Annotated in this window: 399 protein-coding genes, 11 tRNA genes, 1 other RNA gene, 9 pseudogenes and 1 riboswitch; of the genes and pseudogenes, 255 read left to right on the forward strand and 165 right to left on the reverse strand. The window is 67.8% G+C overall.

Features of this window, described 5'->3' with window-relative positions:
* Positions 1 to 62: 62 nt before the first annotated feature.
* Complete coding sequence (gene hutI / locus V7060_RS02375) at positions 63 to 1,304, reverse strand: imidazolonepropionase (protein WP_334177668.1); 1,242 nt, start codon at positions 1,302 to 1,304, stop codon at positions 63 to 65.
* A gap of 270 nt (positions 1,305 to 1,574) precedes the next feature.
* On the opposite strand from hutI, the gene V7060_RS02380 reads away from it, so the two are divergent.
* From V7060_RS02380 to V7060_RS02395, 4 genes are all read left to right on the forward strand, one after another.
* Positions 1,575 to 2,831, forward strand: a complete 1,257-nt coding sequence (locus V7060_RS02380; protein WP_334177669.1) for a formimidoylglutamate deiminase — start codon at positions 1,575 to 1,577, stop codon at positions 2,829 to 2,831.
* 141 nt (positions 2,832 to 2,972) lie between these two features.
* Entirely contained in the window at positions 2,973 to 4,604 is a 1,632-nt protein-coding gene (locus V7060_RS02385) for a serine hydrolase (RefSeq protein ID WP_334177670.1), read from the forward strand.
* Positions 4,601 to 5,824 carry a histidine kinase gene (locus V7060_RS02390; protein WP_334177671.1) on the forward strand — a complete coding sequence of 408 codons (1,224 nt, stop codon included), beginning with the start codon at positions 4,601 to 4,603 and terminating at the stop codon, positions 5,822 to 5,824. Before V7060_RS02385 ends, V7060_RS02390 begins: the two co-directional genes overlap by 4 nt.
* The gene (locus V7060_RS02395) at positions 5,821 to 6,582 is read left to right on the forward strand and encodes a LytTR family DNA-binding domain-containing protein (RefSeq protein WP_334177672.1); all 762 of its coding nucleotides are present in this window, start codon (positions 5,821 to 5,823) and stop codon (positions 6,580 to 6,582) included. The genes V7060_RS02390 and V7060_RS02395 overlap by 4 nt, the downstream gene beginning before the upstream one ends.
* Positions 6,583 to 6,588: 6 nt before the next feature.
* On the opposite strand, the gene V7060_RS02400 is transcribed toward V7060_RS02395, so the two are convergent.
* The 3 genes from V7060_RS02400 to V7060_RS02410 form a co-directional block, all read right to left on the reverse strand.
* Positions 6,589 to 7,086, reverse strand: coding sequence for a methylated-DNA--[protein]-cysteine S-methyltransferase (locus tag V7060_RS02400; protein ID WP_334177673.1), 498 nt, complete (start codon positions 7,084 to 7,086; stop codon positions 6,589 to 6,591).
* A gap of 86 nt (positions 7,087 to 7,172) precedes the next feature.
* Positions 7,173 to 8,672 carry an AlkA N-terminal domain-containing protein gene (locus V7060_RS02405; RefSeq protein ID WP_334177674.1) on the reverse strand — a complete coding sequence of 500 codons (1,500 nt, stop codon included), beginning with the start codon at positions 8,670 to 8,672 and terminating at the stop codon, positions 7,173 to 7,175.
* Between the two features lie 49 nt (positions 8,673 to 8,721).
* The gene (locus V7060_RS02410; protein WP_334177675.1) at positions 8,722 to 9,972 is read right to left on the reverse strand and encodes an ectonucleotide pyrophosphatase/phosphodiesterase; all 1,251 of its coding nucleotides are present in this window, start codon (positions 9,970 to 9,972) and stop codon (positions 8,722 to 8,724) included.
* 57 nt (positions 9,973 to 10,029) lie between these two features.
* Between V7060_RS02410 and V7060_RS02415 the strand changes: the two genes are divergently transcribed.
* Positions 10,030 to 10,551: a nuclear transport factor 2 family protein gene (locus V7060_RS02415; protein WP_334177676.1), complete on the forward strand. Its 522-nt coding sequence runs from the start codon at positions 10,030 to 10,032 to the stop codon at positions 10,549 to 10,551.
* A gap of 87 nt (positions 10,552 to 10,638) precedes the next feature.
* Positions 10,639 to 10,980, forward strand: coding sequence for a hypothetical protein (locus tag V7060_RS02420; protein WP_334177677.1), 342 nt, complete (start codon positions 10,639 to 10,641; stop codon positions 10,978 to 10,980).
* 53 nt (positions 10,981 to 11,033) lie between these two features.
* Here V7060_RS02420 and V7060_RS02425 read toward each other — a convergent pair whose 3' ends face one another.
* Positions 11,034 to 11,768 (reverse strand): ThuA domain-containing protein, encoded by a 735-nt coding sequence (locus V7060_RS02425; RefSeq protein ID WP_334177678.1) that lies wholly within the window; start codon positions 11,766 to 11,768, stop codon positions 11,034 to 11,036.
* Between the two features lie 107 nt (positions 11,769 to 11,875).
* On the opposite strand from V7060_RS02425, the gene hutU reads away from it, so the two are divergent.
* From hutU to V7060_RS02445, 4 genes are all read left to right on the forward strand, one after another.
* Positions 11,876 to 13,543, forward strand: a complete 1,668-nt coding sequence (gene hutU, locus V7060_RS02430) for a urocanate hydratase (protein WP_334177679.1) — start codon at positions 11,876 to 11,878, stop codon at positions 13,541 to 13,543.
* A 166-nt stretch (positions 13,544 to 13,709) separates the two neighbouring features.
* Complete coding sequence (locus V7060_RS02435; RefSeq protein WP_334177680.1) at positions 13,710 to 14,405, forward strand: DUF2306 domain-containing protein; 696 nt, start codon at positions 13,710 to 13,712, stop codon at positions 14,403 to 14,405.
* 89 nt (positions 14,406 to 14,494) lie between these two features.
* Complete coding sequence (locus tag V7060_RS02440; protein ID WP_334177681.1) at positions 14,495 to 14,650, forward strand: hypothetical protein; 156 nt, start codon at positions 14,495 to 14,497, stop codon at positions 14,648 to 14,650.
* Between the two features lie 441 nt (positions 14,651 to 15,091).
* A complete protein-coding gene (locus V7060_RS02445; protein ID WP_334177682.1) occupies positions 15,092 to 16,213 on the forward strand; it encodes a c-type cytochrome in 1,122 nt (373 codons plus the stop codon).
* Between the two features lie 30 nt (positions 16,214 to 16,243).
* Here V7060_RS02445 and V7060_RS02450 read toward each other — a convergent pair whose 3' ends face one another.
* From V7060_RS02450 to V7060_RS02485, 8 genes are all read right to left on the reverse strand, one after another.
* Positions 16,244 to 16,771 (reverse strand): lipocalin family protein, encoded by a 528-nt coding sequence (locus V7060_RS02450; protein WP_334177683.1) that lies wholly within the window; start codon positions 16,769 to 16,771, stop codon positions 16,244 to 16,246.
* A 1-nt stretch (position 16,772) separates the two neighbouring features.
* Positions 16,773 to 17,852: a cyclopropane-fatty-acyl-phospholipid synthase family protein gene (locus V7060_RS02455; RefSeq protein WP_334177684.1), complete on the reverse strand. Its 1,080-nt coding sequence runs from the start codon at positions 17,850 to 17,852 to the stop codon at positions 16,773 to 16,775.
* A complete protein-coding gene (locus V7060_RS02460) occupies positions 17,849 to 18,646 on the reverse strand; it encodes a DUF1295 domain-containing protein (RefSeq protein WP_334177685.1) in 798 nt (265 codons plus the stop codon). The genes V7060_RS02455 and V7060_RS02460 overlap by 4 nt, the downstream gene beginning before the upstream one ends.
* A complete protein-coding gene (locus V7060_RS02465; protein ID WP_334177686.1) occupies positions 18,643 to 19,896 on the reverse strand; it encodes a cyclopropane-fatty-acyl-phospholipid synthase family protein in 1,254 nt (417 codons plus the stop codon). Before V7060_RS02465 ends, V7060_RS02460 begins: the two co-directional genes overlap by 4 nt.
* Positions 19,893 to 20,669, reverse strand: coding sequence for a DUF1365 domain-containing protein (locus V7060_RS02470; protein WP_334177687.1), 777 nt, complete (start codon positions 20,667 to 20,669; stop codon positions 19,893 to 19,895). The genes V7060_RS02465 and V7060_RS02470 overlap by 4 nt, the downstream gene beginning before the upstream one ends.
* Positions 20,666 to 21,949 carry an FAD-dependent oxidoreductase gene (locus V7060_RS02475; protein ID WP_334178075.1) on the reverse strand — a complete coding sequence of 428 codons (1,284 nt, stop codon included), beginning with the start codon at positions 21,947 to 21,949 and terminating at the stop codon, positions 20,666 to 20,668. Before V7060_RS02475 ends, V7060_RS02470 begins: the two co-directional genes overlap by 4 nt.
* 2 nt (positions 21,950 to 21,951) lie before the next feature.
* Positions 21,952 to 22,905 (reverse strand): fatty acid desaturase, encoded by a 954-nt coding sequence (locus V7060_RS02480; RefSeq protein WP_334177688.1) that lies wholly within the window; start codon positions 22,903 to 22,905, stop codon positions 21,952 to 21,954.
* 67 nt (positions 22,906 to 22,972) lie between these two features.
* Positions 22,973 to 23,764, reverse strand: coding sequence for a hypothetical protein (locus tag V7060_RS02485; RefSeq protein WP_334177689.1), 792 nt, complete (start codon positions 23,762 to 23,764; stop codon positions 22,973 to 22,975).
* Between the two features lie 247 nt (positions 23,765 to 24,011).
* Between V7060_RS02485 and V7060_RS02490 the strand changes: the two genes are divergently transcribed.
* The 4 genes and pseudogenes from V7060_RS02490 to V7060_RS02505 all read left to right on the forward strand — a co-directional run.
* On the forward strand, positions 24,012 to 24,536 hold the full coding sequence (locus tag V7060_RS02490; RefSeq protein ID WP_334177690.1) for a sigma-70 family RNA polymerase sigma factor: 525 nt from the start codon (positions 24,012 to 24,014) through the stop codon (positions 24,534 to 24,536).
* On the forward strand, positions 24,533 to 25,210 hold the full coding sequence (locus V7060_RS02495; RefSeq protein ID WP_334177691.1) for a ChrR family anti-sigma-E factor: 678 nt from the start codon (positions 24,533 to 24,535) through the stop codon (positions 25,208 to 25,210). The genes V7060_RS02490 and V7060_RS02495 overlap by 4 nt, the downstream gene beginning before the upstream one ends.
* A gap of 175 nt (positions 25,211 to 25,385) precedes the next feature.
* On the forward strand, positions 25,386 to 26,639 hold the full coding sequence (locus V7060_RS02500) for a putative DNA modification/repair radical SAM protein (RefSeq protein ID WP_334177692.1): 1,254 nt from the start codon (positions 25,386 to 25,388) through the stop codon (positions 26,637 to 26,639).
* 8 nt (positions 26,640 to 26,647) lie between these two features.
* Positions 26,648 to 27,445: pseudogene (locus tag V7060_RS02505) on the forward strand (TIGR03915 family putative DNA repair protein); the annotation flags it as partial.
* A 332-nt stretch (positions 27,446 to 27,777) separates the two neighbouring features.
* On the opposite strand, the gene V7060_RS02510 reads toward V7060_RS02505, so the two are convergent.
* The 3 genes and pseudogenes from V7060_RS02510 to V7060_RS02520 form a co-directional block, all read right to left on the reverse strand.
* A complete protein-coding gene (locus V7060_RS02510) occupies positions 27,778 to 28,146 on the reverse strand; it encodes a DUF1428 domain-containing protein (RefSeq protein ID WP_334178076.1) in 369 nt (122 codons plus the stop codon).
* 9 nt (positions 28,147 to 28,155) lie between these two features.
* Positions 28,156 to 28,515 (reverse strand): annotated as a pseudogene (locus V7060_RS02515) (DUF1428 domain-containing protein); the annotation flags it as partial.
* A 159-nt stretch (positions 28,516 to 28,674) separates the two neighbouring features.
* On the reverse strand, positions 28,675 to 29,778 hold the full coding sequence (locus V7060_RS02520; protein ID WP_334177693.1) for a DUF1615 domain-containing protein: 1,104 nt from the start codon (positions 29,776 to 29,778) through the stop codon (positions 28,675 to 28,677).
* Between the two features lie 96 nt (positions 29,779 to 29,874).
* Here V7060_RS02520 and V7060_RS02525 point away from each other — a divergent pair, with 96 nt between their 5' ends.
* Together V7060_RS02525 and V7060_RS02530 are read left to right on the forward strand one after the other, a co-directional pair.
* Positions 29,875 to 30,555, forward strand: coding sequence for a GNAT family N-acetyltransferase (locus V7060_RS02525; protein WP_334177694.1), 681 nt, complete (start codon positions 29,875 to 29,877; stop codon positions 30,553 to 30,555).
* Between the two features lie 97 nt (positions 30,556 to 30,652).
* Complete coding sequence (locus V7060_RS02530) at positions 30,653 to 31,039, forward strand: STAS/SEC14 domain-containing protein (RefSeq protein WP_334177695.1); 387 nt, start codon at positions 30,653 to 30,655, stop codon at positions 31,037 to 31,039.
* 335 nt (positions 31,040 to 31,374) lie between these two features.
* On the opposite strand, the gene V7060_RS02535 is transcribed toward V7060_RS02530, so the two are convergent.
* Both V7060_RS02535 and V7060_RS02540 read right to left on the reverse strand, forming a co-directional pair.
* The gene (locus tag V7060_RS02535) at positions 31,375 to 34,578 is read right to left on the reverse strand and encodes a bifunctional diguanylate cyclase/phosphodiesterase (RefSeq protein WP_334177696.1); all 3,204 of its coding nucleotides are present in this window, start codon (positions 34,576 to 34,578) and stop codon (positions 31,375 to 31,377) included.
* Between the two features lie 216 nt (positions 34,579 to 34,794).
* Complete coding sequence (locus tag V7060_RS02540) at positions 34,795 to 34,959, reverse strand: hypothetical protein (protein ID WP_334177697.1); 165 nt, start codon at positions 34,957 to 34,959, stop codon at positions 34,795 to 34,797.
* Positions 34,960 to 35,078: 119 nt separating this feature from the next.
* On the opposite strand from V7060_RS02540, the gene V7060_RS02545 reads away from it, so the two are divergent.
* The 3 genes from V7060_RS02545 to V7060_RS02555 all read left to right on the forward strand — a co-directional run bounded on the left by V7060_RS02545 (position 35,079) and on the right by V7060_RS02555 (position 37,198).
* Positions 35,079 to 35,507 carry a hypothetical protein gene (locus V7060_RS02545; protein WP_334177698.1) on the forward strand — a complete coding sequence of 143 codons (429 nt, stop codon included), beginning with the start codon at positions 35,079 to 35,081 and terminating at the stop codon, positions 35,505 to 35,507.
* A 33-nt stretch (positions 35,508 to 35,540) separates the two neighbouring features.
* Positions 35,541 to 35,930 carry an MAPEG family protein gene (locus V7060_RS02550; RefSeq protein ID WP_334177699.1) on the forward strand — a complete coding sequence of 130 codons (390 nt, stop codon included), beginning with the start codon at positions 35,541 to 35,543 and terminating at the stop codon, positions 35,928 to 35,930.
* A 122-nt stretch (positions 35,931 to 36,052) separates the two neighbouring features.
* Positions 36,053 to 37,198, forward strand: coding sequence for a hypothetical protein (locus V7060_RS02555; protein ID WP_334177700.1), 1,146 nt, complete (start codon positions 36,053 to 36,055; stop codon positions 37,196 to 37,198).
* Positions 37,199 to 37,215: 17 nt separating this feature from the next.
* Here the strand turns inward: V7060_RS02555 and V7060_RS02560 are convergent, their stop codons facing one another.
* Genes V7060_RS02560 through V7060_RS02570 form a run of 3 tightly spaced genes read right to left on the reverse strand, consistent with a single transcriptional unit; the run spans position 37,216 to position 38,671 of the window.
* Positions 37,216 to 37,446: an RNA-binding S4 domain-containing protein gene (locus V7060_RS02560; RefSeq protein ID WP_334177701.1), complete on the reverse strand. Its 231-nt coding sequence runs from the start codon at positions 37,444 to 37,446 to the stop codon at positions 37,216 to 37,218.
* 25 nt (positions 37,447 to 37,471) lie between these two features.
* Positions 37,472 to 38,143 carry a serine/threonine protein kinase gene (locus tag V7060_RS02565; RefSeq protein ID WP_334177702.1) on the reverse strand — a complete coding sequence of 224 codons (672 nt, stop codon included), beginning with the start codon at positions 38,141 to 38,143 and terminating at the stop codon, positions 37,472 to 37,474.
* 30 nt (positions 38,144 to 38,173) lie between these two features.
* Complete coding sequence (locus tag V7060_RS02570) at positions 38,174 to 38,671, reverse strand: sigma-70 family RNA polymerase sigma factor (RefSeq protein ID WP_334177703.1); 498 nt, start codon at positions 38,669 to 38,671, stop codon at positions 38,174 to 38,176.
* Between the two features lie 189 nt (positions 38,672 to 38,860).
* Between V7060_RS02570 and V7060_RS02575 the strand changes: the two genes are divergently transcribed.
* The 5 genes from V7060_RS02575 to V7060_RS02595 all read left to right on the forward strand — a co-directional run bounded on the left by V7060_RS02575 (position 38,861) and on the right by V7060_RS02595 (position 45,113).
* Positions 38,861 to 40,765 carry a DEAD/DEAH box helicase gene (locus V7060_RS02575; protein ID WP_334177704.1) on the forward strand — a complete coding sequence of 635 codons (1,905 nt, stop codon included), beginning with the start codon at positions 38,861 to 38,863 and terminating at the stop codon, positions 40,763 to 40,765.
* A 143-nt stretch (positions 40,766 to 40,908) separates the two neighbouring features.
* Positions 40,909 to 42,561 (forward strand): diguanylate cyclase, encoded by a 1,653-nt coding sequence (locus tag V7060_RS02580; protein ID WP_334177705.1) that lies wholly within the window; start codon positions 40,909 to 40,911, stop codon positions 42,559 to 42,561.
* Positions 42,562 to 42,716: 155 nt separating this feature from the next.
* On the forward strand, positions 42,717 to 43,436 hold the full coding sequence (locus V7060_RS02585; RefSeq protein ID WP_334177706.1) for a pseudouridine synthase: 720 nt from the start codon (positions 42,717 to 42,719) through the stop codon (positions 43,434 to 43,436).
* A 92-nt stretch (positions 43,437 to 43,528) separates the two neighbouring features.
* A complete protein-coding gene (locus V7060_RS02590) occupies positions 43,529 to 44,602 on the forward strand; it encodes a sensor domain-containing diguanylate cyclase (protein WP_334177707.1) in 1,074 nt (357 codons plus the stop codon).
* An 88-nt stretch (positions 44,603 to 44,690) separates the two neighbouring features.
* Positions 44,691 to 45,113, forward strand: coding sequence for a universal stress protein (locus tag V7060_RS02595; RefSeq protein ID WP_334177708.1), 423 nt, complete (start codon positions 44,691 to 44,693; stop codon positions 45,111 to 45,113).
* A 6-nt stretch (positions 45,114 to 45,119) separates the two neighbouring features.
* Here V7060_RS02595 and V7060_RS02600 read toward each other — a convergent pair whose 3' ends face one another.
* Entirely contained in the window at positions 45,120 to 46,067 is a 948-nt protein-coding gene (locus V7060_RS02600; RefSeq protein ID WP_334177709.1) for a DMT family transporter, read from the reverse strand.
* A 100-nt stretch (positions 46,068 to 46,167) separates the two neighbouring features.
* On the opposite strand from V7060_RS02600, the gene V7060_RS02605 reads away from it, so the two are divergent.
* Together V7060_RS02605 and V7060_RS02610 are read left to right on the forward strand one after the other, a co-directional pair.
* Positions 46,168 to 46,812, forward strand: a complete 645-nt coding sequence (locus V7060_RS02605) for a Pr6Pr family membrane protein (RefSeq protein ID WP_334177710.1) — start codon at positions 46,168 to 46,170, stop codon at positions 46,810 to 46,812.
* 205 nt (positions 46,813 to 47,017) lie between these two features.
* Entirely contained in the window at positions 47,018 to 48,319 is a 1,302-nt protein-coding gene (locus tag V7060_RS02610; protein ID WP_334178077.1) for an MFS transporter, read from the forward strand.
* Positions 48,320 to 48,328: 9 nt separating this feature from the next.
* Here the strand turns inward: V7060_RS02610 and V7060_RS02615 are convergent, their stop codons facing one another.
* Positions 48,329 to 49,153, reverse strand: coding sequence for a DUF72 domain-containing protein (locus tag V7060_RS02615; RefSeq protein ID WP_334177711.1), 825 nt, complete (start codon positions 49,151 to 49,153; stop codon positions 48,329 to 48,331).
* 72 nt (positions 49,154 to 49,225) lie between these two features.
* On the opposite strand from V7060_RS02615, the gene rraA reads away from it, so the two are divergent.
* Positions 49,226 to 49,708: a ribonuclease E activity regulator RraA gene (gene rraA, locus V7060_RS02620; protein ID WP_334177712.1), complete on the forward strand. Its 483-nt coding sequence runs from the start codon at positions 49,226 to 49,228 to the stop codon at positions 49,706 to 49,708.
* Positions 49,709 to 49,825: 117 nt separating this feature from the next.
* Here the strand turns inward: rraA and V7060_RS02625 are convergent, their stop codons facing one another.
* Positions 49,826 to 51,637 carry a DUF885 domain-containing protein gene (locus V7060_RS02625; protein ID WP_334177713.1) on the reverse strand — a complete coding sequence of 604 codons (1,812 nt, stop codon included), beginning with the start codon at positions 51,635 to 51,637 and terminating at the stop codon, positions 49,826 to 49,828.
* A 115-nt stretch (positions 51,638 to 51,752) separates the two neighbouring features.
* Between V7060_RS02625 and V7060_RS02630 the strand changes: the two genes are divergently transcribed.
* Together V7060_RS02630 and V7060_RS02635 are read left to right on the forward strand one after the other, a co-directional pair.
* Positions 51,753 to 52,103 (forward strand): GFA family protein, encoded by a 351-nt coding sequence (locus V7060_RS02630; RefSeq protein ID WP_334177714.1) that lies wholly within the window; start codon positions 51,753 to 51,755, stop codon positions 52,101 to 52,103.
* Positions 52,104 to 52,108: 5 nt separating this feature from the next.
* Complete coding sequence (locus tag V7060_RS02635) at positions 52,109 to 52,972, forward strand: DMT family transporter (RefSeq protein WP_334177715.1); 864 nt, start codon at positions 52,109 to 52,111, stop codon at positions 52,970 to 52,972.
* Positions 52,973 to 53,139: 167 nt separating this feature from the next.
* On the opposite strand, the pseudogene V7060_RS02640 reads toward V7060_RS02635, so the two are convergent.
* Positions 53,140 to 53,973 (reverse strand): annotated as a pseudogene (locus V7060_RS02640) (peptidylprolyl isomerase); the annotation flags it as partial.
* Between the two features lie 353 nt (positions 53,974 to 54,326).
* Between V7060_RS02640 and V7060_RS02645 the strand changes: the two are divergent.
* The 9 genes from V7060_RS02645 to V7060_RS02685 all read left to right on the forward strand — a co-directional run bounded on the left by V7060_RS02645 (position 54,327) and on the right by V7060_RS02685 (position 62,317).
* The gene (locus tag V7060_RS02645) at positions 54,327 to 54,989 is read left to right on the forward strand and encodes a thermostable hemolysin (RefSeq protein WP_334177716.1); all 663 of its coding nucleotides are present in this window, start codon (positions 54,327 to 54,329) and stop codon (positions 54,987 to 54,989) included.
* Complete coding sequence (locus tag V7060_RS02650) at positions 54,986 to 56,488, forward strand: AMP-binding protein (protein WP_334177717.1); 1,503 nt, start codon at positions 54,986 to 54,988, stop codon at positions 56,486 to 56,488. Before V7060_RS02645 ends, V7060_RS02650 begins: the two co-directional genes overlap by 4 nt.
* Positions 56,485 to 57,159 (forward strand): iron-containing redox enzyme family protein, encoded by a 675-nt coding sequence (locus V7060_RS02655; RefSeq protein WP_334177718.1) that lies wholly within the window; start codon positions 56,485 to 56,487, stop codon positions 57,157 to 57,159. The genes V7060_RS02650 and V7060_RS02655 overlap by 4 nt, the downstream gene beginning before the upstream one ends.
* Positions 57,159 to 57,998 carry an SDR family oxidoreductase gene (locus V7060_RS02660; RefSeq protein ID WP_334177719.1) on the forward strand — a complete coding sequence of 280 codons (840 nt, stop codon included), beginning with the start codon at positions 57,159 to 57,161 and terminating at the stop codon, positions 57,996 to 57,998. Before V7060_RS02655 ends, V7060_RS02660 begins: the two co-directional genes overlap by 1 nt.
* Before the next feature lie 4 nt (positions 57,999 to 58,002).
* Positions 58,003 to 58,644 carry a hypothetical protein gene (locus V7060_RS02665; RefSeq protein ID WP_334177720.1) on the forward strand — a complete coding sequence of 214 codons (642 nt, stop codon included), beginning with the start codon at positions 58,003 to 58,005 and terminating at the stop codon, positions 58,642 to 58,644.
* A gap of 24 nt (positions 58,645 to 58,668) precedes the next feature.
* On the forward strand, positions 58,669 to 59,343 hold the full coding sequence (locus V7060_RS02670; RefSeq protein WP_334177721.1) for a response regulator transcription factor: 675 nt from the start codon (positions 58,669 to 58,671) through the stop codon (positions 59,341 to 59,343).
* Positions 59,344 to 59,360: 17 nt separating this feature from the next.
* Positions 59,361 to 60,737, forward strand: a complete 1,377-nt coding sequence (locus V7060_RS02675; protein ID WP_334178078.1) for an ATP-binding protein — start codon at positions 59,361 to 59,363, stop codon at positions 60,735 to 60,737.
* A 297-nt stretch (positions 60,738 to 61,034) separates the two neighbouring features.
* On the forward strand, positions 61,035 to 61,400 hold the full coding sequence (locus tag V7060_RS02680; protein WP_055941558.1) for a PadR family transcriptional regulator: 366 nt from the start codon (positions 61,035 to 61,037) through the stop codon (positions 61,398 to 61,400).
* Positions 61,397 to 62,317, forward strand: a complete 921-nt coding sequence (locus V7060_RS02685; RefSeq protein WP_334177722.1) for a sensor domain-containing protein — start codon at positions 61,397 to 61,399, stop codon at positions 62,315 to 62,317. The genes V7060_RS02680 and V7060_RS02685 overlap by 4 nt, the downstream gene beginning before the upstream one ends.
* A 134-nt stretch (positions 62,318 to 62,451) precedes the next feature.
* On the opposite strand, the gene phaZ is transcribed toward V7060_RS02685, so the two are convergent.
* Positions 62,452 to 63,699, reverse strand: a complete 1,248-nt coding sequence (phaZ, locus tag V7060_RS02690) for a polyhydroxyalkanoate depolymerase (RefSeq protein WP_334177723.1) — start codon at positions 63,697 to 63,699, stop codon at positions 62,452 to 62,454.
* 80 nt (positions 63,700 to 63,779) lie between these two features.
* The gene (locus V7060_RS02695) at positions 63,780 to 64,388 is read right to left on the reverse strand and encodes a class I SAM-dependent methyltransferase (RefSeq protein WP_334177724.1); all 609 of its coding nucleotides are present in this window, start codon (positions 64,386 to 64,388) and stop codon (positions 63,780 to 63,782) included.
* A 577-nt stretch (positions 64,389 to 64,965) separates the two neighbouring features.
* On the opposite strand from V7060_RS02695, the gene V7060_RS02700 reads away from it, so the two are divergent.
* Positions 64,966 to 65,397: a CopD family protein gene (locus tag V7060_RS02700; RefSeq protein ID WP_334177725.1), complete on the forward strand. Its 432-nt coding sequence runs from the start codon at positions 64,966 to 64,968 to the stop codon at positions 65,395 to 65,397.
* Positions 65,398 to 65,474: 77 nt separating this feature from the next.
* Here the strand turns inward: V7060_RS02700 and V7060_RS02705 are convergent, their stop codons facing one another.
* Positions 65,475 to 65,849 (reverse strand): helix-turn-helix transcriptional regulator, encoded by a 375-nt coding sequence (locus tag V7060_RS02705; protein WP_334177726.1) that lies wholly within the window; start codon positions 65,847 to 65,849, stop codon positions 65,475 to 65,477.
* A 325-nt stretch (positions 65,850 to 66,174) separates the two neighbouring features.
* Between V7060_RS02705 and V7060_RS02710 the strand changes: the two genes are divergently transcribed.
* From V7060_RS02710 to V7060_RS02730, 5 genes are all read left to right on the forward strand, one after another.
* Positions 66,175 to 67,440, forward strand: a complete 1,266-nt coding sequence (locus tag V7060_RS02710; protein ID WP_334177727.1) for an HlyD family efflux transporter periplasmic adaptor subunit — start codon at positions 66,175 to 66,177, stop codon at positions 67,438 to 67,440.
* A gap of 84 nt (positions 67,441 to 67,524) precedes the next feature.
* Positions 67,525 to 67,686, forward strand: coding sequence for a hypothetical protein (locus V7060_RS02715; RefSeq protein ID WP_334177728.1), 162 nt, complete (start codon positions 67,525 to 67,527; stop codon positions 67,684 to 67,686).
* A 40-nt stretch (positions 67,687 to 67,726) separates the two neighbouring features.
* Complete coding sequence (locus tag V7060_RS02720; RefSeq protein ID WP_334177729.1) at positions 67,727 to 68,164, forward strand: hypothetical protein; 438 nt, start codon at positions 67,727 to 67,729, stop codon at positions 68,162 to 68,164.
* 108 nt (positions 68,165 to 68,272) lie between these two features.
* Positions 68,273 to 68,434 (forward strand): hypothetical protein, encoded by a 162-nt coding sequence (locus tag V7060_RS02725; RefSeq protein WP_334177730.1) that lies wholly within the window; start codon positions 68,273 to 68,275, stop codon positions 68,432 to 68,434.
* Between the two features lie 516 nt (positions 68,435 to 68,950).
* Complete coding sequence (locus V7060_RS02730) at positions 68,951 to 71,053, forward strand: peptidase domain-containing ABC transporter (RefSeq protein WP_334177731.1); 2,103 nt, start codon at positions 68,951 to 68,953, stop codon at positions 71,051 to 71,053.
* Between the two features lie 102 nt (positions 71,054 to 71,155).
* Here the strand turns inward: V7060_RS02730 and V7060_RS02735 are convergent, their stop codons facing one another.
* Positions 71,156 to 72,853, reverse strand: coding sequence for an alkaline phosphatase (locus V7060_RS02735; protein WP_334177732.1), 1,698 nt, complete (start codon positions 72,851 to 72,853; stop codon positions 71,156 to 71,158).
* Between the two features lie 139 nt (positions 72,854 to 72,992).
* On the opposite strand from V7060_RS02735, the gene V7060_RS02740 reads away from it, so the two are divergent.
* On the forward strand, positions 72,993 to 74,270 hold the full coding sequence (locus V7060_RS02740; protein WP_334177733.1) for a dicarboxylate/amino acid:cation symporter: 1,278 nt from the start codon (positions 72,993 to 72,995) through the stop codon (positions 74,268 to 74,270).
* Complete coding sequence (locus V7060_RS02745) at positions 74,267 to 74,704, forward strand: GNAT family N-acetyltransferase (protein WP_334177734.1); 438 nt, start codon at positions 74,267 to 74,269, stop codon at positions 74,702 to 74,704. Before V7060_RS02740 ends, V7060_RS02745 begins: the two co-directional genes overlap by 4 nt.
* On the opposite strand, the gene V7060_RS02750 is transcribed toward V7060_RS02745, so the two are convergent.
* The 3 genes from V7060_RS02750 to V7060_RS02760 form a co-directional block, all read right to left on the reverse strand.
* Positions 74,701 to 75,570, reverse strand: a complete 870-nt coding sequence (locus V7060_RS02750) for a bile acid:sodium symporter family protein (protein WP_334177735.1) — start codon at positions 75,568 to 75,570, stop codon at positions 74,701 to 74,703. The two genes, V7060_RS02745 and V7060_RS02750, sit on opposite strands and share 4 nt — an antisense overlap.
* A gap of 169 nt (positions 75,571 to 75,739) precedes the next feature.
* Positions 75,740 to 76,516, reverse strand: coding sequence for a C40 family peptidase (locus V7060_RS02755; RefSeq protein WP_334177736.1), 777 nt, complete (start codon positions 76,514 to 76,516; stop codon positions 75,740 to 75,742).
* 119 nt (positions 76,517 to 76,635) lie between these two features.
* Positions 76,636 to 77,196, reverse strand: a complete 561-nt coding sequence (locus V7060_RS02760) for a C40 family peptidase (RefSeq protein WP_334177737.1) — start codon at positions 77,194 to 77,196, stop codon at positions 76,636 to 76,638.
* An 83-nt stretch (positions 77,197 to 77,279) separates the two neighbouring features.
* Here V7060_RS02760 and V7060_RS02765 point away from each other — a divergent pair, with 83 nt between their 5' ends.
* The 6 genes from V7060_RS02765 to V7060_RS02790 all read left to right on the forward strand — a co-directional run bounded on the left by V7060_RS02765 (position 77,280) and on the right by V7060_RS02790 (position 83,545).
* Entirely contained in the window at positions 77,280 to 77,759 is a 480-nt protein-coding gene (locus V7060_RS02765) for a peptidylprolyl isomerase (RefSeq protein ID WP_334177738.1), read from the forward strand.
* A gap of 111 nt (positions 77,760 to 77,870) precedes the next feature.
* Positions 77,871 to 79,118: a DUF418 domain-containing protein gene (locus V7060_RS02770; protein WP_334177739.1), complete on the forward strand. Its 1,248-nt coding sequence runs from the start codon at positions 77,871 to 77,873 to the stop codon at positions 79,116 to 79,118.
* 19 nt (positions 79,119 to 79,137) lie between these two features.
* Positions 79,138 to 80,388 (forward strand): FAD-dependent oxidoreductase, encoded by a 1,251-nt coding sequence (locus V7060_RS02775; RefSeq protein ID WP_334177740.1) that lies wholly within the window; start codon positions 79,138 to 79,140, stop codon positions 80,386 to 80,388.
* Positions 80,385 to 81,740: a glutathione-disulfide reductase gene (gene gorA, locus V7060_RS02780; RefSeq protein ID WP_334177741.1), complete on the forward strand. Its 1,356-nt coding sequence runs from the start codon at positions 80,385 to 80,387 to the stop codon at positions 81,738 to 81,740. The genes V7060_RS02775 and gorA overlap by 4 nt, the downstream gene beginning before the upstream one ends.
* 34 nt (positions 81,741 to 81,774) lie before the next feature.
* On the forward strand, positions 81,775 to 82,551 hold the full coding sequence (gene hutG / locus V7060_RS02785) for an N-formylglutamate deformylase (protein WP_334177742.1): 777 nt from the start codon (positions 81,775 to 81,777) through the stop codon (positions 82,549 to 82,551).
* A 10-nt stretch (positions 82,552 to 82,561) separates the two neighbouring features.
* The gene (locus tag V7060_RS02790) at positions 82,562 to 83,545 is read left to right on the forward strand and encodes a DMT family transporter (protein ID WP_334177743.1); all 984 of its coding nucleotides are present in this window, start codon (positions 82,562 to 82,564) and stop codon (positions 83,543 to 83,545) included.
* Positions 83,546 to 83,549: 4 nt separating this feature from the next.
* Here V7060_RS02790 and V7060_RS02795 read toward each other — a convergent pair whose 3' ends face one another.
* Together V7060_RS02795 and parE are read right to left on the reverse strand one after the other, a co-directional pair.
* Positions 83,550 to 84,686: a carboxylate-amine ligase gene (locus V7060_RS02795; RefSeq protein ID WP_334177744.1), complete on the reverse strand. Its 1,137-nt coding sequence runs from the start codon at positions 84,684 to 84,686 to the stop codon at positions 83,550 to 83,552.
* 113 nt (positions 84,687 to 84,799) lie between these two features.
* Positions 84,800 to 86,689 (reverse strand): DNA topoisomerase IV subunit B, encoded by a 1,890-nt coding sequence (parE, locus tag V7060_RS02800; RefSeq protein WP_334177745.1) that lies wholly within the window; start codon positions 86,687 to 86,689, stop codon positions 84,800 to 84,802.
* 275 nt (positions 86,690 to 86,964) lie between these two features.
* On the opposite strand from parE, the gene V7060_RS02805 reads away from it, so the two are divergent.
* From V7060_RS02805 to V7060_RS02850, 10 genes are all read left to right on the forward strand, one after another.
* The gene (locus V7060_RS02805) at positions 86,965 to 87,219 is read left to right on the forward strand and encodes a hypothetical protein (protein WP_162336208.1); all 255 of its coding nucleotides are present in this window, start codon (positions 86,965 to 86,967) and stop codon (positions 87,217 to 87,219) included.
* Between the two features lie 140 nt (positions 87,220 to 87,359).
* On the forward strand, positions 87,360 to 89,021 hold the full coding sequence (locus V7060_RS02810; protein ID WP_334177746.1) for a CTP synthase: 1,662 nt from the start codon (positions 87,360 to 87,362) through the stop codon (positions 89,019 to 89,021).
* A gap of 152 nt (positions 89,022 to 89,173) precedes the next feature.
* Positions 89,174 to 90,007 carry a 3-deoxy-8-phosphooctulonate synthase gene (kdsA, locus tag V7060_RS02815; RefSeq protein ID WP_334177747.1) on the forward strand — a complete coding sequence of 278 codons (834 nt, stop codon included), beginning with the start codon at positions 89,174 to 89,176 and terminating at the stop codon, positions 90,005 to 90,007.
* Positions 90,008 to 90,096: 89 nt separating this feature from the next.
* Positions 90,097 to 90,483, forward strand: coding sequence for a hypothetical protein (locus V7060_RS02820; RefSeq protein ID WP_334177748.1), 387 nt, complete (start codon positions 90,097 to 90,099; stop codon positions 90,481 to 90,483).
* A complete protein-coding gene (eno, locus tag V7060_RS02825; protein WP_334177749.1) occupies positions 90,480 to 91,766 on the forward strand; it encodes a phosphopyruvate hydratase in 1,287 nt (428 codons plus the stop codon). The genes V7060_RS02820 and eno overlap by 4 nt, the downstream gene beginning before the upstream one ends.
* Positions 91,767 to 91,769: 3 nt before the next feature.
* Positions 91,770 to 92,102: a cell division protein FtsB gene (gene ftsB, locus V7060_RS02830; protein ID WP_334177750.1), complete on the forward strand. Its 333-nt coding sequence runs from the start codon at positions 91,770 to 91,772 to the stop codon at positions 92,100 to 92,102.
* Positions 92,099 to 92,797, forward strand: coding sequence for a 2-C-methyl-D-erythritol 4-phosphate cytidylyltransferase (ispD, locus tag V7060_RS02835; RefSeq protein WP_334178079.1), 699 nt, complete (start codon positions 92,099 to 92,101; stop codon positions 92,795 to 92,797). The genes ftsB and ispD overlap by 4 nt, the downstream gene beginning before the upstream one ends.
* Before the next feature lie 22 nt (positions 92,798 to 92,819).
* Positions 92,820 to 93,311 carry a 2-C-methyl-D-erythritol 2,4-cyclodiphosphate synthase gene (gene ispF / locus V7060_RS02840; RefSeq protein ID WP_334177751.1) on the forward strand — a complete coding sequence of 164 codons (492 nt, stop codon included), beginning with the start codon at positions 92,820 to 92,822 and terminating at the stop codon, positions 93,309 to 93,311.
* Complete coding sequence (gene truD / locus V7060_RS02845) at positions 93,308 to 94,366, forward strand: tRNA pseudouridine(13) synthase TruD (protein WP_334177752.1); 1,059 nt, start codon at positions 93,308 to 93,310, stop codon at positions 94,364 to 94,366. Before ispF ends, truD begins: the two co-directional genes overlap by 4 nt.
* A 116-nt stretch (positions 94,367 to 94,482) precedes the next feature.
* Positions 94,483 to 94,707, forward strand: a complete 225-nt coding sequence (locus tag V7060_RS02850; protein WP_334177753.1) for a hypothetical protein — start codon at positions 94,483 to 94,485, stop codon at positions 94,705 to 94,707.
* 56 nt (positions 94,708 to 94,763) lie between these two features.
* On the opposite strand, the gene V7060_RS02855 is transcribed toward V7060_RS02850, so the two are convergent.
* Complete coding sequence (locus V7060_RS02855) at positions 94,764 to 95,312, reverse strand: Smr/MutS family protein (RefSeq protein WP_334177754.1); 549 nt, start codon at positions 95,310 to 95,312, stop codon at positions 94,764 to 94,766.
* An 89-nt stretch (positions 95,313 to 95,401) separates the two neighbouring features.
* Between V7060_RS02855 and surE the strand changes: the two genes are divergently transcribed.
* From surE to V7060_RS02880, 5 genes are read left to right on the forward strand one after another with little or no spacing between them, the layout of a single operon-like run.
* Positions 95,402 to 96,181 carry a 5'/3'-nucleotidase SurE gene (surE, locus tag V7060_RS02860; RefSeq protein WP_334177755.1) on the forward strand — a complete coding sequence of 260 codons (780 nt, stop codon included), beginning with the start codon at positions 95,402 to 95,404 and terminating at the stop codon, positions 96,179 to 96,181.
* Positions 96,178 to 96,870 carry a protein-L-isoaspartate(D-aspartate) O-methyltransferase gene (locus V7060_RS02865; protein WP_334177756.1) on the forward strand — a complete coding sequence of 231 codons (693 nt, stop codon included), beginning with the start codon at positions 96,178 to 96,180 and terminating at the stop codon, positions 96,868 to 96,870. The genes surE and V7060_RS02865 overlap by 4 nt, the downstream gene beginning before the upstream one ends.
* 5 nt (positions 96,871 to 96,875) lie before the next feature.
* Entirely contained in the window at positions 96,876 to 97,532 is a 657-nt protein-coding gene (locus tag V7060_RS02870; RefSeq protein ID WP_334177757.1) for an exopolysaccharide biosynthesis protein, read from the forward strand.
* Between the two features lie 39 nt (positions 97,533 to 97,571).
* Positions 97,572 to 98,366: a peptidoglycan DD-metalloendopeptidase family protein gene (locus tag V7060_RS02875; RefSeq protein ID WP_334177758.1), complete on the forward strand. Its 795-nt coding sequence runs from the start codon at positions 97,572 to 97,574 to the stop codon at positions 98,364 to 98,366.
* A gap of 5 nt (positions 98,367 to 98,371) precedes the next feature.
* Complete coding sequence (locus V7060_RS02880; RefSeq protein ID WP_334178080.1) at positions 98,372 to 99,229, forward strand: endonuclease/exonuclease/phosphatase family protein; 858 nt, start codon at positions 98,372 to 98,374, stop codon at positions 99,227 to 99,229.
* Between the two features lie 72 nt (positions 99,230 to 99,301).
* On the opposite strand, the gene V7060_RS02885 is transcribed toward V7060_RS02880, so the two are convergent.
* On the reverse strand, positions 99,302 to 99,679 hold the full coding sequence (locus V7060_RS02885) for an Mth938-like domain-containing protein (protein ID WP_334177759.1): 378 nt from the start codon (positions 99,677 to 99,679) through the stop codon (positions 99,302 to 99,304).
* 21 nt (positions 99,680 to 99,700) lie between these two features.
* Positions 99,701 to 100,006: a ribosome assembly RNA-binding protein YhbY gene (yhbY, locus tag V7060_RS02890; RefSeq protein ID WP_334177760.1), complete on the reverse strand. Its 306-nt coding sequence runs from the start codon at positions 100,004 to 100,006 to the stop codon at positions 99,701 to 99,703.
* Between the two features lie 101 nt (positions 100,007 to 100,107).
* On the opposite strand from yhbY, the gene rlmE reads away from it, so the two are divergent.
* The 4 genes from rlmE (at position 100,108) to folP (ending at position 104,251) form a co-directional block, all read left to right on the forward strand.
* The gene (gene rlmE / locus V7060_RS02895) at positions 100,108 to 100,740 is read left to right on the forward strand and encodes a 23S rRNA (uridine(2552)-2'-O)-methyltransferase RlmE (RefSeq protein WP_334178081.1); all 633 of its coding nucleotides are present in this window, start codon (positions 100,108 to 100,110) and stop codon (positions 100,738 to 100,740) included.
* A gap of 49 nt (positions 100,741 to 100,789) precedes the next feature.
* Positions 100,790 to 102,721, forward strand: coding sequence for an ATP-dependent zinc metalloprotease FtsH (gene ftsH / locus V7060_RS02900; RefSeq protein WP_334177761.1), 1,932 nt, complete (start codon positions 100,790 to 100,792; stop codon positions 102,719 to 102,721).
* An 89-nt stretch (positions 102,722 to 102,810) separates the two neighbouring features.
* Positions 102,811 to 103,332, forward strand: a complete 522-nt coding sequence (locus V7060_RS02905) for a hypothetical protein (RefSeq protein WP_334177762.1) — start codon at positions 102,811 to 102,813, stop codon at positions 103,330 to 103,332.
* A gap of 19 nt (positions 103,333 to 103,351) precedes the next feature.
* The gene (gene folP / locus V7060_RS02910) at positions 103,352 to 104,251 is read left to right on the forward strand and encodes a dihydropteroate synthase (RefSeq protein ID WP_334177763.1); all 900 of its coding nucleotides are present in this window, start codon (positions 103,352 to 103,354) and stop codon (positions 104,249 to 104,251) included.
* An 84-nt stretch (positions 104,252 to 104,335) separates the two neighbouring features.
* On the opposite strand, the gene V7060_RS02915 is transcribed toward folP, so the two are convergent.
* Positions 104,336 to 106,759: a hypothetical protein gene (locus V7060_RS02915; RefSeq protein ID WP_334177764.1), complete on the reverse strand. Its 2,424-nt coding sequence runs from the start codon at positions 106,757 to 106,759 to the stop codon at positions 104,336 to 104,338.
* Positions 106,760 to 107,278: 519 nt separating this feature from the next.
* Here V7060_RS02915 and miaA point away from each other — a divergent pair.
* From miaA to V7060_RS02945, 6 genes are all read left to right on the forward strand, one after another.
* The gene (gene miaA, locus V7060_RS02920; RefSeq protein WP_334177765.1) at positions 107,279 to 108,235 is read left to right on the forward strand and encodes a tRNA (adenosine(37)-N6)-dimethylallyltransferase MiaA; all 957 of its coding nucleotides are present in this window, start codon (positions 107,279 to 107,281) and stop codon (positions 108,233 to 108,235) included.
* Between the two features lie 167 nt (positions 108,236 to 108,402).
* A complete protein-coding gene (gene hfq, locus V7060_RS02925; protein ID WP_162336232.1) occupies positions 108,403 to 108,681 on the forward strand; it encodes an RNA chaperone Hfq in 279 nt (92 codons plus the stop codon).
* Positions 108,682 to 108,715: 34 nt separating this feature from the next.
* Positions 108,716 to 110,056: a ribosome rescue GTPase HflX gene (gene hflX / locus V7060_RS02930; RefSeq protein WP_334177766.1), complete on the forward strand. Its 1,341-nt coding sequence runs from the start codon at positions 108,716 to 108,718 to the stop codon at positions 110,054 to 110,056.
* 277 nt (positions 110,057 to 110,333) lie between these two features.
* Positions 110,334 to 111,455 (forward strand): FtsH protease activity modulator HflK, encoded by a 1,122-nt coding sequence (gene hflK / locus V7060_RS02935; protein ID WP_334177767.1) that lies wholly within the window; start codon positions 110,334 to 110,336, stop codon positions 111,453 to 111,455.
* On the forward strand, positions 111,452 to 112,315 hold the full coding sequence (gene hflC, locus V7060_RS02940; protein ID WP_334177768.1) for a protease modulator HflC: 864 nt from the start codon (positions 111,452 to 111,454) through the stop codon (positions 112,313 to 112,315). The genes hflK and hflC overlap by 4 nt, the downstream gene beginning before the upstream one ends.
* A 95-nt stretch (positions 112,316 to 112,410) precedes the next feature.
* A complete protein-coding gene (locus V7060_RS02945; RefSeq protein ID WP_334177769.1) occupies positions 112,411 to 112,596 on the forward strand; it encodes a DUF2065 family protein in 186 nt (61 codons plus the stop codon).
* Between the two features lie 143 nt (positions 112,597 to 112,739).
* Here V7060_RS02945 and V7060_RS02950 read toward each other — a convergent pair whose 3' ends face one another.
* Entirely contained in the window at positions 112,740 to 113,183 is a 444-nt protein-coding gene (locus V7060_RS02950) for a DUF559 domain-containing protein (protein ID WP_334177770.1), read from the reverse strand.
* A gap of 530 nt (positions 113,184 to 113,713) precedes the next feature.
* Here V7060_RS02950 and V7060_RS02955 point away from each other — a divergent pair.
* The 7 genes and pseudogenes from V7060_RS02955 to V7060_RS02985 all read left to right on the forward strand — a co-directional run bounded on the left by V7060_RS02955 (position 113,714) and on the right by V7060_RS02985 (position 118,639).
* Positions 113,714 to 115,006 carry an adenylosuccinate synthase gene (locus V7060_RS02955; protein WP_334177771.1) on the forward strand — a complete coding sequence of 431 codons (1,293 nt, stop codon included), beginning with the start codon at positions 113,714 to 113,716 and terminating at the stop codon, positions 115,004 to 115,006.
* Positions 115,007 to 115,250: 244 nt separating this feature from the next.
* Positions 115,251 to 115,559, forward strand: a complete 309-nt coding sequence (locus V7060_RS02960; protein ID WP_334177772.1) for a hypothetical protein — start codon at positions 115,251 to 115,253, stop codon at positions 115,557 to 115,559.
* 178 nt (positions 115,560 to 115,737) lie between these two features.
* Positions 115,738 to 116,043: a hypothetical protein gene (locus V7060_RS02965; protein ID WP_334177773.1), complete on the forward strand. Its 306-nt coding sequence runs from the start codon at positions 115,738 to 115,740 to the stop codon at positions 116,041 to 116,043.
* 165 nt (positions 116,044 to 116,208) lie between these two features.
* Positions 116,209 to 116,514 carry a hypothetical protein gene (locus tag V7060_RS02970; protein WP_334177774.1) on the forward strand — a complete coding sequence of 102 codons (306 nt, stop codon included), beginning with the start codon at positions 116,209 to 116,211 and terminating at the stop codon, positions 116,512 to 116,514.
* Positions 116,515 to 116,900: 386 nt separating this feature from the next.
* Positions 116,901 to 117,293: pseudogene (locus tag V7060_RS02975) on the forward strand (PAS domain-containing protein); the annotation flags it as partial.
* Positions 117,294 to 117,440: 147 nt separating this feature from the next.
* Positions 117,441 to 118,277: pseudogene (locus V7060_RS02980) on the forward strand (HWE histidine kinase domain-containing protein); the annotation flags it as partial.
* Entirely contained in the window at positions 118,274 to 118,639 is a 366-nt protein-coding gene (locus tag V7060_RS02985) for a response regulator (protein ID WP_334177775.1), read from the forward strand. The pseudogene V7060_RS02980 and the gene V7060_RS02985, both read left to right, overlap by 4 nt.
* 8 nt (positions 118,640 to 118,647) lie before the next feature.
* Here V7060_RS02985 and V7060_RS02990 read toward each other — a convergent pair whose 3' ends face one another.
* Positions 118,648 to 118,923 carry a hypothetical protein gene (locus tag V7060_RS02990; RefSeq protein WP_334177776.1) on the reverse strand — a complete coding sequence of 92 codons (276 nt, stop codon included), beginning with the start codon at positions 118,921 to 118,923 and terminating at the stop codon, positions 118,648 to 118,650.
* A gap of 123 nt (positions 118,924 to 119,046) precedes the next feature.
* Between V7060_RS02990 and V7060_RS02995 the strand changes: the two genes are divergently transcribed.
* The 7 genes from V7060_RS02995 to V7060_RS03025 all read left to right on the forward strand — a co-directional run bounded on the left by V7060_RS02995 (position 119,047) and on the right by V7060_RS03025 (position 124,684).
* Positions 119,047 to 119,241 carry a hypothetical protein gene (locus V7060_RS02995; RefSeq protein ID WP_334177777.1) on the forward strand — a complete coding sequence of 65 codons (195 nt, stop codon included), beginning with the start codon at positions 119,047 to 119,049 and terminating at the stop codon, positions 119,239 to 119,241.
* Between the two features lie 17 nt (positions 119,242 to 119,258).
* A complete protein-coding gene (locus V7060_RS03000; protein ID WP_334177778.1) occupies positions 119,259 to 119,453 on the forward strand; it encodes a hypothetical protein in 195 nt (64 codons plus the stop codon).
* 34 nt (positions 119,454 to 119,487) lie between these two features.
* On the forward strand, positions 119,488 to 119,757 hold the full coding sequence (locus V7060_RS03005) for a hypothetical protein (protein ID WP_334177779.1): 270 nt from the start codon (positions 119,488 to 119,490) through the stop codon (positions 119,755 to 119,757).
* Between the two features lie 110 nt (positions 119,758 to 119,867).
* A complete protein-coding gene (locus tag V7060_RS03010; protein WP_334177780.1) occupies positions 119,868 to 121,010 on the forward strand; it encodes a HAMP domain-containing sensor histidine kinase in 1,143 nt (380 codons plus the stop codon).
* Between the two features lie 226 nt (positions 121,011 to 121,236).
* The gene (locus V7060_RS03015; RefSeq protein WP_334177781.1) at positions 121,237 to 121,989 is read left to right on the forward strand and encodes a hypothetical protein; all 753 of its coding nucleotides are present in this window, start codon (positions 121,237 to 121,239) and stop codon (positions 121,987 to 121,989) included.
* Positions 121,990 to 122,108: 119 nt separating this feature from the next.
* Complete coding sequence (locus V7060_RS03020) at positions 122,109 to 122,366, forward strand: thioredoxin family protein (protein WP_334177782.1); 258 nt, start codon at positions 122,109 to 122,111, stop codon at positions 122,364 to 122,366.
* Positions 122,367 to 122,578: 212 nt separating this feature from the next.
* Entirely contained in the window at positions 122,579 to 124,684 is a 2,106-nt protein-coding gene (locus V7060_RS03025) for a bifunctional diguanylate cyclase/phosphodiesterase (protein ID WP_334177783.1), read from the forward strand.
* Between the two features lie 107 nt (positions 124,685 to 124,791).
* On the opposite strand, the gene V7060_RS03030 is transcribed toward V7060_RS03025, so the two are convergent.
* On the reverse strand, positions 124,792 to 125,151 hold the full coding sequence (locus V7060_RS03030; protein ID WP_334177784.1) for a glycine zipper 2TM domain-containing protein: 360 nt from the start codon (positions 125,149 to 125,151) through the stop codon (positions 124,792 to 124,794).
* A gap of 220 nt (positions 125,152 to 125,371) precedes the next feature.
* On the opposite strand from V7060_RS03030, the gene V7060_RS03035 reads away from it, so the two are divergent.
* The 3 genes from V7060_RS03035 to V7060_RS03045 all read left to right on the forward strand — a co-directional run bounded on the left by V7060_RS03035 (position 125,372) and on the right by V7060_RS03045 (position 126,555).
* Positions 125,372 to 125,863, forward strand: coding sequence for a pyridoxamine 5'-phosphate oxidase family protein (locus V7060_RS03035; protein ID WP_334177785.1), 492 nt, complete (start codon positions 125,372 to 125,374; stop codon positions 125,861 to 125,863).
* A gap of 162 nt (positions 125,864 to 126,025) precedes the next feature.
* Positions 126,026 to 126,331: a hypothetical protein gene (locus V7060_RS03040; protein ID WP_334177786.1), complete on the forward strand. Its 306-nt coding sequence runs from the start codon at positions 126,026 to 126,028 to the stop codon at positions 126,329 to 126,331.
* A gap of 59 nt (positions 126,332 to 126,390) precedes the next feature.
* Entirely contained in the window at positions 126,391 to 126,555 is a 165-nt protein-coding gene (locus tag V7060_RS03045; protein ID WP_334177787.1) for a hypothetical protein, read from the forward strand.
* Between the two features lie 309 nt (positions 126,556 to 126,864).
* Here V7060_RS03045 and V7060_RS03050 read toward each other — a convergent pair whose 3' ends face one another.
* Both V7060_RS03050 and V7060_RS03055 read right to left on the reverse strand, forming a co-directional pair.
* Positions 126,865 to 127,323, reverse strand: a complete 459-nt coding sequence (locus V7060_RS03050) for a hemerythrin domain-containing protein (RefSeq protein WP_334177788.1) — start codon at positions 127,321 to 127,323, stop codon at positions 126,865 to 126,867.
* A gap of 33 nt (positions 127,324 to 127,356) precedes the next feature.
* Positions 127,357 to 129,456 carry a catalase gene (locus tag V7060_RS03055; RefSeq protein ID WP_334177789.1) on the reverse strand — a complete coding sequence of 700 codons (2,100 nt, stop codon included), beginning with the start codon at positions 129,454 to 129,456 and terminating at the stop codon, positions 127,357 to 127,359.
* Positions 129,457 to 129,637: 181 nt separating this feature from the next.
* On the opposite strand from V7060_RS03055, the gene V7060_RS03060 reads away from it, so the two are divergent.
* A complete protein-coding gene (locus V7060_RS03060) occupies positions 129,638 to 130,066 on the forward strand; it encodes a VOC family protein (protein ID WP_334177790.1) in 429 nt (142 codons plus the stop codon).
* 192 nt (positions 130,067 to 130,258) lie between these two features.
* On the opposite strand, the gene V7060_RS03065 is transcribed toward V7060_RS03060, so the two are convergent.
* Positions 130,259 to 131,023, reverse strand: a complete 765-nt coding sequence (locus tag V7060_RS03065; protein ID WP_334177791.1) for an SDR family oxidoreductase — start codon at positions 131,021 to 131,023, stop codon at positions 130,259 to 130,261.
* 127 nt (positions 131,024 to 131,150) lie between these two features.
* Here V7060_RS03065 and V7060_RS03070 point away from each other — a divergent pair, with 127 nt between their 5' ends.
* Positions 131,151 to 132,056 carry a LysR family transcriptional regulator gene (locus V7060_RS03070; protein WP_334177792.1) on the forward strand — a complete coding sequence of 302 codons (906 nt, stop codon included), beginning with the start codon at positions 131,151 to 131,153 and terminating at the stop codon, positions 132,054 to 132,056.
* 161 nt (positions 132,057 to 132,217) lie between these two features.
* On the opposite strand, the gene gcvP is transcribed toward V7060_RS03070, so the two are convergent.
* A complete protein-coding gene (gene gcvP / locus V7060_RS03075) occupies positions 132,218 to 135,121 on the reverse strand; it encodes an aminomethyl-transferring glycine dehydrogenase (protein ID WP_334177793.1) in 2,904 nt (967 codons plus the stop codon).
* 41 nt (positions 135,122 to 135,162) lie between these two features.
* A riboswitch (glycine riboswitch) is annotated at positions 135,163 to 135,282 on the reverse strand.
* A gap of 202 nt (positions 135,283 to 135,484) precedes the next feature.
* Between gcvP and V7060_RS03080 the strand changes: the two genes are divergently transcribed.
* Both V7060_RS03080 and V7060_RS03085 read left to right on the forward strand, forming a co-directional pair.
* Complete coding sequence (locus tag V7060_RS03080; protein WP_334177794.1) at positions 135,485 to 136,738, forward strand: multidrug effflux MFS transporter; 1,254 nt, start codon at positions 135,485 to 135,487, stop codon at positions 136,736 to 136,738.
* Between the two features lie 18 nt (positions 136,739 to 136,756).
* Positions 136,757 to 137,167, forward strand: coding sequence for a hypothetical protein (locus tag V7060_RS03085; protein ID WP_334177795.1), 411 nt, complete (start codon positions 136,757 to 136,759; stop codon positions 137,165 to 137,167).
* Positions 137,168 to 137,319: 152 nt separating this feature from the next.
* Here the strand turns inward: V7060_RS03085 and V7060_RS03090 are convergent, their stop codons facing one another.
* The 8 genes from V7060_RS03090 to V7060_RS03125 all read right to left on the reverse strand — a co-directional run bounded on the left by V7060_RS03090 (position 137,320) and on the right by V7060_RS03125 (position 144,958).
* Complete coding sequence (locus tag V7060_RS03090; RefSeq protein ID WP_334177796.1) at positions 137,320 to 137,847, reverse strand: metal-dependent hydrolase; 528 nt, start codon at positions 137,845 to 137,847, stop codon at positions 137,320 to 137,322.
* Positions 137,848 to 137,971: 124 nt separating this feature from the next.
* Complete coding sequence (locus V7060_RS03095; protein ID WP_334177797.1) at positions 137,972 to 139,528, reverse strand: trypsin-like peptidase domain-containing protein; 1,557 nt, start codon at positions 139,526 to 139,528, stop codon at positions 137,972 to 137,974.
* Between the two features lie 72 nt (positions 139,529 to 139,600).
* Positions 139,601 to 141,601, reverse strand: coding sequence for a M2 family metallopeptidase (locus V7060_RS03100; protein ID WP_334177798.1), 2,001 nt, complete (start codon positions 141,599 to 141,601; stop codon positions 139,601 to 139,603).
* Between the two features lie 349 nt (positions 141,602 to 141,950).
* Positions 141,951 to 142,400, reverse strand: coding sequence for a hypothetical protein (locus V7060_RS03105; RefSeq protein WP_334178083.1), 450 nt, complete (start codon positions 142,398 to 142,400; stop codon positions 141,951 to 141,953).
* Between the two features lie 77 nt (positions 142,401 to 142,477).
* Positions 142,478 to 142,732 (reverse strand): cell division topological specificity factor MinE, encoded by a 255-nt coding sequence (minE, locus tag V7060_RS03110; RefSeq protein ID WP_055941742.1) that lies wholly within the window; start codon positions 142,730 to 142,732, stop codon positions 142,478 to 142,480.
* Positions 142,733 to 142,734: 2 nt separating this feature from the next.
* Positions 142,735 to 143,544 (reverse strand): septum site-determining protein MinD, encoded by an 810-nt coding sequence (gene minD, locus V7060_RS03115; protein ID WP_055941743.1) that lies wholly within the window; start codon positions 143,542 to 143,544, stop codon positions 142,735 to 142,737.
* Between the two features lie 44 nt (positions 143,545 to 143,588).
* A complete protein-coding gene (gene minC, locus V7060_RS03120; protein WP_334178084.1) occupies positions 143,589 to 144,359 on the reverse strand; it encodes a septum site-determining protein MinC in 771 nt (256 codons plus the stop codon).
* A gap of 2 nt (positions 144,360 to 144,361) precedes the next feature.
* Entirely contained in the window at positions 144,362 to 144,958 is a 597-nt protein-coding gene (locus V7060_RS03125) for a GNAT family N-acetyltransferase (protein ID WP_334177799.1), read from the reverse strand.
* Between the two features lie 179 nt (positions 144,959 to 145,137).
* Between V7060_RS03125 and V7060_RS03130 the strand changes: the two genes are divergently transcribed.
* From V7060_RS03130 to V7060_RS03150, 5 genes are all read left to right on the forward strand, one after another.
* Positions 145,138 to 146,379: a sensor histidine kinase gene (locus tag V7060_RS03130; RefSeq protein WP_334177800.1), complete on the forward strand. Its 1,242-nt coding sequence runs from the start codon at positions 145,138 to 145,140 to the stop codon at positions 146,377 to 146,379.
* Complete coding sequence (locus tag V7060_RS03135; protein ID WP_334177801.1) at positions 146,376 to 147,017, forward strand: response regulator transcription factor; 642 nt, start codon at positions 146,376 to 146,378, stop codon at positions 147,015 to 147,017. Before V7060_RS03130 ends, V7060_RS03135 begins: the two co-directional genes overlap by 4 nt.
* A gap of 385 nt (positions 147,018 to 147,402) precedes the next feature.
* Complete coding sequence (locus tag V7060_RS03140; RefSeq protein WP_334177802.1) at positions 147,403 to 148,560, forward strand: polyketide cyclase; 1,158 nt, start codon at positions 147,403 to 147,405, stop codon at positions 148,558 to 148,560.
* Positions 148,561 to 148,695: 135 nt separating this feature from the next.
* Positions 148,696 to 149,064, forward strand: coding sequence for a DUF423 domain-containing protein (locus V7060_RS03145; protein ID WP_334177803.1), 369 nt, complete (start codon positions 148,696 to 148,698; stop codon positions 149,062 to 149,064).
* 3 nt (positions 149,065 to 149,067) lie between these two features.
* Positions 149,068 to 149,742 carry a DNA-3-methyladenine glycosylase 2 family protein gene (locus V7060_RS03150; protein WP_334177804.1) on the forward strand — a complete coding sequence of 225 codons (675 nt, stop codon included), beginning with the start codon at positions 149,068 to 149,070 and terminating at the stop codon, positions 149,740 to 149,742.
* 7 nt (positions 149,743 to 149,749) lie between these two features.
* Here V7060_RS03150 and V7060_RS03155 read toward each other — a convergent pair whose 3' ends face one another.
* Genes V7060_RS03155 through V7060_RS03185 form a run of 7 tightly spaced genes read right to left on the reverse strand, consistent with a single transcriptional unit; the run spans position 149,750 to position 154,105 of the window.
* Positions 149,750 to 151,201, reverse strand: coding sequence for an FAD-binding oxidoreductase (locus V7060_RS03155; RefSeq protein ID WP_334177805.1), 1,452 nt, complete (start codon positions 151,199 to 151,201; stop codon positions 149,750 to 149,752).
* The gene (locus tag V7060_RS03160) at positions 151,171 to 151,992 is read right to left on the reverse strand and encodes a M15 family metallopeptidase (protein WP_334177806.1); all 822 of its coding nucleotides are present in this window, start codon (positions 151,990 to 151,992) and stop codon (positions 151,171 to 151,173) included. The genes V7060_RS03155 and V7060_RS03160 overlap by 31 nt, the downstream gene beginning before the upstream one ends.
* A gap of 9 nt (positions 151,993 to 152,001) precedes the next feature.
* The gene (locus V7060_RS03165; protein ID WP_334177807.1) at positions 152,002 to 152,547 is read right to left on the reverse strand and encodes a PH domain-containing protein; all 546 of its coding nucleotides are present in this window, start codon (positions 152,545 to 152,547) and stop codon (positions 152,002 to 152,004) included.
* 33 nt (positions 152,548 to 152,580) lie between these two features.
* Positions 152,581 to 152,760: a DUF4177 domain-containing protein gene (locus tag V7060_RS03170; RefSeq protein WP_334177808.1), complete on the reverse strand. Its 180-nt coding sequence runs from the start codon at positions 152,758 to 152,760 to the stop codon at positions 152,581 to 152,583.
* Positions 152,757 to 152,954: an Arc family DNA binding domain-containing protein gene (locus V7060_RS03175; RefSeq protein ID WP_334177809.1), complete on the reverse strand. Its 198-nt coding sequence runs from the start codon at positions 152,952 to 152,954 to the stop codon at positions 152,757 to 152,759. The genes V7060_RS03170 and V7060_RS03175 overlap by 4 nt, the downstream gene beginning before the upstream one ends.
* Positions 152,951 to 153,226, reverse strand: coding sequence for a hypothetical protein (locus tag V7060_RS03180; RefSeq protein ID WP_334177810.1), 276 nt, complete (start codon positions 153,224 to 153,226; stop codon positions 152,951 to 152,953). Before V7060_RS03180 ends, V7060_RS03175 begins: the two co-directional genes overlap by 4 nt.
* Positions 153,227 to 153,241: 15 nt before the next feature.
* Positions 153,242 to 154,105: an SPFH domain-containing protein gene (locus tag V7060_RS03185; RefSeq protein ID WP_334177811.1), complete on the reverse strand. Its 864-nt coding sequence runs from the start codon at positions 154,103 to 154,105 to the stop codon at positions 153,242 to 153,244.
* Between the two features lie 118 nt (positions 154,106 to 154,223).
* On the opposite strand from V7060_RS03185, the gene purT reads away from it, so the two are divergent.
* Together purT and V7060_RS03195 are read left to right on the forward strand one after the other, a co-directional pair.
* Positions 154,224 to 155,408 carry a formate-dependent phosphoribosylglycinamide formyltransferase gene (gene purT, locus V7060_RS03190; protein WP_334177812.1) on the forward strand — a complete coding sequence of 395 codons (1,185 nt, stop codon included), beginning with the start codon at positions 154,224 to 154,226 and terminating at the stop codon, positions 155,406 to 155,408.
* Positions 155,409 to 155,435: 27 nt separating this feature from the next.
* On the forward strand, positions 155,436 to 155,741 hold the full coding sequence (locus V7060_RS03195) for a hypothetical protein (protein ID WP_334177813.1): 306 nt from the start codon (positions 155,436 to 155,438) through the stop codon (positions 155,739 to 155,741).
* Here V7060_RS03195 and V7060_RS03200 read toward each other — a convergent pair.
* The 4 genes from V7060_RS03200 to V7060_RS03215 all read right to left on the reverse strand — a co-directional run bounded on the left by V7060_RS03200 (position 155,731) and on the right by V7060_RS03215 (position 158,819).
* Positions 155,731 to 156,870: an endonuclease/exonuclease/phosphatase family protein gene (locus tag V7060_RS03200; protein ID WP_334178085.1), complete on the reverse strand. Its 1,140-nt coding sequence runs from the start codon at positions 156,868 to 156,870 to the stop codon at positions 155,731 to 155,733. The genes V7060_RS03195 and V7060_RS03200 overlap by 11 nt on opposite strands.
* A 156-nt stretch (positions 156,871 to 157,026) precedes the next feature.
* Complete coding sequence (locus V7060_RS03205) at positions 157,027 to 157,371, reverse strand: hypothetical protein (RefSeq protein ID WP_334177814.1); 345 nt, start codon at positions 157,369 to 157,371, stop codon at positions 157,027 to 157,029.
* Between the two features lie 139 nt (positions 157,372 to 157,510).
* Complete coding sequence (locus tag V7060_RS03210; protein ID WP_334177815.1) at positions 157,511 to 158,233, reverse strand: arginyltransferase; 723 nt, start codon at positions 158,231 to 158,233, stop codon at positions 157,511 to 157,513.
* A 1-nt stretch (position 158,234) separates the two neighbouring features.
* Positions 158,235 to 158,819: a hypothetical protein gene (locus tag V7060_RS03215; RefSeq protein ID WP_334177816.1), complete on the reverse strand. Its 585-nt coding sequence runs from the start codon at positions 158,817 to 158,819 to the stop codon at positions 158,235 to 158,237.
* A gap of 144 nt (positions 158,820 to 158,963) precedes the next feature.
* Between V7060_RS03215 and V7060_RS03220 the strand changes: the two are divergent.
* Both V7060_RS03220 and V7060_RS03225 read left to right on the forward strand, forming a co-directional pair.
* Positions 158,964 to 159,473: pseudogene (locus V7060_RS03220) on the forward strand (calcium-binding protein); the annotation flags it as partial.
* 53 nt (positions 159,474 to 159,526) lie between these two features.
* Positions 159,527 to 159,686, forward strand: a pseudogene (locus V7060_RS03225) (hypothetical protein); the annotation flags it as partial.
* Between the two features lie 52 nt (positions 159,687 to 159,738).
* On the opposite strand, the gene V7060_RS03230 reads toward V7060_RS03225, so the two are convergent.
* The 4 genes from V7060_RS03230 to V7060_RS03245 all read right to left on the reverse strand — a co-directional run bounded on the left by V7060_RS03230 (position 159,739) and on the right by V7060_RS03245 (position 163,119).
* Positions 159,739 to 160,953, reverse strand: coding sequence for a sigma-70 family RNA polymerase sigma factor (locus tag V7060_RS03230; RefSeq protein WP_334177817.1), 1,215 nt, complete (start codon positions 160,951 to 160,953; stop codon positions 159,739 to 159,741).
* 96 nt (positions 160,954 to 161,049) lie between these two features.
* Complete coding sequence (locus V7060_RS03235) at positions 161,050 to 161,553, reverse strand: DUF2007 domain-containing protein (RefSeq protein ID WP_334177818.1); 504 nt, start codon at positions 161,551 to 161,553, stop codon at positions 161,050 to 161,052.
* Between the two features lie 10 nt (positions 161,554 to 161,563).
* Positions 161,564 to 162,478: an acyl-CoA thioesterase II gene (gene tesB, locus V7060_RS03240; protein WP_334177819.1), complete on the reverse strand. Its 915-nt coding sequence runs from the start codon at positions 162,476 to 162,478 to the stop codon at positions 161,564 to 161,566.
* Positions 162,479 to 162,546: 68 nt separating this feature from the next.
* Positions 162,547 to 163,119, reverse strand: coding sequence for an N-acetylmuramoyl-L-alanine amidase (locus V7060_RS03245; protein ID WP_334177820.1), 573 nt, complete (start codon positions 163,117 to 163,119; stop codon positions 162,547 to 162,549).
* 77 nt (positions 163,120 to 163,196) lie between these two features.
* On the opposite strand from V7060_RS03245, the gene V7060_RS03250 reads away from it, so the two are divergent.
* The 3 genes from V7060_RS03250 (at position 163,197) to rlmKL (ending at position 166,454) form a co-directional block, all read left to right on the forward strand.
* On the forward strand, positions 163,197 to 163,688 hold the full coding sequence (locus tag V7060_RS03250) for an MOSC domain-containing protein (protein WP_334177821.1): 492 nt from the start codon (positions 163,197 to 163,199) through the stop codon (positions 163,686 to 163,688).
* Entirely contained in the window at positions 163,685 to 164,212 is a 528-nt protein-coding gene (locus V7060_RS03255) for a YqiA/YcfP family alpha/beta fold hydrolase (protein ID WP_334177822.1), read from the forward strand. The genes V7060_RS03250 and V7060_RS03255 overlap by 4 nt, the downstream gene beginning before the upstream one ends.
* A 106-nt stretch (positions 164,213 to 164,318) precedes the next feature.
* On the forward strand, positions 164,319 to 166,454 hold the full coding sequence (gene rlmKL / locus V7060_RS03260; RefSeq protein WP_334177823.1) for a bifunctional 23S rRNA (guanine(2069)-N(7))-methyltransferase RlmK/23S rRNA (guanine(2445)-N(2))-methyltransferase RlmL: 2,136 nt from the start codon (positions 164,319 to 164,321) through the stop codon (positions 166,452 to 166,454).
* Between the two features lie 6 nt (positions 166,455 to 166,460).
* Here rlmKL and V7060_RS03265 read toward each other — a convergent pair whose 3' ends face one another.
* The 6 genes from V7060_RS03265 to V7060_RS03290 form a co-directional block, all read right to left on the reverse strand.
* The gene (locus V7060_RS03265) at positions 166,461 to 167,306 is read right to left on the reverse strand and encodes a chemotaxis protein CheX (RefSeq protein WP_334177824.1); all 846 of its coding nucleotides are present in this window, start codon (positions 167,304 to 167,306) and stop codon (positions 166,461 to 166,463) included.
* 43 nt (positions 167,307 to 167,349) lie between these two features.
* On the reverse strand, positions 167,350 to 167,718 hold the full coding sequence (locus V7060_RS03270) for a response regulator (RefSeq protein ID WP_334177825.1): 369 nt from the start codon (positions 167,716 to 167,718) through the stop codon (positions 167,350 to 167,352).
* A 122-nt stretch (positions 167,719 to 167,840) separates the two neighbouring features.
* The gene (locus tag V7060_RS03275; protein ID WP_334177826.1) at positions 167,841 to 169,061 is read right to left on the reverse strand and encodes a serine hydrolase domain-containing protein; all 1,221 of its coding nucleotides are present in this window, start codon (positions 169,059 to 169,061) and stop codon (positions 167,841 to 167,843) included.
* Positions 169,062 to 169,093: 32 nt separating this feature from the next.
* Positions 169,094 to 170,584: a CoA-acylating methylmalonate-semialdehyde dehydrogenase gene (locus V7060_RS03280; protein WP_334177827.1), complete on the reverse strand. Its 1,491-nt coding sequence runs from the start codon at positions 170,582 to 170,584 to the stop codon at positions 169,094 to 169,096.
* A 228-nt stretch (positions 170,585 to 170,812) separates the two neighbouring features.
* A complete protein-coding gene (ald, locus tag V7060_RS03285; RefSeq protein ID WP_334177828.1) occupies positions 170,813 to 171,928 on the reverse strand; it encodes an alanine dehydrogenase in 1,116 nt (371 codons plus the stop codon).
* A 66-nt stretch (positions 171,929 to 171,994) separates the two neighbouring features.
* On the reverse strand, positions 171,995 to 173,365 hold the full coding sequence (locus tag V7060_RS03290) for an aspartate aminotransferase family protein (RefSeq protein WP_334177829.1): 1,371 nt from the start codon (positions 173,363 to 173,365) through the stop codon (positions 171,995 to 171,997).
* 346 nt (positions 173,366 to 173,711) lie between these two features.
* Between V7060_RS03290 and V7060_RS03295 the strand changes: the two genes are divergently transcribed.
* From V7060_RS03295 to V7060_RS03305, 3 genes are all read left to right on the forward strand, one after another.
* Entirely contained in the window at positions 173,712 to 174,260 is a 549-nt protein-coding gene (locus V7060_RS03295) for a cupin domain-containing protein (RefSeq protein WP_334177830.1), read from the forward strand.
* Between the two features lie 204 nt (positions 174,261 to 174,464).
* The gene (locus V7060_RS03300; RefSeq protein WP_334177831.1) at positions 174,465 to 175,967 is read left to right on the forward strand and encodes an aldehyde dehydrogenase; all 1,503 of its coding nucleotides are present in this window, start codon (positions 174,465 to 174,467) and stop codon (positions 175,965 to 175,967) included.
* Positions 175,968 to 176,176: 209 nt separating this feature from the next.
* On the forward strand, positions 176,177 to 177,454 hold the full coding sequence (locus V7060_RS03305; protein ID WP_334177832.1) for an MFS transporter: 1,278 nt from the start codon (positions 176,177 to 176,179) through the stop codon (positions 177,452 to 177,454).
* A 129-nt stretch (positions 177,455 to 177,583) separates the two neighbouring features.
* Here the strand turns inward: V7060_RS03305 and V7060_RS03310 are convergent, their stop codons facing one another.
* From V7060_RS03310 to V7060_RS03325, 4 genes are all read right to left on the reverse strand, one after another.
* Positions 177,584 to 178,045 (reverse strand): bacteriohemerythrin, encoded by a 462-nt coding sequence (locus V7060_RS03310; RefSeq protein WP_334177833.1) that lies wholly within the window; start codon positions 178,043 to 178,045, stop codon positions 177,584 to 177,586.
* Positions 178,046 to 178,318: 273 nt separating this feature from the next.
* A complete protein-coding gene (locus V7060_RS03315; RefSeq protein ID WP_334177834.1) occupies positions 178,319 to 179,623 on the reverse strand; it encodes a diguanylate cyclase in 1,305 nt (434 codons plus the stop codon).
* A gap of 93 nt (positions 179,624 to 179,716) precedes the next feature.
* On the reverse strand, positions 179,717 to 181,006 hold the full coding sequence (locus V7060_RS03320; protein ID WP_334177835.1) for an FAD-binding oxidoreductase: 1,290 nt from the start codon (positions 181,004 to 181,006) through the stop codon (positions 179,717 to 179,719).
* 121 nt (positions 181,007 to 181,127) lie between these two features.
* Complete coding sequence (locus V7060_RS03325) at positions 181,128 to 182,507, reverse strand: glutamine synthetase family protein (protein WP_334177836.1); 1,380 nt, start codon at positions 182,505 to 182,507, stop codon at positions 181,128 to 181,130.
* A gap of 209 nt (positions 182,508 to 182,716) precedes the next feature.
* Here V7060_RS03325 and V7060_RS03330 point away from each other — a divergent pair, with 209 nt between their 5' ends.
* The 10 genes from V7060_RS03330 (at position 182,717) to V7060_RS03375 (ending at position 194,569) form a co-directional block, all read left to right on the forward strand.
* Positions 182,717 to 183,478: a gamma-glutamyl-gamma-aminobutyrate hydrolase family protein gene (locus V7060_RS03330; protein WP_334177837.1), complete on the forward strand. Its 762-nt coding sequence runs from the start codon at positions 182,717 to 182,719 to the stop codon at positions 183,476 to 183,478.
* Positions 183,479 to 183,579: 101 nt separating this feature from the next.
* Entirely contained in the window at positions 183,580 to 184,974 is a 1,395-nt protein-coding gene (locus tag V7060_RS03335) for a glutamine synthetase family protein (protein ID WP_334177838.1), read from the forward strand.
* Between the two features lie 149 nt (positions 184,975 to 185,123).
* Positions 185,124 to 186,488: an aspartate aminotransferase family protein gene (locus V7060_RS03340; RefSeq protein ID WP_334177839.1), complete on the forward strand. Its 1,365-nt coding sequence runs from the start codon at positions 185,124 to 185,126 to the stop codon at positions 186,486 to 186,488.
* An 89-nt stretch (positions 186,489 to 186,577) separates the two neighbouring features.
* Positions 186,578 to 187,693 carry a polyamine ABC transporter substrate-binding protein gene (locus tag V7060_RS03345; RefSeq protein ID WP_334177840.1) on the forward strand — a complete coding sequence of 372 codons (1,116 nt, stop codon included), beginning with the start codon at positions 186,578 to 186,580 and terminating at the stop codon, positions 187,691 to 187,693.
* Positions 187,694 to 187,892: 199 nt separating this feature from the next.
* Entirely contained in the window at positions 187,893 to 189,017 is a 1,125-nt protein-coding gene (locus tag V7060_RS03350) for a polyamine ABC transporter substrate-binding protein (RefSeq protein WP_334177841.1), read from the forward strand.
* A 105-nt stretch (positions 189,018 to 189,122) separates the two neighbouring features.
* A complete protein-coding gene (gene potA, locus V7060_RS03355; RefSeq protein ID WP_334177842.1) occupies positions 189,123 to 190,268 on the forward strand; it encodes a polyamine ABC transporter ATP-binding protein in 1,146 nt (381 codons plus the stop codon).
* On the forward strand, positions 190,265 to 191,179 hold the full coding sequence (locus V7060_RS03360) for an ABC transporter permease subunit (RefSeq protein ID WP_334177843.1): 915 nt from the start codon (positions 190,265 to 190,267) through the stop codon (positions 191,177 to 191,179). The genes potA and V7060_RS03360 overlap by 4 nt, the downstream gene beginning before the upstream one ends.
* Positions 191,176 to 192,024 carry an ABC transporter permease subunit gene (locus V7060_RS03365; protein ID WP_334177844.1) on the forward strand — a complete coding sequence of 283 codons (849 nt, stop codon included), beginning with the start codon at positions 191,176 to 191,178 and terminating at the stop codon, positions 192,022 to 192,024. The genes V7060_RS03360 and V7060_RS03365 overlap by 4 nt, the downstream gene beginning before the upstream one ends.
* 135 nt (positions 192,025 to 192,159) lie before the next feature.
* The gene (locus V7060_RS03370; RefSeq protein WP_334177845.1) at positions 192,160 to 193,521 is read left to right on the forward strand and encodes an NAD-dependent succinate-semialdehyde dehydrogenase; all 1,362 of its coding nucleotides are present in this window, start codon (positions 192,160 to 192,162) and stop codon (positions 193,519 to 193,521) included.
* Between the two features lie 187 nt (positions 193,522 to 193,708).
* On the forward strand, positions 193,709 to 194,569 hold the full coding sequence (locus V7060_RS03375; RefSeq protein WP_334177846.1) for a pirin family protein: 861 nt from the start codon (positions 193,709 to 193,711) through the stop codon (positions 194,567 to 194,569).
* A gap of 42 nt (positions 194,570 to 194,611) precedes the next feature.
* Here the strand turns inward: V7060_RS03375 and V7060_RS03380 are convergent, their stop codons facing one another.
* The 5 genes from V7060_RS03380 to V7060_RS03400 form a co-directional block, all read right to left on the reverse strand.
* A complete protein-coding gene (locus V7060_RS03380; RefSeq protein ID WP_334177847.1) occupies positions 194,612 to 195,073 on the reverse strand; it encodes a hypothetical protein in 462 nt (153 codons plus the stop codon).
* Positions 195,074 to 195,317: 244 nt separating this feature from the next.
* The gene (gene aqpZ / locus V7060_RS03385) at positions 195,318 to 196,040 is read right to left on the reverse strand and encodes an aquaporin Z (RefSeq protein ID WP_334177848.1); all 723 of its coding nucleotides are present in this window, start codon (positions 196,038 to 196,040) and stop codon (positions 195,318 to 195,320) included.
* 151 nt (positions 196,041 to 196,191) lie between these two features.
* Positions 196,192 to 197,055: a pirin family protein gene (locus tag V7060_RS03390; protein ID WP_334177849.1), complete on the reverse strand. Its 864-nt coding sequence runs from the start codon at positions 197,053 to 197,055 to the stop codon at positions 196,192 to 196,194.
* A gap of 87 nt (positions 197,056 to 197,142) precedes the next feature.
* A complete protein-coding gene (nfi, locus tag V7060_RS03395) occupies positions 197,143 to 197,808 on the reverse strand; it encodes a deoxyribonuclease V (protein WP_334177850.1) in 666 nt (221 codons plus the stop codon).
* Entirely contained in the window at positions 197,805 to 198,350 is a 546-nt protein-coding gene (locus V7060_RS03400; RefSeq protein ID WP_334177851.1) for a phosphoglycerate mutase family protein, read from the reverse strand. The genes nfi and V7060_RS03400 overlap by 4 nt, the downstream gene beginning before the upstream one ends.
* 118 nt (positions 198,351 to 198,468) lie before the next feature.
* Here V7060_RS03400 and V7060_RS03405 point away from each other — a divergent pair, with 118 nt between their 5' ends.
* Positions 198,469 to 200,019, forward strand: coding sequence for a phospholipase D family protein (locus V7060_RS03405; RefSeq protein ID WP_334177852.1), 1,551 nt, complete (start codon positions 198,469 to 198,471; stop codon positions 200,017 to 200,019).
* 138 nt (positions 200,020 to 200,157) lie between these two features.
* On the opposite strand, the gene V7060_RS03410 is transcribed toward V7060_RS03405, so the two are convergent.
* From V7060_RS03410 to rlmJ, 6 genes are all read right to left on the reverse strand, one after another.
* The gene (locus V7060_RS03410; RefSeq protein WP_334177853.1) at positions 200,158 to 200,763 is read right to left on the reverse strand and encodes an HD domain-containing phosphohydrolase; all 606 of its coding nucleotides are present in this window, start codon (positions 200,761 to 200,763) and stop codon (positions 200,158 to 200,160) included.
* A 49-nt stretch (positions 200,764 to 200,812) separates the two neighbouring features.
* Positions 200,813 to 204,403 carry a transcription-repair coupling factor gene (gene mfd / locus V7060_RS03415; RefSeq protein ID WP_334177854.1) on the reverse strand — a complete coding sequence of 1,197 codons (3,591 nt, stop codon included), beginning with the start codon at positions 204,401 to 204,403 and terminating at the stop codon, positions 200,813 to 200,815.
* A 105-nt stretch (positions 204,404 to 204,508) separates the two neighbouring features.
* Positions 204,509 to 204,781, reverse strand: coding sequence for a DUF4242 domain-containing protein (locus V7060_RS03420; protein WP_334177855.1), 273 nt, complete (start codon positions 204,779 to 204,781; stop codon positions 204,509 to 204,511).
* An 89-nt stretch (positions 204,782 to 204,870) separates the two neighbouring features.
* Positions 204,871 to 205,419 (reverse strand): GNAT family N-acetyltransferase, encoded by a 549-nt coding sequence (locus V7060_RS03425; protein ID WP_334177856.1) that lies wholly within the window; start codon positions 205,417 to 205,419, stop codon positions 204,871 to 204,873.
* 54 nt (positions 205,420 to 205,473) lie between these two features.
* Positions 205,474 to 206,421 (reverse strand): DUF808 domain-containing protein, encoded by a 948-nt coding sequence (locus V7060_RS03430; RefSeq protein WP_334177857.1) that lies wholly within the window; start codon positions 206,419 to 206,421, stop codon positions 205,474 to 205,476.
* A 79-nt stretch (positions 206,422 to 206,500) separates the two neighbouring features.
* Complete coding sequence (gene rlmJ, locus V7060_RS03435; protein ID WP_334177858.1) at positions 206,501 to 207,358, reverse strand: 23S rRNA (adenine(2030)-N(6))-methyltransferase RlmJ; 858 nt, start codon at positions 207,356 to 207,358, stop codon at positions 206,501 to 206,503.
* Here rlmJ and creB point away from each other — a divergent pair.
* The 7 genes from creB (at position 207,357) to V7060_RS03470 (ending at position 214,316) form a co-directional block, all read left to right on the forward strand.
* Positions 207,357 to 208,070: a two-component system response regulator CreB gene (gene creB, locus V7060_RS03440; RefSeq protein ID WP_334177859.1), complete on the forward strand. Its 714-nt coding sequence runs from the start codon at positions 207,357 to 207,359 to the stop codon at positions 208,068 to 208,070. The genes rlmJ and creB overlap by 2 nt on opposite strands.
* Before the next feature lies 1 nt (position 208,071).
* Positions 208,072 to 209,517, forward strand: coding sequence for a two-component system sensor histidine kinase CreC (gene creC, locus V7060_RS03445; RefSeq protein WP_334177860.1), 1,446 nt, complete (start codon positions 208,072 to 208,074; stop codon positions 209,515 to 209,517).
* A 290-nt stretch (positions 209,518 to 209,807) separates the two neighbouring features.
* Positions 209,808 to 211,181 carry a cell envelope integrity protein CreD gene (gene creD, locus V7060_RS03450; RefSeq protein ID WP_334177861.1) on the forward strand — a complete coding sequence of 458 codons (1,374 nt, stop codon included), beginning with the start codon at positions 209,808 to 209,810 and terminating at the stop codon, positions 211,179 to 211,181.
* A 10-nt stretch (positions 211,182 to 211,191) separates the two neighbouring features.
* Positions 211,192 to 211,602 (forward strand): hypothetical protein, encoded by a 411-nt coding sequence (locus V7060_RS03455; protein WP_334177862.1) that lies wholly within the window; start codon positions 211,192 to 211,194, stop codon positions 211,600 to 211,602.
* Between the two features lie 179 nt (positions 211,603 to 211,781).
* A complete protein-coding gene (locus tag V7060_RS03460; RefSeq protein ID WP_334177863.1) occupies positions 211,782 to 212,786 on the forward strand; it encodes an MBL fold metallo-hydrolase in 1,005 nt (334 codons plus the stop codon).
* A gap of 43 nt (positions 212,787 to 212,829) precedes the next feature.
* On the forward strand, positions 212,830 to 213,435 hold the full coding sequence (locus tag V7060_RS03465; protein ID WP_334177864.1) for a GNAT family N-acetyltransferase: 606 nt from the start codon (positions 212,830 to 212,832) through the stop codon (positions 213,433 to 213,435).
* The gene (locus V7060_RS03470; protein ID WP_334177865.1) at positions 213,432 to 214,316 is read left to right on the forward strand and encodes a carbon-nitrogen hydrolase family protein; all 885 of its coding nucleotides are present in this window, start codon (positions 213,432 to 213,434) and stop codon (positions 214,314 to 214,316) included. The genes V7060_RS03465 and V7060_RS03470 overlap by 4 nt, the downstream gene beginning before the upstream one ends.
* Before the next feature lie 94 nt (positions 214,317 to 214,410).
* Here V7060_RS03470 and V7060_RS03475 read toward each other — a convergent pair whose 3' ends face one another.
* The 18 genes and pseudogenes from V7060_RS03475 to V7060_RS03560 form a co-directional block, all read right to left on the reverse strand.
* Positions 214,411 to 214,941 carry a phosphatase PAP2 family protein gene (locus tag V7060_RS03475; RefSeq protein ID WP_334178087.1) on the reverse strand — a complete coding sequence of 177 codons (531 nt, stop codon included), beginning with the start codon at positions 214,939 to 214,941 and terminating at the stop codon, positions 214,411 to 214,413.
* A gap of 7 nt (positions 214,942 to 214,948) precedes the next feature.
* Positions 214,949 to 216,094 carry a glycosyltransferase family 1 protein gene (locus V7060_RS03480; protein WP_334177866.1) on the reverse strand — a complete coding sequence of 382 codons (1,146 nt, stop codon included), beginning with the start codon at positions 216,092 to 216,094 and terminating at the stop codon, positions 214,949 to 214,951.
* A gap of 140 nt (positions 216,095 to 216,234) precedes the next feature.
* Complete coding sequence (locus tag V7060_RS03485; protein ID WP_334177867.1) at positions 216,235 to 216,447, reverse strand: DUF4287 domain-containing protein; 213 nt, start codon at positions 216,445 to 216,447, stop codon at positions 216,235 to 216,237.
* A gap of 42 nt (positions 216,448 to 216,489) precedes the next feature.
* Positions 216,490 to 216,819, reverse strand: a complete 330-nt coding sequence (locus tag V7060_RS03490) for an MmcQ/YjbR family DNA-binding protein (protein WP_334177868.1) — start codon at positions 216,817 to 216,819, stop codon at positions 216,490 to 216,492.
* A gap of 44 nt (positions 216,820 to 216,863) precedes the next feature.
* Positions 216,864 to 217,286, reverse strand: coding sequence for a hypothetical protein (locus tag V7060_RS03495; protein ID WP_334177869.1), 423 nt, complete (start codon positions 217,284 to 217,286; stop codon positions 216,864 to 216,866).
* A gap of 136 nt (positions 217,287 to 217,422) precedes the next feature.
* Complete coding sequence (locus V7060_RS03500) at positions 217,423 to 217,872, reverse strand: hypothetical protein (RefSeq protein WP_334177870.1); 450 nt, start codon at positions 217,870 to 217,872, stop codon at positions 217,423 to 217,425.
* A 23-nt stretch (positions 217,873 to 217,895) separates the two neighbouring features.
* A complete protein-coding gene (locus V7060_RS03505) occupies positions 217,896 to 218,297 on the reverse strand; it encodes a heavy metal-binding domain-containing protein (protein ID WP_334177871.1) in 402 nt (133 codons plus the stop codon).
* A 54-nt stretch (positions 218,298 to 218,351) separates the two neighbouring features.
* Complete coding sequence (locus tag V7060_RS03510) at positions 218,352 to 218,555, reverse strand: hypothetical protein (protein WP_334177872.1); 204 nt, start codon at positions 218,553 to 218,555, stop codon at positions 218,352 to 218,354.
* Between the two features lie 28 nt (positions 218,556 to 218,583).
* The gene (locus tag V7060_RS03515) at positions 218,584 to 218,949 is read right to left on the reverse strand and encodes a cupin domain-containing protein (RefSeq protein WP_334178088.1); all 366 of its coding nucleotides are present in this window, start codon (positions 218,947 to 218,949) and stop codon (positions 218,584 to 218,586) included.
* A 33-nt stretch (positions 218,950 to 218,982) separates the two neighbouring features.
* Positions 218,983 to 219,198: pseudogene (locus V7060_RS03520) on the reverse strand (DUF4259 domain-containing protein); the annotation flags it as partial.
* A 53-nt stretch (positions 219,199 to 219,251) separates the two neighbouring features.
* The gene (locus V7060_RS03525) at positions 219,252 to 219,560 is read right to left on the reverse strand and encodes a hypothetical protein (RefSeq protein ID WP_334177873.1); all 309 of its coding nucleotides are present in this window, start codon (positions 219,558 to 219,560) and stop codon (positions 219,252 to 219,254) included.
* A 219-nt stretch (positions 219,561 to 219,779) separates the two neighbouring features.
* Positions 219,780 to 220,748, reverse strand: a complete 969-nt coding sequence (locus V7060_RS03530) for an aldo/keto reductase (protein ID WP_334177874.1) — start codon at positions 220,746 to 220,748, stop codon at positions 219,780 to 219,782.
* Positions 220,749 to 220,799: 51 nt separating this feature from the next.
* On the reverse strand, positions 220,800 to 222,056 hold the full coding sequence (locus V7060_RS03535; protein ID WP_334177875.1) for an EAL domain-containing protein: 1,257 nt from the start codon (positions 222,054 to 222,056) through the stop codon (positions 220,800 to 220,802).
* Positions 222,057 to 222,224: 168 nt separating this feature from the next.
* The gene (ppx, locus tag V7060_RS03540; RefSeq protein ID WP_334177876.1) at positions 222,225 to 223,754 is read right to left on the reverse strand and encodes an exopolyphosphatase; all 1,530 of its coding nucleotides are present in this window, start codon (positions 223,752 to 223,754) and stop codon (positions 222,225 to 222,227) included.
* 83 nt (positions 223,755 to 223,837) lie between these two features.
* Positions 223,838 to 225,925 carry a polyphosphate kinase 1 gene (gene ppk1, locus V7060_RS03545; RefSeq protein ID WP_334177877.1) on the reverse strand — a complete coding sequence of 696 codons (2,088 nt, stop codon included), beginning with the start codon at positions 225,923 to 225,925 and terminating at the stop codon, positions 223,838 to 223,840.
* Positions 225,922 to 227,262, reverse strand: a complete 1,341-nt coding sequence (gene phoR, locus V7060_RS03550; RefSeq protein ID WP_334177878.1) for a phosphate regulon sensor histidine kinase PhoR — start codon at positions 227,260 to 227,262, stop codon at positions 225,922 to 225,924. Before phoR ends, ppk1 begins: the two co-directional genes overlap by 4 nt.
* Positions 227,263 to 227,411: 149 nt before the next feature.
* Complete coding sequence (gene phoB, locus V7060_RS03555; RefSeq protein WP_162336355.1) at positions 227,412 to 228,101, reverse strand: phosphate regulon transcriptional regulator PhoB; 690 nt, start codon at positions 228,099 to 228,101, stop codon at positions 227,412 to 227,414.
* Positions 228,102 to 228,200: 99 nt separating this feature from the next.
* Positions 228,201 to 229,841 (reverse strand): M48 family metalloprotease, encoded by a 1,641-nt coding sequence (locus tag V7060_RS03560; RefSeq protein ID WP_334177879.1) that lies wholly within the window; start codon positions 229,839 to 229,841, stop codon positions 228,201 to 228,203.
* Between the two features lie 186 nt (positions 229,842 to 230,027).
* On the opposite strand from V7060_RS03560, the gene grxC reads away from it, so the two are divergent.
* The 4 genes from grxC (at position 230,028) to V7060_RS03580 (ending at position 233,311) form a co-directional block, all read left to right on the forward strand.
* On the forward strand, positions 230,028 to 230,318 hold the full coding sequence (gene grxC / locus V7060_RS03565; protein ID WP_334177880.1) for a glutaredoxin 3: 291 nt from the start codon (positions 230,028 to 230,030) through the stop codon (positions 230,316 to 230,318).
* Positions 230,315 to 230,710, forward strand: a complete 396-nt coding sequence (locus V7060_RS03570; RefSeq protein WP_334177881.1) for a carboxymuconolactone decarboxylase family protein — start codon at positions 230,315 to 230,317, stop codon at positions 230,708 to 230,710. Before grxC ends, V7060_RS03570 begins: the two co-directional genes overlap by 4 nt.
* Before the next feature lie 148 nt (positions 230,711 to 230,858).
* Positions 230,859 to 231,866 carry an isocitrate dehydrogenase gene (locus V7060_RS03575; RefSeq protein WP_334177882.1) on the forward strand — a complete coding sequence of 336 codons (1,008 nt, stop codon included), beginning with the start codon at positions 230,859 to 230,861 and terminating at the stop codon, positions 231,864 to 231,866.
* Between the two features lie 131 nt (positions 231,867 to 231,997).
* A complete protein-coding gene (locus V7060_RS03580) occupies positions 231,998 to 233,311 on the forward strand; it encodes a Na+/H+ antiporter NhaC family protein (RefSeq protein WP_334177883.1) in 1,314 nt (437 codons plus the stop codon).
* 50 nt (positions 233,312 to 233,361) lie between these two features.
* On the opposite strand, the gene V7060_RS03585 is transcribed toward V7060_RS03580, so the two are convergent.
* The gene (locus V7060_RS03585; protein ID WP_334177884.1) at positions 233,362 to 234,120 is read right to left on the reverse strand and encodes a Bax inhibitor-1/YccA family protein; all 759 of its coding nucleotides are present in this window, start codon (positions 234,118 to 234,120) and stop codon (positions 233,362 to 233,364) included.
* Positions 234,121 to 234,268: 148 nt separating this feature from the next.
* On the opposite strand from V7060_RS03585, the gene V7060_RS03590 reads away from it, so the two are divergent.
* The 13 genes from V7060_RS03590 to V7060_RS03650 all read left to right on the forward strand — a co-directional run bounded on the left by V7060_RS03590 (position 234,269) and on the right by V7060_RS03650 (position 244,057).
* Positions 234,269 to 234,345: transfer RNA gene (locus V7060_RS03590), tRNA-Pro, on the forward strand.
* A 58-nt stretch (positions 234,346 to 234,403) separates the two neighbouring features.
* A tRNA-Arg gene (locus tag V7060_RS03595) sits at positions 234,404 to 234,480 on the forward strand.
* 38 nt (positions 234,481 to 234,518) lie between these two features.
* Positions 234,519 to 234,595 (forward strand) — tRNA-His (locus tag V7060_RS03600).
* A gap of 74 nt (positions 234,596 to 234,669) precedes the next feature.
* Positions 234,670 to 234,745 (forward strand) — tRNA-Lys (locus tag V7060_RS03605).
* A gap of 79 nt (positions 234,746 to 234,824) precedes the next feature.
* Positions 234,825 to 234,910, forward strand: a tRNA-Leu gene (locus V7060_RS03610).
* Positions 234,911 to 235,123: 213 nt separating this feature from the next.
* Positions 235,124 to 236,416, forward strand: a complete 1,293-nt coding sequence (tig, locus tag V7060_RS03615; RefSeq protein ID WP_334177885.1) for a trigger factor — start codon at positions 235,124 to 235,126, stop codon at positions 236,414 to 236,416.
* A gap of 76 nt (positions 236,417 to 236,492) precedes the next feature.
* A complete protein-coding gene (clpP, locus tag V7060_RS03620; RefSeq protein WP_162336364.1) occupies positions 236,493 to 237,119 on the forward strand; it encodes an ATP-dependent Clp endopeptidase proteolytic subunit ClpP in 627 nt (208 codons plus the stop codon).
* Positions 237,120 to 237,245: 126 nt separating this feature from the next.
* Positions 237,246 to 238,529 (forward strand): ATP-dependent Clp protease ATP-binding subunit ClpX, encoded by a 1,284-nt coding sequence (gene clpX, locus V7060_RS03625; RefSeq protein WP_334177886.1) that lies wholly within the window; start codon positions 237,246 to 237,248, stop codon positions 238,527 to 238,529.
* A gap of 182 nt (positions 238,530 to 238,711) precedes the next feature.
* Complete coding sequence (gene lon / locus V7060_RS03630) at positions 238,712 to 241,156, forward strand: endopeptidase La (protein WP_334177887.1); 2,445 nt, start codon at positions 238,712 to 238,714, stop codon at positions 241,154 to 241,156.
* Positions 241,157 to 241,349: 193 nt separating this feature from the next.
* Positions 241,350 to 241,646 (forward strand): HU family DNA-binding protein, encoded by a 297-nt coding sequence (locus V7060_RS03635; protein WP_334177888.1) that lies wholly within the window; start codon positions 241,350 to 241,352, stop codon positions 241,644 to 241,646.
* A 34-nt stretch (positions 241,647 to 241,680) separates the two neighbouring features.
* Positions 241,681 to 241,755: transfer RNA gene (locus V7060_RS03640), tRNA-Val, on the forward strand.
* Between the two features lie 83 nt (positions 241,756 to 241,838).
* Positions 241,839 to 241,915, forward strand: a tRNA-Asp gene (locus V7060_RS03645).
* A gap of 165 nt (positions 241,916 to 242,080) precedes the next feature.
* A complete protein-coding gene (locus V7060_RS03650; RefSeq protein WP_334177889.1) occupies positions 242,081 to 244,057 on the forward strand; it encodes a SurA N-terminal domain-containing protein in 1,977 nt (658 codons plus the stop codon).
* Positions 244,058 to 244,130: 73 nt separating this feature from the next.
* Here V7060_RS03650 and V7060_RS03655 read toward each other — a convergent pair whose 3' ends face one another.
* Both V7060_RS03655 and gloB read right to left on the reverse strand, forming a co-directional pair.
* Positions 244,131 to 245,312 (reverse strand): transglycosylase SLT domain-containing protein, encoded by a 1,182-nt coding sequence (locus V7060_RS03655; protein WP_334177890.1) that lies wholly within the window; start codon positions 245,310 to 245,312, stop codon positions 244,131 to 244,133.
* The gene (gloB, locus tag V7060_RS03660) at positions 245,309 to 246,088 is read right to left on the reverse strand and encodes a hydroxyacylglutathione hydrolase (protein ID WP_334177891.1); all 780 of its coding nucleotides are present in this window, start codon (positions 246,086 to 246,088) and stop codon (positions 245,309 to 245,311) included. The genes V7060_RS03655 and gloB overlap by 4 nt, the downstream gene beginning before the upstream one ends.
* A gap of 61 nt (positions 246,089 to 246,149) precedes the next feature.
* On the opposite strand from gloB, the gene V7060_RS03665 reads away from it, so the two are divergent.
* The 4 genes from V7060_RS03665 to dnaQ are packed head-to-tail and all read left to right on the forward strand — an operon-like array spanning position 246,150 to position 248,568.
* Positions 246,150 to 246,815 (forward strand): class I SAM-dependent methyltransferase, encoded by a 666-nt coding sequence (locus V7060_RS03665; RefSeq protein WP_334177892.1) that lies wholly within the window; start codon positions 246,150 to 246,152, stop codon positions 246,813 to 246,815.
* 21 nt (positions 246,816 to 246,836) lie between these two features.
* Positions 246,837 to 247,286 (forward strand): ribonuclease HI, encoded by a 450-nt coding sequence (gene rnhA / locus V7060_RS03670; protein ID WP_334177893.1) that lies wholly within the window; start codon positions 246,837 to 246,839, stop codon positions 247,284 to 247,286.
* Positions 247,283 to 247,840 (forward strand): GNAT family N-acetyltransferase, encoded by a 558-nt coding sequence (locus tag V7060_RS03675; protein ID WP_334177894.1) that lies wholly within the window; start codon positions 247,283 to 247,285, stop codon positions 247,838 to 247,840. The genes rnhA and V7060_RS03675 overlap by 4 nt, the downstream gene beginning before the upstream one ends.
* On the forward strand, positions 247,840 to 248,568 hold the full coding sequence (dnaQ, locus tag V7060_RS03680; RefSeq protein WP_334177895.1) for a DNA polymerase III subunit epsilon: 729 nt from the start codon (positions 247,840 to 247,842) through the stop codon (positions 248,566 to 248,568). The genes V7060_RS03675 and dnaQ overlap by 1 nt, the downstream gene beginning before the upstream one ends.
* Before the next feature lie 15 nt (positions 248,569 to 248,583).
* Here dnaQ and V7060_RS03685 read toward each other — a convergent pair whose 3' ends face one another.
* The gene (locus V7060_RS03685; protein ID WP_334177896.1) at positions 248,584 to 249,288 is read right to left on the reverse strand and encodes a PP2C family serine/threonine-protein phosphatase; all 705 of its coding nucleotides are present in this window, start codon (positions 249,286 to 249,288) and stop codon (positions 248,584 to 248,586) included.
* 218 nt (positions 249,289 to 249,506) lie between these two features.
* Between V7060_RS03685 and V7060_RS03690 the strand changes: the two genes are divergently transcribed.
* Both V7060_RS03690 and V7060_RS03695 read left to right on the forward strand, forming a co-directional pair.
* Positions 249,507 to 249,597 (forward strand) — tRNA-Ser (locus tag V7060_RS03690).
* Positions 249,598 to 249,714: 117 nt separating this feature from the next.
* The gene (locus tag V7060_RS03695; protein WP_334177897.1) at positions 249,715 to 250,122 is read left to right on the forward strand and encodes a DUF6165 family protein; all 408 of its coding nucleotides are present in this window, start codon (positions 249,715 to 249,717) and stop codon (positions 250,120 to 250,122) included.
* Between the two features lie 10 nt (positions 250,123 to 250,132).
* Here the strand turns inward: V7060_RS03695 and V7060_RS03700 are convergent, their stop codons facing one another.
* A complete protein-coding gene (locus tag V7060_RS03700) occupies positions 250,133 to 251,179 on the reverse strand; it encodes a glycosyltransferase family 9 protein (RefSeq protein ID WP_334177898.1) in 1,047 nt (348 codons plus the stop codon).
* A gap of 19 nt (positions 251,180 to 251,198) precedes the next feature.
* Here V7060_RS03700 and V7060_RS03705 point away from each other — a divergent pair, with 19 nt between their 5' ends.
* Genes V7060_RS03705 through V7060_RS03735 form a run of 7 tightly spaced genes read left to right on the forward strand, consistent with a single transcriptional unit; the run spans position 251,199 to position 255,903 of the window.
* Positions 251,199 to 251,948 carry a 3-deoxy-D-manno-octulosonic acid kinase gene (locus tag V7060_RS03705; protein ID WP_334177899.1) on the forward strand — a complete coding sequence of 250 codons (750 nt, stop codon included), beginning with the start codon at positions 251,199 to 251,201 and terminating at the stop codon, positions 251,946 to 251,948.
* A 1-nt stretch (position 251,949) separates the two neighbouring features.
* Positions 251,950 to 252,702, forward strand: coding sequence for an MBL fold metallo-hydrolase (locus V7060_RS03710; RefSeq protein WP_334177900.1), 753 nt, complete (start codon positions 251,950 to 251,952; stop codon positions 252,700 to 252,702).
* Entirely contained in the window at positions 252,699 to 253,712 is a 1,014-nt protein-coding gene (moaA, locus tag V7060_RS03715) for a GTP 3',8-cyclase MoaA (RefSeq protein WP_334177901.1), read from the forward strand. The genes V7060_RS03710 and moaA overlap by 4 nt, the downstream gene beginning before the upstream one ends.
* 16 nt (positions 253,713 to 253,728) lie before the next feature.
* Positions 253,729 to 254,211, forward strand: a complete 483-nt coding sequence (gene moaC / locus V7060_RS03720; protein WP_334177902.1) for a cyclic pyranopterin monophosphate synthase MoaC — start codon at positions 253,729 to 253,731, stop codon at positions 254,209 to 254,211.
* Positions 254,208 to 254,453, forward strand: a complete 246-nt coding sequence (locus V7060_RS03725) for a MoaD/ThiS family protein (protein WP_334177903.1) — start codon at positions 254,208 to 254,210, stop codon at positions 254,451 to 254,453. The genes moaC and V7060_RS03725 overlap by 4 nt, the downstream gene beginning before the upstream one ends.
* A gap of 2 nt (positions 254,454 to 254,455) precedes the next feature.
* Positions 254,456 to 254,884 carry a molybdenum cofactor biosynthesis protein MoaE gene (locus V7060_RS03730; RefSeq protein ID WP_334177904.1) on the forward strand — a complete coding sequence of 143 codons (429 nt, stop codon included), beginning with the start codon at positions 254,456 to 254,458 and terminating at the stop codon, positions 254,882 to 254,884.
* Positions 254,881 to 255,903, forward strand: coding sequence for a gluconolaconase (locus V7060_RS03735; RefSeq protein WP_334177905.1), 1,023 nt, complete (start codon positions 254,881 to 254,883; stop codon positions 255,901 to 255,903). The genes V7060_RS03730 and V7060_RS03735 overlap by 4 nt, the downstream gene beginning before the upstream one ends.
* Before the next feature lie 359 nt (positions 255,904 to 256,262).
* On the opposite strand, the gene ffs is transcribed toward V7060_RS03735, so the two are convergent.
* Positions 256,263 to 256,359, reverse strand: an RNA gene (gene ffs / locus V7060_RS03740) — signal recognition particle sRNA small type.
* A 69-nt stretch (positions 256,360 to 256,428) separates the two neighbouring features.
* Positions 256,429 to 256,521: transfer RNA gene (locus V7060_RS03745), tRNA-Ser, on the reverse strand.
* 132 nt (positions 256,522 to 256,653) lie between these two features.
* Here V7060_RS03745 and dnaX point away from each other — a divergent pair.
* From dnaX to V7060_RS03765, 4 genes are read left to right on the forward strand one after another with little or no spacing between them, the layout of a single operon-like run.
* Positions 256,654 to 258,408 (forward strand): DNA polymerase III subunit gamma/tau, encoded by a 1,755-nt coding sequence (dnaX, locus tag V7060_RS03750; RefSeq protein ID WP_334177906.1) that lies wholly within the window; start codon positions 256,654 to 256,656, stop codon positions 258,406 to 258,408.
* Between the two features lie 7 nt (positions 258,409 to 258,415).
* Entirely contained in the window at positions 258,416 to 258,736 is a 321-nt protein-coding gene (locus V7060_RS03755) for a YbaB/EbfC family nucleoid-associated protein (RefSeq protein WP_334177907.1), read from the forward strand.
* A gap of 53 nt (positions 258,737 to 258,789) precedes the next feature.
* The gene (gene recR / locus V7060_RS03760) at positions 258,790 to 259,386 is read left to right on the forward strand and encodes a recombination mediator RecR (RefSeq protein WP_334177908.1); all 597 of its coding nucleotides are present in this window, start codon (positions 258,790 to 258,792) and stop codon (positions 259,384 to 259,386) included.
* 22 nt (positions 259,387 to 259,408) lie between these two features.
* Entirely contained in the window at positions 259,409 to 259,762 is a 354-nt protein-coding gene (locus tag V7060_RS03765; protein WP_334177909.1) for a histidine triad nucleotide-binding protein, read from the forward strand.
* Positions 259,763 to 259,834: 72 nt separating this feature from the next.
* Here the strand turns inward: V7060_RS03765 and V7060_RS03770 are convergent, their stop codons facing one another.
* The 4 genes from V7060_RS03770 to V7060_RS03785 are packed head-to-tail and all read right to left on the reverse strand — an operon-like array spanning position 259,835 to position 264,211.
* Positions 259,835 to 260,347, reverse strand: a complete 513-nt coding sequence (locus V7060_RS03770; protein WP_334177910.1) for a Slp family lipoprotein — start codon at positions 260,345 to 260,347, stop codon at positions 259,835 to 259,837.
* An 18-nt stretch (positions 260,348 to 260,365) separates the two neighbouring features.
* Complete coding sequence (locus V7060_RS03775; RefSeq protein WP_334177911.1) at positions 260,366 to 262,315, reverse strand: DUF3488 and transglutaminase-like domain-containing protein; 1,950 nt, start codon at positions 262,313 to 262,315, stop codon at positions 260,366 to 260,368.
* The gene (locus V7060_RS03780) at positions 262,305 to 263,255 is read right to left on the reverse strand and encodes a DUF58 domain-containing protein (RefSeq protein WP_334177912.1); all 951 of its coding nucleotides are present in this window, start codon (positions 263,253 to 263,255) and stop codon (positions 262,305 to 262,307) included. Before V7060_RS03780 ends, V7060_RS03775 begins: the two co-directional genes overlap by 11 nt.
* A 2-nt stretch (positions 263,256 to 263,257) precedes the next feature.
* Complete coding sequence (locus V7060_RS03785) at positions 263,258 to 264,211, reverse strand: AAA family ATPase (RefSeq protein ID WP_334177913.1); 954 nt, start codon at positions 264,209 to 264,211, stop codon at positions 263,258 to 263,260.
* 43 nt (positions 264,212 to 264,254) lie between these two features.
* Here V7060_RS03785 and V7060_RS03790 point away from each other — a divergent pair, with 43 nt between their 5' ends.
* Positions 264,255 to 266,096 (forward strand): glycosyltransferase family 39 protein, encoded by a 1,842-nt coding sequence (locus V7060_RS03790; RefSeq protein ID WP_334177914.1) that lies wholly within the window; start codon positions 264,255 to 264,257, stop codon positions 266,094 to 266,096.
* A 10-nt stretch (positions 266,097 to 266,106) separates the two neighbouring features.
* Here V7060_RS03790 and V7060_RS03795 read toward each other — a convergent pair whose 3' ends face one another.
* Positions 266,107 to 266,676 (reverse strand): Maf family nucleotide pyrophosphatase, encoded by a 570-nt coding sequence (locus V7060_RS03795; RefSeq protein ID WP_334177915.1) that lies wholly within the window; start codon positions 266,674 to 266,676, stop codon positions 266,107 to 266,109.
* Positions 266,677 to 266,801: 125 nt separating this feature from the next.
* Between V7060_RS03795 and V7060_RS03800 the strand changes: the two genes are divergently transcribed.
* The 17 genes from V7060_RS03800 (at position 266,802) to V7060_RS03880 (ending at position 282,925) form a co-directional block, all read left to right on the forward strand.
* A complete protein-coding gene (locus V7060_RS03800) occupies positions 266,802 to 267,308 on the forward strand; it encodes a YceD family protein (RefSeq protein WP_334177916.1) in 507 nt (168 codons plus the stop codon).
* A 67-nt stretch (positions 267,309 to 267,375) separates the two neighbouring features.
* Complete coding sequence (gene rpmF, locus V7060_RS03805) at positions 267,376 to 267,570, forward strand: 50S ribosomal protein L32 (protein WP_334177917.1); 195 nt, start codon at positions 267,376 to 267,378, stop codon at positions 267,568 to 267,570.
* Positions 267,571 to 267,657: 87 nt separating this feature from the next.
* Positions 267,658 to 268,653: a beta-ketoacyl-ACP synthase III gene (locus V7060_RS03810; protein ID WP_334177918.1), complete on the forward strand. Its 996-nt coding sequence runs from the start codon at positions 267,658 to 267,660 to the stop codon at positions 268,651 to 268,653.
* A 221-nt stretch (positions 268,654 to 268,874) separates the two neighbouring features.
* Positions 268,875 to 269,819, forward strand: a complete 945-nt coding sequence (gene fabD / locus V7060_RS03815) for an ACP S-malonyltransferase (protein ID WP_334177919.1) — start codon at positions 268,875 to 268,877, stop codon at positions 269,817 to 269,819.
* Positions 269,820 to 269,882: 63 nt separating this feature from the next.
* Entirely contained in the window at positions 269,883 to 270,626 is a 744-nt protein-coding gene (gene fabG, locus V7060_RS03820; protein WP_334177920.1) for a 3-oxoacyl-ACP reductase FabG, read from the forward strand.
* Between the two features lie 142 nt (positions 270,627 to 270,768).
* Positions 270,769 to 271,008, forward strand: coding sequence for an acyl carrier protein (acpP, locus tag V7060_RS03825; protein WP_014161144.1), 240 nt, complete (start codon positions 270,769 to 270,771; stop codon positions 271,006 to 271,008).
* Between the two features lie 114 nt (positions 271,009 to 271,122).
* Positions 271,123 to 272,364, forward strand: coding sequence for a beta-ketoacyl-ACP synthase II (fabF, locus tag V7060_RS03830; RefSeq protein WP_334177921.1), 1,242 nt, complete (start codon positions 271,123 to 271,125; stop codon positions 272,362 to 272,364).
* 142 nt (positions 272,365 to 272,506) lie between these two features.
* Positions 272,507 to 273,868 (forward strand): aminodeoxychorismate synthase component I, encoded by a 1,362-nt coding sequence (locus tag V7060_RS03835; RefSeq protein ID WP_334177922.1) that lies wholly within the window; start codon positions 272,507 to 272,509, stop codon positions 273,866 to 273,868.
* A gap of 303 nt (positions 273,869 to 274,171) precedes the next feature.
* Entirely contained in the window at positions 274,172 to 275,239 is a 1,068-nt protein-coding gene (mltG, locus tag V7060_RS03840) for an endolytic transglycosylase MltG (protein WP_334177923.1), read from the forward strand.
* Positions 275,236 to 275,898 carry a dTMP kinase gene (tmk, locus tag V7060_RS03845; RefSeq protein WP_334177924.1) on the forward strand — a complete coding sequence of 221 codons (663 nt, stop codon included), beginning with the start codon at positions 275,236 to 275,238 and terminating at the stop codon, positions 275,896 to 275,898. The genes mltG and tmk overlap by 4 nt, the downstream gene beginning before the upstream one ends.
* Positions 275,895 to 276,869 carry a DNA polymerase III subunit delta' gene (locus V7060_RS03850; RefSeq protein WP_334177925.1) on the forward strand — a complete coding sequence of 325 codons (975 nt, stop codon included), beginning with the start codon at positions 275,895 to 275,897 and terminating at the stop codon, positions 276,867 to 276,869. Before tmk ends, V7060_RS03850 begins: the two co-directional genes overlap by 4 nt.
* A 19-nt stretch (positions 276,870 to 276,888) precedes the next feature.
* Positions 276,889 to 277,242: a PilZ domain-containing protein gene (locus tag V7060_RS03855; protein WP_334177926.1), complete on the forward strand. Its 354-nt coding sequence runs from the start codon at positions 276,889 to 276,891 to the stop codon at positions 277,240 to 277,242.
* An 87-nt stretch (positions 277,243 to 277,329) separates the two neighbouring features.
* Complete coding sequence (locus V7060_RS03860; RefSeq protein WP_334177927.1) at positions 277,330 to 278,001, forward strand: hypothetical protein; 672 nt, start codon at positions 277,330 to 277,332, stop codon at positions 277,999 to 278,001.
* Between the two features lie 134 nt (positions 278,002 to 278,135).
* A complete protein-coding gene (locus V7060_RS03865; RefSeq protein ID WP_334177928.1) occupies positions 278,136 to 278,507 on the forward strand; it encodes a YciI family protein in 372 nt (123 codons plus the stop codon).
* A gap of 198 nt (positions 278,508 to 278,705) precedes the next feature.
* Positions 278,706 to 280,667 carry a hypothetical protein gene (locus tag V7060_RS03870; RefSeq protein ID WP_334177929.1) on the forward strand — a complete coding sequence of 654 codons (1,962 nt, stop codon included), beginning with the start codon at positions 278,706 to 278,708 and terminating at the stop codon, positions 280,665 to 280,667.
* A gap of 2 nt (positions 280,668 to 280,669) precedes the next feature.
* Positions 280,670 to 282,634, forward strand: coding sequence for a TIR domain-containing protein (locus tag V7060_RS03875; RefSeq protein WP_334177930.1), 1,965 nt, complete (start codon positions 280,670 to 280,672; stop codon positions 282,632 to 282,634).
* Between the two features lie 27 nt (positions 282,635 to 282,661).
* Positions 282,662 to 282,925 (forward strand): hypothetical protein, encoded by a 264-nt coding sequence (locus tag V7060_RS03880; protein WP_334177931.1) that lies wholly within the window; start codon positions 282,662 to 282,664, stop codon positions 282,923 to 282,925.
* A 55-nt stretch (positions 282,926 to 282,980) separates the two neighbouring features.
* On the opposite strand, the gene V7060_RS03885 is transcribed toward V7060_RS03880, so the two are convergent.
* The 5 genes from V7060_RS03885 to V7060_RS03905 form a co-directional block, all read right to left on the reverse strand.
* Positions 282,981 to 284,093, reverse strand: a complete 1,113-nt coding sequence (locus V7060_RS03885) for a serine protease (protein WP_334177932.1) — start codon at positions 284,091 to 284,093, stop codon at positions 282,981 to 282,983.
* A complete protein-coding gene (locus tag V7060_RS03890) occupies positions 284,090 to 286,087 on the reverse strand; it encodes a caspase family protein (RefSeq protein ID WP_334177933.1) in 1,998 nt (665 codons plus the stop codon). The genes V7060_RS03885 and V7060_RS03890 overlap by 4 nt, the downstream gene beginning before the upstream one ends.
* Before the next feature lie 26 nt (positions 286,088 to 286,113).
* Positions 286,114 to 289,527, reverse strand: coding sequence for a caspase family protein (locus V7060_RS03895; protein WP_334177934.1), 3,414 nt, complete (start codon positions 289,525 to 289,527; stop codon positions 286,114 to 286,116).
* Positions 289,528 to 289,637: 110 nt separating this feature from the next.
* Entirely contained in the window at positions 289,638 to 290,639 is a 1,002-nt protein-coding gene (locus V7060_RS03900) for a DNA topoisomerase IB (RefSeq protein ID WP_334177935.1), read from the reverse strand.
* A 6-nt stretch (positions 290,640 to 290,645) separates the two neighbouring features.
* The gene (locus V7060_RS03905; protein WP_334177936.1) at positions 290,646 to 290,936 is read right to left on the reverse strand and encodes a hypothetical protein; all 291 of its coding nucleotides are present in this window, start codon (positions 290,934 to 290,936) and stop codon (positions 290,646 to 290,648) included.
* Between the two features lie 249 nt (positions 290,937 to 291,185).
* Between V7060_RS03905 and V7060_RS03910 the strand changes: the two genes are divergently transcribed.
* The 8 genes from V7060_RS03910 to V7060_RS03945 all read left to right on the forward strand — a co-directional run bounded on the left by V7060_RS03910 (position 291,186) and on the right by V7060_RS03945 (position 297,504).
* Positions 291,186 to 292,058, forward strand: coding sequence for an alpha/beta hydrolase-fold protein (locus tag V7060_RS03910; protein WP_334177937.1), 873 nt, complete (start codon positions 291,186 to 291,188; stop codon positions 292,056 to 292,058).
* 175 nt (positions 292,059 to 292,233) lie between these two features.
* A complete protein-coding gene (locus V7060_RS03915; RefSeq protein ID WP_334177938.1) occupies positions 292,234 to 292,488 on the forward strand; it encodes a hypothetical protein in 255 nt (84 codons plus the stop codon).
* Between the two features lie 96 nt (positions 292,489 to 292,584).
* On the forward strand, positions 292,585 to 293,118 hold the full coding sequence (locus V7060_RS03920) for a GNAT family N-acetyltransferase (protein WP_334177939.1): 534 nt from the start codon (positions 292,585 to 292,587) through the stop codon (positions 293,116 to 293,118).
* Between the two features lie 236 nt (positions 293,119 to 293,354).
* Positions 293,355 to 293,972, forward strand: coding sequence for a penicillin-binding protein activator LpoB (locus V7060_RS03925; RefSeq protein ID WP_334177940.1), 618 nt, complete (start codon positions 293,355 to 293,357; stop codon positions 293,970 to 293,972).
* A 79-nt stretch (positions 293,973 to 294,051) separates the two neighbouring features.
* Positions 294,052 to 294,201 (forward strand): hypothetical protein, encoded by a 150-nt coding sequence (locus V7060_RS03930; protein ID WP_334177941.1) that lies wholly within the window; start codon positions 294,052 to 294,054, stop codon positions 294,199 to 294,201.
* On the forward strand, positions 294,198 to 294,668 hold the full coding sequence (locus tag V7060_RS03935; protein WP_334177942.1) for a hypothetical protein: 471 nt from the start codon (positions 294,198 to 294,200) through the stop codon (positions 294,666 to 294,668). Before V7060_RS03930 ends, V7060_RS03935 begins: the two co-directional genes overlap by 4 nt.
* A gap of 15 nt (positions 294,669 to 294,683) precedes the next feature.
* Positions 294,684 to 295,517 carry a hypothetical protein gene (locus tag V7060_RS03940; RefSeq protein WP_334177943.1) on the forward strand — a complete coding sequence of 278 codons (834 nt, stop codon included), beginning with the start codon at positions 294,684 to 294,686 and terminating at the stop codon, positions 295,515 to 295,517.
* Between the two features lie 19 nt (positions 295,518 to 295,536).
* Positions 295,537 to 297,504 carry a hypothetical protein gene (locus tag V7060_RS03945; RefSeq protein ID WP_334177944.1) on the forward strand — a complete coding sequence of 656 codons (1,968 nt, stop codon included), beginning with the start codon at positions 295,537 to 295,539 and terminating at the stop codon, positions 297,502 to 297,504.
* Positions 297,505 to 297,549: 45 nt separating this feature from the next.
* Here the strand turns inward: V7060_RS03945 and V7060_RS03950 are convergent, their stop codons facing one another.
* Positions 297,550 to 299,613: a 3-hydroxyacyl-CoA dehydrogenase NAD-binding domain-containing protein gene (locus tag V7060_RS03950; RefSeq protein ID WP_334177945.1), complete on the reverse strand. Its 2,064-nt coding sequence runs from the start codon at positions 299,611 to 299,613 to the stop codon at positions 297,550 to 297,552.
* A 240-nt stretch (positions 299,614 to 299,853) separates the two neighbouring features.
* Between V7060_RS03950 and rpoE the strand changes: the two genes are divergently transcribed.
* The 10 genes from rpoE (at position 299,854) to recO (ending at position 308,973) form a co-directional block, all read left to right on the forward strand.
* Positions 299,854 to 300,474, forward strand: a complete 621-nt coding sequence (gene rpoE / locus V7060_RS03955; RefSeq protein ID WP_334177946.1) for an RNA polymerase sigma factor RpoE — start codon at positions 299,854 to 299,856, stop codon at positions 300,472 to 300,474.
* The gene (locus tag V7060_RS03960; protein ID WP_334177947.1) at positions 300,471 to 301,367 is read left to right on the forward strand and encodes a sigma-E factor negative regulatory protein; all 897 of its coding nucleotides are present in this window, start codon (positions 300,471 to 300,473) and stop codon (positions 301,365 to 301,367) included. The genes rpoE and V7060_RS03960 overlap by 4 nt, the downstream gene beginning before the upstream one ends.
* A gap of 67 nt (positions 301,368 to 301,434) precedes the next feature.
* Positions 301,435 to 302,934 (forward strand): DegQ family serine endoprotease, encoded by a 1,500-nt coding sequence (locus V7060_RS03965; protein ID WP_334177948.1) that lies wholly within the window; start codon positions 301,435 to 301,437, stop codon positions 302,932 to 302,934.
* A 123-nt stretch (positions 302,935 to 303,057) separates the two neighbouring features.
* On the forward strand, positions 303,058 to 303,261 hold the full coding sequence (locus V7060_RS03970) for a hypothetical protein (protein ID WP_334177949.1): 204 nt from the start codon (positions 303,058 to 303,060) through the stop codon (positions 303,259 to 303,261).
* A gap of 193 nt (positions 303,262 to 303,454) precedes the next feature.
* Positions 303,455 to 305,248 carry a translation elongation factor 4 gene (lepA, locus tag V7060_RS03975; RefSeq protein ID WP_334178089.1) on the forward strand — a complete coding sequence of 598 codons (1,794 nt, stop codon included), beginning with the start codon at positions 303,455 to 303,457 and terminating at the stop codon, positions 305,246 to 305,248.
* Positions 305,249 to 305,378: 130 nt separating this feature from the next.
* Entirely contained in the window at positions 305,379 to 306,179 is an 801-nt protein-coding gene (gene lepB / locus V7060_RS03980) for a signal peptidase I (RefSeq protein WP_334177950.1), read from the forward strand.
* A 37-nt stretch (positions 306,180 to 306,216) separates the two neighbouring features.
* Positions 306,217 to 306,594 carry a DUF4845 domain-containing protein gene (locus tag V7060_RS03985; protein ID WP_334177951.1) on the forward strand — a complete coding sequence of 126 codons (378 nt, stop codon included), beginning with the start codon at positions 306,217 to 306,219 and terminating at the stop codon, positions 306,592 to 306,594.
* 4 nt (positions 306,595 to 306,598) lie between these two features.
* On the forward strand, positions 306,599 to 307,261 hold the full coding sequence (gene rnc / locus V7060_RS03990) for a ribonuclease III (RefSeq protein ID WP_334177952.1): 663 nt from the start codon (positions 306,599 to 306,601) through the stop codon (positions 307,259 to 307,261).
* 7 nt (positions 307,262 to 307,268) lie between these two features.
* Positions 307,269 to 308,207, forward strand: a complete 939-nt coding sequence (era, locus tag V7060_RS03995) for a GTPase Era (protein WP_334177953.1) — start codon at positions 307,269 to 307,271, stop codon at positions 308,205 to 308,207.
* A gap of 22 nt (positions 308,208 to 308,229) precedes the next feature.
* Positions 308,230 to 308,973 carry a DNA repair protein RecO gene (recO, locus tag V7060_RS04000; protein WP_334177954.1) on the forward strand — a complete coding sequence of 248 codons (744 nt, stop codon included), beginning with the start codon at positions 308,230 to 308,232 and terminating at the stop codon, positions 308,971 to 308,973.
* 5 nt (positions 308,974 to 308,978) lie between these two features.
* Here the strand turns inward: recO and V7060_RS04005 are convergent, their stop codons facing one another.
* Positions 308,979 to 309,680: a response regulator gene (locus V7060_RS04005; protein ID WP_334177955.1), complete on the reverse strand. Its 702-nt coding sequence runs from the start codon at positions 309,678 to 309,680 to the stop codon at positions 308,979 to 308,981.
* A 101-nt stretch (positions 309,681 to 309,781) separates the two neighbouring features.
* Here V7060_RS04005 and rlmD point away from each other — a divergent pair, with 101 nt between their 5' ends.
* From rlmD to V7060_RS04055, 10 genes and pseudogenes are all read left to right on the forward strand, one after another.
* On the forward strand, positions 309,782 to 311,125 hold the full coding sequence (gene rlmD, locus V7060_RS04010) for a 23S rRNA (uracil(1939)-C(5))-methyltransferase RlmD (protein ID WP_334177956.1): 1,344 nt from the start codon (positions 309,782 to 309,784) through the stop codon (positions 311,123 to 311,125).
* Between the two features lie 235 nt (positions 311,126 to 311,360).
* Positions 311,361 to 311,879, forward strand: coding sequence for a CYTH domain-containing protein (locus tag V7060_RS04015; protein WP_334177957.1), 519 nt, complete (start codon positions 311,361 to 311,363; stop codon positions 311,877 to 311,879).
* Positions 311,880 to 311,891: 12 nt separating this feature from the next.
* On the forward strand, positions 311,892 to 312,914 hold the full coding sequence (gene nagZ, locus V7060_RS04020; RefSeq protein ID WP_334177958.1) for a beta-N-acetylhexosaminidase: 1,023 nt from the start codon (positions 311,892 to 311,894) through the stop codon (positions 312,912 to 312,914).
* Positions 312,914 to 313,483, forward strand: coding sequence for a hypoxanthine-guanine phosphoribosyltransferase (locus V7060_RS04025; protein ID WP_334177959.1), 570 nt, complete (start codon positions 312,914 to 312,916; stop codon positions 313,481 to 313,483). Before nagZ ends, V7060_RS04025 begins: the two co-directional genes overlap by 1 nt.
* Positions 313,480 to 314,232 carry an S-methyl-5'-thioinosine phosphorylase gene (locus V7060_RS04030; RefSeq protein ID WP_334178090.1) on the forward strand — a complete coding sequence of 251 codons (753 nt, stop codon included), beginning with the start codon at positions 313,480 to 313,482 and terminating at the stop codon, positions 314,230 to 314,232. The genes V7060_RS04025 and V7060_RS04030 overlap by 4 nt, the downstream gene beginning before the upstream one ends.
* Positions 314,233 to 314,322: 90 nt before the next feature.
* Positions 314,323 to 314,529: a cold-shock protein gene (locus tag V7060_RS04035; RefSeq protein ID WP_055942196.1), complete on the forward strand. Its 207-nt coding sequence runs from the start codon at positions 314,323 to 314,325 to the stop codon at positions 314,527 to 314,529.
* Positions 314,530 to 314,628: 99 nt separating this feature from the next.
* Entirely contained in the window at positions 314,629 to 315,906 is a 1,278-nt protein-coding gene (locus tag V7060_RS04040; RefSeq protein WP_334177960.1) for an NAD(P)/FAD-dependent oxidoreductase, read from the forward strand.
* A 163-nt stretch (positions 315,907 to 316,069) separates the two neighbouring features.
* Entirely contained in the window at positions 316,070 to 317,698 is a 1,629-nt protein-coding gene (locus V7060_RS04045; RefSeq protein WP_334177961.1) for an acyl-CoA dehydrogenase family protein, read from the forward strand.
* Complete coding sequence (locus V7060_RS04050) at positions 317,695 to 317,913, forward strand: L,D-transpeptidase (RefSeq protein ID WP_334177962.1); 219 nt, start codon at positions 317,695 to 317,697, stop codon at positions 317,911 to 317,913. Before V7060_RS04045 ends, V7060_RS04050 begins: the two co-directional genes overlap by 4 nt.
* A gap of 15 nt (positions 317,914 to 317,928) precedes the next feature.
* Positions 317,929 to 318,195 (forward strand): annotated as a pseudogene (locus V7060_RS04055) (L,D-transpeptidase family protein); the annotation flags it as partial.
* 16 nt (positions 318,196 to 318,211) lie between these two features.
* Here the strand turns inward: V7060_RS04055 and fabR are convergent.
* Positions 318,212 to 318,868: an HTH-type transcriptional repressor FabR gene (fabR, locus tag V7060_RS04060; RefSeq protein WP_334178091.1), complete on the reverse strand. Its 657-nt coding sequence runs from the start codon at positions 318,866 to 318,868 to the stop codon at positions 318,212 to 318,214.
* A 104-nt stretch (positions 318,869 to 318,972) separates the two neighbouring features.
* Between fabR and V7060_RS04065 the strand changes: the two genes are divergently transcribed.
* Together V7060_RS04065 and V7060_RS04070 are read left to right on the forward strand one after the other, a co-directional pair.
* A complete protein-coding gene (locus V7060_RS04065; protein ID WP_334177963.1) occupies positions 318,973 to 320,076 on the forward strand; it encodes a ferredoxin reductase in 1,104 nt (367 codons plus the stop codon).
* Between the two features lie 11 nt (positions 320,077 to 320,087).
* Entirely contained in the window at positions 320,088 to 321,236 is a 1,149-nt protein-coding gene (locus tag V7060_RS04070; RefSeq protein WP_334178092.1) for an acyl-CoA desaturase, read from the forward strand.
* Positions 321,237 to 321,240: 4 nt separating this feature from the next.
* On the opposite strand, the gene V7060_RS04075 is transcribed toward V7060_RS04070, so the two are convergent.
* The 5 genes from V7060_RS04075 to V7060_RS04095 all read right to left on the reverse strand — a co-directional run bounded on the left by V7060_RS04075 (position 321,241) and on the right by V7060_RS04095 (position 325,860).
* Positions 321,241 to 321,621 (reverse strand): hypothetical protein, encoded by a 381-nt coding sequence (locus V7060_RS04075; protein WP_334177964.1) that lies wholly within the window; start codon positions 321,619 to 321,621, stop codon positions 321,241 to 321,243.
* Positions 321,622 to 321,706: 85 nt separating this feature from the next.
* Entirely contained in the window at positions 321,707 to 323,485 is a 1,779-nt protein-coding gene (locus V7060_RS04080) for an ABC transporter transmembrane domain-containing protein (RefSeq protein WP_334177965.1), read from the reverse strand.
* A 100-nt stretch (positions 323,486 to 323,585) separates the two neighbouring features.
* Entirely contained in the window at positions 323,586 to 324,179 is a 594-nt protein-coding gene (locus V7060_RS04085; protein ID WP_334177966.1) for a YigZ family protein, read from the reverse strand.
* A complete protein-coding gene (locus tag V7060_RS04090; protein WP_334177967.1) occupies positions 324,176 to 325,303 on the reverse strand; it encodes a hypothetical protein in 1,128 nt (375 codons plus the stop codon). Before V7060_RS04090 ends, V7060_RS04085 begins: the two co-directional genes overlap by 4 nt.
* Before the next feature lie 2 nt (positions 325,304 to 325,305).
* Complete coding sequence (locus V7060_RS04095) at positions 325,306 to 325,860, reverse strand: RNA polymerase sigma factor (RefSeq protein WP_334177968.1); 555 nt, start codon at positions 325,858 to 325,860, stop codon at positions 325,306 to 325,308.
* A gap of 263 nt (positions 325,861 to 326,123) precedes the next feature.
* On the opposite strand from V7060_RS04095, the gene V7060_RS04100 reads away from it, so the two are divergent.
* Positions 326,124 to 329,030 carry an EAL domain-containing protein gene (locus V7060_RS04100; RefSeq protein ID WP_334177969.1) on the forward strand — a complete coding sequence of 969 codons (2,907 nt, stop codon included), beginning with the start codon at positions 326,124 to 326,126 and terminating at the stop codon, positions 329,028 to 329,030.
* A 22-nt stretch (positions 329,031 to 329,052) separates the two neighbouring features.
* On the opposite strand, the gene V7060_RS04105 is transcribed toward V7060_RS04100, so the two are convergent.
* From V7060_RS04105 to xseA, 7 genes are all read right to left on the reverse strand, one after another.
* Entirely contained in the window at positions 329,053 to 329,436 is a 384-nt protein-coding gene (locus V7060_RS04105) for a hypothetical protein (protein ID WP_334177970.1), read from the reverse strand.
* A gap of 60 nt (positions 329,437 to 329,496) precedes the next feature.
* Positions 329,497 to 331,263: a VWA domain-containing protein gene (locus V7060_RS04110; RefSeq protein ID WP_334177971.1), complete on the reverse strand. Its 1,767-nt coding sequence runs from the start codon at positions 331,261 to 331,263 to the stop codon at positions 329,497 to 329,499.
* A 105-nt stretch (positions 331,264 to 331,368) separates the two neighbouring features.
* Positions 331,369 to 331,713 (reverse strand): ribonuclease E inhibitor RraB, encoded by a 345-nt coding sequence (locus V7060_RS04115; protein WP_334177972.1) that lies wholly within the window; start codon positions 331,711 to 331,713, stop codon positions 331,369 to 331,371.
* 71 nt (positions 331,714 to 331,784) lie between these two features.
* A complete protein-coding gene (locus tag V7060_RS04120; protein WP_334177973.1) occupies positions 331,785 to 332,342 on the reverse strand; it encodes a hypothetical protein in 558 nt (185 codons plus the stop codon).
* Positions 332,343 to 332,364: 22 nt separating this feature from the next.
* Entirely contained in the window at positions 332,365 to 333,543 is a 1,179-nt protein-coding gene (locus tag V7060_RS04125) for a peptidoglycan-binding protein (protein ID WP_334177974.1), read from the reverse strand.
* A 29-nt stretch (positions 333,544 to 333,572) separates the two neighbouring features.
* Positions 333,573 to 334,148: a hypothetical protein gene (locus V7060_RS04130; RefSeq protein ID WP_334177975.1), complete on the reverse strand. Its 576-nt coding sequence runs from the start codon at positions 334,146 to 334,148 to the stop codon at positions 333,573 to 333,575.
* A gap of 153 nt (positions 334,149 to 334,301) precedes the next feature.
* Positions 334,302 to 335,630, reverse strand: a complete 1,329-nt coding sequence (xseA, locus tag V7060_RS04135) for an exodeoxyribonuclease VII large subunit (RefSeq protein ID WP_334177976.1) — start codon at positions 335,628 to 335,630, stop codon at positions 334,302 to 334,304.
* 118 nt (positions 335,631 to 335,748) lie between these two features.
* Here xseA and V7060_RS04140 point away from each other — a divergent pair, with 118 nt between their 5' ends.
* The 7 genes from V7060_RS04140 (at position 335,749) to V7060_RS04170 (ending at position 343,283) form a co-directional block, all read left to right on the forward strand.
* Entirely contained in the window at positions 335,749 to 337,032 is a 1,284-nt protein-coding gene (locus tag V7060_RS04140; RefSeq protein WP_334177977.1) for a sialidase family protein, read from the forward strand.
* Positions 337,033 to 337,094: 62 nt separating this feature from the next.
* A complete protein-coding gene (locus V7060_RS04145) occupies positions 337,095 to 337,493 on the forward strand; it encodes a DUF2946 family protein (protein WP_334177978.1) in 399 nt (132 codons plus the stop codon).
* A gap of 62 nt (positions 337,494 to 337,555) precedes the next feature.
* Complete coding sequence (locus V7060_RS04150) at positions 337,556 to 339,757, forward strand: TonB-dependent receptor (RefSeq protein ID WP_334177979.1); 2,202 nt, start codon at positions 337,556 to 337,558, stop codon at positions 339,755 to 339,757.
* 17 nt (positions 339,758 to 339,774) lie between these two features.
* Entirely contained in the window at positions 339,775 to 339,930 is a 156-nt protein-coding gene (locus tag V7060_RS04155; RefSeq protein WP_334177980.1) for a hypothetical protein, read from the forward strand.
* Positions 339,927 to 340,409 (forward strand): copper chaperone PCu(A)C, encoded by a 483-nt coding sequence (locus V7060_RS04160; RefSeq protein ID WP_334177981.1) that lies wholly within the window; start codon positions 339,927 to 339,929, stop codon positions 340,407 to 340,409. The genes V7060_RS04155 and V7060_RS04160 overlap by 4 nt, the downstream gene beginning before the upstream one ends.
* Before the next feature lie 70 nt (positions 340,410 to 340,479).
* A complete protein-coding gene (locus V7060_RS04165) occupies positions 340,480 to 342,531 on the forward strand; it encodes a TonB-dependent copper receptor (RefSeq protein ID WP_334177982.1) in 2,052 nt (683 codons plus the stop codon).
* 71 nt (positions 342,532 to 342,602) lie between these two features.
* Entirely contained in the window at positions 342,603 to 343,283 is a 681-nt protein-coding gene (locus tag V7060_RS04170) for a hypothetical protein (RefSeq protein ID WP_334177983.1), read from the forward strand.
* 3 nt (positions 343,284 to 343,286) lie between these two features.
* Here the strand turns inward: V7060_RS04170 and V7060_RS04175 are convergent, their stop codons facing one another.
* The gene (locus tag V7060_RS04175) at positions 343,287 to 343,853 is read right to left on the reverse strand and encodes a response regulator transcription factor (RefSeq protein WP_334178093.1); all 567 of its coding nucleotides are present in this window, start codon (positions 343,851 to 343,853) and stop codon (positions 343,287 to 343,289) included.
* Complete coding sequence (locus V7060_RS04180) at positions 343,850 to 345,085, reverse strand: ATP-binding protein (protein ID WP_334177984.1); 1,236 nt, start codon at positions 345,083 to 345,085, stop codon at positions 343,850 to 343,852. The genes V7060_RS04175 and V7060_RS04180 overlap by 4 nt, the downstream gene beginning before the upstream one ends.
* A gap of 94 nt (positions 345,086 to 345,179) precedes the next feature.
* Between V7060_RS04180 and ispG the strand changes: the two genes are divergently transcribed.
* Entirely contained in the window at positions 345,180 to 346,445 is a 1,266-nt protein-coding gene (gene ispG, locus V7060_RS04185; protein ID WP_334177985.1) for a flavodoxin-dependent (E)-4-hydroxy-3-methylbut-2-enyl-diphosphate synthase, read from the forward strand.
* Positions 346,446 to 346,449: 4 nt separating this feature from the next.
* Positions 346,450 to 347,121 (forward strand): phosphatase PAP2 family protein, encoded by a 672-nt coding sequence (locus tag V7060_RS04190; RefSeq protein ID WP_334178094.1) that lies wholly within the window; start codon positions 346,450 to 346,452, stop codon positions 347,119 to 347,121.
* Between the two features lie 166 nt (positions 347,122 to 347,287).
* Here the strand turns inward: V7060_RS04190 and V7060_RS04195 are convergent, their stop codons facing one another.
* Positions 347,288 to 347,899 (reverse strand): hypothetical protein, encoded by a 612-nt coding sequence (locus tag V7060_RS04195; protein WP_334177986.1) that lies wholly within the window; start codon positions 347,897 to 347,899, stop codon positions 347,288 to 347,290.
* Between the two features lie 55 nt (positions 347,900 to 347,954).
* Positions 347,955 to 349,370 carry a pectin acetylesterase-family hydrolase gene (locus tag V7060_RS04200; RefSeq protein ID WP_334177987.1) on the reverse strand — a complete coding sequence of 472 codons (1,416 nt, stop codon included), beginning with the start codon at positions 349,368 to 349,370 and terminating at the stop codon, positions 347,955 to 347,957.
* A 386-nt stretch (positions 349,371 to 349,756) separates the two neighbouring features.
* Here V7060_RS04200 and V7060_RS04205 point away from each other — a divergent pair, with 386 nt between their 5' ends.
* Complete coding sequence (locus V7060_RS04205) at positions 349,757 to 350,698, forward strand: DedA family protein/thiosulfate sulfurtransferase GlpE (protein WP_334177988.1); 942 nt, start codon at positions 349,757 to 349,759, stop codon at positions 350,696 to 350,698.
* A gap of 15 nt (positions 350,699 to 350,713) precedes the next feature.
* Here the strand turns inward: V7060_RS04205 and V7060_RS04210 are convergent, their stop codons facing one another.
* On the reverse strand, positions 350,714 to 351,610 hold the full coding sequence (locus V7060_RS04210; protein WP_334177989.1) for a GGDEF domain-containing protein: 897 nt from the start codon (positions 351,608 to 351,610) through the stop codon (positions 350,714 to 350,716).
* Between the two features lie 95 nt (positions 351,611 to 351,705).
* On the opposite strand from V7060_RS04210, the gene V7060_RS04215 reads away from it, so the two are divergent.
* Positions 351,706 to 354,447, forward strand: a complete 2,742-nt coding sequence (locus tag V7060_RS04215; RefSeq protein ID WP_334177990.1) for a serine/threonine-protein kinase — start codon at positions 351,706 to 351,708, stop codon at positions 354,445 to 354,447.
* A 13-nt stretch (positions 354,448 to 354,460) separates the two neighbouring features.
* Here the strand turns inward: V7060_RS04215 and V7060_RS04220 are convergent, their stop codons facing one another.
* From V7060_RS04220 to V7060_RS04245, 6 genes are all read right to left on the reverse strand, one after another.
* Positions 354,461 to 355,369: a DMT family transporter gene (locus tag V7060_RS04220; RefSeq protein ID WP_334177991.1), complete on the reverse strand. Its 909-nt coding sequence runs from the start codon at positions 355,367 to 355,369 to the stop codon at positions 354,461 to 354,463.
* Positions 355,370 to 356,177: 808 nt separating this feature from the next.
* A complete protein-coding gene (gene murB / locus V7060_RS04225) occupies positions 356,178 to 357,218 on the reverse strand; it encodes a UDP-N-acetylmuramate dehydrogenase (RefSeq protein WP_334177992.1) in 1,041 nt (346 codons plus the stop codon).
* Positions 357,215 to 358,270 carry a quinone-dependent dihydroorotate dehydrogenase gene (locus tag V7060_RS04230; RefSeq protein WP_334177993.1) on the reverse strand — a complete coding sequence of 352 codons (1,056 nt, stop codon included), beginning with the start codon at positions 358,268 to 358,270 and terminating at the stop codon, positions 357,215 to 357,217. Before V7060_RS04230 ends, murB begins: the two co-directional genes overlap by 4 nt.
* Before the next feature lie 14 nt (positions 358,271 to 358,284).
* Entirely contained in the window at positions 358,285 to 358,563 is a 279-nt protein-coding gene (locus V7060_RS04235) for a DUF4190 domain-containing protein (protein WP_334177994.1), read from the reverse strand.
* A gap of 145 nt (positions 358,564 to 358,708) precedes the next feature.
* On the reverse strand, positions 358,709 to 360,241 hold the full coding sequence (locus V7060_RS04240; protein ID WP_334177995.1) for an aldehyde dehydrogenase family protein: 1,533 nt from the start codon (positions 360,239 to 360,241) through the stop codon (positions 358,709 to 358,711).
* A gap of 259 nt (positions 360,242 to 360,500) precedes the next feature.
* Positions 360,501 to 360,577 (reverse strand) — tRNA-Arg (locus V7060_RS04245).
* A gap of 105 nt (positions 360,578 to 360,682) precedes the next feature.
* On the opposite strand from V7060_RS04245, the gene V7060_RS04250 reads away from it, so the two are divergent.
* The 6 genes from V7060_RS04250 (at position 360,683) to V7060_RS04275 (ending at position 368,300) form a co-directional block, all read left to right on the forward strand.
* Positions 360,683 to 361,138, forward strand: coding sequence for a GNAT family N-acetyltransferase (locus V7060_RS04250; RefSeq protein ID WP_334177996.1), 456 nt, complete (start codon positions 360,683 to 360,685; stop codon positions 361,136 to 361,138).
* Between the two features lie 329 nt (positions 361,139 to 361,467).
* The gene (gene thrA, locus V7060_RS04255; protein WP_334177997.1) at positions 361,468 to 363,960 is read left to right on the forward strand and encodes a bifunctional aspartate kinase/homoserine dehydrogenase I; all 2,493 of its coding nucleotides are present in this window, start codon (positions 361,468 to 361,470) and stop codon (positions 363,958 to 363,960) included.
* A gap of 31 nt (positions 363,961 to 363,991) precedes the next feature.
* Complete coding sequence (locus tag V7060_RS04260; RefSeq protein WP_334177998.1) at positions 363,992 to 364,921, forward strand: homoserine kinase; 930 nt, start codon at positions 363,992 to 363,994, stop codon at positions 364,919 to 364,921.
* A 55-nt stretch (positions 364,922 to 364,976) separates the two neighbouring features.
* A complete protein-coding gene (gene thrC, locus V7060_RS04265) occupies positions 364,977 to 366,266 on the forward strand; it encodes a threonine synthase (protein WP_334177999.1) in 1,290 nt (429 codons plus the stop codon).
* Between the two features lie 199 nt (positions 366,267 to 366,465).
* Positions 366,466 to 367,506: a L,D-transpeptidase gene (locus V7060_RS04270; RefSeq protein ID WP_334178000.1), complete on the forward strand. Its 1,041-nt coding sequence runs from the start codon at positions 366,466 to 366,468 to the stop codon at positions 367,504 to 367,506.
* Between the two features lie 161 nt (positions 367,507 to 367,667).
* The gene (locus V7060_RS04275; RefSeq protein WP_334178095.1) at positions 367,668 to 368,300 is read left to right on the forward strand and encodes a murein L,D-transpeptidase catalytic domain family protein; all 633 of its coding nucleotides are present in this window, start codon (positions 367,668 to 367,670) and stop codon (positions 368,298 to 368,300) included.
* Here V7060_RS04275 and V7060_RS04280 read toward each other — a convergent pair whose 3' ends face one another.
* The 3 genes from V7060_RS04280 to V7060_RS04290 form a co-directional block, all read right to left on the reverse strand.
* Complete coding sequence (locus V7060_RS04280) at positions 368,301 to 369,161, reverse strand: MBL fold metallo-hydrolase (protein ID WP_345786315.1); 861 nt, start codon at positions 369,159 to 369,161, stop codon at positions 368,301 to 368,303. It abuts the gene before it with no gap.
* Between the two features lie 162 nt (positions 369,162 to 369,323).
* On the reverse strand, positions 369,324 to 369,683 hold the full coding sequence (locus tag V7060_RS04285; protein WP_334178001.1) for a metalloregulator ArsR/SmtB family transcription factor: 360 nt from the start codon (positions 369,681 to 369,683) through the stop codon (positions 369,324 to 369,326).
* A complete protein-coding gene (locus V7060_RS04290) occupies positions 369,680 to 370,069 on the reverse strand; it encodes a rhodanese-like domain-containing protein (protein ID WP_334178002.1) in 390 nt (129 codons plus the stop codon). Before V7060_RS04290 ends, V7060_RS04285 begins: the two co-directional genes overlap by 4 nt.
* A gap of 186 nt (positions 370,070 to 370,255) precedes the next feature.
* On the opposite strand from V7060_RS04290, the gene V7060_RS04295 reads away from it, so the two are divergent.
* From V7060_RS04295 to V7060_RS04335, 9 genes are all read left to right on the forward strand, one after another.
* Entirely contained in the window at positions 370,256 to 370,459 is a 204-nt protein-coding gene (locus V7060_RS04295; protein WP_334178003.1) for a DUF2892 domain-containing protein, read from the forward strand.
* 14 nt (positions 370,460 to 370,473) lie between these two features.
* Positions 370,474 to 371,547 (forward strand): efflux RND transporter periplasmic adaptor subunit, encoded by a 1,074-nt coding sequence (locus V7060_RS04300; protein WP_334178004.1) that lies wholly within the window; start codon positions 370,474 to 370,476, stop codon positions 371,545 to 371,547.
* A 1-nt stretch (position 371,548) separates the two neighbouring features.
* Complete coding sequence (locus V7060_RS04305) at positions 371,549 to 374,806, forward strand: efflux RND transporter permease subunit (RefSeq protein WP_334178005.1); 3,258 nt, start codon at positions 371,549 to 371,551, stop codon at positions 374,804 to 374,806.
* A gap of 80 nt (positions 374,807 to 374,886) precedes the next feature.
* The gene (locus V7060_RS04310) at positions 374,887 to 375,369 is read left to right on the forward strand and encodes an OsmC family protein (protein ID WP_334178006.1); all 483 of its coding nucleotides are present in this window, start codon (positions 374,887 to 374,889) and stop codon (positions 375,367 to 375,369) included.
* Between the two features lie 177 nt (positions 375,370 to 375,546).
* Positions 375,547 to 376,587 (forward strand): LacI family DNA-binding transcriptional regulator, encoded by a 1,041-nt coding sequence (locus tag V7060_RS04315; RefSeq protein ID WP_334178097.1) that lies wholly within the window; start codon positions 375,547 to 375,549, stop codon positions 376,585 to 376,587.
* Between the two features lie 121 nt (positions 376,588 to 376,708).
* Positions 376,709 to 378,826 (forward strand): TonB-dependent siderophore receptor, encoded by a 2,118-nt coding sequence (locus V7060_RS04320; RefSeq protein ID WP_334178007.1) that lies wholly within the window; start codon positions 376,709 to 376,711, stop codon positions 378,824 to 378,826.
* A 29-nt stretch (positions 378,827 to 378,855) separates the two neighbouring features.
* Positions 378,856 to 379,140 carry a hypothetical protein gene (locus V7060_RS04325; protein WP_334178008.1) on the forward strand — a complete coding sequence of 95 codons (285 nt, stop codon included), beginning with the start codon at positions 378,856 to 378,858 and terminating at the stop codon, positions 379,138 to 379,140.
* On the forward strand, positions 379,140 to 379,403 hold the full coding sequence (locus V7060_RS04330) for a hypothetical protein (RefSeq protein WP_334178009.1): 264 nt from the start codon (positions 379,140 to 379,142) through the stop codon (positions 379,401 to 379,403). Before V7060_RS04325 ends, V7060_RS04330 begins: the two co-directional genes overlap by 1 nt.
* Positions 379,404 to 379,413: 10 nt before the next feature.
* Positions 379,414 to 380,994 carry a PepSY-associated TM helix domain-containing protein gene (locus V7060_RS04335; protein ID WP_334178010.1) on the forward strand — a complete coding sequence of 527 codons (1,581 nt, stop codon included), beginning with the start codon at positions 379,414 to 379,416 and terminating at the stop codon, positions 380,992 to 380,994.
* A 10-nt stretch (positions 380,995 to 381,004) separates the two neighbouring features.
* On the opposite strand, the gene V7060_RS04340 is transcribed toward V7060_RS04335, so the two are convergent.
* Together V7060_RS04340 and V7060_RS04345 are read right to left on the reverse strand one after the other, a co-directional pair.
* Positions 381,005 to 382,681: an alpha-amylase family glycosyl hydrolase gene (locus tag V7060_RS04340; protein WP_334178011.1), complete on the reverse strand. Its 1,677-nt coding sequence runs from the start codon at positions 382,679 to 382,681 to the stop codon at positions 381,005 to 381,007.
* Positions 382,681 to 384,066 (reverse strand): MFS transporter, encoded by a 1,386-nt coding sequence (locus V7060_RS04345; RefSeq protein WP_334178012.1) that lies wholly within the window; start codon positions 384,064 to 384,066, stop codon positions 382,681 to 382,683. The genes V7060_RS04340 and V7060_RS04345 overlap by 1 nt, the downstream gene beginning before the upstream one ends.
* A 371-nt stretch (positions 384,067 to 384,437) precedes the next feature.
* On the opposite strand from V7060_RS04345, the gene V7060_RS04350 reads away from it, so the two are divergent.
* Both V7060_RS04350 and V7060_RS04355 read left to right on the forward strand, forming a co-directional pair.
* Positions 384,438 to 386,054 carry an alpha-glucosidase family protein gene (locus V7060_RS04350; RefSeq protein ID WP_334178013.1) on the forward strand — a complete coding sequence of 539 codons (1,617 nt, stop codon included), beginning with the start codon at positions 384,438 to 384,440 and terminating at the stop codon, positions 386,052 to 386,054.
* A gap of 321 nt (positions 386,055 to 386,375) precedes the next feature.
* Positions 386,376 to 389,129 carry a TonB-dependent receptor gene (locus V7060_RS04355; protein ID WP_334178014.1) on the forward strand — a complete coding sequence of 918 codons (2,754 nt, stop codon included), beginning with the start codon at positions 386,376 to 386,378 and terminating at the stop codon, positions 389,127 to 389,129.
* Positions 389,130 to 389,259: 130 nt separating this feature from the next.
* On the opposite strand, the gene V7060_RS04360 is transcribed toward V7060_RS04355, so the two are convergent.
* Complete coding sequence (locus V7060_RS04360) at positions 389,260 to 389,871, reverse strand: cytochrome b (RefSeq protein ID WP_334178015.1); 612 nt, start codon at positions 389,869 to 389,871, stop codon at positions 389,260 to 389,262.
* A gap of 376 nt (positions 389,872 to 390,247) precedes the next feature.
* Between V7060_RS04360 and V7060_RS04365 the strand changes: the two genes are divergently transcribed.
* Positions 390,248 to 390,838: a TetR/AcrR family transcriptional regulator gene (locus V7060_RS04365; protein ID WP_334178016.1), complete on the forward strand. Its 591-nt coding sequence runs from the start codon at positions 390,248 to 390,250 to the stop codon at positions 390,836 to 390,838.
* 196 nt (positions 390,839 to 391,034) lie between these two features.
* Here the strand turns inward: V7060_RS04365 and V7060_RS04370 are convergent.
* Both V7060_RS04370 and rnd read right to left on the reverse strand, forming a co-directional pair.
* Positions 391,035 to 391,110 (reverse strand) — tRNA-Ala (locus V7060_RS04370).
* 17 nt (positions 391,111 to 391,127) lie between these two features.
* Positions 391,128 to 392,237 carry a ribonuclease D gene (gene rnd, locus V7060_RS04375; protein WP_334178017.1) on the reverse strand — a complete coding sequence of 370 codons (1,110 nt, stop codon included), beginning with the start codon at positions 392,235 to 392,237 and terminating at the stop codon, positions 391,128 to 391,130.
* A 243-nt stretch (positions 392,238 to 392,480) separates the two neighbouring features.
* Between rnd and V7060_RS04380 the strand changes: the two genes are divergently transcribed.
* The 4 genes from V7060_RS04380 (at position 392,481) to V7060_RS04395 (ending at position 396,245) form a co-directional block, all read left to right on the forward strand.
* A complete protein-coding gene (locus tag V7060_RS04380) occupies positions 392,481 to 394,211 on the forward strand; it encodes a formylglycine-generating enzyme family protein (RefSeq protein ID WP_334178098.1) in 1,731 nt (576 codons plus the stop codon).
* A gap of 17 nt (positions 394,212 to 394,228) precedes the next feature.
* Positions 394,229 to 395,140: a M48 family metallopeptidase gene (locus V7060_RS04385; RefSeq protein ID WP_334178018.1), complete on the forward strand. Its 912-nt coding sequence runs from the start codon at positions 394,229 to 394,231 to the stop codon at positions 395,138 to 395,140.
* A 148-nt stretch (positions 395,141 to 395,288) separates the two neighbouring features.
* On the forward strand, positions 395,289 to 395,639 hold the full coding sequence (locus V7060_RS04390; RefSeq protein WP_334178019.1) for a VOC family protein: 351 nt from the start codon (positions 395,289 to 395,291) through the stop codon (positions 395,637 to 395,639).
* Between the two features lie 165 nt (positions 395,640 to 395,804).
* Positions 395,805 to 396,245 (forward strand): phage tail protein, encoded by a 441-nt coding sequence (locus V7060_RS04395; protein ID WP_334178020.1) that lies wholly within the window; start codon positions 395,805 to 395,807, stop codon positions 396,243 to 396,245.
* A gap of 261 nt (positions 396,246 to 396,506) precedes the next feature.
* Here the strand turns inward: V7060_RS04395 and V7060_RS04400 are convergent, their stop codons facing one another.
* The 5 genes from V7060_RS04400 to gluQRS form a co-directional block, all read right to left on the reverse strand.
* Positions 396,507 to 396,677 (reverse strand): hypothetical protein, encoded by a 171-nt coding sequence (locus tag V7060_RS04400; RefSeq protein ID WP_334178021.1) that lies wholly within the window; start codon positions 396,675 to 396,677, stop codon positions 396,507 to 396,509.
* A gap of 47 nt (positions 396,678 to 396,724) precedes the next feature.
* Positions 396,725 to 397,465 (reverse strand): acetoacetyl-CoA reductase, encoded by a 741-nt coding sequence (gene phbB, locus V7060_RS04405; protein ID WP_334178022.1) that lies wholly within the window; start codon positions 397,463 to 397,465, stop codon positions 396,725 to 396,727.
* 72 nt (positions 397,466 to 397,537) lie between these two features.
* Positions 397,538 to 398,044 (reverse strand): polyhydroxyalkanoate synthesis repressor PhaR, encoded by a 507-nt coding sequence (phaR, locus tag V7060_RS04410; protein WP_334178023.1) that lies wholly within the window; start codon positions 398,042 to 398,044, stop codon positions 397,538 to 397,540.
* 168 nt (positions 398,045 to 398,212) lie between these two features.
* On the reverse strand, positions 398,213 to 398,953 hold the full coding sequence (locus tag V7060_RS04415; protein ID WP_334178024.1) for a beta-ketoacyl-ACP reductase: 741 nt from the start codon (positions 398,951 to 398,953) through the stop codon (positions 398,213 to 398,215).
* A gap of 45 nt (positions 398,954 to 398,998) precedes the next feature.
* Complete coding sequence (gluQRS, locus tag V7060_RS04420; RefSeq protein ID WP_334178025.1) at positions 398,999 to 399,916, reverse strand: tRNA glutamyl-Q(34) synthetase GluQRS; 918 nt, start codon at positions 399,914 to 399,916, stop codon at positions 398,999 to 399,001.
* A gap of 120 nt (positions 399,917 to 400,036) precedes the next feature.
* On the opposite strand from gluQRS, the gene htpX reads away from it, so the two are divergent.
* Positions 400,037 to 400,918 carry a protease HtpX gene (gene htpX / locus V7060_RS04425; protein WP_334178026.1) on the forward strand — a complete coding sequence of 294 codons (882 nt, stop codon included), beginning with the start codon at positions 400,037 to 400,039 and terminating at the stop codon, positions 400,916 to 400,918.
* Between the two features lie 75 nt (positions 400,919 to 400,993).
* Here the strand turns inward: htpX and V7060_RS04430 are convergent, their stop codons facing one another.
* Together V7060_RS04430 and epmB are read right to left on the reverse strand one after the other, a co-directional pair.
* Entirely contained in the window at positions 400,994 to 403,069 is a 2,076-nt protein-coding gene (locus V7060_RS04430; RefSeq protein WP_334178027.1) for a bifunctional diguanylate cyclase/phosphodiesterase, read from the reverse strand.
* Between the two features lie 100 nt (positions 403,070 to 403,169).
* Entirely contained in the window at positions 403,170 to 404,186 is a 1,017-nt protein-coding gene (gene epmB / locus V7060_RS04435) for an EF-P beta-lysylation protein EpmB (RefSeq protein ID WP_334178028.1), read from the reverse strand.
* Between the two features lie 103 nt (positions 404,187 to 404,289).
* Here epmB and efp point away from each other — a divergent pair, with 103 nt between their 5' ends.
* The 7 genes from efp (at position 404,290) to folE2 (ending at position 409,873) form a co-directional block, all read left to right on the forward strand.
* Positions 404,290 to 404,856, forward strand: a complete 567-nt coding sequence (gene efp, locus V7060_RS04440; RefSeq protein WP_334178029.1) for an elongation factor P — start codon at positions 404,290 to 404,292, stop codon at positions 404,854 to 404,856.
* On the forward strand, positions 404,856 to 405,071 hold the full coding sequence (locus V7060_RS04445) for a hypothetical protein (RefSeq protein ID WP_334178030.1): 216 nt from the start codon (positions 404,856 to 404,858) through the stop codon (positions 405,069 to 405,071). The genes efp and V7060_RS04445 overlap by 1 nt, the downstream gene beginning before the upstream one ends.
* Before the next feature lie 6 nt (positions 405,072 to 405,077).
* Positions 405,078 to 406,418, forward strand: coding sequence for a TRZ/ATZ family hydrolase (locus tag V7060_RS04450; RefSeq protein ID WP_334178031.1), 1,341 nt, complete (start codon positions 405,078 to 405,080; stop codon positions 406,416 to 406,418).
* Positions 406,419 to 406,566: 148 nt separating this feature from the next.
* Entirely contained in the window at positions 406,567 to 407,286 is a 720-nt protein-coding gene (gene ubiG, locus V7060_RS04455) for a bifunctional 2-polyprenyl-6-hydroxyphenol methylase/3-demethylubiquinol 3-O-methyltransferase UbiG (protein ID WP_334178032.1), read from the forward strand.
* The gene (locus tag V7060_RS04460; RefSeq protein WP_334178033.1) at positions 407,283 to 407,978 is read left to right on the forward strand and encodes a phosphoglycolate phosphatase; all 696 of its coding nucleotides are present in this window, start codon (positions 407,283 to 407,285) and stop codon (positions 407,976 to 407,978) included. Before ubiG ends, V7060_RS04460 begins: the two co-directional genes overlap by 4 nt.
* Positions 407,979 to 408,120: 142 nt before the next feature.
* Entirely contained in the window at positions 408,121 to 408,828 is a 708-nt protein-coding gene (locus V7060_RS04465) for a squalene/phytoene synthase family protein (RefSeq protein WP_334178034.1), read from the forward strand.
* A gap of 112 nt (positions 408,829 to 408,940) precedes the next feature.
* Positions 408,941 to 409,873, forward strand: a complete 933-nt coding sequence (folE2, locus tag V7060_RS04470; protein ID WP_334178035.1) for a GTP cyclohydrolase FolE2 — start codon at positions 408,941 to 408,943, stop codon at positions 409,871 to 409,873.
* Positions 409,874 to 410,283: the final 410 nt, after the last annotated feature.

Raw genomic sequence — 410,283 nt, forward strand, 5'->3', positions numbered from 1 at the left:
ACTTCGATCCAGCAACTACGGCCCACTCTGGTCCGGAAAGGCTAGGAATTACCTTGTTTTTCTCAGGCCTTCGCGACCATGCGACCGCCTGCGTAGACGCCTGACACCAGGTCGCCCCCCAGCCAGTACGCCAGCTGCGCGGGCTGGCCGATGCACCAGCGCACGAAGTCCGCGCGCTGTCCGGCGACCAGACGTCCCCGATCCGACAGTCTCAATGCCTGCGCCGCGTGCACGGTCGCGCCACGCAACGCTTCCTCCGGCGTCAGGCGGAAGTGCGTGCAGGCCAGCGACATCGCCAGACGCAACGATTGCAGTGGCGACGTACCGGGATTGCAGTCGGTCGCCACCGCCATCGGTACCCCCTGCGCGCGGAACGCGTCGAGCGGCGGCAGCGTCGTCTCGCGCAGCACGTGGAAGGCACCCGGAAGCAGCACCGCGACGCTGCCCGCACGCTTCATCGCGGCCACGCCGGCGTCCGAGGTGTATTCGACATGATCGGCAGACAGCCCGTCGAAGCCGGCCACCAGCGCCGCACCGCCGCCATCGCTCAGCTGGTCCGCGTGCAGCTTCACCGGCAGCCTGAGCGAGCGAGCGGTCTCGAACACGCGCTGCGTCTGCGCGACGGTGAAACCGATGCGCTCGCAGAACGCATCCACCGCATCGACTAGTCCTTCCGCATGCAGGATCGGCAGCCATTCGCAGACGGCCGCGATGTAGTCGTCCGCACGCCCGGCATACTCCGGTGGCAATGCATGAGCGCCGAGGAAGGTCGTTCGCACGGTGATGCCGAGCAGATCCCCGATACGGCGCGCCACGCGCAACATCTTGCGCTCGTTCTCCAGGTCCAGCCCGTATCCCGATTTGATCTCCAGCGTGGTCACGCCGTCATCGCGCAGTGCGCGCGCACGCGGCAGCGATTGCGCGAGCAGGTCGTCCTCGCTGGCGGCGCGGGTGGCACGCACGGTCGACACGATGCCGCCCCCGGCGCGTGCGATCTCCTCGTAGCTCGCCCCCTGAAGGCGCTGCTCGAACTCGCCCGCACGGTCGCCGCCGAACACGACGTGCGTATGGCAGTCGATCAGGCCCGGCGTGATCCAGTCGCCCTGCGCGTCCACGACATCCTCGGCAAGATGCTCCGGCGATGCTGGCAGCAGATCCTGCGGACCGGCAAAGACCAGCGCGCCATCGCGCCAACCCAATGCGCCACCCTCGATCACGCCATATCCCGCGTCACCGGCCAGGGTGGCCAGGCGCGCGTTGACCAGCATGCCGTCCCAGCGCGGTTGCATCGGATCAGTCGCCATCGCCGCCTCCGCCGTCGCATCCGGCGGTGTCCGCGCCGCAACCGGAATGGCTGGCGCCGCCATGGACGCCGTGTACTCCATCTCCGTGATGCGATGGCGCCTGTTTTTTCCGCGCTCGCATGGCGGCGGCCACCACCGTCGATGAAACGGCGACGGCGAACAGCGACAGGCCGATCGCGATGGGGGGGTGAGCGACGCGTCCATGGAGGTGTCTTGGCGGTGGCGACGCGGTAGCCTAACGCACCCCTGTCGCCGGCCGTAAGCATCGCCATGTCGAATCCTGATTCCACCGCAGGCCTGGCCATCGCCACCGAAGGCGGATGGCGCGTGCCCGGCATCGCCAACCTGCATTCGCATGCCTTCCAGCGTGCCATGGCCGGGCTGGCGGAGCGGCAGACGCATCCGGAAGACAGCTTCTGGACCTGGCGCGAGATCATGTACCGCTTTGCCGCGCGGATGGATCCCGACAGTACGTACGCGGTGGCGACGCAGCTCTATGCGGAAATGCTGGAGGCCGGTTACACCACGGTCTGCGAATTCCACTACGTGCACCACCAGCCGGACGGCACCCCATACGCTGATCCGGCTGCGATGTCGAACGCGTTGGTCGCCGCGGCACGCGACACCGGCATCCGCATGACCTTGTTGCCGGTGCTGTACATGACGGGCGGCTTCGACGGGCGCGAACTCTCTGCGCGGCAGCGGCGCTTCGGCCATGGCGTGGATGGATTCCTGCGCCTGCTCGACGCGTTGCGGCCGCTGCAGGACGACCGGCTGCGCATCGGTTGCGCCTTCCATAGCCTCCGCGCCGTGCCGGAAGCCGCCATGCGACAGGTCTTGGCGGCACTGCCGGCCGATGCGCCCCTGCATGTCCATATCGCCGAACAGGTCGGCGAAGTGCAGGACTGTCTTGCGGTGCGCAATGCGCGTCCGGTCGAATGGTTGCTGCGCGGGTTTGCCGTCGACGCCCGCTGGACGCTGGTGCATGCCACCCACCTGACGGAAGAGGAAACGCGCGGCATCGCATCCAGTGGCGCGACCGTGGCGATCTGTCCGACGACCGAAGCCAATCTCGGCGATGGCCTGTTTCCGTTGCACGCCTATCTGCAGGCGGGCGGGCGTTGGGGCATCGGTTCGGATTCGCACGTCTCCGTATCGCCCGTCGAGGAACTGCGCTGGCTGGAGTACGGGCAGCGCCTGGTCACGCGCCATCGCAACATCGCGGTAACCGCGCATTCGCCCAGCGTTGGAGAAACCCTGCTGCGTGGCGTCCTGGACAGCGCGGGGAACGCCACCGGCTTCCGGCAAGCGTCGGGGGACGAGGTGCTGTTGGACGCGGACGCGCCGGCGCTGGCGGGCGCAACGACCGGAGACGTGGTGGATCGCTGGCTGTTCGCCGGCAACCGGCCGCTGGTGAAGCGGGTACGCGTAGCGGGGCGCGACGTCGTCAACGACGGGCGGCACCGGGACCATGAAAGCATCGCGCGCCGCTACGGCGAAACGCTCCGCCGGCTCCTGCGTGACTGAGGCCTGCGGATGATGTCGCCGCAGGGTGGATCATCCGCCGGATCGGGGGTTCCATCGCGGGCATGCCGTGCTCCATCCGATGCACGCATGGCCTGCGGCCCGGCGCGGCAGCATGGCCGGCATCCCCTCCGGAGCCTCGCCATGCCCTATGCGCACACCCTTGCCCTCACGCTGGCGATCGCCAGCGGTTCCGTCCATGCGACGAGCGATGCCGCACTCGCCGATACCGTCGGCCAGCGACTGCAAGGCGACCGTACGGGCGCCTGCATGGCCGTCGCCGTGATCCAGGGTGGCGACGTGGCCCGCACGTTCCAGTGCGCGGATGCGAAAGACGCCGCCCGCATCGACACCGATACGGCGTTCGAGATTGGTTCGGTCAGCAAGACCATGACAGCGGCGCTGCTGGCCGACCTGATCGGGCATGGCCAGGGTTCGCTCGACGATCCGTTGTCCGCGTGGTTGCCCGACGGCACGGTGCTGCCGACCTACGAGGGCCAGCCGATCCTGTTGCGCCATCTGGTGACCCACACTTCCGGCCTGCCGGCATTGCCGTCGCGCATGGCCGCACCGGACATGGCGGACCCGTACGCGAAGCTGGACGAGGCCGCGCTGCTTGCCTCGCTGAGCGACGCCACCCTGACCGCTGCACCGGGTACCACGTTCGAATACTCCAACTTCGCCTCGATGGTGCTGTCGTACGCCGTCGCGCGCCGCGCCGGCACGGACATGGAAACGCTGCTGAAGCAGCGCCTGTTCGCGCCGCTCGGCATGCGTCACGCGTACCTCGATGCCGCACCGTCGGGTGTGCGGGCCGCAGTCGGACACACGCCGAACACGCGGCCCACGTCCGCCTGGCATTTCCAGACCAATCTGGCGGGCGTGGGTGGCGTGCGTGCCACGCTGGACGACATGGTGCGCTACGTGGAGGGCCAACTCGGCACCGCGTCCACGTCCATCACGGCGGCGCTGGAACGCTCGCAGCAGAAAGTGTCGGACGCGCCGCCGATGGCGATGAACTGGATGCTGATGCCGGTCGGCGGACGTACCGTGCATGTGCATGAAGGCGGCACCGGCGGGTTCTCGTCGTTCGTGGCGTTCGATCGGGAGCGGCAGCGGGGCGTCGTGATCCTGTCGGACACGACCTGGAATTCGATCGGCGGCCTCGGCTCGCTGGGACTGCACCTGGTGGATCCCGGCCTTGCGCTCGGTGCCCCCCGCCATGAGGCGACGCCGGACGCCGCCCTGCTCGACGCGCTGGCCGGCGAGTACCAGTTGGTCGGCGGCATGAAGATGGTCCTGCATCGCCGTGGCGATGCGCTGGAGATCCAACCGGCCGGGCAGGGTGTGTATGCGATGGGCTACGACAGCGCCGGCGATTTCTATCCGCGCGACTTCGATGCCGTGCTGCGGCCGCAGCGTACGGCGGAAGGCCAGTCCTTCATCTGGATGCAGATGGGGGGCGCGTTGCCTGCCAGGCGCGTCGATGCGGCAACCGTCAGGCCCCTGCTGCATGTCGATGCCGCCGCGTTGCGCGACTACGAAGGCGAGTATCCGCTCGTGCCGGGCTTCGGCCTGAGCGTGAAGGCGCATGGCGAAGCGCTGACCATCCAGGGCACCGGCCAGCCGGCGCTCCCGGTGCAGGCGGTGGAGCGCGACGTGTTCGTGATGGATGCCGTGGGTGCGGAAATCCGGTTCGAGCGCGACGCCGGCGGCAAGGTCATCGCACTGACACTGAAGCAGGCGGGTCAGGCGCTGCGCGGCGAGAAGCAATGACCCGGCACGACGACTATTCGCTGCGCCAGACGCTGCCGTCCGACGTGCTGGTCGGCGGCGATGCGGTGTGGAGCCGCTACCGGCGGTACCCGGTGTTCGGCCTGCGCTGGTTGATGGGTCGCAGCCTGCTGTTCTGCGGCATCATCGCGGTGGTCGCCGCTTTCATCGGTGCTGGGACCGGCGTCGTGGTGCAGGATCTCGGGGTCGCACTGAAAGTGGCGGCCACCCAGTTCGTCGCGTTCAGCCTGATGGCGATGCTGGGACCGGCACTTGCCACGGCGGTGCGGCACCGCCACTGGCCCGTGGCTCGCGAACGCAAGGCGGTGGTGATCGCGGTACTGGCAGGCATGGTGCTGAGTTTCTTCATCGACCGGGTGGCATCCGCGTACATCCAGCAGTCGATGGCGCCTGGCCTGGCCGCGATCGGGCTGAAACCCACGATGCCGACGCCGGCACCGCTGGTGCAGGCGATCGGTCTGGCGCTCAACCTGGCCGGGCTGGTGGTGGTCTACGGCTTGTTCGGTGGCGGCCTGGCATTGCGTGCCTACTTCAGCGAGCGCCAGCGCTGGGATCTGCATCGGCATGCGCAGGCGCTGGGCGACCTCGAAAGCCGCGTGCACGAAGCCGACCTGCGGCTGGGCGTACTGCAGGCGCAGGTCGAACCGCACTTCCTGTTCAACACGCTCGCCTCCGTGCGTGCGCTCGTGCGCCAGGATCCACCGCAGGCCGAGGCCACGCTGGACGCACTGGTGGACTTCCTGCGCGCCACCATCCCCAAGTTGCGCGATGACCGCGGCCTGCACGCCACCCTCGGGCAGCAGCTCGACATCTGCACAAGCTACCTGGCGCTGATGCGCGTGCGCATGGGCGGACGGTTGACGTATGCGGTGCAGGCCGATGACGCACTGCGTCCGCTTCCGTTCCCACCCTCGTTGCTCATCACCCTCGTGGAGAACGCGATCAAGCACGGCATCGAGCCGCGTCCCGGCGCCGGTCACGTGGAGGTGATCGCCGCTCGTATCGACAACCACCTGAGTGTCCGCGTCGTTGACGATGGCGCCGGCCTGCAACCGGGCCTGAGCACGGGCATGGGACTGTCGAACGTCCGCGAACAACTCGCGGCGCGATACGGGAGGAAGGCGGCATTCTCGCTGGTGGCGGGGCCATCGGGCCGCGGCGTCTGTGCCGAGATCCAGCTGCCGGCAGGGTCGCCGGCATGAACCCGGTCACCGCGCTGATCGCCGAAGACGAGGCCCCGCTGCGGCGTGCGCTGCAGCAGCAGTTGCGCGCCGCATGGCCGGAGCTTGATGTCGTGGCGGTCTGCGAGGACGGCATCGCCGCACTCGAGGCCGTGGCGCAGCATCGGCCACAGGTCGCCTTTCTCGACATCCGCATGCCGGGTGTCAGCGGGCTCGACGTCGCACGGCAGGTGGTCGCATGCGGTGGCCTGGTCGTGTTCACCACCGCCTACGAGGACTACGCCATCCGCGCCTTCGAGGCTGGTGCCGCCGACTACCTGCTCAAGCCGGTGCAGGATGCGCGGCTGGCGCAGGCCGTTGCGCGTGTGCAGGCGCGGTTGGCGGATGCGCACGCGCCGGACCTGCGCACGCTGATCGACGACCTGGAAGCGCGCCTGCGTCCGCAGGGCGACCGTCTGATCCGCTGGATCACCGCGAGCGTCGGCGACAGCGTGCGCATGATCGCCATCGACGACGTGCTGTTCTTCCAGGCACAGGACAAGTACGTGCGCGTGGTCACGGCCGACGACGAAGCGATCATCCGCATGCCGCTGAAGGAACTGCTCGGCGGCCTGGACCCGGACGTGTTCTGGCAGGTCCACCGCGGCGTGCTGGTGCGCGTGCAGGCGATCGATCGTGTGCGCAAGGACGAACTCGGCCGCCACCAGCTCAGCGTGAAAGGCCGTCCCGACGTGCTGCCGGTCAGCGCTGCGTTCCAGCAGCGTTTCCGCGGCATGTAGCGGCGGTCAGCCGAACAGGTCGTCCGCCTTCGCCAGCGCGCCTTCGAGTTCCAGCAGGAACTGCTTGGTCGGCAACCCGCCGCCGAAACCGGTCAACGATCCGTCCGCGCCGATCACGCGATGGCAGGGCAGCACGATCGGCAGCGGATTGCGCCCGTTCGCGGCACCGACCGCACGCATCGCCGTGGGCTTGCCGACGCGCTGCGCGAGTTGTGCGTAGCTGATCGTTTCGCCGTAGCCGATCCCCGCCAGCGTCATCCACACCGTGCGCTGGAATTCGGTGCCGCGCGGTGCCAGCGGAAGATCGAACGCATGGCGCTGCGCCGCGAAATATTCATCCAGCTGCCGTGCCGCGAGATCGATCAGCGCATGGTCGCCTTCCTCCCAACCCTCGCGATCCGCGGGATGGCGGTTGCGCGGGAACTCGATCGCATGCAGTCCCGCATCGGTCGCGGCGACCGTGAGCGTGCCGACGGGGCTGTCGAGGTGGCGGAAGAGGATCATGGTCGGGAAAGCTCGATGTAGGAGCGACGTAAGTCGCGACCGCATGAAGGAAACATCATTGTCGATGGAAGTATCCCGGTCGCGACTTACGTCGCTCCTACAACAGCCGGGGATTTGCTCGGCGCCATGCTGCCCTTCCACACATGGATCACCGCATACGCGCGCCATGGCCGCCACGCTTCCGCACGTGCGGTGAGCGCTTTCGCTGTCATGCGCACGCCATCCGTCGGCACGGCCTTCTGCAAGACCAGGTCGTCGGCAGGGAATGCATCCGGGTGGCCGAGCGCGCGCAGCGCCATGTAGTGCGCCGTCCACGGGCCGATGCCGGGCAGTGCGATCCAGCGCGCCGCGAAATCCTCCAGCGTCCGTTCCGGATTGAAGTCCACGCGCCCGTCCAGCAGGGCGCGCGACAGGCCGCGGATGGTGTCCGCGCGTGCGCGGGTCAGGCCGATCTCGGTGAGCGCCGCGTCGGCCAGCGCATCGGGCGTGGGGAACAGATGCGTCAATCCCGCGAACGGTGTCGTCAGCGGCGTGCCGTGCCGTTGCGCGAGGCGCGCCGTCAACGTCCGTGCCGCGGCCACGCTGACCTGCTGGCCGATCACCGCGCGCGCGGCGATCTCGAAACCGTCCCATCCGCTTGGCAGCCGCAGGCCGGGCCGTTGCCGCAGCAGCGGGCGCAGCCGCGCATCGTGGCCCAGCGCCTGCGCGATGGCCTGCGGATCGGCGTCCACATCGAACATGCGGCGCAGCTTCTGCACGATGCCCAGCAACTGCGCCGGCGCCGCGCCATGCAGTTCCAGCTTGAGCGCGTGCGCATCGGCGCCCTCCCATGCGCTGACGCGCAGCCAGCCGGGCGCATCGGCAGCGCCGATCACGCGCAGGTAGCTGCGTTCGTCGACCACTTCCACGCCGGGCAATGCGCGCCCGCGCAGGAAGTCCAGCATGGCGGTGAAGTCGTATGGCGGGCGGTAACCCAGCCGCAGCGTCATCACGTCGTGCGTCGCCGGCATGTCGCGCTTGCGCAGGTCGCGCGGCGCCATGCGGTACTCCTCGCGGAACGCCGTGTTGAAGCGGGTCAGGCTGCCGAAGCCGGCCGCCAGCGCCACCTGCGTGATCGGCAACATGGTCTCGGTCAGCAACTGCTTGGCGAACAGCAGCCGGCGCGTGCCATGCACTTCGTTCGGCGTGGCACCCAGCCGTTCGCTGAAAAGGCGGCGCAACTGCCGTTCGCCCAGGCCCATCTTCGCCGCCAGGTCCGCGAGCGACGTGTCGACCAGCACGCCCTGGTCGATCATCTTCAGCGCACGCGCGACGACATCGTCGCCGCGTCGCCAGGTGCCATCGCCTGGTGCGAGTTCCGGCCGGCAGCGCAGGCATGGCCGGAAGCCGGCCGCCTCCGCCGCGGCGGCATGGCGGTAGTAAACGATGTTGGACGGCTTCGGCGCAGGCGCCGGGCAGACCGGCCGGCAGTAGATCCGCGTGCTGGTGACGGCCGTGAAGAACAGGCCATCGAAGCGCGCGTCGCGGCTCAGCCGTGCCTGTTCGCAGACGCGCGGATCGGGCAGGGCGGTGGCATCGGTGACCATGCGCGCAGGCTAGCACCGCCTCCGCATATGGACTCACCGTTTCCGGACATCAATGGGCGGAGCCTGCCCGCGGCGTCAGCGCCGGTGCGAATGTGTCCAGCGTGCCGTCGTTCGGCGCGGGAGCGATGCGCAGCAGATGGGCCAGCAAGGGATAGACGTCGACGTTGTCGAAGGCCGGCAGCTGCACGCCGGGAACGAAATCAGGCCCCGACGCCACGAAGAACGCGCGCATCTGCGGATCCTCCGGCACGAAGCCGTGCTCGCCTTTCACGGCCCGCGCGGGCAATGGATGACGGTGCAGCTGCAGGCGCCAGCCGGTGTCGGACTGGCAGACGAAGGGGGCGATGCGCGGATTGCGCCCGTAGTGCCACGCGGCGGGCAACGCTTCCTTGTTCCAGCAGGTGTAGTGGTCGTGGCGACCGATCAGCCTGCGTGTGACCTCCGCCTCATGCCCGGGGCGCGGCGTGATGTGGGCGACCGGGCCCAGCGACGACCACGAGAACAGCGATTCCGGCAGCACGTCGTCGAGATACGCGGTATCGCCGGTGCGAACATCCGCCATGCCATGGTCGGACAGCACGATCAGATTGGTGGTGCTGCGCAGCCCGCGCGCGTCCAGTCCGCGCACCAGCGTCGCCAGTGCGGCATCGACGTCGGCCATGGCATCGAGCGCCTGCGGCGAGAACGTGCCGGCAGCATGCGCGGCCACGTCGTACTGCTCCAGGTAGAGCGTGATGAAACGGGGTCGCTCGGCCGGCGGCAGGTCCAGCCAGCCCAGCACTTCCGCGACCCGTGCATCGGCGGTCATCGTGCCGTCGAACGGGCGCCAATGGTCGGGACGGCCGCCGGCGATCTCCGCTTCGGAGCCGGGCCAGAACATCGTCGCCGTTTTCAGGCCGGCGCGCCGCGCCGCGATCCAGATCGGCTCGCCGCCCCAGAAGCGGCCGTCGCGGCCGGAGGCTTTCTTCGATGCGAACCTGCCGAGCACGGGATCTTCCAGGTCGTTGTGGACGATGCCGTGGCGATCCGGGCGCAGGCCCGTCACCAGGGTGTAGTGGTTCGGGAAGGTGAGGGTGGGATACGAGGGGTTGACCCACGCGGCGCGCGCGCCCTGCGCGAACAGCGCATCCAGCGTGGGCATGCGGCCACTGCCGGGAATGTCGGCGCGCAGGCCGTCGATGGAGACCAGCACGACGCCGTGAGGTTCAAGAGGGGGCGGGGCGGAGGCGGGGGTGGTGGCGCAACCGGCGACCCAGAGCAGGGCGGCCAGCAGCGTCACCCTGACCAATGGCAGGCGCATGCGGTACGGACAGAAGCTGAAATCGCACACAGCTTGGCAGACTCCCGGGCAATCCGCATGACACCGACCATTCGACGTTCGTCTCTACTGCTCCTTGTCGCGTGGGCCGGGCACCTGCACGCGGCGCCGATCGATGCGGCGGATTCGGCGGAATGCGCCGTATGGCAGCGCGAACTGAGTTTCGCCCGCGCCGTGGCCGACCACGACGCGACAGCCTTCGCCGCGCACCTGCACCCGGATGCCGCGTTCGGCGTCAGCGGCACCCCCACCCGCGGCCGCGACGCGATCACCCGCGAGTGGGCCGGCCTGATCGAAGGCACGGCCCTGGTCCTGCGCTGGTATCCCGCCGTGGTGACCCTCGGCGGCGACGGCCGCACCGCATACTCCAGCGGCCCGGCGCTGTACGAAGACCCCAGCACCGGAGTCACCAGGCTGGGCCGGTTCGGATCGGTCTGGCAGCGCGGCGATGATGGCGTCTGGCGCGTGCTGTTCGACGACGGCATTCCGCCGCAACCGGCCGACGCCGCCGCCGCGCAGCGTTTCCGGGACGGTCGCGACCCGCCGTGTCCCGGCGCCTGAGGCTGGCCTAAACTGCGGACCCCGGACTTGCGCCATGTACGCCGGAGCGGCGTATCGTGATTTCACATTCCGCCGTGGGAGCCGCCCATGAAACGCATTCCCTTGTTCATGATCCTTGCCGCCGGCCTGGTGGCCGCCAGCGCGCACGCGCAGACGCCGGCGGAACCGGTGCCCGCCACGCCGCCGACCACCGCGCAAGCTCCCGCCGGTATGACTGCCGAAATGCCGTCGCCCGCCGCCCTCGGGGACGACAAGCGGCTGTCCGACATCAATTGCCTGCGCGAGACCGGCAGCCGTATCACCAAACGCGATGGCAAGCCGCGTTGCACCGGCCAGCCCGGTCGTTCGTACACCAAGGATGACCTCGACCGCACCGGCCACACCAACCTGGGCGACGCGCTGCGGGCACTGGATCCGGCGGTCCGCTGACGGGGCGGCTGCGGCGCGCTGCGTCCTGCCGTGCGGGCAGGGAGCAGCGAGCGTCAGCAGTCCCCGCTTCGCCCTGCTGCGTAGCGCAATCCGCGCATGAGCTGCGCGATGACGTGGGCGTCTTCGTACACCTTCGCATCGTGGCCCAGCCCGGTGTACCAGCTGCGGCCGCCGTCGAAGGCATGGCACCACGCGATCGGGTGGTCATCGCCCATCAGGCCGCCCTCATATTCGCGCTCGTCCACCGTGGCGATGACACGCACCTTCGCGCGCGGATTGTCGCGGTAGTTGTACAACTCGTCGGTGACCGGCCAGCGTTCGCCCACCGGCTTCCCATCGCGTTCCAGCTGCACGTGCGTGGATTGCAGTCCCGGTGGATGGCTGTGGAAGTACGCGCCGACCAGTCGTCCGTACCAGGGCCAGTCGTATTCGGTATCCGCTGCCGCATGCACACCGACGAACCCGCCACCGCCGCGCACGAAACCTTCCATCGCCGCCTGCTGGGCCTCATCCAGCACGTCGCCGGTGGTGCTGGCGAACACCACCACGCGGTAGCGCGCCAGGTTGTCGGCGGTGAAGGCCTGTGCATCCTCGGTGTGGTCGGCCGCCATGCCTGCGTCGGTCGCCAGCGTCTTCAATGTCGCCACGGCCGTGGGAATGGCGTCGTGACGGAAGCCGGCGGTCTTGGTGAAGATCAAGACCCGGTCCGGCGAGGCGGCGGGCGCCGGCGACGACAGCGTCAGGCTGGTCAGGACCAGGGCAGCAACGGCGGCGCGGAAGGCATTCATGGCCGGATTCTGCCACGCAGCCCATCACGCACTGCAGCATGGCGATGGCTCGCGCCGGGCCACGCCTCCCGCCGATAATGCGGCATCCCTGTATCCGGAATACGCGCATGTCCGATCCCCGCCACGACCCCTCCCGTGTCATCCGAGCCCCGCGTGGCGCCACGCTCGCCTGCAAGTCGTGGCTCAGCGAAGCGCCGTACCGGATGCTGCAGAACAACCTGGACGCGGAGGTCGCGGAGGATCCCACCTCGCTGGTCGTCTATGGCGGCATCGGCCGCGCCGCGCGCGACTGGGCCTGCTACGACGCCATCCTGAAGTCCCTGCGCGAACTCGGCGACAACGAGACACTGCTGGTGCAGTCGGGCAAGCCGGTCGGCATCTTTCCCACGCATCCCGACGCGCCGCGCGTGCTGATCGCCAACTCCAACCTGGTGCCGCACTGGGCCACGTGGGAACACTTCAACGAACTCGATAAAAAGGGTCTGGCGATGTACGGCCAGATGACGGCCGGGTCGTGGATCTACATCGGCAGCCAGGGCATCGTGCAGGGCACGTACGAGACCTTCGTCGAAATGGGCCGCCAGCACTACGGCGGCGACCTGACCGGCAAGTGGATCCTCACCGCCGGCCTGGGCGGCATGGGCGGCGCGCAGCCGCTGGCGGCGGCGCTGGCCGGCGCCAGTTCGCTCAACATCGAATGCCGCCAGTCCAGCATCGACATGCGCCTGCGCACGCGTTACGTGGACGAACAGGCCACCGACCTCGACGACGCACTCGCGCGCATCGCGAAGTACACCGCAGCCGGCGAAGCGAAATCCATCGCGCTGCTCGGCAATGCGGCGGAGATCCTGCCGGAACTGGTGAAGCGCGGCGTGCGCCCGGATGCCGTCACCGACCAGACCAGTGCGCACGATCCGGTGCACGGCTACCTGCCGATCGGCTGGACCGTCGAGCAGTGGCTGGCCGCGCAGAAGTCCGAACCCGAGCGCGTGCGCGATGCCGCCAAGCAGGCGATGCGCGTGCATGTCGAGGCGATGCTTGCCTTTCAGAAGATGGGCGTGCCGACGTTCGACTACGGCAACAACATCCGCCAGATGGCGTTCGACGAAGGCCTCCAGAATGCGTTCGACTTCCCCGGTTTCGTGCCGGCCTACGTGCGGCCGCTGTTCTGCCGTGGCGTGGGTCCGTTCCGCTGGGTCGCCCTGAGCGGCGATCCGGAAGACATCTACAAGACCGATGCGAAGGTGAAGGAGCTGATCCCCGATGATGCGCACCTGCACCGCTGGCTGGACATGGCGCGCGAGCGCATCAGTTTCCAGGGCCTGCCGGCGCGCATCTGCTGGGTCGGCCTGGGCCTGCGCCACAAGCTCGGCCTGGCGTTCAACGAAATGGTGCGCAACGGCGAGCTGAAGGCACCGGTGGTGATCGGCCGCGACCATCTGGACAGCGGCAGCGTGGCCTCGCCGAACCGCGAGACCGAAGCGATGAAGGATGGCAGCGATGCGGTGTCCGACTGGCCGCTGCTCAACGCGATGCTGAATGTCGCCGGTGGCGCCACCTGGGTGTCGCTGCACCACGGCGGTGGCGTGGGCATGGGCTACTCGCAGCACTCCGGCGTGGTCATCGTCTGCGATGGCAGCGAAGCCGCCGGCCAGCGCATCGCCCGCGTGCTGTGGAACGACCCAGGCACCGGCGTGATGCGCCATGCCGATGCCGGCTACGACATCGCCGTGCAGTGCGCGAAGGAGCAGGGGCTGAAGCTGCCGATGGTGTGAGCACCCGGCCGCGGTTCCACCCTGGAAAGGCACGCAACCGCGGGCCTTTCTTTTGCCCGAACCCGTACATCGTGCGGGGCCTGGGGGATGGCGCGGGCCGGCCTGAACCCGTCGGGTCCGTGGCGCGCTCCGATTGCGGTACGCTCCGCGCAACCCCGGAGAACCCATGCGTACACCGCCGCCCGCCACGATGCCGTCACTGCGCCGCTGGTCGGCGCCGCGCGTGGCGGCGTATCTGGTGCTGGCGGCCGTCACGGTCTGGGGTGTGGATTTCCTCCTCGACGTGATCGGCAAGTACCGGCACGTGGACGCGACGACCTACGCGATGTTCTGGGACCGGCGCGCATGGCTGTGGACACATCTCGCGGGCGGTGCGTTGACGGTGGTCCTCGGCCCGGTGCAGTTCCTGACCCAGCGTTGGCGCCGTGCCGGTCGCGTGCATCGCTGGACGGGCCGCGTCTACCTAACGGGCATGCTGGTCGCCAGTACCGGTGCGGTTGGACTGATCGCGACCTCGCCGGCGCCGTTCGGCATCCGCCTGGCGTTCGCCGCGACTGCGCTGGCATGGCTGTCGACGGCGCTCGTCGCCCTCGTGCTGATCCGGCGCGGGCAGGTACAGCGACACGGTGCGTGGATGACCCGCAACTACCTCGTCACGCTGGCGCCGATCACCTTCCGCCTGTTCCTCCACTTGCCCGCCGTGTTCACTGTCCTGCCGCCTCCACCGGACGGCATTGCCTGGCTGCTCTGGCTGTCGTGGCTGGTGCCGCTGGCGGTGCATGAGGCAGGCCGGCGCATCTGGCGGGCGACCTTGGGAACGTCGCGCGCGCTCACGGGGTCCACCTCGCCGCACCGGGCGTGACGGATGCGGACCGGCGTCACCCGGTGCCGATTCGCGGCGTGGTCTTGGTCCGCCGGACGCATGGCGCTCCGACCCCGCATGGATGTGTCATGCTCCCGCCGGTCGCAACGAGCATGGGAGTGCAGGTGATGGCGAAGGGTCTGGACAAGAAGAAAGAGCAGAAGAAAAAACCGGCGAAGACGTTGAAGGAAAAACGCTCGGACAAGAACGAGAAGAAGGCCACGCGTGGGTTCTCGCCGGTCTGATCCTGCCGTTGGCGGGTGGCATCGCGCAGGCGCGGATGCCACCCCGCCGCAGAAGCCGGGCGCAGCAGAAAACGGCTCGACGCCGACAACGCCGGCCTCGTACAGCAGCACCTCAACCTCTCCAGTCCCGGCATCGACGCGCGCGCGTTGATCGCCGTCGTGGCGTTGGCCATGTTCTAGGCGGGAATGCCGGAGACCACCGCACACGCCGTGTGGCAAGACGGGAAGTACAACGCCGGCAGGCAAATCGCACCATCGAACGGACGGGACGGACGACACCTTCCGTATAAGCGATGGCATCGTGATCGTGGAAGGTAGCGCGGCGGCTCCACGCTTTGGCGATGCGCCATGCCGGCGCGATGTCGCGTGCCGTGCCGTGCAGCCGCGTCCTCGCGCAGGTATCTTGCATCCAGCCCGCCCGTCGCCCGCCAAGGATCCGCCATGACGTACCGCCGCATTGCCTGGACCGCCATCGTGTTGCTGGCCGGAGGACTCGCGGGCGCGAGCGTTGCGCAGGCACCGGCACCGAAGCCGGCTGCGCCGGAGCTGACCGAGGCTGCCGCGGCGCAGGCCTCCAGCAATTACCAGCGCTATTGCGCGCTCTGCCATGGCCGGGACCGCGAGGGGCATGTCAACGACCATGCACCGTCGCTGCGTTCGAAGTCGCTGCTGGAATCCGACTTCCCTGTGCTCGGCGAAGCGATCGGCTACGGACGGCAGGGCACGCCGATGGGCGGCTACCTCGATGAGGTCGGTGGTCCGATGACGCGGCAGGACATCATCGACATGCTGCGCTGGCTGCGGAAAACGGCGGCCGTGGAACCCATCGACACCGGCAGGCAGCGCTTCGACCGGACCGTTGGCGACGCGAAGCGCGGCGAAGCCGTGTACGGCCAGCATTGCGCGACCTGCCATGGGGCGAAGGGCGAGGGCGGCACCGGTACGGCGCTCGGCAATGCCGCGATGCTGGCGCTCACGCCGGACACCTTTCTGCGCCATGCCATCGTCCATGGCCGGCAGGGCACGCCGATGCCGGCCTTCGGCGGCATCCTCAGCGACACGCAGATCGACGACGTCACCGCCTTCCTGCGCAGCCGCAGTACCGGCTGGACCGCAGGCAAGCGGCCGTTGCGTACGCCGCCCGCGCTGGGCGAGTACGTGATCAACGCCGCCGGCAGCGCGCCGGCGTTCGGTGAACTGAAGGATGGGCGTTACGTCAGCGCGGCCGCGCTCGACCGCGAATTGAAGGCCGGGCGGCGCATGGTGCTGCTCGACACGCGCGTGACCTCGATGTGGCAGATGGCGCACATCGAAGGCGCGGTGCCGGTGCCGTACTACAGCCGCGAAACGGCCCTCGGGGCATTGCCGCGCGACGGCACGTGGATCGTCGCCTACTGCGAATGTCCGCGGGCTGCGGCGGATTCGGTGGTGAAGCGGCTGCGCGAGGATGGCGGCTTCAAGAACACGGCCGTGCTCTACGAAGGCATCCAAGGGTGGGTCAGCCTCGGTTATCCCGTGGTCGCCGGTGATGCGTCGGAGGCGACGGCGCCCGCGAAGCCCTGACGTCCGCGAACCGCCGGGGCCTGCGCGCCGTCAATGCGGTACGCGGCGGAGCTTCGAGACGTCGTAGCCCATCGCCCTGATCTGCTCGACGCGCGCCGCGTATTCGGTTTCGGGGATCTGCGGCGTGCGCGCCATCAGCCACACGTAGTCGCGCTTGCTGCGCCCGACGATCGTCTGCCCGTAGTCGGCATCGACCCAGGCGATGACGTACTCCGCCTGGATCGGCCAGACAAACTGCATGCCCCACACGGCGCCGCCGCCGTCCGGGCGTACGGTGCCGACGGGGTGCATCGTCTTCTCGGGACCGTCCAGCGCACCCTTGCGGAAGCGGAACGTGGTCTGGATGCGGCCGTCGGGCAGTTTCGCGTAGGACTCCACCGCCGCATACGCCTCGCGCTCCGGAAACGACGGGATATGGGCGATGACGTACCAGTCGCCCATGAAGCGGTCGACGTCCACCGGCGCGGCGGTGGGGATGGTCGGTTTGACGTTGGTTGAACGGCAGGCGGTGGTCGCCATCACCGCGGCGAGCAGCAGCACGATCGGCAGCGGGCGCATGTCAGGCCTCCGAAGGACGCTGGAAACGGTAGTGCGCGACCAGCCACTCCTGGCCGTCGCGATAGTCGAACAGTTCGGCGCAGGCCATCCAGAACATGCGCCAGCGCTGGTGCCACAGCGCGGCGGCGTCGCCGTAGGCGGTACGCAGCACGGCCATCACGGCATCGCGGTTCGCATCGTGGTTCGCGAGCCAGTGGTTGGCGGTGCGCTGGTAGTGCGTGCCGTCGAGCAGCCAGCGCTCCTGCAGCTGCAGGTGCTCCTGGAAGAACAGAAGCCAGTCGGCCGATGGCATCATGCCACCGGTGAAGAAGTGCCGGCCCATCCAGTTGTCCTCGCCCTGCGTCTCGAACGGGTACATCAGGTGGCGGTGGACGAAGATGTGCACGAACAGCGCGCCGCCGGGGCGCAGCGCGTCGTGGATGCGTTGCATCAGCGCGGCATGGTTGCTGACATGCTCGAACATCTCCACCGACACGCAGCGGTCGAAGGCCTGCGCGTCCAGTTGCAGCTGGTTGACGTCGCAGGTGATGACGCGGACGTTGCGCAGGCCGCGTTCGACGCAGCGCGCTTCGATGAAGTCGCGCTGCGAGTGCGAGTTGGACACTGCGGTGATGCGGGCATTCGGATAGCGCTCCGCCATCCACAGGGTCAGGGAACCCCAGCCGCAGCCGAGTTCCAGGATGTCCTGCCCGTCGGCCAGTGCCGCGCGTTCACCGTACAGGGCCAGCATCGCGTCCTCCGCCTGGTCCAACGTCTCGTTGCCGGTGGCGTAGAAGCAACTGCTGTACTTCAGCCGATGGCCCAGGCAGTGGCGGAAGAACGGCGCGGGCAGTTCGTAGTGCTGGCGGTTGGCGGCGTCCGTATGCCGCGCGACCACGCCGCGGCGCAGCTCATGCAGACGTTTGGCAAGACGCGCGGACTGTCCCGCCTGGCCGCCGTCGCTCTCCTCGCGCAGGCGTTGCGCGCATAACCGGCGGATACCGGCGCGGATCGCGGCATCCGGCAGCACGCCGCGCTCGGCCAGACCCAACAGGCCGGTCGCGGGTCGATCGAGCGGCAACTCGCCGGCCATCGTGTTCATCGTGTCGTCTCCTTGCCTGCGGGTTTCGGGAACCAGGGGAACAGCATCGGCGTGCGGCGCTGGTAGTCGCGGTAGTCGTCGCCGCGCGTGCGCAGCGCCTGCGCCTCGGTGAAGGGAATGCCGCTGATCCAGCGCAGGAACACGAACATCACCAGCGGGCCGCTGAAGGACAGCCAGTACCATGGCGAACCGACCGCCAGCGCGACGTAGGCGAACCAGTGCAGCCATTCGAAGAAGTAGTTCGGATGGCGCGAGTAGCGCCACAGTCCCTCGCGGCAGGTGCGGCCACGATTCGCCGGATCGGCGCGGAAGCGGGCGAGCTGGCGGTCGGCGACGGTTTCGCCCGCCACGCTGACGGCGCCGATGAGTGCGGCCAGCGCGATCCACGGCCAGAGCGCGGCGACCGGACTGCGCGCCACGGCGGCGAACGGCAGCGCGAACAGCAGCACCAGCAGCGACTGCCCGGCGAAGAACAGGTAGAACTTGCCCTGGTGGCCCTGCCAGTGTGCGCGCAGGTACCGGTAGCGGCCGTCTTCGGGTTCGTGGGTGACACGCTGCCACAGGTGCAGGGCCAGCCGCAGGCCCCAGCCGCCACCCAGCACGGCGAGGGCGGCACGCGCCTGCCAGGTGCCATCGCCGCACGCGGCCAGGAAGATCGCGGCGAATCCCACGCACGCGGTCCACACCACATCCACCATGCCGGCATTGGTATGGCGGCGCTGCCACCACCAGCCGACGGTCATCGCCAGCAGGGACACGCCCCAGACGATCGCAAGTGCCGGCAGCAGGTTCATGGCGCCTCCGTGCTGCCATGCAGCGGGCGCTGCATCAGCAGGTGCGACACGCCGATGGAGCGCTCCAGGAAACCGCCTTCGCAATAGGCCAGGTAGAACTCCCACAGGCGGATGAAGCGCTCGTCGAAGCCCTGCGCGCGCACGTCCTGCAGACGCAGCATGAAGCGCCGTCGCCAGGCGCGCAGCGTGTACGCGTACGACAGGCCGAAATCCTGCTGGTGCACCACCTGCAGGTCGCTGGCCCGCGTCTTGGCGGCATACATCGCGTTGAGCGAGGGAATGAAACTGCCGGGAAAGACGAAGCGCTTGATGTAGTCCACCGAATCGCGCGCCTGCACGTAGCGGTGGTCCTCGATGGTGATGGCCTGCAGCAGCGCCTGGCCGCCCGGCCGCAGCAGCGCACCCAGCGTGCCGAAGAAGGTGTCGAGATACGGCGCGCCGATCGCTTCGATCATCTCGATGGACACCAGCTTGTCGTACTCGCCCTGCAGGTCGCGGTAGTCCTGCAGCAGCAGCGTCACGCGGTCCTGCAGCCCGGCCTCGGCCACGCGCTGGCTGGCCAGAGCGTGCTGCTCGCGCGAGATCGTGGTGGTGGTGACGTGGCAGCCGTGATGGCGCGCGGCATGCAGGGCGAAACCGCCCCAGCCGGTGCCGATTTCGACGACACGGTCGCCCGGCGACAGTGCCAGCGTGCGGCACACCGTTTCGAGCTTGCGGAACGAAGCGGTGTCGAGGTCGTCGTCCGCCGAGGCGAACATCGCCGAGGAATACATCAGGTCCGGCGAGAGGAACAGCGCGAAGAAATCGTTGCCCAGGTCGTAGTGCGCCGCGATGTTGCGCCGGCTGCCTTCGCGCGTATTGCGGCGCAGCGCGTGCCAGCGCCGCAGCGCCCAGCCGCCGAGGCGGGCGATGCCGGTTTCCATGCCGTCGAGCAGCACGCGGTTGCGCACCAGCAGGCGCACCAGCATGACCAGATCGTCGCAACGCCAGTGTCCGGCGATGTACGCCTCGCCCGCGCCGACGCTGCCATGCGCGGCGACCGCACGGTAGAACGCGGGATCGTCCACCCACACGTGGACGGTGGGAAGCGCGTCGCCGCTGGCGCGACCGACACGGTGCTCGCCCAGTGCGTCGCGGATCACCAGTGTGCCGTGGTCGAGCGCATCGAAGCGGGCGAGCAGCCGGGTGCGCAGCCAGCGGTCCATCGCGCCGAAGGCAGGGGGAGTGGAAACGTCGGCGATCTCGTTCATGGGGCGTCGCGGGAGAGGGAAGGGTGGTCGTGGACCGGCGTGCGCTTCAGCCACAGGCGCAGGGCCTGCCAGTGGATGCCGGCGACCACTTGCGCGGTCATCAGTGGATAGCGCCACAGCACGCGCGCCAGCGATGTGCCGTCCAACGGTCGTCTCGACAGCGTCAGCGTGGCGTCGAAGGCGCGCCGGCCCTCGCGATCCACCTGCATGTGTATGCGCAGGGCGTCGTCGGGCGTGCCGAAGCGCCAGCGGTAGGCGCAGTCCATCGGCAGGAATGGCGAGACATGGAAGGCCTTGTCGAAGCCCCACTCCCAGCCATCTCCCTGCGGCGCGCCATCGCGCACCGGCAGCACGTAGCTGTGCCGCTCGCGCCAGGGCGTGTTGGTGATCTCGGCCACGATGGCATCCAGCGTGACGCCGTCCGGCTGGAAGCAGTAGTAGAAGCTCACCGGATTGAACACGAGGCCGCCATAGCGCAGGTGCGTGAGCAGGCGGATGGGGCCGTCGGGGCGCCGGCCCAGCTGCCGCGCGACGCGGTCGCGCACGGCATCGCCCAGCGGTTGGTCGTGCGGCGCCAGGTAATCGCTGCGACGGAACTCGGCCAGGTTGCGGCGATCGACCGACCATAGCCAGCGCCGGTCGAACACGCGGTCCAGCTCGTCCAGGTCCAGATACAGTTGCGCCATGCGATAGCGGAACGCGTGCGGTCGCGGCGTGTGCCGCCGATGGCGCACCCAGCCCTCGTACACGGCGCTGGCGATCGTCGCGCTCATGCCGTCGCTGGCTCGCGCTCATGGACCGCGTCCGCGCGCAGGAGCATCGCATCGAACGCCGCCACCAGGTCGTGCGCGCTGCGGATGCCGTCCTCGTGGAAGCCCCAGCCCCAGTACGCACCGGCGAACCACGTGCGCCGGCGGCCCTGGATCTCGTCGCGGCGCTGCTGCGCGGCCACCATCGCATGGTCGTACACCGGATGCCGGTACTGCATGCGGCGCAGGACGCGGGCGGGATCGATGTCGTCGCTGCGGTTCAGCGTGACGATGAACGGCTCGGGCGATTCGATGCCCTGCAGCAGGTTCATGCAGTAGCTGACGGTACACGGCGCGTCGGGCTCGCGCGGTACGTGCGCGTTCCATGCCGCCCACGCCTTGCGACGGCGGGGCAGCAGGCGCGTGTCGGTGTGCAGCACGGTGTCGTTGGTCTGGTAGCGGATCGCGCCGAGGATGCTGCGTTCGTGTTCATCCGCGTCGTGCAGCAGCCGCAGCGCATCGTCGCTGTGGCAGGCCATCACCACGTGGTCGAACCGCTCGCTGCCGCGATGCGAATGCAGTACCACGCCATCCGCATCGCGCTGGACCGCCAGCACGGGGGTGGCCATGCGCTCCCGCACGTGCCAGCGTGCGCGCAGCGCCTGCACGTAGGTCGCCGATCCGCCCGTCACCACGCGCCACGGCGACCGCGCGCCCAGCGTCAGCATCCGGTGGTGGGCCATGAACTGCACCAGGTAGCGTGCAGGGAACGCCAGGATGCCCTGCGGGGGCGACGACCACAGCGCCGATGCCATCGGCACCAGGTGTTCGTCGCGGAACATCGCGCCGTAGCCGCCGGCGTGCAGGTAGTCGCCGAGCGTGGGACCGGCATCGTCGCCGGCCAGCAGCGCGGGCGCTTCCCGGTAGAAGCGGGCCAGGTCTTTCAGCATGCCGAGGAAGCGCGGCGACAGCAGGTTGCGGCGCTGGCAGAACAGGCCGTCCAGGCTGGTGGCGTTGTATTCGACGCCCGTGCGCTCGCTGTGCACCGAGAAGCTCATGGTGGTGGCCTGGGATGCCACGCCGAGTTCGTCGAACAGGCCGCACAGCAGCGGATAGTGGTCCCGGTTGAAGACGATGAAGCCGCTGTCGACGGCGTAGCGCTGGCCGGCCTGTTCCACCGCATGCGTATGCGTGTGGCCGCCCAGGTAGTCGGCGGCCTCGTACAGCACCACCTCATGGCGTTTCGACAGCCACCAGGCGGACGCCAGTCCGGCGATGCCGGATCCGATCACGGCGATGCGCATGCTCAGTGCCTCGCCTTCGACAGTACCCATGCGGGGACCGGCTTGAGGTCGCGCACCAGTCCCAGCATCGCCAGCAGGCGCAGGCCGTACCAGGTCAGGTCCACCTCCCACCAGCGGAAGCCCTGGCGTGCCGTACCGGGAAAGAAGTGATGGTTGTTGTGCCAGCCCTCGCCGAACGTCAGCAGCGCCAGCCACAGGTTGTTGCGGCTGTCGTCGCGCGTGTCGAAGCGGCGCTTGCCGAAGCGGTGCGCCAGCGAGTTGATGGTGACCGTGGCATGGAACAGCACCACCGTGGACACGAAGAAACCCCACACCAGCAACTGCGGACCGCTGGTGCCGAGAGACGGCGCGACGCGTTCCAGCATCGCGCCGAGGCCATACAGACCGGCGGCGAGCAGCACCGGCACGACGGTGTCGTAGCGGTCCAGCCAGCGCAGTTCGGGATAGCGCGCCAGGTCGGGAATGCGCGACCAGTCGGTGCGGAAGCCCTCGCGCGTGAGGAACCAGCCCGCATGGCTCCACCAGAAGCCGCGCACGGACGGCGAGTGCGGGTCGGCCACGGTATCGGCATGCCGGTGGTGGTTGCGATGGTGGGCCGCCCACCACAGCGGCCCGCGCTGCACGCTGGAGGCACCGATCAGCGCGAACACGAACTGCAGCACGCGCGAGGTGCGGAACGTGCGGTGCGAGAAATAGCGATGGTAGAAGCCGGTGATGGCGAACATGCGCACGGCGTAGAGGGCCACCGCGACGATCACGGCCGTCGGCGATACGCCGACCCACAGCACCGCGGCGCAGGCGAGATGCAGGCCGATGAAAGGGGCGGCACGCAGCCAGTCGATGCGCCGGTCGGCGCGCATGCCGTCTTCGTCGTCCGCCTGCGTATCGAACCACCGGCGCAACGTGGCCAGGCCACGCGTCATGATCGAAGGGGAAGGTGAAGCGCTGGCCGGCATTGCACGTGTCTCCACTGCGTTGATGAGACATACGTGCCTGCGGCCGGATCGGATGCAGGCATGCGGTTCATCCTGCGCACGTCGAGACCAGCGGCGTCGCGAGCGCGGTCTGCAACCCGCGCGCATCGGCCGTCGCGGCCGCTTCGGGAAAGACGATGCGCACATCCTGGTGCTTGCCGGCGCTGTCGCGGATGGTCGCGATGCCGGCGAACTCCAGCAGCCGCTGATCGGCGCTGGCATAGGTCAACTGCATCGTCGGCGCGACGAATCCGTACCAGCGGTCCAGCCGCATCGTCATGCGTTGCGCGGGAATGCCCTCCCAGCGCACGGCCGCGCCCGGTGTCAGGCGCACCGGCATGAACGCCATGCGGCTGGGCAGCAGGAACGGTTGCGTCACGTCGCGGCCCGCCTGCAGCGCCGTCCAGTGCAGGCGCACGCTGGCATCGAAGCCCGCGTCGATCACGCCGTCGGCGGGGACGGCCAGCGCACGTTCCTTCTGCGCAGCGCCGGCAACGTCGCGGACGTACACGATGCGGCCCTGCGGCCCGCTGCGCACGCCTTCGCGATAGCCGTCGCGGGCATCCTCGAAATCGAAATCCGGCGCCTGTGCCCGTTGCCGCTCGATCACCGTCTTGCGCGCGAACGCACGGCCGTCGGGGCAGCGGTACAGCACCAGCCGGCGTGCGCCGCCGTCCTGGCGGTAACGCCAGTGCGATTCGCGATAGAGCAGCGTGGCGCCGCCGCGGGCGTAGGCCCGGGCTTCCTGGTGCTGGATGTCGGCGGTCGCCGCGTCCCGGCTGCCGGCGGCGGCGAGCAACGGAGCGGCGGCGAGCAGGAGCAGGCAGTGGCGTGCAGGCATGCGGGGCGCCTTGTGCGGGGGACCAGGTCCATACGGCGTGGCGACGATGCCGGATGCACCACGTCGCATTCGGCATGCCGCATCCAAACCCCGGACTTGCCCGTAAAGGCCGCCATCACGAACCGCAACGGGAACTGGCATTACCATGCCGTCCGACTTCACAAGGAAACCGTCGTCCTTCGGGACGGCCCGGCCGGTGTCCACGCCCACGCCCTCCCCACGGGATGCCCATGACTGGACCGGCGACATGATCGCCGTCGCACGCTTGCGCGACCGTGCCAGTTTCATGCGCCTCTACGATCACTTCATGCCGCGCCTGTGCCTGTACCTGCGCGGGCTGGGAAGCCCCGAACCGGTGGCCGAGGAGCTGGCGCAGGAATCCCTGTTGCGCCTGTGGCAGCGCGCCGCGATGTACGACCCGCAGCAGGGCGCGGTGTCGACGTGGCTGTTCCGCATCGGCCGCAACCTGCACATCGACCGGGTGCGCCGCGAACCGGGCTGGGTGCAGATCCTGGAGGACGCCGGTCCGGCGACCGACGATGAGCTGGCGCGCCCGTTCACCTCGGCCGAGGACCATGCCGAACACGCGCACCTGCAGCGCCGCATCGAGGACCTGCCGGCCGTGCAGGCACGGCTGATGCGCATGTCGTACTTCGAGGCCAAGAGCCACCAGGAAATCGCCGACGAGCTGCACATGCCACTGGGTACCGTGAAGTCGCACCTGCGCCGCGCGTTCCTGCGCCTGCAGGGTCTCGTACGAGGTCAGCCGTGAATCCGCACCATCATCTCGATCCGTCCACCATGGTCAGCTACGCCGCCGGCGCTCTCGCCGTCGAGGTCGCGATCGTCGCCGCCACGCACCTGGAGACCTGCGCGCATTGCCGCGCGCGGTTGCAGGAAGCAGAGCGCATCGGCGGACAGCTGATCGAACACCAGCAGCCCGCATCCGCCGTGATGGCCGAGGGCCAACGGGCCGCCCTGCGCGATGCGATGCTGCGCCATCTCGATGACGTGCCACCGGCGACCCCATCGCCACCGGTGCGCGTGGCGCCTTACGAAGCCGACGATCGCCTGCCGGCGCCGCTGCATCCGTACTTCGGCACCTCCTACCGCGCGCTCAAGTGGCGCTGGATGGCGCCGGGCGTGCATTGCATCCGCGCGCCCGGCACCGGGACCGGCACCCTGCTGATGCTGAAGATCGGTCCCGGCCGCAGCATGCCGGTACACAGCCATGGCGGCACCGAACTGACCCAGATCCTGCGCGGTGCGTACCACGACGCCCTGGGCCACTTCGCCCCCGGCGACGTCGCCGACCTCGACAGCGAGGTCGAACACCAGCCGGTCACCGTGCCTGGTACCGCCTGCATCTGCGTGTCCGCGCTCGATGCCCCGTTGCGGTTCCCCGGCTGGCTCGCACGGCGGCTGCAGCCGTTGTTCAAGCTGTAGCGCGACGTTGCCGTCGGCCGGGTCGGCACGCATGGCATGCGTCCAGAAGGCTCCCTTCTTCCGAGGACAGTCATTGCGCTCTGTTGTCCTGGATCGCGTTCTCCTGGAGCACAGGAGCGAGGGAAGCGATGCAGTCGTCTCATACCCTGCACCAGGCACTGGCTAGACTGACCCCATGCAACTGAAAGACAAGCTGGCGATCCTGGCCGATGCGGCGAAATACGATGCGTCGTGCGCGTCCAGCGGTGCGGGCAAGCGGCATTCGCTGGGCAAGGGCGGGATCGGCAGCACCGAGGGCATGGGCATCTGCCATTCGTACACGCCGGACGGGCGCTGCGTGTCGCTGCTGAAGATCCTGCTGACCAACTTCTGCATCTACGACTGCGCTTACTGCATCAACCGCGCCAGCAGCAACGTGCCGCGGGCGCGGTTCACGCCGGACGAAGTGGTGCGGCTGACGCTCGATTTCTACAAGCGCAACTACATCGAGGGGCTGTTCCTGTCCAGCGGCATCATCCGCAACGGCGACTACACGATGGAGCAACTGGTCGAGGTCGCGCGCAGCCTGCGCGAGGACCATCGCTTCGCCGGCTACATCCACCTGAAGACGATCCCGGAAGCCTCGCCGGAACTGCTCGCCGCCGCCGGTCGCTACGCCGACCGCCTGAGCATCAATGTGGAACTGCCGACCGAGGCGGGACTGAAGCAGCTGGCGCCGCAGAAGGAAGCGCAAGGCATCCGCGACGCGATGGGCGAACTGCACTGGCGCATCCAGGCGGCGAAACCCAGCAGGCAGGAAGCGCAGCAACCCAAGCGCAAGCGCCCGCCGAAGTTCGCGCCGGCCGGGCAGAGCACGCAGATGATCGTCGGCGCAGACGCCGCCGACGACCGCGCCATCCTGCAGACCAGCGATGCGCTGTACGGCCAGTTCCGCATGCGCCGCGTCTACTACTCCGCCTTCAGCCCGATTCCCGACGCGTCCACGCAGCTGCCGCTGCGCGCGCCGCCGCTGCTGCGCGAACACCGCCTGTACCAGGCCGACTGGCTGTTGCGCTTCTACGGCTTCGACGTAAAGGAGATCGTCGACGACATCGGTGCGCAGGGCGGCATGCTGGACCTGGACGTGGACCCGAAGCTGGCATGGGCGCTGCGGCATGCCGACCGGTTTCCGGTCGACCTGAACACCGCACCGCGCGAAACCCTGCTGCGCGTACCGGGACTCGGCGCGCGCAACGTGCAGCGCATCATCGATTCGCGGCGGCAGGGCAGGCTGCGCGTGGCCGACCTGGCGCGGCTGCGGGCGCCGTTGCAGAAAGTCCTGCCGTTCGTGGTGCTGCTCGACCATCACCCGCGCCAGCGCCTGGACGATCCGGTGCGACTGCGGCAGGAACTGGCGCCGGCCCCGCGCCAGGCCGACCTGTTCGGCTGAGGCGGGCGATGTTCCGCGCCGCCGTGACGCCTGCGTGGGAGCTGGATGCCTGGCGTGTACAGGCGCGGCATGCGTGGGAAGCGGAACTGCCGCCCGACGCAATCGAGTGGCAGGCGGATGCGCAGTGCGAGTTGCTCGCGGCCGCGGGCGTGATCGAGCAGCCTGTACGCCGGAAAGGCCTGTCGGTACCGGCGGACTTCATGCCCTTCGCGGCCTCGGTGCTGTGCCATCGGGAGGCGGGCCGGCACGCACTGCTGTACCGGCTGCTGTGGCGGATCGGCAATGGCGAGCGCGCCTTGCTCGATCGCGCCACCGATCCCGACGTGCACCGCGCGATGCGCTGGTCGCAGGCCGTGCGGCGGGACACGCACAAGATGAAGGCCTTCGTGCGCTTCCGCCAGGTGGACGGCGATGACAACGCGTACATCGCCTGGTTCGAACCCGAGCACTGCATCGTCGATCGCGTCGCACCGTTCTTCATGCGCCGCTTCGCCGGCATGCGCTGGGCGATCCTCACGCCGTACCGCAGCGTGCAATGGGATGGCGGACAGTTGTGGGCGGGCGAGGGCGCGCAACGTTCGGATGCGCCGGCCGACGATGCCGAGGACGCCCTGTGGCGGACCTACTACGCCAACATCTTCAATCCCGCGCGGCTCAATACACGGATGATGCGGCAGGAAATGCCGCAGAAATACTGGAAGCACCTGCCGGAAGCACACCTGCTACCCGAGCTGATCCGCGACGCAGGCCGTCGCGTGCGCGAGATGGACGAGCGTGAGGCGCAGGCGCCGCGACGGCGCATTCCGGAGCGCAAGCCGCCGTCGCGCTGACGATGGCGATGTCGAATTCGCGATCACGCGATGACGTTCGACAGCGCGAAAGTAATCTGCGTTATGGCCTGAATCCCGCTGTTTCCATACGGTTTCCGCATCGCGCACTTGTCTGGTGCGCGATGCGCCACGATCGTGCGGCGTCGCAGGTGTGTGCGTATACGCGTGTACCTGCGAGCATGATGGTCGCGAACACGACGCGCGATGAGCTGCCGGACATTCCGGCATGGACGCGCGCGCTGCGCGCCCTGCATTCGCTCATGCAGTCGCACCGGGCGACGCGCGATGCGTCGCCCGGCTTGCATGGATCAGGCGCGCAGTTCCACCACGGGCGAAAAGCCGCCGAAGATCATGCGCTGGCCGTCGAACGGCATCGGCGGGTTGTCCTTGTTCGATGGATCCATGCGCGGGTCTTCCATCATCTTCTTCATGCCGGCATCGCGCGTGGCCTTGTCCGGCCATTCCACCCACGAGAACGCCACCGTTTCGTCGCCCTTCGCCTGCACCGCCTTGCGGAAATCGGTGACCTTGCCGTCGGCGACGTCATCGCCCCACGCCTCGATGATGCGGGTGGCGCCATAGCCCATGAAGATCGTGTCGAAGGTGGTGGCGTAGTCGGTGAAGGCCGCCTTGCCCGCGGTGGGCGCGGCGATGACGAAACCGTCCACGTAGGACATGGCCGCCGTGGCGTCGCCCAGTTCCAGCGTCGGAGCGAAACCGCCATGGATCAGCCGCTTGCCGTCGTACGGCATCGGGTTGGTCTCCGGCGACATGCGCGGGTCGTCCATCATCGCCTTCATGCCGGCGTCGCGCGTGGCCTTGTCGGGCCATTCGATCCACGAGAACAGCACGGACTCGTCTTTCTTCGCCTGCACGGCCTTGCGGAAATCGGTGACCTTGCCGTCGGGCACGTCGTCTTCCCAGCACTCGATCACGCGCGTGGCGCCGAGTTCGATGAACACGGGATCGCCCAGGTTCGCGTGGTCGATGAACTTCTGCTTGTTGGCGGTGGGCACGGCGGCCACGAAACCATCGATGTACGGCATGGAAACCTCCGGAGATGCGGCGCCGGAATGGCGCCCTCCTGTACGCGACGAATGTGCGGCGAGGATTTCGACATCCTCCCCGCGCAGCGCTTCATCGACTCTGCCCGTGGCACCGGAACGCCGGCGTGATGACCGCCGATCCTGTTGCGGGAGGACAGGTCAGCGCTGCAGGCAGTTCCGATAGCGTTCGTCCACGCGGGTGGCGAACCAGGCGGTGGTCAACTCGCGGGTGATCTTGGGACTCTCCAGCCGGATGCCGGGAATGAGGGCGCGTGGCAACGGCTTGCCCGACCGCGCCTCGGCCAGCGCATAGACGCGCGCGTACAGGTCGGTGTCGCCGAAATCGAGGCGGTCGCCCCGCTCCAGTGCGGCGCGGATGGCGTGGTCGTCCATGCGCAGTGCATCGGCCAGCATGCGCACGGCGCGTTCGGTCTGGCCGGGCCTGTCCAGCGGCGCGCCCGGGTTCAGCAGGTCGCCGTCGAGCGCGAGCGTGGCGCCGGTTGCCACGCCGACCGCGCTCTGGAATGCGGCATTGCGGCTGGCGTACCAGCCGGCGTTGTAGTCGGCGAAGCGATGCACCTTGCGCGTGTACGGCGTCCGGTAACCAAGCAGGTGCGCGATGCCGAAATACAGGCCGCCGCGGCGGGTGAACACTTCGTCGCGGATGCTGCCTGGCACGGGATAGGGATAGCCGGCGGCCTTCGATTCGGCGAAGGGGATGCCGACCTGCATGGGGCCGCCGGTCTGCACGGGGTTGTAGTCGGCGAACAGGCGCTTGCCGAGCGGCACGCGGCCGATCATGTCCTCGTAGATGTCGCTGAGGTCGCGTTCGGTGCGCACGGACTGCAGGCGCTCCGCGTAGGTGCGCCCGTCCGGTGAACGCAATGCCAGCGCCGCGTCCACCACGAACCGCGGCACGTGCATGGCCGCCGCGCGCCGGTCGATCTCGCCGCGCGCGATCTTCGGCAGGTTGGCCACGGCCGGATCGGCCACGTAGCCAGACTCCTGTTCGGTGACGGCCAGCACCGCACAGATGTTCTCGCTGGTGGGTTCGATGCGCTGCGCGGCGAACGCGGTTTCGATATCGGCGGCCCAGCGGTCGCGGTCGGCGACCTTGGCCGGCATCCGTCGCGTGATCTCGCTGCGGGTATCGGCGGGCGGGCGGGTCGGCGCGGGCGGGGCGGTCACGCAGCCGGCGAGCAGGAATGCGCCCAGCAACGTCGCGGCACGGTGCAGGGAACGGAAAGCGGCGGGCCTGGTCATGCGCGCAGCATACGGAGCGCGCCGTCCCGGTGCATCAGGCGCCGACGTGTGCGATGCGGATGTGGATAATCCCGAATCCGCCCGACCTCCGCGACCATGGACACTGCGCTCGACAATCCCTTCTGGTGCGCACTGGATTCGATCCACCGCGACATCGCGCTGCGCAGCGGCAGTGCGGCGCGCTATCCCGCCGACTACGCGCCGTTCCTGGGCGTGGCCGCGGCCGATGCGCCGCTTGCGGGATCGTTCGAGGCGCTGGTCGCACCGGGCGAGGCGGTCTACCTGCTGGGCGTGGCGCCGGCCGCGCCTGCGGGATGGGCGCTGCATGCGTTCCGCCCGTTGGCGCAGATGGTGTGCGAAGCGGTAGTGCCCGTCGACGACGGCCCGCAGATCGTCCCGCTGGATGACACGCATCGCCACGAGGTGCTGGCGCTGACGGCGCTGGTGTATCCGCATTACTTCCGTCCGCGCACCATGGGCCTGGGACGCTACTTCGGCATCCGTGAGGATGGCCGGCTGGCCGCCATGATCGGTGAACGCCTCGGCAGCGCCGGCACCCGCGAGATGAGCGCGATCTGCACGCATCCAGATTTCACCGGCCGTGGTTATGCGCGCCACCTGACCCGATGGCTGACCAACGACACGCTGGCGCGTGGCGTGCTGCCGTTCCTGCACGTCAGTCACGAGAATCCGCGCGCGAAGGCGCTGTACGAACGACTCGGCTACCGCGTGCGGCGCGACATCGGGTTCTGGTCGCTGGTACGTGTCGCTGACTGAAGCGAGCGCAGGGTGCGGTGCAGCTTCGTGAAGCGGATTTGACGCGCCCCTGCACCTGCACGGCTAAGGTCGCCGCTGGCTTTCATGGAGCGTGCGCATGATCGAGATCCTGGCCAGTCCGCCCCATGTGGCGGCCTACCGTTTCGCCGACCAGCTCACCGGCGCGGACTACGACGCCTGCATCGCCGACGTCGAGTCCCGTCTGGCGCGGTTTCCCCGCATCGCCGTGGTCAGCGACATCAGCGACCTGCATGGGCTGGCGCCGGAAGTGGTCGGCAAGGACCTGCGCTACGCGCTGTCTAAGCGGGGCGAGTACGACCGCTTCGCCCGTGCCGGTGTGGTGACCGACAAGCGCTGGCTGGTCGCGGTCGCCGGGATGGCGGGCCGTATCATGCCGCACACGGAGGTGCGGACCTTCGCGGCGGAAGAGCGTTCGATCGCGCTGGCGTGGGCCTCGGAACTCGATCCCGCGAAGGCAGGCTGACGGTTGCGGGCCTCAGGGAAGCAGTGCGCCACCGACCAGCGCAAGCGTCATCCCCAGCCCGAGGAAGGCCAGGCGATGCAGCAACGGCAGGGGGGCGGGGGCGCTTGAACGGTGCATGACGCTATCCAAACCTGATCGGCGCGAACGCGCCGTGAAGCCCCTGTTCCCCTTCAACGCCGCGCCCGGATAGGACCGGCCAGCCTGCGTCACGGTCCCGCCGCGCAGGTGTTCGCATCGTGGCCGGTGCCCGCGCTGGTAGCGGCGTGCGTCTCTTTCGACGCTGCGATGGCGGGGATCTTGGGGTGACCGGTTCCCTTGCGAATCAGGCCTGCGAATCAGGCCTGGGAGTGGCGCAGTTCGCCGCGTGCCAGCGCGGTGGCTTCATCCACTTCCATCGGGCGGCCGAAGAAGTAGCCCTGCATCTCGTCGCATCCCATCTGTTGCAGCGCGTGCATCTGTGCCGAGGTTTCCACGCCCTCGGCGATCGTGCGCATGCCCATCTCGTGCGCCAGCACGAGGATGGTGCGCGCGATGGCGCGGTCGGTGCTTTCCGCGGCGATGCCATCGACGAAGCTGCGGTCGATCTTGATGATGTCCAGCGGCAGGCGCTGCAGGTACGACATGCTGGAATAGCCGGTGCCGAAATCGTCCAGCGCCAGGCGCACGCCGAGCGCGTGCAGGGTCTGCAGCATCGCCTGCGCCGCGCCCATGTCTTCCACCAGCACGCTTTCGGTGAGTTCCAGGGTCAGCGCGTCGGCGGGCAGGTCGTGGCGTTGCAGGCATTCGGCGATCCATGGCGCCAGCGTGGGCTGGGCCAGTTGGCTGGGCGATACGTTCACCGCCACCCCCAGCGTGCGCAGGCCCATGCTTCGCCAGCGCGCGAGTTGCTGGCACGCCTGTTCAAGCACGAAGTGGCCGATGTCTTCCATCAGCCCCGCGCTTTCCGCCAGCGGGATGAAGACCGACGGCGGCACCTCGCCCCACACCGGATGCCGCCAGCGCGCGAGCGACTCGAAGCCGGTGAGCTGCAAGGTGTCGCCGGCCACCACGGGCTGGTAGGCGAGCCGCAGCTGTCCACGGGCGACCGCCTCGCGCAGCGCGGTCACGCGGCTGAGGCGATCGTTGGCTTCCTGCTGCGCACTGGCCGATGGCAGGCGCACCTGGTTGCGGCCGGCGCGCTTGGCCAGGTGGCGTGCCTCGTCGGCACTGCGCAGCAGCGTCTGCAGATCCGCGCCGTGTTCGGGCGAGTGCGCCAGCCCGATGCTGGCGGTGACGGTGAACGAGGGATGCGTGGAATAGAGCGCGATGGGTTGGCCCACGGCACGGCGGATGTCTTCGGCCAGCCGGGTCAGCTGGTCGATGTCGATATCGGCGAAGTGCGCCAGGAAGCCCTCGCCGCCGTAACGATGGACGCTGCCCTGTCCATCGCAGACCACCGAAATGCGCTGGCCCATCCGCCGCAGCACTTCATCGCCGCCGTCGTGCCCGAATGAATCGTTGACCATGCCGAAGCCGTCGAGGTCGATGATCGCCAGCCCATGGCCGGATGCGGAGGGTGTCGCGATCTTCTCGGTGATCAGGGTGGCCTGCGCGGAAAAACGCGGCAGGCCGGTCGCGCTGTCCATCGCCGCGGCATCGTTGAGCCGTCGTTGCGCATCGAGGCGCCGTTCGGTTTCCAGCAGCAGCGAGCGCGTGGTTTCCGCCGCTTCCGACGAGCGCCGCCGCGAGATGTCCAGCAGGAACAGCACGAACGCGATCAGCAGGCCGCTGCTGAGTCCGCCGACGATCAACGCACGCGGCAGCGTGAACGAGGTCAACGCCGGCGGCGCCCACAATTCAAGCCGCACGTCGTGGCCAGGCAAGGGCACGCGCTCCACCGACAGCGGCGTGCCCTTCGGATGTCCCTGTTCCACCGGCGCCATGCCGTCGGCGGTGGCGCGCAGCGGACGATCCGACAGCACGGCCTTGCTCAGCGTCCTCACGAAATCATCGAGTGCGATGAACGCCTGCGTGCGGCGTCCGGCGGTATCGACGGTCAACCACCAACCGCCGGCCACCGGCTGCAGGTGGCCCGCGTCCGCCACCGGTACCGGCGGCGACGGCGCGACGGGGGCATCGAAACCGGGATGCACCCAGCGGAACTCACCACCATCGCCCACGCTGCGCACCACGCGGTAGCCGGCGAAGGCGCCCACCATGTCGTCGACATAGTCGTGGAACAGGCCTTCGGCGGATTCCGGCGCTGCGGCCGTCAGTGCGGCGGAGAGCTGGCGCAGCGCGCCACGGCGTAGCTCGATGCCGCGCAGGAATGCGGGTGCGGCGGTCGCCGTCTGCGTCCTCATCACGTTCCGCGTCATCGTGTCGCGATCGGCGGAGGCGGCCATCCAGAACATGCCGCCGAGTATCAGCGCAGCGGCCAACGGCAATACGCCGAACAGGCGCTCGCGCAGCGAGTGCTCGCCGGCCACGGCCAGCGCCAGGCCCAGGGCGACCAGCTGTGCCGAGGCGGTCAGCGAAATCTGGTAGATCGACAGGCCTTCGCGGTGATAGGGCAACTGGATCAGCAGTCCCAGCATCGCCATGCCGGCGACGGACGCCATCGCGATGCCGAGCCCGCGGGTGATGCCCCAGCGCACGTTCTCCCAGCGTTGCAGCGCCTGCGGCAGCGCCGCCACGGCCATCCATGCCGTCAGCACGCCGTAGTCCGTGTAGCCGCCGATCAGCGGCGTGGTCGGGCGCGGCAGCCAGCCCAGGCGATGCAGCAGCGCGTTGGCCGGCGTGACAATGTCGCCCAGGGTCTGCAGCAGGGTCAGCAGCAGCGGCATCGTGACCAGCGCGAGGACGACCCAGGCCGCGCGTTCCTGGTTCCGCTGGCGGAGCAGCAGCGCCAGTGCCACCAGGGCGACGCACAGCGTCGAGACGGGACGCATCGGTGGAAGGTCCACGCCCATCTGGCCGACCAGGCTGCCGGGCACATGCCAGCCGACCAGCGCGATCATGGCGAACGCCAGCACGAAGGCGACCAGTTCGGCGCTCGTTTCCAGTGTCCGGCCGTCACGCAGTGAAGGCGTGTACACCAGCAGGAACATGGCCAGCGCCGACAGCGACAGCGACCAGCCGATCTCGGCGGTGGTCGCCCCGGCCTGCAGCGCACCCAGTACCGGTTGCACGGCCAGCAGCAGCAACGTGGCGGCGAAGACGCGCATGACGAATTCCGGCCAGAAGCCGCGCCATACGCGTGCCCATGCGATGGCCGTCGCCGCCGCCAGCACCAGGCAGGTACCCAGGGCATGGAACTGCCACAGGTGCATCAGGAACAGCGCCGTCAGCAGGCCCGCCACGGCCAGGCGGACGATCCGCTGCGCGCTGCGCCACGTGGCGATCGCCACCAGCACCCCCACCAGCGGCATGCTGTCATCGAGGGCATGGCCGCTGCCGGCGTCCACCAGGACGAAGGCGGCGGCCAGCAGCCACGCGAACGCGGCAGCGAAGCGCTGCGCCCACTGGACAGGCCGCCAAAGGTCCTGGTGTATCGCCAATGCGTTCCCCTGCGGAGTCGACACTCCGTGCCACTGTGATACCCAAATCACCGGCATGCCGCAAGCGGCGGGGGGCGTACGGTGGACGGGTAGCCTGCTTTCACCGCGAAGCAACGTCCCCATCGACGCGGGCAGGCAGCGCGTGGAGCGAAGGGGCACCCGCGCGCGGCGCGCCACATGCCGTCGGTCCCTGCCGGCGCAGGTACGTGATGCACGTCAATGTTCCGGACCGGCGTGCGCGACGCATCCATCGCGCAGCGCGACCAGCCTGGACACCGCGGGCACGTGCGTGCCCGCCACGCGATCCACGTGCGTGATCGACGGCTTGTCGTCGTCGTTCCGTTTCGTGAAGAAGTGCCGCAGCCTGTCGCCATATGGCATGACGGAATGCGGAGTTGCGATTTCCACGTGATGCATGAAGTGCGTGAACGACCTTCGCGCCGCAGCGTCATCCCGTGGATCTGGCCTTCCACTGCACGCGCTGCCGTGCAGGAAGGCCGATGCCATCCTTCATGGCGAGCGGAACGTCCCGCCATGGCCCACTCGCCGTCAGCCTGGCAACCGTCGCCCCGGTCGGATGCTTCAGCTACATCAAGCGCGAGGAGTTGGACGGCACGATCGCCGAACGTCGCGCGACCGACCAGCGCCCGCAGTCGCAGGTCGATGCGCTGTCGCAGAAGCATGGCGCGCTGGTCGCCCGGCTTGCCGGGCGCATCCGGATCGAAACCGGTGCGCACTTCGCCACCGACGACGCCACGCCCAGTGGACAGGACACGCCGCTACCCGGCGATTTCGCCCGCGTGATCCGCGACAGCCATGCCGGCGCGATCGTCGCCATCGAGGGCTTCGCCGATCCATCCGGGCCGGGTCCAGCGCGCACGACAAGCACCTCGGCCAGCGTCGCGCAGACGCGATGCCGGCTGCGCTAGAGTGCCGGGCATCGTCCGCCGGGAACCCGTGCCATGCCGATCGAACTGAAGATGCTTGCCTGGGCCATTGCGCTGGGCCTGGCGCACGTGCTGCTCGGGGCGGCGCTGACGACACGCCAGCGGGGCCTGGCATGGAATGTCGGTGCGCGTGACGCCGCATTGCCACCACTGACCGGCGTGGCGGCGCGGGTGGACCGCGCGCTGCGCAACTTCCTGGAAACCTTTCCGTTCTTCGCCGCCGCGGCGCTGGCGGTGGTCGTGCTGGAGCGCGGCGATGCCGGCACGGCACTGGGCGCACAGTGCTATGTCTGGGCGCGGCTCGCCTACGTGCCGGTCTACGCGGCGGGTATCCCGTACCTGCGTACGCTGATCTGGGCATTGTCGCTGTGGGGTCTGCTGCAACTGCTGTGGGCGCTGTTGTGACGCGATGCCGTGGACCGGATTCATCGCGCGGTCGGCGGGCGCGCAGGGTTTGACACTAGACTAGACCGCCTCCCTCCCGTGCCGGGGCCTTCGGGTCCGTGCATTGCGCCGTGATCGATCGGATGTCGTCTTTCCCCCTCTGCCGCCTGCCCCTGTCGTTGTTGCTTGCCGCCAGCCTTGGACTGGCCGGCTGCCGCATGGGCGAACCGGCAGCCGCGGCGCCCGACGCCCTGGCGGACGCGACGCAGGCGCCTGCGCGGCAGGACACGCCGGCCCAGCAGGCCGAGCGCGGCGACGGTGCGGTATCGACCGGGCCGCTCGCCATGCCGGCCGAGGCGCCACGCGCCGGCCTGTCGACCGACTGGCCGGTTTCGAAAGTGGCGTCCGGCAAAGCCTGGATCAGCTGCCAGGCCGACTACAACACCGAAGAAGGCGATGGCGCGCCGCTGGAATCGCTGGCGTTCTTCAGCGTGGTCGATGCCTTGTCGCCATGCCAGAAGGGCGGCGTGCTGCGCTTGCGCTACCAGGGCAAGATCGCGGCCGACTTCACCGACCTGGTGTCGCGCGTCGCGGACATCGCCGGCCGCATGGACATCCACAAGCGCATCCTCGACCTCGATTCCGCGGGAGGGCAGGTGGAGGACGCGATCAAGGCCGGCGATGCCATCGGTGCCGGCGGCTGGACGATCTGGGTGCGTGAAGGGTCGGTCTGCCACAGCGCCTGCGTCTTCGTACTGGGCGCGGGCGACAACCGGCTGATCTCCGGCAAGGTGGGCGTGCACCGCATCATCCGCATGAGTTCCACCGCGACCACGCGCAGCGAACTCAACGAGGAACTGCGTGGCGTCTATGACCGCGTCAAGGACTACCTGTCGCGCAACGGCGTGGCGGTGGCGGTCGCCGACCTGATGATGACGGTGCCCAACCGGCGCCTGCGCCTGCTGAGCAAGGACGAATTGCAGGAGTACGGCCTGGACGGCACCAACGCGGCGCAGGACGACCTGGACCGCCTGCAGCTGATGCGCCGGTGCGGCGACGACTTCGTGCTGCGCCGCGATGCCTTCATGCGCAGCTTCGATGGCCAGTGCAAGGCCGCCGGCAAGGGCCTGGACGACATGCAGGCCTGCGGCCTGGCGTTGCGCACAAAGTTCGGATTCCCGGACGCCAAGTGTCCGGCCGACAGTCCGCTGTCGGAATTCGACCGCATGGCGGACAGTGAAGAAGCGCCGGTGTTGCCTTCGGGCGATGTCTCCGGTACGTCGCCGTAGGCGGACGTACCGTCGCCTCAACCGGCGGCCGTCACGACCCGGATCTCCACGTCGTCGATCCGGACGGTCTGGCCGGCGCGGATCTTCGCGGTCTTGCGCAGTTCCACCGCGCTATCGACCGTCACCGCGCCGCTGGCCACGATCGCCTTGCCCTGTCCGCCGCTGTCGGCGATGCCGACCAGTTTCAGCAACTGGTTGAGTTCCACGAAGTCGTGGCCCTGATCGAGGTCGAAGTCGATGTGCTGCATGCGCGCAGTCTACGCGACGCCGTGCTCACTCGGCCTCGAAGCGCGCGATCTCCTCGATCTGCGCACGGGCCCGCCGCAGGCTGCCACCGGTGACGCTGTCCTCCATCGCCTTGACCAGACGCGGACGCGCCGGGTCGCGCGACCAGCGATGGAACCACGCGGTCGCCGCCAGGCCGGCCGCGCCGACGCCCAGTCCGATCCAGACCACGCGGGGCGCGCTGGCGAACAGGTCGTTGCCGCCCAGGCCGGCCAGCACCATCAGCAGCGGCACCCACAGGAACCACCACGGCAGGCCAGCGAGCATGCCGTTGACGAGGTAGGTCCGACGCAGCGTGGCCAGGCGCTTCTGGATGTCGACGACGGGTCGCGTGTAATCGATCTCGCGGATGCGCAGCAGTGTCTGGCCGGCCATGGCGAGGGTGGCGATGCCGTACAGCTGCACGACGATACCGGCGGCGATCGTCGTCCACGGCAGACCTTCCGCGGACTGTCCGCCGCGGATCCACAGCAACGCGGCCAGCAGGATGAAGGGGATGCCGAACAGCGTCTGCACCACCTGGCCCCAGAACAGCGGGCGCAGGCTGGAAATCGCCTTCTGCTTGCGTTGTTCCAGCAGCACGTGGGTCTGCAGTGCGTCGTGGCGTTCGAGGCGACGCGACAGCGTCTGCCAGACGAGTTTCAGGTCATCGGGTTCCATGGGGAGGCTTCCGTGTGCGGTGGTCATCGGTCAGAGTTCCTGGCGCAGCCGCTGTTTCAGCCGGCTGATCTTGGTGGCGACGTTGGTTTCGCTCAGGCCGAGCACGTCGGCCATCTCGCGGTAGCTCCGGTCTTCCAGGTAGAGCAGCAGCAGCGCGCGGTCGAGCGGCGGCTGCGCCTGGATGAAGCGGTACAGCAGGTCCACCTGCTGCCGGCCTTCGTGGTCGTGCGCACGGGGGTCGGGCAGGTCGTGGTGGTCTTCGTTCCAGGCATCCGTCTGCGCGCCGCGTGTCCGGCTGCGCACGTGCGAAATGGCCACGTTCAGCGCGATCCGGTACATCCAGGTGGAGAACGGCCGCGCCGGGTCGTAGTCCGGCCAGGCCCGCCACAGTTGGGTGGCGATGTCCTGCATCAGGTCGTCGCGGTCGTCGGGGTGCCAGGCATAGGTGCCGGCGACCTTGGCGACGATGCCGCGGTGGGCCTGCAGCAGGACCTGGAAGCCGGCGCGGGCGGCCGGGTCCGTGGTCATGGCGGGGGTTGATTCCATCCGGGCATGCGCTCGATTGTGCGGGTCTGGCAGGTGATTCGCCGCCGCGCGGGAAACATCACAGTCCCCGCAGGCGTGAAGGCCCGGCCGTGCTGCAACGCGACAGGAGGCCCCCGAAGGCGCACAATGTGCGGCTCGGCGTGCGGCTCCGCGACGCCCCGGAGTCTCCGCATGTCCACCGAATCCCCTTCGTCCGCCCCCCTCCTGTTCGCCGATCTCGGCCTGCCGGCGCCTGTCATGGCGGCCGTCACCGCGGTGGGCTACGAAACCCCGTCGCCGATCCAGGCCGCCACCATTCCCGCCATGCTGGCCGGCCGCGATGTGCTGGGCACGGCGCAGACCGGTACCGGCAAGACCGCCGCGTTCGCGCTGCCGGTGCTGGCCAACATCAAGCCCAATGCCGCCAGTCCGCAGGCGCTGGTGCTGGCGCCGACGCGCGAACTGGCGATCCAGGTGGCCGAGGCGTTCCAGAAGTACGCCGGCAAGATCCCAGGCTTCCACGTGCTGCCGATCTACGGCGGGCAGAGCTACTACCCACAGCTGCAGGCGTTGAAGCGTGGCGTGCACGTCGTCGTCGGCACGCCCGGCCGCGTGATCGACCATCTGGAACGCGGCTCGCTGGACCTGTCCGGCCTGACCACGCTGGTGCTGGACGAAGCCGACGAAATGCTGCGCATGGGCTTCATCGACGATGTCGAGACCGTGCTGAAGAAGACGCCGGAGACGCGCCAGGTGGCGCTGTTCTCGGCGACGATGCCGCCGGCCATCCGCCGCATCGCGCAGACCTACCTGAAGGATCCGGTCGAGGTGAACATCGCCTCCAAGACCACCACCTCGGCCAACATCCGCCAGCGCTACTGGTGGGTCAGCGGCATGCACAAGCTGGATGCGCTGACCCGCATCCTGGAAGTGGAACCGTTCGACGGCATGATCGTCTTCGCCCGCACCAAGGCGGCCACCGAAGAACTCGCCGACAAGCTGCAGGCGCGCGGCCTGGCCGCGGCGGCGATCAATGGCGACATGCAGCAGGCCGCGCGCGAGAAGACCATCCAGCAGCTCAAGGAAGGCAAGCTCGATATCCTCGTCGCCACCGACGTGGCCGCGCGCGGGCTGGACGTGGAGCGCATCAGCCACGTGCTGAACTACGACATCCCGTACGACACCGAAAGCTACGTGCACCGCATCGGCCGCACCGGCCGTGCCGGCCGCGCGGGTGACGCGATCCTGTTCGTCACCCCGCGCGAGAAGGGCATGCTGCGCTCGATCGAGCGCGCCACGCGCCAGCCGATCGAAGAGATGCAGCTGCCGAGCGTGGAAGCGGTCAACGACCGCCGCGTGGAGAAGTTCCTGGCGCGCATCACCGACACGCTGGCGTCGGGCGCGGCGGGCGAGTTCCGTGCGCTGATCGAACGCTACGAGCGCGAACAGAACGTGCCGGCCGTCGATATCGCCGCCGCGCTGGCGCAGCTGGTGCAGGGCGACACGCCGCTGCTGCTGTCGCAGGAGCGCACGCCGCGCGAACAGCGCCCTGCGGTGCGCAGCGAGACCTATGGCAACGCGCCGCGCCGCGAGCGCGACGAGCGTCCACGCCGCGACGACAGCCAGGGCGAACGTCCGGCGCGCAGCTTCGACAAGCCCGAGCGTTCGCGCATCGAACGCCCCGACACCGAGCGGCCGCGCGCCGACAAATCGCCGCGCGGCGACAAGCCGGACGTCGGCATGGAGACCTATCGCATCGAGGTGGGCCATGCGCATGGTGTGAAGCCGGCCAACATCGTCGGTGCGATCGCCAACGAGGCTGGGCTGGAAAGCCGTTACATCGGCCGCATCGACATCCAGAACGAATACACCACGCTGGACCTGCCCGAAGGCATGCCGCGCGAAGTGCTGATGCACCTGAAGAAGGTCTGGGTGTCCGGCCAGCAGCTGCGCATCCACAAGCCGGGCGAGGGTGGCGGTGCCGGTGCGGGCGCCGCACCGCCGCGCAAGTTCGGCGGTCCGGGCAAGGGCAAGCCGCGTGGCGACAAGCCGTTCGGCGCCGGCAAGCCGCACCGCAAGGGTCCGCCGCGCGAGTGAGCGTGACGCCTGCCGGCGCATCAGCGCCGCGCGCATGAGGCAAGTCCGGCATGGGAGCGCCGGACCGTGGCACGGAAATTGCATTTCGCACACGCAAGCCAGCACACCGGAGGTCGGGAGGGCGGCGACGTACCGGAGTGTCAGTGAAGTCGAACAGGGGACGAGCAGGCGGGATCGCGGGGTGGCTGTGGCTGCTCGTGGTGCTGTCGTGCCCGACGCTGGCAGCGCCGCAACCGGGCCGTGACTACCTCGTCACCGGTGCGCCGACCTCCGAACAGGCCCCTCAGCGTCACTGTACGCCCGGGATGCAGGCGGAACTGACCGAACGCGTCGAGATTCCCGCGCCGCCCGCAGGATGGTCCGGCGCTCCGCAGGCCATCAACGTGTTCAACATCTTCGCCGGCGAGGTGCGCGTGCACCACGGCGACCGCGAGATCTGCGGGCGCACGCACGATGCGCGCACGCGCGACTCGCGTTTCCGTGCCGGCGTCGGCATGGTGGTGGTGCCGCCGAAGGGCAACCACGAGCCGATCCAGGTGGCCTGGGAAAAACCGCTGAAGCCCGGCTGGATCCCGACCGTGCGCATCGGCGCACCGAGTCCCGTGCAGCAGTTCGACACCGCGCGCCTGCTGGTGCGCACGGCCTGCGTGGCGATCGCCATCGCACTGGCCTTCATGGCGTTGATGGGGTTCCTGACGACGCGCGACCGCGTTTTCCTCGGCTACACGCTGCTGTGCGCCCTGAGCGTGCTGGGGCAGTCGGTGCTCAGCGGCCTGAGTGGTTATCCGGAGCCGTGGCTGCCGATGGACGGCCAGGAAATACGCTGGCTGGTGGCCTTCTCCTGCGTGGGGCTGCCGATCCTGCTGTACGTGATGTGGCTGCTGGTCGGCGGCGCGCGACTCTGGCCGGCGACGCAGCGCTGGCTGCCCTGGTTCACCGCGGGCCTCTGCGCGCTGGGCGTGGCGACGGCATGGCTGCCGACCGCAGGCCTGTCGCGCCTGGCCACGGCGATGGACAGCGGCTTCGTGATGGGCTGCGGCGTGGTGTTCGTGCTGGGACTGGGCCTGCTGCGCCGCCATCGCGCCGACGCCGTGCTGGCGATGGCCGCGGTGCTGCCGTTCCTGGCGATGGCGGCGATGGACCTGGCCGGCAACCGCCTGCTGATCGAATACCGCGTCGAGGCGATCCAGCTCTCGATCACCTGGTTCCTGACGGTCAGCGCCTACGTGCTGAACCTGCGCCTGGGCCAGTTGCGTCGCCAGCGCGACGAGATGCGCGCGCTCGCCGACACCGACGAATTGACCGGCCTGCCGAACCGTCGCGCCGGCCTGAAGCGGCTGGAACAGCACATGCGCGATGCGCGCACCGGCGACGACACGCTCGCGGTGGGATTCCTGGACATCGACCTGTTCAAGCGGATCAACGACGTGCATGGACACGAGACCGGCGACCGCGTGCTGGTCGCCGTCGCGGCGACGCTGACCACGGCAGTGCGCGATCCGGCGGACGTGATCCGCATGGGGGGCGAGGAATTCCTGGTGCTGCTGCCGGGCATCGGCGGTGCGACCGCGCGTGCGCGTCTGGAGGCGATGCGGAGCCAGGTCAGTGCCACCGGCGCGAACCTGGGCGTCGACGGCCTGACAGTCACCGCCAGCATCGGCCTGGCCACGCTGGCCGTGGACGATGCCGATGCGGCATCGCTGCTGCGCCGGGCGGACGAAGCCATGTACCGCGCCAAGCGCGCCGGGCGCGACCAGGTGGTCGATGCCGAGAGCACGCGGGACGTCGACGACTGACGCCACGCGACCGCAGGCGCTCGGGCGCTGGCGGTGCCGCGCACGGTTGGCGGCGACGGGTGGAAGACTGCGCCATGCAGACGCCGTGTCCCTCGATACGCTTGCCGGCCCCGCGCGATGCGGACGCCGGGCGGCCGATCCCGGATAATGCCGGCATGACCACCCGCCTCAACAAGCACATCGCCGAGACCGGCTTCTGTTCCCGCCGCGAGGCCGACCGCCTGATCGCCGAGCGCCGCGTGACCGTCAACGGCATTGCCGCCGGTGTCGGCGCGGTGGTGGGCGAGGGCGACGAGGTGCGCGTCGACGGCCAGCCGATCAAGGCGCGCACGGTGAAGGCCGGCAAGCGCAAGCACGTCTACATCGTGCTGAACAAGCCGGTCGGCGTGACCTGCACCACCGAGTCGTCGGTGAAGGACAACATTGTCGACTTCATCGGCCACGAGCAACGCATCTTCCCGATCGGCCGGCTCGACAAGGATTCGGAAGGCCTGATCCTGCTGACCAGCAACGGCGACATCGTCAACCAGATCCTGCGCGCGGAGAACCGCCACGAGAAGGAGTACCTGGTGGCGGTGAACAAGCCAGTGACTGACGAGTTCCTGCGCGCCATGGCGCGCGGCGTGCGCGTGCACGGGCAGACGACGCTGCCGTGCAAGACCGGCCGGATCGCCAAGTTCGGTTTCCGCATCACGCTGACGCAGGGCCTCAACCGGCAGATCCGCCTGATGGCCGCGGCATTCGATTACCGCGTCACCCAGCTGCGGCGCGTGCGCATCGACAACGTCAGGCTGGGCGATCTGAAGGCCGGGCGCTGGCGCAACCTCACCGACCAGGAACTGCGCGGCCTGCTGCCGCAGCAGGACACCTGGTGACGCGATAGCGTGATGACGGTCGCGCCGGAGCGGGGTAACGTCCGTGCCGTCGCAGGCATACTCTGCGCATCCTCCGGTTTCCGACTGCCGGCATGAGCCGACCGCCCAAGCCCGACAACGAAGAAGAGCGTCTCGCTGCGCTGCACAGCGTGGATATCCTCGACAGCGCGCCCGAGCGCGCGTTCGACGATCTGGTCCGCATCGCCGCCGCCATCTGCGGTGTGCCGATGGCGGCGGTCACGCTGATCGACCGCGACCGGCAATGGTTCAAGGCGCGCGTCGGCATGGACCATCCCGATCCGTCGCTGGACACCTCGTTCTGCGCGCACACCATCCTCAATCCGACGACGATGACGGTGGTGCCTGACGCCACCCGCGATGCGCGCTTCGCCGACAACCCGCTGGTGACCGCCGAGCACGGCATCCGCTTCTACGCCGGTGCGCCGCTGGTCACGACGGAAGGACTGGCGCTGGGCGCGCTGTGCCTGGTGGACGAAACGCCGCGCGAGCTGACGCCGTTCCAGCTGGACGCGCTGGATGCGCTGTCCCGCCAGGTCGCACAACTGCTGGAGCTGCGTCGGCTCAGCCAGAAGCTCGGCCACCAGTTGCGCGAGCGAGTCTGGTACGAGCAGCAGATGCAGGTATACCAGCAGCAGTTGGAGCAACAGAACGCCGATCTTTCCGAGCAGACGAAGACCGATCCGCTGACCGGGCTGCCGAACCGCCGCGCATTCGCGGCCGCGCTCGACACCGCCATGCGGAAGGCCGCACAGAGCGGCGATCCGCTTGCCGTCGCCGTGCTGGACGTGGACCACTTCAAGACGGTCAACGATCTGCACGGGCACGACGAGGGCGACCGGGTGCTGGTGGCGCTGGGCGACATGCTGAGGTCGCAGGCGGCCGGCCGCGGATTGGCGGCGCGGCATGGCGGCGAGGAGTTCGTCATCCTGATGCCGGGCGCCACGCTGGAAGAAGCGCGCCTGCAATGCGAATTCATGCGCCAGAGCGTGGGCCTGCTGCCTGTCGGCCTGCCGGTTTCCGTCAGCATCGGCGTGGCCGCACGGCAGCGCGACGACAGCGCCGAGGCGATGTTCCGCCGTGCCGACCAGGCCCTGTACGAGGCCAAGCGCACGGGTCGCGACCGGGTGGTGGCCGCACCGGGTTGATCGCGATCAATGCGCGCTGCGACCGGTGGACGCATTGTCCTCCCATCGGCGGCGCGTCGTGCGTCCGCCCCGCATGCGGAGCACGACGATGAAGATCCTGGTGGCGGTGGATGGCAGCGAGATCGGCCTGGCCGCGGTGCGGCAACTGGTCGACGTGAGTGCGTCGCTGGCGGAGACGCCGGACGTCACCCTGTTCTACGCCGACCCGCCGCTGTTGCGCTCGGTCGCGTTGAGCCTGGGCAAGGACGGCGTGGCGAGCTATCACGCGGAGAACGCCGCCTATGCGATGAAGAAGGCGCGCACGGCGCTCAGGCGTGCGCGGCTGCCGTTCCGGGAGACGTACCTCGTCGGCGAACCCGCCGACAGCATCGTCAAGCAGGCGAAGGCGTCGAAGGCGGACCTGATCGTCGTCGGCACGCACGGCCGCGGTGCGCTGAAACAGTTGTTCGTCGGCTCGGTGGCGCTGAAGGTCATCGCGACCAGCCCGGTGCCGGTGCTGGTCGCGCGCTGATCGCGCTCAGTCGACGATGTTCTTGGCCTCGGAGGTGCCCAGCATCTCCGGGTGCTCGATGCGCTTCGGCCGCTGCACCAGCGGATGCAGGAACACCGCGGCCAGGATGATGCCGACGCCGAGGTAGAACAGTGGCGTGAGTTCGCGCTGTTCGCCCAGCAGCACGATGGCCAGCACGATGGCGTAGACCGGTTCCAGGTTGGTCACCAGCTGCACGCCGTACGCGCTCAGGTGTTTCAGCGCCACCAGCGACAGCGCGAACGGCAGCAGCGTGCACGCAAGCGACAGCACCACCAGCAGTGCGCCGTCCTTCAGGCCGGGCAGCACGAACAGGTCGCCGGCGAAGGCGGGGAACAGCATCGGCATCAAGGGCGCGAGCAGCGTCAGCAGGATCGTGCCCGCGCCCAGTTCCAGTCCGGTGATCGTCAGCGGCTCGCCGTGTTCGACCAGGCGCTTGTTGAGCGGACCGAATACCGCGACCAGCAACGCGGACAGCGCGCCGACCAGTACGCCCAGCCGCATGCCGTCCGGAATGCCGCCGACCACCAGCGCCACGCCCGGCAGCACGGCCACGCCGAACGCCAGTTCGCGCCAGGAAAAGGGACGCCGCGTCAGCCACGGCTCGATCACCGAGGTGAAGGCGGGTGCGAGTGCGATGCACGTCACCGCCACGGAAGCATTCGAGAGCTTGATCGCGCCGTAGAACGTCAGCCAGTGCAGCGCGACGATCACGCCGATGCCGCAATAGGCCAGGATCAGCTTCGCCGGCATCGCGCGCAGCCCGCGCCAGACGCGCGGCAGGAAGGCGAGGGCGACCACCACGATCAGCATGCGCCACCACACCAGCGGCAGCGCGGACAGGCTGATCAACTTGCCCAGGATCGGGGTAAAGCCCCACAGCAGCACGCACAGGTGGATCTGCAGCTGGGCCTTGGCAGTCGGGGTCATCGGCATGCGCCATTGTCGCCGAAGGCGCGGGATGCTGGCGATGGGACCACTCCCGACCGGCCGCGTGCCGTGGCAAGCTGGCGCCACTACGGACCGAGGATGACCGATGTCGCCGCCACGCCTTTCCGTCGTATCCCGTACGCTCGCCGCCCTCGTCGGTCTGCTCGCCCTGTCGGCGCTGGTGTTGCAATACCTGCTGATCCTGGCGCTGACCCACGACACCACCGGCGTGGTCCTGGGCACGGTACGTTTCCTCACCTACTTCACCATCCTCAGCAACATCGCGGTGGCGCTCGTTGCGTTCGCGGCGGCCGCGGGGCGTTCCGGCTTCTTCGCACAGGCCCGGGTGCGCGGCGCGGTGGCGCTGTACATCGGCGTCACCGGCAGCATCTATTTCGTCATCCTGCGCCACCTGTGGCAGCCGCAGGGCGCACAGTGGTGGGCCGACACCGGCCTGCACTACGCGGTACCGCTGGCGTACTGGGCGTGGTGGCTGGCGTTCACGCCGCACGGCAGCCTGCGCTGGCCAAACGTCGCCGGCTGGTTGCTGTTCCCGCTGCTGTACGTGGCCTGGGTATTCGCGCGTGGCGCGTGGCTGGGCGAGTACCCGTATCCCTTCATCGATGTGGGCCAGCTGGGCTGGACGCGCGTCGGCATCAACGCGCTGGGCGTCATGGCGGTGTTCGTGGTGCTGGGGTTGGTCATCGCGGGGTTCGATCGGATACTTGGCCGTCGCCGGGCGTCCCTGTAGGAGCGACATCAGTCGCGACCGTACACCGACCTCACCAGTACACATCGGCGACCGACGGCCTGCGGACGATGCAGCTTTACCTGACCGGACAACCTGCGGTCGCGACTGATGTCGCTCCTACAGGGAGAAGCGACGGCGCTGGACGCGTGGCGAGCAGCATGCGATGTTCGCGCGCCGTGACTTTGCCGACGTGCAGGACGACCGTATGACCTCCGGCGATGCATCGCCTCCGATCCTTCGATCCTTCGGCCGGCGCGATGCGAAGACGCTTGGCCTGTCGGCCCTTGGCGGCGCGCTGGAGTTCTACGACTTCGTCGTCTTCGTGTTCTTCGCCAAGACGCTGGGTGCGCTGTTCTTCCCGCCGGGTACCGCACCGTGGCTGGCGCAGCTGCAGGTGTACGGGATCTTCGCGGCGGGGTACGTGGCGCGGCCGCTGGGCGGCATCGTGATGGCGCACTTCGGCGACCGGCTGGGCCGCAAGCGCATGTTCACCCTCAGCGTCTTCATGATGTCCGTGCCGACGCTGCTGATCGGCCTGCTGCCGACGCATGCGCAGGTCGGCGCGCTTGCGCCGCTGCTGTTGCTGGCGATGCGGATCGTGCAGGGCATCGCGGTCGGTGGCGAAGTGCCGGGGGCCTGGGTGTTCGTCGCCGAGCACGTGCCGCGCAACCGCGTCGGCATCGCCTGCGCCACGCTGACGGCGGGACTGACGGCCGGCATCCTGATCGGCTCGCTGCTGGCGGCGTGGATCAACGCGACCTGCACGCCGGCCGAGGTGCAGGCAGGCATCTGGCGCATGCCGTTCGTGCTGGGCGGCGTGTTCGGTTTCATTGCGGTGTGGTTGCGTCGCTGGCTGGAGGAAACGCCGGTGTTCGTGGACATGCGCGAACGCAAGCAGTTCGCGCGCCAATTGCCGGTGAAAACGGTGCTGGCGGCGCACCGGCCAGCGGTGGTCCTGTCGATGCTCGCGTCGTGGCAGCTGACGGCGGCCATCGTGGTCATCGTGCTGCTGACGCCGACGCTGGTGCAGACCAGCTTCGGCATCGATCCCGCCACCGCGTTCCGCGGCAACAGCCTGGCGACGCTGGCGCTGATCGCCGGCTGCCTGGTGGCGGGCTGGGCGGTGGACCGCTTCGGCGTGGGATGCGCGCTGTTGGCCGGCTCGCTGGGGCTGGGCCTGTCCGCGTATGCGCTCTACGGCACGCTGGTGTCTGGCAACCACGAACAGTTCGTGGGTTGGTACGCGCTGGCCGGCTTCTGCTGCGGCGTGACCGGGGTGACGCCGGCGCTGATGGTGGCGGCGTTTCCGCCGGAGGTGCGTTTCTCCGGCCTGTCGTTCTCGTACAACGTGGCGTATGCGGTGTTCGGTGGCCTCACGCCACCGATGATCGCGTGGTTGTCCACGTCATGGGGCGCGATGGCGCCCGCCCACTATGTCGCGTTCACCTGCCTGGTCGGCAGTGGCGTGGCGATCTACGTCCTGCTGAAGCGGCCGCTGCGGCACTGACGGCGGAGATCAGCTGCCAAGACGGCGGATCAGTTCCATCGCGGCAGCCGGATTGCGCTCCTTCGCACTGCTGATGAAGTAGACGAACACATCGCGTCGCGGCAATGCCGGCGCGGCGTCGCCCACGTGCGGCAGCCCGGCGATGTCTTCGCCGCGCGACCATGCCTCCGCGCGCCTGGCCCACAGGTCCAGTTCGTTCGGCGGATATCCGCTCTCGATCGGCTGCGAACGCATCAGCCTGGCGTAGACGAAGTCGGCGGTGAGGTCCGCGAAGGACGGATAGTCCGTCGAGTCGGTGAACACGGTCGCGACCTGGTGCCGGCGCGCGAGGTCGATCAGGTCCGCATCGACCGCGGCAGGATCGCGGACTTCCAGCGCATGCCGCAGCGGTCGCCCGGCGATTTCGCGCGGCAGCAACGCGAGGAAGGCATCGAGTTCCCCGGCATCGACCCGGCGGCCCGCTTCGAACTGCCACACCAGCGGTCCCAACCGCGCACCGAGTTCGGCGATGCCGCCGACGAAGTCCTGTACCTGCGTCTGCGTCGACGCCAGCGAGCGCGACTGCATGATGCGCTTGGGCGCCTTGGCCGAGAACACGAAACCGTCCGGCGTCTGGTCGCGCCAGTTCGCATAGGTCGCGGGTTTCTGCGCGCCGTAATACGTGCCGTTGATCTCGATGGCGGTCAGCTGGCGGCTGGCGTATTCCAGCTCGCGCCGCTGCACCAGGCCGGCCGGATAGAAGTTGCTGCGCCAGGGCGCGAAGGTCCAGCCGCCGATGCCGACGCGGATGCCGTCGGTCGCAGTGGGCGGTGCGGAAGCGAAGAGATCGGTCATGCGTCGAGCATAGCCCGGGGCGCGTGGTGCCCGCGTTACCATGCGGTCAGCCCACGCCCTCGGAGATGCGCCATGTCCTGGACCACGCCCGACCTCTGCGACCAGTTCCCCGATGTGCACGTGGCCGAACCGGTGTTCCGCAGCTTCGGTGGACAGGCGCGCTTCGCCGGACCGGTGGTGACGGTGAAGTGCCTCAACGACAACTCGCGCGTGAGCGAGCTGGCGGCGACGCCGGGCGAGGGCCGGGTGATCGTGGTCGATGGCGGCGGATCGCTTCGATGCGCGCTGCTGGGCGACATGATCGCGGCGAACGCGGTGAAGCACGGCTGGGCCGGGTTCCTGGTCTTCGGCTGTGTGCGCGACGTGGAGATCCTGGCGACGCTGCCGCTGGGCGTGCTGGCGCTGGCCGCGCATCCGATGAAGACGGACCGTCGCGACCTGGGCGACGTCGACGTAGCGGTGGCGTTCGCCGGCGTGTCGGTCGTGCCGGGGGACTGGATCTATGCCGACGCCAATGGCGTGCTGGTCGCCAACGCGCGCCTGCACGGGGCGTAGAAAGAAAAGGCAGGCGCGAGGCCTGCCCTTTTCCACTGGTGGATGCCCGCAAGTCGCTGGACCCCCGCCTGCGCGGGGGTGGCGTCCCGGCAAAGGCGCGCTGCGCGCGCCGGGACGTCACTTGATCGGTTCGTCCAGCATCAGCTGGCGCACGAAACGCACCGGCGGGGCGCCGTAGGACAGCACCTGGTCGTGGTAGGCCTTCAGGTTGAACGCGGCGCCCTGCTTGGCTTCGGCGGCCTTGCGCAGATCGAAGTGCTCCTGCACGCCGACGAAGTAGGTCGGCAGCTGCGCCGAGGTCAGCTGCGCGCGCGTCCACTTGCCGGCGGCTTCGCGCTCCTGCTGGAAGGTCTGGCGCACCATCAGGTCCATGGCCTGCTCGCGCGTCCAGCCGTCCACCTGCACGCCCTGGTCGAGGATCGCGTTGGCGATCGTGCGCAGGTAGAACTTCATCTGCACCAGGTGGAACAGCGGATCGTTGTCCAGGTAACCGGCGTCGGACATCATCTTCTCGGTGTAGACCGCCCAGCCTTCGGCGAACATGCCCGAGCGCAAGACGGCGCGCAGCGTGGACGGGAACTTGGCCGAGTGCCAGCCTTCCAGGTAGTGGCCCGGCGTACCTTCGTGGATGCTCAGCAGGTGGATCATCCGGCTGTTGTACTCGCGCAGGAAGGAATCGACCTGCTTCTGATCCCAGTCTTCCGGGATCGGCGATACCGCGTAGAACGTCTTCAGATGCTTGTCGAGCGGGCCGGGCGAATCGCAGTAGGCCACCGCAACGCCGCGCTGGAACTCCGGCATCTCGATGATCTCGACCGGCGCGTCGGGCAGCGTGACCAGATCGTGCTTGCGCACGAACTCCGTCGCCTGCGCCAGCGCCGCTTCCGCATCTGGCACCACCTTGTCGCGTGCAGGACGCTCAGCGTAGGCCAGTTCCAGCGCGGCTTCGATCGCCTTTTGCTGTTCGTCGGCGGTCGGTGTTTCCGGTAGCGCGGGTGCGCCGGGCTTGTCCTTCAGTACGGTGCGCGCGATGCCGTACATCGCCTCGCGCACGCGCTTGAGCTCGCCTTCGGCGCGCTGCTTGATGTCGGCGCGCGACAGCGACGACAACAGCGCGAACTGCAGCTTCTGGTCGTACAGCGCCTGGCCGATGCGGAAATCGCCCTTCGCGTTCGGCACCAGCGTCTTGTCGAGCCAGGCCTGGTGTTCGGCGACCGCCTTCTTCAAACCGTCGATGGCGGCCTGCGCCTGCTGGCGGTCGGCGTCAGACAGGTCCTTGAGGTTCGGCGTGATGAAGGTGTCGACGATGCTGAGGATGCCGGCGTTCTGCCTGGCGACCGTCTCGGCGTGCACCTTCGGCACGCGCGCGGGATCGAGGTTCTCGCGCGCCTGCGCCAGCAGCGCGGGGATCTTCTGCATGCGCGCGGTGGCGGACTTCAGGCGGTCCGGCAACGGCGCGAACTCGCGCGCCATCAGGCCGTAGAGCGCGCCACCGGCGACGTTGTTGTAGACCTGCGGATCCCAGGCCCAGCTCTGCAACGTTTCGGCGGTCCAGATGTCGTACTGCAGCTGGTTGCGCAGGATGGCGGCGTCGACCTGGTTCTCGCGCGACAGCGCGGCGATGTCGGTCGCGTCCAGTTCGGCCAGGATCTTCCTGCTGAACTCCAGGCCCTTCTGGCGGCCGGCGGCGCTCAGGTCGTCGAGTTCGCCGTCGTACCTGTGTTCGCCGATCTGGGTGGCGCTGACCGGCGACAGTTGCAGCCAACCTTCCAGCGCGCGCTTGGACAGGTCAGCGAAGGCGGCATCGGCCTTCGTGGTATCCGTGGCGGTGGCGGCGGTCTCCGCACCGGAAGCGGCAACGGGGGCTTCGCTCTTCTGGCAGGCGGACAGCGAGGCCAGCAGGGCGGCGGCGAGCAGGGTCTTGCGCATGGGAATCCTGTTGCGGTGCACGATGGGGCGGAGCCGGCAGCATAGGCCGAAGGTCATGCCCGGGACCTGTGCCATTCGATATACGCTGGCGCCCCCAGGTCCCGGAGTCGCGATCATGAAGCACGAAGGAAGCTGCCATTGCGGCCGCATCGCGTTCGAGGTCGAGGGCGACATCGCCGACGTCATCGACTGCAATTGTTCGCTGTGCCGGCGGCGCGGCGGCCTGCTGTGGTTCGCGCCGCGCGAGGCGCTGGTACTGAAGACGCCGGAAGGCGACCTGTCCACCTACACGTTCAACAAGCATCACATCCGGCACCACTTCTGCGCGGTGTGCGGCATCGCCCCGTTCGGCGAAGCGGCGCATCCCAAGACCGGCGCGCAGATGGCGGCCATCAACGTGCGCTGCCTGCCGGGTGTCGACCTGGCGACGCTGAAGGTCACCGCATTCGACGGCGCCAGCCTCTGACGTCCATGGAAACCGCCGAACGCGACTGGCGCACCCCCCTGGAACTGCTGGTGCTCGGTGCGATCTGGGGCAGCTCCTTCCTGTTCATGCGCATCGCGGCGAATCCGTTCGGTCCGTTCGCGCTGGTGGAAGTGCGACTGGCGCTGGGTGCCCTGGTGCTGCTGCCGTTCCTGTGGCGCGAGCGCGCGCATTTCCGTACCTCGCTGTGGCCGAAGCTGGCGATCATCGGTGCGATCAATTCGGCCGTCCCGTTCCTCCTGTTCGCGTGGGCCGCGCAGCGCTCGCCTGCGGCGATCGGCGCGATCTGCAACGCGATGACGGTGCTGTTCGCGGCGATGGTCGGCTTCCTGTTCTTCGGCCAGAAGATCGGCCTGCGTCGCTCGCTGGCGTTGCTGGTCGGCTTCGTTGGCGTGGTGGTGCTGGCGACGAGCAAGGCCGGTGGATTGAGCGTGGGTGGCGCCGTCATCGCCGGTGCGACCGCGGCGCTGCTCTACGGGGTCGGCGTGAACCTGGTGCGGAAGCATCTGGCCGGCATGCCGCCCGCTGCGGCTGCGGCCGCCACGCTGAGTTGCGCCGCGCTGCTGGTGCTGCCGTTCGCCGCGACGCACTGGCCGACGCACGCGATCGGGGCCGGGTCGTGGGCCGCCGCCATCACCATCGGCGTGCTCTGCACCGGCTATGCCTTCCTGCTGTACTACCGCCTGATCCACCGCATCGGTCCCGCACGTGCGGCGACGGTCACCTACCTGGTGCCGCTGTTCGGCGCCGGCTTCGCCTGGCTGTTCCTCAACGAACCGGTCACGCCGGCGATGCTCGCCGCAGGTGCGCTGATCCTGGGCAGCGTGGCAGTGAGCCAGCGGGCTGCCTGAGCGTGCATTCCGTTGGTGCAGGAGCGACGTGAGTCGCGACCGCACGGCGCGCAGGCTGGCGGCGTTGGTCGTGCGCGCCTCTGCCACCCATGCAGGAACATCGTCCTGGATCGGGCGGGCATCATGCGGTCGCGATTTGCGTCGCCCCTACAGAAAGATCTCGCGAATCACCGCTTCGCTTCGCGCACCGGCAGCGGCACGTTGCACAGGTCGATGTGGCCGGCAGGCTGCACGTACCAGCCATCGCGGCGGTTGCGGCGGGCTTCGGTGGCCGCCGCGAAGGTCTTCGAATCGGTGCGCAGGACCTGCAGCGGGGTGCGCTCGCCCTCCGGCAACGCGCTGGCCAGGCGCACGGCCGTGATCGGGGTGCGTTGCTCCGCCTTCTCGTAGAAGCCCATCGGCTCGGGGCCGCGCGGGATCGCGCTAAGCAGTTCCATGCCCTTCACCACGCGGCCGACCAGGGTGATGTTGCGGTCGAGCTGGCGTGGCGACTGCCCGGTGACCACGTACAGTTCGCTGCCGTTGCTGCTGTCCGGCGGGCCACCACGGCCCGCGCCCAGCGCGCCATAGCAATGCGCCAGCCACGTGTCGCCACGCTTCGGATCGCGCGCTGCGGGAAAGCCGTCCACGAAACCCACCTGCGGCGCCCAGCCATCCACGTCTGGCAGCCTCGAGAAGGTCAGTCCCGCGGACTTGCGTGCGAATTCCGCCGGCAGCGCCGTCTTCGCCGTGCCCAGCGATTTCGCCTTCGCCGTGTCTTCCGCATCGGCATCGCCGAACTGCACGACGAAGTTGTCCTGCGAGCGGTAGATGGCCAGCCCGTTCCAGAACCCCTCGCGTGCCAGCGTGCGGATGTTGTCGACGTGGGCCGGAGCGAACGCCGGCGCCAGTTCGATCACCACGCGGCCGCCGGGCACGTCCATGTACAGCGTGTTGGCCGGGTCGAGCGTGCGCCAGTCGCCATCGGGCGAGGCATCCAGGATCTCCTTCGCGCTGGGGTACTTCGGCGGTTCGGCCGCGTGCGCGACGGGCAGGGTGAACAGGCAAGCGAGCAGCAGGGGAGTCAGGCGCATGGCAGGTCCGGGACGGAAGGATCGGCCGATTGTAGTGCGCATGAAACCGGACCACGCGATCCGTGCGCAGGCCGGGCCTGGCGCACCGTGTCGCCCTTCTTGGCCGGCATTCGCTGCACGTTGCATCCACCGGAATCGGTCCTCGACATGACGATAGTTCGGTCACGGTTCATGCTCGGAGCGACCTGGCGCCTGAATTCACGGATTCATTCCATGGATCTAATAGCAGGTTAACTTCGAGCTAATCGAGCCTTAATTGAGCGAATCCAGCATGCCAGCCCATGCACTGGATACGCCCCCACGTTGAACTCGCCCCCTTTCCCGGCCGCTTTTCCCGGGTCGCCCTCTTCGGTCCGGATGACGACGGCCGGCCTGCCGTGGAGGCGTTCGTCTCGGCGGTCTACCTCGCGCGCTACAACGCGCGGCTGCACAGCTTCATGCCCCAACTGCTCGCGTATTACGACGATCAGGACCAACTGGTGGCAGCGGTGGGAATCCGCTCGGCGGACGAAGGGCCGCTGTTCTCCGAGCAGTATCTGGCGTCCCCTGTCGAGTCGGTCATGGCGCAACGCGGGATCGCCTGGATCGCGCGCGAGCACATCGTCGAGGTCGGCAACTTCGCGGCCGTGACGCCGGGGGTCGCGCGTGAACTGATCCTGCAGGTCACCTGCATGCTGTCCGCAGCGCGGCGCCCGTGGGTCCTGTTCGTGGCCACGCAGCAGCTGCGGAACGCGTTCCGGCGGCTGCACCTGTCGCCGATCGAACTGGCCGAGGCCCGTGCGGAGCGTCTGGCCGATCAGGGCAGCGACTGGGGCGATTACTACGCCTCCCACCCGCGCCTGATGTGCGGCAACGTGGCCCAGGGCAAGGCGTACCTGCAGGGAGCGCGCGCCGAGGACGACCGCGTCGATTGGCTGGCGCCGTGCATGGCGGCGATGTCATGACCGCGTCCCTCGATACCCGCCTCGGCGCGCTCCTGCGGAATCATCCCGCGCGCCTGATCACATCGCACGGCACCGTGGACGACGCGTCGCTGGCCGCGCGCATCGAGCACGCGGCCGAGTGGCTGCTGCGCTCGGGACTGAGCCGGGTTGCCAGCCGGCTGGACAACGGCGCCGCGTGGTGCGTGCTGGATCTTGCCTTGCGGCGCATCGGTGGCGTCCACGTGCCGTTGCCGACGTTCTTCTCGAACGTGCAGGTGCGCCACGCGCTCGCCACCAGCGGCGCCCAGTGCGTCATGACGGAGATGCAGGCGGAGATGCCATCCGGTGCCGAAGCGCTGGTGGGATTCCTGGATGACGACAATCTCGCCTGCTGGCGTGTCGCGCCGACCACGGAAGCGCCGGTATTGCCCCCCGGTACGGCCTGCATCACCTATACCTCCGGCACGACCGGCCATCCGAAGGGCGTATGCCTGGATGCCGCAACCCTGATGGCGGTCGCAGCGTCCCTGGTCGAGGCGTCATCGGCGGTCTCGCCGCGCCGCCATCTTTGCCTCATGCCGTTGTCGACGCTGCTGGAGAATGTCGCCGGCCTGTACGCCGCGCTGCTCGCAGATGCCGCGATCGCGGTGCCCTCGCTGTCCGAGATCGGCTACACGGGCGCAAGTGGCCTGCACGTCCCCACGCTGCTGCAATGCCTGCATCGCTACCAGCCAGAGAGCGTGATCCTGGTACCGCAGTTGTTGCTGGCGCTCGTGATGGCGGCGGAACAAGGCGCGCCCCTGCCTGCCAGCCTGCGGTACATCGCCGTGGGCGGCGGACGCGTGGGTCCTTCGCTGCTGGCGCGCGCGCAGGCGCTGGGATTGCCCGTATTCGAAGGCTACGGGCTGACCGAATGCGGCTCGGTGGTCGCGCTCAACCGGCCTGGCGCAACGCGCGCCGGCAGCGTCGGGAAGGTGCTGCCGCATGCCCGCGTCGTCATCGTGGAGGGCGAAATCTGCGTCCAGGGAGCGAAGGCGCTGGGCTACCTGGGCGACGTGTCGTTGCCCGCAGGGCCGATTCATACCGGCGATCTCGGCTACCTGGATCCCGACGGCTTCCTGTACATCACCGGTCGGCGCAAGCATGTCTTCATTACCGCCTTCGGCAGGAATGTCTCGCCCGAGTGGGTGGAGAGCGAACTGCTGGCCCAGTCCGCCATCGCGCAAGCCGTGGTGTGGGGGGAGGGGCGTGCGGACAACGTGGCCGTACTGGTGCCGCGTCAGCCAGGGACCAGCGACGACGCGTTGATCCACGCGATCGCCGAAGTGAACGCCCAGCTTCCCGACTATGCGCGGATCTCCCGGATGGTGCGCGCGACGGCGCCTTTCAGCGTGGCGGAAGGCCTGCTGACGGCGAACGGCCGGCCGCGTCGCGATGCCGTCCTGGCCCGTTACACGGACGAGATCGAATCCAGCTACCGCCACATTCCTTTGTTTTCCACCTCCGGAGTTCCCGCATGAGTTTCCACGACGACCTGCTGGCGCAGACCGCGCGCGAGCGCGAAGCGCTCGTTTCCATTCCCATCATCCAGTCCGCCCTGTCGGGCCAGATCGCGCGCGACGACTACGTGGCCTTCCTGGGGCAGGCGTTCCACCACGTGCGCCATACCGTTCCACTGCTCATGGCATGCGGCGCCCGCCTGCCGGCACGGCTGGAATGGCTGCGGACGGCGGTCGGCGAGTACATCGAGGAAGAAATGGGGCACCACGAATGGGTGCTGGATGACATCGCGGCCTGCGGGGAAGACCGGGCGGCCGCCGAGAATTCGACCCCTTCGCTGGCGACCGAATTGATGGTGAGCCATGCGTACGACACCATCCATCGCGGCAACCCGGTGGGTTTCTTCGGCATGGTGTTGGTGTTGGAAGGGACCAGCGTGGCACTGGCCACGCGGGCGGCCAACACCTTGCAGACCTCCCTGGACCTGCCGCGCAACGCCTTCAGCTACCTGCTTTCGCATGGCGATCTCGACATCGAGCATGTCGGATTCTTCAAGGGATTGATGGACCGGTTGGACGACGAGGACGATCGCGCTGCGGTGATCGATGCGGCACGGCGCTTCTACGTGCTGTACGGCGATATCTTCCGGACCCTGCGAACGGGTGGTGTCCGCCTGGCCGAGGCGGCGTGATGAAGCTGGCCGGACAGACCGCGATCGTGACCGGCGCAAGCGGCGGCATCGGCGCACCGTTGTGCGCTGCCTTGGCCCACGCGGGTGTGCGCGTGCTGGCGGTAGGGCGCAACGAAGCCCGGCTGAGGTCGCTCGTGCAGCGGATGCCCGCCGATGCCTTGCATCCGGTGGTGGCCGATGTGGTGACGCCCGAAGGACAGGCGCGAATCCTGGAAGCCGCCGAAGCCATGCATCCAGCGCCCTCGATGCTGGTGGTGGCGCATGCGCAGAGCGCCTTCGGCCTGTTCGAGGAACAGGATGCGGAATCCATGGCCCGTCTCGTGCAGACGAACCTGGTGGCGCCCATGCAACTGATCAGGCTGCTGCTGCCCTTGTTGCGGACGCAGGAGCGTGCAGCCGTGGCGGTCGTGGGCTCCACGTTCGGGAGCCTGGCGTTTCCGGGGTTTGCGGCCTACAGCGCTAGCAAGTTCGGGTTGCGGGGGCTGACCGAGGCATTGGCACGGGAGTACGCGGACTCGCCGGTGCGATTCCAGTACCTGTCGCCACGTGCCACGCGCACGCCCTTCAACACCGCGGCCGTCGATGCGTTGAATGAAGAACTCAAGGTCGCCAGCGACGCACCGGCCGATGTCGCACGTCACCTGGTCCGCGCGCTTGAACGGGGTACTGCGCGCCTGCAACTGGGATGGCCGGAAAAACTGTTCGCCCGCATCAATGGCCTGGTGCCCGGCCTGGTCGACCGCAACCTGCATGCGAGCCTTCCCGTCATCCAGCGCCATGGCCGACGACAACATCCCACGCTCCCGGAGAACGCCCCACATGAAACGCTCGCACGGTAAGTCCATGTTCTATCTCATCCTGTTTTCCACGCTGATCCTGGTTGGCGTCGCGTTCGCGGCGGAACCGCCAACGCCGACCGTCGTCCAGGTGCGGGACCGCTGGGCACAGATCAATTACCAGGTACCCAAGCCCCAGCGCGAGTCTGCGTTCGAGGACCTGGCGCGGCAGGCGGAGAAAATCCGGCAGGCCCACGCGCATGAGGCCGACGCATTGATCTGGGAAGGCATCGTGCTGTCGTCGCTGGCCGGCGAAAAGGGCGGCGTTGGCGCACTGGGCCTGGTAAAGCGCGCGCGCGCCGACTTCGAGGCAGCCATCAAGATCGATCCCGGTGCGCTCGATGGCGCCGCCTATACCAGCCTGGGTGCCCTGTATTACCAGGTGCCTGGCTGGCCCATCGGTTTCGGCGACGACGATACGGCCCGCACCTTGCTGCGCAAGGGCCTGACCCTCGACCCCGACGGCATCGACGCGAACTACTTCTATGCCGATTTCCTGCGCGACCAGAAAGATTGGGCAGGCGCCAGGACCGCCTACCAGAAGGCGCTGGCGGCGCCCGCCCGCCCTGGACGCGACGTGGCGGACGCAGGCCGTCGCCACGAGGCCGAGGCGCGCCTGAAGGAAGTCACTGCACACCTTGCGCACTGACAGGGTGCGCACCAGACTGGCGGCATGCGCATCCTGCTGGTGGAAGACGACCTGTCTTTAGGTGAGGGCATCTGCGCCGCATTGCGGCGCGGGGCGTTCGCCGTCGACTGGATGCAGGAGGGTGCCAGCGGGCTGGCCGCCATCCGTGACGGGGAGTTCGACCTGGCGATTCTCGATCTCGGCCTTCCGCGTGTGGATGGCATCGAGGTGATCCGTCAGATCCGAAGCCTGGGTCATGCCATACCGATCCTCGTGCTCAGCGCGCGCGAGCGGCCTTCCGACCGGACGCTCGGGTTGGACGTGGGTGCGGACGACTACCTCGGCAAGCCTTTCGATACCGCCGAACTGCTTGCACGGGTGCGTGCCTTGATCCGTCGCAGCGCCGGCCGCGCGCAACCCAACCTCGAAGCCGGCGCCTTGCGGCTCGATCCCGCCACGTTGACCGCCACGTGGCATGGCCGCGCGCTCGACCTGACGCGGCGCGAGTTCTCGCTGCTGCGCCTGCTGATGGAGCAGCGCGGACGCCCGATGGCCCGCGATGCGATCCAGCGGCATCTGTACGGCTGGAACGAAGACGTCGCCAGCAATGCGGTGGACGTGCACGTGCACGCGCTCCGCCGCAAGCTCGAGCCGGGCGCGATCCGCACCGTGCGTGGAATCGGCTACGCGCTTGGCGGTTCAGGGGATGCGGCCGAGTGAGATCGATTCGCGCCACGTTGCTGTTCACGCTGCTGGGTACCCTGGTGGTGCTCATGGCCGCCGCGGGGTGGTTCAGCTATCGCGCCGGCCTGCAGGAAGCGGGAGAGATGTTCGATGCCCGGCTCGTGCAATCCACGCGGGTGCTGGTGAGCCTGGTCGACGAGCCGCTGAGCGATCTCAGCGAGCATCCCGGAGAGCCTGTCGTGCTGAAGGGCTGGCATGGTCAGGCCCATGGCGTTGGTGAAGCGCTCGCCTTCCGGGATGGGCACGCCTACGAGAACAAACTGGCGTTCCAGGTCTGGGACGGACGGGGGCGTCTCCTGCTGCGGTCGGACAGTGCGCCGGCCACGCCCTTGACCGAGCGGACCCCCGGATATGCGGACGTCGTGATCGACGGCGCCATGTGGCGCGCCTTCACCCTGCGTTCGCCGGAGGGGCGCTGGTTCCAGTCCGCCGAACTCTCCGACATCCGCGACGAACTGGCGTCGGACATCGCGGAAGGTACGCTGCTGCCGCTGCTGCTCTCGCTGCCCCTGATGGCGGTGCTGATCTGGGGAAGCGTCGCGTTCGCCACGCGGGCGCTGCGCAGGTTGTCGGGCGAGATCGGCGAACGCGATCCGGAGCGGTTGTCCCCGCTGGATGCCTCGCGCGTGCCACGCGAGGCGCGAGGCCTGGTGGATGCGATCAACGGGCTGTTGCATCGCCTGGATGCGGCGCTCGTACGCGAACGCCATTTCATCGCCGATGCGGCGCATGAACTGCGTACCCCGATCAGCGCGTTGAAGGTGCATGCCGACAATGCACGGCTGGCGATCGGAGACACGGAACGCGAAGCCGCGCAGGAACTGCTCTCCGCCAGCATTGCGCGGATCGAGCGACTCGTCGTGCAACTGCTCTCGCTGAGTCGGGCGGAGAACATTGGTGGCGTGAGGGATCGCACCCCCTTGCGCCTGGATGCGCTGGTGCGCACGGAAGCCGAGGACATCCGTCCTCTTGCGCAGCGCAAGCGGCAGGAGGTCGTGCTCGATCTGGAGGAGGTGCAGGTCGAGGGCGACGAACTCGCGTTGAGCCTGCTGTTCCGCAATCTGCTGGAAAACGCGGTGCGTTACACGCCACCCGCCGGCACGATAAGGATCTCGACGCGCACGACCGGCCAGGGAGCCTTGTGCACGGTCGAGGATTCGGGACTCGGCATCGCGGAGTCGGAGCATCAGCGCGTCTTCGATCGCTTCTATCGGCAGCTGGGGACCGGCCAGGAAGGGAGCGGGCTGGGCCTGGCCATCGCGCAGGAAGTCGTGACGGCACACGCCGGCCACATCGGCCTGGGCCGATCGCAGGCGCTGGGCGGTCTCAAGGTGGTGGTCGAACTGCTGGTGAAATCCCGGCCCGTGTGAACCCGGGCGCAGCAGCCGAGTTTGGCCATCGATGGGGCGTGTCCCGTGGACCGACGCCCCCGGGGCAACGGTAACTTTCAACAACGGCGCACCCCTGGTCCGCGTGGGGCGCCCGCGATGTCATCCAGTTGGGGCCTGTTTCGTCCGGGGCATCCTCGTGCTGGCGGAGATCGCTCGCTGGACCGGGCGGACCGATGGGGAGGCCGCCGGTCCCGGTGACTACTGGCACATTCGCTATATCAAACTTCGCAATAGCATCGTCTCCAACCTAGCGGGGGTCCCGCGGAGGGGGAAGCGATGAACGAACCCGACATCCACCTGAAGAAGTTCCAGAAGGAACTCAGCGCCGGCACCGTATCGCTGGCCCTGCTGGCGGTGCTGGCCCGCGCCGGCGAGCCGCTGTACGGCTACCTGATCGCCAAGCAGCTGGAGCGCGTCGGCGACGGCGTGCTCAGCGGCAAGCAGAGCGCGCTCTACCCGGTGCTGCGCAACCTGGAAGGCGGGGGACTGCTGGACAGCTTCGTCGAACCCTCGGTGGCCGGCCCCCCGCGCCGCTACTACCGCATCACCGAGCCAGGGCGGCAGACCCTGCAGTCCTGGGCCGCCGCCTGGCGTGCCACCCGCGATTCCGTCGATTCCGTGCTTGAGGGGATTCCCGCATGAACACCACCACCGCCCCGGGCAGCCGACTGCCCACCACCATCGCCGAGTATCTCGACCAATTGCGTGCGGCCCTGGTGGGCGCCGACAAGGCGATGATCCAGGACGCCGTCTACGACGCGGAGGAATACCTGCGCTCGGAACTGGCGGAGAACCCCGGCCAGTCGGAAGCGGAGGTGATCGCCTCCGTCGCCGGCAGCTACGGTGCGCCGGCCGAAGTGGCCGACATCTACCGCGAAACCGAAGTGACGGTGACGCGCGCGCTGCGTCCGCCGGTGCCGCCGAAGCGCAAGTCGCTGCTGGGCCGTTTCTTCGGGGTCGCCGCCGATCCGAGGACGTACGGCGCGCTGTTCTACATGCTGCTGTCGCTGGCGACGGGCACGTTCTATTTCACGTGGGTCGTCACCGGCGCCAGCCTGTCGGTCGGCCTGCTGATCCTGATCATCGGCATCCCGCTGCTGCTGCTGTTCCTGATGTCGGTGCGGCTGCTGTCGCTGGTCGAAGGACGTGTGGTCGAAGTCCTGCTCGGCGAGCGCATGCCGCGGCGGCCGCTGTACACGCAGCGCGACAAACCGTGGATGACGCGCCTGAAGGAGCTCTTCACCGATGGCCGCACCTGGACGGCGATGCTGTACCTGCTGCTGATGCATCCGCTCGGCATCCTGTACTTCTCGGTCGCCATCACGTTGCTGGCCCTGTCGTTGGGTTTCATCGCCGCGCCGGCGGCGTACTTCCTGCCCTTCGACTACGTGATGAACTTCGGCGACTGGAATCTTGTGTCGGATGCGCCGTGGCTGCTGCCGCTGGTGTCCGTCTTCGGTGTCATCCTGCTGTTCGCCACGCTGCATCTGGCGCGCGCGGTCGGCCTGTTCCACGGCTGGCTGGCCAAGCACCTGCTGGTGCGTACGCCGGTGGTGTGAAGGCGCGACGCGGGAGCGACGCCAGTCGCGAACGAAAAGGCCGCCCCGAAGGGCGGCCTTTTCTTGTGCAGGCATCAAGGCGGCGCTCCTGCAAACGCTTCGCGACTGACGTCGCTCCCACAGGAGGCAATGCGTCAGCCCGCGTACTTCGCGATGAAGTCGCGCACCTGCGGATACACCGTCTCGCGCCAGCGGCGTCCGCTGAAGATGCCGTAATGGCCCGCGCCCTCGACGGTCAGGTGCTTGTGGTGCGCCTTCGCGATGCCGGTGCACAGGTCGTGCGCGGCGGCCGTCTGGCCCTGGCCGGAAATATCGTCCAGCTCGCCTTCGATGCTCATCAGGGCGGTTTTCCTGATTGCCGACGGCGTCACGAGTTCGCCGTCGACCTTCCACTTTCCGCGCGGCAGCAGGAATTCCTGGAACACGGTGCGGATGGTGTCCAGGTAGTACTCGGCCGGCATGTCGAGCACGGCGTTGTACTCGTCGTAGAACCGGCGGTGCGATTCCGCGTCCTGCAGGTCGCCCTTCACCAGGTCGGCGTAGAAATCCCAGTGCGACATGAAGTGGCGGCTGGGGTTCATGGCGATGAAGCCGGCGTGTTGCAGGAAGCCGGGATACACGCGGCGGCCTTCGCCCGGGTAGGGCGTCGGTACGGTGTTGATGACGTTGTTCTCGAACCACGACAGCGGATTGCGCGTGGCCAGGCTGTTGACCTCGGTGGGGCTGCGGCGCGCATCGATCGGACCGCCCATCATCACCAGCGAACGCGGCGTGGCTTCGCCGCGCGCGGCCATCAGCGACACCGCGGCCAATACCGGTACGGTCGGCTGGCAGACGCTGATGACATGCAGTTTTTCCGCACCGATGTGGCGGATGAAGTCCTCTATGTAGGCGACGTAGTCGTCGAGGCTGAAAGCGCCTTCGGACCCGGGGACCATGCGCGCATCGACCCAGTCGGTCACGTAGACCTTGTGGTCGCGCAACAGCGTGCGCACGGTGTCGCGCAGCAGGGTGGCGTGATGGCCGGACAGCGGCGCCACCACCAGCACGGCGGGGTCGTCCTTCAGTGCCGTGATCGTGTCGGCGTCGTCGGTGTAGCGCTTGAAGCGCAGCAGCCGGCAGAACGGCTTCTTGACCACTTCCAGTTCGACGACGGGGACGGTACGGCCCTCGACTTCCACCTCGTGGATTTCCCACGCCGGCTTTTCGTAGTCCTTGCCGATCCGGTAGATCAGTTCGTTGCCGGCGGCGATGCGTTCCGCCCCCGGCACGTTGGACAGCCAACTGGTGGGCGCGGAAAAGATGCGCGCGTTCGCTTCGGCCATGTAGGCCAGCGGCGCCATCCATGCGCGTCCGAGTTCGTGCAGTTGGTACAAGGTCATGGTTGTCCGGAATCCCGCTTTTGGTGCGCAGTGCTGCGCCGCAGCATACCCCAAAGGGACGGGCGCCGCGCGTGGCCTGTTCAGGTTATCGGCCGATAGTCGGCGGACTCCAGTACCGCGATATCGCCGGCCAGGCGCGGCCCCAGCCAGCAGTGGTTGCCGATGGACTGGAAGCCTTCGCCGTTGAAGGCCTGCCGGTACCACGCCGCCTTCCTCGGCACGAATCCCTCATGGTCGCCTTCGAACGCGTCCTCCTTCGCGAACGTCTCCAGGAACGCCACGCCGCCGCACAGTTCGGCCAGGCCGGGCAGGCCGCGTTTCAGGTCGCGGGTCGGCACGTAGTGCAGTACGTCGGAACACACCAGCAGGTCGACCGGTGCGCAAGGACGCAGGTACTCGAAGTCCTCGACGCGCGCGTAGTGCACGTTGCGCGTGCGCCCGAAACGCCGGACGGCGTACTCGCTGCCGTCGAAGCCCAGGTACTGCAGCTTGGGGCGCAGCTTCAGCAGCGGCGCACGCCACGCGGCTTCGCCGCAGCCGATGTCGAGGACGGTACGGATCGGACGCTCAAGGTGGTATTCGGCCACGGCGACCGCCAGCGCCACCTTGCGCGCGAGCCGCGGCGCACCGCCGATGTCGCCGTCGCGGTACCAGCGCTGGAAATAGTCGGCGTCGTAGTGTTTGGTCATGGGGGACACGAGATTCGGGATGTGGGAGAGTGAGGCAGAACTTTGTCGCTCGTCATCCCAGCGTACGCTGGGATCCATTGTGCTGGTGCTCTGTCTGATCCGCATAGCGACAGCAGGATCAAGATGGGTTGCAGCTTACGCCGGGAACGACGGGTCGCGATCCTGGAATCGAGCGGAGGGCGCACCACGCCTCGACGCCGCAGTCGCGTGTTTGCTCGTCATCCTGGCGAATGCCGGATCCATATTGCCCTTGCTTCCGTGGACGCGTGAGCGCAGCGCCAGAGTCAAGATGGGTTCCAGCGTGCGCTGGAACGACGGGACGGGGTCCTGGCCCGGCGTTCGCGTGCAGGCGTTGAAGTGTCCTTGCATCGGACCGGCGCGTGTTTGCGCGTCATCCCGGCGAATGCCGGGATCCATGTTGCCGTTGCTCCGGGGATGGGTAAGCGCAGCGCGAGAATCAAGATAGGCTCCAGGGTGCGTCGGAACGACGGGGTCCTGGCATCCCGTTCGGTTGGACAGCGCTTGTGGCAGTAGCGGAGAATCCCGCATCACCATTTCAAGCGACGGAGCGGCCAGCGTGGACCAAGCCAGCCTCTACCTGTGGGTCAAGACCTTCCATCTCGTCTTCGTCATCGCCTGGATGGCGACGGTGTTCTACCTGCCGCGCATCCTCGTCAACCTGGCCGAGACGCCCGGGCAGGCCGATGTACAGGCGCGCCTGCAGCTGATGGGCCGCCGGCTCTACGGCTTCGGCCACAGCATGTTCGGTATCGCCGTGGTCCTCGGCGGCGTGCTGTGGTTCCACTTCGGCATCAGCGGCGGCTGGTTGCACGCCAAGCTCACGCTGGTCGCGCTGATGCTGACGCACTTCATCGTCACCGGACGCTGGCTGAAAGGCGTGGCGAAGGGCAGGTCGCTGCCGTCGCCGACCGCACTGCGCTGGTTCAACGAACTGCCGCTGATCGCGTTGATCGTGGTGATCTGGCTCGTGTTGGCGAAGCCGTTCTGAGGCGACCCCGACCGCGCGGGAACGTCCCGGCGCGTTGCGACGCGCGTTTGCGAGTCCGAGGCCACGCCCTCATGCGGTCAGCGCGTCCGAACTTCTTTCTGAGATGCGGCGGAAAACGTGGACTCCCACTGCATCAGGGTTTCCAGCCGTGCGCGCTCCGTCATGCGGCGGAACACCGCAAGCAGGCGCCGTTCCCGTTCGTCGTACACCAGTTCGCCGTCGACAGCGGGGACGTTCTCTTCGTTGCCGGCGTGATCGATGGCGCCGCGGCCCGTGGCCAGCCACTCGAAGTTGACGCTGGTCAGTTCGGCCAGTCGGGCCAGCCGTGCCGAGGCGGGTAGTACGCCGTCGGCGCATTCCCAATTGGCGACGGCGCTGCGGGTGACGCCAAGATTGATGGCGAGGGCTTCCTGGGAAAGCCGTGCGCGCCGGCGCGCGATCCTGATGCGCATCGAAAGCTTCATTGCGTAGTGCGTCTTGCGTTGGGCTGTATCCACGCTAGTCGAGAAAAGGATGCCAGACAACTAACAATACTGTGTCAGCAATACTGGCACCTGGTTGTGCAGTCTGGCTGGCATTCCCGCGCAAGTCACTGATGCTCAATGCGGCTTGTGGTGTGATTGCCAGCAAGACTGGCAGGCAACGCTGTTTTGTGTGTTGAGAGCAAGGATGCGGCTGCGACAGGATGGTGGCGAAGGCAAGCGCGAGGCGTATCGCCGAAGCGCAATGGGACCCTAAGGACCCTATGCTTTAAACACCCAAGGACGCATCACCGCCATGACGCAACCGCTGTTCCGCCCCGAAGTCCTGGAAGCCAAGCGCGGCAGCTGGCTGGGCGGCATATCGCTGGCGCAGCCGGTCCGGTTGTGGGTGTTGACGCTCTCTGCTGTCGTGGTCGCCAGCGCCATCGTCCTGTTTGTGACCTTCGGTACGTACACGCGCCGTTCCACAGTGACCGGACAACTGGTGCCATCGCAAGGTCTCGCCACGGTACTCGCACCGGCCACCGGCGTGGTGACCAGGCTCGATGCGTCGGAGGGTGGTCGTGTGGAGGTCGGCGCTGTGTTGGCGGTGGTCACGGTGCCTCGCGCGACGTTGGCCTCAGGGGATACGCAGGTCGCGCTGGAGCAGCAGTTGGGCCAGCGGCAGGCGGGATTGATGTCCGGACAGCTGGCGCAGCAGCGGCAGTTGCAAGCGCAGAGGCAAGGTGCACGAGAGCAGTTGGTGGTCGCCCAGCTCGAACTGGCGCAGATCGAATCGGAAGTGGCGACCCGCCAGGACCAGATCCGCATCGCCAGCGAAACGCTTGAGCGCCTGCGCCGGCTGGAGGATGGGCAGTACGTCAGCGTGTTGCAGATCAAGCAGCAGGAAGCCGGTGTACTGGAATACACGGGGCAGATGCAGGCTTTGCAGCGTCAGGCTATCGGCACGCGTCGTCTGATCGCGCAGTTGCAACAGGCAGTGCGCGAGTTGCCTGCGCAAGGACAGGCAAGCGACGCGGGCTTCCAGAGCGAGCTGGCGCAGCTTGAGCAGGAGCGGGTGCAGACGCAGGCCAGCGGTGCGCTGGTGGTGAAGGCGCCGGTCGAGGGCATGGTGGCGACGCAGGTAGTCAAGCCGGGTCAGGCCGTGCAAGCCGGCCAGCCATTGATGACGTTATTGCCGGGCAATGGGCGTCTGGAAGCCGAGTTGCTGGTGCCGAGTCGGGCGATCGGCTTCATCGAGCCAGGAGACCGCGTGCTGCTGCGCTATCAGGCGTTTCCCTACCAGAAATTTGGCCATCAGGAGGGGCGAGTTGCGGCCATCAGCCGCAGTGCGCTGAGTCCGGGCGAATTGGGTGCCTTGATCGGCAATGCGCAGCACGGTGAGCCGTTTTACCGGGTGACCGTATCGCTCGCCCGACAGGCGATCACCGCCTACGGCAAACCTGAGTCGCTCAGGCCGGGAATGGTGCTGGATGCCGATGTGCTCGGTGAACGCAGAGCGTTGATTGAATGGATCTTCGAGCCGCTGTACTCGCTGGGTGGAAAAGTCGCCAGTGGTTGACGTGTTCGGAGGTAACGAGATTGCCGGGAATGTTCCCGGACCCAGGGTGCAGGGGCTGTGCCAGAAAACGAAAGGAGAAGGGCGATGCGTGGATTGAATAGGGAAGAGCTGAGCGGTGTGAGTGGCGGCGCCGGCGAGGCGCCCAACTATCCGGGTCAGGACCGTCAGCAGACGGAGTGGGAAATTCAGCAGTTCCTGGAAATGCTCCAGGAGCGTGAGCGTCAGCAGGCGGTTCGTGGTCGCTGAGCCGCCCTCTGCCAGGCTTCGTGCGTGGCTGCCAGCACTAATGCTGGCCTGGGCGCCGGTCCTGGCGGATGAAGCGCCAGTGCTGTTGCTTTCGCCACAAGAAGTGGCGGCGTTGGGTGGGGCTTCCGCTCGGATGATCAACGATTCGACATGCGAGGTGGTCTCTCCTGTGACGTACGGCAAGGGGCAAGTCGTCGCGGGTGCAAATGTAGCCTTGTATCGTGCAGGGAAGCGAAAGCCGTTCATGGATGCCGTCACGCGCGACGATGGCGTTTATGTGGCCCGTTTTTCTGCGAAGCCGAATGAGATCGTGTACGGACGGGCATATCGCGTGGAGCCGCGAACAGGAGCGGTGAGTTTCGGGAATGCGGCAAGAATGGTATGCGCTCCGACAAGAGTGTCGGTGGGTGAAGTGAAGAGCTTTGGCCAGGAACTGGTCGAGGACGGCAAGAATAACGTTCAAGGCGATCAAAACTAGGGCGAACCTCTGGCTGCCAGCCCCCGCCAGACAGGAGCATGAATTGCCGGGTGTGTTCCCGGCCCACGATGCAGGGGAACTGCGTCACTCAAAAGGAGTTGTACTTGAATGCGTGAACTTACTTTCAATGAGTTGTGTTTCATCGATGGAGGCTTGGAAAAGTGCGAGATGTCGACGGCCACTAAGGTCGAAATCGCCGTCATTTTCGCTGTGAGTCCGCTGATGGGCGTGGCGGCGATTGCTTCCTACTATTCAAAGCGTGATTGCTGAGTGGATGACTATGAAAGAGCTAACTCAAGATGAGATTCAGAATGTTGCAGGTGGTCTCGTTCCGGCACTGATTGGTGCCGCAGTCACCATCGCGCTCGCTACAGTCGCTGCTGGTGCGTATTTGGGGGCTAACATGGCGGAGCGAGACAACGCACAAACCAAGTAAGACCTAAAAGAACAGTCCCCCGTGGATGTGTATGCATCCTCGGGGGACAAGAATTTGGTGAGTATCATGTCCAAGAAAAGAATAGTTTCAATTGCAGTATGTGCTGCAATATTCATCTCCGTTGTGGCTTTCTTTTTAGGGTTGATTCTGGGTGGGCGCATGGCGGAAAGAGATAATTTGAGAGCGCAGGGCTTGTTCGAGAATAGAACCTCCGACGTCGGGAATTGAGTTTTGATTAGATTGATATGGATACTCGGAAGCGCTTCAAGGATTCTTTTAGCGTGTTCTTTGCGGTGGGTTTCAAATAGTCGGGTGCCAAGGAGGGTCGTGGCTCTCGAGTCATGACGGAGATGAAGGCGATCATTCAGTCCGAGGCCGCAGAGTGCGGCCTCGCTTCCTTGGTCACGGTGGCTGGTGCATACGGTATGCGCCTCAGCTTGGCGGAAATGCGCCATCGTTTTCCGCTGTCCCTCAAGGGTGCCAAGCTCAGCCACTTGATACATATCGCCCAGCAACTGGGTTTCAGTGTGCGTCCGTTGCGGCTGGACATGGAAGACTTGGGCGAGCTCAAGCTGCCGTGCTTGCTGCACTGGGACCTGAACCACTTCGTGGTGCTGGCCAGGGTAGGCAAAGACAAAGTCACTGTCCTCGATCCGGCCATCGGCGAGCGCAAACTCTCGCTGTCCGAGGTCTCCGATCACTTCACCGGCGTAGCGCTGGAACTGACGCCCACGGCTGAGTTCAAGCCGCAGAAGGCATCGCCTGCGGTAACGGCGAGACAACTGACTGGTCCCATCCGTGGCCTTTGGCGGGTACTGGGACAGATCCTGCTGCTGTCTGTGGCACTGCAGGTGTTCGTGGTGCTGGCGCCGTTCTACATGCAGTGGGTGGTTGACCAGGTGCTGGTCTCCGCCGATCGCGATCTGCTGACCGTGCTGGGTTTGGGCTTCGGACTGGCGCTGGTCCTGCAGATCGGCATCGGGCTGCTTCGCGGCTGGTCCGTCGTTTACTTGTCTTCGAAGCTCGGCCTGCAATGGATGGGTAATGTATTCGCCCATCTGCTCAAGCTGCCGCTGGACTATTTCGAGAAGCGCCATCTCGGCGACATCACCTCGCGCATGTCGTCGGTGCAGGCCATCCAGCGCACGCTGACCACCAGTTTTGTCGAAGCCATCATCGATGGCCTGATGGCCGTGGTCACCCTGGGCCTGATGCTGTTCTATAGCTGGAAGCTGGCGCTGGTGACGTTGCTGGCCGTGATCCTGTATCTGGGCATCCGTGCCGTCGCGTACCGTCCCGTCCGCGACCGCACCGAGCAGCAACTGGTCGCCGGCGCAAAGCAGCAGACCCACTTGCTGGAGTCGCTGCGCGGCATGCAGAGCCTGAAAATCGCAGGCGAGGAGTCGCAGCGACGGAGCACCTACGACAATCTGATGCACGACACGGTCAACCAGGAGGTCAGGCTGGCGCGCATGGGGTTGGGCTTCAACAGCGCCAGCCAACTGGTGTTCGGCATCGAACGCATCGCCGTGATCTGGATCGGTGCCACGCTGGCGCTGCAGAACGTGTTCTCGGTCGGCATGCTGATCGCCTATCTGGCTTACAAGGACCAGTTCGCGGGAAGGATGGCTGCACTGATCGACAAGTGGGTCGAGTTCCGCATGCTGCGCCTGCATGGCGAACGCTTGGCCGACATCGTGTTGACGGCGCCGGAGGAGCAGGCCGCCCAGCCCGAGGCGCTGCCGCCGGCCACCACCAGGATCGAGGTGGAGAACCTCTCGTTCCGTTATGGCGACGGTGAGCCGTGGGTGCTGAAGGACTGCAGCTTCATGATCGAAGCCGGAGAATCCGTCGCGATCGTCGGCGCCTCCGGCTGCGGCAAGACCACCTTGGTCAAGCTGCTACTGGGCCTGTTGCCGCCCACCGAGGGAAGCATCCGGATTGGCGGACACGATCTGCACAGGATCGGTCCACGCAATGTCCGCGCCATCGTGGGTGCCGTCATGCAGGACGACCAGCTGTTCGCCGGCAGCGTGGCCGACAACATCAGCTTCTTCGATCCGGAGATGGATCAGGCCCGCATCGAAGCGGCAGCCCGGCTTGCAGCCGTGCATGACGAGATCGCCGCGATGCCGATGGGCTACCACAGCCTGATCGGCGACATGGGCAGTTCGTTGTCGGGTGGCCAGAAGCAGCGCGTGATCCTGGCGCGGGCGCTGTATCGCAATCCCAAGCTCCTGTTCCTCGACGAGGCTACCAGCCATCTCGATGTGATGAAGGAGCGGCTGGTCAACGATGCAGTCAAGGCGTTGAGCCTGACCAAGGTCATCGTCGCCCATCGTCCCGAGACCATCGCCAGCGCGGATCGTGTGCTGGTGATGGAGCAGGGGAGCATCATCCAGGAGTTGCGTCCGCAGCAGGCGTCCGCTGAATCGGTTGCCGTACCGGCTTGACCGTAGGAGCGCCTCATGGGCGCGATGCTTTTGCTTGGGATCGTCGGAAAAGTATCGCGGGCATGGCCCGCTCCTACAGGAGCGCTACGGATCCCGTCGGGATCACTTCTTGTGGAAATCCACCGGCTTCGGCAACTCCACCGGCACGCCATTGGCGTCGCAGGTGCCGGCTGCGCACAGGCGTGCGCGCAGCGCCGGCGCTGCCTGCACGATGAAGTGGTAGATCGTGTTCTGTTCGACGGTGCCGCGCACGGCGTCGCTGCCGGGGCCGATGGCCCAGATGCCGACGTCTTCGCCGCCGTGCGATTCGGACTTCAGCGGCACCAGTGCTTCCTGCAGGTAGTCGGGGTGCTCGGTGTCGACATGGCTCAGGTCGGGGCGACCTTCCGAGGGTTCGACGCTGCTGGGTGCATGCAGGAAGCGTTTCGGACCCGCGGGCTGGCGGTTGCTGGCGCCGGTGTAGCCGGGGCCATTGGCGTAGGTGAGCGTGGTGAATGTCTGTCCGTTCTGGTCACGGGCGAGGTCGCCCGGCGTGTCGTCTTCGCCGCCCTGGCCGCGTACCTTGCCGAGGATCGGGTTGCCGCGCACCGGATAGCCGACGAAGTTGAGCGTGTGCGAATGATCGGCGGTGACCAGGATCAGCGTGTCGTCGCGCGAGGTGGCGTCCAGCGCGGCCTGCACCGCATCCGACATCGCGACGGTCTCGTCGAGCGCGCGATATGCATTGCCATAGTGGTTGGCGTGGTCGATGCGCGCGCCTTCCACCAGCAGCACGAAGCCTTCGGGCTTGCGCGACAGCGTGCGGATGGCGGCACGCGTCAGTTCGGCCAGCGATGGCTCGCCTTGCGCATCCTTGCGGCGGTCATGTTCGAACTGCATGTGGTCGTATTCGAACAGGCCGAGCAGTTGCGGTGCCTCGGCGGCGGCCTGCAGCTGCTGCGTGTTGGTGACGTAGGCGCCCTGCGGATGCGCCTGCTGCCATTCGGCGATCAGGTTGCGCCCGTCGAGGCGCTGGCCGACCTTGTCGTCTTCTTCCGGATCGCGCACGTCGACGGGAAGGAATTCGCCGCGCCCGCCGCCTAGTGCCACGGTCGGGCCTCGACCGAAACGTGCGGCCGCCAGCAACTGCTGCGCGATGTCCTTGCAGCCGGCCTCGATGGCTTCCGGTGGCAGGTCGGTGTCGTTTTCCCAGTCGCGGTGCGAGACGTGCGCGTACGTGGCCGCAGGCGTCGCATGTGTGATGCGCGCGGTGGTGACGATGCCGGTGGCCAGCCCCGCGCTGTCGGCCAGCGTCAGCCAGCTCAACAGGTCCTTGCTGCCATCGGGCGTGCACTCGCCCCGGTGCCCGGCCGACACGCCGATGGCGCCCATGTGCGACTTCACGCCGGTGGCGACGGCGGTCATGGTGCCGGCGGAGTCGGGTGTCTGCGAATCGGTGTTGTAGGTCTTGCTGAAGGCGGTGTGCGGGAAGCGCTCCCAGCTCAGCAGGTTCTCTTCGCCCGGCGTACCCTTGCGCTGGCCTTCGAAGATGCGCGCCGCCGCCACCGTGGTCAGGCTCATGCCATCGCCGAGGAACACGATGACGTTCCTGGCGCGTCCCCGCATCGCGCCGTTCTCGGCGGCCTTCGCGGCGCCGTTCCGATACCACCATTGCGGCGTCTCGCCCTTGGGGTGCGCGACGACCGGCACGTCGACGTGCACTACGGACGACCTGGAAGGAGGCGGGGTGCTGGCGCAGCCGGCCAGTGCAGTCAGGAGGGTCATGCCGGCGAGCGGCGAGACGAAAGAGCGCAGGAGCATGGCAAACCGGGGTAGGGCGGACGCATCATTATGACGTCCGCGCAGTGTCCTGTTCATGACACCCGGCATCCCGCGTGCAGGGTCGCTGCCCGCAGGGGCTTGGGCTAAGGTGTCGCCTCCGCTTATGTGAGTCGTCTGGATGAAGCTGGTCTCGGCCTGGTTGAGGATCCCGTTCTGGCAGCGCGTCGTCGCCGGCTTCGTGCTGGGTGCGCTGGCGGGATGGCTCATGGGGCCAGCGGCGGGGGTCTGGCTCAAGCCGCTGGGCGACCTTTACGTCACGCTGATCAAGATGATTGCGGTGCCGCTGGTGTTCTTCGCGGTGATCAACGCTGTTTCCAGCCTGCATGGCCAGAAGTCGGTCGCCGCGCTCGGTGGACGCACGTTCCTCTGGTTCGCCATCACGGCGGCGCTGGCGGTATGCGTGGGCCTGGCGGTGGGCTGGATCGTGCAGCCCGGCAAGGGAATCACGGGTCTGATGACGGCGCCGGACTACCAGGTGCGCGAGGTACCCACGCCGGTGCAGGTACTGCTGGACATCGTGCCCGCCAATCCGTTCAAGGCGCTGACCGACGGCAAGATCCTGCAGGTGATCTTCTTCGCCGGCCTGCTGGGTTTCGCACTGGTCAAGCTGGGCGAGCGCAGCGCGGGTCTGCGCAAGCTCGCCGGCGAAGCCAGCGACACCATGGTGCAGGTCACCCGCTTCGTGCTGGAAATGACCCCGATCGGCACGTTCGGCCTGATCGGCAGCCTGGTCGGCACCTATGGATTCGCGAAGCTGTTGCCGCTTGGCAGCTACATCGGTGCGCTGTACGTGGCGTGCGCGCTGCATATCGTGGTGGTGTACGGCAGCCTGCTGCTCGCGCATGGCCTGAACCCGTGGAAGTTCTTCCGCGGCGCGGCGCCCGGCATGCAGGTGGCATTCGCCAGTTCCTCCAGCTTCGCGTCGATGCCGGTGGCGCTGCGCAGCGTCACCCACAACCTGGGCGTGGACAAGGACTACGCGGCGTTCGCCGTGCCGCTGGGCGCCAGCATCAAGATGGACGGTTGCGGGGCGATCTATCCGGCGCTGACCTCGATCTTCGTGGCGCAGTATTTCGGCCTGGACCTGTCGGTCAACCAGTATTTCCTGATCCTGCTGGCCTCGGTACTCGGCAGCTTCGGCACCGCCGGCGTGCCCGGCACGGCGACGGTGATGGTCACGGTGGTGCTGAGCGCGGCCAACCTGCCGCTGGAAGGCATCGGCCTGCTGGTGGCGATCGACCGCATCCTCGACATGATGCGCACGATGACCAACGTCACCGGCCAGATGCTGGTGCCGGTGCTGGTAGCGAAGGAAACCGGTTTGCTGGACCGGGAAGTCTACGAGCGGGCGTCCAGCAACGTGGGTCTCGCGGATGAGGCCTCACCGACGCCATGAGCAGTGCGGGGGTGATCCAACTGGTCGAATCGTTTCCCGACACGCCCACGTATCGGCGCCTGCGCGTGGACACCGGCCTGTCGCCCAAGTCGCTCGAAGCGGCCGAGCGCGGCCTGGCGAACACGCTGTACGGCGTCAGCCTGGTGAAGGCGGGCGAGGTGATCGGCATGGGCCGGGTGGTCGGCGACAACGGCACCGTGTTCGCCATCGTCGACATCGCGGTGCGTCGCGACCATCAGGGCACGGGACTGGGCAAGCGCATCATGGCGGCACTGGACGCGTGGCTGCGTGCCAATGCGCCCGCGTCGGCCTACGTCATGCTGATCGCGGATGGAGAGGCCAAACACCTGTACGCGCGGTTCGGCTTCGCCGAGACCGCGCCGGCGTCCATCAGCATGGCGTATGTCGCGCGCGGACCAGGTGAGGAAGGTTAGGCGTTGGCCTCGCGCGTACCGCGCGACACCCACCACGCGAACAGCGCTGCCGTGATGAACATCAACAGGCTGTAGACCGCCGCCGGCACCGAGACGGTGGGATTCTGCAGCACGTTGAGCGCGATGAAGATCGCCAGCGTGCCGTTGTGGATGCCGATCTCCATGGCGATGGCGATGGCCTGCTTCTTCGGCAGGCGCAACGCCAGCGGCGCGGCGTAACCGGCGCCCATGCTGGCGAGATTGAACAGCAGGCAGGCCAGGCCGACGATGGCGAAATACGTGGTCAGCGTTTTCCATTCCTGCGCCACGGCCGCGACCACCAGCAGCGCGAGCACCAGGACGGAAAGGAGCCGGATCGGCTTCTCCGCGCGTGCGGCGAAGCCGGCGGCCTTCGCGCGCAGCAGCATGCCGATGGCCACGGGCAGCAGGATGATCGCGGCGACCTCGACCACCTTCCTGGTCGGCGGCGGCACGTACTGGCCCGCGCCCAGGAAGTATTCCAGCGACAGGTTGAGGATCACCGGCAGCGTCAGCAGGCAGAGCAGGCTGTTGATCGCGGTGAGCGTGATGTTCAAGGCCACGTCGCCGCGCGCGAGATGGCTGTAGATGTTGGCGGTGGCGCCACCGGGCGAGGCCGCCAGCAGCATCAGGCCGACCGCGAGTTCGGCAGGCAGGCCGAAACCGAGCGCAAGCCCGAACGCGACCCAGGGCAGCACGAGTATCTGCAGCGCCAGCCCGATCAGCACGGCCCGCGGATAGCGTGCGACACGACGGAAATCCTCGAGCGTCAGCCCAAGCCCCAGGCCGAGCATGATGATGCCCAGGGCCAGCGGCAACAGCAGATTGGTGAGCAATGAAGCCTGCATCGCGTACGACTCCCCTTCGGCGCAACGGACAGGTGGTGCGCGATGATCGGCGCGTCCGCCGGAGCATCGCCGCAACGCATTGCCAGACGCAAGTTGCGGCGCACCGCAAGCGGAAAACAGGAAGGCCGCACGAGGCGGCCTTCTTCAGATGCACAACGTGGCGACCGCGTTACATCGCGACGCGGCGGCCGCTCAGGTAGCGGTTGGCCCAGTAACCCGTGATCAGACTGTCCACGCGCACGTCCTTGCCGCTGCTTGGCGAATGCAGGAAGCGGCCTTCGCCGACATAGATGCCGACGTGGTTGATGCGGCCCTTCAGCCCGAAGAACACCAGGTCGCCCTGGCGCAGTTCCTCGCGCGCGCCGACGAGTTCGGCATCTGCTTTCGAGGCCATGTCGCGGGAGACGCGAGGCAGTTCGATGCCCAGCGCCGTGCGGAAGACGTAACCGACCAGTCCGCTGCAGTCGAAGCCGCTGTCGGGCGAAGTGCCGCCCCAGCGGTACGGCGTACCCATCAGGGCGAGCGCACGTTGCAGGACGATGTTGACCTTGCCGCCCTGCTGTTCCTGCGAGACCACGCCTTCCTTGCTCAGGTCGTAGGCGGCGAGCAGCTTGCTGATGTCACCCGCGACCATGGCGGAGCGATCGACCAGCGGCAGCGTATCGCTGGCGGCCAGGCGCGGAAGCAGGGCGGACAGCGTGGCGGTGGCGGCCTCGGCGGCGCGCTCCTTGACGCTGGCAGTGACGGACTTGGTGGGCGGTGCGGCCTGGATCACCACGTCGGCGGATGCGGGAGTTGACGCCGCGTCGACATCGGCGGCTGCAGTCTGTGCCTGCACCACGGATGCCGTGGCGCACAGGCCAAGGGCGACGAGAAGTCGGGAAACCCTCCGCGGCAGGCGGTGGGTGGCGGCTGGCTGGCCTGTCGGCAGGTCGTCGGTCGTCACGCGCGGAGAGGGTTTAACAAGTCAGGGGCGATAATGCCGGCTGAGTGGCCTGATTTGGTTCATAAATCGTTATTTATTCGTTAAGCGTGAACGTTCCACGTCACAGACTTGACCGAATCCTAACGAAGGACGCGTTTCGCGCCGCTGTAGTGATCCCGCCAATAAGGGCCGTCCAGATGGTCCAGGCGGACCGTGCCTCCCGTGCTGGGAGCGTGGACGAACCGGCCTTCGCCCACGTAGATGCCGACGTGGGTGACATTGCCCTTGCTGCCGAAAAACACCAGGTCGGCCGGTGCCAGGCGGCGTGGTTCGATCTTCGGTCCCTGCACCTGCGCCAGTTCGCGCGAGGTGCGCGGCAGCCGCAGGTCCAGCATGTCGCGGTAGACGTAGGTCACCAGCCCGCTGCAGTCGAAGCCGGATTCCGGTGTGTTGCCGCCGTAGCGGTACGGCGTGCCGACCAGGCCGATGGCGCGCATCAGGACGGACGTGGCCGCCGCCGGGTCGTCGGCCTGCACCGCCGGCCACGCGCGCTGGGCGGAAGGCGGGGGCGGCGGCGAGCGGGACTGCGGTGCGGAGCCGCCGCAGCCTGCGAGCGCGAGCAGGCCGGTGCAGAGCAGCAGCACGGCCGGCCATCGAAGTGGCGCGGGCAGGGGCAAGCCGGGATAATGTCGGGCCTTCATCGCGGCGCATCTTCGCCGCATTCCCTTGCGGCCGACAAGCCGCTCCCGTCCTGCCGGCCGGCAGGCCCCGTCCAGAGTCCCGCATGAAAATCGCAAAAGACAGCGTCGTCCGTTTCCACTACACCGTGTCCGAAGCCGGCCAGGAGCCGATCGAAAGCTCGAAGGACCGTGAGCCGCTGGCGATCCTGGTCGGCCACGGCAACATCATCCCCGGCCTCGAGAACGCCCTGCAGGACCGCGAAGCCGGCGAGAGCTTCGGCGTGGAGGTGGCGGCGGCCGATGCCTACGGCGAGCGCCGCGACGGCCTGAGCCAGCGCGTACCCAAGAAGCACTTCGGCAACCAGCGCCTGGTGCCGGGCCAGCAGGTCGTGCTGCAGACCAACTTCGGTCCGCGCGCGGTGACCATCCAGAAGGTCGGCATGAGCGTCGTCGACGTGGACCTCAACCATCCGATGGCCGGCAAGGACCTGCACTTCGACGTGGAGATCGTGGACGTGCGCGAAGCCAGTGCCGAGGAACTCGAGCACGGTCACGTGCACGGCGACGGTGGTCATCACCACTGAGTCGCGCGATATCGCGTGATCCGGCGGCCCGCGCAAGCGGGCCGTTTCTTTTTGCGAGCCGGATGCCGCGCGGCGCATGGTCTAATCGATGCGACCAACAAGGGGAAGGGAATGACGGCAACGATCACGGAGAACCTGGCACCGATCGAGGTGGCTGAACGCATCGAAGCGATGGATGTCCTGCGCGGCTTCGCGCTGCTGGGCATCCTGCTGATGAACCTGGAAGGCTTCGTGGGGCCGGTGATGGCGTCCGGCAGCGGCCTCGATCCTGCGCTCTCCGGGATGGACCGCACCGTCGACCTGCTGATCTACATCCTGGTGCAGGGCAAGTTCTACACGTTGTTCTCGCTGCTGTTCGGCATGGGCTTCGCGGTGATGTCGCAGCGCGCCGAGCAGGCGGGCCGGCCGTTCGCCGGCGTGTACTGGCGGCGCAGCCTGGTGCTGCTGGCCTTCGGCATGGTCCACGCGATCTTCATCTGGGCCGGCGACATCCTGATGATGTACGCGCTGTGCTCGTTCCTGCTGCTTGCCTTCCGTCCGCTGCCGACCCGCTGGCTGGTCCCGCTGGGGCTGGTCACGTACGCGATGCCGGTCGGCTTCATGTATCTGATGGGCGCCATGGGTTCGGTGCTGGGCGGCACCGAGGGCTGGGACAAGGCCATGGGCGAGATCGGCAAGCAGATGCAGGTGCTCATCGAAAGCGAACGGACCGCCTACGGCAGCGGCACCTATGCCGAGGCCACCTGGCAGCGCCTGAAGAGCACCGGCATGGCGCTCAGCAACCTCACGATGTTCGGTTTCATCGTGTTCGGCATGTTCCTGCTGGGCGCCTGGTTCGTGCGCAGCGGCGCCATGGCGCGACCACGCGAGTTCCCGAGGCTCTACGCGGTACTGCGCTGGATCGCGTTGCCGATCGGCGTGCTGGCGATGCTCGGTTCGGTGGCGCTTGAGCCGACGATGGATTTCGCCACGTTCGACCTGCGCATCTCCACTGCGTTCGCATTGCAGATGCTGGCGAACCTGCTGATGTGCCTGGGCTACGTGGCCTGGGTGGTGCGTGCGCTCGGCGCTCCATGGTGGCGGCGGCCGCTGTCGGCGCTGGCACCCGCCGGCCGCATGGCGCTGACCAATTACCTGATGCAGTCGCTGGTGTGCACCTGGATGTTCTATGGCTATGGCCTGGGGTACTTCGAGCAATTGCCGCGCGCCTGGCAGCCGGTGTTCGGACTGGCGCTGTTCGCTCTCCAGGTGCTGGTGAGCCATCTGTGGCTGTCGCGGTTCCGGTTCGGCCCGATGGAGTGGCTGTGGCGGTCGGCGACGTACCTGAAACGGCAGCCGCTGAAGATTCGTGCCGGCTGATTGCGACTAGACTGGGGGGGTGAATCCCCCCCGCGACGACGTCCTCATCATCGGCAGTGGTGCCATCGGTCTGGCGACCGCCGTGGCCCTGCTCGACGCCGGTCGCGGCGTGCGCATCATGGACGCCGCCACGGCCGGTGGAGGCGCATCGCACGGGAACTGCGGCACCATCACGCCCAGCCACGCGCCGCCGCTGGCAGCACCCGGCGTGGTGGCGCAGGCACTGCGCTGGATGTTCACTCCGGACGCACCGCTCTACCTCAAGCCGCGCGTCGATCCCGCCCTGTGGCATTGGCTGCTGCGCTTCGCCGCGCGCTGCAACGTACGCGACTGGCGCCGGAGCACGCAGTCCCGTGCCGCACTGCTCAACGATGCGCGAGTGCGGCTGGCCGACTGGGTAGGCCGTTATCGCCTGCAGTGCGAATTCGAAGAGGAGGGGCTCGACTACGTCTTCCGCGACCCCCGCAGGTTCCAGCAGTACGTGGATGAAGCCGCCGTGCTCGCGGATTTCGGCATCGAAACCCGCCTGTTCGATGGCGCCGCCTATGCCCGCGAGGAGCCGGCCATGCTGCCGGGCGTCAGCGGCGCGATCCGCTTCCCCGGCGATGGGCGCTTGCGTCCCGACCGCTATGCGGCGGAACTGGCGCGCGTGGTGCGCGAGCGGGGCGGCATCATCGAGGAGCATTGCCGCGTGGATCGGCTGGAAACGATGGCGGAGGGCGTGCGCCTGACGACATCGCAGGGCGCGCGCGACGGACGCGACGCGGTGATCGCGCTTGGCGCGTGGACGCCCGCGTTCGCACGCACGCTGGGGCTGAAGGCGCCGATCCAGCCAGGCAAGGGCTACTCGATCACCTATTCGCGCCCGTCGCTCGTGCCGCGCCATCCGATGGTGCTGAAGGATCGGTCGGTCTGCGTGACCGTGTGGGACAGCGGCTTCCGCCTCGGCAGCACGATGGAGTTCTCCGGTCACGACGACACGCTCAACACGACGCGGCTGTCTGCGCTGGAGCGGGGTGCGCGCGAGTTCCTGCGCGAACCGGTCGGCAACGAAGTGCATGAACGCTGGTGCGGCTGGCGACCGATGACCTGGGACGACCTGCCGCTGCTGGGACGCGCGCCGGGATACGAGCGCGTCTGGATGGCGGCCGGCCACGGCATGCTGGGCATCAGCATGAGCGCCGCAACGGGGCAGTTGATGGCCGACCTGATGACGGGCCGCACGCCGGCCTTCGACCCTTCGCCTTACCGACCGGAGCGATTCGCATGAAACCCCAGGCCTTCGACCTGATCGTGATCGGCGGCGGCTCCGGTGGCCTGGCCGGCGCTTTCCGCGCGGCCTCGCACGGCGCCAGGGTGGCACTGCTCGAGCCGAAGGAACTCGGTGGCACCTGCGTCAACGTCGGTTGCGTGCCGAAGAAGGCGATGTGGCTGGTAGCGGAGCTGTCGCAGAAGATCGCGCTCGCGTCGTCGCTCGGCTTCGACACCGTGCCGCCGACGCTGGACTGGAAGGAATTCATCGTCCATCGCCAGCGCTACATCGCCGGCATCCATGCCAGTTACCTGAAGCGGCTGGACGAAAGCGGTGTGGTACTGATGCCCTGCCGCGGCCGCCTGCTGGATGCGAACACCGTGGTCAATGCGGACGGCGTGCGGCTCGGTGCGGAACATCTGCTGATCGCGACAGGCGGCCATCCGGTGCGTCCTGCCATCCCGGGTGCGGCACTGGGCAAGGTCTCGGATGATTTCTTCAACCTGTGCGCCGCCCCCGGGCGCGTCGCCATCATCGGCGGCGGCTATGTCGCCGTGGAACTGGCCGGCGTGCTGCAGGCGCTCGGCAGCCAGGTGGAGATGTTCGTGCGTGGCCAGCGGCTGCTCGACGGGTTCGACACCCAGATCACCGACGAACTCGCTGCGGACATGCGCCAGCACGGCGTGCGCGTGCAGTTCGGCCATGCGGTGGCGGCGCTGGAGCGCGCACCCCGTGAGGGTGTGGTGCTGCTGGCCGAAGACGGGTCGCGCACGGAGCGGTTCGACGGGGTGATCTTCGCCACGGGGCGTCGTGCGACGACGCGCGACATGGGGCTGGAATCGGCCGGCGTGACGCTCGATGCCAAGGGATTCGTGCAGGTGGACGAACGGCAGGACACGCGCGTTGCCGGCATCCATGCCGTGGGCGACGTCACCGGGCAGGCGGCGTTGACGCCGGTCGCGATCGCGGCGGCGCGGCGACTGATGGATCGCCTGTTCGGCGGACAGGCGGACGCACGGCTGGATTACACGCAGATCCCGACCGTGGTGTTCTCGCATCCGCCGGTGGGGCGGGTGGGCCTGACGGAAGCCGAGGCGCGCGAGCGGCATGGCGACGCGGTGACGGTGCTGACCGCCCGTTTCCGTCCGATGCTGCATGCACTGGCCGACACACCGCAGCGCAGCCTGTTCAAGCTGGTGCTGGTGGGCGAGGACAAGCGCGTGGTCGGCCTGCACCTGCTGGGCGAAGGCGTGGACGAGATGCTGCAGGGCTTCGCGGTGGCGCTGAAGAAGGGCATCACCCTGGCCGACCTGCACGACACGGTGGCGCTCCACCCGACCAGTGCCGAGGAAGTGGTGCTGATGCGCTGAGCGGTGCCCGCCGCGCGCGGCGATACAATGGCGCATGGACACCTTCACCCTGCACCGCGGCACCGCGCCGCTGTTCATCAGCCTGCCACACAACGGCACCGCGCTCCCCGATGACATCGCCGCGCGCCTGACACCCGAAGCGCGCCGTGTGCCCGATACCGATTGGCATGTCGCCGAACTGTATGCATTCGCCCGCGGACTGGGCGCCTCGATCATCGCGCCGGCGTACTCGCGCTATGTCGTCGACCTCAACCGGCCCGAGGACGATGTCTCGCTGTATCCCGGCCAGAACACCACCGGCCTGTGCCCGGTCGTGCGCTTCAGCGGCGACCCCGTGTACCTGCCAGGCCAGGCGCCGACGCCGGATGACATCGCGGTACGCGTCGAGCGCTACTGGCGGCCCTATCACCACGCATTGCAGCAGGAACTTGCGCGCATTCGCGATGCGCATGGCCGCGTGGTGCTGTGGGAAGGCCACTCCATCCGCAGCGTGGTGCCGTTCCTGTTCGACGGCCGCCTGCCGGATTTCAACCTGGGCACGGCCGGCGGCACGAGTTGCTCGCCCGCCCTGCAGCTGGCGCTGGAAACCGAACTGGCGATGCAATCGGATTTCAGCTTCGTCGTCAACGGGCGTTTCCGCGGCGGTTACATCACCCGCCACTACGCCGACGTCGCCCGCGGCATCCAGACCGTGCAGCTCGAACTGGCGCAGCTGAACTACATGGACGAAGACACGTTCGCCTATCTGCCGGAGCGCGCGGCGCGGACGCAGGCCCTGATCCGTCGCCTGCTGGAACGCACGCTGGCGTGAGTCGGGCGCGATGACACAGGCGAAGGCGGAAGACGAACTGGCGCAGCCGCTCGACGTCGCGCCGGCCGAAGCGCTGGAAGCGCCGCATGCGCGGCCCGCGCTTGGCGTGGCGAGCCGGTCCGGCCTGGTGCTGGCGGCCTTCGGTGCCATCGCGTTCTCCGGCAAGGCGATCATCGTCAAGCTGGGCTACCGCTACGGCGCGGATGCGGTGACGTTGCTGGCGTTGCGCATGCTGGTGGCGTTTCCGTTCTTCCTGGTGATGGGCGCATGGGCGGCACGGCGCAGCGCGCCGCTGTCAGCGGCGGACAGATGGCGGGTCCTGTTGCTGGGCTTCCTCGGCTACTACCTGGCGAGCTTCCTGGATTTCGCTGGTCTGGTGTACATCACCGCCACGCTGGAGCGGCTGATCCTCTATCTCACCCCGACCCTGGTGGCGTTGATCGGCTGGCTGGCGTTCGGCAAGCGGATCTCGCGTCGTCAGCTGGTCGCACTGCTGGTCAGCTACGCCGGCGTGGCGCTGGCCTTCGGGCACGACCTGCATGCGGGCGACGGCGATATCATGCTGGGCGGCGCCCTGGTGTTCGGCAGTGCACTGGCCTACGCGTTGTACCTGGTGGGCAGCGGTGAACTGGTCGTACGCGTCGGTGCGGCGAGGCTGACCGCGTACGCCAGCAGCGTGGCCAGTGTGCTGTGCCTGCTGCAGTTCGTCGCATTGCGGCCGATGCAGGCGATGGTGCTGCCGTGGGAGGTCTATGCGCTGTCGCTGGTCAACGGCACGGTATGCACGGTGCTGCCCGTGCTTGCGGTGATGATGGCGGTGGCGCGCATCGGGTCGGCGCTGGCGGCGCAGGTCGGCATGATCGGTCCGGTATCGACCATCGTGCTCAGCCTGGTGTTGCTGGGCGAGCCGATGGGGCCGTGGCAGGTCGCAGGCACGGTGCTGGTGATGGCCGGCGTGTTCGTGGTCTCGCAGCAGAAGACCGCATCGCGTTGAGCAGCTAGGCGGGCACGCTCGCGTCGGCGAGCCATTGCACCACGTGCGCGAGCGCGTCCGCATGGGTGTCGCCGGCCAGCCTGCGATCGCGGAACCGCTGCAATTGCCGGTGCGCACTGGTGCCTTCCTCGAGGATGCGCCACACGTGTTCGATCTGCGTCATGCCATCGAAGTGCCGGATGCCGTCCTCCAGCGCCTGCACCGTGCTCTCCAGCATCTCGCGCACCGACACCAGGCGCCGGCTGCCGAGGTCGATCAGGCCGGCATCGAATCCGTGGCGCTGCGCGCGCCACAGGTTTTCCGCGATCACCGCCTGATCGCCGGCGTTCAGGCCGGCATGCAGCGATGGGCGGCGCTCCAGGTGCCGGACGAGGCAGCGGAACAACTGGGCGATGGCGAGGGCATCGCGTGGATCGGTGCATGCATCGGTCACGCGCAGTTCCAGCGTGGGAAAGGCGAGGGACGGTCGCAACGCCCACCACAGGAAACGCGCATCCTGGATCGCGCGGCCGTCGATCATGCGCTGCACGTACTGGTCGTATTCCGCCTGGTCGCGGAACAGCGGGGGCAGGCCGGTGCGCGGAATTTCCTGGTACGCGGTTTGCCGGTACCCCATCAACCCCGTGTCGTGCCCCATCCAGAACGGCGATGACGTGCTCAGCGCAAGCAAGAGCGGGAGAAAAGGCTGCATCCGCGCCATGAGGCAGACGCGCTGCTCCGGATCCGCCGGTTGCACATGCACGTGCAGGCCGCACAGCAGGTTGCGGTGCCCGAGCATCCGCAACTCGTCCATCACCCGGTCGTAGTGCGGCTTGTCGGTGCTGCGCTGGCCGCGCCAGTGCGCCGTCGGATGGGTGCCGGCCGCGAGGATCCCCAGGCCGTGTTCGCCCGCGATGCCGCCGACGATGCGGCGCAATGCGACCAGTTCGGTTTCCGCAGCGCGCGCGTCGTCGTGGATTCCTGTCTGCACTTCCACCTGGGTCTGCAGCATCTCGCTACCGAATCGCTCACCCAGCGCAGCGCGGCAACCATCGAAGAAGCGGCGCGGCATGTGCCGCAGCCGGCGGCCATTCCGGCGCACGAGGAAATACTCTTCCTCGATGCCGAAGGTGTAGGGGTGGGCGTCACGATCCGTTGCCATGCGCCGGTTATCGCATCGGGGAAGTGAACGCCCCGTTCAACCGCGCCCCGCGATAGATCCGAACCTGTCATGGCGAGGCCGTCGCAACGGCCCCAAGCTATGAACTTCCGCAATCAGGCTTCCAGAGAAGCCAGGTCGCCCTTCGTCTCCAGCCACGACTTGCGGTCCGATGCACGCTTCTTCGCCAGCAGCATGTCCATCAGGCCATGCGTCTGCGGTTCGTCGTCCACGGTCAGCTGCACCAGGCGACGCGTATCCGGATGGATGGTGGACTCGCGCAACTGCGACGGGTTCATTTCACCCAGGCCCTTGAAGCGCGTGACGTTGACCTGGCCGCGGATCTTCTCGCGTTCGATCTTCTCCAGCAGCAGCCGCTTTTCTTCTTCGTCCAGCGCGTAGAACACCTGCTTGCCCACGTCCACGCGAAACAGCGGCGGCATCGCGACGAACACGTGGCCCGCATTCACCAGCGCCGGGAAGTGGCGCAGGAAGAGGGCGGTCAACAACGTGGCGATGTGCAGGCCGTCGGAGTCCGCATCGGCGAGGATGACGACCTTGCCGTAGCGCAGTCCGCTGATGTCGTCCTTGCCCGGATCGCAGCCGATGGCGATGGCGAGGTTGTGCACTTCGTCGGAAGCAAGCACCGAGGTGCTGGCGACTTCCCAGGTGTTGAGGATCTTGCCGCGCAGCGGCAGGATCGCCTGGAAATCCTTGTCGCGCGCCTGCTTGGCGCTGCCACCGGCCGAGTCGCCTTCCACCAGGAACAGTTCGGTGCGCGAGAGGTCCTGGCTGATGCAGTCGGCCAGCTTGCCGGGCAGGGCGGGACCCTGGGTGACCTTCTTGCGGACGACCTGCTTCTCGGTCTTCAGGCGTGCGCTGGCGCGTTCGATGGCGATCTGCGCGATCTTCTCGCCCAGGTCGACGTGCTGGTTCAGCCACAGGCTGAAGGCATCGTGCGCGGCGCCTTCGATGAAGCCGGCGGCCTGGCGCGAGGACAGGCGTTCCTTGGTCTGGCCGCTGAACTGCGGGTCGGTCATCTTCAGCGACAGCACGAACGTCACGCGGTCCCACACGTCTTCCGGCGCCAGCTTCACGCCACGCGGCAGCAGGTTGCGGAAATCGCAGAACTCGCGCAACGCATCGGTCAGGCCGCTGCGCAGGCCATTGACGTGGGTGCCGTGCTGCGCGGTCGGGATCAGGTTGACGTAGCTCTCCTGGACGATCTCGCCCTCGGGCACCCACGCGACCGCCCAGTCGACGATTTCACTGTCCTTCTTCAGCTGGCCGACGAACAGCTCTGGCGGCAACAGCTCGCGGCCGGCCATCTCGCCGCGCAGGTAGTCGCGCAGGCCGTCCTCGTAGTGCCAGCTGTCGCGCTCGCCGGTGGCTTCGTCGAACAGGGTGACGTTCAGGCCCGGGCACAGCACGGCCTTGGCGCGCAGCAGATGCTTGAGTGCGCGCACGTTGAACTTGGGCGTATCGAAGTACTTCGGATCGGCCCAGAACCGCACGCGGGTGCCGGTGTTCTTCTTGCCGACGCTGCCGACCACTTCCAGCGGGGAGGCGCGGTCGCCATTGCGGAAGGTGATGCGGTGTTCGCTGCCTTCGCGCTTGATGTGCACTTCCACCAGCGTGGACAGCGCGTTCACCACGCTGACGCCCACGCCGTGCAGGCCGCCGGAGAAGGTGTAGTTCTTGTTGCTGAACTTGCCGCCCGCATGCAGGCGCGTGAGGATCAGTTCCACGCCCGGGATCTTCTCCTCCGGGTGGATATCGACCGGCATGCCGCGGCCATCGTCGCTGACTTCGCAGCTGCCGTCCTTGTACAGGGTGACCTCGATGCTGCCGGCGTGGCCGGCCAGCGCCTCGTCCACGGCGTTGTCGATGACTTCCTGCGCCAGGTGGTTGGGACGCGCGGTGTCGGTATACATGCCCGGCCGGCGCTTGACCGGGTCAAGGCCGGAAAGGACTTCGATGTCGGCGGCGTTGTAACGACTGCTCATGGGTCTTCAGGTTCTCGATACGGCGCAGCGCCCGGGGCGCCGCGGGATGACGAAGGGCGGGAACAGTCGGCCACGGGGCCGTCGCAGGGCGCGCGACGCGCCGGGTGTCCTGTCCGGCCTTTCGGACCGGGCGGCAGTGTGCGGCCAGCACGGCTTTTTTTCCATGTTCAGTCGAGGGCCGGGCAGCGGGCGCTAGGCTTGCGCCGTGGACATGGATGCCCTTGGGAACGCCATCCGGCGCCCCCAGATTCCCGCCATCCACGAGGAGCATTGCCATGAAGTCCCGCAACCTGTTGCTGCTGTCCGCCGCCGCCATCGGCGCGCTGTTCGCGGTCCAGGCGTTTGCCCAGTCCCGTACCGGTACGGAGGCCGACAAGCCGAAGCAGGACCAGTCCCAGACCAGTGATCCGTCCGATCCCGAGGCGAAGGCTCGCCGCCGCGCCGCCAACGAAGCCGCCGCCAAGCAGCGCAAGGCCGCCGAAGGCCAGCAGAAGAAGGCCGGCGAGGAAGACGAAGAGCGCAAGCCCTGATCATCGTCGTTATGCCGTAACCCTTGCCGCACAAGGGTTTCAGGCGCGCAGTCGACTCACTGACACCCCGCTTCGGCGGGGTGTCGCGCTTCCGGGCGACACGCGTTGCCTGTAGACTATGGCTTTCCGGAGCCCCGCCCATGACTCCCCTGATTTTCGTTACCGGCGGCGTTGTGTCCTCGCTAGGCAAGGGCATCGCCGCCGCTTCGCTTGCGTCCATTCTCGAAGCACGTGGCCTGACGGTCACGATGATGAAGCTGGACCCCTACATCAACGTCGACCCGGGCACCATGAGCCCGTTCCAGCACGGTGAGGTGTACGTCACCGACGACGGCGCCGAGACCGACCTGGATCTGGGCCATTACGAGCGCTTCGTGCGCACGCGCCTGAGCCGCAAGAACTCGGTCACCACCGGCCGGATCTACGAGAACGTGATCCGCAAGGAGCGCCGCGGCGACTACCTCGGTGCGACCGTACAGGTCATCCCGCACATCACCGACGAGATCCGCCGCTGCATCGACGAGGCCACCGAGGGTTTCGACGTGGCGCTGGTGGAGATCGGCGGCACCGTCGGCGACATCGAATCGCTGCCGTTCCTGGAAGCCATCCGCCAGATCCGCACCGAGCGCGGTCCGGAGAAGGCGCTGTTCATGCACTTGACGCTGGTGCCGTACGTCGCCGCCGCGGGTGAGCTGAAGACCAAGCCCACGCAGCATTCGGTGAAGGAGCTGCGCTCGATCGGTATCCAGCCCGACGTGCTGCTGTGCCGCTCCGAGCAGCCGATCCCGGATTCCGAGCGCCGCAAGATTTCGCTGTTCACCAACGTGCCAGAGCGCGCGGTCATCAGCGTGCCGGACGTCGACGTGCTGTATCGCATCCCGATGGGCCTGCACGGCCAGGGGCTGGACGAGATCGTGCTGCGTCAGTTCCGCATCGAGAACACCCGTGCCGCCGACCTGTCCGAATGGGAGGCCGCGGTCGATGCGACGCTCAATCCGTTGGACGAAGTGACCATCGCCGTCGTCGGCAAGTACGTCGACCACCAGGATGCGTACAAGTCGGTCGGTGAGGCGCTCAAGCACGGCGGCCTGCGCCAGCGCACGCGCGTCAACCTGAAGTGGATCGAGGCGCAGGAACTGGAAGGCACCGACATGGCCCTGCTGCAGGGGGTCGACGGCATCCTGGTGCCGGGCGGCTTCGGGGATCGCGGTTTCGAGGGCAAGGTGCTGACTTCGCGTTTCGCGCGTGAGCAGAAGGTGCCGTACTTCGGCATCTGCTACGGCATGCAGGCGGCGGTCGTCGACTATGCGCGCCATGTCGCCGGCATGGCCGACGCCAACAGCACCGAGAACGACAAGCAGTCGCCGCACCCGGTGATCGGCCTCATCACCGAGTGGCGCACCGCCGCGGGCGATGTCGAGAAGCGCGACGAGCGCTCCGACCTGGGAGGCACCATGCGCCTTGGCCTGCAGGAGCAGCGCCTCAAGCCAGGCACACTGGCGCGCGACCTCTACGGCAAGGATGTGGTGGCCGAGCGCCATCGCCACCGCTACGAATTCAACAACCGCTACCGCACGCAACTGGAGGACGCCGGCCTGGTGATCGCCGCCAAGTCGATGGACGACCTGCTGGTGGAAATGGTGGAGCTGCCGCGTACCGTGCATCCGTGGTTCCTGGCCTGCCAGGCGCATCCGGAATTCCTGTCCACGCCACGCGACGGGCATCCGCTGTTCGTCGGCTTCATCCGCGCCGCGCGCGAGAAGAAGGCAGGCGGCAAGCTGTTGAAGGAAGCGCGGGCCTGAATGCTGTTTCCTTCTCCCGCCGGGAGAAGGTGCCCTGAAGGGGCGGATGAGGGTAAGGCGGAGTTCCAGATGTTCCAGCCTTCCTGATTCCGCCGTACCCTCACCCCAACCCCTCTCCCGAGGGGAGAGGGGCTCAAAAGAGAGGTGTTTGAATGAAGCTCTGTGGATTCGACGTCGGCCTGGACCAGCCCCTGTTCCTGATCGCCGGTCCCTGCGTGATCGAGTCGATGCAGTTGCAGATCGACGTCGCCGGCCGCCTCAAGGAAATCACCGGCAGGCTGGGGATGAACTTCATCTTCAAGTCCAGCTTCGACAAGGCCAACCGCACGTCCGGCACCAGCTTCCGCGGCCCGGGCATGGAAGAAGGCCTGAAGGTGCTCGACGCGGTGAAGAAGCAGGTCGGCGTGCCGGTACTGACCGACGTGCACGAATACACGCCGATGGATGAAGTCGCCGCCGTCGTCGACGTGTTGCAGACGCCCGCGTTCCTGGTACGCCAGACCGACTTCATCAGGAAGGTCTGCTCGGCCGGCAGGCCGGTCAACATCAAGAAGGGTCAGTTCCTGTCGCCGTGGGACATGAAGCCGGTCGTCGACAAGGCCAAGTCCACCGGCAACCAGGACATCATGGTCTGCGAGCGCGGTGCATCGTTCGGTTACAACAACCTGGTCAGCGACATGCGCTCGCTGAGCGTGATGCGCGATACCGGCTGCCCGGTCGTGTTCGATGCGACGCATTCGGTGCAGTTGCCGGGCGGGCAGGGCAGCAGTTCGGGCGGCCAGCGCGAGTTCGTGCCGGTGCTGGCGCGTGCGGCCGTCGCGGTCGGCGTCGCCGGTCTGTTCGCCGAGACGCATCCGGATCCCGCCAAGGCGCTGTCCGATGGCCCCAACGCCTGGCCGCTGGACAAGATGGAAGCGCTGCTGGAAACGCTGCTGGCGCTGGATGCGATTACCAAGAAGAACGGGTTCCTGGAGTCTACCGTTTGAGTTGCCGCTCGATTGCGAATGCAATCGGGCTGGCTTCGCTGACGGCAGCCGGTCATGCTCTCGCGTGTTCGCCCACGCCAAATCGCGATATGAGCGTTGAAGGGGCCGTTGAGCGTTCTGAGCAGATATTCATCGCGCAGGTCGTCAAGGCAGAACTGCTGCCGCGGAGTGCCAGCAATCCCAAAGCCAATCAGGTGGTTGCGACTTACCGGCTGAACAAGGTGCTGAAGGGAAGCCCGCCGAAGAGCGGAGTGGTAGTTACAAGCACGAGCAATTGTGGTGCCTTTCTCCAAGTCGGATCACAAGTGCTTTTCTTTGTAGACTTACAGCGCACCAGATTCGGCATTCCCGAGGTAGACGGCATTCCGACGGGGACGCAGGAGTACTACGAGTATGTCGAGCCACATCGCCAATTGATGGCAGAACTTCAGATCGCTCTTAAACCCCAACCTTCGACTGTCCAATCAACCCCATGACCAACATCGCCAAGATCCACGCCCGCGAAATCCTCGATTCCCGCGGCAATCCGACCCTCGAAGCCGAGGTCACGCTGGAAGACGGTTCCTTCGGTCGCGCCATGGTGCCGTCGGGCGCCTCGACCGGCACCAAGGAAGCCGTTGAACTGCGCGACGGCGACAAGACCCGCTACCTGGGCAAGGGCGTGCGCAAGGCGGTGGAAAACGTCAACACGACGATCGCGACCGCACTGAAAGGCTTCGATGCCATCGACCAGGAAGGCCTCGACCGCCGCCTGATCGACATCGATGGCACCGAAAACAAGGGCCGGCTGGGCGCCAACGCGCTACTCGGCGTGTCGATGGCGAACGCCCATGCGGTGGCCGCGTCGAAGAAGCTTCCACTGTGGAAGTACCTGGCCAACGGCAACGACGTCACCTTGCCGGTGCCGATGATGAACATCATCAACGGTGGCGCACATGCTGACAACAACGTGGACTTCCAGGAGTTCATGGTGCTGCCGGTCGGCTTCGACTCGTTCGCCGAGTCGCTGCGCGCCGGCACCGAGATCTTCCACTCGCTGAAGTCGGTGCTGAAGGGCCACGGCCTGAGCACCGCAGTCGGCGACGAGGGCGGCTTCGCCCCCGACTTCCGCAGCAATGTGGAAGCGCTGGATACCATCCTGGAAGCGATCGGCAAGGCCGGCTACACCGCTGGCGATGACGTGCTGCTGGGGTTGGACGTCGCGTCCAGCGAGTTCTTCGACAACGGCAAGTACCACCTGGTCGGCGAGAACAAGCGCCTGACCAGCGAGCAGTTCGTCGACTTCCTGGCCGACTGGGCTGCGCAGTATCCGATCATCACCATCGAGGACGGTCTGGCCGAGGACGACTGGGCGGGCTGGAAGCTGCTCACCGACCGCATCGGCAGCAAGGTGCAGCTGGTCGGTGACGACCTGTTCGTCACCAATCCGAAAATCTTCAAGGAAGGCATCGAGTCCGGTACTGCCAATGCCATCCTGATCAAGGTCAACCAGATCGGCACGTTGACCGAGACGCTGGAAGCCATCGCGATGGCCCATCACGCGAACTACGCGGCCGTCGTGTCGCACCGTTCGGGCGAGACCGAAGACACCACCATCGCCGACATTGCGGTGGCCACCACGGCCACGCAGATCAAGACCGGTTCGCTGTGCCGCAGCGATCGCGTGGCCAAGTACAACCAACTGCTGCGCATCGAAGAGGCGCTGGGTGCCAAGGCGCGCTACGCCGGTCGCAACGCCTTCGTGTCGCTGAAGCAGTAATCCATGCGCAAGGCGCCCTGGCTCCTGCTCGTGCTTGTACTGCTGCTGGGATGGCTGCAGTACAAGTTCTGGTTCGGCGTCGGCAGTTCGGGCCAGGTCGTTGCGCTGGAGCAGCAGGTCGAGGTGCAAAAGCGCGAGAACGCTGGCCTGCAGGAGCGCAACGACGCCCTGGCTGCCGAAGTCGAGGACCTCAAGTCCGGCGAATCGGCGGTCGAGGAGCGTGCGCGCAGTGAGCTGGGCATGATCAAGCCGGGCGAGAAGTTCTACCGCGTGGTGGAGTCGGTTCCGCCACCGCCTGTCACGGGCGACGGCGTCGACGCGGAACCTGCGCCCTGATGGCCCGCATCTGGGCCGTCGTGCCTGCGGCCGGACGCGGCACCCGCTTCGGTGCCGAGCTTCCCAAACAGTATCTCGTGGTGGACGGCGCGCCGTTGATCGCGCACACGCTGACCGCGCTGTTCGCGCACGAGGCGGTGGAGGGCGCGGTGGTGCCGGTGTCGGAGAACGATCCCGACTGGCCGCGCTGGACGGAGTTCTCCGGCAAGCCGGTGCATGCCTGCGTCGGTGGTGCGAGCCGTGCCGCGTCCGTGCTGGCGGGCTTGCGCGCGCTGCCTGACGACGTGCGCGCGGACGACTTCGTGCTGGTGCACGACGCCGCGCGTCCCAACCTGGCGCTGGCCGATCTGTCGCAACTGCTCGAACGGGGACGCAACGATCCGGTGGGTGCGATTCTCGCCGCTCCGGTGCGCGACACCTTGAAGCGCGCAGGAGACGATGGCGGCATCGACGGCACCGAGCCGCGCCAGCGGCTGTGGCGCGCCTTCACTCCGCAACTGTTCCGTCGCCTGCAGCTGACACGGGCACTCGAGGCCGCGATGGCGGCGGGCGTCGAAGTCACGGACGAAGCGATGGCGATGGAGCTTCAGGGGCAGCGCCCCTTGCTGGTGGAAGGCTCCGAAAGCAATTTCAAGATCACCACGCCGGCGGATCTGGCGCGGTTCGCCTATGAGCGCGCGCAGCGGAGCGACTGACGCGACCATGGAAGAAGGAAGAATGTCCGACTCATTGAACATCCGCATCGGCCAGGGTTTCGACGTGCACGCCTTCGGCGACGGCGACCACATCATGCTCGGCGGCGTCCGCGTTCCGCACGATCATGGGGTGCTGGCGCACAGCGACGGCGATGTCGTGCTGCATGCGCTGTGCGACGCCATGCTGGGCGCACTGGCGCTGGGCGACATCGGCAGGCATTTCCCGCCGTCCGACGAGCGCTGGAGAGGCGCCGACAGCATCATGTTCGTGCATCACTGCGAGCAACTGCTGCGCGAACGGGGTTGGCGAGTCGGCAACACGGACATCACCGTCATCTGCGAGCGGCCGAAAGTGGGGCCGCATGCATGGGCGATGTGCGAGCAGATTGCAGCTGCGCTCGGCATCGAAGTCGATGCGGTGAGCATCAAGGCCACCACCACGGAGACGCTCGGCTTCACCGGGCGCGGCGAAGGCATTGCGGCGCAGGCCGTGGTACTGCTGGTGCGGGCGTGAGCGAGGCGTTGCCCCGCGCATTCGGCGTGCCGGTGCTGTCGGCACGTATCCGCAGCGCACCGGAGGATTTCTTCGTCGAGGAGCTACCGGGTTTCGAGCCGTCCGGTGAAGGCGAGCATCTGCTGCTGACCGTCGAGAAGCGGGGCATGAACACGGCGTTCGCCGCAAAGCGCATCGCCGCGTGGGCCGGGATCGCCGAGATGGGCGTGGGCTACGCAGGCCTCAAGGATCGGCACGCCGTAACCCGGCAGCGCTTCAGCGTGCACCTGCCGCGCAAGGTGGCCCCCGACCTGGGTGCGTTGGCGAACGATGATTTCAAGGTCGTCGATTCGACATGGCACTCGCGGAAACTGCCGCGCGGCGCGCTGGCCGGCAACCGATTCGAACTCGTACTGCGCGAGGTCGGCGGCGACGCCGATGCCGTCGAGGCGCGCCTGCGCGAAGTCGCCGCGCATGGTCTGCCCAACTGGTTCGGCGAGCAGCGCTTCGGTCGCGACGGCGGCAACGTGGCGGCGGCGCTGGCGATGTTCGCCGGGCGACGCGTGAGGCGCGAACAGCGCTCGATCCTGATATCGGCGGCGCGGTCCGAGCTGTTCAATCGCGTGCTGGCAGTGCGGCTTGCGGAGGGGAATTGGAACCGCGGGCTGGAGGGCGAGGTCTGGATGCTCGCGGGCAGCCGCAGTGTGTTCGGTCCCGAGCCGTGGAGCGATGCGCTGGCGCAGCGTCTGGGTGAGTTCGACATCCATCCGACTGGCCCGTTGTGGGGTGCCGGGGAGCCGCGCACGCTGGCCGACGCGCGGGCGTGCGAAGAACGCGCATTGCATGACGATGACGCGCTGGCGCTGCGCGCGGGACTGGAGCATGAAGGCCTGCGCCAGGAACGTCGCGCGCTGCGCCTGATTCCGGCGGGCCTGGCGTGGTCATGGCTGGCGCCCGATGCGTTGCGGCTGGAGTTCGCGCTGCCGCCGGGCAGCTACGCCACGGCGGTACTGCATGAACTGGGCGAGGTCGCCGACGCGTCGCAGGCTGGCGACCGTCCGTCGGAACGCGGCTGACGGCACTGGAAGCCCGCTGGCAGCGGCGTATAAGCGGCATCAGGCACGTCGCGCGATGGTGGCATTGGGGAGCGCAGGCGAGGCCAGACCATCTTCCCCTTGTCGGAGGGATCGCCGTGAACGCCATGATCCGTTTTGCCGTCGTCGTGTCCTGCTGCGCCGTATTGACTGCATGCGCGAGCACCCACGGAGCCACATCCGCAGCGCCGCCCGAACAGCGCCCCCTCACCGCCGAACAGCAGTACATCGCTTACGTCGAGCGGATCGCCAAGCGGCGCGGCATCCAGCTGACCTGGGTCAATCCGCCCCGCATCGCGGAAAAGACCCCCAGCCAACACTGAGGGCGCGGCAGGCCATGACCGCAGGCACTGGGCGGTGCCCGCAGCGTGCGACGCTGTCAACGATGGCGATGCGCCAGCAACACCAGCACCGCGCCGGTGCCGCCCTGCGTGGGTGGCGCGGAGTGGAACGCCATCACGTCGGCGCGCTGGCGCAGCACGCGGTCGACGAGGTTCTTCAGCACCGGCGCATCGCCCTCTGATCGCTGGCCCTTGCCGTGGATGATGCGCACGCAGCCATGGTCGTGCGCATGTGCATCCGCGAGGAAGCGGCGAAGCAACCCTTCCGCCTGCAGCGCAGTGGCGCCGTGCAGGTCCAGCTCGTCCTGCACCGAGAACTGTCCACGCTTCAGGCGCTGGAATGCGCGGGGCGACAGCGCTTCCCTTCGATGGCTCAGGACGTCGCCGGCCGCATGCAGGTCCAATGTCTCCAGGCCGCGCTGGAACTCGCTGCGTGCGTCGTGCTCGTCGCGCTCGGCCATGCGTGCCGCGGGCCTCGGAGGCGCCTTGCGCGGAGGCAGCGGCGCATCCTGCAATCGGCGCACCTCGCCGATCGCATCGCGGAACAGCGCGGCGTCGTCATCGTCAGGCGGGATGGCGCGGGACATGGCGCCAGCGTAGCGGCAACGCGACATGACGCAAGCGCGGGAAGCCTCGGCGCGGTTCCGGTATCATGGGGCCGTCCCCGAGGAACCCCATGCGCGTACTGGTCAGCAACGACGACGGCGTCGACGCCCCCGGCATCCGAATCCTGGCAGAGGGCCTGCGCAGCGCAGGTCATGAGGTGTACGTGGTCGCGCCCGACCGCGACCGCTCCGGCGCCAGCAATTCGCTGACGCTCGACCTGCCGATCCGGCTCAAGCGCATCGACCACTACACCTGCAGCATCGCCGGCACGCCGACCGACTGCGTGCACCTGGCGCTCACCGGCATGCTGGAGTTCGAGCCGGACATCGTGGTCTCGGGGATCAACAACACCGCGAACCTGGGCGACGACGTCATCTATTCCGGCACGGTATCGGCCGCGATGGAAGGCCGCTTCCTCGGCCTGCCGGCCGTGGCGATGTCGCTGGCCAGCAAGAACCACGATGCGAAGCACTACGAGACCGCGGCGCGCGCCGCCGTGGAGATCGTGGCGCGCCTGAAGTCCGATCCTCTGCCCGCCGACACCATCCTCAACGTCAACGTGCCCGACCTGGCGTGGACCGACGTGCGCGGCTTCGAAGTCACGCGGTTGGGCAACCGCCACCGGTCCGAGCCCTGCGTGCCGCAGCCGGATCCGCGCGGCCACACCGTGTACTGGATCGGTCCGGCCGGCCGCGAACAGGACGCCGGGCCGGGCACGGATTTCCACGCGGTGCGTACCGGGCATATCTCGATCACGCCGATCCACGTGGACCTGACCCGCTACCAGGCGCTCGAGAAAGTCGCCGGCTGGGTCGGTGGCCTGACCGCCGCGCTCGAGGACTCCGCATGACGCCGCGCCTGCGGCTGCAGCCTGAAGCAGTGGGCATGGGGATGACGTCGCAGCGGGTGCGCGACCGGCTGGTCGAGCGGCTGCGTGAAGGTACTGCCAACGGCGGGGGCATCGCCGACGAGCGCGTGCTCAATGCCATCCGCACGCTGCCGCGGCACCTGTTCGTCGATGAAGCGCTCGCGACGCGCGCGTATGAGGACACGGCGCTGCCGATCGGCCACAGCCAGACCATTTCGCAGCCGTGGGTGGTGGCGAGGATGACCGAGGTGCTGCTGGAGAGCGCGCCCAAGAAGGTGCTGGAAATCGGCACGGGATCTGGTTACCAGGCCGCCGTGCTGGCGATACTCGGGCTGGAGGTCTACACCGTCGAGCGCATCGGCGACCTGCTGCGACAGGCACGCAAGCGCCTGCGCCAGCTCGGCATGAACGTGCGCAGCAAGCACGACGACGGCCGCATCGGCTGGGCCGAGCACGGCCCCTACGACGCCATCATCGTGACCGCCGCCGCCCCGGTGCTGGTACCGGTGCTGGTGGAACAGCTCGCCGTCGGCGGGCAACTCGTCGCCCCCGTCGGTGGCAGCGGTTCGCAGTCGCTGGTGCGGCTGGTGAAGCGCGCCGACGGCAGCATCGAGGAAACCACGCTGGCGCCGGTGGTGTTCGTGCCGCTGCTGTCCGGCACACTGGATTGAATGAAGTGACTGATTCTCCGCAACACGATGGACTCCCCAACGGCACGGCCTCGCTGGGAGAGCAGGTGGCCGGCATCATCGAGCGGCTGCCGCCCGACACGCTGAGCCTGGGCGAACTGCTGGACGTCTTCAGCGACGAAGGTCTGTTGCTGCTGACGATCCTGCTGACGCTGGTGTTCCTGATCCCGGTGTCCATTCCCGGCGTGAGCACCGTGTTCGGCGCCGCGATTCTGCTGGTCGGTGTCAGCCGCCTCATCAACCGGCCGCTGTGGGTACCGCAACGGATCAAGCACAAGGCCCTGCCGGCAGACCGCCTGCGTCCCGGGCTGAAGGCGGGTCTCGTGTGGGTGCGGCGCATGGAGAAGATCAGCCGTCCGCACCGCCTGCGGTTCTTCGTCGATGGGCCCGGGCAGGGCGTCATCAACAACCTGGCTTTCATCCTGGCGGCGCTGCTGTTGATGGCGCCGTTTGGATTCGTGCCATTCAGCAACACCCTGCCAGCCTTGGCGCTGCTGCTGTATGCCATCGGTTTCATCCAGCGGGATGGTGGCGCGATCCTGCTCGGCCACCTGGCGAACATCGGCACGATCATCTACTTCAGCGTATTGATCGGCGGCGGCGGTGTGGCCGCGCGCGAACTGTTCCAACGACTGACAGGCTGAGCCACCTGGCTCCTGCCTTGCGAGGAAATGACCGACCGCATGATCACCACGCTCCGCTCCGGCCATCGCATCATGCGTGCTCTCCTGATCGGCATCGCCATGGCCGTGCTCGGCGCCTGCTCCACCACGGTGGTGCGCGAACCTTCCTCTTCCTCGACGACGCGGCAGACATCGCAGGGCAAGCCGGGTGCCACGGTACGCGTGCAGCGTGGCGACACGCTGTATGGCATCGCGTTCCGCAATGGCGTGGATGTCAACGATCTGGCCCGCTGGAACAGCCTGGTGGCGCCGTACACGATCTATCCCGGCCAATCGCTCAAGCTGTTCCCCGGCAATGGTGGCAGTCGCCCGTCGACGCCCGTCACCAGCACGCCCACGCCGACGAAACCCGCCACCACCCGCCCGATGCCGCCCCCCGCCGTGGTCTCCCGGCCGGCCCCGACACCGGCGCCGGCCAGTAGCGGCTTTTCGTGGCGCTGGCCTGCGGATGGCCATCTGATCGGCCGCTTCGTGGCGGGCGATGCCACCAAGCAGGGCGTGGACATCGCCGGCAGCAGCGGGCAGGCCGTACGCGCAGCGGCGGATGGCGTCGTGGTGTATTCCGGTGCCGGCCTGGTGGGATATGGCGAACTGATCATCGTCAAGCACAGCGAAGCATGGCTGTCGGCCTATGGCCACAACCGCAAGCGGCTGGTCAACGAAGGCCAGAACGTCAAGGCAGGCCAGCAGATCGCCGAGATGGGCAGCAGTGGCGCCTCCCGCGAAATGCTGCACTTCGAGATCCGCCACAACGGCAAGCCGGTGGATCCGCTGCAATACCTGCCGGCGCGTTGAGCGTCTTGCAGCCATCGTCGGCGTGGCGCAGGCCGTTCCTCGTCGTCGTCGTCGTCGTTGCGCTGCTGGCACTCGTCGCTTGCGAGCCGCCGCGCGATGCGCCAGCTCCCTCGCCCGTCGAGGTCGTCACCCTTAACCTGTGGCACGACAAGCAGGATTGGCCACACCGCCAGGACATGATCGTGGCGGAACTGAAAGCGCTGGCGCCGGACGTGATCGTGCTGCAGGAGGTCCTGCAGGATGTTGCGCTACCGAACCAGGCACAGGCGCTGGCTTCGCGCCTTGGATATCAGTACCGATTCTTTTCCGCTGACGATCCGGCCCAGGTGCGCCGCTATGGCAACGCGATCCTGGTCAGGGGCGCGATCGACGCATCGCGTGAGATCAAGCTGGCACCGCTGGACGATTACCGGACTGCGGGCTGGGTGCGCACCACCATCGACGGACATCCGGTGAACGTCTACGCCACCCATCTGCACTACAAGCCGGAAGGCGGTGCGATCCGCGCCGAGCAGATCGCCGGCCTGCTTACCCTGATCGATGAAACCGCAGGTGATGCGCCGTCGATCGTCGGCGGCGACTTCAACACGCGGTCGGATACCCCCGAACTGTCGGCGCTGCGTGCGCGATTCGTCGAAGCCTACGACCAGGCCCATGCCGGTGAGGACACCAACGCGCCCGCGCACGCCACCCTCAATACGCATCTGGGCCACCCGCCGGTCCGCATCGACCATGTGTTCGCGGAGCGCGACGCGTTCCGCGTCGTTGATGCCGACATCATCCTCGACAGGGCTGACGCGACAGGCGCGTGGCCGTCAGACCACTATGGTGTTCGGGTGCGGTTGGCGCGCGTTGCACACTGACCGGCGAGCTTCAACGCGCGTTACTCCGCTGGATCGGTGTGCCGTACGAGCGGACCGATCGCGTCGAGGCGACTAGCGTATCGCCAGCAGGAATCCCGCCACGACCTTGCGCGATTCGCCGGCCAGCACATTGAAGGTACGGGCGGCGGCCGCATTCGTCATCACTTCCAGGCCGACGCCCTGGCGCAGGCATGCCGCCATCACGGTCGCAGGCGGGAACACCTGCCGTTCGCCGGTCCCCAGCAGGATCACTTCCGGTTGCAGGGCCAGCAGCGGCGCCAGATCGTCCGGGGCCAGCGCGGCGCTGTCGTGGACGGGCCAGTCCTCGACGAGCTGATGGGGCGAAAGGATGAAGCTGGACGACAGCGTGCGATCGTTAACCCGCGCCGTGGCGCCGTCGGCGGACCGCAGGGCGAAGGCGTAGTCGGGCAGTTCGTGGCTCAGCTGCATGGCGGGCGATGCGCGCCGTGATCAGCCGCGCGGCAGCACGATCTGGCGGCGTTCCTTGCTGGGACGGTACAGCACGGCGGTGTGGCCGATGCGCTGGACCAGCGCGGCATCGGCCCGGTTGGCCAGATCGCCGATCATGGCGTCGCGTGCATCGCGGTCGTCGCCGACGACCTTGACCTTGACCAGTTCATGCTGCTCCAGCACTGCATCCAGCTCGGCGATGAAGGCCGGCGTGACGCCCTTGTTGCCGATCTGCAGCAGCGCCTTCAGGTCGTGGGCCTGGCCGCGCAGGAAACGGGTCTGGGCAGCGGTCAGGGCTACGGGCATGCGGCACGGTACGGGTCGAAAAGGGTGATCAGGGTATCATGGCCACCCCCACGAACGGCTCCGGCGGCTCCCGTCGCAGCGTGCCCGGAGACCTTGCCGACATGGCCACCCGCAGCAAGAGCAGCCAGCGCTGGCTCAAGGAACACTTCTCCGATCCCTACGTGAAGAAGGCCCAGGCCGAAGGCCTGCGGTCGCGCGCTGCGTACAAGCTGGAAGAACTGCTGGAGCGCGACCGCCTGCTGAAACCGGGCATGGTGGTGGTCGATCTGGGCGCCGCCCCGGGTGGGTGGTCGCAATTCGTCCGCCAGGCGCTGGGCGACAGCGGGCGGATCGTGGCGATGGACATCCTCGACATGCCGCCGCTGGCTGGGGTGGAGTTCCTTCATGGGGATTTCAGGGAAGACAGCGTCCTATCCCAGCTGGAAGCGATGCTGGACGGCGCAGCGGTGGACCTTGTGCTGTCCGATATGGCCCCCAATAAGAGTGGTGTGGATGCGGTCGACCAGCCGCGGATGATGCATCTGGCGGAGTTGGCGATGGAGTTCGCCGACGGTCACCTGAAGCCGGGCGGGGCGTTCCTGATCAAGTTGTTTCAGGGAACAGGCTTCGACGACTACATCCGCGAGCTCCGCCGCCGCTATGACAAGGTGGCGATCCGCAAGCCGGACGCGTCCCGCAAGCGCTCGCCCGAGGTGTACGCCCTGGGGCAGGGCAAGCGAACCCAGATCAAGTAAGGTGACGTAACGTGCGCAACACGAAAGAGGAACAGCGGAGCCGATGAGGATGAACGACCTGACCAAGAATCTGCTGCTGTGGGTAGTCGTCGCCGTCGTGCTGATGGTCGTCTTCCAGAGCTTCTCGCCGAAGGGTGGCAATACCGCGGCCATGGCCGGCGGCACCACCTACTCGACCTTCCTCGACCAGGTCGACGGCGGCAACGTCCAGCGCGTCGAGTTCGGCGGGGATGCCCGCAGCGGCGTGGGCGAAATCACGTATACGCTCCGCAACGGCGACAGCAAGACCATCAATGCGCCGTTCGACCGTGACCTGATCAACGTCCTGCGCAACAAGCAGGTGGAGATCATCCAGAAAGACCCGCCGAGCGGTCTCAGCCTGACCACCATCCTGCTGAACTTCCTGCCGGTCCTGCTGATCATCGGCTTCTGGATCTTCATCATGCGGCAGATGCAGGGCGGTGGTGGCGGCGCGAAGGGTGCGATGTCCTTCGGCAAGTCGCGCGCCAAGCTGCAGGGCGAGGACCAGGTGAAGGTCACCTTCGCCGATGTCGCCGGCTGCGATGAAGCGAAGGAAGAAGTCGGCGAACTCGTCGAGTTCCTGCGCGATCCCGGCAAGTTCCAGAAGCTGGGCGGCAAGATCCCGCGCGGCGTGCTGATGGTCGGCCAGCCGGGTACCGGCAAGACACTGCTCGCCAAGGCCATCGCAGGCGAGGCGAAGGTACCGTTCTTCAGCATTTCCGGTTCCGACTTCGTCGAGATGTTCGTCGGCGTCGGCGCCAGCCGTGTGCGCGACATGTTCGAGCAGGCCAAGAAGCATGCGCCGTGCATCATCTTCATCGACGAAATCGATGCCGTCGGCCGCCATCGCGGTGCCGGCCTGGGCGGTGGTCATGACGAGCGCGAGCAGACGCTGAACCAGTTGCTGGTGGAAATGGACGGTTTCGAGGGCGGCGAAGGCGTCATCGTGATCGCTGCCACCAACCGCCCCGACGTGCTGGACCCGGCGTTGCTGCGCCCGGGCCGTTTCGATCGGCAGGTCGTTGTCGGCTTGCCCGATGTGAAGGGCCGCGAGCAGATCCTGCGCGTGCACATGCGCAAGCTGCCGCTGGCCGACGATGTCGAGCCGATGGTCATCGCGCGCGGTACGCCGGGCTTCAGCGGTGCCGACCTGGCCAACCTCTGCAACGAGGCGGCGCTGTTCGCCGCGCGCGAGAATGCGAAGGACGTCCGCATGGACCACTTCGACCGTGCGCGCGACAAGATCCTGATGGGTGCAGAGCGCCGTTCGATGGCGATGAGCGAGGACGAGAAGACGCTCACCGCCTACCACGAGGCGGGCCATGCCATCGTCGGTCGACTGGTGCCGGAGCACGACCCGGTCTACAAGGTCACCATCATTCCCCGTGGCCGCGCACTGGGCGTGACCATGTACCTACCGGAAGGCGACAAGTATTCGCTCAACCGCGTGGCGATCGAATCGCAGCTGTGTTCGCTGTATGGCGGCCGCGTGGCGGAGGAGCTGATCTTCGGTGCCGACAAGGTCACCACCGGTGCTTCCAACGACATCGAGCGCGCCACCAAGATGGCCCGCAACATGGTCACCAAGTGGGGCCTGAGCGACGAGATGGGACCGATCGCCTACGGCGAGGAAGAGGATGAAGTCTTCCTCGGCCGCTCGGTCACCCAACACAAGAACGTCTCCAACGAGACCGCGCGCAAGATCGATGAAGTCGTGCGTATCATCCTGGACCGTGCGTACAGCCGGACCAAGACGCTGCTGACGGACAACCTGGACAAGCTGCACACCATGTCGCAGTTGCTGCTGCAGTACGAGACCATCGATGCGCCGCAGATCGATGCGGTCATGGAAGGCCGTGAGCCGCCGCCGCCGATGGGCTGGAACAAGAACGGCAAGGACGACGACAAGTCCGAGTCCCGTCCGCTGCCACCGATCGGTGGTCCGGCCGCGCAGACCTGATCCGCGTTGCCAGCATGATGATGAAAGGCCAGACTGTGTCTGGCCTTTTTTCTTGGCCATGGTCATCGCGTCAGCCACGAGGGGATCGTGTGAAAGGGAATGCCATCAAGGACGTCTTCAAGGGCGTCGCGCTGTCGGGCGTGTTGTCGATCGTGTCGTTTGCGCAGGCTGCGGATTTCACCGCCCCGCGGTCGATGCCCTTCGCCGAGAATGCGATCGTGGCCGGCAATATCAAGCGCGAATGCGCGATCGATACCCAGCTGACCCAGGCGCTGGTGCGTTTCGCGGCGGAGGGCGGCCATCGGATCGACCTGCAGGACACGCTGGACACGGCCTCCGGGCAGGCATTGAAGCTGGAATTCCACGATGCACAGAGCGCCGGCAACGCGTGGATCGGGCATCGCAAGTCGGTCACCGTGAAGGGCTGGCTCTACCGTGACGGCGCGCCGGTGGCCAAGTTCGTGGCCCGCCGCAATTCCGGCGGTGGCTTCGCCGGGGGGTTCAAGGGCTCGTGCGCGGTGCTGGAGCGCACGGTGACCGCCCTGGGCAAGGACATCGCCGGCTGGCTCGGCAACCCGATCGACGGCGCCCAGCTCGGCGACCTCCGCTGACGCAACCGAAGGACATCGCATGTTCGACACTGTTCCCCAACTCGACTGCGCCGGGCGCATCCTCCGGCTCGATCGCCCCCTCGTGATGGGCATCGTCAACGTCACCCCGGATTCGTTTTCCGATGGCGGCGTGCACGACACCACCGAAGCCGCCGTCGCGCATGCGCTACGAATGGTGGAGGAGGGCGCCGACCTGCTCGATATCGGTGGCGAATCGACACGGCCGGGCGCCGACGAAGTATCGCTGGACGAAGAGCTGCGTCGCGTCATCCCCGTGATCGAACGGCTCGCCGCACGCGTGCCGGTGCCGATCAGCATCGATACCTACAAGCCCGCAGTAATGCGCGCCGCCGTCGAGGCGGGTGCGGGCATGATCAACGATGTCCATGGATTGCGGCGCGACGGTGCGCTGGAGACGGCGGCGGCACTCGGCGTACCCGTCGTCATCATGCACATGCAGGGTGAGCCGCGTTCGATGCAGGCATCGCCGGATTACGACGACGTGGTGGGCGAGGTGCACCGGTTCCTGGCCGAGCGCATCTTCGCGGCCGAGATGGCGGGTATTCCGAAGAAGCGCATCGTCATCGACCCCGGCTTCGGCTTCGGCAAGGACACCGCCCACAATCTGCAACTGCTCGCGCAACTGGAGCGCTTCGTCGAACTCGGCGTGCCGGTGCTGGCTGGCCTGTCGCGCAAGCGCAGCATCGGCCAACTCACCGGACGGGACGTGCCCAGTGAGCGCGTGTTCGGATCGGTCGCCGCGCACCTGGTCGCCGCGCAACGCGGGGCCGCCATCGTGCGCGTACACGATGTGGCGGCGACCGTGGACGCACTGAAAGTGTGGAATGCCATCGCGGCGCTACCGGCGCCGCGCAAGGCGGCGACCGTACCGACCATCCGCTGGCCCGACGACGACTGACCGCTGCCCGATAAAAACCCGCCAGGGCATGTGCGGCTGGCGGGTAGGGTCACGCGCGTCTCCGGCGGCAAGCGCCGGGTATCGCTAACGGGTCAGGCTTGCACGGGCCGTGCGCTGCGGCGTGCTGGAGGCAGCGGCGCGGGGGAGCGGGCGCGTCTGTTCGATCACCGCGGTGGACAGTGTGGTCACGCTCTGGGGAGCGGTGCCGCTGGCTGCCACCGGTTGCGACGTTGCGCTGGTGCTGCGGGTCGGTGTCAGCGGCTGCGAGCCATTGACGAGCGTCGGGCCGCCCCCGGTTGCCTGCTTCCATTGCCGCAGCAGCGCGCGCAGGGCTTCGGGTTTGTTGGTGGCCTTCGCGCCGTTGGCCTGGTTCATGCTGTTTTCGCCATGGCAGCCGGCGCAGGTGCGGATTTCGCCGGGCTGCATCGTCACCCATACCCGCTCGCGCACGACCGGTTCGCCGCTGGCGTCCGTGGTTTGCCAGGCCAGTGCGCGGTTGGCGGGAACGAACAGCGCCGTGGAGCCGTCGGCGGCGATCTTCGCGCTGCCGGCAGGTCCGGTGGGATTGGCGATGTTGTGCTGGCTCGAGGCCATGGGCTGGGCGAGGACGCGACGACCGGCCTCCACGCCCGGGTAGCCCCGGACCTGGTTGCCCTGGAGGACCTGGTAATGGCTGATCTGGTAGACCTTCCCGCTGGCCTTGGCCGTCTTCACGCCGCCGGGCACTTCCAGGTTGAATGGTTGCTGCAGATCGCCGCGGTCGCGGCTGGTCTGGTTGCGCGTGACGATCAGCGACAGGTTGTTCGTCTTCAGCCAGGCACGCAGTGCGGTTTCGTTGACCTGTTCCTCGGCTAGCACGGCGCGCTCGGGGGCTTCCAGCGCCCAGCTGCCTGCCGTCGGGCGCTGGCGTGCGACCACTTCAACCGGCTCAACTTCCCACAACAGGCCATCGAAGGTCTTGAGGGTGTCGGGATTCCACCACGAGATCGACTTGCGGATGCCGGAAGTCAACGCGCTGTTGGCGACCAGCATGTTCGATGCGTCCGTCCGCAACTGGTACAGGCGGAATTGCGTGCTGGTCTGCACCATCGGGCTGGCCGTGTAGCTGGCCAGCATTTGCCCCGTGCTGATCGGCAACGGGTTCCGGAAACGTCCAGCAGACAGGCTGTTGCTCACGGCCGCAGGCGAAGCATCCTCGAAAACCATTTGCTCGGCGTTGAGCGTCGGTGCGCCCGTGAAACGCACGATCTGATCGCTGGTCAGCGAACCGAACTCACGTGCGTAGATTCCGTAGTAGGTGCCTGGGGTGCGTGGATCCTCGCGGATCTGGAAGATCCCGCCGTCGTTGCGGATGTATTTCTTGTTGGCGATGATCGAGGTGTTGGTGTTGTCCGACATCGCCGTATCTGTGGCGAACGAACGTTCGATGTAACCGAACATCAGTTCCTGCCGGCCGATATGGTTGAGCGTCAGTTCCTCGGTGCCGTCCTGGTTCATCTGCCAGGGTGTGAACAGGTTGAAGGTGAACGGATTGACGCGGCCATAGGCGGAGGACGTCTGGCCCAGCCGCGATTCCGGGAAATTCTCGGCTTGCCGGCCGATATTGGCGGCGCCTGAGGCCTCACTGGCGTAGTTCGTGGCGGCGAACGTTCCTGCATCGGCCTGCTGATCGCGCTGCAGGTGATCCCAGCGAGTGAAGATCACCCGGCCGTAGCTGTCGACGGTGGGCGAGAAGGCGCCGCTCGGCGTGTGGTTGAGCAGTCGCAGTTCACCCGTGGAGGGGGTGAGGCTGTACAGGCCGACCAGTGTCGGTGTGCTCTCGTATTCGTCCAGTTGCGGGTACAGATGCGCTTCGCCCGTGCGCGGGCGGTCGGACGCGAACAGGATGCGGTCGTCGCTGGCATACAGCGGGGACAGGTTGTTGTACGAGGCTGGCTGGCCGGCCACTTTGGTGATCACCGCAGTCTGGCCCTGGGCCAGGTTGGTGACTTCATAAAGCTGCCAGCGGGTGCTGATGCCCTCGTACTGTCGGGTCGGCGCCCCGACCAGCATGCTGAAGACGGCCCTCTTTCCGTCCCAGTGCACCGTCGGTTCGCGCACGGCGATCGCGTTTGCACCCTGCCGGCCCTCCATGCCGAAGCCCGCCTCCTTGGTGAGGTTGCGCAAAGAGCCATCGGGGTAGCGGATCATCAGATCGCCACCGCGCGGTACCGATCCCATATCGGTCATGTGATTGGCAAACGCCGCCAGGCGGCCGGCGAAGATGTCGCCGGCGGTAGGCACCTGGGTCACGAACATGATCGGCGTGGTCGGTGCGCCAGTGGCCACCGCGGTCGCGCTGGCCATTACGCGTGCGTTGGATGCCTGTGAGGTGGCCTGCGCGGGTGCGCCGACGGCCGTTGCCGTTTCTTCGGAAAGCGATTCGGCGCCGTTGCAGGCGGTCAGCAGGGCGCCGAGTGCCAGGAGCAGCGCCGGGGTACGCAGGACAACGAGTGTGTTTCGGATCATGCAGGCGGTAATCATCACGGGGGGGTGGCATGCACACCCCCAGCACCGGGGTCCGTCGTTGACGGAGCCAGGGCGCACGAATCGGGTGCGGGTCTACGCTTCGGTCCGTCCTGCATCCACGAATGGAGGCCCCCGTCGGATCGGATGAACCCAGTCGATGCGGCCCATCACGCGCCATCGCAGGATATAGGGCTTTCTTCAAATAGCCAGCGCTGGTGTTCCATAACGCGTACTCCGGCACAAATAATCGCGAGGCGGTGACTGCTTTGTGTTGGTCATCGCGATTGCCGCGTGCGCCGCATGCCTCCTTTGTTTTGCCGGAGTCACATTGCAGAAAGGGCGTTCATGCCTCTTTCATTCGCGCGCGCGTTAACGCGAATGCCATCTTCGATCCGATTCGACGGTGGTTTTCCCGGGAAACGACGAGTCGTCATCGTGCCGCGGGTTCCTTTTCGCCCCTGCCGCAGGGCAGAGGGGTGCCACGTCCGGGCGGGCGCATCCCGGTGCGACAATGCCGGCATGCCGCTCGACGCACGTCCGCTCGCCATCGCCATCATGGGTCCGACCGCGTCGGGCAAGACGGCGTTCGCGCTCGACGTGGCCGAGCGCGTTGGAGGGGAGATCGTCAGCGTCGATTCGGCGCTGGTCTACCGCGGCCTCGACATCGGAGCGGCCAAGCCCACGATCGACGAGCAGGCGCGCGCCCCGCATCACCTGCTGGACGTGCGCGATCCGTGGCAGCCCTATTCCGCGGCCGAGTTCGCGGAGGATGCACGGCGCGCGCTGGACGGCATCGTCGCGCGTGGCCGGATGCCGATCCTGGCCGGCGGTACCGGGCTGTATTTCCAGGCCGTGCTTGACGGGCTGGCGGCGATGCCGGCGGCGGATGCCGTGCTGCGGGCCGACATCGCCGTGCAGGCGCAGGCGCGTGGCTGGCGAGCACTGCATGCCGAACTGGCGCAGGTCGATCCCGCCGCGGCCGCCCGCATCCACGCCACCGACCCCCAACGCATCCAGCGGGCACTGGAGGTGTACCGCCTGACCGGCAAACCGATCAGCGCGTGGCAGCAGGAGGCCCGGGGCGCGCGCCTGCCGTTCCGCGTGCTGAAGCTGGTGCTGGCGCCCGCCGATCGCGCCGTGCTGCACGAACGCATCGCTCGGCGCTTCGATGCGATGCTCGAACAGGGATTCCTCGACGAAGTGCGCCACCTGCGCGCGCTTCCCAGCATGCAGATGGTCGCGGCCCCGCTCGAGCTGCCGGCGGTACGTGCCGTCGGCTATCGCCAGGCTTGGGAGTATCTGGACGGGCAGGGCAGTGCGGCGGATTTCCGCGAACGCGCCATCGCCGCCACCCGCCAGCTCGCCAAGCGCCAGTTGACCTGGCTGCGCGGCGGGCTGGACGCCCGCTGGTTCGATCCGGCCACCGACCGCGCCCGCCTGGACGCGGCCCTGGGGCTGTTTCTGCCCGCATCGTGAGCCGTTCGGCTCGCATTCTCCGGAATTGGGACCTGCTGCCTGACTCGGCAACGCCTCCGTGGGCCGATGTTGTGTAACATCGGGGCTTCCGGGCGGCAGGGGAGCAGTTCGCCGGCCCGGTATGGCAGCACATACCTAACTATAAGAACGCAAGGCGGGAGTACGTCATGTCCAAGGGGCAATCCCTGCAGGATCCTTTCCTGAATGCACTGCGGCGCGAGCGCGTCCCGGTGTCGGTCTACCTGGTCAACGGCATCAAGCTGCAGGGCACCATCGAATCCTTCGACCAGTTCGTGGTCCTGCTGCGCAACACGGTCAGCCAGATGGTCTACAAGCACGCCATTTCCACCGTCGTGCCGGCGCGCAACGTGCGCGTGGGTCCGGGCGGCGGCTATGTGCAGCAGGGCGACGAGGACGCGGAAGGCGTCGACGACGAAACCGCGTGATAATGCGTGCCTCGATTGAAGAGGCACGACCCCATTGTTTGAAAGATCCCGCAAGGGCGAGCATGCGCTGCTGATCCAGCCGCATGCCGGCGGCCGTCCCGACGACGGCCTCACCGAAGAGTTCAGCGACCTGGCGCGCTCGGCCGGCGCCACCATTGCCGCGCTGCTGACCGCGCGCATCGACCGGCCCAATCCCTCCACGCTGATCGGCAGCGGCAAGCTGGAGGAAGTGAAGGCGGCTGCCGATGCGACGGGTGCCGACCTGATCCTGGTCAACTTCCCGCTGTCGCCGGGCCAGGAACGCAACCTCGAAAAATTCCTCGAGCGCCGCGTACTCGACCGCACCGGGCTGATCCTCGACATCTTCGCCCAGCGCGCACGCAGCCATGAAGGCAAGTTGCAGGTGGAACTGGCGCAGCTGCGGCACATGGCCACGCGGCTGGTCCGCGGCTGGACCCACCTGGAGCGGCAGCGCGGCGGTTCCATCGGCCTGCGCGGCCCCGGCGAAACCCAGTTGGAAACCGACCGCCGCCTGCTGCAGAAGCGCGTCGAGCAATTGCAGAAGCGGCTGGAAAAAGTGGAAGTGCAGCGCACCCAGATGCGCCGCGCCCGCGTGCGCAGCGAACTGCCGCGCGTGGCGCTGGTCGGTTACACCAACGCCGGCAAGTCCACGCTGTTCAACGTGCTGACCGGCGCCGAGGCCTACGCGGCCGACCAGCTGTTCGCCACGCTGGATCCGACCGTGCGCCGCATCGATCTGCCGGGCGGCGCGGTGGTGCTGGCCGACACCGTCGGCTTCGTCCGTGACCTGCCGCACGAACTGGTCGCCGCCTTCCGCTCCACCCTGAGCGAAGCGCGTGAGGCCGACCTGCTGCTGCACGTCATCGATGCCGCCGATCCGCACCGCGAGGAACGCATCGCTCAGGTGGATGAGGTGCTGCAGGAAATCGGCGCCGGCGACCTGCCGCAGATGCTGGTGTTCAACAAGATCGACCGTATCGAAGGCGCGGCCCCGCGCCATGACCAGCCCGACCCTGGGGTCGACGAAGGCGATGCGCCCAGCGCCGGCATGGGCCGCGAGCGCGTGTGGCTGTCGGCCCGCGATGGAGAGGGCATCGACCTGTTGAAGGGCGCGCTGGCGCAGCGGCTGGGCTTCCAGCGTGTCCGCGGCGAACTGCACCTGCCTGCGAATTCCGCGCGCCTGCGTTCGCGCCTGCACGCGCTGGGCGCCGTGCTGGCCGAGGATTTCGAAGAACAGGGCTGGCGCGTCACCGTCGACCTTGCCCTGGCCGATGCGCAGCGGCTGGCGTCGCAAGCCGGCGGGCATCCGCTGGAAGCCCTGCTGCCACAGGCGGAGCGGGAAGACTGGCAGTAGGGCGCAGGCGGCTTTCTGTAGGAGCGACGTCAGTCGCGACCGCACGGCCACCGTCTACTCGGAAAGCCGGTGGTTCTCCTTCCAGGCGCGCTGCGGCGCGTTCCTGTTCCTGCAGGGGGCACCTCCATCGGGGCGCGGTCGCGACTGACGTCGCTCCTACAAAAGAGTGGCGGGCCATGACCTCCCGGCCTTGCCTCCCGGCCGGGCCGTCCCTATCTAGTAGAATCGAAACCTGCGCCGGCCCCGGGCCGCGCGAATCTTTCAGAATGGAGTGGGCATGGCCTGGAACACCCCTGGCAGCGGCAGCGGCGGATCTGGCAACAACGGCAACCGGAACAACAGCGGCAGGCCGCGCAATCCGCGAGGGGGCGGCATCGACGATCTGGTCGAGCGCCTGCGCGGGCTGTTCGGCGGCATCGGCGGCGGTGGCAATCCGCTGCGTTGGGTGCTCCTCGGCATTGCGTTGCTGGTGCTGTTCTCCAGCTTCCAGCTGATCGGCGAACAGGACCGTGGCGTCGTGCTGCGCTTCGGCCAGTATGCGCGCACCATGCAGCCCGGCCCGAACTTCAAGTTCCCCTGGCCGATCGAAAGCGTCACCAAGGTCAACGCCACCGGCGTGCGCACCTTCAGCAACAGCCTGCCGGTGCTGACGCGCGATGAGAACATCATCACCGTCTCGTTCAACGTGCAGTACCGCGTGGGCGATCCCAAGCTGTTCCTGTTCGGCACCACCGATGCCACCCGCGTGCTGGAACAGACCGCGCAGAGCGCGGTGCGCGAAGTGATCGGCCGCTCCGACCTGGATGCGGCGCTGAACAACCGTGGTCCGCTGTCCGCCACCGCCGGCACCGCGCTGCAGGCCTCGCTCGAGGCCTACCGCACCGGTCTGGTGGTCACGGAACTGAGCCTGCAGGACGCGCGTCCGCCGGAGGCCGTCAAGCCGGCGTTCGACGAGGTCAACAGCGCGCAGCAGGAGAACGAGCGGCTGGTGTCGCAGGCGCGTGCCGTCGCGGCCCGCATCGTGCCCGAGGCGCGCGGCGACGCGCAGCAGATCCGTACCCAGGCCGAAGGCTACAAGACCGCGTCCATCGCCAAGGCGACCGGTGATGCCACCCGTTTCAGCCTGCTGCTGGACGAGTACCGCAACGCGCCGGAAGTCACCCGCAAGCGCCTGTGGCTGGATACCGTGCAGCAGGTGCTGGCTGGCAACCGCAAGGTGGTCGGTGGCGACAGCCGCCAGCTGATCTATGTGCCGATGGGCAATGCGCCGGCGACGGCGCAGCCGCCGGCCGGTGTCATTCCCACCGAGGTGCTGCCGCAGGTCGAAAGCACCCCGTCCAGTTCCCGCAATTCGGCGCGTAGCCCACGCCCGGCCGGCCGTGAGGAGGCGCAGCCATGAGGAATTCATTGATCGTCGGCATCGCCGTGGCCGTGCTGCTGGGCCTGATGGGTTCGGTGTACGTGGTGCGCGAAGGGCAGGTGGGCCTGGTGCTCAACCTTGGTCGCGTGGTGCGCAGCGAGATCGGCCCCGGCCTGCATTTCAAGCTGCCGCTGGTGGAAACCGCACGCGTCTTCGACCGCCGCTTCACCGCCAACGAGTTCCCGCCGGAGCGTTCGCTGACGTCGGAGCGCAAGGACGTCAGCGTCGATTTCATCGCCATCGGCTTCATCGTCAACGCGGCGGACTTCTACCGCGCCACCGGCGGCCAGGCCGAACTGGCCACCGAGCGACTGGCGCCGATCATCAAGGAATCGCTGCGCAACGAGATCAACTCGCGCACGCTGACGCAGCTGGTGTCGGGCAACCGCAACGAGCTGATCGAGAAGCAGCTGCCGGGCATCAACGCCGGCGCCAAGAACCTGGGCATGCAGGTGGTCGACATCCGCTTCAAGCAGATCGACCTGCCCACCGACAGCGAAGTCATCGACCAGGTCTACAACCGCATGCGCGCCGAACGCACGCAGGTGGCCAGTGCGCTGCGCGCGCAGGGCGCGGAGCAGGCGAGGATCGTCGAGGCGCAGGCCAACCGCGATGTCGCGGTGCTGCTGGCCGAAGCCGAGCGCGATGCGCAGAAGCTGCGCGGTGAAGGCGATGCCGAAGCCGCCCGCATCTACGGTGCCGCCGCCAACCGCGATGCATCCTTCTACGCCTTCCAGCGCAGCCTCGAGGCCTACCGCGCCTCGTTCAAGGACGGGCAGGGCGTGATCGTGCTGGACAAGAACGACCCGTTCCTGCAGTACATGCGCAGCGATCGCTGAGTGGGATTCCCCGGCCGCCCAAGGGCGGCCGGTTTCGTTCGACCCGCCTGTAACGCCCGCCGCCATCGCCCGCCGCGGCGATGAAGGAAGTCTCCATGTCCGAACTCTGGTCTGCCCTGTGCCTGGTCACTATCCTCGAAGGCCTGGTGCTGTTTGCCATCCCCGCCAGTTGGAAGCGCGCCGCGTTGCAACTGCTGCAGTTGAGCGATGGCCACGTGCGTGCGGTGGGTGGGTTCATACTCATCTTCGGGCTGACGTGGCTGTGGGTGTTGAAGCGCTGAGGGAGCGCTTGCGGCGTGGCCTTCGCGGCATCGGACGGGAAGCACCCTTCATCCGCCTTCGGCACCTTCTCCCCGCTTCGCAGGGAGAAGGGAGCGATCACGGCTTCGCTGTTTCTTGCTGCTTCGCAAGGGGAAGCGAGCAATCAAGACGTCGCTGTCTCCCGGCTGCGCAGCGAGAAGGGAGTCGTCACGGCTGCCGGCTTTTCCTTCTCCCCGCTTGCGGGGAGAAGGTGGCCGGAGGCCGGATGAGGGGCGAGCGCGGTGAGGATCGCCGCCAGCACCGCGTCCGTCTCGCGCAGCACGTCATCGTTCCAGAACCGCAGCACGTCGAATCCTTCGTGCTTGAGGTGCTCGGTACGCGTGCGGTCGTATTGCCGCCGTTCGAGATGCTGGCTCCCGTCCAGTTCGATCACCAGCCCCGCCTCCAGGCACGCGAAGTCGGCGAAGTAGGGGCCGATCCGGTGCTGGCGGCGGAATTTCCATCCCTGCAGGCGGCGGTTTCGCAATCGCCACCACAGCCGCCGCTCGGCTTCGGTCTGTTCGCGGCGTAGATGCCGCTCGCGTTCGTGGTCCAGGGTGCTGCGCATGGGCGGTCTCCGATGGGTTGGAAACAGCGTCGATGACACCTGAGGTCGATGGGATCGGGGAAGGGCGTATATGCGGATAGGAAAGCGCCCCTCATCCGCCCTCCGGGCACCTTCTCCCCGCTTCGCAGGGAGAAGGCATGGTCAAGGCTTCGCTTCTTCCTGCTCCCCTGTCCGCGGGGAGCGCGGGTTGATCATGGCGCCGCGCTTTCCTTCTCCTCGCCTCGCAGGGGGGCGTTTCCTTCTCCCCGCAGGCGGGGAGAAGGTGGCCGGAGGTCGGATGAGGGGCCGCTCTTCGCGCCAATCCTGAACACGCCAGCGTGCCTCCGCCAAGGTAGCCCCCGTCCCCGGAAACCCGGATAATGCACAAAAGCCGGACGGGCTCCCCGCGTGGGACCGCCGGCTTTTTCCGTGTCTGGACCCGGCGTGGCGGGCGGCTCCCCGATGGAGCCTGCCGGCATCAACGGCGTTGCGGACCAGCACGACCCTTCCGGCGGCCCCGATGGCCGCCACCAATCGAGGAGTTACCCGTCATGGGTCAGTCAGTCGTCGTTCTCGGCGCCCAGTGGGGCGATGAAGGCAAGGGCAAGATCGTCGATCTGCTTACCGAGGAAATCGGTGCCGTCGTCCGTTTCCAGGGCGGCCACAATGCCGGCCACACGCTGGTCATCGGTGGCAAGAAGACCGTGCTCCACCTGATCCCGTCGGGCATCCTGCGCCCCGACGCGCTGTGCCTGATCGGCAACGGCGTGGTGCTGTCGCCGGCCGCGCTGATCAAGGAGATCGACGAACTGGAATCGGCGGGCGTGGAAGTACGTTCGCGCCTGAAGATCTCGCCGGCCACGCCGCTGATCATGCCGTACCACATCGCCCTGGATCAGGCGCGCGAGAAGGCCGCCGGCGGCAAGGCCATCGGCACGACCGGTCGCGGCATCGGCCCGGCCTACGAAGACAAGGTGGCGCGTCGTGGCATCCGCGTGGCCGACCTGCATTACCCCAAGCAGTTGGAAGAGCTGCTGCGCACCGCGCTGGATTACCACAACTTCGTGCTGACCAAGTACCTGGGCGTGGATGCGGTCGATTTCCAGAAGACCTACGACGAAGCGCTCGCGTTCGGCGACTACGTGCAGCCGATGAAGTCCGACGTGGCCGGCATCCTGCACGACCTGCGCAAGCAAGGTAAGCGCGTGCTGTTCGAAGGCGCGCAGGGCGCGCTGCTCGACATCGACCACGGCACCTACCCCTACGTCACCAGTTCCAACACCACCGTCGGCGGCGCGTTCGCCGGCACCGGCGTGGGCGCGGACGCGATCGACTACGTGCTGGGCATCTGCAAGGCCTACGCCACGCGCGTGGGCGGCGGTCCGTTCCCCACCGAACTGGACGATGACGTGGGCCAGGGCATCCGCGACCGCGGCCAGGAATACGGTGCCTCCACCGGCCGTCCGCGCCGCTGCGGCTGGATGGACATCGTCGCGCTGAAGCGCGCCGTCGCCATCAACGGCATTTCCGGCCTGTGCATCACCAAGCTCGACGTGCTGGACGGCATGGAGAAGCTGAAGATCTGCATCGCCTACGAGTACCGTGGCAAGCGCACCGAGTACGCGCCGCTCGATGCCGGTGGCTGGGAAGAATGCACGCCGGTGTACCTGGAGTTCCCGGGCTGGGACGAGAATACCCACGGCGTCACCGAGTGGGACAAGCTGCCGCCGGCCGCACGCGCCTACCTGCGCGCGCTGGAGGAACTTTCCGGCTGCCCGCTGGCCATCGTCAGCACCGGTCCGGATCGCGACCACACGATGGTGCTGCAGGACCCGTTCGCATAACCGGACGTGCGTTCATGCACGGGCTGTCCTGTCATCGCATGACAGCCCGACATGATGGGGTGTGCACGGATGGCACGCCGCATCGAAAGGAAGCCCCGCGAATGCGGGGTTTTTTCATGCGCTGACGGTCGCCGGTTCCTGCGGCACCGCTGCGGTAGAGGTATCCCTTCCCCATGGTTGCGCCTGCGTCGGCCTCCCCGTGCCGTCCTTGCACGTGCGCGCCTGTTTTTCGAGCTGCCCCCCCATGCATGATCCCAACGACCGCGCGCACGACGACCTGACGGCGGACGATGCCGCGTCGCCGTCCTTCACCCTCGACCGCCGCGACCCCGCACCCGTGGAAGATCCCACTGTCTTGCGCTCGGGCTTGTCGCGCGCGCAGCTCGACACCCTGGAAACGATGGAGAGCTTCCGCTGGCGGCTGGCCTTCGTGCGTTGGCCGGTGTTCGAGGCCCCGATCCCGGTGTTGTTCAACCGCGACGGCACCCGCTATGTGGTGATCCGGGAAGACGGCAGCCTCGACGAACGTCCCACGCTGCAGTTGCGCGACTGACCGGGTTGGCGCGCTTTGCGCGTACCCGTCCGCAAACCCCGCATGCGTGGGCCGGCGACAACCGGTGTACGGCCTGTTTCCGGCACGCGCCTTGCATCGCGCACCACGACCCTCGATCGCGGCCGCATGTGGCCGCTATCCCTGCAGGCGTCGCTCGCAATCGCCGGAGTCTCCCCCGATGTACCGCAATGCTGCCCGTGCCGCCGTCATCACCGGCCCCTGGCCCTCTCCCGCGCCGGCCGCACCCGAACGCCGCAAGCCTGTGCCTGAGCAGGATGCCGACGCGCTGCGCGCAGGCCTCACGCCCGCGCAGTTGATGACGCTGGAAGCGTTGGAGATCTTCAAGTGGCGCCTCGCGTTCGTGCGTCGCCCGCTGTTCCGCACGCCCATTCCGGTGCTGTTCGACCGCGACGACACGCGGCATGTCGTCATCGAGGAAGACGGCACGCTCAACGAGCAGCCGACCCTGCAATTGCGCGTCTGACACGCGGCGATGGGTCGCGGAGGATTTCTGCCCGCATCGCTGAATCGTGTATGGACACGGCATCTCCCTCCTCACGTTTTGTTCCGGTCGGCCGATACAGGGTGTAACCCTTCGCGTGCCCGTGGCACGCATGTACTTCCCACGCCATCAGGAGCCTTTCACCGGATGACGGATCCGCATCGCCCCCGCGATCCCGCCGAGCCCGGCAACCCCGGCGCCGCACCCCGCAGCCCGGAGCGCCGCACCGGCGCGCCGACGATGGACGACGTCACGCTGCTGGCCGGCCTCACGCCCGCACAGCGGGTTACCGTGGAGACGATGGAGGCCTTCCACTGGCGCCTCGGGTTCGTCCGTCGCCCGCTGTTCAAGAGTCCCATCCCCGTGCTGTTCAACCGCGAAGGCGACCGTTTCGTCGTGGTCAACGAAGACGGCACCATCGATGAGCATCCGGCGTTGACGTTGCGGGATTGACGGAAGCCCGACGCGTGCGGCAATTCCGCGCATCCTCGGCCTGTCCGTTGTTCGCGAATGGCGAGCGGCATCATCACGCGGGGCCGGCCACACACGAGACACGTGCGAGACGCGTTCCTTTCTTGCGATACAGGACCGCATCGCCATGGCGTTTCAGGACGGCTGGGGCGCACCGACGGCCGTTCTCGAAGCCGATCCCGACCCGCTCCCACATCCCGGATACCTCGACGAACTGTATCGAGGGGCCTTTCTTCCGGGCGTATTCCCTGAACAGCAGCCCTCGCTGGCGATCACCCCCTGCCAAGTTTCACGGGTCGCGCACGTCGTCGGGCGGTAGGGTCACGCATCGCCATCAGAAACAGCACGCTTTCATGGACAGTTCCTTGATGGCAGGTGGTGCGCACGCCCCCGCGGAGCAGCGCGTTCGCCTGTACGAAACCCTGCTGCAGACTACCCCCGACCTGGTCTACATGTGGGACCTGCAGCACCGCTTCACCTACGCCAATGCGGCCTTGTTGGCGATGTGGGGCATGACCTGGGACGAGGCCATCGGCAAGACCTGCCTGGAGATCGGCTACGAACCCTGGCATGCCGCCATGCACGACCGCGAGATCGACGACGTGGTCGCCACCCGCCGGCCAGTGCGCGGCGACGTCCCGTTCAACGGCACCAACGGTCGCCGCATCTACGACTACCTGCTGGTGCCGGTGATCGGCCCGGACGGCGAGGTCGAAGCCGTCGCCGGCACCACCCGCGACGTCACCGAGCGCAAGCTGCACGAAGAGGCGCGCCGCCAGAGCGAGGAGCGACTCAGCGCGATGGTCAACGCCACGTCCGATCTGGTCTACCGCACCAACCACGACTGGACCGAAGTGGACGTCGTCGGCGGCAGCCTGCTGCTGGGCCGGCACGGCTCGCTGACCCCCGACTGGCTGGACGTGCTGGTCCATCCCGACGACCGCGCCCTGGTGGCCGATGCCGTCGCGCAGGCGCAGGCCACGCAGACCACGTTCAAGGCCGAGCACCGCGTGCGCAGCGACACCGGCGAGTGGGCGTGGCTGTCTTCGCGCGCGGTGCCGATCCGGCCGCTGGGTGGCCAGGTGACCGAGTGGTTCGGTGCCGCCACCGACATCACCGAGCGCAAGCAGCACGAGGAACACCAGCGCCTGCTGGTCAACGAACTCAACCATCGGGTCAAGAACACCTTGGCCATCGTGCAGTCGATGGCGGTGCAGACGCTGCGCAACACCGGCAACCCCGCGCTGGCGGCGGAGCGGTTCGAGGCACGGCTGCACGCGCTGGCGCAGGCGCACGACATCCTCACGCGCACGTATTGGGAAAGCGCGCAGATCGAGGAGATCGTCCGTGCCGCGGTGGCGCCGTGCCTGCAGGACGACGCGGAGCGCTTCGTCATCCGCGGCCCGCGCGTCGATCTTGACCCGCAGCGTGCGCTGGCGCTGTCGATGGCGCTGCACGAGCTGTGCACCAACGCCATGAAGTACGGCGCGCTTTCGACACCCGTTGGCCGCATCGACATCCAGTGGGTCCACGATGCGCATGACGGCCGGTCGCGGCTGGTGCTGTGCTGGGAGGAACGCGATGGTCCGCCGGTCGTCACTCCGGCGCAGCGCGGCTACGGCTCACGCCTGATCGAGCGCGGCCTGCGCCACGACCTGCGCGGCGACGTCGACCTGACCTTCGCGCCAACCGGTGTCGTCTGCCGCATCACCGCCCCCCTTCGCAGCAAGGAGCTGCCTGCATGAGCACAGCCACCCACCGTTCCATCTTCATCGTCGAAGACGAGTTCATGCTGGTGATGTTGCTGGAAGACCTGTTGCCGGCGATCGGCTATACGGTTGCCGGCACTGCCGGGTCGGTCGAGGCGGCGCTGGAACAGCTGGAGACGCTCGACGTGGACCTGGCGGTGGTGGACGTGAACCTGGCGGGGACCGAATCGTTTCCGGTGGCCGACGCGTTGCGCGCACGCGGCGTGCCGTTCGTGTTCACCACCGGCTACGGACAGGAAGGCCTGCCCGCACGTTATGCCGGCACGCCCGTACTGGCGAAGCCTTTCCGCCGGCATGACCTTGAAGCGGCGCTGTCGCGCCTGCAGCCGGCGCGCTGACCGCCGGCTCAGCCAGCGCCGTATTCGGCGCCATGCACGTAACTGACGCCAAGCCGGCGCGACAGGCCATGCAGGCGACGCAACGCCGAAGAACGCAGGTGCATCGGTGCCTGATCGTAGACCTGCGTCCACAATGCACGCAGGAAGGCGTGGGGATCGCCGATATCGGCGCCGGTGAGGACCAGGATTTCCGCGTCGGACAGGCGCGCGTCGATACGTTCTTGGCAGAGCATGCGGCGACGGTAGTGGCGCGCATGTAAAGACGCCGTCGGTACACGGTGCATGCATTCATCCCGCAGTCGATTCCGGCACCGCGTGACTGTGCGCTGAAAATGCGGACGTCGCCCTCACGGATCGCGAACGCATCGGCGGCGAGGCTGTTCGCACACGATTGCGAGGAAGCGGCCATGACCCGCGCACCATCGACGCACGACACGCACGACACGCACGCGTCGAATGCCGTAGAGCGGCAACGCCGTCCCGACGGTCCGCTCGCGCCCGGCGAATCGCCCGGCAAGCGCACCAACGAAACGCGCAACGACCCGGACGTCGAACCCGGCGCCGGCGAAGGCCAACCCCGCCACCATGCCAACCCCCTCTAGGACCCACAGGAGCCACCATGACGCCTCTCGACAAAGCACTGCGACGCGAACTCACCATCGGCGACAAGCCGTACACGCTGACCATCGATCCCGACGGCCTGAAGCTGGTGGAGAAAGGGCGACGCAATGGCGTGGAAGTTCGCTGGAGCGATCTGGTATCCGGCAATGCCGGACCGGCGGCGGCCTCGCGTGCGTCCACTACGAACGACTGACGGCGCCGTGCCCGTCGCATCGGAGTACATGATGATGAGTGCGCATGCCCCATCGCTCATGCCGACGCCGCCGGGTACACCGACACCTCCCGGAAAGCCGTCACCGCCCGGCACGCCGTCCGAACCTGGCAAGCCCAGTACACCGGGCACGCCGAGCGATCCCTACCAGCCGGGCGATCCGCAGGTGCCGCCGATGCCGCGCGACCCCGGCGACCCCGGGGATGTGCCCGGTGGTCCGGACCAGCCACGCGGAGAGCCATCCCACATCGATGATCCGCGCGATCCGCGCAGCATCGCCGACTGATCCGCGTGCGGGTGGCGGAACGATCGAATCCGCCCGCGCGGTGAAACGAAGAGGAAGACCGGATGACCGTAGGCCTCACCACTCGACACCGGGAGCAAGAAGGAGTGCTCATGCGACTTGCCGACTTCATACATGCGAACACCGAGCGCATTCTCGAAGACGCCGTGGAGTTCGCCATCACCCAGGCGCCACCCGGCGTGCATTTCGATGTCAAGACGCTGCGCAACGACATCCCGCTGATCCTGCGCGCCATCGTGCTGGACCTGCGTACCGCGCAAAGCCCCGCGCAGCAGCGCGCCAAGGCGGAAGGCCGCGCACCGGCCGCGCCCGGCCAGGAGTCGGCCGCCACCAGTCATGGACGCAGCCGTGCCGATGATGGCTTTGGCGTCAACCAGATGATTGCCGAGTACCGCGCGCTGCGCGCATCGGTGCTGCGGCTGTGGGCAGCGGACCAGGCGCTCGTCGCCGATTCCATCGAGGACATGATCCGCTTCAATGAAGCGATCGACCAGGCCGTCGCCGAATCGCTGCTCGAATTCTCGCGCACGGTGGAGTCCTGGCGCCATGTCTTCCTGGGCGCGCTGGGGCATGATCTGCGCGGACCGCTGGGTGCCGTGGTCGGCACCGCGGACATGCTGGTGGACAGCACGAAGGGCACGCCGCATGCGCGGCAGGCGGAACGCATCCTCAGCGGTGGTCTGCAACTCGGCCGCCTGGTCGACGGCCTGCTGGATTACAGCAAGAGCACGCTGGGCGGCGGCATGCACCTGCAACGCGCGACGTGCGACCTGGGCGAGGCGATCGCGGAGGAGATCGACCTGCTCCGCGTATCGTTTCCCGAGGCCTCCATGTCGCTGCGGGTTGAGGGCGACACGTGCGGCGACTTCGACGATGCGCGCGTCCGTGAAGCGGTCCATAACCTGGTGACCAACGCCGCGAAGTACGGCGATGTACACGGTGGGATCGGCGTGTCGGTCGCGGGCGCTGGCGAGCGGGTGCGGATCGCCGTGGTCAACGCCGGCGAGTCGCTGTCGGGCGATGCGCTCAACGCCCTGTTCGATCCGTTGCGGCGCGGCTCCAGGGCCGCGAACAAGGGTGAGCATTCCAGCCTGGGGCTCGGCCTGTTCATCGTGCGCGAGATCGCCAACGCGCACGGCGGCGACGTGACGGCCGGTTCGGGCGATGGCAGCACGACGTTCGTCATCACGCTGCCGCGCGACGGCCGTCGCGGAGAAGTTCCGCAACATCGATAAGCGCAGGCGCGGCGCATCGTGCGGGCGATGCGCCGCGGATTCATCGCGTGTTGTCGAAATGCGGGCACTCCGGTCACGGTGTGCTCACCAACATGACCCGGCTGCACATCGCTATCACCTGCAATGCGGAGTATCGGGATCACGCCGCGCACGGCGCTTGGTCTTTGTCCGTGCCGGCATGGCGCGATGCATGTCGCTTCGCGCCATCACTTCGGAGGATCCCCAGATGACACGCGATACTTCACAACGCGATGCAAACCGTGACCCCATCAGCGGCGCGCCGGGTTCGCACCCGGTCGGCGTCGGCGTTGGTGGCGCTGCAGGCGGCCTGGCCGCCGGCGCGGTGGCCGGCACCGTGTTCGGTCCCATCGGTACGTTGATCGGTGCGGCGGCCGGCACCGTGATCGGCGCCGCCGCTGGCAAGGGCGTGGCCGAACGCATCGATCCCACCGGGGAAGCCGACTACTGGCGCGAGGCGGCGCCGACACGCCCCTATTACTCGGGCGAGCATGATTTCCAGCGCGACTACGCGGGCGTGTACCACGCCGGTGCGGTAGCGCGCGGCGAGTATCCGGAACAGTCGTGGGAAGACACCGAGCGTCGCCTGCAGGCCGGCTGGGAAGCGCGTCGCGGCGAATCGCGCCTGGACTGGGAGCGTGCACGCCCGGCATTGCAGGAGGCGTGGGAGCGTGCGGATCGCACCTACGGTGCGTACGCGCAGAGCGACGATACGTTCGCCAAGCGCTTCGACCAGGCCCCGTATCGCCAGGACGGCGACGCGTTCGACGACTACCGGTCGGCGTACCGGTATGGCACGTACGCGCGCGGCCAGTACAGCGATCGCACGTGGGACAACAGCCTGGCCTCGGACCTCGAGCGCGGCTGGGAGCGCGCCCGCGGCGGTTCCCGCCTGACGTGGGAACGCGCGAAGCATGCCGTCGCCGACGCGTTCACCCTCGACCGCCAGAAGCCGCACTGATCCGTCGCGCGCCTCATCCACGAGGGCGGGGCGCGCAAGGGGGATGTCATGACCCCTACCGCGCGGATGACGCCGTCACCGAACCGTTGCGCGCCGCGGTCGATGCATGGCCGGGAACGGTGGTGCTGGAATTCGGCGCGCCGTGGTGCGGGCACTGCCAGGTCGCGCACCCCTGCGTGCAGGCCTGGTTGTCGGGACGCGCGGACCTCGCCCACCTCAAGGTGGATGACGGCAAGGGACGCCCGCTGGGCCGGTCGTTCGGGGTGACGCGGTGGCCGACCCTGATCGTGCTGGAAGGAGGACGTGAGCGTGCCCGCGTGGTGCGTCCGACGCGGGCCTCCGACCTGGATCCGCAGCGGGACGCGACCACCGAATGAGGCGTGGCCGCTCGCCTTCGTAACGCCGGTTCGTAACGCGCATTTCGCCTGCATGACCTGCCGGTGCAGGTTCCCGCGTGGAAAGGAGAAGGGAATTCTGTGACCTGATCGCCACTCTGGCGCTCGGCTCGGCAGTTTGCCGCCGGACGGCATCATGCTGGCGCACACGCGGTCGCTATAGCCGTCAGGAGTGGGAGCGCGAAGGACGTTCCATGGAAGCAGGACTCATCGCGACCTATGTGCCGCACCTGGTGGCCACCTCGTTCGTGGTGGCCGTCGTCGCGTCGTATGCGGCGCTGAAAACGACCGGGCGCATCCGCGCCAGCGATACCGTGGCGCGGCGCTGGTGGCTGGCCGGCGGTGCGCTGGCCATGGGCATCGGCGTGTGGTCCATGCACTTCATCGGCATGCTGGCGCTGCGCCTGCCGATCCGGCTGGGTTACGACATCGGCATCACCTTGCTGTCGCTGGCGATGGCGGTGGCCGCCAGCGGTTATGCCCTGTGGCTGGTCACCCGCGACGACGTCACCCGGCTGAGGCTGCTGAGCGGTGCGGTGGTGATGGGCCTGGGCATCGCCGCGATGCATTACGTCGGCATGGCGGCGATGCGGATGAATCCGGACATCATCTACCGACCGTCGTGGTTCGTCGCGTCGCTGCTGATCGCCATCGTCGCCGCCGGCGCCGCGCTCGCCATTGCATACCGCCTGCGCGACAACGCACGCCACGAACGCCTGCACCGTGCGCTCGCCGCCGGCGTAATGGGCGTGGCCATCGTGGGGATGCACTACACCGGCATGGCCGCCGCGCATTTCCCCGCCGGTTCGATCTGCAGTGCCGCGCTGCGCGATGGCCTGTCGCCCGATTCGCTGGCTTGGCTGGTAGTGGTGGTGAACACCGCCGTGCTGGGGACGGCGATCGGCGCGAGTGCGCTGGACCGGCTGCTGCACGACCGCACCGCGCGCCTGTCCGATTCGCTGCAGCAGGCCAACCGCCAGCTGACCCACCTGGCGATGCACGACGCGCTGACCGGGCTGCCGAACCGGCTGCTGCTGATCGACGCGCTGCAGGAGCGCATCGTGCAAGTGCAGTTGCAGGGCGGGCGCTTCGCCGTGCTGTTCATCGACCTGGACGGCTTCAAGGGCGTCAACGATGCATTCGGCCACCACGTGGGCGATGCGCTGCTGGCGCGCGTGGCGGACACGATGCGGCGCATGGCGCAGCCGGGCGACACCGTGGCCCGGCTCGGGGGCGACGAGTTCGTCATGGTCACGCCGGTATCGCAGGTGGGCGAAGCCACCGCACGCGGTGAGCGCCTGCTCGCCAGCCTGGCCGAGTCGGCGCGACTGGCGGAAAACGACGACGTGGCGGTCAGCGCCAGTGTCGGCATCGCGCTGTATCCCGGCGATGGCGAGGATGCGCAGGCGCTGATCGCGCACGCCGACGCCGCGATGTATTACATCAAGCAGGCCGGCCGCAACGGACTGGCGCTGTATGCGCCGTCGATGGGCGACGAAGTGCAGGGCCAGCTGCAGCTGACGTACGAACTGCGCAAGGCGCTGGAACGCAGCCAACTGGTGCTGCACTACCAGCCGCAGGTGCGTGCGCAGGACAACGGCATGGCCGGCATGGAGGCGCTGGTGCGCTGGCAGCATCCCCGACAGGGCCTGGTGATGCCGGACCGGTTCATCGCATTGGCCGAACGCGTGGGCCTGATCGTCGACCTGGGCCAGTGGGTGCTCGATGAAGCCTGCCGGCAATGGGCGGCATGGCGGCGCGCGGGTGCGCGCGTTCCCACGGTGTCGGTGAACCTGTCGCCAGTGCAGGTGCGCGGCGACTACCTGGTGGCGCAGGTGGCCTCGGCGATGCGCCGGCACGGCCTGCCGCCGGGCGCGCTGACACTGGAGATCACCGAATCGATGGCGATGCTCGAACCCGAGCGCACGGTCGATGTACTCACGCAACTGGTGGCGGTGGGCGCGCGCATCTCGGTGGACGATTTCGGCACCGGCTATTCCAGCCTGTCGTACCTGGCCTACCTGCCGGCGCACGAAATGAAGATCGATCGCCTGTTCGTGCGGCAGATGACCACCGGCTCGCGCCACGCCGCGATCGTGCAGTCGGTGGTGATGCTCGGCCAGCAACTCGGACTCGAGGTGGTGGCGGAGGGCGTGGAAACACTGGAGCAGAAGCAGATGCTGGTGGCGATGGGGTGCAATCGCCTGCAGGGGTACTACATCGGCAAGCCGCGTGCGGTGGAGGACATGTCCATCCACCCCTTGCAGGAAGCAGCCACGGCCTGGGGGACGCACGGGTAGCAGGTGCGCCGCGCGCCCCGGAGGCGCAGAAGGCGGAAAAAAGAAAGGCGCCTGCAGCCTCGTCGCTGCAGGCGCCGGTGGCACCTGTCCCGGGGGAGCGGGTGCACTTAGCGGTAGATGCGCTCGCAACGGCGCTCGACGACGCGGTCGCCCTTGTGCTCCTGGCTGTTGCCCTGCACCTTGCGGCCGATCGCGCCACCGGCGACCGCACCGCCCACGGTGGCGACCTTCTTGCCGTTGCCGCTGCCGACCTGGTTGCCCAGCAGCCCGCCAACGACCGCTCCGATGGCGGTGCCGGCGACGCGGTTCGGGTCACGGCTGTTCTTGTGTACTTCCACGTTGCGGCATTCGACCTTGCTGCCATCGCTGAAACGGCGCCCCTCGTCTGCCGGACCATAGGTCTGCGCAGCGGCTGCGGACATCACCGACAGCAGGCCGAGCGACAGCAGGACACGTGAGGTGGTCATGACGGATCTCCTTGGCTGGGTATTGCGGGGCCAGCCTGCGCCGCCCGATGCGAACGAGCAGTGAAAAACACCTCACGCAAGCTGGGGCATTCATGCAGCGGTTCAACGGCCGTGACGTACGCATGACAAAGATGAGGGCGACCTGACAGATGGCGCGCAATATTGACGGGAGCACCACGTCGGCACGCTTACCGTTTTCCATACACCCCAGGAGCACGCCATGCATACGCCCGAGGAACTGGAAAGGAAATTGTGGAAGGCGATCAAGTCCGATCGCACCGTGATGATCGGTCTCGACGGTGGCGAAGATGGCCATACACGGCCGATGACCGCATTGCTCGAGCATGAGGGCAGGGGACCGCTGTGGATTTTCACCGCCACCGACAACATGCTGGCGCAACGCACGCGCTCGCCGCAACGCGCGGTGGCGACGTTCGCCTCGATGGGGCACGACATTTTCGCCAGCCTCCAGGGGGTGGTGGTGCGCGATGACGATCGCGCTGTCATCGAACGTCTCTGGAATCCCTTCGTCGCGGCCTGGTATGAAGGAGGAAAAGATGATCCGAAGCTCGCATTGCTGCGCTTCGACGCCGAGCACGCCGAGATATGGCTCAACGAGCAGAGCCTGCTCGCCGGTGTGAAGATGCTGCTCGGCGTGGACCCGAAAGAGGATTACCAGGACAAGGTGGCGGACGTCGACCTGCGCGGATGACGTCGATGCGCGGATAGGCCGGAAGTCATGCGTTCCCCAACGGCGCATGACTCCGACCGTTGGCGTGTGGCCGGCGTCTGCGCCGGCGCGCGTGATCCAATGCAACCGATGCGCTGGAACAGGGGCCACGCATGCGGTGGATCAGTCCCGGAAGCCCGCCCCATGTTGCCGTACTCGCAAACCCATCTGTACAACCTGCTGGACCGCCTGGATACCAGCGACGCCCGCACCACCGGTCAACTCGAAGCCCTTACCGTGTGGGTGGCCGCCCTGGTGCAAAACCACCCCGACGGTGATCGCCTGCGGGCATCGGCGCAGGCACTGTCCGCCCGCAATCCGTTCCGGGCGCTGTGCCAGCATCAGGAAGAAGTCGCCGCCTACGATGCCACGTTCTGCCAGTTGCAATCGCTGGCTGCGCCGCTGGAGGTAATTCCACGCATCCGCACGTCGTTCCCGCCAAACGCATGACACGGTTCTCTCCCGATGCAGGACGGCGGCGCGTACGTCGACGCCATGAAAGAAGCCCGGTGGAGATCGCGCCGATGTGCGCCACCGGCATGCTGGCGGCTGCGACGTTGGCCGTCGTGACGTTTGCCGCGCCTGCCGCGCTGCTCGCGTCGCGCGAGTCGGCCGATGCCGGATGCGGCTTCCACGCGCTGATCGACTCCCGCAAGGAGGGAACGCGTGGCTGAGGCCACGCGTTCCGTCGTCGCACAACGATGAAGCAGGTACCGTGCCAGCGATCCTTCGGACGGGGACGCACATGCAGCCAGGCTGGACGAAGCTGGGGCTTCGCACAACGGTACCGGTGTGGCCGCCGTGGCTGTTACCGCTGGATCCGGCTCGCTGCAGAAGCAGCATCGACCACGCCGGAAGTGTCGCGTGCGGTTTGCGAACACCATGTCAACGTATCGGTCCGGTGCGGCGGGAATTGCGGGCCGGGTCACATGTGAGCGTGAACATGCGCTGTCCTGCGCTTCGGTTCGCTGGTCGTGGCGTGACTACTCCGCCTCCAGCTTCTTGCGCATGCGCGCGTAGTCGCGGCGGTACTGGCGCGCCAGCTGCGTTTTCTTCGTGGTGCTGAGGATGCGGCCGGAGACCTGGAAGAATTTCCTTTCCTCCTCGCGCAGGTGGTGGTGCACCTTCTCCGACAGTTCGCGCGCCTTCTTCAGCCACGCGGCATGGCGCGGATCGAGCGACTGGATGTCCTCGACCAGCTCGTCGATCTCGTGGTGTTCGTGCAGCGCGTGGCGCGATGAATCCAGGCCACGGTCGTCCATCAGGATCGGTGCGTAGAGGAAGCGTTCCTCGGCGGCGGCATGCGCGGCCAGTTCGATGCGCAGCGCAGTGAACAGGTCCAGCCGTTCGCGCGTGCCGGGCTTGGACCGCAGCAGGCGGCGGCACAGCGAGCGCTGCGTCTCGTGGCTTTCATGCAGCGCGTCGTAGATGGATTCAGGCATGTGCGGAGTTCCTGGCGACGGCGGGTAACGGGATCAGGGAAGGGTGCGGACCTTGGGTTCGCGCGCGTACTGGCGCGTGCGCGCGGCCTTGATGAAGCCGGCGGTGTCGGAGGCCTTCACCACGCCGGCATCCTTGCCGATGGCGGCCACCTTGATGATCGCCGCCGCGCCATCGTCGTGCGCGATGGCCTTCAGGTGGCCGAAGGCATCGCGCACCCAGTCCACGGCTGCGGCTTCCGATGCGAGCGCCTTGCCGGCAGTGTCCGACAGCACCAGCGCCACGGCGTCGAATACGGTGGAAGGCGTGCCGGCCAACTGCCCGTCCGCCGCCAGGCGTTTGCCGTTGTGCAGTTTCGCACCGCCGATTTTCGGCGCGACGATCTTCACCTGTGCGCCGTCCGCTTCCGCCGCCTTGCGCAGCGCGGCGATCGCGGCGGCATCGGAGCCGTCGTCCACCAGGAGGCCGACGCAGCGACCCTTCAGCGTGGACTTCATCTTGCCGATGATCTGCAACGCGGGCGAAGGTGGCATGTCGCGGGGTTGCACGGTCGTCGGCGGAGCCGGCGGCAGCGCATCCAGGCCGAGGCCAGCGGCGACGCGTCTGGCGAGATCGGCATCAATGTGGCGCAGGTGGCCGACGATGGCCTCGCGCACGTGGGGTGTCTCCACCTTCGACAGTTCGAAGACGAGCGCTGCCGCCATGTGCGCCTGTTCCGGCGCGGTCTGGCTGCGGAAGAACAGCCGCGCCTGGCTGTAGTGGTCGGCAAAGCTCTCCGGCCGCACGCGTCCCTTGCGGCCGTCGGCCATGCTCGCATGGCTGCGGAACCCGGCCGGCGTTTCGCGCGGCGTGTCCGGCTGCAGGCTGCTGGGTTCGTAGTTCACCCGACCCTTCGGCACCTGCATCTGCATGTGGCCGTCGCGCTGCAGGTTGGCGAACGGACACTTGGGGGCGTTGACCGGAATCTGGTGGAAGTTGGGTCCGCCCAGGCGCGAGAGCTGCGTGTCCAGGTACGAGAACAGACGGCCCTGCAGCAGCGGGTCGTTGCTGAAGTCGATACCGGGCACGATGTTGGCCGGGCAGTAGGCGGCCTGCTCGGTCTCGGCGAAGAAGTTGTCCGGCCAGCGGTCCAGCACCATGCGGCCGATCACCGTCAGCGGCACCAGTTCTTCCGGAATCAGCTTGGTCGGATCGAGATGGTCGAACGGGAAGGCGTCGGCCTGTTCCTCGGTGAACAGTTGCACGGCCAGCTCCCACTCGGGGAAGTCGCCTTTCTGGATGGCCTCGAACAGGTCGCGGCGGTGGAAGTCGTTGTCGGCGGCCTGCAGCTTCACCGCCTCGTCCCAGACGGTGGACTGGATGCCGAGTGTCGGACGCCAGTGGAACTTGACGAAGGTACTGTTGCCCTTGGCGTCGAGCAGGCGAAAGCTGTGCACGCCGAAGCCTTCGATCATCCGCAGCGAACGCGGAATCGTGCGGTCGCTCATCGCCCACATGACCATGTGGAAGGCTTCCGGCGTCAGCGAGATGAAATCCCAGAACGTGTCGTGCGCGCTGCCGGCCTGCGGGTAGCCGCGATCCGGTTCCATCTTCACCGAATGCACCAGGTCTGGGAACTTCATCGCATCCTGGATGAAGAACACCGGGATGTTGTTGCCCACCAGGTCCCAGTTGCCCTCCTGCGTGTAGAACTTCACCGCGAAGCCACGTACGTCGCGCGGCGTGTCCACCGATCCGGCACCGCCGGCCACGGTGGAGAAGCGGCAGAACACCGGCGTGCGCACGCCGGTCTCGGTGAGCACGCGTGCGGTGGTGTATTTCTTCAGCGACTTCGTCAGCTCGAAATAGCCGTGCGCGCCGGTGCCACGGGCGTGGACGATGCGCTCGGGGATGCGCTCGTGATCGAAGTGCGTGATCTTCTCGCGCAGGATGAAGTCCTCCAGCAGCGTCGGCCCCCGGTCGTGCGCGCGCAGCGAGTTCTGGTTGTCGCCGACCGGGATGCCCTGGTTGGTGGTCAACGGCGGATGCCTGCCGCCGGCGGTGACGTGCAGTTCGCCCCCTTGGCCGGGCACCGCGGCGCCTGTCTTGGCCTTGGGGGTGGACGCGGATTTCGCGGAGGATTTGCGCGCAGCCATCTGGGGTCTCCTGGACGACGTGGCGGCCGTCCGTGCTGGAGGCCTTGGCGCATTCGATCATCCGCGCTGTCGCGTGCAGGCCATGTCATGGCCGTTGACGGCGGGCAGACACGCGGTCGCGGACACTGGCTGTCCGCGTTCAATGCCATCACTGTCGGCTCTTCACCCCGAGGATCGCACCATGGAAACCCAGGAACTGCATCGAGGCCGCCTGATCGACCACATCCAGCTGGTCGTGCGCGACCTGGATGCCAGCAGGACGTTTTATCGCGCCGTGTTCGAGGTACTCGGCGTGCCGATGGGCGGTGAGGAGGAGGGCTACTTCTGGGCGGACGAGCTGTTCGTCTGCACCGCCGACAGCGAGGCGGCGGATGGCGTGTTGACCGGTCGCCACCATCTGGCGTTCCAGGCGCAGGATCGCGCGATGGTGGACCGTTTCCACGAAGTCGCGCTGGCGCATGGCGGCAAGGACAACGGCGCGCCGGGACTGCGCGATTACCATCCGGGCTACTACGGCGCGTTCGTGCTGGACCCGGATGGCAACAACATCGAAGCGGTCTTCCACGGTGAAGCGAAGCGCAGCGCCGCTTCGGTGAAGATCGAGTTCTGATGTATGCCTCCCTCTCCCTGCGCGAGCGGGGAGAGGGTGCCGAAGGCGGGTGAGGGGCGAACGAAGTCCGGTTGCATGAGTACCGCAGCACGGTGGAGTTTGCGCTAGCCCCTCATCCGCCCCCGTATCAAGTACGGGGCAGGCTCTCCGGGCACCTTCTCCCCGCCTCGCGGGGAGAAGGAAACACAAGGCTTACACGAACATGCCGCCCGAGACTTCGATGCGCTGTGCGTTGATCCAGCCAGCGCCCGGGGACAGCAGCAGGGCGACGGCGCCGCCGATGTCGTCGGGCAATCCGACGCGGCCCAGCGCGGTCTGCTCCGCAACGAACGCATTGAGCTCGGCGTTGTCGCGCACGGCGCCGCCGCCGAAGTCGGTTTCGATCGCGCCGGGCGCAATGATGTTCACCGCGATGCCACGTGCGCCGAGTTCCTTGGCCTGATAGCGCGTCAGCACCTCCATCGCGCCCTTCATCGCTGCATACGCTGCGTAGCCGGGCAAGGCAAAGCGGGCGAGGCCCGAGGAGATGTTGACGATGCGGCCGCCGTCGGCGAGCAGCGGCAGCAGGGTCTGGGTCAGGAAGAACGGGCCTTTGAGGTGCACGTCGACCAGCGCGTCGAACTGGGCGCGGGTGGTCTCGGCGAAGCCCGCGTGCACGCCCATCCCGGCGTTGTTGACCAGGTGGTCGAACCGTTCTCGACCCCATGCAGTGAGTCGGGTACGCACGGCATCGGCGAAGGTGTCGAATACATCGCTCTGGCCGACGTCGAGCGGCAGCGCGGCAGCGCGCTGGCCGAGGGCTTCGATCTCGGCGACGACAGCCTCGGCTTCGGCCTGCTGGCTGCGGTAGGTCAGCAGCACGTCGTGGCCCTGGCGGGCAACGGCGAAGGCCATGGCGCGGCCGAGACCGCGGCTGCCGCCGGTGATCAGGGTGAGGGGAGCGGATTTCGTGGTCATGGTGGGACTCCAGTCGGGGAAGGCGGTGGTTGCACCGTGCGGTCACTGTATTGGGCGGTGATCATGGGATAAATCGGCTTACACTGATTGGACCGTTCGCGATCAGCGAACAATCACGAGCGTCGCCATGAATCGCCTTGATGCCATGCAGGCCTTCATGCGGGTGGCCGAGATGGCCAGCTTCACCCGCGCCGCCGACAGCCTGGGCCTGCCCAAGGCCAGCGTGTCGACCGCCGTGCAGCAACTGGAAGCCTGGCTGGGCACGCAACTGCTGCACCGGACCACCCGGCGCGTGCAGATGACCCAGGACGGACAGGCGTTCTACGAACGCTGCCGCGACCTGTTGGCCGACATGGACGAGGTGCAGCACCTGTTCGCGCGCACGCCGCAGGCGTTGCGGGGCCGTCTGCGCGTGGACATGCCGGCGCGCTTCGCCCGCCACTTCGTGCTGCCGCACCTGCCGGATTTCCTCCATGCGCACCCGCAGCTGGAACTGGAACTGAGCTGCACGGACCGCCGTGTCGACGTGGTGCGTGAGGGCTTCGACTGTGTGCTGCGCGTGGGCGCGCTGGCCGACACCAGCCTGATCGCGCGACCGCTGGGCCAGTTGCGCGTGGTGACCTGCGCCAGCCCGGTCTACCTGCAGCGGCATGGCGTGCCGTCATCGCCGGAGGACCTGCACGCGCACCGGCTGATCCATTACGCCAGCACCTTCGGCGGCAAACCGGACGGCTGGGAATACTGGGATGGCGCGCGCTACGCGAGCGTGCCGATGGAAGGCGCGCTGACGGTCAACAGTTCCGATGCCTACGAAGCCGCCTGCATGGCCGGCCTCGGCTTGATCCAGGCGCCGGTCGCGGGTCTGCGCACGCTGGTGGAGCAGGGGCTGCTGGTGGAGGTGCTGCCGCAGTACGCCGCCGAGCCGATGCCGGTGACGTTGCTGTACGCGCATCGCCGCCATCTGCCGCAGCGCGTGCAGGCTTTCATGGCGTGGCTGGCGGAGACCGTGCAGCCGCACCTGCAACCGAACTGATGCGTGTCCGCTGTATTCGTGGGAGCGACGTCAGTCGCGACGATACCTCGGGGGAACGGCGAAAGGCTTCGCGACTGGCGTCGCTCCCACAGGGAGTATCCCGTGCCGGAACGCAGAAGGCCCCGCGGTGCGGGGCCTTCTCGCGCGGAAGCGTTGGTTGATTACGCCTCCACATCCTCCTTGTACGCATCCACCGGGATGCAGGCGCACATGACGTTCTTGTCGCCGTAGACGTTGTCCACGCGTGCGACCGGCGGCCAGTACTTCTGCTGCTTCAGCGTGGCCAGCGGGAACGCGGCCAGTTCGCGCGGGTAGGCGTGGGTCCACTCGCTTGCCATCACCATCGTGGCGGTGTGCGGCGCGTTCTTCAGCGGGTTGTCCTCGCGATCCAGGCGGCCGTCCTCGACGGCGCGGATCTCTTCGCGGATCTCGATCATCGCGGCGATGAAGCGGTCCAGCTCGTGCTGCGATTCGCTTTCGGTCGGCTCGACCATCAGCGTGCCGGCGACCGGGAAGCTCAGCGTGGGCGCGTGGAAGCCGAAGTCGATCAGGCGCTTGGCCACGTCCTCGGCGCTGATGCCGGTGGCGTCCTTGAGCGGGCGCAGGTCGAGGATGCACTCGTGCGCCACCAGCCCGTTGCGGCCGGTGTAGAGCGTTTCGAAGTGCGGGGCCAGCCGCGTGGCGATGTAGTTCGCGTTGAGCAGTGCCACCTGGGTGGCCAGCCGCAGGCCCTGCGCGCCCATCAGGGTGATGTACATCCAGCTGATCGGCAGGATGCTGGCGCTGCCGAAGCTGGCTGCCGACACCATGCCTACATCGCCTTCACCGCCGAGCTTCTTCGGCAGGTACGGTGCCAGATGCGCCTTGACCGCACACGGACCCACGCCGGGACCGCCGCCGCCATGCGGAATGCAGAAGGTCTTGTGCAGGTTGAGGTGCGAGACGTCCGAGCCCCACTTGCCCGGCTTGGCCACACCGACCAGCGCGTTCATGTTGGCGCCGTCGGTGTACACCTGGCCGCCGTGCTGGTGGACGATGTCGCAGATGGCGACCACGTCCTCCTCGAACACGCCGTGCGTGGACGGGTAGGTGATCATGATCGCGGCCAGGCGCTCGCTGTATTTCTCGGCGGCGCGGCGGATGTCCTCGACATCGACGTTGCCGTTGGCATCGCACTTGGTCACCACCACCTGCATGCCGCACATCTGCGCGCTGGCGGGGTTGGTGCCGTGGGCGGATTCGGGGATCAGGCAGATGTCGCGATGGCCCTCGCCGCGGGCGCGGTGATAGGCGCGGATGGCGAGCAGGCCGGCGTACTCGCCCTGCGCGCCGGAGTTGGGCTGCAGGCTGACCGCGTCGTAGCCGGTGCACTCGACCAGCATCGCTTCCAGCTCGTCGATCAGCTGCGTGTAGCCATGGGTCTGATCTGCCGGTGCCAGCGGGTGGATGTTGCCGAATTCGGGCCAGGTCACCGGGATCATCTCGGCGGTGGCGTTGAGCTTCATGGTGCAGCTGCCCAGCGGGATCATGGTGCGATCCATCGCCAGGTCCTTGTCGGCCAGCGAGCGCATGTAGCGCAGCAGTTCGTGCTCGCTGTGGTGCGTGTTGAACACCGGGTGGGTCAGGAAGTCGCTGCTGCGGCGCAGATCCGCCGGGATCAGCGACGGCGCACTGGCGTCCAGCGCATCCACCGAAGGCAGGGTGGAGCCTTCGCCGGCGAACACGCACCACAGCGCATCGAGGTCGGCGCGCGTGGTGGTTTCGTCCAGCGAGATGCACAGCGAGCCGTTGCCGCGCACGCGCAGGTTGAGGCGGGCGGCGCGGGCGCGCGCCAGGATGGCCTCGCGTGCATCGCCGGGTTCGATGCACAGCGTGTCGAACGCGCTGGCGTGTACGGCCGGATAGCCTAGCGTGCGCAGGCCCTCGGCCAGGATGGCGGTCAGGCGGGCGACACGGCCGGCGATGCGCGCCAGGCCTTCCGGACCGTGGTAGACGGCGTACATGCTGGCCATCACCGCCAGCAGTACCTGCGCCGTGCAGATGTTGGACGTGGCCTTCTCGCGGCGGATGTGCTGCTCGCGCGTTTGCAGCGTCAGGCGGTAGGCGGCCTTGCCTTCGGCATCGACCGACACGCCGATCAGGCGGCCCGGCATGCTGCGCTTGTAGGCATCGCGGCAGGCCATGAACGCCGCATGCGGGCCACCGAAACCGAACGGCACGCCGAAGCGCTGCGAGTTGCCGATGACGATGTCGGCGCCCATCTCGCCCGGCGGCTTCAGCAGGGTCAGCGCCAGCAGGTCGGTGGCGACGACGAACAGCGCGTTGTTCGCGTGGATGGCCTCGGCATCCTTCGCCCAGTCGGCGATCCAGCCGCTGGAGGCGGGGTACTGCACCAGCACGCCGAAGTAGTCGCCGGCGGCGAGCTTCTCGTGGAAGGCATCGGTGGAGCGCACGACATCGACGGTGAGGCCGAGCGGCTCGGCGCGGGTGGCGAGCACTTCCAGCGTCTGCGGATGGGTGTCGCCGGCGACCAGGAAGGTGTTCGACTTCGACTTGGCGGAGCGCTTGGCCAGCGTCATCGCCTCGGCGGCGGCGGTGGCTTCGTCCAGCAGCGAGGCGCTGGCGATCTCCATGCCGGTCAGGTCGGTGACCATGGTCTGGAAGTTGATCAGCGCTTCCATGCGGCCCTGCGAGATCTCCGCCTGGTACGGCGTGTAGGCGGTGTACCAGGCTGGGTTCTCGAGGATGTTGCGCAGGATGACCTTCGGCGTGTGCGTGCCGTAGTAGCCCTGGCCGATGAAGCTGCGGAACACCTGGTTGCGGTCGGCGACGGCGCGGATCTTGGCCAGTGCCTCTTCCTCGTTGATCGGCGAGGGCAGGGCCAGCGGCTGCGCGGACTTGATGTTGCCCGGCACGATGGCGTCGGTCATCGCATCCAGCGAATCGTGGCCGACCACGCGCAGCATGTGCGCGATCTCGGCGTCGTTGGGGCCGATGTGGCGTTCGAGGAACGCGCCGTGGTGCTCGAGCTCGCGCAGGGAAGGGGTGTTCGACATGGGAGGCATCCGGAAGGGCGAAGAGGGCCAGCGCGCGGAAGCCGCACGTGGGATGCCCCTCTGTCCTTTTGCCTGAGAGTTTGGAAGCGCGCCGACGAGGATCGCGTGCTTCGTGCCCCTTCGGCGCCGGTGCGGCCACGAGGGCGACCGGTCTCTCCAGAGTGTTTGCAGCAGCGGTGGTATCGGGCCTGAGCGATTACGGGCGTTTGCGCCTTCGGCAGCACGTCGCGGGCGACGGGCTTCTCCCACCTGGGTCTTGCCGGCGGATTATAGCCCGGCACGGCAGGGCCCCGGCGGTTTGGGCGTACCATGTGCCACCCGGCGCGGCCTGTTCATGAAGTCCGCGCCGCGCCTGTCCGGAGCTTCCCCGCAATGAGTGCCCCCCACGCCATTTCCAACCGCCGCCTGGCCCTGCTGCTGGGCGGTCTGGCGATGTTCGGCCCGTTCTCGATCGACACCATCTTCCCGGCGTTTCCGGCCATCGGTGCGCAGTTGGGTGCCGACAAGGTGGCGATGCAGCAGACGATCAGCGTCTACCTGCTGACGTACGCGCTGATGAGCCTGGTGCACGGGCCGCTGTCGGACAGGTTCGGGCGCCGGCGGGTGATCCTGGGCGGGCTGTTCGTGTTCCTGCTGGCCTCGGTCGGCTGCGCCCTGGCCACCGACATGGGCACGCTGCTGCTGTTCCGCGCGGTGCAGGGCCTGTCCGCCGGTGTCGGCTTCATCGTCGGGCGCGCGGTGGTCCGCGATGCGCGCGACGGCGACGATGCGCAGCGATTGATGAGCCAGGTGTCGATGATCTTCGGCATCGCCCCGGCGATCGCGCCGATCGTCGGCGGCTGGATCCTGGGCTGGAGCGCGTGGCCGATGATCTTCTGGTTCCTGGCTGGCTTCTCGCTGCTGCTGATCGCGGCGGTGATCGGCTGGCTGCCGGAGACGCATCCGCCGGCGGCGCGCCTGAAGGTATCGCCGCGCATCCTGCTGCGCGACTACGTCGGCATCGCGCGCAACCCGCGCTTCCTGCGGCTGGCGGCGGCCGGCTCGCTGAGTTTCGGCGGCCTGTTCCTGTATATCGCCTCGGCGCCGGCGTTCGTGATGGACCTGCTGCACCTGGACGAGCAGCAGTTCGCCTGGCTGTTCCTGCCGACCATCGGCGGCATGGTGCTGGGTGCGTTCCTGTCCGGTCGTGCCGCCGGGCGCATCGAGGGTGCGCGGCTGGTGAGGATCGGCTACGCCTGCATGGCGCTGGCGATGGTGGCCAACGTGGGCTACAACGCCTGGGCTGGTGATGACATCGACGTGCCGTGGGCCGTGCTGCCGATGATGCTGGCGGCACTGGGAGTGGCGCTGGTGTTCCCGATCCTGACGCTGGCGATCCTCGACATGTACCCGCGCCAGCGCGGTGCAGCGTCGTCGCTGCAGGCCTTCAGCAATCTGATCATCAATGCCGTGATCGCCGGCCTGCTGTCGCCACTGTTGAGCCATCATGGCCTGCATCTGGCGCTCGGCATGGCCGGCTTCGTGCTGCTGGGCTGGATGATGTGGCAATGGGAAGCGCATGCGCACCATCGCCGCCTGCGGTGCCCGCGCGAAGCCGCCGCGCTGGAACCCACCGATCAACTCTGACCTTCCGCGAGAACTTCCATGTCGATCCAGTCCAAGGCCCGCCGCGAGGCGAAGAAGCGCAAGGCAACGAAGGCCCAGAACCAGGCGCGCGCGAACGCGCCGGCGATCGAGCCGCATGCCGAATTGCGCAATCCCGAAGGGGAGCTGCTGGCGGGCGTCGTGCGCCAGGCCGGCGTGTGGGTGCTGGGCCTGGACGGCCGCATCGCGGGAACCTCCGACAGCGCGGCCGAGGTCCTGGCGATGATCAAGCAGGCGGCGGCCCTGCACGAGGCGCAGGGCAACGCGGTGCGGCTGGTCTATTCGGATGAGCTGCGCGACACCGCGGTGATCGAGGCAGCCGCGCAGGGCCTGACGCTGGAGCAGTTCGAGGAACAGCTGGCCGAACAGATGAAGGCGCGCAAGCCGGAGCCTGCGCCGGACGTGAATTGAGTCGCTTGTGTTCTCTGTAGGAGCGACGTCAGTCGCGACCGCGGATCACGACGTGCCATCCATGCGTCAGCAGGTGGATATGGTTGCCCCATTCATGCACGCCTTCGTAGCGATCGACTTCTCCTGCCGTGCGGTCGCGACTCACGTCGCTCCTACGGAAGAGCACGGCGGCGCAGCCATGCAGCGACGCCAGCGAGCATCAGCACCGGCAACCACACCCAGCGCAACTCCGACAGCAGCACCTCCACGCCACGCGCACTGAAGAAGCGGTTCGCGAAGGGCGACACTTCGATCATCCGCCATGGCGCGAAGTGCCGCGTCTCCGACCACGGCCAGAACAGCGCGACGCCCAGGCCGCCATCGGTCAGCATGTCCAGTAGCGCATGCGATGCGGCGGACAGCGCGATGAACAGGAACGCGGTGATCGCCGACGCACGGAGCCAGCGTGCGCCGCAGGCGGCGACGGCGCCGCACGCCATGGCGAACACCAACGAATGGCTGGCGCCGCGGTGGCCGAGCGCATGCGCATAGTCGATGCCCAGCTTGAAGGCGACGACATCGGCATCCGGCAGCATCGCGGCCACCATGCCGGCGGCGACCACGCGTGTCGGCACGCGCCGCGCACCCAGCGCGATGCCACCGGCCAGGGGAATCAGTGCGTGGGTCAGGACGGTCGGCATGGGGCGGGTCCGCGGGACATGGCCGACAGGTTCGAGGCGTTTCGTGTGCGCACGATGAAGTGGGTGCGGGCGCAGAAAAAAGGCCGGCTGCGCCGGCCTCGTCTTCGTTGTCGGCAGGTCGACGTCAGCGCTCGAGCATCCCGGCGCGTCGCGGCGTCGCCTGCGGCTGACGCTCGCGACCCGACGGCGGCGTCACCGCCGCAGGTGCCGGCGTGGACGTGGCCGGCGACATCCTTGCACCCTGGCCTTGGGCCACGGCACCGGCACTGCGGACCAGCGGCTGCGCGCTGTTCTCGCGGACCGGATCGGCGGCGATCCATTGCCTGATCTGCGGAAAGACCAGATCGAGGCGCGAGTAGTGATCGCGATTCTCGGTGTTCGCCAGGCTGCCGCTGTTCGAGCACAGGGCGTCGCCGCCATACAGGCCGCCGCGCAGGCGATAGCTGTTGTCCCGGTAGCGCGTGAACAGTCCCGAGCCGCTGCTGCCGCCTTCGGTGGTGCCCTCGAGCCATCCGACCGTGAACTGTTGCGGGTAGCGGTCGATGACATGCTGGCCGCGCGAGTATTTCTTGGCATCGCCGGCGGGATGGTGGATGGCGATCACCTCGGCGTTCGCGGCCAGCGGACTCGCGTCCCATCCGGCAAAGGTCGCGATGGCCGGCGCTGGATTCCTCAGGCGCAGCAGCAATGCATCGCTATCGGCATCGACGAACAGCAGTTCGGCACCGCCGGTGAGCGGATTCGTCCTGCGGCCGTCCACGGTGCTGCAGCCCGAGTTCTCGTAACCCCAGTACGTGTTGAGGGTGTTGGCGACGGTCTGGTTGTCGATGCAGTGCGCAGCCGAATAGAAATAGGGCACCTGCGTCGACGGCGTCGTGTCGTTCAACAACGTGCCGGTGCAGACGTAGCTGCTGCCGTTCTTGGTGAACACCATGTGGGCGACGGCATTCTTGGCCTGCACGTAGGCGGGGCCAAGTGCGTCGACGCGGCAGACCGCATTGATGTTGCAGGCACCCGAGTCGCCCAGCGCCTTCAGGATCTTGAAGTCGTTGCGGCTGTTGGTCAGCAGGTGCGAAACCTGCGGTGCCTGCAGGCGGGCCTGCAGCGCGTTGACATGGGCGGGGCGATAGATCTCGATGATCTGGGCGATGCCATCGGTGGCCGGCGTCCAGTACAGACCGTTGCCGTCGGCGAGCGCCTGTGCCTCGGCGGCGGTGACGGAGGCGATCACCCGTCCCGGGTCGTCGGAGCCGGCGACGCGCAGTTCGACCTGCGGGTGCAGCCCCTTCACCTGCACACCCACGCGCAATCCCAGCGCATCCGGCGAGTCCACCTGAAGGCGCGCGACGGCGCCGCCCGTCTTCAGCGGCACCCAGCGCAGGGCGGGCGTCGTGCGTGCGATGCCTTCGCTGGCCAGCGTGCGACCGATGCCGATCTGCGTGGCCTTGATGCGCTGGCGCGTATTGCGGTTTTCCAGATCCACCAGTCGCCTGAGCGGGACTTCCCGGTAGGCCTGTTGCGTGGCACTGCGCGCAGGGAACTGCGCAAGCTTCCATGCCGGCGCTGCCTGCACCGGCGTGCGGCTGGCCTCGCCGGCGGCCTGGGTCACGCCGGCGGAGGCGACACAGGGCGTGAGGAGCGCGAAGGTCGCCAGGATGCGGATCAGGGTGGGCGGATTCATGGGGCGGAGGTCCTTCCGTGGGGTGTCTCGAGTGGAAGACGGGCCGTCGCCGGCCCGTCCCGGTCTTCGCAGTTACGATTTCGCCGGAGTTGCCGGAGCTGCCGGAGCTGCCGGAGCCGGTGCAGTCGCCGTGGTCGGCACCTGCCAGCCGCAGGTCTGGCCTTCGTTCTGCTGCTTCAGCCAATCCTGCAGCGGGGCGAAGTATTCCAGCACCGCGCCGGCGTCCATCTTCTCGCCACCGGTCAGTTCCTTCAGCGTGGCCTGCCACGGCTGGCTGGCGCCCTTCTCCAGCATCGCCCAGAACTTCTGGCCCGCCGCCTTGTTGCCGTAGAAGCTGCAGTTGTACAGCGGGCCCTTGTAGCCGGCCGCATCGCACAGGCCCTTGTAGAACTGGAACTGCAGCACGTGCGAGAGGAAGTAGCGCGTGTACGGCGTATTGCCCGGCACGTGGTACTTCGCGCCCGGATCGAAGAAGTCCTCGCCGCGCGCGGTGGCCGGCGCCACGCCCTGGTACTTGGCCTTCAGCTCCCACCAGGCCTTGTTGTAGTCGGTCGGCTTGATGCTGCCGTCGAACACGCCCCAGCGCCAGCGGTCGATCATCAGGCCGAACGGCATGAACGACACCTTGGCCAGCGCCATGCGCATCTGCGCATTGATCAGCGCTTCGTCGCTCTGCTGCGGCGCGTCCACCATGCCGATCGACTTCAGGTAGTCAGGCGTCATCGCCAGCACCATCGTGTCGCCGATCGCTTCGTGGAAGCCGTCGTGCGCGCCGGTCTGGAACAGCGGCGGCAGCTTGTTGTAGGCCAGGTAGTAATACACGTGGCCCAGCTCGTGGTAGATGGTGGTGAAGTCTTCTTCGTTCGGCTTGATGCACATCTTGGTGCGCACGTCGCCGCTCATGTTCATGTCCCACGCGCTGGCGTGGCAGACCACGTCGCGGTCCATCGGCTTGATGAACTGGGTCTTCGACCAGTAACTCTCCGGCAGTTTCGGCATGCCGAGGCTGGTGTAGAACTCCTGCGCGCGTTCGGTCATCTGCTTGGCGACCTGCAACTGCGCCTCGCGCTCGGCCTGGAACAACCTGTCGGTACCCGGACCGGGACCGGCCTTGGCCAGCGCGGCGAGGTAATCGGCCTGGTACTGCTTCTCCAGCGCGCCGGTGATGTCCAGGCTGCCGGCGCCCTTGTACGGTTCCAGCACGTCCCACAGGTTGCCCCAGTCCTGCTGCCACATGTTGCCCATCAGGTGGGCCGGCAGCAGGCCGTTGACCTGGCCCTTCTCCACGCCGTAGGTGGCCTGCAATTTGGTGCGGGTGTAGCAGTGCAGTTGCTCGTACAACGGCTTGACCTGTCCCCACAGGCGATCGGTCTCGGCGGCGATTTCGGCCGGCGTCATGTCGTAGCCACTGCGCCACATCTCGCCGGTGTCGGCGAAGCCCATTTCCTTCGAGCCTTCGTTCACCAGCTCGACGAAGCGCGTGTAGTCCTTGCGCATCGGCTGGGCGATGGTGTGCCAGCCCTGCCAGGCATCCAGTTGCGCGTCGTAATCGCGGCTGCTGCGCAGCACGTCTTCCAGTTCGCCCAGCTGACGGCACTTCTTCGCATCGCCCTCGCCGGTGCAGTAAGTGCCCGCGCCGTAGGTGCCTTCCATCCGGGTGGCGATCTGGGTCAGCTCGGCCAGCTTGGCCGGATCCTTCGGTGCCGGCATGGAGGTGGCCAGCTTCAGCAGCTGGATGGCACGCGCGGTTTCCGGCGACATCGGCTGGCCTTCGAACTTCTTCGCCTGTTCGATCCAGCTGTTGAGCTGGGTCAGGTAGCGCTCGTTGCCCTTCGCCGCCAGCAACTGGCTGTCGTCGTTGATGTAGGTGCTGGACAGCCACTGTGCGGCGGTGAGTTCCGGATACATCTTCTTGAATTCGTCATTGACGCGCGCGATGAACTGGTCGGCGGTCTCGCCCTTCGTCGCTGCGGGAGCGACGGCCGTACCGGCCGGCTCATCCTTCTTGCAGGCGGCGAGCGTGGCGATGCTCGCGCCGACGGCGAGGGCAAGCAGGAGGTGACGATGCTTCACGGGACGTCCTTCAGGGTGCGCGGGCGCAGGAACCTGAAGGGTAGTGAGAGCGGGGGAGGGGGTGCAAGTGCGGGGGCCGTTTCGCCCGTAGGAGCGACGTCAGTCGCGGCCGTCCGCCTTCCGGCGACGTACAAGCCTATGCATCCGGTTACAGAAGGGATACGGACGCCGACGCCGTGCGGTCGCGACTGACGTCGCTCCTACAGGAATGCGTGTTCTCAGTGGTGAGGCAAGCCACGTTCGCGCAGGAAGGCGCGGGCGTCATAGGCATCCCGTTCGAACCGCGCCCGCGCGAGAGCGGCGCCGCGGCAGTTGGCGCGCCGCAGCGCGCCCGGATCCCGCCGCCGGGCTACGTGTGTGGCAGCCCACGTTCCTTCAGGAAATCACGCGCATCGCCCGCGTCCTGTTCGAACCACGCCCGCGTCGAACCGAGCCGGTACGTATACCCCCACGCGTCCATGTCGGCCATCAGCTGCATGCGCCCGACACCCGGCAATTCGTCGGCCAGGATGATCTGCAGGCAGCAGGTGGCATCCTCTTCGATCACCGAGTCGGTGGCGTCGGTGTGCACCTGCGCGCGCCGCTCCGGCGGGAGGACGATCAGGTGGCAGGCTTCGTGCAGCATCGAGTGCACCGGCGTGTCGCCGCGGACGTAGACGTTGTGCGCGATGACGCCGGCTTCGGGTTCGCCCCAGAAGCTGCCGGGGATGGCCGCGCCATCGTCGATGCGGTGCAATTGCAGGCCATACCGGGACAGCAGGGCCACCGCCGCCGGAAAGGGCAGCGCGGCGACCCGCATCACCTCGGCTTCGACCGTGCCTGCAACGACGTCCATGATCGAATCGTGCGTGGGCGGAGCAGGCTCCGCCCCGGCGGTCAGGCGCTGCCTTCCTGCAGCGAGACCGAGATATCCAGCACGTCGTGCTCGCCTTCCTTGATCAGCTTCACGTTGACCGCTTCGGCGTCGACATTGACGTACTTCTTGATCACTTCCAGCAATTCGCGCTGCAGCATCGGCAGGTAGTCGGGCGCGCCACGGGTGGTGCGCTCCTGCGCGACGATGATCCGCAGTCGATCCTTGGCGATGGAGGCGGTTTCTTTCTTCGGCTTGAGGAAATCGAACATGCCCATGCTCAGGCTCCGAACAACTTGCTGAAGAAGCCTTTCTTCTCCACCGTGGTGAAGCGCAGCGGGCGATCTTCGCCCAGCAGCCTGCCCACCGCATCGTCGTACGCCTGGCCGGCGGGCGATTCGAGTTCCAGGATCACCGGCTCGCCCTTGTTGGAGGCATTGAGTACGTCGCCGGACTCCGGGATGACGCCCAGCGTCTTCAGTCCGAGCACCTCTTCCACGTCCTTGATGCTCAGCATCTCGCCGCCTTCCACGCGCGACGGGCTGTAGCGGGTCAGCAGCAGGTGCGGCTTCAGCGTTTCGCCGTTCTCGGCCTTGCGGGTCTTGGAGTCCAGCAGGCCGAGGATGCGGTCGGAGTCGCGCACGCTGGAGACTTCCGGATTCACCACCACGATGGCGGTATCGGCGAAGTACATGGCCAGGAAGGCGCCCTTCTCGATGCCGGCAGGCGAGTCGCAGACGATGTAGTCGAAGCCGTCGGCGTCCAGGTCCTTCAGTACCTTCTCGACGCCTTCCTTGGTCAGCGCATCCTTGTCGCGCGTCTGCGAAGCGGCGAGCACGAACAGCGTTTCGAACCGCTTGTCCTTGATCAGGGCCTGCTTCAGGGTCGCTTCGCCCTGGGTGACGTTGACGAAGTCGTACACGACGCGGCGCTCGCAGCCCATGATCAGGTCGAGGTTGCGCAGGCCGACGTCGAAGTCGATGACCGCGACCTTCTTGCCGCGACGGGCCAGCCCGCACGCGATGCTGGCGCTGGTGGTGGTCTTGCCGACGCCGCCCTTGCCGGACGTGACTACGATGATTTCAGCCAACGGTGTTCTCCTTGGTCGTTCTTATGTTCGGGTAACGCCGCGCGTCATTCCTGCGCGGCGATCTTGAGTTGGTCCTGGTCCAGCCAGATCTGCACGGCCTTGCCGCGCAGTTCCTCGGGCACTTCTTCCATCACCTTGTAGTGGCCGGCAACGGCGACCAGTTCGGCATGGAATTCACGGCAGAAGATGCGCGCGTCGGCATTGCCGCGCGCGCCGGCGAGGGCACGGCCGCGCAACGCGCCATAGATGTGGATGGAGCCGTCCGAAATGACTTCCGCGCCGGCGCCGACGGTGCTGAGCACGGTCAGGTCGCGGTTTTCCGCGTAGAGCTGCTGGCCGGAGCGCACGGGGGTCTTCTGCACCAGGCCCGGCTTCGTGTCCGCGGCCTTCGCGGCAGGCGCGAGGGCGGCCTTCACCGGGGCGGGTTCGGGGGAGGCGGCACGGGTGGGCGCCGGCGCCGCCTGCGCCATCGGTTCGTACTGTGCGCGGAACTTGGCCAGCAGCGGCAGGCCGAGCTGTTCGGACAGGGTTTCGGTTTCGCGCGTGCCATAGGCCAGCGCGACCGGGATGACGCCTGCGCCGCGCAGGCCATCGATCAACGCGCGGGCGGTGGCGGTATCCGGCAGCCGGGTCAGACCGCCGAAATCGACGATCACCGCGGCCCGGCCGAACAGCTTGGGTGCGCGCTCGACGCGCTCGCGCATTTCGCGGATCAGCTGGTCGACGTCGAGGGTGCGGATGCGGAGGTTGGCGATGCCGACCTGGCCGATCTTCAGTTCCCCGGCCTGTTCGTAGTCCATGGAAGCCCGGGTCACGCTCATGTACCGGTCGGCCGTTGCACGCTGGTGCCGGCCAGCAGGCGGGTACGGGCCCACGGAACATCGGGGAGGGCATCGCCGTAGGTATCGCGCACCCACGGATAGCTGCAGAGTTCCTTCATCAGCATGCTGGCGCGCACTTCCGCCTCGGCCATGACGTTCTGGCCCACTTCGCGGAAACCGAAGCTGCCATGGAACAGCAGTGCCGGGTCGGCGCCGTGGTCGAGGAATACCTCGCACGCCAGCTGCGGATAGCGCAGTTCGGCGAAGCTCTGTACGTCGGCATAGAACGCGCGGCCGACGCCGCCGCCGCGACGGCGGCTGGCCACGACGATGCGGTCGATGTAGAAGAACTGCGGGTAGCGCTCGCCGAACCAGGCGAAGTTGCTGCTGTCGTGCGCGGCGCCGGAGCCGAAACCGACCAGGAACCCGGCCAGGTTGCCGTCGCGCTCGGCGACGCGGAAGTATTCGGCCGTCTCGTAGAAGCGGCGGACCTTGACCGAATCCAGCGGCAGGATCGCGAGTCCGGCATTGTTGTTGAGGGCTAGGACGGAATCCAGCTCGTGCTCGCGCACGTCGCGGATGACAATCGACATTACCTGACTCCGAACGGGTCTTGCAGGGCGGCACAGGGCCAAGGCCGGATTATCGCATGGTGCCGCCGCCACGGGCGAGGCACGGGTGAGCCGGGGATGAACCCGCCCACCTCACGTTCCAACGTCGGCATGACTTTAGTTGGGACATCGGCGCGTGCGATTCCGCCTAAGATGCCCGGATGTTGGGACGACTCAGCCATACCCGCCTGCTGCGCGCCGCAGGACTCTACACGTGGGCCCTGGTGGGAATTCCCATCATCCTGAACGTGTGGGTGCTGCCGCCGTCCAGTGGCACGGACGGACAGGGGGTCAACCTGCCGCTGACTGCCCTGTGCTACTTCGCGTTCGGCGGCGTGTACTGGCTGGCGACGCGCGCGCTGGACGGTCGCCGCGACGGCGTGCCGATGGCCTGGAACGTTCCGTTGGCCATGGTGCTGACGGCGACCGCGATCGGGGTGGGCTTCTATACCCAGACCGGCCTCGGCGCGGTGCTGCTGCTGATCATGGCCGGCGTGCTGCCGTGGCTGCTCGAGTTGCGCTTCGCGGTGGCATGGCTGCTGGCCGCGCACGTGCTGCTGGTGCCGTCGTTCATGGCGCGCGACGACTTCAATTTCTGGGAAGCGCTCTTCCAGTCCATGTTCTATGTGGGCTTCTCGGCCTTCGTGCTGATCACCACCTATGTGGCGCGGCAACAGGCGCAGGCGCGCGAGGAGCAGCGCCGGCTCAATGCCGAACTGCGGGCCACCCGCGTGCTGCTGGCCGAGAGTGCCCGCGTCAACGAGCGCACCCGCATTTCGCGCGAGCTGCACGATCTGCTGGGCCACCACCTGACCGCGCTGAGCCTGAATCTGGAAGTGGCCGGCCACATGACGGAAGGGCGCGCCCAGGAACACGTGCGCCAGGCGCATACGCTGGCCCGCCTGTTGCTGACCGACGTGCGTGAAGCGGTCAGCCAGCTGCGCGACAGCGGTGCGATCGACCTGGGGGCGGCGCTGATGCCGCTCGCGGAGAAGGTGCCCTCGCTGGCCATCAAGATGGACATCGAAGAGCCGCTGACCCTCGAGGATCCGCACCGCGCGCATGTGCTGCTGCGATGCACGCAGGAAATCATCACCAACGCCGTGCGCCACGCCCGTGCCAGGCACCTGTGGCTGCATTGCCGCAGGGACGGGGCGAACATCCTGATCGACGCCCGCGACGACGGCGCCGGCAGTCCGCACGTGGTGGCAGGCAACGGCCTGACCGGCATGCGCGAACGGCTGGCCCAGTACGGCGGCGACCTGCGCATCGAAACGCAACCCGGGAAAGGTTTCTGCCTGCATATCGCCTTGCCCGTGAACGAGGCGACGCCCGTGCTCGCCCCGCGTCCCATCCCGCAACCCGAACCCATACCCGAGCTCAGCTCCGGAGGAACCCCGTGATCCGTGTCTGTCTGGTCGACGATCAAACCCTGGTGCGCCAGGGCATCCGCTCCCTGCTGGCGCTGGACGACGGCATCGAGGTCGTGGCCGAGGCCGCAGACGGCAAGCAGGCGGTGGACCTGGTCCCGCAGGTCAAGCCTGATGTGGTCCTGATGGACATGCGGATGCCGGTGATGTCGGGTCTGGAGGCGCTCCAGGCGCTGGCGCGCCTGGGCCAGTTGCCGCCTACCATCATCCTGACGACCTTCGATGACGACCAGTTGGTCCTCGCCGGGCTGAAGGCCGGTGCCAAGGGCTACCTGCTGAAGGACGTTTCGCTGGAGCAACTGGTCGGCGCCATCCGTACGGTGGCCGACGGGGGGTCGCTGGTGCAGCCTGCGGTGACCCAGCGGCTGCTGTCCGGACTGGAGCACATGCGCAACGAGTTCGTCAGTCTCGACCGTCCGGATCCGCTGACGGACCGTGAGACCGAGATCCTCCGCCTGATGGCCAGCGGCTTCTCGAACAAGGAAATCGCCAACTCGCTGGGCGTGGCAGAGGGCACCATCAAGAACCACGTCTCCAACATTCTCTCCAAGCTCGGCGTGCGCGACCGCACCCGGGCGGTGCTGAAGGCCTTCGAACTGCAACTGGTCTGAGGCGAGGATGCCCGGCCCGGCGCCGGCGCTCGTCCGTCGGCGGTGCGACGCCTCGGAGCGGGGGCGTTTCACGTTGTCCTGACGCGGCGGACGCAACGCTGGAAGCGGGATGGCGGAGACTGCCGACCATGCGGTCCGTCCCGTCGATGGACTGCCCGGTTCCGCGAGCGACACCAGGCGCCGATGGTCCATCGGGCTGGGCCGTCGCGACCCCCGTCGTTGCAGCGCAGCAGGGCGTTGGAAGCGAGGATCGCATGCGCCCGCGTACGTCCCCTGACGGGGGCGGCCAACCGGTGTCAGGTGGCTGCGCGAAGCCCCGCAACCCTGCTAGGATGCGCGGTGCATTTTTTTCACGGCCGAGGCACCGGCCCCCGGAGACTCCTGAATGACCCGTTTGATCGAGTTCGTGATTGCGTTGGCGCTGGTTCTGGCGCTGTTTCTGGTGATCGGCCTGGTCCTGCCGTCCTCGCGCCAGCTGCAGGAAAGCATCGAGACCAACCGCCGCATGACCATCGTGTTCGACACGCTGAACAACGTGCGTCGACTGAAGGACTGGAACCCGCTCATCCCGGGTGCGGCCAACGAGCTGAGCTACTCCGGTGGCGACGACAACACGGGCGTCGGCGCCAAGGTGGACTTCAATTCCGCCAATGCGGCCTGGGGCCAGGGCAGCTGGGAAATCGTCGAGAGCGAGCGCCCCGCGCCGACCGGCGGCCCCGGCAAGATCGCCTACGCGATCGTCGACAAGCGCATGGGTACCGACAAGCGCAGCGTCTTCACGCTGCAGCCGAGCGGCAAGAACAATCGCAACGTCAAGGTCACCCAGAGCTATGAAGTCAAGTACGGCTTCAACCTGCTTGGCCGCTACGCCGGCATGTACGTGACCCGCCACGTCGGCGACGCCGTCAAGGTCGGCCTGGGCAAGTTGACCAACATGCTGGCCACCGTGCCGAACTTCGACTACCGCACCGAAGGCAGCCCGCTGACCGACCTGAAGATCGTCGACGTGCCTGCCGAAGATCTGCTGGTGGTCAACGCCGGCAACATCGATCGCACCAATGACGCCATCAAGGGTTCGATCAAGCAGAACCAGGAGTGGATCAAGCGCGTGATGGACGCCAACGGCCTGGTGGCCGCTGGCCCGCTCCGCATCATCACCACCGACTTCGGCTCCGAGAAGTACGCGTTCGACATCGCCCAGCCGGTCCGCAAGGGCAGCGCGGCGCCGAAGGCCGATTCCGCCGAGGCCGCCGCGCCGGTGACGCCGCCGCCGGCACCGGTCGCATCGACGGCCGAGCTGAAGGTCACCATCCCGTCCGGTGCGCCGGTCGAGTATGTCCGTACCCAGCCGCGCAAGTCGGCGTTCGCCAGCTACACCGGCTACATGGCCGAGCTCGACAACCAGCGCAACGCGCTGCGCGCCTGGGCCGTCACCTCCGGCCACGAAGTCGTCGACCGCCCCTACGAATCCTGGAAGTCCGGTGTCGACGGCGCGTTCCTGGAAGACGGCAAGTTCGACATCTACTGGGCGGTCAAGCACTAACACCGCGTCCCTGATGCCAGGTACCACGCCAACGCGCCGCTTCATGCGGCGCGTTGCGTTTTGGGGGAACCTCCGCGCATCGATTCTCCACGCCACTGGCAGGATGCCGGTCTCTTCACGAGGTCCGCAGCGCCCATGAACTACGACAGACGCCAACGCAAGCCTTCATTCCTTGCCCTTGCCGGCGCATTGCTCGCTGCTGCCTCGGTGGGGCTGTCCGCGTACGCATCGCATGGCGTGGCGGACGCCCAGGCGCAATCGCACCTGCAGACGGCCGCGTTGTTCGCGTTCGGGCATGGACTCGCGCTGGCCGCGCTGACGGCAGGCACGGTGCGCCGCATGGGCAAGGGGGCGCTCTTCCTGTTGTTTCTGGGCACGCTGCTGTTTTCCGGCAGCCTGGTCGCGGGGGCACTGGGCGGCGTGAGCACGCGGTTGGCGCCGGCAGGCGGCATCACCCTGATGCTCGGCTGGGTGCTGTGGGCGGTCGACGCCGTCCGGCGTTGAGCCATGCCACGGCACGCGCGCGGCTTCGACACCGGGCAGGCATGGGACCATCTGGCACGGCGTGACCGGAAGCTGGGTGCGTGGATGAAGCGGATCGGCTACATCGAGCCGCAGCCCGCGTGGAAGAAGACCTTCGATCCGGTCGATGCGCTGGCGCGCGCGATCCTGTACCAGCAACTCAGCGGCAAGGCGGCGGCCACCATCGTGGGGCGCGTGGAAGCCGCCATCGCCAGCACACGGCTGCACTTCGATACCCTCGGCCGCCTCGATGACGCCGCGCTCCGTGCATGCGGCGTGTCCGGCAACAAGGCGCTGGCGCTGCGTGATCTCTCGGCACGCGAGCAGCGTGGCGAAATCCCCACGTTGCGGCAGATGTCGACCATGCACGAGGACGAGATCGTCGCGGCGCTGGTCCCGGTGCGTGGCATCGGCCGCTGGACCGTGGAGATGATGCTGATGTTCCGCCTGGGCCGCCCGGACGTGCTGCCGGTCGACGACCTGGGCGTGCGCAAGGGCGCGCAGTTCGTCGATCGCCTGGACGCCATGCCGACGCCGAAGGAACTGGCGGCGCGTGGCGAGAAGTGGGGGCCTTGTCGCACCTACGCGGCGCAATACCTGTGGCGCATCGCGGATTCCGGTACCGAAGCGAAAACGGCGACGAAGCGTTCGCAGGATTGATGCGGCGCTAGAGGCTGGCGAGGTAGCGGTCCCACAACAGATTGCGGAACCGGTTGTCCGGATCGACTTCGCGCTTGATCGCGACGAACCGGTCCGCGCGCGGATAGGCGCGTGCGAATTGCCTTCGCGTGGCGTGCAGCCGGTATGGCAGGTAGTAGCGTCCACCATGATCCAGCGCGGCGTCGATCAACGCCCGCGTCCAGCCGGCAGCGCGCGCATCCTGCCATGTGCGCTGCTTGTGGTAGAGGACGAAGCAGAACATGTCCTGGTCCGCCCAGCGCATCAGCGACGTCGTATCCTCGACGGCATGCCGGATGGAGACGTTGAGCACGTCGGCGTCCGCGGCGCGGAGAATCGCGCGCAGCCGCGCAGCGAACGAACGGAACGCACCCATCGGGACGAAGTATTCCTGCAGGAGGTAGGTCGAGATCCGCCGCGTGCGCGGCTCGATCGAGGCCACGTCCAGGCTGGCCTCGCAGTTGCGCATGATCACGCGCGGCTCACTCAGCAGGCGGCGCGTCATGTAGCGTTCGCGAAGCGCGCCCCCGCCCGGCAGTTCGGTGGCGGACCAGATGAGGTTCTGCTCGAGGCCGTAGTCCAGGCCCTCGGGCACGAGGCGGCGTCCATCGGTCAACGGCCGGTCCGTGCGCGCCCAGGTGATGGCCAGTGGTGCGCCGAAATCCGGCGGCACCAGGTCGGCGTTGTGCATGACGACATCGTTCTTGCCGAGTACGTTTTCCTGGAACCAGTCCGGGTAGTCGTCGAGCCGCACCGCGGCCACGGCGCGCGCGATACGCGTGTTGCGCGCGAGGTCCAGTTCGACCTCGGTGATCACGCCCAGGCCGCCGTATCCGCCGAGCACCGCGCCGAACAGGTGGGGTTCGCGATCGCGGGAAAGTTCCAGTACACCGCCGTCCGCGGTGACGAGTCGCACGGCGCGTACCGTATTGGCGATGGCGCTTTCACCGATGTAGCGGCCATGGCAGTTCACCGACACCGAGCCGCCTACACTGAAGTTGCTGTAGCTCTGCATGACTTTGACCGATAGATCATGCGGGTCCAGCAGCGCTTGCAGCCGTCGCCACCGCATGCCGGCCTGGACGCGCACGGTGCGTGCAACCGGATCCAGCCGCAGCAATCGGTCCATGTCCGCCAGGTCGAACTGCAGGGCATCGGGCTCGCGGGTCTGTCCTCCCATGCTGAAGCGCGCGCCGGCGATGCAGACGGTGCCCTGCCATGCGCGCAGCGCCGCGGCGATACCGGCGGTCGTCGTCGGTCTGACGATGCCGGCGAGGCGGGTGCTGTCGAGGCGGGCGATATCGCGGGCCGACCGCGCTTCGGATTCCCCTGGTCCCTGGCATGCAGGCAGTGCCGCAAGGGCGCCGGAGGCAAGCGCGCAGCGCAGTGCGTCGCGGCGGTGCATGCCGGTCAGGCTGCCGCTCGGTAGCACCAGTGCCACGGCTCGTAGACGATGCCGTGCGGATTGTCGCGGGGATAGCTCATGGCGAAGCCGAAGCCGCCGGCATGACGGGCAAGCCAGGCGAAGGCGGGCGTGGCTTCGAACGATTCCTCGGCCGGAGGCTCGCCCGGCGTGCCGATGTCCAGCGCGCGCCCGCCGTGGTGCTCGCTGTAGCCCGGCGCAGCGTTGACGGTAAGGATCTGTTCCATCGTCTGTCCGCGCGCCAGCTTCCGCGCGAAGATGCCGAGTTGGTAGTCGTGGCTGCGGTAACCGGAGATCGCCTCGAGGACGACGCCTTCCGCATGCGCCGCGCGCTGCATCGCGAGCCACGCGCGTGCGGCACCGGCGGTCAGCCACAACGGCCTGCGATAGCGGTCGCGACCGGCGAATACCAGTGCAGCCGGTTCGGCCATCAGCGCCAGGCCACTGCGCTCGCCGTAGGTGTCGTCAAGCCCCAGCCCATGCAGATGTTCCTGCAGTGCATGCAGCGGCAGCACGCCCTGCGCGTCCGCGTGGAGGCCGCGGGTCGCGCCTTCCAGGCGGTCCAGCGCGTCCCAGGCTTCGTCGAGTCCCGATTCGCGGGGCAGTCCCGGTACCAGCGGGCGAACCGCGTGCGCCGACACCGCGGCAAGGTAGCGGCCATCACGCTTGCGGCGAAGCACGGTGTGCGCGCCGGCGAGCGCACGCGCATCGGCGTTGCTGCGCGCTGGCAGCAGATCGGCGGGCCACAACTCGATCCGGGCGGAGTTGAGCAGCAGCGTCTTCAGTGCTTGGGCGGGCAGGCGGCGCATGCCCGCAGCTTAGCGGCGCGACGCAGGCGTCGCCAGTTCGCGCAGTCGTGCCAGCAGGTCGGCGGGCCGAGCCGGACTCAACAGCAACATGCCGCCACTGCGCAGGGGCAGGGTGAGCACACGCGTGCGATCGGTGACCAGGCAGAACGCCTTGGTGAGGTTGCGCAGGCGGAAGTGGCCGGCCTTCAAGCCAGGCAGGCTGAAGCCGTTGGTCTTCAGCATCGGCGCGAGGTCGGTGTGTTCCTCCAGGCTCAGGATGCGCGCCTTGTCCAGGTCGATGGCTTCCACTGCGAGCTTCTTCGTGTAGAACGTCGCCGCCACCTGCAGTTCACGGTTGTCCAACACGATCCGTCGCCGCCGCAGGGCAAGCGTCAGCACGACGCCGATCGCCAGGACGAGCGGTATGGCCAGCCATGCGGCCAGGGGTGGCGGCGTGCGCGACTCCATCGTCATCGCCGCAATGACGCCTGCCGCCGCGAGCAGCATCGGCACCCAGAGCCACCAGGCCGTGTGCGCGGAAAGCGGTGCGAGGTCGAAATCCTGTTTCTGTTGCATGGTGGGTTCCTGCGGCGGGCCGGGGACGGTCGATCAGGCCGGCTTCTTGAAGAACAGGCGCACCGAGACCTCATGCTCGATGAAGAGGGTGCTGACCAGTTCCCATCCCTGCGCGCTCATCTTGTCCAGGTCCTGCTGGATGCGGTCGGTGAGCTTGCCGGCGAACATCTTGTAGGGGACTTCGACGACCTTGTGGCTCCAGCGGTGGTTCATGGCGATTCCTTCTTGTCGGTGTCGTGGGCGCCGCCCTTCGGCAGCCGCCCGGCCTTGCGCAGCGCGTCGCGCAGCACGTATTCGATCTGTGCGTTCAACGACCGCAGTTCGTCGTCGGACCATCGCTGCACCGCCGCCAGCACGTCGGCGCTGATGCGCAGCGGGTACGCCTTCTTGTCCTGCTTGTCACTCACCTGGGCGTCCTGTTGCGGCGCAGTTGCAGCACCATCGACACGATGAGTGCATTCACCAGCACCACCATCGCGATCACGACGCCTTGTGCGAATCCCTCGTCATCGCCGGTCGCGTAGACGCCGACGGCACCGGCCTGGATCGTCAGGCCGATCAATACCCAGTGCAGTGCCATGCCGCGCGAGCGGTCGTCCGCCGCGCGGCTTGTCCATGCGCCGATCAGCAGGGCAGGCAAGCCGGAGACGGCGAGGATCAGTGGGACGAGGACATGCATGCGCGTGCGCCCGCGTCAGTAGATGGAGCCGGTGTTGACGATGGGCTGGGTGCCGCGTTCGCCGCACAGCACGACCAGCAGGTTGCTGACCATCTGCGCCTTGCGTTCCTCGTCCAGCTTCACCACGTCGTTCTTCTGCAGTTCGGCGAGCGCCATTTCCACCATGCCGACCGCGCCGGCGACGATGCGCGTGCGTGCCGCGATCACCGCATTCGCCTGCTGGCGCTGCAGCATGGCCTGGGCGATCTCGGGGGCGTAGGCGAGGTGGCTGATGCGTGCCTCGATCACGTCCACGCCGGCCTTGCCCAGGCGTTCGGCGATCTGCTCCTGCAGATGCTGCGAGATCTCCTGCGGATGGCTTCGCAGGGCGATCTGGCCTTCTTCGTGCTGGTCGTACGGATAGCTCGATGCCATCGCACGCAGCGCGGATTCGGACTGGATGTGCACGAAGCTCTCGTAGTCGTCCACGTTGAATACGGCCTCGGCGGAATCGACCACCTGCCACACGATCACCGCGGCGATCTCGATCGGACTGCCGTCCAGCTCGTTGACCTTCAGGCGGCTGCTTTCGAAGTTGCGGATGCGCAGGGAGATCTTCCGCTTGCTGAAGAACGGGTTGTTCCAGCGCAGGCCGTTGTCCTTCACCGTACCGACGTACTTGCCAAACAGGCTGAGGACGGCGGACTGGTTGGGTTCCAGCTTGTACAACCCGGCCATCAGGAACATGAGGACAAAGCCGAGCAGGACGGCCACCCCCATGTAACCGGGCTGCTTGTCGGCGGCGCCCGTGATGAAGATGGCAACGACCCCCAGGCCCAGCACCAGCAGGCCCAGCAGGGTCGGAATTCCGGGCAGCGACGACTTGGCGTTCTCTCTCATGGCGGTTCCCTTGGTTGAGGCTTAAAGATATCAATTTGATATCAGTTGTCAACACGCGATCGGCGCCGTCCGTCGGCGTGCCCGCTACACTGGCGCCCCCTGTCCCGGACCGCCGCGCATGACCATCCTTGGAACCCCGCTGTCGCCCCATGCCACCCGCGTCCTGCTGCTGGGGTCGGGCGAACTGGGCAAGGAAGTGGCCATCGAGCTGCAACGCCTGGGCGTGGAAGTCATCGCTGCCGACCGCTATGCGGATGCGCCGGCGATGCAGGTGGCCCATCGCTCCCACGTGTTGGACATGCTGGACCCGGCCGCGATCCGCGCGCTGGTCGCCAGCGAGCAGCCGCACCTCGTGGTACCGGAAATCGAGGCCATCCATACCGAAACCCTGGTGGCGCTGGAAGCGGAAGGCGCCGCCCGCGTCATTCCCACCGCGCGTGCCGCGCGCCTGACCATGGATCGCGAGGGCATCCGCCGGCTGGCTGCGGAAACGCTGGGCCTGCCGACGTCGCCGTACCGCTTCGTCGATACGCGCGAGGAGTACCGCGACGCCGTGGATGCCATCGGCCTGCCGTGCGTGATCAAGCCGGTGATGTCGTCCTCCGGCAAGGGCCAGAGCACGCTGCGCAGCGAGGCCGACATCGACGCTGCGTGGGACTACGCGCAGACCGGGGGGCGTGCCGGCGCGGGCCGCTGCATCGTCGAAGGCTTCATCGACTTCGACTACGAGATCACCCTGCTGACGGTGCGCCATGCCGGCGGCACCGCATTCTGCGATCCCATCGGCCACTGGCAGAAGGACGGCGACTACCGCGAGAGCTGGCAGCCGCAGCCGATGTCGTCGCGCGCGCTGGAGCGCGCGCAGCAGATCGCCCGCACCGTCACCGACGACCTCGGCGGTTGGGGCCTGTTCGGCGTGGAACTGTTCGTGAAAGGCGACGACGTGTGGTTCAGCGAAGTCTCGCCGCGTCCGCACGACACCGGTCTGGTCACGCTGGTGTCGCAGGAACTGTCGGAATTCGCGCTGCATGCGCGCGCCATCCTCGGTCTGCCGATCCCCGCGATCCGCCAGAGCGGTCCGTCCGCTTCCTGCGCGATGTTGGCGCACGGCCACGGTGTACCGGTGTTCGGCAATGTCGAAGGCGCACTGGCCGCGCCCGACACCGGCCTGCGCCTGTTCGGCAAGCCGCGCGTGGAAGGCCATCGCCGCGTCGGCGTCACGCTGGCGCGTGCGGCGGACACCGATGCCGCACGCGCCGTGGCGCGCACTGCGGCCGACGCCATCACCATCGACCTGGCATGAGGTGCGCGGCATGAATGGAGCGAATCCATGAACGGCAATACCGGTTACGCCGTGTTCTTCTTCCCGCAGGCGCTGGAAGCACTGGGCGAGGCGATCAAGCCCTACCTGACCGACCAACCCGACGGTCCGCACATCTTCTGCAGGGAAATCGACACCGGCGGCGCCTTCACGGAGATGACGCTGGTCGGCAAGAATGCCGAAGGCCATGAGGTGCAGGTGGAACTGATGATCCCCGGCAGCATGATCCGGATGATCGTGTCGGCACAGAACGAGTCGTTGTTCGGTTTCGGGCCGCGGGTGGCAGCCGCGACACCGTCCACGCCTACGGCATGAGGTCCACCCAGACCAGGTGATGGTCGCTGCCATCGGCGATGGCGGCGTCCGCCTGGTCCTTCTTCGGCCAGAACACGCCGCTGCCGGTCAAGGCGAAGCCGGTGGACGGCAACACATAGTCCAGTCGAAGGGCGCCGTTGCGGCGGCCGAAATCGCCGGTGACATGCGCGGGTGCCCCGCGGCGCTGCATGCCCTTGGCGGCATAGGCGAGGGCGGTTTGCTCGCCGCCCTCGCTGCGTGGCGTGGCCATGTGCATCACGCGCAGGTGCTCCAGCAGTTCGATGATGGCGTCGTGCTGCCCGTCACCATCGGCGGGATCGTTGTTGAGGTCGCCCGCGATGACGAAGCGCGCATCGGGCGCCAGTCCGCCGCAGCGTCCCTGGTCATCGCACAGCCATGGCGCATCGCCCGGTGTCAGGTACTCGCGCCACAGGCGGATCTCGTCGGCATTGCGCAGGCCATTGCGGTTCTCCGGTCCGTCGAATACCGGCGGCGTCGGGTGCGAGACCAGGAAGTGCACGGTGCCGCCCGGCATGCGCACCGGCACATCCCAGTGCGACTTGGAGGACAGGCGGAGCTGCTTCCAGATCGCGTCCGGATAGAACCCTTTGCGCGTGCCCGGATCCACGGGATTGGTGGCGCCGGGCAGCGTGCTCCAGCGCAGTCGCTGGAACGTCCGCACCTGTGCTTCGTCGATCGGGAAGCGCGACAGCACCAGCATGCCGTACTGGCCGGGATGCAGGCCGTATCCCCAGGCATCGTTGCCGAGTTCGCGGCCACTGGTTCCCACGCTGCCGTTCTGGTCCAGGTCCAGTCCGCTGGGGACACCGGTGTTGACCGGGGCGAGGTAGCGGTACGGGTAGCGCAAGGACTCGCCGCCGCCGGGTTGCGGGACCTCGAGATAGCGTCGCTGGAACAGGTCTGCGGCGCGATGCGCGTCGTCGTAGTCGAATTCGTTGAGCAGGACCAGGTCGGGGCGCACTTTCTGCAACACCGCCGCGATCTTGCTCGCGTGCGTGCTGTCGCCTTCCAGCTGCCGGATCACGCCACCCGCTTCGTCGGAGAACAGCGACGTGTTGTAGGTCGCCACCCGGAGCGGCTTGGCTTGCCGGTCGGCGGGTTCATCCATCTTCGTGGGCGAACTGCAGGCGGCTAGGGTCATCGTGAGCAGGAGGAGAAGAGTGCGCATGCGCGGATTCTGGCATGCCGCCATGACAGGCGTGAAAAAGGCGCCCCGGAAGACCGGGGCGCCACAGGCCAAACGACGGGTTGGCCTGGTGGATCGTCAGAACGCGCAGCCCATCGCGCCGTAGGCAGTCTTGGCCTGGTCCATCGCGGTCTTGCACTGGGCGGCCAGCGCGGTCTTGTCGGTCAGTGTCGACCAGCTGGCCTTCGACTGCTCGATGCCCTGCTTCATCATCGCGCGCTGGGCTTCCGGCACCTTGTCGCTGATGCAGGCGTAGACCTTTTCCAGGTACTGATCGCACTCGGGGACGCCGGTGCCGGCTTCGACAGTCTCCGAGGTGGCGGCGGCGTCAGCCGGTGCCTCGACGGCCGGCGCATCGGCGGGCTTGCATGCGCCCAGCGCCAGGGTGGTCAGCGCCGCGATGGCGAGAAGGTTGAACTTCATGAAAGCTCCAGACGTGTGAGTGGATGTGGTTCCGTTGCCGGCCACGCAGGCGTGCCGGCGGCACATTCTGTGCACTCCATCACGAAGTTGCTATTCACATTTACGCCTCACATGTGTCGCGCGGACGTCGCTCCACCGATCAACCGTCGGTGCGGACCCAGCGCCGTCCATCGAAGCGTTCGAGGGGGGCGAAGCGGCGCTTGTAGTCCATCTTGCGATGGCCGTCGATCCAGTAACCGAGGTACAGGTGCGTATAGCCGTCGCGACGCGCCCATTCGATCTGGCGCAGGATCGCCAGCGTGCCGAGACTGCGTGCTTCCAGCGCAGGATCGTAGAACGTGTAGACAGCGGACAGTGCCCCCGGGATGACGTCGGTCACCGCCACAGCCAGCAACTGTCCTTCCTCGCGCAGCTCCACGAAACGACCGCGCGACCAACTGCCGACCAGGAACTGGTCGAACTCCGTGGCGCCATGGTCGTCCATGCCGCCGAGCGGATGCCGGGCAGCGAGATAGCTCTGGTACAACGCCAGGTGTTCCTCGTCGCGCAGCGCGGCGACGATCCGCGTTTCCACGCGCGCGTTGCGCGACGCACAGCGTCGCTGGCTGCGGTCGGGCGCGAAGTCGGCCACGGGAATGCGCACCGCGACACAGGCGCGGCACTGCCGGCAATGCGGTCGGTAGACGATGTCGCCGGAGCGGCGGAACCCCCATCCCAGCGCATCGGGATACAGCTGAGGCAGTCGCGGATCGCGCGGGTCCAGCACCAGGTCGCGGGCGACGCGGTCGGGCCAGTAGCCGCATGGATGTTCACCGGTGTGGAACAGGCGCAGATCGTCGATGGCATGCGTGTTGTCGCCCACGTCATGCCATCCAGTGCGAGGCCAATGGCCAGAACGCGAATCCCGCGAGCGCACCGGTCACGGCACCCGCGACGAGGTCGCGACGCGTATGGCGCCGTAGCGCGAGGCGCGACCAGGCCACGGCGCCGGCGAACAGCAGCGCGGCCAGCATCCACGCCGTGCCGAGTTCGCGCAGCAGGCACGCCGCGAAGACGGCGAACGCCAGGTGCAGCGAGAGCTTGCACCAGCGTGCGGTCAGCACCGCGACCAGGATCATCGCCGCGGACAGCGCAAGTCCCAGCGCGAGCAGCGGTTGCCCACCGCGCCAGGCAACAAGCACGGCCCCCGCAGCGAGCGATACCAGCAGGAATCGGTTCAATGCGCTGCGCTCGTGCTTGGCGCTCGCGTCGACATGCGTCCAGTGGCCGCGACGCACCTGCCACCCGGCATAGCCCATCACCAGCATGGCGAACGCACCGAAGCCGGCAGCAGACCACGCCGCCGCGCGGGCGTCGCCCTGTGCCAGCGCGATCGCCAGCACGGCCATCGGCAGCACCAGCATCGGGTGGCCGAAGATCGACAGGGCGCGGGCGAGCGTGACGGGCATGCGGCCAGCATACTGCGGAGCCGCAGTCGCGTGGATCGCGACCATCCGCTGGCTGAACGCGTCCGTCTGCGCGTCAACCGGCGCGGCAAGCACGCGTTTTCCGTGTCAGTGGCGCAGGTGGCGCCGCGTTTCCAGGAGAACACGATGAACCGCAAGACCCTGCTTTTCGTGGCCGTGCTGGCCGCCCTCGGTGCCGGTTCCGCACTGGCTGCCACGCAGGCTGGCGATGCGCAGAAGCCCACGCGCTCCAGTCTCGACAAGAACCAGGATGGCGCCGTCGACAAGGCCGAGGCTGCGGCGCATCCGCGCCTCGCGGAACGCTTCGCCGATCTGGACAAGAACGGCGACGGCAAGCTGACCGCCGACGAGCGCCCGCAGCACAAGGGCATGCGTGGCCATGGTCGCCACGGTAGTCCGCGCCATGGCGATGGGTTCAAGAAGCTCGATACCGACGGTGATGGCCGGATCAGCAAGGCGGAAGCCGCCGCCGACCCGCGCTTTGCCGCCCGTTTCGATGCGATGGATGCCAACAAGGACGGCGTGATCGACCGCGCCGACCGCGAACTGCGCAACAAGCAGCGCCGCGACGCATGGTTCGCCAAGGCCGATGCCGACAAGGACGGCAAGCTCACCCGCGCCGAGATCGACCAGGCCGATGTCGCACGTCGCGCCGAGTTCCAGCAGCGCATGCAGGCGCGCATGGACGAACGCTTCGCCGCGATGGACGCGAACAAGGATGGCCGCCTGTCGCGCGACGAGGTGAAGGACAAGGGCCGCTTCGCCGAGCGCTTCGATGCGCTGGACGCCAACAAGGATGGCTTCCTGTCGAAGGAAGAACTGGCGGCAGGCCGTCCGACCCGACGCTGAGCGATCCGTCATCGCGCACCGGTCCTGCGGGATCGGTGCGCTCACGCCGTGGTTAGAACGCCAGCCGTCCCGTGCGGATGAGCACGAAGGCGATGGCGCCGACGGTGAACAGGCTGGTCAGCACGATCGCCTGCTTGCCCAGCAGATAGTCGTAACCGCGACGGCGCCGTTGGTTGTCGGGACGGACGAGGATCGGATCCATGATCCGGGGCAGGATGGAGAGGTACTGGTAGTTGACCGCGGACAACCCCACGACCGTGGTGATCGCAATGGCCTGCCAGCCCGTCGTCAACAGCGTCGCCAGCATCAGGCAGAACAGCCAGGCCGAACCGGTGACAGTGTTGAGCGCCATGAAGCGACGCACCTGCTGCCGCTCCTGCGCGGTCTGGCAGAAACGCGCCAGATACCACCAGGTAAAGGCATAACCGAGGAGGCCGCCGAGCACGCCCCCCACGGCGCCGCCAAGCGCGGCAGGATGCTGGGTGACCTGTTCGAAGATCACGCCCAGCGAGCCGCCCGCGACGCCACCGGTGACGCCGCCCGTGGTCAGTCCACCGGTGCTGATCTTCCCGACGAGACCACTGCCCAGCACGCCGGACCCGATCACCGTGGCGGCACTGGCAGCGGGCATCGCACCGACCAGGCCACCCAGCACGATCATGGTGAAGGCCGCCGTCGGCGCGCTGGAACGTGCGAACTCGCCGAAGCGTTGCAGCAACTCGTCACGCACCATCGCGCGGGCGCGCGACAGGCGTTTGCGCACAGCCGCATCGCTCAGGCCCAGCAGGTCGGCGACCTGTTGCGAACTCTGGCCCTCGCGATAGAACAGCAGCAGGGTTTCGCGGCTGTCTTCCGGCAGCGCCGAGATGATGTCGGTGGCGACGAGTTCCTCTTCCGTCTGCAGCAGCCGCTCGGCGGGCGTGGGGCCGGGATCGGCGGCCATACCGATGGCGATCTCGGCGGCTTCGCCCGACATCGGGCGGCCGTGCTGGGCGCGCAGCCAGTCGCGCGCCAGGTTGCGGGTGATCTGCCGTAGCCACGGCAGGAAGCTGGCGCTGTTCTTCAGCCGGTCGAGCTGCTGCCACGCTTTGAGGAACGCCTCCTGCGCGATGTCTTCGCTGGCCTGCACGTCGCGGGTGATCGCCAGTGCGATGGCGGTGACGGTGTTCTGGCAGGCGTTGACGATGCGACCGTAGGCTTCCTGGCTGCCGCGCGTGGCGGCAGGCAGTTCGGTCTGCAGCATCAGGTCCAGGGCGATCGCGTTCATGGCATCGGCATCATCGGAGGGGTCGATGACAGGGACGACCCGGTAGAGAGGATGTGACCGGCTTTCGCACCGCGCCGCCGCAGGCCACGCGAAGGCTCAGCTACGGGTGACGGGCTGGATGCGGATACGGTCTTCCTCTTCCTCGACAGGTGCCTGCTGCGCGGGTGGCTGCGGCTGTTCCAGCCCTGGCTGCGGCACGGCGGCCGGCGGTGGGGCGGGACGCCGCATCCACATCACGACGGCGGCCAGCGCGATCAGCGCCAGCAGGACCAAACGGATGCGCCAGGCCCACGAGCGCCCTGGCGTCGCCGCTTCCTGCGGGCTGTTGAACGTCAAGGTCGTCGCGTAGCCCGGCCGCGTGGTTTCCATGAGCCCGGCCTCGCGCAGCAGTTCGCGCGCGCGCGGCTGGTCCTCGGCGTGGCGTACCCAGACGGCCGGCTGCAACTGCGCCTTCACCGGCTCGGTATAACTGAACTGTCCGCCGCGCTTGCTGTGGTAGGAGCGACCGTTGCTGATGAAGACGGGAACGCCGGCCTCGGTCAGCAGCTTGGCGACGCCTTCGACGGTTTCGATCCGCTGGCTGGAAAACACCTGCCGCATGGGTGCGTCCTCAGTCCTTCGCCGGTACCGCCGAGGCCGCGTCGGCATCGGGCACCACGCGGATCAGGCCTTCCTGCGCGGTGCTCGCCACCAGTCGGCCCTGCCGGTCGAATATCTGCCCGCGCGCCAGTCCGCGCGAACCGCTCGCGCTGGGGCTGTCGATGGAATACAGCAGCCAGTCGTCGGCGCGGAACGGGCGGTGGAACCACAGCGCATGGTCCAGCGACGCCATCTGTACGTTGGGCTGGTAATAGCTGATGCCGTGCGGGTAGGTCGCCGTACCCAGCAACTGGAAATCGGAGGCGTAGGCGAGCAGGGCACGGTGCAGTTCCGGCGAGTCGCCGACCGGCTCGCTCAGGCGGAACCAGACCTGCTGGAACGGCGGACGCTTGGGCGGGTTCAATTCATCGCGCGGGTACACATGGCGGAACTCGAATGGACCGCGCCGCGACATCCAGCGCTGCACCTTCGGCGGCAGCGTGGCCATCACCTCCGGCGGCACCGGCGGCGCGGTGGCGATGTCTTCCGGCTGCGGTACCTCCGGCATCGACAGCTGGTGTTCGGCGCCTTCCTCTTCGGCCTGGAACGAGGCCGCGCAGAAGAAGATCACCCGGCCATGCTGGATCGCGGTGACGCGACGGACCGAGAAACTGCCGCCGTCGCGCGTGCGGTCCACTTCGTAGACGATCGGCGCTTCGATGTTGCCGGCACGCAGGAAGTAGGCGTGCAGGGAATGGGCGCGCCGCTCGCCCGCGCCGCCGTCCACGGTCGCCTGGGCGGCCGACAGCGCCTGGCCCAGCACCTGCCCGCCGAACACGTACTTGGTGCCGATATCGCGGCTCTGGCCGCGGAACAGGTTGTCTTCCAGCCGTTCCAGCGACAGCAGTTCGATCAGCTCGGAAACGACGGGTTCGGGTGCGGGCACGGCAGGGCCTGGATTCGTGGCGAGCCGGGATTATAGCGGCGGAGCGGTGAGCGCCTTTTCCGGCGAAGTCAGGGAGTGAGCCGTGCCAGCGGTGTTGCGCGCAGTACGGTGTCCCACGGGAACATCGGCCCCGGATCCATCTTGCGCGGGACCTGCACGGCGGGATCGTCGCTGGCGGGTTCATGCGCGGTGTCGAGGTCTTCGTGGCCGGCAATGAAGCGCAGCGCAGGCAGCGTCGTGCGCAGGTCCGCGAGCAGGGCCACCAGCGCGTCGATCTGCGCCTCGGGGTAAGGCTCGTCCATCGACTGGCTGCCGGCGGCCAGCCAATCCGGATAGCGTCCGGTGTTCACCAGTTCGATGCCGACGGAACGCGGGTTGTAGCCACGCACGTGGTGGGCGACGCGGTCCGGGCGCACGTACACATGCACCGCGCCATCGCGATCGATGTAGTAGTGGCCGCAGTTGCCGGTGCCCGAGGCATGCAGGATGCGTTCGCCGTACTCGCGTGCGGTCGCCAGGTCCGGCAGCTCGGTGCAGTGGATGACCACCAGGTCGATCTGGTCCAGCGCTCGCGCCTCCAGCCGGGCTTCGTAGGGCAGCGGATCGACGATGGGATGCAGCAGGGAAGAGTCGGGAGCCATGCGCCGATGCTAGCAGGGCGGGGCGGTCCGCAGCCCGGTCCGGTAAACTGGCGGCCTTCCACGTCGCGCCGTTTCCCATGCCGCTCAATCCCGATTCCCCGCTGGCCAGGCTGATGGCCACCCTGCCGCGTGCCGGCAAGGTGGAATGGATCGGCCTGCGCCCGGCGCGCGACGAGGCCATGGTCGCCACCGGGACCGTCGAGGCCGTGGCCGGCGCCGGCCTGCTCGGCGACCGCTACAAGGGCGGCAGCGGCAAGCGCGGCATCACCCTGATCCAGGCCGAACACCTGCCGGTGATCGCGGCGCTGGCGCAGCGCCCGGATCTCGCGCCTTCGCTGCTGCGCCGGAACGTGGTGGTGTCGGGCATTTCCCTGGTTGCGCTGAAAGGGCGTCGCTTCCGCATCGGCGACGCGGTGTTCGAAGGCACCGAGGAGTGCGATCCCTGCTCTCGCATGGAAGACGCGCTGGGTCCGGGCGGCTACAACGCGATGCGCGGCCATGGCGGCCTGTGTGCGTGCATCGTCGAAGGCGGCACGTTCCGCATCGGCGATGCGGTCGAGGCGCTGTGATGCGGGGCCACTGCATCCTGTCGCACGGGTTCGAGAGCGGTCCGGACGCGACCAAGGTCACCGCGCTGGCCGAGGTGGCCGAACGGCTGGGCTGGACGCACGAGCGTCCCGACTACACCGACCTCGACGCGCGCCGCGACGTCAGCTCGCTGGGTGACGTCGTGGCAAGGCTGGAACGCTTGCGCGGCCTGGCGCAGGCCGCCGCCGCGCGTGGCCCGCTGGTGCTGGCCGGTTCCAGCCTGGGCGGTTACATCGCCGGGCGCATTTCGCTGGAGGTGCCGGTGCGCGGCCTGTTCCTGATGGCGCCGGCGATCGCCATGGGGCCTTTGCCGGCGCTGGATGCTGCGACGGTGCCCATTTCCATCATCCATGGATGGGACGACGAACTGATCCCCGCGAAGGCGGTCGTGGACTGGGCGCTCCCGCGCCGCGCGCGCCTGCTGCTGGTCAACGATGCGCATCGCCTGTCCGATCATGTGGCCGCGTCGGCGGAGGCGTTCGGGCAGTTGCTCGCCCATCTTTGAAGGCCGTCATCCCGGCGCAAGCCGGGACCCAGCGACGTTGATCGCGGCGGATGAAGTCACTGGGCCCCGGCCTTCGCCGGGGTGACGTTCATTACGAGGTTCCATCGTGAAATTCTTCGTCTCCTGCGCCAAGGGCCTGGAATACCTGCTTGCCGATGAGCTGCTGGCGCTCGGCGTGCCCAAGGCCACCGCCACCGTCGCCGGCGTCAATGCCGAAGGCGAACCGGTCGATGCGCAGCGCGCCGTGTTGTGGTCGCGCCTGGCCAGCCGCGTGCTGTGGCCGATCGCCGAGTTCGAATGCCTCAACGAGCAGGCGCTGTACGACGGCGTGATGGCGATGCCATGGGAGCAGCACACGCGGTCCGAGCTGACGCTGGCTGTGGACGCGCACGTCTCCGGCGAGGCGATCACGCACGCGCGTTTCGCCGCGCAGCGGGTCAAGGATGCCGTGGTCGACCGCCTGCGCCAGCAGGGCCTGGAACGGCCATCGGTCGATGTGGAGCAGCCGGACGTCCGCATCAACCTGTCGCTGCGCAGGAACCGCGCGACGATCTCGATCGACCTGGGCGGCGGCCCGATGCACCGTCGCGGCTGGCGGCAGGCGCAGAACGATGCGCCGTTGAAGGAAAACCTGGCGGCCGCGGTGCTGATGCGCGGCGGCTGGCCGGCGCTGTATCACGAGGGTGGCGCGCTGCTGGACCCGATGTGCGGCAGCGGCACGCTGCTGATCGAAGGTGCGTTGATGGCAGCCGACGTGGCCCCCGGCCTGCAGCGGCATGGCAACGTGCTGCCGTCGCGCTGGATCGGGTTCGACGTCGACGCGTGGCGTGCGCTGTTCGCCGACGCGGTGCAGCGCGAAGCCGAGGGCCGAAAGGCCCTGCGGCCGGTGTTCTTCGGCAGCGATATCGACCTGGGCGCGGTCCGCGCCGCGCGCGACAACGCCGTGCTCGCGGGTCTGGCCGGCCAGGTGCAGTTCGATGCGCGCGATGTGGCGCAGTTGCCCGTGCAGGAGGCGCCGCGCGGCTTGGTGGTCTGCAACCCGCCGTACGACGAGCGCCTGGCGGCCGACGCCGATCTGTACCGCGCGCTGGGCGATGCATTGCAGCGCGCCGTGCCGCAATGGCGTGCCAGCCTGCTGTGCGGCAATGCCGAGCTGGGCTACGCGACCGGCTTGCGTGCCGCGAAGAAATACCAGCTGTTCAATGGCGCCATCGAGTGCGCGCTGATCGTCTGCGATCCTGTCGCCGCGCCGGCCCGCGAGCCGCGCGAAGCGAAGCCGCTGTCCGACGGTGCGCAGATGGTCGCCAACCGACTGCGCAAGAACCTGAAGAAGTTCAAGCGCTGGCGCGAACAGGAACAGGTGACCTGCTACCGCGCCTACGACGCCGACCTGCCCGAGTATGCCGCCGCCATCGACGTCTACCTGGAAGAGGGCGGTCAGGCGCGGACGTTCCTGCATGTGCAGGAATACGCCGCGCCCGCCACCATTCCCGAGCATGATGTGCGCCGGCGCTTCAGTGAATTGCTGGCGGCCACGCGCGAGGTGTTCGGCGTGCCGCAGGAGCAGATCGCAGTGAAGTCGCGCGAGCGTGGCAAGGGTGGATCCAAGTACGGGCGCATGCAGCAGCGCGACGAATTCATCGTCGTACGCGAATCGGGTGCGCTGCTACGGGTGAACCTGTTCGACTACCTCGATACGGGGCTGTTCCTGGACCACCGCCCGTTGCGCCGCCGCATGGCGCAGGAAGCGCGGGGCAAGCGCTTCCTCAACCTGTTCTGCTACACCGGCGTGGCCAGTGTGCAGGCGGCCGTCGCGGGCGCGGCGAGTACGACCAGCGTCGACCTGTCCGCGACCTACCTGCAATGGTGTGCCGACAACCTGGCCGAGAACGGCCTGGGCGGCGCGACGCATCGCCTGGTGCAGGCCGATGCGGTGCGCTGGCTGGAAGCGGAGCAGGCCGAATACGACCTGATCTTCTGCGACCCGCCGACATTCTCCAATTCCGCGCGTGCCGACGATTTCGACGTGCAGAAGGAACAGGTACGCCTGCTGCGCGCCGCGGTCGCGCGGTTGTCGTCCACCGGCGTGCTGTACTTCAGCAACAACTTCCGCCGGTTCAAGCTCGACGAGAACGCCGTGGCCGAATTCGCGCGCTGCGAAGAGATCAGCGCCGGCACGATTCCACCGGACTTCGAACGCAACGCCCGCATCCACCGCGCCTGGCGGTTGACGCGGGCGTAATCCCGGTCAGCCGACGATCAGGACGAAATCGCCGCGCTGCGAGGCCATCGACAACGCCAGCGTGCTGCGGCTGGCGGCGAGATCCGCCGCCGACAGCGCCGTGCTCGGCGGGTGCGCGCGATAGCTGGCGTCATCCGGCAGCGTGTCGCGCACCACATAGCCCATCAGCACGTTGACCAGTTCGCCCAGCGCATCCACGGCGAGTTCGTCGTCGCACTGTCCGGGCGCGATCGACAGCAGCGAACAGGCGATCGCGTGCATCGTGGTGCGGTTGCAGCCGATGCCGATCAGCATCGAGTCCGTGCCGGCCTCGATGCGCACGTGTGCGGTGACGTCGCACGCGTCGAGGGTGGCGCCGTCGGCGATGCCGGAGGCCTGGCACTGGCTGCCGAGCAGGCGCGGGAACAGGCGGTTGCTGACGCGGATCGCACTGGTGGCCAGGTCGGCCAGCGCATGGCCGGCGATGCCGAGCGCCAGCGCATGGTTGGCTTCGTCGAGGTCGCGGCGATGGGCGCCCAGTTCGACTTCCAGCTGCTCGGCGGTGACTGCGCCCTGTTCGACCAGGATCTGGCCGAACAGCTTGCGGCCCTTCTTCTGCGCCATCAGCAGGACGTCGAGCTGCCCGGCGTCGAGCATCCCCATCTCGAGGGCGATGTCGCCGAAGCGGCGGTCTTCGGCGCGCTGGCGGTCGTTGATGCGGCGCGCCTGGGCGAGGTCCAGCATGCCGTGGTGCACGGCCAGTTCGCCGAGCAGGGGATTGGAGGCGCGCTGCGCATCGAGCGCGGCAAGCAACTGCGCCGAGGTGATGGTGCCGCGTTCCAGTAGGAACTGGCCCAGGAATTTCGCTGCCATGATGTGATCTCGTACTGGAAGGGAAGGAAGACGTGCGCGGCGGTCAGGCGACCGCTTCGTGCAGCACGCGATCCATCACTTCCGGATCGATGGGCTTCTGCAGGTACGACTTCGCGCCCAGCCTGAGGCATTCCTCGATGTCCCCTTGCCCGCCCAGCGAACTGAGGATCACCACGCGCGCGCCCGCGTCCAGCGACAGGATCCGGCCAAGGGCCTGCTTGCCGTCGCATTCCGGCATCACCAGGTCCATCAGGACCACGTCGGGTTTGAGGGCCTGGTACTGGCTGACGGCTTCGTGGCCGTTGCCGGCCTCGCCGACGACTTCGAAGCCGCACTCTTCGAGCTGGCGCGCCGCCAGCATGCGCAACGCGCGCGAATCGTCGCAGAGCAGGACGGTAGGACGTGACGTCATGGTGAAGGATCCCCCTGTTGGATCGTGGAAACGCCCCCGTCGTTCGACGCGGGGCGACATGTAGGCACTATCGGCGGACCCGGCGACATCTTGAGCAGGCACGACGGATGCGCACCCGGGTGTCAGGGGGATGGCGCGCCCGACGCGAGCGTCTCCTCGATCCGGCTGAAGGCGGATCGCTCGCCGCCGCGCGAGCCGCCGGCGTCGGTCGCGAAGTACACCACTCCCGTGCCGGCGTCCACGTCCACCCACAGGCCGGACCGCAGCCCATAGGCGTCGCCGGAATGGCCGACGCGCGCGATGTGGTCGCCGAACGGATCGTCACCACAGCCCTGCACGGGTGTCGCCAGCGTCTGCACGGCCAGGCCGTAGCGGCAGAAGAAGGCCTGGTTCCGTCCGTCGCCGGTGTCTTCTTCGTGCGTCACGCCGTTGCCGCCATCGAAGGTCCATTGGGGTTTCAGCATCGCGGCCACGCTGGCGGGCGCCAGCAGGCGGATGCCATCGACCTCGCCACCGTCCAGCAGCAGGCGGCCGATCTTCGCCAAGCCATTGGCCGAGATGCGCAAGCCACCCTGCGGCGAGAACAGCGCGCCGTTTTCGCCGGCTTTCCAGCGGGCCAGATCGCAGTCGGCGCCGTCCTCGACCACCACGGGGCAGGCGGGTTTGCCGGCGCGGTTCTCGTCGCGCACGGGTGCGCCATCGCGGTACAGCACGACCGCGCGCATGGCGGTGGCGTCATCGCACGTCGCCCAGTTGAAGCAGGCGTCGAGCTTGAGCGGTGCCAGCACCAGGCGCCGCATCAGCAGGTCGAAGCGCTCGCCGGTGGCGCGCTCCATCGCCATCGCGACGAGCGGGAAGTTGAGGTTGGTGTAGCGGAAGTGCGTGCCGGGTGCGTGTACCTCGTCCCAGGCCCTGGGATCGTCGAGGATGCCCTTCAGCGGCTCGCCCAGCGGCGTGGCGTAGTAGCCGGCGGCATCGGTCAGGCTGGAGCGGTGCGACAGCAACAGGCGCAGGGTGAGCGGGGTATCGGGGAACTGCGGATGACGCAGCGTCCAGCCGAGGTACTGCGAGACGTCGGCATCGAGGTCGAGCGTGCCGGCCTCGACCAGCCGCATGACGCCGAGCGTGGTGACCAGCTTGGAGATGGAGGCCACGCGCACGGGATCGTCGGCGGTGACCGTGCGGCCCGTGGCGAGGTCCGCCATGCCTTCCACGCGGGTACTGACGATGCCGTTGCGATCGAAGGCGACGCGCACCTGCGCGACGGGCTCGCCTGCCGAGGCGATCGACGCGACGGCGAGGCAGGGCAACAGGGCCAGAGTGCGAATACGACGAAGGGACATGCGCCAGTGCCTCATGGGGACCGGCCCCGACTTTACTTCATCGTCGGCATCACGAACTCGGCCGTGTGTGTCTCGGGCCAGCGGGCGGTGATCGTCTTCAGGCGCGTGTAGAAGCGCACGCCGTCCGGACCATGCACGTGCAGCGGGCCGAAGATCGAGCGCTTCCAGCCACCGAAGCTGTGGAAGGCCATCGGCACCGGGATCGGCACGTTGATGCCGACCATGCCCGCCTGCACACGGTGCGCGAACTCGCGCGCGGCGCCGCCATCGCGCGTGAACACGGCGGTGCCGTTGCCGTATTCGTGCGCGTTGACCAGGTTCAGCGCAGCATCGAGGTCCGGCACGCGCATCACGCACAGCACCGGCCCGAAGATCTCCTCGCGATAGATCGTCATCTCCGGCGTGACACGGTCGAACAGGCAGCCGCCCAGGAAGAAACCGTCGGCGTGGCCATCGACGACATGGCCGCGTCCGTCGACGACAAGCGCCGCACCTTCCGCCACGCCGGCATCGACATACCCACGCACCTTGTCGCGGTGCGCACCGGTGACCAGCGGACCCATTTCGGGGTCGAGGCAGCCGGGGCCGATCTTCAGCGCGGCGACCTTCGGCGCCAGCGCCGCGACCAGCGCGTCCGCGGTGGCGTCGCCCACGCAGACCGCGACCGAGATCGCCATGCAGCGCTCGCCGGCCGAGCCGTAGCCGGCGCCCAGCAGCGCGGAGACGGCGCCGTCGAGGTCCGCATCCGGCAGCACGACCATGTGGTTCTTCGCACCGCCCAGCGCCTGCACGCGCTTGCCGTTGGCCGAGCCGCGCGCGTAGAGGTATTCGGCGATCGGGGTGGAGCCGACGAAGCTCAGCGCCTGCACGCGCGGCTCGTCCAGCAGCGCATCCACCGCCACCTTGTCGCCGTGCACGACGTTGAATACGCCGTCGGGCAGGCCTGCCTGCTTCAGCAGGTCGGCCATGAACAGCGCTGCCGACGGATCGCGTTCCGAAGGCTTCAGTACGAACGTATTTCCACATGCCAGGGCGACAGGAAACATCCACAGCGGCACCATCGCCGGGAAATTGAACGGCGTGATGCCGGCGACCACGCCGAGCGGCGCGTATTCGCTCCACGAATCGACATCGCGGCCGACGTTCATCGAATGCTCGCCCTTCAGCAGGTGCGGGATGCCGCAGGCGAACTCCACCACTTCCAGTCCTCGCGTCACTTCGCCGCGCGCATCGGACAGCACCTTGCCGTGCTCGGAGGTGATGATCTTCGCCAGGTCGCCGGCGTGCTTTTCCAACAGTTCCTTGAAACGGAACATCACCCGCGCGCGGTTGAGTGGCGTGGTCGCGGCCCAGGCAGGGAAGGCAGCGGATGCGGCATCCACCGCCTGTTTCACATCATCGGCCGACGCCAGCGGCACGCGTGCGGTGACGGAGCCGGTGGCGGGGTCGAACACATCGCCGAAGCGGCCGCCCGTGCCGGCGGCCGTGTGTCCGTTGATGAAGTGGGAAATCGCTTCGGCCATGACGGACTACCTGGTGAAGTCCCTCGCCCCGCGTGCGGGGAGAGGGTGCCCGGAGGGCGGGTGAGGGGCGACGGCGCCCGAGTCTTCAAACTTGATGCATTGTTTCGAGTGTTCTGCTTTCCGGACGTTCGATCAGTTGGCTACCACCGAGGCAATGACTGCGCCGGCGTGCCCCTCATCCGCCTTCGGCACCTTCTCCCCGCAGGTGCGGGGAGAAGGAACAGCGGGTTACGCCAGCGCTTCGCGCGCCGGCACGTAGGCGTAGCCGAGGTCGTCGGCGACCGCCTTGTAGGTCACCTTGCCGGCGTGCACGTTCAGGCCGTTGAGCAGGTGCTCGTCGTCCAGCAGCGCCTGCTTGGCGCCCTTGTTCGCCAGTTGCACGGCGAAGGGCAGGGTGGCGTTGGTCAGCGCGAAGGTGGATGTGCGGGCGACGCCGCCGGGCATGTTGGCCACGCAGTAGTGGATGATGCCGTCCACTTCGTACGTCGGGTTCTGGTGGGTGGTCGCCTTCGAAGTCTCGAAGCAGCCGCCCTGGTCGATCGCCACGTCCACCAGCACCGAGCCGGGCCGCATCAGCTTCAGCTGCTCGCGCGACACCAGCTTCGGTGCGGCGGCGCCGGGGATCAGCACCGCGCCGATCACCAGGTCGGTGTCGGGCAGGCGTTCCTCGATGGCGTCGCGGGTCGAATAGATCGTGGTCAGCTGGTGGCCGTACAGTTCATCGAGGTACTTCAGGCGGTCGAGCGAGCGGTCGAGGATGGTGACGTGCGCGTTCATGCCCATCGCCATGCGCGCGGCATTGATGCCGACCACGCCGCCGCCGATCACCAGCACTTCCGCCGGCTTCACGCCGGGCACGCCGCCCAGCAGCACGCCGGAACCGCCCTGCGCCTTCTCCAGCGCGTGCGCGCCGGCCTGGATCGACATGCGGCCGGCCACTTCCGACATCGGCGCCAGCAGCGGCAGGCCGCCCTTGCGGTCGGTGACGGTTTCGTAGGCGATGCAGGTGGCGCCGGAGGCGACCAGCGCCTTGGTCTGCTCGGGATCGGGCGCGAGGTGCAGGTAGGTGTAGAGCACCTGGCCGGGGCGCAGCATGGCGCACTCGTTCGGCTGCGGCTCCTTGACCTTGATGATCATGTCGGCGCGCGCAAAGATCTCCGCCGCCGTGTCGACGATCTGCGCGCCGGCCTTGACGTACTGCTCGTCGGTCAGGCCGATGGCCTTGCCGCCGTCGCGCTGCACGATGACCTGGTGGCCGTTCGAGACCAGCTCACGGGCGCCGGACGGGGTAAGTCCGATGCGGTATTCGTGGTTCTTTATTTCCTTGGGGACGCCGATCAGCATGGTGCTCTCCAGTAGCGGGAAGGGGCTTCGCGCGAGGGGGAGCGCTGGTGCCGTTGGTCCGTAATTTTACGCGGTTGCCCGTATGGTGTCCGCCAGGACATCCACGATCCGGTCGATGTGTGCCCTTTCCACGATCAGCGGCGGGGACAGGGCGATGACGTCGCCGGTCACCCGGGTCAGCAGGTGGCCTTCGTGGAAGGCGCGGGCGAAGACGTCATAGGCCCGCGCACCGGGCGCACCCGCGCGCGGCGCGAGTTCGATGGCGCCGACCAGGCCGATGTTGCGGATGTCGATCACGTTCGGCAGGCCCTTCAGCGAATGCAGCGCGTCCTGCCAGTAGTCGCCCAGTTCCAGCGCCTTGTCGAAGAGGTTTTCCTCTTCGTAGGTGTCCAGCGTGGCGAGCGCGGCGGCGCAGGCCAGCGGATGGCCTGAATAGGTATAGCCATGGAACATGTCGATGGCGCTGTCCGGCCCGCTCATGAAGGCCTCGAACATCCGGTCCGACACGAAGGTGGCGCCCATCGGCACGCAGCCGTTGGTGATGCCCTTGGCGGCGGTGATCATGTCCGGCGTGACGCCGAAGCGTTGCGCGCCGAAGGCGTGGCCGACGCGACCGAAGCCGGTGATGACTTCGTCGAAGATCAGCAGGATGCCGTGTTTGTCGCAGATCTCGCGCAGGCGCTGCAGGTAGCCCTCCGGCGGGATCACCACACCGGCCGAACCGGAGATCGGTTCGACGATGACGGCTGCGATGGTGGAGGCGTCGTACAGCGCGATCTGGCGTTCGAGGTCTTCGGCCAGTTCGATGCCGTGCGGCGGCAGGCCCTTCGAGAACGCGTTGCGCGACACGTCCAGCGTGTGGCGGATGTGCGAGACGGCTGGCAGGCCGGGACCGAACCACTTGCGGTTGTTCGGCAGGCCGCCGACCGACATGCCGCCGAAACCGACGCCGTGGTAGCCCTTCTCGCGGCCGATGAAGCGCGTGCGCTGGCCTTCGCCGCGCACGCGGTGGTAGGCGAGCGCGATCTTCAGCGCGCTGTCGACCGCTTCGGAACCGGAGTTGCTGAAGAACACCTTGTTGAGGTCGCCCGGCGCCAGTGCGGCCAGCCGCTCGGCCAGCTTGAACGGCAGGGGCGAACTCATCGAGAAATTGGGCGCGAAGTCGAGCGTGCCGATCTGCTGCTTCACCGCCTCGACGATGCGCGGGCGCGCGTGGCCCGCGTTGCAGCACCACAGGCCGGCGGTGGCATCGAGCACCTCGTTGCCGTCGACGTCCTTGTAGTACATGCCGGAAGCACTGGCGAGCAGGCGCGGCTTGGCCTTGAACTGCTTGTTGGCCGTGAACGGCATCCAGAAATGGTCCAGCGATCCCGGCGCTTCCAGGTTCTGGCGTGCGTAGTGGTCGGCCAGGGCGGAGGGGGTGTCGTCAGCGCTCATCACGGCTCCGGGGCAAGGACTGCGCGAAGCTTAGCGCGTTGAAAAAACTTTACAACCGGCGCGAGGCACAGCCATTCGCTTGTAGGAGGGGCTTCAGCCCGCGCCTCCTGAAGAAGAAGGCGCCAACACACCAAAACGCGTCGCAACGCGAAGAATCCGTTCCGCCGCAGCTGGCAGCTCCTCAGCATTCGGGCGCGTTGCGACGCGCCCGCCATCGAGGGCGCTGACGAGCCCGGTGGGCGCGGGCTGAAGCCCCTCCTACAGCAGCGGGGGCAATGCTTCCCAGATGGGCCATCATGCGGTGTAAAGTATCCCGCAACACTTCGGTCTTCCGGCAAGGGTGGTGATGGACATCGGCGCACGCCTGCAACTGGTCCGCAAATCCAAAGGCCTCAGCCAGCGCGAGCTGGCCAAGCGCGTCGGCGTCACCAACAGCACGATCTCGCTGATCGAGCAGAACAAGGTCAGTCCGTCGGTCAGTTCATTGAAGAAGGTGCTGGACGGCATCCCCATCTCGCTCGCCGACTTCTTCACGCTCGATCTCGAACAGGGCCTGCCCGACAGCCCGTTCTACCTGGCGGACGAGCTGCCGGACGTCGGCAGCAACGGCATCCATTATTTCCTGGTCGGCCAGCATCGCCCGCAGCGGCAGATGTGCATCCTGCGCGAGGTCATGCCGCCGGGCAGCGACACCGGCGACAGCATGCTGGCGCACGATGGCGAAGAAGGGGGGGTGGTGATCGCCGGCGAGATCGAGGTCACCGTTGGCGAGCAGGTCCGCGTGCTCAAGGTCGGCGAGGGCTACTACTTCGAAAGCCGCGTGCCGCACCGGTTCCGCAATGTCGGCGAGGTGGATGCGGTGATCGTCAGCGCGAACACGCCGGCGACGTTCTAGGAAACAGCCCCTTCCCCCGCCTGCGGGGGAAGGTCGGGATGGGGGCGACGGTGCCCCATTCCCGGTGAAGAATCGATGTTTCGAGTGTGGCGCCCGTGTCACCGCACTCGAGTTATCACGAGGGCGAGCGATCTTTGCGCCGGCTTGTCCCCACCCCAACCCTCCCCCGTGAACGGGGGAGGGGGCAGATGACCAGGAGTTCCCATGAGCAATCCCCGCACGCAACAGGACTGGCAGGCCATGGCCGCCGGGCTGTCGATCCGCACGCAGGCCTTCATCGACGGCAGGTACGTCGACGCGGCGGCCGGCAAGACCTTCGACTGCATCAGTCCCATCGATGGTCGCGTGCTGGGCCAGGTGGCCGATGGCCAGGAAGAGGACATCAACCGCGCGGTCGCTGCGGCGCGCCGCAGCTTCGAGTCCGGCGCATGGTCGAGCGCGCGCCCGACGCACCGCAAGAAGGTGCTGCTGAAATTCACCCAGCTGATCGAGCGTTATGCGGATGAACTGGCGCTGCTGGAATCGCTGGACATGGGCAAGCCCGTCAGCGATGCGCGCAGCGTCGACCTGGCTGCGACCATCCGCTGCATGGGCTGGACGGCCGAAGCGCTGGACAAGGTCTATGGCGAAGTCGCCGCCACCGGGCCGGACGAACTGGGGTTGGTCACGCGCGAGCCGCTGGGCGTGGTCGGTGCGATCGTGCCGTGGAATTTTCCGCTGCTGATGGCGTCGTGGAAGCTGGCGCCTGCGCTGGCGATGGGCAACTCCATCGTACTGAAGCCGTCGGAGAAATCCCCGCTCACGGCGATCCGGCTGGCCGAGATCGCCATCGAGGCGGGCATTCCGGCTGGCGTGCTGAACGTGGTGCCTGGTTTCGGCAAGACCGCCGGCGAGCCGCTGGCGCTGCACATGGACGTGGACGGGCTGGTGTTCACCGGGTCGACCGCGGTCGGCAAGCGCCTGCTTCAATGCGCGGGCCTGTCGAACATGAAGCGTGCGTACATGGAATGCGGCGGCAAGAGTCCGAACATCGTGTTCGCCGACGCGCACGATCTGGACGTCGCCGCGAAAGCCGCGGCCGGCGGCATCTTCTACAACCAGGGTGAGGTCTGCACCGCCGCCTCGCGACTGCTGGTCGAACGTTCGATCAAGGACGAGTTCGTCGCCCGCGTGGTCGAGGCCGGCAAGGCGATGCGTCCGCGCCATCCGCTCGATCCCGGCGCGCCGATGGGCGCGATGGTCGACGAAGGGCAGACGCAGCGCGTGCTGGACTACATCGAGAAAGGCAAGGCCGAAGGCGCGCGGCTGGCGCTGGGCGGCCAGCGGGCCGACGTGGAAGCCGGTGGCTGCTACCTCGAGCCGACCGTGTTCGACGACGTGGCGCACGACCACACCATCAGCCGCGAGGAGATCTTCGGTCCGGTGCTGTCGGTGATCGGCTTCGACAGCGAGGAAGACGCCCTGCGCATGGCCAACGACAGCGACTACGGCCTGGCCGCCGGCGTGTGGACGCGCGACATCAGCCGCGCGCACCGCGTGGCGCGCAAGCTCCGCGCCGGCAGCGTGTGGGTGAACTATTGGGACGGCGGCGACATGACCGCACCGTTCGGCGGCTACAAGCAGTCCGGCAACGGGCGCGACAAGTCGCTGCACGCCTTCGACAAGTACACCGAGATCAAGGCGACCTGGATCAACCTGGGCAGCTGAGCCATTGCGCTCCCTTCTCCCCGCAAGCGGGGAGAAGGTGCCCAACGGGCGGATGAGGGGCGAGCGCTGACGCCTGTCGGGCGTGCAGGTATCGCATCTCCGTTCGCCCCTCACCCGCCTTCGGCACCCTCTCCCCGCACACGGGGAGAGGGGAGTCATCGAAGAAGTTCTTCTGCCAGAATCGCCCCGTCCCACTGACCGGCCCGTCCATGACCGCCACCGCCGTTGCTCCCGCGCCCGCCAATTCGCCCGGGCGCGTGCTGTTCGCCAGCCTGATCGGCACCACCATCGAGTTCTTCGATTTCTACATCTACGCAACGGCGGCGGTGCTGGTGTTCCCGCACCTGTTCTTCCCGCAGAGCGACCCCACCACGGCAACGCTGCAGTCGTTCGCCACCTTCGCGCTGGCCTTCATCGCGCGGCCGGTCGGGTCGGCGCTGTTCGGCCACTTCGGCGATCGTGTCGGCCGCAAGGCGACGCTGGTGGCCGCGTTGCTGACGATGGGGATTTCCACCGTGCTGATCGGCCTGCTGCCGACCTATGCGCAGGTCGGCATCCTGGCGCCGCTGCTGCTGGCGCTGTGCCGGCTGGGGCAGGGCATCGGCCTGGGGGGCGAGTGGGGTGGGGCCGTGCTGCTGGCGACCGAGAATGCGCCGCCCGGCAAGCGTGCGTGGTACGGCATGTTCCCGCAGCTCGGCGCGCCGATCGGCTTCCTGTGTTCCACCGGCATCTTCCTGCTGCTGACCGAGGTGATGACGGATGCGCAGTTCCTGGCCTGGGGCTGGCGCATTCCGTTCGTCGCCAGCGCGGTGCTGGTGTTCGTCGGCCTGTGGGTACGCCTGCGCATCACCGAGACGCCGGATTTCCAGAAGACGCTGGACAAGGATGAGCGGGTGAAGGTGCCGATGCTGACCACGGTGCGCGAGCATCCGTTCGCACTGCTGACCGGCACCTTCGCGCTGGTCGCGACCTTCGTGCTGTTCTACCTGATGACGGTATTCGCGCTGAGCTGGGGTACCTCGAAGCTCGGCTACACGCGCGAGCATTTCCTGCTGCTGCAGATGGTCGGCGTGCTGTTCTTCGCGCTGACCATCCCGGTGTCGGCGCTGTATGCCGACCGGTTCGGGCGACGCAACGCGATGATCGTCGCCACGCTGCTCATCATCGGCTTCGGATTCGCATTCGCCCCGTTGCTGGAGTCGGGCAGCGACCTTGGCGTGCTGGCTTTCCTGGCGCTCGGGCTGGGGGCGATGGGGCTGACTTATGGTCCGTGCGGCACCATCCTCGCGGAGATGTTCCCCACCGCCGTGCGCTACACGGGCGCGTCGCTGGCGTTCAACCTGGCCGGCATCCTGGGGGCCTCACCCGCGCCCTACATCGCGACGCGGCTGGGCGAGCGGTATGGTCTCGCATCCGTGGGCTGGTACCTGGCGGGCATGGCGGTGCTGACGTTGCTGGCCCTGCTGGTCATGCCGCGCCGCCGGTAATGCGCCCGCGCGCGATGAGGCATCACGCGGTCGTGCGCATGGCGCACGCTACGATCTCGCCCCGCCATGATCCCGTAGCGTGCGCTACGCGCACGACCGCGTGATTCGTCCCCAGGCGAACAGCGCACGCTACCCGAACAGGCGCTTCACGGTGCGGCTCAGCCAGCCGCCCTGCTGGTGTTCGCGGACGAACTGGTTGAGGTGGCGCTTCACCGTGTCGGCGTAGGCCTTGTCGTCGTTGCGGATATGGTTGAACAGCCAGCGCGACAGCATGCTGCGGAGGTCGTCGACGATGTCCTCGCCGGCCTCGAAGCGCATGCGGTACTCGGACACGCGTTTGGTGAACACTTCATGCACGCGGCGATGCGCGGCGCTGAACGGATAACCGGCCTCTTCCATCAACTCTTCCTCGAACGCGAAGTGGGAGAGGGTGTAGTCGACCAGCTCGTCGATCACTTCGCCCACCGCGAAGCGCTCCATCGATTTCTGGGTCACGTGCAGGTGGTTGATCATCTCCACGATGCGGCGGTGCTGGCCATCGATGATGTCGATGCCCGTGTCCATGTCGTCCTGCCAGATCAGCAGTGTCATCGCGCGTCCCCCTGCCGGCGGATGCCGGAATGCAGGGGAATCTAGGTGCGCGCAGGCGTCGCGGCATTGATCGGGATCAATGCCGCGACCTGCGGTCGCAGGGCGGGAGCTTTTGTAGGAGCGACGTGAGTCGCGACCGTAGATCCCATGAGGTCCATGGTCTTGGAGCTGGCTGGCGCAGTCATCGGTGTCGCGCCGGTCTTCGCTTATCGGGATCCGACGCGGGCGCTTTGGGCATGCGGTCGCGACTCACGTCGCTCCTACAGAAAGCGGCTAGCCGCTCGACACCACCCGGTTCCGCCCGCCTGCCTTGGCCAGGTAGAGCCTGCGGTCGGCTTCGCTGATCAGGTGGTTGAGCGTCTGGCCGGGGAAGCGGGTACGGAAGACGCCGATGCTGACGGTCATGCGCAGCAGGTGGCCGCCGATGTCGATGTCCAGCGCCTCGATCGTGGCGCGCAGCGATTCGAAGTACTCGACCGCCTCGCTTTCGCCCAGGTAGGGCACGAGGGCGCAGAATTCTTCGCCCCCGAACCGGGCGATGAGGTCCTGCGTACCGGCATGGCGCGCGATCGCCTGCGCGGCCGCCTTCAGGGCGACGTCGCCGGCCTCGTGGCCATAGGTGTCGTTGATGTGCTTGAAGTGGTCGATGTCGATGATCGCGGCGGTGACGGACTGCTGGCGGCCCAGCGTGTTCGGCAGCAACGCATGGCATTCGGCCAGAAAGTGGCGACGGTTCGGCAGACCGGTCAGGAAGTCGCGGGTGGCCAGGTCCTGCAGCGTGCCGATCAGTTCCAGCTGGTCGATGTTCTGCGAGACGCGACAGAAGAACTCCTCGCGCGAAAAGGGTTTATGCAGGAAATCGTTCGCACCGCTCTTCAGGAAGCGCGGCACCAGGCTGCCGTCGCTGGTGCCGGAGATGCCGATGATCGCCAGGTGGTCGCGGGCATGGCGCGCCCGCAGGCGGCGCGTGAATTCGTGGCCTTTCATGCCCGGCATTTCCTGGTCGACGATGGCCAGGCGGATGTCGGGATTCGCGTCCAGCATCGCCAGTCCGGCTTCGCCATCGGCCGCCTCCACCACGCGGAAGCCGTACATCGACAGCAGGGCGGCGGCATGCTGGCGTGCGGAACGGGAGTCGTCGACGATCAGGGCCGCGATGCGGCGGTTGCGCTCCAGCCGCTGCACCAGCCAGACCAGGTAATCGATGCTGCCGGGGGTGTTCTTCAGGACGTAGTCGACGACCTGGCGCCGCAACACCTGCTCGCGCAGGCCGTCGTCGTAGACACCGCTCACCACGACGGTCGGCAGCTGGCGCGACAGGAAGAATTCCACCACGTCGTCGTGGCTGCCGTCGGCGAGCACCAGGCTGGTGACCACCATGAACCAGTCGGCATGCTTTTCCAGCGTGGTGCGCGCCTCCGCCAGCGTGGATGCGTACACCACCGGCAGGCTCAGCTTCTGTTCGATGGCCTCGCCGATCAGCCGCGCATGCGTGCGCGAATTCTCCACCACCAGGATGCGCTGGGGCAGGGCGTGCTGGCCGGAGGCGGTGGACGTGACGCGTTGCGGTTGGGACATGCTCTAGAACGCCGCGGGAAGGTTCCTGTCACCGTTATCGGCGTCCGCGGAGAGGACTTGAGAGCGCCGTCACGAAACCGCCCTCGGCCGGGCCTACCACAGCGCGTCGCGCAGCTTGAACCAGGCCATCGCCGCGACCAGCATCGGCGTGCGCAGGGCGCGGCCGCCAGGGAACGGGCGGTGGTCGATCTTCGCGAACAGGTCCAGCCGCTCGGACTGCCCGCGGATCGCTTCCGCGATCAGGGTGCCCGCCAATCCGGAGGCGATCAGGCCATGTCCGGAAAAGCCCTGCGCGAAATAGAGCGTCGGCGACAGCCGGCCCCAGTGCGGCGCACGGTTGAGCGAGATATCGATCATCCCGCCCCACAGGTATTCGATGCCGACGTCGTGCAGCTGCGGGAACACGCGATGCATGCGCCGCGTCATCACGCCGCGCAGGTTGGGCGGGGTCATCGTCGAATAGCTGGCGCGGCCGCCGAACAGCAGCCGGTGGTCGCGGCCGAGGCGGAAGTAGTCCAGCGCCCAATTGGTGTCGGCCACCGCCATGTCGTTGCGGATCAGGTCGCGTGCGCGCGCTTCGCCCAGCGGCGGCGTGGCGGCGATGTAGGTGCCCACCGGCATCATCCGCGACTCCAGTTCCGGCGCGATCCCGCGCAGCAGCGCGTTGCCGGCCAGGATCGCGGTGTCGCAGACGACCTCGCCCTGTGCGGTCTTCAGCACCGGACGCGCGCCCCGCACGAGCTCCGTCACGCACGAGCCTTCGAAGATGCGCACGCCGGCATCCAGCGCGGCGCGACCCAGGCCCAGCGCATACGCCAGCGGGTGCAGGTGGCCGCTGACCGGGTCGTACATCGCGCCCAGGTAACGGTCGCTGGCGAGTTCGCTGCGCAGGCGCTCGCGGTTCCACCACTGCACGGGATGGCCATAGCGCGTATTGAAGTCCTCGACGGCGTCTTCCACCTCGCGTTGCTGGCGCGGCTTGATCGGCACGGTGGCATGGCCGTCGCGCCAGTCGCAGTCGATACCATGCCGGTCGATGCGGCCACGCAACCAGCGCAGGCCTTCCACCGACAGGTCGAACATCTTCTTCGCATCGTCGAAGCCGACCAGCGCCTCCAGCTTGGCCTCGCCGCAACCGAAGCCGGCGATGGCCTGGCCGCCATTGCGTCCCGACGCGCCCCAGCCGACGCGCTCGGCTTCCAGCACGACGACCCTGTAACCGGCTTCGGCCAGTTCCAGCGCCGCCGACAGGCCGGTGTAGCCGGCGCCGAGGATGCAGACGTCGGCGTCGATGCGGCCTTCCAGCGAAGGTTGCGCGGGTAGGGGCGTGGCGCTGGCGGCGTACCAGCTGTCGGGATAGGAAGAGATGGGAAGAGGATTCACGGTGTCTCCCCGCCGTCATCCCCGCGAAGGCGGGGACCCAGTGCCTTTGTCTTCGTGGTGCGGAAGTCGCTGGGTTCCCGCCTTCGCGGGATTGGCGGTATCCGGGAAGACATGCGCCGCATCACACGGACCGCAGGTACCACGCGTACTCTAGATCCGTCACCTCGGTATAGAAGCTGTGCATCTCCTTGAGCTTCTGCTGGCCGTAGATGTGCTGGAACGGGGTGCCGAACTGCTCGCGGATGAACTCGCTGACCATGAACGCGCCGATGGCCTCGCGCCAGAACGGCGTGCGGATGTCGGTCTGGTCGTAGGCGTTGCCGGTGACCGGCGGGCCGGGATCGAAGCCCTGTTCCATGCCGTGCAGCATGCCGGCCAGCACCGCGGCAGTGACCAGGTAGATGTTGGCGTCGGCACCGGCGATGCGGTGTTCGATGCGCGTGTTGGCTTCGTCGCTGTGCGGGATGCGCATGGCCACGGTGCGGTTGTTGTAGCCCCACACGTCGTTGAGCGGGACGAAGGCATTCAGTACGAAGCGGCGGTAGCTGTTGGCGTGCGGCGCGAACAGCAGCAGGGCATCCCGGTCGCTGCGCTGCAGGCCGCCGATGGCGTGCTTCAGTGCGTCCGCCGGCGCTGCCTGCGGCGAGGCGAAGATGTTGCGGCCCTCGGCATCCAGCACGCTGGCGTGGATATGCATGCCGCTGCCGGCCTGTTCGGCGAACGGCTTGGCCATGAAGCTGGCCATCAGTCCCTGCTGCTGCGCAACCGCCTTGATCGCGCGCTTCAGGTAGATGGCGTCATCGCAGGCGAGCAGCGCATCGTCGCGGTGCTTGAGGTTGATCTCGAACTGGCCCGGCGCGTATTCAGCCACGGCGGTGTCGGCCGGGATGCGTTGCGCGCGACACGCAGCGGCCACGCCGTCGGTGAAACCGCGATAGTCGTTCAGGTCTTCCATGTAGTAGACCTGCGTACTGGTGTTGCGCTGCCCGGTGACCGGATTGATGGACGTGCGCGGGCGGCCGGCATCGTCCATGCGCTGGTCGAACAGGTAGAACTCCAGTTCCACCGCCACCACCGGCTTCAGTCCGCGCGCCGCGTAGCGCGCCAGCACGCGCTTGAGCACTTCGCGCGGGTTGGCCTCGAACATGCCGCCCTGCGCGTCTTCCATGCTCAACAGCAGTTGTGCGGCCGGGCGCGGCGACCACGGCACCGGCCGCAGAGAACCCGGCACGGGCCGACAGATGCGGTCCTCGTCGCCGATGTCGTAGCCCAGGCCGGTTTCCTCCACCGTGTTGCCGGTGATGTCGGTGGCGATCAGCGACATCGGCAGGCACACACCGTCGCGGTAGACCTTCTCCAGGGCCTCGCGGGTCACGCGCTTGCCGCGCAGCAGGCCGTTCATGTCCGGCAGCAGCAGGTCGACCTGTTCGCAGTCGGGGATCGAGGCGAGCGTGGCGGCGTCGTCGGCAGGCAGGGAAAGCGCAGCGGAGTCGGGGCGCATGAGGGTCATCCAGGAGGCTGCGGCGCAGCTTAGCAGAGCAGCGGTCGCGTCAAGAATACTCAACGCGCGCATTTCCATGACGGGCTTAAATGCCCGGAATTGGTGCCGCGGCGCACCATATCGGCGCTGGAAACGTCGTCTGGCGGCTTCGTGTTGTAAAAATAAAACGGCCGGGTTAAGTTGCCGGCAAGCCACTTCGGGCTTCCTGCATGACCCCGCTGCCGCGGGTCGGTCTGCCGACCGACCACAAGCAAATCGGTGCGCATCCCTTCCTTGCCGTCGGCGAGAAGTACGTCCGCGCAGTGGTCGATGGGGCAGGTTGCCTGCCGCTGCTGGTGCCCACGCTGGATCCCGTCCTGCCATTGCGCCAGGTGCTCGACGGCCTGGACGGCCTGCTGCTGACCGGTGCGGTCAGCAATATCGAGCCGCATCACTACAGCGACGAGCCGAGTTACGAAGGCAACCTGCTGGACCCGCGCCGCGATGCCACCAGCCTGCCGCTGATCCCGCTCGCCATCGAGATGGGCGTGCCCGTGCTGGCCATCTGCCGCGGCTTCCAGGAAGTCAACGTGGCCTTCGGCGGCAGCCTGTACCAGAAGGTGCACGAGCAGCCCGGCTTCATGGATCACCGCGAGAACAAGGACGACCCGCTGGACGTGCAGTACGGACCGGCGCACGACGTCGCGCTGGTGCCGGGCGGGCTGCTCGCCACGCTGGTCGGCGATACGCGGGCCACGGTCAATTCGCTGCACGGCCAGGGCGTGCGCCGGCTGGGCGAAGGCCTGGTGGTGGAGGCGCAGGCGCCGGATGGCCTGATCGAAGCCTTCCGCCACGACGGCCCGGCCTTCATGCTGGCCGTGCAATGGCATCCGGAGTGGAAGGTGGCGGAAAACCCGTTCTACCTCGCCATCTTCCGCGCCTTCGGCGACGCCTGCCGCGCCCGTGCGGCACGGTGGGGAGTGGCGGCATGAAACGGCGGCATCCCCCGCCATGGGAGGGCGGGCACTGACGTGCCCGTTGCGCAGGCGCCCGGCGATCTTGCCGGCCTTTTCCTCCCAGGACTGTTTTCCCCATGAGCCAGAAACAAACACAACGGAAAAAGAAATCCGCTGCCGCCGAGTTGCCCGAGAGTTCGCTGAGGCGCTGGCTGAAGGAGCGCAGCATCACCGAGGTCGAATGCCTGGTGCCCGATATCACCGGCATCGCGCGCGGCAAGATCATCCCCGCCGACAAGTTCAGCCACGACTACGGCACGCGCCTGCCGGAAGGCATTTTCGCCACCACCGTCACCGGCGATTACCCGGACGATTACTACGACCTGACCTCGCCGTCGGACTCGGACATGTTCCTGCGGCCGGATCCCGACACGGTGCGCATGGTGCCGTGGGCGACCGATCCCACCGCGCAGGTGATCCACGACTGCCACACCAAGGACGGCAAGCCGCATGACCTGGCGCCGCGCAACGTGTTGCGTCGCGTGCTGGCGGCCTACGAAAAGGAAGGCCTGCGCCCGGTGGTGGCACCGGAGCTGGAATTCTTCCTGGTGCAGAAGAACACCGATCCGGACTTTCCACTGCTGCCGCCTGCCGGCCGTTCGGGTCGTCCGGAGACGGCGCGGCAGTCGTATTCCATCGATGCGGTCAACGAGTTCGATCCCATCCTCGACCTGATGTACGACTACTGCGACGCCATGGAACTGGACGTGGATACGTTGATCCACGAATCCGGCGCGGCGCAGTTGGAGGTCAACTTCACCCATGACGACGCGCTGTCGCGCGCCGACCAGGTGTTCCTGTTCAAGCGCACGATGCGCGAAGCGGCGATGCGCCATGGTGTGTACGCCACCTTCCTGGCCAAGCCGATGGAGAACGAACCCGGCAGCGCCATGCATATCCACCAGAGCCTGCTGGACATGAAGTCGGGCCGCAACGTGTTCACTGGCAAGAGCGAGGGCAAGGGCAGCAAGCTGTTCGGGCATTACCTGGCGGGCCTGCAGAAGTACGTGCCGATGGCGATGGCGTTCTTCGGCCCCAACGTCAATTCCTACCGCCGGCTGGCGCTGGGGCAGGTGGCGCCGATCAACGTGCAGTGGGGCTACGACAACCGCACCTGCGGCCTGCGCGTGCCGATGGACACGCCGGAGAACATGCGCGTGGAGAGCCGCTTCGCCGGTTCCGATGCCAATCCCTATCTCGCCATGGCCGCCACGCTGGCCTGCGGGCTGCTCGGCATCCGCGAACAGCTGAAGCCGACCGAGCCGCTGACCAGCAGCGCACAGGACATCGGCTTCGAACTGCCGCGCTCGCTGGGCGAGGCGCTGGACGAACTGGAAGGCAGCAAGCCGCTGCAGGAACTGATGGGCGCGCGCTTCGTGCGTGCGTACGTGTCGGTCAAGCGCAAGGAATACGAGACCTTCTTCCGCGTGATCAGCTCGTGGGAGCGGGAATTCCTGCTGTTGAACGTCTGAATGCTGTGCCCTTCTCCCCTCGGGAGAAGGTGGCGCGAAGCGCCGGATGAGGGTACGGCGACATCGGGATGGTTCATCGCCGATGGTGCCGCCGGACCCTCACCCCAACCCCTCTCCCGAAGGGAGAGGGCTCAATAATTGGAGCTCACATGACCCAACTCGACACCCGCACCCTGCAGAAGCTCGATGCCGAGCACCACCTGCATCCGTTCAACGACAACGCCGCGCTGGCGAAGAAGGGCACGCGCATCCTCACCAGGGGCGAGGGCTGCTACGTCTGGGATGCCGATGGTAACCAGTTGCTCGATGCCTTCGCGGGCCTGTGGTGCGTCAACGTCGGCTACGGACGCAAGGAGCTGGGCGAGGTGGCGTCGAAGCAGATGACGCAGCTGGCCTACTACAACAGCTTCTTCCAGTGCACGACCGAGCCGACCATCGCGCTGGCCGCCAAGCTGGCCGAACTGGCGCCGGGTGATCTCAACCACTCGTTCTTCGTCAATTCCGGCTCGGAAGCCAACGACACCATCCTGCGCATGGTCCGGCACTTCTGGGCGGTGCAGGACCAGCCGCGGAAGAACATCTTCATCGGCCGCCACGATGGCTACCACGGCACCACCATGGCCGGCGCCAGCCTCGGCGGCATGAAGGGCATGCACAAGCAGGGTGGGCTGCCGATCCCGGACATCCACCACATCGATCCGCCGTTCTGGTTCGCCGATGGTGGCGACCTGTCCGAGGACGAGTACGGCCTGGTCGCGGCGCGCCGGCTGGAGCAGAAGATCCTCGAACTCGGCCCGGAGCGCGTGGCCGCCTTCATCGGCGAACCCATCATGGGCGCGATCGGCGTCTACATCCCGCCGAAGACCTACTGGCCCGAAATCGAACGCATCTGCCGCCAGTACGACGTGCTGCTGGTGGCCGACGAAGTCATCTGCGGCTTCGGCCGCACCGGCGAATGGTTCGGCTCGCAGTACTTCGGCTTCCAGCCGGACATCATGCCGGTCGCCAAGGGCATCACCTCCGGCTACATCCCGCTGGGCGCGGCGATGTTCAACGACCGCGTGGCGAAGGTGCTGAAGGAACAAGGCGGCGAACTCGCGCATGGCGCCACGTACTCCGGCCACCCGGTGTGCGCGGCGGTGGCGCTGGAGAACATCCGCATCCTGCAGGACGAAAAGATCGTCGAGCGGGCCAAGACCGAAATCGCGCCGTATCTGGCGCAGCGCTGGGCCGAACTGGGCGAGCACCGCCTGGTCGGCCAGGCGCGCATCGCCGGCATGGTCGGCGCGCTGGAGCTGGTACCCGACAAGCGCAAGCGCGCGTTCTTCCCCGAGCGGGGTACGGTCGGTCCGCGTTGCCGCGACCACGCGCTGAAGCACGGGCTGATCCTGCGTGCGACCTGGGATGCGATGCTGCTGTCGCCTCCGCTGGTCATCACGCGGGCGCAGGTGGACGAGCTGTTCGAGAAGACGTGGAAGGCGCTCAACGACACGGCGGCCGATCTGGGGATGTAGCGTGCCGAACCGACCGTGCGCTGCGTCACAGCGTCGCAGCCCGGGCGTATGATGTTTCCATTCCCCCGATCCTGTTCATGGAGAACCCGATGAAGCTCAAGACCCTCACCGTCGTGCTGGCTGCCGCCGTGCTGGCCGGTTGCGGCGGCAAGGACGAGAAGGCTGCCGACGGCGCGTCGTCGAAGACACTCAACGTCTACAACTGGTCCGACTACATCGCCGAGGACACCATCCCGAACTTCGAGCAGCAGTCGGGCGTCAAGGTCACCTACGACGTGTTCGACAGCGACGAAATGGTCGAGACCAAGCTGTTGGCGGGCAGCAGCGGCTACGACGTGGTGGTGCCGTCGCTGAGCTTCCTCGGCCGGCAGATCCAGGCGGGCGTGTTCCTGCCGCTGGACAAGAGCAAGATCCCCAACCTGAAGAACGTCGACCCGAAGATGCTGGAGCGCATCGCGCTGCAGGACCCGGGCAACCAGTACGCCGTGCCCTACCTGTGGGGCACCAGCGGCATCGGCTACAACGTCGACAAGATCAAGGCCATCTTCGGCGACACCGCCGTGACCGGCAGCTGGGACGTGGTGTTCAAGCCCGAGAACGCGGCCAAGCTGAAGGACTGCGGCATCACCGTGCTGGACACGCCGTCGGAACTGATCCCGATCGCGCTGAACTACCTCGGCGAGGATCCGCACAGCTTCGATCCGGCGGTGATCGACAAGGCGGCCGCGCTGCTGAAGTCGATCCGTCCCTACATCCGCAACTTCCACTCGTCCTCGTACATCAACGACCTTGCCAACGGTGACGTCTGCCTGGTGGTGGGCTGGTCGGGCGACATCATCCAGGCGCGCGACCGCGCGGCCGAATCGGGCAATGGCGTCAACGTGGCGTATGCGATCCCGAAGGAAGGCGCGCCGCAGTGGTTCGACATGCTGGCCATCCCGAAGGACGCCAAGAATGTCGACAACGCGTATGCGTTCATCAACTACCTGCTGGACCCGAAGGTCGCGGCGGCGAACACCAACTACGTGACCTATCCGAATCCGGTGCCGGCATCGAAGCCGCTGGTCGACAAGAGCATCGCCGACGATCCGACGATCTACCCGCCGGCGGATGTGGACGCGAAACTGTTCACCTTCGCGGTGCTGCCGCCCGAAGTGGATCGCCAGTACACGCGCATCTGGACGGAACTGAAGACCGGACGCTGAAACAGGAAGGGCGCGTGCCATGACGGACGCGCCCTTCGTCATCGTGGCGTTTCCCGCGGCACGGGGAGCGGCGCAGGGAGGGGGAGAAGGGGAGCGGCACGGCAGGGACAGGCCACTGCATGACAGCACGCCCGCGGCGGCCGACGGCCGGTCCGGGACCACATCAAGGCGCCCTCGCGGGCCGAATGGAGAGAGATTGATGAAACTGCGCGTACTGGCAACCGCCCTGGCCCTGTGTACCACCCTCGCCGCATGCGGCGGCAAATCCGCCGGGGAAGGCGGCGCCGACACCGGCGGCGCCAAACAGGTCAACGTCTACAACTGGTCCGACTACATCGCGGAGGACACGATCCCGAACTTCGAGAAGCAGTCGGGCATCAAGGTCACCTACGACGTGTTCGACAGCAACGAGGTGCTGGAAACGAAGTTGCTGGCGGGCAGCAGCGGCTACGACGTGGTCGTGCCGACGATGAACTTCCTCGGCCGGCAGATCCAGGCGGGCGTGTTCCTGCCGCTGGACAAGTCCAAGATCCCCAACTACGCCAACCTCGACCCGGCCATCATGAAGCGGCTGGAGAACCAGGACCCGGGCAACCAGCACGCGATCCCCTACATGTGGGGCACCACCGGCATCGGCTACAACGTCGACAAGGTCAAGGCCGCGTTCGGCAACACCGATGTCGCCAACAGCCTGGACCTGGTGTTCAAGCCGGAGAACATCAGCAAGCTGAAGGACTGCGGCGTGACCTTCCTCGACACGCCGTCGGAGATCATCCCGATCGCGCTGAACTACCTGGGCGAAGACCCGAACAGCCGGGACCCGGCCGTCATCGACAAGGCGGCGGCACTGCTGAAGAAGATCCGCCCCTACATCACCAACTTCCATTCCTCGCAGTACATCGACGCGATGGCCAACGGCGACACCTGCCTGGTGCTCGGCTGGTCCGGCGACGTCATCCAGGCGCGCGACCGCGCGGCCGAGGCCAACAACGGCGTCAACATCGCGTACGCGATCCCGAAGGAAGGCGCGCCGCAGTGGTTCGACATGCTGGCCATCCCGAAGGACGCCAAGCACGTGGACGAGGCCTACGCCTTCATCAACTACCTGCTCGACCCACAGGTGATGGCGAACAACTCCAACTTCATCAGCTACCCGAACGCCATCCCGAAGGCCAAGGCGCTGATGGACAAGGCGATCACCGACGATCCGACGATCTACCCGAAGCCCGAGGTGGAGGCGAAGCTGTTCACCTTCGCGATCATCACGCCCGAGGTCGACCGCCAGTACACGCGCATCTGGACGGAACTGAAGACCGGCAAGTAATACGCGCCGCGGCCGGGGCGGGCGGTGCCCGTCCCGGTGTCCGGCGGTCCCACGCGACCTATCGATGGCCGGTGCGCATTCCGCACCGTTGACCAGGGGAATTCCATGGCGGCAGAACAGGGCAACGGCGGCAAGGACACGGGGCAGAACGGCAAGGCGAGCGCGCAGGAGTATCTGCGCATCGTCGACGTGCGCAAGGAATTCGACGGCTTCGTCGCGGTGGACGACACCAACCTGACCATCCGCAAGGGCGAGATCTTCGCGCTGCTGGGTGGTTCGGGCAGCGGCAAGTCCACGCTGCTGCGCTGCCTGGCCGGGTTCGAGACGCCCTCGTCCGGCAAGATCTACCTGGACGGACAGCTGCTCAACGAGTTGCCGCCGTACGAGCGGCCGCTCAACATGATGTTCCAGTCGTATGCGCTGTTCCCGCATATGACGGTGGAGCAGAACATCGCGTTCGGCCTGAAGCAGGACGGATTGTCCAAGGACGCGATCAAGACGCGCGTGGAAGAGATGCTCGCGCTGGTGCAACTGGGCAAGCTGGCCAAGCGCAAGCCGCACCAGTTGTCCGGCGGCCAGCAGCAGCGCGTCGCGCTGGCGCGGTCGCTGGCCAAGCGACCGAAACTGCTGCTGCTCGACGAGCCGATGGGCGCGCTGGACAAGAAGCTGCGTTCGCAGATGCAACTGGAACTGGTCAGCATCATCGAGAAGTCCGGCGTGACCTGCGTGATGGTCACCCACGACCAGGAAGAGGCCATGACCATGGCCACCCGCATCGCGCTGATGGACCAGGGCTGGATCCGCCAGGTCGGCACGCCCGACGAGATCTACGAGCAGCCGACCAGCCGCTTCACCGCCGAGTTCATCGGTTCGGTCAACCTGATCGAAGGCGTGGTGGAGGATGACGAAGCGGATTACGTGACCATCCGTTCGCCGCTGCTGCCGGATCCCATCTACATCGGCCACGGCATCTCCGGGTTCGAGGGGCAGGAAGTCGGCTTCGCGGTGCGGCCGGAGAAACTCGGCATCGGCAAGGACGAACCGCCCCAGCCGCACAACAAGGCGAAGGGCCTGATCGAGGATATCGCCTATTTCGGCAGCCATTCGGTCTACCACGTGCGCCTGCCGAGCGGGTACAAGTTCATGGCCAACTTCGCCAACGTGCAGCGCTGGGCCAGCGAGGGACTCACCTGGAACGACGAGGTCTGGGTGTGGTGGGGCGACAACGACGGCGTGGTGCTGACCGCATGAACATCCTCCGTTCCCTGCGCAAGCGCCTGCCGGGGCCACGTTGGGGCGTGATCTCGGTGCCCTACGTCTGGCTGCTGCTGTTCTTCGCCATTCCGTTCCTGATCGTGCTGAAGATCTCGTTCTCCCAGCTGGCGATCGCGATGCCGCCGTACACGCCGGTCCTCGAGTACATCGACGAGGCGCTGACGCTGAAGCTCAACCTCGGCAACTACGTGGCGCTGTTCACCGACTCGCAGTACGTCCAGGCCTACCTGAGTTCGATCAAGATCGCGGCCATCTCCACCCTGCTGGCGCTGCTGGTGGCGTATCCGATCGCCTATGTCATCGCGCGCTTGCCGCCTTCGACGCGCAACATCGCGATGATGCTGGTGGTGCTGCCGTCGTGGACCTCGTTCCTGATCCGCGTCTACGCCTGGATCGGCATCCTCAAGAACAACGGCCTGCTCAACAACCTGCTGATGAAGATCGGCATCATCGATGAGCCGCTGCAGATCCTGTACACGCCGCTGGCCGCGTACATCGGCATCGTCTACTGCTACCTGCCGTTCATGGTGCTGCCGCTGTACACCAACCTGGTGAAGCACGACCACCGGTTGCTGGAGGCGGCGTACGACCTCGGCGCCAAGCCGTGGAAGGCGTTCTTCACCATCACGCTGCCGTTGTCGAAGGCCGGCATCATCGCCGGCTGCATGCTGGTGATGATCCCGGCGGTGGGCGAGTTCGTCATTCCCGAACTGCTGGGCGGCCCGGACACGCTGATGATCGGACGCGTGCTGTGGGGCGAGTTCTTCAACAACCGCGACTGGCCGGCGGCCTCGGCGGTGGCCATCGTCATGCTGATCCTGCTGCTGATCCCGATCCTGATCTTCAACCGCGTGCAGCAGCGCGAGCTGGAAGGGAGGCTGACATGAGCCGCGTCGGACAACGCGCCGTCAACTGGACGGTGCTGGGGCTGGGCTTTGCCTTCCTGTACGTGCCGGTGCTGATCCTGATGGTGTACTCCTTCAACGAGTCGCGCCTGGCCACGGTGTGGTCCGGTTTCTCGCTGAAGTGGTACGGCGAACTGTTCCGCGACAAGCAGATGCTGCAGGCCGCGTGGATCAGCATCAAGGTCGCGTTCTGGACTGCCACGGCGGCCGTCGTGCTGGGCACGATGGCGGCGCTGGTGATGGCGCGGATGCGGCGGTTCCCGGGCAAGACGCTGTTCGGCGCGCTGATCACCGCGCCGCTGGTGATGCCGGAAGTGATCATCGGCCTGTCGATCCTGCTGATGTTCGTCTCGCTGCAGGGCATGACCGATGGCTACTTCGCGCCGAAGGGCATCGTCGCCATCTGGATCGCCCACGTGACGTTCACGCTGGCGTTCGTCACCGTCGTCGTGTCCTCCCGCCTGTCCGAACTGGACAAGTCGCTGGAGGAGGCGGCGATGGATCTTGGGGCGAACCGGATCAAGGTGTTCTTCCTGATCACGCTGCCGATCATCGCGCCGGCGCTGGTGTCGGGCTGGTTGCTCGCGTTCACGCTGTCGCTGGACGACGTGGTGATCGCCAGCTTCGTCGCCGGCCCCAACTCCACGACGCTGCCGATGAAGGTGTTCTCGTCCGTGCGCATGGGCCTGAGTCCGAAGATCAACGCCCTTGCCACATTGATGATCATGGTGGTGAGCGTGGCCGCGTTCCTCGGCTGGTGGCTGATGTACCGCGAGGAGAAGCGTCGCCAGCGCGACATGCAACTGGCGCTGCAGGAGAACGGCTAGCGCGTGACGGCGGGAATGGGGTCGTATCGGTCCCGCGTCCGAATCCGCATCCGGATCCGATTCGCCACGGCGCCGTAACGTCGCTGCATCCAGACTCCCTCCCATCCGCTGCGCACCACGACTGAAAAAGAAGCCATGACTGTCGAAACCGTCAACCCCGCGACCGGACAGGTCGAGTACCGCCACGAACTGATGACCGCCGCGCAGGTGGACGCCGTGCTGGCGGCATCGTCGAAGGCGTTCCCCGCATGGTCCGCGCTGCCGCTTGCCGACCGCGGCAAGGTGATGCGCGCGGTCGGCGCCGAGTTGCGCCGGCGCCGCGACGACCTGCAGCGCACCATGACCGCGGAGATGGGCAAGCTGCGCAGGGAGGCGCTGGCCGAAGTCGACAAGTGCGCGGGTGCCTGCGATTACTACGCCGACCATGCGGCCGACTACCTGCAGGACCAGCCGATCGCCACCGATGGCCAGCGCAGCTACGTGCGCTACGAGCCGATCGGCTGCGTGCTGGCGGTGATGCCGTGGAATTTCCCGATCTGGCAGGTGTTCCGCTTCCTCGCGCCGGCCTTCATGGCGGGCAATGTCGCAGTGCTCAAGCACGCGAGCAACGTGCCGCGCTGCGCCGACCTCATCGCCGAGGTGCTGGCGGCGGCGGGCCTGCCGGAAGGCGTGTTCGGCGTGCTGCACATCGACAACGACCAGGCCGCCGAGGTGATCCGCGATGCGCGCGTCGCCGCGGTGACCCTGACCGGCAGCGAGCGCGCGGGACGTTCCGTCGCGTCCAACGCCGGCAGCCAGTTGAAGAAGAGCGTGATGGAACTCGGCGGCAGCGATGCCTTCATCGTGCTCGACGATGCGGACCTGGAGAAGACTGTCGCCGGCGCCGTGGCGTCGCGCTTCGGCAATGCCGGTCAGACCTGCATCGCGGCCAAGCGCTTCATCGTGCAGGAGGGCATCGCCGACGAGTTCGTGAAGCGCTTCGTCGAGGCGGCGTCGAAGCTGCAACTCGGCGATCCACAGGACGATGCGACCACGCTGGCGCCGATGGCGCGCCAGGACCTGCGCGACGAACTGCACAAGCAGGTGCAGGCCAGCGTGTCGAAGGGCGCGCAGGTGCTGCTGGGCGGTTCGCCCGATGCCTCGCATGCCGGCTATCCGGCTTCGATCCTCGACGCGGTGGCGCCGGGCATGCCGGCCTACGACGAAGAGCTGTTCGGCCCCGTCGCCAGCATCCTGCGGGTGAAGGACGATGCCGATGCGGTGCGCGTGGCCAACGACACCACGTTCGGTCTGGGCGGCAGCGTGTGGACGCGCGATGCCGAACGCGGCGACCGCATCGCGCGCCAGTTGCAGGTTGGTGCCGCGTTCGTCAATGCGATCGTGCGCAGCGACGTGCGGCTGCCGTTCGGTGGTACCAAGCGCTCGGGCTTCGGTCGCGAACTGGCCGAGCACGGCATCCACGAATTCATGAACATCAAGTCGGTCTATATCGCCTGAGGTTCGTCGGCGTTGCGGGCATGTGGGAGCGACGTCAGTCGCGAGGTTGTGCCGGCATTGCGGTTTTGCGACTGACGTCGCTCGCACGCCGCATCATGATCCATGGATGGAACGGATGGTTACGTCCGCCGCCGTTCCTAAGTCGCCATGCCGGTGCCATCTTGTCGGCAATTGAACAGGAGGCGTCATGAGCACCCCGACCGACACCACGCCCGCCCGCGTGATCCGCACGATCCGCGGCCGACCCACGTCCGATGGCGCCGGCGTCAAGCTGACGCGCGTGATCGGCGGCCCCGACCTGCCCGACCTGGATCCGTTCCTGCTGCTGGACGAGTTCGGCACCGACAAGGCCGAGGACTACCTGGCCGGGTTCCCCGAGCATCCACATCGCGGCTTCGAGACCGTCACCTACATGCTCGACGGCCGCATGCGCCACCGCGACAACCATGGCAACGAAGGCCTGCTGACCCCGGGCGCGGTGCAGTGGATGACGGCTGGCCGCGGCCTGGTGCATTCGGAAATGCCCGAGCAGGAATCCGGCCGCATGCGCGGTTTCCAGTTGTGGGTGAACCTGCCGTCGCGCGACAAGATGACCGCGCCGAAGTACCAGGAATTCGCGCCGGAGAATATCCCGGTCGCGCATCCGGCGAAGGGCGTCGAGGTGAAGGTCATCGCCGGCACCGTCGGCGACACGCAGGGACCGATCTCGCAGCCGGCCACCGATCCGGTCTACCTCGATATCGCGCTGCAGCCGGGGCAGGCGTGGGATTACGCGCTGCCGGCGGGCCACAACGCGTTCGCCTATGTGTTCGAAGGTGCGGCGACGGTGGGCGAGGGCGAGGATGCACGCGCGCTCGATACGCACGAGATGGGCATGCTGGGCGGCGGCGAGATCCTGCAGCTGCGTGCGGGCAGCCAGCCTGCGCGCCTGATCCTGGTGGCGGGGCGTCCGCTGCGCGAGCCGGTGATGCGCCACGGTCCGTTCGTCATGAACACGCGGCAGGAACTGATGCAGGCCTTCGTCGACTTCCAGGAAGGCCGGTTCTGAAGCAGGTGCGGCGGGAGATCCTCCCGCCGTGGCGCGCGATCGTCAGTTGCCGGCGGACAGCTGCGCGCCGGCACTGCGCACGTCGAGTTGGCGTGCCAGCGAGATCAACGAACCGAGTTCCTCGGGCGACCCGGCATTGATCCACACCTGCGCGTAGCGGTCGTCGTCGTACTCGACCACGGCGATGCGCCGCGAGGCCATCGCCGGCAGCGTCTCCTGGCCACCCAGGTTGGGTCGGTACCAGTACATCTTTTCGCCGGAGAACGTGCTTTCCTCCTGACGCAGGCGCCGTTCCAGGCTGATCCTGGGGTCGCGTGCGGTCAGCATCACGTTGAGCACCTGCCGGCCATCGTCGGTGACCGCCTTGCAGGTGATGAAGCTCGTATCGACGCGCTGTTCCCAGCTCAGGCCGGCATTGGCCGGCAACGTCGGGCACGCCGGCGCGGTCTGCGCCCATGCGGCAGCGGAAAAAAGGCTGAGGCCAACGGCAATCACGGTCTTCATGTAGTCCCCTGGATCGAACGCCCGGGCATGGGCGGTGCCACGTCATCCGTGCACCGTGGCGAGCCACGCAGGCCCTGCATCATCCCCTTGCATTCCCCGGCGCCGGCTGCCGGTTTCCCCTGGCAGTCGACCCGACCTTAGCCCATGCTGCGGCGCAAAACAACGCGGCATGCATGCGAAGGGCGACCCCAGTCACACGCGGATCCGGCCCACGCCCGGCGTTGCCGGGCATGGGCCAGGCGGCTCAGCTGCGGTCGCGGCCCAGCCAGCCGTAGAGCATGCCGCCGATCAGTCCCCCGAGGATCGGCGCCAGCCAGAACAGCCACAGCTGCCCGACGGCGGCGGGACCGGCGAACAACGCCACGGCAGTGGAACGCGCGGGATTCACCGACGTGTTGGTGACCGGAATGCTGATCAGGTGGATCAGGGTCAGTGCCAGGCCGATGGCGATCGGCGCGAAGCCGGCCGGTGCGCGGCCATGGGTCGATCCCATGATGACGATCAGGAAGAACGCCGTGAGCACGACTTCGATCAGGAACGCCGCCGCGACGGTATAGCCACCCGGCGACATCGCGCCGTAACCGTTGCTGGCGAAGGCGCCTGCCGCGTTGGGATCGACCGCGAAGCCCGGCTGGCCGCTGGCGATCTGCCACAGGATGAAGGCGGCCGCGAGACCGCCGACGACCTGCGCCACCACGTACGGCACCAGGTCCTTCGCGGGGAACCGTCCACCGGCCCACAGGCCGACACTGACCGCAGGATTGAAGTGGGCCCCCGAAATGTGGCCGAACGCATAAGCGCCGGTCAGCACCGTCAGGCCGAAGGCCAGTGATACGCCCAGCAGGCCGATGCCCAGCGGATTGCCATCGCCGCCGAACTTGGCCGCCAGCACCGCACTGCCGCAACCACCCAGCACCAGCCAGAATGTCCCCAGGAACTCTGCCGCGAGCTTCTTCGGCATACTCATGCCAGACCCCTTGTTTGTGTGCGCCCCGTCACATGACGGTGCGCGCACGATAGCGGAAGCCGGGCGTGGCAGGTGTTTGCTTTGCGTTACGCGGAGTGCTTTCGAACACCCGTGAAGCAGGTGCCGTGTTTGCAGGCCATCGACGGCCGGTTCACCGTTCCGGCAATGGAATGAATTCGGTTTCGCCGGGCACGTGGCCGAAGCGGCCTTCCAGCCAGTCCTGCTTGGCCTGCTCGATGCGCTCCTTCGAACTGGAAACGAAGTTCCACCACAGGTGGCGGGGCGCATCGAGCGGCTCGCCGCCCATCAGCAGGCCCTTCACCGGCGTCTTGGCGCGCAGCACCGGCCGGCTGCCGCGGTCGAAGACCACCAGGTGCTTTTCCGGAATGTCGGCACCGTCCACCTGCGCTTCGCCTTCCAGCACGTAGAGCGCGCGTTCGACATGGCCGTTGTCGATCTCCAGCTCGGCATCCGGCTGCAGGTCGACGGCGACGTTGAACGTCCCGCTGAATACCTTCACCGGCGACTCCTGGCCGTAGGCGCGCCCGGCGATCACCCGCAGCCGCGCGCCGGCATGGTCGATCACGGGCAGCGTCGCCGCCGTGTGGTGGTGGAACTCCGGTTCGACTTCTTCGGCCGACCTGGGCAGCGCCACCCAGGTCTGCATCCCGTGCACTTCGTGTCCGCTGGCGCGCGCGTCGCCGGGCGTGCGCTCGGAGTGCGCGATGCCGCGGCCGGCGGTCATCCAGTTGACGTCGCCAGGCGTGATCACCTGCTCCGACCCCAGCGTGTCCCGGTGATGGATCGCGCCGGCCCAGAGGAAGGTCACCGTGGCCAGGCCGATGTGCGGATGCGGGCGCACGTCGATGCCGCGACCGGGTTCGAACACCGCCGGTCCCATGTGGTCGACGAACACGAACGGCCCCACGCTGCGGGCCTGCAGGCTGGGCACGGCGCGGCGCACGTTGAAACCGCCGCCGAGGTCGTGCACGCGGGGCGCGATGATCGTGGTCATGGGCAGGTCCTCCTGGAGAAAGAGGAAGCATCGCACGCTGTCGCATGCCGGTCGTGCCATGCCAGGGAAACGGTCCGTTGCGCTCCGTCAGGCGCGCCGCGAGGCCAGCCGGTCGGCCAGTCGTGTCGGTTCGGGCAGCCGGTAGCCGCGCAGCGTGCGTTGCACCCAGGCCAGCGCGGTATCCATCGAGATGCGGTGCCCGGGCGACACCACCAGCGGATTGCACCGCAGCTTGCTGCGCAGCACCCAGCCGATCTGTTCGCCGCGGTGGACCAGGGGCGCGTGCTCGCCGGCGGGTGCGCCCAGCGGTACGTGCCGGCCGCAGAGCACGTGCTTGGCGACGCCGATGCTCGGCACGCCCGTCACCACGCCGAAGTGCGCGGCGATGCCGAGGCGGCGCGGGTGCGCGATGCCCTGGCCGTCGATGAAGGCGAGGTCCGGCACCTGCGGCAGGCGTTCGAGCGCGGCGACCAGGGCCGGCAGTTCGCGGAAGCTGAGCAGGCCGGGCACGTAGGGCATCGACGTCGGCATCCGCACCAGTTCCGATGCGATGGGCTGCAAGGTGTCGGCCGCCAGCAGGACGGCAGCGGCGCGCGTCGTGGCGCCCTCGTCCTCGAATCCGACATCGAAGCCCGCCAGCCAGCGCGGCGCTTCCGGCAGGTCATCGCGCAGCACGACCCCGGATGCCAGTTGCTCCTGCAATCGGCGCGCGTCGGCGATGCTGCCGTCCCAGTCGCCGAAGACTGCGCTCATGGCGTCGATGGCGCACCGTAGCGCTGCACCTCCAGCGTCGCGCGGCCATCGCCATCGATGCGGACCAGCGACAGCCGGTCGTATTCGCGGTCGTCCATCGGTGCCGTCGTGCACTCGCACAGCGCGGCGACCAGGTCGGGCACGGTGTTGCTGTGGCCGACGACCAGCACGGTGCCGTGGCGGTGCGCCTGTCGCCAGCGCGCCGCGACTTCATCGGCCGGTCCGCGTGCGTAATAGGGTTCGACCGGCAACCGGTGCGCGTTGGCGGTGGGCTGGGCGGTCTGCTGCGTGCGGCGGAACTCGGTGGCGTACGCGGCCACCAGCGGCGCATCGTGCAGGCGCGCCGCCAGGGCGTCGGCGCGTGCCTGCCCGGCAGCGGAGAGGCTCGGGTTCTCCGGATCGTCGGTCGCCTTTTCGGCATGGCGCACGACAACGAAGGTCAGCGGTGCCGTAGCGGCATCGCGCGCGGGCATCGTGCTGCAGGCGCTCGCCAGCGAGGCGAGCAGCACGGCAAGCACGCGGGGCAGGGGCATCGGGGACATGGCGGTCACGGTGAAGGGAAGAAAGGGCGAGGGTGCAACCGGGACGCACGCCGACGCAAGCGGCATCCTCACGACGCCGCCGCTACGATAGGGCCTGGTCCGTGAAGAGGGGGACACCATGCGCAAGTGGCTGCGCCGGCTGGGCATCGTGGTGCTGGTGATGGCGGTGGGTTCGGGCGTGGCGCTGTACAGCTATGGACGCTTCGCCGAGGGCGCGCGCGGCCCGGCGTCGCAAGCGCTGCCGACCGCTGCCGATGCCACCGCGCTGGATCGCGCCATCGCGCCGCTGCTGGACGCGCATCCGCGGCAGAGCGGCATGGCGCTGCTGTCCGACAACCTGGACGCGTTCACCGTGCGCGCCGCCACGGCGCGCGCCGCCGGCCGCAGCCTGGACCTGCAGTACTACATCTGGAACCACGACTTCACCGGCAACCTGCTCGGTTACGAAGTGCTGCGCGCGGCCGATCGCGGCGTGCGCGTACGCCTGCTGCTGGACGACATGACGGCACACGGCAAGGATTCGCACCTCGCAGCGCTGGACGCGCATGCCAACATCGAAGTCCGCCTGTTCAACCCGTCGCGCAGCCGCGCCGGCGTGCTCGGCCGCGCCACGGAGATGCTGCTGCGGCCGGTGGCGATGAACCGCCGCATGCACAACAAGGCGTGGATCGCCGATGGCCGCGTGGCGATGGTCGGCGGCCGCAATGTGGGCGACGAGTACTTCGACGCCGCCGCGCAGACCAACTTCATGGACCTGGATGCCGTGCTGATCGGGCCCGCCGTCGCGCAGACGGCGGCGATCTTCGACGACTTCTGGAACAGCGCTTCGGTGATCCCGTTGTCGGCCCTGACGACGGCGGAGCCGGGTGCGCTGGAAAAGCTCCGCGAGAACGGCGACGCCGGTTACCGGTCCGCCCAGGCCGCGGACTACGTCGCGCGGCTGCGCGGCACGCCCGGCATGCGCGCGCTGGTGGGTGGCAATGCACTGCATTGGCTGGACGAGGTGGGCGTGTATTCCGACCCGGCCTCGAAGGGACAGGGCGAGGGACAGGGGCAGTGGCTGGTGCACCGGCTGGGCAGGGCGATGGGCCAGGCGAAGCACGAACTGCGCGTGGTCTCGCCCTACTTCGTGCCCGGTGACGAAGGCACACGGTGGCTGGTCGGCAAGCGCGCGCAGGGCGTCGATGTCAGCGTCCTGACCAACTCGCTGGCGGCCAACGACGTGATGGCCGTGCATGGCGGCTATGCGCCGTATCGCATGCCGCTGCTGCAGGGTGGCGTGGAACTGTTCGAACTGATGCCGCATGGGAAGCAGGACAGCAGCCTGTTCGGTTCCAGCGGTGCCAGCCTGCATACCAAGGCCTTCGCGGTGGATGGCGAAGCGGGCTTCATCGGCTCGTTCAACCTCGATCCGCGCTCGGTCAACCTCAACACCGAGATGGGCGTGCTGTTCCGCGACCGCAGCGCCGCTGCGGCCCTGCTGCGCAGCTACGAGGCGAAGATCGCGCCGGATACCAGCTATCGGGTGACCCTGCAGGACGGCGCCTTGCGGTGGGAAGACGCATCGACCGATCCTCCGCGCATCTGGGACCGCGAACCCGAAGCCAGTGTCTGGCGTCGCTGGACCGCGCGCGCTGTCGGCTGGCTGCCGGTCGAATCGCAGCTGTAGCGTGCGCCACGCGCACGACCGCACGATCTGGAACCGCGCGTCGTGCGCACGGCGCACGCTACGTGGTCGGCCACGTGCACCGCCGCCTGATCCGTCAACACTCGCATCGTGCGCGCGGCGCGCGCTACGTGTCGGCGCTCAGGCCTCGCGCAGCGTGGTAGCACGCATCAGGCGTTCGAACACGCGGAACACGTCCGCATCGATCTTCTCGTCCTGCTCCGCATGCAGGATGCGCATCGCCGCGTCGTGCGCGCGTCCTTCGGCATAGGGACGGCGCGTGGTCATCGCGTCGTAGCTGTCGGCCACGCGCAGGATGCGCGCGCCCAGCGGGATGGCGGCACCGGACAGGCCGTCGGGATAGCCGCTGCCGTCGATGGCTTCGTGGTGATGGCGGATCAGCGTGGCGACCGCACTCGCATGGGGATGCCCGCTGGCCAGGAAGATCCGTTCGCCGAGTTCGCTGTGTGCCTGGATCGACGGCCAGTCCTCGTCGGCGACCGGCCCGGTGTGCAGCAGCACGCGGTCCGGCACGCCGATCTTGCCGACGTCGTGGAAATGCGCGGCGAGCTCCAGTTGTTCGAGATGGTCCGCATCCAGGTCGAAGCACTGTCCCAGCGTCCGCGCGATGCGTCCGGTACGGTCGCAATGGCCGCGCGTGTAGGCATCGCGCACTTCGATGGCCAGGGCCAGCGCTTCCAGGGAACAGGCGATGTCGCTGAAGTCCGGGGCGGGGTCGAAGGTCACGGGCTTTCTCGGAAGGAAAGAGGAGAGGGGGTGCTCGTCGTGCGTGGGTTCAGCTCGGCGCCAGCGTCATCAGCAACGCCTTCGCCGCATTGAAGCGGTCTGGCGCGTCCGGCAGCGGTACCTTGATGCGCAGCTTGTCGGGGCCGTCCATGGTGTAGAGCTTCGGCTGCTTCTGGATCAGCTGGATCACCGCCATCGGGTCGATCTTCGGCTTGGCTTCGAACACGATGCGGCCACCGTGTTCGCCCAGCTCCAGCTTGCGGATGCCCATCTCGTTCGCCGCCAGTTTCAGTTCCGCGGTGGCGAACAGGTACTTCGCCGGATCCGGCAGCAGGCCGAAGCGATCGATCATCTCGACCTGCAGGTCGCGCAGCTCGTCCTTGTCGCGCGCGCTGCTGATGCGCTTGTACAACGTCAGGCGCGTGTGCACGTCGGGCAGGTAGTCGTCCGGAATCAGCGACGGCACGTTGAGTTCCACCTCGGCACCGCGGCGCTCCTGCCCCAGGTCCACGTCGGGCAGGTGGCCGGCCTTGATCGAGCGCACCGCGCGCTCCAGCAGCTCGGTGTACAGGCTGAAGCCGACCTCGGCCATCTGTCCGCTCTGGTCTTCGCCGAGCAGTTCGCCGGCACCACGGATTTCCAGGTCGTGCGTGGCGAGGGTGAAGCCGGCACCCAGTTCGTCCATCGAGGCGATCGCCTCCAGCCGGCGTTGTGCGTCGGCGGTGATGCTGCGCTTGTCCGGCACCACCAGGTAGGCGTAACTGCGGTGGTGCGAACGGCCGACGCGTCCGCGCAGCTGGTGCAACTGCGCCAGGCCGAACTTGTCGGCGCGGTTCATGACGATGGTGTTGGCATTGGGGATGTCGATGCCCGACTCGATAATCGTCGTGCACAGCAGCACGTTGAAACGCTGCTTCTGGAAATCCAGCATGACCTGTTCCAGCTCGCGCTCCGGCATCTGTCCGTGCGCCACGCCGATGCGTGCTTCGGGTACCAGTTCCTGCAGCTCGCGCTGCATGCGGCCGATGCTCTCCACGTCGTTGTGCAGGAAGTACACCTGGCCGCCGCGCGACAGCTCGCGCTGGAAGGCCTCCTTCAGCAGCGCCGCGTCCCACGGCGTGACGAAGGTCTGCACGGCCATGCGGTTGGCCGGCGGCGTGGCGATGATGGACAGGTCGCGCAGGCCGGCCATCGCCATGTTGAGCGTGCGCGGGATCGGCGTGGCGGTCAGCGTCAGCAGGTGCACGTTGGCGCGCAGCGCCTTCAGCGCTTCCTTCTGGCGCACGCCGAAGCGCTGCTCCTCGTCGACGATCACTAGGCCCAGGTCCTTGAACTTCACGTCGGGCTGCAGCAGGCGGTGCGTGCCGACGATGACGTCCAGCGTGCCTTCGGCCAGTTTCTCCAGCTCGGCCTTGATCTCCTTCGCCGTCTTGAAGCGCGACAGCACTTCGACCCGCAACGGCCAGTCGGCGAAGCGGTCGCGGAAATTGCGGTAGTGCTGTTCGGCCAGCAGCGTGGTCGGCACCAGCACGGCGACCTGCTTGCCGGCGCTGGCGGCGGCGAACGCCGCACGCACCGCGACTTCGGTCTTGCCGAAGCCCACATCGCCGCAGACCACGCGGTCCATCGGCTGGCTGCTCGCCAGGTCGCGGATCACCGATTCGATTGCGTGGTGCTGGTCGGGCGTTTCCTCGAACGGGAAGCCGGCGGCGAACGGCTCGTACATCGCGCGGTCCAGGTGCAGCGCGAGGCCGGCGCGGGCCTGCCGGCGTGCCTGGATCTCCAGCAGTTCGGCGGCAACGTCGCGCACCTTCTCGGCGGCCTTCTTCTTCGCCTTCGCCCAGGCTTCGCCGCCGAGCGAATGCAGCGGCGCGGTTTCCACCGACGCGCCCGAGTAGCGGCTGATCAGGTGCAGTTGCGCGACCGGCACGTACAGGCGGTCGCCCTTGGCGTATTCGATCTCGAGGAACTCGCCGGGCATGCCGCCGACGTCCATCGCGATCAACCCGCGGTAGCGGCCGACACCATGGTCTTCATGGACGATGGGCGCGCCCTCCGTCAGTTCGCCCAGGTCGCGGATGATGGCTTCCGGCTCTCGGCCGGTGCGCTTGCGCCGGTGCGCCTGCGTGGCGCGCTCGGGGAACAGCTGGCGCTCGGTCAGCACCGCGATGCGTGGATCGTCCAGCGCGAAGCCGTCGGCGAGCGGCGCGACGGCGATGGCGAAGCTTGGAAGCCCCTCTCCCTCCGGGAGAGGGGTTGGGGTGAGGGTACGGGACGTGCGCGGTGATTCCTTTGTCGCAATCTCCGCCGCACCCTCATCCGGCGCTTCGCGCCACCTTCTCCCGGGGGGAGAAGGGAGGAATGCGCTGAAGTCGGCAACCACCACCGGCTTCAGTTCCGCCGCCTGCAATACCTCCAGCAGCGCCTCGCGGCGGCCGGGCGAATCCGCGGCGATGAGCACGCGGCCCGGGTAATGGCCCAGGAACGATTTCAGCGCATCGCCCGCCGGCGCGTCCTTCGCCGCCACCGGCAACGGCGGCAGCGGCTGGTCGCCCAGTGGCAGGGCGTCGGCGTGGCGACTGTGCTGCGGGCCACAGACCTCCACGCGCGGCCGCTGGTTGAGCTGCTCGCGCAGGCCGTCCGGCGACAGGTACAGCTCGTCCGGCGGCAGCAGCGGGCGCTCGATGTCGTGACGGCGCTGTTCATAGCGGTTGCGCGTCTGCGCCCAGAACGCTTCCGCCGCTTCGCCGAACCCGTCGGTGAGCACGGGCAACGCGTTCTGCCGCAGGTAGTCGAACAGGGTCGCGGTCTTGTCGAAGAACAGTGGCAGGTAGTACTCCACGCCCGCCGGCGCCAGGCCGGACTTGAGGTCCTGGTACAGCGCGCTGCGACGCGTGTCGACATCGAAGCGGTCGCGCAGCAGCGTCATCGCGCGCTCGACGGACCGCTCGTCCAGTGGCACTTCGCGGCCTGGCAGCAGTTGCACGGCCTCGGTCCGGTCCAGCGAACGCTGGCTTTCCGGGTCGAAGTGGCGGATCGAATCGATGGTGTCGTCCAGCAGTTCGATGCGCAGCGGTGCGTCCGCGCCCATCGGATACACATCCAGCAGGCCGCCGCGCACGGCGAAATCGCCCGGGTCCAGCACCTGTGGCACGTGGCGGTAACTGGCGGCTTCCAGCCGTCGCTTCTCGGCATCGAAGTCCAGTCGCTGGCCGACCCGGTAATCGAAGCTGCCGCCCGCGATATGGCGCAACGGCGACAGCCGTTGCATCAGTGTCTGCACCGGCACGATCACGATGCCGCGCGCGAGCGTGGGCAGCCGGTGCAGGGCGGCCAGGCGCTGCGAGACGATGTCCGGGTGCGGACTGAACTGGTCGTACGGCAGGGTTTCCCAATCCGGGAACGGGACGATCGGCAGCGCGGCGTCGTTGCCGAGCAGCGTGTGCAGGTCGGCTTCGATCTGGTGCGCGTCGTGGTTGTCGCGTGCGACCACCAGCACCGGGCCGTCATGCGAACGGGCGGCGGCGGCCACGGACCAGGCCAGCGCAGTCGGCGATGCGGGTGCGCGCCACCAGGCGCGGGATTGCGTACCACGGGGCAGGGGCGGGGTGGACGGGGAGATTTTCTGGGTGTCGGTCATGGGTACACGGAACAACGGCAGCGCCGGATACCGTGGGATACCCAGCGCGAAGGGACGTGCAGTTTACCAAGCGGACCGGACGGTCCCGTCATGGTCCGCGGAGGATCATTCCGCGGTGAGCGGGTCGATCACCTGGCTGACGGGGGAAATGCGGTCGACGGGAAAGCCACCACGGCGCGAATGCTCCAGCACCAGGGCCTCGCTCGGGGCGCGATACACGCAATAGATCCGGTCGTCGGTCACGTAGCTGTGCTCCCACTGCACCTGCGGCCCCAATTCGTCGAGCACGCGGCACGAGAGTTGCGAGACGGCCTTCAGCTCGGCCGGCGTCATCAGGCCGGCGCCCTGGATGTCGCGTTCGATCACGTAGCGGGGCATGACGGCTTCCCGGCAGCGTGGCGAAACCACGCCCTCGTCAGCAACACGCAGGAACCGGCGGCGGCGGGCCGACCACCGGTCGGCACCGCTCAGGGTTCTTCGTTGAGGTCCAGTACCACGCGCACGAGGCCGGAGCCGTCGTTCTCGCGCACGCGCTTGAAGCCCAGCGATTCCGCCAGCGCCAGCATCGGCAGGTTGCTGTCCAGCACGTCGCCGTACAGCCGGTCCAGCTTCTTCGAGCGCGCCCACTTGGCGAGCTTGCGCATCAGGTGGCGCCCCAGGCCCTGCCCGGCGATGAAATGGCTGACCAGGATCGCGAACTCGGCGTCGCGCGTGCGCGGCACCAGCGCCGCACGCGCCACCGCGCCCACCAGCGCCTCGCCCGGTGGCAGCGGCTCGGCCGCGACCAGCGCGAACTCGGTGTTGGGGTCGGGATGGGTCAGTCGCTGCGCCATGTCGGGCGACAGCTCCTTCAATGCATACATGAAGCGGTGCCGGATCTCTTCCGGCCCCAGCAGTCCGAACGCACCCTGGATCGGGCCGGCATCCTCGGGCCGGATCGGGCGGATCAGCAGGTCGCGCCCGCTGGGCAGGCGGAAGTGTTCATGCCAGGGCGGAAGGCGTTTCGGCGCAGTCATGGTGAGATGCTCGCATGAAACCCGGAAGGGCCGCGAGGGCCGGGCGGCGCTGGTTCAGGCACCGTGGCGTTTGCCGCGCAGCCGGCCGACCAGCATCACCACGGCCACGATCGCCGCGCCGACCAGCACGCCGACACCGGCGTTGAACAGGGCGCCCCACAGCCAGCCAAGCTCGCCTTCCGCATGGGGCTGGATGACGTGGTGCAGCGCCGGGATGCTGTGGACGAGGATGCCGCCGCCCACCAGGAACATCGCCGCCGTACCGGCGATGGACAGGAACTTCATCAGGTACGGCGCGCTGTACAGGATGCCGCGCCCGAAGGCGCGCTTGAACCTGGCCCAGCCGCTGTCGCGGGCATCGGCGGCGAGCGCCAGGCCGGCGTCGTCCAGCTTCACGATGCCACCGACCAGTCCGTACACGCCCACCGTCATGATCGCCGAGATCGCCACCAGCGTGAGCACCTGCTCGAGGAAGTTGCGGCCCGCCAGCGTGCCCAGCGAGATGACGATGATCTCGGCCGAGAGGATGAAGTCGGTACGGATCGCGCCACGCACCTTGTCCTTTTCGAACGCGACCATGTCGACGTTCTCGTTCTGCATCGCCGCCACGCGCTCGGCGTGGCGATCGTCGTCGCCCTTGCGCAGGAACTTGTGCGCCAGCTTCTCCACGCCTTCGAAGCAGAGGAAGGCGCCGCCCAGCATCATCAACGGCGTCACCAGCGGAACGTTGTAGCCGCGCCCATGCAGCCACGTCTCCAGCGCGCTGATGGCCAGTGCCGCCGGCACCAGGATGGCCTTGTTGACCATCGATCCCTTCGCCACCGCCCACACCACCGGCAGTTCGCGGTCGGCCTTCACGCCGGTGACCTGCTGCGCGTTGAGCGCCAGGTCGTCGCCCAGCACGCCGGCGGTTTTCCGTGCTGCCACCTTGGTCATCACCGACACGTCGTCGAGCAGCGTGGCGATGTCGTCGATCAGGGCAAACAGGCTGGATCCGGCCATGGACGGGGGGTCGAGGATAGGAGGAAGGGGCGATTCTCGCACAGCCTTCCGACGGTGCCGCGTGAGCGGGACGCGGTGGTCAGGTCGGCTGCCGCAGCCACTCGAGCCGGTGGCTCGCGCCGGTTTCGCCCAGGGTCGAGGCCAGCACGGGCAGCACGGGTGCCAATGCCTGGTCGAGCTGCCATGGCGGGTTGACCACCAGCATGCCGCTGCCGTTGAGCCGCAGCGGGGAGTCGTCCGGGCGCACCTGCAGTTCGGCGACGAACGCGCCCTTCGATGGCAGCGCCGCCGCCTTGCGGAAGAACGGCAGCAGGCTGCGACGCTGCTTGATCGGGTACCAGACCGCGTACGTCGCGGCGGGCCAGCGTTCAAGTGCGTCGCGCAGCGAGGCGACGATCTGCGGATACTCGGCGTCCTGCACCTCGTAGGGCGGATCGATCAGCACCAGCCCACGGGCGATGCGCTGGCTGCCGATGCGCGGCGGCAGCAGCGCCTTCATCGCGGCATAGCCGTCGCGCGCATGGACCGCCACGCGTTCGTCATCGGCGAACACCTCGCGCAGCGCCTTCGCTTCGTCCGGTTGCAACTCGCACGCGGCCAGCCTGTCGTGCGGACGCAGCGCCTGCGCGGCCAGCAGCGGCGAACCGGGGTAAGTGATCAGCGCCCCGACCGGATTGTTGGCGACCACCGCGCGCAGGTAGCGTTCGGCCGGGTCGGGCAGGCGCGCGGCCCCCATCAGCTTGAAGACGCCGCTGTCGGCCTCCGAGGTCTTGCGGCTTTCCGCGCCACCCAGCAGGTAGCGGCCACGCCCGGCATGGGTGTCCAGCACGAAGAACGGCGCGTCCTTGCGCTTCAGCGCGTCGATGGCGGCCAGCAGCACGATGTGCTTGAGGACGTCGGCATGGTTGCCGGCATGGAAGGCGTGTCGATAATTCATGCCGCGCAGCATATATGCTTGCGCCATGCCCCGCGTACTGATTGCCGAAGACGAAACCGCCATCGCCGACGCCGTGCTGTACGCACTGCGCAGCGAAGGCATCGAGGCCGACCACTGCCTGCTGGCGCGCGAGGTCGTGCCGCGCGTGCGCGCCGGTGGCGTCGACGTGGTGGTGCTCGACGTGGGCCTGCCCGATGCCAGCGGCTTCGACGTCTGCCGCGAACTGCGCACGTTCAGCGACGTGCCGGTGATCTTCCTGACCGCGCGCAATGACGAGATCGACCGCGTGCTGGGACTGGAGCTGGGCGCCGACGACTACGTGACCAAGCCGTTCTCGCCGCGCGAACTGGTGGCCCGCGTGCGAGCCCGCTTGCGCCGTGCGGGCGCCACCGCGGCGCAGCCGAGTGCGGGCGACTGGGTCGCACGCGGCGAGTTCGCTATCGATCGCGACGGCCACCGCATCCGCTACCGCCAGCAGCTGCTGGACCTGACCCGCTATGAGTACGCCCTGCTGGACGCGCTGCTGCAGCGCCCCGGCGCCATCCTCAGCCGCGCCCAGCTGATGGACCGCGGCTGGGACAGCGACGCCGACAGCGCCGACCGCACGGTCGACACCCACGTGAAGACGCTGCGCGCCAAGCTGCGTGCCGCCGGCGCCGAGCCCGACCCGATCCGCACCCATCGCGGACTGGGTTACGCCATCGAGACCTGAGATGCGGCTTGGGCTGAAGCTCGTGCTCGGCTTCTTCCTGATCGTCGGCATCGCCGCGTTCTTCGTGATGCGCGTGTTCGTCAACGAGGTGAAGCCGGGCGTTCGCCAGGCGATGGAATCCACGCTGGTCGATGCGGCCAACATGCTGGCCGAGATGGCGGCCGGCGACCTCAAGGCCGGTCGCATCGCCGATGGCGCGTTCGCCGGCAATGTCGCCGAAGCGCAGCGGCGCGACCCCAGGGCGTGGGTGTGGCGCTTCCAGAAGCGCAGCGTCGACTACCGCGTCACCGTCACCGACGCGCGCGGCACGGTGGTGTTCGATTCGCAGGGGCGCGACGTCGGTCGCGACAACTCGCGCTGGAACGACGTCTACCGCACGCTGCGCGGCGAGTACGGCGCGCGTTCCAGCGCCGAGGCGCCGGGCGACACGGCCAACACCGTCATGCACGTGGCCGCCCCCATCTACGACCCCGGCGACCGGAGCGCCCTGATCGGCGTGCTGACGCTGTCGCAACCCAACCGCAGCATCGAGCCCTTCATCGTCGCCAGCCAGCGCAGCATCCTGCTGCGCGGCGCGTGGCTGATCGGCATCTCCGCGCTGATCGGCGTACTGATGACATGGTGGCTGATGCGCGGCATCGGCGGCCTGAACCGCTATGCGCAGGCGGTCAGCGCCGGTGAGCCGGTACCGCCGCCGCGCCCGCGCACCGACGAGATCGGCGACCTCGGCCGCGCGCTGGAGACGATGCGGCGCAAGCTGGAAGGCAAGGCCTACGTCGAGCAGTACGTGCAGTCGCTGACGCACGAGATGAAGAGTCCGCTCGCCGCCATCCGCGGCGCGGCCGAGCTGTTGCAGGAGCCGCTGCCGGAAGCCGACCGCCAGCGCTTCGTGCGCAACATCCAGACCCAGGAACACCGGCTGACCGAGACCATCGACAAGTTGCTGGCACTGGCCGAAGTGGAACAACACGGCTGGCTGCAGCGACGCGAGCGTATCGATGCCGCTGCACTCGTCGATGACGTGGTGCAGGGACTCGACGCGCAGTTGACGCCGAACGGCGTCGACGTGGTGCGCGTACCGCAGGCGGGCACCTGGGCGGTGGAGGGCGACGTGTTCCTGCTGCGGCGCGCGCTCGGCAACCTGCTCGACAACGCCATCGCGTTCTCGCCGCCGGGCGGCAGGGTCGAACTGGTGGTCGATGCGGTGGACGGGCAGGTGCGCTTCAGCGTGCGCGACCGCGGACCGGGCGTGCCCGACTATGCGCGGGAACGCGTGTTCGAGCGCTTCTACTCGCTGCCGCGGCCCGATGGCGGGCAGCGCAGTTCCGGGCTGGGCCTGCCGTTCGTACGCGAGGTCATGCGCCTGCATGGCGGCGAAGCCACGCTGGACAACCGCCCCGACGGTGGCGCCGAAGCGGTGCTGTCGCTGTCGAGGGTGCAGCCATGAAGGAGTCCTTCTCCCCGCGCGCGGGGAGAAGGTGCCCGAAGGGCGGATGAGGGGCGCTTCTCCTTCGGATACGACAGCGCTGCCAGTGAGCCGGATGTTGGTCGTGCTCTGCAGTACACCGTCCGCGGACTCCGTTCGCCCCTCACCCGCCTTCGGCACCCTCTCCCCGTAGAGCGGGGAGAGGGAACATGACGGGCATCAGCGCGACTTCACACAGCCTTCAAACACGCTTCCTGCCGGTTGCACCGAACCCCCGGACGATGCGTCCCGTATCCAACCGGGGCATCGACATGAAGTCATTGAAGTTGCTGTTGCGTTTCCTCACCGTCGGCGGGCTGGTCCTGCTGCTGCTCATCCCGCTGATGATGATCCGTGGCGTCATCCAGGACCGCGAGCTTTACCGCACGCAGGCGGAAAATCGGGTCTCCCAGAGCATGGCCGGCCCCCAGCAGGTGGTCGGCCCGTTGCGTGTCGTGCCGTGGCGCGAAGAGCGTGTCGTCAATGCCGTCAACGAGGACGGCAAGCCGGAGGCCCGCCGCGACGTGAAGGAAGGCTACCTGGTGCAGATGCCCGCCAGCCTGGTGGTCGATGGCCGCCTGCAGCCGGGCGAGCGGCGCATCGGGCTGTACACCGTCAATGTCTATGAGTGGAAAGCCGCGATGAAGGCCGACTTCGCGCCGCTGCAGGTGCCGACTGCGGACGGGCGCAGCTACGGCCAGCCCTATGTCGTGGTCGGCATGGCCGACGTGCGCGGCCTGGTGGGCACGCCATCGCTGAAGGTGGATGGCGTGCCGCGTACGCTGGCGGCCGGGACGGGGGCGATGTCCTCGCGCATGGACGGCATCCATGCCCCGATCGGTACGCCGGGCGTGTCGTTGCCGGCCAGCAGTGCGCAACTGGAGATGACGCTGGCGGGCACGCAGTCGATCGGCATCGCGCCGATCGCGGACAGCAACGACATCACGATGAACTCGCCGTGGCGGCAGCCGTTGTTCGGTGGCCGCTTCCTGCCCAACAGCAAGACGCTGGACAACACCGGCTTCACCGCCCGCTGGCAGGTATCGTCGCTGGCCAGCGCCGCGCAGAGCCAGCTTGAATCGGCGTCCGGCAAGCTGACGCAGCCGCCGTCGCTGGGCGCCACGCCATCGGAATACGTCGCCGATGATGGCAGCGCCTCCGCCATCGACAGTGCCGTGGTCAGCCTGGTGGATACGGTGGATGTCTACACGCAGGTCGATCGCGCCAGCAAGTACGGCATCCTGTTCGTGGTACTGACCTTCGTCGGTTTCGCACTGTTCGAACTGATCAAGCGCCTGCCGATCCATCCGCTGCAGTACCTGCTGGTGGGGCTGGCGCTGGCAGTGTTCTTTCTGCTGCTGCTCAGCCTCTCCGAGCACATCGCCTTCTGGCAGGCCTACCTGGTCTCGGCGGCGGCCTGCATCGGCCTGCAGTTCTTCTATCTGTCCGGCGTGCTGCAGAGCTGGCTGCGCGCCGCGGGCTTCGCCACGATGCTGACGGCGCTGTACGGCGTGCTCTACATCCTGCTGAAGTCGGAGAACAACGCGCTGCTGATGGGCTCGCTGCTGCTGTTCGGCATCCTGGCCGTGATCATGTGGGTCACCCGCAAGGTGGACTGGTATGCGCTCGGCACGGAACTGCGCTGAGGACCGGACGATGCTGGATCTCGCCACTCTGCATCGGCGCGCCTGCCGCGTGCTGCCGCCCCAGATCGACACCTGCCGCATTGTCCTCGACGTGGCAGGCGAGGCGGGATTGATGGCGTTGCTGCTGCCGCTGGGTCACCGGCATCGGGGCACGATCCTATTCGAGCTGTCGTCCTCGACGCGGCAGGCGCTGGGTACATGTCCACTGGTGTTGCTGCAGAACGCGTGCGTGGCCAGGGAAGGCCTCGCGCGCCATGGCGCGCCGCTTGCCTACGAAGCCTGGCGGCCGTTGCCGCATGGGTTGTCGAACGGTTTCATCACCCGCAGTCGTGATGGCCGCGCACGCCTGCAGCTCGATCCCGCGCAGGGACTCGCGTTATACGCGTGGGACGACCGTCGTGGCGACAACTTCATCCACTGAGTTCGCCCCGGCCGGCGGCGTGCCCGGATCTCCACGGAGGGAGCCGGGCACGTCGCCGGCCTCTTTAGCTTGTGCGGCATAAGCACATGAGTGCTGGCTATCAGTCCGAAGGTATAAGCAGCGTGGAAGCACGAAGGGCGGCGCGTAAGCTCGCGATGATCTTCTCCCGGAGCCTGTGCATGCGATTCCTCTCCCGTCTTCTGGTCCTCGGTCTGTCGTCCCTGGTGACGCCCGTGTTCGCCGCCGATGTCGCCGCGCCGCGCATCACCGTCATCTACGACGCCTTCGGCGACGATCCCGCGCTGGAGAAGGACTGGGGTTTCGCCGCGCTGGTCGAAGCCGGCGGCAAGCGCATCCTGTTCGACACCGGCAACGACGCGGCGATCTTCACCCGCAACGTGAAGGCCAAGGGCATCGATCTGTCGCGGCTGGATGCCGTGGTGATGTCGCATCGCCACGCCGACCACATGGCCGGCCTGGTCGAAGTGCTGAAGGTCAATCCGCAGGTACCGGTCTACGCGCCGCAGGAAGGCTTCGGCATCTATGGCTCGTCGCTGCCCTCCAGCTTCTACCGCAAGGATGCGTCGCTGCCGGCACGCATGCGCTATTACGACGGCGAACCCGCCGAACGCCTGCAGTTCGGCCGTGCCTGGCCGACCGGCAATTTCAAGCCGCTGGCCGAGACCACCGAGATCGCGCCCGGCGTGTGGAGCATCGCGGCCGTCTCCGACGCGCCGGGTACGCGCGAACTGCGCGAGTTGTCGCTGGCCATCCGCACGGACCAGGGCCTGGTGCTGGTGGTCGGCTGTTCGCATCCCGGCATCGCGCACATCGTCGATGCGGCGGCGAAGATCGATCCGCAGATCCACCTGGTGATCGGCGGTTTCCATTTCGTCAACGCCGACGACATCGCCATCGCCGGCCTGGTCGATGCCTTGGAGGCGCATGACATCCAGTACATCGCGCCCGGCCACTGCACCGGCGAACCGACCTTCGCCGCATTGCTGAAGGCGTTCGGCGACCGTTACCTGTATGCGGGCGTCGGTGCGGTGCTGGATTTCGGCAAGGATGGCGTGGCGTCGCGCCCGCGCGGCGTGGACCTGGGCGATGCCGACCGTGTGCACTACCGCCTGCTGGCGCAGGACGGCGAACGCCTGCATCGGCACGTCGCGCACGCGCACTGAGGGCGCGTCGCCGGCGCGGGAGGCATGCCGCTACACTGGCGGCATGACGCCTGCCTACACCATCGGCCTGTTCCGCGGGCCCGAGATCACGCCCTGGCTGGAGGATGTCGCACGCCTGCGCGTGGCGGTGTTCCGCGACTGGCCTTACCTGTACGACGGCGACCTCGATTTCGAGCGCGACTACCTGGACGCCTATGCGCGCTCGGCCGAGAGCATATTCGTGCTGGCGATGGATGCCGGACAGGTGGTCGGCGCGTCCACCGGCCTGCCACTGGCGGACGACACCGAGGCGTTCCGCCAGCCGTTCATCGACAGCGGCATGGACCCTGAGGACGTCTTCTACTTCGGCGAATCCGTGTTGCTGCCGGCCTACCGCGGCAATGGCATCGGCCACACCTTCTTCGACCTGCGCGAAGCGCATGCGCGCGCGCTGGGGCGGTTCTCGTGGACTGCATTCTGCGCGGTGGATCGCGATCGCGACGACCCCCGGCAGCCTTCCGGGCATCGCGGCAACGAGATGTTCTGGGACAAGCGTGGCTATACCCGCCAGCCCGGCATGACGATGCGGTTGGCCTGGAACGAGATCGGCCATGGCGAGGTCGACCACGCGCTCACCTTCTGGTTGCGCGGCCTGGAACCGATGCGATGAAGGTCGCCGTCGCCAAGTACGCCATCCAGGCGCCCGCCGATTTCGCGACGTTCGCCGAACGGCAGGCGACAGTGCTGGGCGACGCGGCGGCGCAGGGCGCGCGCATCGCGGTGCTGCCGGAGTATCTGGCGCTGGAACTGGCCGCGACCTTCGATACGGCCACACAGGCGGACCTGCATGCGTCGCTGGCGGCGATCCAGCGTTATCGCGCCGACTGGCTTTCGCTGTACGCGAGGCTGGCGAAGGCGCTGGACCTGCACATCGTCGCCGGCAGTTTCCTGCTGGCGCAGGGCGAGGGGCGTTATCGCAACCGCAGTGACGTGTTCACGCCGCAGGGCACGCACGCTTGGCAGGACAAGCTGCAGCTGACCGGCTTCGAGAAAGAACTGGGCGTCATCGACGGCGGTGATGCGTTGAAGGTGTTCGATCTCGGCGCGGTGCGCAGCGGCGTGTCCGTCTGCTACGACAGCGAGTTTCCGCTGCCGGTGCGTGCGCAGGCAGAAGCGGGCGCACGCCTGCTGCTGGTGCCGAGTTGCACCGACACCAAAGCCGGCGCGACACGCGTGCGCGTGGGTTGCCTGGCGCGTGCGCTGGAGAACCGCATCTTCGTTGCGCAGTCCGTGACCGCAGGTGAAGCGCCGTGGAGTCCGGCGCTCGACGTCAACACCGGCGAAGCGGCGATCTTCGCCCCGATGGACCGCGGCCTGCCTGCCGACGGCGTGGTGGTGCAGACCGCTGGCGACCGGGCGTGGGCCATCGCCGATCTCGACGTCGATGCGCTCGACCGCAGTCGTGCCGGGGCGCAGGTGGCGAACGACCGCGACTGGGCGGGCCAACTGCAGCCGGCCCTGGTACGTGCCCGCGTCGAACGGCCGGGCTGAATGGCGTCATCGCTCAGCGTTGCCCGCTGAAGACCTGGGCCAGCGGCCTGTCGAATACGTCCGCGATGCGGCCGCGGCGTCGGCATCCACCGCTTCAGCCCAGCAGGCTGACGCCAGGCACCAGCCAGATCGACAGTCCCGCCAGTGCCGAACCGATCACCGTCGCCGCCAGCACGTCGCTCGGATAGTGCAGCCCCAGCACCACGCGCGAGGCCGCCACGCAGGCCGCGAACGGGATCAGCAGCGGCGCCAGCGCGGGATAGTGCGCCAGCGCCACCACGGTGAACGCGACCGCATGCAGCGTGTGGCCGGAGGGGAAGCTGAATTCGTCCAGCGGCGCGATCCACGCGCGGATGCGCACATCGGAAGCGAAAGGCCGTGGCCGGCGCGTCCAGCGCTTCAGTGCCTTGTACAGGATCAGCGCAATCGCGCCGGTGCCGGCAAGATGCGCCGATGCCGCCAGGCCGTCCAGGCCGTCCAGGCCGTCGGCCACGATCAGCGCCGCCATCAGTACATACCAGAACACCCCGTCGCCCAGCCGGCTGACGAGGGCGAAGAAGCGGCGCACGCCACTCCACTCACCCCAGCGGTTGGCCCGCAGGCACCAGCCGGCGTCCCGGCCCATGAAGGCGTTACGCGGCAGCGGCGGTCGCATGGTGGCTTCTCCGTGTCAGGGCGAGATCGGTCAGCAGGGCATCGAAATCGGCGGCCACCTGGTCCGGATGGAGCGCGCGCATCGCCGAACGGGCGGCCTCGCCCTGGCGCCGCCGCAGCGCGGCATCCGCTGCCAGTCGCAGCGCAGCGGCGACGAAGTCGTCATCGCTCTCCACCGCGGCCCCGTGCACCCCGTCGACCAGGTGCTCGCGCGCGGCGCCGTAGTCGAACGCCACGGTCGGCACGCCACTGGCCATCGCTTCCAGCGTCACGTTGCCGAAGGTCTCGCTGTGGCTGGAAAACAGGAACAGGTCGCCGCTGGCGAAATGCCGCGCCAGCGCCTCGCCGCGCTGCACGCCGCAGAACAGGAAATCCGGATGTTCCTGCGCCAGCCGCTCGCGCACCGGCCCGTCGCCGACCCACACGAACTTCGCGTCCGGCTGCGCCTGCCGGATCGCGCGGAACGCGCGGATCGACAGGTCCAGGTTTTTCTCCGCCGCGATGCGACCCACGTAGATCACCGCTACGTCGTCTGTTCCCAGGCCCCACGAGCTACGCAACGCCTGGTCGCGCTTCGCCGGACTGAAATGCTTCGCGTCCACCGCCCGTGCCAGCCGCACCACATGGCGGAATCCCTGCGACTGGAGGAACTCCGCCAGTTCGCGCGTCGGTACCAGCGTCGCGTCGGCGCCGTTGTGGAAGCGGCGCATCCAGCGCAGCGCGGTGTGCTGCAGGAAACGCAGGCCGTAGTCGCGCATGTAGTCGTCGAAACGGGTGTGGAAGCCGGTGGCCGCCGGAATCCCCAGCCGCCGCGCCGCACGCAGCGCGGACCAGCCAAGCGGGCCTTCCGTGGCCACGTAAATGGCATCCGGCGGTGACGCTTTCCATTGCGCCAGCAGGCGGCGCGTCGCCGGCAGGCCGAACTTCAATCCGGGATAGCACGGCAGGCTGGCACCGCGCACCAGCAGGGTGTCGTCGATACCGGCGCCGTCGCTCGGCTGGCGGGGGCGGACGACCGACACCTCATGCCCGCGCTGGCGCAGCCCGGCTTCGAGTCCCTGCACGGTGAGGGCCACGCCGTTGACTTCCGGCGGATACGTTTCGGTGACGATGGCAAAGCGCATGCGCAACTCCACGTTTTGCGCATGCTGGGCGTGCAAGGTGTCGCACGTGTGTCGATTGGGTGACCACGCGATGACGGCGTGCGCGTCGGCACGCTTTGTCGGATGCCCACCCGATGGCGGCGGGCATCAAGGCGCGGGCGTCATCCGTTCTTCGCCCGCAGGTAGGCCACCAGCGCGTTCGCATGGCCGTGGCCCAACTGGTGTTCGGTCTTCAGGAACGCGACCTGCTCCATGTGCTTCAGGTCCTTCACCGTGTCCAGCACCGCGAACCAGTGCGATACCGGCTGGCCGTAGGTCTTTTCGATGGACGGGAAGTAGGAGGCAGGGCCCTTGATCCTGGTGTCGGTGGTCATGCGGAATTCCGGAGGGAAGAGGGGGAGCATCGTCTGCCATGGTCAGCGAGGCGTGCGCATGCGCTTCGGCCCCGCATCCTTGCGCACCCGGGTGTCGTAGGCCTTGTCGACAAGCGCCTTGATCACCGCGGGCGTGGCCTTGGCGAGGTCCACGCGCAGCCCCAGCACCTTGCTGCCCCAGAACAGTTTTTCGACGAATGCGGCATATAGCGCCAGCGCCTGTTCGCGGTCCTCCTCGCCCACGAAGACGTGCAGGTGCGTCTCCTCCGGCGGGATGGTCACGAAGATCTTGCCGCGCACGCGGAACGACGAATACGTGTGATGCGGCTCCTCGGTGACGGCGTCAAGCGACAGCGCATGGGTTCGGATCATGGCAAGCTTCATGGCGGTGCCATCGTCGTGCTGCTGGAAGAGGCTCAGCCCGCACGCGTTCCACGCGATACCCAGCGATGCCCCAACCGGGCCATCGGCAGGTAGGCGAACAGCAGGTCCACGACGGTAAACCACGCAGGCGAAGGCAGCATGGCGACGGCGGCGATGCCGCCGATCAGGAAACATGCGCCCACCACCCAGGCCGGCCCGGACGTACGTCCGGGCGTCGCCAGCGTGGCGATGAGGGCGCCGACCAGCGTGCCGAACGCATGGGCGAGGAAGGGGAACAGAAAGTGCTTGGCCTCGAACAATGGCATCGCCGCCTTCAGGCCTTCGGTCGTGGTGGTGTCGACCCCGGTCGGCGGCGGAATCACGTGGCCGCCGAGCATGATCAGCGCCATGTTGGCGAGGCTGCCGACAAGGACACCGGCGACGACCGCAAGGATCAAGCGGAACACGCGCTTCATGACAACCTCCGGCAAGGATGCGAGGGACTGCCCGTCGGCGTGGGGCCGGCCGTGACTGGGGGCGACTATAGCGGGGCGGCGGCTGGTGCGGGCGATGTCGGGGCGGTCGGCCCCGCCCGCGCAGGTGTCTTCGTCACTACCACGCGAAGCCTTCCTGCCAGTCGCTCGCCGGTAGCCACGTGGTCTGGTCGGGCGATGCGGCATCGACATCGCCCGACTCCACGCTGCGCATCACCATCGGTTCGATGTCGGAGAACCGCGCAGCGCGCGATCCGATCGCGGCGCCGATCAGGTTGTTGTGGATGTCCATGGCGTTCGCGCGCGTCCCGCGTCGTTCCATGACCCGGTTGACCAGGTGTACGGCACGCGCATCCAGCGTGTAGGCCACGATTGCGCTGGCCAGCGTATGCCGGTAGGCGTCCAGTGGACCGTGCCGCCCACCGGGCAGCGGACTCTGCAGGACGTAGGACCATGTGCAGGTCAGGACGAATGCGGGGTAGGTCGCCAGTAGCAGTCCCACCATCGCCAGCCTGGCGCTTCTTTGACGCAGGTACTTGGATGCAGGCTTGGGAGGCTTGGCGGGCATGGCAGGCCGGATGGGCGCGTGAGTCAGGCGTCGTGCGGTTCGACGATTACCGCCGTGCCGTAGCACAGCACTTCGGTCAGGCCGGCCATCACGTCGGTGGCGTCGTAGCGCACGGCGATGATGGCATTGCCGCCCAGCATCCGGGCGTGCTGCACCATGTCGCGGTAGGTGGCGCTGCGGGCCTGCTCGCACAGCTCGGTGTAGATGGTGATGTTGCCGCCGAGCATGGTCTGCAACCCGCCCAGGAAGTTGCCGATGATCGACCGCGACCGCACGGTGATGCCGCGTACCAGGCCCAGGCTGCGGACGACGCGATAGCCGGGCAATTCCATGGCGGTCGTCACCATCGCATCGTTGAGTGGGGTGGCCGCGACGCGAGGTTGTGTGGGCGGGTAGGTGGACGAAGCGTTGTAGGGGTCTGCCATGGAGTTACCGGTGAGGCCAGGGGTGGAGTCGGGCGATTTCACCACGACCGCGTGTCAGGGCGCGATGGCGTGGGCGGCGCCTTTGCCGTCCTTGATGAAGTAGATCGTTTGCCCGGATGGCACCTCCTGGTTGAGCAGGAACTGGACTTTCGCCGTGCAACGACATGTGGCGACCTGTTTGAATTCGAAGGATTCGGCGACAAAGCCGGTCGAAGGAATACCGTTCAACAGGATGGCCGCTGCAAGCCATCGCCGCATTCCGCTCCGCTACTCGCTGGTCGATCGCCTATACCCACACGTCATTGCGTGCGGTGTACGCGCCACCGGCATCGCCGGTGTTCACCACGCCTCGCGGTTCCACCAGCATGATGCTGCACTCGCTGGTAGCCACCGGCCTGTGCTCGACGCCCTTGGGAACCACGTACATCTCACCGGCGGACAAAGGCACGGCCTTGTCGCGGAATTCCAGCGTCAGGTGACCCTCGATCACGATGAAGACTTCGTCGGTATCCGCGTGCGCATGCCAGACGAATTCGCCCTGCACCTTGGCCAGCTTGAACTGGTAGTCGTTCATTTCGGCGATGACGCGGGGCGACCAATGTTCCGAGAAGCGGGACAGCTTGTCTTTCAGGTTGATGGCGTTGTCTGGCATGGCATCCCTCGGTCGCGGGACCGGCTGTCGGTCGTGACGTGGATGATAGGCGGGAACGGCGGGTGCGGCCGCCACGATTTCGGCCGCCACGATGGCCAGCTCCGCATCCGGTGCCTCCACGTACTCGGTGGACGTCAGTACGTTGTCCAGCACTTCCCGGATCAGCGACAGGTCGCCGCTGTCCAGCACGTCGATCATGAAATCCGCCGCGTGGTCGTTCTCGAAGGATCCGGTGCCCCAGGCGCCCATCTGTCTTGTCCTGTCGGGAGTACGCCGCAAAGCGCGTACGGAGATCGGGTGTGTCAGCGCAGGCCGTGGGAGGCCTTGAAGCGGTCCAGCAGTTCGAAGAACAACACCATGGCCATGCCGTCATCCTGCTCGGTACGGGCGATGGCCGCTTGCCAATGGAGGTTTCCGATATCCAGGATGCCGTCCGGGGTGGTCAGCGAATCCCGCTCGTCCTCGTGTCCGGTGGATGTCCGCACGAAGTCCGAAAAATGCATCAGGAAGACCGTGTGATGGTCGTCGCCGATGCCGTGATCCATCAGGGCGGACTCGTATCCCTCGATGAAGGCGCACAGCGTGGTGAAACCCGCTGGCTTCAAGTGCATCTCGGGACGCCTCCTGACACGTTCAAGCACTTCGAAAAACGACATGGCCTGTTCCTGGGCGGGGGGAGAGGATGGTCACGAACTGGAAGGTGGTGGCGCGGCGGCGTGCAGCGGCCAGTTCCTCCGTCCTGAAGTCCGGTGTCGATGCCAGCGCGCCTCCGCAAGCCACCCTCGGTGGCCCGGCAGCAGCACGGCCGCAGATGGCGTCCGCCCGAGCCGTCATGGCACGCGTGCTCCGCGCGCCGCCGTGAACAACGCATACCACTCCTCGCGCGTCAGTACCACATCGTCCGCCGCGCAGCAGGCGGCCAGACGGGCGGGATCGGTGGTGCCGACGATGGGCTGGATGCCGGCCGGGTGGCGCAACAGCCAGGCGAGCTGGATGGCTTCCGGGGTGACGCCTTTCTCCTCCGCCAATTGGCGCAGCAACGTGGACGTCGCGCGGATCACCGGATCTGCGAACCCGGAGGTGGTGGCGAGCTTGCCACCCGCCAGTGGCGACCACGCCTGCACGCGGATGTCGTGCAGGCGGCAATAGTCCAGCGTGCCGCCCGCCGAGGCGTACACATGACCGGTGGTGTTGGCGACCACGCCGTCGTCGATCAGATAGGGGTGCAGCAGGCTGACCTCCACCTGGTTGACGATCAGCGGCTGCCGCACATGACGACGCAGCAGTTCGATCTGCCCGGCGGTGTGGTTGCTGACACCGAAGTGGCGCACCTTGCCGGCGGCCTGCAGGTCATCGAAGGCGCGGGCGACTTCCTCCGGCTCCATCAGTGCATCCGGGCGGTGCAGCAGCACTACGTCCAGATGCTCCACGCCGAGCCGCGACAGGCTGCCTTCGACCGACGCGACGATGTGCGCATGGCTGACGTCGTAACGGCCCGGCGTGCCGGGTGGATCGTCGGCGAAGCGGATGCCGCACTTCGATTGCAGCACCATCCGCCCGCGCAGGCTGGGTGAGGCGCGCAGCACGTCGCCGAACACCTGCTCCGACTTGCCGCGCGCATAGATGTCGGCGTGGTCGAACAGGGTGATGCCTGCACCGAGCGCGGTTTCGACCAGGTGTTGCGCGTGGCGACGTTCCTCGGCCGTGACCGGCGTGGCATCCCAGGCGCGGCTCAGCTGCATGCAGCCGTAGGCGATGCGCGAGGTAGGCAGGCCGTCGGCGAGGAGACAGGTCTTCATGGTGTCGTCGTGGAAACGCGGGAGTGCATCATGGCAGAGCGCCGATACGGATCAGTAGCGTCGGCGCTCGGCGGTCAGCCGGCGCGCCAGTGCATCGGCTTCCAGTGGGCGCGCGAGGTGGTAGCCCTGCACGTCGTCGACCCCGAGGGCCTGCAGCGCCGCCAGTTCCGTCGCCGTTTCCACGCCTTCGGCGACCACGTGCGATTGCGTCTGGCAGGCGAACTCGATCAGTGCCGCGGCGAGTGCGCGGCGCGGCGAATCGCTGTCGATGTCGCGTGTCAGGCTGAGGTCGAGCTTGATGATGTCCGGGTGGATGGCCAGCACGTGACGCATGCTGGCGTAGCCGGCGCCGGCATCGTCCACGGCGACCCGCACGCCGGCCGCGCGCAGCGGCACCAGCCGCTCGTTGAGCAGCTTGTAGTCGTCCACCAGCGAGTGCTCGGTGATCTCCAGCACCACGCGATGCGGGTCCAGGTCGTCGATGTAGCCTTCGATGCCGCCGCTGACGATGGTCTGTGGGGACACGTTCAAGGCCACGTAGAAGTCGCCGCTGATCTGCCGCAGGCCGTCGAGCGCGGAGAGGATGGCGTTGAGTTCGAGGCGCACGCCCAGGCCGATCTCGCGCGCTTCGGCGAACCATACGTCCGGCGTACGACGCGGCTCCAGCTCGAAGCGCGACAGGCATTCCACGCCGACGATCCGCCGCGTGCTGCTGCGGTAGATCGGCTGGTACACCATGTGCGGCTGGCCCAGTTCCAGCACCGAGGTGATGCGCGCGACCTTCTCTTCGTGCGCCTGCACGGCGTCGAGGTCGCCATCGATCTGGTAGGCCAGCAGATCGGCGAAGGCGCGCATCATGTGCAGGTCGCGCTGGCCCAACGTCAGGGTGGACGCCAGGCTGAAACAGCAGAAGGTGCCGTAGACGCGGCCGTCGCGCAGCTGGATGGGCACGCTGATGTGCGCGCCGATGGGGACGGTCTGCGTCTCCGGGATGCGCTGCAGCGCGGGAATGGCGGCGGTGTCGGGAATCAGCTGCGGGATGCTGCCTTCGACCACCCGCATGCAGTAGCCCTCTTCGAGCGGGCTGGAGTCGCCGGGGCGGATGGGCGCGCGGTCGAGTCGCGTGGCGACATGCCGGAAGATGCGATGGCTGCCGTGGAATTCACTGACGAAGGCCACGTCCATGTCGAGGTGGCGGCGCACCGCGTCGAGCAGGCGGTCCACGTTGCGCGCGATGGCCGCCGCGCCAGGCCCACCGTCCAGCCAGGCGTCGGTCAAGGCGTCCTCGGGTTTCCTACTGTCGATCACGGGCTTCCTCCTGAAGGCAGGTACGCGACGAATAGTCGGCCGTCGGTCCTGCTCCCGCCGCAACGACGGTCGAGGGGGATGGCGCAGGGCAGGTCGCATGGACCACGCCGCAATCCGGGGCCGGCCCGAGTGTAACCTCAAGTTACATTTGAGCGGGTGTAGCGGACGTCATGCCACGAACGGCTTCAGCGCCACGCCCAGTCCCTGCATGTCCTCGGGTTCGCCGACCAGGTCGGAGCGCAGCAGTGGGCGCGAATCGATCCACTTCTTGCTGACCACCACGTCCAGGCGGTCGCCGTTCGCGGTCACGTCCAGGCGGGGGATCGCTTCGGCATCGTGCGAGCGGTGCAGCAGCACGGCCAGCCGCAGCAGCGCGGCCTTGCGCCTGGCGCTCAGCAGCAGGCGATCGGGCAGGGCATCGAATGCGCTCTTGGGCACGCCGCGACGGTGCGTGCGCACCAGGGCGGAAAGGACCTGCTGTTCCTGCCGCGAGAACCCTTCGATGTCGGAATGCTCCAGCACATACGCGCCATGCACGTGGTACTGGCTGTGCGCGATGACCAGGCCTATCTCGTGCAGGCGCGCGGCCCAGCCGAGCATGCGGGCGTCGTCGTCGTCCAGGCCCCAGCTGTCCTCCACCTGTTCGAACAGGCGCATCGCGGTCGCTTCCACGCGCGCGGCCTGGAATTCGTCGATGCCGTAGCGCTGCATCAATGCCGCCGTGGACAGGTCGCGCGGATCGTTCTCGCTGCCGCGGCCCAGCATGTCGTACAGGATGCCTTCGCGCATCGCGGCCTTGCTGACCATCAGGCGCTGCAGGCCGAGGGCTTCGAAAGCCGCTTCGAGCACCAGCACGCCGCCGGCGATGATCGGGCGGCGATCGCTGGACAGGCCGGGCAGGTCGATGTCCTCGATGCGGTCCGCCTGCAGCAGTTTCTCGCGCACCTGCGGCAGCGCCTCGGCGGTGACCGCGCCCTTGGTCAGCTTCATCGCTGCGCAGATCTCGCCGATGGCCTTGTTGGTGCCCGACGAGCCGATCGCTTCCTGCCAGCCGAGGCTGCGGTAGAGGCCGGCGAATTGCTGGAACTCCGCCCCGATCTCGGTGAGCGCTTCCTTCCAGCGCTTGCGCGAGAGCTTGCCGCCCGGAAAGAAGCGGCGGGTGCTGGCGATGCAGCCGGCCTGCAGGCTTTCGCGTTCCAGCGTCTCGAAACCGCGGCCGATGATGAATTCCGTCGAGCCGCCGCCGATGTCGATCACCAGCCTGCGCTGGTTCGTCTTCGGGGGTTGCGCATGGGCCACGCCCAGGTAGATCAGGCGGGCTTCTTCACGGCCGGACACGACTTCGATCGGCTTGCCGAGCGCGGCTTCCGCCGCCGCAAGGAATTCCTGTGGATCGCGCAGCTGCCGCACCGTGTTGGTGGCCAGGGCGCGCACGCGCGTCGCCGGCACGTCGCGGATGCGCTGCCCGAAGCGGGACAGGCAGTCGAGCGCGCGTTGCCGCGCGGCGGCGGACAGGCCGCCCTTGCTGTCCAGGCCGTCGGCCATGCGGACGGTTTCGCGCAGCCTGTCGACGACGCGCAACTGCCCAAGCAGCGAGCGCGCAACGATCATGTGGAAACTGTTGGAACCCAGGTCGATCGCGGCCAGCAGGTCTCCGTCCCTGAGCGGCGGAGAGGTGGGGGAGGTCGGGGGCGCCATGCGGGCAGTTTAGCCAATGGTGCCGCGCATTGCTGCAACGCGATGGCACGGTGCGCCATCGCGGGATGCGTCCAATGGTCGCATCACACCTTCGCCAGCAACGTGGCCTGCGCCGAATGCGGCACGTCGTCGCCGGGCGTCAGCTTCAGGTAGCGGCCATCCGCCTGCAGTTCCCAGGCGTTGCAGTTGTCGTCGAGGTAGTTCTGCAGGCCATCCTTGAACACGCGCGCGGCCAGTTCCTTGTCGAGGATCGGGAAGCAGGTCTCCACGCGATGCAGCAGGTTGCGTTCCAGCCAGTCGGCACTGGCGCAGTAGAGTTCCGGCGCACCGTCGTTGCCGAACCAGTAGAGACGGCTGTGTTCCAGGAAGCGGCCGACGATGGAGCGCACGCGGATGTTGTCGGAGATGCCCGGCACCCCGGGGCGCAGCGCGCAGGCGCCGCGCACGATCAGGTCGATCCGGACGCCCGCCTGCGAGGCCACGTAGAGCGCACGGATGATGCGGGGCTCGTTGATCGCGTTGACCTTGGCGATGATGCGCGCGGACTTGCCGGCGCGGGCCAGCTTCGCTTCGCGTTCGATCTTCTTGATCAGGCCAGGATGCAGGGTGAACGGCGATTGCAGCAGGCGCTTCAGCTTGGTGGTCGGTGCCAGGCCGGACAGCTGCTGGAACAGCAGATGCACGTCGCTGCCGATGTCGGCATCGGCGGTGAGCAGGCCGATGTCGGTGTAGGCGCGCGCGGTGCCGCTGTGGTAGTTGCCGGTGCCCAGGTGTACGTAACGGCGCAGCTTGCGGCCTTCGCGGCGCACGATCAGTAGCATCTTGGCGTGGGTCTTGTAGCCGACCACGCCGTAGACGACCTGCGCACCGGCTTCCTGCAGCCGGTCCGCCACGCCGAGGTTGGCGTCCTCGTCGAAGCGCGCGCGCAGTTCCACCACCACGGTGACGTCCTTGCCGTTGCGCGCGGCCTGCACCAGCGCCTCGACGATCGCCGAATCCTTGCCGGTGCGGTACAGCGTCTGCTTGATCGCCAATACCTCGGGATCGACGGCCGCCTGCTTGATCAGTTCGAGGACGGCGGCGAACGAATCGAAGGGGTGGTGCAGCAGCACGTCGTCGTCGGCGATCTTCTCGAAGATCGCCTCGCTGTCGCGCAGCGTGCGCGGGGTGAAGGCCGGGTACTTCAGCTCCGGGCGCTGCACCAGGTCGTAGACCTGGATCACGCGGTTGAGGTTGACCGGGCCGTTGATCGGGTAGACCGCGTTTTCGGGCAGCGCGAAGTTCTGCAGCAGTTGGCGCACGATGGGTTTCGGGCAGTCGTGCGCGATCTCGAGGCGCACCGCCGGGCGGTAGCCGCGGCCGACCAGTTCGTCGCGCAGGGCCAGCGCCAGGTTCTCGACCTCTTCTTCATCGACCACCACTTCCGAGTTGCGGGTCACGCGGAACTGGTAGGAGCCCTTCACTTCCATGCCGGGGAACAGTTCGTCCACGAATACCGACAGCACCGAGGACAGCAGGACGAAATCGTTCTCGCCGCCCGACACGCGCTGCGGCAGGTGGATGATGCGCGGCAGCGAGCGCGGTGCGCGCACGATGGCCAGGTGGCCGGCGCGACCGAACGCATCCTTGCCCTTCAGCACCACGACGATGTTGAGCGACTTGTTGAGGATCTTCGGGAACGGGTGCGCCGGATCCAGGCCCAGGGGCGACAGCACCGGCATGATCTCGTTGCGGAAGTAAGCACGCAGCCAGCGCGTCTGCCGCGCGTTCCAGCTGTCGCGCCCGAACACGCGCACGCCGGCTTCCGCCAGGCCGGGGCGCAGCACGTCGTTCCAGCATTTGTATTGCGCGTCCACCAGTTCGGCGGCGCGGTCGTGAATCTTGTTGAGTACGGTCGCCGGACTCATGCCGTCGGCGCCCGGCGGCAGCCCGAAGTCGAGCGCGTGGCGCACGGTGGCCGCGCGGATCTCGAAGAACTCGTCCAGGTTGGTGCAGGAAATGCACAGGAAACGCAGGCGCTCCAGCAGCGGCACCGACGGGTCCTGCGCCTGCGCCAGCACGCGGAAGTTGAAGTCCAGCTGGGACAGTTCGCGGTTGAGGTAGAGCGCGGGGTCGCGCAGCGCGTCTTCGCCGGTCGCGGGAACGGGCGTCATATCGAGAGCGGCGGTCATGCGATCTGGCTGTCCGTGAGAGTGGGGAGAGTGGCATCGAGTCGCGGTTCGACGCGCTCGGCACCGAAGTGGATGGAAAACAGGCTGCCTTGCCCGACCTCGCTCTCGATCTCGAGCCGCGCCTGGTGCAGGTTCAGTACGTGCTTGACGATCGACAGGCCCAGGCCGGTGCCGCCGCTTTCGCGCGAGCGGCTGGTGGACACGCGGTAGAAGCGCTCGGTGATGCGCGGCAGGTGCGAGGAGGGAATGCCGTAGCCGGTGTCGCGTACGCTGAGCACCGCACCATCGCCTTCGCGCGCGAAGCGCACCGTGATCGTGCCGCCGACCGGTGTATAGCGCACCGCATTGCTGACCAGGTTGGAGAACGCGCTGTGCAGTTCCTTGTTGGAGCCGGACAGGTCCAGGTTGGCCTCGTCCTGCACCACGATGGTATGGCGGCGCTGGCTCAGCGCCTCGGCTTCGCGCCGCAGCGTGGCCAGCATCGGCGCCATCGCCACGTTCTCGTCGGGCAGGCTGTCCTGCGCTTCCAGCCGCGACAGGGTGAGCAGGTCTTCCACCAGTTGCGTCATGCGCTGCGACTGCTTCTGCATTTCCGACAGCATCGGCGCCCAGTCCGGGTACTCGGTCGGCTCCAGCATGTCGAGGTAGCCATGCACGACGGTCAGTGGCGTGCGCAGTTCGTGCGAGACGTTGGCGACGAAGTCGCGGCGCATCTGTTCCAGCCGCAGCATCTTGCTGACGTCGCGCGCGACCAGCAGCCAGTATTCGTCGGAATAGGGGATCAGCCGCAGGTTGAGGCGCAGGTGGGGATCCACCGGCGAAGCGGCGTCCAGCATCGGCTCGGCGTTGCGGCCGGCGGCCAACCAGTGCGACATCGGGAGCGGTTGCAGGCGCTCGCCTACCGGTACGCCTATGTCGGTCGGGTACTGCAATCCCAGCAGGCTGCTGGCGGCCTTGTTGAACCACTGCACGCGCTGGCTGTTGCGCTCCACCACGACCACGGCATCGGGCAGGGCGGCCGCGGCGGCACGGTAGGCGCGCAGCATGTCGAGCAGGCGGCGCTTGCGGGTGCGCATCTCGGCCTGGCCACGGAACAGCAGGCGGTCCAGTTCGTTCCAGACGCCACGGCCTTGCGCGGGTTCCAGGCGTTGCCGCGCGGTCAGGCGCAACAACACCTTGCGCAGGCGCCAGTAGTGCCACGCCACCACGCCGAGCGCCGCAAGCGTCACCACCGGCCATACCTGGCCCAGCAGCAGACCGGCCACGACCGCGGCCGCCAGGACCAGCGCCAGTTGGCCGAGCGTCTTGAACCAGGCGGTGCGGATGTCGTGGGGCATGGACCGATTGTAGGCAGATGTGTATGACAGCAGGGTATGGGTGGGACGGCGCTTCATTGCGTCATCACGGCGCACGCCGGGATGACGGGCAGCGGCGATAGGCGCTCCCGTCGATTCGCGACGCCTCATTTCCGATTCCCGCAACGACCTTACATCGCGGCCGAGAAGCGGTAACCCGAGCCGCGCACGGTCTGCACCATGTTTTCCAGCGCATGCGGTTCCAGCGTCTTGCGCAGGCGGCGGATATGCACGTCGACGGTCCGTTCTTCCACGTAGACGCTGCCGCCCCAGACGTGGTCGAGGAGTTGCGTGCGCGAGTAGACCCGTTCGGGATGGGTCATGAAGAAGTGCAGCAGGCGGTATTCGGTCGGGCCAATGGCCACCGGCGTGTCGCCGGCGAACACGCGGTGGGCCGCACCGTCGATGCGCAGGTTGCCGACCGCGACGCTGCCGTCCTCGTCATCGTCGCGCGAGCGGCGCATGACGGCGCGGATGCGGGCCAGCAACTCGCGGGCGGAGAACGGCTTGACCACGTAGTCGTCGACGCCGGCCTCCAGTCCGCCGACGCGGTCGTTCTCCTCGCCTCGGGCGGTGAGCATGATGATCGGCACGTCGCGGGTCATGGCGTCCTTGCGCCAGCGGCGGGCCAGTTCCAGGCCGCTGGTGCCGGGCAGCATCCAGTCGAGCAGGATGAGGTCGGGGACGCGGTCGGCGATGGCGTTCTGGGCTTCGCGGGCGTCGCCGGCGTGGATGGGTTCGTAGTCGCCCTTGCGCAGGGCGAAGGCCACCATGTCGCGGATGGCGGGCTCATCGTCGACGATCAGGATGTGCTTCTGCACGCAGGATCCGTGGGGAGGAGGACGGCGCCAGTAGACGACAATTTTGTGACGTTTACATGACATGCCGCCGGGGTGTCACAACGGCCGCACGATAGACCGTCAGCGCCGCTCCACATCGGGGTCGCGCACGCCCTGGCGGCGCAGTTCCAGCACCTCCGGGGTGATCGTCGCGATGCGGGCGTCCACCCGTGCACGCGCGTAGAAGTCCAGGTCGCCTTGCTTCTTGAGATTCTGCAACTGGATCAGCGCCTGCTCCGGCCGCCCGTTCAGGTAGGCGGCCTCGGCATAGGCCTCGCCGGCGCGGGCGGTGTCGCCGGCCAGCTCGTTGGCGCGGGCAAAGTGCTGCTGGAACACCGGATCGTCGCCGGCACGGGCCATCAGCGGTCTCAGCACCGCTTGCGCACGCTGGCCGGCCTCGCGGCCGCCCTGCTCGTTGAGCACCTTGGCGTAGGTCAGGGCGACCGGCCGGTTCTGCGGATAGCGCTGCATCAGCGCATCGAACCGGCGGTTGGCCGCCGCCGCGTTGCCCGTGCGCGACTCCGCTTCGCCCAGCGACAGCGCGACCCACAGGTTGTCTGCATGCTCGTCGGCCAGGCGTTGCAGTTCGGCCAGGGCCGTACGGGTATCGCCCCCTTGCAGGTGGGCTACCGCCAGACCGTAGCGCTCGGGCCCGGTCAGCGGCTTGCCCGCCTGGCGGCGCAAGGTTTCGTACTCGCGAACGGCGGCGGATGGCGTGCTGGCGCTGAGCGCGCGCAGCCGTTCACGGGCCCAGTCGAACTGGCCGGAGTCGCCCTGGCGGAAGGCCAGCGAGGGCAGGGTGACCGGAATCGGAAGCAGTGGGTTGTCGCTGCGGGTTTCCGGCAAGGTAATGGCATTGCGGTCGAAGCGCTCCACGCGCTCGCCACCGGGGACACTGGTGACCGCGGTCACCTGGCTGCCGCGCAGCTGGTCGGCGCGTTGGCGGGCTTCACTGATGCGGGTGGTGGTGACCGGGTGGGTCTGCAGGTAGTCCGGGATCGTTTCGCGTCCGCTGCCGCGCGCGACGCGGGTGGCCTGCTGCAGCTTGGCGAAGAAGCCGGCCATCGCGTCGATGTCGTAACCGGCGCGGGACAGGGTGCGGATGCCGACGCGGTCGGCTTCGGATTCGTTGGAGCGGGTGTAGTCGATCTGGCGCTGCTGCATCAGCCCCATCGCGGAGGCGATGGCGGCCTGCGAGGCGTCGCCGCTGGAGCTGCCCCCCGCCGCCTGCGCCAGCACGATCGCGCCCAGCATGCCGAGCAGGATCGGAATCTGGTCCCGCTGGGCGCGCTCCACGCCGCGCAGGACGTGCTGCTGGGTGACATGGGCGATTTCGTGCGATAGCACCGCCGCCACTTCGTCCTCGCGGTCGGCCGTCAACACCAGTCCCGCATTCATGCCGATATAGCCGCCCAACGTGGCGAAGGCGTTGATCTGCCGGTCCCGCATCATGAAGAACGTGTAGGACTGCTGCGGGTTGTCGCTGTCCGTGCCGAGGCGGCCACCCACTCCCTGCAGCCAGTCGCTGACCAGCGGGTCCTCCAGCAGGTAACCGTAGTTGCGCAGTTCGCGCAGCATCATTCCGCCGTACTGCGCCTGCCGGGCCGGCGTGAGCAGCTCGCCCGCGGAGGAGCCGATGTCGGGCAGGCGGCTTTCCTGCGACGCCGCCAGCGGCGCCGCGAGGGTCAGGGTCAGGACGGTGGCGAGCAGCAAGGGACGCAAACGTGGCTCCGTGGCGGATAATGGGCGTCTTCATCAGGATGACCGGTCGTCGATCCGGGCGAGTGAATACGTGGTTAACCGGGCCGGCGACGGTCCGCACTGTTCCGCTGTCCCGACTGGAAGCCCACGGCCGCGCCCCGATACTGCGTGAGACAGGCATCCGCCCCTTTCGTTCCGGAGATTCCCTTGAGCGACACCCCGCAGGGCACGCATACGCCCGAGATCACCCTCTACAGCACCGCCATCTGCCCCTACTGCGTGGCGGCCAAGAACTTCCTCAAGAGCAAGGGCCAGGCCTGGACCGAAGTCCGGATCGACCTGGATCCGGCCGAGCGCGAGAAGATGATCGCCAAGGCCAACCGCACCAGCGTGCCGCAGATCTTCATCGGCGAGGTACACGTAGGCGGCTATGACGACATGATTGCGCTGCATCGTGCCGGCAAGCTGGAGCCGCTGCTGGCGGGAAGTGCGGCATGAGCGCACAGGACGACAGCCAGGAGCGCGTGCAGGCCTTCACCGAGTTCCGCCAGCGCATGAACAAGCGCATCCTGGACGAGCCGAATCAGGTCGTCCGCCGTTTCTTCGCGCTGGACACGCAGACCTACCAGGCAGGGGCGCTGGATGTGAAGACCAAGGAGCTGCTGGGCCTGGTCGCTTCGATGGTCCTGCGCTGCGACGACTGCATCAGCTACCACGTCGCCCAGTGCAAGGAGGTGGGCGTCACGCGCGAGGAGTTTTTCGAGACGTTTTCGGTCGGCCTGGTGGTGGGTGGCTCCATCGTCATTCCCCACCTGCGCCGCGCAGTGGATTTCCTCGACCAGCTGGAAGGCGGGCAGGCCGACGCGCCGTCCGCGCACGACCACGGCTGACCGCTGCGAGCCTCCCCGGCGGGAGGACTCAGACCATGGTCGATTTGGGGGCTTGCCGGCCGTTCGGGCATAATTGACCGACAAATCTTCCTTTTCGCGCCCGTTGCGGCCTTGTCCGACGCGCGCCCCTGTTCGGAAACCCCACTCAATGACCCAGACGATTACGGTCATCCGCGGCGACGGTATTGGCCCGGAGATCATGGATGCCACCCTGTACGTGCTGGACGCGCTGAAGGTCGGCCTGACCTATGAAGACGCCGACGCCGGCCTGGTGGCGCTGGAGAAGCACGGCGACCTGCTGCCGCAGGCCACGCTGGATTCGATCCGCAAGAACGGCGTGGCCCTGAAGAGCCCGCTGACCACGCCGGTGGGCGAGGGCTTCAGTTCGATCAACGTGGCGTTGCGCCGCCACTTCGACCTGTACGCCAACGTGCGCCCCGCGAAGTCGTTCCCGAACACCAAGTCGCGCTTCGCTTCGGGCGTGGACCTGATCACCGTGCGCGAGAACACCGAGGGCGCGTACATCGGTGAAGGCCAGTCGATCTCGGAAGACGGCGAAACCGCGCTGCTGACGCAGAAGATAACCCGCAAGGGTTCCGACCGCATCGTGCGTTATGCCTACGAGCTGGCGCGCAAGACCGGTCGCAAGAAGGTCACCATCGTCCACAAGGCGAACATCCTGAAGACCACTTCGGGCCTGTTCCTGAAGGTGGCGCGCGAAGTGGCCGCGCAGTACCCCGACATCCAGACCAACGAGATGATCGTGGACAACACCTGCATGCAGCTGGTGATGCGTCCGGAGCAGTTCGACATCATCGTCACCACCAACCTGTTCGGCGACATCATCTCCGACCTGTGCGCCGGTCTGGTCGGCGGCCTGGGCCTGGCGCCGGGTGCCAACATCGGAGCCGATGCGGCGATCTTCGAAGCCGTGCACGGGTCAGCACCGGACATCGCGGGCAAGGGCATCGCCAATCCCTGCGCGCTGCTGCTGGGTGCGGCGCAGATGCTCGACCACCTGGGCCAGCCGGAGAAGGCCGAGCGACTGCGCGCGGCGATCATCGCCACGCTGGAAGCCAAGGATTCGCTGACCCCGGACCTGGGCGGCGAGGGCACCACGATGACGTTCGCCAAGGCCATCGCCAGCCGCGTCTGAGTTCGACGCGTTGGGTACGACAGGAACGGGACGCACAGCGTCCCGTTTTTGTTTGCGTATGTCCCATCCATGAGGTTGGATGCGAGGCTTGTGGCACGCACAATCCGCGGCCCATACAGAAGGCCCTGTTCATGTCCGACCGCCCCAGCGCCCTGGCGCTGACCCCGCTGCTGCTGTTCCTCGCCCTGTTCTTCGGTGCCGGCCTGTATTACACGGCGCAGGGCGAGGCGATGGGCTTCTACCAACTGCGCGCACCGGTCGCCATCCTGCCGGCATTGGCGCTGGGCCTCTGGCTGGCGCGCCGGCGCGGCCTTCCTGCGCAGCAGACGCTGCTGCAGGGCATGGGCGACAGCAACATCATGCTGATGTGCCTGATCTTCCTGCTGGCCGGTGCGTTCGCCACCGTGTCCAAGGCGATCGGGGCGGTCGACGCGGTGGTCGCGTTGGGGCTGGGCGCGCTGCCGGCCAGCCTGATCCTGCCCGGCCTGTTCCTTGTGGCGGCCTTCGTATCGCTGTCCATCGGCACCTCGATGGGCACGGTCGCCGCCGTGGTGCCGATCGCGCTGGGGGTCGCCGACGCGGCCGGGCTGGATCGCGTGCTGGTGGTCGGGGCGGTGCTGGGAGGCGCGATGTTCGGCGACAACCTGTCGATCATTTCCGACACCACCATTGCCGCTACGCGCAGCCAGGGCGCGGAGATGCGCGACAAATTCCGCGAGAACTTCAAGATCGCGCTGCCCGCCGGCATCGTCACGCTCGCCGTGCTGGCAATGCTGGGCGACGCCGCGCCGGTCCAGGCGCCCGAGGCCGCGTCGCCGTGGCTGGTGCTGCCCTATCTGCTTGTGCTCATGCTGGCGCTGGCGGGCCTGGATGTGGTGCTGGTGCTCGGGATCGGGTTGGTCGCATCCGGCGTGTTCGGGTTCGCGCTGGCGCCGGATTACGACGCGGTGTCGTTTGCTGGCGATATCTACCTCGGCTTCGAGAGCATGGTGGAGATCACGCTCCTCTCGATCCTCATCGGTGGCCTGGCTGCGCTGATCAAGGCGACCGGCGGGCTGGCCTGGCTGGCAGGCGTGATCGCACGCTTCGCACGGGGTCGCGCCGGCCGGCGTTCGGGCGAGATCAGCATCGCTGCGCTGGCGGCAGGTTCGGACGCGCTGACGGCCAACAACACGGTCGCCATCCTGGTCACCGGCAGCCTGGCCAAGGACATCGCGCAGCGCCACGGCATCAGCCCGCCCCGCGCGGCGAGCGTGCTCGACATCTTCGCGTGCGTCGTGCAGGGCATCCTGCCTTACGGCGCACAGATCCTGCTTGCCGCATCGCTGGCCGCGGTGTCGCCGCTCGCGCTGGCCGGCAGCGTGCATTACTGCTGGCTGCTCGCCCTGTCGGCCCTTCTCTTCATGATGTGGCCCACGCGCCGCACGGCACCGGTCGCAAAATGAAGACGGGGCGCCCAGGCGCCCCGTCTTCATCATGCCGCAAGCGGGAAGTCTCAGTCGCGCGACTGCAGCTTGGCCAGCAGACGCAGGAACTCCAGGTACAGCCACACCAGCGTGACCATCAGGCCGAAGCCGGCGTACCACTCCATGTACTTCGGCGCGCCGGCTTCGACGCCCGATTCGATGAAGTCGAAATCGAGCACCAGGTTGAGCGATGCGATCACGATCACGAACACGCTGAAGCCGATGCCGATCAGGCCGGACTCGTGGATCAGCGGCACGTCCTTGCCGAACATGCGCAGCACCATCGACACCAGATAGACCAGTGCGATGCCGCCGGTGGCGGCGACCACGCCCAGCTTGAAGTTCTCCGTGACCTTGATCAGGCCGCTGCGGTAAGCCATCAGCAGCGCGAACAGGGTGCCGAAGGTCAGCATCACGGCCTGGGTGACGATGCCTTCGTACATGTGGTTGTAGAGCGCGGAGATCGCGCCCAGGAACAGGCCCTCGACCAGCGCATAGAGCGGCGCGGTGACCGGCGCCCATTCCTTCTTGAAGATCGTCACCAGGGCGAGTGCGAAGCCGCCGATCAGGCCGCCCCACAGATAGCCCATGCCGGTGGCGCCCTCGGGCGTGACTTCGATCTGCGACCACGCGAAGGCGCCCGTCAGAACCGCCAACAGCAACAGGATGCCGGTCTTGTTGACCGTGCCGTTGAGCGTCATCGTCCCGCCATCGCGCGAGACGACCGTCCCGCTGCCAAGGTCGAGGAAGGTGGATTCCTTCAATGCCGGATTGCCGCTGCGTACCATGGTTGCCTCAGGTGGTTGCCGGACGTCTGTCCCCAGAGGCTGAGCATATCGCACGCTGCGGTCGATCACGTTTCGTTTGACAGCCGGGCCGTGGATTCCGACAATACGCGACCTCGTTGGCGTCCAGACGCCACGCCGGGACCCTCGTCGGGGTATAGCGCAGTCTGGTAGCGCATCTGCTTTGGGAGCAGAGGGTCGGGGGTTCGAATCCCTCTACCCCGACCAGCCTGATGCAGCGTCAGGGTGTGTTCCGGCAGGGCGGGGATGCGACAATCCGGAACGGGCGCCCGTAGCTCAACCGGATAGAGCACCGGCCTTCTAAGCCGGCGGTTACAGGTTCGAGTCCTGTCGGGCGCGCCACTCGCGGTGGGCTTCGGCAGGAGCGGCAGGTTTCAGTGGTGGATGTAGCTCAGTTGGTTAGAGCACCGGATTGTGATTCCGGGGGTCGCGGGTTCAAATCCCGTCTTCCACCCCATTGATGCAGGAATCCCGCATTGCGGGGTTTGTAACGAACAAGGGATGCGGGTACACTACGCGCCCAGTTTTTCGGGGCTGTTAGCTCAGTTGGTAGAGCAGTTGACTCTTAATCAATAGGTCCAAGGTTCGAATCCTTGACAGCCCACCAAAGCCGAAAAGCGCCCGGTCACCCCGGGCGCTTTTTTCTTGCCGGTTCCGGCAGGGCGATGGGTACAATGCGGCGACCTGCGAAAGTGGCGGAATTGGTAGACGCACTGGATTTAGGTTCCAGCGGGTAACCCCCGTGAGGGTTCGAGTCCCTCCTTTCGCACCACGTCCCGGATGGGGCGGTGCCTCGCCGCCGACAAGCCCCGGGGACTTGCGGCCGAACTGCGTCCCGGCCCCGAAACGTCCGTCCCGCTGGCAGCCTGCTGCGGAATCGGCCAAACTAGCAAGTTCCGCCGGGAGGGGCCTTGCGCCCAGGTCCCAGGCGTCCCGGATTATCAACATCGCCCCGGCTGTGCCGTGGCCGCAGGAGTCAGTGAGTATGCAAGTTTCGGTCGAATCGGTCGGCAACCTCGAGCGCCGCATGAGCTTCAGCCTGCCGGCGGAGCGCCTGGACACCCACATCGGCGGTCGCCTGCGCGAGCTGTCGCGCACTGCGCGCATCAAGGGCTTCCGCCCCGGCAAGGTGCCGGCCAAGGTCATCGAGCAGCGCTACGGCGACCAGGTGCGTGCCGAAGCCCTCGACGGCCTGTTGCGCGAAACCTTCAACAACGCCGTGCGCGACCAGGACCTGCAGCTGGCAGGCAATCCGCGCATCGAGAAGCAGGGCGAGGGCGAGCTGGATTTCGTCGCGACGTTCGAAGTGGTGCCGGATTTCGGTGATGTCGATGTCGCCAAGCTCGATGTCACCCGCCACACGGCCGAAGTCGCCGATGCCGACATCGACCAGATGATCGACAACCTGCGCATGCAGCGCCGCACCTTCCAGGTCGTCGAGCGTGGAGCGAAGGACGGCGACCGCGTAGCCCTGGAAACCTGGTCGCAGGCTGGCGACGAGCGCATGCCGGCCGAGGGCGCCGAGAAGGGCGCCACCCTGATCGGTTCGGGCGTGATGTTCGGTGAGATCGAGCAGGCGCTCGTGGGCCTGGCCAAGGGCGACGAGAAGACCGTGTCGGTCACCTTCCCGGCCGACTGGCGCGTACCGCAACTGGCGGGCAGGCAGGTCGATGTGCACGTCAAGGTCACCGACGTGGCCGAATCGGTGCTGCCCGACGTGGATCGCGAGTTCATCCGCAGCTTCGGCGTGAAGAGCGGCGATGCCGACCAGTTCCGCGCGGACATCCGCAGCAATCTCGAGCGCGAACTCAAGGGCGCGCTGATGACCCGCCTGCGCCGTGAAGTGGGCGAGCAGCTGATCGCGGCCTATGCGCATGTCGAGATGCCGCCGCGCCTGGTCGAGAACGAGGCACGCGTGATGGTCCAGCAGGCAGCCGAGCAGGCGCGTCGCCAGGGCCAGCAGGTACAGATTCCCGACAATGCCCATGAGGGCTTCACGGATGCCGCCCGCAAGCGCGTGCTGGTCGGCCTTCTGGTCGGCGAGGTCGCCCGTCGCAACCAGTTGCGCCTGGACCCGAAGCGCCTGAACGAGACGCTCCGCCTGATCGCCTCGACCTACGAAGAGCCGGAACAGGTCATTGAGTTGTACCGCAACGATCCCCAACTGATGAACAGTCTGCAGGGTCGTGTGATGGAAGAGCAGGTGATCGACTGGATCGCCGAGCGCGCCCAGCACACCGAGCAGGCGCTTTCCTTCCAGGAAGCCATCCGCAACTGATCCGGGCGCCCCGCCCGGGCAGAAGGTCCGGCTATCCTAGGCCGGACCTTCCCTTGAACGACAGGCGCGAGAACCGATGAGCATTCAAACCCAAGCCCTCAACCTGGTGCCGATGGTGGTCGAACAGACCAGCCGCGGCGAACGCGCCTACGACATCTATTCGCGTCTGCTGAAGGAGCGCGTGATCTTCCTGGTCGGCGGCGTGGACGACCACGTGGCCAACGTCATCGTGGCGCAGATGCTCTTCCTCGAAGCCGAAAACCCCGAGAAGGACATCAGCCTGTACATCAATTCGCCCGGTGGCGTGGTGACGGCCGGCATGGCCATCTACGACACCATGCAGTACATCAAGCCGGACGTCAGCACGATCTGCGTCGGTCAGGCGGCCAGCATGGGCGCGCTGCTGCTGGCGGCGGGCGCGAAGGGCAAGCGCTACGCGCTGCCGAATTCGCGCGTGATGATCCACCAGCCGCTGGGCGGCTTCCAGGGCCAGGCGACGGATATCGACATCCACGCCCGCGAGATCCTGACGCTGCGCGCGAAGCTGAATGCGATTCTGTCCCATCACACCGGGCAGTCGCTGGAAACCATCGAACGCGACACCGAGCGCGACAACTTCAAGAGCGCGGCGGACTCGCAGGCCTACGGTCTGGTCGACCAGGTGCTCGAGCGTCGCCCGGAAGATTCGATCCAGTCCGCCTGACCTCCGGATTGCCACTTTTCAGGCATAAATCCCCCTGTTCACGGTCCCGGCTGACAAGCCGGGACCGTGTGCTATTCTCCGACCGCAAGCCCCTCCGGGCAGGTTGAGCGACCGAGTAATACCAGCATGAGCGAAGATCGTCAGGGCCGTTCCGGCGACAGCACCAAAATCCTGTACTGCTCGTTCTGCGGCAAGAGCCAGCACGAGGTCCGCAAGCTGATCGCGGGTCCCAGCGTGTTCATCTGCGATGAATGCGTCGAGCTGTGCAACGACATCATCCGCGAAGAGCTGGAAGAGAAGGCGCAGTCCGCCCGCAGCCACCTGCCCAAGCCGCGCGAGATTCTTGAGGTCCTCGACCAATACGTGATCGGCCAGAACCGCGCCAAGCGCACGCTGGCGGTCGCGGTCTACAACCACTACAAACGCATCGAGAGCCGCAGCAAGAACGACGAGGTCGAACTGGCCAAGTCGAACATCCTGCTCGCCGGCCCGACCGGGTCGGGCAAGACGCTGCTGGCCGAGACGCTGGCGCGCCTTCTCAACGTGCCGTTCACCATTGCCGATGCCACCACGCTGACCGAAGCCGGTTACGTGGGCGAGGACGTGGAGAACATCATCCAGAAGCTGCTGCAGAAGTGCGACTACGACGTCGACAAGGCGCAGCAGGGCATCGTCTACATCGACGAGATCGACAAGATCTCGCGCAAGAGCGAGAACCCGTCGATCACCCGCGACGTGTCCGGCGAAGGCGTGCAGCAGGCGCTGCTGAAGCTGATCGAGGGCACCGTCGCCAGCGTGCCGCCGCAGGGTGGCCGCAAGCATCCGCAGCAGGAATTCCTGCAGGTCGACACCAAGAACATCCTCTTCATCTGCGGCGGCGCGTTCGCTGGACTGGACAAGATCATCCAGCAGCGCAGCACCGAAGCCGGCGGCATCGGTTTCGGCGCCAAGGTGAAGAGCTCCGAGAAGAAGTCGGAAGTGGGCAAGATCCTGTCCGAAGTCGAGCCTGAAGACCTGATCAAGTTCGGCCTGATCCCCGAGTTCGTCGGCCGTCTGCCGGTCGTCGCCACGCTCGAAGAACTGGACGAGACCGCGCTGGTCAAGATCCTCACCGAGCCGAAGAATGCCATCACCAAGCAGTTCAAGAAGCTGTTCGAGATGGAAGGGGTGGAGATCGAATTCCGTCCCGACGCGCTGTCGGCGATCGCCCGCAAGGCACTGAAGCGCAAGACGGGTGCGCGCGGTCTGCGTACCATCGTCGAGTCGGTACTGCTGGATACGATGTACGAACTGCCGTCGCTGGAGAACGTCAGCAAGGTGGTTGTGGACGAGTCCGTGATCGAGCACAAGTCCGAACCGTATCTGATCTACCAGAATCCGCCGGCACCGAAGGTCGCTTCGGCCGAGTGATCCGGCCCGCAGGTTCTGTCTGACAGGCGCCCGCGTGGCGCCTGTTCAGTTTTTTGCGCTTGTCGGCAAGTGGCCGGTTCCAATGGGGTTTTGGCGACGCTCTTGCATCCCTCTCGCGATGGCCCCATAACGGGCCCATTGGTGCACGCGCACCCCTGCTTTCCGCACTTGCTGGAGCCCCCATGCCCCGCCGTCCCCAGACTGAAATCCTCGACCTGCCGGTCCTGCCGCTACGCGACGTGGTGGTGTTCCCGCACATGGTCATTCCGCTGTTCGTCGGGCGCGACAAGTCCATGCGTGCGCTGGAGCAGGCGATGGAAGCCGACAAGCGCATCATCCTGCTGGCGCAGAAGTCGGCGGAAACGGACGACCCCGCCGCGGCCGACCTGTACACCGTCGGTACGCTGGCGCAGGTGCTGCAACTGCTCAAACTGCCTGACGGCACGATCAAGGTGCTCGTCGAGGGGACGGCGCGCGTCAGCGTGTCGAACGTGGTGGAGCGCGACGGTTCACTGTACGGGCAGGGCGAGGAAATCGATTCGACCGATGGCCGCGAGCCGCGCGAAATCGAGGCCGTGGCACGGTCGCTGGTGAGCCTGTTCGAGCAGTACGTGAAGACCAACCGGAAGCTGCCGCCCGAGCTGCTGCAGACGCTGGCCGGCATCGATGAACCCAGCCGGCTGGCCGATACGATCGCCGCGCACCTCGGCGTGCGCCTGAGCGACAAGCAGCGCCTGCTGGAGACCATCGAGGTCGGCGAGCGGCTCGAGCTGCTGGTCGGCTTCGTGGATGGCGAAATCGACGTCCAGCAGTTGGAGAAGCGCATCCGCGGCCGGGTGAAGTCGCAGATGGAAAAGAGCCAGCGCGAGTACTACCTCAACGAACAGATGAAGGCCATCCAGAAGGAACTGGGCGAGCTGGACGAAGCGCCCAACGAACTGGAAGAGCTGGCGCGCAAGATTGCCGAAGCCGGCATGCCGAAGCCGGTCGAGACGAAGGCGCGCAACGAGCTCAACAAGCTCAAGCAGATGTCGCCAATGTCGGCGGAGGCCGCGGTGGTCCGGAACTATCTGGACTGGCTGCTCGGCGTCCCGTGGAACAAGCGCACCAAGGTACGCAAGGACCTGAAAGTCGCGCAGGACACGCTGGATGCCGACCATTACGGCTTGGAGAAGGTGAAGGAGCGCATCCTCGAATACTTGGCCGTCCAGTCGCGCGTGAAGAAGCTGCGTGGTCCGATCCTGTGCCTCGTGGGGCCGCCGGGCGTCGGCAAGACGTCGCTGGGCCAGAGCATCGCCAAGGCGACCAACCGCAAGTTCGTGCGCATGTCGCTGGGCGGCGTGCGCGATGAGGCCGAGATCCGCGGTCATCGCCGCACGTACGTGGGTTCGATGCCCGGACGCATCGTGCAGAACCTCAACAAGACGGCGAGCAAGAATCCGTTGTTCGTGCTGGACGAGATCGACAAGATGTCGATGGACTTCCGCGGAGATCCCTCTTCGGCCCTCCTAGAGGTGCTGGATCCGGAGCAGAACAGTGCCTTCAACGATCACTATCTGGAAGTGGATCTCGATCTCTCCGAGGTGATGTTCGTCGCGACCTCGAACTCGTTGAACATTCCCGGTCCGCTGCTCGACCGCATGGAAGTCATCCGCATCCCGGGCTACACGGAAGACGAAAAGGTCAACATCGCGCAACGCTACCTGGTGCCGAAGCAACTCAAGGCCAATGGCCTGAAGCTCGACGAGTTGAAGATCGCCGAGGGCGCGATCCGCGATCTCGTGCGCTACTACACGCGCGAATCCGGCGTGCGCAACCTGGAGCGCGAAGTCGCGAAGATCTGCCGCAAGGTGGTGAAGGAAATCGCGCTGGCCGGCCCGAAGCCCGCCAGGAAGAAAGCAGCGGCGATGCAGGTCGGCTCGAAGAACCTCGAGAAATACGCAGGTGTGCGGCGCTATGACTTCGGCCGCGCGGAGGAGCAGAACGAGATCGGCCTGGTGACCGGCCTGGCGTGGACCGAGGTCGGCGGCGATCTGTTGCAGATCGAAGTTGCGTTGGTCCCCGGCAAGGGCGGCATGCTGCTGACCGGCCAGTTGGGCGACGTGATGAAGGAGTCCGGCTCGGCGGCGCTGTCGGTGGTGCGCAGCCGTGCGACCAGCCTTGGCGTGGATGCGGAGTTCCTGCAGAAGCACGATGTGCACCTGCACGTGCCCGATGGCGCGACGCCGAAGGACGGGCCGAGTGCGGGCATCGCGATGGCAACGGCGCTGGTGTCGGCACTCACCCGCAATCCCGTGCGCGCCGATGTCGCCATGACGGGCGAGATCACGCTGCGTGGACGCGTCACCGCGATCGGGGGCCTCAAGGAGAAGTTGCTCGCCGCCCTGCGCGGCGGTATCACGACCGTCATCATTCCGGACGAGAACAAGAAGGATCTGGCCGATATTCCGGCGAATGTCACCGAAGGCATGAAGATCGTGCCGGTGAAGTGGATCGATGAGGTCCTCGATCTCGCGTTGGAGCGGCCATTGGCACCCGTGCCCGCCGATGGCGGTGGCGAACGCGCGGTGCCCGCGGCCAAGAAGGAGCGCGGCAAAGGGTCGCAGCAGCCGGGCGTGAAGCATTGAGCGATGTGACACGTAGTGCCTGTCATCGCTCTGAAACCCGCTTCATTACAGGGTTTGCGGCTTGCGTGGCATTTTTTGCACTGGTATAACGGCGTCACCCGCATGCACGTGGCAGTGCCTCGATGCGCGTGGACATAACGACCGGTTCCCGTGAGGCAAGTGAAGCCCGAGGTTCCGGTCACTCATTCCGCGGTTGTGCCGCACAGGGAGTTACGCAATGAACAAAACCGAATTGATCGATGCCGTCGCCGACGAAGCTGAAGTGTCCAAGGCCGAAGCCGGCCGCGCCGTCGACGCCGTCATCTCCAGCGTCACCAAGGCCCTCAAGAAGGGCGACACCGTGACGCTGGTCGGCTTCGGCACTTTCCAGGTCCGCAAGCGCGCCGCCCGTACGGGCCGCAACCCGAAGACCGGCGACACCATCAAGATCAAGGCGTCCAAGAACCCCGCGTTCAAGGCTGGCAAAGCCCTGAAGGATGCCGTAAACTAATCGACTCGCTGCCGATGGCAGGGTGCGATCACCCGGGTGCTTAGCTCAGCGGTAGAGCGTCTCCCTTACACGGAGAGGGTCGGGGGTTCGAAACCCTCAGCACCCACCACATCGGGGCGATGCAGAATCAAAAAATTGTCGGATGGTCTAGCGGAAAACGCTCAAATCGTCTTACAATGTTCGTCTCAGCGCGGAGTGGTAGTTCAGTCGGTTAGAATGCTGGCCTGTCACGCCGGAGGTCGCGGGTTCGAGTCCCGTCCACTCCGCCATTTCACCCAAGAAGCCCGCGAAAGCGGGCTTTTTGCTGTGCGCCTCTCCCATTCATCCGCAGCGCGGCGACCTCGTTTCGATCGCCGGGCATCCGCCGGGTGGCGAGACGGCGCTGCCCGGGCGCGCTAAACTGCGCGGCTGAACGAATTCGGGTCCGTGCGCACATGCTGCAGAAACTCCGCGACAAAACCTCCGGCTGGGTCGCCAGCCTGGTCCTCGGTCTGCTGATCATCCCGTTCGCCTTCGTGGGCGTGAACGAATATGTCACCGGCGGCACCGCCGGCGACGTGGCGCTCGTGGAGGCGCCGCCGACGTGGTGGGAATCCGCGCCGCAGTGGTGGCCGGTGTCGACGCTGTGGCAGCGCGAAGAGGTCACCCAGGAGGATTTCCGTGCGGCTTTCGAACAGGCTCGCCAGCAGCAGCGCCAGGCGCTGGGGGATGCGTTCGATCCGCGCGACTTCGAAAGCGTCGACAACAAGCGCAAGGTGCTGGAGCAGCTGATCGATCAGAAGGTGCTGGCGCTGGGTGCGAAGCGCACTGGCATCGTCGTGGGCGACGCGGCCGTGCAGAAGATGATCGCAAGCGAGCCGGCGTTCCAGGTCGACGGCAAGTTCAGCGCCGAGCAGTACCAGTTGCTGCTGTCGTCGCAGATGCCGGCGATCTCGCCGCTCCAGTTCGAGGCGCAGCAGCGCGAGCGCCTGCGCATGATGCTGGTGCCGCAGGCGATCGGTGAATCCGATTTCGTCACCGAGAACGAACAGGCGCGCATGTGGAAATTGCTGGGCGAGACGCGCGACATCGGCATCGCGCTGTTGCCGCCGGTGGCCGAAGACACGGCGCCGGTCAGCGAGGCGCAGATCAAGGCGTGGTACGACGGGCACAAGAACGACTTCAAGCAGCCCGAGCAGGTCTCGCTGGAATACCTGGACATCGATGGTTCGGCGTTGCCCGTCGCTGCGGCGGCCGACGAAGCCGCGCTGCGCAAGCGCTATGAAGCGGAGAAGTCGCGCTTCATGTCGCCGGAACAGCGCGTCGTGGCGCATATCCTGATCGCGGCCGATGCGGGCGCCGATGCCGCTACCCAGAAGAAGGCCGAAGAGAAGGCCGCCGCACTGGCCAGGCAGGCGCGCGAAGGGGCTGATTTCGCCGCATTGGCGCGTGCGAATTCGGAGGATCCTGGTTCGAAGGACTCCGGCGGCGAGTTGCCGGCGTTCGCCAAGGACGGCTCGATGGTCAAGCCGTTCGAGGATGCCGCGTTCGCGATGCAGGCCGGCGAGATCCGTGGCCCGGTCAAGAGCGACTTCGGTTACCACGTGCTGCAGCTCAAGCAGATCAAGCCCGGCACCGGCCGCAGCTTCGACGAAGTGCGCGGCGAGTTGGCGGCGGAGGAAGCCAACGGCGAGCGCGAGCGGGCGTTCAACGAACTGGCGGGCCGTGTGGTCAACGAAACGCTGAAGAATCCGACGGCGCTTGCGCCGGCGGCGGAAGCCACCGGTCTGCCGCTGCAGAAGGTCGGACCGTTCTCGCGCGACCAGCCGCAGGGCATCGCGATGATGCCGGCGGTGCTGCGCGCGGCGTTCTCCGACACCCTGGTGCAGGACGGCACCATCAGCGATCCGATCGAGATAGCGCCGAACCACAGCGTGGTCATCCGCGTTTCCCAGCACACGCCCGAACAGGCGCTGCCGCTCGACAAGGCGCGCGATGCCGTGGTGTTGGCCATCCGTGCGGATAGGCAGGAAAAGGCCGCGCAGGCAGCGGCGGATTCGCTGATCGCCCGCGTGCAGAAGGGTGAGTCGCTGGCGACGATCGCCACCGCTGAAGGCCTGCGTTTCAACGAACTGCCGGGCTTGCGCCGTGGCATGCCGATGCCGACGGCGGAATCCAATGAAGCCATCTTCGCGGCAGGCCGTCCGGCGGACGGCAAGGTGGTCGCAGGCAAGGTGGCGCTGGGCAATGGCGCCTATGCGATCTTCACCGTCAACAAGGTGAACGATGGGGCGATCGCGGATATGCCCGCCGAAGAGCGCGCGACCATGCAGCAACAGCTGGTCCAACTCAACGGCGGCATCGCGACGCAGGCGTACGTGGATGCACTGCGCAAGCGCTTCAAGGTGAAGGTGTTCGAAGAGCGGCTCTGATCCAAGCGACATGGTTTGATACGGAATCCCGCCACCAGGCGGGATTCTTTTTTGCGGCTGCCGCGTGCGGAACTCAGTGCGGCTCGTCGTCCAGCTTCAATTTCGTGCCGGGTCGCAACACGGCATTCGCGTCGAGGCCGTTGATCTGCAGCAGGCGTGTCGGGGAGATCCCGTAGCGGCGGGCGATGGTCCAGGCCGAGTCGCCGCTCTTGACGGTATGTGTGCGTGCGGCCGGGGAGGTGTCCCCGTGCGCGTCCGGCCGTGCCGGCGCTGGCGTGCCGGAGGCCGTCGGTGGCACGCCCATGTCGTCGACGCCTGCGCTCGGCGCCAGCAGGCGAAGCGGTTGGCCGGCCCGGCTGAAACGGCCGGCGAGGGCAGGGTTGAGGCGCTTGAGCAGTGCCGCTGGCTGTTGCCGTGCGCCGGCCCACGCCTCGAGCGTCGCATCGCCGGGCAGGACATGCGCCGCCAGGCGCGGCACCGGACGATCCATCTGCTTGAGCCAGGCGTCGCGATCGTCGGCCTGCTGGAAGATGCAGGCCAGCGCGTGCAGTTTCTCCACGTACGCGTAGGTGATGCCGGACAGTCCCGGCAGTTCTGCCGGTCGCGCATTCCGGGCGTTCATGCCGGCGCGACGCATCGATTGCAGTACGCGGTACTCGCCGGCGTTGTAGGCCATCACGGCCAGCCGCCAGTCGCCGCCGAACATGCCATGCAGGGTTTTCAGGTAGCGGACGGCGGCCTGGGTGGAATCCACGGGCGACAGCCGGCCGTCGTAGCCTTCGCGCATGGGCACGCCGTGGTTCCGCGCGGTGATGCCGATGAACTGCCACAGTCCCGCCGGCCCCTGGGCGTTGCGTGCGCCCGGCTTGTAGCCGCTTTCGACGAACGGGATCAGGGCGAACTCGGTTGGCAGGTGCGCTTCGCGCAGGGCGTCGACCACGTAGCCGAACAGGGGCAGCACGTCGTCCTCGGCGCGCGCGAGTTGGCCGGGCGCATGGCTGAAATGCTGCTTCCAGCGCCCGTTCGTGGCCTGGCTGTCGCACTCCGGATCCGCCAGTCCATCGCGGAAGCGCTGGTAGATTTCCAGCCCGCTCCGCTGGTGGGTGGCAGGGAGGGTGCCCGGATCGATCGGTGGCGTCGCCGGCGCGACCTGCGTGGTCGCAGGGGCGGGCGGATCGAAGGCGAATGCCGTCGGCGGGGCGAGGACAAATCCCGCTGCCAGCAAGGCGAGATGACGTCGGCGGCACCGGCTCATGCGCGGAAATCGTTCTTCCACTGCCGCAGGGTGGCGAACGCCTCCACCCGGTCGGCCGGTGGGCGACCCAGCCGGTGGGTCACGGCTGCGCGTACGGCATCGCTGTCCACCCGCAGGAACGGATTGGTCGCGGCTTCGCTGGCCAGCGTGACCGGCAGCGAGGGGCGACCAGCCTGGCGCATCGCATGGACCTCCTTGATGCGTTCGCGCAAGGCCACGTTGTGCGGATCCACGACGCTGGCGAACGCGCCGTTCGCCAGCGTGTACTCGTGGCCGCAGCAGACCAGCGACGAGGGTGGCAGCGCGGCCAGGCGCTCCAGCGACGCGAGCATCTCGGCAGGCGTCCCCTCGAACAGGCGCCCGCAGCCCAGGCTGAACAAGGTGTCCCCGCAGAACAGATGCGGTGGTCCGTCGAGGCTGCCTCCGTGGAAGGCGACGTGGCTGCGCGTGTGTCCCGGGACGGCGAGCACCGAGAGCCGCCAGTGTTTCACCTGTACGACGTCGCCATCGCCGACGCGGCCGGTTGCCTCGGGAATGCGGTCGTCCTCGGGTGCGAAGACCGGCAAGGTCGGCCAGCGGGAGCGCAGGGCCGCGATGCCTCCCGCGTGATCGGCATGGTGGTGGGTGACCAGCACGGCTGCCGGCCACAGGCCGTTGCCGGTGGCCGCCAGGACGGGCGCCGCATCGCCCGGATCGATCACCAGTGCGTCGCCGTCGTCGTCGACGAGCGCCCAGATGTAGTTGTCCTCGAAGGCAGGCAGGGCGAGCAGGCGCATCGGGGGTACGGCTCCGGGCGGGGGACGGACGCCCGGGGGCGGCGTCCTCTACAATCCGAACATGCCTGCGTTCGCGTTTACCCGTCAACCCGATGCCCTGGCGTGGTTCGGGTCCGACCACGGTGGGCCGATCCTCGCCTCCGAACATGCCCGCGTCAGCCAGGCGCTCACCAGCCGGACGCCACAGCCTTGGCTGTGGGTGTCGCCGGAGGGTGGCGACACGCCGTTCCAGACGGCCAGCGCCCCGGCGACGCGGGGCGTTCGGCTGCGGGCGACGGCGGGTTCGCATCGCCTGGCTGGCCATGTCCGGTGCGGATTGCCGCTGCCACTGCCCACCGAATCCGTGGGTGTGATCGTGCTGCAGCACGTGCTGGAGGCGGGCGATCCGCAACCGTTGTTGCAGGAGTGCTCCCGGATCCTGGAGCCGGGCGGCCGCCTGTGGCTGTTCGTCCTGAACCCGTGGAGCCCGTACCGGCTGCGTTGGCGCGGGGCCGGGCTGGTGCCGCGCGCCCTGCCACAGTGGCGCCTGCAACTGGCGGCGGCCGGCCTGGTGATGTCCGAGCATGTCCTGCATTACGGGCCGGTCTGGCGGGGCGTGCCCGAGGCGCCAGGGCATGGACCGGCGTCTTTCCGCGCCGCGCGCCTGCTCGAAGCAGAGAAGCGCGTGGCCAGCCTCATCCCGCCCGCGCCCATGCGGCGTGCGTGGCGCACCGCGCCCGCCGCCTGACGTTGTAGAACAAGAGGATTCATGAAACACATCAGCATCCATACCGACGGCTCCTGTCTGGGCAATCCCGGCCCGGGAGGCTGGGCAGCCCTCCTGCGCTATGGCGACAAGGAGCGCGAAGTGGTCGGCGGCGAGGCGCAGACCACCAACAACCGCATGGAGCTGATGGCGGCCATCGCGGCGCTGGAGGTGCTGACCGAAGGGTGCGAGGTCACGCTGCACATCGATTCGCAGTACGTCCGCCAGGGCATCACCGAATGGATGCCGGGCTGGGTGCGGCGCGGCTGGAAGACCGCAGGCGGCGACCCCGTGAAGAACCGCGACCTCTGGGAGCGCCTGCACGCCGCCACCGGCCGCCACCGCATCGACTGGAAATGGGTCAAGGGCCACAACGGCGACCCCGACAACGAGCGTGTCGACGTGCTGGCGCGCAACGCGGCCGTGCGTTTCCGCAATGGAGCGGTGGCGTGACGCTGGCGATGGCGCCTGGCCAACTCATCGCCGAGACGTCCCGCCTGCAGCTGCACGCGATGTCCGATCGCGACGATGCCGATGTGGCACTCATGTTGGAGTTGCTCAACGACCCCGCTTTCATCCGCCATATCGCCGACCGTGGCGTACGGACGCTGCAGCAGGCGCGCGATTACCTGCGCAATGGCGCACTTCGCAGTTACGCGCAGCATGGGTTCGGCATGTATGCGATCCGGCGCAAGGATACCGGTGCGCTGATCGGCAATTGCGGGCTGGTGCGTCGCGACGGCCTGGATGGTCCCGACCTGGGTTATGCGCTGCTGCCTGCGCATGCGGGTCAGGGCTTCGCGATTGAGGCAGCGCGCGCGGTCATCGCCGACGCCACCGGCCGCCTTGGCATTGCCCGCCTGCATGCCATCGTCAACCCCGACAACGCGGCCTCGATCGGCCTGTTGCAGAAACTGGGATTCGAATTCGACAGAATGATCGTGCTCCCCGCCATCGAACATGCGGTGGACCTGTTCCACCTGCACCTCCCCAAGGAAGCCGCCTGATGCGCCAGATCATCCTCGACACCGAAACCACCGGCCTGGAGTGGAAGAAGGGCAACCGCGTCGTCGAAATCGGCTGCGTGGAGCTGATGGAGCGGCGCCCGACCGGGCGGACCTACCACCAGTACATCAATCCGCAACGCGAATTCGAACAGGGTGCGGCGGAAGTCACCGGCCTCAGCCTGGAGTTCCTGTCGGACAAGCCCTTGTTCGCGACGATCGCGGACGAGTTCCTGGCGTTCATCGACGGTGCCGAACTGATCATCCACAACGCGGCGTTCGACGTCGGCTTCCTCGACTACGAACTGTCGCGGCTTGGCGAGCAGTACGGGCGCCTGGCCGACCGGGTCACGGTCGAGGATTCGCTGCTGCTGGCGCGGCAACGGTTTCCCGGGCAGCGGAATTCACTGGATGCGCTGTGCAAGCGCCTGGGTGTCGACAATACCCACCGGCAACTGCACGGCGCGCTGCTGGACGCCCAGCTGCTGTGCGATGTCTATCTCAACCTGACGGCCGGGCAGCGCGAAATCGGCTTTGGCGGCGCGGAAGAGTCGTCCAGCGGCGCCACTGCCGTGGTCGTGCATCAGTTCGACGCAGCGGCGGCCGGTGCCCGTCCCCGGGTGCAGCCATCCAGTGAGGAACTGGCGGCACACGAGGCCCGCCTTGCCACGTTGCGTAAGAAGGCAGGCGGCCGCTGCCTGTGGGACCCGCCGGTGCTTGAGGCCGGCTGACCAGGCCGCAGTGGCTTAGTGGCAACGCACCAGGATGGCGGTGACGTTGTCCGAGCCGCCTCCGTCCAGTGCCGCCGCGATCAGCGTATCCACGCACTCTTGCGCGCTGCAGTCGTCGTGCTTGAGCGTGGCGGCGATGCTGGGATCGTCCACCTCTTCGGTCAGGCCGTCGCTGCACAGCAGCAGTTGCATGCCGGGGCGCAACTCGCCGGTCATCGTTTCCACATTGAGGTGGTTGGGGTCGGTCACCCCCAGTGCCTGGGTGACGACGTTGCGGTGCGGATGCGTGCGGGCCTGCTCGCTGGTCAGGGCGCCCTGTGCGATCAGTTCCTGCACGTAGCTGTGGTCCTGGCTCAACTGGGCCAGGTGGCCTTCGCGCCACAGGTAGGCGCGGCTGTCGCCGACCCAGGCCACCTCGAAGCGGTTGCCCTGGATGCGCGCGGCCACGACGGTGGTCCCCATCGGCAGCGTGTCGTTGCGGCGGCGGGAGGTACGGATGATCTCCTCGTCGGCGATGCGGATCGCCTGCGCGAGCGGGGTGCCGTCACGGATCTCGCGCACGATGGTCTCGCGCGCCAGCGCGCTGGCCACCTCGCCGCAGGCATGGCCACCCATGCCGTCGGCCACCAGCCACAGGCCCAGCTCGCTGTCGCCGTAGTAGGTGTCTTCGTTCAGCTCGCGCCTGAGGCCGACGTGGGAGATGTGGCCGAATTCGATCATGGTGCCCTGTCTGTGCGGACGTTTTTTTCCTATCCGGTCATACGCAATGATCCGGTCGAACAGGACATCGGACAAGCGGATGGCACCCGTGGCGCCCGTCAGGATTCATCGACGTGGAGGCCAGGTGATGCGAAGAAGCGGTACCTGCGGCGTGCCGCGCTTGTCCGGATGCGGCCGGCCACGTATCATTCACGCCCCCGGGGAAGCCCGGGACCACTGGAGAGGTGGCAGAGTGGTTGAATGTACCTGACTCGAAATCAGGCATACGTTAATAGCGTATCGAGGGTTCGAATCCCTCCCTCTCCGCCAGATCAAGCCCGGAAGCCCGCAGCGATGCGGGCTTTTGTGTTTTCGACGACCTGCGTGCGTGCGGGTGCCCGCTGCGGCGGCAACGCCTAGAATGGCCGTCTTTCGCCGGAGCCCTCCATGTCCGAGATCCTCGTCCCCGTGTCGTTCGGTGAGTTGCTGGACAAGATCGCCATCCTGCAGATCAAGTCCGAGCGGATGAGCGACCCCGCCAAGCTGGCCCATGTGCGCGATGAGCTTGCGGCGCTGGAGAAGACCTGGATGGCGCATCCGGTGGCCGGCCACGACATCGTCGAACTGCGCGCACAGCTGAAGGCCGTCAACGAGCGCCTGTGGGTGATCGAGGACGACGTGCGCTTGAAGGAGAAGGCGCAGGCGTTCGATGGCGACTTCGTGCGCCTCGCCCGCAGCGTCTACCTCGAGAATGACGAGCGCGCCCGCATCAAGAAGGCCATCAACCTGGCGCTGGGGTCCAGCTACGTGGAAGAGAAGTCCTACCAGGACTACCGCGCCGCCGGCGCACCCTGACGCGCCGCGCTCAATCCGCGAGGTCGCTCCGGCGCCGTTCGAACGCGGCGATGCCGTCGTCCACGGTGACCAGTTCCATCACGCCGTCGTGCTCGATCTTGGCGCCCCATGCCAGTTCGTCCGCCGGCCTGCCCTTGTAGCGGCGCGCGGCCGCATCGTAGCGATCCACGCAGTAGCGCACGCTGGAATACGGGCCGCTGCGAAGCGGATTGCTGGCGGCATGCAGGCCCAGCACCGCGCTGCCCATGGCATTGGCGATGTGCATCGGGCCGGAGTCGGGCGTCATCACCAGGTCGGCACGTGCCAGCAGCGCCGGCAACTGCTTCAGCGTGTCCTTGCCGACCAGGTCCAGCACGGGCGCCCACATCGCGGCGCTGATGGCGTCTGCGGTCTGGCGTTCCAGCTCGCTGCGTCCGCCGCACAGCACCACACGCCAGCCCTGCGCCGCCGCGTGGTCGGCGACCGCCGCGTAGCGGTCGGCATACCAGTTGCGGCGCACGTGGCTGGAGCAGGGCGAAATCACCAGCGTGCGCTGGCCATCGCCGGGCCACTGCGCCGCCGCCCACGCGTGCGCATCGGCAGGCACGGGCAGGTCCCACACCACCTCCGTCTGCCGCAGGCCGAGGGGTTCGCAGAAGCTGCCTATCGCGTCCAGGACGTGGATGCCTGGACGATCGGGGATGCGCTCGTTGACGACCAGTCCGTGCAGGTCCTTCGAGCGGCGGCGGTCGTAGCCGATCCGACGCCGCGCGGGGATGAAGGCCGACAGCAGGTTGGCCCGCAGGGCCACCTGCATCTGCAGCAGCGCATCGAATCGGCCATCCGGCAGTTCGCGGCGCAGTGCGCGCATGCCGGCCAGTCCGGTCTTCTTGTCGTAGGTGTGGAAGGTCACGCCGTCGAGACCCTCGAGCAGCTTGAAGCCGCCCTTGTCGATCACCCAGTGCAGCTGCAGATGCGGCCAGTGCCGCTGCAGCGTGCGCACGAGCGGCACGACATGGGTCACGTCGCCGAGGGCGGACAGGCGCAGCAGGCAGAGTGAATGGGGAATCGTGGACAAGTGTTGTTAGACTCGCTGAATGGTCGGTTTTGACGCCTCGGAATCCCTGACGCCGTTCCGCGAAGGCAGCGGATACGGTGCGATTCTGTTCGACCGCAAACACCTGCGGCAAGCGGATCCGGACTGGTTCTCGCCGGAGAAGTGGGGCGAGCGTGCCCGCCCGGTGGACAGTGGCGGTCGCGGCAGCGCCTGGTTCATCGAGGCGCCGTCCAGCCAATGCGTGCTGCGCCAGTATCGGCGCGGCGGGCTGGCGGCGCGTTTCAGCCGGGACCGCTACCTGTGGCACGGGCCGGACAAGACCCGCAGTTTCGCCGAATTCCGCCTGACGCGTGCGCTGCTGGCGCGTGGCCTGCCGGTGCCGCGCCCGGTGGCAGCCAGCTATGTGCGCGATGGCATGTTCTATCGCGCCTCCATCCTGGTGGAACGGCTGATGGAGGTGCGCACGCTGGCCGACATCGCTGCGCAGGCCCAGGGCGACGCGCCGTGGGAAAGCACGGGACGGCTGATCGCCCGGTTCCATCGTGCAGGCCTGGACCATGCCGACCTCAATGCGCAGAACATCCTGTTCGATGGAAGCGGGCATGGTTGGCTGATCGATTTCGACCGTGGCCGGTTGCGCATTCCCGCCACGGCCTGGCGCGAACAGAACCTCGCGCGGCTGCGGCGTTCGCTGCTCAAGCTGCGCGGCGCGCGCAGCGAGGACGAGGTGGGGCACGACTTCGCCCAGCTCCGCCGTGCCTACGACCACGCCTGGTCGCGGGGTTACTGACATGGGCTGGACGTTGCGCTTCCTGGGCGTGGGCAATGCCGGGGCGGTCGAATTGGGTTCGTCGATGGCGACACTGGAGCGGGATGGCGCGCCGTGGCTGACGATCGACTGCGGCGGAGAAGGGCTGACGGCATATCAGGCCCGTTACGGCGGCATGCCCGAGGCCGTGTTCATCACCCACCTGCACCTGGATCATGTCGCCGGCATGGAAAGGCTGTTCGTGGCCAGCTACTTCGATGCGGCGCGACGTGGCAAGGTCCGCCTGTACGTGCCGGCGCCGCTGGTGCCGCTGCTGCACCAGCGCATCGCCAGCTATCCGAACGTGCTGGCCGAGGGCGGCGCGAACTTCTGGGACGCCTTCCAGCTGATTCCGGTGGGCGATGCGTTCTGGCATGACGGCCAGCGGCTGGAGGCGTTCCCGGTGCGCCACCATTGGCCCGACACTGCGTTCGGCCTGCGCCTGCCGGGCAGCGTGGTGTGGACCGGCGATACGCGCCCGATCCCCGAGATGCTTGCGCGCCACGCCGACGCCGGCGAGGTGATCGCGCACGACTGCGCGCTGCATGGCAATCCCTCGCACAGCGGTATCGACGACCTGGAACGCGAGTATTCCTCGGCGTTGCTGGCACGCTGCGTGCTGTACCACTACGCCGGCATGGAAGAAGCGAAGGCCTTGCGCGCGCGCGGCCATCGCGTCGCGGCGGCGGGGGATGGCCTTCCGTTGGTCGACCCGCTGCCGACCGTTCTGCCGTGAACGCCATCACGCTGCCGCAGGATCGGCTGGGGCGTCCGCTGCACGACCTGCGCCTGTCGGTGATCGATGCGTGCAACTTCCGTTGCGGCTACTGCATGCCGGCCGACCGCGTGCCCGAGGATTACGGAACGGACGCGTCGCAGCGGCTGTCGTTCGACGAAATCGAAACCCTGGTGCGTGCCTTCGTCCGGCTGGGCACGCGCAAGCTGCGGCTGACCGGCGGCGAGCCGCTGCTGCGCAAGCGCCTGCCCGAGCTGGTCGGTCGGCTCGCGGCGATTCCCGATCTGGAAGACATCGCCCTGACCACCAACGGCATGCTGCTTGCGCAGCAGGCGCAGGCGCTGCACGAGGCCGGCTTGCGGCGCATCACCGTGAGCCTGGATGCGCTGGATCCCCGGGTGTTCGCCGAGATGTCGGGCCGGCGCGGACAGGTGGGCGATGTGCTGGCCGGCATCGATGCCGCGATGGCGGCCGGGTTCTCGCGGCTCAAGATCAATGCGGTCGTGCAGCGCGGCGTCAACGAGGATCAGGTGATCCCGCTGGTCGAGCGTTTCCGCGGGACCGGCCATGTCGTGCGCTTCATCGAATTCATGGACGTGGGGAGCAGCAACGACTGGCGCATGGATCGCATGGTGCCGTCGTCGGTGCTCCGCGATGCGATCGGAGCGCGCTGGCCGCTGCACCCGTTGCAGGCGGAATACCGTGGCGAAGTGGCCGAGCGTTACGGGTTCGACGATGGCAAGGGCGAGGTGGGCTTCGTCAGTTCCGTCAGCACGCCGTTCTGCGGCGATTGCCATCGGGCGCGCGTCTCCGCCGACGGGCGCTTGTTCACCTGCCTGTTCGCTTCCGAAGGCACCGATCTGCGTGCCGCGATAGCCGACGGCGAAACGGCGCTCGCTGCGCATGTGGGCGGATTGTGGGAACGGCGCGGCGACCGCTACAGCGAGCTGCGTGGCTCGGCGGAAGTGCGGGACCGGCGGCGCGTCGAGATGTATCTTATCGGCGGTTGAAGCTTTCAGGATCCACATGCCTCGCAAGACCCTGACCCATCTGGATGCCCACGGTCGACCGGCCATGGTCGACGTGTCCGGCAAGGTGGCGACGCCCCGCGAAGCCATCGCGACCTGCCGCGTGCGTTTCCCTGCCGAGGTCGCGCGCCAGCTGAAGCGCAACGGCCTGCGCAGCGCGAAGGGCGGCATCGTGGAGACCGCCATCATCGCCGGCACCATGGCGGTGAAGCGCACGCACGAGCTGATTCCGTTCTGCCATCCGCTGCCGATCGACGGCTGTCGGCTGGCGATCGACTGGGACGGCGACACCACGCTGCGCATCGACTGCCATGTGCTTACCGTGCACCGTACCGGCGTGGAGATGGAGGCGCTGACCGGCGCCACGGTCGCTGCATTGACGGTGTACGACATGTGCAAGGCGCTCTCGCACGCGATCGTGCTGGGACCGGCGAAACTGCTGGGGAAACGCGGCGGCAAGCGCGACGTGGGGCAGGTGTGATGGCGACGGTGACGCTGCTCTATTTCGCCAGCCTGCGCGAGCGCGTCGGCCGCGCCAGCGAAACGGTGTCCACGGCCGCGGTCGACCTGGCCGGCGTATACGACGAAGCGCGCGCGCGGCACGGACTCGACTGGCCTCGCGAACACCTGCGGGTGGCGGTGGATGGCGAGTTCGCACGCTGGCGTGACGCGCCGGTGGCAGGCAGCGAGATCGCCTTCATCCCACCCGTGAGCGGAGGCTGAGCATGCCAGCTTTCCATGTGCTCGCAACGCCGCTGGACCTTGAACAATTGCGCGCGTGCGTGCTCGACCCGCGTGCGGGTGGATACGCCAGCTTCGAAGGCTGGGTGCGCGACCACCACGCCGGGCGCGCAGTCGATGGCCTCGATTACGAGGCCTACACGATGCTGGCCGAGCGCGAAGGCGAGCGCATCGTTGCGGAAGCGAAGGCGCGCTTCGACGTGGTCGACGCATGTTGCGCGCACCGCGTGGGCACGCTGGCCGTTGGCGACCTGGCGGTCTGGGTCGGCGTGAGCGCGGCGCATCGTGGCGCGGCCTTCGATGCCTGCCGTTACATCATCGACGAGGTGAAGCAACGCGTGCCGATCTGGAAGCGCGAGCACTACCGGGAAGGCGACGCGGACTGGCTGCATCCGATGGCGGAGAATGCATGAGCGCGCTGCGGTGGTTCCTGTTCGCGGCATCGCTTGCCGGACTGGAAGTGATGGCGCATACGCCCGCCCGTGCAGCGGAACTGCTGGTCGGCAACAAGTCTGCGGATACGGTCTGGCGGCTGTCGTTGCGCGATGGACGCAGGATCGGTGAGTTCCGCACCGGCGAGGCACCGCACGAGATCGCGGTTGCGCCGGATGGCCGGATGGCGGTGGTGACGAACTACGGCAATGCCAGGTCGCGCAGTTCGCTGTCGGTGCTGGATCTGGTGGACGGCAGGCCGACGCGCACCATCGACCTCGGGCAGCATGGCGCCCCGCACGGACTGCGCTTCCTTCCCGATGGCCGCCGCGTGCTGGTGACCACGGAAGCGTCGGCCAGCCTGCTGGTCGTGGAGGTGGAAACGGGCGAGATCGAACGCGTGATTGATGTGGGAAGCGGCACCGGCCACATGGTCGCGGTATCGCCGGACGGGCAGGTCGCCTACCTCACCAAGATCCAGGCGGGCACGCTGAGCCGGATCGACCTGCAGACCGGCACGAAGATCGTCGAGCGGCCGGCAGGCAAGGGCGCGGAGGGCGTTGCCGTGCGGCCGGACGGCGCCGAAGTCTGGGTCACCAACCGCGAGGACGGCACGCTCACCGTGCACGATCCACGAACGCTCGCGGTCAAGCGCCGCATGAGCAGCAAGGGATTCCCGATTCGCGTGGTGTTTTCCGCCGACGGCACATCGGCATTCGTGACCAACGCGCGTGCCGCGACGCTGGCCGTGTTCAATGCACGCACCAAGGTGCCGGTGGCCACCGTCTCCCTGTCGCGCGACGACATGGACTACCAGCCTACGATGCTGGGCAATGCGGCGCTGCCGATCGGCGTGGTGGTCGCTGCCGATCGTCCGCGCGCCTACGTGGCGATCAGCGGCGGCGACAGGATCGCGGTGATCGATACGCAACGCTGGCAGGTGATCGACTACTGGGTCACCGGCCGCGAACCGGATGCGCTCGGCATCGTCGCGGATTAGCCCGCGCCCCGCGGTACATCCGCGCCGACGGCAATGCTGCCGTCGCAACGGCAGGCATCAGTGAATGGCCCGTGCCGGAAAAGGCGGTAGCCCCGCCGGCTGACCTCGGCGCCCGCATCGATCGATACCGTTGCTGCCGCGCCCCGCGGTACATCCGCGCCGATGGCAATGCTGCCGTCGCAACGGCAGGCATCAGTGAATGGCCCGTGCCGGAAAAGGCGGTAGCCCCGCCGGCTGACCTCGGCGCCCGCATCGATCGATACCGTTGCTGCCGCGCCCCGCGGTACATCCGCGCCGATGGCAATGCTGCCGTCGCAACGGCAGGCATCAGTGAATGGCCCGTGCCGGAAAAGGCGGTAGCCCCGCCGGCTGACCTCGGCGCCCGCATCGATCGATACCGTTGCTGCCTTCCGGCCCTGGCGGGATTTTCAATCTAGCGTCGCGAGGGGCCGACGGGGCCACCATAGAAACGAAACCGCGCCGGAGCGCGGTTCGCCGTCATCCCTTGGCGGGACGCGATGAAACTGGCGGAGAGAGGGGGATTCGAACCCCCGAAGCGCGGTTTAGACGCTTACACACTTTCCAGGCGTGCTCCTTCAACCGCTCGGACACCTCTCCGGGACCTGAACGCAGCGTACGGCCGCTTTCAGGGGCGTGAATTCTAGCCTTCGCAGGGGGGCGACCACAAGCGAAGCCGGCGCGGCACGTGGTTGCGGAGGCCGGGGTTGCGGGGCGTGGCACAATGTCGGCATGTCCTACCTCGTCCTCGCCCGCAAGTGGCGCCCCAAGCGTTTCGCCGAGTTGGTGGGCCAGGAACACGTGGTCCGTGCGCTGACCAATGCGCTGGACAGCGGCCGGGTGCACCACGCCTTCCTGTTCACCGGCACGCGTGGCGTCGGCAAGACCACGATCGCCCGCATCTTCGCCAAGTCGCTGAACTGCGAGAAGGGCACCAGCGCCGATCCCTGCGGCCAGTGCCCGGCCTGCCTGGACATCGACGCCGGCCGCTACATCGACCTGCTGGAGATCGACGCGGCGTCGAACACCGGCGTGGACGACGTGCGCGAGGTGATCGAGAACGCGCAGTACATGCCGTCGCGCGGCAAGTTCAAGGTCTACCTGATCGACGAAGTGCACATGCTGTCGAAGGCGGCGTTCAATGCGCTGCTGAAGACGCTGGAAGAGCCGCCGGAGCACGTGAAGTTCCTGCTGGCGACCACCGATCCGCAAAAGCTGCCGGTCACCGTGCTGTCGCGCTGCCTGCAATTCAACCTGAAGCGCCTGGACGAGGAGCAAATCCGCGGGCAGATCACCAAGATCCTGGGCGCCGAGGCCATCGACGCGGATGCCGGCGCCGTCGCGCAACTCGCGCGTGCCGCCGACGGTTCGCTGCGCGACGGGCTCTCGCTGCTCGACCAGGCGATCGCCTATGCCGGCGGCGCCCTCCGCGACGACGGCGTGCGCACCATGCTGGGTACGGTGGATCGCACCCAGGTGGACGCGATGCTGGCGGCGCTGGCGCAGGGCGACGGCGACACGCTGTTGCAGGTCGTGGCCAGGCTGGCCGAATTCTCGCCCGACTGGGCCGGTGTCCTCGATGCCGTGGCCGAAGCGCTGCATCGGATCCAGGTACGCCAACTCGTACCGTCGGCCAGCGTGGAGTCGGAAGGCGTCGATATCGACGCCTTCGCCGGGCAGCTGCGGCCGGAAGTGGTGCAGCTCTGGTACCAGATGGCGATCAACGGTCGGCGCGATCTCCACCTGGCGCCCAGCGGCCGCGCGGGCTTCGAGATGAGCGTGTTGCGCATGCTCGCGTTCCGGCCGGCGCAGGCGGGCGAAATGCGCGGAGAAGGGCGCGCTTCGACGGCGTCCGCGCCGGCGACGTCGCAGGCGCAGGTGTCTGCTGCTTCGCCTGCCTCGGGTGACATCGTCATGCCGCCACGTACGCCGCGCGCGCCCGAGCCTGCAGCGCACCCGCAACAGATGGCCCGCGAAGAAATGCCGGCGCCGCCACGCCCCGCAGCGCCGGCGTCCGTCGATGCGCCGCCCTGGGCTGAACCGGTAGCCGCACTTCCCCAGACGCCGGCTGCGCCGTCGATGCCTGCCGACATCGGGATTACCGACGCCGAGACCTGGCTGCATTTCGCCGGCAGCTGCGGACTCAAGGGGGTCGGCAAGCAACTGGTCGACAACGTCGCGTTCGCCGGCTACGCCAATGGAACGCTGACGCTGGCGCTGGACGGCGGCTTCGACTACCTGCGCTCGGAGCGCACCCTCGGCGAACTCGGCGATGCGATCGCCAGCCGCTACGGCGTCGCGCCGCGCCTGGCGTTCGCCGCCAAGGCCAACGATGGTGAAACGCTGAAGGAGCGCAGCCACCGGCAGCGGGACGAACGCCAGACCGTGGCCGAAGAAACCTTCATGAACCACCCGGACGTACGGCAGCTGATGCAGCAACACGGCGCCAGGCTCGTCCCGGATTCCATCCGACCTTACGAAGAGTGATCACGACATGCGTGGAAACATCGCCCAACTGATGCAGCAGGCGCAGAAGATGCAGGAAAACCTGCAGCGCGCCCAGGAAGAGCTTGCCAAGCTGGAAGTCACCGGCAATGCGGGCGGCGGCATGGTCAGCGTGACGCTGACCGGCGCCAAGGAGTGCCGCAAGATACGCATCGATCCCTCGCTGCTGTCCGATGGCGAAATGCTGGAGGATCTGATCGCGGCGGCATTCAACGATGCCTCCAACAAGGTCGACGCGGAATCGAAGACGCGCATGGGTGCGGCGACGTCCGGCATGCCGTTGCCGCCAGGCATGAAGCTGCCGTTCTGATCACGATCGGGAGCCACTGGCGGCGGCCGATCAGCCGGTTCCAGTGAACGACCATGTCCAGTCCGCTGCTCGAACAGCTCATCGAGTCGTTGCGCGTCCTGCCCGGCGTCGGGCAAAAGACCGCGCAGCGCATGGCCTACCACCTGCTCGACCGTGAGCGGGACGGTGGCAAGCGCTTGGCCGGCGTGCTGGCCGAGGCGCTGGAGCGCATCGGCCACTGCGAGCAGTGCCGCGATTTCACCGAGGGCGCGATCTGCACGCTCTGCGCGAGTGGCAGCCGCGATCGCCACCAGTTGTGCATCGTGGAATCGCCATCGGATCGCCTGGCGATCGAGCAGGCCACCGGCTACCGCGGCATCTACTTCGTCCTGCATGGCAGGCTGTCGCCGCTGGACGGCATCGGGCCACGCGAATTGGGGCTGGATGCGTTGTCGGCGCGACTCGCGCAGGGCGAAGTCACCGAACTCATCATCGCCACCAATCCCACCGTCGAAGGCGAGGCCACGGCGCACTACCTGGCGCAGCTGGCGCGGCAGCAGGGCGTGCGGCCCAGCCGGCTGGCGCACGGCGTGCCCTTGGGCGGCGAACTGGAATACGTGGACCGCGGGACGCTGGCGCATGCGTTCGGCGGACGCAGCGAAATGACCTGACCGCACGAGGACGCACACACCCATGACCGACACCATTTTCGCCAGGATCATCCGTCGCGAGATCCCGGCCACCATCGTCTACGAGGACGACGAGGTCCTCGGCTTCAAGGACATCGCGCCACAGGCTCCGGTGCACGTGCTCTTCATTCCCAAGAACGAAGCGATTCCGACGCTCGACGATGTGCGGCCGGAGCAGGCGCACCTGATCGGCAAGCTGGTGATGGCGGCCGCGGGCTACGCGCGCAGCGAAGGATTCGCACAGGACGGCTATCGCATCGTCATGAATTGCCGGGAGGACGGAGGGCAGACCGTGTTCCACATCCATCTGCACCTGCTGGCCGGAGACGCGCTGGGACGATTCGGCACGCCGGGCTGAGTTGCCGCGCGAGGGACGCAAAAAAAAGCCGCTCATCGAGCGGCTTTTCTGTTCGCGGGATCCGGGAGTCGCTTACCACCAACCCCAACGGCCCCAGCGCGGACCCCAGAAGGGGTCGTAATACGGATAGGGACGGACCACTTCGACTTCGCGCACCTCCGGCCACAGGTACACCACGTCGGCGGCGACGCGCGGCAGTTGGTAGTCGTAGTCGCCGATGCGGGTGCTCTCATAGCCGTCGATCTTGCCGACGAAGGTCACTTCGCGGCCTTCGGCAAACACGGCCGGATCGTAGAAGCCGGCGCGACAGGCGATGAAGCGGCCATCGGTGGCGTCGGGCGCGGACGAGAGCGGCCGGCCGGAGCCGCCCAGCGGACGCGAGACCAACTGGAAGCATGTCGTGTTCTGCCCCGGCGTCGTGCTGATGATGCGGCCGCCCCAGCGCACCGGAGCGCCCACCTGCGGTGCGCCCACCGAGTCGCGCGGATTGACCGGGGTGAAGCTGCCCTGCAGCGGCTTTGGCGCCGACGCGCAGGCGGAAAGCAGCGCGGCGGCTGCGACGACGATGGCGAAGCGAAGGTTCATGGCCAGTCTCCAGCGGGTTTATGGGCGGTGCCGGCGCAGGTCTTCAATCAATGCCCGGTTGTCTCCCTCAGGCGGAGCGTAGCGCGCATCGGCGAAACGGCGGCTGAGCGAAAGCAGCGGTTGTGCCTCCCGCGGGCGCCTAGCGGCGACCCGCCGCGCCCAATCCGCCGGACTCTCGTGCGGCTCCCGCCCCAGCCCGATACGGGCGTAGCGCGCGCTCAACCGGTGCCAGGCACGCAGCAGCGGGTCGCGTTCGCGCTCGCCACGCGCCAGCAACCAGCCCATCCAGGCCAGCGCCGCCAGCGCGAAGATGCCGAACAGCGCGGTCAACGCGCCTCCCCCCAGTTGCTTCGCTCCGAAGCGTTCGAGCAGGCGCGCCTGGCGCTTGGCGTCGAAGCCCAGGACCATGTCGTTCCAGCCGCGGCGCATCCAGTCGCCGACCTGGCCCAGGTTGCCGACGCCGATCAGATTGGCCATCGCACCCATCGCCCCCGTGGCGCCCAGACGATCCTCCAGGGTGTCGTAGATGCGCTCGGGCGCGACCGCCGCCGTCGGATCCACGCGTACCCAGCCGCGTTGCGGCATCCACACTTCGGCCCAGGCGTGCGCGTCCATGTTGCGCACGATCCAGTACTTTCCCAGCGGGTTGTAGGTGCCGCCCGTATATCCGGTGACGACCCGGGCAGGGACACCCGCCGAGCGCATCAGGAAGACGAACGACGAACTGAAGTGCTCGCAGAATCCCTGTTGCTGGTCGAAGAGGAATTCGTCAACGGTATCGCGGCCCGGATACGGCGTATCCAGGGTGTACGCGAATTCGGCGCGGATCCACTGCAGCGCGCGACCGACGATGGCGGCGTCGTTGCTGCCGGCCTCGCGGCGCCATCGGGCCCCCAGCGCACGCGTGCGCGGATTGAAACCGGCCGGCAGCTGCAGCGCCTGCTGGCGCCGTGCCGGCGGCAATTCCGCTTCGAAGCGCACGGGTGCCGACGACTGCAGGCGCCAGCGCGTCAGCGCATTGAGGGGTGTGCCGGCCGTCATGCTGTAGTCGCGCGACGTGCGCACGCCATCCGGGGTCGCGGTGGGAAGGTCCAGCGCCACCAGGTCGCGGCGGTCGGTGGGTTCGACGTCCATCCGGTAATCCCACACCACGGTCGTGCGGGTCGTCTGGGCGGGCACCGCGTCGTACGGGCGCTCGCTGCGCGTCCAGGTGCGGCCATCGAAATCGGCCAGCACCGGCCCCCGCCAGTACATCTGCGAGGTGGGCGGCGTCGCGCCGAAGAACTGCACCCGCAACGCGGGAGTGTCGTCGGCGATCAGGTCGAGATACGTGCCGGGCGACATGTCGTCGCTGAGGCCGGGCTTCGACAAGGCCCGCTCCGGCACGCCCCACAACGGCGACGGAAAGCGCGGGAACAACCAGAACGCCGCCAGCACCAGGGGCACGCCGAGGGCGACGAGTTTTCCGATGGCACGCAGGTGCTGCAGCGGCCGCGTGGTGTCCGCCAGTGCCGCCGCCTCCGCATCGGCCAGCCGGTGCAGCGCCACCAGCGCGCACAGCACGCTGGCCAGGCCCAGTGCCATGCTCAGGGGACCCTGGTCGAGCAGGAAGGCAGCGAACGGAGCGAACAGCGCGAAACCGAGCAGGCTGCGGTTGTCGCGCAGCGTGCGGGTTTCCGTCGGCTTGATCGCCAGCATGCCGGCGAGCAGGGCGCAGCCGGTATCGCGGCCGAACTGCATGCCGGTCACCGACATCACGGCGGCGATCAACGCCAGCGCCAGCAATGCGCGCAGCAGTCCGGGCAGTGGGCGGCGCCAGGATGCCCAAGCCAGTACCAGGCCGATGACGCCGATCCCGGTCGCCAGCAGCGCGGGCAACTGGATCAGCAGGGCCAGCAGGCATGCGCCGGCGGCCACCAGCGTCCAGCGGCGGCTGGTGGCGTCGAGCGTGGGCGCGTCAGGCGTCATGCGGGAGCAGCGCGAGGGCGCGCAGGCAGAGATGACGATGCCCGGGTCCGCTGGCGGGTCCCAGGACGGGCTGGCCGGGCACGCGCAGCCGGTAACGCAGGCCTTCGCGTTCGGCGGATTCGATCCAGTGCGCGAGCCGCTGGATCCGTCGCTCGTGGGGAAGCGTCGCCAGGGCTTCCCAGTTCAGGTCGATGTCGCGACCCAGCGGTTGTTCGTAGTCGCGCACCAGCAGTTGGCCGCGACGCGCGGACGGTTTCCATGCGATGGCGCGTCGCGCGTCGCCGGCACGGTAGTTGCGCAACTGGTGGACATCCTCGCCGGCGGGATCCAGCCGCGTCCTGGTCCCACCATCGTCCGCATGCGGAAGCGGTGGTCCCTGGACTTCCGCCGCCGGGTAGACCAGCAGCGGCGCATCGGGCCACACCCAGGCCCAGGCGCGTGCGAGTCCCAACGGCTGGGTGGTCGACAGGCGCACGCGATCGAGGTCGTACCACCCGCGCCGGCGGGTCGGCAACGACAGCTCGACCACATGGCCTTCGGCCGCCGGCATGATGGCGAAGGTGTGTTCATCGCCTGCGTCCAGGCGCAGGCCGTGACGCACGCGGGCGTCGCGCGAGGCGAGCGCGACATGCAACCGCAGCGGCGTGCCGACCGGCACCGGCTCCGCTGACAAGGCTTCGACACGCAGGCCGGCCAGTTGCAGGTGCGCGAAGATCAGGCTGGCCATCGCGGTCGCGCCCAGCAACAGCGCCAGCAGCAGCGCCGGGTTGTTGTTGTAGTTCAGCGCCCCCAGCAGCATCGTGGATACGAGGATCGCGAAGAACAGGCCGAACCGCGTGGGCAGCACATAGATGCGCCGTCGATCGAGCGCGACCGGCAGCGATTCCGGTCGACGCGGCCGCGCCAGCCGGGCGAAGCGATGGGCCAGGGATGAGGCCATCCTCAATCCACCGGCACCGCTTGCAGGATGGCTTTGGCCAGCGCGCCCGCCGAGGCCGCTTCCGCTTCCGGCACCAGCCGGTGCGCCGCGACGGCTGCGAACAGCGCCTGCACGTCGTCCGGCAAGACGTGGCTGCGGCCCAGCAGCAACGCGTAGGCGCGCGCTGCACGAAGCAGGGCGATGCCGGCGCGGGGCGACAGGCCGACCCGTACGCCGGGATGCTGGCGGCTGCGCGTGAGCAGCGCCTGCACGTAGTCGATCAGGGCCTCGCTGGCATGCACGTCGTTCACGGCGCTGCGCAAGGCCAGCACGTCGTCGGCCGACAGCAGCGGCATGGCCTGCGCGATCAGCGTGCGACGATCGCTGCCGGCGAGCAGCTGGCGTTCGGATTCCGGGCTGGGGTAGCCCAGCGCCAGGCGCAGCAGGAAGCGGTCCAGCTGCGAATCCGGCAACGGATACGTGCCCGACAGGTCGACCGGATTCTGCGTGGCAATCACGAAGAACGGCTGCGACAGCGCGTGGGTCACGCCGTCCAGCGTGACCTGGTGTTCCGCCATCGCTTCGAGCAGCGCACTCTGCGTGCGTGGCGGTGCTCGGTTGATCTCGTCCGCCAGCAGGACGTTGGTGAACACCGGGCCGGGATGGAAGGTGAAGGCGCGTGCCTGCGCGTCGTACACCGACACGCCCAGCACATCGGCAGGCAGCAGGTCTGACGTGAACTGCACGCGCTGGAAGCCCAGCCCCAGCGTGGCCGCCAATGCATGCGCCAATGTCGTCTTGCCCAGGCCCGGCAGGTCTTCGATCAGCAGATGGCCATCGGAGAGCAGCGCAACGAAGGCCAGCCTCACTTCATGCGGCTTGCCGAGCACCAGCGAATTCACTTGCGCCTGCGCGCGCGTGAGGGCTTCGGCCAGGCCGTCGGATAGCATAGGGCGGGTGCGGGGGATGGCGGACATCGCGCGCTCGGTTTCCGATCGTGGTTGAAGGCAGTGTAGCGAGATGGACGAAGAACGACGCGCGCGACAATGGTTCCTTGCGGTGTGGGCAATCGTGACGGTCGTCAAGGTCGTGATCGCCGCACGCTTGCCGTTGTTCGTGGATGAAGCCTTCTACTGGCAGGAAGGGCGGCATCTGGCCGCGGCCTATTCCGATCTGCCGGGATTGACCGCGTGGCTGACGCGGCTGGGTACCGAGCTGGGCGGTCATCACGTGCTGGCGGTGCGTGCGCCATTCCTGCTGATGGCAGTGCTGCTGCCCTGGCTGGTGGCCCGCAGTGCGGCGCACTGGTTCGGCGCCGTCGTCGGCTGGCAGGCCGCGCTGCTGGTCGTGCTGATGCCGCTGTCCGGCACGCTGGGCCTACTCGCACTGCCCGACGTGCCGATGGCGGTGGCGACGGTGCTATGCGCCGATGCCGGTGCGCGCCTGTTGCGCGAGGTCGATGCGATGTCCGCGACCGAGTTGGCGCTCGGCCTGATGCTCGGTGCGCTCAGCCACTACCGGTTCATCGGCGTCATCGGCGTCGGGCTGCTCGCGCTGCTCTGGCTGCCCGAAGGCAGGAAGGTGCTGCGCGATGCGCGCGTGTGGGTCGCGCTGGCGGTGGGCATGCTGGCCTGGGCGCCGTTGCTGGCATGGAACCTGGAATATGCGGATGCCGGCCTGCGTTTCCAGTTGCTGGACCGGCACCCGTGGAGCTTCCATGGCGACGGGTTCCGCTTCCTGCTGGTGCAGGCCGCCATGGCGACGCCGCTGCTGTTCTGGGCCATGCTCGTTGTCTGCATGCGCGGCCTCCGGGGCGATCGGGACGCGGGTCCGGCATGGCGATACTTCGCGCTGCTGGGCGCGATATCCACGCTGGGCTTCTTCGCGCTGGGGTTCTTCGCCGACAACGAGCGCGTCAGTTTCCACTGGCCGCTGCCGGGCTATCTCGCATTGCTGGTCGTGGTGCCCCTGTTGCTCCGCGAGTGGTCGTCCGCGCGCCGGCGCGCGACATGGGGCATCGCCGTGCTGGGTGCGATGCTGATGCTGGGCTATTACGTCGCCGTCTCGCTGCCGGGGCTGCGGACCCAGGTTGCCGGCAGCAAGTACTACCCCGAGAATTTCGCCGGCTGGGACACGCTGGCCGCGGCCGTGCGGACGATGCGTGCGGAGCTGCCGGAAGAAACCGTGTTGCTCGCGGACAGTTTCAAGACGGGTGCGGAGCTCGGTTTTGCCCTGGACGATGCGGACATTCCCGTGCTCGATCATCCGCTGAACCGTAAGCACGGGCGTGCGCCGCAGCTCCAGCTGTGGGGCCTGCAGCACGATGGCTCACGCGATACGCCCGCGCTGCTGGTCGTCGGTGCGACCGACGTGAAGTTCAGCGCGCTGCTCGCGCACTACCAGCAGCTGTGCACGGTTGTCGGCATGTTGCCGCCCGCGCGCGTGGTGAACATCGACCATGGCGCGCGTCGCTTCCTCCTGTTCGCACTGCCGGCCGATCGCACGAAGGGCGATTGCGTCACGCCGGTCCTCGCCAACATCGACGTGCCGCAGGCAGGTGCGCGCGTGGGGCGTCGTTTCAGTGTCGGCGGCTGGGCGGTGAAGGACGTGGTGGGCGTGGCGAAGGTGGAGGTGCTGCTGGATGGTCGCGTCGTCGCGTTGGCGCGCGAGGCGGGCGACAACACGTGGTTGCGCGGCTTTCTCAAGGGTGCTTCGCGCGATCCGCGCATGCCGCGCGTGCAGTTCACGGCCGAGGTCGACGCGCGCGACATCCCGGCGGGTCAACACTGGCTGGGATTGCGGGTGACCGGTGGCGACGGCAGCGTGGAAACGTGGGCGGAGCAGCCGGTCGAGATCCGGTGACAGGCCTGTCTCAGGGCAGGTCGAACCCCGCCTCGCGCAGCATCCGGGACACCGCGATCAAGGGCAGTCCCACCAGCGCTGTCGGGTCTGACGACTCGATGGCGTCGAACAGGGCGATGCCCAGCCCCTCCGACTTGAAGCTGCCGGCGCAGTCGAACGGCTGTTCGGCATCCACGTAGCGCTCGATCTCGGCGGCGGAAAGGGAGCGGAAACGGACGGTGGTGACATCCTGCGCATCCAGGGTTTCTCCGTCCCGGACCAGGCACGCCGCCGTATGGAAGCGGACCTGCCGGCCCGACATCGCGGCCAGCTGGGCGATGGCGGCCTCCCGGTGGCCGGGCTTGCCCAGTGGCTGTCCGTCCAGTTCGGCCGCCTGGTCCGAGCCGATGACCCACGTGCCCGGGTGCTGCCGGGCGATCGCCTCCGCCTTGGCGCGCGCCAGCCGGGTGGCCATGTCGGCCACGGATTCCGACGCCAGCACGGTCTCGTCCACTTCGGGCCGCGCGATGTGGAACGGCACGCGGAGCCGCTCGAGGAGTTCGCGGCGGTAGCGGGAGGTGGACGCGAGCATCAGCGGCATGGGGTGGGGCACCGGCAGGGAACGGGGCGGGGGAGTCTGACCGGCACCGGGTCGGGCGGCAAGCCATCCTGGTGTCTGGGGGTGGTTTGACAGTTCGGGGTTTGATCCTTAACATTCAGCGGCTTATGTCCGCGAATACGCCCGAGATGTTGGATGCTTGGCGCATGGTCGCGGCCCGGCGAAGCTTTGAAGGCCGCCTGCCGCTGTCTGCGATGACGCGCTTGCAGGGCCTTCTGGTCGATACCGAAGGCGAGGTGCGTTACGCGCTGGAATTCGATCGCGACGCGCTGCAGGTGCCTTACATCGGGGTGCGGATCGAGGCCGAACTGCCGCTGGTATGCCAGCGCAGTCTGCGGCGGTTCGTAATGCCGGTGACGGTGGAGCAGCGGCTCGGGCTGGTGCGCAGCGAGGATGAGGAATCCGCACTGCCGCCGGGGTACGAGGCCTTGCTGGTGCCGGAGGACGGCATGCTTCGCCCCGCCGACCTGGTGGAGGACGAACTGGTCCTCGCCGTGCCGGTGGTACCAGTGGATCCCGCATCCGAGGCCGTCGAGCGCGAATGGGCCGCGGACGAAGAAGAGGTGGCGAAGACCAGTCCGTTCGCGGCGCTGGCCTCGCTGAAGAAGAACTAGCCGCTAACGCGGTCTGGCAACACGAACCGCAAGGTTCACCAACAGATACAAGAGCTGGAGCAATCCCATGGCTGTGCAGAAATCCCGCGTCACCCCGTCCCGTCGTGGCCAGCGTCGTTCGCACGACGCGCTGACCGCCAAGCAGCTGTCGACCGACCCGACCTCGGGCGAGATCCACCTGCGCCACCACGTCACCGCCGATGGTTACTACCGCGGCAAGAAGGTCATCGCCACCAAGACGACGGCGGTCGAGGAAGATTGATCCGTGCGGCGCGCCCTGTCGTGGGCGCGCGTCCCGCATGATCAGTGACAACCAGGACCCTTCGTTGGGTCGGCAATGGGAGCGTGCATGAGCGAGCCGGGTAACAAGGGGCGCATTTACGCGCGCATCGCCGGAACGGGCAGCTATCTGCCCGAAAAGGTGTTGACCAACGAAGACCTGTCGAAGCTGGTCGATACCAGCGACGAATGGATCCAGTCCCGCACCGGCATCCGCGAACGGCATATCGCCGCCGAAGGCGAGACCGCGGGCGACCTGGGTTACCAGGCCGCCCTGCGCGCGCTCGAGTCGGCAGGCGTTGATGCGTCCGAGATCGACCTCATCGTGGTCGGTACCACCACGCCAGACCTCATCTTCCCGTCCACCGCCTGCCTGATCCAGGCGCGGCTGGGCATCGCCGGTTGTGCGGCGCTGGACGTGAATGCGGCGTGCTCCGGCTTCATCTACGCGCTCAGCGTGGCTGACAAGTTCATCCGGTGCGGCGACGCCAGGACCGCGCTGGTGATCGGCACCGAAACCCTCAGCCGCATCGTCGACTGGACCGAGCGCACCACCTGCGTGCTGTTCGGCGACGGCGCAGGCGCGGCCGTGCTCAAGGCCGACAACGAGACCGGCATCCTCAGCACCCACCTGCATGCCGATGGCAGCAAGAAGGAACTGCTGTGGAACCCGGTCGGCGTGTCCACCGGCTTCAAGGTGGATGAGCCGAACAACGGCATCCGCATCGAGATGAAGGGCAACGATGTCTTCAAGTACGCCGTGAAAGCGCTGGACAGCGTGGTCGACGAAACGCTCGATGCCAACGGTCTCGACAAGCACGACCTCGACTGGCTGATTCCGCACCAGGCGAATCTGCGCATCATCGAAGCCACGGCCAGGCGTCTGGACATGTCGATGGACCAGGTCATCGTGACCGTCGACAAGCATGGCAACACGTCGTCTGGTTCAGTGCCGCTGGCGCTGGATACCGCCGTGCGTTCGGGCCGCGTGGAGCGCGGGCAATTGCTGTTGCTGGAAGCGTTCGGCGGTGGTTTCACCTGGGGCTCGGTGCTGCTGCGTTATTGACCCGGCTGCAACACGGATAAAGATGGAAGGCGATGCTGCAGAGCATCGCCTTCTTCATTCCGGGCATCGAGCGGCCCGATGGTCGACAACGTCGCGCACGTTCGATGACGCACAGGCGCAGCGCGCATGCGACAGCGCGTCGCATGCGCATACGCCCCGGTACAGACAATCCGACGGGTTCGCCCGTATCATCGCCGCCTGATTTCATGCAGGGTGTCCGAGTGACTTCCACGCAACTCGCTTTCGTCTTCCCAGGCCAGGGCTCGCAGTCGATCGGCATGCTGGCCGAGCTGTCGGAGCTGCATCCGGTCGTACGCGAGACGTTCGCCGAAGCCTCCGAAGGCGCTGGCGTCGACCTGTGGGCGCTGTCGCAGGGCGGCCCCGAAGAAATGCTCAACCGCACCGAGTACACGCAGCCGGCGCTGCTCGCGGCCGGCATCGCCGTGTGGCGCGCGTGGCAGCAGCAGGGCGGTGCGCAGCCGTCGCAGCTCGCGGGCCACAGCCTGGGCGAATACACCGCGCTGGTCGCGGCGGGGGCGCTGTCGCTGAAGGATGGCGCGCACCTCGTGCGCCTGCGCGGGCAGCTGATGCAGGATGCGGCGCCCGCAGGCGTTGGTGCGATGGCTGCGGTGCTGGGCGCCGACGATGCGATGGTGGCCGAGGTCTGCACGCAGGCGTCCGACAGCAGGATCGTCGTGCCGGCCAACTACAACTCGCCGGGGCAGATCGTGATCGGCGGCGACGCCGAGGCGGTCGATCGCGCGATCACGCTGCTCACCGAGCGCGGCGTTCGCAAGGTGGTGAAGCTGGCGGTCAGCGTGCCCTCGCATACGCCGCTGATGCGCGAAGCCGCCAACCGCCTGGCCGGGGTGATGGCGGGCCTCCATTGGCATGCGCCATCCCTGCCGGTCGTACAGAACGTGGACGCGAAGGTGCACACGGGTGCCGATGCGATCCGCGATGCGCTGGTGCGCCAGTTGTATCTGCCGGTGCGCTGGACGGAGTGTGTGCAGGTGCTGGCGTCGAACGGCGCCGCGCGCGTCGCCGAGTGCGGACCGGGCAAGGTGCTGGCGGGACTGGTCAAGCGCATCGACAAGGGTCTGGATGCACGGGCCATCGGCGGCGTCGGCGACTTCCAGGGCGCGCTTGCCGATTGGCAGGCCTGATGCGCACCGCGCTCGTTCCCTTATCCTGATCCGCCACGCGCGGAACGTTCCGAGGACATCATCATGAGCAAGCCCCTGCAGGGTGAAATCGCACTGGTCACGGGCGCGAGCCGCGGCATCGGCGCTGCCATCGCCGATGCACTGGCCGCGCAGGGCGCGACCGTCATCGGCACCGCGACCAGTGCATCCGGCGCGCAGGCCATCGGCGAACGGATGGCGGCGGCCGGCGGTCACGGCCGTGAACTGAATGTCACCGACGCAGGCGCGGTCGATGCTTTGATCGATGCCGTCGGCAAGGAATTCGGCGCCATTTCCATCCTGGTCAACAACGCCGGCATCACCCGGGACAACCTGCTGATGCGGATGAAGGACGAGGACTGGCAGGCCACCCTCGACACCAACCTCACCAGCGTCTACCGCACCTCGAAAGCGGTGATGCGCGGCATGATGAAGGCGCGCAAGGGCCGCATCATCAACATCGCCTCGGTGATCGGCGTCACCGGCAATGCGGGGCAGGCCAACTACGCCGCGGCCAAGGCCGGCATCATCGCGTTTTCGAAGTCGCTGGCGAAGGAAATCGGCAGCCGTGGCGTCACGGTCAACGTCGTCGCGCCCGGTTTCATCGCCACGGACATGACCAAGGACCTGCCGGAAGAGACCAAGAAGGCGCTCGGCGAGCAGATCGCATTGGGTCGCCTCGGCGAGCCGGCCGACATCGCCAATGCGGTGGTCTTCCTCGCAGGTCCGGCCGCCGGCTACATCACCGGCGAAACCCTGCATGTCAACGGCGGCATGTACATGCCGTAAGAATTAGCTGTAAGTGGTTGATTCGGTAACGATTGGCGATACCTGCCCGTCGCCGCCGGTTTCCACTACACTATCCCCGGTTTGCCCTCGCCCCGCGTCGGCAGAATCCAACACGTCACCCATCTCCGTCTGGAGCGAATCCATGAGCAGCATCGAAGAACGCGTCAAGAAAATCGTCGTCGAACAACTCGGCGTTAAGGAAGAAGAAGTCACCACCAGTGCATCGTTCGTCGATGACCTGGGCGCCGACTCGCTGGACACCGTTGAACTGGTGATGGCGCTGGAAGAAGAGTTCGAATGCGAAATTCCGGACGAGGAAGCCGAGAAGATCACTTCGGTGCAGCAGGCGATCGACTACGTCAAGGCGCACGTCAAGGCGTAAGTCCCGCACCTGCAGCAAACCGTGTCGGGGCCGCGCATGCGGCCCCGCGCGTATCCGGCCCCCATGCGCCCGCGTATTGCAGGGTGCGGCCGCAAGATCCACGAGGAATCCGATATGAGCCAGCGTCGTCGCGTCGTCATCACCGGCATGGGCCTGGTGTCCCCCCTGGGCAATGACATGGCCACCAGTTGGGACGGCATCGTCAACGGGCGTTCGGGCCTGGGTCCGATCACCACTTTCGATACCGAGGGCTACAGCACCAAGATCGCGGGCGAGATCCGCGGTTTCGATCCGACCGCCTTCGTGCCGCCGAAGGACGTGAAGAAGATGGACTCGTTCATCCACTACGGCCTTGCGGCATCGCTGATGGCGATGGACGACGCCGGCCTGGAAGTGACCGAGGCCAATGCCGAACGCATCGGCGCGATCATCGGCGCCGGCATCGGCGGCATCCTCGGCATCGAGGAAACCGCGGTGAAGCTGCACGAAGGCGGCCCGCGCAAGATTTCCCCGTTCTACATCCCCAGCACCATCATCAACATGCTGCCCGGCCACCTGAGCATCATGAAGGGACTGAAAGGGCCGGGCTATTCGGCGGTTTCGGCCTGCGCCACCTCCAACCATTCGATCGGTATCGCCATGCGCACCATCCAGTACGGCGACGCCGACGTGATGATCGCCGGCGGCGCCGAGCGCGGCTCGTCGCCCACCTCGGTGGGCGGCTTCTGCGCGATGAAGGCCATGTCCACCCGCAACGACGATCCCACGCGCGCGTCGCGTCCGTGGGACAAGGACCGCGACGGCTTCGTGCTGGGCGACGGCGCCGGCATCCTGGTGCTGGAGGAATACGAGCACGCCAAGGCGCGTGGCGCGCGCATCTACTGCGAACTGGCCGGATTCGGCGCATCGCAGGACGCGTTCCACATGACCGCGCCCAGCGAGAACGGCGAAGGCCCGGCGCGCTGCATGCGGTCGGCGCTGAAGGACGCAGGCTTGAATGCCAGCCAGGTCGAGTACCTCAACGCGCACGGCACCTCCACGCCGCTGGGCGACCTGGCCGAGACGCTGGCGATGAAGCGCGCACTGGGCGACCACGCGTACAACATCATGGTCAGCTCCACCAAGTCGATGACCGGCCATCTGCTGGGTGCGGCGGGCGGTGCGGAAGCGATCTTCTCCGTGCTGGCCATCCACCACGGCATCATCCCGCCGACCATCAACCTGGACGAACCGGGCGAAGGCTGCGACCTCGACTACGTGCCGAACACGGCGCGCGAGAAGAAGATCGATGTCGCCGTCTCCAACGGCTTCGGCTTCGGCGGCACCAACGGTACGCTGGTGTTCAAGCGGATCTGATGATGTTTCCTTCTCCCTCCGGGAGAAGGTGGCGCGCAGCGCCGGATGAGGGTGCGGCGGAGTCATCTGCCGTTGAGCCATCGCCTCTTCTCCGCACCCTCACCCCAACCCCTCTCCCGGTGGGAGAGGGGCCAAGACCAACATGATCGAAACCCGCGCGCTTCCGTCCGATACCGACCTGCTGTCCCTCCATCGTCTCGATCCGCAGCGCTATCCGGTGCTGCTGGAATCGGTGGCGTCAGGCACTGCGCAGGGGCGCTGGGATTTCCTGCTGGTCGCCGACGGCACCGGCTTGCGCCTGGATGCCGATGGCATCACCCGTGATAGGCAGGGGAACGTGGAGGCCGGCGATTTCCTCGCCGTGCTCGACCGTCACTGGCAGGCACAGCGCATGCCGCGCGAGGAGCCACGCTGGCCGTTCCGCGGTGGCTGGGCGTTGCTGCTGGCGTACGAACTGGCGCAGCAGGTGGAGCCGGTGCTGCGGCTTCCGCATGCCCCTGCGACGCACCCCGTCGCGCTGGCCCTGCGCTGTCCCGCCGCCGTGTTGCGCGACCGCAGCACCGGCGATTGTGTGATCGTGGCGGAAGCAGGGCAGGGTGAACTGATCGCGCGTACCGTCGATGACACCGTGCGCTCGGTGCGGCTGCCACCGTTGCCCGCGTGGCAGCCACCGGCCCGTATCGATGAGGACGAACCACGACGCTTCACCGACGGGGTCGAACGCATCCTCGAGTACCTGCGTGCCGGCGACATCTTCCAGGTCAACCTGTCGCGCGCGTGGCAGGCGCGTTTCGATGCACCGCTGGATCCGGCGGCGTTGTACGCGCGCCTGCGCACCGCCAATCCCGCACCGTTCGCGGGCCTGTTCGCCACGCCGGACTGGACGGTCGTCAGTTCCTCGCCCGAACGCCTGGTGTCGGTGCGGGGCGACGTGGTGGAAACCAGGCCGATCGCCGGCACACGCCCGCGCTTCGAAGGCGACGACGATGCGGCGCGCATCCGCGAGCTGGTCGGGCATCCCAAGGAGCGCGCCGAGCACGTCATGCTGATCGACCTGGAGCGCAACGACCTGGGTCGTGTCTGTACGCCCGGCAGCGTGCAGGTGGACGAACTGATGACGGTGGAGAGCTACGTCCACGTGCATCACATCGTCAGCAACGTGCGCGGGCACCTGCGCGACGATGCGACGCCGGGCGAGGTCATCTGCGCCACGTTTCCCGGCGGCACCATCACCGGCTGCCCCAAGGTACGCTGCATGCAGATCATCGCCGAGCTGGAGCAGGTGCCGCGCGGCGCCTACACGGGGGCCTTCGGCTGGCTGAACCGCGACGGCGACCTGGACCTGAACATCCTGATCCGCAGTGCCGAGGTCGTGGCGGACGGCGAGGGCAGCGTCGCCCGCTTCCGCACGGGTGCCGGCATCGTCGCCGACTCGGTCGCGGACAGGGAACTGGACGAGACCCGCGCCAAGGCCCTCGGCATGCTGCGGGCGCTGGAAGGCTGATGGCGGCTGCCTTCTCCCTGCGTTAGCGGGGAGAAGGTGCCCGGAGGGCGGATGAGGGGCGACGAAGGCAGGATGCTTGAATGCCCGCAGCCCTGGTGACTCCGCCATCCATCCCGGCCTCGCTCGAAGAGCCGAGCGGCGATTCGCTGGATACCTGCTCCGTCTGCCCTCATCCACCCTCCGTGCACCATCTCCCCATGCATGGGGAGAAGGGATGCTCCACCGCGGCTGGACAAGGCGCGCCTACAGCCTGAGACGGCGACCGGGTATCCTGCACGGCCTGCTTCACACCCCGAGGATTGCGTGGCGTCAGCACTCAAGCGCGGTTGCCGCTTCATCGTCATCACCTTCGTCCTGCTGCTGGCCGTGGCGGTCGCCGCCGGGCTGTGGCTGTGGCAGGGCCATCAGGGTTTCGGCGACATGCCGCTGGACGGTGTCGCGCCCGGCAGTACGGTGGACGTCGCCAAGGGCGACGCATTCCCCACGGTGCTGCGCAAGCTGCGCGAGCACGGGGTGACACAGGGCTCGGACCTGCAATGGCGGCTGCTCGCGCGCGAGACCGATACTGCCAGCCAGCTGAAGGTCGGCGAGTACGCGCTGGAGCCGACCCTGACGCCGCGCGAACTGCTCAAGCGCATGCGCGAGGGACGCACGCTGCACTACCGCTTCACCATCGTCGAGGGCTGGAACATCCGCCAGCTGCGCGCCGCGCTGCGCAGTGCCACGCCGCTGCAGCAGAAGACCGCGGACCTGGGCGACGCCGAACTGATGGCCGCGCTGGGTCATGAAGGACAGCACCCGGAAGGGCGCTTCCTGCCGGAAACCTACGTCTACACGCGCAGCGAATCCGATCTTGACGTGCTCAAGCGCGCCTACGCGGCGATGGAAAAGGCCGTCGATGCCGCCTGGACCGCACGTGCGCAGGACATCCCCCTGCAGTCGGCGGAAGAGGCGCTGATCCTCGCGTCGATCATCGAGAAGGAAACCGGCATCGCCGAAGAGCGTCCGGCCATCGCCGGCGTGTTCGCGCGCCGCCTGAAGCTCGGCATGCCGCTGCAGACCGATCCCACCGTGATCTACGGCATCGGCAGCAGCTACGACGGCAACATCCGTCGCCGCGACCTGACCACCGACACGCCGTACAACACCTACACGCGCCGTGGGCTGACCCCGACGCCGATCGCCATGCCGGGTGCGGATGCGTTGCGGGCGGCGGTGAATCCCGCCGACGGCACTGCGCTGTACTTCGTGGCCGTCGGCGACGGCAGCGGGCGCCATCTGTTCTCCGCCACGCTGGCCGAACACAACGCGGCGGTGGCGCGCTATCTGGTGACGCGCCGCGAAACGCTGCGCAAGGCGGAAGCCCCGTGAGCGAGGCCCTGTTGTCGCAGCCGCGCCTGATCACGCTGGAAGGCGGCGAGGGCGCCGGCAAGACCAGTGCGATCGCGGCCATCCGCGAGCGCCTGCAGGCCACGGGCCACGACGTGGTGCTGACGCGCGAACCCGGTGGCACCCCGCTGGCCGAACGCATCCGTGAACTGCTGCTCGGGGCGCAGGACGAGCCGCTCGCCGCCGAGACCGAACTGTTGCTGATGTTCGCCTCGCGTGCGCAGCATGTGCGCCAGGTCGTGCGTCCGGCACTGCGACGCGGCGCGTTCGTCATCAGCGACCGCTTCACCGATTCCAGCTACGCCTACCAGGGTGCCGGGCGCGGACTCGATCCCGAGTGGATCGCCGCGCTCGAACGTCGTGCGGTGGGGCTGACGCCGGGCCTGACCCTGTTGCTCGACCTCGACGTGCGCGAAGGCCGCGCACGCACTGCCGGACGCGACCTGTGGCCGGACCGCATCGAAAGCGAGCAGGACGATTTCTTCGAACGCGTGCGTGCCGGTTTCCGTGCACGGGCCGCCGCCGAGCCACGGCGTTTCCGCGTGATCGACGCGTCGCAGCCGCCCACCGGCGTCGGCGAGGCCGTCGATGCCGCCATCGGCGCCTACCTGCGCACGCTGACCGACAGCGACCTGGCATGAGCAGCGTGTTCGCCCCCTGGCAGCAGCGCGCCTACGACCATGCCGTCGCGGCGCTGGATACCGGTCGGCTCGGCCACGGTCTGCTGGTCTGCGGCCCCGCCGGTCTCGGCAAGCGCGCCGTGCTCGACCGCCTGGCGCGCCGCGTGCTCGCACAGCAGCGCGACGCGCGCGGCGAACCGGCACCGGACGACCGCAGTGCGCGGTTGATCGATGCCGGCACGCATCCGGACCTGCAGGTCATCTCGTTCGTCGCCACCAAGGATGGCAGCAAGCTGCGCACCGAGATCGTCATCGACCAGATCCGCGAGATATCGCAGAAGCTGGCACTCACGCCGCAGTACGGCGGCGCGCAGGTGGCGCTGATCGATCCCGCCGACGCGATCAACCGGGCGGCCTGCAATGCCTTGCTGAAGACGCTGGAAGAACCCGCGCCGAACCGCTACCTGTGGCTGGTCAGTGCGCAGCCCGCGCGCCTGCCGGCGACCATCCGCAGCCGCTGCCAGCGCATCGAGTTCCGCCTGCCGCCGCGCGACGAAGCGATGGGATGGTTGCAGGCGCAGGGACATTCCGCTGCCGATGCCGTGCGCGCACTGGACGCGGCGCGCGGCCATCCGGGCCTGGCCGACGACTGGCTGCGCCACGACGGCCTGGCATTGCGCGACGCCGTGGCACGCGATTTGCAGCGGCTGGAGCAGGGCGAGATCGGCGTGGTGGAAACCGCGCAGCGCTGGGCCAACGACGAACTGGCCGATGCGCGCCTGCGCCACGCCGCCGACCTGGCGCTGGCGCAGGCCGGTACCGTCGGCTTGACCGATCCGGCCCGATTGAACAAGCTGGCCGCCTGGTTCGACGCCGCCAACCGCACCCGTGACCTGTTGCGGACCACGGTGCGCGGCGACCTGGCCATGGTGGAACTGCTGCTGGCCTGGGCCGGCAATGATCGTGGACGCGCTGTCGGGGCGCGACGCTGACCGAAACACGGAGACGGTGATGAATGCAGCAGGTGGACGGCAGGGCATCCTGTCACTGGCAGTCAAGGACAAGGCCGCGCTGTACAACGCCTACATGCCGTTCGTGAAAGGCGGCGGCATCTTCGTGCCCACGCCGAAGCGCTACTTCCTCGGCGACGAAGTCTTCCTGCTGCTCACCCTGCCCGAATCCAGCGATCGCCTGCCGGTGGCCGGCAAGGTGGTCTGGGTGACGCCGGTCGGTGCGCAGGGCAACCGCACCGCCGGCATCGGCGTGCAGTTCGCCGAGAACGGCGAAGGCGAAGCCATCAAGAACCGCATCGAGACCATGCTCGCGGGCAGCCTCAACGGCGAGAAGCCGACGCATACGATGTAGGCACAGGCGCCGGTACGGCCCTCCCGGGCCGGCCCACCGCGCTACCATCCGCCACGGGGACGCCGGCGTGCCGGCAGGGAGCGGAGGATGAAGACACCACACCTGTTCCGATCGCCACGTCCGTGGCGCCTGCTGCTCCTGGCGCTGCTGGCGTGCGCGCCGCCGGGGGTGCAGGCACAGGCATTGTCCGGCCTGCGCGTCCTGCCGCATGCCGGACCCGACTACACCTTTTCCGGCTGGCAGAGCGAAGGCACGGTGCCCGCGGTGCTGACGGTGCCGCTGGACCTTGGCGACGACGTCTACGGTGCGACGTTGCAGGTGCAGCCGGCGACGCCGGGCGAGACCTACCGCGTGCGCGTGCAGTATGAAACCAGTCTCGGCCTGAGCGCGGATGGCCCGCACCTCGATCTGACCGGATGGAAGCACTGCGTGTCGGAATGGCGGACGGCACAGGCCATCGATGCGCTGTCGTTCGTGCTGCCCGCGCCGACGGCAGAGCAGGGCGAGTGTTTCCCGAGGTATACGCCCGGCGAACTCGAGACGGCGGTGCGCGCCCATGCGCGCAAGGCGGGCGATCCCGCGATGGCTGCCCGCTGGCTGGACGGCCTGCGCACGCCGGTGTCCGACGTATCCCCCAGGGTGTCGCCGGTATCGCCGTTCGTGGCGATCAGCGGCGTCAGGGTGAAGATAGAGGCGTTTCGGAACCGGACATGGGTGGAGGTCGCCACGGTGGTGTTCGTCCCACCGATGGGGTGCTGAGAAGACGGTCTGACGCATCGGCCGACGGCCTGGAACGAACCGCCTCGCCGGGACCTGCGGCCACCATTCCGCAACATGGTCGATTTCCGGCCATCCGCTTCGTCGCTGATATATCCCTGACCCAAGGAGCACCCATGAAATACCTCGGCCTGGCCTACTTCACGCCGGAAAAATTCGCCGCGATGCGCCCCGGCGACGTCAAGGCACTTGTGAGCCAGTGCCCCGCACTGGACGACAAGATGCGCGCCACCGGCAACGTCCTGGTGTCCGCGTCACTGGGCGATCTGGAGAACTGGCGGACGCTTCGCCCGCGCGACGGCAAGACGGTGGTCAGCGATGGGCCTTACACCGAGTCGAAGGAGGTGGTGGGCGGGCTTTTCATCATCGAAGCCGACAGTCAGGACGAGGCCGTGCGCATCGCATCCATGCATCCGGCTGCCACGCTGGGCGAGCAGGGTGGATGGGCCGTCGAGCTGATCCCCCTGGATTTCTATCTGGCGCCATGAAGGCTTGAGTGCATGCCGGCACCGGGAAGGCGATCCGCCTTGCGCGACTGCACCCCGCCTGCCGGGCTTGACGATGCGGATCCGATGCTATGCTTTCTGTGACTCGGCGACGGCGGGGCATAGCGGCATGCGGCAGCAACGCGCTCTCCCCATCACCGCGCTCGCGCCGGTGCCCGATGCCTGTCTGCGGACCTGCGCGTGAGTGCGACGCCTGACGGGCAGCGCGTGCGGTTCTCGGTCGGGATCACCGGCCATCGTGGCGACAATCCGGCACTGGCTGCCGACGGAACGCGCATCACCGCCGCGCTGGCGGACATCTTCGCCGAGATCGAGGCCGGCCTGGCGGACGAAGGCGCCGCCATGCCCGGACTGACCATCGCGCCGACGCGGCTGCATACGCTGCTCGCGCATGGCGTCGATCAACTGGCGGCGTGGGTGGCCAGCGGACGGGGCTGGGAGATCGTCGCGCCGTTGCCGTTCGGTCGCGTGCTCAACGTCGCCATCAACGCGCAACCGCAGACGCACGCCGACGGCATGGCGCTGCTGGCGGGCGGCGATGCGTCCGATCCGACCGTGCAGGCGCGTGCGCAGGGCATCCGCCAATGGAGCGATCGTGCGCGGCTGTTCCAGTTGGCCGATCGCGACGCCGAGATCGGCGCACTGTTCGAAGCCGCGCTCGCGTCGCCGGAGGATGCATTGCATGCGCGGCGCTTCCAGGCCGCCAGCGGCGCGCAGGCGGCACTCGCCGGACGGATCATGATCGAACAATCCGACCTGTTGATCGGCGTGTGGGACAACGGCAGCCGCGATGGCGTGGGCGGCACGGGGCACACCATCGTGCGCGCACTGGAGATCGGTACGCCGGTGCTGCTGATCGATCCCGCGCGGCCCGAGCACTGGTCGATCCTGTCGTCGACCGAGAGCCTCGCCGGTTGGCAGGACCATGCCGGCCAGGACCGCGCGCGCCTGCGGACGGTCGTCGGCACCGCGCTGCATGCGCCCGACGGCGGCACCGCACGCGCGCTGCGTGCGGAAGCCTGGCATGCGCGTGGCACGTGCGCATCGACGCTGTACCGGCGCATCGAAGCACTGTTCGGCGGCGAACCGCGTCCGCTGCGGTCGCTGGTGCAGACGTACGAACCGCCGGAGCGCATCGCCAGCGGCAGCGCGGCGCCGCTGGTCGCCGCCGCCGCTGCATTGCCGGGCGCCGACCGCAGCTTCAATGCCGCGGTGAGCGAGGACATCCTGCCCGCGTTCGCGCGCGCCGACGGCATCTCGGCACGCCTGTCCGACAGTTACCGCAGCGGCATGGTCGCCAACTTCATCCTGTCCGCGTTCGCCGTGATCGTCGGGGTGGCGTGGCTGCCGCTCGGCATCGATGACGGCAAGTGGCTGTTCGCACTCGCCGAATTCGGCCTGCTCGCCGCGATCCTGGCGATCACCTGGCTGGGCGGACGCCGCCGTCTGCACGCGCGCTGGTTCGAGACGCGCCGCGTCGCCGAGTACCTGCGGCATGCGCCGATCCTGCTGCTGGTCGGCGTGGCCCGTCCGCCCAGCCACTGGCCGCGCGCCACCGGCACCGCATGGCCCGAGTACGCCGCGCGCCACCGGCTGCGCGCGCCCGGCCTGCCGGCGATGGCCGTCACCCGTGCCTTCCTGCGTTCCGCCCTGCAGGATCTGCTCGCTCCCCACGTCGCGTCGCAGCGCGCCTACCACCACGCCAAGGCCACGCGCCTGAACACCATCAGCCATCGCCTGGACCTGTTCGCCGCCACGCTGTTCAAGATCGCGGTCGCGTCGGTCGCGGTCTGGCTGCTGATGCGCGCGGGCGCCGCGCTGCACTGGCTGCCGTACGCGTGGCCGCACGGCAGTTCGAAGGCCTTCGCGTTCCTCGGGGTTGCCCTGCCAACGCTGGGCGCGAGCATCGCCGGCATCCGCTACTTCGGCGATTTCGAGCGCTTCGCCGCCATTTCCGAAGTCACCGCCGGCAAGCTGGCGCAGGTGGAAGTGCGGATCGGCCAGTTGCTGGCCGGGCCGGACGACGCGATCGACTACGAAGGCGTCTCGCGGCTTGCGCACGGCATCGACGGCATCGTCGTCGACGAGATCGAAAGCTGGCAGGCCGTCTTCAGCGGCAAGCCCATCGCCTTGCCGGCCTGAGCATGCAGCGCCCGCCCGCCCGCGAAGGCGAATCCGGCACCGCACCGTCGCATACGGTGTTCCTCAGCTACTCCCGTGCCGACCGCAAGGCGGCGCTTGCGGTCGTGCGCGTGCTCGAACACGCCGGCTACCCGGTGTGGTGGGACGGGCTGCTCGAAGGCGGCGAACGCTTCTCCCACACGACCGAGACGGCGCTCGCGAATGCGCGCGCGGTGGTCGTGCTGTGGTCGAAGACGTCGGCCTCGTCGCACTGGGTGCACGACGAGGCGACGCGCGGCCGCGAGAGCCGGCGGCTGGTGCCGCTGTCGATCGACGGCAGCCTGCCGCCGCTCGGGTTCGGGCAGTTCCAGTCGATCGACGTGTCGCAGTCCCTCGGCAAGCCGCGCAGCGAGCCGATGCAGAAGCTGGTGCGCGCGGTGGCCGCGCTGCACGACGGCGCCGCGCACGTGCCGCCATCGCCGCCGCGCGATGCAGTGCCCTCGACGACGCGCCGGCGCGTGCTGGTCGCCGGTGGGCTGGCCGCGGTGGCGGTGGGCAGCGGCGTGCTGCTGTGGCGCATGCGCGGCGCCGACGGCGCGGCACGGGGCGTCGGCGACGCGCGGCGCATCGCGGTGCTGCCGTTCGCCAACCTCAGCGGCGATCCCGAACAGCGCTATTTTTCTGACGGCCTGACCTCGGAGATCCGCACGCAGCTCTCGCGCAATGCGCTGCTGCAGATCGCGGGGCAGACGTCGTCGAAGAAGGCCGGCGACGAACAGGACGATGCACGCACCATCGCGCGCGCACTCGGCGTCGACTTCCTGCTCGGCGGCAACGTGCAGAAGGCCGGTGGCCGGGTGAAGGTCGCCGCCGAACTCACCGATGGTGCGACCGGCCTCAGCCGCTGGGCCAACAGCTGGGAGCGTCCGCTGGCCGATATCTTCGCGGTGCAGTCGGAAATCGGCGCCGCCGTCGCCGGCGCGCTGTCGGCCGAGATCGAAGGGCCGGCCGCCACGGGTGCCGCGCAGGTCGGCGGTACCGCCGACGTCGCGGCATTCGACGCCTACCTGCATGGACGCGCGCTGTACGAGGCCGGCATCGACGAGGACAGCGACCGCCGTGCGCTGGCCTACTTCGACCAGGCCATCGCGCTCGACGACCGCTACGCCGGTGCGCATGCGGCGCGCGCGCGGGCGCTGGTGGCGATCGGCAACCTCTACGCCGCGCACGACGAACGCGTCCGCCTGTACGACACGGCCGAAGCCGCCGCGCGTGCCGCGACCACGCGCGCGCCGGATTTCGCCGAAGGTTTTTCGGCGCTCGGCTTCGCGCTGGCCAGCGGCAAGCTGGACATGCGCGGTGCGCGCGAACCGTTCGAACGCTCGCATGCGCTGGCGCCCGGCGATGCCGACGTGCTGGCCCGCTATGCGACGTTCCGCTCGAACCTGCGCGACCATGCGCGGGCGAGCGAGGTGATCCTGCGTGCGGCCACGCTCGACCCGCTCAACGCACGCACGTTCCGCTCGCAGGGCGACATCCGCCACAACGCCGGCGACCATGCCGGCGCGATCGTGGCGTACCGCAGGGCGATCGAACTGAATCCGACCCTGGCCGGTGTCCACGCGTCGATGGGCTTCGCGCAGTTGATGGCGGGCGCCGATGCCGATGCGCGTGCCTCGTTTTCGAAGGAGCGCAGCGCCGTGCGCCGGCTGCCGGGCCTGGCGATCCTGGCGCACCGCGCCGGCGACCGGGTGGCGGCTGACGCCGCACTCGCCGCACTGGTGGCCGAGTACGGCGACAAGAGCCACTACCAGTACGCGCAGATCCACGCGCAGTGGGGCGATGCCGCGAAGGCGCTGGCATCGCTGCAGGCGGCGTGGGATCTTCGGGACGGCGGCATCATGCTGATGTACGCCGACCCGCTGCTCGCATCGCTGCGGGACACCGCCGGCTACCTCGCGTTGGCGAAGGCGGTCGGGTTCACTTGATCCACTGGGGATGAGAGGAGAAGCACCATGCGCCACATGATCGGAGCGGTACTCGTGGTCGGGCTCGTGTTCGGCCTGGCGGCGTGCAAGCAACCGGAACCGCCGGCGGAGGTCGTGCCTGCGGCCACCGTGCCCGACGAGCAGACCGGCACCGTGGAACGCACGACGCCGGACGAGCAGACGGGGACGGTCGAGCGTACGACCCCCGACGAGCAGACCGGGACCGTCGAACGGACCACGCCGGACGAACAGACGGGCACGGTCGAGCGCACGACGCCCGTCGAGCAGTAAGCGTTCGCGTGAAGGCATCCGGATCGCGGCAACGCGATCCGGACGCCCGGTTTCGTCAGGGAATGCGCACGATCTCGCCGGATTTCGCCGCCGCCTTCGCCGATGCGATCCAGTCGGCGTAATACGACATCCGCGTATACACCGCCGGCTTGCCCGCGCCGCAGCCGATGCCGCCGGAGACGACGCCGACCAGGCTGCGCACACCGCCGTCCTCTTCCCGGGTCAGTGGTCCGCCGCTGTCGCCCTGGCAGCTGTCCTTGCCCGTGGCGATGCGGCCATCCGCTTCCAGCGTGCCGGCACACAGCGTGCCGGGGCCGTAGGCGTCCGCATACACCTCGGCGCATCGCGCATCGGGCAGGTAGTTGAGCGTGAGTTGCTGCAGGTCGGCGGGATTGCGCTGCAGCTGCCCGGCGCTGTCCAGGCGCGAGACCTTGTCGCGCGCGTTGCGCATGCCCATCCAGCCCCAGCCGGTGACACGCAGTGCCTCGCCGGGATCGAAGTCGCGATCCGCCTTGCCCATCAGCGGCACGGCGGCCAGCCGGCCGGCCTTCTCGAAGGCGGCGATGCGCGGATCAGTGGCGATTCGCACCAGCGCGATGTCGTCGAGCTTGGTCGCCTTCCTGTACGCACCGTGGATCACCACCGCATCGATCGGGAAGAAGCCGTCTTCCACGGTCAGGTTCTGCGTGCCGAGCCGCAGCCGGCGATCGACCAGCACGTTGCCGATGCGGCCGCCGAAGGTCGGCATGTTGTCGACGCAATGCGCGGCGGTAACCACCCAGCCCTCGCCGAGCCAGGCGCCGCCGCACTTGTGCGACAGCTCATAGGACGTGCGTTGCGCCAGGTAGATCTTGCAGGCGTCGCCATCGGCCAGCGTGGCGTCGTAGGCGCGGTCCGCGTCGTCGTAGTCGGGCGACGAGAGGAACTCCACCTGCCACGGCGCGGACCCGGGCTTGGCCGGCTCGCCGCCGACGATGCGGCCACCGGCGTCCTGGTCATGGCGCGCGCGACGGGCCTCGCAGTCGGCCGACGTCGTTGCGGTCGTCGTGACCTTCGGCGCAGCGGCGGGTGCCGTCGCGGGGGCGGCCGGTTCGCTGCGCTGGCAGCCGGCCATGGCGAGACTGGCGAGCAGGCCGGTCAGCAGCGCGTGCAGCGGGAAACGGATCATTCGGCGGACTCCTCGGGAAGGGCGAGTACGGTGGACACCTGCGCGGACCAATCGCCGATGGCGGCGACGCCGGCATCGCGATGGCCTTCGCTGGTGGCGCAGAGCAGGCGTTCGAGCGGCGAGGCGCACGCCGCGATATCGCGCGTGCCGGTGCCGGCCTGCGCGAATGCATCGGCGCGGATCGGGCGTGCGCTGGCCAGCACCACGAAGCGGTAGACGCCTGGCGTATCGAACGACATCCCCGCGCGGCGGTAGGGCTGGCCCGGTGGCAGGGGGCGGTCGAACTCGCCGGGCTTCGGCAGCACCGCATCGACGGCGTTGTGCGGATCGATGGCGAGCACGTAGAGGTAGGCCGGGCGAGAGCCTCGATTGACGACGGTCACCGCGATCCGCTCGCCCTTGCCGATGCGGCGTACGCCACCGGCCTGCAGCGGCGGGCAGGCCGTAGGCCGGTAGCCGTCTTTCGCGATGCAGGCGGCGACCGGGAACGGATCGGCCTCGCTGCCGGCGGCGCTGGTGGTCCGCAACGCCAGCAACTGCTGCACGCGTGCGACCTTGCGCATGGCGTCGGTGAGGCGCTCGCCGAAGGTCGGATCGTCGGCGTGGCCAAGCGATGCAGCCAGCAGCGTGCCGTCGTCGGCGCGCAACGCGACCGCCTCCGCATCGCCCTCGGCTGGCACCAGGCGAAGGGCGCCGGCCGGCGACGCCGTCGCGAAGCCGGAGGCCCGCAGCGCCGCGTCGGCATGGTCGTGCGTGGAACCAGCCGGCAGCGCGTTGGCCACCGTCAGCGTGTCGCCGGGAAGGAAATGCGCGATCTCCTCCGCGACCAGCCGCACCGGTTGCGTGGCTGCCGGCGCGGCATCGAGCGCCAGCGTTGCGGTCATGCCATCGACGCGCGCGACGGACCCGCTGGCGACCCGTGCACGGCGCGCAACGGCATCGGCCTGGCTGACATAGAGCGCGAAGCGCGAGCCGACGGTGATGCCGCCCGTCGTGCCGGCCTGCAACGTTGTCGTCGCACCGTGCTGCTCGACGTCGTACAGCACGGTCGTCCGCGATCGCGCGCCCATCGCCGCGGTCAGTGCGCCTTCTGCCGACGGCGTCTGTGCCGCATGGCCGCGCGCCGCGACCCGCAGGCGCACTTCGTGGATCAGGTCGCCGAACGTGGCGTCGCGCATGCCTGGCATCCGCAACGTATCCAGCAGGGCCGTGGTGAATACGCCGGCCCGTGCGCCGACCGCGCCGCCGCCGGTTTCCTGCGCCTCCTCGCCATCCTGCGCCGCGGCCAGGTGCACCCAGTAGCCATCACCGCCGGCCGTTGCCATGGCAGGCGGGGGCGGTGCCGCGGCGGCGAGTGCGGGCGCGCTGCGCGATTGCCCGGCCGCACCCGCACGCGTGGCCGTGGCGGAGTTGCAGGAATCGAACACGCTGACGAAGTACAGGCCTGCGGCCGTTGCACGGTCCTTCAGCGCCTTCAGTTCGACATCGAAGATATCGCCGGGCGAGCCGTCGGGATTGCGCGCATCGCTGGGCAGCAGGGTGCCGTTGTAGCCGGTGTCCTGGTCGCGCGCCTCATCGTCGCGGTAGCGCGAGCCGTGGCCGGCGAAGTAGAAGATCAGGGTATCGCCGGGACGCAGCGAGGCGATCCGCTGTTCCAGCGCGGCGATGATCCGGGCACGCGTCGCGCAGTCGTCGGTCAGCGTGGTGGTCGCCGCGTTCGACGAAGCGCAGGCGCCGCGTGCCGGCGCGTCGACGTCCACCCCATACAGGTCGACGAGCGCCTGCTTGAAGCGCAAGGCGTCGCCGACCGCGCCGCGCAGGTCGGAGAACCCCGCGCCTGGCTGGCGCGCATCGGAATACCGGTAGCGGTCGATCCCGACGATCAGCGCATGCAGGCGGCGCGTGTCGGGCGCGGATTTCGCCGGCGGCGGATCGCCTGCCTTCTGACCGGGAGGCGGCGACGACGGCCCGCAGCCGCACAGCAAGGCCGCCATCAGGCATCCCATCAATGCGATCCGCCTCATCGCGGCGCCTCGCGCAGCACCACGGTGCTCGGTTGCGGATTGAAGTCGAACAGCGCCGGTTGCTGCACGCGTCGCGCCGGCGCATCGGCCGGCAGGTCATGGAAGGTGATTGCCCGCGCGCCCGTGGCGGAGGTGGCGATGCGACCGACGCGCGCATCGTTCGCCAGCGTCGGCAGCCGTCGTACCGCGTAGGCCAGCCATTCGTCGATGCGGATGCGGCCGTCGCCGTCGAGATCGGCGTCGCCCGCACGCAGTCCATCCACGGCCAGGGCGTAGGTCAGCAGGCCCTGGCCCAGGCGCGCGTCCTCGAGCGCGACGTCGTCGGCCTGGGTCGCGGCAAGGATGCGGAGGCCCTTGTCGTAGGCGAGCTGGCCGAGCCCGCTGTCGCCCATCGGTCCGGGCTTGAAGCGGCCGTCGGCGACGCTGGCGGCGGAATGGCAGGCGTCGATCACCAGCGCGATTTCGCCCGCCTGCATCGCCTGGAATGGCGCCACCAGATCGGCGGTTGCGAACACGGTGGCCGGGTCGGGCGCATCGGCGCCATCGGGCCAGCGGCCGTCGCCCGGGATCAGGTAGAAGTCGCCGCGCGGATTCGCCCAGCCGTGGCCCGAGTAGCTGACGATCACCGCGTCGTCGGGCGTCGCCGCATGCAGCGTGCTCGCGTCGATGCCGTCCGCGCGGAGGGCGGCGAGGGTGGCCTCGCGATCGCCGCTGCCCGCCAGCAGCGACAGCACACGGCCGAGCGTCACGCGATCCACCCGCGTGCGTTTGCCATCGGCATCGCGTTCGGCGGCAAGCACCAGTCGATGCGTCTCGTAACCGGGGATGGCGGACAGCGCAGACGCCATCAGCCGGGCATCGGCGACGGCGTAGTTCAGGCGGAAGCGCGGCGTGTCGTAGTCGTCGATGCCGATCGCCAGCGCGTAGGCGCGGCGCGGGCGTGGGGTGACGGGGGTGCGGTTCCACGCCATCGTCGTCGTTTCGCCCTTGATGCGGTCCTCGTTGAAGGCGTAGGCGGAGAAGACCTGCGAGGCGTCGTCCGCCTGCGTCGGCAGCGGCACGGTGAACTCAAACCGGTGCACGCCGCCGGTGACCGGTACCGCATTGCGCGTGCGCCATCCGGCAAGGTCGCCGCCGTCCGCGTCCCGCTGCACGGGCGCCATCGCCACCAGTCGGCCATTGCGGAACAGCCGCGGGTTGAACACGCCGGACCGGGTCTTGCCGTTGGGCGCACCGGCATCGACGCCTTCGCGCACTTCGATGGCGACCACGGCCTCGGCCGCGTCGCGACCCGCATGCACATCGGTGATGCGCACCGAAGGCAGCACGCGGTTGAGGCTGGCGATGGCCGGCAGCGGCTTGAAGGCGTCGGCGCAGGTGTCGTTGGCGCGGCAATCGAGCAGCCGCCGGTACAAACCGGGTTCGTAGTAGTCGCGCATGAAGGTCTGCGCGGCCAGGCTGCGCCACGGCGCATCGGGCACCACCCAGCGCACCAGTGCGGTGTCGGCGTCCAGGTTGGTGTCGTAGCGGCCGCCCGGCGCGACGGCGAAGTAGCGGTTGCCGGGGAAGGTCTGCAGCGTGAGCTGCCATGCGCCGTCGCCGGTGTCGTGGAAATGGATGGCGCCGTCGTCGGTGGCGACCCACAGCAGGCGGCTGCGCTCGATCCAGCCGGCACGAACGAGCGGTGCGGACAGCGGGATGCGCGCGACGGTGCGGCCGCTGTCGAGGTCGAGCAGGGTGCCATCCTCCAGCCCGAGCACGCGGTTGTCGCCGATCGCGACCGCACGACGCGAAAAGCCGGCCACCGTGCGGGCCTTGGCGCTCGCGTCCGTGTCGACGAGGTAGAGGTCGGCGCGCGGGTCGTCCGGCTGTGCCGCCTTCGCGTGGGTGAAGACGATGCGGCGGCCGTCGGCACTGAAGGACAGCGCACGGACGGTGGCGTCATCGGTGAATCGGCCGGCACCGCCGAGCGGATCGACGATCTCCAGCAACTGGCGTGGCGCGGCCGCGTTGCCGCCCACGAGGTCCAGCAGCCAGAGGCGCAGCACCTGCTTCGCGTCCTGCGCATCGGCGCGATCCCAGCTGCGGGTCGCGACCGCCAGGTGTCGACGGTCGGGCGAGGTCTCGATCGCGGTGATCACCTGGCCCGACAGCGCGCCGGGCGGCATCGGTCGCCAGTGCGTCGTGCCGGCTGCGAGGAACGCCAGTCCCGTCGGCGACGGATCGTAGGTCTCGTTGCCATCGTCGGCATGGCCGTCGGCGCGTACGCAGAACACGCCACGCATGCGCGCCCGGAAACAGCCCGTCGCCACGGACCCGAGCGCGACGAGCGCACCGCCATCCGCCAGCCTCATCTGCCATCGGCTTTCGATGGAGGGGCAGTCGTTGCGCGCGGCGCATGGCGGATCCACCATCAGCGCCGGGGGCAGTCCCGCCTGTGCGTCGGGCATGTCGTTGGTGGCGTCGTAGCCGTCGCTGCCCAGCAGGTAGCGCGTCGTGTCGAGCCATTCCACATGGTGGTAGGCGCGGTCGGCGGTGAATGCGCGATCGCCGCTGCCATTGGCCAGGTGCAGCGTTTCCACGCGTGCGCGTGTTTCGTTGTCGAGGCCTTCGACACGCACGAGATGCAGTCCATCGGGCGAGAGATCCGCGTCGAGGAAATAGCTGCGCGGATTGCCGGTCAGCGCACGCCGTACCGTGTCGCCTGCGGTGGCGAACAGGGTGACACCGTAGCGGCAGCGCTGCGGCGAGGTGCAGCTCGGTTCCGGAAAGACGATGTTCTCGTCGGTGAGGTCGAACAGGCCGCGACGGCCGTCGGCGTGGTTCGGTTCCGGACGCAGTTGTCCATCGGGCGAGACGGGCCAATGCGACGCGGCGCTACCCGCACCGTCGGCTGGAACCGCGACGCTGGCATCAGCGCGGACGACGCGGGTCGCCAGGTCGAGCACATAGGTGCACCAGCGCGTACCGGCGTGATGCGCGGCCCCGCAAGCACGGGCAGCATCGCTGTCGTTGCCGCCCGCGTAGGCGATCACCAGCGTGTCGGAGGAGGTGCCGTCAGCGAAAGCGTGGAAGTGCAGCGGTGCCGGCTTCTCGCCTTCATCCTGCAGCGACCGGGGATCGAGCGGCACCTGCGCGTGGTCGAGGATCGTGCCATCGGCCACGTTCCAGAGGACGAGTGAACCATCATGGGCGAGCGAGACGAGATGGCGACGCTGGTCCACCCAGCGCACCGCGACGACCGGCGCCTGATGCCCGAGCTGCACGATGATCTTCGGTTCGGGCGCGGTGGCCGGCGATGCCGGCGCGGCGGTGGGCGCGGATGCGCGCGGCGTGGCCGCATCCTGCCCGGAACACCCGGCCGTGAGCAGGGCAGCGCAACAGCACAGCAGCAGACCCGCAATGCGCATCGTGGTGCTCCGTGGCGTGTATCGCCCGGAGCCCCCACTCCGCCGACCGCCGGAGCATAGCACCGGGCGTTGGCCGGATCGCCGGCGCCTGTCTGCCGGGACGGCGGTGCCTACGTGGCCGGCGCCCGCTGTGCCCGGCGCAGGAAGCGGACGGCCGCGCTTTCCCATTGCCGCGGACCGCTGGCGCCCCGCGCGATGCGCTGCACCTGGCCGGTTTCCCAACCGGCGAAGATGCGTGGATCCACGTAGTTCTTTTCGCAGATGCGCGGGGTGTTGCCGAGCAGGTCGGCCGCGCCGCGCAGCACCGCCTGCCTGACGCGCGTGCGCGATGCATCGTCGTCGGGAAGGTCGACCGTCGCCAGGGTGCGGAACGCGAACAAGGTGGCGCCCAGGGTGCGGAAGTCCTTCGCGGTGTAGGGTCCTTGCAGTTGCGCCTGCAGGTAGTCGTTGACGTCGCCGGACGTGATGCGCTGGACCGTTCCGTTCTCCCGGTACTGGAACAGGGCTTGCCCCGGCAGTTGCCGGCATTGCCGCACCAGGCGCACCAGCCGTGCATCGGACACGTACGACTCGAGCGCCTTGCCACCCTTGCCACGGAAGGCGAAGCGCACTTCGCTGCCGGCGACGAAGTGCGCATGGACGTTGCGCAGGGTGGTGAGACCGTAGGAACCGTTCTGCTTCTGGTAACTGGCGTTGCCGACGCGTAGCAGCGTGTGGCCGAGCAGGGCGACCACCAGTGCGACTACCTTCTCGCGCGGAAAGCCGGGCAAGGCGAGATCGGTGCGGACCTGGCGACGCAGCTGCGGCAGCGCTTCGGCGAACGCGATCAGGCGGTCGTACTTGCGTGCGCCGCGCTCGGCCTGCCAGGCGGTGTGGTAGCGGTACTGCTTCCGCCCGCGTGCGTCGCGGCCGGTGGCCTGCAGGTGGCCGCGCGCGTCGGCGCATATCCACACCTGCGTATATGCAGGCGGAATGGCCAGCTGTCGGATGCGCGCGAGGGTGGTCGCGTCGCGTACCGTGCGTCCGCGCGCATCCAGGTAGGCGAAGCCACGCCCGCGGCGACGCCGACGCAGCCCCGGCATGGCATCGGTGGTGTAGTGCAGGCTGGCCACAGGGCCTCAGAAATCGTCGACGTACTCGAGCACCAGCCCGTACCGCGCACCTACATCGTCGGCGGTGGCGCCCACGGTGTCGGCGTACGGCGAGGCGACCTCGACCTCCAGCGCATGCACGTCACTGGCGCCGATGTCGTCGGGCAGCCCGGCCGAACTGGAATCGTCGTCGTCCATGTGCGGCATCAGGTCCGCCAATTCCTCGACGCGTTCCACCCCGTCGACGCCCTCCAGCGCCGCCATCAGGGCGTCGAACCCGGTGCCCGGGCCGGTGGCCCGCAATCTGATCATCGTCATCGTCGGTTCCGTGTGCGCAAGGTGCGTTGCGCGTGGATCGACCTTAGGTCGCCCCGGATCATACCGCCGTGAAATCTCCCCATCGGACGCGCGCCCAGGTCAGCCGGTGTTGGGGCAACGTCCCCCCGCTCCGCCGATGCACCGGGTGCGCTGTCGGTGCTGTCCGAGGTTGGTAGGGAGAGACGGGCGATGTACGCTGCGTGCTACCCCTGACGGGCTGGTCGGGAAGAAACGGACATGATCCGATGCGTGGGGTTGCTCATCCTGTGGTTGACGTCGACGGCGGTGCCGGCCGACGCAGCCTCGCTTGCAGGAGCGGCAGCGGACAACGTCGTGCAGGATCGCGTTCCGCTGGATTACCTGCCGGCACTGAAGGGCGATTATTTTCCGTTGACGGATCGCGCGTCCGGCCGCGTGCACCATGTCTACGTACGCTATCCGGAGGGGTACGACGCCACCGCCGCCACACGCTATCCGGTGGTGTACGTGCTGGACGGCGATAGCCTGTTCCCGCTGCTGGCACCGACGCACCTGTTCCTGCATTACGACGAACAGTTGCCCGAAGCGATCATCGTCGGCATCGCCTATGGCGGTTTCGATCCGGCCATCAACAAACGGCATGTCGATTTCACTGCACCGGGGAGTGATACCACCACGGAGCAGGGCGGAGCGCCGGGCTTCCTCGCGTTCCTTCGCACACAGGTCGTGCCGGAGGTCGAGCGCCGCCATGCCGCCGATCCTGCGCGGCGCATGCTGGTGGGGCAGTCGCGGGCGGGCTACTTCGTGCTGTGGTCCGCGCTGCAGGACCCGGACCTGTTCTGGGGACGGATCGCCAGCAACCCGTCGCCGGGACCGGCGCGCGAGCAGTTGTTCGCGCGGTCGCTGCCGCACACGCGCGACGACCTGCACGTGGTGGTCGCCAGCGGCACGCGCGACACCGCCGAGCGCCAGCGCATCGCGCGCGACTGGACCACGCACTGGATGGCGCCGTCGTCGGTGCCGCCGTGGCAGGTGACGCTGCTGACGATGCAGGACGGCACCCATGCGGCGACGATCGGCGAGAGCTACCGTCGCGCGATGTTCTGGCTGTTCCGCGAGGACATCGCTGCGCCGGTGGACTGATCCGTCGGGCGAACAGGCATTCGGTCCGTACACAGCGCGTCATTCATGCGTGTACCCGTGTTTCCTTCGTCGCGACGGACCGGGATCCGTAACCGGATTCACGGAATGCGGCCGCCTGTCGGAAATCGGCGCTCGATGTCACACGCCCGGCACGTGCGCGATTTAGGCTCGTCGCATGGACACGTTGGCTGACATCCGGGCGATTCTCGCCACCGCCGGGCAGCGCATCGAACGGGGTGCACTGCGCGAGGATCCGCGCCTCTTCATGGATGCGTTGTGGCGGCAGGTCTACGACCGCGCGCCCGACGACCTGCAGCCCTATGTGTGGGCGCGCCTGACGGACTTCGCCGCGCAGCTCGGGGTGAGGGGCGACGTCGCCGCCGATCGACGCCCGGTGCGTGCGCCGCCGGAGGTATTCGCGCGCCGCTGAGCCGTTCCGTTCATCTCATGCTTGCGGTCGCGCATGACCTGCATGCGATGCGCGTTGCGTTGTGTCTGTCGAACCGACACGGACGATCCCTCTCGCATGAATTCCGGCACCACCATCCGTCCCGCACGCCTGTCCGAGGCGGCCGCGCTGTCCGACCTGATGCGCCGCACCTTCGTGGCCGCCAATGGCCACTGCGGTACGCCCGGGAACGTGGCGGCCTTCCTCGACCAGGCCTACACCCCCGAACGGCAGGCGCAGGAGATCCGCGACCCCGACACGCTGACGCTGATCGTGGAGCAGGATGGCGAATGGGCAGGCTTCGCGCAGTTGCGCTGGGGCACCGTGCCGCCCGCCGAGGTGACGCTGCGGCCGGCGGTGGAGCTGGGCCGCATCTACCTGGATGCCGCCTTCCACGGCAAGGGCATCGCGGCGCTGCTGGTGACGCACCTGCTGGCGGCGGCCCGCCTCCGCCATTCGCGGTCGGTCTGGCTCAGCGTCTGGCAGGAATCGCAACAGGCCATCCGCTTCTACCGCAAGCATGGCTTCCAGATCGTCGGGCGCTCGGTCTTCCACGTCGGCGACGTCACCACGGAAGACTGGGTGATGACGCAGGCGCTGCCGGTCTCCTGACGCTGGACGCGTCCGCGAGGCGCTATCCGAAATCCGAACGGAAAACCAGTCCCGCGCAGGAGTGATCCGCCCGGGGAAGCTCTTGTTACGCTCGCAGGTAAATACAGGTACAGGCGTTCTGGCCGGGGGTGTTCCCTGGCGGACGCTTGGGGATGCGGATGGGGATCCGCGCCCCCCGTGCCTGCAGGCGACCACATCTGCTGACAGGGGGCCCCGGCAAGGGGCGGATGAGCGATATGACGAAGTTCCCATGGGTGTACCTGGTCGTGGTGGCCGGCTTGCTGTCCGGCCCCGCGCATGCACGCAACGGCGGCGCGCAGGACCTGGATCCGGGCCAGAAAGGACCGGTCACGGGCCTGGGTATCGAGGCGCACGACATCCAGACCATGTCGGACCGCATGGTGCGCGACATGCTGGGCAACGCGACGCTGGCCAACCGCGCCACGCCGCCGCGGATCATCGTAGACAGTGCATTCTTCACCAACGAGAGTTCGCAGCGGATCAACAAGAACCTGATCACCGACCGCCTGCGCGTGGGCCTGAACCGTGCAGGCAGGGGCCGCATGGTGTTCCTTGCGCGGCAGAACGCCGCGATGATCGAGCAGGAACGCGAACTCAAGCGCGAAGGCGTGACGGACACCGGTACCGCGGGGATGACGCGCGCGCAGTTCGGTGCCGATTACCGGCTGACCGGCAACATCGCCAGTACCGAAGCACGCGATCCGAAGACCGGCACCCTGCAGCGCTACACGCAGATCGTGTTCGAGATGGTGGACCTGGAATCGGGTGCCATCGAATGGTCCAACAGTTACGACATCGCGCGCGCCGCGACCGATGACGTGATCTACCGCTGAATCCACGCCACGCCACGCAGCAGTACCGTCGAGACCGCGCCACGGGAAGGGTGGCGCCCACGCTACAGGGGAAAACCGAATGAAGTCCCATGTCCTGCGGCGTTCCGCGCCGCTGCTGTGCCTGCTGCTGGTCGCCTGCGCGGCCAAGACCCCGCGCCCGGTCGATCCGAACGCGCAGGTGCCGCCGCCGAACCATCCGGCGCCGGTGAAGTCGCAGGTGTCGCCGTGAAGCGCGCGCTGCTGCTGGTCGCGCTGGCCAGCCCGATGGTGGCGCAGGCGGCGATGGCCGAGAACACCGTACTCAAGTGCAAGACGTGGCAGGCGCGTCGCGCCGCGCCGGTGGCCGGTCCCGTGCTGGTCGCGAACGTCCCGAGGTCGATGACGCCGATCGACCTCAACGCGGTGCAGTTCACCGACAAGCCGTTGACCCGGCAGGTGCTGGTGGAAGGCCTGTTCGCGCGCCGCACCGAGACCGACACCGTCGAGGTCACGGCACGCCTGGTCAATTGCACCGACAAGCCGCTGCAGGTGCAGGCGCGCTCGTCCTTCATGGACATGACCCAGGCACCGACCGAGCCGGTGTCGGCATGGACGCAGGTGTTCATTCCGCCGAAGGGCACGGGGACCTACCGCGAACGCTCGATGTCGCGCGACGAGGTGGAGTACTACCTCATCGAACTGGCCCCCGGCCGCTGAGCACGGAGGCCCACGATGAGTTCCATGCCCATGCAGTTCGCGCTGGCCTGCCTGCTGCTGTCCGCATTGCCCGTCGCCGCGCAGTACCGCGAGGGGACACCGCCCGTGCTGACGCCCGCGCCGAAGCACGACCCGCAGGCTGCGATGCTGGATGACACCGCATTCCGTGCCGCCTACGCCAGGGCAGGCAGCCCGCGCGTTACCGTGTTCTGGAACCGCCAGCTGAGCGATACGCTGAGCACGCAGTACGACCAGGTGCAGCAGGCAACGGTGCAGACGTCGGCTGCGCGCGTCACCGGGATCAGTCCTACCGGTCGTGCCGTCGGCACGGTGCAGCAGTCCGCGGCCGTGGCCACGGTGCACGAAGGCGAACGCGCACTGCCCGACAGTGGCGCCGCCATGCGCTCACTGATGAGCGAGCGCAACGAATGGCCGATCGCCAGCGCCTTCAGTACGCGCCTGCAGCGTGCGGGCGTGAACCTGGTGGACCGCACGATGGCATTGCGGTCGCAGGCGGCCGGTACCGGCCGCGACCAGCGTCGCGACGTGCAGGCGATGGAGATCGATGCGCTGCAGGGCAAGTCCGAACTGCTGGCCGAGGTCTTGCAAACACCGGATCCGCGCTCGCCGTTCGGCGTGGTCTTCCGCGTCGACATCAAGGACGTGAAGAGTGGTGCGCTGGTGGCCAGCGTGGTCAGCGACGGCAAACCGCCTGAAAAAGGCCCTGGCCGTCATGTCGCCGGCCGTGGCGGCTTCGTCCGCGAAGCCGCGCCCGAACCCACCTTGGCCGACATCGGCGAAGTCGTCGCCCACGCCACGCTGCAGGCGTTGGCTGCGCAGTGGCGCTGACGCCCTCCAGGAGCCTTCGATGATCCGTCCACCTTTCCGCCACCTCTGCCTGCACGCCGCGATGGTGGCCGCCGCCGCGATGGCCGTGCCGGCAGGGGCGCAGCAACCTGCGGAGGAGCCATCCGCATCCGCGTCGCCGGGGCCGGTCCCCGGCATGGACCCGCAAGGGGCGTATGCGGGGACGGAAAACCTCGATGCACCCGCCATTCCGATCTTCTTCAACGAAGCCTACGAAGGCCGTCTGTCGCTGGAGAATGGAGCCAGGACCGGCTACCGCAAGCTCTCGTACTTCAAGTACGAACCCGCGCCTCAGCCCGTCGTGTTCTTCTACATCGACCTGTACGAGAACGAGAAGATCACCTTCGGCGTGCAGACCGATTCGCCGAAGACGCTCCAGGTCAACTTCGACTACGAAAAAGTGGATCGCAAGGGCAACCGCAAGTGGGTCAACGAAACCGGCGGCATGTTCGGCTTCGGTGCCAGCGTCCGTTGCACGCAGATGTTCCAGGCGGGCAAGACGCGCCGTTACCGCATCGAAATCTTCCCGCAGGAAGTGGACGTGGAGGCGAACTACAAACTCATCGTGCTGCCGCGCAACGAAACCGAGGTGGCGGAGTGCGGGGAAAAGCTGTCGCCGGCAGCGTTGGCGCTCTTCGACTCACCCGGCAGGCAGGCCTCGCTGGAGATCGCCAAGGCGTGGCAGGACAAGCCATTCGTGCCGACGATGGCGGCGCCGGCGATCTACACGGCCGACGCCGGTCCGGATGCAGAGGCGTATGCGGCCGGCAAGCCGCAGGCGCTGCAGGCGTTCTATCGCGCATTGCACGCCGACGGCGAACACAATGCCGTGCTGAACTTCCAGCGGCTGGGCCTGGCGGCGATGGAAGCCGGCGAGTACGGCGATGCCGAATGGGCGTTCGACCGGGCGCTGGAGCGTATCGAAGCCTTCTACGGCAGCACCGAAACCGCGAAGGCGGCCCGTTCGAAATGGACCAGTGAAGGCATCAAGGATTACAAAGGCGAGCCCTACGAGCGCGTGATGGCCTACTACTACCGGGGGCTGCTGTACCTGCGGACAGGCGATTACCAGAACGCGCGTGCGGCGTTCGTCGCCGGCGAATTCCAGGACACGTTGTCGGAGACGGAGGAATTCCAGGGCGACTTCGCGCTGATGAACTACCTGGCGGGCTGGTCGTCGTACTGCGGTGGCGATGCGGGGCTGGCCGACGAAGCCTTCGCCCTGGCGGAGCAGGTGAATCCGGCCATCCGCCGCCCGCAGGACGAGACCACCCTCCTGGTGGCGGACATCGGACGCGCGCCGGTGAAGTTCGGTCGCGGGCTGGGCGGTCGCCTGTTGACCTTCGTCCAGGCGGACCAAAGTGGGGCCGAGGACACCGTGACGGTCACCACGGGCAGCGAAGCGAAGGCGCTGGGGCAGGCATTGCCGGTGTACACCGATGTCGCCTTCCAGGCCACCACGCGCGGCGGTCGCGCGTTCGACACCATCCTGGATGGCAAGGCGTCGCTCCAGCATGGCGCGCGCAACTCCGTCGAAGTGGGGTATCTGATGACGCAGACCGGCATCCTGCCGTTGCAGGTCGCCGGCCTGCTGATCACCGCGATCTCCGGGGGTGTGCACAGCAAGGTCAGGCCGGATGCCGACATCCGTGTCTGGGACACGTTGCCGCACCATGTTTCGGTGGGACTGTCCAGGCAGGCATCGACATCGCCGATCGCCTACGCGTTCCAGGGGGAGCATGCACTGGCCACCGGCACGCCGATGATGCGCGCGCAGGCGGGCAGGTGCGGTATCGCATGGAGCCGATCGCGTTCGGCGCTCAACGTGCAGGCGGGTGCGCCCGGCAACTATCCGGATGTCGTGGCGGCGCGCCTGAAGCGCGCCGACGCCGTGCAACGCGATGCGGCCTTCCGCGAAACGCTGCGTCGTGCCACCGAGGACGTGGACCAGGGCGCAGTCGCCCCCTGATCACCCCGGGTCCGCGCGTTCCGGGATGCGCGGAACGGCGAGGCTTCAGACGGTCGGCTGGCGCAGTACCGGATTGTCCCAGCCGGGGCGTGGCGCGAAACGATCGCCGTGGCGCGCCTGCAGGGCCTTGAGTTTTTCCAGCAGCGCGTCGGGGCCGACCGCCTTGACGTGCTCGATCGGGCCGCCACGGAACGGGGCGAAACCGGTGCCGAAGATCACGCCGGCATCCAGCAGGTCGCTGTCGGCGACCACGCCGTCGTGCAGGCAGGCGACGGCTTCGTTGAGCAGCGGCAGGATCAGGCGGTCTTCGAGATCGTCGGGCGCCTTGTAGTCCTGCGGCACCTGCGGTTTGACGGCTTTGCCGTTCTCCCACTTGTACAGGCCCTGGCCGTCCTTCTTGCCGCGCTTGCCGGGTTCCACCGTCGCCAGTGCGGCGGGCAGCGTCAGGCCGAGGAACGGCGACAGTTCCGCGCCGACGCCTTGTGCCACATCCAGGCCGACGGTGTCGATCAGCTCGATCGGTCCCATCGGCATGCCGAACTTCACCGCCGCCTTGTCGATCACCGGGCCGGGGATGCCTTCGGCATAGGCGGTCGCCGCTTCCAGCATGTAGGGGAACAGCACGCGGTTGACCAGGAAGCCCGGCGTGCCGGCGACCGGCACCGGGAACTTGTCCAGCGCCTTGCAGAAGGCGGCCAGCCGCTTGACGTTGGCCTCGTCGAGCGCATCGTGCTGCACGATTTCCACCAGCGGCATCAGCGCGACCGGGTTGAAGTAGTGCAGGCCGGCGAACTGCGCCGGACGCTGGATGTGCTCGCGCAGTTCGGTCAGCGGAATCGACGACGTGTTGGTGGTCAGCAGCGCATCCGGCTTCAGGCGTGGTTCGATGGTCTGGTACAGCTCGCGCTTGGCCTCCGGATTCTCGATGATCGCCTCGATCACCAGGTCGGCCTGCGGCACGCCGTCGCCGGCCAGGTCGCCCTTCAGGCGCGCGGCCACGGCAGGACGCTTGCTGTCGTCCTTCACCTTCTTGGCGAACAGTTCCTGCGCACGCGAGAGCGCGCCGTCGATGAAGCGCTGCTCACGGTCCTGCAGGGTAACGTTGAAGCCCTTGTAGGCCGACCACGCCGCGATGTCGCCGCCCATCACGCCGGCGCCGACGACGTGCACGTTGGCGATGCCGTGGTCCTTGCCGCCAAGACCTTTCAGGCGCTCGGTCAGGAAGAAGATGCGGATCAGGTTGCGCGCGGTCGGCGTGCCGGCCAGCTTCACCACGGCCTTGCGCTCGGCGTCCAGGCGGCCCTGGATGCCCTTGCCGCCCGCGGTCTTCCAGACGTTGATCAGCGCGTAGGGTGCGGGGTAGTGCGCCTTCGGCGCCTTGCGCGCGACCTGCTTGGTCATCTGTGGCGCGAGGATCTGTCGGGCCAACCAACTGTTGCTGATCCAGCCGGTGAAGCGTTGCTTGAACGGACGCGTCGGACGCGAGCCGATCAGGGCGACGGCGGCGTCGATCAGCACGGCGGGTTCCGCGATCTTGTCGACCAGGCCCATCGCCTTGGCGGAACCGGCCGACAGCGTGCGGCCGGTCAGCATCATGTCCATCGCCTTCGGCGAACCGACCAGGCGCGGCAGGCGTGCGCTGCCGCCCCAGCCGGGGAAGATGCCCAGCTTCACTTCGGGCAGGCCGATGCGCGTGGAAGGGTCGTTGCTGGCCACGCGGTAGTCGCAGGCCAGCGATATTTCTGTTCCGCCGCCCATGCAGAAGCCATGGATGGCCGAAACCGTGGGGCAGGGCAGTTCCGACAGTTTCTGGAACACGGCCTGGCCACGACGGATAGCGTCGTTGACGGTGCCCTTGCGATCGAACTCCTGGAATTCCTTCAGGTCGGCACCGGCGATGAAGCCACTGGCTTTCGCCGAGCGCAGCACCACGCCCTTCGGCGGATCGATGGCCAGGCGCTCGATGATGTCGGCCAGTTCGATCAGTACATCCTGCGAGAACGCGTTGACGCTGGCGCCCTGGCGGTCGAAGCCGAGCACGACGATGCCGTCGTCGCGCAGCTCGGTCTGCCAGTGACTGAATCGCAGCCCATCGAAGTTCGTGGCCATGCAGGGGACCATCCGTTCACGTATGGATAAGGCCGCTATCATCCCGAGGTTGTTTCATCCCCGTCAAATCCACATATCCCAGGGAACGTCGCCTCGGGCGTGACGGGCGGCAGGGGGATGGTCCCGCTGCTCCGGTTAAATTCTTGATAGGGCAACGGTTTGGACAAGGCGTTGAACTTTCCTCCGCTAGCGCGGTCACAGGGCCCGGCCAACGCCGAGCCGACAGGAGTGCGGCGCGGCATGGCCGAAGTAGATCCAACCCAGGAGCTGGACCTCGAGCTGGTCAGGCGCGTGCAGCGCGGCGACAGCGCGGCCTTCGACCTGCTGGTGCGCAAGTACCAGCATCGCGTGGTGGCGCTGATCGGGCGTTACATCCATGACTGGAGCGAGTGCCAGGACGTGGCCCAGGAGACGTTCCTGCGCGCATACCGCGCGCTGGGCAATTTCCGGGGCGATTCCCAGTTCTATACGTGGCTGCACCGTATCGCCGTGAACACCGCCAAGAACCACCTGGTCGCGCACAACCGACGTCCTCCGACGGCGGACGTGGACGCCGCCGACGCCGAGCAGTACGACATCGGCGCCCGGCTGCGCGACACCGACACGCCCGAGCGCGAGTTGATGCGCCAGGAGCTGGAGTCGACGGTGATGAAGGCGGTGGACGGATTGCCCGAGGAACTGCGGACCGCGATCACCCTGCGCGAGGTCGAAGGCCTCAGCTACGAGGAGATCGCGCAGAAGATGGACTGCCCGATCGGCACCGTGCGTTCCCGCATCTTCCGGGCGCGCGAGGCGATCGACGAACAGATGCGTCCCCTGCTGGACGCCGACAGTGCAACCCGGGAGCGCACCCGCTCATGACCGCCCGCAACGAGACCCCGATCATCGACAAACTCGATACCCATCACCGCCAGCAGCTCTCCGCCCTCATGGATGGCGACCTGCCGGCAGATGAAGCGCGCTTCCTGCTGCGCCGGCTTCAGCACGACCGCGACCTGACCGGGTGCTGGGAACGCTGGCAGCTGTGCGGCGACGTGCTGCGCGGCCAGGGACGTGCGCCCGCGCCTGCCGGCTTCGCCGAGCGGGTGATGCAGGCCGTTGCGGCCGAGTCCGCCACGCCTTCCGTATCGCAAGCCCCTGCATCCCGTCCCCGCAACCTGCTTGCACGCTGGGGTGGCGGAGCACTGGCGGCATCGGTCGCGCTGGTAGCCCTGTTCATGGCGCGCCAGCAATCGCCGCAGGAGGTGCCGGTGAGCGAAGGCACCCAAGTGGCATCCGCACAGAGCGTGCCGCCGGCGAAGGCGCCGGAAACGCCTGCGCCCGACGCCGAGGCATATGCGGTCGCCGCCATGGCGGCCGTGGCCAGTGTGCCGCGGCGCCAGGACAAGGCTCGCCGGAACGCCACGCGTACCCAGCAGGCCGCACGCAGTGCGCAGCGCGTGGCGCGCGCCAACGCGCCGGTCCGCGCCGCCGGGTCGAGCTCGGGCACACCGGTAGCGCCGGCGAATGCATTGGTTGCGGCGGCGCCGTCGCATGCGACCGGTCCGAATCCTTTCTCGCATCAGGCGCAGGAAGCGGGAGGTGTCGTCTCTCGTCCCTGGCCACGCTCCGCGCTGTCCGGCTATCCGTCGGCCAGCGGCGCGCTGACGACGGGATACAGCGCGGATTCGGCGGCCCGGACGTTCTATCCGTTCGCGCCGCAGCTGCCCTCCGTCCCGCCGGTGGCCTTGCCTGCCGACGCGCCGCGCGAATGAAGTTCCGGCTTCCGCACCGGAAGCCGCCGACATCTCCGTTCTTCCTTTCTATCGAGGCTTGCGTTCGATGACTCTCCATGCCCGTCACAGCCTGTTGGCCCTGCTGATCCTGACCACCCCGCTCGCCGCCTGTGCGCAGCAGGCCGAAACACCCGCGCCGGTGGCGGCGCCTGCCGTCGCGCAGTCGGCCGCTCCGCAACTGGTGACCGGATTGCCGGACTTCACCCAGTTGGTGGAGCAGGTCGGTCCGGGTGTCGTGAACGTGGAGGCCACCGTCGGTTCGCGCCGCAGCGCGCAGGCAGGCGAAGAGGCCGACATCCCGGAGATCTTCCGCCGCATGCTGCCGCCCGGTTTCCAGATGCCCGGTCCGGGCCAGCAGGGGCCGCAACGCCGCGGCACGTCGATGGGGTCGGGTTTCATCATCTCGGCCGATGGTTACGTGTTGACCAATCACCATGTCGTGGATGGTGCGGATGAGGTCAAGGTGACCCTGCCGGACCGCCGAGAGCTGGTTGCCAAGGTCGTCGGCAGCGACCAGCAGTACGACGTGGCGCTGTTGAAGGTCGAGGCCAAGGGCCTGCCGACGGTACGCATCGGCAACTCGGCGACGCTGAAGCCGGGCCAGTGGGTCGTGGCGATCGGCTCGCCGCTGGGGCTGGATCACTCGGTCACCGCCGGCATCGTCAGCGCGGTCGGCCGCACCAACCCGTACACCGCTGAGCAGCGCTATGTGCCGTTCGTTCAGACCGACGTGGCCATCAATCAAGGTAATTCTGGTGGCCCGCTGCTCAACACAAGCGGTGAAGTGGTCGGCATCAATTCGCAGATCTTCTCCGTCTCCGGCGGCTATATGGGCATCAGCTTCGCAATCCCGATCGACCTCGCGATGGCTGCGGTGGAGCAGTTGAAGACGACCGGTCGCGTGAGCCGCGGGCAGTTGGGTGTGCAGGTGGGTGCGCTGACAGCCGATGTTGTGAAAGGGTTCAACCTACCGGACAACCGTGGCGCGTTGATTAGCGAGGTGCTTCCAGGCAGCCCTGCAGCGAAAGCCGGGCTGGACCCAGGTGACGTGATCCGTTCGGTAAATGGGCGCGCGATCAACGATTCCAGCGACCTGCCGCCGATCATTGGCGCGATGGCGCCTGGCTCCAAGGTGACGCTCAGCCTGTTGCGTGATGGGAAGATCAAGGACATCACTGTGATCCTGGTCGAACTCGACGAGGGCAGCGTGGCCACCGATTCCCTGCCGACGCCTTCAGATAGGCAGGCCCCACCCGCGGGTCGGAACACATTGGGTATCCAGAGCCAGAACCTGGATGCCGGCAGCCGCAAGCAGTTGGGCGTCGAGTCGGGCGGCGTATTGATCACCCGAGTCGAGGGCGCGGCGGCACGCGAGGCTGGGCTGGTCCCGGGTATGGTCGTCCTGCAGGTGGGTCGCGCCAAGGTGGACAGCCCGGCGGCACTGGATCGGGAGTTGGCCGCCACCAAGGCAGGTGACACGGTGATGCTGCTGGTTCGCCAAAGAGGCGTGACTCGTTTCCTTGCGGTCACGGTTGAAAAAAGCTAAGTCAAGCTAACGCCGAAGCACATCATTTTGCAAAAAAAAAGTAGTTGAACTGCTAGCAGGGGCGTGGTAGCTAGGACATGCCGCGCTGCGCGGCATATCCCGCAAAACTTAAAGGACTAATAGATGGTTACCAAAGCCAAGATCGGGGCACTATTGCTTACGTTGGTTTCGACAGTAGGGCTGCTGGCCGTCCCACTGGCTGCTGTTGCTCAGGACGCCGGGGGGGAAGAAATGGAGGTCTGCCATAGCGGGTATTGTCACGTGTACTGGTACGAGGACGGGTTTCTTAGCTATTGGTACAGCTACATCTATCTCATGATCGCCTGATTCTGAGAGTTCTCTGGCCCGCCGCTGACGGCGGCGGGCTTCAAGATATTGCCGGTACTATTTTCCATGGCTAGACGGGCACATGTGCCTATCGCATTGGGCGGTGGCGGGAGTCTTGCCGGCTCCCGTGCGATAATCGCCCGTTATTCCTGACGACGGCACAGGCCGCCGCCCCCCCATGTCCTCCGATTCCATGCGGAATATCCGCAATTTCTCCATCATCGCGCACGTCGACCACGGCAAGTCGACCCTGGCCGACCGCATCATCCAGCTCTGTGGCGGCCTCGAAGCCCGCGAAATGGAGGCGCAGGTGCTCGACTCGAATCCGATCGAGCGCGAGCGCGGCATCACCATCAAGGCCCAGTCCGTGTCCCTGCCGTACAAGGCCAAGGACGGGCAGGTCTACCAGCTCAATTTCATCGATACGCCCGGCCACGTCGACTTCTCCTATGAAGTCAGCCGCTCGCTGGCGGCTTGCGAGGGCGCGTTGCTGGTCGTGGATGCGGCACAGGGCGTGGAAGCCCAGTCGGTCGCCAACTGCTACACCGCGGTGGAGCAGGGCCTGGAAGTGGTGCCGGTGCTCAACAAGATCGACTTGCCCACCGCCGACATCGAGCGCGCCAAGACCGAGATCGAGGCCGTCATCGGCATCGACGCCGACGACGCCGTGCCGGTAAGCGCGAAGACCGGCCTCAACGTCGACCTGGTGCTGGAGGCCATCGTCCAGCGCATCCCGCCGCCGAAGCCGCGGGATACCGACAAGCTGCAGGCGCTGATCATCGACTCGTGGTTCGACAACTACCTGGGCGTGGTCTCGCTGGTGCGCGTGATGCAGGGCGAGATCGGCCCGAAGAGCAAGATCCTGGTGATGTCCACCGGCCGTACCCACGAAGTGGACAAGGTCGGCGTGTTCACCCCCAAGCGCAAGGAGCTGAAGAAGCTCGGCGCCGGCGAAGTGGGCTGGATCACCGCCTCGATCAAGGACGTGCACGGCGCCCCCGTGGGCGACACGTTGACCCTCGCTGCCGATCCCGCGCCCGGTCCGCTGCCGGGCTTCCAGGAGATGCAGCCGCGCGTGTTCGCCGGCCTGTTCCCGGTCAATGCCGAGGACTATCCGGCGCTGCGCGAAGCACTGGAAAAGCTGCGCCTGAACGACGCGGCGCTGCGTTTCGAGCCGGAGAGCTCGGAAGCGATGGGCTTCGGCTTCCGATGCGGCTTCCTCGGCATGCTGCACATGGAAATCGTGCAGGAGCGCCTGGAGCGCGAATACGACCTGGACCTGATCAGCACCGCACCGACGGTGGTGTACGAAGTCCTCAGGACCGATGGCACGGTGCTCTCGCTGGACAATCCGGCCAAACTGCCGCAGTCCAACCTGATCGACGAGGTGCGCGAACCCATCATCCGCGCGAACATCCTGACCCCCGAAGCCTATATCGGCGCGATCATCAAGCTGTGCGAGGAAAAGCGCGGCGCGCAGATCGGCATCCAGTACCTGGCCAGCCAGGTGCAGATCAGTTACGAGCTGCCGATGGCTGAGGTGGTGCTGGATTTCTTCGACAAGCTGAAGTCGGTCAGCCGTGGCTATGCGTCGCTGGACTACTCGTTCCTGCGCTTCCAGGCGGGTCCGTTCGTCCGCCTGGACACGCTGATCAACGGCGACAAGGTCGATGCGCTCAGCCTGATCGTGCACCGCAGCCATGCCGACCGGCGCGGCCGCGAGCTGTGCGAGAAGATGAAGGAACTGATCCCCCGGCAGATGTTCGACGTGGCGATCCAGGCCGCAGTGGGGGCGCAGATCATCGCGCGCAGCACGGTCAAGGCGATGCGCAAGAACGTGTTGGCCAAGTGCTATGGTGGCGACATCAGCCGCAAGAAGAAGCTCCTCGAGAAGCAGAAAGAGGGCAAGAAGCGGATGAAGCAGGTCGGCCGCGTGGAGATTCCGCAGGAAGCCTTCCTCGCGGTGCTGCAGGTGGATAGCAAGTAAACAGTGATTCGTGATTCGCGGTGGGTGATTCGTCCTGAGCAGCAGCTGCCGGCTGGATGCTTGAAGTACGAGAAGCCTCGCTTGCGAATCGCCTGTCACCCATCACGAATCACGGACTTTGGGTACACAGATGGTCTGGTTTGAAACAATCCTCGTGGTGCTCACGCTGCTGACGGGCGTGGTGTGGCTGGCCGACAGGCTGTTCCTCGCCAAGCGTCGCCAGGCCAAGGGCGGGCTGCTGGACGAGGAGCCGGTGCTGGTCGACTACTCGCGCGCGTTCTTCCCCGTGCTTGCCGTGGTGCTGGTGCTGCGCAGCTTCATCGCCGAACCCTACAAGATCCCGTCCAGCTCGATGATGCCGAACCTGCTGATCGGCGACTTCATCCTGGTCAACAAGTTCTCCTACGGCCTGCGCCTGCCGATCACCAACCAGAAGTTCCTGGCCATCGGTGAGCCGGTGCGCGGCGACGTGGTGGTGTTCAAGCCGCCGCACGACCCCGAGAACAACTGGATCAAGCGCGTGATCGGCCTGCCGGGCGACAAGGTCGGCTTCCATGGCGATACCGTCTATCTGAACGGGCAGCCCCTGAAGTACCAGACCCTGGGCGAGTACGCCGGGGCGGGCGACCGCGCCGAGGCGTTCGGTGCCACCCTGTTGCGCGAAGAGCTGCCGGGTCGGCCGCACACCATCCTGGAACGCGTGGGCCAGCCGCCGCCGGGCGGCGGCGAGGGCGACTGGGTGGTGCCGCCGGGGCATTATTTCGTGATGGGCGACAATCGCGACAACAGCCTGGATGGCCGGTTCTGGGACTACCATTTCCTGCCGGAGCAGAATCTGCGCGGGAAGGCCTTCCTGGTCTGGCTAAACTGCGAGGGCTGGGTCTGCAAGAATGGCTTCGACGCCTCGCGCATCGGCAACGGCATCGAGTGATCAACCAACACCAACGGGGACGGACGGGGGAATGACGATGAAGCGCAAGCAGAGTGGCATGACGTTGTTGAGCTTTGTGGTGGTGTTGGGTGTGGTGGGCTTCACCGCCTACGTCGCCATGCGCCTGTTCCCGATGTACCAGGAGTACTACGCGGTCAAGTCCTCGATGAAGGGGCTGGCCAACGAGCAGGGCGTGGCCGACATGGATCCGGGCCGAATGAAGGAACTGTTCTTCCGCCGGCTCAACATGAACTACTCCAACAGCATCAAACCGGCGGACGTGAAGATCGAGCGCATGGAAGGCGGCTGGAACATGAGCGTCAGCTACGAAGTGCGCCGGCCGCTGGTCGGCAACCTCGACGTGGTCGGCAACTTCGATGCCGAGCAGGCGATGACGCGGCGCGGCGCGGACTAAGGAGTTGGCGGTTGACCGCATCGGCCATGCCTTCGCCAACCAGGACCTGCTTGCGCAGGCCCTGACGCACCGCAGCGCGGGGGCGCCGCACAACGAGCGGCTGGAGTTCCTGGGCGATGGCGTGGTCAACCTGCTGGTGGCCGATACGCTGTTTCAGCGCTGGCCGAAGGCCGACGAAGGCGCATTGACCCGTGCACGCGCCGAACTGGTGCGCGAGGCCTCGCTGGCGGCCATCGCCCGTCAGCTGCAACTGGGCGAGCGGTTGACGATGGGGCCGGGCGAAATGAAATCCGGCGGCCATCGCCGCGATTCGATCCTGGCCGATGCGCTGGAAGCCATCGTGGCCGCCATCTATATCGATGCCGGCTTCGAGGCCTGCCGCGCCGTGGTGATGCCCTGGTTCGAGGAGTCGCTGGCCGCGTTGCCGGTCGGCCGTCCCGAGAAGGATGCCAAGACCCGGCTGCAGGAGTGGCTGCAGGGCCGCCAGCGCCCGCTGCCCGTGTACGAACTGGTCTCCGAAAGCGGCGACGACCACGCCAAGCTCTTCCTCGCGCGCTGCACCACGCTGGATCCGCCGCTCACGGCGGACGGCGAGGGCACCTCGCGCCGCAACGCCGAGCAGATCGCCGCGGCGGCCCTGCTCGACAAGCTCGATATCTCGAAGTGAGTACCCCGTGAGTGCATCTTCCTCCTACCGCAGCGGCAGCGTTGCCGTCATCGGCCGCCCCAACGTGGGCAAATCCACGCTGACCAACGCCCTGGTCGGCGCCAAGGTCAGCATCACGTCCAATCGGCCGCAGACCACCCGGCACCGCCTGATCGGCATCGCGACCTTCACCGTCGGCAAGGATCGGCCGGCCGGGCAGATCGTGCTGGTCGATACGCCCGGCCTGCACAGGCAGCAGGGCAAGTTCTCCGCCTCGGCGATGAGCCGGGTGATGAACCGTGCCGCGCGCGGCGCGCTGGAGGAAGTCGATGCCGCGCTGATGGTGGTCGAAGCCGGCCGCTGGGACGAGGAAGACACGCTGGCCTACAACGTGCTGCGCGACGCCGGCATCCCGGTGGTGCTGGTGGTCAACAAGGTCGACCGGATCAAGGAAAAGGCGGCGCTGCTGCCGTTCCTGGCAGAAGTCGGACAGGGCCGTGAATTTGCAGCCGTGCATCTGGTATCCGCGTTGAAGCGCAACGGGCTGGACGCGCTGGTGAAGGACGTTCTGGCATTGCTGCCGGAGCAGCCGCCGATGTTCGGCGAGGACGAGATCACCGATCGCAGCGAACGCTTCCTCGCCGCCGAACTGGTCCGCGAGCAACTGATGCGCCAACTGGGCGCTGAGCTGCCTTATGCCACCACCGTCGAGATCGAGAACTTCACCACCGAGGAATCGCCGAAGGGCGAGCTTGCCCGCATCGGCGCGGTGATCTGGGTGGAACGCGAGAGCCAGAAGGCCATCGTGATCGGCAAGGGCGGCGCGCGGTTGAAGGACATCGGCAGCAAGGCGCGCCAGCAGATGGAGCACCTGTTCGGCCGCAAGGTCTTCCTTGAAACGTGGGTGCGCGTGCGCGAAGGCTGGTCCGACGACGAGACCGCGTTGAAGGCCTTCGGATACGAGTGAACCGCCGGCAACGCCCGGTGCCATGCGCCTGACCGACACCGCCTTCGTCCTGCACACGCGTCCCTGGCGCGAGACCAGCCTGCTGGTCGAAGTGCTGGGGCGCGAACAGGGACGGCTGGGCGTGATCGCACGTGGCGTGCAAGGCCCCAAGAAACACGTCCTGCGCGCGGCCCTGCAGCCGCTGCAACGGATCCGGCTGGATGCCGATCTGCGCGGCGAGCTGGCGCGGCTGGTGAGCGCGGAAGCGCTCGATGCTGCCCCGCAGCCGGTCGGCGACGCCATGCTGGCCGCGTTCTATCTCAATGAACTGGTGCTGCGGCTGGCGCCTCGGCACGATCCGTTGCCCGACCTGTTCGATGCCTACGCCCGTACGCGCGACCAGCTCCGGCAGCGCGAAAGCCTCGCGTGGTCGCTGCGACGGTTCGAGCGGGACCTGGTCGAGGCGCTGGGCTTCGGCTTCGCGCTGGATTGCGACGGCGACGGCGACGCCATCGACCCTGCCGCCCGCTACCGGCTGGATCCGGAGCATGGTCCGCGCCGCCTCCACAGCGATCGCGGTCATGGCGAGCGCAGCCAGGCCGCTACCGGCCGTGCGCTCCTGGCGCTGGCCGGCGACCTGCTGCCATCGCCCGACGATCTCGCCAGCCTGCGGTTGCCGATGCGTTCGGTGCTGGCACATCACTTGGGCCCGCGTGGACTGAAATCCTGGGAAATGATCAGCGACCTCGGGCGCCTGAAGCGTCGTGGCGCCGCCCCGACGGGGTAAGAGGGTCAGGGCGTCGGCATGAGCAGGCGACGGCTGGCAGCGGCGAATCCGTCGCGCAATGCCGCATCGCCGGGTGCCGCATGCCAGCGTGCGGCGATCGCGGCCAGCGCGCTGGCGCCGGCGAAACCGCAGCTGGCCTGCAGCCGGTGCAGCTGGGCGCGCAGCGTTGCCTCGTCCGCGCGCTCGAAGGCGTCCAGGCACGCCGATCGAGCGGTCGGCAATTCGGACAGGAACAACTGCCGCAGCATCGCGGCGTGTTCGCGGTTGCCGGCAAGGGCGGCGACGGCGGCGGCTTCATCCCAGTCGGGCCGCGGCGCCAGGACTTCGTCACCGGCATCGCCGAGGAGGGTGCGCACGGCGTGCACCAGTTGCAGCGCGGACAGCGGCTTGACGACGACACCGGCGAAGCCCGCGTGCAGCAGCGCATCGCGCGTCGCGGGAGCGGTATCGGCCGTATGCGCCAGCGCCCGCGGCGACGCATCGGTGGCGCGCAGGCGCTGCAACAGCGCCGCACCGCTGCCATCGGGCAGGTTCGCGTCGATCAGCCAGGCATCGAACGGGCCGCCGGCCGCCAGCGCCTGGGCGCAGGTCTCCGCGACCTGCACGCGCGCCGGCAGGGTTTCCAGCGCGGTCGCCAGGAACAGTGCGCTGGTAGGGTCGTCTTCCACCAGCAATATCGAAGGCCTCGTGCCTGGGGCAGCGGTCATGGTCGGGCATCCTGCGGACTGCGCCCATCTTAGCGCCGCGGGTCGCGCGCGGCGGCCATGCGACAATGCCGCCCCGCCAAAGACACGCAGCCTGACGCCACGTGGCCCGTACCCGCTCCCCCCGCATCGACAAGACCCCGTTTGAAGCTTCCATCTCCGACCTGACCCACGACGGCCGTGGCGTCGCGCGCCGCGACGGCAAGGCCGTGTTCGTCACCGGTGCCTTGCCGGGCGAGCGCGTGATGGCGGAACAGACGGCCAAGAACCGCCATTTCGACGAAGCAAAGACGCTGGACGTGCTCGAGGCCTCGCCCGACCGCGTCACGCCGCGCTGTACGCATTTCGGCACCTGCGGCGGCTGCGTGTTGCAGCACATGGACGAAACGCGGCAGATCGAAGCCAAGCAGCGCGTGCTGCTGGAGAACCTGGAGCGCATCGGCCACGTGACGCCGAAGGCCGTGTTGCCGCCGCTGACCGGCGCCGGCTGGGGTTATCGCCGCAAGGGCCGCTTCTCGGTGCGCCGGGTCAACAAGAAGGACAAGACGCTGGTCGGCTTCCGCGAGCAGGATCCGCGCTTCGTCGCCGACCTGTCCGAATGCCACACCGTCATCCCGGAGATCGGCGGCAAGGTCGCGGATCTCGCCGCGCTGGTCGAGAGCCTGGACGCGCGCGAACACATCCCGCAGATCGAGTTCATCGCTGGCGACGCCAGCGCCGACTTCAGTGGCATCGCGCTGGTGTTCCGCCATCTGCAGCCGCTGAGCGAGGGCGATTGCGACAAGCTGGTGGCCTTCGGCCAGGCCAGCCGTTTCGCCATCTTCCTGCAGCCCGGTGGCCTGGAGAGCGTGCATCCGCTGTGGCCCGATGCACCGCAGCTGTCGTTCTCGCTGGTGCCCTGGGACATCTCGCTGGCGTTCCGCCCGCTGGACTTCATCCAGGTCAACGCCGCGCTCAACGAGAAGATGATCGCGCGCACCTTCGAACTGCTCGATCCGCAACCGCAGGACCGCGTGCTGGACCTGTTCTGCGGGCTCGGCAATTTCACCCTGCCGATGGCGCGTCTGGTCGGCGAGGTGGTCGGCGTCGAGGGCGATGCCGGGCTGGTGGCACGTGCGCGCGGGAACGCCGAGCGCAACACATTGCCGAATGCGCAGTTCCATGCCGCCGACCTGACCCGGGACCAGCGCGGCACGCCATGGATGCGCCAGGGCTTCGACAAGCTGCTGCTGGATCCGCCGCGCTCGGGCGCCATCGAGGTCTTGCAGCAACTGCCGCTGAAACAGTTCGACCGTATCGTCTACGTCAGCTGCCATCCGGGCTCGCTGGCGCGCGATGCCGGTTACCTGGTCAATGAGCAGGGATACAGGCTGGTGTCGGCGGGGGTGATGGACATGTTCCCCCATACGGCGCACGTCGAATCCATTGCCTTGTTTGAGCGAGTTTGATCATGCTGAAAGCAGAGCGATGCGGTGGAAGTCGGGCGCGTTGCGACGCGTTCGTCATCGCGGCGCGCAGGTGGAGTCGGGGCGCGGACATGTTCCCGCATAAGGCGCACGTCGAGTCCATCGCGTCGTTCGAGCGGCGATAACCCTGTAGGAGGGGCTTCAGCCCGGACGGCAGGACCATGGCGAAAGCCGTCGGGGCTGAAGCCCCTCCAACCACGATGCAGGGTTTCACTCGATGGGCATTGAAATCGAACGCAAGTTCCTGGTCGCCGGCCACGCCTGGCGCGCATCCGCGCACGATGTCGTTCCGATGGCGCAGGGCTACATCAACGACATGGGCGCGATGGATCGCGGCGAACAGAAAGCCTCGGTGCGCGTGCGCATCCAGGGCGATACGGCGTTCCTCAACCTGAAGTCGCGCGAGCTGGGCGCCACCCGCCAGGAATTCGACTACGCCATTCCCGTCGCCGATGCGCGCGCACTGCTGGTGCTGTGCGTGGGCGGCGTGATCGACAAGCGCCGCCACTACGTGAAGCACGAAGGCCACCTGTGGGAAGTCGACGAGTTCCTCGGCGACAACGCCGGCCTGGTGGTGGCGGAGATCGAACTGGATCGCGCCGATGAAGCCTTCGTGAAACCGGCCTGGGCCGGCAAACAGGTCACCGACGCCGCGCGCTATTACAATCTGGCCCTGGCGTCGCGACCCTATTCGCAATGGTCGGACGACGAACGCGCCGCCACCGACATCCCCTGAGGACTCCACGAAATGCTCGTCATCGGCATCGCCGGCACCGAACTCACCGCGCAGGAGCGCGACTGGCTGCAGCACGATGCTGTCGCCGGCGTCATCCTGTTCACCCGCAACTTCGCCTCGCGCGCGCAGGTGGCCGAACTGTCGCAGGCGATCCGCGCCGCCGCGCCGCGTCCGCAGCTGGTCTGCGTGGACCAGGAGGGCGGCCGCGTGCAGCGCTTCCGCGACGGCTACAGCGACCTGCCGGCGCTGGAGGTCTTCGGCAAGCTGTACGTGCAGGACCCGCAGGCCGCGCTGCAGCGCGCCGAGGAACACGCCTGGCTGATGGCCGGCGAGATCCTTGCCAGCGGCGTTGACCTGAGCTTTGCGCCGGTGGTCGACCTGGCGCGCGGCAACCGCGCCATCGGCAACCGGGCGTTCGATGCCGATCCGCAGGTTGTCGCCGAGTTCACCCGCGCCTATGTGCGCGGCATGCACAGCGCCGGCATGGCCGCCACGCTGAAGCACTTCCCGGGCCACGGCACCGTGCTGGAAGACACGCACTTCGATGACGCGGTCGACCCGCGCCCGCTGGACGTGCTGCGCGCCGAAGACCTGATTCCGTTCGTCGCCGGCATCGAGGCCAAGGCCGACGCGGTGATGATGGGGCACGTGAAGTACCCGGCCGTCGCGCCGGAGCCGGCGGGCTATTCGCCGTTCTGGATCCAGAAGATCCTGCGCGAAGACGTATCCAATGGAGGCCTGGGCTTCCGCGGCGTCGTGTTCTCGGACGACATCGGCATGGCCGCGGCATTCTCCGCCGGCGGCGTGAAGCAGCGCATCCACGACCATCTGGATGCCGGCTGCGACGTGGTGCTGGTGTGTTCGCCGAAGCTGGTCGACGAGTCGCTGAAGGCGGTCGAAGGCCGCGCCCTGAACACCGCCGCCGTGCTCGGCGTACTGGGCCGCGGCGCACTGGGCTGGGATGGCCTGATCGCCGATGCGCGCTACGGCGATGCGCAGGCGCGCGTGATCGACGACATGAAGGGAGTGGCGTGATGGAATCGCTGGGTAACACGCGGCCGAAACTGGCCGATGCATTGGCCAACGCCGATCTGCTGGTCGACCGCGCGACACTGGACGCTGCCATCACGCGGATGGCCGCACCGATCGCGCGCGACTATGCCGGCGAAGTGCCGGTCTACCTGACCATCATGCACGGTGCGCTGCCGTTCGCCGGCCAGTTGTCGCTGGAACTGGGCGCTCTGGGGCTGGACCTCGAATTCGATTACCTGCATGCGACGCGCTACCGCGGCGAGACCACCGGCGGTGAACTGGTGTGGAAGCACCGGCCTGCCACCTCGCTGTACGGCCGCCGCGTGCTGCTGGTGGACGACATCCTCGACGAAGGCCACACGCTGCTGGCGGTCAAGCAGTGGTGCCTGGAGCAGGGGGCCACCGATGTGCGGATCGCCGCCCTGACCACCAAGCAGCACGACCGCTGCGTGGATGGCATCTGTGCCGACTACGTGGGTCTGGAAGTGGCCGACCGCTACGTCTTCGGCTTCGGCATGGACTACCACGAGCAGGGCCGCAACCTGCCGGGCATCTACGCGTTGAAGGACTGACCATGGCCGACATCGCGCTCGCCGTCATCGGTGGCACCGGCGTCTACACGCTCGCCGACCTGCAGGACGTGGAGACGCGTGAGCAGCAGACGCGTTTCGGTGCGCCCTCCGGTCCGGTCCGCATCGGATCGCTGTCGGGACGGCGCGTGGCCTTCCTCGCGCGGCATGGCGAAGGGCATTCGGTACCGCCGCACCAGGTCAACTACCGTGCCAACCTGCAGGTACTGAAAGACCTTGGCGCCACCCGCGTGCTGGCGCTCAACACCGTCGGCGGCATCACCGACGCCTGTGGTCCGCGCGTGCTGGCCTGCCCGGACCAGCTGATCGACTACACCTGGGGCCGCATCTCCACGATCTGCGAGGAGCCGGGCAGCGAGGTGCTGCACGTCGACTTCGGTGACCCGTACACGCATTTACTTCGCCAGCAGATCCTCGCGGCCGCGCGCGAGACCGGCGTCGATCTGGTCGATGGTGGCTGCTATGGCGCTACCCAGGGGCCGCGGCTGGAAACCCGTGCAGAGATCCGTCGGATGCGCCGCGATGGCTGCGATCTGGTCGGCATGACGGGCATGCCGGAAGCGGGCCTGGCGCGGGAAATGGGCCTGGAATACGCCTGCCTCGCCATCGTCGCGAACTGGGCGGCGGGCTGCGGCACCGACGAGGAGATCACGATGGCGGAGGTGCTGGCGAACGTGGCGGCCGCGTCGTCCGGAATCCCGGCGTTGGTGGCGGCGCTGGCGCACAGGTGATTGTCAACGCGCGCCGGGCTTTGCATACTCGGCATGTGTGACCTCAGGCCACACATTCCACCCGCATCCAGAAAAGGAAATACAAGCGCTATGCCGTACGGTACCGTGAAATGGTTCAACGATGCCAAGGGCTTCGGATTCATCGCGCCAGAAGATGGCAGCGCCGATGTCTTTGCGCACCACACCGCCATCAACAGCAAGGGCTTCCGCAGCCTGCAGGAAGGCCAGCGCGTCAGTTACGAGCTGACCCAGGGCCCGAAGGGTGCACAGGCGTCCAACATCACGCCGGCAGCCTGATCCAAGACGATTTTCTTGAACCCCGCTCCGGCGGGGTTTTTTAACGCCTGCTGTTTTTGCCACGACGCGTCGTGGCACCACGAAGGAACGCCCTGCGCCATGCAGTCCCAGCACATCGCGATCATCGGCTACGGCACCGCCGGCCAGGCAGCGGCGCTGCTGCTGTCGCGCGACGGGCATCGGGTCGAGGTGTTCGAGCGCGCGCCGGTGCTGGGACCGGTCGGTGCGGGGTTCCTGTTGCAGCCCACGGGATTGCAGGTGCTGTGGGAGCTCGGCCTGCTGCCCGGGGTGCTGGCGCACGGCCGGCGCGTGAATCGTCTGTATGGCGAAACGCCCTGCGGCCGTGCGGTGATGGACATGCGCTACGCCGGACTCGATCCGCGTCTGTTCGGCCTCGGCATGCAGCGGGGCGCTTTGTTTGCCCTGCTGGCGGAGGCCTGGACCGGGCAGGGCGCGATCCACCGCGACCATGCCATCGACGCCATCAGCGACGACACCCGTCGCGTGCGCGACCAGCACGGCCACTGGCATGGTCCCTTCGATCTGGTGGTCGCCGCCGATGGGGCGGCGTCCAGGCTGCGCGGCGCCACGGGTGCGGTGACGCGCGAGGCGGTCTATCCCTGGGGCGCATTGTGGCGGCTGGTGCCTCAGGGCGACTGGGCGTGGGGCGACGAACTGCGGCAGCGCTATGTCGCGGCGCGCAAGATGATCGGTCTGTTGCCGGTCGGGACGCGACCGGGCGACGACGTGCCGCGGCTGAGTTTCTTCTGGAGCCTGCCGATTGCCGACTTCGATGCATGGCGCACGCGCGGCCTGCCGGCGTGGCGCGACGAAATCGCGCAGCTGTGGCCCGAGGCGGATGCCCGCCTGGCCGATACCACCGATCCCGGCCAGCTGGCGCGCGCCAGCTACCGCGACGTCACCCTGCGCCACTGGCATCGCGACCGGCTCGTCGTGCTGGGCGATGCCGCGCATGGCATGAGTCCGCAGCTGGGGCAGGGCGTCAACATGGCGCTGATGGATGCGCTGGCGTTGCGCGATGCGCTGCGCGCACAGCCCGTCATTCCTGCCGCTTTGAACGTCTACCAGCAGGAACGCCAGGCGCATGTCGGCGTCTACCAGTTCTGGAGCCGCTGGCTGACGCCGATCTTCCAGTCCGACCTGGACTGGGTCGCGCGTGCACGCGACATCGGATTCCTGCCCGCCGGCCGCCTGCCGGGCGGACGCGGTCACATGCTGCGGGTGCTGAGCGGCACGCAGCACGGGTTCTTCGGCACGTTGAAGCTGAAGCCCGGATTCCTCGCGGCATTGCAGAACGATCTAACCAACGGCCGTCATATCCGCGAAGGCGGGGACCCGGCGACTTCAGGTCATTGAAACGCCGAGGCGCTGGGTGACCAGCCATTCGGCGGTTGAAATGCACTGCCCGCCTTCGCGGGAATGACGAGCAACGGCGCATTGTTCAGGGCAATCCCGGTTTCCGGTTCTCCGTGCATCATCGGGCACAATCGGCGGGGACAGCCCGCCGCGGGAGCCGGTGATGGACGATCTTCCTCCGTTCGAAACGCATCGCGTGGAGAACCAGCCACCGCCATTCGAGCCGCGCGACCTGTGGGCGGACGACGTGGTCCTGCGCGAGGCCGTAGCGCGCGAAGGGGGCGACGCGTTCGCCGAACGGCTCGCCGACTATGGCGCACTGGCCGGTGACGAACTGTATCGGCTCGGCTTCGATGCCAACCGCGACCGGCCGAGACTGCGCACGCATGACCGCACCGGCCAGCGCATCGACACCGTCGAATTCCACCCGGCGTACCACCGCTTGATGGAGGCGGCGAAGACCCACGGTGTCGCGGGCCTGTCGTGGCATGAACCGGCATCCGGCGCGCATGTCGCGCGTGCGGCGCTCAGCTACCTGCATCACCAGGCCGAGGCGGGCACCGGTTGTCCGCTGACGATGACGCATGCTGCCGTGCCGGTGCTGCAGCGCGAACCCGCCTTGCACGAATGGGCAGCGAAAGCCGCTGCGCCGCACTACGACCCGCGCGACGTGCCCATCGCCGACAAACCCGGCATCACGCTGGGCATGGGCATGACCGAGAAGCAGGGCGGCTCCGATGTGCGCGCCAACGCGACGACGGCGACGCCACGCGATGACGGCATGTACGCGCTGGTGGGCCACAAGTGGTTCTTTTCCGCGCCGATGTGCGATGGCTTCCTGGTGCTGGCGCAGGCGCGGGCCGGCCTGACCTGTTTCCTGATGCCGCGCCGCCTGGACGGGGGCGGCAAGAATGCGTTCCGGCTGATGCGGCTGAAGGACAAGCTGGGCGACTGGGCGAACGCCTCCAGCGAGGTCGAATTCACCGGCGCGCACGCGTGGCGGGTGGGCGGGGAAGGGCGCGGCGTGGCGACCATCATCGAGATGGTGATGCTGACGCGGCTGGACTGCATGCTCGGCTCCGCCGCCGAGATGCGCATGGCGCTGGCGCAGGCGCTGCATCATGCGCGCCATCGCATGACGTTCGGGAAGCGTCTGGTCGACCACGCGCTGATGCACAACGTGCTGGCCGATCTGGCGCTGGAGTCGGAAGCCGCCACTGCGCTTTCGTTGAGGGTGGCGCGCGCGGTCGATGCGGCCGCCTCCGATGCGAGCGAGGCCGCGTTCGCGCGCATCGCGACCGCCGTCGGCAAGTACTGGATCTGCAAGCGTGCGCCTGTTTTCGTCAACGAAGCGCAGGAATGCCTGGGCGGCGCAGGCTATGTGGAGGAATCGATCCTGCCGCGGCTCCACCGGCAGGCGCCCCTCAACTCGATCTGGGAAGGCAGTGGCAACATCCAGTGCCTCGACGTGCTGCGTGCCCTGGCGCGGGAGCCAGGCACTGTCCAGGCAGTCGTCCGCGAACTGGCATCCGCAGCCGGCATGGACCTGACCTACGATGTCTTCGTCGAACGATTGCAGGCCGATCTTCCATTCGCGCAGGAAGCCGGCGCGCGAATGATCGTGGAGCGCCTTGCGCTGGCGCTGCAGGCGGCGGTGCTGTTTCGCGCCGGCAGTCCTGCGGCATCCCTGTTCGCCCGCAGCCGGCTGGGCGGTGAGCACGGCCTGGCGTTCGGCACGCTGCCCGCCGACGCCGATGTGGCCCCACTGCTCGCGCGGGCATTGCCGGCATGAGTCGCTGGTTCCTCATCCTGCTGGCATCGCTCGGCGTGGCATCGCAGGCGCATGAAGCCGGCACGCGCCCACCCGCGTTGTTGCCCGCATCGCAACAGGAGGATGCGATCCATGTCTATAAGGCGCAGCGGCGCCTGGACCTGCTGCGCGATGGTCGGGTCATCGCGACCTACCGGATCGTGCTGGGCGGCGTTCCGGTCGGGCACAAGCGGTAGCAGGGCGACCAGCGGACGCCGGAAGGCGATTACCGCATCACCTACCGCAACGACCGCAGCCGGTTCCACCTGTCGTTGCGCATTTCCTATCCGAACGACGCCGACCGGCGGCAGGCCGTGGCGCGCGGCGTCGATCCCGGCGGCGACATCATGATCCACGGCGCCACGCCGCCCGGTTCGCAGGTCGACTGGACAGAGGGCTGCATTGCGGTGACGAATGCGGAGATGGACGCGATCTGGCAGCGCGTGGCGGTCGGCACGCCGATCCGCATCGCGCCCTGACGGGAGGGGCTGCCGGTCAGCGCGCGCCGCCGCGCGAGGCCAGCGCGCGCGAGCCGGTGATGATCAGGCGCACCATCTCCGACAGCTGCTCGATCAGCTCCGCATCCTTCTCAGGCGGCAGGTCCATGGCCGTGGCACCCATCGCGAACACCAGGCGCGTGATCGCCTTGGAGACCAGCGCGGGTTCGTGCAGCGGCGCGTTGTCGCGGGCGGCCAGCCGCACCAGGTCCATGCACAGCTCTTCCTCGAAGAACTGCAGTTCGCGCTCGACCGCGTGCTTGAAGGCGTCCGAACCGACGTTGCCTTCGCGCAGCAGCACATGCAGCAGCTTGTCGTCCGCGCGCAACTGTTCGATGAAGGCTTCCACCGAACCGCGCACTACGCTGCGGTCGCTGCTGGTGGCGCGATGGCGGGCCTCGCCGATGATCTTGCGGAGCGAGCGGCCGGCCAGGTCGATCAGCGCCACGGCCAGTTCGTCCATGTCGCGGAACTGGCGGTAGAAGCTGTTCGGCGCGATCCCGGCTTCACGGGCCACCTCGCGCAGGCTCAGCGTGGAAACGCTGCGATGCGGGCCGACCAGCTTCAGGGCGGCCGCCATCAGGTCTTCGCGTGAAATCGACGCCTTGCGGCCGGGGCCTTGATCGTCCTGGAGCTGCGGTTGCGGGGTTGGGATCACGCGAAGGCGCCGGGCATACGGAAGGGTAGGGGGCATCATAGCCCCGTAAATTAATATACAAGTGTATACACATCCGTCTTCACAGCGGTATAGTGTCTGCCATGAATGCACAGTTCCGTCCGCCCCTCCGCCGGTCCGGTCCCCTTGCGCGGCTGATCCGCCCCCTGGTCAAGCCGGATGTGTTCGATTTCTGGGCCTCGCGCGTCCACCGCACGTGGACCTGGGAACGGCCGCTGGCGCGGCTGGTCGCCCGGGAAACGGCTTCGGTCGACGCGGTGACCCTGCTGTTCAAGCCGAATCGTCACTGGGCAGGCCATCGGGCAGGCCAGCACGTGAACCTGGGCGTGGACATCGATGGTGTCCGGGTCACCCGCAGCTACAGCCTGACTGCGCCGTCGCGCGCGGACGGCCTGCTGCCGGTCACGATCAAGGCGATCGAAGGCGGCCGGGTCAGCCGGCACCTGTGCCGGGACGCCCGCATCGGCGACATCGTCGAACTGGGCCATGCCTTCGGCGAGATGACGCTGCCGGCGTCGCCCGAAGGATCTTTCCTGCTGCTGGCCGCCGGCAGTGGCATCACCCCGCTGATGGCGCTGGTGCGCGAGCTGGCCGGGCAGGGCATGCCGGTCGATGTGACGCTGCTCTATTGGGTGCGCCGCCGCGACGAAGCCTGCTTCCTCGATGAACTGCGCGCCTTCGCCGGCGCCCACCCGCGATTCCGCCTGCGCCTGATGCTGACGCGCGAGGCCGCCGCGTCCGCCGACGAAGCCGAAGGCCGTATCGGCGACGCCTTGCTCTCCGCGCATGGCGGTGAGCTCGCCGCGCAACAGGTGATGGCCTGCGGTCCTGGCGGGTTCGTGGAAGCCGCGCGTGGCCTGCTGGCCTCGCGCGTGACCGCCTTCCATGCCGAAGCCTTCACCGCGCCGCCGGTCGCTGTGGTCGACGAAGGCGAGATCGACATCCGCCTGCAACGCAGCGGGCGCACCCTGCGGGTGGCACGCGGCACGTCGCTGCTGGAGGCGCTGGAGGCGCAGGGCCTCAGGCCGCCCTCCGGCTGCCGCATGGGCATCTGCAACACCTGCGCCTGCGGCAAGTCCGCCGGCAGCACGCGCCACCTGCCCAGTGGCGAGCTGGTCCATGAACCCACCCAGGCGCTGAAGCTGTGCATCCACAGCGCCGCCACCGACCTCGAGCTGGATCTGTAATGGCCGACAACATGCCCTCCCGCAACCGCACGCTCAGCGCCGACGAACTCGACCGCTTCGGCGAAGAACTCGACGCGCTGCGCGCGAAGACCGTGGCGACGCTGGGCGCCCGCGACGCGCGCTACATCCGCAACGTGGTGAAGGCCGTGCGCTACACCAACCTGGCCGGGCGCGTGCTGCTGTTCGCCGCGGCCATTGCCGGTGGCCTGTGGCTGGCCGACAGTGCGGTGGGCTGGCTGTTCTGGGTGCTGTGGGCGCTGGGTGCGCTGTCGCTGGGGCTGGGCAAGATCCTGGACAACATGGAACTGGGCCACAACGTGATCCATGGCCAGTACGACTGGCTGGGCGACCCGCAGCTCAATGGCAAGACCTACGACTGGGACATCGTCGCCACCAGCGACAACTGGCGGCATACGCACAACTTCCGCCACCACACGTACACCAACGTGCGCGGGCTGGACGACGACATCGGCTATGGCCTGCTGCGCATCTTCCCCGAGCAGAAGTGGCGCCCGTTCTACCTGATGCAGCCGTTCATCGCGGTGGTGTTCGCGTTGCTGTTCCAGTGGGGCATCGCCATCCAGGACCTGAAGCTGGGTCGCTGGTGGAGCGGCAAGATGACCAACACGCAGTTGCGCCGCAAATCGGCGCCGGTCGTGCGCAAGATGGGCAAACAACTGGCGAAGGATTATGTGATCTATCCGGCGCTGGCCGGCCCGTTCTTCCTGCCGGTACTGCTGGGCAACATGGTCGCCAATGGCCTGCGCAATGTGTGGACCTACGTGATCATCTTCTGCGGCCACTTCACCGCCAACGCGGAGACGTTCCCGAAGGAATGCATCAAGAACGAATCGCGCGGCCACTGGTACCTGCGCCAGTTGCGTGGCTCGTCGAACCTGCGTGGCGGCTTCCTGATCAATGTGCTGTCGGGCAACCTGAGCCACCAGATCGAACACCATTTCTTCCCCGACCTGCCGGCCAACCGCTACGCCGAGATGGCCAAGGAAGTGCGTGCCATCTGCGCGCGCTACGGCCAGCACTATAACACTGGCACGCTGCTGACCCAGTTCGGCCAGGTGTGCTGGCGCATCGTGCGGCATGCCTTCCCCAGCCGCCCGCGCCATGTGCCAGCGCTGGTGCAGGCCGACGCGATGGCGTAAGCCGTCAGGGGTTGTCCGGCGCCGCGGCCTTGGCTGCGCGCGCCACATCGTGCTTAAGGCGCCACTCGGCGAAGAACGAGGCCGAGATCAGGGCGGTGCCGAGCAGGCCCAGCCACTGGAACCACGGGTTCTCGAAGACGTCGTCCGCCAGGTCGTTGTCCTGCAGTTGCAGGCGCAGCAGGCGTACCTCCGTTGCGATCGCATCGGCGCCGGTCCCGCCATGACGCCGGGCTTCTTCGGCATTGACCGCCAGTTGCGTCATCGCGGCCCGCGACGCGGCATCGTCATCGGGTCTGCGCTCCACGACCACGACCAGCGCACTGGTTACCAGGATCAGGGCGGTGCCCAGCCCGCGCAGCAACGGCGGCAATGATTCGGGGATCATGCGTGGCTTCCGGCCGGGAGACGGCCGCATCCTAGACCACGCGGTGCGCCGTCGTCACCGCGCAAGGCGCGTGCCGCCATCGCCGTCAGTCGAGGAACTGCAGGCGCGCCAGTTCCGCATACAGGCCGTCCTGCGCCAGCAGTTCGGCATGCGTGCCCTGCGCGACGATGCGGCCACGGTCCATCACCACGATGCGGTCCGCTTTCAGCACGGTCGCCAGGCGGTGTGCGATGACCAGCGTGGTGCGGCCCTCCATCAGGCGTTCCAGCGCCTGCTGCACGGCGCGCTCGCTTTGGGCGTCCAGCGCACTGGTGGCTTCGTCGAGCAGGAGGATGGGCGCGTTCTTCAGCAGGGCGCGTGCAATCGCGATGCGCTGCTGCTGGCCGCCCGACAGGCGTGCGCCGCGTTCGCCCAGCTGGCTGTCGAAGCCTCCCGGCAGTTCGCGGATGAAATCGTCGGCCTCGGCGGCTTCGGCGGCGGCGTGCAGCTCCGCGTCGGTGGCGTCCAGCTTGCCGTAGCGGATGTTCTCGCCGGCACTGGCGGCGAAGATCGTCGGCTGTTGCGGCACCAGTGCGATGTGTTCGCGCAGTGCGGCGGGGTCCAGCTCGCGCAGGTCCACGCCATCGACACGCACGCTGCCGGCCTGTGCATCGTGGAAGCGCAGCAACATCGAGAACACGGTGCTCTTGCCCGCGCCGGATGGACCGACCAGCGCGACGGTTTCGCCCGGATGGACGATCAGGTCGAAGTCGTCGAGCGCGGGCAGGTCGGGACGCGACGGGTAGTGGAACGAGACGTTGTCGAAGCGGATCTCGCCCTTCACCGGTGTCGGCAGTGCGCGCGGCGCAGCGGGGGCGCGGATCGCCGGCGTTTCATTCAGCAGTTCGGCAATGCGGCCCATGCCACCGGCCGCACGCTGCAGTTCGTTCCAGACTTCGGCGAGGGCGCCGACCGAGCCGCCGCCGATGAGGGCGTACAGCACGAACTGGCCCAGCGTGCCGGCGGTCATCGTGCCGTCGATGACGTCGTGCGCGCCGGACCACAGCACCAGCGTGATGGCGCCGAAGATCAGCGTGATCGCTGCCGCCGTCACCCAGGCTTGTGCGCGGATGCGGCGGCGCGCCGTGTCCACCGCAGTCGCGATGGCAGCGCCGAAGCGGCCACGCTCATAGGGTTCGCGCGCATGTGCCTGTACGGTGCGCACGGCGCCGAGGGTTTCGCTGGCCAGCGTGTTGGCGTCGGCCACGCGATCCTGGCTGGCCCGCGAGGCTTTCTCCAGCCGGCGCGCACCGAGCACGATCGGCAGGACCGCCAATGGGATACCGATCAGGGCGAATGCCGCCAGCCGCGGACTGGTGAAGAACAGCATGCCCAGGCTGCCGATGACGGTGACGCTGCTGCGCAGGGCGACTGACATGCTGGTGGCGACCACGGTGCGCAGCAGTTCGCTGTCGGCGGAGAGCCGCGACACCAGTTCGCCGCTGCGGGTGCGGTCGTGGAACTCGGCGTCGAGTCCGATCAGGTGGCCGTAGAGCTGTCCGCGCAGGTCCGCGACCACTTTCTCGCCCAGCAGCGACACGAAATAGAAGCGCGCGGCACTCGCCAGCGCCAGCACGACGGCCACCACGAACAGGAAGAGGAAGGCGCGGTTGATGTTCGCGCCATCGGTGAATCCGTTGTCGATCATCTGGCGGAAGGCGACCGGCAGGCTCAACGTCGCGGCCGACGCCAGTACCAGCGCCAGCAGCCAGGCGCTGAACAGGCCAGCGTGTTGCTGCACGAACGGCCACAGGGCGCGCAGGGTGCCCAGCTTGGCTTTCGGTCCGGCGGCTGCGCCGTCCGGTGAATCGGGTGGAGTGCTCATCGGGGATCCGTCTTCGAAGCGGTTGTGGGAGGGGCTTCAGCCCCGTCCAGGCCGCCGTGCTTCCTGCGTGCCGGAAGCCCCTTCCACAAACACCTGCCGTCTACGACTGGGCGGGTTCGATAACGCGCACCCGGTTACGGGTGGCGTCGCGGAGCTGGGATTTCAAGGCGCCGACGCGATCCGCCGGCAACTGCACGCGCAACCGCGCCCCGGTTTCGTCGAAGCCTTCGTCCTGTTTCACGGCTCCATGGACGCTCAAGGCCCCGTGCACATGGCCCAGGTCGTCGAACGGGCAGATCAGTTCCACACTCGCCAGCACGACCAGCGGTTCGCGTGGCGCCAGCCGCAGGCACTCCGCCGCCGCGCCACCGTAGGCCCTGACCAGGCCGCCAGCCCCCAGCTTGATGCCGCCGTACCACCGCGTCACCACGACCATCACCCGGTCGAAGCCCTGGCCATCGATGGCGGCCAGGATCGGCCGGCCGGCCGTGCCCGCAGGCTCGCCGTCGTCGCTGGAGCGGTACTCCTGGCCGATCCGGTAGGCCCAGCAGTTGTGGGTCGCGGCGGGATCGCCGATCTCGCGCAGGAAGGCGAGCGCGTCATCGGCGCTGCCGACGGGTGCCGCCTGTGCGAGGAAACGGCTGTGCTTCACCTCCAGCAACTGCGAGGCGCGCGCGGCGAGCGTGTCGCTCACAGCGTGCCGAGCAGCGGGCGCAGGTCGTCCGGCACGCGCTGGAACGGGTGCTCCTGCACGAACAGTTGCAGGCTGCGCAGGGCCGTGGCGTTGTCGCCCAAGTCGCGGCGCAGGCGGATGCGGTCCAGCCACTCGTCGGGTGGCAGTCGCGTGTCCGCGTCCACCGGCACCTGCAGGTCGGTACGACGCAGCGCATTGCGGGCCGCACTGGGCTGGACGCTGCCGGCACTCGCGGCGGGCGGAGGTGGCGGGGGAGGCAACAGGACAGGTGAGGGTGCCGGGGCGGCATCCTGCGGCCTGGCCTGGCGCTCGCGCGATTTCACCCGGCTGCCGGTCACCGAGATGCGGTCAAGGGACGGGTCGGTCTGGTTCGCGGCCTTGGCCACCGCTTCCCGTTGATCTTCTTCATGGCGGGCGCGCTGCTCCTGTTCCTGCTGTGCCGCGACGCGATACTGCGCACGTTCGCGCACGCTGGCTTCAGGCACGGCCGCAGTAGCCGCCGCGGCGGGGGTCGTGTAGCCATCTGCGTCGGCGGGGAACGCCTGCGGCACCGCTTCCGATGCGGGAGGCGCAGGCGGGCTGGCAGGCGCGGGTATCAGGGCCAGTGGACTGCGCTTCGGCGCAGGCGCCTGGCGCGCGACGGCCTCCGCGTTCTGGCGGGCGGGTCCCGAGGCCGGAACTCCGCGCTCGACGGGTGACGATGACAGGACCTTGGCTGGCACGGGGGGAGCCACCTCCTGCGTCACCGCAGCGGGCGGCGCGGGCATCTCGGCGGCCGGTGCCGCCGCATCCGCCGCAACGACCCGGGCGCTGTCGGCCGGCACGCCCGACGACCGCTCGGTCTCCATCGGCACTTCGCTGGCCACCGGAACCTCGTGGACCGGGCGAAGCTGCCAGGCGATACCGGCCGCAAACAGCACCGACGCCGCCACGCCCATTCCCAGCGGCCAGCGACGACGGTGGGATGAAACGCGTCCACCGGCCGCAGGCGCCGTCTGAACGGCCGCACGCGCCGCGCCCAGGATGCGCGCATCCAGGTCCGGCGACGGGCCGCCATGCGGATCCAGTCGCGACAACGACTGCGCGAGGGCGCGCTCTTCGGGGGTCAGGGGCTCGTGGGGCATGCTCATTCGTTCAATCTCGTCCGCAACCGGTCCATCGCATAGCGCAGGCGCGATTTCACGGTTTCCCGGCCGACGCCGGTGATCTCGCCGATCTCCTCCAGGGTCAGTTCCCGCTCCAGCCGCAGCAGCAGCACCTCGCGCTGCTCCGGCGGCAATTCGTCCATGGCCAGTTGCAACCGCCGCCGCTGTTCGAAGTCGGACAGCTGGCGCTCCGGCGTATCGGGGTCCGGCACGCGGGCGGTCCGTTCGTCCGCATCCGCCGGCGCCGCCGGCCGATGCTTGAGCGCGCGCCAATGGTCGTTCAGGCGATTGTGCGCGATCCGGTAGAGCCAGGTCCCGAACGCCGCTTCCGGTTTCCAGCCCTGGCGCGCGCTGATGACGCGTTGCCAGGTGTCCTGGAAGAACTCGTCGGCCAGCGCGGCATCGCGCAGGTGCCGCAACAGGAAGCGGTACAGCGGGCCGCGATGGCGCGCATACAGTTGTTCGAACGCCGACGCGTCGCCTGCGGCGTAGGCCAGCATCAGGGTCTCGTCGGCGGGTTCTGCGAGGTCGTTCACTGCCGCCAGCGTAAGCGGTCCACGAGTGCCCGTGAAGCCGTGCGGCTGCACGAGCGCCGCCGGGTCCATCGACGCCTGCCCGCCAGGAACCCTGCGGGCTGTGGAGCAGGCGGCGGTGGCGGTGGCGGAAGACACGTGCAGGACGAACGTCCGGACGCCTTTGCCGGGGTTGCGGCAGCGGTTTCCGTTCAGGGGGTGGCAGGCGGTATGCTCGCCGCGGGGGAAATCCGGATACAGCACACCGACTCGGTCGGAATATGGGCATGCCTACGCCATCGGTCAGCACCGACAACCCGGCCAGCGCGGACGCCTCACCAGCGGAACGGATCGCGCTGGTCCTGCGTGGGCTGCTGCCGGCGGGCGCGGAACTGGCGGTCTGCTGGCGCGACTGGGCGCTCGGCAATGCCAGTGGCGCCACGCCCGGGGCATCCATCGCGTTGCGGCGACGCGCCGAGCATGCCCTCGCCGAAGCGATGGTCGACCACGATGGGCCGGAACTGCGCGTGCATGCGTGGGACAACGCCGACGGCAACGCCCGTGTCGCGCTGGCGCTCTCGCTGCCGGCGCCCTTCGCGGACGACGACGAAGCCTCCTGGGTGATGCTGGCCCGCACGTTGCTGGTGACCTCGCTGGACGCCTCGCGCGCGCAGGCCCGCGTGGTCTCGCTGGAAAAGTCCAAACGCCTGCAGCAGGCGCTGTACGAGATCGCCGACCTCGCCGGTGCCGACCTGGAGATGCCCGAGATGCTCCGCCGCATCCATGCGGTGGTGAACTCGCTGATGTATGCGGAGAACTGCTACATCGTCCTGTACGACGACCAGCGACGCACCGTGCGGTTCCTCTACTTCGCCGACCAGCGCGACCCGTACATCGCCGAGCCCGAGCGCGAATTCAGCGAAGAGGAAATGGTCAACAGCATGACCTTCGCACTGCTGCGCCACGGACAGCCGCTGCGCGGACCGTCGGCGGTGATCCGGCAGAAGCTGGGCGTGGTGCGCGATCCATCGCACGGCCCGGACAGCCTGGACTGGCTGGGCGTACCGATGCGCCGCGACGACCATGTCTGCGGCGCCATCGTCGTGCAGAGTTACGACGCGCCGGCGAGCTACGCAGACGAGGACCGCGCGCTGCTGGGCTACGTGGCGCAGCACATCCTCACCGCGCTGGACCGCAAGCACGCGCACGTGGAACTGGAGCATCGCGTGGCCGTGCGCACGCACGAACTGCAGCGCGCCAACCGCGAACTGCAGGCCGAGATCATCGAGCGCAAGCGCGCCGAGAAGCTGCAGCGTGCGCTGTTCCGCATCACCGACCTCGCCATCACCTCGGAAAACCTCGAGCGCTTCTACGCCGACGTGCACATGGTGGTCGATGAGCTGATCAACGCGCGCAATTTTTACATCGCCCTGCTGTCGGACGATGGCAGGGACCTGAATTTCCCGTATTCGATCGACGAACGGGACCCGATGCGCAAGGCGCGGCGCATGACCAACGGCTTGACCGAGTACGTCATCGATACCGGTCGTCCGTTGCTGGCCGACCGCGAGGTGGTCGGCCAGCTGGCCGACGCCGGCAAGGTGCTGCAGCACGGTCCGCCCGCTCACAGCTGGCTGGGCGTGCCGCTGTTCCGCGGTGAGGACGTGGTGGGTGCGGTGGTCGTGCAGAGCTATTCCGAAGAGGTGAAGTTCACCACGCACGACCAGAACCTGCTGACCTTCGTCGCCCACCACATCGGCAATGGCCTGGATCGCCAGCGTGCGCAGGAACGCCTGCGCAGCGCGCACGCCGAGCTGGAGCGCCGCGTCGACGAGCGCACCCGCGAACTCGCCGAGGCCAACCTGCAGCTGCGTGGCCAGATCGGCGAGCGGCTACGCATCGAGCAGCAGTTGACCCACCAGGCCACCCACGATGCGCTGACCGGGCTGCCGAACCGCCCGCACCTGCTCGACCGGCTGGCTGCCTCCATCGAACGTGCGCGGCATGGCGACGGTCAGGCGTTCGCGGTGCTGTTCCTCGACCTGGACCGGTTCAAGCTGGTCAACGACAGCATGGGGCATGCCGCCGGCGACGAATTGCTGGTCGAAGTGGCGCGCCGCATCACCATGAGCGTGCGCGACGAGGACGTGGTGTCGCGGCTGGGCGGGGACGAGTTCGCCCTGCTCGTCGAGTACGCCGAAGGCGTGGAGAACGTGCGCGAGTTCGCCCAGCGCCTGCTCGCCGTGCTCGGCCTGCCGATGTGGGTGGCCGGCCGCGAACTGTTTCCGTCCGCCAGCCTCGGGATCGCGGTGTGGCATCCGCGCTATCGCAACGGCGAGGAACTGCTGCGCGATGCCGACGCCGCCATGTACCGCGCGAAGGAACAGGGACGCGACCGTTGCGCGATGTTCGACGAGGCGATGCGCGAAGCCGCCGTGCAGAGCCTGGATCTCGAGGCCGACTTGCGCCGCGCGATCAACCATCGCGATTTCATCCCGTTCTACCAGCCGATCCGGCGCATGGACGATGGGCGTGTCATCGGCCACGAGGCGCTGCTGCGCTGGCAGCACGAGCGGCGCGGCCTGCTGCTGCCTGCGGAGTTCATCGGCCTGGGCGAGCACAGCGGGTTGATCGAGCAGGTCGACTGGCTGCTGTACGAGCAGGTGGTGCGGCAGATCGCGCGCGGCGTCGAGGGCTATATCTCGGTGAACGTCTCGCCGCGGCATTTCCGTTCGCCCGACTTCGGCGACCGCCTGTTGGCGATGTTCGAGGCCCAGGGCGCCGATCCATCGCGCCTGCGGCTGGAGATCACCGAGGTCGCGCTGCTCGACGACGCACCACGCACGCTGCGCATCCTGCGCACGTTGCGCCAGCACGGCATCCTGGCGCAGCTGGACGACTTCGGCACCGGATTCTCCGCGCTGTCCTACCTGCACCGGTTCCCGATCTCGGTGCTGAAGATCGATCGCAGTTTCGTATCCGGCCTTGGCAACGAGGCGCGTCCGGAGAGCCTGGCGCTGGTGCGCGCCATTCTCGCACTGGCCAGCACGCTCGGCATCGAAACGATCGCCGAAGGCGTGGAAACCGAGGAGCAGCGGCAGGCGCTGATCGACCTCGGTTGCCACCTTGGGCAGGGCTATCTGTTGGGGCGGCCGGCGGCGCAGATGGAGAGAGCAGCGGCTGACGCGGCGTGACCATGCGGTGTGTTCACCCGCACTAGCGAATATCGATGGGCCCTCCGTAGTAAGGGCGACGTTGTCCAGATGAGATCGCTTGGCTCGTGGCAGGAATTACTTTCCAGTTGAGCCAGAAGTCGCCCGTGCAGAGGCGCCGAAACGGGATGCCGATGGACTGGCCCGCAGCCACTTCGACGTCGACGACGCTGGAAAAGTGGGGCGGCACCTCGCCCGTCAGGATGGGCGTGTCGAAGTCATCGCGTGCAGGGGCGGGCAGTTCGCGATCCATGTAAAAGCTCTTCATCGTCACGGTCACCGGATACGACCTGTGATTGACGACCGTCACCGCTGTCCCGCAGCTGTCTGCGAGTGCCATGCCCGGCATCGCAAGCGTTGCGCACAGCATGATCCAACCTGTCCGCATGGCACCTTGCTCCTTGCTGTCGAGGAGCGGGGCCGCCGATGCGGCCCCGCTCGGTTCGGCTCAATCCGCGGCAATCGCCGGTGCATCGCTCTTCACCGCGACCAGCTTGTGGGCCTGGTCCACCATGCCGATGAACTCCGCCTTCAAGCCGTGGGGGTCGCGTCCTGTCGAAGCGCGTGCGGTGCGCGCGACGTCGCTCCAGTTCCAGCCGTCGATGCGCTGGCCACCACGCAGCAGGTCGGCATAGGCCGCGACCGCGCTCGCGAAACGGAACGCATCGCTGGGTTGCGCCGTCAGCGACGTCCGGGCGATGGGCGTCTCGATGAGGCGGCTGCTGTCCTGGCCAGGCAGCTTGTAGCGCAGGCGCACGTGCGCGACTTCGTCCATGGATGCGCCGCTTGCGACCTGCTTGCCACCACCGTAACGCAACGCGGGCAGGCGGTCGGCACCGCTGCCGACCGGCGTGATCTCGTACAGCGCGGTGACTTCGTGGCCCGCACCGATGTCGCCGGCATCGACCTTGTCGTTGGCGAAATCCTCGTTGGCCAGCACGCGGTTCTCGTAGCCGATCAGCCGATACTCGGACACCAGGGCGGGATTGAACTCCACCTGGATCTTCACGTCGCGGGCGATGGTCAGCAGGGTCGACTGCATTTCGTCCACCAGCACCTTGCGGCCTTCCTGCAGCGTGTCGATGTAGGCATGGTTGCCGTCTCCGACATCGGCCAGCTTCTCGGCCAGCGCATCGTTGTAATTGCCGGTGCCGAAACCCAGCGTGGTCAACGCGATGCCGGACGCGCGCTGGTCGGCGACCATCGTTTCCAGTGCATCCTGGCTGACCGTGCCGACGTTGAAGTCGCCGTCGGTAGCCAGGATCACGCGGTTCACGCCGTCCTTCACGAAGGCCTGCTTCGCCATCGCATAGGCCAGGCGGATGCCGTCGCCACCGTTGGTGCTGCCGCCGGCCTGCAGCCGGTCGAGCGCACCGAGGATCTCGTCGTGCCGATCGCCGGGCGTCGGCGGCAGCACGAGACCGGCCGAGCCGGCATAGACCACGATGCTGACGCGGTCCTGCCTGCGCAGCTGGGTGACGAGCTGGGCGAACGACTGCTTCAGCAGCGGCAGCTTGTCCGGCGACTCCATGGAGCCGGAGGTGTCGAGCAGGAACACGAGGTTGGCCGGCGGCAGCGTCGCTTTCGGTACGTCGTAGCCCTTGATGCCGACCATCAGCAGCTGGCGCCGGGTATTCCAGGGCGCCGGTGCGAGTTCGGTGGTCACGTTGAAGGGGCGGCTGCGGTCGATGGGGGCGGCATGGCCATAGCGGAAGTAGTTGATGAACTCTTCCGCGCGTACTGCGTCGGCGGGCGGCCGCTGGCCTTCGCGCAACATGCGGCGCACGTTGCTGTAGCTGCCGGTGTCCACGTCGACGGAGAAGGTCGATACCGGCTCGTCCACCGTGCGGCGGACCGGATTGTCATCGCGTGCGGCGTACTTTTCGGTATTGGCCGGTGCCGCATACGTGGCGACCGCGTTGGCGGTGCGGTACTCCATCATCATCGCGGGAGCCGGCGGCGGCGCGGCGGGTGCGTACGCGTGGCCCGCGGCGATCGCGGCTTTCGCCTGTTCGCTGCGCAGGCGGCTGCCGGTGACGGTCACGCGATCGAGCGTCGCCTGTTCGCGCTGCGTTGCGTCGGCGGCGCTGTTGGCGACGTAGGCGTCGGCGGCGGCAGCCGCTTCCGCGTCAGGGGAGTGTTGCGTGGTGGGATTCGACTGGCAGGCGGCCAGCAAGGCTGCGGCCAGCAGGGTAACGGTGAGACGGTGCGACATGGCGTGACTCCGTGTGTGGGACAGGAAGTCGAACGCGCGGGCCTGGAAAACGGGGTTCGGGGGGATGGCATTCGGCTGGCCAGTCCCCAAGCGGGCTGTCCAGCGTCAGTCGATGGCCCCGACGTCCATGCCGTCATAAGCATCCAGTCCGTGTTCGTCGGCGAAGCGGTACAGCGCCTGGTTGCGCTGGTCGAGGCTGTCCGGCGTGTGCACTTCCGTCTTCTCGACGTGCAGCCACCACAGGTCCGGATCCTTGCGGTTCTCCTTGTCCTCGAGATACAGCGCGATCACGCGGTAGCCCTGTTCCTGCAGCAGCGGCACGACGGCCTCCAGTGCGGGACGCGAACCATGGGTGAAGAAGTAGCCCCACACCAGCGGCTTGCGCAGGTCCCACGGCGTTTCCTTGGCCATGTTGTCGAACATCTCGACCAATTGTTCGTGGGTGATCATGGGTGCTCCTGATGGTCTGGATGCGGAAGGACAGCTGACGCTCCAGCGAAGGATGAATTGCATGCCATCGACTAGGGCATGGGTCGCTGCCGCGCTTGTCGATATTGGCGCCTGTCGCCCAGTCGTCGGCTTTCCGTGTCGATATTGACACAGATAACGCCACTACAAAGGATTGCGTCCGACGCCGCATATGCCTGCAACACGGGGATGGCATCCTCGTGGCGTTGCAGCTCATCCCTGACGGCTACCAGCTCCTGGCGATAATGAGCCAGTGTCATCCAGCCGCACAGAAGTACCAGTAGCAGGATCGCTATAGCGACCCCGCACCAGATCGACAAGGTCCTGTGCACCGACTGGAGTCGCGCCGATACGTCGTGGCCAAAGCCGGTTGCAATGGGCGACAAAGTCTTCCTTGCGTCATCGGTTATAATGCTGGAGGCATTGTCGACGATCGTCTTTACCTGGTTGCCGCTGTAGGAAAGCGCATCCTGCAGCGCCCGCATATGTTGGTTGACCTTGGTCTGCATGCTGATTTCGCTTTGTTCGAACTTGGCCATCATGGCGGCCTGAAGCTTGAGCGAGTTATGCAGGGATGCGATAAGGCTGCGGAGTTCTTGTTCGTCGTACATAGGCAGTCCCTTGCCGCAGCGGTCAGATGGATAGTCCACGAGCGAGTGGCTCGTGAAGCGTGTCCTGCTGATGCACATCCTGTGATGGACCTTCGGTCAGGAGTTCACGGCCCCATTGCTCGAGTTTCCGGATGTGGTCGGACCCGGCGATCTGTGCGATCACCCGGTTCGCAGCTCTGTCATCGCCCGCGAAAACAGCGGCAGCCAGCCGGTCGAGGTCCCGGTCGCCCGTGCCCGCATCGGGTTGCGTGATGCGGTCCCGACCGGGCAGTGGTTGGACGATGTCTGGTGGAGGCTGGACATCGTCAGGTCGGGCGTTGCGTTGCTCCGCCGCACGTTCGATCTCCCTCAACGTTGACGGATCCGCCCGTCCCGTGACGGCGCGCGCGTGCTGCTCCTGGAAACTTCGGACGGCCTGTTCCGTTTCCTGTGTAAAGACGTCGCCCTCGGGCACGCGCCGGTTCCGTTCGGCGCGGACGTCCAGCGCGCGCAGCTGTTCATTGAGTTGTCGAACTTCGTCGCCCGTCTCAAGACGGCGTAGTGCACCATCCTCCATGGCAGGCCGGCCGACCGCTGGCAGGACAGGGTTGCCGGCGGGAACACGTCCCGCGTCGAGGTCAGCGACGAATTCCGGTGTCAGCACGGCACGCCAGGCGTCATAGCGGTTCAACCTGTCTTCCAGACCATTTTCGCCGTTGTTGATCGCAAGTGTTGTCTTGGAGACATCATCGCGCTCCTGTTCAGGCACTTCGTTCTGCCAGAACCAGAGGGCGATGCGTTCGCCGTTTCCACGATCTGCAGCAAGCTGGGGATGGCGTGTCAGATCCAGCTCCAGCGCCGCTCCCGCCGTTGCGTAGTTGCTCTCTCCGGTCAACTGCGTGTATCCGCGGCCACGATACAGATAGCCATCGCCAGCATCGTCATTACCCATACGGTTGCCGTACATCAGCCGTGCCAATTCCTGGGGCCTGCCTTGCAGCGCTTCAAGTCGTGCGGACTCAAGCGCTTCAAGGCCTTCTCGACGCGCGGATCTGACGGGGATCTGGTTGATGCCCCGCGTGTACCGGAAGCTCTCCTCCATAAGGGTGAAACCTGAAGACTCATGGCCCATCTGCGCCATGAAGTTGGCCATTTCCTCGCGTGAGGCTATGCCTGCTTCGCGTGCCGCACGCAGCAGGGAGAGTTCGTTCTCGTTAGGCACCGAAAAAGTCCTTTTCGACGGGAGTTGGGTCAGGGAATCGCATCCGCCGGGTAATCGGCAGGATCGAAGCGTTCCAGGAATACGGTATCGACAGGGGAAAGATCTTGCCGTCGCTCCACGGACCTTCCTTCAAGGCGATCCAGTCCGTGATGGACGATGCTGACCAGTCGCCATCGTTTGTTCCCAGGCATGTAGGCGAAGCTGTACTCGCTGGACCACAGTTCACGCGAGCCGCCCTCGAAGCGGAGCTTCAGCTCGGCCTTCTCGGCGCTCAGGCTTTCAAGCGGGTCTCCCATCATTCCGCCACAGGCACGGCAGAGGATGGCATGGGGATTGTCTAGCGCCTCCGTCAGCGAGCCATCTGGACCACGCAGAAAGATCAGCAACCCTCGCGGGTGGGAGCCGTCGCTGCGCTTGCGATCGATGACGAGCAGGACATCGTCGTTGCCATCCCCGTCCGCATCGCCGCTAACCTTCATCACCACCGATGCATCTTTGGTGGCGAGCCTCACGATGTTTTCCTCGCCCAGGGAGGACGACGTGGCGCAAGCCGTCAGCCAGACAAATGACGCGAAAAGCGCTGTCATGCAACGCACTTGGCGCATGGACATCTCCTTGGCCATACATGGCCTTCCCCGCAACGGCGAAGTCTAGCCATGGGGTTGGCGTCATTTCTATTTACATTCTCGTGTCGGCCGACCTTGCTCGCGGTGTGGACAAGGCATGAAGACAGGTCAAAAGCCACTGCTGAGGCGACGTCAGTCCGCGGTCAGTTCCAGCGTTCCATCGGCAAGACGGGCTTGGACCTTGTCTCCGGGCTCCACCTGCGTCACCGAGCGCACCAGCGTGCCGTCCTCTCTGGTCACCAGGGCGTAGCCTCGCGCGACGGTCGCCAGCGGGCTGACCGCTTCGAGCGAGCGGGCGAGGGCGCGCAGGCGCAGGGCATCGCGTTGCAGCGTGCGCGCAACTGCCGCTTGCGGGCGCGGCGCCAGGGCGAGCAGGCGCTCGCGCAATTGTTCGAGGCGACGCTGTGGCGCGTGCGCACGCAGGATCGCGTCGGCATGGCGGAGCGCGGCGACGCGACGGGCCTGCTGATGCTGCCAGAGGGCGTGCAGGCGACGCGCGGCGTCTTCCTGGCGGCGCCCGAACGCTTCCAGTCGCGCCTGCGGTCGCAGCGCGTTGAGGCGCAGCGCTGCGCGATCGGCGCGCTGCATCGCATTGCGCAGGCGCTGGGTCTGCAGGGTGGCCAGCCGGCGCTGCAGCACCTGCACGCGCGCCAGCAGGTCGCGGCGGTCCGGTACCAGCAACTCCGCCGCGACGGAGGGCGTCGGCGCGCGCAGGTCGGCGGCGAAGTCGGCGAGGGTGAAGTCGGTCTCGTGGCCGATCGCGGACACGACGGGCACCGGTGACGCCGCGATGGCGCGCGCCAGGCGTTCGTCGTTGAACGCCCAGAGATCCTCCAGCGAGCCGCCGCCGCGCGCGATCAGCAGCACGTCGTAGCGACCGCTGCGCGCCGCGCGTTGCAGCATGTCGACGATCTGTGCCGCCGCCGTTTCGCCCTGCACCTGCACGGGCAGCACGTCGACCTCCAGCAGCGGGAAGCGGCGCTGCAGCACGCTGAGTACGTCGCGCACGGCCGCGCCGGTGGGCGAGGTCAGTACCGCGAGGCGCCGCACGTGGGCGGGGAGGGGACGCTTGCGTGCATCGTCGAACAGGCCTTCGGCGGTCAGCCTGGCCTTCAGTTCCTCGAACGCACGCCGCAGCGCGCCTTCGCCGGCGTCTTCCAGGCTGTCGATCACCAGCTGGTAGTCGCCGCGTGCTTCGTACAGGGTCAGCCGGCCGCGCGCGAGCACGCGCAGTCCCTCGCGCGGCGCGAACTTCAGCCATTGGCTCTTGGGCTTGAACATCGCGCAGCGCACCTGCGCGCGCGCGTCCTTCAGCGTGAAATACAGGTGGCCCGATGCGGGGCGCGTGACGTTGCCCAGCTCGCCCTCCACCCATACCAGCGGAAACGCGCCTTCCAGCAGGTCGCGCGCCAGCGTGTTGAGCTGGGTCGGCGTGAGGATGTCGCGTGCGGTGTCGGCCATGCCGCAAGGATAAACGGTGACGCCGGCAGGTGCCGCGAATGCCTGCGACACGCGGTCGCAGTCCCTCGGGTGCGTTCCGTGATGGAATGCCCGGGTCCCGATGGCCGGAATCGTCCTCATGTCCTTGTCCCGCTGGTCCCGCCCCGTGTTGCCGATGCTGCTCGCGACGCTCTCGGCCTGCGCACCCGCGGACGTGCCGGCACCCGCCGACGCCGATCCGGCGCCCCTGGTGGAAGCACTGATGCTGCCGTCGCCGCCCCGCGCCGCCCAGCCCGACCTGGTGGCGACGCCGGACGGTGCGTTGCTGCTGAGCTGGGTCGAACCAATGGGCGAGGCGGGCCATCGTCTTCGTTTCAGTCGCCTGTCGGGTGATGCAGGGGAGTGGACGCCGCCGCAGACGATCGCAGAAGGCGCCGGATGGTTCGTCAACTGGGCCGATACACCGCACGTCTACGCGTTGCCCGACGGATCGCTGTGGGCGCACTGGCTGCGCAGCACCGGACCCTCGCGGATGGATTACGGCATCGACCTGGTGCGCTCCGGCGACGGTGGCGCGACCTGGACCACGCCCCAGCTGGTGCACCCCTCCGGCACGCCCGGCGACCATGGCTTCGTGACGTTCTGGCCGCAGGCGCGCGACCGGTTGGGTATCGCGTGGCTGGACAGCCGGCAGAAGGCGGCATCCGGACATGCGGGTCACGATGCGGGCGGGCACGATCACGCCGGGGGTGCGGCGATGATGCTGCGCGCCGCGACCTACGATGCGCAGGCCGAGCAGGCCGGCGAGTGGCCGCTGGACACGTCCACCTGCGATTGCTGCACCACGTCGTCCGCCGTCACCGATCGCGGCGTGGTCGTCGTCTATCGGGGGCGCGGCGATGGCGAGATCCGCGATACGCGCATCGTGCGTTTCGATGGCGAACGCTGGACGCCCCCGCGCGACGTACACACGGACGGCTGGAAGATCGCCGGTTGTCCGGTCAACGGCCCGGTGGCGGTGGCCGAGGGCGAGACGGTGTGGGTCGCGTGGTACACCGAAGCGGATGGCGAACCGGAACTGCGGGCCGCGCGCTCCGACGATGCCGGCGACACGTTCGGTGCGCCGGTGACGTTGGCCAGGGGAATGCAGGTGCTCGGGCGCCTGGGCCTGGCGCGCGCCGGCGATCATCTGCTGGTGAGCTGGCTGGAGCAGGCGCCCGACGAACGCCAGACGCTGGTCCTCGGCCGTTATGACGGCAGGTGGAAACACGCACGGCGCGTCGAGGTCGCCACCCTGTCCGCGCGCGGCCGCGCCAGCGGGATTCCGCGGTTGCAGGCCAAGGGCGACGCGGCGTGGCTGGCATGGACGGACGTCACCGGCGACACGCCAGGCCTGAAGGGTGCACGCGTGGTCTTCCGTTGATGCACGGATGCGACACTTCGTCGCATAGGCTCCACACCCGTCCCAGGGCTTAGAATCACGCGGTGATCCGCTCTTCCGCCTTCCTCAGACCGATGCTGCAGCTGGCCCTGGTGGCCGCGTTGCTCATGGCGTTCGCACCGTCGGTCACGCGCTGGGTGGCCAGCGCCGGCATGCAGGTGCTCGCTGGCTGGACCGAGTTGTGTACCAGCGACGGCATCAAGTGGGTCGATACGCGCGCCGAATCGCCGGTGGAAAAATCCCCGGCGCCCGCCGGCATGCCGATGGGAGCGGACTGCGCCTACTGCGTGCTGGCGGCCGTGCTGCCGTTGCTGCTGCTGTGCATCGCGCTGCTGTTCCCGCGTCTTGCGGGCGACGTCATCGCGGATGTCGTCGTGCGTCCCCGCGCGGGGCGGACGCGCCTGCGCGGCCTTGGCGGACAAGGGCCGCCCCTCCTGCTCTGAACCACAAGACCCCTCGTTGATCGTGCGGCCGGTGCGCCGCGTCCTTGTGCTTTGGAGTTTCCATGTCCCTGTTTCCCTGGGCGACGCCGCGTGCGTCGCGCCTGTCCGTGGCCGTTGCCGCGGCCCTGTCATTCCCCATCGTCGTGCTCGCCGCCGAGCCGGTCGTGTTGCCCGACGGTTCCCGCGCGACGCAGCTCGATACGGTCGAAGTCAAAGGCCACCGGGCCGGACTCGATCAGGACGCCGGCACCGGCACGCGCCTGGCCTTGAGCATCAGGGAGACGCCGGCGTCCGTCACCGTGATGGACCGCGACACGCTGGATGCGCGCGGCGTGCGCACGACGCAGGAAGCCCTGGCCGGCATTCCCGGCCTGACCGTCGCCTCGCCGCCGGGCAACGGCAACGCGGTGACCTATCGCGGGTTCTCCGGCAGCCAGATCACCCAGGTGTTCAACGGCATCGACGTGCAGTACGCCAGCATCGCTGCGCGTCCCGTGGATGCGTGGCAGTACGAGCGCGTGGAGGCCATCGGTGGTCCGTCGAGCTTCCTCTACGGTGCGGGTGCCGTTGGCGGCACGATCAACTATGTCACCCGGCTGGCGCGGCTGGATCGCGACGAGGCGGTGGTGCGGGCGTCATGGGGATCGTTCCGGGACGGCACGTTGGCGATGGGCGCCAACCTGCGCGTCGGTGGCGACGCCGCGCGGCAGGCGATCAGGCTCGATGCGAGCACGCGCGATGCGGAGAGCTGGGTCGATGGACAGGAACGCGAGGCGTCGACGCTGGCCGCTTCGTGGCTGGCGCAGGTTTCCCCGTCGCTGCGGCACACCCTCGCGGTGGAGTATCAGCAGGAGGACAGCCATCGCCCCTATTGGGGCACGCCGGTGCGCCAGCCGGCGACCGGCCGCCTGTCGGTGCTGCCGCAGACCATCGGCCGCAACTACAACGTGGATGACGGCTACTACGGACAGGACGTGCGGTGGGCGCGATCGCTGCTGGAATGGACGCCCGGCGAGCGCGATACCGTCCGCAACACCGTCTACCACTACGACGCGCTGCGCGATTACCGCAACGTCGAGAGCTACCGCCTGACGGCCGGCAACGACGGCGTGGTCCGCTCGGGCACGCTGCTGCAGCGGCACGACCAGCAGGTCTACGGCAACCGGCTGGAATGGCGCCACGAAGGCGCGCTGTTCGGCCTGCGCACGCAATGGGCCACCGGCCTGGACGTCAGCTACAACCGGCAGACCCGCTTTCCGCTGTCGTTGTCGGGCACCGTCGACACGGTGCCGCTCGATGCAAGGACGCCGGGTCGCTTCCTCGACGTCCCGGGCACCGCGATCGTCTACACGCCCGACCGCACCAACCGGCTGCACACGCAGGCGGTGTACGCCGAGAACCTGACCGGACTGACGCCTTCGCTGTCGCTGCTGACCGGATTGCGCCGCGATCGCATCGTGCTCGACGTGGTCAACCATCGCGCGGTCACGCCCACCAATCCCGCACGCTTCGAACGCGAGTACACCCCCACCACCGGACGCGCCGCGTTGAACTGGGCCGTCACCCCACAGGCGAGCGTCTACGCGCAGTACAGCACGGCGGCCGATCCGCCGGCCGGCATCCTCAGCACGGCCAATTTCGGTGCGCTGCGCGACTTCGACCTGACCACGGGACGCCAGGGCGAGATCGGCACGAAACTGCAGACGCGCGACGGCACCGGCTTCGCCACGCTGGCCGCCTATCGCATCGTGCGCCGCAATCTCGCCATCACCGACCCGGCCAATCCCGGGCAGACGCTGCCGGTGGGCCAGCAATCCTCGCGGGGTGTCGAAGCCACGTTCGGCTGGCGTCCACTGGATGCGTTGAGCGTCGAAGGTAACCTGGCCTGGGTCGATGCGACGCTGGACGACTTCTACGAGAACGTCGGTGGCGTGCCGGTCTCGCGCGCAGGCAACCGGCCCACCAACACGCCCTCGCGCGTGGGCAACCTGTGGGTGGACTACACGTTCGATCCACGCTGGTCCGCAGGCGTGGACGTGCGCGGCGTGTCCTCGCGCTACGCCAATGCCGCCAACACGCTGTCGACGGCGGGCTACGCCACCTGGGGTGCCCACGTGGGCTTCCGGTGGAGCGAGCGCACGGAGTTGACCGTGCGCGGCCGCAACCTCGGCGACCGCGCCCATGTGGTGTACGCGCTCGGCGGCACGATGGCCTACCTCGGCGATCCGCGCAGCTGGGAAGTCGTGCTGCGCAAGACGTTCTGATGCGGCTGGAGAACCCCATGGGCACGATTTTCCTGCTCGGTGTCGGCACCTGGCTGATCGCATGGGCGTGCGGGCTTGGCCTCCATTGCCTGGCGCACGCCGATGCGGCCGCACGGCTGCTGACGCTGTTCGACACCCCCGTATCCACCCTCGACACGGAGACGAAGGAATGAAACTTCCCCTTGCCGCTCTGCTCGCCCTGTCGCTCGCGGCATGCCAGCCGACGCCACCCGCCGCCGCAGGCGATGGCGGGCCTGCCGCGCGCATGAACGTGGCGTCACCCTGGCTGCGCGAGGTGCCGCCGGGCGCGCCAGTGGCTGGCGGCTTCCTCACGCTGCACAACGGTACGCAGGTCGACGACCGCCTGCTGTCCGTCGAGTGCGCCGCGGCGCAGCGCGTGGAGATCCACGAGATGCGCGACGAAGGCGGCGTCGCCCGCATGCGCCGCCTCGCCGATGGCCTGCCGCTGCCCGCCGGCGCCACCGCCGAACTGAAGCCCGGCGGACGCCATCTGATGTTCATCCAGCCGCAGGTCGCGCTGAAAGCCGGCGGGCGCGTCGACGCCACGCTGGTGTTCGAACGCGCGGGCCGGGTGCCTGTCGTGTTCGACGTCCGGGCGCTCGGTGCTCCGGCGACCGCCACGCACCACTGAATCCCGGTCGATTCCCTTTCTTCCTTTCCCTTTCCTGCGGATGCCACGCATCCGCCCCACGGAGTCCTTCATGCATCCGTTCTTCTTCCGTCGTCCGCTGGTCGTTGCGATCGCCTTCGCATGCACCGCGCCCGCCATCGTCCACGCCGAAGCAGCCGGCGATGCGGCCACGCTCGACCGCGTCGTCGTGACCGCCAGCCCGGTCTCGCCGCTGACCTACGAAACCGATCCGACCCTGCCGCGCCAGCCGGTGCCGGCCAGCGACGGCGCCGATTACCTGAAGACCATCCCCGGCTTCACGGCATTGCGCAACGGCGGCACCAACGGCGATCCGGTGCTGCGTGGCATGTTCGGTTCACGGCTCAACCTGCTCACCAACGACGGCAGCATGCCCGGCGCGTGCCCGGCACGCATGGACAACCCGTTGTCCTACGTGGCGCCGGAAACCTACGACCGCCTGGTCGTGGTGAAGGGACCCCAGACGGTGCTGTGGGGGCCGGGCGCGTCCGCCGGCACGGTGCGCTTCGAGCGCGACACGCCGCGTTTCGATGCACCGGGGCTGCGCATCGACGGCAGCCTGCTGGCCGGCTCGCACGGCCGCAATGACCAGGTGGTCAATGCGACCGCCGGCGCGCGCCAGGGCTACGCGCGCCTGAGCGCCAACCGTTCCGAAGCGGACGACTACCGGGACGGCGACGGCCGTCGCGTGCCATCCGCGTGGAAGAAGTGGAACACCGACCTGGCACTGGGCTGGACGCCGGATGCCGATACGCTGCTCGAGTTCAACGCCGGTGTCGGCGACGGCGAGGCGCGCTATGCCGGCCGTGGCATGGACGGCTCGATGTTCCGCCGCGACAGCCTGGGCCTGCGGTTCGAGAAGCGCGACCTGCCGGGCGTGCTGGACACGCTGGAAGCGAGCGTGTTCCGCAACGAGGCCGACCACGTGATGGACAACTACACCTTGCGCGAACCCAACCCGATGAGCGCCATGCCGATGCCGGTGGCGGCGAACGTCGATCGCCGCACCGAGGGCGGTCGGGCGGCGCTGGCCGCGAAGGGCGACCGTTGGGAGCTGACTGGCGGCGTCGACGCCCAGCGCAGCCGGCACCGCCAGCGCAGCGCGATGGGGGTGGATGCGTATCGCGCGCAGCCTTGGGAAACCGATGCGCAGTTCCAGACGCGCGGCGTGTTCGCCGAGGGGTCATGGCGTATCGCCGACCACCGTCGCCTGGTGGCGGGTGCGCGCGCCGATCGCGTCGAGGTGCAGGACCGGCGGTCGACGGCCGGCATGATGGGCATGCCGAATCCGACCGCCGGCCTGATCCGCCGGCAGACGCTGCCGGGCGGGTTCGTGCGCTTCGAACACGATGCCGCCGCCGTGCCGGTCGCCTGGTACGCCGGCGTCGGCCACACCGAACGCATGCCGGACTACTGGGAACTGTTCTCCGCCGACAGGGGGCCGATGGGCGCGCCGAACGCCTTCGCCGGCATCGCGCCGGAGAAGACCACGCAGCTCGATGTCGGCCTGCAGTACCGCAGCACGCGGCTGGACGCCTGGGTGTCGGCCTATGCCGGCCGCATCGACGATTACATCCTGTTCTCGTACATGGCGGGCGGCATGATGGGCACGATGTCTTCGGTGGCGAACGTGGATGCGCGCGTGCGCGGTGCCGAAGCCGGCATCGAGTGGCGGCCGGGCGAGGGCTGGACGCTGGGCGGGACGCTGGCGCATGCCTGGGGCGAAAACCGCGACAGCGGCCGGGCATTGCCGCAGATGCCGCCGCTGGAGGCACGCCTGACCGCCGCGTACGAAGGACCCCGCTGGAGCGCAGGCGTGCTGTTGCGCGCGGTGGCGCAGCAGGACCGCGTGGCCATCGACCAGGGCAACGTGGTCGGGCGCGACCTCGGCCCCAGTGCGGGATTCGCGACGCTCGCGCTCAATGGCGGTTACCGGTTCAGCGACCGGGTGAAGTTGATCGCCGGCATCGACAACGTGTTCGACCGTACCTACAACGAGCACCTCAACCTGTCCGGCAGTGCCGATTTCGGCTATCCGGCCGATCCGGTGCGCATCAACGAGCCAGGCCGCACGGCCTGGGTGAAGCTGCAACTGGCGTACTGACGCGGCCTTCGCATCGGCGCCTCCCTTCTTGGCTACGATGGCCGCCACATCGTCGTCGAAGGGTGCGCCGCATGCGCGGTCTGGATTTCAGTTCGTGGCAGGGCCTGCTGACCACGCTGGCGGGACTGGCGATGATCACGGTGATCGGCGTCGGCATCCGCCTGCTGGTGATGCAGACGGTGCAGGAACGCCGCGCGCGCGAGAACCGGCAGATCAACGAGCGGCTGCGCACGTTGATCGCGGCCTACAAGGTGCTGGGCGGTTCGTTCACCGGTGCGCTGGACGTCGATCCCCGCCATCTGCGCGACCTGCGCGCGCAGGCGCGGGAAACAGGTGCCGATGCCTTCGACGAGGGCAGCGAGCGTCCGCGGCGCATCCGCGATGCGGTCGAAGCGGCCTTGTCTGACGTCATCCTGCTCGGCACCGACGACCAGGTACGGCTGGCGTCGCAGGCGGCGACCGATCTGGCGGCGGGTCGTCCCATCCGTACTGACGCGCTGGTGGTGTCGCTGCGCGATTTCATCCGCAGCGTGCTGGATCTGGAACCCATCCCGTCCTCGCTTGCGATACCGCGGCAGGGACCGGCGCGGCCGGTGGCGCCCAAGGGCAAGGGCGATGCGGCCAAAGGCGAGGGTCGCCAGGGTGGCGGAGGTGCAGCCGGCGGCGCCGGGATGGGCGCCGCCGGCATGGGTGCCGGTACAGGCATGGGGTTGGGTGCGAGCGTCGATCCGGATCGCGATCCCTCGCGCTGACGGTTACTCGTCGATCCAACGCCGTTCCGGTCCCGGCCGCTTCGCCAGCTTGCGTTGCAGCGAACGCCGGTGCATGCCGAGCAGGCGCGCGGCGGCGGAAATGTTGCCTTCGGTTTCGGCCAGCGCCTGCTGGATGTGTTCCCACTCCAGCCGGCTGAGCGGCGTCATGGTGTCGTCGGTGGCGCTGGTGTCGTCTGCGGCGCCCGGCACTTCCAGTCCGAGCGCGCGCAGGATGGTCGGCACCGTCGCCGGCTTCGGCAGGTAATCGTCGGCGCCGCGCTTGATCGATTCCACCGCGGTGGCCACGCTCGCATAACCGGTGACCAGCAGGATCTGCATGTCGGCACGAAGCGCACGCAGCGGTTCGATCAGGCCCAGGCCGGAATCCGCGCCCAGTTTCAGATCGACCAGCGCGAAATCCGGCAGGTGCTCGCGCGCCTGCGCCAGTGCGCTGGCCGCGTCCAGCGCGATCTCGGTCTCGATGCCCTTGCGTGCCAGGCTGCGCTGCAACGTGCGCGCGTAGAGTTCGTCGTCGTCGACCAGCAGGCCTTTCATCGGATGCCTCATCAGGGAGTCTCGTCGTGGCCTGCCACCGGCAGGCGGAATTGCACCTGGACGCCCTTCGGCGGCACGGCGCGCATGGTCATGCGTCCGCCGAGCCGCTCGATGGTGGCATGCGACAGGGCCAGGCCCACGCCCATGCCTTCGGGCTTGCTGGTACGGAAGAGTTGTTCGGACTGGAACGGCAAGGCTTCGTGGAAGCCATTGCCGTAGTCGCGCACGGTGCCGACCAGTTCGTCGCCTTCGCAGCGCAGGTCCAGGTCCACGCGTTGCGAACCGGCCTGGCGGCTGGCATCGGCGGCATTGTTCAGCAGCGCCTGCAGCAGGTGGCCGGTGGATGCGTCGGTGGCCAGCCATGGCGGCAGGGCGCCGGAGCGCCGCAGGTCGACGGTCGGGCGGATCAGCTGCCAGCGCTGCACCACGTCGTCCAGGTCCACGCGCTGGTGCACGCCCATGTCGGCCGAGGCGGCGAGCGCGCGCACGCGGTCGCGGCACAGGTCGATCAGCTGGCGCATGGTGCCCGCGTCCTCGCGGATGTCGGGTTCGGACGCGTGTTCGCGGATGTCCTCGGTCAGCAGCGTCATCGTCGCCAGCGGGGTGTTGAGTTCGTGCGCGACGGCGGCCGCGTGGGTGGCCAGGGCGACGATGCCCTCGTTGCGCGCGAAGCGCTCGCGCAGGCGCGCCAGTTCCTGTTCGCGCAGGCGCAGCGCGGCGACCAGCCGCGTGGAGAAGTACAGCACCACGCCGGCGGACAGCACGAAGTTCACCGCCATGCCCCACAGGTGCACGTTGAAGTTGTCGCCATGCAGGTGCGGCAGCGGGCGGCCGAACACGGCCGTCAGGATGTAGCCCAGCAGGCAGGCCACGCCGGTGGCCAGTACCCAGCGCAACGGCAGCGCCAGCGCGGAGACCGCGATCAGCAGCAGGAACATCGAGCTGAACGGATTGCCGATGCCGCCGCTCCACGCGACCAGCCAGGACAGCACGGCCACGTCCACCAGCATGTGGGCGAAGGCCTCGGCCGGTGTCTCCTCGCCGGGCCGGTGGCTGCGCCAGGTGGCGTAGACGTTGAACAGCGCCAGTGCGCTGATGCCGCTCCACAGCGGCCAGCGGGGCAGGTCGATGCCGAGCAGGCCCAGCGCCACCAGCACCGTCACCGCCTGGCCCACGATCGCCACCCAGCGCAGGTTGCACAGCGTGCGCAGGAACGACGGCGACAGGGCCAGCAGGGTATTCGGCATGCTCACATGCTAGTGCAAGCGCGCAGGCCGGACCCGCGACATGGCGTCGCAGGGCGGGTCCAGCCCCGCGGACGGCCCACGCTACAATGCCGGCATGCACGACGCCGTCACCCGCCCCACGCCCCCCACCGACGCCGCGCCCTGGCCGCGCCGCATCACCCAGGCCGTCCAGATCGGCAACGCCACCGTCGGCGGAGGCCGCCCGGTGGTGGTGCAGTCGATGACCAATACCGATACCGCCGACATCGCAGGCAGCGTGAAGCAGGTGGCCGAACTCTGGCGCGCCGGTTCGGAAATGGTCCGGCTGACGGTGAACAATCCGGAATCCGCCGCCGCCATCCCGCGCATCCGCGACAAGCTGGAAATGATGGGCGTGTCGGTGCCGCTGATCGGCGACTTCCACTACAACGGGCACCAGTTGCTGGCGGGCGAGCCTGCCTGCGCCGAGGCGCTGGCCAAGTACCGCATCAACCCCGGCAACGTTGGCTTCGGCAAGAAGAAGGACACCCAGTTCGCCCAGCTGATCGAATTCGCGATCCGCTACGGCAAGCCGGTGCGCATCGGCGCCAACTGGGGTTCGCTGGACCAGGCGCTGGCCGCGCAGCTGATGGACGAGAACCACGCGCGCCAGACGCCGTGGGATGCGGGCCGCGTATTGCGCGAGGCGCTGATCCGCTCGGCGGTGGATTCGGCCGAACGCGCCGTCGATATCGGCCTGCCGCGCGACCGCATCGTGCTGTCGGCCAAGGTCAGCGGCGTGCAGGAACTGATCGCGGTCTATCGCGACATGGCCAGCCGCACCGATTTCGCGCTGCACCTGGGCCTGACCGAGGCCGGCATCGGCAGCAAGGGCATCGTGGCGTCGAGCGCCGCGCTGGCGGTGCTGCTGCAGGAAGGCATCGGCGACACCATCCGCATCTCGCTGACGCCGGAGCCGGGCCAGTCGCGCACGCAGGAAGTGATCGTCGCGCAGGAACTGCTGCAGACCACCGGCCTGCGCGCGTTCACGCCGATGGTCACCGCGTGCCCGGGCTGCGGGCGCACCACCTCGGAGTTCTTCCAGGAACTGGCCAAGGTCGTGCAGGAACACGTGCGCGGCAGGATGCCGGAATGGAAGGTCACCCATCCCGGAGCGGAGAACATGACGCTGGCGGTGATGGGCTGCGTGGTCAATGGTCCGGGCGAGTCGCGCCACGCCAACATCGGCATCTCGCTGCCGGGTACGGGCGAAGCGCCGGCGGCGCCGGTGTTCGTCGATGGCGAGAAGAAGATCACGCTGCGCGGCGAGAACATCGCGCACGAGTTCGTCGCGCTGATCGACGACTACGTCGAGCGCAAGTACGCACGTGTCGCCGGCTGAGAGGCTGGCCCAGGGCCGGCGCTTCATCGCCGGCCTGCTGCGTGAGCACGGCGGCCGATTCGTCCTGCTGTTCCTGTGCCTGCTGGTGCCCCTGTGGGTCTTCGTCGAACTGGCCGACGAAGTGCACGAACTGGAAGCCTTCTATTTCGACGATGCGCTGCTGTGGCGCGCGCACGCGATGGCGGGGCCGGCCCTGGACCGCTTCTTCGTCTTCATCTCGGCGATCGGCTACCAGTGGGGCGTGGTGCCGGTCGACATCGCGCTGACGGCGGGCCTGCTGATCGTGCGGCGTTGGCGCGAGGCCACCTTCGCCGGCGTGTCGTTCGCGGGATCGGCGCTGTTGAACATGGCGACCAAGCAGTTCTTCCAGCGCGACCGGCCGACGCTGTGGGAATCCATCGCGCCCGAGCACACCTTCAGCTTTCCCAGTGGCCATGCGATGGGCTCGGCGACGCTGGCGATGGTCGTCGTGCTGCTGTGCTGGCCTACGCGCTGGCGCTGGCTGGCAGCGATCCTGGCGATCGCCTTCACCTTGCTGGTGGGCGTCTCGCGCATCTACCTGGGCGTGCATTACCCGTCCGACATCCTCGGCGGCTGGGCTGCCGGTATTGCGTGGGTGTCGGGGGTTTACCTGGTGCTGTACCGCGTGCGTGGCAGGCCGTGGCTGGTGCGCTAGACGGCTGCCAGCGGTTGTAGGAGCGACGTAAGTCGCGACCGGGTCAACGAGAGGTCCTGGCCTCACAAAGAATCAGGGTCCATTCGGTGCCATGACGTGTACTGCATCGATCACGACGCGGTCGGCGTGCGGTCGCGACTGACGTCGCTCCTACAGGGGAGCAATCCTAGGGCGCATACGCGCGCTCGCGCTCTTCCTGCAGGCGCTGGCGCAGGTACTGGTCGCGGGTCAGGCCGGCGGGAATATCGGTCATCGCCATCACCTCGTTGACGACCTGCGCTTCGCGCGTCTTGTAGGCCTGGAAGCGGGGATCGCGGGCCTGCTGCGCGGCAAACGCGGCCATGCGCTGGTCGGCGTGCGTGCGGTAGCGATCGGCGATCACGGCGACCTCCGCCGCTTGCTGCGCGGGATCGTCCACGGTGGCCTTGATCAAGGCGGTGCGCAGCAGCACGGCTTCGCCGGCGGACAGGCCATCCTCGGCTTCGTAGCGATCAATCTGGCGTGACAGCGCGTCCGCGCGCTCACTGCGTTCGACGGCTCGCAGGGACCGTGCGCGTGCAAAGAAATCCTTGGCGTCGGCCTCGAAGCGCTGGCGCTCGCGGTGTGCTTGCGCCTGCGGCGTGGCTTGCAGGGACGCCAGTGCGGACGCGGATGCGTCGGCTGGAACAGCGGCGTCGGATGCGGTCGCAGGCGCCGCTTCTGACGCGTCCTGCTTCCACCACGACACGGCGGCGGCGAGGACCAGAAGCGGCACGAGCAGCGTCAGCAGTTTCTTCATGCAGAACCTCGTATGCGCCGGGACCGCCGCAGCATGGCGGTCCCGGGCGTGGACATCAGCCCATCAACTGGTCGACCAGCCAGTACAGCAGGTTGAACGGCTTGGCCTTGTCGGCCTTGTCGTCCTGCTCGCTGGCGTCGAGCACCTTGCCCTGGCCGTCGAGCACGCTGTCGATGAAGTGCTTCAGTTCCAGGTTCTGCGCCTGCACGTCGGCGTTCTTGAAATCGACGATGGTGGTGCAGTGGCTCTCGTTGAGTGCACGGTACTGCGGGAAGTAGCCGCCGAAATTGTTCAGGCCATTCAGGCGGTCGCGCAGGCGGGCGGTGTCGGTGTTCCAGCGGGCATGGATGCGCGCTTCCTTCGTCGCCTGGTCCGGTGCGTTGGCGATGTCGGGATAGAAGCGCTCGTACGAGTACGAGGAGTAGTTGAGGTCCTTCCAGAAGTGCGTGTGGCCGAGGCGGTCGCCGGCGTACTTGCTGGACAGCGCGGGATACAGGCTGCCGAGTTCGTTGAGGTCGAACTGCGGCAGGCCGCTGGCGAGGTAGGGCAGTGGGCCGTTCGGCTGGTCCAGGCCCCAGGCGCTGCGGATCAGCGCCATCAGCGGCTGCGACGGGTAATCGACGGGATTGCCGTTCTTCGGCGTGGGGAAGATCGGGCCGGAGTCGTCGATCAGGAAGCTGCGCGTCGGTGCCAGGTCGCGGCGCAGCGGGTGATAGCTGGTCAGGCTGCCGGCGCCGCCGGCGCTGCAGCCGGTGGACAGCATCTGCGTGGGCCGCGGCAGGTTGTCCTTCAGCCAGCTGACCACCGCGCGCACGTTGCGCGCGCCGTTGTGGTGCCACACCAGCGGTGCGTTCTGTCCGCTCGGGTCGTTGTACACGGCGACGCGGTCTCCGCTGTAGATGTCGCCGGTGCAGTAGGGCACGTAGACCATGTTCCAGCCCTGCGTCTTGACGCCGTCGAAGGGGCTGATGCGGGTGACGAACGGGCTGACCAGGCTCGCGCCCGGATTCAGCAGGCCCATGTAGTCGTCGGGGATGCCGTTGGGATTGCGTGCGCCGCGGATGCCGCCCTGGCCGCTGCAGCTGGCGTAATCCCAGCACGCGCCACCGCCTTCCATGTAGATGATGGTGTTGCGCGTGTTCGCCACGCGGTTGACGAAGAACTTGAACGGCGAGCCGTCGCCGCAGACCGCACCGGTCGACGGCGCCAGCTGGACGGTCTGCCATGACTCGTAGCGGCCGGGCTGGAAGCCGTCGTTGAAGCCGGAGGGATTGGACAGCAACGGGTAGTTGCCGGTGCGCTGTGCAGCGGTGACCTTGTTGTCGGCCTTGGGTGGCGAGACCAGGTTCACCAGGGTCTGCCAGAAGCTGTAGTCGCCTTCCTCGGCTTTCAGCGGGGCGGCGATGGCCAGCGTGAGCGCCGCGGTGGCGAGGGCAAGCCGCAGGGGTGCGGGACGTACGGGTGCAACCATGATCGGATCCTCCGGCGAGAGTCAGAGCGGACGTTCAACGGGATGGACTGCCTTGGCGTGCGGCGCCTGTGGGGGCGGCCACCGTACGAAGGCGGATGGTGGTGCGTTCGCTTGCCGGCGGGATTAAGCGCGCGTGATGGCGTCGGCTTTGGCTGCGCATGCCCCCGATATTGGCCGTGATGCCCCCCTTCGCGCGGCCCCGGTCTGCATGGCGGCACGAAGGGTTCCCGCGGCGCAGCACGGACATGCGTTCCTGCACGCGTGGGCGGGAGCGCGGGTGGACAACGGATCGTTGCAGGCGGGCGCCTTGCCGCCTCGGTGCCGCCGGCCGAACATGCGCACTCGCCATTGCGTGCCGCGATGGTGCTTCGTCCCGGGGAAAGGACATGCAGGAACTGGTCGACCGCTACGGCGTACTGCTGGTGTTCGCCAACGTGCTGGCCTTGTCGCTGGGCCTGCCGGTGCCGGCGATGCCGACGCTGATCCTGGTCGGTGCCGGACTGGCGTTGCAGCCCGGGGCGATGTGGCTGCCGCTGCTGGGTGTGCTGGCGGTGTCGGTGACGGCCAGCCTGATCGGTGACAGCGTGTGGTTCTACGCCGGACGGCGCTACGGCAACCGCACGCTGCAGTCGCTGTGCCGGCTGTCGCTCTCGCGCGACACCTGCATGAAGCGCACGGAACGTTTCTATGGCCGTTTCGGCATCCGCATCCTGTCGGTGGCGAAGTTCATTCCCGGCCTGTCGATGGTGTCGGTGCCGCTGGCCGGGGCGATGCACGCGCGGCTGCCGCTGTTCCTGCGCTACGACGGCGTGGGCGCCACGCTGTGGGCGGCGCTGGGCCTGGGACTGGGGGTGGTGTTCTCGCGGCAGGTGGAATCCGTCATCGACCTGCTTTCCCGGTTGGGCGCCGGCGCCGGCGTGCTGATCGGCATCGCGCTGGCGGCGTACGTGGCCTGGCGCTGGTGGCGCCGACGCACGTTGCTGAAATCGCTGGAAGCGGCCCGTATCGAGCCGGACGCGCTCGACACGCTGGTGCAGGCGGGCCAGGCGCCGGTGCTGTTCGATATCCGCGCGCCCGGCTTCCGCGATGTGGATCCGTACGTGATCCCGGGCGCGGTGTTCGCCGACGAGCGCGAACTGGGCGGCATCCTCGCGACGTATCCGCGCGACGGCAAGATGGTCATCTACTGCGCGTGCCCGGACGAAGTGTCGGCCGCGTGGATGGCGGCGAAGCTGCGCAAGGCGGGCTTCCGCGACGTACTGCCGCTGCGCGGCGGGATCGATGCCTGGCGCGGTGCCGGTTACGGGGTCGAGCGCATCGGCGACTGATGCCGCGCGCCCGGATCAGTGTTCGATGCACACCCGGTTGCGGCCTTCGCTCTTGGCGCGGTACAGCGCGGCGTCGGCGGCGGCCATCATCCGGCTCACCGTGTCGCGGTCCGGCGTCAGCGCGGCGATGCCGATGCTGACGGTGATCGTCTGCGCTTCGCCACCCGGCCGGAACACTACGGCTTCCACCGCTTCGCGCAGGCGCTCGGCGAAGCCGTAGGCGGCGTCCGGACCGCACTCGGGCAACAGCACGGCGAATTCCTCTCCGCCGATGCGCGCTGCGGCATCGTCGTTGCGCACATGCCGGCGCACCAGCGTGGCGATCTGTTTCAGCACGTGGTCGCCGGAGATATGGCCGTAGCGGTCGTTGATCGGCTTGAACAGGTCCACGTCGATGATGCACATGGTCAGTTCGCGATGGTGGCGCATCGCGCGCGCGATCTCCTTCTCCACCGTCTCGATGAAGTGCCGGCGGTTGTGCATCTCCGTCAGCGCATCGTGGGTGGCGAGCTGGTAGATCTCTTCGTGGTAACGCGCTTCCACGCTGCTGTGGCTGATGAACTTCAGGATGCTCTCGCCCAGCGTGATGTGGTCGCCGTCGGCCAGCACCTTTTCGGACACCACGACATCGTTGACGCGGGTGGTGTTGGTGGCGCCGAGGTCGCGCACGCGGTAGCTGTCGCCGTCGCGCCAGATCTCGCAGTGCAGGCGCGAGACGCTGTTGTGCGGGATGTGCAGGTCGGCTTCCTGCGAGCGGCCCACCCGCACGCGCGCGGTGTCGATGTCGGCACGCCGGCCCAGTCCCTCGCCATGGATCACCACCACGCATGCCGAGCGGTGCGACGCCGGCCGCGGGCCGTCGCTCAGGATGGTCCGTTGTGTGGTGGGTGGATTGAGGAAGTCCCGGGACATGCGAGCGCGGCAGGCAGGTGCGGGTCCGAGTGTAACGGATCGGTCGGTCAACTCATGCTTCCGCTACCATGGCGCCGCGCACCGGGGACAGTGGCATGACATCGCAACCTTACGACGACCTCGCACCCACCGAGAGCCTGGCCACGCGCCTGCAGGACGCGCCCACGGCGCCCGACGGCACGCTCGCGCCGGGTGCGCGGCTGGGGCGCTACCGGATCGAGGCCCTGCTGGGCCGCGGGGGCATGGGCGAGGTCTACCGGGCCGCGCAGCTGGAGCCGGTGCGCCGCGACGTGGCGCTGAAGTTGATGCGCGTCCAGCGCCTGCAGGCGCGCCACCTGGCCTGGTTCGAAGTGGAGCGGCAGGTGCTGGCGCAGATGCGCCACCCGGCGATCGCCCAGATCTACGACGCCGGCACCACCGAGGAAGGCTATCCGTTCTTCGCGATGGAACTGATCGATGGCACCCCGATCACCCGCTATTGCCGTGACCAGCGCCTGCCGCTGGATGCGCGCGTGGCGTTGTTCATCCGCGTCTGCGAAGGCGTGCAGCATGCGCACCACAAGGGCGTGGTGCATCGCGACCTGAAGCCGGGGAACCTGCTGGTGGACACGCTGGACGGCCGCCCCGCACCGAAGATCATCGACTTCGGCATCGCGATGACGGCATCGCTGGTGGGTGACGCCGCGCTGGAGCGCGCGGGCACGCCCGAGTACATGAGCCCGGAGCAGGCGCATGGCGATGCCGCACAGGTGGACACGCGCAGCGACGTCTATTCGCTGGGCGTGGTGCTGTGCGAACTGGTGACCGGCATACGGCCGGACGCGGTTGGCGAAACCTGGGTCGCCGGGACGCCGACCGCCATCGCGCCGTCGTCGCGCCTGGCCGCGCTGCCGCCGGAACAGGCGCAGCAGATGGCGCAGGAGCGCGGCGTGTCGCTGTCGCGGATGCGCGACCGGTTGCGTGGCGACCTGGACTGGATCGTGTTGAAGGCCATGCAGCACGACCGCGACGCGCGCTATGGTTCGGTCGCCGCGCTGGCCGACGACCTGCAGCGCTACCTCGATGGCCGCGTGGTATCGGCCGTGCCGCCGGGTCGTGGCTATGTCTGGCGCAAGTTCCTGCGCCGTCATCGCACGGCCGCGGTCGCGGCCGGCGTCGCGTTGCTGGCGCTGCTGGGCGGGCTGGGCATGTCGCTGTACGGCTTGCAGCAGGCGAAGGCGCAGCGCAGCGTCGCCGAGGCGCGCAGCGCGGAACTGGAGAAGGTCGCGGCCTTCCAGCAGTCGATGCTGGAAGGCATCGATATCGAGACCATGGGGGTCGGACTGTCGGAAGGCCTGGTGCGCCAGGTCAGCAGCCTCGATCCCTCGGCCGCGGATGCATTCGGCGCCACGCTGGCCAGGACCAGCACCAACGATCTGGCACGCGACCTCGTCGACCAGCAGCTGCTCGCGAATGCCGAACAGGCGATCGCGCGTGATTTCGCCGACCAGCCCGACGTGGCCGCCAGCCTGCGCGAGTCGGTCGGCCACGTGTATGCCGCCATCGGCCGTTACGACAAGGCGGCCGCGCACTTCGCCCAAGTCGCCGACTACCGCAGCCGCACGCATGGCGAAGGCGCGCAGGAAACGCTGCGTGCGCGGAACGACCAGGTACAGGCCTTGCTGGAGGGCGCGCACATCGACCAGGCCGAGGCCGTGCTGCAGAAGGCGCTGCCGCGTGCGTTTTCGCTGCCGGACAACGACCGGGTGCGGGTCAAGCTGGAACTGGCGCAGGCGCAGGTGATCTCGGCACGCGGCGACCGCCCGCGCGCGAAGGGCGTGGTCGAGGCCGTCCAGGCACGCCTGCTGGCCAGCGCCGGCGCGGACGATCCGGCGACGCTGGAAGCCACCAATGACCTGGCTGCCGTGCAGCGCAACCTCGGCGAACTGCCGGAGGCGCGCGCGAACATGGAGACCGTGGTGGCTCGGCGCACCGCCACGCTCGGCGCCGACCACGAGGAAACGCTGTCGGCGATGGGCAACCTGGCGGTGCTGCGCATCATGAACCGCGAGAAGGACGCCGCGATCAGCCTGCAGCGCGACCTGACCGATCGGTACGTGCGCAAGCTGGGCAGCGAACACCCGGTCACGCTGCAGGCGCGCAGCACGCTGGCCACGATGATGATTGACGGCGCCGATGCCGCGTCGGTCGAGAAGGCGCTGCCCTTGCTGCAGGAGGTGCTGGCCGCACGCGAACGCGTGCTCGGCCGCGATCACCCGCAGACCATCCGTACGCGCCTGAACCTGGCCACGGCCTACGCCCGGCGCAAGGACTTCGCGGCCGCCTTGCCGCTGGAGGAGCAGGTCATCACCGCGCGCAGCCGCGTGCTCGGCCCGGGCCATCCGGACACGCTGTCCATCCTCGTCAACCATGCCGGCACGCTGCTCAATGCGGGCCAGCCCGAGGCCGCGCTGCAGCTGCTGGGCGATGTGCAGCCGCTGGCGTTGAAGACGCTGGGCGGGAAACACCCGCAGGCGCAGCTGTCGATGGTGATCCGTGCCGAGGCACTCCGGATCACCGGGCGCAAGCGCGAAGCCCTGGCCGAGTACCAGCGGCTGTTCGACCTGCGCCGGCACGCGCTGGGCGAGACGCACGTGGAAACGCGCACGGCGGCATGGAACCTGATCGATACGTACCGCGAACTGGGCCGCCCGGCGGATGCCGAACCGCTGTACCGCCAGTACATCGCGCCGCTGCTGGCCGCCGATCCGAAGACGCTGGACGACGCGGATGCGGAATTCGCCAGCCGCTATCGCGAAGGCAAGCGGCCGGGCAGGCAGCCCGACAAGCGCGGCTGACGCCGCCCCGGCATCATTCGCCGGGCTTGGCCGCCGAACTGGGCGCTTCCGAGGCGGAACGCCGCGACAGCACCGCTTCCCGATGGGCGATATAGGCGTTCGCGCTGAAGATGATGCCCGCGCCGAGCAGCGTCCAGCGGTCCAGCGTTTCATCGAACAGCAGCCAGCCGAACACCGCCACCACCGGCAACTGCATGAAACTGATCGGCGTCAGTGCCGACACCTCGCCCAGCTTGAGCGCACGCGTCCATAGCATGTGTCCGCCCGTACCCAGCACCCCGGCGGCGATCACCCACACCCAGGTGATGCCCTGCGGCCATTCCCACACGGCCAGCGCGGGCACCAGCGACATCGGCACCCACAGCAACGTGGTGTAGATGACGATGCGGTCCGCCGGTTCGGTGTTGGAAAGCTGCTTGATCTGGATCGCGACCAGCGCGCTCATCACCGCCGCGAGCACGGCGATCATCGCGTCGACGGTGAACTGCGACGTGCCCGGCCGCACGATGATCAGCACGCCGACGAAACCCAGCGCCACCGCCGTCCAGCGGCGCGCACGCACCTGCTCGTTGAGCAGCGCTGCGGCGGCCAGGGTGACGAACAGCGGCGTGGAATACGACAGCGACACCGCCTGCGCCAGCGGCAGGTGGCCGATGGCCCAGAACCCGGCCAGCATCGAGCAGATGCCGATGACGCAGCGGAACAGGTAACGCGGGAACTGCGTGGTCTTCAGGAAGCCGGGACCATGGCGCAGGATCAGCGGCGCGGCGGCCAGCAGGCCGAAGAAGTTGCGGAAGAAGGCGATCTCGAACGTATGCAGCGTGGCCGAGGCCAGCCGGATCGCCACCACCATCAACGCAAAGAACATCGTGCTGCCCAGCATCAGCACGGCGGCACGGTAATGGGCGGGCAGGGTGGGCATCAGTGTTCCGGATCAGCTCCTTCCCCCGCGTGCGGGGGAAGGTTGGGATGGGGGCGAACGGCGCCGCGAAGGTCGAGCACCGCGCCGTTCGACGACGACACGAGAAACCGCAGCGGTCGAGTCGGTGGTGCAGGCGGCAGGAGACCGGCTCCGGTCGGCCCCCACCCCAGCCCTCCCCCGTGAACGGAGGAGGGGGCAGTACCCGGGGTGCGGACGCGCATCACCGCGAGCGCGGGCGTCGGGGGCGCATGACATGGAACACGGTCAGCGCGAAAACAGCGGACACGTAGCAAGCGAAGATCAGCCCCTTCCTCCACCTGCGGGGGAAGGGTGGGATGGGGGCCAACGGCCGCGCGAAGGTCGAGCACAGCACGGGTCATCGACGACACGAGAAACCGCAGCGGTCGAGTCGGTGGCGCAGGCGGGAGGAGACCGGCTTCGGTGCGCCCCCACCCCAGCCCTCCCCCGTGAACGGGAGAGGGGGCAGTACCCGGGGCGCGGATGCAGATCATCGCGAGCGCCGGCGTAGGGACCGCATGACATCGCACGCGGTCAGCGCGAAAACAGCGGACACGTCGCAAGCGAAGATCAGCCCCTTCCCCCGCCTGCGGGGGAAGGTTGGGATGGGGGCGCGCGGAGTCGGTGAAGGCTTGTATGCGTTCGATGGGTTGCTGCATGGGAGATCGCCGCACTCTCGGTCGTCGCGGTCGCAAGCGACGATCGGTTCCGGCGTGCCCCCACCCCAGCCTTCCCCTGCAAGCAGGGGAGGGAGCCGTATCCGAAGCGGAACGTGGATCATGGGGAAGGCCTACCAGGTCGCCCCGATGATTTTCGGTTCCGGCTCGATGGCGACGCCGAAGCGTGCCTGCACGGACGCGGCAATCTTGCGCGCCAGCGCCAGCAGTTGCGCGCCGGTCGCCTCACCGTGGTTGACCAGGACGAGGGCGTGCGTGGCGGACACGCCCGCATCGCCATCACGATGTCCTTTCCAGCCGCAGGCCTCGATCATCCACGCCGCCGACAGCTTGCGGTTGTGCGCGGCGTCGCCGCGGAACACGGGCAAGGTGGGGTAGTCGACCAGCAAGGCGTCGGCCTGCGCCTGCGAGACGATCGGATTCTTGAAGAAGCTGCCGGCATTGCCGACCACGGCCGGGTCGGGCAGCTTGCGGCGGCGGATGCGGACGACGGCTTCGCCGACGTCCCGGGCAGTCGGACTGGAGATACCCATCGCCCCCAGTTCGTCGCGGATGCCCGCATAGTCCAGGCGCAGCGCCGGCGTACGCGGCAGCAGCAACTCGACCGCGGTCACCAGGTAGCGGTCGGCCTCGCGCTTGAACACGCTGTCGCGATAGGCGAAGGCGCAGGCCTCGCGATCCAGCCGCACGCGCGTGCCGCCATGGCGGTCCAGCGCTTCGACGACGTGGATGAACTCGCCCACCTCGGTGCCGTAGGCGCCGATGTTCTGGATGGGCGATGCGCCGGCGGTGCCGGGGATCAGCGCCAGGTTCTCCAGCCCGCACAGGCCCTGGTCCAGCGTCCACATCACCAGCGGATGCCAGGCGACGCCGGCATCGGCGCGAACGAGCGCATGCTGGCCATCGTCGGACAGCACGCGCAGGGCATGCGTCGCCATCGCGATCACCGCGCCGGGCGCATTGCCGGCGAACAGCAGGTTGCTGCCACCGCCGATCACCAGCGTCTCGCCTCCGGTCACCTGGGGCAGCGCCAGCACCTTGTCCAGCGCCGAGGCTTTCTCGACTTCGATCAGCCATGGCGCCCGTGCGGGGACGCCGAACGTCGTGCGCGCGCGCAACGAGGCGTCCGCAGTGATGCGGTAGCCGCTCGTCATTCCGGTGCCACCGGGCCACCGCTGCGCGCTTCGCGCCGGCGACGGATCGCTTCCACGCACTCGCGGACCAGTTCCGGACCGCGGTAGACCAGGCCCGTATAGCACTGCACCAGCGAAGCGCCGGCCGACATCTTGGCCACTGCGTCGGCGCCGGACAGGATGCCGCCCACGCCGATCAGCGGAATCGAATCCGGCAGGCGCGTGCGCAGGCGGCGCAGCACCAGGGTGGACTGGCCCATCAGCGGCGCACCGGACAGTCCGCCGGTTTCCCGCGCATGCGCATCCTCCTGCACGCTGATCCGCGAAACGGTGGTGTTGGTGGCGATGACGCCATCGACCTGCATGTCCCCCAGCACGCGCGCCACGGCGTCGATGTCGCTGTCCGACAGGTCGGGTGCGATCTTCACCAGCATCGGCACGCGCTTGCCATGCTGCGCGGCGAGGTCTTCCTGCGACTCGCGCAGCGTACCGATCAGCTGGCGCAGCGCCTGTTCTTCCTGCAGTTCACGCAGGCCGGCGGTGTTGGGCGAGGAGATGTTGACGGTGATGTAGTCCGCCAGCGGATACACGCGTTCAAGGCAGTACAGGTAGTCGGAGGCGGCGCGCTCGTTGGAGGTGTCCTTGTTCTTGCCGATGTTGATGCCGAGCAGGCCGCGGTCGCGGCGCACGGCGCCGACGTTGCGGACCAGCGCCTCGACGCCTTCGTTGTTGAAGCCCAGCCGGTTGATGACGGCCTGGTGCTGCGGCAGGCGGAACATGCGCGGCTTCGGATTGCCGGATTGCGGCCTGGGCGTCACCGTGCCGATCTCGACGAAGCCGAAGCCCAGCGCGAACAGCGCGTCGATGTGCGTGCCGTTCTTGTCCATGCCGGCGGCCAGGCCGACCGGATTGGGGAACGTCAGGCCCATGAGCTTGGTAGGCATCGGCGTGATCGGACGCGCCACCAGGGGCGTGGTGCCGGTGCGGTAGGCCAGATCCAGCGCCTTCAGGCCCATGCCATGGGCGGTTTCGGCGTCGAGGCCGAACAGGAAGGGGCGGGCGATCGAATACATGGACGCAGGCGGGTTCAGTTCAGCGTCGCCAGCCAGGCCATCCCGCCCAGGAACAGGAAGATCACCGCGATGCCGATGATCCACAGCAGCGCCGATACCCAGCCCAGGATCAGGCCGCCGATGGCCATGCCGTCGCCGTCCAGCGTGCCCGCACTGCGGCGGATCTCGGCGCGCGCCATGTGGCCCGTGATGATGGCCACGAGGGTGCCGATGAAGGGCAACAGGGTCCAACCGAGGATGCCGGACACGAGGCTGGCGATGGCGAGGCTGCTGGTGGTGCGGACTTGGTTCATCAGGAACTCCATGCAGGGGTCAGGGAGGTGGGATGGCGCTCGATGGGGCGCAAAAAAAACGCCACCCGTTACGGGTGGCGCGATTATCCCAGATGCAGCCCCGTCCGGGGCGGCCGGCATGCGTGCATGCCGGCGCCGGTGCGGGTCAGAGGTCGAACTTGATCCCCTGCGCCAGCGGCAGCGAGTCGGAATAGTTGATGGTGTTGGTCTGCCGGCGCATGTAGACCTTCCATGCGTCCGAGCCGGATTCGCGACCACCGCCGGTTTCCTTCTCGCCACCGAACGCGCCGCCGATCTCGGCGCCGCTGGTGCCGATGTTGACGTTGGCGATGCCGCAGTCGCTGCCGGCTGCCGACAGGAACTGCTCGGCAGCCTTGAGGTTCTGGGTGAAGATCGACGACGACAGGCCCTGCGGCACGGCGTTCTGCATGTCGATGGCCTCGTCCAGCGTCGTGTACTTCATGACGTACAGGATCGGCGCGAAGGTCTCGTGCTGGACGACCTCATCCGAGTTCTTCAGGCCGGTGACGATGGCCGGCAGCACGAAGTTGCCCGGGCGGTCGATCGCGGTGCCGCCGGTCTCGACGGTGCCGCCGCTGGCCTTGGCCTTGGCGATGGAGTCGAGGAACTGCTGCACCGCGCCCTGGCTGTTGAGCGGACCCATCAGGTTGGCCGGGTCGGTCGGGTCGCCGATCTTGCCTTCCACCTGCTTGTAGGCCTTGATCAGCGTGGCCAGCACGTTGTCGTAGATGGATTCGTGCACGATCAGGCGGCGCGTGGTGGTGCAGCGCTGGCCGGCGGTGCCGACGGCGCCGAACACGATGCCCGGCACCGCCAGCTTCAGGTCGGCGGTTTCGTCCAGGATGATCGCGTTGTTGCCGCCCAGCTCCAGCAGGCTGCGGCCCATGCGGCGCGCGACGCGCTCGCCGACGGTGCGGCCGACCTGGGTGGAGCCGGTGAAGCTGATCAGCGGGATGCGCTTGTCGTCGACGAACTGCTGCGCCAGTTCGACACCAGCGTCGTTGATCAGGAAGAAGATGTCCGGGAAGCCGCCGGCCTTCAGCGCGTCGTTGCAGATCTTCATGCTGGCGATCGCGGTCAGCGGCGTCTTGTTGGACGGCTTCCAGATGCAGATGTCGCCGCAGATGCCGGCCAGGAACGAGTTCCACGCCCACACCGCGACCGGGAAGTTGAACGCGCTGATGATGCCGACCAGGCCCAGCGGCTGGTACTGCTCGTACATGCGGTGGCCGGGACGCTCGGAGTGCATGGTGTAGCCGTACAGCATGCGGCTCTGGCCCACGGCGAAGTCGGCGATGTCGATCATCTCCTGCACTTCGCCGTCGCCCTCGGGCTTGCTCTTGCCCATCTCCAGCGCGACCAGCGAACCCAGTGCGTCCTTGTGCTTGCGCAGCGCCTCGCCGCACAGGCGGATCGCCTCGCCGCGGCGCGGCGCCGGCGTGGTGCGCCAGATCTTGAACGCGGCCTGCGCGCGGGCGACGACCTTCTCGTAGTCGGCCTGGCTGCTGGCGTGGACTTCGGCGATCACCTCGTTGGTGGTCGGGTTGATCGACTGCAGCACGCCGGCGTCGGTGGTGGTGGACCACTCGCCGCTACCGAGGTAGGTGCCGGAGTTGGTGGCGGACAGGCCGAGGGCCTTGAAGAGGTCTGCGGGCATGAAGTGCTCCAGGGGGATCGAATGCGAAGGACGCCGGCGGAAACCGCCGCGTCGCAGGGGGCACGATTCTATCAGAGCGACGTGCAACGGCCTTGCGTAAGCCCGTGTTTTTCCAGAGGTTCTTGTACAACAGGGGCTTGCGCGCGCCGCCGTTGATCCGCTGCCGGGGTTTGTTCGCTTCGCCGACTGGCGATGACGGCATTCGGCGATTCGCCGAGCGGGCTGCCGTGGCGCCACGGCATCGGCATGCGGTGGAAGATGGTGACCCCGGCGCGATTCGAACGCACGACCTGTCCCTTAGGAGGGGACCGCTCTATCCAGCTGAGCTACGGGGCCATCGGCGGCGATTCTCGCACGAAGCGGTCGTACGCACGACGCATGCGAGCGGATCCACGATGGACATGGCACCGTGTCGGACAGGCCCCTGTATTCCCGGATCGCATGGACATCCGCATCGACGACCTCCGCCATCCCGCCGTCGTTGCCCTGTTGCAGGAGCACCTGGACTGGATGCGCCGCACTTCGCCACCGGAGAGCGTGCATGCGCTCGACCTGGACGCATTGCGCGGCCATGACATCGCCTTCTGGGCAATGTGGGACGGCGAGGTGCTGGCCGGCTGCGGCGCACTGCGCGAACTGGATGCCGGCCATGGCGAAGTGAAGTCGATGCGTACCGCAGGGACCTACCTGCGCCGTGGTGTCGCGCAGCGGATGCTCGGCCACATCATCGATGAGGCGCGGCGACGCGGGTACTCGCGCCTGAGCCTGGAGACCGGATCGATGCCGTATTTCGCGCCTGCGCGCGCCTTGTATGCGCGTGCGGGCTTCGCACCTTGCGCACCGTTCGGCGACTACGTGGAAGACCCGAACAGCGTCTTCATGACGCGCGTGCTGTAGTGTCTCCGCCATTGGTTTCACTTGCATCCATATGAAATCATTGGCTTTGTTGCGACGCAGCGCTTGACAGCCCCCCGGGGTGCCGTGTTTTTCTTCCGCCATGCACTTCCATGCCCTCCACACGACGAACCCGATGCCGGCCTTGCCGGTGCGGACGCGTGCGGACGCCGGGCGCACCCGCATTACCACGACCATTACCACCCTGACTCGTCGGGTGCGGTGGGTTGTGTTCGCGTAATCCGCAGACCACGGCCCCGCACCCGGATCAGGATGCAGGGCCACCCGACTTCCTGATGCGTGCCGGGCCTCCTCAACGAGGTTCCTGACCCATGTCGTCCCGCAACGCCGAAGTCCAACAATCCAAACCGCGCACCGTCGTCCACAAGTTCGGCGGCACGTCCGTCGCCGATGCCGACCGCTACCGCCATGTGGCGCAGCTGCTGCTCGCGCGCGACGAGGACCTGCAGGTCACCGTCGTCTCCGCGATGAAGGGCGTCACCGATGCATTGATCGCGCTGTGCGAACTCGCGGCGGCCAACCGTCCGGAATGGCAGGAGAGCTGGCATGCGCTTCGTGCGCGCCATCGCGGTGCGGCGGTGGCGCTGCTGGGCGAAGCGGCAGGGCCGGTGATCGAATGGGTGGACGAACGCTTCGAACGGCTGCAGGAGATCCTCAATGCGCTGATCGTCATCGGCGGCCTGCCGGAGCTGGTCCTGCAGCGCGTGCAGGGCCTGGGCGAGGTGTGTTCGGCGCGTCTGCTGGGCGAGTACCTGACGCTGCAGGGCGAGGACTGCGCCGTGCTGGATGCGCGCGAGGTGTTGCGCGTCGACCATGGCGAACTCGGGGTGGTGGTCGACTGGGAAACCAGCGCGCAGCGCCTGGCGGCATGGCAGGCCTCGCATCCGCAACGGCGGGTGGTGGCGACCGGCTTCGTGGCGCGCGATCGCGAGGGCCGCTTCACCACCTTGGGCCGGAATGGCAGCGATTATTCCGGGGCGATCTTCGCCGCGCTGTACGACGCGGCGGAACTGCACATCTGGACCGATGTCGACGGCGTGCTGTCGGCCGATCCACGGTTGGTACCGGAAGCGGTGCAACTGGGGGCGCTGAGCTACGACGAAGCCTGCGAACTTGCCTATTTCGGCGCCAAGGTCGTGCATCCGCAGACGATGTCGCCGGCGATGGAGCGCGGACTGCCGATCATCATCCGCAACACCTTCCACCCGGAGCATCCCGGTACGCGCATCACCGCCGAGCGGGATGCGGTCGGTCCGGTCAAGGGCCTGACGCTGAGCGCCGACCTGGCGCTGCTGAACCTGGAGGGCACCGGCCTGATCGGCGTGCCAGGCACCGCGGAACGCGTGTTCGCCGCGTTGCGCAATGCGCACGTCTCGGTGGTGATGATCTCGCAGGGCTCGTCTGAGCATTCGATCTGCTGCGTGGTCAAAGCCAGTGAGGCGGCGAAGGGACAGGCGGCGCTGCTGGACGTATTCGCGCACGAGCTGGATACCCGGCAGATCCAGCGCGTGCAGCGCCGGGATGGCGTCAGCGTGCTGGCGGCGGTCGGCGACGGCATGGCCGGCACGCCGGGCGTGTCGGCGCGCCTGTTCGGCGCGCTGGGTCGCGCGCAGGTGAACATCCTGGCGATCGCCCAGGGTTCGTCGGAGCGCAACATCTCCGTCGCCATCGACAGTGCCGATGCCACCAAGGCGCTGCGTGCCGCGCATGCCGGTTTCTGGCTGTCGCCGCAGACGTTCGCCGTCGGCGTGATCGGGCCGGGCAATGTCGGCGCGACACTCATCGAACAGCTGCGTGCGGCGCAACCGCAGTTGCTCGGCAAGGCCAATCTCGACCTGCGCCTGCGCGCCATCGCGTCCAGCACGCGCATGCTGCTGGACGAGCGCAGCATCGGCGCCGACTGGCGCGCGCGCTTCGACGCCAGTGCGCAGCCCGCCGACCTGGACCGCTTCACCCAGCACCTGCTGTCGGCGCACATGCCGCACGCGGTGATCGTGGACTGCAGCGCCAGTCCGGTGGTCGCGGACCGCTATGCCGAATGGCTGGCGGCGGGCATCCACGTGGTCACGCCGAACAAGCAGGCCGGTGCGGGTTCACTGGAGCGCTATCGCGCCATCGCCGAGGCGGCCGCCGCCAGCGGTGCGCGTTTCCGCTACGAAGCGACGGTCGGCGCGGGACTGCCGGTGATCTCGACGCTGCGGGACCTGCTGGATACCGGCGATACCGTGGTCTCGGTGGAGGGCATCTTCTCGGGCACGCTGGCATGGCTGTTCAACAGGTTCGACGGCAGCGTGCCGTTCTCGCAGTTGGTGACCGAAGCGCGCGGACTCGGCTACACCGAACCCGATCCGCGTGACGACCTGTCCGGCACCGACGTGGCACGCAAGCTGGTGATCCTGGCGCGGGAGGCCGGCCGCGAACTGGCGCTGGAGGACGTGCAGGTCGAAAGCCTGGTGCCGGAAGCGCTGCGCCAGGCGAGCGTCGACGACTTCATGGCGCGGCTCGATGAAGTGGATGCGACCTTCGGCGAGCGGCTGGCGAAGGCGCGCGCCGCAGGCAACGTATTGCGCTACGTCGCACGGCTGGACGCGGAAGGCCGCGCCAGCGTGGGGCTGGTCGAATTGCCGGCCGCGCACGCGTTCGGCAACCTGCGCCTGACCGACAACATCGTGCAGTTCACCACGCGCCGCTACTGCGACAATCCGCTGATCGTGCAGGGCCCCGGCGCAGGGCCGGAAGTCACCGCCGCCGGCGTATTCGCCGACGTGCTGCGCGTGGCCGCGGGACAGGGCGCGAAGCTGTGAGGCATCCGATGAGCAGGAACATGGAGTGGGCATGAGGCAGCAGGCAAGCGCGTTTTCGCCGGCATCGGTGGGCAACGTGGGCGTGGGGTTCGACATCCTGGGCCACGTGATCGAAGGCGTCGGCGATACCGTGGCGGTGCGCCGCATCGAAGCGCCGGAGGTGCGGATCGCCGCCATCCGCGGTGCCACCGTCGACCTGCCGCTGGATGCGCCCGGCAACACCGCCGGCGCGGCATTGATCTCGTTGCGGGCGGCGCTGGCGTTGCCGTTCGGGTTCGAGGTGGAGATCGAGAAGGGCATTCCGCTCGGGTCCGGCATGGGCGGTTCGGCCGCGTCGTGCGTAGCAGCGCTGGTCGCCGCCAACGCGCTGCTGGAAGCGCCGCTGACGAATGAGCAGCTCTACCCGCATGCGCTGGTCGGCGAAGCCGTCGCCAGTGGCGGCAGGCACGGCGACAACCTGGGTCCGATGCTGCTGGGCGGACTGGTGCTGTCCACGGCGGATCGGCTGGTGCGCGTGCCGGTGCCGGAGCACTGGCACAGCGTGCTGGTGCATCCGGACGCGATCCTGGAGACGCGGCGCGCGCGCGCTGCCCTGCAGGGGGCATACGAGTTGAAGGAATTCGTCGCGCAGAGCGCGAACCTGGCGCTGGTGCTGAGCGGCTGCCACGCGGGCGATGCGTCGCTGGTGCGCGATGGCCTGCGCGACGTCCTGATCGAGCCGCGCCGCGCGCCGCTGATCGTCGGATTCGATGCCGCGAAGCAGGCGGCACTGCAGGCCGGCGCGATGGGCGCCAGCATCTCCGGCGCCGGTCCCAGCGTATTCGCCTGGTTCGAATCACGCGGCGAGGCTGAAGCTGCAGCGCCGGCCATCCGTGCAGCCTTCGCGGCCGCCGGCTTCGACAGCCAGGCCTGGGTGTCGCCGATCAACGCGCCGGGCGCGGAACTGTTGTCCGCCCACTGAGCATTTTCCTTCCGGTCGCCGCGTTTCGCATGCGGCGCTTTCCTGACGACAGACCATGAACTTCATCTCGACCCGCAATGCCGCACCCACCGCTTCCCTCAGCCAGGCGATCGCCGCCGGGCTGGCGCCCGATGGCGGGCTGTATGTTCCCGAGGCGTTGCCCGCGCCGCGCGAACCGGCGCTTGGCCGCGATATCGCCGACACGGCAACCAGCTTGCTGGCGCCTTTCTTCGCCGGCGACGGGCTGGAGGGCGAACTGGCATCGATCTGCCGCGAAGCCTTCGACTTTCCGGCGCCGCTGCGCCCGCTCGGTACGCCGGCCGATCACGTGCTGGAGCTGTTCCACGGACCCACCGCGGCGTTCAAGGATTTCGGCGCCCGGTTCCTGGCGGCTTGCATGGCGCGCCTGCGCCGCGATGAAAGCCGGCCGTTGACGATCCTCGTCGCCACATCGGGCGACACCGGCGCGGCAGTGGCCGCCGCGTTCCATCGCCAGCCCGGCCTGCGCGTGGTGGTGCTGTATCCGGACGGCCGCGTGTCGCCCCGGCAGGCGCACCAGTTGGGTTGCCTGGGCGACAACATCGCCGCGCTGCGCGTGGCCGGTTCCTTCGACGACTGCCAGGCCCTGGTGAAGCGCGCGCTCAACGATGCCGACCTGCAGGCGCAGGCGCCGCTCAGTTCGGCCAACAGCATCAGCCTGGGTCGCCTGTTGCCGCAGATGAGCTACTACGCGCACGCCGCGTCCACGCATCGCGCGGCGACGGGACAGGTGCTGAACCTCGTCATCCCCACCGGCAACCTGGGCAATGCGATGGCGGCGATCCTGGCGCGTGCGCTCGGCATGCCGCTGGGCCGGATCGTGCTGGCGACCAACGCCAACCGGGTATTGCCGGATTTCTTCGCGGGCAACGCGTACGCGCCGGCCGCCAGCGTCGCCACGCTGGCCAACGCAATGGACGTGGGTGCGCCCAGCAACTTCGAGCGCCTGCGCTGGCTCTACGCGAACGACGATGCCGGCCTGCGCGCGGCGTTCAGCGCGGCCAGCGTCGACGACGCCACCATCCGCGACGTGATCGCGCGACGCTACCGTGAACACGGCGAAGTGCATTGCCCGCATACGGCGACGGCGGTGAAGGTGCTGGAAGACCTTCGCGCACAGGGCGAGGGAGGGGACTGGGCGGTGGCCGCCACCGCGCATCCGGCCAAGTTCGAGAGCGTGGTGGAACCGCTGGTCGGGCACGCGATCGACGTGCCGCCGGCATTGGCCGACCTGCTGGCGCGTCCGGCGCATGCCGACCCGATCCCTGCCGACTACGACGCCTTGCGCGAGCGTCTGCTGGTGTAGTCGGGCCGCAGATCACGTCTGTAGGAGCGACGTCAGTCGCGACCGCACGGCCTGATGGAGAGGTCTTTTTCGTGCGTGACGGGAACAATGTGGACAGGGCTTCCGGGCAGTCACGGGTGCACGGTCGCGACTGACGTCGCTCCTACAGGATGGCGTCGCCATATTCGACGCACGAACTACTTACGATAAGCTCGCGCCCATGAAACGCACCCTGCTGTCCAGCCTCCTGCTGGCCGCGCTGCTCGCCAGTGCCGCCCCGTCCGTCACGCGCGCGCAGTCCGCCGTGCCGCAGGCCGACGTCCGCGCGCTGAAGCCGGGCGAGTTCCTGTGGTATCCGCAGATCGCACCGGAAGGTCCGGTGGTGCTGGTGGTCAGCCTCGACGAACAGCGCGCCTACGTGTATCGCAACGGCATCGCCATCGGCGTGTCGACGATCAGTTCGGGCAAGGCGGGCAAGGACACGCCGACGGGCGTGTTCACCATCCTGCAGAAGAACAAGGACCACCGTTCCAACCTCTACAACAACGCGCCGATGCCGTACATGCAGCGGCTGACGTGGGACGGCATCGCGCTGCACGGCGGACATCTGCCGGGTTATCCGGCATCGCATGGCTGCGTCCGGTTGCCGCAGGCCTTCGCCGAGAAGCTGTTCGGCATCACCCGCTTCGGCGATTCGGTGGTGGTGGCGAACGCGAAGGCGTCGCCGGCCAGCCTGGTGCATCCGGCCGTGCTGGCGCCGGTGACTGCAGGCGGGCAGGCGACCCATCCGGATCTGTCGTCCTACGAGGTGTACTGGAATGAAGCGGCGTCCCCGGAAGGACCGGTCAGCATCCTGGTCAGCCTGTACGACCGGCGCGTGTCGGTGCTCCGCAATGGCGTACTGATCGGTGCAGCGCCGTTGCAGATGGTGCACGACTTCGCGCTCAACGGCACCGTGCTGCTGGTGATGACGACCGAAATGGAAGACATCCCCAGCCTGCTCGATCCGCAGCAGAAGGAGCATCGCTGGGTCGCGCATCGCGTGCTGGGCGAATCCGGCGCCGCCATGCCGCCGTTGCGGTCGCTCGGCGACGCGTTCTGGATTCCGCAGGATTTCGCGCGCCGGCTGTATGGCGTACTGACGCCCGGCACCACGGTATTGCTGTCCGACCTGCCGGGCGTGCGCGCAACGCCGGCCGAACCGGCGACCGTGCCGGTGTTGGAATCCGACGAAACCGTCCCCACAACGGCCGTGCGCTGAGTCTTGCGGACGGATCCGGGATGCTTGCGCACCTTTCCCGTACTCCGGTCCGTGCCATGAACAGATGCCATCGCCTGCTGGTGCAATGCCTTGTCGTCATGGCGGTGGCGCCGGCAGGGCATGCCGTCGCCGCGGATGCTGCGGTCACGCCGGTCGAGCGCATGGTCGACACCCTGCATCGTGCCGCGCCGGCGCTGGATCGCGAGGTGCTGTCGATGGCGGCGCGCGCGATGACCTGTTCGATCCGCCGCGGTGAGCCGGTGCCCTTGCGGCGGCTCAGCGTCATCGACTACTCGCGCCCGTCCACGCAGCCGCGGATGTGGGTGTTCGATCTCGAGCGCCAGCGCTTGCTGTTCGAGGAGTGGGTGGCGCATGGACGCAATACCGGCGAGAACCTGGCGACACGGTTCTCCAATGCCACCGGCAGCTACATGTCCAGCCTGGGATCGTTCGTGACGCAGGAGTCGTACAGTGGCGCCAACGGCTACTCACTGCGGCTGCAGGGCCTGGAGCCGGGCTTCAACGATCACGCCCGCGACCGTGCGATCGTCATCCACGGCGCGCCGTATGTCAGCGACGCGCTGATCCGCGCGCAGGGCCGCCTGGGTCGCAGCCTGGGCTGTCCGGCGGTGCGCACCACCGTGGCGCGGCCGCTGATCGACAGCATCCGCGGCGGTTCGTTCGTGTTCGCCTACTATCCCGACCCGGCGTGGTTGAAACAGTCGCGCCTGCTCGACGCGGACTGCGGCGCAGGCGTGGCCATCCACCGTGCAGCGACCAGCGCAGGCGGTTGATCAGAGTTTGACCGGGATCTTGAGGTAGCGCCGACCATCGGCTTCCGGTGCCGGCAGGCGGCCGGCACGGATGTTGACCTGCAGCGACGGCAGCAGCAGCGCCGGTGCCGACAGCGTGGCATCGCGCGCTTCGCGCATCGCGACGAAGCTGTCTTCGTCCACACCACCGCCGAGGTGTACGTTGCGGGTCTTCTCGTCGGCGACGGTGGTTTCCCACGCGTAGTGGTCGCGTCCTGGCGCCTTGTAGTCGTGGCACAGGTACAGCGTGGTCTGCGGCGGCAGCGACAGCAGCTTCTGGATCGAGCGGTACAGCGTGCGCGCGTCGCCGCCGGGAAAATCCGCGCGTGCGGTGCCGTAGTCGGGCATGAACAGCGTATCGCCGACGAACACCGCATCGCCGATGCGGTAGGACACGCAGGCCGGCGTGTGGCCGGGCGTGTGCAGGACTTCCACCTGCAACCCGCCCAGCGGGAACACGTCGCCGTCGCGGAACAGGCGGTCGAATTCGCGGCCGTCGCCGCTGACGTCGTCCAGCCCGAACACCGGCGCGAACGTGCGCTGCACCTCGGTGATGCGCTCGCCGATGCCGATCGGTGCGCCGGTCTTTTCCTTCAGACAAGGCGCGGCGCTGAGGTGGTCGGCATGGGCATGCGTTTCCAGGATCCACTGCACGGTCAGGTCGTGGTCGGCGACGAAACCCAGGATCGCGTCGGCTGACCGATGCGATGCGCGTCCGGACCGGTGGTCGTAATCCAGCACCGGATCGATGATCGCCGCGTGGCGGCTGGCACGATCCCACACCGCGTAGGTAATCGTATTGGTGGCCTCGTCGAACCAGGCATGGACCATGGGGTGCGACACGAAGGGACTCCTCGATTCAAGCGTGGAACGGTGGGGCTGGAGGCATGATCGCAGCGTGGCGCATCCCGGCCAAGCGCGATGGTGCGGCGCCCTTGGGGGGCGTGGCGAAACCACGTCGCGGGCATTGTCGGCGTCGGCGACCTGCGGCGGAATGGCGGACCGTCACCGCTTCCTGCCGGATTTGGCGGCGGCGTGCGCCTTCGGTGCGCAATAGATGCCGTGCAGCGTCAGCATGACCTCCGCCGCCGGTCCCGGCGTCAGCGCGTAGAGCACGTTCTGCGCTTCGCGCCGTGTCTGCACCAGGCCCTCCTCGCGCAAGACCGCCAAGTGCTGCGACAGTGCGGACTGGCTGAGGTCGAGCAGGGCATTGAGATCGCCTACCGAGCGCTCGCCCGAGGTGAGCAGGCACAGGATCTGCAGGCGCTTTTCGTTGGCCAGCGCCTTGAGGAGTTGCGCAGCGTCGCCTGCATGCGCCTGCATGGCGGCGATGTCCAGCGCGGGCGTGGCGGTGCGTCGGGTCATGCGGGTTCCGTAGCGAGGGGCAGGCCTGCATTGCGCCATGCCGTGAGGCCGCCGGCAAGGGAGCGCGCCCGCGTGAAGCCGAGGGCCCGCAGGCTGTCGGCCGCCAGCGCCGAACGTCCGCCGGTCAGGCAATAGAGAAGAAGTTCACGATCCGGCGCAGCCAGCGCGTCGTTCGTGCCGCATGCCATGGCTGGATGGGCGTGGATCTGGAATTCCAGCACGCCGCGCGGGAGGTTGATCGCGCCGGGCAGGTGGCCTTGCGCGTACTCGGCCGGCTCGCGGACGTCGATCACCACGGCGTCGGCGCCCACGGCGAGCGGGGAGGGTGCGACTTCCTCGATACGGCGCCGGGCGTCGGCCACCAGGTCCTGGACGGTGTGTGTCATTGGAGTTCCATATATTAGTTGACTCTAATATTAGATATTGCTAATTTATAGTGCAAGCCATGCCGCGCCCTGCAGGGTTGCCCGGGGCGAGTTCGGCGAGGGGATGCCGTTGGCCAGTTCGCGCTGGAAACATGCGTCCAGATCAAGCCGAAGCCAGGCAACACCCACTTCCATCGGAGAACCCCCATGAACCTCGACCGTGCCGTCCTCGCCTTCGCCGGCCTGATGATCCTCGCCAGCCTTGCGCTGGGCCACTTCGTTTCGCCGCTGTGGTTCTGGCTCACCGTCTTCATCGGCGTGAACCTGCTGCAGGCCAGCGTCACCGGCTTCTGTCCGGCCGCCATCGTTTTCCGCAAGCTGGGCGTGCGCGCAGGCTGCGCATTCAAGTGAGCGCGAGGCCTGCCTTGATCCGCATCGTGGCGTCGTCGCGCGCGTTGCCGTCGCTGTTGCTGGTGGCCGCCCTCGCTGCATGCGGGCGCGACGGGCCTGCGGTGCCTGCCGTGCGCATCGAGGGCCTGCGGACGTCCCAGGTGCGGGCACCCGGCGCGGCTGACGGACGTGTCTGGGAGGGCGTGGTGGAGGCCGTGCAACAGGCCACGTTGTCGGCACAGACGAATGGGCGCGTGGTCGCCGTGTCGCGCGATGTCAATGATCGCGTGGCTGCAGGCGAGGTGCTGGTACGGCTCAGTGCGGTCGAACAGCAATCCGGCGTCGATGCCGCCCGCGCCCAGCTGCGCGCGGCGGAAGCCTCCGCGACAGAGGCGGAAGCCAACCACCAGCGTTTCGCCAACCTGGCGAAGGACCGGTTCGTGTCCCGGTCGCAGCTGGACGAGGCCAGGATGGCGCGCGATTCGGCGGTCGCGGCGCGCGATGCCGCCCGCGCACGGTTGGCGAACGCCGGCCAGCAGACCGACTACACCACGGTCCGCGCACCCTACGCCGGCATCGTCGCCACGCGCGATGTCGAGCCGGGCGAGAGCGTCGGCATCGGCCAGGCGCTCATGACCGTGTTCGCGCCGGGCGCGCTGCGCGTCGACGTGGCGGTGCCCCAGTCGGACGCGGAGGCGATCCGGACCAACCCCGCGGCCATCGTTACGTTCGACGACGGACGTCGGATCGACGCCGCGGGTGTGACCGTCTTCCCATCCGCCGACACGTCCATGCACGCGGTGAGGATCCGCGTGCAGCTGCCGGCACTCGATGCGCCGCCACAACCAGGACTGACCGCGAAAGTGGCGTTCCCGGCCGTGAAGGGCGCTGCGTTCCCGCGCGTCCCTGCCAGCGCGCTGGTGCGCCGCGGCGAGGTGACGGCGGTGTACGTGCTCAGCGAAGGGCGGCTGTCGCTGCGCCAGGTCAGGCTGGGCGATGCGGCCGGCGACCAGGTGGACGTGATCTCGGGGCTGAAACCAGGCGAGACGGTCGCCGCCGATCCGGTCGCCGCGCAGCAGGCGCTGGTGGCGGCTCGCAAGGACGGCTGACATGGCATCGCTTCCGACCCCGCCGCGACTGGGTATTTCCGGTCGACTGGCGCGCACCTTCCAGGCCAACCCGCTGACGCCGGTCCTCGCGCTGCTCGGCCTGCTGCTGGGACTGGTGGCGGTGACCATCACGCCGCGCGAGGAAGAGCCGCAGATCGACGTGACCATGGCCAACGTCATCGTGCCGTTCCCGGGCGCGGACGCACGCCAGGTCGAACAGATGGTGACCTATCCGCTGGAACAGGCGTTGTCCGGGATCGAGGAGATCAAGCACACCTATTCGATCAGCCAGCCCGGCATGGCGGTGCTGACGGTGGAGTTCCAAGTGGGCGTAAAGCGCCAGCCCGCGCTGGTGCGCCTGTACGACAAGGTGTTCTCGAACCGGGACTGGATGCCGGCGAACCTCGGCGTGGGCCAGCCCATCATCAAGCCCAAGGGCATCGACGACGTGCCGGTGATGGCGCTGACCCTGTGGACGGACGATCCGCAGCGCGGCGCACGCGACCTGGCCGAGGTGGCACACACGCTGGAAACCGAACTCAAGCGCATTCCCGGTACGCGCGACGTCTTCACCCTCGGCGCGCCGGAGCGTGCGGTGATGGTGCAACTCGACGCGGCCCGACTGGCCAGCCATGGCCTGGCGGTGAACGATCTGTCCTCGGCGTTGCAGTCCGCCAACCTGGCGCGGCAAGCGGGTGAGCGCGTCGGCATGGATGGGGTGGTGCAGGTGACGTCGGGCCAGTTCCTGGCCGACCGCGCGGACGTGGCCGGCCTGGTGCTGGGCGTGGCGGGCGGCCAGCCGGTGCGCCTGGAGGACGTAGCGACGGTCAGTGATGCGGCCGACACGCCGTCGAGCTATGTGTGGCACGGTGCGCCCGCCACGCGTGCCGGACCCGCCAGCGGGGTGGCGCCGGCGGTGACGCTGGCCATCGCCAAGAAGCCGGGTAGCAACGCCGCCGACATCACGTCCGCCGTGCTGGCACGGGTCGCGGCCTTGCGCGGCACCGTCATTCCCGACGGCATCCAGGTGGAGACCACGCGCGACTATGGACTCACGGCCAGCGACAAGGCGCAGACGCTGATCAAGAAGCTGGTCTTCGCCACCGGATCGGTGGTGGTGCTGGTGCTGTTCGCGCTGGGGCGCCGCGAGGCCATCGTCATCGGCAGCGCGGTCGTGCTGACCCTGGCGGCCACGCTGTTCGCCTCGTGGGCCATGGGATTCACCCTCAACCGCGTCTCGCTGTTCGCGCTGATCTTCTCCATCGGCATCCTGGTGGACGACGCCATCGTGGTGGTCGAGAACATCCACCGGCACATGGCGCAAGGCGGCAAGTCACTGGCCGAGGCCATTCCGCCGGCCGTGGACGAAGTGGGCGGGCCGACCATCCTGGCCACCTTCACCGTGATCGCGGCGCTGATGCCCATGGCCTTCGTCAGCGGGCTGATGGGGCCGTACATGCGGCCCATCCCGGTCAACGCCTCGGTCGGCATGCTGCTGTCGCTGATGATCGCGCTGGTGGTGACACCGTGGCTGTCGTTGAAGCTGCTCAAGCGGCATGCGGTTGCGCAGGCGGGTGAAGGCGTCGTGCACGGACATGCGGCAGGCAGCCTGGCCGCGGGCCTGCATCGCCTGTTCGAACGCGTGATGTCGCCGTTCCTCCACGCGGTGCGGGGAGCGCAGCGCCGGCGCCTGCTGTTCGCCGCCATGGCCGTGCTGGTGGCACTGGCGGCCAGCCTGGCGGTGTTCGAGCGGGTGGTGCTGAAGATGCTGCCGTTCGACAACAAGTACGAACTGCAGATCGTGGTCGACCTGCCCGAAGGCCGCACGCTGGAGGACACCAGCGCACTGCTGGTGGAACTGGCAGGCGTGCTGGACCGCACGCCGGAAGTCCTGCACTACCAGGGCTATGCCGGTACGGCCGCACCGATCAACTTCAACGGGTTGGTGCGGCAGTACTACCTGCGCGAGGGGGCGAACGTCGGCGACCTGCAGGTGAACCTGGTGGACCGTCACGACCGCGACCGCAAGAGCCACGAGATCGCCGTCGCACTGCGCCCGCAAGTGGACGCGATCGGCCGTCGCCATGGCGCATCGGTGAAAGTGGTCGAAGTGCCGCCCGGACCGCCCGTGCTGTCGCCGATCGTGGCCGAGGTGTACGGTCCGGACTACGCCCGCCAGCGCCGGGTCGCGCGGGCGCTCGAGCAGCGCTTCCTGGCCACCGGGGGCATCGTCGATGTGGACACCAGCGTGGAAGCCGATGCGCGCCGCGACATCCTGGTGATCGACCGCGTGCGCGCGGCGCGACTGGGCGTGCCGCAGTCGGCGATCACCGAGACGATTGCCGCGGGTCTGTCCGGGCTGGACGCGACCCACGTGATCGATGCCGGTTCGAAGTATCCGCGTCCGATCCGCCTGCGCCTGCCCGTGGCCGACCAGGCCTCGCTCGACGGCGTGCTCGCGCTGCGGGTGCGCGGCGGCGACGGCCAGCTGGTGCCGTTGTCGGAACTGGTGCAGCTTCGATCCACTGGATGGGATGGCGCCATCCACCACAAGGACCTGCTGCCGGTGGTGTACGTGATGGGCGACGAGAGCGGCGAGGTCGACAGCCCGCTGTACGGCATGTTCGACCTGGTCGGGCAGGTGTCGGGCAACGCCATCGACGGGCAGCAGGTGGCGCAGTTCTACATCCGCCAACCGCCCGAAACCACAAGCTTTGGCATCAAGTGGGACGGCGAGTGGCAGATCACCTACGAGACCTTCCGCGACATGGGCATCGCCTATGCGGCGGGCATGGTGCTCATCTACCTGCTGATGGTGGCCTACTTCCGCAACTACGTGGTGCCGCTGGTGATCATGGCGCCCATTCCGCTGACGGTGATCGGCGTGATGCCGGGACATGCGCTGCTGGGCGCGCAGTTCACCGCCACCAGCATGATCGGCATGATCGCGCTGGCGGGCATCATCGTGCGCAACTCGATCCTGCTGGTGGACTTCATCAACCACCTGGTCGAGCGCGGGCAGACACTGGAGTCGGCGGTCGTCGACGCCTGCGCGGTGCGCGCGCAGCCCATCGCGCTGACCGCACTGGCGGCCATGGCGGGCGCGTTCTTCATCGTGGACGACCCCATCTTCAACGGCCTGGCGATCTCGCTGATCTTCGGCATCCTCGTGTCCACGGTGCTCACCCTGGTGGTGATTCCGCTGCTGTACTACGGGTTGCTGCAGCGTCGGCGCCGGTCGTCGCCTGGCGTGCCGTGAGCACGCCCGCCTCCGGCCGGCCGCGCCGCCTGACGTATGCTGGCACCGGTACGAACTTTCCACCCTGATCGAGGCTGATCATGAGCGCTGACACCACCCTACGCATCACCCTGGAACAGGAGGACGACTACGCCTTCCGCATCCGCTTCGACGACACCGCCATCGCCGACCTGATGGCCGACGAGCCGGCGCCGCTGGGTAAAGGCGAAGGCCCGAATCCCACCCGCCTGCTGTTGGCTGCGGTGGCGAACTGCCTGTCGGCCAGCCTGCTGTTCGCGTTGCGCAAGTTCAAGAACGCGCCCGGCAAGCTGGTCACGCAGGCGACGGCCGAGCTGGTCCGCAACGAGCAGGGCCGGCTGCGCGTGGGGCACATCCATGCCGACATCCGGTTGGCCGAAGCCGGTGCCGCGCATGCCTCGCTGGAACGCATCCTCGCGCAGTTCGAGAACTTCTGCGTGGTGACGGAAAGTGTCCGCCACGGCATTGACGTGTCCGTCAGCATCACCGACGCCGATGGCGTGCAACTGCACGGTACCGCGCGCATGGATCAGGGCGGCGCCTGATCGGGCGGCTGTCGTGGGAGCGAGGTCAGTCGCGATGAGGCTTCACCGTTGGCCTTTCGCGACTGACGTCGCCCCCACAACTGCAGTAGGCACTGTCGCACGTGCGTCCGGATCGCCGCCGATGATCGGGCGTGGCATGATCCGGTCCTCCGCAGTCCGTATCCGACGCCGCCCGTGATCGCACCCATCAAAGGGAAGGCCACCTCGCTGGACATCGCCCACCTGGCGGGCGTGTCGCAGCCCACCGTGTCGCGCGCGCTGCGTGGCAGCCCGATGGTCAACGAGGAAACGCGCAAGCGCATCCTGGCCATCGCCGAAGAGCTGAACTACAAGGTCGACAAGAACGCGTCCAACCTGCGCCGGCAGCATTCGGGCACGCTGGCGCTGCTGTTCTTCGAAGATCCGACGCCGGACGAATCGGCGATCAATCCGTTCTTCCTGTCGATGCTGGGCAGCATCACCCGCGCCTGTGCGCTACGCGGCTACGACCTGCTGATCTCGTTCCAGCAGCTGTCCAACGACTGGCAGGCGGACTACGAGGACAGCAAGAAAGCCGACGGCATCATCCTGTTGGGCTATGGGGACTATCTGGAAGCGCGCGGCCGGCTGGAGCGGCTGGTGGAGCAGGGTACCCATTTCGTGCGCTGGGGCGCGGTGCAGCCGGGCACGCCGGGCGTGTCGATCGGCTGCGACAACACCCAGGGCGGACACGACATCACCGCGCACCTGCTGGCGCAGGGCCGGCGGCGCATCGCGTTCCTGGGGCATGCGTCCAATCATTACCCCGAGTTCTTCGAGCGCTACCTGGGCCATCGGCAGGCGCTGGAGATGGCGGGATTGGACGCGGACCCGGCGCTGCAGATCGACGCCATCACCACCGAGCAATCGGGACATGAGGCCGCACGTCTCTTGCTGGCCAGCGGCGTGGCATTCGATGCGGTGTTCGCCGCCAGCGACCTGATCGCGGTGGGCGCGATGAAGGCGTTGCTGGAGCATGGGCTTCGCGTGCCGGACGACGTGGCCGTGGCCGGCTTCGATGACATTCCGCTGGCGAGCTTCGTCACGCCGGGCCTGTCCACCGTGCAGCAGGACACCAAGCGTGCGGGCGCGCTGTTGGTCGAGAGCCTGCTCGCGCTGATCCATGGCGAAGCCGCGGAGAGCCAGACCATCCCGGTCCGGCTGGCATTGCGGGGATCCACCGGCAAGCCGGTTGCCTGAATCGTGCGATCGGCTCTAAAATAAGAATCATTCTTATTTCAGGTCGGTACGGGCGTTGCCCTTGGCCCGATGTCGACCGGCAGGCGGCGGCAGGGGCGCCGGCCGTTGCCGAGCAGTCCCCATGACTTTTGTTCCGCGTCCCACCGCTTTCCGTCGCCCGCTGAGTTTCGCCGTGGCTATCGCGCTGGCGGCTCCCCTGCTGGCGAATGCGCAGTCCAGTGCGCCGGATGCCACCACGCTGGATACGGTCAGCGTGCAGGCGCCCATTCCGAAGGACGCCGGCACGGCGACCAGGACGGCCACACCGCTGAAGGAAATCCCCCAGTCCATTTCGGTGGTCACGGCCCGCGACATCCGGGATCGCGGCCTGCATGGTGTCGAAGAGGCGGTGTGGTTCACCGCCGGCGCGCAAGGTGGCGCCTACGGCAGCGACAGCCGCAGTGACTGGCTGCTGGTGCGCGGCTTCGCGCCGGCGCGCTACATGGACGGCCTTGCGCTGCCTGAAGGCTCCGGGACCGGCATTACCCGTATCGAACCGTATGGCCTGGAGCAGATCGAGGTGCTGAAGGGGCCTGCATCGGTGAACTACGGTGCGATGCCGCCGGGTGGTCTGGTCAACTATGTCAGCAAGCGTCCGACCGAAGACACGCTGCGCGAAGTCGAAGTGCAGGTGGGTAGCGACGACCTGAGGCAGCTCGCTGTGGACTTTGGCGGGAAGCTCAATGAAAGCGGCACGCTGCTGTACCGCCTGACCGCGCTGGGCCGGAACAGCGACACGCCGGTGGATTTCATCCATGACGACCGTTACTACGTCGCACCAGCGATCACCTGGAAGCCGGACGACGCCAATGAGCTGACCATCCTCGCGCGCTACCAGAAGGCCGACACCAAGGCCGGTGCAGGCTTCCTGCCGGCGGCGGGCACGCTGCTGCCGAACCCGAACGGCAGGATCCGTCCCAGCCTGTATACCGGCGAGCCGAACGCCAACGACTACGTCAAGACCATGAAGTCCGTCGGCTATGAATTCCGCCACGACTTCGGCGGCGGCGTGCAGTTCAACCAGAGTGCCCGCCTGCTGGACTCCGAGGTCGAGCCTGCCGTGACCGTGGGTACCTTCGGGCTGCTGGCCGACCAGCGCACGCTGTTCCGCTACCTGTGGTCCACGCAGGAAGACGAGAAGACCCTCGGCCTGGACAACAATCTGCAGTGGCGCTTCAGCACGGGCCGCGCCGAGCACACCTTGCTCGCAGGCCTGGACTACCGTCGTGCGAAGTGGAACTACGACTCCAACTTCGTCTTCGCCGCCACGGGCCTGGACGCCTACAGCCCGGTGTACGGCTCGATGCCGAATCTGGTGCCGGACTTCGATCCCCTCACCACGGCCAGCACTCGCCAGACGCAGTCGCAATTGGGCGTCTACGTGCAGGACCAGATCAAGCTGGATCGCTGGGTGTTCACCGTCGGCGGACGACAGGACTGGGTCGGCACGGACACGGATGGTGGCCACCAGAGCGACGACAAGTTCTCCGCGCGCGTGGGCGTGAACTACGTGTTCGACAGTGGCCTGGCCCCGTACGTGGGCTGGTCGCAGTCGTTCCAGCCCACCATGGGTGCGGATTTCTCCGGTCGCGCGTTCGTGCCGACGACCGGTGAGCAGATCGAAGCTGGCCTGAAGTACCAGCCGGCCCACGGCAAGGTGCTGGCCACCTTGGCGCTGTACCAGGTGACCCAGGAGAACACGCTGACCATCGACCCGGATCCGGCCCATCCGCTGTTCCAGATCCAGCAGGGCGAGATCAAGGTACGTGGCGTGGAGCTCGAAGGACGCTGGAACGTCGGTCGTGGCCTCAGCCTGTATGGCGCTTACGCCTACATCGACTCGGAAGTGACCAAGAGCAATGATGCGAACACGCTGGGCAAGCAGATCGCGTTGCAGCCCAGGCACTCGGCGTCGGCTGGCGGCGACTACACCATCACCGGCGGCGCGTTGTCCGGGCTTGGTTTCGGCGCCGGCGTGCGTTACACGGGCACGCACTACGGCGATGCGCCCAACCTGTGGGAAACCCCGTCCTACACGCTGTTCGACGCCGCCGTGCACTACGACATGGCGAACTGGAGGTTCCAGCTGAACGTGCAGAACGTCGGCGACAAGGAGTACATCAGCGCGTGCAACGCCGTGTACTGGTGCTACTACGGCTATGAACGCTCGGTCACCGCGACGGCGCGGTACCAGTGGTAGGCCGCCGATAGTCGCCGCCAGCCAGCGCCATGCCGTCCCTGCTCACCGTATCCGCCATCCTCGCTGCCGCGTTGTCGGCAGCGGGGCTGTACGCCGGCTCCCCTCATTGTCGCTGGCACGCCTGGCGCCGCCTTGGACGCGCCGGTACCTGGGCGGGCGTGCTGCTCGCGCTCGTGTCATGGGTGCTCTGGATCCGCGAACTGGGTCTGGGCGCCGGGTCGTGCGCGATGCTCGGGACCTGGATGCTTGCGATGATGGCGGTGCCGTACTTCGCCGGCATGCGCGTCGACAACGCGACGCGGAGGGATGGCTGATGTGGGGGCGCGCTTCCGCCGGCATCGTGCCGGGCTTTTTCCTGTCCGCCGCGCTCGTGGGCCTGGTCAGCTGGCTGCTGCCTGGGCCGTGGCAGTCCACGCTGGTCGCCGGCGGGCTGGTGTTCTTCCCGGTCTGGATAGGCGTGTTCTGCCTGGCGTTCCGGTTCCGCACCGGTACACGTGCGTGGTGGGCGTACAGCGCGGTCGCGGCCACCGGTCTGGCGGCGCTGGCGCTGCTGCGCCACCTGCAATGGGTGCACTAGGCGTATTCCGATGAAGCTGAAATCCGCCACGCTGCGTACGTTCACCGCGCTGCACACCTGGGTCGGCCTGGTCGCCGGATTCGCGCTGTTCGTCGCGTTCTACGCCGGCGCGATCACGGTCTATCACCACGACCTGATGGTCTGGCAGTCGCCGCATGGCGCCCACCAGCCTGTCGGAACGCTGGAAGACGCCCAGCGCCTGCTGGACGAAACGCTCCGCCGGCATCCCGACTCGCGCAACTGGATCGGCATGCTGTTCCCGGGCGAAGAATCCGCGCAGCCGCTGGTCTATTGGCCCGACGCAAAAGGCACCTGGTACTACGCCACGCCCGATCACCTGCAAGGCAGCACCGAACCACCGGCCGCCGCGTTGTCCGAACTGGTCAATGCCCTGCATTACTCGCTTGGCATCCCGGTCGCAGGCATCTACCTGATGGGGATCGTCAGCCTGCTGTATGGCGTGGCGCTGGTGTCCGGCATCGTGATCCACCTGCCGAAACTGCTGGACGACCTGTTCGCGCTGCGCCCGGGCCGCAATCTCAAGCGTTTCTGGCAGGACGCGCACAACGTGATCGGCGTGCTGAGTCTTCCGCTGCACGTGATGTTCGCGGTCACCGGCGCGTTGCTGTGCCTGGGCATGCTGCTGGCACTGGCGCTCAATCCGCTGATCTACGGCGGCAAGTTACCGGATGCCATGCCCGCGGCGCTCGACACTGCCCCGCAGCTCGAAGCGACGGGAAAACGTGAAGCGCTCGGTGGATTGGCGATGTGGCATGCGCGTGCGCAGGAAGAGGCCGGAAAACAGGGGCTGCAGGCGTTCGAGCCGGTCTACCTGAAGCTGACCCACGCCGGCGATGCGAATGCGGTGGTCGAGATCACCGGCGAATCGCCACGCACGCTGGGTGCGCTGGGCGCCGTTGCACTGAATGCCAACACCGGCGAACTCGTCGCCAGCCAGTTGCCCGGCAACCGCGACGCCAACCACGCCACGTTGTCGATCGCCTATCTGCTGCACTTCGGCGAGTATGGCAATGCCTGGGTGCAGTGGCTGTACTTCCTGTTCGGCATCGGCGGTGCCTTCCTCTTCTACTCCGGCAACCTGCTGTGGATCGAGTCCCGGCGCAAGCGGCGCCAGGCCGTGCAGGGCAGGGCGCAGGTAGCAATGGCCAAGGCGACGGTAGGCATCTGCATCGGCGTCTGCGTGGCGATCTCGGCCGCCTTCGTCGCGGCGCAGGCGTTCGAGGCGAAAGGCGCGGCGTGGGGTATCCCGGTCGATGTCGGGGTGAAGGCCGCCTGCTTCGGCACGTGGGCGTCATGCGTGGCGTGGGCGGTCCTGCGTGCGCCGATCCGTGCGGCGACCGAACTGCTGTGGGCCGCCGCGATCGTTACCGCACTGGTGCCTCTCGCGCACGGCCTGGCGACGGGTGCCTGGCTGTGGAAGAGCGCGGCGGCAGGTCACACCGCGCTGTTCGCCATCGACATGGGCGCGTTGGCGATGGCGGTCGGCTTCGCCTGGCTCGCGCGCACCACCGCGCGGCGGGCCGCCATCGGTGAAGCGAACAGCGCCTGGGCGCTGCCCGCCAGGACATAGCCGCGCCGTCTCAGGACGGGTCTGTCGATTTGCGCGCCATCAGTTCCTGCAGGCGTTCGCGCGTGTCCGCACGCGTGAGCGGCTTGTCGAACAGGAACACGCGGACGCCGTGCGCCGGTACGTCCGCCTGCAGGCGGTTGCGTACGCGTTGCCGCTTTCCGCTGAAGGCATCGCGCCACTCCCCGGCTTCCAGGTAGTCCGACACCGACAACCGGGCCGGCGCGTCCGCCTTGTTCAACAGCACCAGCGCCGTCTGCGTGGCGCCTTCGTGCTGGAGTACGCGGTAGAAGATCGCCTGGTCGCCCTTCAGGCGGACGTTGAGCTGAAGGCCGCGCTGCAGGGCCGGTGTATCGCGGCGCAGGGTCGCGATGCGCTTGAGCGGCGCGAAGATCGGACTCTGCGGTGCGGCATCGATGCGCGCCTGTCCGAAGTAATTGCGGTTGCCCGCGTGCTCGGCGTTCCCACGTTCGAAGCCGGTTTCCGAGCCGTAGTAGATCACCGGAATCCCGCGTGCCGTGAACAGCCAGTGGTGCGCATCGATGAAGCCGGTGTCGGTGGCCTTCATGCGTGCCATGTCGTGGTTGTCGTAGAAGGTCATCAGGTCGTACGGGTTGGCGTACGGTCCGTCTTCCAGGTACAGCGCCTTGCCGAGTTCCTCGTAGCCGGTGCCGGGCTTCTCGAACACTTCCGTGAGCTTCGCCTTCAGTGGGAAATCCAGCACGCTGTAGCTGCCGTTGCGCGCCCACGTGTGGCCGGCGATGCTGGCGGCGTCGTAGTTGAAGTCCTCGCCGAACATGAAGAAGCCCGGCTTCTTCGCGCGGATGCGGTCGGCGAACTCTTTCCAGAATGCATGTGGCATCCAGGCGATGGTATCGACGCGGAACGCAGCCGCACCCTGGTCGATCCATTGTTCGTAGGCGCCGGCCAGGTACTCCATCACCGCGGGATTGTTTTCGTTGAAGTCGGACAGCTGCGCCAGACCGCCGCCGGTGTTGTAGAAGGCGTGCATCGGCTCGCGCCGCGGATCCAGCTTGTCGGGATAGAGGTTCTGGTGATCGGCGATCAGCTTGCCGTCCTTGTCCCAGACCTTGCCGTACTGCGGCTGCATCTTCGGCATCGAATAGGCGGGTGAGCCGTGGTTGCCGACGATGTCGAGCACCACGTCCAGCTTCTCTTCCTTCATCGCGGCGGTAAAACCGGCGAAGTCCAGGCCTTGGCTCGGCAGGTGTTCATCGAGCTTGTAGAAGTTGATGCCCCAGTAGCCGTGGTAGCCGGTCTTGCCGCGGTCGGTGAACATGCCCGCCCACTTCACTTCCTCGCCGCCGGTGAACGCTTCGTCGGGGTTGTCGACGATCGGCGTGATCCAGACCGAGGTGAAACCGAGGTCGCGGATGTAGCCCGCATTGTCCAGCACACCCTTGAAGTCTCCGCCGAGGTAGCCGACGTTGTCGGTCTGGCCTGCCGGTGCCCCCGGCGTGGGTCGATCGAAGGTGGGGTTCTTGCCGCCCTGATCGCGGTGATCGTTGGAAGGATCGCCATTGACGAAGCGGTCGGTCAGTACGAAGTAGACGGCTTCGCGCGCGAACGGCTCGGTCGTGCCATAGAAATCGTCGGCGGCGTACGCGGCAGGCGCACCGAGCAGCGATGCCAGCAGGATGGCGAAAGGACGTGGGCGGGGAGGTCGCATCAATGCACCTGCGGTTGGATGGACGGGGAGGCGTCGGTGGTCTCGTGTACGCCCGCCAGCGACACCGCCGCCAGCAGCAGGCTGGTGCCGCTGATCACGAGCGCGAAGATCGCCTGGCTGTCGAACAGATGGCGCAGTGCCGGCCCGAGCAACGTGGCGGCCACGATCTGCGGCACCACGATGAACATGTTGAAGATGCCCATGTAGATGCCCATCTTCGGTGCGGGCACGTGGCTGGACAGCAACGCGTATGGCATCGACAGGATGCTGGCCCACGCCACGCCGACCAGCGCGAACGAGCCGATCAGCCAGGCCGGATGCGGCACGAACCACATCGACAGGAATCCCAATCCTCCCAGTACCAGCGAGCCGGCATGCACGGCCTTGCGGTTGAGCGGCAGGCGTGCGGCGTAGAAGCTCAGCAGCAAGGCCACCAGCATCGACGACAGGCCGTAATAGCCCATGTAGGAGCCCACCAGGTCGGCGGCGTCCTGGAAGGCGCCATTGGCGGACTGGAACGCCGCCGCCTGCGCGGGCACGCCCATGTCGAAGGCGGCCGGGTCCGGCGCGGGCGCCTTGAAGACGTGTTCGGTCAATGCGGGTGTCGCCATGCTCCACATCGCGAAGAACGCCAGCCAGCTGAAGAACTGCACCACGCCCAGCCGCCGCATCTGTGCCGGCATGTGGACGACATGGGCGAAGATCTCGGCGACGACATTGTCCTGCCTGCGCTTTTCCGCATGGAAGCGTTCGAGGTCGTCCGGCGGATATTCGCGCGTGGTCAGGATGGTGACCAGGATGCTGGCCATGAAGACGAAGGCGCCGATCGCGAAGGCGATCTTCACCGACGGCGGTACCACGCCCGGACCCGCCTCGTTGGAGACACCGAGTTGCGAGATGAACCACGGCAGGTTGCTGGCCACCCACGTGCCGATGCCGATGATCAGCGTCTGCAGCACGAAGCCATAGGACCGCTGTTCTTCCGGCAGCTTGTCCGCGACCAGTGCCCGGAACGGCTCCATGCTGATGTTGATGCTGGCATCCAGCACCCACAGCAGGCCGGCGGCGATCCATAGCGTCGGCGAGTGCGGCATGAACACCAAGGCGATCGAGCTGAGGATCGCGCCGGCGAGGAAGTAGGGACGCCGGCGCCCGAGCAGCGGATGCCAGGTGCGATCGCTGAAGTAGCCGATCACCGGTTGCACCAGCAGGCCGGTCAACGGCGCGGCGATCCACAGCAGCGGCAGCGCATCCTTTTCCGCGCCCAGCGTCTGGAAGATGCGCGACATGAAGCCGCCCTGCAGCGCGAAGCCGAACTGGATCCCGAGGAAGCCGAACGACATGTTCCATATCTGCCAGAAGGACAGGCGGGGCTTGGCGATCATTCGGGTTCCCTGGCGGTGCGATGCGGTCGGAGTGCGCACGCGTTGGCGAGCGTCGCGGCATCTTGCCGACATGCGCGACCGATTCCATGCTGCACCGCAAACAATGCGCGCTTGCGACGGTGCCTGCGTCCGCGCGTGGCCGCGCCATGCCATGCCGCGCGAAACCGTTGGTGCATCAGCGTTTTGGCCGTACACACGTGCGACGGATGCGTCGCGGGTCGATCGGTGCGCGTCGTGCGCGCATCGCGATCTGCATACGTATTCATGCGTGCCGATGACGACCCGCCTGCGCGCATTCCGACGGGGCGTGGAATAGTGGCGCCCGCCGAGCGCACCGGAGGGGTGCGCTACGCATTGCGACGGGTGCATCGATGACGAAGAACAACTGGTGGCGCGGCGCGGTGATCTACCAGATCTACCCCCGCAGCTTCCTGGACACCAACGGCGACGGGGTAGGGGATCTTCCCGGCATCGTCGAGAAGCTCGACTACATCGCCGGCCTGGGCGTGGACGCCATCTGGATCTCGCCGTTCTTCAAGTCGCCGATGGCCGACTTCGGCTACGACATCGCCGACTATCGCGATGTCGATCCGTTGTTCGGCACGCTGGCCGACTTCGATCGCCTGCTGGCCAAGGCGCATGCGCTGGGCGTCAAGGTGATGATCGACCAGGTGCTCAGCCACTGCTCGGTCGACCATGCCTGGTTCAAGGAAAGCCGCGAGAGCCGCGACAACGCCAGGGCCGACTGGTACGTGTGGGCCGATCCGAAGGAAGACGGCACGCCCCCCAACAACTGGATGTCGCTGTTCGGGGGCGTCGCCTGGCGCTGGGAACCGCGCCGCGAGCAGTACTACCTGCACAACTTCCTCGCCAGCCAGCCCGACCTGAACTTCCACAACCCGGCGGTGCAGCAGGCCACGCTGGACAACGTGCAGTTCTGGCTCGACCGCGGCGTCGATGGCCTGCGGCTGGATGCGATCAACTTCTGCTTCCACGATGCGCAACTGCGCGACAATCCGCCGAAGCCGAAGGAACAGCGCGTGGGCCGCGGCTTCAGTCCCGACAATCCCTACGCGTACCAGTACCACTACCACAACAACACGCAGCCGGAGAACGTCGCCTTCCTCGAACGCCTGCGCGGGTTGCTGGACCGCTATCCGGATGCGGCCGCGCTCGGCGAGATCTCGTCGGAGGATTCGCTGGCGACCACCGCCGAGTACGTCACCGACCGGCGCCTGCACATGGGTTACAGCTTCGAACTGCTGACCGAAGACGGCAGCGCCGCCTATATCCGCAGCACGGTCGAGCGGCTGGAAGCGGCGATGGTGGATGGCTGGCCCTGCTGGGCCGTATCCAACCACGACGTGCAGCGCGCGGTCACGCGCTGGGGCGGTGGCGATGCGTCGCCGGCACTCGCGGCGCAACTGGTCGCGCTGGTGTGCTCGTTGCGCGGTTCCGTCTGCCTGTACCAGGGCGAAGAGCTGGGCCTGCCCGAGGCCGACGTGCCCTACGAAGCGCTGCAGGACCCCTACGGCAAGACGTTCTGGCCGAACTTCAAGGGCCGCGACGGCTGCCGCACGCCGATGCCGTGGAATGACGGACGCGAGGCCGGTTTCAGCCAGGGCCAGCCGTGGCTGCCGATTCCCGCGGAGCATCGCGCGATCAATGTCGCGAAGCAGGATGCCGATCCGTCGTCCGTGCTCAACCTCGTGCGCGGATTCCTCGCCTGGCGGCGGACACAACCCGCGTTGCGCAGCGGCAACATCCGTTTCCTCGATGCGCCCGAACCGGTGCTCGCCTTCGTACGTGGAGAGGAGGGGCAGCGCATCCTGGTGGTGTTCAACCTGTCTGCCGGTGACGTGCAGTGGCCGCTGCCGGAAGGCATCGTCGCCGATGCACTGGAAGGCCATGGCCTGCAGTGTGCGACACGCGAGGGCGGGACGCTGTCGCTGCCGCCACGCGGCGTGTATTTCGCCAGCATCGCCTGACACGTTGCGCCTCCGACCGCGTGTCGGAGGCACTGCGTCCCGTTCGAGGGCGTCACATTCCGCCGCCACGATGCGGCGCTCATGCACCGTGCGCGGACAAGACGAAGACGCCGGTCCGATGCCTGTTTTTCCGTATGGAACGCGTGTTAAGGACGCCGTCGGAAATATGCATGAATACGTATGCAGGCCGATTTGTGCGGCTGCGCACGCCACTACCATGGCCGCACATTCCGGGACACTGCGCCCGGCATGGAAGACCCGGGCGATCGCATCGCGCGACGCACCCGGTTCATCGCATACAACGTCCTTGGAGAGGGGAACATGCAACTCAAGCGCAACCTGCTGAGCGCGGCGTTGGCGTCCGCCATCGCGCTCACCGCGACCGGCGTACAGGCCCAGACCGCCACCGCCGCCGCTGACCAGACGCCCGCGAACGACGCGACCGAACTCGATACCGTCGTCGTCACCGGCATCCGCCGCGGCATCGAGAGCGCGATTTCCGTCAAGCGCGAGTCCACCTCCATCGTCGAAGCGGTGTCGGCCGAAGACATCGGCAAGCTGCCCGACGTCAGCATCGGCGAATCCATCGGTCGCCTGCCCGGTCTTGCCGCGCAGCGTGTCGCCGGTCGCGCGCAGGTGATCAGCGTGCGCGGTCTGTCGCCTGATTTCTCCACGACGACCCTCAACGGGCGCGAGATGGTCAGCACCGGCGACAACCGCAGCGTCGAGTTCGACCAGTATCCGTCCGAGCTGGTCGCTGGCGTCACCGTCTACAAGACGCCCGATGCCGGCCTCATCGGCCAGGGCCTGTCGGGCACGATCGACATGCAGACCGTGCGTCCGCTGAGCTTCGATGCACCGGTCGGCACCGTCGGTGTTCGCGGCCAGCGCAACTCGCTCGGCGCGGCGGCGGATTCGTCCGCCTACGGCGAGCGCATCAACGCCAGCTACATCACCCAGAACGAGGCCCGTACGTTCGGTTTCTCGATCGGCTACTCGCACACCACCACGCCGATCCAGGAAAACCAGGTCGGCCTGTACGAGCCGTGGCAGGCGATCGGCGACGGCTGGCGTCCGGGCGTGGCGGCCGGTACGTTCTACTCCGACGGCATCAAGGCGTTGCGCCGCACCGGCGAATCCAAGCGTGACGGCGTGATGGCCACCCTGCAGTTCCGTCCGTCGAATGCATGGACCAGCACGCTGGACCTGTTCCATTCGGAAGCCGAGCAGGTCGACACGGCCAACCAGCTGGAAGTGCACATCGGCGACTACAACGGCGGCTACGGCCGGCTGCAGGTCACCAACCCGCAGATCAATGGCAGCAACACGTTCACCGGCGGCACTGTCGGCAATGTGTATCCGCTGGTGCGCGGCATGTACAACAAGCGCGAAGACGAGATCAACGCGTTCGGCTGGAACAACGAATTCACTGCCGGCCAGGCGCGCATCGTCGCCGACATCGGCTGGTCGCGCGCCAAGCGCGATGAGCTCAATCTCGAGAACAACACGCAGATGCTGCCGGCGCCGCAGCTGGATACGCTGCAGCTGCAGATCCGCAACAACGGCTTTTCGCAGATCAATCCGGGTCGCGACTATTCCAATCCGGAATCGCTGTACCTGACCGGTACGATCTACGGCTCGGGCTACGGCAAGGTGCCGAACGTCGTCGATGAACTCCGTACGGGCAAGCTGGCCGCCTCGTTCCCGGCGCCGTCGTTCCTGTCCTGGATGTCCGACATCGATGTCGGCCTGAACTACGCCGACCGCGAGAAGAACAAGCGCCAGCCCGAGGGCAACATCAACCTCGGTGCCCAGGGCATCACCACTATCGCGTCGGACCTGCAGTACCGGCCGGTCGACCTCGGCTTCGCCGGCATCGGTTACATCCCCTCGTGGAATGTACCGGGCGCCGTGGCGCGCTACATGACGTTCGAGCCGAGCGACGACGCGTTCCCGTACCTGGTCGCCAAGGCGTGGGACGTGCGCGAGAAAACCACCACGGCCTACCTGCGCGGCAACATCAACACCGACTGGGGCAACGTCAGTGTTCGCGGCAACGCCGGCGTACAGATCCAGCGCGTCGACCAGTCGTCCGATGCGATCCGGCTCTCGAACGGCGGCAATCCCCAGCCGATCCATATCGGCAAGACCGTTACCGATGTGCTGCCGAGCATGAACCTGGCGTTCGGTTTCGAGAACGACCAGACCTTGCGTGTCGCCCTGGCCAGGCAAGTCGCGCGTCCGCGCGTGGACCAGTTGCGTGCTTCGCTCGAGGTCAGCGCATCGGACAACCCGAACGACCAGAACGGCTTGCGTGACAGCTTCGCCAATGGCGGCAACCCGGAGCTGGATCCGTGGCGCGCCAACGCGTTCGATATCTCCTACGAGAAGTACTTCGACACCAAGGCGTACGTGGCGGCGGCATACTTCTACAAGGACCTCAAGTCGTACATCTATACCCAGGACGACCCTTTCCACGACCTGTCCGAGTACACCGGCGGCTTCGCTCCCATCGGTGGTATCGGGGTCAATCCGACCGGCAAGCTCACCACGCCGCAGAACGGCAAGGGCGGCAAGCTGCAGGGCCTGGAACTGACGGCGTCGCTGCCGCTCGACATGCTCACCGATGCGCTGCGGGGCTTCGGCGTGGTAGCCAGCGCTACCTTCAACGACAGCAACATCAAGATCCGCGACCCGGAAAGCGCATCCAGCGTGGGCGGTGGCGACATCGACCTGCCGGGCCTGTCCAAGCGCGTCTACAACCTGACGGCGTACTACGAGAGGAACGGCTTCGAGGCGCGCGTCAACCAGCGTCGCCGCTCCGACTTCATCGGCGAGATCGGCAACTTCAACGGCAACCGCACGCTGCGCTACGTGGTCGGCGAGAACATCACCGACGCGCAGGTGAGCTACTCCTTCCCGGACGGCCATGTCCTGTCGGGGCTGAGCATTCTCCTGCAGGCCAGCAATCTCACGGACGAGGCCTACCGCACCTACGCCGGCAGCAAGGACCGTCCGCTGGAGTACGTCGAATGGGGCCGCAGCTACCTGCTGGGTGTCAGCTACAAGTTCTGATCACGTAAACCGTGCTCTCCCGGCCCGTCGGCGTCATGCCGGCGGGCTTTTTTTGTGCCATCCGTATCCTGGTGTTCGGAAGAGGCAAGGGAGCAGCGCTTCGCACGAACGTGGCCATGCCGGTACCGGCTTACGAGTGGCCTTCCTTCGATGCCCTCGACGCTGTCGACCAGGGCAGCATGCGCGTCAACACGTCGTCGCGGCGTATCCAGTGGTGCAGCAGCGCAGCAACCACGTGCAGTACGACGATCACCCAGGCGATCCACTTGCCAAGGAAGTGGTGCACCACGTCGATCGGCGCCTCGAACGCGTCCCAGGTAACGTCGAACGCGTGACTGATCCAGGCGAACAGCGATGTCTCGTTGAAGCCCTTGATGGCGAAGAACCCGAAGTCGGTGGGTGCGCCGGTGCCGAGGTAGCCGGTCAGCGGCATCGCGATCAGCAGGCCGTACAGCCCCCAATGCGCCGCATGCGCAAGTCGATGCTCCAGCTTCGAACCCGGCGGATCGTGTGGCTGAACATCGAGCAGGCGCCACATGAGTCGCGGCAGCACCATGAAACCGACCAGCAGGCCGAGCGCCCAATGGATGTTGAGCACGGGCAAGGACGCCGGGGAGGTGTCGTCCATGAACCAGATGATGTAGTAGACGACGACATAGGCGCCGATGAACGCAGCGGCGCTGGTCCAGTGGAAGAACTTGGCGATGGCCCCGAATCCTGTTGCGGTGTTTCGATATTGCATGGGCCGTGCTCCTTTCGATAAGCGAAGTGGGTCTGGTCAATAAGCGAAGTGGGTCTGGGCGCTGCCTCACGGCAGGCGATTCGATTTCGCCTGCCGCTGTCGGCGCGGAATTGGTGCTGTGGATCGCCGGTATGCCTTCGGCGTCGAACCGTGCGACGTCGCGGAAGCTGCGGTTGGTACCGCGTCATCCGCCTGGCGCGGCGCTGCCGGAGGTCATCGTGGGACAGGGCATGTCGCTCGATTCGCGTTGTCACGTGCATCCATCGCATGAAAGACATTCACATACGCCGTGCATGTAGGCGCGCACTATATTTACATGCGCTTCGTATGTCAATTAAGATGCGCCGCGTATGCAAGTGATGTCAGGGAGAGGCCGATGACGCGACGTTCCCGCGCTGAAATGATGGCGACGACCCGCGCCAAACTGCTGACCACCGCCCGCCATGTGTTCGCCACGCAGGGCTATGCGCATGCGTCCATGGACGACATCACGGCACGGGCAGGGCTGACCCGAGGAGCCCTGTACCACCATTTCGGCGGCAAGGAAGGCCTGCTGATCGGCGTGGTCGAGCAGATCGAAGCGGAGGTCGGCGAGCGGCTGCAACGCGTTTCCGAAGCCGCCCCGACGCCTTGGGAGAGTTTCCGGCGTCGTTGCCGCACCTATCTGGAGCTGGCATTGGAGCAGGAGATTCGGCGCATCATCCTGCAGGACGCGCGTGCCGTACTTGGCGATGTTCCCAAGGAGGCCCAGTCGGTTGCCATTGCGGCACTGCAGGCGTCACTGGACCGGTTGATCCAGGAGGGCATCATGGCGCCTCTCCACAGCGGCGTGTTGGCGCAGATGATCTACGGTGCCATCACGGAGGCCTCCTTCTGGATTGCCGAACCCGATAGCGATATCGAGACGCGCCTGGCGCAAGCGCTCGGCAGCCTGGACCGTCTACTGGATGGACTCAAGTTGGCGTGATTTAGCGTTCGGGTCCGTCGGATGCTTCCTGGTCAGCCGGATACGCAGGTCTGGAACGCTTCCCTTAAGGTCGACTTGAGCCAACACACAGGAAGAACCGCGTATCGGTGCCTGGACAAGGACCGTCCGCATCGGGGTGCGGAACACTGCAATCCCTTGAAACAAAAAGCCCCGCGTGAGCGGGGCTTCGTGTAAGTGGTGGAGCCAAGGAGGATCGAACTCCTGACCTCGTCATTGCGAACGACGCGCTCTCCCAGCTGAGCTATGGCCCCACAAGAGCGGGGCCATTCTAGCCTCCGGCGGCTGCCTGTGCCAAGCCGGAGGTCGCCAGGATCGGGGCCAGCACCGGCTCCAGTTCGCTGCGTCGCCAGCCGGAGAGGGCCGCGGGCCATTGGCCGGACTCCTGCAGGGCTTCCAGGTAGCGACGCGAGGCCAGTACGCCGTCGGGAAGACCGAGGTCCGCGCTGCGTGCGGAGACGGCGTCCTGCAGGCGTTTGAGCCGCGTCTTGTCGGTGTCGGACGCCGCGCGCGCCAGCGGCATGGCGTCGGCATCCTCCAGCGGCGTTGCCAGCGCCTGCCAGATCGCGTCGGCCAGTTTTCTGGGCGCCTTGGGCTGGGTATCGAACAGGCGCAACAAGGCCGCTCTGTCGGCGGGCGGCGTGCGGGCCAGCGCCACCGCCAGTTCGTTGTCCAGGATCCAACTGCGCGGCTTGTCGCTGGCGCGGGCCTGCACATCGCGCCAGCGCAGCAGTTGCACCAGCCGTCGCTGTGCGGCGGCATCGAGGAACTGCGCACTGCGCATGGACAGATGCGGCCAGCGCTCGCCGTCGTCGTGGGCGGCGTTGTCGACGAAGCGCACGCAGTCCTCTTCCAGCCAGACCAGACGGCCGGTCGCGATCAGGTCCGTCCGCAGCGCGTCATGCACGGCGAACAGGTAACGCACGTCATCGGCGGCGTAGTGCAGCTGCGATTCGCTCAGCGGGCGGCGCAGCCAGTCCGAACGCGTCTCTCCCTTTGGCAGGGCGACGCCGGTGACGCGTTCCACCAGCTTCTGGTAGCCGATGCCGCTGGCCACGCCGGCGATCGCGGCGGCGATCTGCGTATCGAACAGCGGCACGGGCAGTGCGTCGCAGGCGAACTTGAAGGCGACCAGGTCCTCGCTGGCGCTGTGCATGACCTTGGTGATCGTGGTGTCCAGCAGCCACGGCCGCAGCGCATCGGTCATGCCGGGTACCAGCGGATCGACCAGCAGCACATCGTCGTCGATCGCGATCTGTACCAGCGCCAGCTGCGGCCAGAACGTGCGTTCGCGCACGAACTCGGTGTCCAGGCCGATCCGCGCGGGCCGGCGTTGAAGCTGCGCGTCCAGCGCGGCGGGGGTATCGATCCAATGGGGCACGTCTTCTCCGCGTGATGCGTCGTTTGCTCAGTCAGGCGACAATAACCCAAGGTCCCGGCCCAGCCGGTATGGTCTGCACGTATTGCCTGCCGGCATTCTCTCACGGGGACCGGCGGCTCCCGTCATGGAGGCTGTCTGCGCGCGATTCCCGCCGCCTTGTTGTTGTCGTTGCTGTGGCTCGCCGCGTGTTCGCGCGACAGCGCCACGTCGGGCGATACGGACGACGCGACCGACGCCGTGCGCATGCCGAGCGTCACCGTCAGCGGCGACGACAGCGGCGTGGACGAATTGAACTGGCGTGCGCCGCCCGTGTCGCTGACGCCGGACGAGGTGGCGGACGCGCACCAGCGCGCCGCGCGTGCGTTGTCCGAGGGGCGCTTGTTCGAAACCGCGGACGACGCCATCCCGCTGTATCTCGCGCTGCAAGGCATCGATCCCGCCGATGCGCGTGTCAAGACTGGCCTGGGCCGCAGCCTCGATCGCCTGCTCGACCAGGGTGCGCAGGCGCTGCGCCACGCGGAGGACTGGACCGAATCGCTGCGCCGCGCGCGCCAGGTCGCGGCGGTCGCGCGCACGCTGGCGCCGGGCGATCCGGCGGTCACCGCGTACCTGGCGCGCGTGGATGAAGCCGACCAGCTGACCCGGCTGAACGTGGCCAGCGAACGGGCCTTGCGCGAGGGTCGCCTGGGCGAAGAGGGGGGCGGCGCACTGGCCGGATTCCGCGAGGTACTGAAGTGGAAGCCGGGACAGGCGCGTGCGACGCAGGGCGTGGCTGCCGTCGAGAGCGCGATGATCCGTCGCGCCGAAGAGGCTGCGCAGGTCAGCGATTTCGCCACCGCGCGCCGGTGGCTGGACCACGCCGCGACGGTGCGCGAGGACGCGCAGACGGTCGCCGACGCGCGGGTGCGCGTCGAGGCCATCCGCATGGCGCGCATCGTCGAGCTGCGGGATGCCGGCGTGCGCGACATGGCGACTCCACTCGGCATCAAGGACGCACGCGTGAAGCTGGCAGAGGTGTTGCGTATCGCCGAACCGGGCAACCGTGTCGCCGCCGACTTCCGCGAACGCATCGATCGCGCGACCTATTACGGCTTGTTCCGGCCCGGGCAGGTCTTCACCGATGCCCTGCATAACGGTGGGCGTGGCCCGGAAATGGTGGTGGTGCCGCATGGCGGCTTCCTGATGGGCGCCGCCGATGAAGAGAACGGCGCCGCCGATGCCGAGAAGCCCGCCCATTACGTACGCTTCGACCGTGGCTTCGCGATGGCGCGGCATGCGGTGACGGTAGGCGAGTTCCGCCGGTTCATCGAAGCTACCCAGTACCGTCCGCGCGCCACGCGCCGTGGCCACTCGGTGGTGTACGACGAGCGCAGCGGCAATTTCGTCCGCCGGAGCGGCGTGGACTGGCGCTCGGACTATGCCGGCGACCGCGCCAGCGACGACATGCCGGTGCTGCATGTGAGCGTGTACGACGCCGAAGCCTACGCCGAGTGGCTGGCCGGACAGACCGGGCACGGCTACCGCCTGCCCAGCGAAGCCGAATACGAGTACGCCCTACGCGCTGGCCAGCAGGGCCGCTATCCGTGGGGCGACGGCCAGCCGCCCCGCGGGTTCGGCAACCTGACCGGCGGCAACGACGCCTCGCCCAGCGGGCGCACCTGGAACAACGCTTTCATCGCCTACGGTGACGGCTACTGGGGCCCGGCGCCGGTAGGCCGCTTCCGCGCCAACGCCTTCGGGCTGAAGGACCTGGGCGGCAACACCAGCGAATGGGTCGGCGACTGCTGGCACGCCAGCTACCGGCGCGCACCGGCCGACGGTGCGGCGTGGTTCAATCCCGGCTGCCGGTCGCGGGTGGTGCGCGGTGGCTCCTGGGCCAGTTCGCCGGCACAGGCGCGCGCCGCGTGGCGTTCGTCCTCGGATTCGGATATGACTAATGCGCGGGTGGGCTTCCGCGTCGTTCGCGGCATCTAGCCGCCAGGGAGAGGGTGATGAGGCAAGATCCTAACGGGCGCTCGCAATACGGGCAGGGCGGCGGGCGGCGTGGCGGCGGACTGGGCAACCTGCGCTGGCTGATCCTGCTGGGCTTCCTGGTCTACGGCGGCTGCTACTACTTCGGCAACCGCGTGGTCGATCCCTACACCGGCGAGAAGGTGCTGATCGACAACTCCATCGGCGTGGAAGAGGAAAAAGCGCTCGGCCTGCAGGCGTACCAGGAAATCCTGCAGCAGGAACGCCCGGTCGATCCGAATTCGCAGATCGCGCAACAGGTGCGCACGATCGCCCAGCGCCTGATCGCGAAGGTCCCGGAGGTCGAGGCCGCCATCGCGGCCGAGAAGGGCACCCAGCCCAGCGGCAACTGGAAGACGTTCGACTGGGACGTGAATGTCATCCAGTCCGACCAGGCCAACGCCTTCTGCCTGCCTGGCGGCAAGATGGCTGTCTATACCGGTCTGATCCCGGTGGCGCAGAACGCCGACGCGGTGGCGGTGGTGATGGGCCACGAGATCGCCCACGCGCTGCTGCGCCACGGTGCGCAACGCATGTCGCAGCAGAAGCTCACCCAGATCGGCCAGATGGCCGGCGCCATGAGCGGCATGGACCCGCAACAGCAGCAGATGGTGATGGCCGCGATGGGCTATGGCTACCTGCTGCCGTATGCGCGCGAGCACGAGACGCAGGCCGATGAAGTCGGCCTGATGCTCGCTGCGGCGGCCTGCTTCAATCCGGAGGAAGCGGTACCGCTGTGGCAGCGCATGAGCGAAGCCAGCGGTGGCCAGGCACCGCCGGAGTTCTCCTCCACCCATCCCAATCCCGGCACCCGCATCCAGAACCTGACGGCACTGATGCCGAAGGCGATGGAATACCGCCGCAAGTTCTGCCCGCAGGGCGCGGCCCGGTAAGGCCGCTGTACCGCCACGGCCCACTGCGTGGGATGGGGGGAACCGAAGGCGATCCCATCGCTGGCGACGTCATGGTCAACCGCGATGGGTGGACCGGCTTCGCGGCTGGAAGCCGCTTCGCTCCCCCTCCGAAAAGGAGCAGGTCTTGATGTCCCGCATCATCCCCATGCAACCCGTCCATCACCTGCCGCGGGCGATCGCGTTCTACGAACGGCTGGGCTTCACCGTCGAAGACCGTCGCGACGACTGGGGCTGGGCGAAGCTGCGTTGGGGCGAGTGCCGGGTGATGCTGGACCAGTCGATCAACATGAACCCGGGTACGCCGCGCGCTGCGGTGCTGTACCTGTATCCCGACGACCTCGTGGCGTTCCACCGGCAGGCGCGCGACAACGGGCTGGACGTGCCCGACCTGGACGACACCTTCTACGGCATGCGTGAGTTCCGCATCGACGACCCGGACGGCAATCGTCTCTGGATCGGACAGCCGGCAGCGGCCTAGGCGGGCGCGCCCGCGTGCCGTCCCGCATGGTGGAGCAAAGGCGGCATTGCAGGGGCATCGATGGCATTCCTGGCCTGGCTGACCGCTCGCGTGGCATCGCTGCGTTGGGAGAGACGTCCGCTGCGGATCTGCGGCCACCCTTCCTCCCCCGCATGGAACCTGCCCATGGCCGTAACGCGAGACCGTCCGTATGCCGGAATGAACTTCCACGTCGATCTCGGCCTGGGCGATGGGCCCGATGCCGGCGTGGCGCAGGTGCTGTTTCCGGCGGCGCGCCTGCAGCTCAACGAGTACCGCACCGGCAACGACAAGGTGCTGGAAGCGACCAGGCTGTCCACGCTGACCCACTACGACCACCTGGTGCTGCGGCGGGGCGTGACCGGTTCGCTGGCGTGGTACCAGTGGTGGGACGAGGCGCGCAACGGCGGTGACGCACGCCGCACCGTCGCGGTGACGCTGCTGGACGAGCAGCGCAATCCGGCGATGCGCTGGCGGTTCCTGCGTGCGCGGCCGGCGGGCTACCTCACCTCGCCGATGGATGCCGCGGTCGCCGACACGCTGTTCGAAACACTGGAGATCGGATTCGACCGCTTCGAACTGGAGTAGCGCTCACTCCGCCGGATCGCGCGGCGCATCGTGCAGGTATTCCAGGACGAAGCCGATGACGAGCCGAGCAGCGCGCAACCGAGCGCCATGGCGGCGGAGGCGGGTTCCCTGCCGGTCAGGAAAAACAGCCCCAGGCCCGCGCCGATCCCCAGCAGCAGGGGGAGGACGAAGCGGGGTGCTTTCCACAGATCGCCCAGCAGAAATGCGAGCAGATCCATGGACGGCTCCCGACGATGGGTGCCGACAGCATCGCGTGGGCGGTCAGAGCTTGCTGAAAAGCGTCGCGGCCACCAGCAGGCCGAAGCCGGCCACCACCAGCCAGAATGCGTGCGGTGCCAGCACGGGCACATAGCCGAACCGTGCGGCGATGCCGCCTGCGCCGAGCAGCAGGGCGATCAGCCAGACGCCAAAGGTGGGAGGAGTGAGTTTCATCGGGAGTCCTTGTCGTGGTGTCGAGGCGACGGTGGGTGATGCCGCACTCAGAAGCTCATGAACAGTCCGCCGTTGACCGGCAGGTTGGCGCCGGTGATGTAGCCGGCATCGTCGGAGGTGAGGAAGGCGACCGCGCGGGCGATGTCGTCCGGCTGGCCGATGCGGCCGACCGGCACCGAGGCGACGGTGCGGTCGCGGACGTCGTCCGGCATGGCGCGCGTCATCGGCGTTTCCACATAGCCGGGCGAGACCGAATTGACGGTGATTCCCTTGCGTGCGACCTCGCGCGCCAGCGACATCGTGAAGCCATGCAGGCCGGCCTTGGCGGCGGCGTAGTTCGCCTGGCCGAAGTTGCCGGTCTGGCCACTGACCGAGCTGATGTTGACGATGCGGCCGAAGCTGCGCGCCTGCATACCATCGATCGCCGGGTGGCAGAGGTTGAACACGCTGTCCAGGTTCACCCCGATCACCGCGTCCCATTCCGCCTTGTCCATCTTGCGCAGCGTCGCATCGCGGGTGATGCCGGCGTTGTTGACCAAAATGTCGAGCGCACCGTGGCGCGCTTCGACCGCGTGCACGAAGGCGGTGCAGGCATCGAAATCGGCCACGTCGACGGCGGCGGTCTCGATGTCCAGCGTGGCGGTCTGCGCGCGGAAGCGCTCCTGCTGTTCGGCCGACGCGGGGAGGTCGGCGGCGATCACCTTGCGGCCGGCCTGGGCCAGCGCGCGGCAGATCGCCACGCCCAGCCCACCCAGGCCACCGGTCACCACGGCGATGCGTTGCGTCATGCGGATTCCTGCGTCACGGGTCAAAAAAAGGCCCGCGCAACAGGGCGCGGGCCGGGTTTCACTACAGGGGGGTCAGCGCGTACGCGTTTTCGGCGTGTCGCGCGGGGCATCCTTCGGCTTGACCGTGGTCGGGCGACCCATGCCGCCACCGGTGAGGTTGCGCTGGAATTCCTGCCACACCTCCATGTTGCGTTCGGTGAGCTGGTTCATCATGGTCCACGGCGTCTGCCCGAGCAGGTTGCCCATCTGGCTGCGGAACTGCTGTTGCTGCTCCATGAACATCTGCATGCTGCGCTCCAGGTAGTTGCCCATGAAGCCCTGCAGGGAATCGCCATAGAAGCGGATGATATGGCTGAGCAGCTGGGTGGACAGGATCGGCTCGCCGTCCTGTTCCTGCTCGCTGATGATCTGCAACAGGACGGTACGGGTCAGGTCGTCGCCGCTCTTGGCGTCGCGGACTTCGAAGTCCTCGCCGTCGACGATCAACTGGCGCACGTCCTCAATGGTGATGTAGCTGGAGATCTCGGTGTCGTACAGACGACGGTTCGGGTACTTCTTGATGATGCGGATCGCAGCCATTGAGTCTTCGCTCTAAACGCGTATGCCGGCAGCATGACGCAGCGCAACAGCGCTTGCAACAGGCCACAAGGCAGGGTGGCCCTGTTCAGCCACGGGAACATGCTGCGCAGCATGCGGAGACGGCGACGCCCCTTGCGGGGCGTCGGCAAGCGGGGAAAACACGGGGCGTTACCAGCCCATGTGGTGGCCGCCATTGATGTCCAGGTTGGAACCGGTGATCCAGCTGGCCTGTTCGTCCACCAGGAACGCGACCGCATATGCGATCTCTTCCGGCTTGCCGAGGCGGCCGGTGGGGATGTCGGCGGCGATCTTGGCGCGGACTTCCTCCGGCACCGCCATCACCATGTCGGTGGCCACGTAGCCGGGCGAAACGGTGTTGACGGTGATGCCGAGCTTGGCGTTCTCGCGCGCCAGCGAAATGGTGAAGCCGTGCATGCCTGCCTTGGCCGCGGCGTAGTTGGCCTGGCCGTATTGGCCTTTCAGGCCGTTGATCGAGCTGATCTGGATGATGCGGCCCCACTTGCGCTCGCGCATGCCATCGATCACCGGACGGGTGACGTTGAACACCGAGTTGAGGTTGGTGTTGATGACATCGCCCCATTGCGAGGAGGACATCTTGTGGAAGGTGCCGTCGCGGGTGATGCCGGCGTTGTTGATCAGCACCTCGACCGGGCCGAGCGTCTGTTCGACCTCCTTCACCATGGCCTGCGCTTCATCGGGCGAGGTCACGTCGCCCTTCACCAGCGCGAAATCGTATCCGTCGGCCTTCATCTGCGCCTGCCACGCGCGCGCCTTCTCTTCGTTGCGGTAATTGGTGGCGACCTTGTGACCCATGTCGGCCAGCTTCTTGCAGATGGCGGTACCGATACCTCCGGTGCCTCCGGTAACCAGGGCGACGCGCGATGTCATGAGGGAAATCTCCTTGGACCGTCGCAGGCCGACGGCTGTCCGATTCTAGACAGCGCCTGCGGCAGCATTGTTGTGCGCTGCAGCGAACGCAAGTGATGTCACTTTGGGCAGGCATTCGGGTGCGAACTCCCGCTGTGCGACCTGCATGGCGGCCTTCACTGCGGTGATGCCATCGAGCGCCGTGGCCGCCTGGCCCAGGGCCTGCCAGGCCGTCCGCAACGCGGGCAAGGGTGCGTCGTGGTCGATGGGGAGCGAGGCGATCGATTTCGACAGCTTGGTGCCGTCGGCGTCGACGATCAACGGCAGGTGCAGGTAACGCGGCGTGCGCAGGCCGAGCGCCTGTTGCAGCAGGATCTGCCGCGGCGTGGAGTCGAGCAGGTCGGCGCCGCGCACGACGTCGGTGACGGCCTGCCCGGCATCGTCGACGACGACCGCCAGCTGGTACGCCCAGAACCCATCGGCGCGACGCAGGACGACGTCGCCGACTTCGCGGTCGACGCGCTGGACGACCACGCCCTGCAGGCCATCGTCGAACGACACCTCCGTGCCGTCGGGCACGCGCAGGCGGATGGCGGGCCTGCGTGCAGGATCGGTCGCCATGCAGGCGCGATGGATGCCGCCGGCGGCGGCCAGGTCGCTGCGGCTGCAACGGCACTCGAAGGCATGGCCGTCTGCCAGCAGGCGAGCCAATGCGTCGGCATACAGGTCATGTCGCGTGCTCTGCCACACGACAGGCCGGTCCGACACCATGCCCAAGGCGGCCAGCGTATCCAGCTGCACTTGCGCGGCACCGGCTACTTCGCGCGGTGGGTCGAGGTCTTCCACGCGGATGAGCCATTCGCCGCCGTGATGCCGCGCCAGCAGCCAGCTGCCCAGCGCGGCGACCAGCGACCCGACGTGCAGCCGGCCGGTGGGCGAGGGTGCGAAACGGCCGCGATACAGGGAGGGATCGGTGTCGGTCATTCGTCAGCAAGAGATGGAAGCTGAACCACGCAGTCAGCAAGTCGCTTGAATTCATCCGGACGCAGCCGCAATTCTGCGGGCGTAACCGTTTGCGTACCACTCATTCCGGAGATTCCTGTCTTGTTCACGCGCGTCGCCCTGTTCCTCGCCACCAACCTCGCCGTGCTGGCCCTCGCCAGCGTGGTCATGTCCCTCCTGGGCGTCAATTCCAGCCAGATGGGCGGGCTGCTGGTCATGGCCGCGATCTTCGGTTTCGGTGGTTCGCTGGTCTCGCTGCTGACCTCGAAGTGGATGGCCAAGCGCGCGACCGGCGCACAGGTCATCACCCAGCCGCGCAACGATGCCGAGCGCTGGCTGATGGCCACCGTGCAGCGGCAGGCGCAGGCCGCCGGCATCGGCATGCCGGAGGTCGCCGTCTACGACGCCCCGGAAATCAACGCCTTCGCCACCGGTGCGAACCGCAACAACGCACTGGTCGCCGTGTCCACCGGCCTGTTGCGCTCGATGACGCAGGACGAAGCCGAAGCCGTGCTGGGCCATGAGGTGTCGCACGTCGCCAACGGCGACATGGTGACCATGGCGCTGCTGCAGGGCGTGTTGAACACCTTCGTCATCGTGCTGGCGCGCGTGGTGGGCGGCATCGTCGACAGCTTCCTGTCCGGCAACCGCGAGGGCGGCGGCCGCGGCTTCGGTTACTACATCATCGTGATGGCGCTGGAAGTCGTCTTCGGCCTGTTCGCGACGATGATCGCGATGTGGTTCTCCCGCCGCCGCGAATTCCGTGCCGACCATGGCGGCGCCACGCTGGCCGGCCGGCAGAAGATGATCGCCGCGCTGGAGCGCCTCAACCAGCATCAGCGTCCGAGCACACTGCCGGCGCAGGTGGAAGCGTTCGGCATCGCCGGCGGCATCGGCCACGGCATGAAGAAGCTGTTCCTCAGCCATCCGCCGCTGGAAGACCGCATCGCCGCGCTGCGCGCCAAGCAGGGCACGTTCGCCTGACCTGCGCTTGCAGGGGCATGAAAAAGAAACCCGCCGGAAGGCGGGTTTCTTTCTTCCGCGGAACGAAGCGGTCGATCAGCTGAAGTCGTAGTTCATCACCGGGCCGGGCGCAGCCAGGAAATTGCCTTCCACGTAATCGAGGCTGGCGGTGAACAGGAAGGACATCGTGGCGGCATCCTGCACATGCTCGGCCATGGTCAGGATGCCCAGCGCCTGCGCGCGTTCGGCGATCTCGCGGACCTTCTGCTGGTGCTCGGTGTTCTTGCCGAGGTCGTCGCTGAAGACCCGGTCGATCTTGAGGAAGGTCGGCTGGAAGTGCGACAGCAACTGGAACGAATCCAGGCCGGCGCCGAAATGCTCCAGGCCCACCTGGCACCCGAGCCTGGCGGCCGCGGACTGGAAGGCCTGCGCCTGCCGCAGGTGCGTGAACACCTTCGCTTCCGGTGTCTGCAGCCACAGGCGGTCGCCGGGCACGTCAAGCGCGGCCAACTGCCTGGCGATCAGGTCCAGCAGGCGGTTGTCGGCGAACGATGCGGGACTGACCTTGACGACCAGGCGGGTATCGCGGCCGGCACGCCTGCGCTCGGCCAGTACTTCGATGGCGTGGTTGACCACCCAACGGTCGATGGCATCGAGCAGGCCGTTGTCTTCGGCGATGCCGATGAAGGACTGCGGCAGCACGACCTCGCCATTGGATTCCAGCCGCAGCAGCGCTTCGTACACTTCGCCCGGCTCGCCCTGCAGGCTGACGACCGGCTGGTAGTGCAGGCGGAAGCTGCCATCCTGCAGGGCTTCCTGCAGGCGCTGGATCCAGTTCTGCACCCGCTCTTCCTCGGCGCGGTCCACCGCGCCCGGGTCGAAGATCTCGAAGCGGTTGCCGCCCAGGTTGGTGGCGGTCTGCAGGCCGTCCGTCGCGCGCGTCAGCACGGGGCCGACGCTGGCGATCTTCTCGCCGATCTGCACGCCACCGATGCTGGCGGTGACCGACGCCGAACGCTCGCCCACGTTGAAGACATGCGAGGCGAAGGATGCGCGTAGTTTTTCGGCCAGCATTGCCGTCTGGGCGTGGTTGCCGCGCAGCAGGACGGCGAAGGTACGCTCGCCGAAGCGTGCGGCGATGGTGCCCTCGTCGAGCTTTTCGGACAGCCGGGCAGCGAGCGAGGCGGCCAGCGCATCGGCCGAGTCGATGCCGATGTCCTGCAGCAGGCGCTGGTAGTGGTCGGGTTCGACCAGCAGCAGCGCGTACTGGTCTTCGCCGCGGGCGACCTTGGCTACCGCGTTTTCCAGCTCGCGCAGGAAGGTGGGGCGGTTGAGCAGGCCGGTGACCATGTCGCGCTGGCGCAGGTCCTCGACTTCGCGGGCGAGTTCGGGGTCGAACTCCTCGCGGCGGCGGAACACCACCTGCACGCAGGCCTCGCCCTCGTAAGTGGCGGTGGCGAACTCGAGCGTGGCCGGGAAGCTGTCGCCGTCGATGCTGCGCGCTTCGAGTTCGAAACGTGGCGGCGGCGGTTCGCCCTTGCTGAGCTTCTTCAGCAGCGTCTTGAAATCGTTGACGTACTGCGGCGCCACCAGGTCCAGCAGCGACAGGCCTTCCACGTCCTCGAACGACTCGAAGCCGAACATTTCCAGGTAGGCGTCGTTGGCGCGGATATGCATGCCTTCGTGGATGTAGGCGATCGGATCGCGCGAGGACGAGATCAGCGCATCGCAGCGCCGCTCGGTCTCGCGCATCTGGCCTTCCAGACGGCGTTGCGAACGGCGGGCATCCAGATCGGCCCATTCGCGGCGGAGCACGGTCAATACGTGTTCGGGGCGGCCGCGCAGGGCGACCGCACGCGCGCCGGCCGCCTGGTCGGCAAGCAGGTCCGCCTCGCTGATCCCGTCGGCGAGCACGATGACCGGAATGTCCTTGCCGCTGGCGTCGACCTGGCCCAGCACGGTGGCCAGCGGGATGCCCTTGGCCGTGCGCGAGGCGAGCAGCAGGTCCATCGGCTGGGCGGCCACCATCTGCCCGAGTTCGCCTGCGTCGAGCGGTCGCAGGGGGCGGACGGCGATACCGCCGTTGCGCAGCGTGGAGACGATCGCTTCCGCATCCTCCGCACTGTCGTCCACCAAGGTCAGTCGTAGCGTGGTGTCTTTGCCGATCTGCATGCAGCGTGGTGTCCGCGAGGGGTGCGCGTTTAATACCCGAACGCGTGAGATGAGTCCAATGCAGGCGTCGCAGATGCGGACTCGGCCCGCATCACGCGCGTCAGAGCGGACGCTTGCCGGTATCGCCGGCCACTTCCCGCACCAGGCGTGGCACCAGGTAGCCGGAAAGCCGGGCGGCCAATGCCGCATGCAGGGCTTTCGCCCGCGCGTCGTCGACCTCGAAATGGGCCGCGCCGGCCACCCGGTCCACCTGGTGCAGGTAATACGGCAGCACGCCGGCCGCGAAGCCACGCTCGCTGAGGTCCGCGAGCGCGTCGACCCCGTCGTTCACGCCGCGCAGCAGCACCGCCTGGTTCAGCAGGTGCACCCCGGCATCGCGCAGGCGACGCAGCGCGGCATCGACCGTGCCGTCGAATTCGTTGGCATGGTTGGCATGGATGACCAGGGTCACCGGCCAGGGCAGGGTGGCCAGCCAGGCCAGCAGGCCGTCGTCGACGCGCTCGGGCAGGACCACCGGCAGCCGGCTGTGGATGCGCAGGCGGCGCAGGTGCGGGATGCCGGCCAGCGCATCGGTGAGTTCGGCGAGCTTGGCGTCCGACAGTGACAGCGGGTCGCCGCCGGACAGCAGGACTTCCTCGACGCTGGCGTCGTCGCGGATCAGGTCCACCGCCTCGCGCCAGTGGTCGCGGGCGGCGGTTTCGTCCGAATAGGGGAAATGCCGGCGGAAACAGTAGCGGCAGTTGATCGCGCAGCTGCCGGTCGCCACCAGCAGGGCACGGCCGCGGTACTTCTGGATCACGCCGGTCCCTGTGCGGGCGGCCCCATCGCCGACCGCGTCCAGGCCGTAGCCGCGGACCGGCCGCATCTCGTCGTCCAGCGGAAGCACCTGCCGCAGCAACGGGTCGTGCGGGTCGCCATGGCGCATGCGGGCCACGAATCCGCGGGGCACGCGCAGCGGGAACTGCGCGGCGGCTTCGTCCGACACCCGGCCCGCCAGCGGCGCCAGTCCCAGCATCGACAGCAGTTCGCGCGGCTCTCGCACGGCATCGCGCCAGGCTTGCTGCCAGCGGATCGCCGGGGGGGCGGGCTGTCGGGGGTAGGGGGCTGCGGTTATCATGTCGGGTCTGAAAACAAGCACCCGCCGGGTCCGGCGGGTCCCCACATTCTATCCGGCCGGCCGCCTCGCGCGGCGGGTACGCCTTACCCTCAGGAGCACATGCATGGCCAGTTACGGCATGAACGACGTCAAGAACGGGATGAAGATCCTGATCCACAACGAACCGGCCATCATCAGCGATACCGAGTACGTGAAGCCGGGCAAGGGCCAGGCGTTCACCCGCGTGAAGTACCGCCTGATCAAGAGCGGCCGCGTGCAGGAAATCACCATGAAGAGCACCGACTCGGTCGAAGCGGCGGACGTGGTGGATACCGACATGCAGTACCTGTATTCCGATGGCGAGTACTGGCACTTCATGCAGCAGGAGACCTTCGAGCAGGTGCAGGCCGACAAGGCCGGCATGGGCGGCGCCGAGAAGTGGCTGAAGGGCGAGGAAGACTGCGTGGTGACCCTGTGGAACGGCAACCCGATCCAGGTGACCCCACCGAACTTCGTCGAGTTGCAGATCACCGAGACCGACCCGGGCGTGAAGGGCGATACCGCCGGCACCGGCGGCAAGCCGGCCACGCTGGAAACCGGCGCCGTCGTGCGCGTGCCGCTGTTCGTCGGCCAGGAAGAGGTCATCAAGGTCGACACCCGCACCGGCGAATACGTCAGCCGCGTGAAGTGATGGAACAGCTCATGCTCTACCTGGGCATCTGGGCGGTCGGCGTGTTGATCGCCGGGCTGGGCGTCATGCTGTGCTGGAACGCCACGCTGCCGAAGCTGTTCGCCGGCGTGCCCAGGCTGGGCTACGGCCGCGCGCTGGCGCTGATGTTGCTGTGCTGGCTGCTGTTCGGCGCCGGCGCGTTCGGCATCACCTACACCCTGGGCTTCGGAATCTGACCCCGCATGACCGACACTGCGCCTGATACCTGCGACCTGTTGATCGAAGCCGGTTTCGTGGTGCCGGTCGTCCCACACGGGGTGGTACTGGAGCACCATGCGGTCGCCGTCACCGGCGGCCGCATCGTCGCGGTACTCCCGGTGGCCGAGGCGCACGCGCGCTTCGCCCCGCGCGAGACCATCTCGCGCCCCGATGCCGCGCTGATCCCGGGCCTGGTCAACGCGCATACGCACAATCCGATGACGCTGCTGCGCGGCGTGGCCGACGACCTGCCGCTGAAGGTCTGGCTGCAGGAGCACATCTGGCCCATCGAGGGCGCGGTGATCGGCCCCGACTTCGTCGCCGACGGCATCACCTTGGCGATCGCCGAGATGCTGCGTGGCGGTACCACCTGCGTCAACGAGAACTACTTCTTCCCCGGCGTGCAGGCGGCGACCTACAGGCATCACGGCTTCCGTGCGCGCGTCGGTCTGCCGGTGATCGACTTCCCGACGGCCTGGGCCGCGTCGGATGACGAGTACTTCGAGAAGGCGGGCGAGGTGCACGACCAATGGCGCGACGACGCGCTGATCGCCACCGCGTTCGCGCCGCATGCACCGTACACCGTGAATGACGCGAATTTCGAACGCGTGCGCATGCTCTCCGACCAGTTGGATGTGCCGGTACATCTGCACCTGCACGAGACCGCGCAGGAAGTGGAACAGTCGCTGGAAAAACACGGCCAGCGTCCGATCGCGCGTCTCGACCGGCTGGGCCTGGTCAACGATCGCCTGATCGCCATCCACATGACCCAGCTGACAGAGGCGGAGATCCATCTCTGCGCCGAGCGTGGCGTCAGTGTGGTGCATTGCCCGGAATCGAACCTCAAGCTGGCGTCCGGCTTCTGTCCGGCCTGCGCGCTGGAGCGCGCGGGCGTGACGCTGGCCGTGGGTACCGACGGTTGCGCCAGCAACAACGACCTCGACATGTTCAGCGAAACCCGCACGGCCGCGCTGCTGGCCAAGGCGGTGGCGCAGGACGCTGCGGCGCTGGATGCATTCAGTGCGCTGCGTGCCGCCACGCTGGGCGGCGCGAAGGCGATCGGCTTTGACGACCGCATCGGTTCCATCGAGCCGGGCAAGGAGGCCGACCTGGTCTGCGTCGACCTGTCCGCGCTGGAAACCCAGCCGCTGCATCACGTGGTGTCGCAGCTGATCTACGCGACCGGTCGCCAGCAGGTCAGCGACGTGTGGATCGCCGGCCGGCCGAAGCTCCTTCAGCGCGTGCTGGTGGAGATGGACATCGATGGCGTCATCGCCAATGCACGGCAGTGGCGCGAGCGGATTGCGGGCATTCGCCTGTCGTGACCGCGTCATCCCAGCGAACGCTGGGATCCATGTGGACGTTGCGTTTGCTGTTTCCGGTGCTGCTGCTCGCAAGAGCAAGATGGGTCCCAGCGTTCGCTGGGACGACGGAATGACACGTTGCCTGCTCAGCGCCCTCTACAATGACGCCATGACGACCACGACTGCCCCCCGCGACGACAACTTCACCCAGGCCGAACTCGACAAGTTCGGCGCGCTGGCCAACCGCTGGTGGGACCCGGACGGCCCCCAGAAGGCCCTGCACGCGCTGAATCCGGTGCGCCTGCAGTACGTGCGCGACCGCGCGACGCTGTCGAACGCGACGGCGCTCGACGTCGGCTGCGGCGGCGGGTTGCTCAGTGAGGCGCTGGCGCGCGAAGGGGCGTTGGTCACCGCGATCGACCTGGCGCCGGAACTGGTCAAGGTGGGTCGCCTGCACAGGCTCGAATCGGGCGTGCAGGTCGACTACCAGCTGCGGTCGGTCGAATCGCTGGCGGAAGAGCGCCCGGGCAGCTTCGACGTTGTCACCTGCATGGAGATGCTGGAACACGTGCCGGACCCGGCGTCCATCATCCGCGCCTGCCACACGCTGCTGAAGCCGGGCGGGCAGCTGTTCCTGTCGACGCTGAACCGCACGCCGGCCGCGTTTGCGCTGGCCATCGTCGGCGCCGAGTACATCGCGCGCCTGCTGCCGAAGGGCACGCACCACTACAAGGAATTCATCCGTCCGTCGGAACTCGCCGCGTGGCTGCGCGAGACCGGCTTCCAGCTGCAGGACGTCACCGGCCTGGCCTACGAACCGTGGCGCCAGCGCGCACGACTGACCTCGCGCACCGACGTGAACTACCTCGCCAGCGCGGTGAAGCCATGACGGCGAGCGGTTTTCCGCGCGCCGCGCTGTTCGACCTGGATGGCACGCTGCTCGACAGCGCGCCGGACATGCTGGCGACCGCCAACCGCATGCGTGCGTCGCGAGGCATGGGAGAGATGACGCTGGAGGCCTTGCGCGCGCATGTTTCGAAAGGTTCGCGGGCCATGCTGGCCGCTGCCTTCCCCGACATGGCGCAGGCACCGCGCGAAGCGCTGGTGCCGGAGTTCCTCGCGATCTACCAGGAAGAACTCGGTCGCCACAGCGTGCTGTTCGATGGCGTGGCGGAGATGCTCGAGGCCCTCGAGGCGGCCGGCAGTACCTGGGGCATCGTCACCAACAAGCCGGAATACCTGGCGCGCGACATCCTGCCGCAACTCGGCTGGGAAACCCGCTGCGCCGTGCTGATCGGCGGCGACACACTGGCCGAGAAGAAGCCGCATCCGCTGCCGTTGCAGGTGGCGGCCGAACGCATCGGCATCGCCATCGCCGACTGCGTCTACGTGGGCGACGACGAGCGCGACATCCAGGCCTCGCGCGCCGCCGGGATGCCATCGATCGCCGCGCTGTGGGGGTACCGGCAGGCGCATGAAGTGCCCGCCGAGTGGGGCGCGGACGTGATGTGCGAAACCGCGGATGAATTGCGGGATGCTGCGATGTGGCCTGCGAGCCGGCTTGTTGTAGGAGCGACGTAAGTCGCGACCGCACGGCCGCGTTTCCCGTCATTCCACCGGCGGTCGCTCATGGTGCCGCATTCGGCTGGCTGAGCGGTCCGGCATCGTGGTCGCGACTCACCAGTACCGGCATGCCGGTACTACTCCTACAGGTGTTCATTGCATGTCCGATTCCGCTGCCCTCGACAGCTTCCTGGAAAAATGGCGTGCCCGCTGGCCCGAGTGGTCGGTCGCCGAGATCTTCGTCGCGCCGGCGCGGCGTGATGTCGCGGTGGCGTGGTTCGCGTTGTTGCAGGAATTCGAGGATGCCCTGAATGTCACCGGCGATCCGTTGCCGGCCGATGCCAAGCTGGCGTGGTGGCGGGAAGAACTGCATGGCTGGGCCGCGCTGCGTTCGCGCCATCCGCTGGGCCGAAGGCTGGAGCCGGTACGTGCGGCATGGTCGCAGCTCGCCGATGCCTTGCCTGCGTTGGTTGCCGCGCGTGACATGTCGGCGAGCGATGAGGAGGCCTTCGCGTCATTGGCCGGTTATGGCGAGGCCGTGGCCAGGGTCGAGGCCGATGTACTGGGACGCGCACCGGGCGCCGATGCCATCGTGGCGCAGGTGCTTGCCGGCCGGCTGGCGGAATTCGGGGTCGCAGCCGTGCCGTCCACCCGGCGCCAGCCGGACGATGGGGCCACGGTGCGACGTTGGGCGGCGGAACTCGCCCGCTGCTGGGGCGATCCTCGGCGTGGCGCCCGCGAACGCCGTGTCCTCTCCACGTATGCGCACGCTCGCCTGCTGCGTTTTTCGAAGCAGGGCGCACCGGCTCCGCTGCCGTCGCGTCCCGCACTGCTCTTTACCGGATGGCGTGCGGCACGCGGTGACTGAAGACATCGCGTATCGCGGCGATAGCTGCGGGAAACGACCGTAACGGACTGTTTCATCTGGGGATTCTGGGCAGGGCGTACAATGCACCGCAGCCATTCCCCCGTGCATGACCATGTCCTCCTCGCTTCCTGTGGCGCCCCGCGCCGATCTCCCCGATGTCGCCCATCAACGCGTGCCGCTGGCGCGCCCGCTGGACTGGGTGGGCATGGAGCACATCGCGCTGCCGGTCCGCATCGCCGATGGCCAGGGCGGGCAGCTGCAGGTGGCCGCCAGCATCGATCTGTCGGTCAACCTGGCCAATCCAGATGCGCGCGGCATCCACATGTCGCGCCTGTACCTGCAGTTGCAGGACGGGCTGGCACGCGAAGCGATCACACCCGCAGGCTTGCGCCACCTGCTGCAGGACAGCGTGGCGTCGCAGTCCGGGTTGGCTACCAGCGCGCGCTTGAAGATCCGGTACGACGCGCTGCTGCAGCGCAAGGCGCTGGAGAGCGATTACGCCGGCTGGAAGCGCTATCCGGTGGAGATCGAAGCGACGCTGGTCGATGGCCATCTCAACCTGGCGCTGTCTTTCTCGGTGGAATATTCCAGCACCTGCCCGGCGTCCGCAGCATTGTCGCGGCAGGCCAATGCCGAACGCTTCGCGCAGGATTTCACTTCTTCACCCGCGCTGTCGGTCGATGCCGTGCACGATTGGCTGGCGTCCGAGCGCGGCCTGGCCGCCACGCCGCATGCACAGCGCAGTCGCGCCAGCGTGCGCGTGGAACTGCGTCCCCAGTTCGACGACCTGCCGCTTGTCCCGCTCGTGGATGCCATCGAAGCCGTGCTCGGCACACCGGTGCAGACCGCGGTCAAGCGCGTCGACGAGCAGGCATTCGCCCGCCTCAACGCCGAGAACCTGATGTTCTGCGAAGACGCTGCGCGCCGCGTGGCCTCCGTGCTTTCCGGCGACGCGCGCGTAGCCCGCTACGACGCCACCGTGGCGCACTACGAAAGCCTGCATCCGCACGATGCCGTCGCGCGCGTGAGCGGCAACAACGATTGATTCCGGCGCATGGGGTGCGGGATCGAGAATGTGGGAGCGACGTAAGTCGCGATCGGTCTGAAGGAAAAGGCTTCGCGACTTACGTCGCTCCCACAGGAGCAGGACTGGCTACTTTCTGCGCTCGAGAACGAGCAGCGGATCGATGCGGACATCGAACCGCGCCCCCTGAAACATCGAGCATCCTGTCCTTCAAACGCGTCGCAACGCGGCAGGCTGGCGAATAGTGGGCGGTTACTTCCCGCGTTCGAGGACGAGCAGCGGATCGATCCTCACGTCGAACCGCGCCCCCTGAAGCGATGGGTGTCGTTGAGCCAGAACGCGTCGCAACGCGCCTCGATGATGAATCGTCGGCAGCTACTTCCCGCGTTCGAGGACGAGCAGCGGATCGATCCTCACGTCGAACCGCGCCC

This window comes from Pseudoxanthomonas sp. (assembly GCF_036845285.1).
Lineage (GTDB): Bacteria > Pseudomonadota > Gammaproteobacteria > Xanthomonadales > Xanthomonadaceae > Pseudoxanthomonas_A.

What these genes read in the sequence shown, in the direction of transcription:
- hutI (WP_334177668.1), bottom strand. Translation starts at nt 1,304, where the DNA reads ATGGCGACTGATCCGATGCAACCGCGCTGGGACGGCATGCTGGTCAAC.
- V7060_RS02380 (WP_334177669.1), top strand. Translation starts at nt 1,575, where the DNA reads ATGTCGAATCCTGATTCCACCGCAGGCCTGGCCATCGCCACCGAAGGC.
- V7060_RS02385 (WP_334177670.1), top strand. Translation starts at nt 2,973, where the DNA reads ATGCCCTATGCGCACACCCTTGCCCTCACGCTGGCGATCGCCAGCGGT.
- V7060_RS02390 (WP_334177671.1), top strand. Translation starts at nt 4,601, where the DNA reads ATGACCCGGCACGACGACTATTCGCTGCGCCAGACGCTGCCGTCCGAC.
- V7060_RS02395 (WP_334177672.1), top strand. Translation starts at nt 5,821, where the DNA reads ATGAACCCGGTCACCGCGCTGATCGCCGAAGACGAGGCCCCGCTGCGG.
- V7060_RS02400 (WP_334177673.1), bottom strand. Translation starts at nt 7,086, where the DNA reads ATGATCCTCTTCCGCCACCTCGACAGCCCCGTCGGCACGCTCACGGTC.
- V7060_RS02405 (WP_334177674.1), bottom strand. Translation starts at nt 8,672, where the DNA reads ATGGTCACCGATGCCACCGCCCTGCCCGATCCGCGCGTCTGCGAACAG.
- V7060_RS02410 (WP_334177675.1), bottom strand. Translation starts at nt 9,972, where the DNA reads ATGCGCCTGCCATTGGTCAGGGTGACGCTGCTGGCCGCCCTGCTCTGG.
- V7060_RS02415 (WP_334177676.1), top strand. Translation starts at nt 10,030, where the DNA reads ATGACACCGACCATTCGACGTTCGTCTCTACTGCTCCTTGTCGCGTGG.
- V7060_RS02420 (WP_334177677.1), top strand. Translation starts at nt 10,639, where the DNA reads ATGAAACGCATTCCCTTGTTCATGATCCTTGCCGCCGGCCTGGTGGCC.
- V7060_RS02425 (WP_334177678.1), bottom strand. Translation starts at nt 11,768, where the DNA reads ATGAATGCCTTCCGCGCCGCCGTTGCTGCCCTGGTCCTGACCAGCCTG.
- hutU (WP_334177679.1), top strand. Translation starts at nt 11,876, where the DNA reads ATGTCCGATCCCCGCCACGACCCCTCCCGTGTCATCCGAGCCCCGCGT.
- V7060_RS02435 (WP_334177680.1), top strand. Translation starts at nt 13,710, where the DNA reads ATGCGTACACCGCCGCCCGCCACGATGCCGTCACTGCGCCGCTGGTCG.
- V7060_RS02440 (WP_334177681.1), top strand. Translation starts at nt 14,495, where the DNA reads ATGCTCCCGCCGGTCGCAACGAGCATGGGAGTGCAGGTGATGGCGAAG.
- V7060_RS02445 (WP_334177682.1), top strand. Translation starts at nt 15,092, where the DNA reads ATGACGTACCGCCGCATTGCCTGGACCGCCATCGTGTTGCTGGCCGGA.
- V7060_RS02450 (WP_334177683.1), bottom strand. Translation starts at nt 16,771, where the DNA reads ATGCGCCCGCTGCCGATCGTGCTGCTGCTCGCCGCGGTGATGGCGACC.
- V7060_RS02455 (WP_334177684.1), bottom strand. Translation starts at nt 17,852, where the DNA reads ATGAACACGATGGCCGGCGAGTTGCCGCTCGATCGACCCGCGACCGGC.
- V7060_RS02460 (WP_334177685.1), bottom strand. Translation starts at nt 18,646, where the DNA reads ATGAACCTGCTGCCGGCACTTGCGATCGTCTGGGGCGTGTCCCTGCTG.
- V7060_RS02465 (WP_334177686.1), bottom strand. Translation starts at nt 19,896, where the DNA reads ATGAACGAGATCGCCGACGTTTCCACTCCCCCTGCCTTCGGCGCGATG.
- V7060_RS02470 (WP_334177687.1), bottom strand. Translation starts at nt 20,669, where the DNA reads ATGAGCGCGACGATCGCCAGCGCCGTGTACGAGGGCTGGGTGCGCCAT.
- V7060_RS02475 (WP_334178075.1), bottom strand. Translation starts at nt 21,949, where the DNA reads ATGCGCATCGCCGTGATCGGATCCGGCATCGCCGGACTGGCGTCCGCC.
- V7060_RS02480 (WP_334177688.1), bottom strand. Translation starts at nt 22,905, where the DNA reads ATGCCGGCCAGCGCTTCACCTTCCCCTTCGATCATGACGCGTGGCCTG.
- V7060_RS02485 (WP_334177689.1), bottom strand. Translation starts at nt 23,764, where the DNA reads ATGCCTGCACGCCACTGCCTGCTCCTGCTCGCCGCCGCTCCGTTGCTC.
- V7060_RS02490 (WP_334177690.1), top strand. Translation starts at nt 24,012, where the DNA reads ATGATCGCCGTCGCACGCTTGCGCGACCGTGCCAGTTTCATGCGCCTC.
- V7060_RS02500 (WP_334177692.1), top strand. Translation starts at nt 25,386, where the DNA reads ATGCAACTGAAAGACAAGCTGGCGATCCTGGCCGATGCGGCGAAATAC.
- V7060_RS02510 (WP_334178076.1), bottom strand. Translation starts at nt 28,146, where the DNA reads ATGTCCTACGTGGACGGTTTCGTCATCGCCGCGCCCACCGCGGGCAAG.
- V7060_RS02520 (WP_334177693.1), bottom strand. Translation starts at nt 29,778, where the DNA reads ATGACCAGGCCCGCCGCTTTCCGTTCCCTGCACCGTGCCGCGACGTTG.
- V7060_RS02525 (WP_334177694.1), top strand. Translation starts at nt 29,875, where the DNA reads ATGGACACTGCGCTCGACAATCCCTTCTGGTGCGCACTGGATTCGATC.
- V7060_RS02530 (WP_334177695.1), top strand. Translation starts at nt 30,653, where the DNA reads ATGATCGAGATCCTGGCCAGTCCGCCCCATGTGGCGGCCTACCGTTTC.
- V7060_RS02540 (WP_334177697.1), bottom strand. Translation starts at nt 34,959, where the DNA reads ATGCCATATGGCGACAGGCTGCGGCACTTCTTCACGAAACGGAACGAC.
- V7060_RS02545 (WP_334177698.1), top strand. Translation starts at nt 35,079, where the DNA reads ATGCCATCCTTCATGGCGAGCGGAACGTCCCGCCATGGCCCACTCGCC.
- V7060_RS02550 (WP_334177699.1), top strand. Translation starts at nt 35,541, where the DNA reads ATGCCGATCGAACTGAAGATGCTTGCCTGGGCCATTGCGCTGGGCCTG.
- V7060_RS02555 (WP_334177700.1), top strand. Translation starts at nt 36,053, where the DNA reads ATGTCGTCTTTCCCCCTCTGCCGCCTGCCCCTGTCGTTGTTGCTTGCC.
- V7060_RS02560 (WP_334177701.1), bottom strand. Translation starts at nt 37,446, where the DNA reads ATGCAGCACATCGACTTCGACCTCGATCAGGGCCACGACTTCGTGGAA.
- V7060_RS02565 (WP_334177702.1), bottom strand. Translation starts at nt 38,143, where the DNA reads ATGGAACCCGATGACCTGAAACTCGTCTGGCAGACGCTGTCGCGTCGC.
- V7060_RS02570 (WP_334177703.1), bottom strand. Translation starts at nt 38,671, where the DNA reads ATGACCACGGACCCGGCCGCCCGCGCCGGCTTCCAGGTCCTGCTGCAG.
- V7060_RS02575 (WP_334177704.1), top strand. Translation starts at nt 38,861, where the DNA reads ATGTCCACCGAATCCCCTTCGTCCGCCCCCCTCCTGTTCGCCGATCTC.
- V7060_RS02585 (WP_334177706.1), top strand. Translation starts at nt 42,717, where the DNA reads ATGACCACCCGCCTCAACAAGCACATCGCCGAGACCGGCTTCTGTTCC.
- V7060_RS02590 (WP_334177707.1), top strand. Translation starts at nt 43,529, where the DNA reads ATGAGCCGACCGCCCAAGCCCGACAACGAAGAAGAGCGTCTCGCTGCG.
- V7060_RS02595 (WP_334177708.1), top strand. Translation starts at nt 44,691, where the DNA reads ATGAAGATCCTGGTGGCGGTGGATGGCAGCGAGATCGGCCTGGCCGCG.
- V7060_RS02600 (WP_334177709.1), bottom strand. Translation starts at nt 46,067, where the DNA reads ATGCCGATGACCCCGACTGCCAAGGCCCAGCTGCAGATCCACCTGTGC.
- V7060_RS02605 (WP_334177710.1), top strand. Translation starts at nt 46,168, where the DNA reads ATGTCGCCGCCACGCCTTTCCGTCGTATCCCGTACGCTCGCCGCCCTC.
- V7060_RS02610 (WP_334178077.1), top strand. Translation starts at nt 47,018, where the DNA reads ATGACCTCCGGCGATGCATCGCCTCCGATCCTTCGATCCTTCGGCCGG.
- V7060_RS02615 (WP_334177711.1), bottom strand. Translation starts at nt 49,153, where the DNA reads ATGACCGATCTCTTCGCTTCCGCACCGCCCACTGCGACCGACGGCATC.
- rraA (WP_334177712.1), top strand. Translation starts at nt 49,226, where the DNA reads ATGTCCTGGACCACGCCCGACCTCTGCGACCAGTTCCCCGATGTGCAC.
- V7060_RS02625 (WP_334177713.1), bottom strand. Translation starts at nt 51,637, where the DNA reads ATGCGCAAGACCCTGCTCGCCGCCGCCCTGCTGGCCTCGCTGTCCGCC.
- V7060_RS02630 (WP_334177714.1), top strand. Translation starts at nt 51,753, where the DNA reads ATGAAGCACGAAGGAAGCTGCCATTGCGGCCGCATCGCGTTCGAGGTC.
- V7060_RS02635 (WP_334177715.1), top strand. Translation starts at nt 52,109, where the DNA reads ATGGAAACCGCCGAACGCGACTGGCGCACCCCCCTGGAACTGCTGGTG.
- V7060_RS02645 (WP_334177716.1), top strand. Translation starts at nt 54,327, where the DNA reads ATGCACTGGATACGCCCCCACGTTGAACTCGCCCCCTTTCCCGGCCGC.
- V7060_RS02650 (WP_334177717.1), top strand. Translation starts at nt 54,986, where the DNA reads ATGACCGCGTCCCTCGATACCCGCCTCGGCGCGCTCCTGCGGAATCAT.
- V7060_RS02655 (WP_334177718.1), top strand. Translation starts at nt 56,485, where the DNA reads ATGAGTTTCCACGACGACCTGCTGGCGCAGACCGCGCGCGAGCGCGAA.
- V7060_RS02660 (WP_334177719.1), top strand. Translation starts at nt 57,159, where the DNA reads ATGAAGCTGGCCGGACAGACCGCGATCGTGACCGGCGCAAGCGGCGGC.
- V7060_RS02665 (WP_334177720.1), top strand. Translation starts at nt 58,003, where the DNA reads ATGTTCTATCTCATCCTGTTTTCCACGCTGATCCTGGTTGGCGTCGCG.
- V7060_RS02670 (WP_334177721.1), top strand. Translation starts at nt 58,669, where the DNA reads ATGCGCATCCTGCTGGTGGAAGACGACCTGTCTTTAGGTGAGGGCATC.
- V7060_RS02680 (WP_055941558.1), top strand. Translation starts at nt 61,035, where the DNA reads ATGAACGAACCCGACATCCACCTGAAGAAGTTCCAGAAGGAACTCAGC.
- V7060_RS02685 (WP_334177722.1), top strand. Translation starts at nt 61,397, where the DNA reads ATGAACACCACCACCGCCCCGGGCAGCCGACTGCCCACCACCATCGCC.
- phaZ (WP_334177723.1), bottom strand. Translation starts at nt 63,699, where the DNA reads ATGACCTTGTACCAACTGCACGAACTCGGACGCGCATGGATGGCGCCG.
- V7060_RS02695 (WP_334177724.1), bottom strand. Translation starts at nt 64,388, where the DNA reads ATGACCAAACACTACGACGCCGACTATTTCCAGCGCTGGTACCGCGAC.
- V7060_RS02705 (WP_334177726.1), bottom strand. Translation starts at nt 65,849, where the DNA reads ATGCGCATCAGGATCGCGCGCCGGCGCGCACGGCTTTCCCAGGAAGCC.
- V7060_RS02710 (WP_334177727.1), top strand. Translation starts at nt 66,175, where the DNA reads ATGACGCAACCGCTGTTCCGCCCCGAAGTCCTGGAAGCCAAGCGCGGC.
- V7060_RS02715 (WP_334177728.1), top strand. Translation starts at nt 67,525, where the DNA reads ATGCGTGGATTGAATAGGGAAGAGCTGAGCGGTGTGAGTGGCGGCGCC.
- V7060_RS02720 (WP_334177729.1), top strand. Translation starts at nt 67,727, where the DNA reads ATGCTGGCCTGGGCGCCGGTCCTGGCGGATGAAGCGCCAGTGCTGTTG.
- V7060_RS02725 (WP_334177730.1), top strand. Translation starts at nt 68,273, where the DNA reads ATGCGTGAACTTACTTTCAATGAGTTGTGTTTCATCGATGGAGGCTTG.
- V7060_RS02730 (WP_334177731.1), top strand. Translation starts at nt 68,951, where the DNA reads ATGAAGGCGATCATTCAGTCCGAGGCCGCAGAGTGCGGCCTCGCTTCC.
- V7060_RS02735 (WP_334177732.1), bottom strand. Translation starts at nt 72,853, where the DNA reads ATGCTCCTGCGCTCTTTCGTCTCGCCGCTCGCCGGCATGACCCTCCTG.
- V7060_RS02740 (WP_334177733.1), top strand. Translation starts at nt 72,993, where the DNA reads ATGAAGCTGGTCTCGGCCTGGTTGAGGATCCCGTTCTGGCAGCGCGTC.
- V7060_RS02745 (WP_334177734.1), top strand. Translation starts at nt 74,267, where the DNA reads ATGAGCAGTGCGGGGGTGATCCAACTGGTCGAATCGTTTCCCGACACG.
- V7060_RS02750 (WP_334177735.1), bottom strand. Translation starts at nt 75,570, where the DNA reads ATGCAGGCTTCATTGCTCACCAATCTGCTGTTGCCGCTGGCCCTGGGC.
- V7060_RS02760 (WP_334177737.1), bottom strand. Translation starts at nt 77,196, where the DNA reads ATGAAGGCCCGACATTATCCCGGCTTGCCCCTGCCCGCGCCACTTCGA.
- V7060_RS02765 (WP_334177738.1), top strand. Translation starts at nt 77,280, where the DNA reads ATGAAAATCGCAAAAGACAGCGTCGTCCGTTTCCACTACACCGTGTCC.
- V7060_RS02770 (WP_334177739.1), top strand. Translation starts at nt 77,871, where the DNA reads ATGACGGCAACGATCACGGAGAACCTGGCACCGATCGAGGTGGCTGAA.
- gorA (WP_334177741.1), top strand. Translation starts at nt 80,385, where the DNA reads ATGAAACCCCAGGCCTTCGACCTGATCGTGATCGGCGGCGGCTCCGGT.
- hutG (WP_334177742.1), top strand. Translation starts at nt 81,775, where the DNA reads ATGGACACCTTCACCCTGCACCGCGGCACCGCGCCGCTGTTCATCAGC.
- V7060_RS02790 (WP_334177743.1), top strand. Translation starts at nt 82,562, where the DNA reads ATGACACAGGCGAAGGCGGAAGACGAACTGGCGCAGCCGCTCGACGTC.
- V7060_RS02795 (WP_334177744.1), bottom strand. Translation starts at nt 84,686, where the DNA reads ATGGCAACGGATCGTGACGCCCACCCCTACACCTTCGGCATCGAGGAA.
- parE (WP_334177745.1), bottom strand. Translation starts at nt 86,689, where the DNA reads ATGAGCAGTCGTTACAACGCCGCCGACATCGAAGTCCTTTCCGGCCTT.
- V7060_RS02805 (WP_162336208.1), top strand. Translation starts at nt 86,965, where the DNA reads ATGAAGTCCCGCAACCTGTTGCTGCTGTCCGCCGCCGCCATCGGCGCG.
- V7060_RS02810 (WP_334177746.1), top strand. Translation starts at nt 87,360, where the DNA reads ATGACTCCCCTGATTTTCGTTACCGGCGGCGTTGTGTCCTCGCTAGGC.
- kdsA (WP_334177747.1), top strand. Translation starts at nt 89,174, where the DNA reads ATGAAGCTCTGTGGATTCGACGTCGGCCTGGACCAGCCCCTGTTCCTG.
- V7060_RS02820 (WP_334177748.1), top strand. Translation starts at nt 90,097, where the DNA reads ATGAGCGTTGAAGGGGCCGTTGAGCGTTCTGAGCAGATATTCATCGCG.
- eno (WP_334177749.1), top strand. Translation starts at nt 90,480, where the DNA reads ATGACCAACATCGCCAAGATCCACGCCCGCGAAATCCTCGATTCCCGC.
- ftsB (WP_334177750.1), top strand. Translation starts at nt 91,770, where the DNA reads ATGCGCAAGGCGCCCTGGCTCCTGCTCGTGCTTGTACTGCTGCTGGGA.
- ispF (WP_334177751.1), top strand. Translation starts at nt 92,820, where the DNA reads ATGTCCGACTCATTGAACATCCGCATCGGCCAGGGTTTCGACGTGCAC.
- V7060_RS02855 (WP_334177754.1), bottom strand. Translation starts at nt 95,312, where the DNA reads ATGTCCCGCGCCATCCCGCCTGACGATGACGACGCCGCGCTGTTCCGC.
- surE (WP_334177755.1), top strand. Translation starts at nt 95,402, where the DNA reads ATGCGCGTACTGGTCAGCAACGACGACGGCGTCGACGCCCCCGGCATC.
- V7060_RS02865 (WP_334177756.1), top strand. Translation starts at nt 96,178, where the DNA reads ATGACGCCGCGCCTGCGGCTGCAGCCTGAAGCAGTGGGCATGGGGATG.
- V7060_RS02875 (WP_334177758.1), top strand. Translation starts at nt 97,572, where the DNA reads ATGATCACCACGCTCCGCTCCGGCCATCGCATCATGCGTGCTCTCCTG.
- V7060_RS02885 (WP_334177759.1), bottom strand. Translation starts at nt 99,679, where the DNA reads ATGCAGCTGAGCCACGAACTGCCCGACTACGCCTTCGCCCTGCGGTCC.
- yhbY (WP_334177760.1), bottom strand. Translation starts at nt 100,006, where the DNA reads ATGCCCGTAGCCCTGACCGCTGCCCAGACCCGTTTCCTGCGCGGCCAG.
- rlmE (WP_334178081.1), top strand. Translation starts at nt 100,108, where the DNA reads ATGGCCACCCGCAGCAAGAGCAGCCAGCGCTGGCTCAAGGAACACTTC.
- ftsH (WP_334177761.1), top strand. Translation starts at nt 100,790, where the DNA reads ATGAACGACCTGACCAAGAATCTGCTGCTGTGGGTAGTCGTCGCCGTC.
- folP (WP_334177763.1), top strand. Translation starts at nt 103,352, where the DNA reads ATGTTCGACACTGTTCCCCAACTCGACTGCGCCGGGCGCATCCTCCGG.
- V7060_RS02915 (WP_334177764.1), bottom strand. Translation starts at nt 106,759, where the DNA reads ATGATCCGAAACACACTCGTTGTCCTGCGTACCCCGGCGCTGCTCCTG.
- miaA (WP_334177765.1), top strand. Translation starts at nt 107,279, where the DNA reads ATGCCGCTCGACGCACGTCCGCTCGCCATCGCCATCATGGGTCCGACC.
- hfq (WP_162336232.1), top strand. Translation starts at nt 108,403, where the DNA reads ATGTCCAAGGGGCAATCCCTGCAGGATCCTTTCCTGAATGCACTGCGG.
- hflK (WP_334177767.1), top strand. Translation starts at nt 110,334, where the DNA reads ATGGCCTGGAACACCCCTGGCAGCGGCAGCGGCGGATCTGGCAACAAC.
- hflC (WP_334177768.1), top strand. Translation starts at nt 111,452, where the DNA reads ATGAGGAATTCATTGATCGTCGGCATCGCCGTGGCCGTGCTGCTGGGC.
- V7060_RS02945 (WP_334177769.1), top strand. Translation starts at nt 112,411, where the DNA reads ATGTCCGAACTCTGGTCTGCCCTGTGCCTGGTCACTATCCTCGAAGGC.
- V7060_RS02950 (WP_334177770.1), bottom strand. Translation starts at nt 113,183, where the DNA reads ATGCGCAGCACCCTGGACCACGAACGCGAGCGGCATCTACGCCGCGAA.
- V7060_RS02955 (WP_334177771.1), top strand. Translation starts at nt 113,714, where the DNA reads ATGGGTCAGTCAGTCGTCGTTCTCGGCGCCCAGTGGGGCGATGAAGGC.
- V7060_RS02960 (WP_334177772.1), top strand. Translation starts at nt 115,251, where the DNA reads ATGCATGATCCCAACGACCGCGCGCACGACGACCTGACGGCGGACGAT.
- V7060_RS02965 (WP_334177773.1), top strand. Translation starts at nt 115,738, where the DNA reads ATGTACCGCAATGCTGCCCGTGCCGCCGTCATCACCGGCCCCTGGCCC.
- V7060_RS02970 (WP_334177774.1), top strand. Translation starts at nt 116,209, where the DNA reads ATGACGGATCCGCATCGCCCCCGCGATCCCGCCGAGCCCGGCAACCCC.
- V7060_RS02985 (WP_334177775.1), top strand. Translation starts at nt 118,274, where the DNA reads ATGAGCACAGCCACCCACCGTTCCATCTTCATCGTCGAAGACGAGTTC.
- V7060_RS02990 (WP_334177776.1), bottom strand. Translation starts at nt 118,923, where the DNA reads ATGCACCGTGTACCGACGGCGTCTTTACATGCGCGCCACTACCGTCGC.
- V7060_RS02995 (WP_334177777.1), top strand. Translation starts at nt 119,047, where the DNA reads ATGACCCGCGCACCATCGACGCACGACACGCACGACACGCACGCGTCG.
- V7060_RS03000 (WP_334177778.1), top strand. Translation starts at nt 119,259, where the DNA reads ATGACGCCTCTCGACAAAGCACTGCGACGCGAACTCACCATCGGCGAC.
- V7060_RS03005 (WP_334177779.1), top strand. Translation starts at nt 119,488, where the DNA reads ATGAGTGCGCATGCCCCATCGCTCATGCCGACGCCGCCGGGTACACCG.
- V7060_RS03010 (WP_334177780.1), top strand. Translation starts at nt 119,868, where the DNA reads ATGCGACTTGCCGACTTCATACATGCGAACACCGAGCGCATTCTCGAA.
- V7060_RS03015 (WP_334177781.1), top strand. Translation starts at nt 121,237, where the DNA reads ATGACACGCGATACTTCACAACGCGATGCAAACCGTGACCCCATCAGC.
- V7060_RS03025 (WP_334177783.1), top strand. Translation starts at nt 122,579, where the DNA reads ATGGAAGCAGGACTCATCGCGACCTATGTGCCGCACCTGGTGGCCACC.
- V7060_RS03030 (WP_334177784.1), bottom strand. Translation starts at nt 125,151, where the DNA reads ATGACCACCTCACGTGTCCTGCTGTCGCTCGGCCTGCTGTCGGTGATG.
- V7060_RS03035 (WP_334177785.1), top strand. Translation starts at nt 125,372, where the DNA reads ATGCATACGCCCGAGGAACTGGAAAGGAAATTGTGGAAGGCGATCAAG.
- V7060_RS03040 (WP_334177786.1), top strand. Translation starts at nt 126,026, where the DNA reads ATGTTGCCGTACTCGCAAACCCATCTGTACAACCTGCTGGACCGCCTG.
- V7060_RS03050 (WP_334177788.1), bottom strand. Translation starts at nt 127,323, where the DNA reads ATGCCTGAATCCATCTACGACGCGCTGCATGAAAGCCACGAGACGCAG.
- V7060_RS03055 (WP_334177789.1), bottom strand. Translation starts at nt 129,456, where the DNA reads ATGGCTGCGCGCAAATCCTCCGCGAAATCCGCGTCCACCCCCAAGGCC.
- V7060_RS03060 (WP_334177790.1), top strand. Translation starts at nt 129,638, where the DNA reads ATGGAAACCCAGGAACTGCATCGAGGCCGCCTGATCGACCACATCCAG.
- V7060_RS03065 (WP_334177791.1), bottom strand. Translation starts at nt 131,023, where the DNA reads ATGACCACGAAATCCGCTCCCCTCACCCTGATCACCGGCGGCAGCCGC.
- V7060_RS03070 (WP_334177792.1), top strand. Translation starts at nt 131,151, where the DNA reads ATGAATCGCCTTGATGCCATGCAGGCCTTCATGCGGGTGGCCGAGATG.
- gcvP (WP_334177793.1), bottom strand. Translation starts at nt 135,121, where the DNA reads ATGCCTCCCATGTCGAACACCCCTTCCCTGCGCGAGCTCGAGCACCAC.
- V7060_RS03080 (WP_334177794.1), top strand. Translation starts at nt 135,485, where the DNA reads ATGAGTGCCCCCCACGCCATTTCCAACCGCCGCCTGGCCCTGCTGCTG.
- V7060_RS03085 (WP_334177795.1), top strand. Translation starts at nt 136,757, where the DNA reads ATGTCGATCCAGTCCAAGGCCCGCCGCGAGGCGAAGAAGCGCAAGGCA.
- V7060_RS03090 (WP_334177796.1), bottom strand. Translation starts at nt 137,847, where the DNA reads ATGCCGACCGTCCTGACCCACGCACTGATTCCCCTGGCCGGTGGCATC.
- V7060_RS03095 (WP_334177797.1), bottom strand. Translation starts at nt 139,528, where the DNA reads ATGAATCCGCCCACCCTGATCCGCATCCTGGCGACCTTCGCGCTCCTC.
- V7060_RS03105 (WP_334178083.1), bottom strand. Translation starts at nt 142,400, where the DNA reads ATGCGGGTCGCCGCGCTGCCCTTTCCGGCGGCGGTGGCCCTGCTGTCC.
- minE (WP_055941742.1), bottom strand. Translation starts at nt 142,732, where the DNA reads ATGGGCATGTTCGATTTCCTCAAGCCGAAGAAAGAAACCGCCTCCATC.
- V7060_RS03125 (WP_334177799.1), bottom strand. Translation starts at nt 144,958, where the DNA reads ATGTCGATTGTCATCCGCGACGTGCGCGAGCACGAGCTGGATTCCGTC.
- V7060_RS03130 (WP_334177800.1), top strand. Translation starts at nt 145,138, where the DNA reads ATGTTGGGACGACTCAGCCATACCCGCCTGCTGCGCGCCGCAGGACTC.
- V7060_RS03140 (WP_334177802.1), top strand. Translation starts at nt 147,403, where the DNA reads ATGACCCGTTTGATCGAGTTCGTGATTGCGTTGGCGCTGGTTCTGGCG.
- V7060_RS03145 (WP_334177803.1), top strand. Translation starts at nt 148,696, where the DNA reads ATGAACTACGACAGACGCCAACGCAAGCCTTCATTCCTTGCCCTTGCC.
- V7060_RS03150 (WP_334177804.1), top strand. Translation starts at nt 149,068, where the DNA reads ATGCCACGGCACGCGCGCGGCTTCGACACCGGGCAGGCATGGGACCAT.
- V7060_RS03160 (WP_334177806.1), bottom strand. Translation starts at nt 151,992, where the DNA reads ATGCGCCGCCTGCCCGCCCAAGCACTGAAGACGCTGCTGCTCAACTCC.
- V7060_RS03165 (WP_334177807.1), bottom strand. Translation starts at nt 152,547, where the DNA reads ATGCAACAGAAACAGGATTTCGACCTCGCACCGCTTTCCGCGCACACG.
- V7060_RS03170 (WP_334177808.1), bottom strand. Translation starts at nt 152,760, where the DNA reads ATGAACCACCGCTGGAGCCACAAGGTCGTCGAAGTCCCCTACAAGATG.
- V7060_RS03180 (WP_334177810.1), bottom strand. Translation starts at nt 153,226, where the DNA reads ATGCATGTCCTCGTCCCACTGATCCTCGCCGTCTCCGGCTTGCCTGCC.
- V7060_RS03185 (WP_334177811.1), bottom strand. Translation starts at nt 154,105, where the DNA reads ATGAGAGAGAACGCCAAGTCGTCGCTGCCCGGAATTCCGACCCTGCTG.
- purT (WP_334177812.1), top strand. Translation starts at nt 154,224, where the DNA reads ATGACCATCCTTGGAACCCCGCTGTCGCCCCATGCCACCCGCGTCCTG.
- V7060_RS03195 (WP_334177813.1), top strand. Translation starts at nt 155,436, where the DNA reads ATGAACGGCAATACCGGTTACGCCGTGTTCTTCTTCCCGCAGGCGCTG.
- V7060_RS03200 (WP_334178085.1), bottom strand. Translation starts at nt 156,870, where the DNA reads ATGGATGAACCCGCCGACCGGCAAGCCAAGCCGCTCCGGGTGGCGACC.
- V7060_RS03205 (WP_334177814.1), bottom strand. Translation starts at nt 157,371, where the DNA reads ATGAAGTTCAACCTTCTCGCCATCGCGGCGCTGACCACCCTGGCGCTG.
- V7060_RS03215 (WP_334177816.1), bottom strand. Translation starts at nt 158,819, where the DNA reads ATGCCCGTCACGCTCGCCCGCGCCCTGTCGATCTTCGGCCACCCGATG.
- V7060_RS03230 (WP_334177817.1), bottom strand. Translation starts at nt 160,953, where the DNA reads ATGAACGCGATCGCCCTGGACCTGATGCTGCAGACCGAACTGCCTGCC.
- V7060_RS03235 (WP_334177818.1), bottom strand. Translation starts at nt 161,553, where the DNA reads ATGCGGCAGGTGTTTTCCAGCCAGCGGATCGAAACCGTCGAAGGCGTC.
- V7060_RS03245 (WP_334177820.1), bottom strand. Translation starts at nt 163,119, where the DNA reads ATGGCTCCCGACTCTTCCCTGCTGCATCCCATCGTCGATCCGCTGCCC.
- V7060_RS03250 (WP_334177821.1), top strand. Translation starts at nt 163,197, where the DNA reads ATGCCGCTCAATCCCGATTCCCCGCTGGCCAGGCTGATGGCCACCCTG.
- V7060_RS03265 (WP_334177824.1), bottom strand. Translation starts at nt 167,306, where the DNA reads ATGGCAGCGAAATTCCTGGGCCAGTTCCTACTGGAACGCGGCACCATC.
- V7060_RS03270 (WP_334177825.1), bottom strand. Translation starts at nt 167,718, where the DNA reads ATGACGTCACGTCCTACCGTCCTGCTCTGCGACGATTCGCGCGCGTTG.
- V7060_RS03275 (WP_334177826.1), bottom strand. Translation starts at nt 169,061, where the DNA reads ATGTCCCTTCGTCGTATTCGCACTCTGGCCCTGTTGCCCTGCCTCGCC.
- V7060_RS03280 (WP_334177827.1), bottom strand. Translation starts at nt 170,584, where the DNA reads ATGGCCGAAGCGATTTCCCACTTCATCAACGGACACACGGCCGCCGGC.
- ald (WP_334177828.1), bottom strand. Translation starts at nt 171,928, where the DNA reads ATGCTGATCGGCGTCCCCAAGGAAATAAAGAACCACGAATACCGCATC.
- V7060_RS03290 (WP_334177829.1), bottom strand. Translation starts at nt 173,365, where the DNA reads ATGAGCGCTGACGACACCCCCTCCGCCCTGGCCGACCACTACGCACGC.
- V7060_RS03295 (WP_334177830.1), top strand. Translation starts at nt 173,712, where the DNA reads ATGGACATCGGCGCACGCCTGCAACTGGTCCGCAAATCCAAAGGCCTC.
- V7060_RS03300 (WP_334177831.1), top strand. Translation starts at nt 174,465, where the DNA reads ATGAGCAATCCCCGCACGCAACAGGACTGGCAGGCCATGGCCGCCGGG.
- V7060_RS03305 (WP_334177832.1), top strand. Translation starts at nt 176,177, where the DNA reads ATGACCGCCACCGCCGTTGCTCCCGCGCCCGCCAATTCGCCCGGGCGC.
- V7060_RS03310 (WP_334177833.1), bottom strand. Translation starts at nt 178,045, where the DNA reads ATGACACTGCTGATCTGGCAGGACGACATGGACACGGGCATCGACATC.
- V7060_RS03315 (WP_334177834.1), bottom strand. Translation starts at nt 179,623, where the DNA reads ATGTCCCAACCGCAACGCGTCACGTCCACCGCCTCCGGCCAGCACGCC.
- V7060_RS03325 (WP_334177836.1), bottom strand. Translation starts at nt 182,507, where the DNA reads ATGCGCCCCGACTCCGCTGCGCTTTCCCTGCCTGCCGACGACGCCGCC.
- V7060_RS03330 (WP_334177837.1), top strand. Translation starts at nt 182,717, where the DNA reads ATGACCCCGCTGCCGCGGGTCGGTCTGCCGACCGACCACAAGCAAATC.
- V7060_RS03335 (WP_334177838.1), top strand. Translation starts at nt 183,580, where the DNA reads ATGAGCCAGAAACAAACACAACGGAAAAAGAAATCCGCTGCCGCCGAG.
- V7060_RS03340 (WP_334177839.1), top strand. Translation starts at nt 185,124, where the DNA reads ATGACCCAACTCGACACCCGCACCCTGCAGAAGCTCGATGCCGAGCAC.
- V7060_RS03345 (WP_334177840.1), top strand. Translation starts at nt 186,578, where the DNA reads ATGAAGCTCAAGACCCTCACCGTCGTGCTGGCTGCCGCCGTGCTGGCC.
- V7060_RS03350 (WP_334177841.1), top strand. Translation starts at nt 187,893, where the DNA reads ATGAAACTGCGCGTACTGGCAACCGCCCTGGCCCTGTGTACCACCCTC.
- potA (WP_334177842.1), top strand. Translation starts at nt 189,123, where the DNA reads ATGGCGGCAGAACAGGGCAACGGCGGCAAGGACACGGGGCAGAACGGC.
- V7060_RS03360 (WP_334177843.1), top strand. Translation starts at nt 190,265, where the DNA reads ATGAACATCCTCCGTTCCCTGCGCAAGCGCCTGCCGGGGCCACGTTGG.
- V7060_RS03365 (WP_334177844.1), top strand. Translation starts at nt 191,176, where the DNA reads ATGAGCCGCGTCGGACAACGCGCCGTCAACTGGACGGTGCTGGGGCTG.
- V7060_RS03370 (WP_334177845.1), top strand. Translation starts at nt 192,160, where the DNA reads ATGACTGTCGAAACCGTCAACCCCGCGACCGGACAGGTCGAGTACCGC.
- V7060_RS03375 (WP_334177846.1), top strand. Translation starts at nt 193,709, where the DNA reads ATGAGCACCCCGACCGACACCACGCCCGCCCGCGTGATCCGCACGATC.
- V7060_RS03380 (WP_334177847.1), bottom strand. Translation starts at nt 195,073, where the DNA reads ATGAAGACCGTGATTGCCGTTGGCCTCAGCCTTTTTTCCGCTGCCGCA.
- aqpZ (WP_334177848.1), bottom strand. Translation starts at nt 196,040, where the DNA reads ATGAGTATGCCGAAGAAGCTCGCGGCAGAGTTCCTGGGGACATTCTGG.
- V7060_RS03390 (WP_334177849.1), bottom strand. Translation starts at nt 197,055, where the DNA reads ATGACCACGATCATCGCGCCCCGCGTGCACGACCTCGGCGGCGGTTTC.
- nfi (WP_334177850.1), bottom strand. Translation starts at nt 197,808, where the DNA reads ATGAGCGCAGTCTTCGGCGACTGGGACGGCAGCATCGCCGACGCGCGC.
- V7060_RS03400 (WP_334177851.1), bottom strand. Translation starts at nt 198,350, where the DNA reads ATGTCCCCGATGCCCCTGCCCCGCGTGCTTGCCGTGCTGCTCGCCTCG.
- V7060_RS03405 (WP_334177852.1), top strand. Translation starts at nt 198,469, where the DNA reads ATGCGCAAGTGGCTGCGCCGGCTGGGCATCGTGGTGCTGGTGATGGCG.
- mfd (WP_334177854.1), bottom strand. Translation starts at nt 204,403, where the DNA reads ATGACCGACACCCAGAAAATCTCCCCGTCCACCCCGCCCCTGCCCCGT.
- V7060_RS03420 (WP_334177855.1), bottom strand. Translation starts at nt 204,781, where the DNA reads ATGCCCCGCTACGTGATCGAACGCGACATCCAGGGCGCCGGCCTGATG.
- V7060_RS03425 (WP_334177856.1), bottom strand. Translation starts at nt 205,419, where the DNA reads ATGACTGCGCCGAAACGCCTTCCGCCCTGGCATGAACACTTCCGCCTG.
- V7060_RS03430 (WP_334177857.1), bottom strand. Translation starts at nt 206,421, where the DNA reads ATGGCCGGATCCAGCCTGTTTGCCCTGATCGACGACATCGCCACGCTG.
- creB (WP_334177859.1), top strand. Translation starts at nt 207,357, where the DNA reads ATGCCGCGCAGCATATATGCTTGCGCCATGCCCCGCGTACTGATTGCC.
- rlmJ (WP_334177858.1), bottom strand. Translation starts at nt 207,358, where the DNA reads ATGAATTATCGACACGCCTTCCATGCCGGCAACCATGCCGACGTCCTC.
- creC (WP_334177860.1), top strand. Translation starts at nt 208,072, where the DNA reads ATGCGGCTTGGGCTGAAGCTCGTGCTCGGCTTCTTCCTGATCGTCGGC.
- creD (WP_334177861.1), top strand. Translation starts at nt 209,808, where the DNA reads ATGAAGTCATTGAAGTTGCTGTTGCGTTTCCTCACCGTCGGCGGGCTG.
- V7060_RS03455 (WP_334177862.1), top strand. Translation starts at nt 211,192, where the DNA reads ATGCTGGATCTCGCCACTCTGCATCGGCGCGCCTGCCGCGTGCTGCCG.
- V7060_RS03460 (WP_334177863.1), top strand. Translation starts at nt 211,782, where the DNA reads ATGCGATTCCTCTCCCGTCTTCTGGTCCTCGGTCTGTCGTCCCTGGTG.
- V7060_RS03465 (WP_334177864.1), top strand. Translation starts at nt 212,830, where the DNA reads ATGACGCCTGCCTACACCATCGGCCTGTTCCGCGGGCCCGAGATCACG.
- V7060_RS03470 (WP_334177865.1), top strand. Translation starts at nt 213,432, where the DNA reads ATGAAGGTCGCCGTCGCCAAGTACGCCATCCAGGCGCCCGCCGATTTC.
- V7060_RS03475 (WP_334178087.1), bottom strand. Translation starts at nt 214,941, where the DNA reads ATGGGCCGGGACGCCGGCTGGTGCCTGCGGGCCAACCGCTGGGGTGAG.
- V7060_RS03480 (WP_334177866.1), bottom strand. Translation starts at nt 216,094, where the DNA reads ATGCGCTTTGCCATCGTCACCGAAACGTATCCGCCGGAAGTCAACGGC.
- V7060_RS03485 (WP_334177867.1), bottom strand. Translation starts at nt 216,447, where the DNA reads ATGACCACCGACACCAGGATCAAGGGCCCTGCCTCCTACTTCCCGTCC.
- V7060_RS03490 (WP_334177868.1), bottom strand. Translation starts at nt 216,819, where the DNA reads ATGATCCGAACCCATGCGCTGTCGCTTGACGCCGTCACCGAGGAGCCG.
- V7060_RS03495 (WP_334177869.1), bottom strand. Translation starts at nt 217,286, where the DNA reads ATGAAGCGCGTGTTCCGCTTGATCCTTGCGGTCGTCGCCGGTGTCCTT.
- V7060_RS03500 (WP_334177870.1), bottom strand. Translation starts at nt 217,872, where the DNA reads ATGCCCGCCAAGCCTCCCAAGCCTGCATCCAAGTACCTGCGTCAAAGA.
- V7060_RS03505 (WP_334177871.1), bottom strand. Translation starts at nt 218,297, where the DNA reads ATGGCAGACCCCTACAACGCTTCGTCCACCTACCCGCCCACACAACCT.
- V7060_RS03510 (WP_334177872.1), bottom strand. Translation starts at nt 218,555, where the DNA reads ATGCGGCGATGGCTTGCAGCGGCCATCCTGTTGAACGGTATTCCTTCG.
- V7060_RS03515 (WP_334178088.1), bottom strand. Translation starts at nt 218,949, where the DNA reads ATGCCAGACAACGCCATCAACCTGAAAGACAAGCTGTCCCGCTTCTCG.
- V7060_RS03525 (WP_334177873.1), bottom strand. Translation starts at nt 219,560, where the DNA reads ATGCACTTGAAGCCAGCGGGTTTCACCACGCTGTGCGCCTTCATCGAG.
- V7060_RS03530 (WP_334177874.1), bottom strand. Translation starts at nt 220,748, where the DNA reads ATGAAGACCTGTCTCCTCGCCGACGGCCTGCCTACCTCGCGCATCGCC.
- ppx (WP_334177876.1), bottom strand. Translation starts at nt 223,754, where the DNA reads ATGGCGCCCCCGACCTCCCCCACCTCTCCGCCGCTCAGGGACGGAGAC.
- ppk1 (WP_334177877.1), bottom strand. Translation starts at nt 225,925, where the DNA reads ATGACCGCCGCTCTCGATATGACGCCCGTTCCCGCGACCGGCGAAGAC.
- phoR (WP_334177878.1), bottom strand. Translation starts at nt 227,262, where the DNA reads ATGCCCCACGACATCCGCACCGCCTGGTTCAAGACGCTCGGCCAACTG.
- V7060_RS03570 (WP_334177881.1), top strand. Translation starts at nt 230,315, where the DNA reads ATGAGCGCACAGGACGACAGCCAGGAGCGCGTGCAGGCCTTCACCGAG.
- V7060_RS03575 (WP_334177882.1), top strand. Translation starts at nt 230,859, where the DNA reads ATGACCCAGACGATTACGGTCATCCGCGGCGACGGTATTGGCCCGGAG.
- V7060_RS03580 (WP_334177883.1), top strand. Translation starts at nt 231,998, where the DNA reads ATGTCCGACCGCCCCAGCGCCCTGGCGCTGACCCCGCTGCTGCTGTTC.
- V7060_RS03585 (WP_334177884.1), bottom strand. Translation starts at nt 234,120, where the DNA reads ATGGTACGCAGCGGCAATCCGGCATTGAAGGAATCCACCTTCCTCGAC.
- tig (WP_334177885.1), top strand. Translation starts at nt 235,124, where the DNA reads ATGCAAGTTTCGGTCGAATCGGTCGGCAACCTCGAGCGCCGCATGAGC.
- clpP (WP_162336364.1), top strand. Translation starts at nt 236,493, where the DNA reads ATGAGCATTCAAACCCAAGCCCTCAACCTGGTGCCGATGGTGGTCGAA.
- clpX (WP_334177886.1), top strand. Translation starts at nt 237,246, where the DNA reads ATGAGCGAAGATCGTCAGGGCCGTTCCGGCGACAGCACCAAAATCCTG.
- lon (WP_334177887.1), top strand. Translation starts at nt 238,712, where the DNA reads ATGCCCCGCCGTCCCCAGACTGAAATCCTCGACCTGCCGGTCCTGCCG.
- V7060_RS03650 (WP_334177889.1), top strand. Translation starts at nt 242,081, where the DNA reads ATGCTGCAGAAACTCCGCGACAAAACCTCCGGCTGGGTCGCCAGCCTG.
- V7060_RS03655 (WP_334177890.1), bottom strand. Translation starts at nt 245,312, where the DNA reads ATGAGCCGGTGCCGCCGACGTCATCTCGCCTTGCTGGCAGCGGGATTT.
- gloB (WP_334177891.1), bottom strand. Translation starts at nt 246,088, where the DNA reads ATGCGCCTGCTCGCCCTGCCTGCCTTCGAGGACAACTACATCTGGGCG.
- V7060_RS03665 (WP_334177892.1), top strand. Translation starts at nt 246,150, where the DNA reads ATGCCTGCGTTCGCGTTTACCCGTCAACCCGATGCCCTGGCGTGGTTC.
- rnhA (WP_334177893.1), top strand. Translation starts at nt 246,837, where the DNA reads ATGAAACACATCAGCATCCATACCGACGGCTCCTGTCTGGGCAATCCC.
- dnaQ (WP_334177895.1), top strand. Translation starts at nt 247,840, where the DNA reads ATGCGCCAGATCATCCTCGACACCGAAACCACCGGCCTGGAGTGGAAG.
- V7060_RS03685 (WP_334177896.1), bottom strand. Translation starts at nt 249,288, where the DNA reads ATGATCGAATTCGGCCACATCTCCCACGTCGGCCTCAGGCGCGAGCTG.
- V7060_RS03695 (WP_334177897.1), top strand. Translation starts at nt 249,715, where the DNA reads ATGTCCGAGATCCTCGTCCCCGTGTCGTTCGGTGAGTTGCTGGACAAG.
- V7060_RS03705 (WP_334177899.1), top strand. Translation starts at nt 251,199, where the DNA reads ATGGTCGGTTTTGACGCCTCGGAATCCCTGACGCCGTTCCGCGAAGGC.
- V7060_RS03710 (WP_334177900.1), top strand. Translation starts at nt 251,950, where the DNA reads ATGGGCTGGACGTTGCGCTTCCTGGGCGTGGGCAATGCCGGGGCGGTC.
- moaC (WP_334177902.1), top strand. Translation starts at nt 253,729, where the DNA reads ATGCCTCGCAAGACCCTGACCCATCTGGATGCCCACGGTCGACCGGCC.
- V7060_RS03730 (WP_334177904.1), top strand. Translation starts at nt 254,456, where the DNA reads ATGCCAGCTTTCCATGTGCTCGCAACGCCGCTGGACCTTGAACAATTG.
- V7060_RS03735 (WP_334177905.1), top strand. Translation starts at nt 254,881, where the DNA reads ATGAGCGCGCTGCGGTGGTTCCTGTTCGCGGCATCGCTTGCCGGACTG.
- dnaX (WP_334177906.1), top strand. Translation starts at nt 256,654, where the DNA reads ATGTCCTACCTCGTCCTCGCCCGCAAGTGGCGCCCCAAGCGTTTCGCC.
- V7060_RS03755 (WP_334177907.1), top strand. Translation starts at nt 258,416, where the DNA reads ATGCGTGGAAACATCGCCCAACTGATGCAGCAGGCGCAGAAGATGCAG.
- recR (WP_334177908.1), top strand. Translation starts at nt 258,790, where the DNA reads ATGTCCAGTCCGCTGCTCGAACAGCTCATCGAGTCGTTGCGCGTCCTG.
- V7060_RS03765 (WP_334177909.1), top strand. Translation starts at nt 259,409, where the DNA reads ATGACCGACACCATTTTCGCCAGGATCATCCGTCGCGAGATCCCGGCC.
- V7060_RS03770 (WP_334177910.1), bottom strand. Translation starts at nt 260,347, where the DNA reads ATGAACCTTCGCTTCGCCATCGTCGTCGCAGCCGCCGCGCTGCTTTCC.
- V7060_RS03775 (WP_334177911.1), bottom strand. Translation starts at nt 262,315, where the DNA reads ATGACGCCTGACGCGCCCACGCTCGACGCCACCAGCCGCCGCTGGACG.
- V7060_RS03780 (WP_334177912.1), bottom strand. Translation starts at nt 263,255, where the DNA reads ATGGCCTCATCCCTGGCCCATCGCTTCGCCCGGCTGGCGCGGCCGCGT.
- V7060_RS03785 (WP_334177913.1), bottom strand. Translation starts at nt 264,211, where the DNA reads ATGTCCGCCATCCCCCGCACCCGCCCTATGCTATCCGACGGCCTGGCC.
- V7060_RS03790 (WP_334177914.1), top strand. Translation starts at nt 264,255, where the DNA reads ATGGACGAAGAACGACGCGCGCGACAATGGTTCCTTGCGGTGTGGGCA.
- V7060_RS03795 (WP_334177915.1), bottom strand. Translation starts at nt 266,676, where the DNA reads ATGCCGCTGATGCTCGCGTCCACCTCCCGCTACCGCCGCGAACTCCTC.
- V7060_RS03800 (WP_334177916.1), top strand. Translation starts at nt 266,802, where the DNA reads ATGTCCGCGAATACGCCCGAGATGTTGGATGCTTGGCGCATGGTCGCG.
- rpmF (WP_334177917.1), top strand. Translation starts at nt 267,376, where the DNA reads ATGGCTGTGCAGAAATCCCGCGTCACCCCGTCCCGTCGTGGCCAGCGT.
- V7060_RS03810 (WP_334177918.1), top strand. Translation starts at nt 267,658, where the DNA reads ATGAGCGAGCCGGGTAACAAGGGGCGCATTTACGCGCGCATCGCCGGA.
- fabG (WP_334177920.1), top strand. Translation starts at nt 269,883, where the DNA reads ATGAGCAAGCCCCTGCAGGGTGAAATCGCACTGGTCACGGGCGCGAGC.
- acpP (WP_014161144.1), top strand. Translation starts at nt 270,769, where the DNA reads ATGAGCAGCATCGAAGAACGCGTCAAGAAAATCGTCGTCGAACAACTC.
- fabF (WP_334177921.1), top strand. Translation starts at nt 271,123, where the DNA reads ATGAGCCAGCGTCGTCGCGTCGTCATCACCGGCATGGGCCTGGTGTCC.
- V7060_RS03835 (WP_334177922.1), top strand. Translation starts at nt 272,507, where the DNA reads ATGATCGAAACCCGCGCGCTTCCGTCCGATACCGACCTGCTGTCCCTC.
- V7060_RS03850 (WP_334177925.1), top strand. Translation starts at nt 275,895, where the DNA reads ATGAGCAGCGTGTTCGCCCCCTGGCAGCAGCGCGCCTACGACCATGCC.
- V7060_RS03855 (WP_334177926.1), top strand. Translation starts at nt 276,889, where the DNA reads ATGAATGCAGCAGGTGGACGGCAGGGCATCCTGTCACTGGCAGTCAAG.
- V7060_RS03860 (WP_334177927.1), top strand. Translation starts at nt 277,330, where the DNA reads ATGAAGACACCACACCTGTTCCGATCGCCACGTCCGTGGCGCCTGCTG.
- V7060_RS03865 (WP_334177928.1), top strand. Translation starts at nt 278,136, where the DNA reads ATGAAATACCTCGGCCTGGCCTACTTCACGCCGGAAAAATTCGCCGCG.
- V7060_RS03875 (WP_334177930.1), top strand. Translation starts at nt 280,670, where the DNA reads ATGCAGCGCCCGCCCGCCCGCGAAGGCGAATCCGGCACCGCACCGTCG.
- V7060_RS03880 (WP_334177931.1), top strand. Translation starts at nt 282,662, where the DNA reads ATGCGCCACATGATCGGAGCGGTACTCGTGGTCGGGCTCGTGTTCGGC.
- V7060_RS03885 (WP_334177932.1), bottom strand. Translation starts at nt 284,093, where the DNA reads ATGATCCGTTTCCCGCTGCACGCGCTGCTGACCGGCCTGCTCGCCAGT.
- V7060_RS03890 (WP_334177933.1), bottom strand. Translation starts at nt 286,087, where the DNA reads ATGGCGGCCTTGCTGTGCGGCTGCGGGCCGTCGTCGCCGCCTCCCGGT.
- V7060_RS03895 (WP_334177934.1), bottom strand. Translation starts at nt 289,527, where the DNA reads ATGCGCATTGCGGGTCTGCTGCTGTGCTGTTGCGCTGCCCTGCTCACG.
- V7060_RS03905 (WP_334177936.1), bottom strand. Translation starts at nt 290,936, where the DNA reads ATGACGATGATCAGATTGCGGGCCACCGGCCCGGGCACCGGGTTCGAC.
- V7060_RS03915 (WP_334177938.1), top strand. Translation starts at nt 292,234, where the DNA reads ATGGACACGTTGGCTGACATCCGGGCGATTCTCGCCACCGCCGGGCAG.
- V7060_RS03920 (WP_334177939.1), top strand. Translation starts at nt 292,585, where the DNA reads ATGAATTCCGGCACCACCATCCGTCCCGCACGCCTGTCCGAGGCGGCC.
- V7060_RS03925 (WP_334177940.1), top strand. Translation starts at nt 293,355, where the DNA reads ATGACGAAGTTCCCATGGGTGTACCTGGTCGTGGTGGCCGGCTTGCTG.
- V7060_RS03930 (WP_334177941.1), top strand. Translation starts at nt 294,052, where the DNA reads ATGAAGTCCCATGTCCTGCGGCGTTCCGCGCCGCTGCTGTGCCTGCTG.
- V7060_RS03940 (WP_334177943.1), top strand. Translation starts at nt 294,684, where the DNA reads ATGAGTTCCATGCCCATGCAGTTCGCGCTGGCCTGCCTGCTGCTGTCC.
- V7060_RS03945 (WP_334177944.1), top strand. Translation starts at nt 295,537, where the DNA reads ATGATCCGTCCACCTTTCCGCCACCTCTGCCTGCACGCCGCGATGGTG.
- V7060_RS03950 (WP_334177945.1), bottom strand. Translation starts at nt 299,613, where the DNA reads ATGGCCACGAACTTCGATGGGCTGCGATTCAGTCACTGGCAGACCGAG.
- rpoE (WP_334177946.1), top strand. Translation starts at nt 299,854, where the DNA reads ATGGCCGAAGTAGATCCAACCCAGGAGCTGGACCTCGAGCTGGTCAGG.
- V7060_RS03960 (WP_334177947.1), top strand. Translation starts at nt 300,471, where the DNA reads ATGACCGCCCGCAACGAGACCCCGATCATCGACAAACTCGATACCCAT.
- V7060_RS03965 (WP_334177948.1), top strand. Translation starts at nt 301,435, where the DNA reads ATGACTCTCCATGCCCGTCACAGCCTGTTGGCCCTGCTGATCCTGACC.
- V7060_RS03970 (WP_334177949.1), top strand. Translation starts at nt 303,058, where the DNA reads ATGGTTACCAAAGCCAAGATCGGGGCACTATTGCTTACGTTGGTTTCG.
- lepA (WP_334178089.1), top strand. Translation starts at nt 303,455, where the DNA reads ATGCGGAATATCCGCAATTTCTCCATCATCGCGCACGTCGACCACGGC.
- lepB (WP_334177950.1), top strand. Translation starts at nt 305,379, where the DNA reads ATGGTCTGGTTTGAAACAATCCTCGTGGTGCTCACGCTGCTGACGGGC.
- V7060_RS03985 (WP_334177951.1), top strand. Translation starts at nt 306,217, where the DNA reads ATGAAGCGCAAGCAGAGTGGCATGACGTTGTTGAGCTTTGTGGTGGTG.
- recO (WP_334177954.1), top strand. Translation starts at nt 308,230, where the DNA reads ATGCGCCTGACCGACACCGCCTTCGTCCTGCACACGCGTCCCTGGCGC.
- V7060_RS04005 (WP_334177955.1), bottom strand. Translation starts at nt 309,680, where the DNA reads ATGACCGCTGCCCCAGGCACGAGGCCTTCGATATTGCTGGTGGAAGAC.
- V7060_RS04015 (WP_334177957.1), top strand. Translation starts at nt 311,361, where the DNA reads ATGGGCATTGAAATCGAACGCAAGTTCCTGGTCGCCGGCCACGCCTGG.
- nagZ (WP_334177958.1), top strand. Translation starts at nt 311,892, where the DNA reads ATGCTCGTCATCGGCATCGCCGGCACCGAACTCACCGCGCAGGAGCGC.
- V7060_RS04025 (WP_334177959.1), top strand. Translation starts at nt 312,914, where the DNA reads ATGGAATCGCTGGGTAACACGCGGCCGAAACTGGCCGATGCATTGGCC.
- V7060_RS04035 (WP_055942196.1), top strand. Translation starts at nt 314,323, where the DNA reads ATGCCGTACGGTACCGTGAAATGGTTCAACGATGCCAAGGGCTTCGGA.
- V7060_RS04040 (WP_334177960.1), top strand. Translation starts at nt 314,629, where the DNA reads ATGCAGTCCCAGCACATCGCGATCATCGGCTACGGCACCGCCGGCCAG.
- V7060_RS04045 (WP_334177961.1), top strand. Translation starts at nt 316,070, where the DNA reads ATGGACGATCTTCCTCCGTTCGAAACGCATCGCGTGGAGAACCAGCCA.
- V7060_RS04050 (WP_334177962.1), top strand. Translation starts at nt 317,695, where the DNA reads ATGAGTCGCTGGTTCCTCATCCTGCTGGCATCGCTCGGCGTGGCATCG.
- V7060_RS04065 (WP_334177963.1), top strand. Translation starts at nt 318,973, where the DNA reads ATGAATGCACAGTTCCGTCCGCCCCTCCGCCGGTCCGGTCCCCTTGCG.
- V7060_RS04070 (WP_334178092.1), top strand. Translation starts at nt 320,088, where the DNA reads ATGCCCTCCCGCAACCGCACGCTCAGCGCCGACGAACTCGACCGCTTC.
- V7060_RS04075 (WP_334177964.1), bottom strand. Translation starts at nt 321,621, where the DNA reads ATGATCCCCGAATCATTGCCGCCGTTGCTGCGCGGGCTGGGCACCGCC.
- V7060_RS04080 (WP_334177965.1), bottom strand. Translation starts at nt 323,485, where the DNA reads ATGAGCACTCCACCCGATTCACCGGACGGCGCAGCCGCCGGACCGAAA.
- V7060_RS04090 (WP_334177967.1), bottom strand. Translation starts at nt 325,303, where the DNA reads ATGCCCCACGAGCCCCTGACCCCCGAAGAGCGCGCCCTCGCGCAGTCG.
- V7060_RS04100 (WP_334177969.1), top strand. Translation starts at nt 326,124, where the DNA reads ATGCCTACGCCATCGGTCAGCACCGACAACCCGGCCAGCGCGGACGCC.
- V7060_RS04105 (WP_334177970.1), bottom strand. Translation starts at nt 329,436, where the DNA reads ATGCGGACAGGTTGGATCATGCTGTGCGCAACGCTTGCGATGCCGGGC.
- V7060_RS04110 (WP_334177971.1), bottom strand. Translation starts at nt 331,263, where the DNA reads ATGTCGCACCGTCTCACCGTTACCCTGCTGGCCGCAGCCTTGCTGGCC.
- V7060_RS04115 (WP_334177972.1), bottom strand. Translation starts at nt 331,713, where the DNA reads ATGATCACCCACGAACAATTGGTCGAGATGTTCGACAACATGGCCAAG.
- V7060_RS04120 (WP_334177973.1), bottom strand. Translation starts at nt 332,342, where the DNA reads ATGTACGACGAACAAGAACTCCGCAGCCTTATCGCATCCCTGCATAAC.
- V7060_RS04130 (WP_334177975.1), bottom strand. Translation starts at nt 334,148, where the DNA reads ATGCGCCAAGTGCGTTGCATGACAGCGCTTTTCGCGTCATTTGTCTGG.
- xseA (WP_334177976.1), bottom strand. Translation starts at nt 335,630, where the DNA reads ATGGCCGACACCGCACGCGACATCCTCACGCCGACCCAGCTCAACACG.
- V7060_RS04140 (WP_334177977.1), top strand. Translation starts at nt 335,749, where the DNA reads ATGTCCTTGTCCCGCTGGTCCCGCCCCGTGTTGCCGATGCTGCTCGCG.
- V7060_RS04150 (WP_334177979.1), top strand. Translation starts at nt 337,556, where the DNA reads ATGTCCCTGTTTCCCTGGGCGACGCCGCGTGCGTCGCGCCTGTCCGTG.
- V7060_RS04155 (WP_334177980.1), top strand. Translation starts at nt 339,775, where the DNA reads ATGGGCACGATTTTCCTGCTCGGTGTCGGCACCTGGCTGATCGCATGG.
- V7060_RS04160 (WP_334177981.1), top strand. Translation starts at nt 339,927, where the DNA reads ATGAAACTTCCCCTTGCCGCTCTGCTCGCCCTGTCGCTCGCGGCATGC.
- V7060_RS04165 (WP_334177982.1), top strand. Translation starts at nt 340,480, where the DNA reads ATGCATCCGTTCTTCTTCCGTCGTCCGCTGGTCGTTGCGATCGCCTTC.
- V7060_RS04170 (WP_334177983.1), top strand. Translation starts at nt 342,603, where the DNA reads ATGCGCGGTCTGGATTTCAGTTCGTGGCAGGGCCTGCTGACCACGCTG.
- V7060_RS04180 (WP_334177984.1), bottom strand. Translation starts at nt 345,085, where the DNA reads ATGCCGAATACCCTGCTGGCCCTGTCGCCGTCGTTCCTGCGCACGCTG.
- ispG (WP_334177985.1), top strand. Translation starts at nt 345,180, where the DNA reads ATGCACGACGCCGTCACCCGCCCCACGCCCCCCACCGACGCCGCGCCC.
- V7060_RS04195 (WP_334177986.1), bottom strand. Translation starts at nt 347,899, where the DNA reads ATGAAGAAACTGCTGACGCTGCTCGTGCCGCTTCTGGTCCTCGCCGCC.
- V7060_RS04200 (WP_334177987.1), bottom strand. Translation starts at nt 349,370, where the DNA reads ATGGTTGCACCCGTACGTCCCGCACCCCTGCGGCTTGCCCTCGCCACC.
- V7060_RS04205 (WP_334177988.1), top strand. Translation starts at nt 349,757, where the DNA reads ATGCAGGAACTGGTCGACCGCTACGGCGTACTGCTGGTGTTCGCCAAC.
- V7060_RS04210 (WP_334177989.1), bottom strand. Translation starts at nt 351,610, where the DNA reads ATGTCCCGGGACTTCCTCAATCCACCCACCACACAACGGACCATCCTG.
- V7060_RS04215 (WP_334177990.1), top strand. Translation starts at nt 351,706, where the DNA reads ATGACATCGCAACCTTACGACGACCTCGCACCCACCGAGAGCCTGGCC.
- V7060_RS04220 (WP_334177991.1), bottom strand. Translation starts at nt 355,369, where the DNA reads ATGCCCACCCTGCCCGCCCATTACCGTGCCGCCGTGCTGATGCTGGGC.
- murB (WP_334177992.1), bottom strand. Translation starts at nt 357,218, where the DNA reads ATGACGAGCGGCTACCGCATCACTGCGGACGCCTCGTTGCGCGCGCGC.
- V7060_RS04230 (WP_334177993.1), bottom strand. Translation starts at nt 358,270, where the DNA reads ATGTATTCGATCGCCCGCCCCTTCCTGTTCGGCCTCGACGCCGAAACC.
- V7060_RS04235 (WP_334177994.1), bottom strand. Translation starts at nt 358,563, where the DNA reads ATGAACCAAGTCCGCACCACCAGCAGCCTCGCCATCGCCAGCCTCGTG.
- V7060_RS04240 (WP_334177995.1), bottom strand. Translation starts at nt 360,241, where the DNA reads ATGCCCGCAGACCTCTTCAAGGCCCTCGGCCTGTCCGCCACCAACTCC.
- V7060_RS04250 (WP_334177996.1), top strand. Translation starts at nt 360,683, where the DNA reads ATGGACATCCGCATCGACGACCTCCGCCATCCCGCCGTCGTTGCCCTG.
- thrA (WP_334177997.1), top strand. Translation starts at nt 361,468, where the DNA reads ATGTCGTCCCGCAACGCCGAAGTCCAACAATCCAAACCGCGCACCGTC.
- V7060_RS04260 (WP_334177998.1), top strand. Translation starts at nt 363,992, where the DNA reads ATGAGGCAGCAGGCAAGCGCGTTTTCGCCGGCATCGGTGGGCAACGTG.
- thrC (WP_334177999.1), top strand. Translation starts at nt 364,977, where the DNA reads ATGAACTTCATCTCGACCCGCAATGCCGCACCCACCGCTTCCCTCAGC.
- V7060_RS04270 (WP_334178000.1), top strand. Translation starts at nt 366,466, where the DNA reads ATGAAACGCACCCTGCTGTCCAGCCTCCTGCTGGCCGCGCTGCTCGCC.
- V7060_RS04275 (WP_334178095.1), top strand. Translation starts at nt 367,668, where the DNA reads ATGGTCGACACCCTGCATCGTGCCGCGCCGGCGCTGGATCGCGAGGTG.
- V7060_RS04285 (WP_334178001.1), bottom strand. Translation starts at nt 369,683, where the DNA reads ATGACCCGACGCACCGCCACGCCCGCGCTGGACATCGCCGCCATGCAG.
- V7060_RS04290 (WP_334178002.1), bottom strand. Translation starts at nt 370,069, where the DNA reads ATGACACACACCGTCCAGGACCTGGTGGCCGACGCCCGGCGCCGTATC.
- V7060_RS04295 (WP_334178003.1), top strand. Translation starts at nt 370,256, where the DNA reads ATGAACCTCGACCGTGCCGTCCTCGCCTTCGCCGGCCTGATGATCCTC.
- V7060_RS04305 (WP_334178005.1), top strand. Translation starts at nt 371,549, where the DNA reads ATGGCATCGCTTCCGACCCCGCCGCGACTGGGTATTTCCGGTCGACTG.
- V7060_RS04310 (WP_334178006.1), top strand. Translation starts at nt 374,887, where the DNA reads ATGAGCGCTGACACCACCCTACGCATCACCCTGGAACAGGAGGACGAC.
- V7060_RS04320 (WP_334178007.1), top strand. Translation starts at nt 376,709, where the DNA reads ATGACTTTTGTTCCGCGTCCCACCGCTTTCCGTCGCCCGCTGAGTTTC.
- V7060_RS04325 (WP_334178008.1), top strand. Translation starts at nt 378,856, where the DNA reads ATGCCGTCCCTGCTCACCGTATCCGCCATCCTCGCTGCCGCGTTGTCG.
- V7060_RS04330 (WP_334178009.1), top strand. Translation starts at nt 379,140, where the DNA reads ATGTGGGGGCGCGCTTCCGCCGGCATCGTGCCGGGCTTTTTCCTGTCC.
- V7060_RS04335 (WP_334178010.1), top strand. Translation starts at nt 379,414, where the DNA reads ATGAAGCTGAAATCCGCCACGCTGCGTACGTTCACCGCGCTGCACACC.
- V7060_RS04340 (WP_334178011.1), bottom strand. Translation starts at nt 382,681, where the DNA reads ATGCGACCTCCCCGCCCACGTCCTTTCGCCATCCTGCTGGCATCGCTG.
- V7060_RS04345 (WP_334178012.1), bottom strand. Translation starts at nt 384,066, where the DNA reads ATGATCGCCAAGCCCCGCCTGTCCTTCTGGCAGATATGGAACATGTCG.
- V7060_RS04350 (WP_334178013.1), top strand. Translation starts at nt 384,438, where the DNA reads ATGACGAAGAACAACTGGTGGCGCGGCGCGGTGATCTACCAGATCTAC.
- V7060_RS04355 (WP_334178014.1), top strand. Translation starts at nt 386,376, where the DNA reads ATGCAACTCAAGCGCAACCTGCTGAGCGCGGCGTTGGCGTCCGCCATC.
- V7060_RS04360 (WP_334178015.1), bottom strand. Translation starts at nt 389,871, where the DNA reads ATGCAATATCGAAACACCGCAACAGGATTCGGGGCCATCGCCAAGTTC.
- V7060_RS04365 (WP_334178016.1), top strand. Translation starts at nt 390,248, where the DNA reads ATGACGCGACGTTCCCGCGCTGAAATGATGGCGACGACCCGCGCCAAA.
- V7060_RS04380 (WP_334178098.1), top strand. Translation starts at nt 392,481, where the DNA reads ATGCCGAGCGTCACCGTCAGCGGCGACGACAGCGGCGTGGACGAATTG.
- V7060_RS04385 (WP_334178018.1), top strand. Translation starts at nt 394,229, where the DNA reads ATGAGGCAAGATCCTAACGGGCGCTCGCAATACGGGCAGGGCGGCGGG.
- V7060_RS04390 (WP_334178019.1), top strand. Translation starts at nt 395,289, where the DNA reads ATGTCCCGCATCATCCCCATGCAACCCGTCCATCACCTGCCGCGGGCG.
- V7060_RS04395 (WP_334178020.1), top strand. Translation starts at nt 395,805, where the DNA reads ATGGCCGTAACGCGAGACCGTCCGTATGCCGGAATGAACTTCCACGTC.
- V7060_RS04400 (WP_334178021.1), bottom strand. Translation starts at nt 396,677, where the DNA reads ATGAAACTCACTCCTCCCACCTTTGGCGTCTGGCTGATCGCCCTGCTG.
- phbB (WP_334178022.1), bottom strand. Translation starts at nt 397,465, where the DNA reads ATGACGCAACGCATCGCCGTGGTGACCGGTGGCCTGGGTGGGCTGGGC.
- phaR (WP_334178023.1), bottom strand. Translation starts at nt 398,044, where the DNA reads ATGGCTGCGATCCGCATCATCAAGAAGTACCCGAACCGTCGTCTGTAC.
- V7060_RS04415 (WP_334178024.1), bottom strand. Translation starts at nt 398,953, where the DNA reads ATGACATCGCGCGTCGCCCTGGTTACCGGAGGCACCGGAGGTATCGGT.
- gluQRS (WP_334178025.1), bottom strand. Translation starts at nt 399,916, where the DNA reads ATGACCGACACCGATCCCTCCCTGTATCGCGGCCGTTTCGCACCCTCG.
- V7060_RS04430 (WP_334178027.1), bottom strand. Translation starts at nt 403,069, where the DNA reads ATGCAGATCGGCAAAGACACCACGCTACGACTGACCTTGGTGGACGAC.
- epmB (WP_334178028.1), bottom strand. Translation starts at nt 404,186, where the DNA reads ATGATAACCGCAGCCCCCTACCCCCGACAGCCCGCCCCCCCGGCGATC.
- efp (WP_334178029.1), top strand. Translation starts at nt 404,290, where the DNA reads ATGGCCAGTTACGGCATGAACGACGTCAAGAACGGGATGAAGATCCTG.
- V7060_RS04445 (WP_334178030.1), top strand. Translation starts at nt 404,856, where the DNA reads ATGGAACAGCTCATGCTCTACCTGGGCATCTGGGCGGTCGGCGTGTTG.
- V7060_RS04450 (WP_334178031.1), top strand. Translation starts at nt 405,078, where the DNA reads ATGACCGACACTGCGCCTGATACCTGCGACCTGTTGATCGAAGCCGGT.
- ubiG (WP_334178032.1), top strand. Translation starts at nt 406,567, where the DNA reads ATGACGACCACGACTGCCCCCCGCGACGACAACTTCACCCAGGCCGAA.
- V7060_RS04460 (WP_334178033.1), top strand. Translation starts at nt 407,283, where the DNA reads ATGACGGCGAGCGGTTTTCCGCGCGCCGCGCTGTTCGACCTGGATGGC.
- V7060_RS04465 (WP_334178034.1), top strand. Translation starts at nt 408,121, where the DNA reads ATGTCCGATTCCGCTGCCCTCGACAGCTTCCTGGAAAAATGGCGTGCC.
- folE2 (WP_334178035.1), top strand. Translation starts at nt 408,941, where the DNA reads ATGTCCTCCTCGCTTCCTGTGGCGCCCCGCGCCGATCTCCCCGATGTC.